Source organism: Methanohalophilus halophilus, assembly GCF_001889405.1.
GTDB lineage: Archaea > Halobacteriota > Methanosarcinia > Methanosarcinales > Methanosarcinaceae > Methanohalophilus > Methanohalophilus halophilus.
On record NZ_CP017921.1, the window covers coordinates 518,252 to 979,624 of the forward strand.

The following is a 461,373-nucleotide window of genomic DNA, read 5'->3' on the forward strand; positions in this document are numbered from 1 at the left end:
AAAAATGTGGACACTGTCATAGTGGGTGCAGATTCAATAACCGTAAATGGTGCTCTTGTCAACAAGATCGGGACATCCCAGCTGGCCCTGGCAGCCCACGAAGCCCGTGTCAATTTCATATCCGCAGCCGAGACCTACAAATTCAGCCCTTCTACCCTTTTTGGCGACCTGGTGGAAATCGAAGAACGTGACCCTGAAGAAGTTATTCCCAGCGATAAACTTGGTGATATACCAGGTGTAAAAATAAGCAACCCTGCATTTGATGTCACACCATCAGAATACATTGACCTGATCGTGACCGAAGCGGGAGCATTCCCCCCACAGATGGCTTATGTGATAATAAAAGAACATCTGGGCTGGGAACTTAAAAAAATGGGATAAATCAATCCCGTTTTCCCACAGCCGCCAGGTACACCACGAAATGTTTGTCCCCGTCAAGGCCAAGCAGGGAATTCAGTTCATCATCCTTAAAAGCTGCAACAGCACAAACACCGCAATTTACCGCCTGTGATGCAAGATAGAGATTCTGACAGACGTGTCCGGCATCCAGATGCAAATAACGATAACCCCGCTCACCATATCGCCAGGCCATTCTTTCAGAAACAGCAACCCATATGAAAACAGCCCCACAGTTACGCACGAAAGGTTGATCCAGACAGGCATGGGCCACCTTTGCCATAATACCCTCGTCCTGTTGTTCTTCAACAATCGAATGTTCCAGTGCCAGGTAGCGGTACAAACCCTGCTCCAGGCCTTCCACATTGCCAATCGAAAGATAGGTTTCAAAGGAATGTCTTGCACCTGCTGAAGGAACGGTACGGAAAGTGGCCACATCATCCATTACTTTTTTTACTCCCTGCGTAGCCCAAAGCAACCAGGCAAGATCCTGCAGGGAGAGGGAAGAATCCGTAAAATTCCTGACACTGCGGCGGGCTTCAATCGCCCTTTTGAGATCAACCGGATCCATTTCCAAACCGCCAATGTCTGGAAGGGATATCAGAGACTTGTCTGCACCTGGTGCTATTTCGAGGGGCGGAGGGGAATGACCAAGCATCTGAGGGGACGGGTCCAATTCACCAAATTTGGTTGCATCAATGAAACGTTTGCCTGCTCCTGTCATCCAATACACCTTCAATATGCAAGTTTGCCAAAGGGAGATTTCTCATAGTAACTCACAAAATTCTCAACCATGTTATCATTCTGTACTTCCGAGCCAAATAACAGGTTTGTAATTGAGGGTTTATTCACATAGTAGATAGAGGGTTCTCCTTCAATTCCACCCATAACAGCAGCCCTATCGATAGCATCATACAAATTGCCGTACTCATCGATAAGCCCGATATGTTTGGCAGAGACACCCGTGTAGATACGTCCATCTGCTATATCCTTCACTTCACTGACCGTCATATTGCGCCCCTGGGCCACATCCTGTACGAAAAGATTGTAATTTTCCATGATAACACGATCAGCATATTCTTTTTCTTCATCGGTAAGCCCGCGCCATGTTCCGCCCATATCCTTGAACTCACCTGATTTAGCAACATGGAAATCGATGCCTTCTTCCTCGTAATAAGCAGACATGTTACGGAAGGTCCAGATTACACCTATACTGCCTGTCATTGTATTTCGATTTGCAACTATCAGATCAGTACTGGAAGACACGTGATAGGCAGCACTGGCAGCCACATCTCCCATGGAAGTCACAACCGGCACACCTGCCTGTTGGGCTTTTCTTATTTCAGTATTGATCTCTTCGGATGCAGAACCCGAACCACCACCACTGTTGACCCTCAACACAATGGCTTTTACACTATTATCATCAACCGCCTTCCGGATACTTGCAGAAATATCCTCGGAAGTGGCATATCCGAATCCTGAAGGGACACTGCCAGTTAACATTGTACCCTGGATATAGATTACAGCCACCCTGTCATTGCTGGAATAAAAATCTCCTCCGGCTGAATAATAGATTATTGCAAAACTCGAACCGATTATAAAAAGCAGGACCACAATTAAGGCGGCATATTTGCCAAAATTACTTTTTTTTTCAGGCGGTGTAGGGGAAACATCCATCCGGCCTTTGCCGGGTTCATCGGGAGGAGACAAAGGGGGTGATCCGGATACGGGCTGTTCCTGCAAAGGCTCTTCATACGGCTCGTCTTCTAATTCCGTATAAAGTGATTTATCACTACCTGCAAGAAACTGCTCTCTGCCCGATAAATTTTCACCCTCATCATTATTGGTGGGATCGTTTTCGTTCATTATATTCCTCTATATAAAGGCAATTATCCCTCTGAATATTCAAATACCTTCTGACACACCTACCGTATTAAGACAAGGAGCGAAATGTATTTTATAATTGTATCCCATCCATTGCAAACACATTATTACCATTAATACTGATACAAACGGAGAAATACCATGTCACGCTTTTCACCCGATAAACCCATACTTGTGACCTGTGGATTACCCTATGCCAACGGAATGGCCCACATCGGTCACTTAAGGACCTATATCCCTGCAGATATATTCGTACGCTCATTAAAAAAAATGGGGCATGAAGTTACTTTTGTTTGTGGTTCGGATACCCACGGCACCCCCATAGTATTCAATGCAGAGGAGCAGAATACTACCCCCCAGGCCCTGATTAAGAAATACCATACCCATTTTGATGAGACATTCAAGTCCATGGGAATCGAATTCGATGCCTTCGGTACAACCGATGACCCAACAAACCATAATCGTACTCATGATATAGTAAATCGTTTGATCGAAAACGATTATGTGTACCCCAAAACTATAGAGATTGCATATTGTGCCGGATGTAATCGATTCCTGCCCGACAGGTATGTGGAAGGAGAATGTCCACACTGCGCAGAAAGTGCCCGGGGTGATGAATGTGACCAGGGATGTGGAAAACACCTGGAACCCGGAGAACTCAAAAATCCCGTCTGTACCATCTGTGGCGGGGTTGCAGAGTACAAGGAACAGGAGCACTTCTTCTTCAAATTATCCCAGTTCAATGACTATTTGCTTGAATACCTTGACAAACTTGACGGTACATCCAATGCCCGCAACTATGCCCTGGGATGGGTAAAACAGGGACTTGATGACTGGTGTATTACCCGCAATCTCGAATGGGGAGTTAAATTCCCCGGTCGTGATGACTTGGTCGTCTATGTGTGGGTGGATGCACCCATAGGTTATATCGCCTTCACGGAGGAATGGGCAAATGCAACCGGTGACAGCTGGGAAAAATACTGGAAGGATGATGGTGAAATCGTACATTTCATCGGTGGAGACATAATCTACCATCACTGTATATTCCTGCCTGCTATGCTCAAAGGTGCTGACTATTCACCAGCCTCATCTGTGGTAGCATCAGGTATGGTGAAGATAGAGAACAAAACCTTCTCAAAAAGCCGTGGTTATGTTGTATGGGTCGGTGATGACTACATGGAACAGGGTTTCCACCAGGACCTGTTGCGTTATTACCTGGCAAGTTACACATCCCATACCAAAGAACTCAATTTCTCCTGGAAAGTATTCCAGGAAAAGACCAATACCGAACTTGTAGGAGTCTTCGGCAATTTCCTCTACCGCACATTACTCTTTGCCTACAAGAACTTCAAGGCCATTCCTGAAGGAAAACTGGATGATGAAGTCATGGAAACCATCCAGAATACCATTGATGAAGCAAGTGAGGCAATGGAAAAATACGAGTTCAAGAAATATGCAGACAGCGTGATGACCCTTGCGTCCTATGGAAATATCTATTTCCAGTCCAGGGAACCCTGGAACCTGATAAAGGAAGACAAAGAAGAGTGTGGCCGCGTACTCAAGAACTGCATGCAAATCGGCAAAGCCCTTACCCTGCTTTATGAGCCCCTGATTCCTGAAAGGGCCGAAAATGCCTGGAAACAGCTCGGTATGGAAAGCGATGTACACACAGCACTCTACAGCCAGGGTACCGTGCCTGTTGAATCGGGCACACCCCTTAACAAACCCTCTATCCTCTTCAAGAAAATAGAGGATGAAACCATAGAAAAGATGGAAGCCATTGCATCACAGCGGGTCAAAGAAGCCAACGAAAAACAAAACCGCAAAAAAGGAGAACAAGTAATGACAGATAGCGAAGAAATCACCTTCGAAGATTTCGGAAAACTCGATATGCGTGTCGGCACCGTTGTCGAAGCTGAAAAGGTCGAAAAGGCCGACAAATTACTCCGGCTGGAAGTTGACATAGGGGAAGAAACGCCACGCCAGATAGTTGCCGGAATTGCCCTGACCCATAGTCCCGAAGAAGTAAAGGGCAGACAGGTAATCGTACTGGCCAATCTCAAACCTGCCAAACTCTGCGGTGTCAAATCTTTCGGCATGGTGCTTGCAGGGGTAGATGAAGACGGCGGTGCAATTCTGCTTGCACCGGAAAAAGAAGCAAAGAATGGAACCCAGATTGGCTGATGGAGTTTACTCCATCACCAGTTCCAGATAGGATTTACGGATGGAATCTTCAGGTTTAAGGCCAAAATTTTCCATCATCGCAAAAATGCGTTTTTTACTTTCTTCCATATCAGCATCCGAGATTATCTCAAACTCGATGAACTGGCCCAGCGAATCCACCTCGTCCAGACACAGGGTTATGTCACCTATTTTGAACACATCCCTCAACTTCTGGACCCTGGCAGTTTCTTTGAAACCAAGTCTTTCCAGAATCTGTATCATGGCTTCGGCTTCCACATGAGTCTGGATTTCCTCACGACTTTTGGTTACTTCATCCAGTTTTTTACCCTTGTAGGTCAGGACCTGCCTGTCATTAACAGAACGTATACGCAAAGCTTCGTCCGTTTCTGCAAAATTCCGGTGCGGAGCATTATAGTAAACATCAAAATGCTCCTCTGTTTCCAGGAATTTTGCATCAAGCCTGTCAAGAACTTCACGGGCATGAGACAGGTCGATACGGGATTTTACTTCTACCTCAAGCATCTCATCACGCCGGTGTGAATTTGGTACCGTAATGGAGCATTCCCTTGTCCCCGCTTTCACCGAGTTTGCGGAACACCGGCCTTACCTTCATACCGATGTTCACATCCTCTGGTTGTGCTATGATCTGGGATGTAAGACGTGGGCCTTCTTCCAGTTTCACAATACCCAGCACATACGGTGTCTGGTGTTCAAACCCTTCAGCTGCTGAATGAATTATCGTATAGGTTACAAGTTCACCTTTGCCACTGAACTTGTATTCCTCCATCTCCCCGTTCCTTCTGCAAAACGGACAGGTAGTCCTCGGGGGATAATAGTATTCATCACAGTTTCTACAATGGTTACCTACGAGATTATATCTCTGTACCTGCTGTCTCCAGAATCTTGCAACAGACATCTACAATCACCTCTCCCTGCCTAATATATGTACAAGTGCAGTCGCACCGGACCCTCCTACATTATGGGCCAGTCCGATCTCAGCACCCTCTACCTGTCTTTTCCCTGCCTCTCCGCGAAGCTGGTTGACAATTTCTGCAGCCTGTTTGATGCCTGTAGCACCCACGGGATGACCACAAGCTTTCAAGCCGCCTGAAGTGTTTACAGGGATCTTGCCGCCAATCGCTGTATTACCTTCTTCAACGAATCTGCCACCCCGTCCTTTCTCTACAAACCCAAGGTCTTCAATGGCACATATTTCTGCAATGGTGAAACAATCATGCACCTCTGCCACATCGATATCATCCGGCCCGATTCCTGCCATCTCATAGGCTCTTTTTGCAGCATAGACACTCGCATCAAGAGTGGTAATGTCGCGACGGTCATGCAGGGCAATAGTATCACTTGCTTGTCCGGACCCTTTTATATATATCGGAGTATCGGTGTATTTGTGGGCTTCTTCAGCAGGAGCCAGGACAAGAGCGGCTGCTCCGTCAGTAATCGGAGAGCAATCAAAGATATGTAAGGGGTCGGCAACCATAATGGAATTAAGCACTTTATCCACTGTAATATTATTCCTGTACTGGGCGATTGGATTATGGGTACCATTCTTATGATTTTTCACAGCAACCTGTGCAAGCTGCTCACTGGTTGTTCCATATTGCTGCATATGCATGCGGGCTATCATGGCATACAAACCGGGGAAGGTGGCACCCATCATACCCTCCCACTCCCGGTCCGCTGCTGCCGCAAGGGCTGAAGAAGCGCCAACGGAGGAAACGTCTGTCATTTTTTCAACGCCTGCAGCTACCACTATATCATTGTAACCAGATGCAACGGACTGTATTCCCTGCCTGAAGGCCAGTCCCCCTGAAGCACAGGCGGCCTCCACACGGGTGGAAGGTACATGCAAACCGGCTGCCAGGCCGGAATAATCAGCTATCAGGGCACCGATGTGTTCCTGTTCAACAAACTGTCCGCCGCTCATATTACCGACAAACATACTGTCGATACTTTCTCCACCAACTCCGGCATCCTCAAGAGCTCCGACTCCGGCCTCAACAACTATATCACGGAAAGAGCGCTCCCACATCTCACCAAATTTGGTAGTATAACTTCCGATAATTGCAACGTCTCTCATTTTTATCCCCTCATGCACGTTTTATCTTGCCTTTATGCTTTGCATACATTGCATAATCCATGTAGACAGGATTTGCAAGCAATTCCTCTACCCGGGGAGCTTTATCCCTTATCTTATCGATCTTGTCCGTTACCCTGAAACTGAAGGCATCTGCCCCTGCACCTGAACCAAAGGCTGTGGCAAATATCCTGTCTCCAGGCTTTGCCTGGTCAAGAGTAGCTGCAATACCCATCAGGCATGAACCGGAATAAGTATTACCCAATCTTGTGACCACAAGCCCGGGAGCAATTTTTTCCTTACTGAATCCCAGCATTTTTGCCACCCTGGAGGGGAACTTACCATTGGGTTGATGGAAAACTGCATAATCGTAATCCTCAGCTGAAGTGCCAAGTTTATTCATCAGACCTTTTGCGGCACCCAGAACGTGTTTGAAATAGCCGGGTTCTCCGGTGAAACGTCCGCCGTGTTCGGGATAAGGCATACCCTCGCGTCTCCAGAAATCAGGTGTATCGGTCGTGAAAGAATAGGTATCTTCGATAATTGCTACCATTTCTTCTTCTTTGTTGCCTATAATATAAGCCGCACCGCCAGCAGCAGCGGTATATTCCAGTGCATCTCCGGGTGCACCCTGTGATACGTCTGAACCTATAGCAAGCCCCAGGTCTGCCATACCGGATTGCACCAATCCCATACATGCCTGCATACCGGCACTTCCTGCTTTACAGGCAAATTCCAAATCCGCTGCAGTCATCTCAGGGGTCGCTTCCACCGCTTCAGCCACTATTGTACTGGTGGGTTTGACCGCATAGGGATGACTTTCAGAACCTGTATATATTGCCTCTATTCTGGAAGGATCAAGGCAGCTGCGACAAATTGCAGCCCTTGCAGCCTCTACCGCAATTGTTACAGTATCCTCGTCCAGATCCGGGACGGATTTTTCATTCACCATGAGGCCTGCACTGAGTATATCTGCATTATCACCCCATACCTTTGCTATATCCTCCACTTTTATCCTGAATTTGGGGATATATGTACCGTATGAAACAATCCCTACGCTCATTGCTTAAATCACCTTTTGATCAAAAATAAATATCATTCCATTACCTGATATTGACTGTAGTGTTTTAATGCCTCGATCAATTCATCAAGGTCCATAGTCGTTGCCAGCAAAGGGATCCTGTCAACTTCTGCCATTTTTTTGGCCATTGGATCCACCTCCCTGATGCTAAGGCCATGCAGAACCACTGCTGCAGGTTTCAGGTTTGTGACCCTGATTGCTACCATGGGGGATTTCCCTGTAGACACTTTTGTGAATATCATGGCACGTTCGGTGCTCCATCCATAAAGTTTCTGGAATTCATGGGAAGACAATTCAAGGATTGCCTTCTTACTGTCTACCACCGTAAAACCATACAGGGGTTTTTCCACACCCCGGTTGGCCACATCCGCCTCTATAAGAGTGGCCAGTTTTGCAAGCTGCATTGGATATGTGTATTCGTAAGTTGCATAGACCGCTTTTGATGCCTGATCACTGTATAGCATGCCTTCATAGGCATGTACCTTGTGGCCTCCGCTTTCTGAATCAATATTTATCAGAGCATCCACAATCTTGCTGACGATAAGGGTTCCCGGAGACTTTCGTCTTCCACTTTCATAATCACTTATCACAGAGGGCGAAACACCCAGATATGAAGATATATCAGTCTGGGCTATCTCGAAATTGAGTCTCCATTTTTTCAGAGCCTCCCCGGGCTTATCCGAAAGAGTGATCTCACCAGCCATTTTTTCAGCCAGGCGGTGACGTAAGTTTTCCTTTGATGCATCCTCGGTCATGTGCTACAATTACCTCAATACCAGCATGCATATATATTTAACGAATGTCGATTCGTCTATTGCCGATGTTCGGATATTCATTCAACTTAAATATTATGCAATTTGTTAACTTCTAAATATGTGTGCAATGTTCTGCGAAACAAATTCCAATGTTTCGGAAGTAGTGCTCTACACTAAGTGCCCCCGAAAAGTATACTTTGCCAGCAGGAATGAAACAATAGCAGATGACATTAAAAAACCTTACATCCGTCATTTGCTGCTAAAAGAACTGGCTCTTTCCTGTGCAGAGATTGCCAGGTCACAGCAGGAAATGTTCCCCCTGCTGCAAACGCGGGTAGAAGAAATAGTACAGGAAATAATAACCATCTATTCTGACGAATTGGAGCACATTGATGAAAACCAATTCAAAGATGCTGTGGAAGATGTATACGAAGTATTGCCTGCAATAGCAGCCAATTTAAAGAGCCAATCCGATGAAGAAATGATTGAACTCATAACACCCGTTGAAATCGAACCCCTGATGCATTCGGACAAATTAAACTTAACTGGTGCACCATCGGCAATCGTCTTTCACGATAACCAGAAGATACCTCTGCTCATAAAGACCAGTAATGCCCCAAAACAGGGTGTTTGGAAAAATGACCGGATACCTCTGGCAGCCTACTCCATGCTTGCAGAAGAAACATACGGTCAGCCGGTAAATTCCGCAGTGCTTTTTTATGCCTCACAGGGCCAGGCAAGACCCGTGAGAATACGGCCAGCCGAGCGCAGGGAGGTGCTTAATATTCTCAAACGAATAGAAAAGATAAAGAATGGAAAAATGCCTCAGGCAAAGCGGGGAAAACTCTGTGTATACTGCCCATACGAACATATGTGTGAATCACAGGGGGATTCACTGGCTTCAAAGTTCTTCTGAGAACGACCACAATATTATTTAACCAGTACAGGATTTCCAGCATAGATGTCACAACCTGTATTCCATGGAGATTTGCTGCTGCAATGGTGCCACAGCTGCAATGTACCAGTTCTTGGCAAAAAATGTGCCTGCGGGGATGAATGTGTAAAAGTAAATGTTACACCCCCCGGAGATATAAGGCCGGCTTTTTTGCACGATATCGAACACATAAACTGGATATCAGAACAACAATTCAACAACCCGCTTCTTGACACGGACAGGGTCGTGCTGCTCAACAAGGCACCCTACGAAGACCGCATGGATGAGATTATTGTTGATGGCGAAGTAATTGCAAGCATACGTTATGAGATCGGGAAACTTGAATGGGTACTCCTGCCCCGACTGGAAGCCGCTCGCAGGATTTTGGCAGGCAAAGAAAACCTTACAGGTTACGTGACCATCGAGGAAGATGTGAAAAAATTCCTGCACAAAGGTGCAAACCTGCTTGCTCCGGGAGTGCTTGATGCGGACCCGAAAATACAGAAAGATGACGAGGTCATAATAATTACCCCCGCCGGCGAAGTCGTTGCCACAGGGCGTGCCCGGATGGATGGCCGGGAAATGATGGAAGCCAAGAAAGGCACTGCAGTCAAACCCCGGTGGAAAGCGGATACGACTTTAAAAGTCAATGACAGAAAACCTTCATGCTGGGGCGATGTTATCCGGGCAAACCGATTGATAATGAATGAATCAATTGCAGAGGCCCAAACCTTCATCCAGAAAACCATTGAAAAAGAGGAACTACCGATATCTGTATCTTATTCCGGAGGCAAGGACAGTCTTGCAGTAATGCAGCTTGTAGATGAATGTGTCAGAGATTATGAAATGATGTTTGCCGATACCGGGCTTGAATTCCCTGAAACACTGGAGAACATCCGGCATGTGGGAGAGTTATATTCAAAGGATGTCAAATCCATAAGTGTCGGTGACGCCTTCTGGGAATCCATCGATGCTTTCGGGCCACCTGCAGTGGAAATGCGGTGGTGCTGCAAAATATGCAAGCTCGGCCCCATAAGCCGGTTGATAGAAGAGAATTATGATAAAGGCTGCCTGACCTTTGTGGGCCAGCGCAAATATGAATCCACCACCCGGGCCCGTAGTAACCGTGTCTGGAAAAATCCCTGGGTGGGCAACCAGACCGCAGCCTCACCGATACAGGACTGGACTGCCCTGCATATCTGGCTCTACATATTCATGAATGAGTTGCCCTACAATCCCCTCTATGAGAAAGGTTTTGACCGGATGGGATGTTGGCTGTGCCCCTCATCTTCATTGGGGGATTTGAAACGTCTGAAAAAGACCCATCCCCATTACGAAGAAAAACTGATGAAGCATTTGTATGCCTATGCCGAGAAAACCGGCATCGACAAGCAATGGGCTGATTATGGGCTCTGGAGATGGAAATCACTCCCCGCCAACATAAAAAAAATAGCCGAGGAACTGGGAATTAATACTGCTCCCACCAAATACGACCCTGAAAAATTGACATTTACCTCAAGTGTGGGTCATCGGCCCTGCACCACCGGGGAAATGACAGCTGAGGGAAGTTTCTCCACAGCCCTTGACATGGAAAAAGTAAGGAAAAGCGGCATGTTACTTGCTATTGGCGAGGTAAAGTATACAGACGAGATGGCAATGATCACCCGGCAAAAAGATACAGCACAGGTCTTTGCGACAGGTTCGGTAAGAGTGAGAGCATCTTCCAAATCCGATGCCGGGAAACTCCTCAAGGATACAGAAAATTCAATACGCCGGACTCTGGGCTGTATGGGTTGCGGGGTGTGTATCGGCAAATGTTCCCGCAATGCAATCCGGATCGAAAACAAAATTGCCTACATCGGGGATAAGTGCACCCACTGTGGCAAATGTATAGAGGTCTGCCCCGTGGTGAAATTTTCTGAATAACAGTCTTATTTTATGGATGAAGATTCAGATGGCATTATTTATTACAAGATACAGGTATATTCCACCCAAAAATACAGCCAGCCAGAGAACCAATTCAATTCTCATATATCTTTTACTCTTCCAGCTCCACCTATTGGTGACAAATAAAGCTCCTAATGCCAACGTTATGATGCCCAACGAACCATGGGATAGAATTAATGGTAGAATTGAACCTGTGCCAATTATAGAAAGGTAAGCAGAATAGGCCATATATAATACAGATATTATTGCCAGAGAATAACCAACATTGATTATCTTACCATGTTTTGATATTCCTTCATTCATGGATGTGCTCTTTTTCAAAGCAATAAAACCTATAACAATCAGCAATAAGGCTACTATTTGCAAGATCATTGAAAATACACGAAGTTCAGACATTGTTAATCCAGGTATAATAATCCCCCCAATTATTACCTAAATGAAATTATTTTATACTTTAATATATCAGCCCGGAGCTTATAAGTTTTTGGACAACAATAGTTAGTAGGATTAATCACTAATTTTGTAGCATTGGTTAATTAGTACACCCCAAAATACAGCAAAAACCGGATATAGACTGAAAAGGTAGGCTAAAATATGACCATTCCTGACGAGAATTACAGAATTCTGGAACAAATGGGTGAAGAACTCGGAGCAAAAAGTATCAGACTTATTCCTGCAGAGAACATAATAGTCGAGAACAGGACTATTTTAAAATGCATATTTGGATGTAATGGTTACGGCAGTCAGGTCTGCCCTCCCTTTATACCGACAGTGGAAGAATTCAGGCAAATGCTGACGGAGTACCAATGGGCCCTGCTCGTTGACTGGAAATCAGAAAACCGGTTTTCCAGGGAAATAAGTGAGAATTTTATTAAATACAGTGTCAAATCCCCTGATGAAGAAGAGATTAAACAGCAGCATGAAGAAACTTTAAAAACTGTTATGAAGGAGCGCAAGGAAAGAATCCAACCGGGAAGTATAGAACTTGAGAAACTCGCCTGGAAACTGGGATACAATACTGCTCTTGCCACTTTTCCGGGAATGTGCACATGGTGTGCCAACAGTGATTATACCGATGTAAACTGTGCAAGTTCCCAGGGAGAATGCCATCATCCGACCATTCGCCGACCCTGCCTGATGGGACTTGGTATCAGGCTTGACAAAACATTGAATAAACTGGGCATACCTTTCCAGAAATTCCCCATGGACGATACAATCCCCTCTCAATATACGTTGATATTGCTGGATTAATGGTCACCAAAATTACAGTAAAAAAGAAGTGTTCGTTTTTACAGCTTCAAGAGACAGATTTTCTAATCCACAACAACGTATGGGATATGATGCCAAGTACAGGTAATTCTATCAAAGGCCCTATTACAAGTGCCAATGCGATAAGTGGTTCTTCTGGAAAAGCTGTAAGTGCGATTGCAAGCACTATCGGGGAATTACGTGCAAGTGTTGTAAGGTTCAAGCTGGCAGTATCCTGATATGAAAAACCAAGATATCTTCCAACGATTTGTCCGACGACAAAGACGATGACAAAGAACAACAAGACTGGAGTTATGAGTTTTAGAAGTATTAGGGGATTCTGGACAAGTTGTTCACCCTGAGATGCGAACATAGATATAATTGCAAGATTTAAGAATAAGAACTGGACATGGTCAAGGTTTGGAAAGATTTTTTCCTGAAGCCAGTATTCTCCTTTTATTCCAGGCACGACAGTCTTTGAGACAAGAGAAGCAATAAAAGGGATGAGCAATACAAGGACAACGCTCTCCATAAGCAGAGTCGGGTTGATAGTTGCAATGTTCCCTGCAAAAAGCAAAAGATATATTGGCAATAATAACAACTGAAGAATTAAATTCATAGGAAGGATGGAGGCTGAGAGGGGGACATTGCCCCTGGCAATCCCTGTAAAAAGCAAATACCAATCAGTACAGGGAGTAACCATTAACATAATAAAGCCAATCCATAATGCAGGCGTATCACTCAGGAACAAAAATCCCAGAAAAAAAGCCAGCGTTGGATTGAATATGAAATTTATGCTTGCACTGACTCCTGCAAATTTCCAGTTCTTAAAGGAATTTTTCAATTGCCCGAGAGGAACCTGTAAAAAAATCCCAAACAACATTACCATAAGAAATGGGACAATGAAAAGGGAAGCATAATTGCGGGCAAGCGTGTTTTGACCAAGTATCAATCCGATAGATACTGATATTAATATGAATACTGACTGATATTTTTCAACGAAATTCATAATTTTCCTTTAATTATTGAGGTGTATCATGAGAGGAGAATATCAAATTAGCTTTCCAGGTTAAAAGCGTGACAGTTTTTCCATTACCATCTAGCATTACATGAACTATGCTCATGCATTTTGTGGCATTTCAATTGCTTGTAACCTGTAACTACAGATTTACAAGATAGAGTGGAACTAAATAGATATATTTGCAAACTATATGTAAAAATGATATCAGATTAGAAGAACATTGTAGTGTATTTTATTCTATATAGTGGTGTTTTCTGTTTCAAACAAGATCAAAATTATTCAATGGTGATTGCCGATTAATGAGTATAATCAATTAATTGTATCGAATCACCTATTTTCTTTTTGATTGCTGTTTTCATCTGTTCAGAATGCGGACAGGCAAAACCTATTGGATTACCTTTTGTGATGCAAGAAGCAAGAGCAATTGTATCGGCTCCACGTCTGACCATTTCAGCAGCCCTCGGAACTGCTTTCTTTCCAGGGCAACCACCACATGAAACAACACCTATCACTTCAATTTCGCCCTCAACATCTTTGAATGCAAGTTTTTTCTCCTTCATTACTTTAAAATCCGTTGTTGCAGGACACATATCCTCTGTTTGCATACATCTGATTAAACCTACTTTCATGATTTCATCTCCTTGACATCTCCAAATATGTTTTCTGCCAGCAAAACTGAAATGTCCTTCATATTCAGTTCTTCATCCTTTGATTTACAAACACCACCTATATGATGCATGCAGAAGGGACAATAAGAGACCAGCATATCGGCTTTCTCTTTATAGTTCTTAACCGACAACATGGCAATATCCGATGATATTTCCGGGAAGTTGGGTTTAAGGCCGGCAGGTCCTCCACAACACACCTGTTTGTCATCGAAAAGTTCCTTTACCTCCACCATACTTGAAAGAATATCTCGGGGTACATCCTTTAAGTTTCTAACTGGACAGGCATCTCTTATTGAAACGGTGTAATCAAGTTTTTTTGGTTTGAGTGTGCCATCATTGATCATATCCCTGAAAATATTGAGAGAATATTCCACATCAAAATCCAACTCTCGATAAAGATTCGGATACTCATGATTCAAAACTATGTAGCAGCCAGGGCAGGATACGACAACTTTCTTTACTCCCAGGGATTCAATATAGTCTACGAATTTTTTGGCGTGCTCTGCTGCTTCTTCGAGATGACCATTATCAATCAGGAAAAGACCGCAGCATTTTTCTTCCTTTAATAGCATTGGCCGGATGTCGGCATGATTGAGTAGACGGATGGTAGACCTGGCTATATCCGGCTGACTGTGTGCAACCCAGCAACCTGCCATGTAGGCGATATCAGATTTTTCGGATATTTCAAGATCCTCGGTGACCCAATCAAACCTCTTAGAAGGATCCATACCCCCGGGACTGTTGCGTTCAATAATGTTCTTTGAGATCGCTGTGGTTTTGGCAGGTTCTCTGCCCTGTTTTGCTAACAACTCTCTTTCATACTGTATGATATCAGTTATGGGAATGTCTACTGGACAGACATCATCACAGGCTCCGCAGCGTGTGGAAAGATAAATGTTATCCATTTCGTCCTGTGTCAGTTTTTCACCTGCAACTACCTTTGCGAGGGACTCAATCTTTCCCTGTGGAGTAAAACGATTACCTTCTGTAACCGTATTGGCAGGACAGACATCCCAGCATTTCTTGCAATCTATACATGAATCAATTTTTTCCTGGAAACTATACATGGATCCACCTTTTGTTAGAATGAAGATACTTTATCTATTCCACATTTAATACAATTTGTGACTAGTATCAGTCAGAAGATACCTTTTTGATATACGGTCCAAGAATCATATCGCTGTACGAACAACCTGCAGGAACCTTTGGATAAAGTATTTCTTCCCTGTCTGTAAGAACTTCAAGGAATGATGGGCCGTCTGTATCCAGAAAATCCTCAAGAGACTTTCGCAGATCTTCCCTGTCACTTACCCTTTTTGCGTAATTGAAACCAAAGGATCGGGCAATTTCTGCAAAGGGAATATCCTTTGTTCGTCGGGTTCCGGTACGGATTCCACCGTAGGCAACATCCTGGAGATTCAAAACCATGCCATCACTCATATTGTTCAGTAGCAGTATCTTGACCGGCAGGTCCAGAGATGCTATTGTGTGCAGTTCCCCCAGATTCATTTTTAGGCTACCGTCCCCGTCAATGGCAATAACCTTTGAACCAGGATTGGCATAATGCACACCAATGGCTGTTGGAACTGCAAATCCCATGGTTCCGAACGAACCTGAGGACATGAAACTCTGCTCCTGCTGCATCGGAAGATATTGGGCCGCAAGCATCTGGTGATTGCCGACCCCTGTGGTTATTTTGGTACTCTCATCAATAAAACCTGCCAGCATATCCATCATCTCTGCACTCTGTATCCTGTCTGATTTGTGATTGTAATCCAAGGGCCAGGTACGTTTGAGTCCTGTTGCATATTTTTGCCATTGATTGATATCCAGTTGTATATTGTTCCGTTTTGCATAGGCCAATAAATCGGTAAGGGCGGTGGCAGCATCACCTATGAATGTAAACTTTGGAAAACGTTCGATCTTGATCTGGTGCATTTTTTCAGGGTTTATGTCAATATAAGCAATCTCCGCTTCGATTCCAAAACCGACTTTCTCCGCAATCCGGTCATCCCACCGCACGCCGATGGCAAAGAAAAAGTCATTTTCCTGAATGATCATATTTGCATAGGGTGTGCCAAACATTCCAAGCATTCCCAGATTCAGATCGCCCCGCTCATCCACAACTCCCTTTGCCATCAGTGTATTGACAGAAGGTATTTTGAAATAGTCATTAAAGGCACGTATAGCCTTTCTGCCTCTTCTGGAATTGAGTCCCCCGCCCAGATAGAGCAGGGGTTTTTCGGAATTTAGCAGTAACTCATAGAATTCTGCACATTGCTGGTCACTCAGATGCCGATCATCATTATAGCTTTGCTTGAATATACTGACATCCCTTGCTCTGTATTCATGCTTTTTCTGCTGTTTATCAAGCGGGAAATCTATGACTACAGGACCGGGTTTTCCTGAACAGGCAAAATAATAGGCATCCTTGACTATCGATTCAATATCATCATTGTTGGATAACTGAATAACCTTTTTTGCAGCATCTTCGAATATACCACTTACATTGATATGCTGGAAGGAATCGGTCCCTATTTTGTGTTCCGGAACCTGGCCTGCAAATACAAGCATCGGTATGCTGTCCCCATAGGCATCCGCAACTCCTGTGAGTGTGTTGGTTATGGCAGGGCCTGAAGTAACCATGGCAACACCTATTACATCTCCTGATCTTGAGTAGCCGGCTGCACTGAAGGCGGCAGATTGTTCATTTGAGCTGATGGTTATCCCGATATCGCTGTCATGCAGGGCATGAAATACCGGAAGGATGGCTGCTCCTGTATAACCAAAAACGTGTTTGACCCCAAGATCCTCCAGACATTTAACCAGCCCTTGCGCCCCGTTCATTTCTTCCATTTTCATTCCTCCGTAATCTACGAATGAAAAACCAAATGGGCCCAAATTACAGAATGGATTAATGACCAAAATAAATGATCAGAAAAAGCCAGAAATGTTTCCTTGAGCCAGAATGGTTTCCATTTTCCTGCTCAAGCTACGAGTACTACCACTACTGCTACATCATTTACAACTATATTGCAGTTTATAGTAGTACCTATCATCAAAAAGTTTGATGATAAAATACTATTTAAAATTTATGGTATACTATACCTGCATTCTAATTTGATAGCACTTTTTAATAAATTTTTAACCTGGTCAATTTATCCATAATTCTATTGCTTAGTCTCAAAATACAATATTGAAATTGAATGATCCCCATTATTATTCAAAATTATTCATAAGGAATCTTATATTCTTCATTTAGCATAAGACATACCAAGGAGATTTTTGTCATAATCAATATTCCTATATACCATCCATTCAATAGAATCCAACAAGATCAGGAACAGAATGCATAGTACATAACACGTAATTTTTGCTAGAGGGTGATAAATTATGAAAATGTTACTGTTTGATACTGAATATTTTTGGTATGACACTTTTAGTAAGACCCTAGAAAATGTAGGAGACATTAAAAAAGAAGAAAAAATAGAAACTACTGCTGTTGTTTTCATGCATGTTGAACTGGAGGACGAGGAGAGAAAAAACAAGATCATAAAAAATGCTGTGAAAACTTTCAAGTGGTATCTTAATAAAGTAGATAAAGAAAGAATAGTTTTGCATTCTTTTGCACATCTCTCATCAAGTACATCCTCCCCTGAATTCGCAGCGGAAATTATTTCTGAAATTAAGGAAAAATTAATCAACAAGGGAATAGAGGTCCATACAACACCATTTGGCTACTTTTCTGAATTTTCTATCCATGTTCGTGGCGAATCTCTTGCAAAAATTTTTAAAGAGATATAAGAAACACCAAGATATATTGTAAGCAGATTCTGGACTGGAAAAATGAAAATAAAAGAAAGCGGAATGCCCGATGAAAATGTATGGGAAGGGTTTTTTAGAGCAGATGAGATCCTTAAAAAACTGGGTTTGAACGATAAAATTGCGGATGTAGCCGATTTTGGTTGTGGTTATGGAACCTTTACAATTCCAGCTGCAAAAATAATAAAGGGGAAAGTCTACGCCATCGATATAGAGTCAGAAATGATAGAGATTACAGAACAAAAGGCAAAAGTGGAGAATTTGGGCAATATTGAATTAGTGCTTCGTGATTTTGTATCGAAAGGCAGTGATCTTGAAGACGAAAGTGTAGATTATATCATTTTAGCCAATATTTTGCATGTGGAAGAGCCGGAAAAACTACTCAGAGAAACTTATAGGGTTCTGAGACAAGAGGGGAAAATAGTAATCATTCATTGGAATTATGATCCGACAACTCCAAGGGGCCCACCGCTGGAAATTCGCCCTACACCAGAAAAATGCATAGATTGGGCTAAATCCTCAGGATTCAAAAGTCCCTTGACATATGACCTTAAACCATACCATTATGGAATTGTCCTTAGTAAAGGGAAAATGTGAGATCCCCTTCACAGGAGTTTTTCTGTTTCATATTTTCTCAAAGGAAAACAAGTCCTCACATCTTAATCCCAGGTCCCTACAATATTTCAGATAACAATTGTATTCTGTTTATTCAGGGCAAACTTCATGATAGTTATTGCAGCATTCACATCTATTTTTTAATATATTAGATGTTTGACTATTCTTCAAATTCGAAACCCATAATTTTTCAATTGCAGCATCATTTAAAATTAATTGAGAGTGGCGAATTGAAATGGATGATATGGCCTAATTTAATAATCTCAGGACTTTATCTATTAGAGACCAGAACCTTTATTAGTAATATCTTACAACCTGACTTGGTGATTTTTTGGTAAAAAGGGCATTGCTGAGCGTTTCCGACAAAACGGGAATAGTGGATTTTGCACGCGGGCTCAAACAACTGGATATAGAGATCATTTCAACCGGAGGCACGGCACGTATGCTCCGGGATGCAGGAATAGAAACAATTGACGTATCAGAGATCACCGGATTTCCCGAAATGATGGGAGGCAGGGTAAAGACACTCCACCCAAAGATACACGGTGGCCTGCTTTGCCTGCGGGAAAATCCGGAACATGTCAGCGACGCTGAAGACCTTTCTATTGAACTTATCGACATGGTGGTCGTAAACCTCTATCCCTTCGAGATAACGATATCCAGGGAAGGAGTTAATCTGGAGGAGGCCATCGAGAACATTGATATCGGCGGACCATCAATGCTCAGGTCGGCTGCCAAGAACTACAAATCTGTTACAGTACTGAGTGACCCCGAAGATTACGGACATATTCTCAAAGAATTGCGCTCAAGCGGAGTAGTCTCACAGGAGAGCCGGGAAAAAATGGCAGTCAAGGCATTCCGCCATACTGCAAACTATGACAGTACAATTGATACATACTTAAGCCGCACCTTACTGGGAGAGGATACCCTGCGGCTTAATTTCACAGGCGGCAGAGAACTACGTTACGGAGAGAACTGGCATCAAGAAGCATTGTTTTTCTCCCAGCCAGAAATTGAGGGACCTGCCCTTGCAAACTGTCGCCAGCTGCATGGCAAGGAACTATCTTACAATAATTATGTTGACGGTGACAACGCCCTCCAGACTGTCAAGGAATTGGGCCAGGAAAAACCTGCAGTATGTATCGTCAAACACAATAATCCCTGCGGGCTTGCAACCGGCAACACACTCCTGCAGGCCCTGCAGGCTGCCTGGGACGGCGATCCGATATCCGCCTTTGGAAGTATCATATGCACCAATGTCCCGATGAATCTCGAATCCGCCAAATTCCTCAAGGGCAAGTTCGTGGAGATCATAATTGCTCCGGAATTTGAGCATGATGCACTGGACTTTTTGAAGAATAAGAGCAAAAACCTGCGCCTGCTGGAACTGCCACAACTCAATGAATCCTTTGATGCGGAATTTACCTACAAGTATATTGCAGGCGGTATGCTCAAACAGTCCCGCAATATCGGGCTGTACGATAAATGGGAATGTGTCACCGACACCGAGTATCCCAAAGAGAAAAGGGGCCTGTCCGAGTTCTGTATTGCAGCCTGCAAATGCACCAAATCCAATGCAGTAAACCTTTCATGGGAATATGATGAGGGATGTTACATAATGCTGGCAATGGGTGCCGGCCAGCCCAACCGGGTGGATTCCATCCGCAAATTATGTGCAACCAAGGCCCGGGAAAACCTGAAGGAAATTTATGAAAGGGAACATCCGGATATCGACTTTGAGGAGTACTGCAACGGTATCCTCTCCGAATGTGTCCTGGCCTCGGATGCTTTCTTCCCCTTCGATGACAGCATCATTCATGCCGCCGAGAACAATATCAAATATATTGTATCTCCGGGTGGCTCTATCCGGGACAACGAAGTTATAGACACCGCCAACCGGCTGGGAGTTTCCCTGATATTCACCGGTATGAGGCATTTTTTGCATTGAAAAAATCAGTGGGAATTATCCCACGAGATTTTTACCCGTGACGAGCGACCCACCTGGACCAGCTCGTCGCCTTCTTTTTCCAGTATTTGTTCCAGATGCGATCGCAGTATCTGTTCCTGCTCATTAGTGGCAATCTTGTAATGGGGTTTGTAATGTTGAACTGCCTCTTCCAGGGAAGAAAAGCGGGTGTAATGTGTCAACTCAAAATTTTCCATGTCCGGATAGATTCCCATCCTGTAAAGCACATTATAGAGGACATCACATTTTGGGGAGGGGTAATATTGTCTGCCATGCAACTGCTGCCAGATACGTGAATAATTCCTGTCCCAGGAAGTCAGGCCTGCAAACCAGTAGATGTAAACCCTGCCACTGCTTACCTGCTGGATCTTTTCGATAGCCTCCCTGATGTCAGGCACATGCAAAGAATAGGACGCTACAACCACATCATAAGGAGAATCCAGTTCCTCAAAGGACACATCCTCCCAGTTCTTCTGGATACATGCGACATTATCGAGATGGTAATCTTCAATATTTTCTTTCAGGACTTCGGTCATCCCCTCAGCAGGCTCCACTGCAGTTACATGGGACACCCTTTGCGCCAGGGGAATTGCCATTGAACCCGGACCTGCACCGATATCCAGTATTCGGGAATCGCTGTCGTGCTCGATTTCCTTAAGGGTTTTTTCCAGCCGTTTGCCACTTTTGCGGGAGGATTGCCAGAAACGTTTCGCATTTTCATAGGTCCCCCAGCGATCCGGCTGTTGAACCTGTTCATCCGCCTCGTTATGCAATTTCATCTGCTCGATCCAGACGTTGGCCCAATCAATCTCATCATACAACATGCATGGGAAAAGGAGAGAAGAAGTAAAAAATCCTTTCCGGTTACTCTCTCCTTCTCATGAAGAATATAACTACAATCCCCAGTACACCCACCAACAACAAGGGATTTCCAGTGGGTACATCAAACAATGGCTGCGGATGATAGACAAAATTGCCATCCTCGTCCTCATTGCCGTCTCCCGTGGAAGTTGATTCCCCTATCACAGAAAGGTTCATGGATGTATTGGAATTCCCAAACTCATCGGTTGCATTGATGTTGAGATTGTACATTCCATGAGGGTTTACATCCAAAGTTATAGAATTGTTGATCCAGTAGCCATTGACATTGCTGAGAAGAGCTTTGTCCACTGTATCATTTACACTGGAGACATTGACAACCACCGAGGAAATATCAGAATCATCTGTCACCGAGACATTCAGTTCAAGCAATTCGCCAGGTCCAACTTCCTTTTCCAGTGGAGCAATCGGGATAACCACAGGTGGTTCATTATCATCTGATGTACTTGCAAGGGGCAAATAGTCATACTGCTCATACCCCTCACGTATCGTGTAAGTATCATTGGGAGTATCACAGAATCCATCCCCATTGATATCTGCGTTTACCTGACTGAAACCGGTACCATCAGGAGTCGCCCAGAAGTTCCCTCCAATATAAGGACCACCTATTATATTGGGGCCGGTTTTATTTGTGGTGTTCCAGTTATTTCCAAGATTACTAACACTTGAATAGTCAATATTAGCGTTTTTAGAGTTGTTTAAATAATTGTTGAAGATGTGATTATTGTTGGAATCCCACAAATCTATTCCATAGCCACTACCACTATCCTCCCCATTACCTGTAATTGTGTTATCTGATAAAGTGTGGAAGGTACAATCTTGCAAATATACACCAGAATAACCGTTATTGGAAATAGTATTGTTAGTAATTAAATTCGTATTGCCAGTAGCCCAGATACCATATTCATCATTATCTTGCACAATATTACTGGTTAAATTGTTGTTATTAGCTCCACTCATATATATTCCATTAGCACCGTTGCCAGAAATATTGTTATGAGTCAAATTATTATTCTCAGAAGATATTAGGTAAATTCCATTGCCAAAGTTATCTAGAATGGTGTTATCGATTAATTCAGTATTTCCAGAAGATTCTAGATAAATTCCAAAACCAAGATTTTCTGATGCATCATTTCCTGTCAAATTGTTATTGTTAGAATTATCTCTTAAATAAATCCCATAGTTATTACCAAAAACAATATTATTACTTAGATTGTTGTTTTCAGAAGAAGCCAGATAAATACCAGCGTTGGTCATAATATTTGTAACAATATTAGAGTTTAAATTGCAATGGTTTGCATCGTTCAAATAAATTCCTGCAGTATTACCACCCACAGTACCACTAACATTGAAACCATTAATTGTCACATTATCAGAGTTTATAAATAAAACATAGTCAAAATCTGAAGTAATATTGGTAACAGAAGCACCGCCTACCGAAGTGATGTTCAATTCTTTAGCCACATCAACATTCTGATTATAAGTACCTGGATAAACAAGAATTGTGTCTCCAGAATTATTTGCTGCATTTACAGCTTCCTGAATCGTTGTATAATCCTCAGCCCCATCGTCGTCCACTGTTATTTCAGCAGCCAGGGATAAGGACGAAAGCAATACCAATACTACTGCACTGGCCAGTAATATCCAGAATCTGTGTAAATCGACATTTTCTTTCATAATATATTATAGAGAGTCATGTAGATATAAGATTTCAGAACATTATGTACTAACTAAAGGTAATTGTGAACCTCTGAAAAATCAGAAATTAGCCGCTACCCAAATAATCAATAGAAAGCAAAAGATAGATTTACAACATCAGGATTTGCATGAATTTTAGAAAATGTTATTCCTCGTAAGGATAACCTGCAGAGCGCCAGGCATTAAAGCCGGCTTCCATATTGTATACATCACAGTAGCCCGCCTCCAGAAGAATATTCGATGCAGTTACACTGCGTCTGCCACTACGACAATATACAAGAATCACAGTATCCGAAGGTACCTCATCCAGCCGGCCTTCCAGTTCAGAAACAGGGATCAGGTAGGAATTTTCCAGGTGGCCGTTATTATATTCGGATTGGGTACGTACATCCAGGACAAAAACATCCCCTGTCTCAATCAGATTAAACGCCTCTTCTGCAGAAACATCGGAGTACTCACAGTTTTCAGGTTGCGATGCAGTGTTGTCAGCCTCCTGTTGTACACAGCCTGCCATAGTCAGAGTCCCCAGTACACAAATTAACATAACAATTGTATTTTTGCTCACAATTCAACCCTGCCTGCAAAAATAATCCCCTTCAAGCGCAAATTGATTATAGACATAACATTTTGTACACATGCATCCCTGCCTGGCCTCACCTGACACAGGACCACGTGCACAGAACATATAACCTTCAGCCGGATAGGACGGACAATTCTTGCACAAGCAGGCCTTGGAATGATGATACGATGGGCAGACACCGAAATATTTGCCCAGGCCCTGTCTCAATTCATCCTGATCTGACACCTGCAACCCTCATTCAGTCTTCCTTGCAACTACTCCTAGATGATCGATATGGAATGGTGCAAGTTTCTGCTTCTTCACAAGTTCCATTCTGGAATTATCTTGCTCCAATAACGTTTTGAGCTGCTGCTTAAAAACAGTATCGGGTTTTGCAGTGGAATCCACACTCCGGGCCTTAATGCTCATCAACAGGTACCCTCCGGGTTTGAGGAAGTGCTGCACATTGGATAGGGCAATTGATGCCTGGTCCGGCTGGGCCACGTCCTGGAAGATCACATCAACAGGCTCCACAACATTTGCATAGGACTGTGGTTTGGAAGCATCGGCAAGCAGAGGGATTATATTTGGTCTTTCTTCGCAGATAGGCAGCATGTCCCGCATTGTGCGGGGGGAGAATTCCACTGCATAGACCACTCCCTGATGCACAATATCCGAAACATGACTGACAGTGGTACCTGTAGCCGAGCCCAGGTAAAGCACCTTTGATGTGGTTGTGAAAGGAGAGGGGAGTTTTTTGAGCAGCATTGCAGCAAGTTTACTTCTTTTGGGCTCCCAGATGCGGTACTCTGCTTCATCAACCTGCATCAGGCGTTCTCCATATACCCGGGAGCCAGGAGAAAGATTTCTGGTAGCAAGGAAATTTTTCTTGCCCTGTTGTAGCGTGAAAATGTTTTCATGGAAGGTCTTGACCTTCATTTGTTCCCCTCCTTGATAGACAGGACCTTACGATCCAGTTTTTCTTTAATTGCAGGATTCCGCTGGCCGGAAAAAGCATCCACCCTGCTTGCGATACTCAGGCTTGAAGCAAGAGCACGGGCCATTTTGCCCCGGATTTTGGGATGGGAATTCTTGATTAGAGGATGATTGAAAATAATACCGTGTTTAGGCGAGGTAGCCTTGCCTCTGAGATGTTTGAATAATGCCTGGTTTGCACCCATTACCTGAATGGTGCTTGACGGCATCCGGGAGAGAGATTGCAATCCTCCGGCCATACTGATCAACCGCGCCCCCAGATTAGCTCCTGCGACCTCCTCCAGATTGGGAGCGAGTTGCTCCATGTTTTTGTGAATATAGGATTCTATCACATGACGCCTTTCATACAGGGAAGAGAGGTCCGATGCAAAAGCCTTTATGATAGCTCCGTCCTCTGCATCCATTTCCATACCCACAGACGACTGGGCAGTCTCATGAAACTGCGAATCCTGTGGCAGGTCCTGCCTTAGTCCGTTTTCGGCTACGAATTTGGCCAGGTTTTCGGTAAACATGCCTGCTTCAGGAAAATGTTCGCCGTACCATATGCCCAATCTTTCAGCCAGCAGGTTGGCCGCCTCATCAATATCATCCAGTGCTTCCACGGCATGAATAATTCGCAAATCCGGAGAATAAGAGTTCTTTATCTTAAGCCGGGTGGCTGCAATACAGGTTTGCTGTAACAGGGAATAATATTCAGTTTCCCCTGCTACGAAACCGCATCCAATGGCATTTTGAACGGGATCAAAACCTTCCGGCGGGATTTGTTTGGGATCTGCCTGAAAGACAAGCAATCTTTCTGCCAGCTGCTGCACATCCTGAGTGCAGGGACTGCATTCAGCCACACTTCCATCTTCATTGATTTCAATATCTGCAAACCAGGTTTTCACATTCAAGGTTAATCCATCCTGATATCCGCACCGGTATTATTGGGAGTTGTAAGCAAAACCTTGCCTCCTATATTCTCATCCAGGAATTTTTGCATATCCCGGACAATATGTTTCCCCTGAGTCTCATTTTCAACAAAACCACATATTGCAGGCCCAAAGGAACTCATTCCGACACCATGGGTGCCGGCCAGTCTCATCTGTTCAATTACGTCTTGCACCTGATGGCTCTGCAGAGAAATCTCTTGCTTTTTGAATCCCAGCGTCTGCAGGCTATCAAGTGCACTGCCGAAGTTCTCAATATCATTTTCAATAACTGCCGGAATCATCTGCATCAGAACGATGTGGGAGATTGCCTGTACATCCTCCAGGGGTACAGGACAGACCTGCCTGAAAATATCCACTTCCTGTGCATCATGTGCTCCCTGTCTGTCAGGAAGAACCAGCACAATAGGCCAGTCCGGAAAATCATGTCTGAAAATTATCGGAGCTGGCGGGGCCGGGCTGGCAGAGGATGGAGAAAAAGCGCCTTTATCAGAAAAACGATGCCCACAATCCACAAGGAAACCCCCTTCCTCAAAAGCCGCCACACCAATGCCGGAAGTACCGCCCCGGCCTACTTTTTGGGCCAGCTGTCTGACCGAAAGTCCCAGTTCGAAAAGCTCGTTGATCGCAGCCGCAGTACACAAAGCCACCTGTGTGCCTGAACCCAGGCCTACATGGGCAGGCATATCCTCATCAAGATAGATACTGATTCCTTCTCCTTCAGGCAGCAGGGCAGAAATCGCAGATTGCACTTTGTCGTACAGTAAAAAACTGCCGTTAATCTCCACATGATCACTTTTTTCACCAGTAAGATGAATGTGGGGATACTGCAGACTAACCCCTACTCCCCCATCAACCCGGCCCAGGGAAGCATTGAGATCAATCAGAGAGAGGTGCAGTCTTGAAGGGGATGTGATCTCGATCATAGTACCTTGGAACTAATTCACAATCATATATATATGTGTCAGGACAGCTCTTCCATGTCCGAAAAGAAATTGAGCAGGGAATATTTCACTTTGCCGGGTTCCACATCAAGAAATTCCTTCCTCTCATCTTCGGGAAATGAGGGGTATACCGAATATTTTCCCAGTCTTTTAACCGAATCCGTCATGAACCTGCCATCCAGCAGTATCCTGACACCGTAATCGGTCGGTGAACGTACCACTCTGCCCATAGCCTGTCTGATCTTACGTATCGTGGGAACCTGTACAGCATACTCCCAGCCGGCACCATAACCGAATTCATGATCATAGGCAGATTCCACTGCATGCATCCTGTCATTCAAGGCCGAATAGCCTACACCGACCACCACTACAACCCGACCGCGGCCATTCCTGTAATCCACTCCTTCACTGAGGGTACCCCAGAGATAGGTGAAAAGGACAGCTTTGCCTCCCTGTTCTCCGGTCTGGAAAAATTGCTTGCGTATATCCTGAGCAGATATCCCGGTTTCATCAAGGAACAGTTCGACACCAAGCTCGCCATCGAATTTGCGGAAATAGCGTTTTGCCTCAAAAGCATTCGGGAAGAAGATGATCACATTACCCCCGGCATTTTCAATGGTGTCCTGTAACACCTGTTCTAATATCTGGAGGTTCTGGGGATCGTCCCGTATCCGCGAATACTGGGGAGGCACGGATACTGCAATGGTCAATCTGCGCTCTTCGGGAAAGGTCAGACCGTAGGCCAAATCGCATGTCTGCCGTGTGATGCCCAAGGTGCTTTTGATCATATCAAAGGGTCTCAGGGTTGCAGACATCAGGATTGCCGAATAGATCGAATCCAGCAGCGGACCTGTTACGTTTTTAGGGATACATGTGAACAATTCCAGCCTGCCGTAGATCTCACCGCCCTGGTCCCGGCGGACATTGAGCACCGGATAATAATTCTCGTTGTTGGAGAGTTTGAGATACTGGGAGAAAAATTCTGCTGTGGGTTTTAAGTGAGATCTTTTCAGGATAGGAGTCTGGCCCTGTTTGTATTGTTCATGATAGGCATTATCCAGTAAACCCCCCACTTCAGCAGCGATCCCGAGCAATTCCTGTACCTGTTTTTCTTCCCCATAACCGGTCTCTTTCATTCGCCTCATGAAACGGGCGTGGACCACATCATTTCTTTCATAGGGGTCGCTTATGCGTATATCGTACCAGTTGCGCCCCACCCGCTGGCGTTCCCCGAACTTGAAACGGTTATCATAGGTATCCCTGACCACTTCCAGGAGGATGGAGAGCACGGCTTCCACATCCTCAACCGGCATGGAGGTGAAAAGATCACTTTTTTCATTGGCATTGAGTTCAGCCAGGGCACTTTCGATGGTATGTTCGGTCAAAGTAATGGATGAATGGGATCTGGCCGCGTTTTCTATATTATGGGCTTCATCAAATATCGCAATAATATCTTCAGGTTCTTTGTCCATCCAGCGCAGCATTGTGGAAAATATCATATCATTGAGGATATGATGGAAATTGGCTATGACAAGGTCGGCATTTTTTAACTCCCGCTTGAGGAGTTCATAACCACACATACCGTTTTCAGCGGCATAATCATTGACCTCTTCAGGATCGCGTACATCCTGGAAAAGCCACTTCTGGAATTTTTCATCCTCTGCCCTTAAAACCTCATACAGGGGGTCACATGAACGTTTTCTCAGGGAACTTGCTTTTTCCTCGAGTTTTTCCCGCTCCTCATCTACAGCATCCCTCAGAGAAGCATGAGCCGCTTCCCCCGAAGATTTGTACTCATCCCAGGCAGCCTTTGATTCCTGTTTTTTGAGAATGATTTCCTTTTCGATCTCCATGAGATCGTAGGTATTATCCCGTTTGGCCTCGCATTCATCATACCCCTGTTTCAGGGGACACATGCTCATCTTACCCTTGAAAACAAGGACCTTGATATCATGGGTACGTTTAATCTGGCGGGCCTCGTCTATGAACTGTAACATCTGTTGATGGACATTCGTGGCAATGAACACAGTTTTGCCCAGCTGTTTTCCCACATGCAGCGAGGGAACCAGAGCACTCAGGGTCTTCCCGGTCCCGCAGGCTCCTTCAAAAAGCACCAGATTTTCTTCCAGCAGGGACCGGTGAATTTTCTCCATTGCGTCCTTCTGGTTGGGATAACATTGCTCCAGGGGGAAGTACTGGATATAATTGTCAGGGGTGCTCATGGCTTTCCCTAAAGCTCCTCCTATTAAAAAGATATTGGATGGGAAATTATGAATGTTAGGAAGCGGTCAGGGTTTCTTCTATGACTACAGTGTTGGTAGGCGTATGTATGATTTTTACAGTTATCTGGTCACCTTTATTCAGTGGACATGCACCACTATTAATACGAAACATAATCAATTCACCTGTAGAAAACTCGGATTCTTTAATTGCTCCGGCAATTCCATCAGAGCTTTTATCGAACATATTTTCGTTTCCTTCTATGTTTTCTGAACAAAGAGCCACACCAACATATGCCACATTCGCTGCCGGAAGATTGATCAATTTACCACTTTCCCCACAAACTTCAGTAGCATCCACCACGATTTCAATATCAGATACATTGATAGAATCACCCCCTTCATGATAGAGATATACTTTCTGATCATCACCACTACCATATACATCACGCACCAGTTCCCCACTTGAATGTGCCACAAAAGGTGCAGGCTCCTGCATTTCAAAGGCCGTGGCAAAGAATATCAGAGTGACTCCTAACAAGAGCGTAATGGCTATCATTAACAGGATGCCGACAACAGGAGAAATTGCTTTTTCATTTTTCATTTTATCATTTCCCTAAAACAAAATGTTAATCACAATATAATTTGGATGTTGTAATTAAAGCATAACACTTCATAAAAAAGATTTCGATATACATATGTTCCTATTTAAGTTAATGTTGAATTTAGTAACGCAAAAGCTGATCGATAACTTTTTATTTTAGTTATTTAATGATAGGATGAAGTCTATACAGACATTAAAAAATCAACAGGAGAGTCGATAGATATGGTAGCAATAATCAATGTTGACGAATGTGTAGGTTGCGGAGCATGCGTGGACGAATGTCCATCAGAAGCAATCTCAATGAATGATGAAAACATTGCAGTCGTAGACGCTGAAGAGTGTGTGGACTGTGGTGCATGCGTGGACGTCTGTCCAACCGAAGCAATCACAATGGAATAAATATTCCATTTTCTCTTTACTTTTTTGAACAACTTTGCCGGGAAAATCCTATGTCTGAAGAGGGAATCTATTACATAACTACTACCTGTTCTTCAGATGCCCGGGGTTTGGGCATAGAGCGATTGCATCAGGCATACCATTTATGAAGGTGGGAAAATGCAGCCTCAAAAAATCTTTTTTACAAAAAGGCTGTATTCATCTCTCATCCCCATTTTGCATATAGTATATTTACATAATACTTCTGAACAATATCCGGAGGACCATTCATGCTAGTAGTAATATCAATAGGCGGATCCATTCTTGCCAGGGACCTGGATCCAGAGAGGTTCGCAAAATACGCCGACATGCTGAAAGAACTTTCGAAAGAACATTCCGTGGTGGTCGTGACCGGCGGAGGTGTTGCCGCCCGCCAGTACATAGAAGCTGCCAGGCAGGTCGGAGCAAATGAGGTCACCTGTGATTTTATAGGGATCGATGTTACCCGTCTCAATGCCCAGCTCCTCATAGCTGCCCTGGGCAAGAATGCATATCCAGAACCACCTCAGAGTTACAGGGATGCAGAACTTGCCCTGTCCTCCGGCAAAATAATTGTAATGGGAGGTGTAATTCCGGGACAGACCACAGATACAGTATCCGCTGTACTTGCCGAGTATCTGGGAGCTGAGTTAATGGTGATTGCAACTTCCGTGGACGGCGTATATTCAAAAGACCCGACAACATCCCCTGATGCTGAAAAATTTGATGTGATGAGTCCCAAAGAACTGCTTGATGTGGTAATGTCCACAGAAATGAAAGCCGGTTCAAAATCCCCTGTCGATCCTCTGGCTGCAAAGATTATCGAGAGATGCAGTATTGAAACAATCGTCATGGATGGTTCCAGTGAAGGGGATATCTACAAAGTCGTAACGCAGGAAAAAATAAAGAGTGAACCTGTCGAAGGAGAACGTGTGGGAACACGGATCAAGAACTGATTAACCAATAAAATGGATTATTTATAAATAATAGTATTTTACAATATATATACAATTATATACTACTAAAACATAATCCATGATAACATGGCGGGAATCGGGCAAACAATCCAGAATATCAAATCAAAATTCTCAAAGAAAAAAGGGAATCAAGATAAATCTTCCCTGCCAGATGAGGATAACGATTTTGCCAGTGAACCGGCTTTTGATGCATCTATGGAAGGGGACTATTCAGATGCACAGTCTTCCGGGGATTATGACAACTCGCCAGATCCGGATATACCTGAAGAAAATACCCGGAGAATAGCAGAGCTTGAGGACAAGATCTCCAAGATCGATGTTACCGTTTCGATGGTGCAAAACGAAAACAAAGAAGTAAAAGAAACCATCGAGAAGATAGATCAAAGTGTTCTGGACCTTTTATCTTTGTATGAGATTGTTTCAAACCAGGTCAATCCTTTTGTGGGCGAAGAAGAGGAAAGTAAAGAAATTCTTGAAAGGTTTGACACAAACGAAGAACACATCTATGAACTCTCAAAGAGCATGAAGATGCTGAGAAATGAGATTGAAAATGTCGAACAAAAAACTGCTGCATCAGGTGTCTCCCCTGAGACCGGAAAACATATAGAGACCATAAATAACAAACTTGAAACTTTTGCAGATGCACTTGTTGATACCAATGAGCGGATGCAAGGGATCTCACAGGCTGTGAACAGCTTTTCCCAGCGTGCGGATGTTCTTGAAGGCAGGATGGAAGACCTCACCATAACAAACGGGGAAACAGCCGAACGTATAAATTCACTCGAAAATGGTACTGCCATCCAGACAAATCAGCATAGCACCAAAAAGGCAAACCCCGACCGAGATACAGCAGAAAACGATTACGACGAAGAGTTTGCCGGAAAACTCCCTCTCCTGGATCTTGACATTGTCAAGAAGAAACCTACCAATATAATTGTACTTTTAAACTGGATCGAGTTCCTCATGGAAAGAGTGGGCAGGAACAATCTCATGGACGTGCTTGACTATTATGTGGACATAGGCTGGATCAGTGAAGGCGTGCGCTCTGAAATAATGGCGTATGCCCGGGGAATTGACTATTATGTGGAAAAACCTACCTGGAGATTGCTGCCCGAGGACCATACCAAATCCCTGCTATTCATTGAAAAATTAAGAGGACGCAAGATCGACAGGAATATGTTGAGTACCATTGATCGGGAAATGGCAAAAGTAAAACACGGCCTGGAGGAACTTTATGGGATTTGAGACCGCTGTTGTGGTGGCTATTTTCCTTATAGCATTCCTGTTTTTGGGTGGCACATATTATAATGGCTGGGCTGCATCCCAGGAAAACCTGCAGATGGCCAGGGAAGATAATAATGCACTGTTGCTGGATAAAACACATACATCCATCAATATAGGAGAAATAAATTCTGTCAGTGACAATTCCAGTTATACAATAACCGTGGATGTGACAAACACAGGCAGCAGGGTACTGGATTGGGAAAAAATAGATGTACTTGTCGACGGGGAACTTACGGATTATAATACTTCAACCGATCCTCATACATGGAGTCCTGAAGAATCCGTTACTTTCACAATGGATAACCTCAAAGGAAGCGGCTTTCATCGCATAAAAGTCGTGACTGAAAATGGCATAGGGGATTATTCTACCTACCATATTGATTGAAATGTATCATATCTGGGACTGAAAAAACGGGAATGGTAATGATGAAGCGAGTTACTTGGCACATAAGAGAAAATGAAGAGGGTGATACTGCCATTACCCATATGATCTTCTTCATTGCCGCTGTAATAATTGCAGTCTCGGTAGTTGCTGTACTGAATACCAATGTCCAGTCATTGACATCGTCTGCCAATACCAACAGTAATATCCTGGCAGATCAACTCCGCACGGATATCACCATAGTTAATGATCCCGAGATTGTACCCCACAACAATAACACATACAGTTTCTATGTGAAAAATACCGGTAAAACAAACATCCCTATCGATTACGTAGATGTCTTCATCGACGGCCTGCTGGTGTCCTCCGATGACCTGGACCTGCGCCTTCAGGAAGATGATATGGTATGGAGGCCATCGGATCTGCTTATTTTAGAAATTTCACGCTCCTCGCCCCTTAGCAGTGGAGACCACAGGATTCTGGTTGCTGTGGAGAACGGGAAAACCGATGCAATAAACTTTGAAACCTAATGAGGCTGATGAAGTGCAAAACACCATATATCCTTTCCCAATAGAAAGAGATGAATTCAATGATAAGCTCGGGAAAGGATTTCCCACGGGTTCTCTCATCGTCCTGGAAGGCGGAAGTGGCCAGGGAAAAAGCACCATCACCCAGAGAATTGCCTATGGTCTTATTGAAAATGATACAAATGTGACCTTCATCTCCACACAGATGACCACCAAGGGGTTTATCAACCAGATGTATTCCCTGGATTATCCCATAGCACAGCATTTGCTCAAAAACAGGCTGCTGTATATTCCTGTAATTCCTCTGGTAAAGGCCGCAAAATCCCGTCTTGATTTTATTGAAAGACTTATGTCGGCAGAGGAATTGTTCAATAATGATATCATAGTTATCGATACGATCTCAGCTCTTATCAAATACAGTGCAAACAGCGAAAAAAGCCTGGAACTCATCTCCTTTTTCAAAAAACTAAACGGGATGGGGAAAGTGATTATCCTGACAGTTGAAAGTGGCCAGCTTGAAGAAGAGCTCAATGCGATGTTTCGCTCATCCTCGGATATTTACATGACATTAAAATCAAAGACAATGGGCTCGGAAGTGAAAAGAACACTGATCGTGAACAAGTTTACGGGAGCAAAAGGTAAAGTGGGACAGCTTATCGGTTTCAGGATAGAGCCCAAAGTAGGCCTGGTCGTGGAAATTGCTTCAGTTGCATGATAACAGAGAGGTGAAAAAGTGCAAGCAAATTTTCAGAAGGCAATGCAGACAAATCCGCATCTCAAAACTTATGTGAGCCGGTTTATGAAGCGTGGAGGAGATCGGCCCGAATTTTTGGCCGGCCTGCCCAAAGACCTGGATCCTGAAAATGTCAATATAATTATCCCGGTGGGAGATCCCGTATTTATTCATCTCTATGGCACACCAAAAATGGGAGAGGCACATTATTACGCCGTTGAACCTCAACTCACGGAAAAAGAGCAACGCAAATATGAGGCAATAATGGATCGCATCCTTGAAGATTCCGCAGGAGAAATAGTTCCTGAATCTGAAAAAGAGCTGAAGGATACGATCAATAAGTTACTTAATAAAATTGTGGAAGTCGGGGACGGAGGAGAATTACCTGATATAATTGAAGGCGGGAATCTCCTGCAAAAACTCATTCCCAGAAAACAGACCATCCCTCTCACACAATCTGAATATACCCATATCCACTACCACATCGAGCGCAATATTGTGGGTTCAGGCCCCATTGAACCCATCATCAGGGACCCTTATCTGGAAGATATTCACAGTATTGGCGTCTCGGGCGTATTTATCGTACACAAGGTACTCGGTATGATGAAAACCGATCTGACTTTCGGTACAGAGGCCGGGCTTGACGGATGGCTGCGCAGTATGAGTGAACGGATAGGCCGGCCGGTCAGTGACGCAAAACCCGTTGCTGATGGTGCTTTACCCGACGGGTCACGTATCAATATCATTTACAGTCTCGATGTCAGTAAAAGAGGTAGCAGTTTCACGATGCGTAAGTTCAGTGATGTGCCCATAAGCATAATCCAGCTCATAAACTGGGGGGCTATCGATGTCAATATGGCTGCTTATATGTGGATGTGTCTGGAAAACGGGATGAGCGTTTTTTTCAGTGGAGAAACCGCAAGTGGAAAGACCACCATGCTCAATGCCTGTTTAGCATTCGTAAATCCTACTTCCAAGATCTATACGGCCGAGGATACCGCTGAAGTGCAGCCTCCCCAACCGGTCTGGCAGCAGCTCATTACCCGTGAAGACGGACCACCGGAATCCAGGGTTGAAATGTTCACCCTGTTAAAAGCTGCATTGCGTTCCCGTCCAAACTACATCATTGTAGGAGAAATTCGAGGAGAAGAGGGTGCAGTGGCATTCCAGGGTATGCAGACCGGCCACCCGGTACTGGCTACTTTCCATGCTTCAGCAGTTACAAAAATGATCCAGCGACTTACCGGAAATCCCATAAATGTACCCGTGACCTTCATTGACAACCTTAATGTGGCAATGATCCTGCAGGCGGTTTACAGGCAAGGAAAATTTCTGCGCCGCTGCATATCCATAGAAGAGATCGAAGGGTATTTCGAGGATGCAGGAGGGGTTGTCACAAGAGCGGTATTCCAGTGGGAACCGGAAACAGATACGCATAGTTTCCGAGGGTTGAACAATAGTTTCATCCTGGAGGACAAGATTGCTACAAAACTGGGATATGAGGATAAGAGGCAGATCTACAATGACCTCTTTTTGAGGGCAAAGATACTGGATGAAATGGTCAAAAGGGATATTACCGACTACCACGACGTTTTGAAAATAATAGTAAACTTCTACAAATACGGTGTGCATGGATTGCCTTTCAGTGTATGAGATGATTGGATGAGTTACAGGAAAGCGTTCAAACTCATGAATATGGAACCTCTTGATTATGTCAAGAAGTTCGCTCTCCCTGTCATCGTGTTTGGATTTGTATTCTCGGCTATCTTTTACATCATGCTGCCCACCCTGTTTGTGGGAAATACCCGCATAATACCGGCACTTGTACCTGTACTCTGTATTATTTTTGCCGCCTACTATCCCATGTCCATACTGGGAGGCCATGCGGCAACTATCAACAATAATATGCATTACTACATCACCCAGATGGGTGTCATATCAACCGCAGACACACCCCGGATTGATATAATCCGTATCATTTCACAAAATAAGGCTTATAAGACCCTGGCAGAAGAGAGCCGGAAAATATACAACCTTGTAACCGTCTGGAATCTGAGCATGTCTGCAGCATGCCGGTTTGTAGCCAAACTCACCCCTTCGATCATCTATCAGGATTTTCTGGATCGGTTCGCCCACGGCCTGGAATCCGGCGAAGATATCCGCTCTTTTCTGGCAGCTGAGCAAAATGTTGTCATGAAGCAATATGAAGCGATGTACAACAGCGCTATGTATATGATCGAAGTTATCAAGGAACTTTTCGTATCCCTGGTAATGGCTCTCATATTCATGGCATCGTTTGCTCTCATAATGCCTGTGATCACCGGCATGGACGCCGTGATGCTGATGGGTATGGTCATTGCCATTTTTGCCATGGTCGATGTGGCCATGTTATTCTTCACAAAAAGCAAGGTACCAAAGGACCCGATCTGGATCCAATCAAATATTGTGACAAAGGAGAAGACACGTCTATACCGCTCCATTCCAATATCCCTCCTATTATGCCTGCTCATGGCAGTTGCTGTAATATTTGTTGATAAATTCCCCACCCCCATCGATATTGCAATTGTCGTTACACCCCTTGTCTATACAGGCAGGGTCGCCAGAAAAATGGAAAAAGATATTCGCCGCAAGGACGAGAATTTTCCTTCTTTTATCAGATCACTGGGAAGTTCGGCAGGTGCGAGGGGAGGTATGATCGATGATGCCCTGAAGGCCCTGAAAAGTCATGACTTCGGGCCTCTGACAGGGGATGTGAATGAACTGTACAAAAGGCTCACCACCCGTATCAATAAATTCCGGGCATGGGAGCTCTTTGCAGCAAATACCGGCAGCAATCTTATCGATCGTTTCAGCAAGATGTTCATCGAAGCCACGAACCTGGGTGGCAAACCAGATGTCATAGGGGATATGATCGCAAACAATTTTCTGAGGATTGTTACTCTCAGGAAAAAAAGGAGCCAATCAGCATCGAGTCTTGTAGGTGTCCTGTACGGCCTTACTGCGGGAATAGCATTTACACTGAATATTTCCCTGGGTGTGGTGGAACTTATGCAGGAGATGTTCACTTCATCCATGCAATCATCTGGCAGTGGTGTTGATGCCGGTATCGGGATGATCCTGCATACGGATGTGGGAAGCATGGGGACCCTTTCCCTTCTGGTCCTTCTGATAATAGCAGTCCATGCCCTTATATCTGCTCTGATGATACGGGTTGTGGACGGTGGGCATCCTCTGGTCGGAGCTACTGATTTTGTGATAATGATGTGGATCGGTGGAGGAAGTGCCGTGTTAACAGAGAAGGGAATTGCTTCCCTGCTGGGTGTGACCTGAAGATCAGGAATGGGATTGTACGTACTGCACCAGAAATTCTGTTACCTGCGCTGTTGTAGAGTTGCCACCCAGATCAGCAGTCTTTATATTTTCATTAATAGAAGCTTCCACAGCTTCTCTGACAATGCGGGCTTGTTCAGGTTTATCCAGCCAGTCCAGCAGCAGGGCCACTGAAAGTACGGCTGCAATCGGGTTGGCTATACCCCTGCCTGCAATATCGGGAGCACTGCCATGTACCGGTTCGAAAAAGGCCTGCTTTTCTCCAACATTGGCACTGGGCAGCAAGCCCAGACTTCCCACAAGCGCCCCACCTAGATCACTGAGGATATCCCCGTACAGGTTGGGAGCCACTACCACATCATATTTTTCGGGGGAGCGCACCATATCATATGCCATGGCGTCTACCAGCATGGCGTCGTGAATTACGTTGTGGGATTGGGCAACTTCCCTGCAGGTATTGAGAAACAGGGAATCCGCCTTGATCACATTGGATTTATGGACAATTGTCAGATGATTGTGTCGTTTGGCAGCATATTCACAGGCTATTTGTGCAATACGCTCAGAAGCCCTGCGGGTGATTATACGCTTGCTCCAGGCCTCATTCTCAACCACTTGCTCGATGGAAGAATACAATCCTTCAGTGTTCTCCCGCACTACCAGGATATCAAAATCAGAGTTGCCTGTGGCACCTTTTATTCCCTTTATGGGTTTTAAGGGTCTTATATTGGCATAGAGGTCCAGTTCTCTGCGGATGGTCAGCAGTACACTCTTGTAATTTGGATCCGCAGGAGTTGTAACCGCTCCAAACAGGATACAGTCACATTCTTTAAGGATTTTGAGATCTGCATCCGTGATCGCCTGACCGGTTTTTTCCCATTTGCCGTAGCCGAGATTCAGAGGGATTTTTTCCAGGGACAGGTCGAAGCAATCCAGTACCTGCAGTGCAGCAGGAATTACCTCTTTGCCCACACCATCCCCTTCAATTACAGCCAGTTTCATGCATCATCCTCCCTTATCCTGTCCACAAGTTCCCTGATCATGTTTGCCACATCAAATTCAGAGGCACCCCAGTGCACGGTTGCGCCGGGAAAACCACTGATGGTAACCTGGCCGGCATTCTCAGCCCGGCAACAGCGGGCGATAAAGGGGCCTTTGGGTTTGACGATATCACTGGTGAAGGGACAGAGACTGATAAAATCATATTCCAGACCAGGAAAACGGGATTCGAAAAGAGATCTAGATATCTCACAGCCCACAAGTAAGGAACCGGGTTTTTCGATCACGTCATTGTCCAGACATTTGCCTTCAAGTCCTGAGGAAGAACAGGGGAAAACCGTATCCGGACCACTGAAGCGGGTCAGGTCGATCGTATTTTCCTTGAAAGTTATTGTGAGATCACCGAATATACCTGAAGTTTCCAGGCGGCGCACGACATCGGTCAGCCAAGAAGGATACGGTGGAGCGATATCCAGGATTTCCAGTTCCAGGATTTCTGAGGTTGCAGGTTCATGCACAAAGGTCACATGATTGTCGATACCCGTAAAGATGACCGTGGTTATACCGTTTTTACACAATTCTGCAGCCTTTTTTATGAGGAGGGAGCGATCCTTTATATTCAGTTTATCAGGGAAACTGACAATGTTTGCAGGTTTTGCGATCAAGTTCACGGATTCGGTTTTGCGCAACAGGCCTTCACCGCTATGTTCCACCTGATAGAGCCACTGGTTACCATTGCATTTTTTCACAAGCATGTAGTGGGTCAGAAAATAGATGGGCTCTTCTGAATCCTCATCGGGATGGATATGGGTCACACCCACATGCTTGTATTCAAGAGGGAATATCATGGCTTTTATTCCTGCTGTTGTTTTCTGCGATGCTCGACAAGCCCGCCGTCACTCAGTATTTCCAGCAGGAAATCGGGGATTTGCTGGCCCCTGTAAATCCTGTCCGCCACTCTCACAGTGCCTTCGGAGAGATTAACTTCGACCTCATCACCTTCCTCACACTCCACATCCGCCTCGATCAGCGGCAGGCCTACGTTTATGGAGTTGCGGAAAAAAATACGTCCGAAGGATTTAGCAACCACACAACCTACACCGACATGTTTGAGCGCCAGGGGAGCCTGCTCCCTAGAGGAGCCACAGCCAAAATTGTTGCCACCGACAATGATGTCGCCGGGGGATACTTTGTTTGAAAAATCCGGGTCGATTCCCTCCATGGCATGATCGGCAAAAACCTGCATATCGGTGGTGCGCAGGTATTTGCCCGGGATGATTACATCGGTGTCCACATCGTCACCGAAGATCCATGCTTTACCTTTAATCACTTTTTCCAATCCTCTCACCTGCTTAGGGATACCTCTTATCTCTTATTTGTAGATAGCGAATTATGCGTGGCCAAGTACTGACCCAAAAGAGAGAACTCTCTGAATATTAATATTTATTATAGATATTGCGTCTATGACCAGTCTCAATTACAAAAACAATCAACTGGTCACCATCAATGCTCAAAATTACCCTGTATTCCCCTATTCTTAGCGAGTATAGCGGAGATTTCGGAGAACCTTTGAGTTTTTTTATATGAACTTTGGGGTTTTCCTTTATTTCCTTAATGCCAGCAACTACCCTTTTTGCCATATCAACAGGTAGTTTCTGTAAATCTTTTCTTGCAGCCGGTGAATACAGGATAGTATACATTAGCGAAGCTCCAGTTCAGCTTCTATTTCTTCCTGTGTGTAATAATTTCCTTCTTTAAGATCATGAAGGGCTTCTTCAACTCTTTTAAGTGTATCTTCACTCAAAGGCTCCTCATCATAAGCCATTCCAACCAGCCTGGAAAGAACCTCATTATATGACTCCCTGGGAAACAGTTTCAGGTTATCAAGATTGTTTTTTACTTCAGAATCCACTTTAATTGTAGTTGTGGTCATATACTTGAGTATACTTGAGTATACTATATAAATTACACGTGATGAGAATCCGGACCAAACGACCCAGTATCAATAAATTTCCTTCACCCTGCCGACACTACCATCTTCCAGTTGTACTTTTATTCCGTGGGGATGAGAGGAGGATTTGGTGAGAATTCTTTTGACAATACCCCTGGTTATCTTGCCACTCTTCTGGTCCTGCTTCAGAACGATTCCTACGTTCAGCCCTGTCTTGATGTTCTTTCTGTTAGTGCCTGCATTCATGGTCTGAAGGTGAGCCTGTAGGCATATAAGGTTGTTTATCAGTGGAAAATGAATAGCAATTAGAGATTTGATTCCGAATATTCCGATATTATTGTATGTTGTGGAGAACCTGACGGATTTGAAATCCATTCTTCATACTGGTGTAGCCTCATTCAGTATATTTTTCCCGAGATTTGGTTTCAAAGCCTTTTTGTGCACAAGATCAACTTTTATTCCCAAAGTATCGGAAAGGTAGTTTTCAAGTTCAATGAACTCAAGCAATCCCGGAGTTTCATTAAATTCCACCAGTATATCGAGGTCACTACTACTCGTTTGTTCTCCCCTGACATAAGAGCCAAATACAGCAAGAGAGGCAACCTTATATTTTTCCTTTAACTCTGGCAGCATTTTGTGGAGTTGCTGTTTGTAACTATCAATTGCATTGTTTTGAGAAGCCATAGGTATCTGGTTGTTTTGTTTTAATTATATTAAGTGATATCGACAACAAAAAAAAGGAGTTCTAGAAAAATAGAGAAATGGAGAATAGAGGCCTTATACCTCTATTTCCCCACCGTTCAAAACAGCCGATTCACTCACCCGCACAGATTCAGTAGTATCTCCGAAGCTAACCTTGTAGGAACCCCTGGGTGCTGTATCGAACTGCGTCTGGCCTTGCATTGGGCCTTCTGTGGAATAGGGCACCACGAATTCATAGGTGCCATCTGTGGCGGTGGTGGACTGGGTATACTCAAAGGTCCTGCCGGTAGTGGTGAGGATGGTATTTGTGATGGTTACTTTTTCACCATCCGGTGCCTGTCCTGTGATAGTAGCACCGTCCACATACTCGAAGATCTTCACATAACCGGTATTCACAACCTCAACATTGCCGCCAAAGAGGACATTGTAAACCTGTTTGTAGCCACTCTCTGCGGTGTTTGCTGCAGGAGTCTCATGCACCATACGATACTGCTCAAGACCATCACCGTCAAAGATGTGCAGCCGGGCTTCCATTGTATTGAAATAACGCTCTCCGGGTACGGTCTGGGTACCCTGGGCAGTCTGGGCCTGCACATAGTAGTTATCGGTATCCAGGGTCCAGGCAGCCATGGCATAGAATTTACCGGTGGCCATCTCCACATCGGAGACCACATAACGTGCCCCTGCCTTTTCAGGGTCCGGATGCACGGCTTCCAGTACTGCTGTAGCCTCTGCTTCAGAGGAGGCCGTGAAGAAGGTGGATGCACCGGGTCTGTTCTCCTCATCCATACTGTTGCGCCGGCCACCGATTCCCTGCTGGAAAGGATTGGCGTTGGGAATCCTGTGGCCGATCACTTCAAGCCAGTGGCCGTAATCCCACCAGGACATTACACCATAGGCTTCATCGGGATAAGGATAAAGTTCACCTTCGGGAGGTTGTTCATAACTTTCATAATAATCAAGACCGGGATCTGGTGTATTGTATTTCATCCACTGGCTGGCCTCAATCCAGTAACCATTGGGACCGCCCGTACCCTGGTTCTGCTGTGTGGAGAGGTCATAGGACGGATAGGCCAACACAAGCACCACCAGTACTAATGTCACTGCATGTACCGGTTTGATCTGTTTGAGCCAGTCGCTTATACTGGATGTCGCTTCGGCAAAGGGACTCCTGATCTCTTTCCAGCCTGCCAGGTCCAGCACTTTGATCCCTAGATAGGCTGAAAGGATGGCTGCATTGACCGAGTAGTAGTAGGCAAAACGGTTCTGTTGCAGCATGGCCCAGATGATCATCACAGACCAGACTATAAGGAAGGTCTGCTCCCGGTTGTTGTGGCGATAGATGGCAATATAGGCCAGGATTGCCAGGGCGAAGAAGGAAAGAATACCTGCCAAAGCGAAATTGTACCAGAGGGGTTGCAGGGTGAACTGTCCGCCACGCATCAGGAGAGGGGAGGCTTCAGCGATGGTAAGACCGCCGCCTGTGCGCATGAAGTAACTGAAGACACTGGTCACCAGAGCATAGGTCGATTCGGAGACCACACGGGCTAGAAGGATACCTCCGCCAAATAGAGCTGCTACAGAGAGTGGATAATAATAGCGGTTGAGTTGTTTCTCTTTCATGTAGTACGATATCACAGAGAGAAGAGGAAATGCCACAAGACCCGCTGTCAATCCAAATATTTGTCGGGATTTGGTGTTTCCTATTTCAGGAGCCAGCAGTACCATTACAAGTGCCACAGCAAAGATTGCCATCCCACCGATAGCCAAATACTCCGTGGATCTGCCATGCATGTGGTCAATGATATGCTGAACTGTAATGTAGACACCAACTATGAAACTGAAGAACAGGGCTCCTTTCCAGGTAAGGGTGTAGGCACCCAGGAAAAAACCTGTAAGCAGGAAATAGGGAAGAAGAGGTCGTATTTGAGAAAAGCCATTCTCCCTGAGATGGGATAATGTAAAATCACTGGATTCACTGCGTCTCAATCCTGCAATCAAAAACATTGCCACAACCGTGCTGAGCAATGCCTCAGCGATGTGATGATCGTTAAAACCAATTATAGCACGTGACAGGAACTGACCTGGAGCTAGTGCAATAAGCAAGGCTGCGAGCAATCCTATGCGCCGGTCGTTGAAGGCCCATTTGCCGACAAAGTATGTGGGAATGACAACAAAGGAGCCCAGAAGAGCCGGGTAATAAGCACAGATTGTATGCGTGAGTTCAGTAGAGGGATTTCCCATGCCAATAATCCATATAATACTGGCAAGCACCAGATCAAACAGCGGGGCAAAGACCTGATCTGTACCATATGGGTATTGTGTATAGGCATCAAACCAGAGCATCGAAGGGAAATTATGCAGAATGGATTCCACATTTCTCAGATGATACCAGGGATCATTACCCCCGAAACGCACGAAGTTCTCGGCAATGAATACGCTTTCTGCAGGGACGGTTCTGATATAAAATGCTATTAAGAAAACAATAAAGAGTAAAAGGCCAATGAAGGCTTGTGTTAGATTTGGAACTTTACTGCGCATAAGACCACTCGATTTGCTCAATTTATATGTGGTGCAACTTATTTATGATGTGATATAAGAGTTTTGATTATAGAAACGTTACCAGGAATAATAGTTACTTCATAATCCCAAACAATTATATCCCATTCACACCCTACCCAAACCAATGAACTCCCTACTCATTGCAGCAGTATTATTCACCCTTATCCCGCTTATTACATATCTTATTTACATTCTTGCCATCCTTAAACCCTCCAACTCAAAAATCCACGCGCCGGATACTCAACCTCCGATAACAGTGGTAATTCCCACTTACAATGAAAGTGAGGTCATTGAGCACCGTATCAAGAATTTAAAGGACATCGATTATCCCACGGAAAACATCCATGCGATAATAGTGGATGACCAGTCAACTGATAACACTGTGGAACTGGCAAACAAAGCTTTCCAGAAATACAGTATCTCCGGTGAAGTGATTGTCAAGGAAAAACGTACAGGTACCAATGCATCGGTTAATCTGGGTGTGGGAAAAGCCAGCACTGATTTTGTAGTGACCACGGATGCAGATGTCACCTTTGAACCTGATGCAGTAAACAATGCGCTGGGCCGGCTGCTCAGCGATGAGAAGATCGGAGCTGTCTGCGGGGAACTGGAACCCATTGCACGGAAGGATTCTTTTACCACTCATTCCGAAAAGGCCTACAGGGATGTCTACGGCAGGATGTGCAGCTGGGAAAGCGGCCTGCATTCCACCTACTGTTTCAACGGGCCTCTAATCATGCTGAGGAAAAAAGCCTTCTCCCCGATTCCCGAAACAAAAGGAGCATCAGATGCAGGCATGGCGCTGCGCATCATCCGTAATGGTTACCGCTGTCTCTATGAATCATCCGCCAGGTTCTACGAATACATCACAAGTGACATGGACCAGCAGCGCCGCCAGAAACTCAGACGTTCGGCACGATTACAGGAAGCCACCCTCCACAATCTCGGGCTGGTTTCACCAAAATACGGAAAATTCGGGCTGTTTGTGTTGCCCCTGCGTTTTGTCATGTTCTTCATAGCCCCTGTTTCATTTTTCCTGGCTGTGGTGCTCTGGTCGATTGTGCTGGGTAACATCAATCTCTTATGGGGCACCGGGGTATGGATATTGTTTGGCCTGGCCCTGCTTTCAGGTCAATGGAGATCCAATCTCATATCATCCTTTATCTGGCACCAGATTTACCTGCTGGTAAGTCTGGTCTACATGTTCAAGGGAGTACATATCTGGCAGGCTATTGAAAGGAAGAAAGTGTAAGCAGCGATAGAAATATCTCTCCTGATGCACATCTATTAGTTTGCAGGAACATTTCAAAGGAAAGGAAATATGGAACGAAATCAGCCAACATTGATGATCAAAATAATCACCACAGTAACCTTTTTAGCAATGGTCATTGTCAATGCACTGGCCAATGCTCTCCCGATCAATGGGCTCACTACCGGCCAGCTATCAGATTTCTATCCCAATCTCTTTGCTCCGGCAGGGTGGACCTTTGCAATCTGGGGACTCATCTATCTGCTGCTGGCGGGATATACACTGTATCAGCTTGGAGTTTTTCAGGACAATATGGATACTGCCAGAGGTGAATTACTAAATAAAGTAGGAATTCTCTTCTCAATTTCCTCCATCGCCAACGCTGCCTGGATATTTGCCTGGCACTATAGGGTAATACCATTATCCCTGCTATTGATTGTTGTAATCCTTGTGTGTTTGATCCTGATAAATCAAAGAATAAACAAAGAACAACTTTCTGCAAAAGAGAAATTGTTTATCGGATTGCCGTTTAGCGTATACTTCGGCTGGATCACAGTAGCAACCATTGCCAATGCCACTGTTCTTCTTGTCAGCCTGAACTGGCAGGGTTTTGGTTTACCTGAACCCACATGGGCGTCTATTGTGATCATTCTTGGATTTATTATCGCAGTCACAACAATGCTAAAGAACAGGGATGTTGCCTATGGCCTTGTTATTGTGTGGGCTTATGCGGGAATATTGTTCAAGCACACCTCATCAGATGGATTTGCAGGCCAGTATCCTCTAATTATCAGTATCACAACTGCTTGTATTGGTTTATTACTTCTATCCGAAGTTTATCTATTAATTTCACAAAAAAGAAATATGGAAGAGATTTGACAGGAAAATCTTTGATCAAACCAGGAAAATATATTCAGCCGTGGGTAATTGGCTCCAAACCTTGCAAATGCTGCTGAATCTCTTCCCTCATACCCTCATCCTTCAAGGCAAAATCCAGCACTGCCTTCACATACTCCACCTTATTGCCGGAATCATACCTTCGGCCGGTAAACTGGTGAGCATAAACTTTCTGTGAATCGTTGAGTAATCTGATTCCATCGGTCAGCTGGATCTCGCCACCCACGCCTTTGGAAGTCTGCTCGATGCAATCGAATATCTCCGGAGTGAACACATATCTTCCGATGGCACCAATGTTGGAAGGTGCCTCTTCAACGGCCGGTTTTTCCACGATATCATCCAGGGCATAGAGATATTCATCCACAGGACTGCCGCTTATTATCCCGTAACTGCTGACCTTGTCATGTGGCACTTCTTCCACCGCGATCGTGGAGCGGCCGTATTTCTGGAAGACATCGATCAACTGACGAGTACAGGGTTTCTCATTGACAATAATATCATCACCCAGCAGCACTGCGAAAGGATCCCCGCTGACATGTTTGCGGGCGGTCATTATGGCATCTCCCAGCCCATTGGGTTCCTTCTGGCGGATGTAGTGAATGTCCACCATTGAAGAAATCTCCTGAACCATTTCCAGCATGTCATACTTACCCCGATTCTTAAGATGCATCTCCAGTTCAGGACAGCCGTCAAAATAATCCTCGATCGCCCGCTTGTTACGCCCGGTTATAAATATGATATCATCTATCCCGGATTCGATGGCTTCCTGTACCACATAATGGATAACAGGAGTGTCAATGATCGGCAGCATTTCTTTGGGCATTGATTTTGTGACCGGCAGGAAACGGGTCCCCAGCCCCGCCACCGGTATTACGGCCTTTTTCACATCCATTTCGGTATCCTCGGGTTTCATTTTCTGTTAAGTTTGATGTATCCAATTGATATTAGGTTTTGGTTTTCAAAATAGAGATTTTTATAAAACAATAATTCGATGGTTTTTTGTATAGCACAACTGTAAAATGCAATCAGAAAAATGAGTATATGAGAATTTCAATAAAAGGTGTTCACCATTGAAACGATTGAATAAATGTATATTATTACTGTTTATCACCCTGCTACTGGGAATTTCCACAGCCTCTGCTTTTGAAGTGTCTCCTTCAAACCCGACCGTGGGAGATGAAATTACAATTAGTGGAACCGGGTCTGGAGATTCCGTTGATGCATCTGTGGCTTTTACTAAAAACGTAGATGTAGATAATGGAGAATATGAGTATAATATAAATGGAGTGGAGATTCCAAGCGGAGATAATCGTTTCACAGTAAGGGCTGAAGGCGTGCAAGATCTCAATGTCCGGGTAAAAATATTGTTCTGGATTACCAAAAGTGCAGATGCTTCCAGAGATGTAGCAACCGTATCCCAATCCAACGTACCCTCTGGAAATTACAATATCAAAATCGATGGTAATGCTGCAAGTGGCCAATCAAATGTGGACCTTACAATTACTGCAACCCAAACTATGGACATAACAGATGGCCAGTTTGAAGAAACTTATTCCACAAGCAGCATTCCTGCCGGGAATTTCAGAGTTACCGTGGGTGGAGAGACTGAAACTATAACTTTAAGTTCAACTGGTTCCAGCACCTCCAGTGGAAGTAGCGGAAGCAGCTCTAATACAGGTGGTGGAGGAGATACAACACCCGATGTTGCAAACGGAAATGTGGACGCATCTGAATCCATCACAAAAAGAGTATTCAGTGAGATGCCGGTGGAATATCAGTTCTCCCACTCATCCATTCCGGTCAGGTTAATAAACATCACTTCCCGAATAACTGCAATGGAAATACCCGTCAAAGTTGAAGTCCTGGATGATACTTCCGTAATGGTCAAAAATGATCCCTCTGGAAAAATCTACAAACATCTCAATATCTGGGTAGGCAATACCGGCTTTGCAGTCCCAGAGAATATCAATTCTGCAACCATTCATTTCAGGGTGGATAATGATTGGATAACTGACAATGATATTGATCCTGACACTATTGTCCTGATGCATTATGAAGATACGACAGATGAATGGACAAAATTGCCTACAGAGCAAGTTTCAAAGAATGAACAGTACACAAATTACCGGGCATCTACACCTCATTTTTCTCCCTTTGCAATCAGCGGGCAAATCGACCAGGAAATTATCGAAAATACCACTGATGACACAAACTCCATCAATGAAAGCCAGAATTCAACTGTAAATAGTTCCAATTTTACGGATAGCAACTCAACTGGTGAAACAGACAATCAATCTTTTTACACAAATGTATGGATTTTTGGTCTGATACTTACAATATTCGTTGGTATAATTATACTGAAAATGAGAAGGTCCTGAAATTGGAAAAACAACCAATTTCATTGCCTGGCAGATTTTTCAGCTACTTTTTTAATTACAATATTATATTTATATAATAACACAAGGATAAGGTTTATCACTTTAAAATTTGTTAATATACGATCAAGTAATTGAAAACTATTGGCATGATACGTATTACAAATCATAACCTAAGACCTAATCATACATAAAAGGAGCAACTGCTGATGAGAATATTAAAGAACGGGCTAATGATATTGTTTTTATTATTGGCTTCAACTGCAATGCTGGGTTCAGGTATTGCGGGCGCAGAATCGAATGATGAATATATAATGAATATTACCGTGGGGGATACAAATTATCTAAAATTTGCCGATCATTCCCAGGGCAGTAACGGAAACTGGATTGCATTGGAAGGAGGAAACGATTTCAAACTGCCTTCTCCAATGGAATTCACCTACAACGGTATCAATGACTCTCATTTCGACCTAGGAGGAAATACTGTTGCCATAGAATTATATGTGGATGAATATACCAATCATACCATAAGTTATCCCTATGCAACACATCAAATGTACACCAATATAAGTGGTAAAAACGATGTATCTTTTTCTTTTGATGGTTCAACACATTTTGCTAATAAAGAAATAGGTGTAATGCTGATCAAAACAAACGTATCAGAATTAGCCACCATTTTCAATGGACTAAATGAAGGGAAAACCAGTCAGGAAGATCTCCAAGAATTAATAGTCAATTTAACAGAAGATATTAGTCTTGACGGTAATGGAGACTTTGAGATAGACTATAAGACACTTGCTGCAGATGACTATATAGTGCTCATGGCTATCCCTGATGAAAACGTGATACTTTCAGCCACTGCCTTCACAGTTCTGGAATACGATTCAACCACTTCAGTATCTGCCAATGAAGATAACGTGGCTGTTAATTTCGATCTCCTGAATGCACCTGCTTCCCAGTATACCTACGATGCAATCCTGATCAAGGAAAGTGAATACAAAGCAGACGTATTCATGCAATTCAACGGAACTTCCGATGGGCTCAATGCATCTGTAAACGGCAATCCTGTTGTGGATGGATTATCCCTTGTGGGTCTGGACATTTCAAACCCAACCACTTCCGATTTGAAGAACATGAGTGGTATTGAAAATATCGCAGCTGTAGAAAATACATCTTTTTCAAATGCTACAACTCTAAATCTACCAACCACCGGTTTATCTGCAGGCAACTACCTTCTGTTTACAACTGCCAGATCAGGAAGCGATCTGCTTGCCTTCAACCAGTCCGAGGTAGACCTGACTAACTATGATTTTGATTTCAGTGTTGATGTTACTACATCCCAAACCGTAGAGCAGAATGAAAGTGCGGAGTATCTACTGACACTGACAAATACCGGAAATATAGAGGACACAATAAGTCTCAGCGCATCCAGCAGCAAAGCAGAGTTAAATGAAACTTCAGTTAATCTGGCTGTGGGAGAAAGTGCTCACGTGAAAATGAATGTACGCAGCACCGATATTGGTGAACATTCAATTAATGTCATGGCAGAAGGTTCTGAATACAAGAAGAATATCAACACCAAAACCACAGTAATCGATGCTCTGGACATCCGTGTAGATTCTACCACAAAAGCGGTTCTTAATAATACTGATGTAGATTACGTAATAACCATTGAGAACACCGGTAATAAAGAACACACATTTGACTTGAATTCAATTTCAGATGTTGGCTCATTATCAGACAATAATGTAACAGTTGATGCAGGACATTCAACTGATGTGACCTTCACTGCAAACAGCTCGACTGTAGGCACCTACACTTCAACAATCACCGCAACAGATGATGCTGAATCATCAATCACACAAACTCTGAGTCTTGTAACCAAAGTGAATCAGAAAGACATTTATGGTGTATCGGCATCTTCCAGTCCTCTGGAACAGGTTGTCAATACAACAGAAAATGCTACCTATGCGGTAACCATTACTAACAATGGTAACACAGATGATACCTATAACCTCAGTGTAGTGAACCTGCAGGCAGATTACGCATCCCTTAATAAATCATCTGTTCCCCTGGATGCGGGTGAATCGGAAACAATACTCTTGAATGTATCTTCCGAATATGGTGGTACATATGATGTTATAATGGTAGCACAATCCCAGAAATCTGCTGAATATGACAGTGTCATAACAACAACCAAGGTCAAGGATTACGGATTGACACTCTCCGCCGACTCCTATACTGCAACATCAAAACCCGGTGAAACCGTCAACTACACCTTAACCCTCAAAAACACGGGTAATGTAGAGGATAACTTCACACTCAGCAATACCACCAATGCTGATACCCTGATAATGCCTGATGCAATCAACAACCTGGCAGCTGGGGACACAGCAACCTTTGACGTGTCACTTTCCAATTCAACACCTGCAGATGTAACTGCAACAATAAATACCAGTTCCGAAGGAGATAACAAAGTAAACACATCTCTTGAACTTGACCTTGTCGTTGAAAAAGCAGATCGCTATGGAGTGGCTCTTTCAATTGACCCTGTTTCCGATACAATGGAGATAACGGATACAAAATCCTACACTCTCAAGATCAAGAATACGGGTAATGTGGAAGATACCTTCAATCTTTCAACAACTTCCAACTACACAACACTTGATTCAGAAACCATAACTCTGGCTGCCGGAGAAGCCGGCTATACCCAGATGACAGTAGGAGACATAAATGAAACCGGCACATACACCATGCCTGTAAGTGTTGTTTCAGATACGGATGAAAATGCCGATGCTCAAAAGACAGCCTTTATTGAAGTTGTAGAAGCGGTTTCAATGAAAGTAACTCCTGCCACACAGACAGTGACTGGCAATGAAACTGCAGAATATGTGGTAAAGGTTACCAATACCGGTGCACAGACACACACCTACAATCTGGAAGTATCTGAAAATTCATCCAACACAACCGCAGTACTAAACGGAGTAAACATAGTAACCATTCCCGACCTGGCTGTGGGAGAATCTGAAGAAATTGATTTCATCTTCAACAATACAGGTAGTGCAGACAGACTTATTGAAGCCACACTTCTGGCAAGTGTTGATGATGCAGAAGACAAAAACACAACTGCTGTTGCAAGTGCTCTGTATCTGAAAGAAGATGTATATGGTGTGTCCATAGAGGCTGATGAGGACAAACAAGCCATTAAATCCGGAAAGAATGCTACCTATTTCCTCACAGTCAGCAATCTCGGTAATACCAATGATACGTTCAATCTGACGACTACAGGAGAGAATGTCAGTCTTGTCGAGTCACTAGAGCTGAATGCAAGTGGAACTGCAGGCAGTAAGGAAGTTGTCACTGTCGATCACTGGCCAACTTCTACTGGAGCACATAAAATAGAGGTGACCGTTAATTCCACAAATGCAACCGATACTGTGAAACTGATCACAAGAGTTGTCAAAGTAGAAGAAGATAGCCTCAGCAACAGTGAAGTTGATGATAAATCCACTGTCACAAATTCAACTGTTACCAACTCCGAGATCAAGAATTCCCTTGTTACAAGCTCCACAATAACCGGCTCTGAGGTCAAGGATTCTGTGGTGAACAGCAGTACAGTCATTGATTCCGAACTCAAAACTTTGGAAATCAATGATGGATATGTAAAGGCAAACCTGATCTACAACGGAACCATCATTATCGATGAGACCGAATATGAGGTCAACGAGCCTGAAGGAATTACCTTTGATGATCTAGTAGAAGGTACCGATGACCTGGACAGTAGTATTTCAGGAGTTGGAGGCGAAGAGACTACAGTCGAAGCCAGGAATTCCGGTGTAAAACTGACAATCGGAAACAATAAGAGTATTGTCGGAGGTTCAATTAAGGTTCAAAAGACCAAAACGCCTTCAAAAGGAGTAGGAGAACCTGATTTCCAGTCTTCGGGATCATTCCTCAAATTCGATGAAAGTGAAAACGTCAATGATTCCATGGAATATGTTTTCATCAACATGAGTTATGATGAAGATGAACTTGGAAATATTGAAGAAAATGATCTCCAACCCTACTGGTACGATGAAGATAACAGCAAATGGGTTGTCTTGCAACCTGGAAATCCTGAATTCTGTCTGGATACCGGTGTAAATACTGATGAGAACTACGTCTGGGCCAAAGTAGAGCACTTTTCGACCTATTCAATGGGAACACCTGTTGATGATACCCCCACTGATGATGACGACTCATCCTCAAGCGGAGGAAGTTCTTCCGGTGGCGGTGGCGGAGCTGCTTCCAGTGGCGAACCTTATGCCAACGTTGAACTGAAAATGGTGGATAAAGTCTATACTGCCAAAGATATGCAAACGGAATATGATTTTGCAGAATTTAATGGTCCAGTAAAGACCGTTGCCTTTACTCCAACTGTCAACGCAGGATATGTCAATGTCATTGTCGAAGTCCTGAAAGACACTTCCACACTGGTAGATACTGAACCATCAGGCCTTGTGTACAGGAATCTAAACATCTGGACCGGTTCAAGGGTTTACGAAGATGTGATAGAGGACGCAACGATCTCCTTCAGTGTAAATAAGACATGGCTGGATGAAAATGACGTGGACAGCGCAAACATCAGATTGATGAGATATACCACTGAATGGACCGAACTGCCAACCACAGTGACAGAAGAAGATGAAGATAAGGTGTACTATACCGCAAACACCGAAGGATTCTCCAATTTTGCAATCGTGGCTGACACAACTTCTGCACCGGTTACAGAACCAGTAGACACAGAAGCTGAATTCACAGCAACTCCTGTAGAAGGACAGAGTCCCCTGGAAGTGAAATTCACGTTCGAATCCGACAATGCTGACTCCTGGTTATGGGAATTTGGTGATGGTAACACATCTAACCAGCAAAACCCCACACACACCTATGAAGAATCCGGCACCTACACTGTTGTACTGACAGTTGAGGGCGAAGGTGGAGTCGATGTTGTGGAGAAGACAGACCTGATCACAGTAGCTGCACAGGAAGAGCCAGATGAGCCAGCGACCCCCGGCTTTGAAGCAATCTTTGCCATTGCAGGATTGCTGGCAGTAGCAGGTTTCTTGAGAAGGAGACAACTCTAATTGAATGAAGGTGCAGAGTAAAACCTGCACCTTCTCAATTGAAAGGAATTATGGAGAAAAAGCAATAGAAATCAAAACCTTTTAATAGTAACATTATAATCTAATTACAGGAACTTCAGAGGATAATCATGCTTACAAGCGTAATTTCAACAACCAGTGCAATTTCTTCCGCAGCAGGTGCCATTTCAATGACCACAGGCATCGGACTGCCGGAATACGGCGTACTGGCAGTGATCGGTCTTATTCTATTATTATCAGCCAAAGAGATACTTTCTGCGTCCAGTAAATGGAACAAGACACTCAATACTTCACTTAATATGGGAATAATGCCTCTGCTCGTTGCCTTTGTTGCCATAGTGGTGTTCAAGGTAGCAGAAATAGTGTGAATTTCCTTTACAACTCTTTTTTACCTCGTTTTACTTTTTTTCATTGGACTACAATTCCGATCCGACAAATAATCTGCGATGTCCCATAAATTTGCAGTGAGCAAAAAGCTTTAATAAATATAATTCTATTATTATGTAAACAGAAAAATCTAGAGGATAATCATGCTTACAAGTGTAATATCAACAACCAGTGCAATTTCTTCCGCAGCAGGTGCCATTTCAATGACCACAGGCATCGGACTGCCGGAATATGGAGTACTGGCAGTAATCGGCCTTATTCTATTATTGTCAGCCAAAGAGATACTGTCTGCGTCCAGTAAATGGAACAAGACATTGAATACTTCACTTAATATGGGTATAATTCCTCTGCTAGTGGCCTTTACCGCTATAGTGGTATTCAAGGTAGCAGAAATTGTGTAATTTTTACTCCAATCTCTTTTTCCACTTAATCTTTACTTTTTTTTGAAAAATTCAGACCTGGATTTGAGCTTCACGTCTATTCTATAGACATATTATTGTTAGCTATTCAGAACAGACCCAAACCGGGACCCAGGTGCGGGATTATGGCAAACAGGAATACATTTACAAAACCGTGTGTAAATGATACAAAAGAGATACTGTGCGTCCTGAGGAACATATAACCCAGAATCAGTCCTGCAAATGCTGTCATAAGTACTTCTAAAGGGGCACCATAGCCCGAGTGCATTACACCAAACAACAAACTGGTTATTATTAATCCCGGCCAGATACCAAAAGTTTCTACAAGTCTGGTCTGCAGGATGTACCTGAAGATCAATTCTTCGACAAATCCTACAAAAAGCACCATTACCAGAGAGATCTTGAGGATGCTGATAAATGAGAGGTCCGGTACCAAATAATCACTTGCAATAATTGCATATTCACCCTGGGCAATTGCAACTGCAACCAGGATTGCCAGAGTAACATAGAGAAGCCACATCCTGTTTGCTTTGAGAAAACCGAAAGCTTTCAGAGTAAAATCCTGTTCCTTGGCAACCAGGTAGACAGGAATAATAAGAGGGGCGTAGATGAATACGAATACGTACAGGGTTGTTTCGAAAAAGATAGGCATGGAGATATTTACCAATCTCAGCAGGGGCAATAATAGCAAGGCCTGAAAGGCCATTGTAACCTGCCTGTTATCAAAAAAGATGGATGCCAGAGGAAGACCTACAATTAAACCCACGTGGATACAGATGGAAAGATAATCCATTTCGACAAAAAGTAACATTTCTGCCAGCATAATGAGCAGTATTGGCACCATAATTACAGCTGAATTCCGGTTAAACTGTACATCTGACAGATCCGGTAAAGCCACATTTTTGAATGGATGAAGTTCAGTCATTTATATCCTCCGATACATTGATCCAGAGATGCAGATCCCTGTAGGATTCTGTATAATTACCATCTTTATAGAGCAAAAACTGTAGTCTCATGTCCGTGCCGTTAAACGGCGGAGTAACCGTGACAGGTTGCTCCCAGGTCTGGTTATGCTCAAGGTTTACCTGTTGTATGGTTTGCAGGGATTGATTTTCTAATTGTATGTCAATAGTATAATTGACATCCTCATATTCATGATTCACCACACCGATAATTACCTTTCCACTGTCTCCAAGAGTATAATTGACAGGGTAATCATCCGCCATGCCTCCTGGACCCAGGATATAGAATTCGGTGAACTGTTCCCCCTGTTTCGGAGTTACTACCACATAGATCAGGGTTACTACCGAGGCCAAGATCGAAATTACCAGAATTATTGTTAGTGCCTTGTCCAACCTGGACTGGGATTCGGAGTGAAATTCGTCCTGCAGGGATTCGTAGGATTGCCTGAAGGGTACGTAAAATGCATCTTCTTCAGGAAGATTGGAGCGGCGCACCACGGCTATGATACACATACCGATTGTGAAGATGGATAGTGAGATCAGTATAGGCAACAGACGGATACCCCACGGTGTGTAGTTCAATCCCAGACCTATCAGAGGCACCACTGCAATACTCAGACCAAAACTCAAAGCCACACGTTCAATGCCATCCAGATCATCTTTCTTGGGAAATAGGGCGGCAATCAGCGCATAACCCGGCAGGAACAATACCATGGGCAGGCCCAAAACAGTACGAATGGCCGAATCACTGAGTTGGGGAATGAGAATAAATACTGCCGTCAGGAGTACCAGGCCTACGACAACTTGTATGTCAACAGGGATTTTTCTTATATCCGCCAATATATACCCTCAAATTGATTGCAGAACCAAATGTTACAATGTTTAAATATTATTCGGTCAGCAAATATATAATTCACATTGTAGCCGAGAAACGAAATTTAGTGATAAGATTAATCAAAAAAGGATTGGCTGTAATTATTACAGCCGTCTTCGCATCACATACAGAATGCAGAGGATTCCAAGTATTGGAAATACCCCCAGACCCGGAATGGAATGGGTTTTTGCAGTATCTGTTGTGTTCTCAGAAATTGTTTCACTAGCCAATTCTTCCGCAATATCTTCAGGTTGTGGTTTGGAACTCTTTTCCATACCTGTTTCCTGCTCCACAGCCGAAATGGCAAAAGGGGAAAAATGATCGGTCTGTGCCTCGAAGTAGAAATGGTCTGCATCTTGCCCTGTCTGCACGGTTTCCAGAGCCTGCCATTTATAGTCATAATTGAAAAGTGTAATCATAGAGGGCATTATTCTGTTTTCAGACAACCATGTTTTGTTCACCTTAAAACCAATCACAGGATTTTCCATGTTTTCAGCATCAAAGGCATTATTACCCACCCAGATATTGAAATTGCTGTAAACCTGTCCCGGTGCTCTTTCATCCACCAGGGATGAAGTATCTTTCAATTTCTCAATTGTTGCTTTAACCTGTCCGGAGTTGGTAGCACCTTTGAATCCGATAAAGGATATTTCATTGTCCTTTTCATTAAACTCATACACGACATCAGTACCTACTGAAACTTTTTGAATCTGTACAGTCTTTGTCAGGATATTGGCATAAGACTCACCGGTGTTACCACCACCTCCGCCACCACCAGAGGAGCCTGAACTGGGGGAAGATGAAGGTTTCTCTGGCTTATCAATTACATACCACAACCAGCTCCTGTTTGCACTGAAACTTTCACTTTTCACAATAACAGTAACATTCCAACAACCCTTATCTGCAGTGGAATTGTAATATGATCGATTAACATTGGTTTCATTCTGAACCTCAGTTGAATTTACATACCAGGTCATATTGCCAGGATGACTTACTTCTGCATAGAATGAAGTATTTTTATTTATCTCACTGGTAATTTCAGAATCCTCAGGAGACGATTGCATTCTGGTTGAAGCAGTATCATTTATCCAGGTATGGTTTATGTTACCACCCTTATCCACGGTTTTTAGACTCAGATTGTAGGAATATGCAGGTTTTAGATTCGTTGCAGTGTAACAAAAGTCTGAGACATTGGTTTCAAACAAACCATCAAGATACACCTCAACATGATCAAAATCATGAATTGTCTGGTTGGACCATTTCCAGGTAATCGAATCAGATGTTGAAGACATACAATGAAGGTCAGTCACACTCGCAGGAACCATATCGGTTGTTTGTGAAGTATTGTTCACCCAGGTACTGTTAACATATCCGTCTGTATCCACGGTTTTAAGGCCAATCGAGTGATTTGTACCATCCAGCAGACCTGTGAGATTATAGTGTGTGTCAGAGGTGGTGGACATCAATGATCCATTAATGTATATCTCGATGTGATTGAAATCCGGGTCTTGCGGGTTGGACCATGTCCAGTTTATCCATGAAGGGCCGGTGGTTGCGTGGAGATTGGATACGGTAGAAGGGGGTGCAGAGGTAAACGCTTTGATACATACATTCGAATCATTAAGTTCACCCACATCCGTCCAGTTGGAACCATCAAAACTCATAAAACTCTCGTTCGGGTTTGCAGAAGCCCTGCTTGAATAATTGGATTCGGGATATTCTGTTGCCAGAGGATATTCATACTCGGGGTTGCAAAGTTTTGTGACTATCGAAAATCTCTGTCCTTTTTCAAGATGTACAGGTGTGTCAAGGGTTATCGTATGATAGCCTGCATTTGCAAAGGTACCATTGGTTTGTGCCAGCAGGGTTTGCCCTACAGGAGTCGGTAGCGAGAGGTTTGTATATATACTTACATTGTAAACCGCATTTGTATCTGTGGTATAGAAACTGACCGCTTCCAGATATTCTTCAGATACGGTCTGGAAAACATTGGCACCGTGGACTGTTGTAGAATTAGAGAACCCGCGGGAATCCGTATAACCCAGAGGATCATACTGATAGATGCTGTCATAATTGTCTGCATCTTCGGTGGCAATCAAAACTGCCGGATGGCCTGAATGATCATTGAATGATTTTTCATAGTATGATATGTAGAAATATCCTTCATCTCCAAGCTCTGTGCCCCAGCTGTTCTTGAGAATAAAGGCTCCGTCCTCTGGAGGATTAATATTGAATTTTTCTTTGGGGAATGAGTCGTTCCAGCCTACAAGAGCCACTGCATGACCCCCATCATATGCAGATTCATTATAGTAGTAGGTTGTATAATTATCGGCAAAAGCACCCATGTTCACCATGAAATAGGAATAAACCGCTCCATATTTCATTACCGCTTCTTTGAGATAATCATCATCAGAAACCCGGTACTCCTCGTCTGTAAAATTAAGCCGCTTGGGCAGATATATTATCTCCTGAATATGCCCGGCTACAGGTTTGTCTGGATCTGTGTAATCATTAAAACTGGATGTGTCACTGTATGGATCATCAGTTTCATTGACAGGACCACTCCAGCATGCCAGATAAGCCGTAGCCATCAACATATTACCTCCCTGCGAAAAATCAAAACCGGTAGGACTTTCGTTTGAAAGGATGTTTTTCATATGATTCTCGGAAAAATCATAGGGGCCTTCATCATAGGTACAGGATTCCAGGGACGCATATGTTGCAAACGTCCAGCATGAGCCGGTCTCCCCCTGATCCCGTACTGGTGTGAGACGGTTTTCCTCACGCAGGTCATAGGAAGAGGGTAGAGATGTGAAAAGGCGATACTTACTGTCTGTCTCTGAATATTGCAGATGGCTCATATCAACAGGAGATGGTATTAGACCGAGTGGATATTCTTCGCTGTCGGCAGAGGTGTCCATTATTGTGTTTTTAGAATCCGAATCTTGTAAACCGGACAGATAATCAATAAATTCCGGGTTTAACGGTGCAGAGGTGATCTCAGGGTTGTTTTCTGAGGCCAGTACTGCTGTACTGAACAGGATAATGATAATAACAGATAACAAAATGAGTTTTTTAAGCATAGTGTCTTTTAATACACTTACTTTAAATATAATTTATCTGATGAATGCCTATGTCCTCAGAGTTATGTGACAGTCATCTACAGCTAAACACAGACCCGTTAAATGGGCAGGGCAAATGAGACAATTGACACATACCCCACCCCTCGTAGTGATATAATTCCTATTCTTTCACTCCTTCTTTCGCATTGCAAACGCTGCACTTGCAGTCAATGCCACTGCAAAAATGGCAGAAAATCCGGGCACCTGAGCATTATCGTCTTCAGTTTCAGCCTCAGGTTTGTCTACTACCTCTTCAACATCATTCTCCTCAGCAATCGGTTCTTCAATCACTTCTCTTTCATCTCCAACAATACTGAAAACTGAAAACCCAGATGTCCTGGCATTGAAATAAAGATATTCGTCATCTTCTTCAACCTGATTGCCTGGAAGGTCCTGCCATTGCCCGTCATGGAATCTGGTCATACGGATTGTGGACGGATCGATATTGTTTTCGTCAACCCATTCTTTGCTGACCTGAAATTCTATGGTTGCATTATCTTCTGAAAATAAATCTTCACTACCCATATTGATATCCATTATCATGTAGGATTTGCCCGCAGGCCCGTCCATATCTACAGGTACTGCATCCAGCAGACTGACCGATGCCATTACATACCCTTCATTTTTCCCTGCATTAAAACGAATCTCAGTTACAGGTGTACTGTCTTCATTGAACGTATATCGAACTTCGGCATCTATTCCCACAAAACGAGTGTCGATATCTTGTTCAACGGTGCTGGAAGAATATGCCGTCCCTGCAGCTTTTTGGACACGCACACCGTCATTGTCGGAAGGTTGAACTTCTTGCTCTTTGGGTTCTGAAGGTTTTTCTGCATTTGCTGTCAGGGGCAGACAATCAGTATTATTGCCATCATCTGTGATATTGTATGGTTGACAGAAGCCATCTACTATGGAATATTCAACCTGACTCCAACCCGTACCATCCGGTTCTGCCCAGAAATTGCCTCCAAGATAGGATCCATTTATGGTATTTCTGCCGGCTGTCTTTGTTATATTCCATTCATTGAAAGTTCCTGCTGAAATATGGATATTGTTGGTGTTGTTGAAATAATTGTTATAGATCAGATTATCAACGGAATCAGTAATGTATATTCCAATTTTGTTACTGTCATTTACGGTGGAATTGGACAGGATGTTGTCCCGGGATCTGCCCAGATATATACCATAAAGGTTTTGGATAGAAGTGTAATTTCTGATGCAGGTATCGGTGGTATTATACAGATAGATCCCGTGTCTCTGGTTTCTGCATTCAAGATCCTCTATAGTAATATTGGTACAATCAACCAGATGTACAAGGGCTGCATTCGAATCAGAATCTATTACAATATCGGATTTGCCGACAAGACTGTAGATGGGTTTGCCATCCACGGTGTTACTGGTATCGACATAATTTGGATTCGAATCCATATCAAAAGTGTATAACAAATTATTATTGATAGAATTATTTGCCAGATAGTTATCAGCCGAATTTGATAACACGAGACCTGCTATGTTTTTTTCGAAGGTACAGTTGATTATTTGGTTGTTATTGGATGATAAATCAAGTACCATACCAAGACCGTTATCAGTAAAGGTACAGTTTATTATGGTACAATTATTTGAAGAAGAAGCAAGAAATCCATAAAACCCACCTGTAACATTAATGTCCTGCAACGTGATATTATCTGCCATTATAAAGACTGCATTATTATACACATTGCTAAATTTAGAATATGGATACGGAGACGTTATCCTGACATCTTCCGGATTGCCTGTGGAAGATTTGAGAGTAAGATTATCCTTCCTGAAACTGACTCTTTCTGTATAATTTCCCGGCTCAACAATAATGGCATCTCCTGGATAAGCTGCATCAACGGCCATCTGAATTAGTTTAAAGTCCGCTCCTCCACTGCTGTTGACAGTGATGGTGCTGTTGAGTACATGGATGAAAGTGTCCCTGACAGTAACATTGCTACCAAATTCGTTTGATACATTCAGAGAAACATTGTAGATCCCAGGACTTGCATAGGAATAAGTCGGGTTTTGCTGTGTTGATGTATTACCATCCCCGAAATCCCATTGCCAGAGTTGAGGGGAATAGAGACTGGCGTCATGGAACTTTACCGACTGGTTTATATGCACATATCTTTTGTCAGCAACAAAATTAGATTGGGGTTGCCTGGATTCTGTAGTGAAAGCCTTTATGCACACATTCATATCAGAAGCTGAGATATCCGTCCAGTTGCTGCCATTGGAACTTAAGTAACTCTGGCCGGATTCAGCATTGGCATTACTGCTATGCCTATCTATGACTTTTTCTATAGCGACAGGGTAAGTGTATTCAGGTGTGGTGAAATTGATAACGATGGAGAAATTCTGACCGGCAGGCAGGGATACATTGTGGTCAAGGTCTATGGTATGATAACCCGCCAGAGCAATAGTGCCATTTGTTACAGCAACCGGACCTGAAGAATTTACCGGCCCGTTCTCAGGATCGAGATATACTGAAATGTTGTAATACGAATTGGAATCCACAGTATAAAAACTCACAGCCTCAAGTGTCTGGTTTGCTGTGGCTGTAAAGACATTTGCCCCCAGGGCCGTACTGTTGTTGAATCCGGTGTTTGAGCACCAGCCAAGCAAATCGTACTGATAGATATGATCATAATTGCTGACATTCTCTGCCATTATAACATAGTTTGTAGTATAGGATTCACTTCCATTCATTTGATCTTTATTGCCTATCGACTTATCATAATAGGAGACGTAATAGTAACCATCTTCTGCCCAGTTATTCCCCCAAGAATTCTTGATGATATACGCACCGTCTGCCGGTGCAGCAGGAGTGAATTTAGTCTTGTTGAAATTATCATCCCAGCCTACCAGAGTTATCGCATGGGTCAGCATTTTGTCTTCTTCATAACAGTAATAGGCATTGTTCTCTGCATTGAAGTAGGCGGATTGATCATCATGGATGGCTACTGAAATACCGCCATAATCCATTATCATTTGTTTGAACAAATCGTTTGTATGATTTATCTGCGGAAAAATAAAAGCATCCTGTACATGTTTTGCCACAACTACATCAGCAGACGATTCCGATGACAGGGAGGCGTAATGATCATCCGATTCGGTAACCGGGCCGTCCCATCTTGCAAGATAGGCCAGGGCCATCAGAGTGGTTCCCCCATCATCATGTTCACTGCGATCAAACCCATTCGGGGAGGAGGATACAAGCGTGTTTTTCACATGCTGTTCGGAAAAATCCCAGTTTTCTGATTTATTGTGAATTAAATAAGATTCCAGGGTTCCATAAGATGCAAACGACCAGCAACTTCCCGCGAGTGCCTGGTCGCGTATAGGAGTAACACCACCTTCTTTTCTGAGGTCATAGCGGGATGGATATGTTACTGAACCTGAGGCGGAGAAAGACAACGTTGCATATTTCTCATCTGCCAACAGGTCTTTTGTATTTACAGGTGAAATATAAGAGAAATCTATAGGAGAGGGCATAAGACCCGGAGAATGGAGAGATGGGTCTGTAACTTCATTTTCATCCAACATTCTGTCCATATTTTCAGAAGAGATGTCCTCGTAAGATTTTCCTGATAATACCTTATTTGAGGTGAATACTGTATTTGTGGAAGCTTTACTTTGGTCCAGATCTTCTTGATATTGAACAAAATCAGGATTTAGAGGTGATATGGATATTTGTGTATCCGATGATGATTTGTTAATATTATCTGTTGCGTTAACAGGAATAATTGACATAGATACAATGAAGATTAATGTAAAAAATAGTATGTTCAATATCTTTGATTTTTGCATTTTGTAGCCTCTATTTCTTCACCTGAAGTTAACTCTGTTAATATATAATTACATTAGTATATTCTGTGTTTGAAAACAAAGTATGAGATTTTAATAAGCATAAATGTATAGTGTCAATTATATAGAAACTGGCATGGGTATGCAAACCTATAAGGCAAGGATTGTACAAAAATTAGATTTATATTTATGTATACTTGCAAAGATATATAATGATTGAAGAAGGGGCACCAATGTTAAAAATAGAAAAATTATCAAGAAAACAAACTATATTGAAACTTTCAATTATGTTTATTTTGCTATTCACAATTATAACACTACTTTCTGGAATTACATATGCACTCCCAAATTACGAAATTGATTCGTATCCCGATGACTATACACCCAATCCCCAGGAAATATTGCTTATCAACGATACAGGAACAATTAAAGGACTCTGGATGGGAAATTCATCTGGAGTTTTTTATTATAACAATACCACCAGCAGTTGGTATAAAGAAATAGATGGCGGCCTCAAAACAATAGCCGTACAAAGGGCCATCGATAATTCTACCACGAATGAAAACACAATAATCGTGGGTGAAGGGGCCTATGATGGAACTTTAAATATCGATATAGATGATTTGGAATTAAAAATCCATGGAAACAGACCAACAATAGATGGCCTAAATTCATTTTATACAATCCAAATCTCATCCGACAATGCTACATTGGAAGGTTTCAGGATAACTGGAGCAGACAGCAATGGAATATATCTTCGAGGCATTAATAATACAATCAAAAATAATACAGTACAATATAATGGACAGGGGATTGCTCTTTCCACCAGCAGCAATAATTCAATAATAAACAATGCAGTTCAATACAATAGTTGGCATGGAATCGCCATCACAGGTTCCTGCAATAATAACTTTATAGCAAACAATACAGTTCAATACAACAGCTTTTTTGGAATTTGGATATTAAGCAGGAATAACTTACTGGAAAACAATACAGTATGTTATAATGAAGATGATGGTGTCTACATTGCGAGTACTAATAATACGTTAAATAAAAACGATATATACAGCAATAAAGGCCATGGTACCAATATTCATACATCTTCTGATGCTCATGTGGGAAGCAATAATACGCTAATAAATAACAATATGCATAATAATACCTACAGTGGAATCTCAATTGGTAAATATTATCAAGCCACTGTGGGCAGTACTAATAATACACTAATAAATAATAATATACACAATAATACTCAGTATGGAATCATTGTTGGAGAAGATTGCTCGAATAATTCTATCAAGAATAATGCCATACGAAATAATACTGACTATGGCATACGATTTTTTGGTTCGAATAATCTTTTGAAGAATAATGAATTTACTGAAGATGGCTTGTTTTTAGAATCTTTTGACAATATTATAGCAGATAATACTGTCAATAATAAACCCCTTGTATATCTGAAAAATGTAACTGGTGAATTTGTTGATAAGGCAGGACAGGTAATACTGTTAAAATGCAACAATATCACTTTTAAAGATATGAAAATAGAGAATACAGATACTGGAGTATATCTGCACCAGACAAACGATACAAGATTTTATAATTGTACCATCAGGGACAATTCTTATGAGGGTATTCATCTCCGGGGCCAGGATAATATCTTAAAAAACGTTACAATCGTGGAGCATGGCAGTAGTGGGATTGAAATATTGGGTGACAATAATACTGTCATAGATAGTACTATCAGGGATAATGGTAGATTTGGAATCGACACCAGAGGTTTGAATAATATCTTGAATAACGTTGTAGTACAAAACAATGCTGCAGATGGCATTGCACTTTCAGGTAGGAGTAATATCATCAATGATAGTACTATCAGGGATAATGGTAGATATGGAATAGATATCGACGGTTTGAATAATACCCTGAATAACAGCATCATACAAAACAATACCGAGAATGCTGTTTATTTCAGAGGCGATAGTAATATCTTAGTAAATAATATTATACAATACAATAAAGCTAATGGGATCTCATATTCAGGCAGTAATAATGTTATGAAAATGAATACTGTACGACATAATAGAGAATATGGTATCTGTCCTAATCGTTATAGTTATCCTAACAGTTTCAATGAGTTGAAACATAATACAGTACAAAACAACAGTAATGGAATTTATTTCAATGATAATCGGGGAGTATTACACAATAATACTATAGAAGACAATACTTTAAATGGTGTAATACTATCTGGTAGTGATAATGAGGTCAGTCATAACACGATAGAGAACAATACTGACAGTGGAATCAAAATTTATAGTAGTTTTGGGTCTACATTAGAAAGTAATACAATCGTAACTAATAGTATTGGAATTAATCTGATAAAAAGTGCATCTAATATTTTTTATCAGAACACAATTGCAAATAATACCCAGCGCAATATCCAATCAATGGGACCACCCAATTACTGGACTTCTCCCGATAATATAACATATAGTTATGAAGGTAAAGAGTACACCAGCAAACTGGGTAATTACTATGGAGATTATGACGGAAATGATACCGATGGAGATGGAATAGGGGACACTTTAAACTATACCATTGATTCAGGAAATATTGATACTCGACCATTAGTACTGCAATGGGAAGAAATTACAAAATCTTCATCGACATCTGATACATTTGCTGAAACCACAGAACAAGATTCCAATGGCCGCACATCTGTGGGCCCAAGTATACCCCCAGAAGCAGTTGATATAACTAATTCTAATATAAAGTCAGTAACTGGCGGCTCAAATGTAAAGTATGATTTCTCAGACAGTGAGGGGCCTGTAATGGGCATCAGTTTTGATGCAAAGGATAACGAGGGCAATGTGGTCGCAAAGGTACAGGTACTGAAAGAGAAACCCGATGATGTCGATGAGCCTTCAGGCAAATCCTACCGGGTCCTGAGCATGAGCGTAGGTAGCGAGGGTACTATCAACGAAGATAATGCTGATAACATCCTAATTGATTTTAAAGTTAGTTGGAATTGGATAAAGGAAAATGATATCGATCCTGCAACAATACATATGGCCAGATTCCATGACGGACAATGGCAGGACCTTCCAAGCAACAAGGTTGGAGAGGATGATAAGTTCCTGCATTTTGTTGCTGATACACCCGGATTCTCTTTATTCAGCATTATTGGAGATGAAAGAGAAGCGATCGAAGAAGTGATTCCGGAAGAACGTGAAGTTGAAGAGGTAGCAGATGAACCTGCCTCTGAAGAGGAAAGTGCTAAGACACCTGGATTTACTGCTCTCTTTGCGGTAGCAATCATTGCAGGTGCAGCACTGCTAACCAGACAAAAAAGCAATCGTTAAAATTGAGCAGGATATTTTCCTGCTCCAAATTTGACAAATAACCGAAACCTTGAACACATCAATCGATTATTCCACAACCAATGTTTGTGTTTGGCCACCTGGGATTAACTATACTTGCCTTCTATCTGGCAGAGCAATGGCTGCCCAGGTTGCAGGGCAAAGTCAATTATGGATTTGTGGCGGTCGGAGCGCTGCTGCCAGACCTGATCGATAAACCGCTGGGCCGGTTTTTGCTGGCGGATTCCCTGGCAAGCGGCAGGGTTTTTGCCCATACCTTAATATTCTGGATACTGGTTTGCCTCATTATTGTTTTAATATGGCAGAAGTGGCGAGCAGATTTTTTATTGGTATTGCCCGGTGCAGCAGTTTTGCATTTATTGGAAGACTCGATGTGGCAGACTCCCGAGGTTTTGTTCTGGCCGTTTATGGGATGGAGTTTCCCGGCCGATGAGATTGCAGGCGGTTTTCTGGATTACCTGATGCACGTGTTCGACAACTGCTATGATCCGGCCATATCGATGGTTTTTGTATCGGAAATTTTCGGGATCATGATCTGCATGGTGGGTGTTGTGCGATGGTACAGGGGAAATAGGAATTGGCAGTGAACATCAAATGTTTGCAGAATCCGTTTCAAGTAACCAGTACCACAGAGGTACATAATTGATTATTTTGCCGTTTACATCTTCACTATCAAAAAGATCAGCCGTTATTATAGTTCCTTCCTGAAAACCAAAATGGTCCATTGCCGAAAGTAATCCCTGAATTTCCCTCTGCTTTGTATCAGGATCTGAGATGTCGACACTTACCTGGATCAAACTTGTGGGGTGCAAACCCTGTTTTGTAACAAAATCTACTTCCAATCCTTTTTGGTCTTGCCAATAATAGATGTCTTCGCCACTTCTTAGAAGTTGAATGAAAACTATATTTTCATACAGCCTGCCAAGATCATCTGAGAATCGGAATGAAACTGCATTCAACAAGCCAGTATCTATGCAGTATAGTTTTTTAGGCTTGTTTATCTGCTTTTTGAGGGATGCGTCATAATGATTGATAGTAAACAACAGGAAAGCGTCTTCAAGATAAGAGACATAGGTGATCAGGGCATCGGTACTCAGGGATGTATAACTGGCAAACAATTTGCGCAGCGAGTTGTAGGTATGGGGTTTGGCGATATTTGATATGCAAAAAAGTGCAAGTTCATTGAATATGCGGGTATTGCGTATCCTGTGTCTGCTAATGATATCCCGGTAGATGATGTCGTCAAAATAGGACTGCAACAATTCTTTATGGTCAATTGAGGGATAGAATATAACTTCCGGAAAACCTCCTTTCCTTAAATACTCATTGAATTTAGTTTTCATTTCAACATTCTTTTTTGAGAACGGCAATGTCTCGATATCAAAATCTACTTTCTGGCTGCGAAGAAATTCGGCGAAACTGAAAGGAAACATCCGGGTAGTCAGATGTCTGCCTGTCAGGCGTGAAGAGACATCCTTTGCAAGCAGGGATGCATTGGAGCCGCTTATTATGAGTTTGACGTTTTTCCGCCTATCATAAACTCCTTTCATCCATCTTTCCCATCCCGGAAAGTTCTGGATCTCATCAAGAAATAGATATAATACGTCTTCCTCAGAAGCCGGGAAAAGTTCCCTGAAAGTGTCTATCAATAATGCCAACTCGTCTCCCTTAAGAGGCTGGAGCCTGTCATCATCAAGATTGAAGTAGAGAATACTGGTTTTGGGTACCCCTCGTCCAAGCAATTCGGAAATCAGTTGATACATATAATAGGTCTTGCCGCAGCGGCGCACGCCTATAATATCATTGATATGGGGTGCATCTATGTTAGTTTTGCATGCCCTCTGCTGAAACGGCGGCAACTCCCTTTCCTGCCATTCGACAATTGCCTTTTTGAGTTTGACCCGTGTATCCATTATAGATTAATTTGCCTGCATATATTATAATTTTATCGACTGTGTTCGACAAATATGCGGTTTTTTATCGTATATAAACGACAAACTTCCAGAAATATTTGTATTGGACCAAATTAGGTCTGCATGTCTATTAATGAATTCACTTATTATTGTCACAACATTTATTGTCCAGACAATAATGTATGAAATCAAGCCTTAGAAACTGACGATGTGGGTTTACCAAAAATACCTTCCAGACAAAGACTATTTGGACAATTCAGAATATACGGATCAACATGTTACCGGACAATTGCAGTTTCTGTCAGGGGAAACTGGTTGAGAAAAACACCGAAGTGGAAGTCAAAAAAGCGGATGGGGAAAGTGTTTCTTTGAGAGTGCCTGCCTACGTTTGTGAGACCTGCGGAGAGGTTTACTATAAGCCCGAGGTTTCCCGGCAACTTGACAGGATTGCTTATAGCAGGTGAGGGCCTCCATAACTGCACAGGGACATATATCATGTCCATTTTTGTTCACTTAATATAAATAACATGTGAACAAATTTACCCATAGTCCTTAATTTGGCTGCAAATCAACTGCACCCTAACGGAAGGGGCTTGAAAGAATTTGATACAAGTCAGGAGACCATCACTTAAGGATGCGGGATAATGTTAAATGATGATGAAATACAATCTCTGATTGGTGAAACAAAACCAGTTTCGGCGTTGTCCGTAAAAGATATTCGACCAATATTGAAAAAAGGTAGGCAGTACAAGGAATACGATCTACCATTAACTTCCTCTAATGGAAATAGATTCCAAATCCGCATCCGTGTTAATGATAACAACCCATTTGACTTCTCAGTTATTTTGATGTATCAAGAACCACAAAGCAAATTTTGGTATATTTTGAGACGATACAACGGTAAAAACCATACTCACAAGAATAAAATTGAAAAGGAAAAAATTCGTGGGTACCATATACACAAAGCAACAGAACGCTATCAAAAGAGTGGATATAATATTGATGGATATGCGGAAGAAGCATTCACCTATTCTAATTGGCACGATGCACTAAGCGTCATGTTGGATGATTGCAACATAAAAATAGAAGGAAAAACAATATATGATTATTGAAACGGAGTGTTAAACATGGAAACGGATCTGATAAAGACTCTACGGGAATCCGTGTGCCAGGAGTTAGAGATTTTCCAGGAAGGAAAAGAACGATACGTAGTAGATACTCCGTTTGGATTTGATGATGGTGATTCTTTTGTAATAGTGCTAAAGAAAGATGAAGGCGGTTGGCACTTTACAGATGAAGGTCATACTTTAATGCATTTATCATATTATGATCTCGATATCCCCTCTACAAAAGGAAAAAGACGTTCATTTTTCAATAATATATTGGAAACGCATAATATAGAAGACCGAAATGGCGAACTGATTATTAGAATTGAAAATGAACAATATGGGGATTCTCTTTTTAGTTTCATACAGGCACTTACAAAAATAACAGATTTATCGTTCATCAGAAAACAGCACATATCCTCTTTATTTAAGGAAGATTTTAAGGAATATATGAAACAGACCTTTGGAGATAAATGTACTTTTAGTTATAGTGAGCCAAAGCATGACCCAGACGGCAACTATGTTGTCGATTGTTATGTCGATTTAGACCGGCCACTGTTGATTTTCGCACTTACAGGCGATTACAGGTGCAAAGACGCTATCATAACATGTTTGGCCTTCAAAGAATGGGGATACACATTTAATTCTATTGGTGTTTTTGAAGAAAGTAAAAACATTAGCCCAAAGGTTTTAGCTCAATCCATGGATTGGGTCGATAAGCAATTTTCAACATTGACATCCGCAAAGGAACTAATGCCTGAGTATACCAAAAAAATGGCCTTATGCTAACTAAATTTGTTTAGATATGTACTGTCGGACAGGCAGCATCTGTATTGTGTGGTAGCCAGCAAATAATTGCAAGGATTTATATCACAAAAAATGATTAATATACACCTAATATTAACTTGATAGGTTATGAGATTGGAGGAAGGGTGGTATGAGCGGATGGAGGGACCGGATAAAATAGAGGGGATTGTGATGTATTGGGGGTACAATGATGTTTTAGCCCGATCCCGTTCACCTAATGATGATACAAAAATATTAGTTATGTTATATAAGTGTGGCTGTTTTCATTTATGAGCCGATTTATGTCAAATACTCCTCCTTTACGGAAGGATTCTCCTGTTTCAAAGAGATGAATCCCATCAGCATCCAAAAGATATGTATAAATGCACAACTCTATATGTTTGATTACAAAGAGGGGATCAAATGCCAATAACCATAGAAGAAGTACTAAACCGGGGCTTTACTGCCTGGACTAAGAATTTGAAGATATCAGTTCCTTTCATTCTGTCGGTTATCATAATAGGTATTATCTGGATAGCTTACATGCTTCTGTTTGTAGCAGCAGTAGTACCATCTGTAGCGCCACTGATGGCCGACCCTGTCATGGGCGATATTATTGAAGCAATCACTCCACATATTATGTACTTAGGTGGGGGATTTGCAATATTGCTGATAATCAGCTCTTTAATAGAGGTGTTCTTTACAGCCGGTGCAATCGGCATGGCAAAAGATGTAGCACTAACTGGCAGGACCAGTTATGAAGAGATGATCGATTCCGGGAAAGCACATTTTTTCAATTACTTCCTGTTGCAGATATTGTTTTACCTGATAATACTGGCAGGCGTTGTATTTGTCCTACCCGGTATTTTGCAGGTAGGCGACCTTACCAACCCTGATGCGATAATGCAAAATCTGTTAGTACTCGGTGCTGGATTTTTGCTCTGGATTATTTATGGTATCGCAGTAAGCATCATATTAGCAGTATCCTACTACGCACTTGTTGTTGACAATCTCGGACCGATTCAGGCTCTAAAGACCGGGTACAGGTTCTTTCTTAATAACAAGGCCGCTGTTGTGATATTGTGGTTACTTACTATTGTGGTGGTTGTTGCACTCAATTCTCTTAGTTCATTATTTGCCTCGTTTGAGTATCTTTCAATTATATGGAGTATCATAAGCACTGTGCTGAGTGTTGTCGTAATACCTGCAGTATTCACGTTATGGTGGACTTTCCTGTACATGGGAAAAACCGGCCGGGATGTACGGGATCCCAAAAATATTGATGATCGTAAAACCACTGAACCGGAATCAACTGAATGAGATCTTAATTACAAATTTTGATTTAAGATCTCTTTTCTATTTTTTACGAGTGACGGGGTGCAGGGGCAGAGAAAGCCCATGAGTTCACTCATGGGATGAATCGTGTCCCGCTTCCTGTTATGCACTGCATCTATATGTGGGAAAAGCATTATATATTTGTCGAGCATATACTAAACTGTGGCAACAAAGAGATGGACCTGTAGTAGGACAACTGTGTACAATATAGGGTATCACTTGATATGGTGTCCCAAATATCGCAGAAAAGTTCTCGAAGAACATATCCAAAACAGACTAAGGGAACTGTTGTTAGAAAAAGCCTATGAAATCGGGATAACAATAGAAAAGATGGAGGTCCTTCCAGATCATGTGCATTTGTTTGTGAAATCCCCGCCTACAGCAAGTCCACACTGGATAGTTCAGCAATTAAAAGGCTATAGTTCAAGGATTCTCAGACAAGAGTTTCCTGAACTCAAATCGAGGTTGCCTACACTCTGGACAAGAAGTTATTATTGTGAATCGGTTGGACATATTTCGCAAAAATCCGTTGAAAAATATATCGAGCAGCAGAAGAATGTATGATATTGACCTACAAAATCAAGCATAATCGGGACTTTTCCGGACAACTCTTGAAAGCAAGGAGAATAGCCGAATATGTAGTAGCTCACAAACCGTCTTCTGCAAAATTAACTTCCAGGGATGTAAAGCATTTTGGGCTGAAATCTGTCATATCCAATCAGATTATCAGGAAATATGGACGGAATAAAAGAATAAAGAAAGTCAGTCGAGTAAATCTGATTATTCCAAATCAGGGCATACAGATTAAGGAAGATAACATCATCTATATTTCTTCTTTGAAGTTGAATCTCAAATATCAGTTTCCCGGTAACTTTGAGAAAATCAATCAGATAGAAATCAATCAAGAATATGCTTTTGTTTCTGTAACAATTCCTGAAAATACTGAATATGAACCTGAACACTGGCTGGGTGTGGACAGGAATACCACAGGACATGTAGTTGTTGCTGGTGAACCTGATAGTGGGAAGGTACTGAAACTTGGAAAACATGCACAGCACACTCATAATAAATATAAAAATATCAGGAAGCGATTGCAGAAACAGGGTAAATACAGAAAGGTCAAACAGATTAAAAATCGGGAAAGCAGAATAGTTCGTGATTTAAATCACAAGATGAGCAGGAAAATTGTTGATACTGCCAAATCAAATAATAGCGGAATTAAACTTGAAAAACTTAAAGGCATAAGGAAAAACCGCAAACATGCGAAATCATTCATGTACTCCTTGAACAGTTGGTCCTTCTATCAATTGCAAACAATGATAGAATACAAGGCCAGGCTGCTTGGAGTACCGGTTTCCTATATCGATCCGGCATATACTTCTCAGAAATGCAGCAGGTGTGGACATATTGGAGACAGGAATGGCAAAGTATTTGAGTGTCCTGCATGTGGACACATTGATCATGCGGATGTTAATGCAGCTTTCAATATTGCGTTATCTCCATGCATGAGTCAATCCAGTGCAGAAAGTGATGTACTGGAAGGGAGTACTGATGCCCCTAAAGTGGCAATGGCTTGAAAGCAGTCAACCACAGAACCCCACGGACTTTAGTCGTGGGAGTATGTCAGTAATCGAGGAAGGTGTGCTAATAAAAAAATTATTGTTTGTTAATACCAAATCTTTCCTCAAACAATTCTGCGATTTTATAGGAGAGGGTATTTAGATAGACGGTGCCCCAGAAAGCTACTACAATCGATCCTATCAAATTGAATAGCATGTCATCCATTGTATCATGAATACCATGCTGCACAAGAAAAGCGTCTATTCCAAGCATCAATGCCAATTCATCGGTTATGAATTCCAGAATCTCCCAAAAAATTACACCTACTGAAAGGGTGAACTACACCACGCTTACGCATGGTGCTTCCTGCTTCATTCTTTGAACTTATGTTCACAAGTCCACAGGCTCTTCCCGTAGTTCCTACGGTGCTTCAAATGCCTATCAAATTCTGTTTATTTAAGGCAAACTTCTTAATGTTGATTGCAGCATTGACATCTCTGTCATGAGATGCACCACAATCAGGACATTGCCATTGCCTATCTGCAAGTGTCAGGTCTTTATTGTAATATCCACACACATTACAAATTTTAGTCGATGGCTCAAACTGCCCAATTCTCAAAATAGTTTTGCCATACCACTGTGCTTTATACTCCAACTTTGACACGAAAGAGCTCCATGAAGCATCAGAGATGGATTGAGCAAGACAATGATTTTTCAACATGCCGTTAACATTTAATGTTTCCAGTGCAATTGCTTGGTTCTCGCTTATCAATCTGGAACTTAATTTATGCTGAAAATCATGTCTCTGATTGCTTATATTTTCATGAAGTTTTGCGATTGCTATCTTAACCTTTTCCCTGTTTTTCGAACCTTTTTGCTTTCGTGAAAGACGTTTGTGCAAGACTTTCAGTCTCTTGATTGACTTTTTCAAATTCGATGGATTTGCGATTTTGGTACCATCTGATATTATTACAAAATCCTTGATACCTACATCTATACCCACCGTATTGTTTTCCGAAAATTCCGATTTTTTCGGGGTTTCCAGACCACTATCTACAAGAATACTAATGTAGTATTTTCCGGTAGGTGTGCGTGATACTGTAGCGGTTTTTAGGTCTCCATCTCCGTAGTGGCGGTGTAAAATAGTCTTGACGTTACCTATTTTCGGAAGGTATATCTTATTATTCTCAAAATCAACCTTGTAATTCTGAGGAACACTGTACGCCTGTACTGGATTTTTCTTTGATTTAAACTTGGGAAAACCCCTTTTCTCTCTGAAAAATCGTGTAAAGGCATTATCGAGATTGAGAGTAGCACCCTGCAATGACTGAGAATTAACGTCTTTGAGCCATTCGTGCTCTCCGTCTCTTTTCAAAATTGTAATTCCTTTATTCAGGTCAAACCTTGAGATTGATTTTCCATCCTGTTCATAGGATTTGATTTTGTTTTCCAAAGCCCAGTTATAGATGAATCTACATGCACCAAAATGTTTATGGAACATTTCAATTTGGTTTTTGTTAGGATACATCCGGTATCGGTAGGCTTTCAGCATGCAATTAACAATTGGACTTAACATTATATATATTTTGTACCAGATGCACGGTGTGTAGAATATGAAAGGTGGAACCATTGGTAATATAAGCAAAAAAGTTACCCAATACATCCATAATCAGGGTAAAAGTGACGCTTACATATCCAACGTTTCATTTCAAAGAAATGAAACTTCCATTAAATCTCTGATTTGATGAGATGCGAAAGACATAGGGTTTTTACGCTACCTTTATAAATTTATATTCTTTTTGCAAGTTTAGAATGTTTACAACCTGACAGATTTCCACAACTAACGTTCAGGTGGATATGTCAGCAGATGTCGCAGAATGCCTTTTTCACAGAGAAACTGGATTTGGAATACCTTAGCATAGCAGGTTTTTCCCTGCCTGTCTATTTTGACGTAACTTCGAACGAACTCGAACCTTAGACAATTTTTTAATACCTGCCGGTACATCTATTGTATGGAACAAAGGAGAGGATGAAATGTCCCCGGAAAATAATAAAGATAAATTATACTACATCACCATTGCACTTACAATAGTCCTGGTGCTAATGGCAGCCACGTTGTATGCGGGATCGGTCGGCGGATCAGACACAGATTCAGAAAATACTCTGCAGATGAATGGAAATGCAGAAATGATGGTTGTGCCCGATACTGCAACCCTGAACATTGGTGCAGAGATTATGGCTACCACCGCAGAAGAAGCGAGTCAGGAGAATGCAGCTATCATGAATGCGGTTATCGAGGAACTTAAAGGTCTCGGTCTGGAAGAGAAAGATATCCGTACATCACGTGTTTCTGTGAGACCTGAGTACAACTATGCAGAAAGCACACGAACGATTGAAGGGTATTCGGCTTCCAATAGTGTGCAGATTACCACTACAAACCTCGATATCCTCGGAGAGATTATTGACAGGTCTGCATCTGCAGGAGCAAATCAGATCGGAGGAATTTCTTTTAGTGTGTCTGATGAAAAACAGAAAGAAGTACATGAAGACCTGATCACTGAAGCTGTGGCCGACGCATCGTCAAAAGCTGAAATCCTGGCTGAGAATCTGGGCGTGGAGATCATAGGTGTTAAGTCATCATCGATATCCGATGGTACACAGCCAAGAACATATTATGAGGAAAGTGTGGCAATGGATGCTGCTACTGAAAAACCGGCAACACCTATTGAGCCAGGAGAGTCTAAGATATCGATGTCAGTGCAGGTTACATATATTGTTCAATAAAATTTTTGAGAAATTGATTAGAACTGCCACAAAAAGCAAAAGTCCGGGAGTTGTAGAATGGCGAATTTGCTTTCTACAATCTTCCGGGGTAACTATTATTTTAAGAAGGATGGGGAGAAAAGATACTCCGATAAGGGCTCTGCAGATTCCTCTAACTTTCACTGGTACATTTTCTCATAAGAGGTCATATTTTGCAACCATTGCTTTTGTAATATCCATCGCAGAATATCCCATTCCTGCCAGATCCAGAAGTGCCTGGGAAGTAGATACGATACGAACACCCTCTATTTCCAGAGTGTTCTGGAAAACTTCTCTGTCAGGCCTATAGATTATCGCCTTTATACTATTTGCCGGAGAGGATTCGAATAATTCTCTAAAATAATCTATATACTCATCATTCAGGTATAAGTAAACTGCATCATTACGTACGCTGTAACCGGCATACAAAGCAGCTGCCGTGTATGAAGTAAAGCCGACTGGTATGTTGTGCTGCATTGAAAATGCCCGGGTAATTTCCCTTGCTGCATGCATAGATTCACTGAAGGGAATCTGGATTTCGCAACTTTTAAGGTTGGTTAGAGGACGTTCCCAAGCAATACCATTTAGCAGTTTATCGACATTAGAAATACTTACACGGTTGTTTTCCTTTTTCACAATATTCTGCTGAATAAGTGCCTGGATTGTTTTGTGCGCCCAGCCGTACGATATATCTTCACCAATTGCCAACTGCCGGATTGAAGTTTTCTTTTCTTTCAAAAGGCGGGATACTATTTTCCATGATTTGGCCGAAGTAATTCGATGGTTGCTGGGTTTGGACTGTTTTTCAGTGGCGAGTTTAATAGACCAGGGAAGTTTTACCATGGTGATGTCCAATTGGTCCATAAGCCGTTTTTCTCGTTCAGGAAAGGATTTGGCGGCAATAACCAATTGTATTTCTTTTGGGAATTTGCTTTTTAAACAGAAATCCCGAAGAAGATTTAATCTTGCAATAACGTCTACAGTGGCTTTCGATTTAACCCCAATAAAATAGATAGTGTTATTTTCTTCTACTATTAGATCAGGATAGATAGGAAGATCCATTGCAATATTTTCGCTTAAAGTAGTGATGTCGGTATGGAGGGATTGTGGTGAAATATCCAGGTCTTTGCGGATATGGTTTTGCACGTTGTTCCAATCAGTAGTTTCTGCACTCATCTGTAACTATCACTATATAGTGATACCTATATAAACCTATCAGTGATAATCCCATATTCCCAGATAAAAGAAATATTTGCATGCACACGCATAATCAACATACGAGTGATAGTACCATGGAGCAGAGAAAGTCTATAAACTTTAGTCTTGGAAGTATGTCAGTTTCAAAAAACAGATAGTGAAATATCTTCACCTATATCTTGTATTTTGATCATGGCCTTCATCTGGTTTCAATGAAAATATTCCCTGCTTATCCTTAAGCACAACCCCTTGTTTAATAAGTTTATCAAGTATGACCTCTACATCATTTTGATCAAGCCCATCACTAATTTCAGATATTTGCCTGGGGCTCATACTCAACCTTTCTTTGATAAAACCGATAAGCATATCTTCTTCCGCAATGTCATGCAGTCTTGCAACGATCGGATGAGTTATATGATATTTATCAAAGAAGTCTTCCACTCCATCAAAAAAGAATGCCATCCAGGCATAATCATTTTGTTTATGCTCGTTTTGCCAGAAAAATTCTTTTTCTATTATATCAAAGTCCAGAACTTTGCTAAATAACGAATACATATCTTCCTGGTCTCTTTCTCTTGTTGTTATCGACTTAAAAACAAAAATATCCTCCGGGCATATCATATAAACAGAAACATGTTCCATTTTCAAGAGTTGAATAGAACGCTCTATCATGCCATCTGACAGCCGAAGTCCTCCACAAATAACATTAACAAAGATATCCCATCGAAACCCATCAGTATTTTCGAGTATCGAATTTGCTTCCATTTGTTTGTATGGACCACGAACTACAGGAATGAAATAATTTAGCGACTGCAGTGCTGTTACAATAAGACCCAATTCATGGTTAGACCTTACCACGACATCAATATCTTTGGTAGCAGCTTTATATTTTTGAAAACTCATTGAGCCACCACCAATAAGATAGAGGGTTATATGTTCGTCCAATACCTCATTGAGTTTTTCAAATTCTTTTTGTAAATATTGTTTATCAAATAATTTTGAGACCATGTATATGCACTCCTTATTGTATATCTTTTACCAAGTCGATGAATTCGCTCCATGGAAGAAGAAAACTACTATTTTTTTCCTTATCCTGTAAATATTCCTGAAGGATTTTAGCATGATCTTCCATATCATACATTTTACCAAATTTTACCAGTCCTGCAGAACCTGTTTTTAAGTAAAGGGCCAACGCATAAGAATTATATATTGAACTATGGGGATCTATCAAGATCGTGTGAAGCACGTAATCTTCAACTTTAAGATCTCTTTTACTGTAAAAATAATATCCCATGTCACTTATGACCTTCAGACTATATTTTGGAAATATACTCATTGCAGTAGGTTGTATCGATTCTTTTTTCACCGGATTATCTGAATTAATAAAATCGGTATCGATTTTGAACAAAAATTCCGGCCCTCTTTGCCAGATCAAAACAGCATTTGGAGAAATCTCTTTCAGGATTTTATTTGTCCTATATTTCCAATAGTTATCAACAAATCTTCTAATAAAAGAATGCCGTTCACTAAAAAAATATTTCTTGTTTTTTTGCAGGATTATTCCATATTTTGTGAGTTCTTCAATGGCAGATGCCACCGTTTTTCTATTCAATCCGGTTTTTGTAACAACATCACTGATCGAACATGAATTATTCAAAACTGCCAGAATATGTAGTGCTGAATTTGTAAGGATTTTTTTTAGTGGCAGACGAGGATATTCAATGAGGATATCCTCCAATGACCTAGAATGCAGTGATTCAGAACGAGTTACGTAGGTATACCGGCCTTGATTTTGTTTTACAACAAAACCGTCTTCAACGAGTGAATTTATGGATTTGGAAATTGTGGAATGATCCAGATTCAGAAGTGTTGATAACTCGGATATGGATCTCGAATGAGTTAGATGTTTGAATATTTGTATTTTAGTTAAATTCAGCATTATGGGTATATTTGTTCACATGTTATTTATATCATGTGAATAAAATTGGACATTTTATCGCTCAGGGTGTAGTGACACTATATAAACTTATCAGTGATAATACTCTTTCCAGATTCAGAAAAATCTCCAGCCACAAACATTATCAATATACGAAACACAATCATAATAAACATGTTTCGTAAATTTGTGGATCGGGGCGAAGAACTCAATTCCCTGGAAAAAGAGTATGCAAACGGCGGATTTTCCTTCACGGTAATCTACGGCCGGCGCAGGATTGGTAAAACCGAATTGATAACACATTACATCCGGGATAAGCCGCATATCTATTTCCTGGCAGACCTTAGGGGCACCTCCTCCAATGTCGAGAGGTTTAGAAAGAGGGCTGCAGATTTTTTTGATGATTTCGAACCCCGTGTGGAGGGCTTTGACGGTGTCTTTGAGTATATCGCCAAAAAGTGGGACAGAGAAGAAAAACTGGTGGTGGCAATCGATGAATTTTCCTATCTTGTGCAGCAGGACGGTTCCATTCCTTCAGTCTTCCAGTTGATAACCGACGAAATACTCAGAGAAAGACCCGTTCATCTAATCCTGTGTGGCTCTTCGATTTCTATGATGGAAAAAAGTACCCTGGCCCATTCCAGTCCCCTCTATGGCAGACGCACCGGCCAAATTCAAACAAAACCAATCCCTTTCAGGAATATTCAGCAATTTTTCCCGGATATATCATTGGAAGAATGCATGCAGATCTATGGAGTGACAGGCGGGATTCCCTATTACCTATTGTTCTTTGATCCGGAAAAAGAATTTGTCGCAAATCTTGAAAACAATGTGTTTGCCACGGATGCGGTGCTCTATGAGGAAAGCGATTTTCTGCTGCGGGAGGAGATCAGGGAGCCGGCAACTTTCATGAATATCCTGCATGCTATTGCCACAGGCGCATCCAGACCTGCAGAGATTGCCACCAGAGCATATCTTCAGCCCAAGGATCTTTCCTATTACTTGAAGATGCTTATGAAACTCGGGTTTGTAAGCAGACAACATCCGATTGCAGACAAACCTGCCACAAAAAAGACCATTTACAAGTTGGAGGATAATTTCCTGAGATTCTGGTTTCGTTTTGTATTGCCTCACAAAGATGAACTGGAGCCGGGAAATGTAGTGCCTGCACTGGAGGATATAAAAAAGAATTATGATCGTTTTCTGGGGATGACTTTTGAAGATGTAGGCAAAGAGGCATTGATCCATCTCAACTCAGCAGGCAAACTGCCCTTCACTTTTCGCAAGATCGGCAGACAATGGGGCAAAATTGCTGCAGCTACCAGGGGAAAAAATGATTACGAGATAGATCTTGTGGCCCTTAACGCAGAATCCCGGGATATCCTGTTCTGCGAATGCAAGTGGCAGAAGCAAAAGGTTGGACCGGATGTGTACTATTCCCTGAAAGAAAAGGGCGGCTTTGTGGACTGGCATCCTGAAGGCCAAAAACATTTCGCCCTGATAAGCCGGGCAGGTTTTACTTCCCGGATGCGGGAGATTGCAGAGGAAGAGAAAGTGATTCTGATTGATCTGGCAGATATGATTAAGGGATGAGATACATTCCAGTGTGATTGCTCTTTTTCAAAAAATTAGACTGATTCAGCGTTTTTATCACAAAAAATTTGAAGGAAAGGAGATTGCAATTGTTTTGCAACCTCATTAAAACTATCAGTACTCTTCGCACTTTCTCTCGAAATAATTGTAGGGATGGTCGCATGAAGGACATTCTTCGGGAGGCTGCGGGCCTTTGTGTACATAACCACATTTGCGGCAGACCCATTCGACCTCTTTTTCCTTTTTGAAAACAGTTTCATTTTCCACTTCCCTGAGAAGCTTTTCAAAGCGTTCTTTGTGATGCATTTCAGCTTTGCCGATTGCTCTGAGTCTTGCCGCGACCTCAGGCAGGTTCTCGTCTTCAGCAGTCTGTGCAAATTCGGGATACATGGTGGTGGTTTCGTAAGTCTCACCGTTGATTGCGGCTTTCAGGTTCTCGGCGGTTGTACCGTAGTCGGTCGGAACATCAGCCTGAATTTCAATGTCATCAAAGGATTCTCCACTTTCCTCTTTCAACTCATTGATCAGGCGGAAACTCCATTTTGCATGCTCTCTTTCGTTCTCGGCGGTGAGAAGGAAAAGATCTGCTATTTGCTCGAAGCCTTCCTTTTTAGCAACCTTTGAATATATTGTATACCGGTTTCTGGCCTGGCTTTCGCCGACAAATGCTTTTGACAGGTTTTCTACAGTCTTTTTCATGATTTGTTTCTCCAGATTTTGCTTTAATGAATTGTTCTGTATATGATTTAGTTAATAAATATATAATGGGTTTTTTGAACTCAATTTTTTGGAGATTAGCGAAGAACACCCCTACTACGGAGAGATAGTTGAAATGAAAAGGGGTCTCAAGCAACGGGTACTTGTCTTAAAGAGTGTTGTCAGAAGCTGGAGGAAAACATCTCAGGATTGATATTTCCGATAGATTGTTTTACGATCCCCAACTTCTACAATAAATATTAACATTCTATTGTTTTCGATTGTCAAGATGACTCTATATTCCCCAACCCGGTGAGAATATAGAGGTTGTTTACCTATGCCTTTCAATTTTTTTATGTTACAATAGGGATCGTTTTTCAATTCTTCTATTGAACTGATTATGCTCTCACTTACAGTTATAGATAGTTTTTTTAACTGTTTCAATGATTTGTTTGTATAGATTACGTCGTAACTCATAACAAACCAAGCTCTTTCTTGACCTCATCTTCACTATAGGTCCTACCCATTTTGATGTCTTCCAAAGCTTCTTCAATGTCCTGAATAGCTTCATCACTTAGTTCATCCTCGTCGATTGCCATCCTGGTTAATCTCTCGATTACAGAATTAAAGGATTCTTTTGGGTATTTTTTTAGAACTTTAAGTTTTTCTTTTGTTTGCGGATCCACACAGATAGTAGTTGCCATTTTGATTCTCCTTTACACCGATTGCAGAGACGTGGTGACATTTGTCTATAGAATGCTATAGGTATCTATAAATATAAATATCCATCCATTGACCCTTATAATCTATTCAAATTTACATTTTTGCCACAAACTCAGCCAGCCCGTCCTCCAGGGAAACTTTCGGGGCAAATCCCAGTCCTTCAGCAGCACTTATATCAGCCACGCTGTGGCGGATGTCACCTGTTCTGGCTTTCTGGTATTCTACAGGCAGGTCACTGTCAAAGACGTCCTGTACGATCTCAGCCAGCCGGTTGACCGAGGTCTGTGTGCCGGTGCCAGCATTGAAGACTTTGCCAATGGCTTCGTCCTTTTCAATCAGCAGTTGTACCAGGTTTACTATGTCGTGCACTGAAATGAAGTCGCGGGTCTGCTCCCCATCGCCGAAGATTATCGGTGATTGTTGGGCTTTTGAACGTTCGATGAATTTGGTGATGACACCGGAGTAGGGATTGGAAGGGTCCTGACGGGGACTGTAGATGTTAAAGGGGCGCAGCACTGCCACGGGCAGATCGAAGGCGCGGTGATACATCAGGGCGTATTGCTCGCCTGTGAGTTTGCTGACACCATAGGGGGAGAGGGGCTGTGTGGGATGGTTTTCATCTATGGGAGTGTATATGGTGTCCCCATAGATGGCGGCCGAACTGAAGTAGACAAAGCGTTTTAAGCTGGTCCGTCGGGCGGCTTCAAGCAGGTTGAGGGTGCCAAGGATGTTGTTCTCACAGTCAAAAAGCGGCTGGTCCAGGGAGCGGTTGACATCGATCTGGGCGGCGGTATGGATTACCACATCGGCCTGCTCGACCAGCCGCACTGCTTCGGGGCCCTGAATATCCCCGACTACCAGCTGTACTCCTGCGGGCACGTCATGTCGGCAGGGAGAAGAGGTATTGTCCAGCACGATCACTTTATTGTCTGTGCAGAAGCGGTCTGTCAGATACGAACCGACCTGGCCCAGCCCGCCGGTGATGAGGATTGTTTGGGAGTTCATGGTTTGTGGGAGGTGCTTTTTGGAATATATATTTAGTGTACACATGTATTTCAATATGATTGGAATTTGCAATATTTAGATAGCAATATCTTTTTTATAATAATAATTAGATGTATCTCAACACAGTTATATACGATGAGTCCAATCCCCATATAAATATTTCACAGGGTGGTAAATATTAACAATTGTGCATTAAATACGGTGGCGGTGATTTTCTGACGAGTGTGGCTGCTGTGCTGCCGGCAGATGACAAATATATAAGAGGAAACATGGATTCACTCCATCTTAAAATTGACCTAAACAAATAGACTTATTCAATAAATTTTTACAAAGATATTTTAATGAAATTAGTAGTAATGATTCCTGCATATAATGAAGAAGATACAATCGCTTCAGTTATTAAAAAAATACCTAGAAATTGTTGTGACGAAGTTGAAGTTCTTGTGATTAATGACGGATCTACCGATAATACCGTTGAAGAAGCCAAAGGGGCAGAGCAGATCGAATAGTTACTTCAAAGAAGAATATAGGTGATACCAGGGAATCTCCCAGTATCAAGATCATTGAAGAACTTGTGGGAAATGGGGCAAATGTCAAAAGTATATGACCCTTATGTGGAGGCGATTGATACCAGCAAGGGCACATATTATTCAGAAAAGTGTGTTGAAGATGCCCTGAAAGAAGCAGACGCCACTATTTTTGCTACGGATCATGAGGAGTTCAGGTCTCTCGATTTAGCAGGATTTGTGGGAAATCTGGCAGTGATCGATTGTAAAAATATTGTTAAGAAATGTGATGATTTGGTGTATTTAGGGATAGGAGAAATGGCCAATGAATACATTCCACAAACACCTCTTCATCCTTGCACATCAGGTGGGAGACCGCAATTCCTATCCAACCTACAAACGGCTGCTTGCAAACCAATGGCAAAGTTATCCCCTACAGAAGGAATCCCAGGAGATGCAGTTGAAGAAGATAGTGAATTTTGTGTGAGAAAATGTACCGTATTACCACAAATTGTTCCGGGAATTCGGGATTGAGCCTGCTGATATAAGGCGGGTGGAGGATTCAAATGGGAATCAATTTGAACTAACTGCATAAATGGTGGGAATTATAAATGGACATAAACGTAAAAGAAGATGAACAAAAAAATTTATTGATTTTAACTCCGGCATATCCAAACTCAGATAATTCATTTATTGGTGAGAAATTCGTAAAAGATCAAATTGCTGCCTTAAGTCCTTATTTCAAAAACATCTATGTAATTGCTCCAGTCCTGTATAGTTTCAAAAGATATAAAAAAGATAAGATGTGCCATGATTATAGCTATGATAACATCAAAGTATTTTTTCCAAGATGTTACTATATACCAATATTCTATTTTAACAAAATACTAATTGACAATCGGTTGAAAGTTTTTATTGATACAATTGAAAGAAATGGATTGAATATTGACATTATACATGCTCATATGACATGGCCCTCGGGATATATTTCTGCAAAACTAAAGGAAAAATATAATGTGGCCAGCGTTCTAACGATACATGAAAATGGAGATTGGTTTGAAAAAGAAGTAAATATGAACTATCCACTTATAAACTATGCATGGGAAAAGAATGATGTATTGATACGAGTTAACAAAAAAGATGTTCCATTATTGAAAACGTATAATTCAAATACATATTCGATACCAAACGGATATTCTTCAAATTACAAAGTTTTAGATAAATCTGAATGTCGTGAAAAGTTAAATATCGGACAGGAAAAACAGTTATTGTTCAGTGTTGGTAATTTGATTGAAAGGAAAGGTTTCAATTTTTTAACTGATGCAATTCATGCTTCTGCTAAAACAAATCCCAATATATTATGTGTTATTGGTGGTTCCGGCCCACTCAAAAATAAACTACAAAAACAAATCGATAATTTAAATATTAATGAGCATGTGGTTCTTACAGGATTCATCCCAGAAGATTTGTTGTCTGTTTGGATGAATGCCAGTAATGTTTTTGTAATGCCGAGTTTAAGTGAAAGTTTTGGCGTAGTGCAAATAGAAGCAATGGCATGTGGAAAACCTGTGGTTGCTACCCGCAACGGTGGAAGTGAGGAGATCGTAACTTCCGATGATTACGGGCTGCTGGTTGAAGCAGGTGATTCGCAGACTCTGGCCAAGAAGATTGGGATTGCATTGGATAAGACATGGGATGAAGAGAAGATTATAAATTATGCCAAACAGTACCAATGGGATAACATTGCGGAGCAGATACCGGAAATTTATGAAACAGTTTAACTAATGAGATATCTGGAAGTCTTAAATGTTTAAGCCTCAATTTGAAAAAAGTATAGATTATATTCTGGCTATTGTCGGTTTTATACTGGGGATACTCATAATTTCTCTGTATACAATGAGTCCCACCATCCATCTGGTAACCATCGGCATGGCACTTACTTTGGGCTGTGCATTGTATATAATATTAAAGAAAAGACTTCTCATTACAAACAACGTTCAAAAATCCAGCATCAATGAAAAACGAATATTAGATATTGCATATCTGCTCTTTTTCAGCCTTTCACTGATAATATGGAACACTTCAGTAGATCGGCCTTTCAGTTATTTTTTGATATTCTCTCTCTGTGCCGGAGCACTGGCTCTTTCAATCTATCTGAGTGATAACAAACTGGACTATTATATACAGTATGGAAAAATTATTCTTCTCTCATTCAACATCAAATATTCCATCTATATGCTTGCTGGCTATATTCCCGGAGTGGATACATACTGGCATTCCAAAATGAACGAATTACTTGCTTTATCAGGAAATATTGCGTCTCTGCAAGAAAAAGAATTCTACTTTCCAATTATGCACATCCAAACGGCAGTTATGGAAATCGTCTCTGCAGCACCCATTAAAGATGCCAGCAATTTTGCCATTATCGTTCCTTTTGTTATTGCAAGTACTTTTGTATATTTGGTCGGCAGAGAACTTTTCGGAGAAAAAATCGGCCTCTTTGCTATGCTACTTGTAAATTTCAGTGATTTCCACATATACTGGGGGTCTGCGCCCCAGACCACCTCTTATGGAATTATATTGTATTATCTGTTGATGTATGTATTATACAAAATATTCAGTGAAAACTTCAATCCAAAATGGATAACGATGTCAATATTTCTGATGATTACTTTGATAATTACACATGCTGTTTCTTCATTTATATTTGTAGTAACCATGTTTGCTCTGGCCATGGGTTCTTTGATCTATAACTATTGGTATGAAAAAGACAGAAAGATTCTTTACAATGGTCTATTTTTGATATCAGTTGTGGCTCTCCTGCAGCACTGGTTTATAGCCTTGTATTCCAAGGGAGGAAAACCTTTTTTTGATAAGATAGTGTCTTCATTACATTATTATGTAACCGGAGTTGCAGATTTTCTAGACAGGCCTGAAGTAATTGCAGATATTGCTACAACTCTGCCTCCATTCATAGAAAGATTTGCAGATACATTGGGATTATCACTTTACCTTTTCTTTGCAATCATGGGTTCATTACTGGCTCTTTCATACAAATACAGAAACCAGATCAATTTTAATTATATTCTTGTAATGATCATCCTGTTTGGGATCACTTTTGCCTTTCCACTCTTTGGAATCAGGAACATAATTCCAAGTCGATGGTTTGCTTTTGAATACTTTATTGTGAGTATATTTGCAGCTTTTGCAATTATCCAGTTATCTCATGTGACAAACAAGATAATCTTGAAAAAAGTATTTATAGTAACCATATTTTGTATGATGGCATTTTTTATGTCTGCCAGTACCTTTTCAGGTTCAAATGTGGATAGCCCAATATGGTTAGAAGATTCCACCATTTCCACAACGTACAATACTGCTGAAATACAGGCCGCAGAAACTATGGCACTATTTTCTGATAATTTTTTTAGTGATAGTAGATATGGAAGTTCTGTTTTAGGGGTTTATCTAAGTGATTCTGGTAGCAAGCGTAACCTAACAACTTCTTTCAATAACAAAGAACAAATACACAAAAGAAAAAAACATATTTTTCTTTGGCGAAATTATATGTTAAATCGGCCAATTAGAACTCATGTCAGAATCGAGGGATATGACCAAATTGTTGCGAAAAATGAGGTATTGGGACATAATACATTGGAAAGTTTATATAACTCACAGAAGATATATACAAACAATGAAATCATCGGATATTATGTTCGGTAATATGAGTCAAAAATGGATTAATTTTTTAATAGGCACAAATCATCATGCAGCATAGTTCAATACTCAAGAGGCTTACACATTTATGAAGAAATTAAGAAGTGTTTGGCTAATATATGTGTTAAATTTGATAGTAATTCTAAAATAATGCCGCCGTACCAGAGGATTGTGAAGACACATGGTTTCAAATAACAGCATATTGAAACAATTTATTGAAATTGAAAGTAACTCAAATCTATGGAATTATGAGATCAATGGCATTCATCTATGGCCTCTTATTAGAACAAATACTCTTACATATGCTAACAATAAGACTAAAGGTTATTGCACGGCTCACGCAGGTACCAATAAAACTAATTTTTTGAAACCTCGTTTCCTAATCAATTCATTGAAAACCCAGCTCTTTTTTATTGCAAACAAAGCAGATTATGACTCCCTGTTCATCACTACCAAAAGGTATCTTTCAGAATCCGGCAGGTATAATGATTATTTTTTTGGACCATATTTTTCCCTCTTTTCAAAACCACTTATTTTTGAAAGCAGTTTTCAGGGCCAGACCAGACAACCATGGGAAAAGGAAGAAAAATATCTATTTGACTTTGTTGTGCTTTCCTCTGCAGTAAAAGCTATGATAAAATTACAACTTAAGCAGAGTAAATACAAAAAGGAAATAGCAGAATTCACGTCTCTGGTATGCCAATCATTTTCAATTCCGGATTATTACCTAAAGTTATATAAACTACTGAATCGAAGATTCCACAGCACAAAATACATAAAATCCTACACTAACAAAATTAGCGATCGGCTCGATGGAAAGATTGCTTTCATACATTGTGCGTCCAATCATCCAACACATGGAGAAATAATCAAAAGTTTAAAAGAAAATGGAATTACTACAGTCGAATTACAACATGGTTATGTTGGTACAGAACACCCTGCCTATAATAATCCAGCAGGAGATGCACAGTTAATTGCTAAAGAGTATTTACCCGATTATTTTCTTACTTTTGGTAAATACTGGAACGAACAAATCCAGACACCAAGCAAAGTCGTAACTGTTGGAAATCCTTCCTTTAATAGTTCCAGAGATTATTATGAGAAGAATTGTACTGTTGATCCCAATTCTATTCTAATAATATCCCAGGGCACGGCCACCCCTCGAATGGTCAAAATTGCTACATATCTTTCAGAAGTGTTTCCAGAAAGAACAATTATTTTCAAACTCCATCCCGGAGAAGTGCCCTTTAGAGAACGGTATGAGCAACTTGATCAATTTGAAAATATAGTTATAAAGACCTATGATTATATACATGAACTCATAGCATCAACCAAAATAATCGTGGGATATTATTCTACAACACTCTTTGAAGCTATGGCATACAGCAATAAAAGAATCTTTGTCTTACAAAATGATTTAATCCCGGATTCAATAGGATACAAATTTTCTGCATGCGATGAACTGAGAGATGCAATTTTGAACCCTAAATTAGGGTATTCTACAGCAGACTCCTCGTATTTCTGGGAGCCAGACTGGGAATCCAGGATAGCGGAGTTTTTAGGCGGATTGTCGCAGAAGTGAAAGTCGATTTATCTGTGATGCATAAGGGACTTAAAAAATAAGATTTCTTCTTCCCGAAATGTTTTTAATGCATACATAAGTGCAAAATATATGGCAGCACAAAATGCAATAATCATTAATATATTGTGCAATCCTGTTGGTTCATAGATAATTATTGGTATGGCCATCACAGAAGAGGAAAATAGACTCTTTAATATTGGTTGCAGGCTCATATCAAAGGGAAGCATTTTGTTGGAATAAATAAAAGTTATTAGGAAACTGAAACCAAATGCCAACAGGGTTGTAAAAGCTGCCCCTATGATACCAACATAAGGAACAAGAAGGAAATTCAATACAAGGTTTAATATTGCAGCAATTGTCCAGATCTTGCCGCCGATATGTGTTTGTTTTTCAAGAATTATAATCTGTCCTGTTATGGCACGCCCCCCAAATAAAAGCATACTTGCACATATAAAAGGTGTTATGAAATATCCTTTCTCTGCAATTTCCGGTGTTGAAAGTATTGTTAACAGAGGTTTGGACAATAGCGATAAGCCAAATGTTGCAGGGATTGCAACTACCATGAAGTATTTGAAAGAATAACCAAGTATATTTTTGACATTTACAATTTGTTTTTTATCATAATTTTCTGAAAGAATGGAAGGTAACAGGAATGTGAGAGGTGAGACAAACATTCTCACCATCCCCCCAAGTGCGTAACCTGGAGAATAATAACCAACAGAGGATGCACCAAGTAAAATACCAATAACATAACGGTCACTGGAGTTTACCACCCAGCTGGACAGATTGTTAGGGACAGTGGGAATTCCAAAATAGAGATATTCTTTCATATTATGGAAATGGGGTACTGCAAATCCCACATCATTATAAATCAGGATTGTTAAAATTAGAAATAATATAATATCAATAAGAAGTAAACCATATACTGCACCAGTGATCCCATATCCACTGAATACAAAATAACCAACTATAAGAATCACCAATACGGTCTTGGCCAGCATTATGGTCGAATATTTTTTTATGTACTGTTTTGCTCGAAGATAATTTATGAAAAAGAGTATCAAACATTCAAAGAAAACAATAACTACCAATATCTGTGCAACCAGCAAGTTTCCTTCAAATAATATATTCGCAATTTTTTCAGAAAAGAGATATAACATGATTGAAGAGAATATAGTTGATGAGATTACAATACTAAATATAGAATAAAATGTTTCCTGCAAATCATTCTTATTTTCAATGGCAGGAATATAACGTACCATGGTAAAGGGAAGACCAAAAAGTGCAATTTGGGGAACGATACCAATGGTTACCATTATTTGGGCCCATATACCATAATTCTCAATGGAAAGGTTTTTTGTCAGGATTGGTAGCAGAATTAATCCTTGTAAACCTACAACTAATTGGGTTAAGCCGACAAGTCCTACTCTACGGACAAAAAGATGGTATTGGGTCATGTAAACTAACTATAGTAATTACTGTTTATATAAAAGTTTGATTGAAGCTTAACCCATCAAATTTGATCTTAACCACTTCATTATACTTTTATAGAGGCATCTTGAGAACTTCTAAACTTACCTAATGGTTTATATAATGCATCGAACTATATTCTTTTGCACTATAATATGTATCAAAATGGAAAGGGGAACCTCATGAAATTATATCCTTATGTGATATATCCAACACAAAAAATAAAGTTTGCTTTAGAAAAAATAGATAAGAACAAGCAAGGATTTTTAATTGTAATTGACAATTCAAAAAAAGTGATTGGAACTCTTAGTGATGGCGATATTAGAAGAGGGTTTCTAAAAGGAACAAAAATAGATGATTATGTAGATTCTGTGAAATTTTCTGATTTTGAATATATATACATTACTTCTTCTTTCAAAGAAATAACACAAAAATTTAAATCCGGAAAAATTACTTTTTTACCAATATTGGACTCTTCTTATAAACTTATCAATATTATAACAAAAAAACAATTTCACTTGTTACTTATGGAAGATATGATATATGATTTAAACTCAGACTTCTTTTCTCTGGATGTAACTAAATTGGACCATGAGATATACAATCGTCCATGGGGATATTATAAAACAACTTTTTTAAACGAACAAACAAGAGCAAAAATAATAAAGGTTCTGCCAAAAGGTGAATTAAGCCTCCAGGAACATAAAAAAAGAGAAGAACACTGGGTCATCATTAAAGGTTGTGGAGAGGTAATAATAGGTGATTCTGTAAAAAATGTATATCCCGGTGATTATGTTTTTGTTCCAAAAGGGTGCAAGCATAAAATTTCAAATAAGTTATCAGATGACACTTTACTGGTTTCAGAAGTACAACTCGGAGATTATTTTGGAGAGGATGATATTATAAGGTACAAAGATATATACGGTAGAATATGATATTAAATACTTCATACCCCGCTTATTTGATGGAACTTAAACTAAATTAACTCAAAGGATGATTAATATGAATGATTTACTTGGCCAAACCCCAACAGTGATAGCCGAAATTGGTTGTAACCACAAGGGTGAAATGGATATCGCCCACGAGATGATCAAAGTATGTGCCCAATTTTGCAAGACAGACGTGGTGAAATTTCAAAAACGTAATCCTAAAGAACTGCTTTCCCCTGAAGAATACAATGCACCACATCCTGTTCCAGCAAACTCTTATGGAAAAACTTATGGTGAACACAGAGAGTATTTGGAATTTGATTTAGACCAACATCGACAATTGAAAAAATGGTGTGAAGAATGGGATGTTGTTTATTCCACTTCTGTATGGGACTTGACTTCTGCAAAAGAAATTACCTCTCTTAATCCAGAATTGATCAAAATACCGTCCGCATGTAACCTAGAATTTAATATGCTCGACTACCTTTGCAAGAATTATAATGGCGACATCCATGTTTCTTTAGGTATGACTTCACAGGAAGAAGAAGAGAAAATTGTCAAATTTTTTGAAGAAAGAAATCGTGCAAATGATTTGGTAATTTATAACTGCACATCTGGATATCCTGTTCCTTTTGAAGATATTTGTTTGAAAGAAATACTTAGAATAAGAGATAGGTTTGAAAACCGAGTTAAAGGTATTGGTTTTTCGGGCCATCATTTAGGAATTGCTGCTGACATTGCAGCTCTGGCATACGGAGCACAGTACTTTGAAAGGCATTTTACGTTGGACCGAACCTGGAAAGGAACAGACCACGCTGCAAGCTTGGAACCGGATGGCATGCGAAAACTTGTCCGGGATTTAAAAAATGTATCAGAAGCATTAACCTATAAGGAAAAAGAAATTCTCGATATTGAAGAAGTACAGAGGAAAAAACTCAAGAGGTTTTCTTGTGCTGAATGAATATGTAGCACTTATTCCTGCTAGAGGGGGAAGTAAAAGTATTCCTCTCAAAAATATCAAGGAAATTGCAGGTAAACCCCTTATTCAGTGGACCATTGAGGCAGCAGCCAATTGTAGCAAAATCAATGAAGTTTATCTATCAACAGATTCTGAAGAAATATTTTCTATTGGTCAATCACTAAATTGCAACAAATTGGATGTAATAAACAGAGATCCTGAAAACGCAACAGATACAGCAAGCACTGAATCTGTTATGCTTGAATTTGCAGACAAACATAAATTTGAAAATATTGTCCTTATACAGCCTACTTCTCCTTTACTTACAGCAATAGACCTCGAAAAAGCAATTGAAATCTATGAAGAAAAAAACGCGGATTCACTACTTTCAGTCGTTGAACAAAAACGGTTTATTTGGGAAGTAGAAAAAAATGAATTTGTGTGTCCTGTTAATTATAACCCACAATCTAGGCCTCGAAGACAGGAAATGGAAGGATGTCTTGTTGAAAACGGCGCATTTTACATAACAAAAAAAGAATTACTTATTGAAACAGGCTGTCGATTATCGGGTAACATTGCCTATTACAAAATGTCTGATGAATCATATTATGAAATTGATGAGCCTGAAGACTGGATTATAGTTGAAAAATTGCTTCAACAAAAAAACAAAACACAATCCCCAATAGACAGGGATATAAAACTCTTTTTAACTGATGTTGATGGTGTATTAACAGATGCAGGCATGTATTATAGTGAAAAAGGGGATGAACTTAAAAAATTTAATACTCATGATGGAAAAGGAATGGAACTACTCAGGAAGGCTGGAATTAAAACAGGAATCATAACCAGTGAAAATACCGAGATCGTGACAAACAGAGCTAAAAAACTTAAAGTTGACTATTTGTACCAGGGAGTAAAGGATAAGTTAAAAGTTGCCAAAGAAATTTGCCAGCTGGAAGGAATTACATTGTATGAAGTCGCATATATTGGTGACGATGTAAACGATATTGAATTGATTAGAAATGTTGGCAAGGCTGCGTGTCCTTCAAATGCTTTAAAAGAAATAAAATCACTTAAACATATAATTAAACTTAATACTTCAGGAGGAAATGGAGCCGTAAGAGAGTTTTCAACATTGATATTGGAATAAAAAATATTATGAGAGTGTAATTTATTTTTAATAGTAAAAATGATTTAAACTTTAACTCGATATATCTTATCAGTCAACTTGATTTTTTAAGAGATGCAGTATTTTATGCATATTGGATAAAGTAATATTATATAAATCATCTTGTTTCTTTTTAATTCTTTGTATAGTATTATTGAATTTGTAATTATCACCATACAAACACATAAACTTATTAAATATAGCATCCGATAAATATTCAGGTTCTTCAGTAATATCAATATAAAAATCTAGTGAATCAATATCTTCTAAGAACCATTTCATTTTGTCATGGCTTCCTAAAGTAATAATTCCACAATTCAAACCAAAAGGAATCATTTGAGCATGTCCTCTCATTCCAATGACAACATCCATTTGTTTATAAAACTCTATAGCTTTATCAGGGAATTCTCCAGATAAATCCACATTTACATATGGTACAGAAGCATTATCAAGTGATAAAGAAAAAGTGGCATCTTTTTTAATATGATTTACTAAATATATATTATAACCGAGGTCATCTAGACGTTTTGCAGCACTTGCAATTTGACTTAAAATTAAATAAATGTTTTTGCCAAATCTTTTGTCATACCTATCAAACGCTACATTAAAAGCAATGTTTTTAGTTCTTTTTTTTTCAGGAAGTGAATATAATTTACTAATCAAAGTTGTAGGACAGGGCTGAAATACAATTTTCTCCTCAAATTGAGTTCCAACAAGTTCTATTATTTTTTTACGACTTCCAGAATTCCTTACCCCAAAGAAACTAGATTTTTTAACAAATTCCTTCAAATTTTCTACAAATAAACTCTCTGGATGTTGTCCCTTGAAGTAATTATAGCCAACTGCGAAAAAAACAATGGGAATTTTTATTTGATTCAAGCTATCTTTACCGCAAGCCCATTGCCAACCAGAAATATTATTTTTATTGGTATCTGGAAGAAATAATCCACCTCCCCCTATTACCAGCATTTCAGATTCATTTATTTGCATAATTGAATTTGAATTTACAGTTTTTTTTACTGGAATTAAATTCCAACTCAAACTATTATTGCATTCATTGAAAATAGATCTTACACATTTAGATAAAATTGTATCTCCAATATTTCCTAAAGAATAAACTGAAACATGAGACAGAGGTATTTCTTTTCCTTTCCTAGATTCATTTAACTCATATTTTTTAAAACATAATTTTTTGTTAATGAAAGGAATAATTTTCTTCAAATTAGTAGGATTAGAGACTACATGGTTTAGTCCAAACTTGAAATAACTATGAATATACTGATTAGAATTTATCAAATACATCGATTTAGACAAAAATTTATATTTATACAATTGTATATTTTTTATTTCATTCTTTTTAGAAAGTGATTTTTTACCCAATACATAAAGGGAGTTATTCCTAAAACCGATATACTCCACATCGTAATACAAAGATACCAGATAATATAGACTTGAAATTGTAAAATAATGTATATGTGGTTTCCAGATGAATTTATTCATATTGCCAGAGAAGTGTATATCTAAAGATGGACATTCTATCAATAAGGTGCCTTTGTTATCTAATAATTCATAAATATTTAGCAAAAAATTATGAGGATCTTGTATATGCTCAAGTACATGAAAACTAATGACTCCATCCCATTTATTGCTAGATTTGAAATTTTCTAAAAAATCATGGTATTGTTCAAATCCATATTGATCTTTCGAAAAAGAGCAATATTCAAAATCAGGCTCTAACCCCATAGTATTTTTCCCATAAATTTTTAGTAAATGAACAAATGAGCCTATTGAACTTCCCACTTCCAAAATATTCTCCATTTCTTTAAAGAAAGACTTATAAAAAATGAACCTATCTATAGCTGATTCATCTAATTGTTTGATTTTAGCATCATTCGGAATGATGGAGCCTCTAGCTTCCTGACTGAATTTCCCATTTGAATAGATATCTGTGTATTGTTTTGCAGATTGAAATAAATGCCCACAATACTTACATTTTATTAAATTTATGTAACTGCCGTCTCTTGATTTTTTTTGTAACGGTGTTACATGAGAACTGTTACATATAATACAAGTCAATTTTTGCATGAGACCCTCTATAATTTGAACTTTTTTATAATAGTCACTTTTTTACATAATATGTAAATATATCATAACTAATATTTAAATAATAGTACATAAGATTAGTATATTATACATATATGCTTGCCTAATTGATTGTAGAGTAATAAACTCCCCGGGTATATAAAAGTTAAGGTGACTTTGGCTCTGTAGAAACCCTTTACTCTAACCTATACTAATACATTATCATTTTTTTATAAGAAGAGGGGGCTCCATTGTGATTTTGGGTATAAAGAAGGAACTTAAAAAAATGTTTCCAGAAGGGACTATTTATGAAAAAATTATTTGGACTAACCTATTCTTTTATTGTATATTCTGATTAAAACTAATAGGGACTCTGTAGAAACTCTCCTTTATTTCCATTCATTAATACATTTATTACTTTTAAAACCCTATTTCAAATACCGATTGCCCCCCCTATTCAAATTCATTAGGAAAAATGCAATATCTGATAGTTTTTTGAAAAAGTTCATCATGTAAAGGTCGACCAAATACTTAAAAACCTTTTATCTCATAGAACATCTATACATTCATCGGTGATTTTATTGAAAAAACGCAACATGTTGTTCATAGCCCATTCATATAGCAATTTCCAAAAGGAATCAATCGACAGTGTCGCCAAGTATTTCAATAAATGTTCAGTATTGATTGAGTCAAATCCTATCGCAGAAATTAGCAATTATATAAATATACCTTATTTGAAACAATTTAACCTAAATTATAAAATAGATTTATCTGGCTCACCCGTCAATGTAAATGTACAAACAACACCAATGTTATACGCCCCGCTAGATTCACAATATAAAAAGTTAGGAGAGAAACACTTAAAGAAAGTTGAACAAAAAATATCTGAAACAAATATTGATTTTGATATTATACATTCACATTTTACATGGTCATCTGGCTATGTAGGTGCAAAACTAAAGGAAAAATATAATGTTCCTTTTGTGGTCACAGCCCATGGATTTGATATTTACTTATTGCCGTTTAAAGATGAGGAGTGGAAAGAAAAAATCGAATATGTATTAAATTCTGCAGACCATATTATCACTGTTAGTAAAAGTAATTTGAGATGTATAGAAAAATTAAACGTCAGGAGCCCAGTTAGCCAAATACCAAACGGATTTAATTCTAATCTTTTCTATCCCAGAGACCCAATAAAATGTAGAAAATATCTGAATTTGCCTTTAGATAAAAAAATAATAGTCTCGGTCGGAAATTTAGTAGAGGTAAAGGGACACAAATACCTAATTCAAAGCATAAAAAGTATGGTTGAAAGCCGCAGTGATATACAATGTTATATTGTTGGATGGGGCAGATTAGATAAAAAATTACGAAAATTAATTGATAAATTGGGTTTACGAAATCATGTGAAATTAGTGGGAGGAAAACCTCACAATGAAATTCCATATTGGATGAATGCATGTGATCTTTTTGTATTACCCAGTTTAAGAGAAAGTTTCGGAGTCGTTCAAATAGAAGCCCTTGCTTGTGGTAAACCGGTTGTTGCTACTCACAACGGTGGCAGTGAAGAAATAATAGTTTCTGAAGATTATGGGATACTGGTTGAGCCGGGCAACTATGATGATTTATCAAAAAAAATAGATCTGGCATTGAATAAAAAGTGGGACACAAAGTCAATTTTAAATTATTCAAATAAATTCAAATGGGACATTGTTGCGGCAGAGGTCCATCAGATATATGAAGATGTCGAAACTAAGTTGACCAAAGGAGATTATAAACTTTTACAGTGAGTCTACAGACCACTGTCTTCAATGGATAAAAAATATAGTTTGATGAACAAAATAACTTATATCACATATGAAACATATAAACGATGAAAAAAAGACGTGCATTCAATGAAGGGACTAATCGTTCTAATGAACCATAAGGCATCATATAGCATAGTCCGGTCCTCCAGAGCATTGCATTTGCTTCATGATTAAAAATACTACCCTGATACTTATACCATGCTACAAAAAATGAAAGTGAGAAAATACCATTTGGAAAACTATTAGAAGTACACCAAAATATTCCGATATCAGGCAAATTTATATTGTTGAAAGGAATCTTATTCCGACTCCAAATGTCTTTATAAGCGATGTATTGTGTGATATCAAAAAAATAGATTATGTGATTTTAAGAGAGTTTACGAGCATATTATTATTTTTGTTGCTTAAACTTTTAAGAAAAAAGTATATTATGATTTTCATAGAAAATATGATATTGAACTACAACAACAAAATCACAATTCAAGGGCATTCATAGAAAACTAAAGAATATATTGCCGCAGGTAAACCTATTGTGGTTGCTGATGTCATTGGAAAAGAAGCCTGGTTAAAGCCTGAGGAGAATTGCCTATTATATGAATCAAGAAATTCAGAAGACCTCGCCGAGAAAATTTCCATTCTCTTAAATGACAAAGAACTGTATGCAAACATGTGTAAAAATAACAGAGAATTGGCAAAACCGTTCGAGTGGAACGCGATTGTCCAAAATTCAGGAATATTGGAAGACATTCAGAACTAAATCAATTATTATAGGGAGGCATCACCAACGGTGTCCATAATGTGGGAGATGTGATAATGGATGCCGTGCTCTACAACAGCAAAATAGCAGAGGAAAAATCCACCATTCTTGAAGACCTGAAACTCGAAGTCGGCCAGTATCTGCTTGCCACGATACACAGGGCTTCAAATACCGATTCCAGGCAAAACCTGACCTCCATTATCAATGCCTTTGTGGACTGTGGAGACAAAATAGTGTTCCCGGTACATCCCAGGACTGCCAAATACATGGAGCAGTACGGTCTGTGGGAAAAAGCAAATGCAAATCTTGTGCTTACACCACCTGTGGGCTATCTGGACATGCTCAAACTCACCGCCAATGCAAAGAAAGTGCTAACTGACTCAGGCGGGTTGCAGAAGGAGGCCTGCATGCTGGGCGTGCCCTGCATCACCCTACGGGAGAATACCGAGTGGGTGGAGACCGTGGAGGGCGGCTGGAATGTGCTGGTGGGTACGGAGTATGGGAAAATTTTGGAAAAGATTGCAGATTTCAAAAGCAATTCCACAAAAGCAGATATCTTCGGAGATGGCAATGCCAGCGGAAGAATCTGTGAAATATTGTACATGCAATAATCCCCTATCCCATCCAGAATGCAGGCCAGCCGAACTTTAGAGACTGCGAAAATGCACCGTTCACGACCGCCGGTGTTTCATACTTGCAAATTTTTCGATCGCCCTCTCCTTCATTACCCTGTGAATAATCGAGAGTATTGTTATTCCCATGCTGGATGAGCCTTATTTTCTGGAGGTTGGATGAATATTGTGTGCATGGTACAATCAAAACCTAATGGAATATGATAGCAGTGTTTCCAGATAAATGAAAATTCTCCAGCCACAAAATTATCAACATACGAAACACAATCATAATGAACATATTTCATAAATTTGTGGATCGGGCCGAGGAACCCAATTTCCTGAAAAACAAAAACATTTCTCCCTGATAAGCCGGACAGGTTTTACTCCACGGATGCGGGAGATTGCAGAGGAAGAAAAAGTTATTCTGATTGGCCTGGAAGATATGCTCAAACGCAAAAAAGTGAAATTATGAGGAGGGACAGGATATTGGAAAAAACAGACAGTGGTATAGTGGTGGTGGTACGATACGAAACTGGATCAGTTTTTTTATCCTGCCCATCTGTACATAATGATTATTTGTCTTAATATATTAATGTAGCCATTGATATTATTTCATTTCATGCTCGTTCTTATCCTGCAGAAGATTGCCTTATACACAGCCCCTGCATCATTTAAAGCATCCGGTTTCATCACATTTCTGCCACCGCGATAACATGACGATTTAAGCGGACTATCGATACAATATAATTATTGTTATATGTTGCTTAATTTATTCTACCTATACTTTCAAAACCTGCCGCAATTATCCGATTTTAGACATATAAAAAACAATAAGTATATATATATTAAAAGTTACATGTTTTATATGTATTCTTTATTAAAATATATTAATCCAGGAAATGTAGCGCCTGTTAAACACCTTCTCTTTTCCCTGTTATTGTTATGTATCATAGCGATTTCTTTGCCTGTTGCAGCCGGTTTTACCGGAGGCAACGGCTCTGTCGAAAACCCCTGGCAGATTGCAAACCTGCAGGAGTTAAACGATACCCGCAATTATCCGGATAATCATTTTGTCCTGATTGCAAATATCGATGCGACAGATACTCAAAACTGGAACGATGGTGCCGGGTGGCAGCCTATCGGGAATTGGACCAGCCCATTTACGGGAACCTTTGACGGGAAGGGACATGTTATCGATAATCTATACATCGACAGAAATACAGACAAAGTAGGCTTATTCGGACATATCGATGCGGCCACCGTACAAAACATCGGGATTGTGAATGCAGATATCACAGGCCACAGATGGGTCGGCGGACTTGTGGGCTCAGCCCGATCCTCCTCCTTAATCCAGAACTGTTATTCCACTGGAGATATCCGGGGCACATACAATATGATCGGAGGGATTGCCGGAGTCCAGGATTCGTCACAGATAATAAACTCCTATTCCTGTGCCAATGTATCCAGTACATATCATGAATATAATTATGTTGGAGGTCTGCTTGGATCCAATTACAATCAGGCCAGTGTAATAAATTCGTATTCCACAGGTGAAGTTACAGGCGCGGATAGTATCGGCGGGCTTATCGGGGTAACAAGCACAGATGCCACTACAATGGCCTCCTACTGGGATGTAAATACATCAAACCTTACAACATCTGCAGGTGGCGAGGGAAAAACCACTGAACAGATGCAGCAGCAATCCACCTTTGTTGGCTGGGATTTCACCAACACCTGGTTGATCGAGGCAGATGAGTATCCCAAGTTTCAGTATACCAGGTTTGCCGGCGGCGACGGTTCTGAAACAAATCCATACAAAGTATCTACCCTAAACCATCTCAAAAATATAAACTATAATCTTGCTGCACATTATGTTCAGATATCCGATCTCGATGCGACAGACACCCAAAACTGGAACGATGGTGCCGGCTGGCAACCTATCGGTAACAAAGAAAACAGGTTTACAGGAACTTTCGATGGTAGCAACTATACGATAACAGACCTGTACATTTACAGACCTGCTACACGATATGTGGGGCTTTTTGGCTATGCTTATAAGGCAAATATCAAAAATATCGGACTGGAAAACGTTAATATCACAGGTGGCGACGATACTGGCGCAGTGGCAGGATATAGTTACTATGGAGGGGTGATTGGGAATTCCTATTCAACAGGAAACGTAAACGGCCAGAAATATGTAGGCGGAATTGCAGGTTCTACCAGTGCACATATCGTGAACTCATACTCCACTTGTGGTGTGGATGGCAATACCGGAGTTGGAGGACTTTGCGGCATGAGTGGTACCAATGGAGTTATTCATAATTCCTATTCCACCGGTGAAGTAAACGGCACCGATTACCTGGGAGGCCTTGTCGGACAGAACCACGGCTCCATATTCAACTCCTACTATAACACCGAAACCTCCGGTCAAAATGATACAGACAAAGGTGTACCCAAGACAACCGATGAGATGAAAAACATTTCAACATTCTCTGCCTGGGACATTAACGCAATTGACAATTACCTCAATGACGGTTATCCCTTCCTTGCCTGGCAGGATGATCGAGACGATTATGTCTGGTTGATCTCAAAACCCCTCTTCTGCGAGGGAGATGGAACTGTCGATGAACCCTATCTAATCTGTGATGCTTATCAATTAAACAACACGAGGTACAACCTATCTGCACATTATAGGCTTGGAAATGATATTGACTTAACATCCTACAATACAGGCAAAGGCTGGCAGCCTATCGGCACTCCTTACTTCGAGTTTAACGGAACCTTTGACGGACAGGATTACACTATATCCAATCTTACAATCAACAGGTCCAATGAGGATTTTGTCGGTTTATTCGGATGTGTGGAAAACGGCACGATCAAAAATGTTGTTCTTGACAATGTAAATGTAACAGGCAGCAATTGGGTGGCAGCCGTGGCAGGGGCTCAGACAGTTCGCACCTCTGCAACATCTCCCGAAACTATCGAAAATGTTACAGTCTCCGGAAATGTTGCAGGACAGGGCTATGTAGGCGGGATTGTGGGTATGCTGCAAAACGAGAGGATACTCAATTCCGTATCCCATGTGGAAGTTACAGGCGAGTATCACAATATTGGCGGGCTTGTCGGCCAAAGTGTCAATTCTACTGTGCAAAATTCCCGGGCCACAGGAGATGTAATTGCTCCAGGTGCATCCAGGGTCGGAGGACTTATCGGTAGCAATTCAGCAGAACACTTATCCAGGACCGTGCGTGAATCTTATGCCACCGGCAATGTTACCGGCTATAATTATGTAGGTGGGCTTATCGGGAAAAACCGTGACGATCCGGTGATCGGGTCTCATGCAACGGGAGACGTGCGGGGTTACAGTCATGTAGGAGGCCTGGTCGGGTATAATAATGGAGGTATCATTGAAAACTCCAGTGCAGCAGGAGATGTCCGCTATGAAGCACAGGAATATGCCCCTACTTCCAATGAAATAAAATCTCCTATCGATCCATCCTATTTCGGTGGCCTGATCGGATACAGCAATCAGGGAACTATCAATACATCGCATGCCAGCGGGGATGTGATCGCACCCAATACAGACAGAGTCGGAGGACTGGTCGGCTACAATACGGCAGCAGAGTTCCATACTGTACGCCAGTCCAATGCCACCGGTAATGTTACAGGCTATCGTTATGTAGGTGGTCTTATCGGGCAAAATTCAGATGACCTCATAACCGAATCCTCTGCAAGAGGAGATGTGCATGGTCAAACATATGTGGGTGGCCTTGTAGGGTATAACCATCTGGGCACCATTGAAAGATGTGATGCAGCAGGAGAGGTTTTCCAGGAATTACTGGTTGTTCCCGGGCCCCTGAGAACCGAGAGCCTGACAGACAATGAGGTTACGTATAGTATTGCAGGCTTTTCTGACAGAGAAAACGGTTTGCAGTCCCCTGAAAATACCGTTCTTAGAGAGAAAATATATTACCCGGGCACAACCGGGGGTCTTGCGGGTATGAACAAGGGTGGACAGATTATTGACTCACATGCAACCGGCGATGTTGTTATCAATACTGACAGGAACGTAATTCTGCAAGGTATTGGAGGTTTTGCCGGTTATAATGAGGATGGAACGATAAACAATTCCTATTCAACAGGCAATATCGTGTTTGCCAGATCTTATCAGCAAATCCCTATAATGGGTCTCGGAGGGTTTGTTGGCTTCAATGATAATGGAAAAATCCAGGATTCACATTCAACTGGAGATATAATTAATGAAAACAACCTTAATGGCACTCTTATTTTCTACATGGGAGGCCTGGTCGGGGTTCATGACGGCGGATACATAAATGACTCCTATTCACAGGGCGAGATCCACTTTGGCAATATTACCGGAAAAAGCACAATTATGGGCTGCGCAGGTTTAGTCGGGGCTCATGACGGTGCAATAATACGCTCCCATTCCACAGGAGATGTTGTTATTGAGGGTAATATTACAGAAGGGACAATAACCTCTGTTGGCGGTTTGCTGGGTGCTGATTATGGAGGAGAGATAAACCAATCATACACTACAGGAGATGTTACCGTTAATACCGGTAGCAATGGCACGGTCACCTATATAGGCGGCCTTGTGGGTCTGAATCAGGGGGCATTGGATTCCTCCTATGCCACCGGAGATGTTCTTGCTCAAGGAGACTATCTGGGCGGGCTTGTGGGTCTAAATGATGGTTCAGTTAACAACACCTATTCAAGAGGGGATGTAACAGGCAACAGCAGTGTGGGTGGATTTATTGGACAGAACCATGGCAATGTCAGCAATTCCTATTCCACGGGATACGTAACTGCTGAATATTCTGAATATCTCGGCGGGTTTATCGGCCAGCATACTTCCGGAAATATCACAAATTCCTACTGGTACAAAATAGATGATTCAATGATTACAGGTGTAGGAAATCAGTCAGACGTGCAAGGCGTCTTTGGCAGGAGTGCTCAGCAGATGCAAAGCCAGTCCACATTTTCGGGATGGGATTTTGCAAATATCTGGTATATTCATCCAACCATAAATGACGGATATCCCCAATTACAGGTTTTCATTAACGAATATCCCGCTGCAGAAAATAAAGAAAAGACCACTACTTCCACCAGCCGCACCTCAGTGGGTCCAAGCCATTCTCCGGAAAATGTTGACAGTACGGATTCTGCCATAAATAAAGTGCTTGCAGGTTCCAGTGTCAGATATGATTTCTCAAAAAGCCAAGGACCTGTAATGGGAATCGGTTTTAAGACAAAGGATAATAAAGGTAATGTTGTGGCAAAAGTGCAGGTACTTAAGGACAAACCTGATGATGTCGATGAGCCTTCAGGCAATTCCTACCGGATCCTGAGCCTGAGCGTAGGTAGCGAGGGTACTATCAACGAAGATAATGCCGATAATATCCTGATCGAATTCAGGGTCAGCAAGGAGTGGATCGAAGAAAACAATATAGATCCTTCCACCATCCGCATGACCCGATTCAATAATGGAGAATGGCAGGATTTACCAGGCAGTCAGGTGAGAAAAGATGAGCAATACCTGTATTTCAATGCAGAAACACCCGGATTCTCTGTCTTCAGCATTGTGGGGGAGGAATACAAAGAAGTAATAGAGGAGCCGATTGCACAGGAGCCAGAAGCCGAGCAACAGACAGAAGAGGATCAAACGTCTGAAGCAGAAAGCGCTCAGGCACCTGGGTTTACGGGCCTTTTTGCACTGGCACTGTTTGCAGGTGCAGCACTGATCATGCGCAAGAAGTGAAAAACAGTAACTTTTGTATCAATAGGGGCCAGGCCTCTATTGATCTTTTTTTAAAGTCGTGCACTTAGGATCCCACAGCAATCTTTTCAGACCGCTCCCCGTCTGCCTGCAAACAACATCCCAGAGTGCAGTACAGTTCCCTGTCAGCCAGTCTTTCCTCAACCTCAAACTTATTCCCGCATACCGGGCAGATTTTTTCGATCAAACTCATTTGTACACCCCCGGATATGACACCATCATAACCTGGTCTCTATAAGCATATCCGGCAATTAAATAAGACATAAGGGATACAATTATTTAAATTTAGCCGTATATTATAATATTATATGTATATACAGAATCGAACTATAGTTTGCAAAATAATCCAGGACCAAACACCCCGGAAAGATTGATGCAAACCATTTTGTGAATCCTGTCCCGGACATAAGATGTACGCCATTGCAGGGTTTGCAGAAATATATCATGTCGACCGAGATACAGAAGGCATTACCTGTATGCAAATGAAGATTAATATACAAGCACGACAAAATTAACAAATATGCAATACACAGTCGTACTTACAGATGCAGAAGAAGGTGGATACACAGCACATTGCCTCGAACTTCCCGCGGCTATCAGTGAAGGCGATACTCGAGAAGAAGCCCTCGAGAATATAAAAGAAGCAATTCAGCTTGTGCTTGAAGTCACCGAAGAGCAGGCCAGAGTACTTGGTGAAATCACAAAGGTTGATGTTGCAAGTGTCTGAATTACCCGTTACTTTTTATTAGGATTGATAGCTCACAAAGAATTCAATCAGCCATACACCCTATATTTTCTTCTTCAAAAAATAATATTTTTACTGCTATGTGTACATGCATACGATGCTTTGCATCAGAGATGCAAGAGTAGGAAAGTAGGCAAGGGCGTATACGCCTGGTGTGAAAAGGCGCAGAGATAGGTATGGTAAATATGTAGATAATTTATCCTGAACTTCTTTCTGTTTTTTTATGTTGGATATTCCAATTATCTTAAAGCCCGGCTTTGACAGTTAAAGTTAGGATATAAAATTCTTTTAATAACCCCAGGCGACCAATCCCTGCAGAATGAATCAAAGTGGATGAATCACTGATGGCTTCGGACATAATCAAGATCTTCATCCAAATTTTGTTCAGTATAGTGACGGGAAATTCCATGTCGCCCCAAAAGTTCCTCGAACTCCCATCGGGTCATCCCGGCAAGAGCACAGGCTTTACCGGATGAAAGTATACCACGTTGATACAGTGCCAAAGAAAGTTCTTTGTGCAGTTCCCGATCCAAATCCCCGGGGGGCAAATGAATCGCATCTACAACATCATCAGGTATTTTCAATGCAAAAGCACTCATTTTTCTTCCTCTGCTTTTTTATCATAGATTATTCTTTATCTATTCATAGTTATAATTTTCCCTGTGAACATCAGAACCAAAAACGGGGATAAGTTCCGGATGACCCTGGATTACAATAACAGGGCAAACAACATCAGTATCAAATTGAGAAAAGGCGAATATGATTTATATGACTATTTATTGACGTGATGAAACAAATCATTTCATCGCTAATCTCACACACCCCGACTGAAAATTGTATCCGCCAGTTTCACCACGCCGAAGATGAATAATTAAATTCATACTCATCCACGGCCGCTTCAGGTAATCCAACCTCTTTGAACATCGTCTTGAAACCCGCAGTGTATGTTTCTTCAGGGATCCTTTCTCCGGGGGCAAGTTCCACATAAAGATCCACACCGCCCAATTTGTCCACCTTGACAGTATAGGTTCCCTCATCTGTCTCATGAACTATCCGGTGGTTTGGGACCACGCAATTGATTTTGCCCGCAAGCTCTTCATCCTCATAAAACAGCAGGGCAGTAGTACCTTCTCCGTAGGTCAGTGAAAACTCTGAACCGGTGCTCATCTCCTGCAGATCAGTATACAGGGCAGAAGGTGAAACAGGCCTGGATAATTCCATTTTTGGCCGGTTCTCATTTTCAATTTCTGTTTTCATTTCCTGCAGATGACTCCTGGCTGTTTGCTCATCAAACCCAAAGACTGCAATCATCCTGTCGATTATCCACCTGTCATCTGGCAGGTGCTCTACTTTGAAAGGAGAAAAGTAAGGATCCGGTCGGCTGTAGTTGAAGAACGTGATGGTTGTCTCATCCTCATCTACAAACATGATTTCCATTAGCGTATCTGCATTATAGTAATAGGTGCTGAATTTCAAAATATATTCATTCCCGAGATGTTGTTCAAGTTCTGGAAGGTCATCCGGATATATGCCTGTTGAATCCTGAGGTCTGACATTTACATAGAAGGGACCCTGGATCTGGTAGCCTGCCTCCTTTGCATTCTTCAATATATTGTCATGATCTATATTTTCAAAATTCTTTCCACCGGTTGTATGATAGGACGCCTGGTCGCTGTCTACCAGTACAAGAAAGAACAATCCATAAACAAGACCTATCATGAAAATCAGCACAGCCAGGCTCAGGAAAACCTTTTTCGTGCCCGAATATGTCTTGTTCATCCATACCTTCACGGTCAATCCTACCAGAAAAACAACACAAAGAGCAACCGCAATCAATCCAAATATACCCAGCATACTGAACACTTATCCTGTGACTGTATAAAGAGCCTTCTCTGTTTACATTCAAAGTTGTATCATACAAAATACCTTTTTGTCCTGCAATAATTTCCACATCTTTTTTTAACTGCTTGATGTATACGTACATACGATGCTACGCATCGTAGATGATAGTAGAGTATGGAAGGCATGGATATGCCTGTAAAGGAGGAAGGCGCAGAGTTGAGAATATTTGTTGAATGTTGTATCATACAAAATCATTGCTAACAATTTCTTTCATACATTGCAAATTTGAGATGATTTTGCAATAAACGATTGTTTACATGTATTCCTGACAAATTTTTCGACATAGGCGTTCTTTTCACGTCTGAAAAGGTTTTTTGGAAAAGACTGGAAGTAAGTTTTTGCTCGCAACAATGCAGATGCTGTTATACACCAACCAACATCCTAATACATATGCAAATGCACAAAGTTATTCAAATGGTGATTCCATGAAACGTTACACAGTAGCCCTATCAGATGACCTCAAAAAGGAGATACGAAAACGCAGGATCCTCGAAACCTATAACCGCAACAATACCATCTCCGAATCTGATGCCTCCTTTTGTGAATCTATCGATTGGCATCCCGTTGATGAATTGCCCGTCAAAGAAGAGGTCGTTGATAAGATTAAATCCGATGATAAAAGTTCCCGTGTAAAAGTCAAAGACGTAGCCGACATATTCAGGTCAATTCCCCACAATTAAAGCTTTGACCTTCCTACCAATTTCTCCTGAATTTCCAGATAGAGCAAACGACCTGCAAAATAATTATAAAAATAATGGTTACAAAAATAATGATTATACGCTTCTGTAACCGGCCATCAGAAAGACACATAAAGGACTAACAGCCATTTTTTATTACGATGAATAATCCAGAGAACAGGGATTTCGAGATCATTCCACCAGAACCCAGGGCAGGAGATGACGTTACTATACGCGGCACATCCTCTGCAGAATCAGTGGACATAGCGATGACCTTTACCAGGACCGTGCCGGTGAAGGGCGGAAAATACAAATGTCGTATGCCTGACACAGAAGTACCAGAAAGGCCCAATCGTTTAACGGTGAGAGCCGAAAATGTGAAGAATCTGAAGGTTAAGGTAAAGATATTGTTATGGATGACCAGACGTGCAAGGGCTTCAGACGGTGTGGCGGAGATCTGCGAATCCAATGTACCTTCAGGCAAATATGACATCCGGATTGAAGGTAATGCTGCAGATGGCCAGTCTCAGGTGGAACTTACAGTAGCCGCCAGCCGGACCATAAAGGTTGAGAATGGCAAGTTTGAACAAACCTTTCCCACCAGGACCATTCCCGCAGATGAATTTGAAGTGGCAGTCGCAGAACAGACTGAAATTATCCAGCTGCAATAAATTTCCACTCCATTAAATAGATTCCTTCAGAAGATACGAAGAGAAAATGATGTATGAAATTGCAGAATTCCTGGTAACAGGGATCCTTCTCGGTTTTGCTGCAGGCATATCTCCGGGTCCGTTAATGGCCATAACAATTTCCGAAAGCCTGCAACACGGGTCAAAAGAAGGTTTTAAGGTTGCTATTTCTCCTTTGATAACAGATTTCCTGATAGTATCAGCTGTGATTTACATACTAATGCATTTTCAGCAGCAAAATTCGGTGATCGCCCTTATCAGCCTGGCAGGAGCACTCTACCTGATGCATCTGGGTATTGCTTCCCTGAAGACCAAAAATATCAGTATCAATGTAAGTAACCTGAAGAAGGAATCCCTGAAAAAAGGTGTACTGGCAAATTTCCTGAATCCCCATCCCTACCTGTTCTGGATTGCAATCGGAGGACCCATTCTTTTCAGGGCTGCTGAGGTTGACAGACTCGCACAGATAATGTTTGTTATCGGATTCTATGCACTGCTTGTAGGTTCAAAAATGGTGATTGCCCTGTTCGTAGGCAAAAGCAGGGATTTCTTGAAAAGCAAGTATTACCTTCATCTGTTTCGAAGTCTGGGAGTGCTGTATCTTATCTTTGCATTGTTTTTCATACAACAGGGACTGGAACTGCTGGGATTGCATATTTGGCGATAAAGAGTTGCAGGCACGGAGAAAGTTCATGGACGGGGGGAGAAGCAAAATCGGCCATTATTTCTCAGATGTACACAAAATAATTATACACTGCAAACAATATTAATCTGAAGGAGTTTGCTTAGAAATGACTGTCCCACACAACCCGGATGCTAAAACGTACAGAAACAAACTCCGGGAAATGTTGCCGCAGTTGAAAGATCAATATAACGTCAAGTACATTGGACTATTTGGCTCCTACATAAGAGGAGAGCAAACTCCGGAAAGTGATCTCGATATACTGGTGGAATTCAGCAAAACTCCCACCCTTCTCCAATTCATAGATCTGGAGAATCATCTCTCTGATAATCTGGGAATCAAGGTAGATCTGGTTATGAAGGATTCGCTGAAACCCAATATTGGAAAGCATATACTTAGCGAGGTCAGGACTGTTTGATAATTGCTTGAGATGATCGAATCCATGTTACTCGAATACATACAGACAGCCCTTGCAAGAGCAAAATACGATATAATTGAGGATGATGAAGAGCCTTACTATGGAGAGATATCTGAACTGGAAGGAGTGTGGGCAACGGGTACTTCCCTTGAAGAATGTCGTAAGAATCTGGAGGAAATAATTGGAGAGTGGCTCATTTTGAGGCTGCGTCGAAATCTTCCTATTCCACCACTTGGCAATTTTAAAAATTGCGACCATCGATAACAACTACACCTCTGTTTCGAATCCAAGTGGAGTATAAGACTATAAATGTCTGAAAAGAAGGCTGGTACACTTATCTCCTCAAGGAAATGAAGTTATGAGTGAATCATAAAAAGTCACACCAAGATTGGATGAAATCAAACTCCTGATCAAAGAACACCGGGGAGAGATCAGGCAGGAGTACAAAGCCGAGGTTGTCGGAATCTTCGGATCCTATGCCAGAGGGGAAGAAAAACCGGGAAGTGATGTTGATGTGCTGGTCAATTTTGACACCAGAGCCACCCTGTTTGACCTTGTAGGACTTGCCGACTACCTTGAGGAACTGCTCGGATTGCCTGTGGACGTGGTATCAAAACGAGCCCTGCACCCCAGGATGCAGGATGATGTCCTGAAAGAGATGGTGGTTTTATAAGGATATTTTGCTTTCCTGCCACAAAATCTTAAATTCGGGGATGTATATTTTCTATCATGGAAGTCGCAATCTCAGACGATGCAATTGAAGTTGTAAAAGAGTCACTGGAGAAAGAGATTCTTCTGCTGCGGACAAAGATACGTCTGGCTGAAAAAGAAATTGCTCTTTTTGAAGACAGGTACAATATGCCGTCGTCCCGATTTTGTATAGAATTTGAAAACGATGACCTTGGCGATTCCCAGGAGTATTTTGAATGGTGGGGATTGTTGACGGGACTTGAAACTCTTAAAACACAGTTAGATCAGGCACAATCGGTGATTTCAAATTTGTAACTTCTGAGTACCTGTAATATCTTCTTCCTTAAGAAACATATCTTACTGCTGCAAGGATATCTTCTTTTTCAAGTTGGGGATAGTTTTTCAGAATATCATCAAATGTCCAGTTGTTTTCCAGAAGTTCGATGACAAAATCTACCGAAATCCTGGTTCCTTTAAAACCTAACCAACACCAACTAAACCTCCCTGACAAAAGAGATAGTTGATACTCCACCAAAACAGCCTTTGCAGCGTTTATTATATAGGCAAATAATTATTAAGATAGAGGAAGACTAAATTTAAGGTGTACTGTCGAAAATGAGTGGATTAAGGATTAACGTAGTTCTTGGCGCCATCGGCTCAATCCTGTGGATAATTGGTATTTTAATGATAATCCCATTCATGGTAGCAGTTTACTACGGCGAACATCTGTTTCCTTTTTCTCTTTCCCTGACAATCACCCTTCTGGTTGCATTTATTTTTTCGTTGATGATAACAGAGGAAAAAGGCGAATGGAACATGAGAGAAGGTTTCATGATCGTAGCCCTGGGTTGGCTTACCGCTGCAATCTTTTCTTCAATGCCCTACATCTTTGAAGGAACACCGCCGATTAATGCTCTCTTTGAAGCCATGTCAGGGGTAACTGCAACCGGTGCTACCGCTCTTGCAGATATTGAAAGTTATAGTAAAAGCCTCCTTTTCTGGAGAGCAATGACCCAGTGGGTGGGTGGAATGGGTATCATTGTTCTATTTATAGTGATCCTTCCAAAACTCGGGGTTGCAGGCAGGCAGATGTTTCGTGCAGAAGTCCCGGGCCTAAAAGAAGAACAGCTCCGCCCCAGGATCAGGGAAACTGCGACTCTGCTCTGGTTTGTTTATATAGGGTTGTCAATTATAGAATTCATCTTACTGTATTTGGCAGGATTGAACGCTTACGATGCCATAACCCATACCTTCACCTCCATATCATGTGCCGGGTTTTCAACGTATTCAGACAGTATAGCAGCCTTCAATAACCCCATGGTAGAGGGTATCTTCTTAATTTTCATGATCCTTGGCGGAGCCAACATTGCCCTGCACTACAAAACTATCTTCTCTGATAGGACAAGTCTGATTAAAGATGAAGAATTCAGGTTCTACCTTCTAATCATTCTGCTTGCAACCCTGGTCCTGACATATACCCTCACCAGGGGTGAAGTGTACGCAATTGCTGATTCCTTCAGATACAGTATCTTCCATGTAGTATCCATACTGACAACCACAGGTTATGCTACTGTGGATTTTAACATGTGGCCGGACTCCTCCCGTTTTATCCTGTTTTTGCTGATGTTTATTGGCGGCTGTGCAGGATCCACATCAGGCGGAATGAAAGTGGTACGTGTACTGCTTCTGATGAAATATGCAGATAACGTGCTTTTCAGAACAATCCATACAAAAGCAATCAGACCCATTCGATTCAATCACAGAAGAGTGCCCGAAGAGATCATGCATGCCATTGTTTCTTTTTTGATAATCTATTTCATGATCTTTATTACAAGTGCAACACTGCTCTCCCTGATGGGATTGGATTTTGTCACCACTCTCACGGCTTCGATCGCAACCCTGGGGAATGTGGGACCCGGGCTTGGCCTTGTGGGACCCATGGCGAATTTCGGAAATCTCCCGGATCTGGGAATGCTGATTCTTACAGCGAATATGTGGATTGGAAGGTTAGAAGTGTTTACAGTGATAGTACTTCTGACGCCTGCTTTCTGGAGACACTGAAAAGATAAGGATTTGGTCTTCACCTGGCTTGTGGAAAGGACACTTTTCAAGATATTAAGATATATCCAGTTTCAAAATTACAATTGCAAAGACATTACCCTGTTCTGCTTTTCGACATCTTCCAGCCTTTTTATCCGGCTATTTTTCCAGATGAACAGAGAAATGATCGAAATCATCAGGCCTGCAACGATGAACATGAAAGCAATTCCCCTGCCAGATCCGGTTCCTATTAGGAAACCAATAGAATCCGCAAGCACCCCATCTGGTTTTAGCAGGGGATCGAATAGAGCATCTGCCAGAAAACCTGCTACAGCAAAAGCAAGTATCGAACCGACATAGGTTGTCGTTGAAATAATTGACCAGACACGACCCTGTTTTTGATTATCAATATTTGTCCTGATCAAAACCTCGATTGGGGTGTTTATGAAAGGCAACATTGCAAAGAACAAAAAGCCTGCCAGGGTAATCAAGATTATATTTGCTGAGAGGCCAAGCCCTGCAAAGAATAAACCTGACAGGAAAAGAGCAATCGACAACATTGTCACATGCCCGCTCCTGCTTCCAAATATCCCGATAAAGAGGCTTCCAATAATCATCCCTGATGCACAGAGTGATTGGGAGATGCCCACCGTTTTAACTGATTCCAGATTCAGCAGCATTGGGACAAAGAGAGATTGCAGCAGGCCGACAAAAAAGAGGATTATCATGGTGGTAATTACAAGGTGTACCACTCCTGTATTCTTTGAAAACTCCTGAAACCCTTCTTTAAACTCTTCCATGAAATTTGTTTCCTGACGGTTAACAGGAATTTCACCCAGGATATTTCTGATCCAGATAACAATAAAACTGGCTATCAGGAGGGTGGAAACATCGATCAGGAATATGAATTTGATATCCAATAAAGACAGCAATACACCGGCCAGAAGTGGCGATAGCAGATACTGGGCCGAACTTGCCAGCTGCATCAGCCCGCTTGCTTTAGCATACTGGTCCCTGGTCAAAAGATCAGTTACAAGAGCCTTGTAGGCGGGTTCCTGGAAAGCTGAAAAAATGGAACTTACAGATATCCCAAGATAGACCTGCCAGAGTTCTATATTGCCTTTAACCATCATGAAAAAGATGAAAAGAAGGCCCAGGGTTGAGCCAAGATCTCCAAACACCATCATTATACGTCGATCATGGCGATCGGCCAGTATACCGCCGTAAGGTTTCAATAAAATAGGGGGCAGGAATGCACACATCAGGATAAAAACATAACTTGAAGCCGTACCTGTTAGTTGGTATACATATACGCCCAGAGCAAAAATCGTAAGGCCGGTTCCTATTATTGAGATGAACTGGCCAAACCAGATATAGAGAAATTTGGAATACTGGTCCTGGAAATTGTCTGTCATGCTATAACCTTACTTTATTTTGTGAATTCTCAGGTGCTTCTTTTCCCCAGATGGGCTCTGGAAAAGAACATTTCCCTGTCATACAAAATCAGAACAATAGTTACAATGAGGAGAACTGCAGTTTGAATACATTTTGTGTTTTGGGTTATATCCAGTATCTCCTGTGACATATTGACAATAAAGTGAAAAACAATTGCAGCAATGATACTTTTCCCGTTCTTAATACATATCCAGCTGATTATCATTCCCAGGGGTATGATGCTTACAAAGAAGTTTAAACCGTACCAGAAACTTTCATGGAATATCTCATACTGATAGGAATTGTTCACAAATATCAGAGGGAAATGCCAGAGGGACCATAGTACACTGAAAATAACTGATGCCTTGAAGTATGTGTGTCGACTCTGCAGGCTGTCAAAAGCATAGCCTCGCCATCCCAGTTCCTCAAAACCTGCTGCAAGTAAAAGAAGCAGCAGAACGGGAACAAAGCCAGTCGAGAAAGAGAAACCTTCAGCCAGCTGGAATTGTGACATCGATCCTCCAAAGAACAGGGAAATGAGAATCGATACTACAACTGAAAGAGGCATTAGCAGAAAGAAAATTGGAAGGATTTTAGGTTGTATTAGCCTGATATTCGTCAGCCTGTTAACAAAATCCCTTTTAAGATCTGCATTTTTAGACCTGAAAATCATAACAAGCGAAATCAGAAAAGGTGCCATTAGCCCGGGGAGCATTAGAAGCATATATAGACCGCTCAGGTCATCCTGAAAACTTGCATAAGCTCCCGAAAACCAGAGTATATAGGTTACGATAAAAGTTGTAAGATAATAAATCCCTGGCTTGTAATTGTAGTTTGGTATCATTTGCTATTCCCCGGACCTACTTATTTTTTTGAACCTTATTCAAGCAAAGCTTTTCCAGTGGTTTTTGCTTCATCCATTAATTCTGTGTTATTTTTCACTGCACCCGGTTCATAATAACCTGCAGCAAGCAATGTATTCTTATTTTCCATCCCGAAAAACTGATTCATCAGTCCACCGAATTCATCAAATACCGGTTTGTACTGATCCTTTTCAGGGAATCCCTGAGAACCCACCAATACAAGTTTCTTGCCGGCATTGATACGTGGAGAAAAATCCGGGTTGATCAGAGAATAGAACCTGTCTATGAATGAACGTGCCTGACCCGTAAACTGGCCGAAATAGATGGGTGAGCCAAAAACAATACCGTCAGCATCGATGATTGCATCCAGAGCCTTTTCCATATCATCTTCAAGTTTGCACCTTTCATGAGCTTTACAGTAGCCACAAGCCTGACATCCTGTGAAATCCATCTCATTGATATTGAATTTCCTGACATCCGCACCGGCTTCAGAAGCTCCGTCAAGTACCTGCTGCACAAGAACATCTGTATTACCGTCCTTACGTGGACTGCCTACAAAACCTACCACTTTCATTGTTCTCACACCTGTTTGTATTCATGAATTATTTTTCAGTTCCTTTATGGAACGTTATTCGATGTATACGCAACAGACCATATATACATAAACCTTTCTATTTTTAGTCATGTTTCTTTTTAGTCTGAAATGTGTGATTAATCCACATTATCCATACCTGAAAAATCAGTACTTAGCTTACTTTTTGCAGCACATTCCCTTGTGGTCTCCAGGAAAAAAGCAACATTCCAGTAAATAGCAAAAATAAAAAAATGAAAAATATGGAAGTCTATAAGATTGGCTTATACGATGTGAGCTAAAATCGATTGGTATCATGCAATATTCCCACATCTTTTTTTTACTGCTTGATGCATACGTACATACGATGCTACGCATCGTAGATGGTAGTAGAGTATGGAAGGGCATGGATATGCCTGTAAAGCGACAGACACATAGATGACATATTTTCACAATTAAAGGATAGGAACTTTATCTAGCCTTTACATCCTGTTTTTGAGGAATTCTTCATAAGTTACGAATGTAGTTTAGTTCCAAATTTGATTAATAGCAGCCAGTATATACTTCAAAAAATAGATTATCCTTCACAGTACAATATCTTCAAATCTTGCCGAATGTGGGAAGAAATGTAAGGACTTAATGATTTTTCGGTAACCAGATCAACTTTTATCCCGAGCAAATCTTCCAGCTCTTCTTCCATTCTTATGTGATCAATCAAACTTTTCGTTTCAGAAAAACTCACAAGCAGATCAATATCACTATCCCTGGTTTGTTCTCTCCTGGAAAAGGAGCCAAAAAGACCCAGAAAAGCAATATCGTTACGTTGGCAAAATGTTATGATTTACTCCCCTACACTCTTTTCAAGGTCCAGAGCCTGTGCAAGTTCAAATGGATTATTGATTCCATGAGAATGGTCTTTTGCTTGCATTTTCACATGGAATTTTGGTTACTCATAATTAGTATATTTTGTCAACTACCTTCCTTCGTAGTAGTCAGATCTAAATATAGTCAGATTCAACGACCCTTTTTTATATCTCACTTCACAATTTCCCCCAATCCCGTACACCTGCCCGTTTTGAGCACACACCCCACATTGATACAGGTATTGATTCCCGTATGCACATCATCCCCCATGATAACTCCGAGTTTGCGCCGGCCTGAATCCACCTTTTCCCCTTTAACCATAACCCGGATAGTGCGACCGTCATGTCGGAGATTGGCAACCTTGGTGCCGGCTCCAAAATTACAATCCTGCCCGATCACGCTATCCCCCACATAACTGAGGTGCCCGATATTGGTATTATCCATCACCACGCAATTCTTGATTTCCACTGCATTGCCGATACGCACATTATCCCCTATGGCAGTGGACGGCCGGATGAAACAGTTCGGCCCGATATCACAATCTTTTCCAATAACCACCGGTCCGATGATGTAGGCACCGTTGCGGATAACCGTACCTTCCCCCACAATTACCTCTCCCTTTAAGGTAGCATTGGGTTCCACTTCTCCCTCAATATTACCCTCCAGCCCGAACAATACATGTTTGTTGGCAGTGAGCAGATCCCAGGGTCTGCCGATATCGATCCACACGTCCCTGAACACTTCATAGCCCACACTGGCACCGGAATCGATCAGCATCTGTATGGAATCCGTGATCTCGATTTCTCCGCGAGGTGATTCAGGGGTTCTGCGGATATGATCAAAGATCGCCTGTGGAAACAGGTAGATTCCCGCATTGGCCAGGTTGGTCGGGGGGTTTTCAGGTTTTTCCACAATCCGGGTCACTTTCTCCCCGCCAGTACAGATAACTCCAAAATTACAGGGGTCTTCTACTTCCTTGGCTGTCAATACCGCATCTTCTGACCTGTCGATCAGATTTTTAATCTGGACAGAACTTATCAGCATATCCCCGTTAAGCACAATGAACCTGTCATCCACATAGTCTTCAGCACATCCGATGGCATGCCCCGTCCCATTCTGCTTTTCCTGGAGAACATACTCGATACTCACACTTTTCTGTAAACCATCCCCGAAATATTCCCGGATAGAATTTTCCATATAACCGCAAACTATCACAAATTCCTGAATACCTGCATCCACTGCCTCATCAATGATATGTTCCAGTATGGGTTTGTTCCCGATGGGCAGCATTACTTTGGGTCGCCTGTCCGTTAAAGGACGCATTCTTGTCCCCTGCCCCGCTGCCAGAATAACCGCTTTCACTGTATTGCACCCCTTGCAATACATACAGCTTCACCAAACAAATCATCCACATCCTTTCTGGCCTCAGCAGTGATACGAATTTTCGGTTCGGTACCAGACGGCCGCACAAGCACCCAGCCATCCTCCAGATCCACCCGAATTCCATCAATGGTAGTAACATCTCCCATCATTTCCAGGGATTGTTTGATCTGCTGCATCGCCTGTTCCTTCCTGGCCTCAGGACATTCGATCGTCCCCCTGAGGGTGGGATAATGAGGCAGATCCTCAACAATCTTTGATAAGGATCTGCCTGCAATCAAATTCACAATCCGGGCTGCTGCATAGATACCGTCGGGACAATACGATACGTCCGGGAAGATCCAGCTGCCTGAAGGCTCACCTCCAAAATAAGCGCCTGAAGCCTTGATCTTTTCTGCCACGTATACATCTCCAACTCTGCAGCGCAGCACCTCGGTTTCCCCTAGCGCATCATCTACTATCATGGAAGTATCCACAGGCACCACAACTTTTTCCTGTTTCTGTTGCAGGGCAAACAGAGCAAGCAATTCATCCCCCGAGACAAAATTACCCTGCTCATCCACAACCATCATCCGATCCGCATCCCCGTCATGCGCAATGCCGATATCCGCCTCAAACGCCACCACTGCCTTGATAAGTTGGCCCAGATTTTTTTCCACGGGTTCGGGACTGCGTGCCGGGAAATATCCATCCGGCTGGCAGTTCAATGTAATTATCTCACAACCCAGTTTCCTGAGTAAATAAGGAGTGATCGTACTTCCGGCCCCGCAACCACAATCCACGACAACACGTTTGTGACTGGGTTGCATTTTGCTTAAAATAGCATTGCAATGCCGCTCAACAAATTCTTCCCCATACTTCACATCTCCCACTTCATTCCAGGCAACGGTTGCATACTCATTATTCTCAATAATATGTTCAATCCGTTTTTGCTGCTGTGAATCAAAAGCCATACCATCGGGATTCCATAACTTGATCCCCACATCCTCTGCAGGGTTATGTGAAGCCGTGATCATAATCCCGCAATCATAATCCGCAGTGGCAAAAGCCAGAGTAGGCGTACTCATCAAACCCCCCAGGGTCACTTCACAGCCGGTGGCGGATAGGCCTGCAATCAAAGCCTGCTCGATCATATCCGCAGCGATACGCGGGTCCTTACCGATCACAACCGAATCGGCAACTGTACCCACGGCCATACCCACATTCAACGCCAGTTCGGGACCGATTACCTTATTGGCCGGTCCCCTGATTCCCGATGATCCGAAAAGTTTCAAAATACACACTCCTTCATTCCACAGTCACACTTTTGGCCAGATTGCGCGGTTTATCTATCTCACAACCCTTTTCCAGGGCAGTATAATAAGCAAGCAGCTGCAAAGCCACCGAGGACAGAACCGGGGATAGCAGGGGATTGGTGGCAGGTACAGGGATTACAAGATCGGCATACTTGCCTATCTCCCGATCTCCTTCATCGGCCACTGCAATAACCTCGGCTCCACGCGCCTTTACCTCCTTGATATTGCTCAGCATTTTTTCATAGGTACGCCCTTTTGTAACAATCGCCACAACTGGCGTGCCGTTCTCCAGCAGGGCCAGGGGTCCGTGTTTCAGTTCACCTGCAGCATACCCTTCCGCATGGATATAGGATATTTCCTTGAGTTTCAAAGCAGCTTCCAGTGCCGCTGGATAATTGAGTCCCCTGCCAATAAAATAATAATCCCGATTGGCTGCATACCGGACTGCATGTTTGCGGATCAGATCCCTCTGGTTCAATACCTGCTGCACATTACCGGGTAATTCCTTGAGATTTTTAATGATAGCTTTTGCCTCATCCGGCAAAAGATAATTCCTGCGTCTGCCCAGATATACAGCCAGCAGATAAAGCGCTATTAATTGGGCCGTAAACGTCTTGGTCGCAGCCACACCGATCTCAGGACCTGCATGGGTATACACTACATTTTCGGCCTCCCGGGTAATGGTGCTGCCGACAACATTGGTTATCGCGATGGTACTTGACTCGTACTGTGCCACATTACGGATCGCTGCCAGCGTATCGGCCGTCTCTCCGGACTGGGTAATTGCAATGGTTAGGGTATTGCAATCCATCACCGGATCCCGATACCGAAACTCCGAAGCGGCGCTGACATCGGTATGTACCCCGGCCAGACTCTCCAGCAGGTATTTGCCAAATAACCCCGCATTCCAGGACGTGCCACATGCAATGATCTCCACCCTGCCAATATTTCTGATCTGTTCATCTGTAAGTTTGAGTTCGGGCAATTGGACATTGCCTTCAAGTTCTGATAACTTGCCGGCAAAGGTTTTTTGCAATGAGCGGGTCTGCTCATGGATTTCTTTGAGCATGAAATGGGCATAACCACTTTTTTCCGCAGCCTCCACATCCCAATCGATCGTAGAAACCTGCTTTTCCAGCAATTGGCCTTCCATATCATAGAACTCCACCTTCTCAGGAGTCAGTTTCACGATCTCGCGGTCATCCACAAATACCACATTGCGGGTATGAGCCACAAAAGCCGTAGCATCAGAGGACGTGAAAAATTCATTCTCCCCCAGGCCCACTATCAGGGGACTGTCCTTTCTGGCAGCGATCAGGGTATCCGGACATTTCTTACTCATAACCGCGATCGCATAGGAACCTTCCAGCATTGCCATGCTTTTGCGTACCGCCTCGAACAGGTCCAGGGAATTACTGTTAAAATGCACCAGATGGGCAATTACCTCGGTATCGGTATCAGATACAAACTCATAACCTTCATCTTCCAGCCATTCCTGCAATTTGAGGTAATTCTCAATAATTCCGTTGTGTACGACCACGATATCCGAAGAACAGTGTGGATGTGCATTGACATCATTGGGTATCCCGTGTGTGGCCCAGCGTGTATGCCCGATCCCTATATTACCTTCTATCTCTGCAGGCAGCACCTTATCAAGTTCACCGATACTGCCGGCGGCTTTATAGGTCTGCAGATCACCGTTTAAGATACTTAACCCGGCAGAATCATAACCCCTGTACTCCAATCGGTACAGGCAATCCATGATCACCGATGATGCATCGGTCTTTCCCACATATCCTACAATCCCGCACATAATATCCCCTCAAAGCACGGTGGAATTTGCAGGCAGATGTCTATCTACATTTGTACCTGATCTCACGGTACAGTTATCGCCTACAAGGATGCCTGCCTCAGTAAGAGTCCTTGAACCAAATTTACAGTCATCCCCGATAACCACGCCGCTCTTTTCCACATGCACAAGTTCATTTTCGATCTCGATATTCACATCTTTATCCGCTTCACAGATGGAGTAAGGACCTAAATTACAGTTAAACCCTATAATACTTTCAGAGATATGACTGTGGGATTCCACACGTACATTATCCATCAGGATAGTGTTCTGGATATAGGTATAGGGCCCAATCGACACGTTATTCCCTATACTGGTGGAAGGCAGAACTGTCACCTGAGGTCCGATATCACAGTTATCCCCGATCTTTACCGGCCCTACGATATAGGACCCTGCACGGATGACCGTATTATCCCCGATCTCCACATTCCCTATCAGAGTAGCGGTATCATCAATTCTGGAAGTATCCTCGATAGCAGACTCACAACTTGCCAGTAACCTGGCATTGGTATCAAGCAGATCCCAGGCATACACCGAATCCATCCACAGGTTCTTAGTTACAGTGACCCTGACATCCCTGTTTCCTTTCACCATATTCTGCAGGGTATGGGTAATTTCATATTCCCCCCTCTCAGAGATCTCTGTATTTTCTATCTCTGCAACAATATCCCGGTTAAAAGCATAGATACCGGTGTTTATCATATGACTTATCTGGCGTTTGGGTTTTTCAAAGATGCCTTTTACCTTTCCCCCAGCACTCATGACCACTCCATATCCACATACCTGCTCCCGCGGAGTGGTTAGTACGGTGGCATCCCCTGCATGATCTGCGATCAGTTTACTGATAGTCTCTTTTTCGATGATGTTATCCCCGTTGAGTACCAGGAAAGATCCATTGCCATCCCCCAGTGCAGGGATAGCCTGGCTGATCGCATGAGCGGTACCCAGCTGGGAAGTCTGGTCCACATAAGTAATCATTGCCCCGAAATCATTGCCGTTGCCAAAATAGTCCATCACCTTCTCCTTCTCATAACCCACAACCAGTACTATATCCTCGATTCCGTTATCCACAAGTGCGGATATCACGTATTCCAGGATGGGGCGATTGGCTACCGGTAACATAACCTTTGAACGGGTATTTGTGAGGGGGGCACATCTGACACCCTCCCCTGCGGCAAGAACGATGGCTTTCATGGGATTAACATGAAACGTGAAAGAATTTATAGGTTATCTTTTGGAAGTGGATTGCCCCTGAAGGAAAGCGTATAATTGCTTCTAATATTGTTGTGGAAGTGTATAATTCCGATTAAAAAGTATACTATACAGTATATTACTGAGTAGTATATTACTGAGTAGTATATTACTGAGTAGTATATTACTGAGTAATAATAAAGGGATGAGAACAGTCACTTCAATAAGAGAAAAGGTAATTAACACACATTTACCTGCTAATCAAATGCATCAACTATCTGACAGAATGTGTAGTTGACCCAAAAATTCAATCCGTTTTTTCAAGATAAAGCGCTATGTAATGTGCAAATTTCTCCAGATCATCCAGATGGTTTTGCAGGTAAAAATATACCCTTTCCATATCAATATGGGCGTACATATGAACAAGCACATTTCTAAAACCTGCTGCAGGGGAGATTTTCCTGGAAAAATCCTGGGGCAAAATTCCATTAGCACCCAGAGTCGTAAAAATTTCCTTATAGGATTCTGGTTTCTTCAATGAGTGTCGGGAAATTATCATCTCTCCGATATCTATCATGCATTCAAGAGAAACTTCAAGGTACCTTTCCACTGCTCCTCTAAGGGTATGGTCCTGATTGATGTCATCGAGACTGTAATCCTGATAGCCTTTGAGGATTTCAATATATTCCTTTAATAATTCCAGTTTAGAATATATTGACTCATCCATTGCCCTCTGCCCCTGTCATCTGCTTTACGGCTTCTCTCATATGGCGCTGTCTGTAAAATTTTTCATCCAGATATCTGGACATGACCTAGGTTTCGAAGGGTATTCGACTGACCTCATCAGATTTCAAAACGTATCCATCTTTAATAATATTAAAATTCAAAAGCAGAGGTGCCTGATTCATAATGGTCAGGTCAATCTTGTCAGAACCCAACAATCCAACAATATCATCAATAACATGCAACTCCAGCCTAAATATGTCCTGCTTTGAAAGACTTTTATCCAGCAATACTCCTATATCTACATCGCTCAGCTTGTTGTCGTCACCTCTTGCAACAGAGCCAAATATGTAGGCAAGTACCACTTCATCCAGACTACTGAAATACTTAGAAAGTTTTGCTTGCGCTGATTCCAAGTCGTACATGATATATCAAAAGATGTCGATTGGTTTATAAAAAATGTTCGTACCTGTGTCTACAAAGCCATTTCAGAGAATCAAATCATGATTGATATTTCCGGTATATTGTTCACACTTTAGATACAAATCTCATTATAATTCACAGTAAACCAAGCTCTTTCTTGACCTCGTATTCACTATAGGCCCGCCCCATTTTGAGATCTTCTAAAGCTTCTTCGATACCCTGAATAGTTTCATCGCTTAGTTCATCCTCATCGATTGCCATTCTGGTCAATCTATCAATCACAGAATTATAGGACTCTTCAGGGTATTCCTTTAAGATATTAAGTTTTTCTTTTGTTTGTGGATCCACACTTATATTCATTGCCATTTTGATCCTTCCCTTTTGTACCTATTTAAAGTATATTTTGTTATATTTACGAGTGACGGGGATGGAAGAGTAGAGAAAGCCCACGACTTCGACCGCATTCAATACGGATAAAATATAAAGAACAGGGAACACAGGACAAACAATCCCCAGGCTATTGGTTTGACTTCCCTGCCCTTACCACTTACCACTTTAAAAAGGGGAAACAGGACAAAACCTGCACACAGACCAATTCCCAGATTATAGGTAAAGCTCATCAGGATTATAACCGCCATTGCAGGGACCATCTCGGTCAGATCATTCATATCTATCTTTTTTATCGATGTCATCATCTGAAAACCGACAATTATCAAAGCAGGAGCTGTGGCGGCTGCCGGGATTGCCGAAAAGAGGGGATAGAAGAACAAGCCCAGCATGAAAAGAAGTGCAACCACAACTGCAGTAAGCCCGGTCCTGCCTCCCTCTTTTATACCCGTAGCAGATTCAATATACGCCCCTGTAGTAGTGGTACCGGCAATTGCTGCGAATACTGTGGCCAGGGAGTCTGCAAGGAAGGGTTTTTCCATATCAGGAAGATTACCCTCTTCATCCATGTATCCGGCCTCCATGGATACACCCACAAGGGTACCCATTGTATCCATCAGGTCCATCGTAAACATTGTAAGGATCACGGCAAAGAAACCCCAGGACAGGGCCCCGACAATATCCAGCTGCAGGAAAATGGGTGTAAGACTTGGAGGCATGCTAAGAATCGAATCCGGTGTCTGGGAAACACCTGTCACAAATCCCAAAAGAGCTGTAGCAATGATACCTATCAGGATCGCACCCCTAACATTTTTGATCATCAGGACGCTGATCAAAAGAAATCCCAGTACAGCAAGGGCTACCGGCATTGTATCCAGAGCACCTACATGCAGGGGAGAGCCTTCCACACCCAGCGAAACGATACCTGCATTGACAAGCCCGATAAATGTTATGAACAGACCCAGACCGGCTACAAAACTGTATTTGAGATTATTCGGGACTGCATCGATCATTCTGTCCCTGAAGCCTGAAATTGTCAAAATTGTAAAAAGGACACCGCTTATGAATACTGCACCCAGTGCCGTCTGCCAGGGATAACCCAGCACCCCTACCACCGTATAAGCAACAAAAGCGTTCTCTCCCATATATGGTGCAATCGCAATGGGTTTTTTGGCATAGACGCCCATTATGAGGGTTCCGAATACTGCGGAAAGGATTGTAGCCACCAGGGAAGGACCGAAGGGTATCCCTGCAGCTTCTAGGATGGCAGGATTGACAACTATAATATAGGCAACTGTCATGAAGGTTACAAGGCCGGCCATAACCTCGGTTTTAATATCTGTGCCGTGTTCTTTCAGATGAAAAAAGTTTTCCAGTACGCCTGTCATCTCTGATTTCCTGGCAATTCTATGATTGTCCGGATATATTGAGAGAGAGATAATATATAAACTTGATTAATTATATTAAAACTGTTAATAAGATATTTTTACAAATTCATAAAAATACCGCATTATCTGATGTTACGAATTTTTCCATTCGTAATATTAATATAACGACAAACAAATCAAGGTAATTGTGATACGGATGATGGATTTAAGAAAAAGTAGCACTTATATCATTATTTTGTTATGCACTATTTCCATTTTGATTGCTGGATGTGCGGATCAGCAACAAAATGAAGACAATAATATTAATGAAAATGAGACCCAGGCAAAAATCGTCGAAATTGCACAGACGTTTGGACCTTCAGATAGTCTTGACCCTTCTTCCAGATGGGTCGGCTGGTATGTTAGAGAAGCCGGGCTATATGAAACACTGTTCAGTTATGATGAAAATATGGAAATGATACCTGAACTTGCAACCGGCTATGAAACCATAAACGATACTGCCTGGCAAATAACACTCAGGGAAAATGTTACATTCCATGATGGTACACCCATGACCTCAGAGGCAGTCGTGTATTCAATAAATAGAGTACGAGATCCCGATAATACACGCAGTAGCCAGTATGATTTTATAGAGGATGTACAGGCTCTAGATGATTATACAGTATTGATTACCACAGAAAAACCCTATGCACCTGCGATTGCAAGCCTGACAGACCCTATCGTCTCAATCGTAAATCCTGAGGTTACTGATCTTGCAACATCTCCTTCAGGTACCGGTCCTTATGCTTTTGAATCATTTGAACCTGGAATAGAACTGGTTGTCAACAAGAATAATAATTACTGGGCAGGGCAACCACAACTTGATGTTGCTGTGTTTAACTATGTAAGCGATCCTGTAACCAGGTCCCTCAAACTTGAGGGAGGAGACGTACAGATCGCAGATGGCATACCTCCAGCAGAAGTTGCTCGTCTCGATGCAAAAGATGGTATCAGTATACACAACGAAGAAACCATGCGAACTGGATTCATGTATGTAAATACCAGAAAAGCACCTCTGGATGATATACATGTAAGACAGGCTATCAACCATGCAATAGACAGAGAACAGGTAATAGATGCTGCACTGGAAGGTGTGGGTGGTTCACCTGCAGTCGGACTATTCCCTTCTCTGTTTAGCTGGTCTGCAAATGAGCAGCTTGATCCCTATGACCATAATCCCGAAAAAGCCCTCGATATGCTGGCACAGGCAGGTATAGAGGACGAAGATGGAGATGGCACACTTGATTATGCAGGAGAAACTTTTTCCCTCAACATAAAAACCTATGCATCAAGACCTGAGATGAAACCTGCTGCAGAAGCAATGGCTGCTCAATTCCGCGAGATAGGAATTGAAAGTGAGGCAATTATCCTTGAAAGTGGTGCCCTTAGTGCAGATATGAGTGACGGCAACTATGACCTCGGCCTTTATGCGTGGGGAGTAGCACCTACAGGAGATCCGGATTATTTCCTGTCACAGCATTTTGTTTCAGACAGCAAATATGCAGGTTGGACAGGATATTCTAATGAGGATGTGGATGAATGGCTGGAAATGGGACGTACTAACATGGATAGTGATAAGCGTCTGGAATACTACAATAATGTACAGAAGGAAGCATTTGAAGACTGTCCCGAAATATTTGTATTCTATTATCGCAAGACTGTGGGCACCTCTGATGAAATCCAGGGTTTCACTATTTACCCCAATGAAATAACCTTCCTGACTGAAAACGTGAGATTGGAATAAGGTGCAGAAATGACTGTAAAACAGCAAATCGAAGAATACTGGGATTGGCGCAGTACAAGTTATACTAACGGCGCCACATCCCTGGGAGAAGAAGAAAGAGAGCTCTGGAAACAGAGTCTCCTTCCCTATCTTGGCACAGGTCCGCTAAAAGTACTTGATATAGGTACAGGGAAAGGATTTCTGGCTCTTCTACTATCAGACATGGGACATGAGGTAACTGCCATTGATATATCACAATCCATGCTGGAAAAAGCGCAGAGAGAAGCTATTAAGCGCAATCTGGACATCAGGTTCGAAAAAGGAGATGCAGAAAACCTGTCATTTGATGATTCAAGTTTTGATGTAGTGGTAAGTAAATATCTTCTCTGGACTCTTCCTGACCCGGAAAATACGCTTAAGGAATGGAACCGCGTTCTGCATCCCGGAGGAAAGATTATTGCGATTGATGGAAACTGGTTTGATCCATCACCTGTAAAGAAACTCAAGCGTGGAATCAGAAAAGTAGTGCAGGGTATCACATACAGGGACCCTACAACAGGAGTGTTGCGTCAGGGTAAATTCAATCAATATTATTCCTCTCTACATCCTTCACTGCCCCTTTATTCGAATGTAAAACCTGAAAGTATCAAGCCGCTCTTTGAAAAAGCAGGTTTTGAGGATATGCAAATTGATTCTTTACCATTGGTACACAAATACAATTTAAAAAACATGCACCCCCTCCTGAGACCCCTGAATACAGATACATTCTTCCTGATATCCGGTACTTCCTCTAAAAAGGAAAAATGATTATGTTTGCTTATTTGATGAGACGAGTGTTATTCCTGATTCCCACTCTCCTTTTAGTTTCAATAATAAGCTTTTCAATAATACATATCGCTCCCGGGGATCCGGCCGAATTACTACTTACAGGCCCCGATGGTGTGGCAGATCCGCAGGTTGTAGAAGAATTCAGGGAAGAAATGGGTTTTGACCAGCCATTCCATATACAATATGGGACATGGTTAATGCAGGTTCTTTCTGGTGATCTGGGTTATTCTTACATGACCGATCAACCCGTGGCAAAAGCCATCCTGCACAATTTTGGTGCAACTTTTAAATTAGCTGTAGTAAGCATGATATTCACATTATTGATTGCCATCCCGGGAGGTATAATAGCTGCACTGGCAAAAGATACATGGAAGGATGACCTGAGCAGATTTTTCTCTCTTTTTGGTGTATCCATCCCAAACTTTTGGCAGGGGTACCTGATGATTCTTGTATTTGCTATTTTTTTAGATATCTTACCTGTGGGAGGATACGGTGATGGAGGAGACCTCTATCACATGATACTGCCTGCTTTAACTCTGGGGACTTCATCGGCAGCAGTACTCATGCGCCTGATGCGGTCCAGTCTTTTAGACGTGCTTGATCATGACTATATTCTTTCGGCCAGAGCCCGGGGATTGCCGGAATATATTATCATTGGAAAACATGCTCTGAAAAATGCCTTCATACCGGTAGTTACCATGATGGGATTGAGTTTTGGCTATCTGTTAAACGGATCGGTTATAATTGAGACAGTTTTTGCATGGCCTGGCATAGGAAACCTGATGGTCAGTTCAATATATAGCAGGGATTATCCAATGATACAGGGCACCCTCCTTTTCGTGGCAGGAATTTTTGTTATCATCAATCTTTTAGTGGACATCTCCTATGCCTATCTTGATCCGAGGTTGAGATATGATAAAAGGAATCTTTAACAGAAGTATGCTAATTGGCCTTATTCTCATTGGTGCAGTAGTATTCCTTGCACTAACAGCTCCGTGGCTGGCCCCCCAGGATCCCCAGAAAACCAATTTTGATCAGAGATTGTTATCTCCCTCTTCAGAATATCCTTTTGGAACCGATCATCTGGGACGATGCATCTTAAGCAGGGTTCTGTTTGCTGCCCGCATTAGCCTGTTTATAGGAGGTTCTGTTATAGGAATATCTTTTATCGCCGGCACTTTGATTGGTTCAATCTCAGCTTATGCCGGAGGTATTGTAGACGAGACCGTGATGAGATTTGTCGATGGTTTTCTTGCATTTCCCAGCATGTTTATTGCTCTTGCTATTGCCGGCATATTCGGTGGGAACATGACGGGATTGATCATTGCTTTATCGATTGTTGAATGGACTGCTTATGCCAGAGTGAGCCGTGGCTCTGTTCTGGCGGTGAAAAACATGGATTATATCGCAGTCTCGAGAATGATGGGAGGCAGGGCTCCCTATATACTACGCCATCATATCCTGCCAAATATTACATCCCCTTTGCTTGTAATCTCAACCCTTGGAATGGGCAACGTTATCCTGGCAGCTGCTGGATTGAGTTTCTTGGGATTGGGTGTATCATCTGCTCCGGAATGGGGGATGATGGTCAATGAAGGCCGCCTGTTCCTACAATCCGCTCCCCATGTAATGTTTTTCCCGGGGATATTTATTGTAATAACTGTCCTGGGTTTCAATTTCCTTGGGGATGGATTGAGAGATATTTTTGATCCACGAGATACAAAACAGCGTTGGAGGTTGTTCTGATTGCTGAGTATAAGGGATCTAAAAGTGTCATTTGAATCTCCTCAGGGACCTATAGTACCTGTTGATTCAGTGGATATGGATATTCTCGATAAGGAAACCTTCACAATAATAGGTGAATCCGGCTGTGGTAAATCATTACTTGCAAATTCCCTGTTGGGATTGCTTCCCCGCGATGCCCAGGTCTGCGGAACGGTGCATATGGATGGGGAAGAAATCCTATCATTGAAGGAAAAGGAATGGCGAAAGATCAGGGGCAATAAGATTGGCCTGGTGTTCCAGAATCCTTCAGCTTCCCTAAATCCGGTATTCACCATGCATAACCAGTTATATGAAACCCTCAAATATTCGAACAAACCCTCATCCCGGGACAAAATGATTTCTCTACTGGAAAAAACAGGGATTAAAAATCCTTTGCGCAGACTATCCCAGTACCCTCATCAATTAAGTGGGGGGATGAAACAGAGATTTGCAATCGCTTTGGGGATTGCAACTGATCCCGAAATTTTGATAGCTGATGAGCCAACTAACGGCCTTGACGTGACTGTGAAATTAAAAATTGTGGAAATGTTATCCAAACTACATGCAGAACGTTCTATCCTGCTGATTACACATGATCTTAATGTGGCTTCCAATCTTTCCGATAAAATCGCGGTGATGTACGCCGGGGAACTGGTGGAAATTGCTCCCGCAAAAAGTTTTTTTGAAAAACCAATTCATCCCTATTCCAGCCAATTACTAGCTTCACATCCGGAAAAAGAAATGATACCCATTCCAGGCTTTACTCCACAGCTTACGCAGAGACCCCATGGATGTCGATTCCATCCACGTTGCGCACGGGCCTGCAGCAAATGTAAAACTGAGCATCCTAAGTTGGAAATGATAGAAGGGGAGAGATATGTGAGGTGTTTTGCCTGTGCTTGAAGTAAAAACACTTGACAAAAGTTATTCGTCCTCAACCATTCCTTTCCGGAAAAAGAGTTCCAGGGTGCTTGAAAACATTTCTTTTCGGATTAATAAACATGAAACACTCTGTATTGTAGGAGAAAGCGGCTGTGGGAAAACAACACTTGCAAAATGTCTTGTAAGCCTGGAAAAGCCAGATAATGGAAAAATAATATTGGAGGGAAGAGATGTTACATTTCCTGATCGTAAAACTCTCTCTTTTCTGCATACAAAAGTACAGATGATATTCCAAAATGCTGATACATCCTTAAATCCCCGACATCTTATATATGATTCTCTGGCTGAACCTCTAAGACTGCAAGGTCAAAATAAGGATAAAGTCAGGAAAAGGGTATTCCAATTATTAAGTCATGTAGGCCTTTCTGAAGAACACCTGCATCGACACCCGCATCAGTTGAGTGGGGGACAGAACCAGAGGATTGCTATAGCACGTGCAATAGCCCTTCATCCGGATTTACTGATTGCAGATGAAATTACTGCAGCCCTGGATGTCTCGGTACAGGCCCAGATACTGCAATTACTCAAGACACTGAAAAAAGAAATGGATATGACCTTGCTTTTTATATCTCATGACCTGGCGCTTGTCAAAAGAATCGCAGATAGGGTTGCTGTCATGCAGGACGGAAATCTTGTTGAGATAAATAATACCAATGAGATATTCCATAATCCTCAAAGTCCGTATACAAAAGAATTAATCTCAAGTATGGCCAAACTTTCCCTAAACAGTCATACTCCAAAGTGAATTGCAAAAATAGGAAGCTTGTTTATGCAAAACGTTGAATCCGTCATCACGAATTTCTTGTCTGAAAATGTATCTATATGGGGCATAGCAGATCTGGAAAATACTCCAGCTCATCCCTATCCTGAGTTAAAACGTGCCATTGTATTTGGAATTGCCCTTGATAGGGAAGTAATCAAAAATCTTGACGCTGGTCCATATCAGGCCTATATTGATGAATGCAATATGGCCAATGAAAAACTTACATCCATTGGCATGGAACTTGAAAAAAAATTACAGCATATGGGTCACAGGGCTATTTCAATGACTGCCAGCAAATCGGATATTGATGAAAATAAACTGGAAGCCGAATTCCCTCATAAAACCACAGCCACAAAGGCCGGACTTGGATGGGTGGGTAAATGTGACCTTCTTGTAACAAAGGAATTTGGTAGTGCCTTACGACTTAATACCGTATTTACCGACGCTCCCCTCAAAGCAGGTAAACCTATGGAAAAATCTCTTTGTGGAACTTGTAGTAACTGCATCGACAAGTGTCCTGTGAATGCACCCACCGGTAAACAATGGACACCTTCTGTTCACAGGGATGAAATCATAGACATCCAGCAATGTTACATTGAATGTCAAAGGGCTTCCAGGAAAATAAATTTTGATCATCCACTCTGTGGCAGATGTATTATTGCCTGTCCATGGACTCAAAAATATATCGGGATAGAATAAAAACGTAGGAACTATTTTCATTACCTGTGGTAAGGTTTCAATAAAATAGTATTTCTGCTATATCTTTATAAGGAGGAACGCTATATAGTATGTATCCATACGAACAGTATCTGTTCTGGAGGATTTAAACTATGGAAGAAACAGAACCAACAAGAATGCCTTTGATAGGCGATGAAGCACCAAGTTTTAAAGCAACAACCACCCAGGGAGAAATTAATTTCCCGCAGGATTACAAGGGTAAATGGGTAGTCCTGTTCAGCCATCCTGCAGATTTTACACCGGTCTGTACCACTGAATTCATGACCTTTGCTACAATGGAAGATGAATTCAGGGAACTGAATACCGAACTCATCGGACTTTCTATTGATGGTATCCATGCGCACATTGCCTGGCTTAGGACCATTAAAGAGAAAATAGAATATAAGGGAATGAAAGATGTAGAGGTCAATTTCCCTGTAATTGCGGATATCAAAATGGAAGTAGCTAAGAAATTCGGTATGGTTCAGCCCGGCGCATCAGATACTCAAGCTGTACGTGCAGTATTCATCATCGACCCGAAGAACAAGGTACGTGCAATTCTCTATTATCCGCTCGGTAACGGACGGAATATGGATGAAGTCAAGAGACTTGTCATTGCCATGCAGAAATCCGATTCCGAACAGATTGCCACTCCTGCAAACTGGCAACCTGGTGATGACGTGATCATCCCGCCACCAGGTTCATGTGGTATGGCAAAGGAAAGAATCGAGACCAAAGAAGATGATACGTATTGTCTTGACTGGTTCATTTGCTTTAAAAAGGATAAGAAGTAAGCAGGTCTTTTTACCTGCTTTTTTATCTAGTGAAATAACTTCCCTTTAAAGAATAGATATACTTTTTCATGTTCCACGAAAACAATTGTTGGGTATATCTACAATACCTACAGTGCTTTAAAAACCAAAACGATTATTAATATTTTTATATACTAATAATATCAATGCAAATTGCCGCTCCCTTCTTCACTAATACACGTGGACTCGCTCCAATAGTGGGTACTATACTGATGATTGGCCTTGTAATAGTATTGTCTGCAGTAACATGCAACCTTTAATATTTCGTTTGCCAAAACGATTGCAAAGCATCCAAACACATTAATAATATTTATATATTAATTAATAATCATGCAACGCAAATCCCAATTCTCCAATGATACCAATGGAATTGCCCCTGCGGTTGGTATTATTCTTATGTTGATCATTACGATAATTCTAGCAGCAGTTATCGGTATATCTGCTTTTGATATTACTTCCAAACTCAAAGAACCTCCTGAACAGATGAGTTTTGAGAAAGCAGAAGTATTGCTGGGTGCGGAGTACAGAGATTACTGGGCAGGGTCTGGGAGTAACGAGACACATGGAGATATTGACCTCATATATCTGGATTATTTACACGGACAGAAGGTTAAAGGTGACGAAATTGGCTCTATAATTATACGATGGAAAAATTCCAGCGGAGAAGGAGGAGAACTCAGGTTTGTGAATCCTGCCTATTTTAACGAAGAAACTCAACAAAAATACCATAATGAAGATGTAGGCACATTCTGTACAGGGGATTTGAGTGCAGGAGATAGACTGGCAATTCGAATGGTCCATAATCGGTACCAATATACAGGTGAAACTCCCCGAGATGAAATTGGGGTACAATATGTGGAATCAAATTCAAATCAGGTAGATGTTGTAGGCAAATACCCTTTTTTCAGAACAGAAGGGAGATACCCTGTTGATTTTGAAGGGGATCGACCAATGGAAGCCAAAGACCAGGTAGAAATAACTTTTCTGGGACCAGATCACTATTTTGTCATAAGCAAGATAACTGCTACGGCCAAAGAATACACAGAAAATGCAAAGGGAGACAGTAAATTGGAATGTCCAAGTTGAACTTCCAATATATTCCATCTCTTTTTGGAATATAAATTATTATACATACCCGCATTACCCCAGATTTGCCTTGAGGACCTGTACAAGTTCATTCACTCCAATTCCATTCCTGGAACATACCTGATTAACACAATCAGCAGGCGCACGATTTTCCTGTATGGCGATATCCATAATTTCCCGACACACATTTGCGTATCTTTCTTCAATCTCACAAAGTTCAGGTGCCTCTGTGCTCCAGGACAGAGCACCGCGTGCTATCTTTGAATTATAAGACATTAACGTATCACTATAATGGTTATTCTCCACTATCCACTCCACCGAATCTGCAATCATACAAATACCCCAGAAATATATATCGTATATATACTATATAAATTTAGTTATTCCAAAAAAATAGCTTCCTGGATTTGCTGCAGTCACAAATGTAAATGTGGTTCAAATTTCGCAACTAGTAGAACATTTCCTGTCAGGGAACAAATATTACTAAAACTGGTATTGGAAAAATAATTATTTCTATACTTTCTTTCTTATCATTCGTACATCTAATCCTTTATACTGCCAGCAAGAAATATACTATAGAGGTGGCGGTATGAAGTCTAAAATAAAATTAATCGTATTAGTTGCAATCCTTTTTGCAATAATTTCAATAGCAACTGCAGAAAATACAGAGGCAGAAGAATGTTGTCCAGTAGAGATCCCTTCAGCGATAATCACGGTCGAAGCGAACCCTGTACCTGGTAGTAATGGGAATTATTTTGATTTACAACTGGGTGACGTTCCTGCAGGTTACGATATAAGTAATGGGACATGGACTGGCTGGTGTGCCGACAGTCGTGTGTTCATTACACCTGAAACATTGTATGATACTAATGTCTATTGCAGTGAGAATTCCTCAATGCCTGACTACACGAATGACGATGAGCATTGGGACAAGGTCAATTATGTAATTAACAGATACCGTAATGGAGCCTACGATACTCAATTAAGTTCTACACCCAAAGCAGACTGGAAGGAAGTTCAGGCTGCAGTCTGGAATCTTACAGATGCGAATCCTAATTACCAAGGATTTTTTACAACGGCATCTCAATATATTATCGATGATGCATATGCAAACGGGATTGGTTTTTGTCCGGGTGAGAATGATATTGCTATCGTGGTGATTGATCCTTATGGCAGCGACCCAGATGATCATAAACAACTGTTATTCATTGAAGTAGGTGCAATGATTGATATCGAGAAATACACCAACGGAGAAGATGCTGACAACAAAACGGGTCCACTGGTACTTAATGGAAACAATGTTGAATGGACCTACAATGTGACTAATACCGGTTATTACAATTTGACAGATGTCAATATAACCGATGACAAACTTGGACACATAGGAACCATCACATTGTTACAGGCAGGCCAATCACAGGAATTCACAGCAAATGGAATTGCTGGCCTGGGACAGTATGCAAACAATGCAACTGTAGTAGGTACACCTCCATCAGGGCCCAATGTCAGTGATTCAGATCCGAGTCACTATCTGGGGGTTAATGCAACAATAGGGGATTTCCTGTGGAATGATACTGCAAATAACAATGGAATCCAGGAAGCTGGTGAACCGGGAATTGAAGGAGTGAACGTCAATCTATACAACTTCAGTGATGACTCACTCCTGGAAACTACAGTAACAAACGCAAGTGGATACTATAACTTCAGTGTTGCAGCCGGAGAGTATTATATAGAATTCGATTTGCTGCCCGGCCACATTTTCAGTCCAGAAAAACAGGGTACTGACAATGAATACGATAGTGATGTTGATCCTGCTATGGGAAGAACCGGGAAAATAGACGTTCAAACAACCGATTTCAATATGACTTTCGATGCAGGAATGTTTGAAGTGATTCCTGGTATTGATATTGAAAAATCTACCAATGGAGAGGATGCGGATAATAAGACAGGACCATACATCCGATTGAACTATGAAGTTGTATGGGAGTTCAATGTTACCAATACCGGTAATGTCAATTTGACCGATATTGAAGTGACCGACGATGAACTTGGATCGATTGGAACGATCCCATTGTTACAGCCTGGTGAATCCTGTGTATTGACCGAAAGTGGAACTGCCAGTTTGGGTCAATATGAGAACACAGCTATGGCTGAAGGCGTGCCACCAATTGGACCCAATGTAACTGATTCGGACATGAGTCATTACTTCGGACACGATTCGCAACCCAATTTTGAAGTGCCAACGGCAAATCCTCTGTTAATAATCGGAATGCTGGGACTTGCTGGTGTAATGGGTTTAAGACGGAAAGAAAAATGAGAATGGATTAATCATATCCATTCTTTATCATGAAAAGCATAAGACTCCTTCCGTAAGGTAGGAGATGAATGCACCTTTTTTAACACAAAATATATCTGGATATATAAATTATATAAATATAGTTGTTCCCAAAAACTGCTCTTTTTTTAATAGCAAATCATGATGATTTGAACAATGCAAACCGTCCCCTAACCGGTTTGTAATCCTGAAACCCCTTACCAAACGTCCTGATAAATGGTTCGTATGTTTATATCTGGGTCCTTCACCAATGATTTAACATTGAAACTAAGCTAGTAATGTGTAAAAATCATACTTAATATAAATACGGGGAAGGGGCATGAGATCAAAAGGGCTTAAAGCATTCTGTTATACATTCATAGTTACCCTGTTGCTAATTGGACTGGGAAGTATTGCTGTTGCGGATTCCGATGAAGTGAATATCACAATTAACGATGCAAGCATAGGGTTTGCCAATCATACAAGTTCTGACACTGAAGGAAACTGGATAGCTGTTAAGGGTGGAGAAGAATTCCGGTTACCCCATCCAATATCTTTTACCTATCAGGGAATAAATGCAACAGATTTCGATTATGGTAGTGCACCCATAAATATAACCATGGATGCAGATGACGATTATGCTGTCACCTATCCCTTTGCAAATCATTCAATGTTCACCGATATACCTGGGCAGAACGATGTAGAGCTTGAGTTTTATGGTTCAGATATGTTTGCCTATGATGATGTTGAACTCTACATCATCAGTGTAAACCGGGGAGTTATCAATGAAATTAACCAAAATCTCAAAGAGGCAGATCTTGCAAGTATAAATGATCTAACTGAAAATGCATACAAAAAATACCCTAACGAACAACTTGATGGAAATGGAGATCTTGAAATCACATGTAATGATCTGCAAGCCGGAGATTACATGGCCCTTATGCTGCTCAATACCAGTCAAATGCAGAAATACGATGCTTTTATTCTTTCTGCCACAGGATTTGAAGTACTGGAATATGATTCCGTAATAACTGCGCCCCAGGCTGTTGATCTGGATGAGAATATAAATGTGGATGTCAGACTGCTGAATGCTGCGAATGATACCAGTTACACCTATGGTGCGGTCCTTGTAAAGGATAGTGTATACAAAGCGGATATTGAAATGCAGTGCAATGGTTCAAAGGAAGGTACCAATCTAACAGTAAACGAGATTCCTTTGATCCAGGGATGTGACCTTCTGGGAATTGACTCTTCTAATATTGAGCGCAATGATGTCCAGAATAAGATAATAGAACTAATTGGTCCTGATAATGGGACTATTATAATGAAAACTGTAGAGGCAAACCAAACCAGTCTCAGTATAACCACAACCGACCTGCCGGAAGATAAATACATCCTGCTTACTGGAGTATACAAATCCGGGGAAGGTCTTGTTGCATTCGGCCAGCAGGATGTCTTCATTGCCCCGTACAATCCCTATGATTTCAATGAGAATTACATAATCAATATTGTAGAGATAAGTACCGCAGCTTTTGATTTTATCAGAGGAGAGTTGCCTATCAGAGATATATCTGAACTGGTCTATTACTTCCTGTCAGGGGATGAGTACTATTCCCTGTAACAGTGAATCGTACAGACGTAACCTAGCAGTCGCTATCAAAATATTATGTGTATTGCTTATGATTACTGTGGCAATGCCCCTCTCTAGTGCTGCTGTCACAGAATTGTCCGTATATCCCGATTATCCGGTTGTGGGGGAAGATATAAAAATAAATGGTACTGCTCAACCTGATGAATCGATCGATGTAACCGTTTCTTTTAATCAAACTGTAAATGTATCTAATGGTACTTACGAATACAGGATAGATGATGTTGAAATTCCTGATGGTTCCAATACTTTTCAGGTGACAAGTGAGAAAGTTAAAGATCTGAATGTCCGAGTAAAGATACTTTTCTGGATTACCAAGAGTGCAGATGCTGAATCCGGAGTTGCAACAGTATCCCAATCAAATGTACCTTCAGGAACTTATGATATTATAATTGATGGCCAGGCAGAGGATGGAGAATCAACTGTCAACCTTACCATCAATGCATCCAGCTCGATAAAGGCAGATACACAGGGTTATTTTGAAGAGACTTATGCCACTAATTCAATACCACCAGGGATATTTGAATTAAACGCTGGCGAAATTAATGAGATAATTACCCTATATGAGGAATTAGTAGTAATCCCGCCTGAATACGATGTATATGATGCAAACCAGAACTACATAATTGAAATAGAAGAAATTTCTGCAGCGGCAGACGATTACCTTGCAGGACAGTTGCCTATCATACAAATATCACAACTGGTAGACTATTTCCTGTCAGGGGACAAATATTAATAAAAATGGTTTTGAAGAAAATAATTGTTTCTATACTTTATTTCTTACTATTCGTACATGTAACCCTTTATACTGTCAGCAAGAAATATACTATAGAGGTGGCGGTATGAAGTCTAAAATAAAACTAGTTATATTAGTTGCAATCCTTTTTGCAGTAATTTCAATAGCGACTGCAGAAAATACAGAAGCAGAAGAATGTTGTCCAGTAGAGATTCCTTCAGCGATAATCACGGTCGAAGCGCAACCTGTACCTGGTAGTAATGGGAATTATTTTGATTTACAATTGAGTGATGTTCCTGCAGGTTACGATATAAGTAATGGGATGTGGACTGGCTGGTGTGCCGACAGTGAAGTATTCATTACGCCTGAAATATTGTATGATACTAATGTCTATTGTAGTGAGAATTCCTCAATGCCTGGATACACAAATGACGATGAGCAGTGGGACAAGGTCAATTACCTGATTAATCGATACCGTGATGGAGCCTATGATGATAAACTAAGTTCTACACCCCAAGCAAACTGGAAGGAACTTCAGGCTGCAATCTGGAATCTTACAGATGCAAATCCAAATTATCAGGGATATAAAACATCGGCATCTGAATATATTATCGATGATGCACAAATAAACGGGACTGGTTTTTGTCCGGGTGATAATGAAATTGCTATCGTGGTGATTGATCCTTATGGCAACGACCAAGATGATCATAAACAACTGTTATTCATTGAAGTAGGTGCAATGATTGATATCGAGAAGTACACCAACGGAGAAGATGCTGACAGTAAAACTGGTCCACTTGTACTTAATGGGAAACAAGTTGAATGGGTTTATAATGTGACAAATACAGGTTATTACAATTTGACAGATGTCAATGTGACCGATGACAAACTTGGGTATATCGGAACTATTCCACTGTTACAGGCAGGCCAATCACAGGAATTCACAACAAATGGAATTGCTGGCCTGGGACAGTATGCAAACAATGCAACTGCCGTGGGCACACCTCCATCAGGTCCAAATATCAGTGATTCAGATCCGAGTCATTATTTTGGAGTTAATGCAACAATCGGAGATTTCCTGTGGAATGATACTGCAGACAACAATGGAATTCAGGAACCTGGAGAGCCGGGAATTGCAGGAGTAAATGTGAGCCTGTACAATTCCAGTGATGATTTACTGTTGGAAACTACAGTAACAAACGCAAGTGGATACTATAACTTCAGTGTTGCAGCCGGGCAGTATTATATAGAATTCGATTTGCTTCCCGGTCACATTTTCAGTCCAGAAAACCAAGGTACTGACAATGAATACGATAGTGACGTTGATCCTGCTATGGGAAAGACTGGGATAATAGACGTTCAAACAACCGATTTCAATATGACTTTTGATGCAGGAATGTTTGAAGTGATCCCTGGTATTGATATCGAAAAATCTACCAATGGAGAGGATGCGGATAATAAGACAGGCCCATACATCCGATTGAACTATGACGTTGTATGGGATTTCAATGTGACCAATACCGGTAATGTCAATTTAACCGATATTGATGTGACCGATGATGAGCTTGGATTGATTGGAACCATTCCATTATTACAGCCTGGTGAATCCTATGTATTGACCGAAAGCGGAAATGCCAGTTTGGGACAATATGAGAACACTGCTACGGCTGTAGGCGTGCCACCAATTGGTCCCAATGTAACTGATTCGGACATGAGTCATTACTTCGGACACGATTCGCAACCCAATTTTGAAGTGCCAACGGCAAATCCTTTGTTATTAATAGGAATGCTGGGACTAGCCATTGCAATGGTATTGAGAAGGAAAGAAAAATAAGAATGGATTTATCAGATCCATTCTTTCTTGTCAACTACCCCTCCCTTACGGAAGGAGATTCCTGCTCTAAAAGTTGAAGATGTCAGTGAAATCTATCACAGAATTCAGCATTGAAATTTCACAACTGTTAGTCTATTTCCTCTCAGGGGACCAATATTGATGAAATTCATTTTGTTGGAATAACACCAATTTTATGGTGGGGAAGGACAAACTGTTTATTCATTAACACCTAAATATAAAAGGGTGTTAATGATGGACAAAAGAATAATAGGGATCTTACTTTTGTTAATTTGTATCGGATTGATAGGTATCGGACAAGCCGGTAAATATTACACATGTACCGAAGACTGTCCTGAACCACAACCCGGGTATAAACTAATCGGATGTACAGTGGTCGTAAATCACATTGTACAGGATACTCAGGGTCTACACGTTCCTTCTGGTTCTTCCAATGGTTACGTTTATATCCAGTCCAAAACCGAATACGATGAGAACGGTAACATCGTACATGATGAAATCCTGGCCTGTGATTACTGGAAAGAGGACCAGCCGTTGCCTCCTTCCGATGAAGAACAGTTTGACATGAATGATTCCGGTGAAACAAACGTTACAGCAGGCCCTCAATTTGCCGAAGAACTGGAACGTGACATGTTAGTGGATGCCGTAAAAATATACAATACCAATACAGGAAATTTACCTGGTTTCGTACACAGTATCCTGGGCAATGAGGTGATGCATGTATATGCAACCATGCCTGATGGAGGGGAAAATGAGTATGCTGCAATTACGGAAAACGGGCAGATTGTTGAAGGAGGCAACTGGATTGATTTCGACCAGAACGGTCAATACGATGTCTGGCAGGACAGGGGAATTGAACCTACCATGGAATTGTATGTAGATGAAACGGGTACAATCAAGTACGAAGGATTGACCTTTGGTACAATGGTAAAGGAGTTATTCGTTGATATAGGCATGCAGATCTATGGAATATTTGCCTGATTTTAGGTTTTTTATTACTTTTTTGATTGACCGGACGGCTGTCCCTTAAAAAATCCATATTAATAGCAGTCGCTTATCAGCGATACCCATCAGAACCAAGATACCAGTAATCGATTATTTGAGAAATCGCCGCAACATCTAATTTACCGGCATAATAATCATCGATCGCTTTTGACACTTCAGTGGTATCTATCACATAATCCTGATTGAAGTCGTAAGCATGATAGGAGGAATCAGTTTCTTCCTCTTCTACAGTCCAGGACCACTCCCTGTAATCTGTAGAAACTCCATCATCGGTTATTACCTTAATCTCATATGTACCGGGTAAAGACTTTGATGTAGTATAAGAGGAAGTCTGTTCGTTATTGATCTCTTGTACCTCAACCCCATCAACCAGCCAACGTATATTGCATGGTCGGTTCGTAGTTACAGCAAATTCCTGCGTACTTCCCGCATCTGAAGAAAAATCATCCTGTGGACTGTAACTTTCTATTGAAATTGGTTCGTCTTCATCTACTGCAGCAGAGGAACTCCATCCAAAATCCTGTGTGAACATTGCTGCATTGGAATAGGTAACCCCATTGTAGGTATAATCACCTACCCAGATCCCAATACCAATCTCATTATAATCGGGATTTAAGATATTCGTCCTGTGCCCCGGAGAAGCCATTAAATTATCATGAGCCTTCTGTACATCAAAGGGAATGGTCATCGCGATATTTTCGGCTGTTGTGCTCGATTGATAATTGAAATCCTGCAGACGCTGCCAGTAAGATGTGCCGTCATAGGAATCATGACCAAAATAATTATTTTCAATCATCTCCCTGCTATGTTCACTGCTCGCCTCATTTAACAGGGAATTGAATTGTAAAGGAGGTATCTCCTGTTCTGCACGTTCTTCATTGATCAAATCCAGCATTTGTTTTTCCTCGGCAGAATACAGATTCTCAGCAGCCGCCGGAAGGATAAAAAATGTAACTACCAGAGATAATATTAACAAAAATTTTAACTTTTCCACCGTCTAATCTCCTTGAAATGTCTACTACCAATCTAAAGAAACCTATTATTTGTATTGCACCTAATTATATAAAAATAGCGAATACATTTATAATTAATTCAAAAACACAGGTCACAAAAAGATGATTAAGCTATGAACCATATTGGAAAAAGTGCTAAGAAAACCCTGAATGCTTTAAATCAAAGTTTACCTGTGGTTGTGGGAGTCATAATGGCGATTAGCCTTCTAAAGGCTGCAGTTCCTGAATCGCTTTATTCTACAATCTTCACGGGGAATATCCTGATTGATCCTTTTATAGGTAGTCTCATTGGCAGTATTGCTGCAGGAAACCCAATTACAAGTTATATAATTGGAGGCGAACTTATCAAACAAGGTGTATCTCTTTTTGCTGTTACAGCCTTCCTGTTGAGCTGGGTTACTGTAGGAATTATTAGTTTGCCAGCTGAGATGGATATTCTTGGAAAGAAATTTGCCCTCACCAGGAACATAATCTGCTTTATCGTATCTTTTTTTGTAGCCATATTAACAGTAATTACTTTAGGAATAGTAGGAGAACTGTAACTGTGAGACAATATTATTTTGTTGGGATGATGATCGCAATCTACCTGGTAGTTTATTTTACATCTCCCACACTTTTCCACGAATCCCTGCTGGAAAACTACTCAATTTTTTTACGTATAATTCCAATCCTTGCACTGGTATTTGTCTTCATATTCCTTTTCAATCTCTTTCTCAAACCTGATAAGATCAAGAAGCATCTGGGCAAGGAGGCCGGAATGAAAGGATGGGTATTTTCGATCGTAGCGGGTATCCTGAGTACTGGACCCATTTATGTATGGTATCCTCTGCTTTCAGATCTCAAAGAAAAGGGAATGAGAACATCTTTCATGGGCACTTTCCTTTACAATCGCTCTGTAAAACTTCCTCTGCTTCCTATAATGATATATTATTTTGGGTTTATCTATACTCTAATACTTACAATATACATTATTCTGACATCTATTATTGTAGGTTATCTTACAGAACTTATAGTGGATGATGAATCCAAATCTAACTGATACAAAAGAAATGACAATTAATTTTCCAATCAATCAGTTAATATTAGATTATATTGATGACGAAAAATCATTTTGGCACAGGTATCGTTAACGTAAAAGTACTACCCTTTCCAGGCTCACTTTCCACCCGTATACTTCCACCATGCATTTTCACATATCTTTTTACAATGGCAAGCCCCAGACCGGTGCCACCATATTTACGGGTGGAAGACGAATCGACCTGTTTAAAGGGGTCAAATATGCTTTGGTATTTTCCATCAGGAATACCTATACCATTATCTGAGATAGATATTTCAATATTATCATCGACAAGTTGAGATTTTATTGCAACTTTACCTTTTTGAGGTGTGAATTTAATTGCATTGCTGAGTAGATTATACATAATTTCTTTGAATTTTATCTTATCAGCAAATATTTCTATGTCTTCAGGTTCGATGTTGGATGTAAGTTCAATGTCCTTTTTATTGGCCATAGGTAGCATCAACGTTACTACTTCACCAACTATTTCTGAAAGGTTTACGTTTTCGGGTTCATATCCCATTCTACCCGCTTCTATTTTGGAAATGTCAAGAATGTCATTGATCAACTCCAGCAGGTGTTTCCCACTTTTGAGAACATTGGATATGTATCTGGTCTGGTTTTCATTCAAATCTCCGTGTTTCCTATCTTTCAGGATAGTGGAAAAACCAATGATTGAATTTAAGGGGGTTCTTAATTCATGGCTCATATTGGCAAGGAATTCGGATTTGGTACGGTTTGTTTCCTCAGCTGCTACCTTACTTTCAAGAAGCTGTTTTTCTATTTCCTGGCGGATATTTTCCAGTTGCAGTTTGTAGAGGGCAAAAGAAATGTCACCTTTTACTTCTTCAAACAAACCGATTATTTCGCTATCCTGTGCAAACTCCCGGGAAATGGTGGCTGCAATCACACCATAGACATTATCCTTATATTCAAGTTTAGAAAGCAAGTGTACTGATTTTGTATTTTCCTTTGCTGGAGTATGATCCGAATATTGCTCTGATAGGTCGTCTACAATAAGCAGCTCGTTTGTTTCTAAAACTGTCCTAATGTAATCAGGAATTTCACTATTTTTCATTTTTGATGTAAGAAGTGAAAAATTACTATCCCCACCACTTTCCTTAATCATGGTTGGGTTTTGATTATGATCCATCAGGCATATCCATACACTGTAAAAACTATGGGATTCTGTAAGATTATTACAGATACCCTGTAAAAGTTTCAATTTGTCGTTTTCTGTTACGATAAGCTGGTTTACATTGCGTATGGATTTTAACACCGAAGTTAGATACTCAATCCTTTTTTCACTCGTTTTACGTTCGGTGATATCATTGATAATACATATCGTTCTTTCATAATTTCCATTGGTTTTATTCATACCGGAGGAATTTATGATGACATCAATAAGAGTGCCGTCCTTTCTAACCATCTTGTATTCTTTATCATAGGAATAACCTGTTTCAAGGATTTCCTGAAGGGACTGCGAAGCTTTACCCAGATAATCAGGATGAATTATCTTTGCCATTGGGAAGCCTATAATTTCCTCTTTTTTATAACCCAGGAAATTTTGGACCTGATTGTTGCAGTCAACAATTATACCATCCGAATCGACAGAAGTAATCAGGTTTGCAGCAGTTTCAAAGATGGAGCTGTAGTCCTCTTTGGCTTTCAAAACCTGTTCGTAGGAGTTGTTGATTTCATTGATGTGGGGCATTACGTAAAATAGAAACAAAAGGGCAGTTACAAGAACAAAAAACCATCCTTTATAGGTTTGCAGCAGGCTATATAATCTTATATCCGAAACAAACCAGCCCAATACTATATCTGAAAAAAGGATCCAAAGACTCGCAAAAATAACATATAATAATGTGGTTGTCAGAACTGCATTTACATCCTTTTTTATCGGTGATGATTTTTTCATCTGATTTTCATATGATTATTGTTAATTATAAGGGTATTGGCTTTGTAGAAAAATCACTAATCATAAAAAATATTATGAGCGGATGATTCCGCTCATTTTCAAGACTTTTAGTCCTTGCGCATTATGAGTGCTGCACCTGCAATCAAGGCCACTGCAAAAATGGCAGTAAATCCGGGTGTCTGAGCACTTGCATCTTCTGATTTGGATTCTGTTCCTGATTGCGTTTCAACTTCAGGCTCTTCTGCAACTGGTTTTTCAGTCACTTCTTTGTATTCATCTCCCACAATTGCAAAAGGAGAATTGAGATAGCGGTCAGTATCAGCTTTGAAATATAGAAAATTATTAGCCTTGCTGATATATTCTGTTGGCAGTGCAATCCATATTCCATTTTCAAATACTTTCAATCCAATATCGCTTGCATCCACACTTTCCTGATTAAGCCAATCCTGATTTATCCTGAAGATTACTGAAGAATTCTGAATATTGCCGGTAAAAGCGGAATTGCCTGCCCAGATGTTGAGGTTGCTATAGACCGTACCTGCAGGAGAGTGACTTACAAGGGTTGAAGTGTTTTTCAATACTTCTATAACTATTTTTATCTGGCCTGCATTTCTGGAAGAAACAAGATCAAGCTGGCGAACTGGGTTTGCCGCTTCTTTGAATTCATAGGTTACAGGCTCATTAAATTTTACTGATCTGATAGTAAAATCCTTAAAGTCTATATTTGAATACTCTTCAGCTGTTGTAGAGCCTCCACCTCCACCACTTCCACCTTCATTTGTCCCGGAGTCTCTGGATTCCACTTTAATGTAATTTTCAAAAGAGTAGGTGTCTGTCCCATTCGTATTGTTTACAGTAAGAGATACACTATAAGTGCCGGTTTTATTGTAAATATGTGAAGGATTCGGTATTTCATAATCAATGGAAGAATCCCCGTCTATGTCCCAATTCCATTCTGTAGCATTATGGGATGTGTCATTGAATTGAACTTGCAGAGGTACTTTGCCAGATGTTACATTAGAAGTGAAATTTGCCTGTGGCATTATCAAGCCCAAATAACTGGAGGAATTATCCCAGACTCTGTTACCGGAAGTATCCATTGCTGATACGTTGATATACTGCATGCCTGGCAAGATTGTCAAATTTCCTGTCCACAATGTACCTTCTATATTACTCAATTGTTTTCCATCTGCCAGGACTTCACTTAACTCATAATCATCAGTGGAATTGACTGTAATAGCTAAAAGTTCACCTGCACTAAGATTTTCACTGTTGTTTAGCACTATATCGTGTATTTGAGGATCTGTCACATCTGCCTCTGTGCTGGAAGTATTGTTTGTCCAACTTTGGTTAATATTACCGTTTTTATCAACAGTACGGATACTGATTGTATGTGAAGTGTTGGGGGAAAAACCAGTTGCATTATAATATGTGCTGTTCAAAGTAGCTTCATGAATTGCGTCAATGTAAATAATTGAGTTATTAAAATCAGAATCAATAGGGTTTTCCCAGGACCAGTTTATCCATGAATAGCCAGCATCTACCGGATATAAATCAGCCACGTTTGCAGGTTGGGTGTTATCAATAATATTGAACTTGACAAATGTTGAATTATCACATGAAGTTTCATTATAGGTAACATTGAGTCCAAAATAATAAGTTCCCTCTAATGTGGAATTCAGGCCGTATTCCCACACACTACTGTTATTTGTTAGGTTTTGTTGTGAAGAATAACCTAATTGTGAAAGGTTTACATAAACTGCCGGATTTACGAGATTTTCATTTAGTTCCACTCTCAAAATTGCTGTTTCCGTGCCATCTGAGCCTATAGATAGGGGCTCTACTGTAGCTTTTCTAACCACAGTCTCATTATTCAGGCTACCTCCTGCAATCACAAAAGCAAATTGTTGTTCACTACCCTGCGGTACATTGGTACCGTTTACAGAAAATGTATACCATCCTTCTTCAGGCGGATCTATTCGAATTTGCTCCACATTATTGACGTTATCCGGAGCACCATTGCCATAATAATGCGAATTATTGGGGGATATTATAACTAGATCCAGATTATTTACAAGCGCTTTACCTGCTGAAGTGGTGGCTGGATAATCATTCCATACCAGCGTGGCTTTCAGGGGAGTCTGGCTATTGTCTACATAATATTCTGTAGTCCAGCTGGTGTTAGTACTTAGATTAATATTATCATGAACCCGGATATGTGCAGGAAAGACAGGATCTATTGAATTTGTGAGATTCAGACGACCCCATCCCTGTGAATTCGACGAATGACCCAGATCTGCTGCTCCATTGATCAATATCGCTTTTAGAAGAGCTGCTGATGGATGAATTGAAAGATTGTTAAGGAAATATTGCCGGATGAGGGCAGCACTTCCTGCAGTGATGGGTGTTGCCATGCTTGTCCCACTCATATACACATAATCTTCTGGATAAACAAGGGATGAGGCTGTTGAATAAATAGAAGTTCCGGGTGCTACAACATCCGGTTTAATCCTGCCATCAAATGTGGGTCCACGACTGCTGAAACCAGCGATATCTGAAGGGTCATCTGAATCAATCCCACGTTCTGACCGGTAATTTTCTGAAGCACCTACAGTCAAAGCGTTCTTGGCAATACCGGGTGAGTTGATTGTCCCACTGTAAGGTCCATCATTTCCAGCAGCAAATATTATCAACATATCAGGATGATGCCACGTGAAATTATCAAGCGCTACTGCTTCAGTTGAATAGGATAAAACAGAATCACTTCCCCAACTATTGCTGTGAATCCTGGACCCATTGTTATAGGCTTCAATAAACAATTGATGCAAAGGAGGAATATTCAAAGAACTGGAATCATCACCACATGCCTGAAAGAATAAATGTGCTTCAGGCGCCATACCCTTGTATTGGCCTGCAGAAAGAGACCCATTACCAAGCGCAGAACCTGCTACATGAGTACCGTGCCCGTTTGTATCTGCAGGATTGCCGTCAGACCAATCATACAATGCATCTACTCTTCCTTTTATGTCTGGATGGAGAGTACTGAGATTGCCCGTACCCAACCCTGTATCCGCGATGGCTATAACCTGACCGGCACCTGTAAGATTGTGGGGATGTGCTACTGTATCGACTTCTATTATTTCGCCAGTTTTATCATTCAATATTACTGGTGGATTGTATTGTTCAATCCAGGCTACATTTTCAAATTTAACGATCGAAGGTATCACTGAGCCGTTTATTTTAATCCTGATCTGATTGCTGTTTTCTGCAACGATGATTGCATCCATTTCAAGAAGGGATTTTTTTAATTCTGTTAAATTTGCAGAATCAAAAGTAGATATAACTATAGTTATTTGCCCGTCCAGATGATAGAGATCCGGGTCAATTTTGTATTCTGGTTTATATTCACCCATCCATTTGAAATAAGGAAGGGATTTTATGCGATTTATTTGAGGCTCGTTTAGATGAAGGATATAGGCATTCTCAGGAATGTATCCATGAATTTCACTCATTTTTTCGATTTGTGCTTTCCATTCCGGTAAAATCGGATTTTTGAATTGCACCAGATAATAACCTTCAGCATTATCGTTTGCCGAAACTGTAACTGTATTCTCTCTAACTATGGAAGTGTGACTGGTATTGAGCGTTGCGGCTTTTAAAAATATATGGTCCGATGAAGAATCAGCTTCCCTTGCAAGCGTTGTGGAACATGTGAAAAAGAAACACAATAACAAAAAGAGAATTAGTGCTGATACAACTCTATTATCCATCGTTTTTAGTTGATGACTAATATATATAACTTCTTTGATAGAAAGAAAAACAGGAAAAGAGTGGATTATTCCACTCTTTTCAAGACTTCAGTCCTTGCGCATTATGAGTGCTGCACCTGCAATCAAAGCCACTGCAAAAATGGCGGTAAATCCGGGTGTCTGAGCACTTTCTTCTTCAGTTTCAGCTGCAGGTTCATCTGCTACTTCTTCACCTTCAGGTTCCTCAGCAAGTGGTTCTTCAATCACTTCTTTGTATTCATCTCCAACAATACTGAATACAGAGAATCCAGGTGTCTCGGCTGTGAAGTAGAAGTAGTCGTCATCTTCTTCAACCTGGTTACCTGGAAGATCCTGCCATTCTCCATTATGGAACCTTGTCATGCGAATTGTGGAAGGATCGATGTTGTTCTCCTCAATCCATTCCTTGCTGACCTTAAATTCGATGAGGATATTGTCAGCATTTTCATCAGAGATAGTACCTTCACTGCCAACAGTGATACTCATCAACTGGTAGGAATTACCTTTTGGCTCATCCACATCATCGGGTTTATCTTTCAGTACCTGTACATTTGCTACAACAGTACCTTTGTCATCCTTTGCATCAAAACTGATACCAAAGACAGGACCTGAACCATCGGTGAACTCATATTTGACATTTGATCCGGCAAGCACACGTTTAATTCCGGAATCACTTCCCTCGACATCTTCTGGAGGCATACTTGGACCTACATAAGCACGGCCACCGGAACTGCTGCTTTCTTTAGGTGGTTCTGGCTCAGGAATGGCAGCCAATGGCAGATAATCAATCTCATTTTCAGAGAGGTTGTACTGTACATCACAGATGTTGTCTCCATCTGAATCAGCAGTATCCACACTGAATCCAGTACCATTTGGATGTACCCAGTAGTTTCCTCCCAGATAATCTCCACCCACAACATTAGTGCCGGAAGTCTTGGAGATATTCCACTGATTTTCATAGGCCATCAATGGACCTACAGAATTAACTTTTGTTTCCGTAGACTCATTGGATTCTGCCTTACATTTGTTATCAGAATTCTCTTTTACTGAAGAGATTGATTTTGGTTCTGCAGAGAATGGTAGCTCAAAGATGACATTGTTCTCATTATTGAAATAATTGTCATATATCAGATTGTCATAAGAAGATTCAACCAGCATTCCACCATATGCAGTACTTTCAATCGTATTACCGGAAACATTACAATCGTTTGAATACTTCAGAGTAAGGCCCATCAATCCTTCTTCAATTGTATTAGCTTCAATTGTACAGTTATCACCATGACCAATGAACAATCCTGTATACATACATGTAGGTATTGAAGTATTAACTCTGGATATATCGTTGTTCAAAATGGTATTATTTACACCATTATGAACAGCAATTCCAGCCTGGAAATTACCACTATCAGGTTCACTATCTTCATCAATCGTGATATCAGAAACTGTATTCTCGCTGACAGAAAAACCATCAGAATAACCATTGCTATTGTGTAATGATATTCCATCCTGTCGATTTAATATACCGTTGATTACGTGTAGAGAAGTTACTGTGTTTCCATCAATATTCCCAGAGCCTCGATAGCTTATTCGAATACCACTCTGCCTATTTATTTCAGTGTTGTTAAGATGCAATTCGGAAACCACATTGTTTATTACTGAAGTATTATAGGCATTGTATCCAATATGTATACCTACCTGATTGTATGCCCAACTATCGTTGATATAAAATGAATTTACATCGTTTCCATCTATTGTACAATTTTCAGTATATGAGAACTGAATTCCTCTCTGCATATCGAAACTACCAGTTGAATGATTTAAATATTCAAAAGAGGATATTTCGTTATCTTCTACCAGACAATCCGTAGCATTGACCAATTTAATTCCTGACTGATGATTTATTTCATCAGACAAAACTGTGTCATTTTCATCAAAATATAACCCACTGATAATATTATCATTTATCGTACAGCTTATTGCCTCATGGTTCCTACAACCTACTTTTATTCCAAATAAACCGTTTATGTCATTATAGTCGTCAAGAGCTGAAGAGAAACGAGCATTCATAGGTCTTATATCATTTATGATATTACCTGATATTGTCACATTATCGGCTTTTATTTCAATACCCTGGTCACCGATATTGGTAATAGTATTATCCAATATCCATACATCATGGCCTTTCTCATAAGTTGGACCTTCATAATAAATATAATCAGAACCTAAACAAGATTTGATGCCTCGGCTGACCTGAGAAATTTCATTGTCTGTCAAATACAGATTTGTACCTGAAACGACTCCTATTCCAGCAAAACCATCGCTAAGAATATTGTTTGAAACAGTTGTATTTGAGCAGTTCAGGAGGGTTACGAGAGAGTAATTTGCTCTAAATTCATGACTAGAATAACTACTATCTGGGAAATTTTCCAGACTTGTATCGTAGATTGTATTATCTAAAATTGTGACATTATCACATTCGCTTGCAAAAATACCTGACGATGAGGTATTATTTGCATTTACATTGAAACCATCGATGGTAACATCATTCGAAGTAACATTAAAGACAGAAGAATTGTTTGATGCAGGAATCACAGTAACATCACTTGAAACTGCCTGAATAACCAATCCTTTATCTATAAGCAGATTTTCCTCATAAGTTCCGGAAAATACCTGTATAGTGTCACCATCGAATGTATTGTTCACAGCATCCTGTATAGTTGCATAATCCTTTCCCTCTCCAACTGTGACAAAGGAATCCCTAAACACAGAAAAATTCATGGATGTATTGGAGTTGCCCCATCTGTCGGTTGCATTGATGCTGAGATTATACACTCCATCGGTGTTTGTATCCACAATAATGGAGTTATTCCAATAGCCACTGGCATTATTGAGAGCAACTTCATTTATTGTGTCGTTTATGCTCGAAACGTCAACTACCACAGAAGAGATCTCAGAAGCGTCTGTCACCGAAACATTCAGTTCAAGCAAGTCACCGGGTCCAACTACTTTATTCAATGGAGTATTCGGATCAACTGAAGGTTCTGTGCTGTCTCCGGCAAGGGGCAGATAATCATAATTGTTCTGCACCTCATGTATCGCGTAAGTATCGTTAGGTGTATCACAGAATCCATCCCCATCGGAATCTGTGTTTACCTGACTGAAACCGGTATCACCGGGAGTCCTCCAGTAGTTACCTCCGATATAAGGCCCTCCAACAATATTTGGACCTTCGGTTTTGGAGACGTTCCAAACGTTATCAGTGATTTGTCCAATAGTTTTAAAGTTTTCAGTATTATTGAAGTAATTATTGTAGATGTTATTATCAGTGGAGCCGTATAAATATATGCCAGCCTCTGCCCCAAAATTAGTATAACCATTTCCCGAAACAATATTGCTTGTTATTGAGTTTCCTATTGAACTATATAAACAAATGCCCTGCAGTGAGTTTTTTGAGACTTGATTATTTGTCAAATTATTGTTATCAACCGCATCCATATATATTCCATAAGTGTTGGCATAAACATTGTTGTCGATCAAATTGTTGTAGTCGGAATCATCAATGTATATTCCATTACTGTTATCCGAAACTATGTTGCCTATAAGGGTATTGTTTTCACTAAAATATGAATCACCACTATACAGAGTAATACCATTATTAGTGTTGTTAAACACAGTGTTGTCAGTCAAAGTACTGTCTCGAGGAGATTGTAAGAATATACCTTTATCATTTTTTGATACATTATTATTGGTAAAATTATTGTTACTGGAAATACCTCCAGCAGAAGTTAAATAAATACCATATTGATTGTTGCTTGATACAATATTATCATTTAAATCATTATAATCAGACTGCTGCAAATAAATACCGGCATAGTCGTTACCAGATGCAGTATTGTTGCTCAAAACAGCGTTGTCAGAATTAATTAAAGAGATACCACGCTCATTATTTGACACCATGCTATTGATTATAATAGAGTGATTGTAATCCTCAATACGTATACCATCACCATCATTAGCACCACTCACATTGAAGCCGTTAATAGTTACAGTATCAGATCCGATTTTAAAAACGGGGTTACTTGAAAAAGTTGCAATAACATGTGTGACAGAAGCACCGTCTGTGGAAGTGATGTTTAATTTCTTATTCACATCAACATTTTCATTATAAGTACCTGCGTCTACACTAATCGTGTCACCACTACTTGCATTATTTACAGCTGCCTGTATGGGATTGGAGGATGCATTGAAAGAATTGCCATCTTGCCACCATCCAGTTTCGTTAACATTAATTGTACTCGCACCTGCTGTACCAACCATCAAAATGGTTAAAATCAGAAGTATTAGGGGGGTTTTCATCTGGACACCTTGCTGTTTTGATTTGAATTATGACAAGCCCGGGGATTAAAGAATAGGCTAATTGTTCATATGATTAATATTTAAGACTTAAATTATATAATAATATCTATTGATAGAAAAGTATACTTTGTCTACAAATTACACAAAACAATTCTATATAGACATTCATGGATGGCTGTTATGATGGTGATTCTGCAACAATCCTTACCCAAACCCCTAACATGTGTAGCCCAATTGCAGCAGTATAAATATCTCCCTGCCAATCTGGTATTCGAGGTCAAAAGCCTCAAAGGCGGGGAGAAATAAATGATAGAGAAAGTGGTACTATACAAACAGGGAAAAAATATTGACCCGGCAATTGTCTTTTCAGCCATTTTGGACAATAACGGCAAAGTACGTCGCAACAGGATGTATCGGCTCTATTCGGGCCACGGATACAACCGGGGGTGAGTAAAAAATCGAAAATGGCCTTTCTACAACCTCCTTCCTGTGTTTTGGATGGTTAAGCTCCCTATTAAGGGAGCTCTTTTTTAAAATAAGATAAGATTTTAATTGACTGTATTTCAAAAAAGTTACTTCTTAATATATCTATAAAATAGAACTGACCCTGAAGATAATCAGGGCCAGTTTACCAAACTCCAATGGTCTTATTTTTCCTTCTTTTTGAAGATTATGAATAATATAGCTATCAATCCCAATAGCCCAATACCCATTACTGCCAGATTATTATCTCCATATGCAGTAGTTGTATCCTCCTTATTGGTATCTTCTGGTATGTCTGTGCTATCTGATTGTTGTGAAGAAACCGTATCTTCTGATTCTGGATTTTCAGCATTCACAACTTCATCATCTTCAGTGGAATCTTCCATTTGCTCTTTAAACATCTTCCATTTTAGATAGGCAGGAAGACCATCATCAGATTCGGTTTTTGAATCGTACTTATAATCAGCTAACACAGCAAAAGGTGAGAATCCATGTATATCCCTTACTATGAAATACGAATAGGTTCCATCATTTTTGAGAAGCTCGGGTTTGTAAGCTTTCCATCCTGAAGATTCCTTGTGTCTCAACCAAACAGTATCTATCAGAAGGGATCCGCTATTTATTTCATTTCGGACCTTGAATTCAATACTTCTGTTATTGCTTCCATCATTCACAAGACTCTCATTATTGAAACCGATATCCATGTACTGATACACTGAATCTTTCGAGAAATCAATGTCCGATTCGTTGAGGGCAGAAGTATTCAGTACTTCGATCTTGATCTGAATACCATCGGTTCCATTGCTTGTATTGAATGACACGAAATCGATACTACATTCAATTCCTGTCTTCTCGGAAGTCTGGTTGCTGGTATTGAAACGTACATAAGATTCATTATCGGATGTATTAACCTCTGGAGTTGTATTGATGATCTGATCGATATCATCTGCATCTTCAGTGGATGAATTTGTCACGGTCCATTCCCAGGAGAAGACATCAGTCCTGCCGATACTCTCATTGCTGACATGTGCTGAGATATTGTACACATCCATGAAGAAGTCATCCTGAGCAATGTACTGGCTGGTATTCACATTACAATAAGACAGATGTGCAGAGTCATCGGTATTGTTGTTGTACAATGTCACGCCGGTACCATTCAACGGTGTACCGTCAATGAACCATTCATAACTGGAATACAGGGTACTGTTGATACTGAAATTCCTCTCATCTCCATATTTTGACAAAAGTCCAGTTTCATTCGGAGATATTTCATATATTGGTTCCTCGGCAGCCCTGATATTAAGTTCTTTGCTGGAAGTTCCATTAGTGTTCTCCACTGTCAGGTTTACAGTAAAATTACCTGTATCAAATACATGCGAAGGGTTCTGTTCAGTGGAAGTATTGCCATCCCCAAAGTCCCAGTTCCAGGAATCAATCAGGCCAGAGGAATTATCTGCAAATTCCACACTCAAAGGTTGTGTGCCACGGGTTACATTGGCCGAGAAATCGGCAATCGGCAGAATTGATACATCGATCTCAACATCTCCAGTACTGTTCATGTTTCCTGCAGCATCACCAAAGGTACAATTGTAGGTTATTGAACTGACAAGTGTACCGGAATCACTTGCAGGAATCGAGATGTTGTGTGTATAGTTACCAGAATCATTGATCATCTGATATTCTTCACCGTCTACAGTGATATTGTACAGACCAACACCGATGTTATCTGTGGCATTGAGTTTGATCGTGACGTTGTCTCCAGTATTGGCAGTTTCCACCTTGTTGATCCAATTGTAAGATGGATCAATGTTATCAGAGACATTTACTGTAATGTCGCCACTTTCATTCAAATTGCCTGCAGCATCAGAGAAGGTGGCATTGAAAACAATGTCTTCCACAGAATCTTCAGGTACATTCAGAGTATAATTGTACCAGTTACCATCTTTTGTAAGTACAGCAGTTTCGTTAGTTGAGATGTTGAAATCCGTACTGGTAATTCCAATGTTATCATCCACATTGAAACCAATGACATTAGTCTGACCTGTATTGACATTTTCTTCATAAACAGTAGTCTGAATTACTGGATCAATGTTATCTGAAACATTGATTGTAATGTCACCGCTTGCATTCAAGTTGCCTGCAGCGTCAGAGAAGGTGGCATTGAAAACAATATCTTCCACAGAATCTTCAGGTACATTCAGGGTATAGTTGTACCAGTTATCATTCTTTGTAAGTTCGGCAGTGTCGTTAGTTGAAACATTAAACTTTGTTAGTGAATGATTGATTCCAATATTATCTGTTACATTGAATGCGATTTCTGTAATCTCACTAGTATTTACCTCTTCTTCGTAAACAGTAGTTTGAATTACTGGATCAGTGTTGTCAGAAACATTGATTGTAATGTCACCGCTTGCATTGAAATTGCCTGCAGCGTCATAGAAAGTGGCGTTGAAGACAATGTCTTCCACAGAATTTTCAGGAACAGTCAGAGTATAATTGTACCAGTTACCTTCCTGTATGAGTTCAGCAGTTTCATTAGTTGAAATATTGAACTCAGTACTGGTAACTCCAATGTTATCATCCACATTGAAACCAATGACATTAGTCTGACCTGTATTGGCGTTTACAGGGTATTCTACAGCATTGATCGCAGGAGGAGTGCTATCAAATTTGAATACGCCGGATACAGAATGGTTGATATTACTGGCGTTGTCGGTAGCTCTGATGTGTAAATACCAGTCTCCATCGACGCCCTCCTTACTTAAAGTAGCGCCATTGGTAAACTCTTGCCAGCTACCTGCAGACCCTTCTGTTTGGGTCCAGGAATACTCGAGTTTATCAATACCTGAAAGTGCATCACTTGCACTTACTGTTGTGCTGTGAATGTTAGAATAAGTACTGTTGCCGTTGGTTCCAAAAGTAATGATTGCATCAGAAGTATCTATTTTGGAAACATTAACCACACTTATATTCTCATTGCCCGCAGCATCCTGTGCATATACCGTGTATGACCCATTGCTTGTTACCGTGAAATCATAGGGAGAAGAAATCTCATTACCGTTTGTCGCAAAATGGCTTGTTCCATAATCCCCACTATCCCATTTAACCTTTGCAATTTCATTATCATCATTAAGACTTACATCAATAAGTGCACTGGAATTCTGCCATTGGGTAAAATTGCCGGAAATTTCTATTTCAGGAGGAAGTGAATCCATTATTACTGAACAGTTTACGCTACTGTTGGAATTACCGACAGCATCTGTTGCATTGATGTTCAGATCGTACTGGCCGTCAATTGTAACATCAGCAGCAATGGAATTGTTGATCCAATAACCATTGTTATTGCTTAAAATGGCTTCATCTATTGTGCTATTTACGTTGGATACATTGACAACTACAGAAGATACAGTAGAGGTATCGCTTACCGAAACATTCAGTTCAAGAAGGTCTCCGGGACCTATAATTTCTGTTACAGGTGAATTTGGGGTTACTTCGGGTGCTTCACCATCGGCTGTATATGTTGACCAGTGTTCTGTGCTGAAAGTCAGGACACCGTTATTTGCATCCCATTGAAGATCAGACACCGAACCACTGGAAGTCTGTCCTGTTTGCAGGATGGGCTGACCATTGAGCAATATGCCCGGCTGGTTGTCAAAGGATTCAAGACCACGCATTGTAAGATTGCTGGAAACATTCAATCTGCTCAGGTTGGCAGAATCCAGGGTTGTCTGCGCTGTGGCAAAATTTACATATTCACCAAATTGCTGCAATTTCTGAGCGAACTCAACGTCACAGAGATTTACGGTTTCCGTAAATTCCAGACTTCCAATTACGTTACCATTGCCACCATTTGCTTCAAAAGTCAGATTACTCACATTGGTAAGATCATTGATTGTAGTCCAATCAGTTGTGTTTGGATTTCCCAGCCCGGTAATGTCTGTTTTCGGGTTGAAGTCTAACATTACAGGGCATATTGTAGAATTCATCTGGCCGGATGAATTTGCCAGAATGGGGATGTAATATATCCCCGGTTCTGTGGCAGGAAGTGTATGATTGAGAAGAGTGAAAATGCCCTCACCCTGATATTCGAAAGGAATCTGTCCGGCAGGTTCATCTGTTATATTCGAAAAGTTAGCTGTTACTGCTGTTACTGAACTGTTTTCCAGTTGCGTACTGAGACTGATGTTTTCCCCGCTATAGGCAAAAGTGAAATTCGTATTTACATCCCTACTGGTTCCATCATTATTGATGAAATAGGCCTCTGGTGTGGAATTGAATTTGGGGGGGAACAGGGTCAGGTTTGTCAGTAATATCAAAAGTTTGATCGTCACAGTATCCACTTTCTGAATCCTGATTATCCCAGGTTTTTACTTTCCAATGGTAGGTAATACCAGCTTCCAATGATGAACCCCCATAGGCAATATCAGTGGAGGAAGAGCTGTTGACCTTACCACTATCCCACATATCACTACCATCTTCAGCAGTACCTACTATGATCTGATAAGCACTTTGGGTATCATTGGCATCAGGATCAGAGAAATTCCAGCTAAATTCGGGAGTGGAATCAGTTATGTTTGTAGGATTTGTTTCACCCTCGCAGAGAGGATCTGCTGGAGCATTAGGAGCATTATTGGAAATAAATGAGTCGCTTTCTATGAATACACCTGAATCTACCCATGAGTCGCCGGTATCAGCTATGGCAAATTTCATGTGGTTGAGTTCATCTGCTGCCACAGCCGCTTCAGCACTTAGTACTATACTTGATCCACTGAAAGCATTATTTAAATTACTACCATCATAATATTCAGTACCTTTGATAGTGGTGACAGCAACTACATCACCATTTGGCAACAGGGCAATATTCTCACCATTTACAAAAAGGCCAAAAGCATCATCGTAATCGTAAGGAAAATCATCTGAAGCAAAACGATAATTAAAAGTGATGGCACTTTTTTCTGGAACAAAATCAAACTCTAACACCGCAGCATCATTAGTATTGCCACCAATCAATGTGTCCAAATCTGCATCTCCTGGTTCACCAAGATTTGTATCTATCTCCGTATCCATGCTTTTTGGAACATCTGACACTAGACCCGAAGTCATCACAACCCCTGTGTCGAATCCAAGTGACTCACCGTTACTAAATTGCCCAATTGCCTGATTACTGCCAGTGACAGTAATATTGGACACTGTTACATTGCTATTTTCTCCCAGCAGAATATTAACTAAATCTTCCTCAGTAGTACTTCCACTCAGATCTTCTACTATCATCGTAGCAGACGCTATACCGGAAAATATCGTACAAAATACAATAAAAGCAGAAAAAATTTGAATGTATAATGTTATTATTCTCATCATTAAAACCTCTTAAGAAAATATATTAATACCTATATAATATATTTCTCCTCTCATTAGCCACTCCATTTATATTTAAAATAAAAAGCTAAACAAACCAAAATATTATAAACAAAAATGATACAATACAGAATAGGTTCTATTTTGGCATTCAATATAAAAATAAATCACTAATAAAACACCATTACACATTCTAATACCATATATTTCCTGAAAGGTTATAGCTCTTTTTAAAGCCACTTCTTTTTCCCTGATACCCTTATGTAGCATCAGTACAGATTTCACTACATGAAGCAGACAAACAATTTTCCGGACGTTACTGCAGCCCTTGCAAAGAACCGGTGTGAAGCCTACCTCATTGTTGCCGATTCTTCCAATGCCGATATGTATTTTGCCACGAAATTCCTTGCGGGGGACCCTTTCTGTTACATCCAGACCCGCAACGCCAGGGACATGTTGCTGATATCGGATATGGAAAAGGGGAGGGCTCAAAAGGAAAGCAGGATCGAAGAGATCGTACCTTTGAGTTTGTGCGATTATAAAAAGCGCATCAAGGAAACAGCCGACCCGGGCAGGGCGTACGGAGAATGTATCGGGCAGTTACTGCAAAAGGAAGGAGTCAGGCATGTAGCAGTACCCCGGGATTTCCCCGTTTATACAGCCCAGGTGCTTAAAGAAATGGGCTTTACCGTCAATCCAATCCAGAGTCCTTTAAGCAAACTGCGTGAGGTCAAGGAAAAGGGAGAGGTCAATCTTATCAGGCAGGTCCAGCAGGCCAACGAAGAGGCAATGCAGGCAGCCATTGAAGCCATCAAAACTGCCGAGATCGATGACAATAAACTCTTCCTTGATGGTCAACCCCTGACAGCGTCCAGGGTACGCAGGATTATTGAACATTCCCTGCTTGATCATGATTGTCGAGCCCATGGAACCATTGTAGCCTGTGGCAAAGGGGCAGCCGATCCTCACTGGCATGGCGAGGGACAGCTGCTGGCAAACGAGCCCATTGTGATCGACATCTTCCCGCAGCATAAATTACATCACTACTGCGGCGACATGACACGTACCGTTATCAGAGGAGAACCTACAGAACAATTACAGCAGATGTACGATGCCGTGCTTGCAGCCCAGGAAAAAGCTCTGGGAATGCTTAAACCCGGAGTTTCTGCAAGTGATGTGCATCAGGCGGTCTGTGATGTGTTCGAAGAATGGGGATATTCCACAGATGCCGAAAAAGGAGAAGGATACATCCACTCCACAGGTCACGGTGTCGGACTGGAAGTGCATGAAGCACCCTCAATCGGTTTAAGAGAAATACCCCTGCAGCCGGGCAATATCATTACCATTGAACCGGGGCTCTACTACCCACATATCGGCGGGATACGCCTGGAAGACCTGATCCTGATAACAGAACATGGTTATGAGAACCTGAACACTTTTGAAAAGGAATTTGTAGTATAACATTAATCTCCAAACTCATAACAGGTGATGAGCATGCAGGATAAAGTTCAGGAAGTCGAGGATATTCTCGATAAGTATCTAACCGCCGGTAAGATTCTCTCACAGGTACGTGGGGAAGCCGCGGATAAAATCAAGGTAGGGGCAAAGATGCTGGATGTAGCCGAGTTTGTGGAACAACGTACAATGGAGCTTGGAGGCAAACCCGCTTTCCCCTGCAATCTCTCACGTAATGACGAAGCCGCCCATGCAACTCCGATGGCAGGAGATACACAAGTTTTTGGCAGGGATATAGTCAAACTGGATATGGGAGTACATGTGGATGGCTATATTGCCGATGCCGCCCTGACAGTTGACCTTTCAGGAAATAAGGACCTGGTAGATGCTTCCAGACAGGCACTGGATGCAGCCATAGATACTGTCAAAGGCGGTGTGAATACTGCAGAGATTGGAGCGGTTATCGAGGATACAATCCGTGAAAAAGGATTCAAACCGGTTACAAACCTCACGGGCCACGGTCTTGCACGTTATCAGGCACATACTCCGCCAAGCATTCCCAACCGCCATATCGGACAGGGAATGGAACTTCAGGCAGGCGACATAATAGCCATCGAGCCCTTTGCTACAGATGGTGCGGGTAAGATCTCAGACGGTAATTTCACGGAAATCTACCAGTTTATACAGAAAAAGCCGATACGTATGCCTGCAGCCCGCAAACTTCTCAAGGAACTGAAAGAGTATAGCACCCTTCCCTTTGCCAAAAGATGGCTGAGCTCTCCCAAAATCGACCTTGCCCTGATGCAACTTGAAAAGGCTGAAATCATCACTTCCTTCCCCGTACTGAAAGAAGTGGGTGGAGGAATGGTATCCCAGGCCGAGCACACCCTGATTGTAACTGAGGACGGATGTGAGATCACTACTCTTTGAGGTGTCGGACTTGCGTAAACATGTGGTTGCAATACTTGTCCTGCTTATACTATTTATCCTGATTATGCCCGCATCCGGCCAGATGACCTGGAACAACCACATAATACTCAAAAACAACAGCATGGAATGGAATTACAACGAAAGCTACACAAATTCCTCCGCCGTTTCTTACAGAGATTACATCGATTCGCAACTGGGAGACGACAGTGGACTTGTCAATGCCTGGGAAATATTGAAAATGGATGTCAGAGTGCGCAGTTACCTTAAAGGAGAACTGGAAGAGGACATGGATGTACAGATCAATGGTTCCTCTGAAAATATCCAGGTAACCGATATCGCAGCACAGCTGGATTTTGAAACCCTGGGTGACATCAACAAGACAGACAGGATAGACAACAGTTACAGTGTTCACTACATTATTGATGCTCCAGTTCTCAATTCCGGCACAAACTTTACCTTCAGGGGACAGAATCAGTCTGAAGTGGTCATTGAACTTCCTGGAACTGTGAATATTAATTCTACAGCAGGAATGGAGAATATTACTGTTTCAGAAGGAGAAAATACCACTTTTGTGAAGGGTACTATCGGGAATACATCATATTTTTCCCTTTATCTTGAATGATATGTACAAAAATTTAAAAGAGGCATGAATCATATCATGCCGCCATTTTCAAATTCACTTATTTTTGCCTTTCTTTATTGCTTCCTGTATACGTACACAATCCTGACCCATGATCGGCAGACCATCAACAGTCATTCCGGTCACAGTAAGATTAATAGTCTCACCTGCATAGTCTTCAAGACCGGCAATTTCAACTAATTCCTGGGTCTTGAACTTCATGGAGAGATCAGTAATACCATCCGGCTGATTCTCGATGCAGCATGGGTCATCATCCTCAGAGAAGTAGGGACAGGTTACATCCTCATAACTCCAGCGCAGAGGTGAAACACCTACCAAATTACCGTCTTCATCGATTATACCAAGTTCTACAGTAGCAGGATCGATTTGTGTCACATCGAAATCCTCACTTCCAGCAATGGCAATTGGAAGTACCCCCTTGCTGTCCACATTGATCGGATTGGGGCACGAGGATGGTTTGACATCAAGGCTGACATCGATTACCTTTACAGGTGTGGTTTTTTCCAGTGTCAGAAGGGCCCACTCTGTTGAAAGAATAGGTTTACTTTCGTAATCCCAAGGATCTGAAGGCCAGGATCCATCTGGATTTTGTGTATCCACAATGACATCCGAGAAATTATCAAACCAGTCAACCTCAGAACCATCCACTTCCAGGGTTTCGATTCCGTTGTATTCCAAGCCTTTCATGATTGCATACATTGCCTGATAGTGATTAGGTTTCCATCCCACATCATTTATATTACCTATTCCAACATCGTTCCAGTGACGTTCAAGGTAGTCGATAGCATCCTGCATTCTCTGAGTATCTGTATCATCACCTACAAAACCCATTTCAAAAATCAGGTTGCCTGTCTTGAGAGAATTGACCCACTGCCAGCTTGCTGTATACCAAGAACCTCCATCATCAGCATCACCATTGACCGGATCCTGAATTGTGTTTATCCAATCATTCAATCCAACCCTGACATCACCCACATCAGCACCCGCATCTTCTGCGTAAGCCAGACCAAGTACCACGTATCCTGTATTGGAGTTGTCACTTGGCTCCTGAACACCAGTATATCTCCAGCCACCATCAGGATTCTGAGTAAATATGAACCAGTCGGTCATATCCTGAACTTTTTCCTCATAGGTGGAATTATGAAGATTGGCAAATGCCATCAGGGCAATGGCTGTATTATATGATTGATGGAATCCCCAAGAATTTGAAACCTTAATTGATTCATTGTTCTCATTCTTATCTGCCGGGTCCCCAGTTATGTCAACAATCTGCATCTGGCTTTCCATATAAGCCACACCTGAAGTAACATTATCTGAATATTCATAGTCGGGATCAAACGGACCCTCATACCCCAGTTCCTTTGCCCTATCGGTAAGTTTCAAAACTGCAAAACCGGTATGTGCAACCTTTTCATCTATACCCCATGAACCGTCAGGATTCTGTTGCTCTGCAAGCCATGCCACTCCCGCAGTAATGGATTCATTTATCTCTTCTTCAGTTGCAGCCATACCGGTAGGTATGGAAACCAGCAAAGCTAACAACATAGCAAAAGCTATAGCTAATTTTAATTCTTTAATATATAGTCCCCCTTTGTTTTATTTAAGTGGATTTACGTTGGCATCTGACAAAATGACACAATGTACATTTTGTCTACGATGTATCAAATCCCCCCTCTAAGAGGGGTTTTGAACCTATATATAAAGACAAGAAACAATACTCATGTACATAAAGTTTCTACATTATTGCAATAATAGATGTTTTTTGTCAAATTAATTAATAAATTGTGAAGCAGAGCTTCTAAATACCTTCTTTCCTTTTCTTCTACTTTAGTATATCAGGACATGCTTTAGACAAAATTGAAGTCAATGAATCCAACATCAATCTAACCGGGTGAGCAAAATGATAATAGAACAGATCAAACTGGAAAATGGTACGGCACAGGGCCTCAAATGGGAACTGGAAAACGCTTCCTTGCTCCTGATCAAAGCCGATATGGGTTATGTGATGTGTGGTTACCTCAATATGGAAACTGCAGACAAACTGGAGGATGTGGCTGCTGTGGTAAGCGGTGTGGACAGTTTTGAGGATGTACTGCAGGCCCCCGTAAAATCCGTGAGCAAAAAAGCCCTCGATGTCGGAATTGAGGAAGGTATGACCGGCAGACAGGTTCTTGAAAAGATGTTCTGATATGCGCTACGCTTTTGAATTATCCGGGGATCATGAAGAAATCGCTGCAGACGAGGCTCTGACCTGTCTGGTTACCGATGGCCTCAAGCCGGTATACACGCAGCATTATGACCATTGCCTTGTGGTGGAACTTGAAGAGCAGGATGCTGAAATTAGGTTGAAAAAAATCGCCGGAAAACTGGCCATGTGCCATCATATCCTGCGCGTTGCTTTCATCTGCAATAATGAACCCGAAACCATTATTTCCAGTGCAGAAAACTGCGACATAAAAACCCATCTTTCTGCGGGCCAAACATTTGTAGTGCGGGCCCGGAAGGTCAATCACCATACTACCGTGGAAGGCTCCTATCTGGAACAGAAGGTAGGTGGAGCTGTTTTCAGGAAAGGTTACAGGGCCAATCTCAACCAACCCAATATTACCCTGCGGCTCATACTGACCGAAAAATGCGTGTGTGGTTCTGTCATTGCATCCATAGACCGCAAGGCTTTCCATGCACGTGCACCCCACAAGAAACCCTTTTTCTATCCCGGGGTACTCATGCCCATCACAGCCCGGGCTCTGGTAAATCTTGCAGGGGTAAACAAAGATACCAGACTGCTGGATCCGTTTTGTGGTACTGGCGGCATACTTGTGGAAGCGGCCATGCTGGGGTCAAAGATAATCGGCCTAGAAGCACGCAATGAGATCATACAGGGAGCAAAATTGAACCTGGAATATTTCGGAGGGAATTATAACCTGTTGCAGGGTGACGCCTGTAAATTACCCCTCAAAAACAGCTGTATTGGTTCAGTGATCACCGATCCTCCTTATGGCAGGTCAGCCATGATCAAGGCAGAATCCATCCGGCATTTATACGAGGAATCTTTCGGAGAAATGTACAGGGTTCTCAAACCGGGCAGTAAAGCAGTGATCGTATCAGAGATGGATATTAAGAGGATCTCACTGGATGCAGGATTTACCATATTGAAACAATACAGCCAGAGAATACACAGAAGCCTGACCCGCAATATTACAATTTTGCAAAAAAATAATCAGTAAAATGCCTTTTTAATAAGATGCCAGTATGCTGCAAGTTCCAGATCATACTTTTGCCGTTGCGGATATCTGGCTTCTACCAGGTTCCAGAATTTTTTATTATGCCTGAATTCGATAAGGTGCAAAAGCTCGTGATACACAATATATTCTATCAGATTATGCGGCAGATACCTCATATGCCGGTTGAAAACAAGTTTTTTGTGACTGCTGCAGCTGGCCCATTTCCTCTTCATTTTCCTGAAAGTTAAATCCCTGACTTCCACTTCCAATTCACTTTGCAGCCTTTGTACAATGCTTTCCACCAAACTATAAAAATGAGGATCTGCGCGTCTTCTTTCTAATCTCTTTTCGCCGGCTAGAGCAATAATTCGCTGCAAATGCAGATGTTTGTTATAAATCCAGTCTGTATTTTGCTCGATAAAGCCTGCAGCGTTGCCATATCCTTTGGGAACGATCACCCGCAACATTCCGTCCTTAAACTCCAGCCTTGCGTATTTGACTGGACGGTGAACTATATCATAATCTATTACAGCATCCCGGATATGTAACTGCATCATTCAGCCTTTTTTTCTTTAGGCAAAAACTGGTCCATTACCTCGGCTAACACCTGGTGATAAACAAGATAATCCTCTATTCGTTCACGGGAACGACGCATGGAGTAACCGTCATCAAACCATTGGACCGAATCTCCATAATTCACATCTGTCAGGATAAGCCCATAGGGTTTTGCAGGTTTGATACCCTCTTCATAGGAAGCAGGGTCCAGCATGTTTTCCAGCCATTCCAGATCCCTGGCACCACTGCCCACAAGCAACAGGACAGTTACAATCTTGCGAATCATTTTCCACAGGAAACTGTTGGCCGTGATATCGATCCTGAGCAGGTTGCCGGCAAGTCTCACATCAATCTTCTCGATTCTGCGAATGGTACTGCGTCCGTTATCCCTGAAACAAAAATTAGCAAAATCATGACTTCCTTCAAGGATGCTGCAAGCGGCTCTTATTTTTGAAATATCGGCACCCATTGAAGGTGTTATATAGCGATAGGTACGATTTCTGGCATACCTTCTGGGATGAAAATCACTGTCAACTTCAGCACGGGACCACGCCCATATATCCCCGGGTAATTTGGAATTGATCACTCTGGGAATGGCCAGCTTGGGTTTATCGGTATCAAAAGCCACCACCTGTCCCATGGCATGTACTCCGGTATCCGTACGCCCGGCACTTACAAACCTGGCAGAGGAAGGATCCTCGATAATCTCAAGGGACTGCAGGGCCTCTAAAAGTTTCCCTTCCACGGTGGAGACTCCGGGCTGCACCTGAGAACCACGATATGAAGAGCCAATATAAGCGATTTTGAGAGCAACTCTCATACAGGATCACTTGTGCCCAATTATACCTTTTTCCTATTATACATTTCCCACAACGCAAGTACTGCTATTATAAACAGGCATCCTAAGAAGAACCATACACCTATATGAGAGAGGATATCCGCAGATATTAGACTGCTGGCATCTCCTGCACCTGCAGATTCACCGGCTGCCCTGGCAGCTTCTGTGGTTGCGTTTGCAGGGGCTTTGGCAGCAAAAAGGGCCGTATCATTGCTGGTATTGTCTGGCGGCATCTCAGACATCACCGCAGGTCCAACCGGTGGCATGGTCTGTCCCAGAGGTTCAAACTCCCTGAGATATTCAATACCCAATGCTGCAAAGAGAGCTGCTCCTGCCATTGCCACATATTTGCGCAGCATGCCGAGGATACTGGAGCGATCGGTTTTGCTGCTACCCGGAACTACCACGATCATTTTCTGCATGGGTTCATATATCTTGATCTCCCTGCCCTTGCGACTCCATTTGGTCTCCTTTACCTGTATGAGTTCGCTTTCCAGCAAGCCATCCAGATTGTACTTGATAGTGGTAAGGGGCATATCAAGCTCTTCGGCTATCGAAGTTGCAGACATGGGCTGTCTTGCGAGCAATTCCAGAATCTTCAGGGATTTCTCACTGGAAAGGGTCTGGGTGATTTTACGTGAATCTTCATTTAAAGGTAAAACCAATACTTTTTCCGTATTGTCATCGTTTTCCATACAAAGGAGTATCAATCAATAAACTAATAAATTTAGTGTAATGTGCGGAACGCTTCGTAGTATATCCTTAAATTTAAATATCACTTCCGACAATGTAATGTAACTTTTAAGGCGATATCATGATCACGAAAAAGCAAATCTCCGACATCCTGAAAGACTACAATACCGATGACCTGGCGATTGCAACGGTATGTTCTCATTCTAGCCTCCAGATATTCCATGGAGCCAGGAAAGAGGGGTTAAAAACAATCGGAATTTGCATAGGTGAACCTCCGCGCTTTTATAATGCTTATCCTCTGGCCAAACCTGACGAGTTCATATCTGTTGACAGTTACAAGAATATCCCTGATATCGCCCCCCTTTTAAGACAGAAAAACGCCATAATAATACCTCATGGTTCCTTTGTGGAATACATGGGTGCAGATAAATTCCTTGATCTTGAAGTACCCACCTTTGGTAACCGTGCTGTACTCAATTGGGAATCAGACCGCACAAAAGAGCGGGAATGGCTGGAGGGAGCAGGAATTCACATGCCCCGGCTTGTAGAACCCGAGGATATCCACGGCCCTGTTATGGTGAAATATCATGGTGCCAAAGGAGGACGCGGTTTCTTCATTGCCAAGAACTATGAGGAATTTCTGGAAAATATAGATGAAAGTGAGAAGTACACCGTCCAGGAATTCATTGTAGGGACGCGTTATTACCTGCACTTCTTCTATTCACCGCTCAGGCAAGAAGGATACAGGCTCAGTAACGGAACGCTTGAAATGCTGAGTATGGACAGGCGTGTCGAATCCAATGCCGATGAGATATTCCGTCTTGGTTCTCCTAAAGAACTCGAGGAGGCAAACGTACAGCCTACCTATGTTGTTACCGGCAACGTTCCCCTGGTAGCCAGGGAATCCCTGATGCCCAAGATATTTTCCCTCGGGGAACAGGTTGTAGAGGAATCCCTCAAACTGTTTGGCGGCATGATAGGATCCTTCTGCCTGGAAACGGTTTTTACAGACCAGCTTGAGATCAAGGTCTTCGAGATTTCAGCCAGGATCGTAGCAGGGACCAATATATACACCAATGGTTCCCCCTACTCTGATTTCATAGAGGAAGGATTATCCACAGGCAAACGTATTTCCCAGGAAGTCAAGCTTGCAGCAGAGCAGGAACAGCTGGAAGTAATCCTTTCCTGAAATACACGAGAAGGCAAATCCTGCCTCTCTTTTTTCTTCAAATCGTTTTTGAATTAGGTATGTTCCAATAGCCATGCTGTGATTTGAAAAAGACAAAAAAGGAGAGGGGGTTGTTGAGGAATACTCGATGATGGGGGGATGAGTTTTGGAGGATCAGTACTGCAATACTCAATTGGGGGAGTTTGGGGGTATTTTCGCAGTATTCCTCAACTAGTCCTCACAAATAATCTATAATATATATAGTTTCTTATTTTTCGTTATGTTTTTGAATGTCCAAAGATGGCAACTGTTGCATATTACAATCAGCGATTGACTTTCAATTATTGAGAATTAACGAATTATTTACAAGACCCATATTTTTCTCAACTCTCTGCAGGGTTGTTTCATTTGAAAAATTAAGAGTGGCTGCATTATCCTCCAGAAAAATGCCCAGACTGCAGGATTGATTGAGAATTTGACTGTACCTGTCAGTCACAGGTTGCAGGCCTGGAGATGGACTGAAAGATTGCATTGTTTCTTTGGATTCCCTGCAGTTAGCGGTAAGGTTTCCAGCAGCTCTTTCCAGTGCCACCATGTCCCGAGCTTCAAGAGCCTGTTTGATATCGGCATAATCGGAATGGATTATATCGATCGAACCCTTCATCCATTTCAGGTAATCTACATCTTCCTTGCCCTGAGTCACGGTTTCATTAACATCATTCACCGTATCCCCTATCTCAGAACATCCTGAGGTAAACAGTGCAAAAATCAATAACAAAAAAAGCAGGCCTCTCCTCTGCACGATATTTCCTCCTGCAAAGGAGAGGTATGAAATATTGATATAATTTACGGGATAAGTATCAGGCAGACGTGTAAACTTTTACGTTTGCAGGACTTTTGGTGATATTGCCTTTTTTCACGCCTATCAGGGTATCGATCCCTTTGTTGGATGCTATGTCCAGTATACGCTGGGTAACAACACCATCAAATACCACACTTTTCACATTCTCTTCTGAATTTTTCAACGTATTCACAAGATCACGTACAGGTGTTTCATTGACAACTTTATCATCCTGGTCAAGCAGGCGTGCTCCCAGGGTACCTGCAAGAGATTCCGAATGAGGACTTAAACGTTTCAGAACGGGATGTTGCGATGGCGTAGGTTTTGTCCTGGAAGGTTTAGGTTTTTCTTTTTTGATAGGTGGCTCGGAAATCTTTTTAATTTTGGCAGCGGGATTCCTGGCACGATCGGGTTTGACCCTTTTCTCACGTTTTGGAACCCTGGCGATACGGCCACCTTTTTTAGGACCTGAAGAGCTGGGTGGTTTGGCTTTTTCAGCAGGTATATCGATAGAATAGGCTTCCATGGCCTGTTCTACCGGTACTTTCTGGCGAAGAGCACGTATGATTTCCCGCTGTACAAGGTCCTCAACCGTTTTACCATCCGGGGCACGTGCCACATAATCGATATCTGCTACCTGCAGCAGTTCCTTGATAATGAGCTTGCCTCCTCTGTCACCATCGGTAAATGCGGTTACGGTCTTTTTCCGGGTAAGTTCTGCGACCTCGGGAGGAACATTGGTACCACCCACACAGATAGCATTCTTAATACCATAGCGCAGCAGGTTCAGGACATCAGCACGTCCTTCTACCACTACAATGGCATCGGAATCAACTACATTGGGACCGCAGGGGATATTCTTATTCTTGCCAAAGAACTGCATCTCTTCGACACGTACGGATTGACGTACTTCGTCAGCGATTTCCTGGGATTCTGGCAGGTTGGCATCGAACATACCTGTGAGAATGAACTTGGCCCTTTCAACTATGTGTTTGCGTTTGGTCGCACGCACATCCTCTATATTGCTAACTTCGATATTCGCAGAACAGGGACCCACCCTGTCAATGGTTTCCAGGGATGCTGCGAGGATTGATGTCTCGATCCTGTCCAGACTGGAAGGAATGTGTATGTTGCCCTTGGTCTTTCCACCCTTGGTGCTTACAACGACCTCGATCCTGCCTATCCTGCCGGTCTTCTGGAGATCACGCAGATCAAGATCAGACCCCAGCAAACCTTCGGTCTGCCCGAAGATAGCTCCTACAATATCAGGGCGTTCTATCACCCCGTCAGCATTGATTTTTGAATGAATGATATACTTTGTTGTATCAGTACTTTGCATTGTTGATTCACTCCTTATTCTTAGAGAATGCAGTAAAATCGCGATCAGAACAAAGTAAAACAGAATCAATATTTCCAGAAGTCACCACATCAAGCCCGGATATTGCCGGCTCTATGCTTTTGTCCCCCACGGACAAATGTTGTACCAACAGTCCGAATGAACACATAAAACTGTGAACTAACTTGTTTAAGTTCAATTTTGCTTGTGTGATTGGATCTTACCTAAACTATCCAATGTTATATAACCGACCTTTCGGAAATATATGCTTCTATGAGTGATGAAATCTGATAATGCTTCCGTTTTATTGATCACTGGCCACCCATGTTGGCAGCCAATTGTAATGATCCAAATTTATCTGCATTGGCTGATTATTCATTAGATCATAACACCTAATGAAATTTGATTATCTTAATAATGATCATATATTTTTAATGACCAATTCTAGTTGGATTTTGTCCTTTAAGAACTTTATGGTACTTACCAAAGAACAAAAAGAGCAGACTAAAAGAAAAGAGTGTATGTATCTCCAGTGGAAACATGGGGGTCTGCTGCTAATCTTTTCCCATATAACAGGGATTACTTATTCGCCTGCAATTTTTATGTATTCGGGTAAAATTTCTTTGCTGAGTACTATCTCGTCGTTGGCACAGAGGAACTCATATCCATCTTTTGCAGCACTTTCTGCATCTATCTCAAGTATCACCGGATTATCGGTATGCACCGAAGCCGCCTGTCTTGCACGCTGGCTGGTATTACTCAGATGAATATAGGTCTGCCTGTAAGGTTTGATACCGTTTTCCAGAAGCATATCAACCTCTTCCTGACTGACCCCATAATAGAGTACATCAGAATCATACAGGGGATAATCAAGATCCACATCTATAGAATGGCCATAGCGGGCACGTATAAAAGAGTCATCAATTTCATATCTCTGTTTGGGATCAGATTCCACAAGGGACACCAGACGCATCTTGCCTGCCCACTTATACCGTTTTTTCATTGCCTCACAAAAAGCATCAAGCTCGATCCAACCCTGGGCATCCATATCCAGCCCTACATCATCCGGAAAATGCCTGAGGACACCGGAAACGAAACGTCCCAGCCTCATCTCATGCTCATCATCGAGCATAAATTTACCTCTTTCCCCGCACCGGGGGCATTCCTCACCACGGAAATAGCCGTGTTCTTCACACTTTCGGATCATGATATCAGGAGAGGGATGGAACTTATGGTTAATTATATTATCGGAATGACAGGTTTCGTTAGGTTTATCACATTCGCCCTGCAATGAAGACTAAACCAATCATTGTTTATTTAAAATTGCAGGTGTGCTGATGGACGATATCGATACAGTATATGAAAAACTGGAAGGCATAATTTCCAGGGAAGAATTTGAAGCAAAGGTAGAAGAGAAAATAGAGGAGATGCATAACCTCTGTGATGTCCAGACAGCCGCCCTGCTGGTAGCACATAACCTCGGTGCTACGGATGCGGGCGTTGAAACGATTAAGATTGCGGATATAAATGAGTCATCATCCAACGTGAGTTTCACAGGAAAAGCTGTTTCTGTTTTTGAACCAAAGGAATTCAGCCGTGACGATGGCACCACCGGCAGGGTTGGAAATATTATAGTGGCGGATGAAACAGGTTCGATCAGGGTAACTCTCTGGGATGACCTTGCAGACCTTTTAAAAACCGGGGATATCAGTACTGGTAAGAGTTACAATATCAGTGGTTACGCCAAAGAAGGTTATTCAGGAATTGAAGTTAATATCGGGAGAGGAGGAGGCATTTCTGAAAGTGAGGAAAATGTCAAGGCAAATATTAACCTCTCCGGTATATCGGACATAAAGGACGGGGATTCTGATGTAAATGTTGTTGGGATGGTCCTGGATGTATCGGATGTCCGCACTTTCCAGAAACGTGATGGTTCTGAAGGTAGGGTGCGCAACATTACAATCGGGGATGAAACCGGTAAGATCCGGATAACCCTGTGGGACGGACGTACTGAACTTGCAGATAAACTTGAAACCGGGGATACCGTGGAAATAATTAATGGTTACGCCCGGCTTAACAACTACAGCCAGGAAGTAGAGATACAGGTGGGCAACCACAGCAGTCTGCGCAAAACTGACAGGGAAGTGGAGTTTAAAGAAGATTATACTCCAATTGCTGACATAATCCCCGGCCAGCCCTACTCAATCAAAGGAGCAGTATCCGGTATGGGAGACCTCAAGGAATTTACCCGCAGCAATGGCAGTGAAGGAAAGGTTTCCAATATATATGTCTCCGATGAAACGGGCAGGATCAGGATTGCGCTCTGGGATGAAAAGGCTGAACTCGTGGACAAAGTCGATATCGATACACCGATCAAGATCATCGACGCTTTTGCTAAATCCGGTTTCAATGAAGAAGTGGAACTCAACGCCGGGGGACGGAGTAAAGTAATAGTTGACTGAAAAACTGAATTTTGTCCTCCAATTTTTCCACGGCTTAAGGTCGTGGCCTTTTTTCATATATTTTTATAACGATAACTTTTAATACATTCATTATAAAATACCACTTATAATATATCAGGGCATTTATAATGGATCGTTTAAACAAAGATAAAGCTCTTGATTTTGAAAATGCATTACTTGAATTTGATCGCGTGCATGCTGAACAGATACTTGAAGGCGCCCTGTCAGAAAATAATACTTTTCAGGTAATCGATGAAATTGTGTCTCCTGCCCTAACAAGAATCGGGACCTCCTGGGATACAGGTGAAATTGCCCTTTCCCAGAATTATATGGCAGGCAGAATTGCAGAACAACTTATGGACGAAATTTTACCTGCCGAAAGTCCTGAAAGAATTGATCACCCCAAAATAGCCATAACTACACTTGGCGATTATCACATGCTGGGTAAAAAGGTTGTTACTTCAATGCTGCGATCAACGGGACATTCGATTAAAGAATATGATAACATGGACCTCATTGAGAAACTCAATTAAGATGATATCGATCTGCTCCTCACATCAACCCTGATGCTTAAGCAAAAATAACAGATCATTATGGAATCGAAAAACCCTATACTATTGCTTTCAAATGACCTCTATTCCTATGGTGCAGGACTCACTTCCAATAAAGAGATGTTAAAAGACGCATCCATACTCAATATACAGGATTTCGGGAACCTGGACCCTGCATCACAGCAAGAAATGCTAAAAAGCCATGGTACTCTGTATATAATCACATCTGCCAATGAAGGACCTTTACCCTAGGTACTGGACATATGTGATAATGAAATATACCACATAAAGGCTGAAGAATGCCAGGACAGCAATAAATCCGCTTATCCGTATATTCTTAATGCAAAACTTATGGAATTAATGCTTGAGCAAAAGGAAGCAAAAAATCGCAACCTAAACGAGCAAATGTCCTCTTACTTGATAGCAATGGACTCAATCTATACTCTCTCCTCATATGATCGCAAAGAGGACATTATAAATCATACAAAAGAATTCTTTGCAATGATGTGCCTGCCCGAAAACCTATGTTATTTTGAGGCACATAACACAAAGGCACAAAGTTGCATGCATCTTACTGATTTCCAGAGAAAGGAAGTTATAGCTTTTCTTAAGAGCAATGAATATTACAAAATAGCCCCATCGAAAAAGAGTTTCTGTTTCAAGTTAACTTTACAGGACGGTGATGAAGGGATATTTGTTCTTGAAAATATAACTTATCAGAATCGTTTACATGAATTCTTGAATTTAACATTGAGCATTCGCAGCGTGCTTACACTAATACTGGAGAATATTGCCAGGCAGGATGAGTTGGTAACGTCACATAATTTACTTGCCGATGCAAATGATATGTTGAAAGTAATTAACAAGATTTTGCGTCATGACCTGGCTAATAATCTGGGTGCCATTAAAATGTCCCTGGAGATGAATGAAACCAGGCCTAATCCAAAATACATCCAAATTTCCAAAAAAGCTGTTGACCGCAGTTTTGAAAAAATCAATGACATGAAAGGACTTGAAAACATTATCAGCACCGGGAAAAACCTTGACTGTTATGAAGTGAAGGAAATTATAGAAAAAATTGCAGGTACAGATATTGAGATGGATATTTCCATTGATGGCAGATGCAAGGTTCTGGCAGATAATGCGTTATCCTCTGTTTTTGAAAATATAATAAAAAATGCAATTGCTCATGGTAAAGCCAATAAAATGAAGATAAAAATGGAACCTTCCGGGAAGTATTGTCATATTTCCATAGAGGATAATGGCACAGGGATCCCCGATAAAATTAAGACAAAAATTTTTAAGGAAGGATTTACTGAGGGCGGATATAGCAATTCTGGATTGGGCCTGTATATCTCAAAAAAGGTTATAGAAAGGTATGGAGGCCACATTGCAGTAAAGGATAATACACCACATGGAGCAAAATTCATCCTGGATATTCCTTCTACAAAATGATTTTTCCTGCATTAAAGCCCTATAAATAATATTTGGTAACATTCTCCTTCAGGCATGCTTATTTTTATAATCAATACCCTCATCATTTTCCCGGAAAATTTCTATCGAATGCAAAATGAACATCTATATAAGGCATAAACAGAAATATTCTATATAGGAGTGTGATCCAATGATCGTGCAGGAGCATAACAGCAAAGACTCGGCTTATGGGGGAATCGAGAGTCAAATACCTGTTGGGGATCTTATGTCCCACAATATTGTGAGCTTAGATGCTACCTGCAACATTTTTGAGGTTGCCAGGGAAATGATGGCAAAAGGTACCGGCAGCATCATAATAAGCAGGGAAAATAAACCTATTGGCATAATCACAGAGCGTGATATTGTTGGCAAGGTGGTAAAGCAGGACCTAACACCCAGCTCTGTCCCGGCAACAGAAATCATGTCATCTCCAATTATAATGGTAGAAGCTTCTACTAACGTTATAGAAGCATCCAGGCTGATGGTAAAATCGAATATACGTAGGCTTGCAGTCAATAAGGGGGAAGATATTGTTGGTATTATTACAGATAGGGACATCCTTACAATTTCTCCGGGCCTCAACACTATTTTAGAGAACCTCATTGAAATGAACCGGGAAACAGGGATTCCTGAAGAGAGCTATCTGGAAAGAGGAATCTGCCAGCGTTGTGGTTCGTATGTGGATGAACTCACAAGCGTAAATGGGCTGGCCCTCTGTGAAGACTGCAAGGAAGAAGAAGGATACTACGACTGAAAAGACCATCAAACCAACGCCGCAAATAAGGGGGATTTTGCACGCAGATAAATGAAACTATGTCAGAGGACGCAGTGTATCTGCACGAAAGTGACACTGTGACCCATGCTCGCCAGTTGATGAGAGATTATTTCCTAAGGGGAATTCCTGTTGTGAATGACAATGGGAAGGTTTTGGGAATGATCACTGATCAGGATATTTTGAAAGTGGCATCCACAAAATCAAATGTCACTGTTGCCGGTTTTGTGAGCCCGGTCCCACAGATAACACCTGAGACTGATATTTACAAGGCCGCTTCCTTGCTACTGGAAGCAAAACTTGAAAGATGTCCCGTGGTTAAAAGTACCATTGAACAAAACCTGGCAGGAATTGTAAGCAATACCGATCTTCTTGGCAAAATGGTGAGTCGGGATTTATCAAAATCTGTCAGGGAGATCATGACGTCTCCTGTCACCACATGCACACCGAAAGATAACATCGGGGAAATCTGGGCTGCTATGCTTGAAAATGATTATACAGGCCTGCCTGTGATCTCAAAGAAAAATAAACTGATGGGCATGGTTACCAGGAGAGACCTGATAAAATCGGGGTTTGCACGTATCGGTGTCAGGGAAAAAAACGGCAGCATACACAATCAGCCAGTTGAGAAAGTAATGTCAACACCTGCCTACAGCATCAAACAGGATACATCTGTGAAAGAATGTACAGAAAAAGTCCTGCATTATGATATCGGCAGATTAACAGTGGCTGTTGAAGACAAACCCGTAGGCATTGTAGACAGAAGCGACCTGCTCAGGGCCTATACCGAATAAGTAGGCTTTGTAGAGATGATATAACACATTATACGGGTGGTATAGGTGAATTCAAAGGATAAAACACGTATTCAAAAAGAGGATAAAATGAGTTCCAGACAAAAAAACACCGGTAATCCAGGAGGGACAGATATCAGCAAGGATCCAAAAGCCTACAGTATGGAGAGTACAATGGATAGGGGAAATGTCAACTTCAAGGCTCATATAGCCCAGCATGAGGGAAGTATGCTGGCCGTTGCAACAAAAGATGTTATTTCCGCAAATCCAACTACTCCCATAATAGATATCATTAAAAAAATGAGCAAGATGCATTTCAAGCATATGCCTATTGTCAATGCAGGTACATCAAAACTTGAAGGTATAATCACTTCAGTGGATATAATGGACCTTCTGGGTGGAGGAAAAAGAAGCCTTTTCGTGGAGAAAAAATTCAAGGGTAACCTGCTTTCAGCTATAAATGCACAGGTGCGCTACATAATGGAGCATGACGTCCACAGTTTGAGGAAGGATGCACATATTGAAAAGGCCTTTGAGTTGATGATAGACAAACATATTGGATGCATCCCTGTAGTGGACAATGATGGTCATCTGGAAGCAATCTGCACCGAAAGGGATTTCCTTACCTTTATAGAAGGAGTGCTGACCGGGAAAAAGGCCGAAAAGTGGCAGACCAGAAATGTCAAAACTGCGGATGCAGCAACTTCGATCTGGGATGTTGCCAGGACAATGGTTGAAAATGAATTCAAAAGGGTTCCTATTGTCAGGGATAATATACTTGTCGGAGTCGTTACATCTTCCGACATCCTCAGTTATCTGGGAACCGGGGAAGCTTTTGAAAAACTCACCACGGGTAACATCCACGAGGCTTTCGACAGCCCGATTAGCTCTCTCTTGCATAATGAGCTTATATGGACAATACCTGATGCTGATCTCGGGGAAGCAGCAGAGATTATGCTTGAAAAAGGAATCGGATGCCTTCCTGTGATAAAAGATGGTAATCTAGAGGGAATCCTGACAGAAAGGGATATCCTGCTTGCACTGGCAGATAAACAATAAAAATTTCTTACGGAGGATAGGAAAATGAATGTATCGGATATAATGAGTACTCCGGTCTATGTGATTGGAACAGAGGAACCTGTATCACACGCAAGGAACCTGATGTTTCGTCACAAGATCAGTACTTTGATAGTTGTTGAAGAGGATGAAATAAAGGGAATAATCACAAAAAGTGATATTAGCAGCCGCCTTGCACAGGCAGAACCAATGTGGAGACGGCGCCCCATTGACAAAATCCCGGCAAAAATGGTGATGACTGCTGAACCGATTATCACTATTTATCCCGATGCATCCGTATCTCAGGCTATTAACCTGATGCTGGAAAATCAAATCAACAACCTGCCGGTGTTCAAGAACAAACTTCAGGGAATCGTAACAATCGGGGATGTAGTCAGTTATGTAGCGGATAAAGCCATAACAACTAAAATTTCCGAAGTGCTTACCGATGACGCTGTGGAGGTGCACCGCCATCATACAATCAACCATGTAATAGATGAAATGGACAAACACAGGGTCAGTAAAGTAATAGTGATAAACGATGTGGGTGACACTGTCGGTATGATCTCCACCCGGGATATTGCTCTTAGTGCCATGGAGGATAATGAAGGTAAAATGCAGTCAAAGAATATCAAAATGGCACGTAAACCCACTCAGGGAGGTGAAAAAACATACAGGTATGTAAAAGATGTACCTCTGGTAGCAGAGGATATAATGGTCGAACTTGATGGGGTTGTAAATATCGAAGATAACCTCTCAGATGCGGCCAAGGTAATGGTAGAAAACAATCGTACAGGCCTTCCTGTCGAAAAGGAAGGAAAGATAGTAGGAATCTTGAGCAGAATCGATATAATAAGGGCTGCTTAAGCAGGTAAATTCCCAGGAGATGTTTATTATGCAGGTAAAGGACATAATGGTACAACCAATAAGCGTAGATAAAGCAGACACTATTTCTCATGCACTGGACATAATGGAAAAGAACGATACAAGGAGGCTGCTGGTTACTCATAGCGGTCAGCTTGTAGGTGTCCTGACTATGAGAAATCTTACCAAAGAACTGGGAACCCGCAAGAAGGGGGCCAAACCTGCCTCTTCCCTTCATGTGGCCACTGCTGTATCGGATAATTTCGTGAAAGTTCTGCCAGATACCGACCTTGATGATGCCATTACCCTGATGAAAAAGAAAGGCGGGGTTCTGATAGTAACCGATAATGAGGATATAATGGGCTGGGTTACTCCCCAGGAAATCCTTCAAAACCTGTATTTCGATGGTTTTGCCGGTGAAATGATGATAAAGGAACCTGTAGTCGTCAATCCGGCCGACAGGGTAAGTCATGTAAGGCACATAATACTCGAGAACAATATGGGCAGGTTCCCTGTAATGGATAGCGGTGAACTGCTGGGCATAATTACCGAACAGGATATTGCCAGAGCGATGAAAGCCTTCCGGGAACTTGTATCCGGAAACCAGCAGGATTCCAGGATCAAGAATCTGATTGTCGAGGATATAATGAAAATGGGTACCAGAACCGCCTACACCAACACACCGGTTGCCGAGGTGGTTGATATGATGCTCAAGAACAATATCGGTGGTGTGCCGGTACTCAATCTGGAAGAGGATTTCGCGGGCTTTATCACCCGGCGTACTCTTGTAGATACCCTGGCAAAGTGAAGGTAAAGAATGAAAGGTTCGGAGAAACCGGAACTTGATATGGAAAAGACAGCCCGTTTTTTAGGGCTGTCAGTCTCCAGACTGGAAAGGCTGTTTGAAAAAAGACTCCTATCAAGAAACTGGGGAAAGTACACGAATTTTTTCAGGTTCGAAACTTCTGTCTCAGGTATAGAAAGAGGAAGTGTGCTCCTGCAAAAGCGCGATGGAAAACTGGATTTAATCCTGGGTTTCCCAAAAATACAGCGTGCAATGCTGCTTGAGCCTTCTATAAATAACCATTTTTCAGAAATTGATAAACTCATAGTCGAAGAAAAGATGAACGGCTATAATGTCCGTGTAATTGAAAACGCAGGGAAACTTATCGCTTTCACCCGCAGCGGGCATATCTGTCCCTATTCCACAGAAAAAGTCAATTATCTTTTAGACCCCTCCTTTTTCAGACAATATCCTGACCTGGTAGTGCACGGGGAAATGGCAGGCCCCGAGAACCCTTATGTCTCCAAAAAAGTCTACGATACACAGACACTGGATTTTTTCGTCTTCGATATACGCCATAAAAAGACTGGACAACCCCTGCAGGTCAAACAAAGAAGAAAACTGGCCAACACCTTTGGTTTTAAGCAGGTTCCTTTCCTGGGAGAGTTTGCAAGGAAAGAGGCTGCTGAAAAGATTATGCAAATTATAAAAAAACTGGGGGAAATGAAACATGAAGGGGTGGTCATCAAGGATTTGGATATGGACCTGGCACCTATCAAATACACATGTTCTCAGAGTAATTGCGCCGACCTTGAACATGCTTTCAAGTTCTACAACGAGGTGGGACGGGATTACCTGTATTCCAGGGTAGTCAGGGAAGGTTTCCAGACCGTGGAATGGGATGAAGACGAAGATACAATGGATAAACGATGCTTAAGGCTTGGCAGAAGCATCATCTCTCCTATGGCCGATTCTGTCCGAAGGGTTGGCAACGGTGAAAAACTCTATGATGAGATCACCCTGCGGTTTGAGAGTCCACAAACCCTGCAGGAATTTGAGGAATATTTCCGCCGGCTTGGAATAGATGCTACTTTTGACCGGCTGGGATATTCAGGCGGAGAAATTATGGTTAACCTCCAAAAACTCAACCAGAGTACCACCGACAAGACCGAATCAATGTGGGAAGGCAACCTCTGGTAAAGTAACACATTTATGCACCAAACACTTGTTAGTGCATAGGTGTAACAATGACTAAAATCGCAATTATCGGAAGTGAGGGAAGTGGCAGGACTTCCCTGGCGGCAAAACTGGGTAAAAAAGGCACAGCTGCAGATATCACCATGTATGATTATGCCAAAAACGATGTGGTGATGACAACCATCGATGCCAACGGTTACCCCAAATCCGTCAAACCCCTTGTCACTGCCCTGCAACTTTCCGACATAGCCATGCTCTGTATTCCACCAGAAGGCCCTGATGCCTTTGCCGGGGAATGTATAATGGCCCTGGACCTCATGCAGTACAAACACGGGATTGTCGTGCTCACCAAAGCGGATACCTCATATCCTTACGCCCAAGAAGAACTACAGAAAAACTTGCAGAAAATCCTTTCTCCAACTACCCTGGCAAACTGGGAATTTGTAAACCTCTCCACCCAGTCCTTCGAAGGACTGGATGAGATCAAAGAAAAGATCTTTGAGCTTGACAAACAGGTCAATTCTGAATATGAAGAACTCAACGATAAACCAGTCCGTATAACTGTTGACCAGTCCTTCAATGTCACGGGAATTGGCTGTGTGGTACTGGGAATTGTGGAACAGGGTACAGTGGATGCAAAGGATAAACTGACAGCCTACCCTGCAGACAAGCCTCTGGAGGTCAGGTCTATCCAGATGCATGATGAAGATGTAAAAAGTGCTCCTGCAGGCGCCAGGGTCGGCCTTGCCCTTAAAGGTGTCCAGTCAAAGGATATTGAAAGGGGTTTCATTATTTCTGAAAAGGAAGAGGTTGCTGAATCTCTTGTGCTTGAATGCACCCTTTCCTCTTTTGCTTCTCCTCTCAAGATATCCGATGTACCCCATATTTTTACAGGCTTGCAGTCATCGCCAATGCGTATTGAGAAGATCGAGATTGATGGAAAGGAAGCCGAGCAGGTAAATGCCAGTCAGCAATGCACACTTCATTTAGACGGCTCCCACGAAATAGCCTACAGGCAGCAGGATAGATTCATAATCACGAACCTGGATGCAAAACAGCGATTTACAGGTTATGGTTTTGTTAAGGAATAATTATCTTCTGCCGAGTACCTCAATGCCTTTTTCCCCGAACCGGAAAGCCTGTCTGGATATGGGATGGGGCACACCTCTCATTTTTATGATCTGAAGAGAGCGATCTTCATCATCTGAAGCCGGATTATGGAACAATATCACACCATCGGCAGCGAAATGCTCTGAAGATACACTTAAAGGAGCGGGATGGTCATCTATAAGAAGAGTCGTGCAACCCAGTGCCTGTAGATTGCGCACAAATCGTGCCATTTCCATTTTTTCCAGACATTCGTCTTGGTTGGAAAAATGTATGGATGAGAGAGGATCCACGACAACCCTTTTGATATCATTGGCCTCTACATATGCAGCTATTTCCTTGAAAACAATTGAAGCAGAGGGAGGTTCTCCTTCCACAGGATAGGGATTCATGTCGGATTTTGGAGTTATGACTTGCTTTAATTCATCCATGTACCCATATTCCATCTCCGGACCCAGATCTGCAAAGAATATTTTTTTCATTTTCATCAGGGCCGGCAGGTTGAGAGAGTAAGTAGAAATATCAGCTACAAGATGCTCGGAATTCTGCATCAATGTGACATAGAGACCTGCAGCCCCGAAAGACGCCCCATGTGTCAGGTACTGCATACCAAAGGTACTTTTACCACTACCCGGGGAACCATTCAATAGATAGACCCTCCCCTGTGGCAAACCTCCTCCTATCAGTTCGTCAAGCCCTTCAATTCCAGTCTCTGCCTTCATCAATACCCTCAAATAATATATGCAAAAACTTCTAGGTATTCAATGCATACATCAAGTTATATTAAACTAAATTAATATTATACTTTAGAGGTATATTAAAGTTATAGTTAACATCACCAAAAATGGTCGCAACATGTCATTCAAACCAAATATCCTGATAAAATGGCCTGCTTTTCTGTGGTGTCTGAAAATATTTACCTATTCAGCCATCTTAACAGCTTTACTGGCACTGGCAGCTTATGCAATTATGACGGCCCTAGCAGAACCTGTAACTATAAATGAGACCATTGATAGGGCCACATCCGCTGCAACTTCAAAAGTCCAGCGGGGCGCAGGATACGTGGGAATTACCTGGTCGATCTTCCTGTTTAACAGCCTCGCTGCCCTTACCGCTTCGGCAGGGACTGCGGTTTTTGTCTATTTCAACCGCTTCCTGTTGAAAGATATCACATCCCGCAGGCATCATCACAATTATGCAAAAATCTCCATTGCAATGGAAAAAGTACTCTATTCGATCTACAGGGTACTGGAGTGGCCTGCTGAACGTTTTTTTGGATTCCAGTCCATTAATACCCAAAAAGCAGAAAATTCAGTATGGAATTATACAGGCTACAGCAGGTATCATTTCCAGCTACTTACAGCAATAGTCCCATTTTCAGTTCCCCTGCTTGTAGCAGCCGCCAACGGGGCCATTCTGGGAATGCTTTTTGCTCTCCACTTATTCAACGGGGCTTTTTCGGGTTACCAGCTAGCCGGAATCAATGGAATTGTGGCTGGAGTTGTCTATAACATCACTTTTTTCATATCCGCAATCCTGCCCCACGGGATAATAGAAATTCCAGTCATCCTTGCCAGTACTTCCATCGGGTATGTAATTGCAGACTCCAACTGCCGGCTTATAAGGGACAAAAATCTTTTCGTTTCCGATAATATAGCAGACCTAGAGGCGGATATAGCAACAGAAGAAAGGAATACAGGAACAATCCTGTTTTCTCCCTTATTCTGGAAGATTTACTTATTGTTTGTACTGTTGCTTCTGATAACCGCTTTCATAGAGACAGAGGTTACACCCAACATAATTACCCGGGCCCTTTCACTAGTGGAACCCTTTGTATCCTCATTGCTCAATTCCTGAAAGTATCAAGAGCCTCTGCTACATTACCAAGCAGGGTGGAAGCTATTTCCGGGGTCGGCCAGGAACCCAGACCACAATCCGGCCCGACATATTTGATCCGATCCCCGAATATTCCATAAGCATGTTCTAGACGCTTGAGGATGGTAGAGGGAGTTTCCATGTCAGTTACCAGTTCCTGGAGCATTTCAGGCTTCTGCCAGGCATTGGTTGAATATTTTTCATTGAGAATTGCTACAAGATTGAAAATATCCGTTCGTGCCACACCGGCCCTGAGGAAAGAATCTGTTTCCTCGAGCACCTTTTTATCAATAAGTTCCAGATAGGTGGGACTGGCTGCTGATTCCACACCAATTACATTGATACCTGATGTACGACAGGGAAGCTCGTAGTACAGCGGGGAATGCAGGTGGATCTCTACGTCCACTCCCTTGCGGGAAGCGGTTGCAGAGGCTTTTTCCAGTGCATTTATAATTTCATCATCATCAAACATAACCTGAGGGTTGATACCAATACTGGGCTCATCGATGGATACGGTATGTACATTGAAATTGGTTGCGTCATCAATGGCATTGGTTACGAATTTATCAATGCTTTGTCCAAAAAGTTCCAGTATATCATCATAGGAAGTTCCACCGAATTCCTGTAAGTATAATTCCAGTGGCCCTGTCACACAAACACGGACATCGGGTTTTGTACCGGTTTCCGTTTGATACTCTTCTGCAGCTTTTTCAATTGCTTCAAGTTCAATAATCTTCGCACAACTTTCCTTTACGTCAAAGGGACCCTCTATGCATTCAGGATTATTAAGGATTGAAAGGAACTGCTTATTCATATCCTGAAATTGAGGATAGGTTGCAACGTCCACACCGGCATCCAATTTTTGCCGGAATGTGGATTTGATGACATCAAAAGCCGCAGGTTCATGTGCGGGTATTGCTTCTCTTAACCACTCTGCACTTATTCCTCCTTGAAGAGGGAAACTGCCGATATCATCGAAAATCAGTTCAGTCATGCTTTCCAATGAGCAAGCTTCATTAATAACAATTGCGCAATATTTAATGGTAGGAGAATGGGAAGAAAAATGCAATCTGGACTTAGAGAAAATTTACTCAAGGTTCTTGACGGAAAAGAGGACGGGATAATTCCTGTACTATCGGTGACCCAAACAGCCACAAACGGTCTGATGGAAACTACCGGAGCGTTCTGGCCACAGGCACATTCCAGCGCATTTCAGATGGCGGAACTCTCCCTGGCAGCACATACCGTAGGGGGACTGGAAGCAATACGCTACCCCTTTTGCCTGACAGTCCTTGCAGAAGCGCTCGGATGTGAAGTTGACCTGGGAACCATAAACAGACCTCCTGAAGTGATGTCCCATCCCTTTGCCGAAAAAGTGGAAAAACCCGATATTCCTGCAGATCTTTATGACAGGGCAAGGGTACCGGTGGTACTGGAAACCACACGCAGGTTGAAAAACCTTGCACCAAATGTACCGCTGATCGCAGGAATGGAAGGACCGGCTACATTGGTCTACCATCTTATAGGAGCACAGGATTACCTGAAATGGGCCCTTTTCAAGCCTGAAACCTTCAAGATGTATATCAGGGAAGCAACCTGCATTTGTGAAGGGTATGCAAAATTACTTTTTGAAGCCGGAGCCGATGTAATCTGCCTGGATGATACGGTTGCCGGACCGGAAACGCTCGATTGCCTGTTATTCGAGACCCTTATCAAACCTTCATACCAGTATCTTACTCATTCCATTGAAGGACCGGTTGTTATACATATGTGCGGTAATACGACATCCATCCTCTCCTCACTGGCAAACTGTGGTTTTGAAGGAATCAGTATTGAGGAAAGTGTCAGTGTAGCTGAAGCAAAATCCCAGATCGGCTCAAGAACCATCCTTATAGGGAACATATCAACGACAAATACCCTGCTTTACAGCACACCAGAAGAGGTTGAGGAGGAAGCATTGAAATGCCTGGAGGAGGGAGTGGATATACTGGCTCCTGGCTGCGGTCTTGCACCTGAAACCCCGGTTGTGAACATCAGGGCTATGGAACAGGCAAGGGATAAATATCAGAATGTTTTTGTCAAATAATTTTGGAATTAAATAAATTTCACATACAGATATATCTCCAGGATAAGGATGGCAGGAATACCCAATTTGAACTTCCACCGACGAACCTTATGCCTGAAAATATACATGCCTGCCAGGATACCCACGCTGCCACCTGCAAAGGCACAGGTGAAAAGGAAGTTCTCTGATAGGCGGTAGGCTCCCTTTACAGCTTTTCTCTTATCAATCCCCATTATGACAAAAGAAAAAATACTGGCAAGGCCAATATAGGCCAGTACCAGATGTTCGAGGGGAAACATGGGTGTCACATTGATTCTGGAGCACCCATACCCAGGGTCTCAAGCACATTGGCCAGCACTAGCCGGGCACAGTCCACAAGCCCCAATCTGGCATTCCTGAGTTCTTCAGTTTCGGCACCCAGCACCGGGGAGAACCGGTAGAACTGGTTGAAGGCATCCGCCAGTTCCCTGCCATAGATAGCGATTATGTGAGGTTTGAGATCGTCTGCAGCCTGTTTCAATACTTTATCAAACAAGGCAATTTGTTTTATCAGGGCAATCTCGGACTCATCGACCAGTACTGAGGCATTGGGTTTTGACGCAGGGTCCCATATTCCTTCCTCACCAGCCTTTTTGAGGATACTGCTTGCGCGAGCATGAGAATATTGTATAAAGGGCCCACCCTGTTTTTCAAAATCAAGGGCTGCTTTCCAGTCAAACACCGTGGATTTTTCCGGAGAAACTTTGATTATATCATATCTGACAGCACCGATACCGACCATACTGGCCACCTCTTCCATAAATTCGGGTGGCATGTCAGGGCGGCGTTTTTCAACTTCCTCGAAGGCTCTTGCTTGAACCTTGTCCAGTAGCTCATCAGCGGTGATGAACTGACCTCTTCGGGTACTCATGGAACCCTCGGGCAGGGATACGAATTCAAAAATTACAATGTCAGGTTCCTTTAAGCCAACAGCATTGAGAGTGGCTTTGAGCTGGCCGGAAATAAGTTTATGATCCGCCCCCAGAATATCAATTATCCGATCTGCCTGCATGGCTTTCCATTCATGATAGGCAAGATCCCTTGTAGTATAAAGGGAAGTACCATCACTGCGCTGCACAACAAGGGTTTTTTCAAATCCGTAATCTGAAAGATCCACCACAAGGGCTCCATCATCCACATCTGTGCGGCCGGTTTTTCGGATTTTATCCACGATCTCCGACACTTCCCCCGACCGGACAAAACCGGATTCATTAACAAAAGAATCATGATGGACATTCATACGAAGTAGGGTACTGCGAATTCCTTTTACAGCAAGATCCACGGCATCATCAAACCGTTTTATGACCTCCTCATCCCCGGATTCCACCCGCTGCATCAAATTATCGATGTGTTCAACCTTCTGGGGATCATCTTCAAGCCGGGCATTGGCCTTGATATATACATTGGCAATAGCATGATCCGATTTGAGTTCAGGATCCATTTCGAAATGTTCCAGGGCCCAGGAAACGATGGCAATCTGCCTGCCCATATCGTTAACGTAATACTGAGCATCCACATCATACCCGGTTTTTCTCAGAATCCTGGTCAGGGTGTCACCTATTATGGAATTGCGTATGTGGCCCACATGCAGGGGACCATTGGGGTTGGCAGAAGTGTGTTCCAGCAATATTTTTCCTGAATAAAAATTCCCTCCAAAATCTTCCTTTTTGCTCCTGACAGTCTCAAAGGTACGGTCAATATAGGTCCTACTGGCCTTGATATTGATGTAGGGGCCGGTAGTCCCAATACTTTCGATCAGACAATTTTCCCGAAGCTGGATATTTTCCACGATCTGGTTTGCTACTTCCACCGGGCTTTTCCCGGCAACTGCAGCCAGTTTGAAAGCGACCTTTGAAGAGAGGTCTGCGTGCTGGGAAGGTTCGGGGGCTATCTCTACTGGTTCAAAACCTGCTCTTTGTACGGCATTTTCCAGTACCGATACTACCTGGTTTACAAATTCAAGATACAAATGATCACCTTACATACCTGTATTATACCGCAAAATTGCAACAATACCGCCAAAAGCATTGAGAAGCTGGCCACCTTCCTCAAAATCAGTTGATATGAAAGCCACATCACTTCCCATCTGATCGCTCAGTTCCGAGAGTTCATCCACAATATCTACCCTTTCAACAACTTCCAGGGAAGACCCACATTTAGGACAGTTGCCAAAGTCATCTACATTTTCCTGGTCCGGTTGATTTTCCCGGGTTATATTATCTTCATAATCCCCGGTGGTACATCTGACCTTAATTCTTTCCGACCTCAGGTCCTCGGATATCAACAGTATCTCCACGGCCCCTATCATCAGGTTCTGACGCACTACTTCCTCACCATAGGCAGCCTTTCCGGAATCGGATACCAGTTCCTTGAAAAACTTTTGCATCAGGTTTTTTTCCACCATCAGGTCCAAGTCCTGCAGCCGGTCACTTGCGGCATTGACAAGCTCCTGCAGGCCCGACTCATCGGTGTAGGCCACATCAAAAAGACCCAGTATTTTCCTTTGCAGCTCATGATGCAGAAATTCTCCTGATTGGAATTCTTCCTTGGTCGGGGAAGGCCCGCCCAGCAATATTCCCTCGAAATCCTTCATATCAACCGTCATGAAGATCTCACTGGCTGCATCTCCTATACGCTTGTAGAACTCATGTATCGCTATAAGCCTCAGCTGCTGGAAACGCTGAGCACTCTGACCACCTTTTCTCTGTTTACCCGGCACTGTTGAGGTAAGTTTACGATAGGATTCTATATGTTTACCTGTAAGTAAACCAATTGTGGCTTCCCTTCTGTCAAGCACAAGCAAACCATAGGTCTTGGCCTCCTTGAGCATCCCTTCCAGCGGTTCGAGGAAAAAGGCAGAATCACAATGATACTTGTAGATGGTAAGAGGTTGTGGAGGCTTTATGATAGTGGTTTCCATATTCGTTTTGTCCGCACCTACATCCACAGCTCCGGTAAAATAGACGATACCGTTTTCCGGAATCTCGAGATATTTAAGACGGGAAAGCAGGGAATCAATTGCAGACTGTACATTGGTCTTTGTGGCCTTGGATTTTATGTTAGAAGCCTGGCTGTGTTCAGTCTTAAGCTGTGTGGTCACATCGGACAGCTGTTTGTCAGGCGGTATGTAGAGGGATATGAGTTCAGTACCCCTTCCTTTTTTGTTTCGGAGGGATTCAAGTTTTTTCTTGAATTCATATTTTTCATGAGCAGATTGTTCAGCCATTGTAAGGATACTCCATAATCAAAAATTAATCAAAATGTCGGGATATTCGCTATGCTCTAGGCTTACAATATAAGCCATTGCTATAAATATAAGTTATGACAGTGCGTCAAACGGGAAGTTTAGAAGCGGCAACACTTTCGTCACGACAAAGCATGACAACACGACTTATTTCAACCTGGTCGGCAACTTCATAACCTAATTCACAGCCAAGCTGATTTGCAAAATCAAGGACTTCTTCATGGCCTGGCATGGCATCCCTTCCAAGCCGGTTTCTGGAAAAACCCAGGTGCATATAGGCTTTGACCTCAATAATATCAGGCTGTGCCTTTCTGATATGGTCCGCATAACCTTTCACATCAAACATATTCACACCCTTGATTAGAGTAATACGGATAGCAGTCCTGCATTCTTTATCTTTAAGGATACTGAGGGATTCGTTTATGTTATCCCATAAACATGGGTCCTTTGGAGAACAAACCTCCATGTAGGTCTGTCTGTCAGGGGCATCCAGGCTCATGTAGAGCTGGGAAGGCTTAATGCTTTTGATCATTTCAGGAACTGTACCGTTGGTTACCACAAAGGTACTTACGCCTCTACTTCGAAATTCTTCGACCAGTTCATCTAGATAAGGATAAAGGGTAGGTTCACCGGATAGGGAGATAGCCACATGTGCGGGTTCATTGGCCTGTTGCCACAATTCTCTTGAGGCCGAACCTCCAAAACCCGAAATCAAATTGCGCTGACACTCTATTGAAGACCCCATTATTTCCACTGGAGAATCCCATTCTGAAGGAATTGGAACATCAAGCTCAACCGGCCTCCAGCAGTGCAGGCAACGCTGATTACAGCACAGTGTCGGCGTCATCTGTAAACATCTGTGGGAAGAAATTCCATAAAAGCGGGCTTTATAACATTCTCCTTCTTCACGCACAGCCCTTCTCATCCACAGACATGTCTTGACAGCTGAATGGGACCCTGCAAGCCTGTATCCCTGCTTTTTAATTAATGTACCAATATCAGGTAATAAATCTGAAGCCATCCGGACTAACTCTTAACTGGCATTATATAAAATGCACGTTCAAAACTGCAGCATGGTCGGCTGGAAAGTGGCAAGATCAACCACCGGAACCCTTGCAGGTTCGGGTACCACATTCACCCGTTTCTGGAATTCAGTCTGGTCCTGCCAGGTTCCTGAATTGATTAGCAGGGTGCCCCTGTACTGCTGCACCCCTACGGTATGAACATGGCCACAATGCAGTATATCGGGTATATGATCTATTACAAAATGATCAGTTTTTTCCGGAGCTATAGAGACCCTGCTGCCATAGGTAGGGGAGAGATGTCGACGTTTTACCATTTCCAGCATTGCTTTTTCAGGTTCACTGTAGGAGATTCCCTGTATGCTTGCCACAAAATCGTCTATCGAACGGCCGTGGTACATCAGCACAAGCACTCCATCCAGATCCACAAGAGCAGGATTACCCACAAATTTAATCCTGGGATCAAACATTTTCCTGATACGCTCAGGGAATGTGGGCTGGGGTTCGGCCTGGCGTACAGCATCGTGGTTGCCAGGACCAATAACTACTGTGATATCAGAAGGTATCTGATTGAAATAGTGGGCAATTTCCTCATACTGATCATAAATATCAGGTATGGTAAGCTCATTTTCCTGTCCTGGATAAATACCCACCCCATCTACAATATCACCGGCAACCACAATATAGCGTAATTGCTGTGCTATTTTGTTAAGCTCAGGATTGTCCGATTCCCTCTTGACAAAGGTCATGAAATCGTCCCATTGCTCCTGCAGGAAGGTATTACTGCCTATATGCACATCTGAAATGAAAAGGGCCTTCCCCTGGCTACCGGTTTTGGATAAACCCATATTGGGCAGATCCGGAAAAACAAGTTTTTTGGCTATCAGGAGTTTACCGTCATTGGTTAGATTGCCACTGACCCCCACCACATCATCCAGAACAAGCTTGCTCGATTGCTCATAGATATCCTTATCATTCATACTGAAAAGGACCTGGAAGGAACCCGTAGGGTCTTCAAAACGTACTAAACGATGACCATTGGATGTATTTTTTATTTCGGATACCATTCCGATTATGGAAATCTCATCCCCGGGTACACGTCTGTTACCTTTCAGACTTTCCATGGGTCTGGCATTGACCCTGCCCCTTATCATCTCACTCAGCCTGCTATAACGGTTGCGGAAATACTGTACAAATTCCATGTATTCCCCCACACAGGTGGAGCAATCGGTTATATCACAAAGCACGGATATGGGATTTACAGAAGTTGTATTTGCAACAGGTTCCTGTTTGCATGGAATCTCTGCCTCTTTTACTTCTTCAAATCCCGTGAAATCAATATCCTCAACGTCTATCACAAATACCGAATCATCCACATTTCCCAGTATGTGATTTATAAGGGCACGGGGATTGTTGTGAGAAGTTATAAGCTCGGCTGCCTGAGGACTTACCTGGTAGCCTGCTTCAAGCAAATCGGAAAGAAGAGACATTTCTTGCATTACAGACCTCTATATTGATAATGTAGTTACAAGAATTTTCCTGTATAACAATACTTTGGTAAACATTCTTTTATCAAGAATAAACCAATAAGTTTAACTCAACAGGCGAGAAGTCTCCCTCCGTAAGGTGGGGATGAAAGCCGTGCTATAATATAATTGCATAAATTATTTACATTTATATATTTGTAACTATGAACTATAAACTGGATACAGGTAGTCATTCTGTTTATTCACTGCAATACCATTTTGTGCAATGTGTAAAATATAGAAGAGATGCTTTGGTGAATCCTCTTGTAGTTGATTGTTTGAAAAAAACAGTATATAATATAAGTACAAAACTTTGAAGTGGAAGTTCTAATATCGAATGTGATAACGACCATTTTCACATGATATTTAAAGCAAAACAAACATTGGATATACCTAAATATATCAATGCAATCAAAACAATTTCATCAAGAGAAATTAGAAGGAATTTTCCAGAAGTAAAAGAGAAGTTGGGGAAAGATGCTTTTTGGTCAAGGTCATATTTTTTGGCTACAACCGGACAGGTTACACTGGATGTTTTGAAAAGATATGTTGATAATCAGGGGAAATAATGCAATTAACAAAGAAATACAAAATTCATCCAACTGAATTACAAAAGAATATGCTTTGGGAGTTATCCAACGCATGTACATCTCTTTATAATATTGCATTATCTGAAAGAAAAGACACATGGAAAAATGATAAAAAATCCATTTCATATACAAAACAACAGAATAATTTACCACAAATTAAAGAAGGAAATCCTGATATAAATATTCTTTATTCTAAAACATGTCAGATGGTTTTGCGTAAATTAGATGCCAATTACAAATCATTTTTTGGACTTCACAAAAATGGTGACAAAAAAGCAAGAACTCCACGATTTAGAAGTCGTAAATACTTTTTTACAATAACATATAATCAGAGTGGTTTCAAAGTATTTGGAAATACAATTAGATTTTCACATAAAATGAATAATGAAGATTTGATAATTGATATTGAACATGATATTTCAAGTTTGAAAATTAAACAAATTGAAATCTTCAATGAAGATAAAAAGGGTAATGGAGATTTCTTTGTCACTATTACGTATGAACCTGAAATCAATGTACCTTATGTTCAAAATAATCATTTTCAAGCAATTGATTTAGGGATTACCAAAACGGTTACTGCGATAAATGATAAAGGGAAATTTTTTGAAATAAACAATCCACGATATGATTTATATTGGGATTCTAAAATTAGTGCAGTTCAATCAAGACGTGATCATTGCAAAAAATACAGTAAAAAATGGCATCGATTAAACAAAACTATTCGTACTATGGTAAGAAGGAAAAATAATCAGATAAAAGATTGGCAACACAAATTATCTAAATCAATGGTAGAGAATACAAAAGCCAATACAATTATTGTAGGCAAACTCAACGTTAAAAACATGGGCAAATCAAAAAATAAAACGTTGAATCGTTCTACACAAAACAACGGTTATTTATCACGTTTCATCGAATTTCTCACCTATAAAGCAGAACTTATAGGTAAACAAGTAGTTAAAATTGATGAAAGATATACGTCAAAAACATGTTATGTTTGTGGAAAACAACATGATATGCCATTATATAGACGTGATATGACATGTAATTGTGGTAACTTTATTGATAGAGATAGAAATAGTGCTATCAATATCCATGATACGTTACCTATCCAATTATGCCACCTGGACAGGCTATGAGCATTTTGCTCATAATCTACGACAAACAGGGTTATTGACATTTGATGTATCCCAAATACATCCAATGAATGATATGACAACTCGTAGGAATCTCCATGCGTAAGCGTGGAGTAGTTCAAACTCGATACAGACAAATTTGGTTTACCAATCCGGAGAAATATTCATGGAAATTGGAGAAATAATTCATACTTTTAGAAATAGCGATAATTTTTGGGTGGGAATCGCACGTGACGGTTTATCGGTACTGGCTATTCTTGCAGTTATCGCCATCTTTTCCCAGCTATTCTTTGGCATGTGGACTCCAATGGTTGCGGTGGAGTCGGGAAGTATGGAACCCCACATGTACAGGGGAGACATAATCTTTATTGAAGATCTTGACAGGACACAGATCGAAACACTCCGGGATGCACCTGCGGATTATATCTCATTTGAAAAAAAGGGAGATGTTATCTTATACCGACCCTATGGGCAGAAAGGGGTTACCCCGGTAATCCACAGGGCCATGTATTTTGTTGAAGAAGGCGAACCAATGTGGGAAGGGGGACCTGAAGCTCCACATGAAGGTTACATAACCAAAGGGGATAATACGAAAACAAATAGCTACTATGACCAGCAGGGCCAGATCAGTTATCTTTCTCCTGTAAAAGAAGAATGGATCATCGGTATTGCCCGTTACAAGATTCCATATATTGGACATATCAGGTTACTATTGTCCTGATCTAAATTAAAAAAAAAGACAGGTTAAACCTGCTTAATCTAACAATTCCGGTTTAAAGGTGCATCTGGGCTGTCAGAACCGGTTTGAAATCGGCCAGCATATTGAGGCGATAATCTTCAAGCAAGACTTTCTTGGTGCTTTCCACAGGCACACTCAATACTATTTCCTTGGTACGACCATATCTTCCCTTGCTTACAACTATAGCATTGAGGATACCCAGCATATCGAGCTCTGATATGAGATCTGTGACCCTTCTCTGGGTCAGGATATCGGTATCAACATTGCGGCATAACTGTCTATAAACGTTATACACTTCACCCGTTGTAACATTACGGTGGCCATTATTGCGCAGCAGCATAACACTATAAAGCGCAAGTTTGGATTGGGTAGGAAGAGTGCGGATAACTTCCACTATACGATCCACTTCAATTTTTTCCTGAGCTTGCCTGACGTGTTCTTCCTCGATAATGTTCTTCTTCTCACGTTCGGCTATTTCCCCGGCAACCCTCATAAGGTCAAGAGCACGCCGTGCATCCCCGTGTTCCTGTGCCGCAAAAGCAGAACATAGAGGAATTACCATATCGTCCATACTGTTTTCCTTATAGGCAATAGCTGCCCGCTGCCTGAGAATATCACTTATCTGTTCGGCATCATAGGGTGGAAAGATAATTTCCTCTTCTCCCAGAGAACTTTTCACACGTGGATCCAGAAATTCAGTGAACTTCAGGTCATTGGAAATACCTATCATGCTTACGCGGGCATTTTTGAGATCCGTATTCATCCGGGAAAGATTGTAAAGGACATCATCCCCTTTCTTGATCAATTTATCAATTTCATCAAGTATAATTATGATTACCTGTTTGCTGGAATCCACTGCCTCTTTAAATCGGAAAAAAACCTGATCTGTAGGCCATCCTGTCATGGGAACATCTTCACCGAACTGTTTTGCAAGATTGGCCAGTAACCTGTACTGTGTATCTATTACTTCACAGTTTATGTACAGCACGTTACATTGTACATTGAGATGATCACTTTTCCTTTCAAGTTCAATACCCACATATCTCGCAACAGCAGTTTTACCTGTACCTGTTTTTCCATAAATGAGGACATTAGAAGGTGTATGTCCCCTCAAAGCTGATACCAGTACCGTAGCAATATTATTTATCTGGTTACTACGATGAGGAAGATTTTCCGGTGTATACGCAGGTCTCAACACTTCCTTATTCTTAAAAAGGGATTCTGTCTCCAATAACTCTTCAAATAACCCATCTAGGGAACCATTATCCATCCAAACACCTTCTATTTGTAATATATGAATACCGTCTAATCGTTTTTTTTTAGTAGAGTGAAACCAAAGCGGGTACCTCCTCTTAGCAATATTTGGTATATGCAAAAGGACGTAATTTTCCTCTGTTAGTACTCTAATGGAAATATAGGTATCTATTCTTAACAGTTATGGTAAAGACCCCTTTGTTTCAACTGCACTCCTTGAAATAGTTTAAAGATTTGGATTTATATTCGATATGTCCACTCAGACAAACAAAGGTAGACCCCTTTGTTTCGCTTGGAAAGTTTATAAAGGGGAGAGACCCTATGGTTTCAACTGGAGATAAGGAAAAAATATGAAATACATATTTTTAATATGTTGAAAAAATATGGCAGTGTAAGTAGAGAGGTTTTAATATATAAAACTTTGTTTTACAAAAATACCTTTTTTCCAAATTGAACTATGTTTCCAATAGAAACCATGGGGTCCCCCTCTAATTCCTGAAATTTGGACAAAATCTGAAAATGAAATATAACTCAAAACGATTATAATTAAAAAGCTCTTCTAGGAAAAGGATTCGCATGTATACCAATGGAATTGCAAGAGATTCAGTCCTAAAGGAATTATCTCAAAAAAAAGACAGGGATAGTGATTACAGGAAAGTTCTGAGTTCCATGTGCACCTATCCTCATGAAATAGCATAGCATGCCCATTGTACTTTCATCGAAGCTAATATGGGAGATCCGGGTCTTTTTCAGGGAACCTTTGAACTGGAAGAACAGGTCATGGAAATGCTGGGTGCCATGTTACATCTTCCGGATGCCTGTGGTTATATCAGTACAGGAGGCACTGAATCAAACATCCAGGCTGTAAGAGCCATGCGTAATCGTAATAGATCTATTATACATCCTAACATTGTTGTTCCTGATTCAGCTCATTTTTCGTTTGATAAGGTTGGTGATCTTTCAGGTATAGATATACGCAGAGCGACTCTTTCTGACAATTTACAGGTTGATACTGATGCAGTTAATTCCCTGATAGATAACAATACCGTAGGATTGGTGGGTATAGCCGGTACTACCGAATTTGGACAGGTAGATCCTCTTGAAAAGCTTTCTGAGATAGCTATTGAAAATGGTTTACCTTTCCATGTAGATGCAGCTTTTGGAGGTTTTGTACTGCCTTTTCTCAAACCTAAATATAAATTTGATTTTGAAATTGCAGGTGTATCTTCTATCACAATAGATCCCCACAAAATGGGTTTAAGTACCATTCCTTCAGGAGGATTGCTTTTCCGCCACAGTCTTGATCTTGACAATCTTGCGGTAAAGACTCCTTATCTTACTATAAGCAGTCAGTATTCCCTGACAGGTACCCGTAGTGGAGCAGCTGTAGTATCCACTTACGCAGTTATGCGCCATCTTGGAAGAAAAGGTTATGGTGCCATCATACAACGATGTATGGATATGACTGACAGGCTTGTTGCAGGAGCCAGGAATATAGGAATCCAGCCGGTGATAGAACCGGTGATGAATATCGTGGCGCTGGATGTAGAGTCACCAGTTGAAATCCAAAACAGGCTGTACGAGGATTTTGGATGGCGTGTTTCTCTTACGAGAAATCCGCAGGCATTAAGATTGGTTATCATGCCTCACCTGGATTATGAGATTATAGATATGTTTCTTGCGGATCTGGATACTCTTGTAAATCAATCTTTGAAATAAAAAACAAAAGGGTGCTTGGTATCACGGTTGAGGGGATGATCGATGGCACCTAGCCTTGAAACTTGTAAAGGCGTGTGCCCATCGAATCCGTGACTATTTCCTAATAGGTCCCCAGGGGTATATATTTTGAAACCAAGCGGTGTGAAAGTATTATTCTGTCAGGTACTGATTCACATCACTAAAACTAAATAACTAAATAATAGGAACTTAAAAAGGTTCAGTTATGAAAACTTCTTTCAAAATCGGTAGTGTAATGGGTATCCCTATATTGATCCATATTACTTTTCTTATTGTACTGTTTCTCTTTGCATTTGTTTTTTCAAGTGTACCCGAACCCGTTGGATTTGCAGATGTCCAGCCTGCCATATTAGGTTACGGCCTGTCCCTCTTGACAACCATCCTCCTTTTTACCTGTGTACTCTTACATGAGCTGGGTCATTCCTATTTTGCAAAAAAATATGGGGTTAAGATAGATAATATCACCCTTTTTTTGATAGGCGGTGTATCTTCCATGGAAGAGATGCCCCGTGAACCCGATCAGGAAGCAAAAATGGCTTTTGCAGGACCATTTGTAAGTTTTTTGATTGGTGGTATCCTGTTTGGATTAAATTTACTGATAGATACGGTTGTTACAGGTTATTCTACCACGATAATTTATCGTCTTGTATATATTCTTGCTTCCATCAATATTGTACTGGGCGTATTCAACTTGATTCCTGCTTTCCCCATGGATGGGGGTAGGATCTTGCGTGCATTTTTTGCCCGCCATATGAATTATATAAAGGCAACCCGTAATGCAGCGAATGTCGGAAAATTTTTTGCTTTTATGCTGGCACTTTTGGGTATTCTTTCCAATCCCTGGAATCCCTGGCTTTTGTTGATTGCGGTATTTATTTATATGGGAGCCTCAGGTGAGGAACGTTCCACTGCTGTTACCCGTACCCTTGAAAATGTTCAGGTAAAGGATGTGATGAGCAGTGATATTATTTCAGTTTCTCCTGAGATGAACCTGGAAGAACTCGTACAATTCATGTTTGAACATAAACACATGGGTTATCCAGTAATCCAGCACAATGTTTTAAAAGGCATTGTTACGTTTACGGATGTACATAAGGTAGCGCAAGTGGATAGGATAAGTACCCTCGTTTCCGATGTGATGACAAGGGATGTGGTTACTATCTCACCTGACGATAATGCATCGGAAGCCTTCAAGGTCCTGAACAATAATAACGTGGGCCGCCTTGTGGTAATGGAAGATGGAGAGATTATCGGTATCCTTTCAAGAACAGACCTTATGCATACAATGACACTTCTAAGTGAGTAAAACAGGGATTTTAATGGCTAATGACCCGTATATTACCGATTCCCGACAGGACACCATGAGCTATAACTATGAAAGCGCCACCAGTTCTTCAGAAGTTCGGGAACATGATTTTTCAACAGATTCCACTTCTGAGAATGTGGCTCCTGCTCCTTCCAGGATAAGCCTGGTGGGCACGGCCCACGTTTCGGAAAAAAGTATCCGTGAAGTAAAGGAAACTATTCACAATCAGCAACCTGATGTCGTTGCGGTTGAACTGTGCAAGGGCCGCTATGATGCCCTTAAGGGTAAGACCCAAACCTCGGATATATCTGTCAAGGAACTGCTTGCAGAGGGTAAAGTCTATTTTTTCCTTGTCCATATGCTGCTAGCCCATGTCCAGAAAAGGATAGGGAAGGATATGGGTGTACAGCCCGGTGCTGAAATGTTAGCTGCGATTGAAGCAGCAGAGGAAATAGGGGCTGATGTTGCCCTTGTAGATCGTGATATCCAGGTAACTCTCCAGCGTTTCTGGGGAAAAATGGGTTTGATCGAAAAAACAAAAATGATAGGAACCCTGATAGCCGCAGCCCTGGGAATTGGAGGCGGCGATGAGATCGATATAGATAATATCACCGAGCAGGATACAGTTACAGTCCTGATCGAGGAATTACGTCATACATCCCCCAATGCTGCAGAAGTACTTATTGATGAAAGGGATGCCTACATCGCGGGAAGCCTGGCAAGAACAGCTGCAGGTGGCGGCAAGAATATAGTGGCTGTCGTGGGTGCGGGTCACAGGAGTGGTATCGAGAAATATCTTTCCAACCCCAAGACCATACCTCCGCTGTCATCGCTGGTAACCCTGCCCAAGAAGCGTTTCAGTTTGATGAAAGTCTTCGGTATCGCTATTGTGGCCATAGCACTTGCAACATTCATGTTGATAATCCTTTCAGGGACTTCCATTGAACTCCTGTTGATTGCCTTTGGCTGGTGGTTCATCATAAACGGTACCCTGAGTGCCGTGGGAGCAACCCTTGCCGGGGGACATCCCTATTCTATAGCAACATCATTTGGTGTTGCCTGGCTGACTTCCTTGAATCCCATGATGGCAGCAGGCTGGTTTGCAGGTCTTGTCGAAGCAAAACAACGCCGTCCTACAACCGATGATTTCAAAGCCATGATGGATACAGAATCCTTTGCAGAGGCACGTCAAAACAAGTTCTTCAAAGTTGTTCTGGTGGCAGCCCTGGCAAATATCGGAAGTGTGGTAGGGACTTTCCTGGGAGCCTGGGTTATGATACAGGTTACAGGAGTGGATCCGCTGGAATTGATACGCAATTCCCTCTCGTCGGGATTATCCCTGCTGGGACTTTAAAATGAATTATCGGTGACTTAGTTGCGGGAAAACCAGTTCCAGATTTTCCCACTTTCCTCTATGTCAACATCAGCGATTGCAAACCGGTTTCCGCCTCTTGAAGATAATACGGAAATTCCGATTGTGTCCAGGTCACTCATGCGCTGGAAAGGGTTGGAACTTATATGCATAGTCTGGATATGGTCCTTCAATACGAATACATGATAGCGGTGGATATTCCGGAATCTGAGCGTTAATTGTTTTTCCAGAATGGCAGTTCCTCCTGTATTGTAGCGGGAAAGCCCCAATAAGAAGACAGGTGGCAGGATCAAAAGGGAGACCCACCCGTAGGGAACCAGCTGGAGTAATAAAACAATCACAAGGGCCGGAACAAGTAAGCGTATAATATAGCGTTTCCTTGACCGTAATGGCAGAGGATGCATATTTTCAGGAATAGTGTATTCGGGGAACATATTGTCCATGAATTTAGACAGTTGCCTTACATGCAGCAGGGGATACAATGTAGTCACATAATCCTGTTTTTCAGAGCTTCCCCCGGCAACCTCTGCATAGATAGAACACAGGCGGAAGGGCTGTCGCAGCAAACTATTCTTTACAGACAGGGCCTGAATTCGTTTCATATTCAGGTTGTATTCCTTTTGTTCAATAAGGCCATAGGATATCCGGATATCATCTTCCTTACGTTGCAGGGTGAAATTGGCGTATTGGATTGCAAAGACCAGGGTTGATATGATCCATGAAAGCAGCAATAATCCAAATATCAGTATCATAAGTAGACTGATATTGACACTGGTCTGGGGAATGATTCGCTCAAGCACGAGTCGTAGATAGCTTTCAGGAATATATGGATAAAGCTGGGATAATGCAGCCGCTATAAGAGAAAAAAGTAACATGAACCTGCCTGAAGTGGCTTCTGCCAGTAGCAGGTTCCATAGGGGGATATTGTATGTATTTACAGTATCTGCTTTTGCGTCCCCTGTTTCTGATTCCTCTGTATGATTTTTGCTGGATCTGTTTGTTGCATGGTTTTCTAAATAGGTCTTTATGTTCTGGCTTTCCTGCAGGGTTACAGCAGTGAGGGATAGTTCTGCTTCTGTACTGCCGGCTGTTTTGACATGTAAACTTGTGATTCCCAGGAATTTTTGTATAAAATTTGTGATTACATTAACCGTCTGGACTCTTTCCCTCTTGATTGATCTCTCTTTTTTAAGCAGCAATCCCTTTCTTATGTGCAGGTAGCCGTTTTCATACTGATAGGTGAAAAGATACCATTTTGCTGTAGAATAGGTAAGGATTGCGATCAAAGCGATAGCAGCCAGAAAAGGAATGTTCACACTACCCAATTCATCCCTTAGTGATAATGCAAAAAAGAATATTGGTGGTATTGCATATATTATGCTTTTGAGCGTCTCCAGGATTATCATGACAGGATGCTGGCGCTTATATTCAGACATCTTCATCACTTACTCTTGCAAGAGCTGCTATTTCTCCCATGAGCTCTGCAGCTTTTTCCCTTGATAAAGCGGGAATGTAATGGTCTGTAGCAGCTGTGGAGATCCTTAATGTTGCCAGCCCGAAGAATCTCATAACAGGACCATGTTCAGTATCAACATGCTGAATCCTGACCATAGGGATAAGAGTTCTTCTGATAATGAAAATACCGTTCTGGATATCTACTTCATTTTCTCTTATTTCATAGCGCCAGAAACGTATCCTGAGTTGGGGTGCAATTACTGCCGACCATAATGTGAATACTGTCACCAGTGCTATACCTATCCAGCCCCAATTTCGTGGCAAATTCCATGCTGGACTTACTAGAAAAATGTATGCTACTGGAATTGAAAAGATGACAATACCTATTAAAAGTCCGCTTACAAACCAGGATTTCAATGCACGCGAATCGATGCGCTCAGAGGGTTCACTTTCAAGCATCATTACCGAATCCGAAAAAAGAAAAAAGAGGACCCCGGATTATACGAGGTCATGAAGATTGAATTTGTAGGGGCCAAGGTTTCCGCCGTAATTGCCTGCGGAGATTTTCTTGACACCCGGAACCTTTACGGATGTCTTTATACCGGCTGACATTGCGCTGGAAATTGCTTCCTCGCTGACACCGTTGATAACGATCTCGTAAACTGCTCCCACACCTTCGGGAATCTGGGTATCCTCGATCTGGTCCCTGATGGAGGGGCAGAATTTTTCGTTTGCTGTTGCCTTGAGGAAAGTGTATTTGTTGGCACCTGGTTTGGAGCCACTGGCCACTATACCACCGGGGAACGGAGTAATGGAGCCTTCTACCTTCTCTATGGCTTCAACTGCTGCTTCAGCGGCATTGAGGGCACTCATCTGGCAGTCTCCGAAAATGAAGAAATTGCCGCCTGCTATACCTTTTACTCCGCCCATGGAGTGTTCAGTGATGAAGTCGCCTTCCATCATTGGGATCTTATAGGCCTTCCTGCCACCTACTTCTGTTTCAGATTCTGTACCGTCTGCGAAGAATTTGAGCTTGAAACCGGTGTCAAACTGCTTTTCAGCATCCGGAAGACCGTTGAACATTGCTGTTGTGGGAGCGGTCAATACGCACTGGCCCAGTCTTTCCAGGAGCTGCTCTTCCAGGGACTTGTAGCCGAAAGTGCAGAGCTGGATGTAAACACCAGGTCTTCCATCAGGGGTTTCATCCGGACTGGCAACCCTTTCGATACCGCCTTCTGCGGGACACATGATGACAGAGGTACCAAAACCTGTGGCTTCCTGTGCAGCTACCCTTGCCCATTTTTCGTTTACGGCTGTGATCAGTACTCTTCCGATCTTTATCGGGAATGCTTCTGCAAAAGTATCTTCGATTTCTACTCCGTTAATTTCCATAATGACACCTGCTCTTTAATTAAGGGTACAAGGGAGATACTGTTTGCAGTACAAATAATCTTCGACATTGCTTTTTGTCTCATTCAAGGGAGAGGAATTTTGCATTTACCGCAACAATAACCGTACTCAGGGACATAAGCACCGCCCCTACAGCCGGGGACAGCAGGATTCCCTGTCCCGCCAGCACCCCTGCAGCAAGGGGGATGGCAATGGCATTGTAACCTGTGGCCCAGAACAGGTTCTGTTTCATTTTCCCGTAGGTCTTTGCCGAGAGGTCCAGGACAGTTATCATATCAAGGGGATTGCTGCGTACCAGCACAATATCTGCCGTCTCCACAGCCACATCCGTTCCGGCCCCGATTGCCACTCCCAGGTCTGCACGGGCCAGGGCAGGTGCATCATTCACACCATCACCTGTCATTGCTACACGCAGTCCGCGATCCTGGATTTCCTTGATTTTCCCCTCTTTTTCCTGTGGGAGCACTTCGGCGAAATATTCGTCAAGCCCTATGCTTTGCGCTACCCAGCGGGCTACATTATCATTATCCCCCGTAAGCATCATGCAGCGTATGCCTCTTTCCTTCAGCGTTGCAATAGCCTGTTTTGATTCAGGACGTATAATGTCTGCAAGGGCTATGGCACCTATTAGACTATCCTCCTCAACCACGAAAATAACAGTTTTACCCTGCGCTGTTAACCCCTCTGTTTCAGCTGCGTCAGGTTCGAACCCCTGGTCAGCTATATAGGATCCACTTGCAACTGTGATTTGCTTACCTTTAACTGTAGCAAAGGCGCCCTTGCCGGGGATACTGTTAAAATCCTCAATAGGATATTTTTCCTCTGCCGATTCCACAATACCCCGGGCTATGGAATGTTCCGATTCAGCTTCTACTGAAGCAGCCAGTTTCAGGATTTCTTCTTCTGATACATTCTCAAAGGGAATTATGTCGGTGACCCCGAACTTTCCTTCAGTCAGGGTCCCGGTCTTATCAAAAACTACCGCATCGACCTCATATGCTTTTTCAAAGGCAGCCCTGTCCTTGATCAGCAGCCCGTTGTTGGCGGCCAGTGCAGAGGATACTGCAATCACAAGGGGAATTGCCAGGCCAAGGGCATGGGGACATGTGATTACCATTACGGTAACCGCTCTTTCCAGGGAAAAGGCAAAATCATATCCAACTACGCTGCTCCAGGCAAACAGTGTTATCGCACCTGCACTTAAGGCTATGATAGTTAGCCACATGGCAGCCCGGTTGGCCAGGTCCTGTGCACGGGATCGACTTTCCTGGGCCTGTTTTACAAGTCCAATTACCTGGGAGAGGAACGAATCGGAACCGGTTTTTTCTATAATAATCTCCAGGGAGCCTTCCCCGTTGATGGACCCCCCGATTACCTCATCATCCTTCTCCTTGGATACCGGCGTGGTTTCCCCGGACAGCATTGCTTCATTGACCGAGGATTGTCCTTTTGCCACCCTGCCATCAGCAGGAACTTTTTCCCCGGGTTTGACCAGTAATCTGTCCCCGTTTTGCAAATCTTTGAGAGCTACATCCTCAGTCTCACCATCTTTTCCTATCCGGTGGGCTTTTGAGGGCATGAGTTTTGCCAGCTCTTCAAGAGCCATGGATGCACCCATGACGGATCTCATTTCGATCCAGTGGCCCAGGAGCATGATGTCGATAAGGGTTGCCAGTTCCCAGAAAAAGAACTTGCCTGCCAGCCCGAATACTACCAGGCTGCTGTAAATATAGGCCACACTTATGGCAACGGCAATCAATGTCATCATGCCAGGCTGGCGGGATTTGAGTTCACTTACCAGTCCTGTAAGGAAGGGTTTGCCACCATAGAAAAAGATCAGTGTGGAAAAGGCAAAAAGCAGATAAGAGGCACCTTCAATTGTCGGCAGACTCACTCCTGCACTTTCCAACCCCTGTCGAATTATAGGTGACAGGAATAAAACCGGTATTGTAAGAACTACAGATACGAAAAAGCGTCTCTTAAAGTCTTCCAGCATCATTGCATGATGCGAATGTCCATTATTATCCCCATGCTCCATTTTCATTCCTCCTCAAGTCTTTCCCCGCAACGTTTACAGTAGGCAGCATCCAGGTCATGTCCCTGAAAAGCACAACCCGGACATTTTTTTGAGAACATGTTGCCTTTTGTCTGTTCTACGATTTTTGTTTTATCGTCCTCTCTGGAAACCCGGATTATAGATTGTGTGATTATCCCTGTAGGTATAGCGATGATAGAATAACCGATGATCATTACAAGTGAAGCGATGGTCTTTCCCAGGAATGTGGTGGGTATAATATCCCCGTAACCTACCGTTGTTATGGTAACGATTGCCCAGAAAATGCTCTGGGGAATACTGGTGAACTGGGGATTGGAACTCTCAACCACATACATCACAGAACCCAGTATCACGACCAGATTCAAAACCGTGAACAGGAATAGTGTAATCTTGCGCTGGCTCTCCTGCAGTGCCCGTATCAGCAGGTCGGCTTCAGAGAGGTACTGCACGAGTTTAAGCACCCTGAATATCCGCAACAGTCTCAGGATACGTATCACAAGGAGATATTGCCCTCCGGGCAGGATTATTGTCAGGTAGGTAGGCAGTACTGCCAGCAAATCTATCACACCAAAAAAGCTGGTTGCATACCTTTTTTTGTCCCTGACACAAATAAGCCGCAGAATATACTCGATGGTAAAAAGAATGGTGAAATCCCATTCCAGCATGTAGAGGCTATCATGATGAACAGTGGCTATGGATTCCACGCTGTCCAGCATTACAATGACAACACTTCCCAGGATGGCAACTATAAGTGCTATATCGAAGGCCTTTCCAAGAGGTGTATCAGCCTCGAAGATTATATCATACAGGTCTCTTCTCCAGCCTGCATGAGAGGGCCTGTTCTCATATGGATTGTATTTTTTCATGGCTATCCTCTGGACATTCCTCTCCCTAACTTCTCATGGTTTTCCCGATGGTTATAATTTACTCCACTGGCAGCCGAACATTTATTAACGATCAGCCAGATATGAGATACGTCTCATTTTTGAGACGGAGTATTTCACATGCATCTAATTCCAGCACTGAAAGAACTGGGCCTTCTGGGTGGGTTGAATCATCCGGTTAAATTATCCTCAGCTGAGTTTGCCGAATACATGGCGACCAGTTCCAAGACTTCAGCCAGGATTCTCAAATCCCTGGAAGATGAAGGTTATATTGAGAGACGTATTGTGCCTGGCGGACAGGAAGTGCTGCTCTCGGCTGCTGGCCGGCAGTTGCTAAAAAAGGAATACGAGGATTACAGGCATATATTCACCAAAATTGTCGAGAAAAACCCGATTCATCTGCGGGGACATATTGTAAGCGGGCTTGGTGAAGGTCACTACTATATTGGTCAGGAGGGCTACCAGCGCCAGTTCGGGGACAAACTCGGGTTTGCTCCTTATCCAGGGACTCTCAATGTGCATCTGGATGACCTTAGCCTGAAATTCAGGGATAAACTTGCAGAAAGTGCTGTGATTCCAATCTCCGGTTTCACAAGCGGAGAGCGTACTTTCGGTGCATGTCATTGTTTCTGTGTGAAAGTTGAGGGCTTTGAGGCAGCAGTAGTGGTTCCAGACAGGACCCATTATCCGGCTGATCTGCTGGAGATAATTTCCCCCGTGAAATTGCGTGATGAACTTGATTTGAAGGACGGAGATGAGGTTGAGGTTACTGTTGATTATTGATTGGAGGTAATTTAGTATGGACAATTTAAAATTTTCAGATCCTGAAGTGAAAAAGGGTGTTGAGGCAGTTGAGCGGGGAGAAATGGTATTTATATTTGATTCGGACAGCCGGGAAGGGGAGACGGATTTTGTGATTGCCGCCTCAGCTATTACTCCTGATGATGTACGCTGGATGCGTCGCGATGGAGGTGGCCTGATCTGTACTGCCCTGGCCGATGAGGTCTGTACGACGCTGGGTCTGCCTTTCATGGCGGATTTGCTGTCAGAAGGAGCAGGCAGATGGCCTGCAATTGGTAATACCGTGGAGCAGACCGGTGACCTTGCATATGATAGTCGCTCATCCTTTTCCATATGGGTCAATCACAGGGACACCCGTACCGGCATTCCGGACAATGATCGGGCACTGACCATAAACAAGCTGGCTGAGATTTCTGAAAAGGGTAGAAACGGAGAAGCCGTAGTTTTTGGAGACGAGTTTCGTGCACCGGGTCATGTTGCATTGCTAAGGGCAGCTGAAGGACTTGTGGAAAACCGCCGGGGCCAGACCGAGCTCTCGGTTGCTCTTGCAGAGATGGCCGGTATAACACCCGTCATGGTAGTCTGTGAAATGCTGGATGATACCAATGGCAAAGCCCTTTCAAAAGAAGATGCCAGGACCTATGCCCAGTTGCATGGATGTGTTTTCCTGGAAGGTGGCCAGATCACAGAAGTCTATAAGGAATGGGTAGCCCAGCAGAAAAAGTGATATAGGGAAACTTCCTATTAGAACCAATCCCCGTGGGACCGTAGGGTAGCCTGGTCCATCCTGCAAGGCTGGGGGTCTTGCGACTGGAGTTCAAATCTCCGCGGTCCCACCAAATACCAAATTTGGCTTTTTTATTCACCTTCTTTTCCACTGCAACATCAGGAATGCTGCTATCAGGGATGCTAATGCAACTATATTTCCCAGAGGTACTTCCGGGCTATCTTCTTCAGGTGGAAGTTCTTCGCCTTCAGGCAGATACAATTGCGTATCCGGGTGGAAGGCATACCAGGAGAACCAGAAGTTTCTTTCCTTGACAATCTCTTCCCCGGTATCGAGATTGGTAATGGTTACAATACCAGCATCATCCCTCTCCACCTTGAGATTGTTTCCGTTGACTGTATCTTCGATGATTGGCTGTTTGATAAGGTCCTCCTCACGGTAGGCTTTGAAGGTCCCATTAATCTCAATGCCAAAAACAACCGTTTTAGGATGAATGCGATCATCGCTGTTTTCCACCGGGAATATCAAGTAACTGTCCTCATAGTAATTTCCGTAGGGGTCATTACCATAGGGCCGGTCAAAACCGGTATCCTTGCTCAGGACTTCCGAGTCCGGATGATTGGCCTTCCAGTCTCTCCAGACAACAGTATCAATCGACAGCGGAACAAGCTCGGTTCCTGTCAGCTCACCTACCACAGCCAATCCGTCTATCTGGGTCCAGTACGAATTCGTTTTGCGGTCATACATCACAAGGTTGGAATTATACAATTTCCCGCTGGTCCCGAATTCCACCTCTTCATCGTTGATGGTTCTCTCATAGGCAATTCCCGAGCCGCAAAGTGGACAGTAGGTAACAAGTATGGGTTCACCTTTTATCTTGTCATTGACAATTTCATGCCAAACCATTACCTGTAACGGGTAGACCCGTTTTGTACCGTTATGGATAAGTCCCAATACCAATTCGTTATCTTCGATCCATTCATCGGCCTTTTCAACGGTTGTAAATTTCGGGTCATCAATGGAAGGGATACCATCCATAGGTGGTCCTCCGGAGACAATCTTTTCAGGGTCGACAATATACTTCACCCCCCTTTCGGTGACCATTATGCCCTGCTCCTCCTCCATTTCAGTGAGTTCGGGTATTTTTTCGATTCCTCTTTCTTCTTCAGCGGTGCCGGTAGCCACCAGACAACACACAGCAATTGCTATGATGCATATAAGCAGTGGTTTCATACCAATCCCTCAAATATCCTGAAAACGAACAGCAAGTAGTACAGTGAGATAACCAGCATAATCATGCCTGTGGCAAAATTGATCTTTCTTTTATGTTTGAGCAAAAAGCCAATTATTATCCTGCTTTGGGCCGAGGATATCGCGGAGAACACAAGTAAAGGAAATCCCAGTCCCAGTCCGAAGGCTATGAAATTTAAAATGTTCTGTACAAAATCAATTACAAGAAGAGTTTTGGTGAACAGGGCTGCAATGAACAGGGGATTGCAGGGCACGACAATGGCTCCGAAAAAGAAACCGTATAAAAAAGCGCTAATTAGGGGATCTCTGTTACCGGTGAGGTTTTTTCTGGGCAGAAAACTGCCTATATCGTAATCAGTTATCAGGAGAAGACTGATCACAAACAGTACCCCAAAGGCAATAGGGGACACAATCCCGATGATTTTTGTCAGGGATACCTGCAACACGGTTGTAAAAACCAGTCCCAGCAAGCCCATAAAAAGGATTGCACCTGCAGTTATCAATAATCCGAATATGATGGGCAGCCTGCGGTTTTCCTCCTGGCCTGCCATCTGGTTGGAAAGGTAGGCCAGAAAAGCCGGATAGAGGGGAAGCACACAAACCGCTGTCAAAGGAGTAAGCAGGCCCAGTCCGAAAGAAACCGAAAGGTCGACAAGGAAAGGGATAAGAGAGGCCATTTAACATCCTTCCCTGATTTCCTTCTCAAGCACTTCTGCTGATTTGACATTTCCAGACAGCAGGCGTGCAGACTGGTCTTCACATATCAGGACAACAGGTGCACCCGGTGCATTGACAACATTGATACCGAATTCGTCGATGAGGGCTTGGGTAAATTCATTGGGAGCTACTGCAAAATACCAGTCAAAACTGTTCCTTTCGACATGTTCCCGGACTTTTTCCGCATCCTCGTTTGGATCGGTATTCAGGGATATGTGGATTGCTTCTGTACCCTCCATTTCCCTGAGTACCTGCATTTCTTTTTGCTGCTCCAGGCAGGTAGGACACCATACTGCAAAACTTTCAACCAGTATATTTTTGCCTTCAAAATCACTGATTCTGAACGTCTCACCTGTAGTTACATCGGTAAGTTCCGTATCCCTCCACTCAATAGTGCCGTTATCAGTGCTTTCCTGTTCAGTACAGCCCCCTGCAAAAAGGAAAGCGATGACTATGGCTGTAGCTAATATTTTTTTATAACCCATCTCAAACACCAAACCCATATTAGGTTTAGAAGAAGATTTGAGATAAAGGTTGCGCGTTCTGTAGCAAATAGTTATTTTTTGAGAAATTTTATTATCATTAAATTTTCAGAACCTCTATAAAATAATCCATCTATTCTCTATTCGCCTGTTTCCTAGGTGAATTTTCTGAAATTTGTGCTTATTTTTTGATAGCTTTGCTCTCAGGCTATTGTCTCCTTTCTTTTTTGTCTCCTCATGAAGCTATCAGAAAGCCATATTACTTTTTCAGGATGAAATTACTGAACATGCCCTTATAAGTAAATTTATCTCAATTAAAGATTAATATTATTTTTTAGTACGACTGAGGTAAGGAAAGTGATTGGAAATTTCATATGAGTGATATTAATAGTAAGATAATGGATAAAAATAGCCATTATGGAATAACAAATAAATGGCAAGTTTCTCAAAGATTTGAACTTTCCGGAAGATTCAATTGCGACCATGGTTATTAATAAGTACTTAACTATTGTTCTCCATGGAAATTACAAGGTAAAAGAAAGGGATCATATTCTTGCATTTTCTATACCTTCTGTGCTTCCAGGTGTAGAAAAAACTGTTCAAGTAAGGTGTTTGCATGAAATTCAAAGTTGTGATGGGTGTTCTGGGTACTTTACTATGGCTTCTTGGATTATTGATGCTCATACCTCTTTTTGTAGGTATGTATTATGGTGAATCTCCCCAGAACTTCGCTATAGCCTTTACGATAACAATGGTAGCAGGCACGGTATTTGCTTTCAGGATAGAGCCTTCAAAAGAAGACTGGGATCTTAAGGAAGGTTTCATGATTGTTGCTTTTGGGTGGCTGGCAGCAGCAATTTTCGGTGCAATACCCTTTGTTCTTGAAGGAATGACCCCAATCAATGCTTTTTTTGAATCCATGTCTGGCTTTACTACTACCGGAGCTACGGTGATGGTGGATATTGAAAGCCATAGTAGAGGCCTTTTATTCTGGAGGTCTATGACCCAGTGGCTTGGTGGAATGGGTATAATTATGTTGTTTATAGCCATTCTTCCAAAATTGGGTATTGCCGGCAGGCAAATGTTCAGGGCTGAAGTACCTGGTCCCCAGGAAGATAAATTGCGTCCTCGCATTAGAGAGACCGCAAAAATCCTATGGATGGTATATGTGGCTATTTCCTTTGTAGAATGTGTAGCACTCTACCTTGCCGGACTAAACCTGTATGACGCTGTTACTCACACTTTTACTACCATGGCCTGTGGGGGTTTTTCACCTTACGCAGATAGTATAGCTGCTTTTAATAGTCCACTTGTGGAAAGTATAATATGCTTCTTTATGTTCCTTGCAGGTGCAAATTTTGCACTGCATTACAGAATGTTCTATGTGGATAAAGGCAGTCTGATAAAAGACGATGAATTTAAATTTTATACATTGATTGTTGCAATTGCGACTTTAAGTCTTACCCTTCTTCTTTTCAAAGACCATATCTATGGTCTGGGTACTTCTTTCAGGTATTCTTTATTTCAGATACTATCTATTTTAACAACTACCGGATACGCAACTGTTGATTTTAACCAATGGGCAGATTCAGGTAGGATGATTTTATTTATAGTGATGTTTTTTGGCGGATGTGCCGGCTCAACCGGGGGTGGAATTAAGATTGTGCGTACCATGCTTCTTTTAAGGTATGCAAACAGGGAGCTTTTCAAAGCTGTTCACCCAAAAGCTGTTCGAATAATTCGTTTCAATGGAAAAGCAGTGCCTGACGATGTAATGCATTCCATTGTATCGTTTGTTATAATTTATTTCCTCCTTTTTTTCATAAGCTCTGGTTTGCTTTCGATGATGGGAATGGATGTGTTTAGTTCATTGAGTGCATCCATAGCAACACTGGGTAACATTGGGCCGGCTTTCAACCTTTTTGGACCAATGGCAAATTATGACCTGTTGCCGTTTATGGGTAAATTATTGCTTGTGTTGAATATGTGGATTGGCAGATTGGAAGTATTTACAGTGATGGTAATGCTTACTTCCGCTTTCTGGAAAAAATAAAATATTAATAAATCTTATTTCAGTTGATCATGGATGATGTGGTGATGGCCTATTGAACCTGTAATTGTTGCAAAAAATCTACACAAAAATTTTGGGACCTTTGTGGCTGTTGATGATGTCAGTTTTGAGGTAAATAAAGGTGAACTGTTCGGTTTTCTGGGACCCAACGGAGCCGGTAAGACTACTGCAATGCGGATTATACAATGTGTATCTCCTCCCAGCGGAGGCAGTCTCAGAGTTTTCGGTATGGATGTAACACGTGACCAGCGCAAAATTAAAAATTTAATGGGAGTTGTACCTCAGGAAAACAATCTGGACATAGATTTTTCCGTTTACAAGAATCTCTATGTATATTCACGTTACTTTGATATCCCAAAAAGAAAAGCTGAAAAAAGGGTTAATGAATTACTGGATTTTGTGCAACTCAATGAAAAAAAGGATACAATGACCGATCTTCTCTCCGGTGGTATGAAACGGCGACTTATTCTTGCCAGGGCGCTTGTGAATGAACCCCGGGTACTGATCCTGGATGAACCCACGGTTGGCCTGGATCCCCAGTCCAGGCATGTGATGTGGGAAAAACTGCGCAGTCTCAAAAGGCAGGGAGTTACCATTGTAATGACTACCCATTACCTGGAAGAGGCCGCCCAGCTGTGTGACAGGCTGGTTATAATGGATTATGGCAATATTCTTGTGGAAGGTAGTCCGTCATCGATAATAAAAGAGTATATTGGTACGGATATAGTAGAAGCTGAAAATACTCCTGAAGTGATAGCCTGTCTTGAGAACAGCAACACAAGGTATGAAAAAACGGGGGATATGGTCCAGATATATACCAATGATCCTCATGGCATTACTGAACATCTTTTTAATGAATGCAGGCTGGGTAAGATTACCGCAAGGGCTGCAACACTGGAGGACGTATTCCTTAAACTTACAGGGAGGAAGTTGCGGGAATGATGTCGTATTTTGCCCTGCCGGATATTACCCCGCGTGTCCTGAAAGTCTGGATGCGCAACAGGGATGTGTTCATGACCACCTTGACGGTGAATTTCCTCCCACCCCTGGTGGAACCCATCCTGTACCTGTTTGCCCTGGGATTTGGACTGGGTAATTACATCAATGAAATCGAAGGTGTACCCTATACAAAGTTCATTGCCCCTGCACTGATATCGGTTTCCATGATGTTTGCCGGTTTTTATGAATGTACCTTTGGCTCCTATGTGCGAATGTATTACCAGAAAACCTTTGATGCCATTATTGCAACTCCCCTGAACATAGATGAAGTGATAGCCGGAGAACTACTCTGGGGAGCGACGCGGGGTGTGATCAATGCCAGTATTATCCTGCCCATCCTGTCAATCTTTGGCCTGGCTGTCTATCCGCATTCCCTGCTGGTAATCCCCTTTGCCTTTCTGGCAGGGTTGATGTTTTCCTGTATTGCCATGTGTTTTACGGCAATCACTCCCAATATCAATTCCCTGACTTACCCTTCCATCCTGCTGATTACACCCATGTTCCTTTTCAGCGGTACCTTTTTCCCGCTATCCCTGCTTCCGGAGACGGTACAGTACATAGCCCTGGCAATCCTGCCCCTGGCTCATATAGTAATCGTTGTCAGGTCGCTGATGAGTGGAATTATAGAGGCTTCCCTGCTACTGAACATCGCCTGGATGCTGGGGGCAACCCTGCTGGTTTTCCTGCTGTCAATAAACCTTATGAAAAAGAGGCTTATAGTGTAAGACCAAATCTGTGTTACACGTTTGCCGGATAGATTACCAATGAGCAAGATTACACCTGCGATGCAACAGTATTATGCTGCCAAGAAGCAACATCCCGATTCCCTGATATTTTTCCGTATGGGAGATTTCTATGAATCCTTCGGGGAGGATGCAAAGACCATCGCACAGGAACTTGACATCACTCTCACAACCCGCGGAAAGGGAAAGGACGGGGAAAAAATGCCACTGGCAGGAATTCCCTATCATGCGGTGGATAATTACCTGCCCAGACTGGTCAGGAAAGGTTATAAGGTTGCTGTATGTGAACAGCTTGAAGATCCCAAAAAGGCTAAAGGAGTTGTCAAACGGGGAGTGGTGAGGGTGGTCACCCCCGGCACAGTTATCGATTCTTCCATGCTTTCTGATCCCTCGAACAATTACCTGATGGCAATTGTCGGCAGGGGTCAGGATTTTGGTGTGGCCTTTTTGGATGTATCCACAGGAGAATTCCTGACTACCCAGATCAACGATCAACCTCCCTTTGACGGGATTGCGGGAGAGGTGGCAAGGATGCGACCTGCCGAATGTATTGTCTTTCCCCAATTAAGGGAAAATGAGGAATTGCAAAGCAGATTGGCAGAGTTGAAGCTCTCCACCAATGAATTTGATGCTGCTTCCACGGAACCGGCCTATGCGGACAGGCATTTATGCGAACATCTGGGCATCTCCACTCTGGAAGGGATGGGTTGTTCTGAGCTTGCCTTTGCAAAGATTGCGGCCAGCTGTGCCCTGGAATATGCCCTGGAAACCCAGATGCGTGAATTAAACCATGTCCAATCCCTCCATACCTATTCATCCTCCGAATTCATGATACTGGATTCCATTACACTGCGCAATCTGGAGGTTGTGAAAAATGTCAGGGGAGAGGGAAAAGATACCACTATTCTCCAGGTACTGGATGAGACCAAAACACCTATGGGCAGCCGTCTGCTTCAGAAATGGGTCCTCAAACCCCTGCTTGATGTCACTCATATAAATAAGCGGCTGGATGCCGTGGAGGAATTGGCTGATAACACCCTGTTGAGATTTGATGTGCGCTCCCATATCTCCTATGTGAAAGATGTGGAGAGACTTGTGGGCAGAGTAGTTTATGGTAACTCCAATGCCAGGGACCTTATTGGCCTCAAAAAATCCCTGCAGGCGGTGCCATCTCTCCTGGAAACCCTGAAAGGGGAACATAAGACAATGCTTGCCCGGATAGTGCAGGGAATGGAGGATTTCAGGGAAATAGATACTCTCACCGGGCTTATCGAGCGGGCTATAGTGGAGGAACCCCCCCTTTCTGTACGGGAAGGCGGGCTTATCAAACCCGGCTACAGTGAGGAACTGGATGAACTCAAAGAAACCTCCAGTAATGCCAAATCCTGGATTGCCTTATTCCAGCAGAAGGAGAGGGACAGGACCGGGATCAAATCCCTCAAGGTAGGCTACAACAGGGTGATAGGTTATTATCTGGAGGTTACCAAGCCCAATATTCCCCAGGTGCCTGATGATTACATCCGCAAACAGACCATGACCAATGCGGAGCGTTTTTACACCCCACAGCTCAAGGACTGGGAAGGCAGAATCCTGTCTGCCGATGAAAAAAGGGTGGCACTGGAATATGAATTGTTCAATGAAGTTATCTCGGTGGTAGCAAATCACTCGAAACAGCTGCAGGAGATGGCAGTCCTGCTGGGAGAGCTGGACGTTTTGGCCTCTCTGGCAGAGGTTGCGGTGAACAATAATTATGTGCGTCCTTCCATTACCGATGACTGCAGGATACTGATACGGGAAGGCAGGCACCCTGTTGTGGAAAAATCGGTTGATGGGGGTTTCATTCCCAATGACGTGGAAATGGATTGTTCTGATGAGCAGTTCCTCCTTATAACCGGGCCCAATATGGCGGGTAAATCCACCTACATGAGACAGGTTGCCCTGATCGTCATAATGGCCCAGGCGGGATCCTTCGTACCTGCTTCCCATGCATCGGTGGGTATCGTGGACAGGATATTCACCCGTGTGGGGGCTTTTGATGATCTGGCAAGCGGGCAGAGTACCTTCATGGTGGAAATGGTGGAACTTGCCAATATCCTGAATAATTCCACGCCGAAAAGCCTGGTGCTGCTGGATGAGATCGGCAGGGGGACCAGCACCTATGACGGCTACAGCATAGCCAAGGCCGTAGTGGAGTATATCCATAACAAGGGACGTCAGGGAGTACGCTCCCTTTTTGCTACTCATTATCACCAGCTGACCGAGATCGCTGATTCGCTCAAGAGGGTTAAGAATTATCATATAGCGGTCAAGGAAAACGGAGATGACCTGGTGTTTTTACGCAAGATCGTGCCCGGTGCCACTGACAAAAGTTATGGTATCCATGTGGCCAGACTTGCAGGTGTTCCTCATAAGGTGACTAAAAGAGCGCAGTCGATCCTGGAAGATATTGAAAGTGAGAGTGTGATCAGCAGGGAAAGTGAGGGTTCCAGGAAACGCAAGAGTGGTGCCAAATATACCCAGCTCCTGCTGGTAGACCCGGAAAAGGGTGGTGAGAGGGATTTTGATCCGGTTGCAGAGGAAATAAGGGACCTGGATCTCAATAACCTTACTCCAATGGAAGCCCTGAACAGACTGCAGGCTATACAGAAAAAACTGAAGGAGAGTTGATTATGGGAAAGCCGGAGCATATCCATTTACTTGATGAGGCCACAATCAACCAGATAGCTGCAGGAGAGGTTATAGAAAGACCTGCCTCTGTTGTCAAGGAATTGATAGATAACTCTCTGGATGCAGGAGCATCGGATATTCGAGTGGAAATAGAGGGGGCTGGATCCAAAAGCATCACCGTGATAGATGACGGCAGCGGGATAGGTCGGGACGAAGCCCCGGTGGCCTTTACCAAACATTCCACAAGCAAGATCGAAAGTAAGGATGACCTGCACAGGATAATTACCCTGGGTTTCAGGGGTGAGGCACTCTCTTCCATTGCGGCTGTTTCCAGAGTAGAACTTATCAGCAGAACTGCGGATTGCCTTTCGGCTGTAAAAGTAAGAGTTGAAGGAGGCTCTGTCGGGGAGACAACAGATACAGGTTCTTCTGTGGGTACACGTGTAGAGGTACGGGACCTGTTCTATAATACACCGGCCAGGCGCAAGTATCTCAAGAGCAAAAGAACCGAACTTTCCCATATAACTGATACAGTAACCCGGCAGGCGCTTGGTAACCCGGAGGTCTCCTTTACTTTGCTAAATGAGGGCAAGGTGGTGCTGCGTTGCGGGAAAGGTGAACTGTTTGACAGGATGGTACAGGTGCTGGGAGCAGATGTTGCAAGACAGTTGATACCCCTGGAATACAAGGATGATCTGCTATCTCTTTGGGGATATATCTCAAAACCGGGATATTACCGCAGCAATCGTGAGATGAATTATTTTTTCGTTAATGGAAGGAATATATCGTCCCCTGCTATCAGTAATGCCGTGAGGCTGGGATATTATACCATGCTGCCCAAAGGTCGCTATCCTGCCGCGGTACTTAATGTGAAGATCAATCTGGAAGAGGTGGATGTCAATGTCCATCCGGCAAAACGTTATGTCAGGCTGAGCAGGGAAAATGAAATAATGGATGGTATATCAAGTGCTGTGGAGCAGGCGCTGAAACAGGAAAAACTGGTACCCGAGGCAAAGCCGTCCCCTACAATGACCATGCAGGCATCCCTGGCCTCTCCTGGGAAACCAGCTTCAAAGGAATCCGTATCTTCTGAATCTCCTGTTATCCGGGAGAGTACCCCGAATTACACTCCCCCTCCAAGAGATACCCAGCGGCGGCTCAAGCGTTCTGAAAGAATTCTTGCAGAAGAAAAAGTTCAACCAGAAAGGGCGGGATCGGGTGTATCAGATGCACGTATCCTGGGGCAGGTCAATGAGCTCTATATAGTAGCCGAAACCGATGAGGGACTTTTGCTGATAGATCAACATGCTGCACATGAGCGAATAATGTATGAACAGATATCCAGGAGGGTAAAACATGACTGGCAGGAACTGATCTCTCCTGTGACAGTCGATCTGACCACCAGGGAAAAAGTGTTACTGGAAGAATACATACCCTATCTGGAAGACCTGGGATTTTCCCTGTCAGAATTCGGTACGCAGACCTATGTGATAACAACCGTTCCTACTGTGATGGGGAAGATAGAGGATCCTTCGGTTGTGCATGATATACTGGCCGATCTCTTTGCCCAGGGCAGGGTAAAGGAGAAGAAGGGCATGGAAGACATGTTATGCAAAACAATGGCCTGCAGGAGTGCCATAAAGGCAGGAGCACCCTGTAATACGGAACAGATGCAAAATTTGCTTGACCAGCTTGAACAGACCGAGAATCCCTATACATGTCCCCATGGCAGACCCACAATGATAACCCTGGGGAAAGCAGAACTTGATAAGATGTTCAAGCGTACTGGTGTATAACGCTAATTTTATAACTTTACAGATGGAGTAAATGACAATGATCGATCCTGTAAATAAATCCAAAATTCCCGAAGAGTGGCTTGAAAAGGCGGCCATGCCACGTGAGGAACTCGTGGAGGGTATAAAGAACGGAAGGCTCGTAGTTTTAAGTGACGGTTCAGTTCTCAAAAGGGGTTATACCACCGGGACAACTGCGGCTGCGGCTGCCAAAGCGGCTGTGCTTTCCCTGCAAGAGCAGGTTAAGACGGTTTCCATACCAACTCCTGTGGGCCTGCGTGCATATATTGATGTGAAGGAAATGGACAAGGGTTATGCGATGGTGACCAAGGTCAGTAATGACCATGAGTCCGATATTACCCGGGGACTTGAGTTTGTAGGCAATGCCCGTGAAGCAGAGTCAATTATAATTAATGCAGGTGAGGGTATAGGCACAGTAACACGTGGAGGCCTGCAGGTTAAAAAAGGACATCCTGCTATCAATCCCAAACCCCTGCAGCAAATAAAGATGGCCGTTTTTGAAGCTGTTGAACAACTGGGTCTTAAGGGTGCGGAAGTGGAAATATCCCTGCCCGCAGGAGAAGAAATAGCACGACAGACCTTAAATTCCACTATCGGCGTGGAGGAAGGTATTTCCATTCTGGGTACCACGGGGTTTGTAGAACCCTGGAATGATCATCTCGGGGAAATGAAAGGTGATTTGATTCGGTGTTCTGATAAAGTAGTCCTCACAACCGGCCGCATAGGTATTCGTTATTCCACAATGCTGTTTCCCGATTACACGGTTGTACTTGCAGGCAGCCGCATTTCCGAAGCACTCGAGGCTGCAACCGGTGATGTCATAATCTGTGGCCTGCCAGGGCTTATCATAAAATGGGGTGACCCGGATGTACTTGAGGGTACGGGTTTTGCTACGGTTGCCGAAATGGTGGAGATGGAACCTGAAGGACAGCACCTGCGCAGGGCCTTTGAAAAAACCGTGGAAAAGGCAAAGGGTGCCCGTGTTGTGATCGTTGAGCGTGACGGTACTGTGCTTATGGATAGCGGGGAAAAGAAATGATAGTTGTGGGTGTGGGAGTGGGGCCCGGAATGCTCACAGAACAGGGCATCGAGACAATCGAAACTGCAGCTGAGGTGTATGGTTCTCCCCGGTCCCTTCAGCTTGCTGGTTCTTATATAAAGGGAGAGGCAAAGAAGATAACGGATTACAGGAACCTGCACCTGCTGGGCGAAGATGCTGTAGTGCTTTCCACTGGAGATCCTATGTTTTCAGGCCTTGGCAAGTTTGCCGGAGAAGGGGACAGCATAATTCCGGGTATATCCTCTATGCAGGTTGCCTGTGCCAGGACTAAAACGAGTATGAACGGGCTGGCGGTGATAACGGCTCATGGCAGAGATCCCCATCCTGCAAGAGAGGCTTTTGTTGCTGAAATCAAACTGGGGAAGAATGTTCTCCTGCTTCCTGCAGATACTTTCGGGTCCTTGGAAGTTGCCAAAATCCTAGAAGAAATGGGAGTGCACGCCAGGATATACGTCTGTGAAAAACTGGGCTATCCTGAGGAAAGTATAATTGAAGGCACAGTTGCCAATCCCCCGGTGGCCCAATCGACTCTTTACTGCCTGCTGGTTGTCAGATAAGAATCCAGCAATTTTGCTTTATTTTTATTGTTTAAAAATTTTAACTAACTGGTAGGTCTTTGTTTCGAGTTGTAATCAAGTTTGGTTTACTAAGCAACAAGATATTTATACAATAAATTCTCTATGGAATCTATCAACTAATATGTTGTTTAGTTAAGTTTACTTGTAAAATGTTGCAATTAGGAGTGATATAATATGCATATATTCGAAGGATTTCTGCCCTCCCCCTGGTGGCAATTGTGGTTTGTATTCTCTATTCCGGTTATAATGTTCGGTATGTATCGCCTCAACAAATTAGTCTCTGAAAGACGTGATCTCCTGCCTTTACTTGCAGTAGCAGGCGCGTTCATATTCGTCCTGTCTTCCCTGAAATTACCCTCTGTAACGGGTAGTTCGTCCCACCCAACGGGAACGGGAATGGCCGCTATAATGTTTGGCCCGGCAGTCACAGCGGTACTGGGTGTAATCGTACTGTTGTACCAGGCTCTTTTCCTGGCGCATGGCGGATTGACAACCCTCGGGGCAAATGTGGCTTCAATGGGTATTATTGGTCCGCTAGCTGCATATTTGATCTATAAAGCAGGTATGAAGGCCAATATCAATTTCTATGTGGTGGTTTTCTTTGCGGCTACCTTTGCGGATTGGATTACCTATGTAGTAACATCCACCCAGCTTGCCCTGGCATTCCCGTCACAGGCTGGCGGATTTGTGGGATCTCTCCAGGCCTTTTTGGCGATATTTGCCACCACGCAGGTACCGCTGGCTATAATGGAAGGTGCTTTGACTGCATTGATATTCAAGTACATTATACAGGTCAAGAGCGATGCCCTTGTGGAATTGAAAGTAATCTCTCAGGAAACTGTTAACAAGATCAAGGGGGTTTCTGCATGAAGATCGGCAAAGGTGAGATCATATTCGCTGTGATTGCTTTATTCTTTGTGGCATCCTTTTTCTACGGGATGGCTGTAAACCCGGGTTCTGAGTTCGGGGGCGCAGACGGTGCTGCCGAGGGCGTTATCACTGATGTAACGGGTGGTTATGAGCCCTGGGTCGGTAACATGGGATTTGAACCTCCAGGTGGGGAAACTGAAAGTCTCCTGTTCGCACTGCAGGCAGCTATCGGTGCAGTTGTGATAGGATACTTCTTTGGTTACTATAAGGGTAAAGGTCGCTCTGACTGATCTCCCTTAAACCTCCTTTCCTTTTTTTTGACGACATATATTAATACCTAAAAATCAATTTTGCGCACTACAATTCACATACGGAAACTTTTATTATGACCAAGATGCTTGATGATTACGCACTGCTCAGCCCCCTGCGTTATACCAATAACTGGTTGAAAATAGGGGTTGTTGGTTTTGGGATTCTTATGGGTATATCTTCTGAATCCTGGCTTGTGCCTTTTTCTATAGCCATCTGTATGTCGCTGGCAACGCTTATTTTTGGGAGAGTCCCTCCGAAATTCTACCTGAAGCTCCTGATGGGGCCTGCAGCTTTTGTTGTGCTAAGTGTAATCATTATTGCCTTCTTTTTTGGCAGTGGTCCTGAACTTTTTGGTTTCGATGTGCTGGAATATCGTCTGGGTGTGAATACCGGTGGGCTGTCAATGGCTTTTCTGGTATTTTCCAGGACTCTGGGAGGAATGTGCTGCCTGTTCTTCCTGGCACTGACAACACCCATGGTGGAGCTTTTTTCGGTACTTAAAAAAACGGGATTGCCTGATTCTTTCATCGAACTGTCAATGATGATGTACAGGTACATCTTTGTGTTTCTGGATGTTGCCTGGTGTATCAAGCATGCCCAGACAGTAAGGCTGGGTTATCACGACCTAAGAACATCCCTGCATTCCATGGCCATGCTCTGTTCGACTCTTTTTTTGAGGTCCTGGGAGCAGGGAGAAAAAACATTTGTGGCAATGGATGCCCGCTGTTATGACGGGAAAATGATGATTTTTGAAGAAAAAAGACCGGTGAATTTTTCAGAAGTTGCATTGAGCCTGACTTACATGGTTGCAATCGTGGGGGTATGGTACGTTTCTAATAGTATGCTGGAGGCTAGTTTATGGTAATACTTGAAACACGTGGACTGAAATATTCCTATCCTGACGGGACCCATGCTGTCAAAGGTGTAGACATTAAGTTAAAGAAGGGCAAAAGAATTGCTTTTGTAGGAAAAAACGGCTCGGGCAAATCTACCTTATTTTTGTTACTTAACGGTACCCTCAAGCCTGCTGAAGGCAAGATATTTTATGATGGTAAAGAATTGGTTTACGATCAGGCTTCCCTGAGGGAAATAAGAAAAAATGTTGGTATTGTTTTCCAGAATTCCGATGATCAGGTGTTTGCACCCACCGTCTATCAGGATGTGGCTTTTGGGCCAGTCAATCTTGGCTACAGCAAGACTGAGATTGAAAAGAAGGTAAACGGGACCCTGGAGTATTTCGGCCTGAGTGGACTTAAGGATAAACCTCCGCATCATTTGAGTGGAGGTCAGAAAAAGAGGGTTGCGATTGCGGGAATCGTGGCTATGGATCCCCAGGCCATCATATTGGATGAACCACTTGCAAGCCTGGATCCGGTAGGCGCTGATGAACTTCTTGATGTACTGCACGAACTCAATCATATGGGTACCAGTCTGATCATTTCCACCCATGATGTTGATCTGGCCTACAGCTGGGCAGATTATGTTTTCTTCATGGTGGACGGGGAGGTTATCGGGGAAGGCACTCCGGATGAAGTATTCCAGGATGATGAACTGCTGCGACAGGCCAACCTGAAACGGCCGGTGACCTTTGATATATATAAGGAGATTGAAAGGCGCGGGCTTGCCCATGGAAACAGGCAGCCCAGGACCGTGCCGGAAATCGTGGATACTCTCAAACCCCCGGAATTAATGTGGGTGGAAGTGCCTCCGGAAACCCGGGAAGGCGACATATTGAATCTGGGTGTACTGCATGGTGAATATGCGCTGCACTGTCCTTATGAAGCGGTCAATGCCCGTGTTTTGCATATCCATGATGGAGGATGGGCGATTGTGGAGCTTACAAGGCATGGCATAAAAGCCGGTGGCATCCTGATCTACGATATGGATAGGTTCGATCCGGCTGGTTTTGATGGATTCCTGGAAAAAGAGAATATTGATATTGTGGGTGCCATGGGTAAAAAGAGCAAACTTATGGCTGAGAAAAACTCGTTATGTGTCGATATATCTACCGGAGTTATTGACCGCACCATCCTGATGGCATTATGCGGCAAAAGATGTATGATATTGACCAGTGGGGGTATGATCCCCCATTCGATGAAAAGGATCAATGAATATATTGACAGAAGTGGCATAGCCCTGAATGTCACGGTCCTGAATGGGAATTGACTTTCCAAAGCAATATCTTTTGTAGGAAGAAAGAAGATGTTGCATACGGGATGCATATGACCGTAGAAGGGGAGTTCAGTGGCAGGCAGCCTTTCTTCGAAGAGGAGGGGTTAGACCTTGAAGAGAAATGCAAGGATGTTCTTGTCAGGGATATAATGATAACTGATCCGGTCACCATAAAAGGTGAGGATCATGTAGAGAAAATCTTTGACCTGTTCAATAAAGAACATTTCCACACTTACCCGGTTGTAGATGAAAACGGTGATCTGCTGGGTATAATCGATCAGAATACAATTCTCCAATTATTACTTACAAGACGTGTATCGCGACTTGACCATACTCATCTTATGGCTGTCAGGTCTCTCAGCCAATCAGCCCGCGGGATCATGATACCCCATCCCGTAACCATAACTTCCGACATGACTCTGTGTGAAATAGCGGAAACAATGATAAAACACAAGGTAGAGCGGTTCTGTGTGGTTGATGAGAAAAAACTGGTGGGAATTGTATGTAAATCGGATGTCATTCAGGCAATTTACAGTTCAAGGAGTTGAATGATGGAGTTTCTGTTCCAGATCCTTGTCATTTTACTGGCGGCCAGGTTGTTGTCCGAGGTTTCCGAGAGAGTGGGTATGCCCGGTATTCTGGGGGAAATCCTTGCCGGATTGCTGCTTGGCCTGTTGATTGTGGAAGAAACCGAAGCAATTGCTTCTGTTGCGGAACTGGGAGCTATTTTCCTTCTGTTTACTGCAGGCTATAAGGAAGTGCATATTGAAGACCTGAAAGCTTCATCAAAAAAGGCCATTGTTGCAACTTTTTTCCAGATAGCTGCTGCCTTTGTTGCAGGTTTTGCACTGGGCAGGTTTTTTGAGTTTGGTTTTGTTGAAAGCCTCTTTCTGGCTGTGGCTTTCAGTCCTACCAGTATAGGAGTTGTGGTAAAAACACTGCTTGATATGGGTTACCTGTCCAGTAAACCCGGCTCCATGATGCTGACCTCGGCGATTTTCGATGACATTATAGGTATTTTCCTGTTATCCATAGTAGTTACTGTAGGGAAGTACAATGCATTCCCTACTGCCACTCAATTTATGCTCTTACTGGGAAAACTGGTGTTTTTCATTGGAATCATGGTGATACTGGGTTACCGGGTTTTCCCTTATATTTTCAATTACGTGCAGAAGATGCATTCAAAAGAATCCATATTCGCTGCGGTGGTCCTGATTGCCCTGTTTTCGGCATATTTTGCAGAGATAATGGAGCTTGATGCGGTCATTGGTGCTTTTATCGGGGGTGTGATGCTTTCCAATGTACCGGTTGCAAAAATAAACGATATACAGAGCAAGGTATCGGGTCTGGCTTATGGTATACTTGTGCCTATCTTTTTTGCTCATATAGGTATGGCTGTGGAACTGGAAGCCCTGAATACCCTGGGTTCTTTCACCATTCTGGTTGTGGTCCTGGCACTGCTGGGTAAACTCATAGGGGGCTTTGTGGGTGCCAAAGCTATTGGTTTTGATTCCTATGAAAGTTTCATATTTGGTTCAGGGGTCATGCCCAGGGCGGGTGTGGAACTTGTGGTGATCTCCATTGGCAGGGAAATGGGAATAATAGGAGACGAAATCTTTTCAGCCGTGGTTCTGATGGTGGCAGTTTCTATCATAATCTCACCTATTATACTCAAGTTTGCAATACAAAAGGACAAGCAAAAAGACACCTCTACCCCTGTGGGTTGAAAAATATTTGATATATGTGTCAAAGTTAAGCGGGGAGCTGGCAGGTTATGAAATTATCAGAGCAGGGTTGTATGCAATTGCCCGGGGATATCGCAGATTCTGAAGGGCTGGGAGGAGCTGAAGTTTCTGCCAAACTCCAAAAGGAAGGGTATAATGAGCTGGAAGAGACCGAAAAAACCACTCCCCTGAAGATCTTCATTGGCCAGCTGGGTAATGTTATTGTATGGGTGCTGGCTGCAGCGGCCCTGATTTCCCTGTATATCGATGAAGTGGTAAATTTCTGGGTGATTTTCGGACTTATTATTTTTGTAATCCTGCTGGGTTTTGTGCAGGAATACAGGGCTGAAAAGGCCATGGAATCCCTCAAGGGGATTGTGCGGCCAAAGACCACTGTTTTACGTGAAGGTACCCTGCGCCAGGTCGCTACACGGGAAATTGTTACAGGGGATATACTGGTACTGGAAGCCGGTGACAGTATACCTGCAGATGCCTGTGTTTTTGAATTGCAGGAACTTAAGGTGGATGAATCCGCATTGACCGGGGAAAGTTTGCCTGTGGAGAAAAACCTGCAAGAGCCTCTTTATGCAGCAACTCAGGTTGTCAGAGGTAAATGCAGGGCTGTGGTTATGGCCACGGGCATGGATACAGAACTGGGCTCGATCGCTTCCCTGATTCAGCCTGAAAAGGAGATAACTCCCCTGCAAAGGGAGATCTCGGCATTTTCCAAAAAACTGGCAGTCGTTGCCTTGCTGGCATCGGGGATGGCTCTTGGCCTGGGTATTTTTGCCGGCGCTCCTGTTGAGGAGATGCTGATTATTGCCCTGGCACTGGCTGTGGCCGCGGTGCCTGAAGGCCTTCCTCTGACCCTGACGATCACACTGGCCTACGGGATGCGCCGCATGGCTGCCAAAAACGCCATCATCCGCAAGATGCTTGCGGTAGAAACCCTGGGCTCGACCTCGGTGATATGTACGGATAAGACCGGGACACTGACCCGTAATGAGATGACGGTTGAGAAGATATGGACCATGGAAGGGTTGTTTGAGGTTACGGGTTCGGGTTATGGATCAGAGGGGGAATTTATGCTTGATGGAAAAAGTATCAACCCCCGGGATTCCACACTGGGATTGCTGTTGAAGGGGGCAACACTTTGCAACAATGCATCCCTGAACCAAAAAGAGCATTCAGAGGATGTGGTGGGAGATCCCACAGAGCTTGCCCTGCTGGCGGCTGCTTCAAAGGCAGGTATCCGCAAGGAGGAGCTTGCCGGTGATTATGAAAGGTTGCATGAGATCCTTTTTAACTCCGATAGAAAAATGATGACGACAGTGCACCGGCAAAACCAGGGATCGATTTCCTTTACCAAGGGGGCTGTGGAGGTTGTGCTTGAGCGCTGTGGTCATATCCTTAAAGATAATGAGCGGGTGCAACTTGACCAGAACACCAGGAATACCATTCTGGAGGAAAACAGCAGGCTTGCGTCCGGGGCCTACAGGGTGATTGCAATTGCCCGCAAGGATGCTGGGGAGAAGTGGGACGAAACTGATCTGGAGGAAGGTATGACCTTCCTGGGTCTGATGGCAATGACCGATCCTATAAGGGAAGGTGTTACCGATGCTATCGGTTTGTGTCACCAGGCGGGTATCAAAGTGGTGATGATTACCGGGGATAATGTAAAAACTGCACTGGCCATCTCTGGCAAACTGGGAATTCCTGTAGAACAGCCAGATAATATTTCAGACCCCGATGGTATACTGGCTGACGGGGCGATTACGGGGGATGAGCTGGCCGGTTTGAGTGATGAAACCTTTGCAGAGATTGCGGATCATATTCATGTGTATGCCAGGGTTATGCCGGAGCAGAAATTGAGGATTGTTAAAGCCCTGCAGGCAGAGGGGCATGTAGTTGCCATGACCGGGGACGGGGTCAATGACGCGCCCGCGCTTAAAAAGGCCGATATTGGTGTGTCAATGGGGCTTAAGGGTACGGATGTGGCCCGCCAGTCCAGTGACATGGTGCTGCAGGATGATAATTTTGCTACTATTGTGGAGGCTATCAAACGGGGTCGAACCATTTATGACAATATTGAGAAATTTACAAGTTATCTGGTCTCACGCAATTTCAATGAGATAATACTGATAATGCTGGGTATCTCCCTGCTGGGTTATGAACTGGTTCCCCTGCTTGCACTGCAGATCCTGTTTATCAATATGTTCGGGGAGATCATGCCCTCGATTGCCCTGGGGCTTGATCCGGCAAGAGAGGAGGTAATGCACCGCAGACCGCGGCCTGTGGGAGAAGGTATTCTGGCTGGCAGGAAACTTGTACTTGTGGGTTCTGTGGCCGGTGTGATGGGACTTGCCTGTTTTACTTCCTTTTTGCTTGCAGACCCAATCGCAGATCTGGAGCGGGCACGCACAATAGCCTTTGCTACGGTGGTGAGCATGATCCTGTTTGTACCGTTTGCTTTCCGCTCCCTTGAGGTGTCTGTGCTGCAAACCGGTTTCAGGAACAAGTTGATCGTTGCAGGCGTTTTGAGCACATTACTCCTGACACTGGTGGTCATGTATGTGCCTTTCCTGGCTGCTGTATTTGACCTGCAGCCCCTGGGTCTGCGGGACTGGTTGTTGCCTCTTGGTTTTGCGGCAGTTACACTGGGATTTGTGGAGATTGTAAAGGGGTTACTGTTCAGGAAAAATTACAGGTAAAAGGGGAAGGATATGTTTATACAATAGAAGGTAAATATATTTATGGAGAAGTGATCGATCATGAATTACAGATGTCCTGTATGCGAAGGTAAAATGAACAGGTGGAGATATCCTACCCTTAAGCGCCACGACCAGTTTGGACGCAACCTTGTGGTATACAAGTGTATAGAATGTGGTAATGAGGAAATGTATCCTGACCTTTAAGGGTCAGGATATTAAAAGTGAGTGTAGACTTCTTCGTGCGGGTGGATTACAAAACCTTCTTTTGTCACATCGTAAGGATGTACTTTTTTACTGTGGTCTGAGCCCCGCATCTTGTAGATCTCGACACTGCGACTGCGGACATTGTCATGCATGTCGTAGTAGAGGGAGAAAGTACCATCGGTGACGAAGTTTTCCACACCGAACCTGGAAGGTTGCTTCTCATCGACGATCTCACAGGTCATCATGGATGTCAGGCCGATTATTTCAAGGGTGGTGCTGAGTTTGAGCAATTCGACACGTATCCGGGCGGCTTCATGCAGATAGAAACTGATGGATGTCGTTGAATCTATCAATGCCCTTTTTGCATCGATCTCTTCCTGTGTGGCGATGATCTGGTCCATCATTGAACGAATGTCGAAGGGACGCACGTCCACATATTTTTCCTGGGAAGGGATTCCGATTTTTGTCGAACAGGCATCGATTATTGCGAGTTTGTTCTCTTCTTCCAGGGCCTGGAGGTCCCAGCCAAAACGCATCATATTCTCACGTATTTGTTCGGGCCTCTCTTCGGTGGCTACGATGATTCCATTTTCCCCGTACTGGGTGATGCCGTTGTAGATATACTGGGTTGAGAAAATGGTCTTGCCTGCACCTGAGGTGCCGGATACGAGATAACTCCTGTCACGTACAAGTCCTCCCCCGCACAATTCGTCAAAGCCGGGAATGCCGGTTTTAACCCTGTTTCCTTCGTCTTCAGTGGAAATATTCTCTGCGCCATTAAACATTCATAATCGCCTTCTTGATGTAAGTCGGGTAGTACCCCTCATAAGTTTAATTATAGTGTTATTTATTCATCCTATCGTATTTTGGGGCATTGCGAAATTAATGCTCCATATTTCAAATAGTATTAATGTGATTTAATTTATATATAGGTGATGTGTAGTTAGAAACTGTCGTTACAAACGCTGTAACTGGAAATCACCTATACATTTTGTCGAATTAATCAGCCCCTTTTGTAGGGTCCTTTCAGGGCAATTTCCGGTTGAACTGCAATCAATAAAGTCTGAAGTCGACAATATGCCAAGTATCATTTGTATTTTCAACGGCCCCTTTATTAAATCGGACAACTTTTGTTCGGCATATGCCGTGAAATACATCGATATTTACCCATAAAAAAGGCGTTTTTTGACCATCGAGACCACAAAAGATTTAATAAGCAATTTTCTTATTAGAGGGTTGCAAACCAATATGACGGGATCAAGAGGGTGATGAGTTTCCTTTCGTCAATGGACGTAATGTTCACCGATGAAAGGTTGATTTGACGTACATGTGTACGTTTTATTGTTTATCAATCACTCTTTACCTTGACCATATATCTACAAATTAACTAACGGAGGAAAATAATGAAAAGACTAATAGCAACTTTAATGGCTGCCCTTATGGTCTTGACAGTATTTGCTGGCGTAGCAAGCGCAGCAGGTCATACTGTTGAGGTCAGGGGTACTGTTACAGATTTCCCAGGTGGCACCTACACATGGGATGCCCAGAACTTCCCAGGTTTCTGGTATGACCTTGATGAAAATGAATCATCTGAAACACTGGAAGTCACAGTAACTGGTTCAGAAATACTTGAAGGTGACCTTGTATACACTGCAACTGCAGTAGATGACCAGACCACTGAATTTGGATTCACTGAAAGCACCACAAGTGCTGCAGAATATACCTACATGAAACTCGGATTGTTCGCTGAGGAATATTTCGTAGTTAATGATGCAATTGACACTCTCTCCAAGATTCTCATGGATGATGACAGCAGTTATACCATGAGAACCGGAGAAACTCTCGAACTCGAGGAAGGTTACGCAATCACACCACAGCAGATCGATGTTGATGGTAACAAGGTCTGGCTTGAACTCACCAAAGACGGTGAATTCGTGGATGACAAGGTAATCTCTACCTCTGATGCAACACAGGCCAACAAGACCTGGTTCTATGAACAGGATATTGAAGACCAGGAAGATGTTGCTACCATAATGGTTCATGTCGACGAAGTGTTCCAGGGACAGGTTGACAGTCTCTGTATCATCGAAGGTATCTTCCAGATTTCCGAAGATGCAATGGTAGTTGAAGACGACGATGAATTTGGTGAACTTGAAGTAACAAGCATTGGCACTGATTCAATCGAAATGGCAAACATGGATGATCTTGATGTTCCAGATGATGAAGTACTTGATATCACAGATGAACTGATGGTCAGAGGAAACGATGGTGCATCACTCTGGTATCTCTTTGTTGAATACACAGAACCAGGAACATATGAACTTCGTGGAAGTGTCGCAGATGACGACTTCACATGGAACGCCCAGAACTTTGCCGGTTTCTGGTATGATCTTGATGAAAACGAATCATCTGAAACAATGGAAATTAACGTTACTTCAGGCGAAATCCTTGAAGGTGACCTTGTATACACTGCAACTGCAGTAGATGACCAGACCACTGAATTTGGATTCACTGAAAGCACCACAAGTGCTACTGAATATAGCTACATGAAACTCGGACTGTTTGCCGAGGAATATTTCGTAGTTAATGATGCAATTGACACTCTCTCCAAGATTCTCATGGATGATGACAGCAGTTATACCATGAGAACCGGAGAAACTCTCGAACTCGAGGAAGGTTACGCAATCACACCACAGCAGATCGATGTTGATGGTAACAAGGTCTGGCTTGAACTCACCAAAGACGGTGAATTCGTGGATGACAAGGTAATCTCTACCTCTGATGCAACACAGGCCAACAAGACCTGGTTCTATGAACAGGATATTGAAGACCAGGAAGATGTTGCTACCATAATGGTTCATGTCGACGAAGTGTTCCAGGGACAGGTTGACAGTCTCTGTATCATCGAAGGTATCTTCCAGATTTCCGAAGATGCAATGGTAGTTGAAGACGACGATGAATTTGGTGAACTTGAAGTAACAAGCATTGGCACTGATTCAATCGAAATGGCAAACATGGATGATCTTGATGTTCCAGATGATGAAGTACTTGATATCACAGATGAACTGATGGTCAGAGGAAACGATGGTGCATCACTCTGGTATCTGTTCACTGAAAGGACCATCGAAGCCGAAGAGGAACCAGCAGAACCTGAGGAACCAGTCGAGGAACCTGAGGAACCTGAAGAGAACGTAACTGAACCTGAAGAACCTGAGGAACCAGTAGAACCTGAGGAACCAGTAGAACCTGAAGAACCAGCAGAACCTGAAGAACCTGAAGAACCTGAAGAAGAACCTGCAGGTACTCCTGGATTTGAAGCAGTCTTCGCAATCGCTGGACTTCTGGCAGTTGCCTACCTCGTAAGGAGAAACTAAGCAGACTTGAATGATAGAAGGGACTAATCCCTTCTACTTCTCTTTTCTTTTTTTGGTTTGTGTTTTACTCTTTTTTGATCTGCTTGTTGCGGATTACTTTTAAATATCTAAATCTTGATTACAATCCATCCACTTTGGAAAAGGGATCTTTTATGAAAATGAGAATAGTAGCATTGCTTTTGGCCATTACAATGATAATGCTTGCAGTGTCGGGATGTACCGATACAGGTGAAGAAATCGATAATCCTGAGTTAGGGTCTGCTTCTGATGTAGTGTCACTTGGTGAAGTGCCTGCAGGATTTGAGCAGCTGGGTGTGCGGGAACTCGATACCAGTGGTGTGCTGGATGGTGTGGGCAGTGAAGAGACGGTTAATGCAGCCACACAGGGAATTTACAAAAACGGGGATAGTGTGGAAGTGCAAATCAGTGCCATTGAATGTACTGACACCGAAGCTGCCCAAACTCTTGTCAGCGATTACAAAAACGAATTCAATCCAATGGTACAGGGGGAGAGGTTCACCGAGCACTCCTTCAATGACCACTTTGCCACACGCATCATCTGGTATGTGACCGAAGGCGGGGAAGATGTACCGCGCTATGCCTACGTCTGGAACAATGACAGCATGGTAGTTCAGGTCAGGGGTACTACCTCAGATCCAAATCTTCTGTTCACCTTTGCACAGGCTACAGGTTACTGATGGGGAGGTTTTTCCCATCTTCTTTTTTTATTTTAGATTGATGTTAAGCATGGGGGCGGAAATGGTACAAGTATATATATTATGGTAACTATAGTTGCTATAGCCAAAATCAACAATTATAACAAAGATGGGCGCCAATAAAAATCATAATAATCAGAAGCAACAGAAATCAAATAGAAAAAGGAGTAAAAACCAAATGGTGGACAGTACAACAATACAGGTTAAAGCCCAGACCCGTGACGCTTTGAGAGAAATAGGCTCTATGGGGGATGATTATAACTCTGTAATTGAGAAATTGATTGTAGAGCATAATCGTAACTCTTTCCTGGAATATTCACGAAAAATTGTAACTGATCGGAAAGAGGAATTTATTAGTGTCGATGAAATATGATGTATTAATATTGCCGAATCTATTTGATGGGGTTTCGCCAAAGTTGAAAGATAACCTCAAAAAAGAAATCAAAGGCCTTAGTAACCCCTTTCCGGGAGATGGACCCGGCGATAAAAAAGAAATAAAAGGCACCTCCGATGTGGCATATCGATTAAGAGTAGGAAATTATAGAGTTTTTTATAGGATCAATTCCAATGAACATGTGGTATATGTCTTTGATGTTCTGACAGCCGAACAGGCACATAAAAAATACGGAAGGCTTTAAGTTGCTTTGTCCGAAAAATAAGGTACTTTTCGCTCACCAACATAATTTTTTTAGAAAACTCAATATAAACAAGTTACTTATGCACTTAACGATATAGTAGATACCAGAGCAATGAGGAATTTACATGTCAAAAAGAGCCGAACCATCAAATGTTCAATCTGATGTCAGTGAACATATCGGTACATCAGCATGTAGTAATAGCCTGTCAGATGACAGGCAATCTAGACACATTGAAGAGATGGCACGAAAGGCAACAACCCGTGCAGCAAATGATGCTCTCAAAAATGGCAGGGCTATTACAATCCAACAGGGTAATGCTATTGTCAGGAAATATCCGGATGGCAGGATCGAAGTGATCAAAACACTTGAAAACGCATTCGTTATCCCCAAAAAACGTATGTATAAAATATGAAGCGAATTCGAATATTTGCGGGGCCAGATAAATGACTTACCCTTCTTTTTGGATGTAAATCTGTTGAAGTTGTTCTTTGGTCAAAGGACAATCTATAAGATCACATAACTGTTCCTTAGAAAGATTTAACTGTTTACTCATTTTACTTAAAAGATTGCTATTATATTCCATTTTGCTCCCGTGGCTTATGAATGTTCTATTACCGGTTTTCTTGCCATCCAGATAATAAACATAAATTATGTGATGACCTTTACGTCTTTCTTCAAAACCTTTTTTGGGCAATGCTTTTTGTATCGTTTTTGCTTTATATGAGGCCACGAGAGTCCCCCACAATTGAAATCAGTCTCTCCCTCAGTAGCTGGCCACTTTTAGATAACTCATCATCAGTCAGGACATATTCTTGATATAATATGAAGAGTTGTTCTTCTAATTCTTTAAATACATCTTTCATTCTTGTATTCATAGCAAAAAGACCCAGTTCATCATTGGAACCAATAAAAACCTCATCTTCTAAAATAAATTCAATGGGGATTTTATTCTTTGGTTTCATAATTCTATCCGGAGAAGACATATTATCAAGAGTATAGTAACAGGTTTGTTCTATCGAATCTTCACTATCAATGAACAATCCAAAGTTTCCTTTATGTAGCGGTTTCATTGTTCCACGTAATACTACAAATTTTCCAAGGTGCTCTTGCACCCAATCTTTAATTTCAGGATCAAAATAGCAACTTATTTTCCCCTGATTACTTTCAACCGTTATCTTCTTACTCTGGCCAATACTTATCCCGGATATCCATCCAAAAATTTCCTTTTCATATTCTTCAATGGGTTTGTGTAAAAGTTTCTTTATAATCTTTTTTCGTGAGCCATTTAGTTGTATTTGTGACTTGCCCTGGAATCCTATCGATAATATACGTTTGGAATTTTCATCTGGCCACATTGCATAAAATTCTCTAAGTAATTTGTTTACTCGATGAGGATCATTAACAATATCGTACAATTCTTCTTTTGAAATATCTTTTTTAGAGAGAGCTTCAAGAAGCTCGTTAGTAGCGACTATAGACCTTTCACCGATAGTTCTACATTCTCCAAGAGCTGTCTGCTCATTACTTATCTGGAGATCGGCATGTACACTACCCATTTCAATATTAGTAAAAAGTAATGTGCAGTATTTTTTCACGTCAAGGGGAAAATCTCCACCTTCACGACAAGGATTTTCAAAATAGTAATCACCAAGATTGTAAATGATATTTTGAATATTCTGGATTGCATTAGCCACATCTAGTACAGGAATCTTTTTTTCTCCATCTATAGATAGAGAAATTTTACCTTTATATTTTGGAATTTCCATTGTACCACCTGGAAGGATAGGATGAGATGTATTATTTTTCTACCTTTGTTCTGGGTATAACACTTAAAACTTAATATACATTTTGGGAAATACTTGCATTACAAAGGAGAACTATGTAATATCAAATTGGATGAGCAGAGAAATCGTTTAGTCATCTAATTCGATTTTATAAAAGTTTCATTTTTAGAATGAAACATCGGGATGTAAGCTTTCCTTAATCCTGATCACACTTATGCTCGATGGGCATCCTTCTTGCAGTGCAATTCGATTATAATCGATACTTTTTAATATTACTTTTACCTTCTGTATGTGCTACCAGGCCCGGATAGCCTAGGTGGTTGGGGCGCCAGACTCATAGGGTAAACGATTGGGTGCTCCCATGTCTCCTGAGACATCTGGAGGCCGCGTGTTCGAGTCACGCTCCGGGCATCTTTTTTTCTTAAAGGTGAGACTTGTTTAGGCTTACCCAGGATGATTTTTTATTTGGTCATTATTTTTGTAAATATAAATATTAATAAATGGACCAAATGAAGTTCCCTGTGTGCAACCCCGGAAAACACATTAAAAAGGACAGTTTCTCAAGTAGTTGATTTTATTCTTGCTTCAGAGGGATTTTATTTAGATGTAGACCCTTAAAAAACAGAAAAGGTGCTGATCAGGATTGCAAGTTATGAATGATATGTGTAATGCTTTTTGTATGTCAAACAAATCTGGTAGTTACACACCTTAAAGCTAACTGACCTATTATTTTATAATTAATTATCATTGATAGTGTGATATGCTTCAATGTGAATTTACAATTACATCTTCCCCTTCTATACGTCTCTGCCTATCCCGGATTGTGGCTTCCTGGAATTTCTTCTCCACCGACTTTTCCTCTCCTATCCAGCGATCAACAATCGCACACGCTACAATGTCACCGGTTACATTAACCGATGTACGGCTCATATCAAGGATACGGTCCACGCCTATTATAAGGGCAATTCCACTTGCAGGAATACCTACGCTGTTCAAAATCATTGCAAGGATGACTATACCAACCCCAGGGGTTGCAGGGGTACCGATAGATGCTCCAACCACAGTAATCATGATTATTGCAAGTTGCCCTATACCAAGTTCCACACCAAATACCTGGGATAGAAATACAGCAGCAACGCTTTGATAGAGGGCGGTTCCGTTCATATTAATGGTGGCTCCCAGAGGTATAACAAATTGGGAAACAGAAGGCCGTACATTAAGTTTCTCTTCCACTGTTTTTATTGAAAGAGGCATTACAGCCGCAGAGCTGGATGTCGAAAAGGCCAGCAGGAGAACATCGCGAATAGAATGCAAAAACCTTATCGGATTCTTCTTTGATAAAAGGAAAATAATAAAAAGATAAATTACCATCATTATGAGTAACCCGGCAAGAACCGTACCCACGTAGACGGTCATTCCCAGTAATGTGTCTATGCCCAGATTGATGGTAAATTTTGTAAGCAACCCAAAAACAGCAAAAGGAGCCAATAACATGCTCCATTTGACAACTGTCATTGTAACTTCCTGTATTGAACCAAGCAACTCCAGAAGAGGTTTGGAACTATCTGGCTTCATAGAAACCAAAGCAATACCTACAATAATTGAAAATATAACTACCTGTAACATCTGGCCGGTTACAATTGCTCCCAGGGGATTGGTGGGAAGAACAGTACTGACAAGACCGGGAATGTCAGAAAAAGTAGGACCAAAAACATTATCCGGTGAAAGTGAAGTTGTGCTATCATCCATCGTATTCTGCACAATCTTATTATCGATGAACAGGCCTGGTTTTATAAACAGGGCTAATCCTAAACCAATTATAATGGCCAGGGAAGTTGTACCGAGAAAGAAAACAACCGTTCTTGATCCCATTTTTTTCAATTGTTCAATATCTTCTCCAGCAGCCAATCCCCTTATAATAGAAGCAAAAACCAGAGGAACAACAATCATCTGTAACAAGCCAAGAAAGATATAACCAGGAATAGCAACCCATTCACCAATAATCATTGCAATCGAAGGGTCAACTAATCCTGTAGATGGACCTAAAACTAATCCTACAGCAATTCCCAAAAACATTGCCAACAATATCTTAAGCCACAATCTGCCTTTGACAAGTGACTGAAGTTGATTGTTCAGATGTTTAAGAGAACGTGGATGAATTAATTCCAACGAGTTGAATGTCGCTTTCCGCCTACTCATGTCAGTTATCCTGCAAAATAATTATTGTTTGTCCATATTACACTATGGATAATTTAATAGAAGTATGCCGCATACACTGTTATTGAAATCGTCATTTGTTGATTGTACCCCTTAAATATACATGTCTGCATTGTATATCTGGTTTATGGAATCGGACTGATTTGATAACGGAAATAAAATAACGGCTTTTCAAGTAGTACATTTTATGCCCAATGCAAGTAGTTTTTATTCAGATGTGGAATTTAGGATTAGTGGTGATTTTGAGGAATAACGAGTGTGAAAGTGCTACCCTTCCCAACTTCACTTTCAATCCATATATCGCCACCATGCATCTCTATATATTCTTTCACCAATGCAAGCCCTAAACCGGTACCTTCATATTTCCTTGTAGCAGATGAATCTACTTGCTTGAAATTATTAAAAATATCTTTATGGGCATCTTCTGGTATTCCAATCCCTGTATCTTTTACAGACACTTGGAAGTTATCACCAATACATCTTGTATTGATAGCAATGCTCCCATTTTCAGGAGTAAATTTTATTGCATTACCCAGGAGATTGTGCATTATTTGAAGCATCTTGTTTTTATCGGCTTTAATGTTTGTATCCGTACCATCCAAAATACATTCAAATGAAAGATTCTTCTTGGCTATAAGTGGGTCAATAAATGGTTTTATATCCTCACAAATTTCAGCAAAATCTACAGATTCGATTTCCAATTCTTCTTTACCTGCTTGTAATTTTGATATAGCAAGAATTTTGTTTATCAGTTCAAGCAAATGGTCGCCACTTTTCAAGATGTTTGATACATATTTCATCTCTTTATCATTCAAATTCCCGGATTTGTTTGTAGATAATATTTGAGAGAAACCAATTATGGCATTAAGGGGAGTACGTAATTCATGGCTCACATTGGCTAGAAATTCCGTTTTGGACCGATTTGCATTTTCAGCAAGTAGCTTAGCGTTGATGAGAGATTTTTCTGCATTTTTGTTTTTGGTAATGTCAATCGTAGACCCATATACCTTGATTATACCATTTTCTTCCTGTGCTTTCCCACTTGATAAGAACCATCTTGTCACGCCGTTTCCATTAATGACCTCATATTCGAGAGACACAACTTTATCAGGATTTTTTACCCCCTCTTCAATCTTATCCTTTATTTCTGGCAAATAGTGGGGTTTGACATAATCGAAGAATGCTTTGAAATCATTTCCTATTGTATTAGGAGGAAGGGCTAATAATTCATTGACACCTTCTGATATATAGGTATCAACAAAGTCACCAGTTTCATCTACGGTGGCACTCCATACACTAATTGGTAAATTAAAATGAATTGATTCCAGTTGATTGAAGGCGTCCTTAAGCTTATATTCATATTGTTTTTTTTCAGTAATATCTTCCATAGTTGCCATAATGCCAAAAATATTTCCTCTCTGGTCATGCATGGGAGTAACAGACAAACTGCCATAAAGGTATGAACCCTCCTTTCTCAGTCGACAAACTTCATAACCTGTTATGGTCTCTCCAGCCAATACCCTATTGCGCAGTGAGAGATGTTCATCAATATTTTCTTCAGGAACCGTTGGCAAAAATTCGCCAATTACTTCCTCGCTGCTCCATCCAAATATTCTTTCTGAGGATTCATTCCATATGATCACGTTACTGTTAGTGTCAGTACCATGTATTGCTACAGGAGAAGTTTGAATTAATTTTTCCAGAAATTCCGTTTCTTGTTGTAATCTTCTTTCAGTTTGTTTTAGGTTTGTGATGTCCCTTTGTGAACTCATGTAGGCAATTATATTTCCTTTTTTATCATAAATAGGGGATACTTTAATTTGTATGTAAAAATAAGTACCATCTTTCGTTTTGTTCAATAGTTCCCCATTGTAAATTTTACCAGAAGTCACTGTATCATATATTTCTTTTTGAATCTCTACTGACAGCTGTTCAGCATTGAATACATCTGGTTTTTTACCTTTCAGTTCTTCAAAACTCCATCCAAACAGCTGTTCAGCCGCTTTATTCATGTAGATAATTTCATAATTAGTATCAGTAATCACTATACTATCAACAGATTGTTTTACGATTTCTGACCACATATTGAAGTTATCAATATTTTCACAATTAGGTAGCGGATTCATTGACACTCCCCTCTATATATTCCCCTGATTAATGCAGTAACTATCTATACAAACAATGTTATAAAAGTACATTGAGATAAATTTTGATAGATATTTTACTTTCATCCTGCTAACTAATATTTAACAGCTTTAGCCAAAATCAGAACTACTAAATTGAGGTGTGTGGGATAAATGTTTATTCACATAAATTGCCCTCATTGTAAGAAAGCTGCCTATCATGATGTAATAGTGAAATCTATGGAGTACAAAATCACCTTTATTGATGGCAGCAAGATGTTGAATTATCTGATAAACAATGGAAGCAGAGGGCACAATAACTGAAGAAAAATAGCCAACTTAGGCTTGCAGGATCCTGAAAAATTGCTTTGGTGTGGTGGCTGCCTATCGTTGTGACCTTAATTCTGAGGTTAAAAATGAATTCGGATATGTATTGCCCTGATAGGCGCATTTGTATTATTGTAGAATGCTAAACCCTTATTGAAAATTTCGTATGCATTTGGTTACCGTTCGATATCCATCCAAGGATCAACTATTAAATAGAATTCATGACATCTTTTTTAGAGCATTTCTTACAGCACTCCAAAATCTATTAATAGAGCAAAACTAAAAGCTTAGTTGGTGTGAGGGTATAGTAAATCATCTATCTTAGCTGTTACTGGTTTAGTTTTTTTCGATCGATCTGCTAACGTTAACTAGAAAGATGAGCACCGAAGCACGATATTCATAGCAGCACAGTGCATAAATCCAAACAATGAAAGGGGAAAATCATGAACGAGGAAAGCAAGGACCCGTTAATGGGATCTACTGCCCGGGGCGGCACGTCGATCCACGATTGGTGGCCGAATCAGTTAAATCTTAACATTCTGCACCAGCATTCTTCCAAATCCAATCCGATGGAAGAAGAATTCAACTACGCTGAGGAATTCAAGAAACTCGATCTGGAGGCTCTGAAAAAGGACCTCTATACGCTGATGACCGACTCGCAGGAATGGTGGCCGGCCGATTACGGTCACTATGGAGGGCTCTTCATCAGGATGGCATGGCACAGTGCAGGCACCTACCGCATGGGTGACGGTCGTGGGGGTGGAGGCTCCGGCAACCAGCGCTTTCCTCCTCTCAACAGCTGGCCGGATAATGTGAACCTTGACAAAGCGCGCCGTTTGCTCTGGCCGATCAAGCAAAAATACGGCAGAAAGATCTCCTGGGCCGACCTGATGATTCTCGCCGGCAACTGTGCGCTTGAGTCCATGGGACTCAAGACCTTCGGCTTCGGTGGCGGGCGCGAAGATATCTGGGAACCGGAAGAGGATATTTACTGGGGAAACGAGAGCCAGTGGCTTGAAGACAAGCGCTACTCCGGTGACCGGGAGCTCGAAAATCCTCTTGCTGCAGTGCAGATGGGTCTCATTTACGTGAACCCGGAAGGGCCAAACGGCAATCCTGATCCGGTCGCCTCCGGACATGACGTCCGCGAGACCTTCGCGCGCATGGCCATGAACGATGAGGAAACCGTGGCGCTGGTCGCTGGTGGACACACTTTCGGTAAATGTCATGGTGCCGGTCCGGCGTCCTATGTAGGGCCTGAACCCGAAGCAGCACCCATCGAGGAACAGGGTCTCGGATGGAAGAGCAGCTTTGGCAGCGGTAAAGGCGGCGATACAATCAGCAGTGGTATCGAGGGCGCCTGGAAACCGAATCCTACCAAATTTGACATGGGCTATCTGAGGGTATTGTTAAAATATGAGTATGAGCTGGTCAAGAGTCCGGCCGGAGCCAATCAATGGCTGGCCAAGGACGTAGACGAATACGATATGATCGTTGACGCCCACGACCCATCGAAGAAACATCGGCCGATGATGACCACCGCGGACCTCTCGCTGAAGTTCGACCCAATCTACGAACCCATCGTAAGACGCTTCCTGGAAAACCCCGAGGAATTCAAGGACGCCTTTGCACGCGCCTGGTTCAAATTGACTCACCGTGACATGGGTCCACGCTCACGCTACCTCGGTCCGGAGGTCCCGCAAGAGGAACTGATCTGGCAGGACCCGGTTCCTGAAGTGGATCATGAGCTTATCGATGCACAGGATATCGCAGACCTCAAGAGCAAGATCCTTGCCTCGGGACTGTCTGTCTCCCAACTGGTTTCGACTGCCTGGGCATCGGCGTCCACGTTCCGTGGCTCCGATAATCGAGGTGGGGCGAACGGGGCGCGCATTCGTCTTGCGCCACAAAAAGATTGGGAAGTCAACGAGCCTGAACAACTTGCGACTGTGCTTGAGATCCTTGAGGGAATCCAAAAGGAGTTCAACAACTCCCAGTCAGGTGACAAGAAGGTCTCGCTTGCCGATTTGATCGTCCTGGGTGGATGCGCAGGTATTGAGCAAGCAGCAAAGAATGCCGGTCATGATGTGACTGTTCCCTTCACGCCGGGACGCACGGATGCATCAGATGAGCAAACTGATGTTGAGGCATTCGATGTACTAGAACCCAAAGCAGACGGTTTCCGTAACTACCTGAAAACCAAATACTCTGTATCGGCAGAGGAACTGCTGGTGGATCGGGCTCAACTGCTGACATTGACAGCTCCTGAGATGACCGTTCTCCTGGGCGGCATGCGCGTCTTGAATACCAACTTCGAACAGTCCCAGCACGGTGTTTTCACCAAGCGGCCAGAAACGCTCACCAATGACTTTTTCGTGAATCTGCTCGACATGAGCACGGAGTGGAAGGCAACTTCGGACGATGTATTCGAGGGCCGTGATTACACAACAGACGAACTCAAGTGGACCGGCACCCGTGTCGACCTCATCTTCGGTTCGAATTCCCAGCTTCGGGCCCTTGCGGAAGTCTACGGAAGTGAGGACTCCCAGGAGAAGTTTCTGAACGACTTTGTAGCGGTGTGGAACAAGGTAATGAACCTTGACCGCTTCGATCTCACCTGATCGCAGCATCAATGTCTTCGCGGGCTTCTAAAGCATATTTTGAACGCTCACGAAGGCTATCAGAAACATGTGAGGGCGGTGTTTCAATACAATCTGAAACGCCGCCCCTTCTTTTGGCCCTTACACTTTACTGGTGCACATACACGCCTCCAGCGCAGACAGACTGCTTTTGTTTTTCAAGGCAGTCCTGGTTATGGAACAGGAATGGATGAAGATTTGGAACTTGGTTAAAGCAAGTCGAAAAGCTCACAGCCATGGCAAAAGATGAGTGTGCAAAGGTGGCTGCAAAGTAAATCATATTCGACTATGGTTGCAGTTTTCCATCACAGGGTTAAAATATTTTCCTTGCTCTTTTTCCCAGCGATTGTTTGGTATGAATTCCAAACACTTTACTTTTTATAGATATGTCACAGGGTTTAAGTTATAAATAAGAAAACTCATACTGCATACCCATAATCAATCACCTTTTCACAGTGAAAACCATGGCCACAAACCTACCTGATCAGCTAGAATTCCAGCTCATAGATGCCGACTACTTCAGACAGGACAACTCTCCTGTAATACGCCTGTTTGGGCGTTCCTCAGAAGGTAAAAGTATATGCTGTCAGGTACCTGGTTTCGAACCTTATTTTTATGTCAACTGTAATGCAGATCTGGAACAGGTTGCATCTGCTATCAAACAAAAGTTCGAGCAGGTGAAAGCCATAGAAGAGGTTGAGAGGTTTGAACCGGTAGGCTACCAGACCACAGCCACCCATATGTTAAAGATAATCACCCATGATCCGGGTAACGTGCCGGAGATCAGGGATGATATAGCCGCCATGCCTGCTGTAAAAGAGATCTATGAGGCAGACATCCTATTCAGGAACCGCTTTCTAATTGATAGGAACCTGCATGGGATGGGTTGGATGCGGATAACCCCTCAGGGTTCCCTGCAGGACCTCCCCCTCTGCAATATAACCTGCAGCAGTGAGAATGTGGAAGAATTTGAAAGAAAGGAACCTGCACCTCTGCGAAACCTGGCTTTTGACATAGAGTGTTTGCCAGTGGACGGCAATATGCCCACTCCTGAAACCTCTCCGGTTATAATGATCAGTATCTCCTTTGCACCGGCCTATCAGGGTAAAGAAACCATAGTCCTGATAGCCAAACCTGCGGAGGGGCTTGACGGGGATGTGGAAGCATGTCAGGATGAAGCTTCCATGCTATCCAGGTTTTTTGAGATATTCAGGGAATACGATCCCGACGTAGTGACCGGCTACAACAGCAATGATTTTGATATTCCATATATAACCGATCGCGTATCCATTCTCAACACAAATGGCCACAGGATTAAATCCGATGTAGGTAGGGACGGCAGGAGCCTGGGTTACAGGAAAATAGGCACTCGCACCCTGGTTGATATCCCCGGCAGGGCCGTTGTCGATGTTTTGCCCCTGATCAGGCAGGAATTCAGCCTGAAACGTTATACACTCAGGAATGTCTCCCATGAATTGCTCGACAAGGAAAAACTGGATGTTTCCCCTCAGGACATGGAAGAATACTGGGAAGATGACGGTGCCAAACTCTACGAATTTATCAATTATGCCAGACGTGACTCCGAGCTTGCCCTTGAACTGCTTCTGCAACTAAAATTACTCGATAAACATATAGCGGTATCCCAGGTCAGCGGCACTCTGCTTCAGGATGTTATAAGCGGTGGCCAGACCAATATGGTCGAACAGTTGCTCCTGAGTGAATATGGCAAGCAGAACAGGGTCATGTCATCCAAACCCGATGAACACACTTCCCAGCAAAGACGGAAGATGAATGAGAACCTTAAAGGAGGAGCAGTCCTTGAGCCTCATAAGGGGTTACATGAAAACGTTCTTGTGCTGGATTATAAGTCGCTTTATCCCACCATTATAATGGCCCACAATCTCTGCTATACTACCGTTGTGGAAAACACCAATCTGGAAGCAGATGATCTTATAATCTCTCCTACCGGGGATAAATTTGTCAAACCCCGTCTATACAAAGGCATCGTACCCTCGGTACTCGAGGACCTTTTGAGAAGGCGCAGTGAAACCAAGCAAATAATGAAAAAGACCAGTGATGAAAACCAACACCGTGTTCTTGATGCCACCCAGCTTGCTCTGAAAATCCTGCTCAACAGTTTTTATGGTTATTCCGGTTATGCCCGGGCACGTCTGTACAGTCTGGGAATGGCCGGCTCAGTAACAAGTATTGGCAGGGAAAACATCGCCCGCACAGAGGAGATTGTCTGCAGCCAGATAGGCGGTGTGATTCTCAGGAATGACGAAGTCTATTTCAGGGATGAAGCAGGCGAGATTAGACCTGATGATAAACAAGTTAACCTTTCCATTGTTTACGGGGATACGGACAGTGTTTTTGTGCACTGTATGGATAAAGACAACAGGGAAATATCTCCTGATGACCTTACTTTGGAGGAATCTGCCCGGGTGGGCAGCAAAGTTGCTTCCCTGGTAACCGCATCCCTGCCGGATCCCATGGAACTTGAGTTCGAAGCCACCGCCAGGCGTGTCCTGCTTGTAGCAAAGAAACGCTATGCTCAATGGCTGTTTGAACCTGCGGGAGACGGCTGGAAGGATAAGATCAAGGTTAAGGGTCTGGAAACCGTCAGGCGTGACTGGTGTGAGCTGACATCCAATATGTTAAACCGGGTACTGGAATATGTACTGAAAGAAGGTAATGTCGAAAAGGCAGTGGAACATGTGAAAACCACTGTGGACAGGGTGCGCAATCTGGACGTCACCCGGGATTCTGATATTATTGATGATCTGGTACTGACAAAGACCTTTTCCAAGAGCCCTTCAAGTTACAAGAACAAACAACCTCATCTCACCGTTGTGGAGAAGATAGAACAGCGCACCGGCATGCGTCCTTCCATCGGAGAGAGAATCCCCTTTGTGATAGTTGCGGGCAAGGACCTTTTTGTAAATCGTGCGGAAGACCCTGAGTATGTCAGGCAGCACAACATAGCCCTGGATGTTGATTACTATATCCAGAAACAGCTCCTCCCGCCGGTGGAACGTATCCTTTCGGTATTCGGGGTGAATATAGCAACCCTGGATCATGATTCCAGACAAAAAGGGCTTTTTGATTTTTCAAAAACCAAACCTGCCGACAATGGGTGTCAGATGAATGCCGAAATAAGGGAACCTGAAAAGGAAAAGATTCCTGAAAACGGTAACCAGAGTTCTCTTCTTGATTTCTGAATCATATACTTTCTATGGCTTCTACGGGATCCAGTTTTGATGCTTTTCTTGCCGGATACACTCCGGCGATCATATTTATTATAAAAGCAAAGATGGCGGCATAAAGGAAATTCATTGCCTCAATTTTCATGGGCATACGTGTAAGTCCCAGATACATTTCGGCAGGTAATTCTATTTCGTAGGACCCAATTGCCACAGCTGTAAAATATCCCAGTACAAGACCCAGCAGCAGGCCGAAAGCTCCCAGGATTGTGGATTCTATCAGGAATATTTTAGTGATGCTTTTTCTGGAAGTGCCCATTGCCATGAGCATTCCGATCTCACTTTTCTTGTCCATGACAATATTGATCAGTGTATTGGCGATACCAAATCCTGCGGTTATATAGATCAGGATATAGTAAAGCCACACAAACACCTTCTGGGTATTGAGTAACTCCAGAAGTTGACTGTTGATCTCAATCCAGCTATCAGCTCTTAGGCCTGTTTCTTTTTCAATTTCCGAAGCGATTACTTCTGCATTATATGGATCTGTGACACGCATGGATATTGCAGTGATTGTTCCCTTCTCATCATAAAAATCCTGCAGGGTTTCCAGTCTTGCATAGGCAACACTTTTGTCCCGACCAGTACCGCTGTCAAAGATCCCGATAACTTTCAGGGATAGGTCGCCGGCCTGAGGGGAGGTTATCTGTACCCATTCACCAGGTCTTGCTTCCAGATCATTGGCCAGGTCATCCCCGATAAGGATACCTTTGCCACTTCTGGCAAGGTCTTCATAAGTCCCCTCCACGATATCGGGTTTAATGTGCATCACATTGTCTTCATCAGGTGGATCCACTCCGAATATGTTGATCCCTGCGGAATTATCCCGATATGTAATAACGGCCTGTTTTTCAAGGTATGCAGAAGAAGCAATAACTGCGGGTGTGCTTTCTATTACAGATTTATAATAATCATAAAGGTGTATGCCTGCATCCCTTTCCTCTGCAGGATACACCACTATATGAGGAGAGTTTTCCACTGTCTTTTCTATCAGTTCATCGGTAAACCCGGTCATAAGGGACATCAGGACTACAATAACCACTACAGCAAGGGCTACAGCAAGAATGGAAAAGAATGTATTGCGCTGTTTTGAAGCGATATGCCTGCGGGCAATCCTGAATTCGAACATAAAGTTTCAGAGCTGCACATAACGTGCAGCATCTCCCAGATTTTCTTCAATACGCAGAAGCTGGTTGTACTTGGCAGTTCTTTCCCCTCTGGCAGGAGCTCCGGTCTTGATGAGATCCGCTCCGATTGCCACTGAAATATCTGCAATCATTGCATCCTCGGTTTCTGCAGACCTGTGGCTTACCACTACATTATAGCCGCTGCGGAATGCCATGCTTGCAGCATCGAAAGACTCAGAAAGAGTACCTATCTGGTTTACCTTGAGCAGCAGGGCATTTGCGGCTTCCATCTCGATACCTTTGGCAAGCCTTGAAACATTTGTGACAAACAGGTCATCTCCCACAATGATGGTCTCCCAGGCTTCATTGGTGAGGTTTGCGAAATCCTCAAAGGCTTCCTCGTGGAAGGGATCTTCAATCATTACTATAGGGTATGTGTCAATCAGGTCGACGTAGAAATCGGTAAGTTCTGCTCCGGTCATGGTGGTCCCGTCGATATTGTAGTTCTCCCCATCGAAAAACTCAGAGGCAGCGGCGTCCATCCCGATGGTTACCTCGGACTCGGTATATCCCGCTTCTTCTATGCCACTTACCAGGGCATCCAGGGCATCCACTGTCTGGTCAATGGGTGGAGCATATCCTCCCTCATATCCCACATTGGTTGCAGAAGCACCATATTTGTCTTCCAGGACCTTCCCCAGGGCACTATAGGTCTCGCTTCCCATCTGCAGGGCATTTGAATAAGTATCAGTACCTTTGGGCTGGATCATGAATTCCTGGATTGCAAGACCATTGCCTGCATGCTTGCCCCCGTTAAGGACGTTCATTGTGGGAACGGGGAGTGCAAAGGAATTCGATCCTCCAAGATACCTGTACAGGGGCATATTGAGCGAATCTGCAGCTGCATTGGCAACAGCCATTGAAACACCCAGGATGGCATTTGCACCGAAAGTAATCTTGTTGTCGGTTCCGTCAAGGGCTATCATTAATCCATCGATCTCCCTCTGGCTGCGCACATCATAACCAGTCAGTTCTCCGGCTATTGTTGTATTGACATTGTCCACGGCATCGAGGACACCTTTACCATTGTAGCGTTCATCCTCCTTATCCCGCATCTCAATGGCTTCGTTTGTTCCTGTGGAAGCTCCTGAAGGGACACTGGCCCTGCCAAAACCCTTTGGTGTGAACACATCAACCTCCACTGTGGGATTTCCCCTGGAGTCCAATATCTCTCTTGCATGAATCTTTTCTATCCGGTATCCTGCTTCTTCTGCCCTGTAACTCATGATAATTCCGCCTTGGACTTTGTTTACTGAATAGGAAATTACTGTATATATAATATTCTTGTCCCTGAAATTCGTGTTGCTAATGTTTTGTACGTATCTTCCTATAATGTATTCATAAAATATATATTAATGGAGCCATCTTTCTCCCTTTATGAATGATGCTGCTTTCATAAAGCTTGATTCCAGCAAAAGGGAGATTGCAGACCTACTTCAAAACCTGTACCTCTCCCGCATAGAAGCTCTAGCTATGACCTGCCTTATTGATGGCGATTCGCTTACATCAAGCCAGATTGAAAATCTCACCGGCTTGAGACAGCCAGAAGTAAGTGTTGCCATGAAACCTCTCTGCAAAAAAGGTATAGTTGAGTCCTGGGATCAGAAGGTATCAAAGGATCGAGGTAGGCCTCGCCGTTACTATAAATTAAAATTATCTTTTGATAAATTCATGAGAGATCTGGAAAATGACATATCGGCCGAAATAGAGTGTAAATCCCACGCGCTCAATAGGCTAAAGCAGATATGTATTTAATCCTCTTTTTTCGCGAAATTGATTGGGGCAAATCCTCTTGTACTGTCAAATTTGCGTAAAGCATCCATTCCGTCAATTTCAAGAAGAAGAATTTCCGTTACCATGAAGGCTTCATTGTGTTTTCGCATGCATCCAATACTGGCTTTTCCATCCCTGCCCAGACCGGTATGGAGATGAACTACGGGTTTTTTATTCTCAAGCATTATGTTGCCAATACCGATTATTTCGTGCGGGTCCACAAATGAATTCCACATGGGTTCTGGAGGGATCATATCTTTGAGTGGGCCGGTGACCAGATTTGAGGTCCTGCATGCTCCCAGCATGAAAAGGAATGCCTTTTCTATAGTTTTTTCTTCTGCCAGGGCCGTTATGCTCTCTATTATATCTTCACCGTCATCTACCCTGAGGACAAATACCCTTCCTATCTTTCCTTCTCTGTATTCCATGCTATTCCCTTATTCAGTAATTTTGCCATCTACGATCCTGACGATTCTGTCGGTTTTGCGGGCCATGTTTTCATCATGGGTCACCAGAATGAATGTCTGGTCAAATTCCCTATTCAGCTTCCTTAAAAGCTCATAGACCTTGTCACTGGAATGGCTGTCCAGATTCCCGGTAGGTTCGTCCCCGATGACGATCTTTGGGTGGTTTACAAGTGCTCTTGCCACGGCAACACGCTGGTTTTGCCCTCCTGAAAGCTGGCCCGGAAAATGGTGGAGACGGTCTTCCAATCCAACTTCATTGAGCAGTTTTTCAGCTTCTCTGGTAGCGTCATCCTTTTTCCTGCCGGCTATCAAAAGAGGCATCATAACGTTTTCCAGTGCGGTGAAGTCGGGTAAAAGATGATGGTACTGGAATATAAAGCCAAGCAATTTGTTTCGTGCACTGGATCGTTGCTGGTCATCCATGCTGGTGACATCCTGACCGTCAATCAGGATAGTGCCTTTTGTGGGTGTGTCCAGAATACCTATCATGTGTAACAAGGTACTTTTGCCGGAACCGGAAGGGCCAACTATTGAAAGGAATTCACCTTTTTTCACATCAAGGTCCAGTCCATCAAGCGCCTTTACCTCGACCCCATCACCATAGACCTTTTCCAATCCACGGATTTCGATGATATTGTCTGTTTGTGGCATGTCCTTCCCTGGAAACATTGCACATCATTTCAGTAATGCGGTTCCAGGCCTTCGATCTGGGAGAATGCCTTATCGACTTCCTTATCTTCCTGGACTCTTTCCTTTTTCTCTTTTTCGGTATTGATAGCATCGACTGCAAGATGATAAAGTTCTTCCAGTTCGGAAGCGGATTCAAGGGTAAGGACAGACAGTACCCGGGGATATTCACCTTTGCGGACAATTATTCCTTTGAAAACATGGCCTACTGAATCAGAAAGTTTCTCAACTTCCGTAGAGATTTCATCGATACTCAGGTAACTCTTGTCACCCTTGATGATCATCATGGACCTGCTTGCTTCCTCGTAAACATTGGTATTAAACAGTAATCCGCTGGGAGATATCGCCTTTTGTATGGCTGTTCTGATAGGTACCTCCCCGTCTGCTTCGTAGTAACCAATAGTAGCAATCCCGGCTCCTCCACTCATAACAGTCTTGAAATCACCGAGATCGGTGACCATCATCATCTCGCTGTCCAGGGAATCCAGCAGGAAGATCAGCCTTTTTGCAATCATCTCATTTATGGAATCATATGCAGTTTCCACATCTCCGCCCATCTGTTTGAGGTACTGGTTATCTGCAAGGATTATCCCGTCAACTCCACTTTCCCTTATGTCTTTGAGAGCAAATGCGGCATTTTGCAGGTACAATGTCCCTTCTTCCCTGAAAGGCAGGATAACGACTGCATATACCGGATAATCATTTTGTTCTTTCAATTCCCGAATCAGGGAAGGAGTAAAGGATGACCCTGTACCCCCGGAGGCAGAAGTTATAACAAAAGCAATATCGAAACTGCCTCTCTCATCGAGATTGCGCATAATCTGGGATTTATTTTCATCAAAAACTTTCCTTCCCACATTTCTGTTTGCACCAACTCCGTGCAGGTGAGGTATATGGATTCGATCCTTTGCTTTGGTATATTTCATTTCCTTGAGGTCGTTTACGGCAGTATTTATGGCAAGGGTTTCCACGTTACTTTTATACTGTTGTTTTGAGTAGAATTTAGCAAACCGACTTTTGGAGCCGAATGCCTGCCTGTTTATAGAGTCCAGAATACGGTTGCCACACTGTCCGTTTCCGACCATAAGTATGTTGAGCAATTAATTCCTCCAGATAATATTTAAAAGCGGTATTGTTGGCGGCGGTAATATATCCATGCTGCTGCCCCGAGAATGATGACTACAGGCACGATATATACATATAGCGGCTGTTCGAAGATCACATCGTATTTGCCTTTTGTGACTTCCAGTGCATTTGTTGTTGTTTCACTGTTTATTTCTTCTGCTTCAGGGTCTTCAGCACTTATGTAGGAATAGGAGGCTGTCACAGGATAACTTCCCGTTTCTTCTGCTTTGACGTTGAAAGTGAATTCCTTTTGCTGTTGCACTCCCAGGGTTTGCAGGTATATTGTGGGTGTATCACTGATAATCTCTATCTCACTGTCCCCACTTTCATATTCAAGTCCGTCAGGAAGCTGTATATCCACTGAAACAGCTTCAGCATCCCCTTCACCGTTATTTCTTATGAGTAATGTTACTTCAGTACTTTCTCCCCTGGGTATAACAGCTTCCTGGAGATCTGCCGAGACTTCCACATCTGCCATGGCTGCAGGTTCGCCTTCTACTGTGATTGTGGGAGTATTGGAACTTGTCTGTGGGAAATCGACTCCCGCATTGTTAGAAAAGGTTGCAGTAGTGGGTTTGAGTGTAAATGTGCCGGGCTCTGTTGATTTGATGCGATAGACAAAAATTTGTTGTGACTCCCCAACGTCCAGAGACATCTTTCCGGATTGGCTTACGAAAGTTTCCTCCAGGATGAATTTCTCGGGGAGGTTGTTGGAAAACCTGAGGTCAGTTGCATCGTCATCCCCTTTGTTTTCTGCGCTGACAGTAACTGTTACTGAATCACCTGCTTGTATGGTATTTGAACTTACACTTTTGGTAATTTCAATAATGGGTGTACCGGAAAATTCCGCCTTTTCATGACCACCATCGACAACTCCCTTTGTATTGACAATGTCCTCATCGGTAATTGTAATGGCTATTTCGGCACGGGGTACAAGAGCATCAATGGTGTCTATCAACGTTACTTCCACATCTTCATTTTCAATTTCAAAGGTAAAACTGCTGTTAATATCCAGCCCCTTGTCCATCACCTCAGTGTCCTTTTCATATACATAAAAAGATGCATAGTCATTTGAAGGGAACACATCGCCTACATCTATGACATAATTATTTATCTGGTACCCATCTCCTGCATCAATGGTGCCTTCATAAAGAATACTTTTTGCAGAGGCAGATCCTGCAAATACCATTGAGGACAAGGCTGCTATCAAGAGCAGGCATACGATCATTTTTTTGAATTCCATGTTCCCCTCGCCACGATTTTTTTCATAACTTGTTATCTAAATACTGCCTAAATACACTACTGGAAACCAATATAAAGTTTATGACATAAAAGAGTCTTTCATCTCCATACTCAGATCGACCCATTGTGCTTTATGGATCAGGGAGCCCATAGAGATTACATCAATTCCTGTTTTTGCGTATTCTGCAAGGTTTTCGGCGTTTATCCCTCCCGATACCTCTACTATTACCTTATTCCTTAATCCCTCGTGACGTAAATTCTCCAGGGTTGATATAATTTCTGAAGGGGACATATTGTCCAGCATAACGATGTCCACTCCCATCCTTGCAGCCAGGATTGCATCGGGTGCGGATTCAACTTCAGCTTCTACTTTTTGGGTAAAGCTTGCCATTTCTTTTGCTTTGAGGATCGCATTTTCCAGACCCATTATATTCCTGTGGTTGTCCTTTATCATTATGGAATCGGAGAGATTGAACCTGTGGGGGTCCCCACCGCCCGCGATTACAGCCATTTTTTCGAACTCCCGGATTCCCGGGGTTGTTTTACGGGTTGCAGCCACAACTGCATCAGAACATTCATGTGCCACTTCCACGCAATTTCTTGTAAGGGTCGCAATACCGCTCAGGTGTCCCAGGAAGTTCAAGGTCAATCTCTCAGCACGCAGTAGGGATACAGTTCTCCCTTTAAGTTCAAAGAACACATCGTTATTCTGTATCCTTTCTCCCTCTGCAACCTTTCTTGTATATTCGATATCAAAATAATCAAATATGGCCTCTGCAACCTCCACACCGGCAACCACACAATCCTGCTTTGCAAAAATCACTGCTTCTGCAATCGTGTCCGGCACCATCTGGCATGAGATATCATAATAACCCAGATCTTCCCGGATGAAACTCTCTATCTGTCCTCTCAGCATCCTTTTCACCAGTTTTACTTTATGTCCGGGGAGTTTTAATATGCTTTGTAATGATAATACTTTTATGTGCTGGCCCTCTAGAACATAAAGGAGTCTCATTAATGCTTAAAATAGGAGTTTTCGGTTGTGGTGCCATTGGTGGAGAAATCTGCAAGGCTATTGATAATGGCCAGATTGAAGCACAACTCTATGCTATATATGACCGCCATGAGCAATCCCTGAACAGGGTGAAAAGTTCACTGGAAAATTTTGATCCAGAGATCATGGAAATTGTTGAAATGGTCAGGGAGGTAGATCTGGTGGTAGAATGTGCTTCCCAGCAGGCGGTTTATGAAGTGGTTCCCACGGCGTTACATGCCAAATGTGATGTCATGGTAGTAAGTGTCGGGGCTTTTGCTGACACACAACTTCTTGAAATGACCGAAAACATAGCCCGTGAAAAAAATTGCCGGATTTACGTTCCCTCTGGTGCCATCTGCGGAATAGATGGCTTGATTTCGGCTTCTGCAGCTGCTCTGCATTCAGTCACCCTGACAACCGAAAAACCCCCCGGGGGATTGAGGGGAGCCCCCTATGTCCTTGAAAATAATATCGATATTGATTCCATAACCGGCAGAACTGTTCTTTTTGAAGGCTCTGCAACTGAGGCGGTACAGGCATTCCCTGCAAATGTGAATGTGGCTGCTACTCTCAGCCTTGCAGGGATTGGATTTGATAATACCAGGGTCAGGATAGTGGTCAACCCTGCCCTGACAAGAAATATCCATGAGATCGCAGTAGAAGGTGAGTTTGGAAGATTCACCTCCAGGGTGGAAAATGTGCCTTCTCCCACAAATCCAAAAACAAGTTATCTGGCTCCTCTTTCCGTAATTTCTACCTTGAAGAAGCTGACCCAATCCTTCAATGTGGGAACCTGAAATCGCATAAACTTATATGTTATATAATCTATGTATTCGCCCGGAATTCATTATCCCGGGATTGCAGTGGTAATATGCAGGATAAGCAGGCTATAATAGACAGGATTAATGTCTTGAAAAAAGAAAAAAATGCGGTGATCCTTGCCCACAATTACTGCCGTGGCGATGTACAGGATTTAGCTGATTTTGTAGGTGATTCACTTGGCCTGAGCCGTCAGGCAGTTGAGCAGCCCGCTGATATTATTGTTTTTTGTGGCGTGGATTTCATGGCGCAAAGCGCTGCTATCCTGAGCCCCCAAAAGAAAGTTCTCATTCCGGACAGGTTTGCACGCTGCCCAATGGCGGCAATGGCTACTGCAGATGAGGTAAGAAAAGCCAAAAAACAACATCCCGATGCGATGGTTGTGTCCTATGTAAACAGTAGTGCAGAGGTGAAAGCAGAAAGTGATGTATGCTGCACATCCGCCAATGCTGTCAAAGTTGTCAACTCACTGGATTGTGCGAAAGTACTGTTCATTCCTGACAAAAACCTGGGAGACCATGTGGCCAGGAACACTGACAAAGAAATAATTTTCTGGGATGGCTACTGTCCGACCCACAACCATATGCTTGAATCAGATGTGGATTCATCTCAAATATCCCATGCAGACGCCGATATTCTGGCCCATCCGGAATGCAGGCGTGAGGTGCTTGAAAAAGCAGATCACATTTTAAGCACTACAGGAATGACAAGATATTGCTCCTCTTCGGATTCAAAAGAATTCATTATAGCTACGGAAAACGGTCTTCTCCATCGTCTGCGCAAGGAAAATCCGGATAAGCACTTTTACCCCTGCTCCGAATATGCGATCTGTCCGGATATGAAAACCATCGACCCTGCATCTGTTCTGGATTGTCTGGAAAATGAAGAATATGAGATCAGGGTAGAGGAAAAGGTCACAGTGCAGGCCAAAAAAGCCCTTGATCGCATGCTTGAAGCAGGAAGAGCATAAAGGCGGGCCGGTTTAATGCACGCTTATTTCCAATTAATGCGTATTGCCAATTGTGCAATGGCAGCCTTTGCCGCAGTGATTGGTGTGTTAATCGCCTTTAGAATGATTTTTGAACAAACCCTTCAGGCCTTTCCATTTTTTGAGGCAGGGGGTGTGGGGATTGTAGTAATACTTGTAACCGGGGCCGGCAATACCATCAATGATTATTTTGATGTGGGTATTGATACGATAAACAGGCCTGACAGGCCAATTCCTTCTGGGAAGGTAAGTAAGAAACAGGCGTTTTTCTTTGCTGCATTCCTTTTCATAATCGGAATCGCCATTGCCTGGTTTATTAATCTGGTCTGTGCTTTAATAGCTCTTTTCAATTCTCTCCTGCTTGTCCTGTATGCCCGTAATCTTAAGACGACTCCCTTTTTTGGCAACGTTGCGGTGGGTTACCTGACAGGTTCTACTTTCCTTTTCGGTGCCGCTATATTTGGGATAGAAGGATTGTATGTCCTTTCGGTATTATTCCTGCTTGCAACCCTGGCGACAATTGCACGTGAAATTGTGAAGGATATCGAGGATATGGAGGGAGATATGGAAGCAGGAGCAACTACTCTCCCCATTCTCATCGGGAAAAAACAGGCAGGTTTTGTAGCTTCGGCCCTTGCCCTGATAGGTATCGCTTCCAGCCCCTACCCTTACCTGAATTCCATGCTGGGTGAATATTACCTTCCTCTGGTGGGTATTGCTGACCTGCTTTTTATCGCGGCTGTTTATGCAGTGTTGAAAAATGACCCCGCCCTCTCCTCAAAACGCTTCAAACTGGCTATGTTCATGGCATTGTTTGCTTTTGTGGCAGGTGCTTAACGGGATGTATGCCTGAGATATTCCTGCAACATCCGGGGAAATGTTTCGGCGGGAACAAACCTCACGCCCAGTTGTTCGGCCCATTTCTGGATCCCGTAGTCCTTGGCAACTACAGCTGCATCAAGCTCTTTTGCCAGCAGTAGCACATCGATATCAGGTGCACTGTCCAGTATTCCGTAACGCAGGGCTGAGCGGTATTTGTTGCGGAATTTGTTCACAACGGAACCCACTACTTCGCGATCGATATCCTTCTCCACCATATGTTTGCTTTTTGCCTGTGAATTCTGGATAAGACACTCACGGGAAGCCTCACGGATTGCTTCTTCTGCCACATTCATGCCTTTGTTGATTCTCTCCCTCATGTAGGATACGTATTCGTGAAAAATACGGGAGGGAATCTGTACCTCATACCTGTCAGGGGTTTTCTTGACAAGCCAGGTATCGATCTTTGCCACGACTTCAGGGTCACAGTTATTGTTATTGGCAAATTCCTGAAGTTCATTATAAACGGAAGGGAAGGGGACATAGCAGCTGATCTGCAGATGCAGCCGGGCATCTGCTATCAGGTCCAGAATTTCTTTCATACCTGCGCAGATGGTGTCCTGTCCCAGTGACTGGCGGGCCTGAATATCGGTAAGCCCGGTGGTATCCATTATAAATCTCTGTCTCAACATGTTACCTCCCCTTATAAATAGTACAGAATAAAAAATGGTTTACAATTTAAAGTAGTTTTGTACTACCTTACTTTAATCTCCGTTTTCCGTATCTTTATGTACCACCGTAGGAACTACGGGTGGAGCCTGTGGACCTGTTTCGGTTGGGAAAAGGTATGAAGCAGGAAGCTGCCTGGGCTTTAGCCAAGTGGTAATTCACGTTCATAACCGGCCTTTGCATTTTTGAAATTTTCAATCGCCGTCCTGAAGTGTTGATTGTTGATGCGAATTGAGTGGGCTAACCTTTTTACATCCTCCCGCTTCATGGCAGGCCGGACATTTTCCCTGATTGAAAGCATTGAAGCTTCCCTGCAAATAGCCTCTATATCAGCCCCGGAATAACCATCCGTAAGTCCGGCCAGCTCATGTATATTCACATCTTCTGACAGGGGCTTGCCCCTCAGGTGGATGCCAAGAATTGCTTCCCTGCCGGCTGAATCAGGCAGATCTACATGTATGAGCCTGTCAAAACGGCCCGGTCTGAGCAGTGCCGGATCCACCATCTCAGGGCGGTTGGTGGCGGCAATTATGACAATATCCTTCAACTCCTCTATGCCATCGATCTCGGTAAGAATCTGGCTAATTACCCTCTCGGCCCCTTCCCCGCCAAAGTTATCCTGTCTTTTGGGTGCAATCGAATCGATTTCATCGAAAAAAATGATTGAAGGAGATGCCTGCCGTGCTTTGCGAAACGTTTCTCGGACCGCTTTTTCGGAATCCCCGACATATCTGCTTAATAATTCCGGTCCCTTTATGCTTATGAAATTGGCATTACTTTCCCCGGCTGCTGCCCGTGCCAGCAGGGTCTTACCTGTGCCCGGTGGCCCGTAAAGCATAATTCCCAGGGGAGGGCGGGTGGCAGTTATTTCGAACAGTTCCGGATATTTAAGGGGCCATTCCACAGCTTCTATGAGATCTTGTTTGACTTTTTCCATTCCCCCGATATCATCCCAGAGGGTATCTGCCATTTCAAGGAAAACTTCCCGCATCGCGGAGGGTTCAACATTTTTGCGTGCTTCTTCAAAGTCAATAGCATTGACTGTGAGTTCATCCATGATTTCCGGAGGGATTTCATCTTCAATTTTCAGCCGGGGCATGAGTCTGCGCAGTGCATGCATGGCAGCTTCTTTGCAGAGTGAGGAAAGATCTGCTCCGACAAAACCGTATGTTGTATCTGCTATCCTTTCGAGATTAACATTGTTAGAAAGGGGCATACCTCTTGTATGTACATAAAGTACCTGCAGCCGCCCTTCCCTATCCGGGATCCCAATCTCAATTTCCCGGTCAAACCGTCCTCCCCTTCGCAGGGCCTGGTCAATGGAGTTGGGTCGGTTGGTCGCAGCTATTACTATAACTTTTCCACGTGATTTCAGGCCGTCCATGAGGGAAAGCAACTGGGCAACCACGCGTCTTTCCACTTCGCCCCTGACCTCATCCCTTTTAGGAGCTATGGAATCGATTTCATCAATGAAAATAATGGAGGGTGCTTCCTTTTCAGCCTCATCGAAAATTTCCCTGAGTTTTTGTTCGCTTTCACCGTAATATTTAGAAACGATCTCAGGGCCACTTATGGAAAGGAAATTGGCTTCGGTTTCACTTGCAACAGCTTTTGCAATCATGGTTTTGCCGGTACCGGGAGGTCCATAAAGCATCATACCTGCCGGAGGATCGATCCCGAGTTTCTGGAATAGTTCAGGATGTCGCAGGGGCAGTTCGATCATCTCCCGCATCAAGCCGATTTCCCTTTTCAGTCCCCCGATATCCTCATAGGAAACCTGTTCATCTCCTGGTAGCTGTTCTGCAGGTTTTTCCTTCAACATCAGTCTGGTATTGCGGGTAACAATCACAGGGCCGGTTGGCTGGGTAGCGGTTACTACAAATGTCATCGGTGTGTTGACTGTCTCCACACGTATCTTTTGTCCACGGTCCAGTGGTCTGCCTTCCAGAATACGGTGAATATAACGTGAGTAATTTTTGGAATGTATGGTCTGGTTTGTAGCAAGAGTAACCCTCTGGGCATCCTTTGCTTCAACCTTTTTGATCGTGACTTTATCATCGATACCTATACCTGCATTATTACGCAGGTTACCATCAATCCTTATGATGGTTTTACCTGCATCATCAAGGTAGCCGGGCCATACAACGGCATAGGTTTTACGCTTACCCTGAATAGATATTATATCTCCACTGATGGCTCCAACCTTTTCCATCAGGTCCTTGTTAAGCCTGGCAATACCTCTTCCTGCATCACGGTGGTATGCCTCTGCCACACATACTTCTATTTTTTTGATGGGTGGGTTGGAGGAGACCATACTTGGTCCAAAAATATTAGCTAAGGCGGGCGCGAAGCTGTTCTACAAGTTCCTGCTTGATGGATGTACTACGATCCCCGCCACAGACGATACCCCTGACGCCCAGGATATCCGGCTTGATTTCCTTTATTGCTTCTATATCGTCGAATTTGATACTGCCTGCCAGTGCCGTTTCCAGGCCATTTGCATGTGCTTTTTCAACGAAATCCTTAAGTTGTGCTTCATTGAGGTACTCGAAGGTGGAACGTCCGTCTTTTACCCCCGTATCAACCATGACCAGGTCAACTCCTGCTTTTGCGCCAATTGCCGGTAAGAGGGCCGGGTCGATTGAATTGATCCTCGTATAATCGGAATATGCACATGCGACTACTTTCGGGACATTATCCATTGTCCTGACAGCTTCGGTGATTCCGGCAAGCATCTCATAGGCCTGTTCCTCTGTCTGGATATCATACAGGCCGATTTTGACATAATCCGCACCCGCAGCTGCTGCACCATAGGCAGCAAGGGCAGCGGTGCCGGGTTTGTAGTTAAAATCCCCCAGGGCTGCACTGATGGGTTTTTGGTCCCCTACAGCGTCCTTTACCCCTTTGATCACTCCCGGGAAATTGGCACCAAGAGATCCTTCTTTTGGATTTTTGACATCGATAATATCTGCACCGCCTTTTAGGGCGGAGATTGCTTCTTCGTTATTAATAGGACTAACCAGCAGTTTCATGTAATGGCCTCTTTTTTATAGGATGGAATAAAGTGTCATATTAAATATGTTTCGAATTGTCTTTGTATTGGATATATATAATGGTATTGCAGTCCATGCCCGGGGAGGAGACCGGAAAAACTACCAGGCGGTTCATCTGTCCAGTCAGGTATGTGAAATCTCCAGTCCCTGTGGTATAATTGAAACTCTCAATCCGCGGGAAGTCTATATTGCCGACCTCAATATCCTGCAGGGGGAAGGGAAAAACAAAGAGAATATTGATGAATTAAAATCTCTTTCATCAAAATCTAATGTCATGTTGGATGTCGGTGTAGAAAGGCAGGAGGATGCGGATAAATGGCTGCGAATTGCAGACACCCTTGTGCTGGGTACTGAAACGGCTTCAATGGATGTGATCAGGAAGCTGGCTGCCAGACACCCGGGCCGCATAAGTGTGAGCATAGATCGCAAAAATGGTCAATTACTGTCTAAATCATCGGATATCCCTGAAAATCCTAATCTGGCAATAGAAATATTCAATGAGTTGCCCCTGAAAGACATAATTTATCTTGATCTGGACCGTGTAGGCACTTCTTCAGGGATGGACATTGACATGCTTTCCCGTCTTGCAAAAATATCCTGCCATCCTCTTCTGCTGGGGGGCGGTGTGCGGGATATGACAGATATTGCAGAACTTAAAAACGCCGGGATTTCAGGTGCACTTGTTGCCACAGCAGTGCACAAACAAGTTATACCAGTAAAACAACTACGATAAAAAAATCAGGTGATAACTATGGATGAAGATACATTTGAGGACGTTGAAGCAGCGTATCATGAAATAAAAATGGGTGGAGGATGGTATCTTACCATCTCACTGGAAACCAGCGAACGGTATGAAAAAGAATATGTGGAAATTGCAAAGGAAAGAGGGGGCCAGAAACGGGGTCGTTTTAATCTCAATCCCAAATATGCAAGACAGCTGGGAGAGGCCCTTATCGAATTTGCCGACTCCAATGAGCTTTGATCATTCAAGCCCACTGATGGCTTCGTCTACTTTTTTTTTCACTTTTTCCAGACTCTGTGATGCGTCGATGATTACAAATCGCTGAGGATTTTCTTCTGCAAGTTGCAGGAATACATTGCGAACCCCCGAAAGGAAATCCACCTTTTCAAACTTGGTCTGTGCGTCACGACTGTTACATCTTGAAACGGCAATTTCGGGGTCGATATCAAGCAGTAAAGTAAGGTCGGGCACAACGGTCCATCCCCTGTGCAGCTGCTTGATCCACTCTACCGGCTCATTGAACCTGTCCTTAAGGGTAGATGACTGATAGGCAATTCTGCTGTCTGAGTACCTGTCTGAAATTATCACTCTGCCAGTTTCCATTGCAGGTTTGATCGTATTTCGGATGTGTTCTGCATGATCGGCTGTGAACAATAAGAGCTCTGCCAGGGGATCAACATCCGACTGGATTGCCCGCATTACAGCCTGGCCGATCCAGTCTTTTGTAGGTTCGCGTGTAAAAATAATATCCGAATAAATGGGGTTTTGTTTCAGGTATTCCATTATGGTGGTCTTGCCCGACCCGTCAATCCCTTCAATTGTCACAAGTTTTCCTTTCATTTCCATCTCTCAGGTACGGACGGTGTCTTCACTGCCACATTGGGGACATTTTATAGGCATGAAGTTGGGGTCTGCCTGAAATACGAAGCTGCATGTATTGCATACAAAATATACCTTTGATTGATCTATATCATCCATATTTTCACCTGTATAATATTTACCGGTAAATAATATAACTATATTCTTCATTTCCAGTGTATGACAATTATAGGAGTAATTACAAGGGGTAAATACGGCAACCGATTGATAGAAACGCTCCGTCAACATTCGGACTTTACCATCAAAACTGCCTCCCTGCCTGCCAGGTTACCCGATTTCCTGGATGAGCCGGAAGAATTTGTAAAGAGACTGGATATCAATCCGGATGTATTCACTGCAGATACCATAATAACTTACTCCCTGCATCCCGATATTACACCGGTGATTGCTCGTATGGCCGGGAAAGCCGGTGTGTCCTCATTGATCGTACCCGGAGGTTCGGCCCGGGCTCCATTTATCGAACTGGAAAAAATAGCTTCTGAATATGGCATCTATATCGAGGTGGATGAGATATGCTGTACTCTTCCGGAAAAGGAGGAAACAGCACCTTTTTCCAGTGTATTCGGTCTTCCGGAACTTGAAGTCTCCACTAAAAACGGCTATATATCGGATGTCAGGGTCCTGAAGGGTGCACCATGCGGCAGCACATGGAAAATGGCGGAAAAACTGATTGGTACAAGAGTAGAGGACGCTCCGGCAAAAGCAGGTTTGTTAATCCAGCAATACCCTTGCAGGGCCGTCAGAGGGCAGCTGGGCGGAATTCATGATTCGGCGCAGCTACATAAAAAAGCAATGGAGAAGGCTCTAAAAACCTTCTCTGGGGAATGAACTTACTGGCTCTGTAATTTGATCCTGTCCTTAAGGATGCATTTTCCGCCTGTATGGCCACCCAGGGGATTATGAGGGGTTCCCAGTGAGTTCATACATCTTGCCATGACCGCTGCACCTCTGGCAAGCCCGTCATCGACAAATACAACTTTTTCTTCGATTTTATCTCCCAATCCCAGTGTTTCCAGTTTTTCAAGGACAAGTTTGGGTTTGTCTCCTGAAATGCCGGCCCTTCCGGTGATTCCAATGGCAGTTTCAGGAAATACAACCCCTTCTTTCTGTGCCACTTCCACAAGGCGGTAGATTACACCTGCCATCACTTCATCGATTACTGCGAACAGGACCTTGAGTCCCTCTTCTTTGTAAATCTGCGCACCCATCTCTGTTAATTCATGCATTTTTGAACCATTGGTGCCCACGTCACATCCAATGAGCACGACTCCGATTTCGGCTGCAGCGGCAGGATTTACAGGCACACTCCCATAGCGGGTGACATTTTCAGGTACCTTTTCGATAGATATCTTTTCCATTAAGCGGTTTGCATATTCCTTTATTTTCTTACCCTTCAGGAACATGGTAATCATGCCCGGAGGCTTTTCGTCAAAGACATCAAGAGCGGTTCCCAGTTCCAGATCCACAAGCTGGGTTCCACGGATTATAGCATCGGGAATGGCTCCGGCATAGCCACAGAAGTTCCCAATGGTTTTTGCATATGGCTCTTCGGGGCTGATGACACGTCCATCCAGTGTGGTTCCAAAGTCCATCGATAAACAGGGATTACGGAAATCCACATTCACCCATTTCGCTCCTTCTTTAATACCGGCGGTTGCAAGTTCCCCCTCCATTTCATTGGCCACGATTTCCACACCTGTGGCCCCGGTGGGAGGAAGGACGCTGGCAACTGCTCCATCAAAAATAACTTTATTGAGTTTGCTGAACTTCTGGAATCTGGGGTTTATGTTTTCCTGGGACATCGGAGGCGTCATGTTCCTGGGAGGCACACCCGCCATAAGGCAACCGTCTGCAAGAGCTTTGATAAACTCTCCCACTTCTTCCGGTGCATCGAACCCGGCCACCACACCGGTGGATCGGACAACGAAGTGAATATCTTTTTTTATATCGAGGTTGGCTTTCTTGACAGCCTCCAGAAGCGTATTCTTGACAAGTTCTGCCACGGATTCGCGGCTTAATTCCACCCCTGTAAGCGTCTTGCCGAATACTTCTTCTCCAGGTTTTGGTTGTCTTACATCCCTTGTCATCCTTACGGTTTTCACCACATGGTATGTCGTACCTTTTTCGAGATCTGTGGCCGTAAGGATACATTTGGTGGTCGTATTGCCCACTTCTACAGAGGCCACTATGAAATAGGAATTGGATTTTGATTTCAGGTCTATCAGTCTAACGGAAGGAGTTTCGGCTATTCTGGGTTTGTGTGACATAAAATCTGTCCCTCAGAGGAATGATTTAATTTTTTCCTGTATGTTTGCCTGTGGTAATGCGCCCACCATTCGGTCTGCAAGTTGCCCATTTTTGAACACAAGAAGGGTTGGAATTGCAGAGATCTGGAATTTTCTCGCAGTAACCTGATTCTGGTCCGTATCGAGTTTGCCAAAAACAACGTCTCCCTGCATCTGCCTGGCAAGAGAGTCTATTATCGGTCCGACCCTTTTGCACGGACCACACCATTCTGCCCAACAGTCCACTACAACAAGTGGATAGCGGCTTACAAAACCTTCAAAATCGGCATCTGATACTATCATGGCTTCTGCAGGCCAGTTGGCCTTTTCGAGGTCTGTCCTTATCTCTTCCATTCTCCTCTTCCTTATTTCTTCGAGCTCGTCCATGCTTCCCCTCGCATTATTTAGATATTTCATAAGCTATATCTGTGATTCTGATCAATTATCATTTAGCTATGTACTGCATACATTTAAAGGTTTGTATGGTTATTCACAAATAGTGCACAACCAACAATTGCCCATCCCGGAGGGGTTTCTATTACAAAAGCAGATAGTGAAAAATCAAGCAACCGTACAATATTCGATCAGAAATGTGTAACCTGTGGAACTTGGATGGATAGGATAGAGAATAAAAATAAAAATGCTGCCACAACAGTAACGTATTCCTGTCCAGAATGTGGCCTGTCCTATACAGTGGATGAATGATTTGATGTGGGAGATTAATCAACTGCTCAATACTGACCCGTATGATTTTGAAAGGCTGGTAGCTCATCTTTTTGAAAAAATGGGATATAATACCCACTCGACACAACAAAGCAGGGACGGTGGTGTAGATATTGAAATATCTATTGATAACTTTGGTCTTTCCCACCGATGGCTTGTCCAGGCCAAACGTTATTCAGGGCCTGTGGGAGTCAAGGAAGTACGTGAATATGGCAGTTTGTCCTACAGGGAAAATGTGGATGGAGTAATTATTGTTACAACTTCCAGTTTTACCGGTGAAGGAAGAAAGGAAGGGGCAAAACACAACCTTAAATTGATAGAAGGCCCACTGCTTACTGAGATGCTTAACCATTACTGTACTGATGAAGGAGAGAGTTTCCACCGGAAAGGACGGGGGGTTGATGTGCTTGAAACCGGGGAGGAAGTGTTTGGAAGACATAGCGCAACAATTGAAGGGAACAGGATCTGGCTGGTACTCACAAAGAAACATATCTATTTTGAAAAAATCACTGCCACCCTTTTCTCAAAGAAAAAAGAACTTATCAGGAGAATAGATGCAAGTTCTATTATAGGTTTGAAACAGGATACAAACTCACTCTATATAGTAATCGATGAGAAAAATCCTGAGGTACTGGCCCTTTCGATCAGGGAGCCGAAAAGTTTTGCAGAAAATCTTGAATTGTTTCGTCCTTCTTTTCTGCGGGGTGAAACCCTCCTGAAGCTTGAAAAGGAAAAAAAGGGTTGTCTGGTGCTTACCAACCGTAGATTTCTCATGATGGATAAAGGCAATATCGAAACTATCAGGTTGAAGGATATTGCAGGGGCAGAAATTGAGAAACAGGGTATTTTGCAAAAGGATAAACTTGCAATCCTTGAATCAAAGGAAAGTATTACCAGGCACATATATGATGTGGAAAACGCCTCTGACTGGAGGGAGGCAATCCTGAAAGGCCTGGGTAAGGAATGAATGTTATTTAAGCTGTTGCAAATAGCGCTGGTTCTTGAATACCCTTGTAATCAATGTGGCCACAAAAGCAATAGCAATACCAAGCAATATAACAAGTACCAGATTCCCTTCTTCGGCATACTGGAGGAGGAATTTAAAGAGCAGAGCAGTCAGGGCGATCCCTGCTATTATGATATAGCCCACATTGATGTTATAGAGTTTTTCTAACAGACTCATAGTCACCCCTTGGAATCCCTTTGCAATAAATACTTTCCTTAATTTTCGCACAGTGGCAAATTTTATCAATATACAGGATTTTTTGCCAACTGGTTTCTCATCCCAGATCTCTATGGGGCCCCAGGTCACAACCTGTGCATGGCAGGCACATTGTCCTGAAAAGCCTTGTATCAAGCCCGGCTTGATCCAGCTCTTCTCTCAGGAAACGGGTGAGTTTGAGGATCCGCTCCTTTGAAGGCCTCTCTATATTAACCTCCCCCTTTCTGAGGGGATGGCTTGTTGCGGGTCTCAGGATAGGAACCACGCCTCTTCGTACAAGTTCCCTTATTCCTTGCATTACAGTCTCATCATTTTCTCCCAAACCGATTATGAAATTGGAACAAACCCTGTTCTTGCCAAACATCCGGACAGCTTCGGAAAGGCAGTCCAGTATAAAATCAAGATCCTGTTCGCCGCAGAGCTCGCTGTATAGCTGGCGATCCATGGTCTCGACATTATATTTTATCTCATCTGCGCCGGCCTCTTTTAACAGTTTGTTGGAATTGATTGTGGGATATACCGAAACCCCGATGGGTACATGGTACCTTTTGCACTTCCTGACAACATCGACCGCCCGGTCAACTTCCTTTTCAACTTTTTCATCCACTCCGGCAGTGATGGATATGGCTTTCATCTTTCCTGTATCATGTGCTTTTTCTATCATGTCCAGCACTTCTTCCACTGATTTGACCCTGCCGTTGAGTTTTGGGACAGGGCAGAATTTACAGTCAAAGATACAGGTCTCGGTCATATTGATATACGCCTGCTCGGGACAGTGAAGCAATTCTTCTTCAATTTGTCCGCAGGCAAGGAGCTTCTCATCTTTGTAGATACAGATCTTTCCATCCTTTTCAATCGCTTTTAAAGGGGAATTTGCATCTGCTCCAAGTTTTACCCGGTGTCCTCCAGAAGTAAAAAAGAAACCTACTTTACCGGCACCCGGTCCTGCACTTGAAACAAGGGTTTTTCCGAGTAGGTTTTCATCGATTGCCACTCTTCCTGTTGCCAGTAATTCGGCTTTGGTCTGGGCATCCATGTACTCATGGTGGGTAGTAAGATTAATTATAGTTTTCTGCCATCAGTTTATAATAGTGCAGACAAATCCTATTGTAGACAGTTTTGCGGTGGATATAATGAAGCAGGATCCTATTTGTAAAAGAGAGGTTGCAGAAGACACTTCTTTCCAGAAGGAATATGACGGTAAAACCTATTATTTTTGTTCAAGTGAATGCCTGAAAACATTTAATGAGATGAAGAAAAGTGTAATACGTCTCAAACGCAGTCTTGACGAAAAGAAACGTGTTTCTTTTGGCAAACTTAACAAAGATGTTATCAAGCCCGGTATCTGTACCCTTTGCGGTGCATGTGCTGCATCCTGTGAATCCATAGCAATAAAGGATAAACGTCCCAGGATTGTAGGCCCATGTACGTCCTGCGGTGTGTGCTATAACCAGTGCCCTCGCACCATTACTACAGAAGAGGAACTTGTGGGTAAACTCAGGTTTGCATACAGTGCCAAAAGTCTGCTTCCCCACCACAATGGACAGGATGGAGGTGCTGTTACGGCATTGCTGGCTTATGGACTGGAGGAAGGTTTGATCGATTGTGCGGTAGTAACCACCCATTCAAAGGATCAACCCTGGAAACCGGTTGCAATTATTGCTGAGGATCGTGCACAGGCGCTTGAGTCCTCTGGTAGCATGTATTCTCACAGCATGACAATGGAACAATTGATGCAGGCCATCCAGCAAGGTATGCGAAGTATTGCTTTTGTGGGTCCAAGTTGCAATATAGATGCAGTCCACAAGATGCAGCGTAGTCCCTATGGTTTTTTGCATCTGTTCATGAGAGCCAATGTGTTGCGTCTGGGACTATTCTGTATGGACACATTTTCGTATGAGGGCATCAAGGAATTTGTTGAAAACCATGGCATGAGACTTGCGGATATTGATGCAATGAAGATTCGTAAGGGTAAGTTTGAGTTTGAGCAGGCAGGTCAGATAAGCAGGTTCTCTCTATCCGAATTTGATGAATACAGGTCTAGCTCATGCAAGTTCTGTACCGACATGGCGGCAGAAAATTCCGATATAAGTTTCGGGGGTGTGGGTACGCCGGATGGTTGCACCACGGTTTTTGCCCGATCAAGTATTGGTTATGAGATATTCAATGAAGCTGTGGAAAATGGTTTCATAGAGGCCCGGCCCCTGGAGGATTATGAGATGGACAGGGTGCTCAATCTTGCCAGGATGAAGAAGGTACAGATGTATGGTGTAAACCGCAGGAGTAAAAAAGCCCGATGAGAAAATATTAGGCCCGGGGCCGTTCCTTTTGGAAGAAAAGCACAGTTTCGTTTAGTGTAACGTCCTTTATGGTTTTGGGGTTTATTGTGGGATAACAGTAATAATGGATAGTTTAAAGAATGGATAATTGGGAATGTTGATATAAAATTGGATGTGGCTGCTGCCAATAAGTTGAAAAAATAAATAAGAAAGAAGTAGTATTTCTTCCTCAAGGGAATGGGCACACTCTCAAAATATAAGTTCAAGAGTTTCTTGTCCGTTCATTCCTTCTTCTTTTCTTCTTTAAGGACAAACTTCTTTCCACAAAGGTCACATTTGCCTTCTTCTGTGACACTTGGTTGCCTTGGTGCATCACCGCCACAAACTCCACATTTTACCATTCTTTTCACCTCCCCAGGTTATATGCGGTTTAACATTGGTTAACAATGGATATATGTTTGAGCATCATTAAAAAATATCTATATTGAAAATTATATTACATAATTTATGGCCAAATGATAACATAAATTGTCAATATTTAGATAAAAGCGTTTGTTAAATTGGTTTAGCTGGAATTTGATACCTTATTCAGGTGTAACCTTCCTTTGTTACACAATCTTCCACTACCACCTTTTCTCCACCTATGGCAATAATGACGGCTCAATGAACGAAAGCCTCTTATAAATTTATTGTTTAAAGGTGTAATCGAATAGCAGGTAGGAACTCATAAAATCATATCAACTTTTGAAAATCATACGATATAAAACATAGTTTCAACCAATATTGATAATATCATATTTTGTGTAACACATACGCTATATAACGCTTACCGAGGCTTCATATCATGATCACAAAGGAACAGGTAGAACACATCGGCTGGCTTGCACGGGTCAATATCGATGAGGAGGATGCTTCCGAATTTGCATCGGAACTGAGCACAGTACTGGATTATTTCGGACAGCTGGATGAGGTGGATACCTCGGATGTCAAGCCTACATACCACGTTGCAGATATCATGAATGTATTCAGGGAAGATGAGCCAAGAGGTTCCCTGGAGCAGGATGCCATTCTTGCAAATGCTGAAGAGGTACAGGATGGCTACATTAAAACTCCAAAGATCATCTGAGGGCCAAAAAATGCTGGACGGTTTATCTGATATAAAAAACAGGATTGTTTCCTCATCAGCCGAGGAAGTTGTTGCCTCCTATCTGGAAAGAATAGAAAAAAGTAACATTAACGCCTTCACCTGTATTGCAGAAGATGCTATTGAGCAGGCTAAAAAAGTTGACTCTCTGGATATTGAAGGTCCTCTTGCAGGTGTGCCCATTGCAATCAAGGATAATATTTCCACAAAGGGATTATCCACAACCTGCAGTTCTGCCATCCTTGAAGGTTATGTGCCACCCTATGATGCTCACGTGATCGAAAGATTGCGAAAGGCCGGTGCAGTGATAATCGGCAAGTCCAACATGGATGAATTTGGTATGGGTACTTCCACTGAAACAAGTACCTATGGTCCAACTCTTAATCCCTGGGATACAGAAAGAGTGGCTGGAGGATCGTCAGGTGGCAGTGCCGCCGCTGTAGCTGCAGGGCAGGTTCCTGTCTCGCTGGGCTCGGATACAGGTGGCTCGGTGCGTTGCCCGGCGGCTTTTTGTGGGGCCGTGGGCCTGAAACCAACCTATGGGGCGGTCTCCAGGTACGGATTGGTTTCTTATGCCAACTCTTTAGAACAGATTGGCCCCCTGGCAAATCGTGTTGAAGATGTCGCAGCCCTGATGGACGTTATTGGCACATATGATAACCGGGATTCAACCTGTGTTAAACATAATGCCGGTTATACTGATACCCTTCAGGATGGTGTGGACGGGTTAAAGATCGGAGTTCCTGATGAATACTTCGGGGAAGGCATCGATGATAATGTACAGAAACTGGTATGGGATGCCATTGGTAAATTCGAGGACATGGGAGCTGAATACACAAAAGTTTCCATGCCAAACACGCCTTATGCACTGGCAGCATATTATATCATAGCCATGAGTGAAGCTTCTTCCAACCTTGCCCGTTTTGACGGTACTCGCTATGGCAATCGTTCAGAGGGGGAGAACTGGCATATGATGGCTTCAAAGACCAGGCAGGAAAAGTTTGGTGCAGAGGTAAAAAGACGTATCCTGCTTGGAACTTATGCTCTTTCTGCGGGCTATCATGACAAATATTATCTAAAGGCCCTCAAGGTCCGCACTCTTGTAAAACAGGATTTTGAAAGAGCCTTTGAGGATGTGGATGTATTAATGGCACCCACAATGCCAACTCCTGCCTTCAAGATAGGGGAAAAAATGGATGATCCACTGTCCCTGTACCTCTCGGATGTCAACACTGTCCCGATTAATCTCGCAGGGGTGCCTTCCATATCAGTGCCGTGTGGCTTTTCCGAAGGTCTGCCTGTAGGACTGCAGGTAATCGGGAACTACTTTGATGAAGCTACTATTCTCAAAGCAGCCCACTCTTTTGAGAAAAATACCGATCATCATACCAAATTGGCCGCAGAGGTGGTATAAATGGTATACGAAAATCCCGATGGTGTGATGGTAGGTCTGGAGATACATGTCCAGCTCAACAAACTTGCTACCAAGTTATTCTGTGGTTGTTCTACGGATTATCATACTTCACAACCCAATACTCATGTATGTCCGGTATGTATGGGCCTTCCCGGTTGTCTGCCGGTGCTGAACAAAAGGGCTGTGGAATATGCTATCAGGATCGGTCTGGCCCTAAACTGTGAGATTGTGGAACAAACCCAGTTCCATCGTAAGAATTACTACTATCCCGATCTTCCAAAAGGTTTTCAGACCACCCAGTATGATTACCCGATTGTCAGTGACGGCAGGGTGGTAATTGAAGGTGAGGACGGTGAACATGTCGTTCGTATCAGGCGTGCCCACATGGAGGAAGACCCGGGCAGACTGATGCATATGGGTTCCATTGACAGGTCCAAGGGTACACTGATTGATTACAATCGATCGGGCATGGCCCTGATTGAGATAGTTTCCGAGCCGGATATGCGCAGTCCCCGGGAAGCCAGACGTTTCCTGGACAAGCTGCGTAACATCCTTGAATATCTGGATGTCTTCGACAGTACCCTGGAAGGCTCGATGAGGGTGGATGCTAATATTTCCATAGGTGGCGGTGACCGAACCGAGGTAAAGAACATCTCTTCCCACAAAGGCGCCGAAAGGGCCCTGCTCTATGAAATCATGCGCCAGAAGAATATCAAACGCCGGGGGGAAGAAGTTGTTATGGAAACACGTCACTTTGACGAGGCCCGTGGGGTCACGATTTCCATGAGGACCAAGGAAGAAGAGCACGATTACCGCTATTTCCCAGAACCCGATCTGGTACCCATGAGGGTTGGAAGCTGGGTTGACGGTATCCTTGAGACTCTCCCCGAACTGCCGGATGCCAGGCGCAGCAGGTTCATTTCGGATTACGGGATGGTGGATACCCACGCCAAGGCGCTGACATCTGACATCAGGGTGGCGGATTTCTATGAAGAGGTTGCCTCAAAGGTAGACCCTGCCGCAGCAGCAGTCTGGGTTTCCGATGTTCTCAAGGGAGAGCTCAATTACCGTGATCTAACCATAGCTTCCTTTAACGTAGAAAATATGGTAAAGATCATTGAGCTGGTGGCCAGTGGTAAAATTACCGAAAAGGGAGCTGTGGAGATCATACGCAATATCCTTGATGAAGGTGGCTCGCCGATGGATATTGTGAAAGAGAAGGGTCTGCTGAAGGTAGAGGGTGATGTGGTCGACGAGGCTGTAGGGGAAGTTTTGAAAGAAAACCCCGACGCTTTGGAGGATTATTTTGCAGGTAAGGAAAAATCCCTGAACTTCCTTGTGGGCCAGGTAATGAAGAAAACACGTGGTCGTGCGGATGCCCGCTCAGTACGTGAGATGATGCTGGAGGAAATCGATAAGAATTATCGATGATTCCTCCTCCAAAACAATTATATGTTTTGAGGGCTATTTAGCCAGCCCGATACTATTAATTTAATTACAATTATTACAAAGGTGAGAATATGGCAAGATTCCCCGAAGCTGAGGAACGTATACTTAACAAGAAGATCTGCATGAATTGCAATGCCCGTAATGCTGTAAGGGCTGTTAAATGCAGAAAGTGTGGTTACAAAAATCTCCGTGTAAAATCCAAGGAAGTAAAGAGAGGCTGATCGGTCTGATGCAGGTGGAAGAGTACCTCAATGACATTGTGAAGAGGGACGGTTGTGTCCATCTGACGCTTATAGACCCCGCCTCCCAAAAACCCGAAAGAGCGGTAGAGATTGCAAAAGCTGCCGTTGAGGGAGGCACTGATGCGATAATGATTGGGGGTTCCACCGGAGCGATGGGTCAGGTTCTTGACCAGACCCTACAGCTGATGAAAGAACAAATTAATGTGCCAACTATTCTTTTCCCCGGCGATTCCGCAGGCGTGAGTTCATACGCCGATGCTATATTTTTCATGAGCCTGCTGAATTCCAGGGATATCAACTACATTGTTACCAACCAGGCGATGGGTGCGCCCCTTGTACGTAAATTCGGCATTGAACCCATTCCAATGGCCTACCTGATCGTGGAACCAGGCGGTACGGTTGGATGGGTAGGGGATGCACGTTTGCTACCCCGTACAAAACCGGAGCTTGCTGCAGCCTATGCTCTTGCTGGATCTTATTTTGGAATGCGCTATGTTTACCTCGAGGCAGGCTCGGGTGCAGAAAAACCGGTTCCAGTTGAAATGGTGGGTGCTGTGAAACATGCTATCGATAAAGGACACCTGATAGTAGGTGGAGGCATCCGCGACCGTAATGCTGCAGCTGCCTGCGCAAAGGCAGGAGCGGATATGATCGTGACAGGTACTGCCGTGGAAGATGCTGGCGATGTCCGCGCAAAGATTGCTGAATTTGTTTCTGCGATCAAAAGTTAAAAATGGATTTCCCTTAATGAGGTGGGGAAATGCTTAAAGTAAAAGGTATTTCAAAAATTTACGATTCTCCCTGCGGGAAAAAACAGGTACTTGAGGACATCAGTTTTACCGTACAGAATGGCGAAATACTTGGCATTACAGGTAAAAGTGGTAGTGGCAAATCTACACTACTTGAAATTTTGCGTGGAATAGAAACTTTTGACAGTGGAACGATTGAGATTGACGCAACGGCTATAAATCCGGATATGGGGCAAACCGGTCAACGTTTTTTGATGAGCAATAGTGCCCTTCATCTTCAGCGCAACTTCAGCCTCTGGTCCGGTAAAGCGGTTGAAAATATAATCCGCAGGCTTTATTATGCAAGGGAAGGTTACGAAGCCCTTCCGGAAAACGATCATCCCCTTTATGATGAAATGTATGAAGAGGCAATGGCCTATCTGGGTATTGTGGGTTTGAAGGAAAAAGCCCTGCATTTTTCTGGAGCATTGAGTGGGGGAGAGAAACAACGCCTCATTCTTGCCCGCCAGCTTGCATCCCGGCCATCCGTGCTGCTGCTGGATGAACCTGTCACAATGGCAGGTCCGGATTCCAAACAGCAAATACTGGACATAATTCTTCTTCTGAAAGAAAAACTCAACATTCCTATTCTGGTAGTATCCCATCTGCCGGAAATTTTGAGCTACCTTGCCGATGATATGCTCTACATTGATGAAGGAAAAATTGTGGCATCAGGTAGCTCTGGCGAAGTTCTGGATAAGTTCCTTCATGGAATGGCTGCTAAAAAACCTCTGGGTAATTTTTCAGAAGAGGTTTGTGTCAGGGCAGAAAATCTTGCCAAGCGTTATTCCCTCTGGAGGGTAGGCGAAGTTTTGGACCTGAAGGATATCTCTCTTTCTGTTAACAGGGGTGAGATACTGGGTTTGATAGGTCCTTCCGGAAGTGGTAAAACAACCCTGCTAAGGATGCTTGCCGGTCTCCTCGAACCCCAAAGCGGAAGGGTCCTTTATTCCCTTGAGGATAACTGGGTTGATATTTCCCGTTTCAGCCCGCAAAGAATGGAAATGCGCCGCAGAATGAGTATCATGCATCAGGAATTCACTTTGTCCCCTCATTCGACAATAGGACAGCATATAGCCTTTAAACTCAGGCTCAAAAGGGAGGGTGCAATAGAACACGCCCGCCAAAAAGCAGAGGAGCTGGGTATCTCTGAAAAGATGCTGGACACGATTTATCAGTTGCCAGATATGGCAGAGGCAGAAAAAGAACAATCCCTTTCAAAAATGGGACTGACACCACAGGTCTACCTTGAATTATTCCCCGCCTGGCCGGACCTTGATGTGGCCAAATATGCAGAACCTGTATTTGATGCTCTGGATCTTTCTCCTGACATACTTGAAAAGAAACCTGCACAGATAAGTGGTGGAGAACATGTGAGGTCCTATATTGCAGTATCTCTTGCCACATCTCCCGATATACTCATGCTGGATGAACCCTTTGGAGATCTTGACCCCGTAACTCTGAGAGATGTTACCAATTCTCTCAAGGAAATAAATCGCAGGTTTGGTACGACCATAGTTTTTGTCAGCCATCACATGGATTTTGTGAAAGAAGTGGCCCACAGGGCAGCTTTGGTATCCGGCGGTCAGGTGATTGAAGAAGGGGATGCACGGGACGTATGTGATAAATTTATAGAATCAACCGGTGTAACCTATATTGGAAAGGGTATTGAGGGGCTCCTTTCAAAGTAATTCTGATATTTTTGTGCTGACAAAGTTTTCAAGATGTGTGCTAATTCTTTCTTCTGCTTATTTTCATTTTGTTTATATATTATTGAAACACAATATACTGGTGGAGGTTTAATAAAATGTACGATCCTGTATATTATATGAAAAAATTTGGGCTTTTTACCGTGGGTCTGTATGCCCTGACCGAAGAGAAGATTAATGAGTATGTGAAAGACCTCGTCGAGAGTGGGGAAATTAACAGGGAAGAGGGTAAAAAGTTCGTGACGGACTTGATTGAATCCAAGAGAAAGCAGCAGGAGGAGATGGAGGATAAGATGTCTTCCCGTGTCAAGGAAGCTGTCAATAAATCCGATGTCGCAACTCAGGAACATGTAAAGAACCTGGAAGAAAAAATCGACCGTCTTGAAACGATGCTTGCAAAATCTATGGGCGAGGATGCACCCGCTGAGGAAAAAGGCAAGCATGAAAAAGATGATGAATGGTCCTGATGCCATTCATCCCTAATATCTCTTTTTTGATAACATGGTACCGGGTATTTCTCACAGATATTCAATGGTTAAGCGGTACGGGCGAATCATAGATGTACTCGTATCTAACGGATTTGGTTATTTTGTGGATAAAATGGGCCTCTGGTCAATGGGGTCTGTTCGCAGTCGTGTCAAGGATCGGTTTGGAAGGGAAAAGGAAATTGATACCCGTCCGGAAAGGGCACGGAAGGTACTTGAAGAACTGGGGCCCACCTATGTCAAATTCGGCCAGTTACTCAGCATGCGGGAAGACCTGATACCCCTGAAATACGCACAGGAATTTACAAAACTTCAGAACGATGTCCCCCCTTTTCCCTTTGAAGATGTAAAAGCAGTACTCAAAAGTGAACTTGGCAGGGATATACCTGAACTCTTTTCTGATTTTGATGAAAAACCGGTTGCAGCTGCATCTATAGGTCAGGTCCATAAAGCACGCCTTCATAGCGGGGAAGATGTGGTTGTAAAGATACAGAGGCCAGGTATTCGCCGCATCATTGAGGCGGACCTGGATATAATGTACAGTCTTGCCGGGTTTGCCCAGCAGCATATCGAGGAAATAAAACTCTACAACCCGGTAGCTGTTGTAGACGAATTGTCAAGGTCGATTCACTCGGAAATGGACTATACTCAGGAAGCAAGGAATATCGAACACTTCCTGAACAACTTTGAAAAAGATCCTGTTATTATAATTCCCCGGGTATACAATGATTACAGCAGCGACCGCGTACTTACCCTGGAATATATTGAAGGGGTAAAATGTAATAAATTTGAAAACCTGGCAAATGAGAATCTGGATCGGGAAAAACTTGCCACAAATGTTTCTGAAGCTTTTATGAAACAGGTTTTTGAACATGGCTTTTTCCATGCTGATCTCCATTCGGGCAACATATTTGCCCTGGAAGACAACAAAATAGCCCTGCTGGATTTCGGGATGGCGGGCCATCTTTCCGAAGATATGCGTGGGCTTTTGATAGATGCCCTTATAGCCATTACAAACGGGGATAGTACCCAATACATAGAGGTTATGCGTGATCTGGGAGTAGCGGATGAAAAACTGGATGTGCGTTCCTTCAAAGCAGATTATGATCATTTCCTTTTCAAGTATTATGGGCGCACGTTAGATCAGGTGGATGCCACAGAAGTCTCCTCTGAAATGTTGTCTCTTTTGCGTAAGCATCAGATAAAGGTTCCTCCGAATGTTGCCCTGCTTTTTAAAGGAGTAATGACTGTAAGTGGGTTTGCTATGCAAATGGTCCCGGATTTCAATGTAACTGAAATCGCCGAGCCTTATGCACGTAAATTCATGAAAAAACGCTTTTCTCCACGTAATATAGCCAAAAACAGTTCAAAGAATCTCTGGTATGTAAGCAGGCTTCTCAGTCGTGCCCCGTTGCAGCTTTCACACATTCTCGAGGTTGCCGAAAAAGGCTACCTGAATCTTAAATTTGAACATGAAGGAACCGACCGTCTCCTTTCGGAAATAAGTGTTGCCTCCAACCGGCTTGCTTTCAGTCTTATCATTTCTGCCATTATAGTTGGTTCTTCCCTGGTTATACAAACCGGTATGGAACCCCAGATGTGGGGAGTTCCGTTATTTGGTCTGTTTGGTTTCTTTGCTGCCGGGATTTTCGGTATGGGTCTGATTATATATATTATTAGAACTGGAAGTCTATAACATCACAATTTACATATTGCAAATATGCTAAATATAATGTCCATAAAAATGGAGGATTCCTATGACTGACCCCCAGATCGAAAGAAAACTTATCGAAATCATGCGTATTATCAATGAAAGTGACAGGCCTGTAGGTGCCCGTATCATTGCCGACGAATTACGCAACAGGGGTTACAATCTTGGTGAAAGGGCTGTACGTTATCACCTCAGAATACTGGACGAGCGGGGCTTTACTGAAAAGCACGGCTATACAGGTCGCTCCATCACATTAAAAGGCAAGGAAGAACTGGAAGAGGCCCTTATCGGTGACAGGCTTGATTTTGTAATCACAAGGATTGAGGACCTGATCTATCGCACAGATTATGATCCCGTTAAAAAGCAAGGGAATGTGATTGTAAATGTATCCTATGTGGACAAGGATGATTTTGAAAAGACTGCCGGCTTGATGAGAAGTGCAATTGATTACTCAATAAGTCCAAGGGTAGGAATTTTTGAAGAAGATTCGGAGGATATATTTGTTCCAACGGGGAAAGTGGGGATTGCGACAGTTTGCAGTATTACTTTTGATGGAATTCTCCTGCGGCATGGAATTCCGGTCAAACCTAACTTTGGAGGAATTCTTTCCGTGGAAAATAATGAACCAGTGGTTTTTAAAGACCTTATTTCGTACAGGGGCACATCTATAGATCCGATTAAGATTTTTTTGATGCGCCAATCAACATCGGTAACAGGATTGCTTCAGTCGGGTTTTGGAACCATATTGGCTAATATGCGTAGTATTCCACAATCTGCTGTTGAAAATGCCAGTCTTCTTTTCCAGCAATTGCATGAGTCTGATATAGGCGGGTTGCTTGCGATGGATAACGAATCGGGTAATGTGCTGGGCGCACCTGTAGATGTTGGCATGTCGGGGATTGTTGTTTCTGTAGGCGTAAATGCCCTGGCTGTTGTTGAAGAATACGGTATTGATGTAACTACCCGTCCGGTTTCAACGATTATGGATTATGGAACAATGAAACCCCTGTGAGATAATCTGTTTTCATTTTGTATTTAGATTGTAGGGTTTCAGGAATTGTCCTTCCACCTCATCTCTGTGGAATGCATTGTAACTACAGAAAGGAATAATCCTTCCGTCTGGTGTGGCATAATGGATCCCACAGCGGCAAACTCTTTCCAGGTCAAAATTATAGAGATCCTGGAAATGCATTGCTCCAACAAAAAGTGATTTCCGGTGGAATTGGCTGGTCACTTCCCTTTCTCCTTCCTTTATTATGTTAATCAGCATTTTTGTAATATTGATTGATTTGGGAGCCTTTTCCTGATCGACCAGTTTTGGGATTTCCCGGACTACCCTGGCAAGGTTGATAAGGTTCCTGGCTTTTGTACCGTTGAGATCCTGTGTGGCATCATCAAGCAATTCGATAAATCCCTCAACATCAAGGAAATCTGTAATCGGTATGATCCTGCCTTCCTCCACAAAAAGGTATGTTGCGGCTCCACAGTGTGGATGGACTGTAAATTCGGGGAGGTATTTTCCCTGTACTCCTTCTATAAAACGCGAGATGGGTACCACAAAGGGTATTGGGTACCAGGCATTTTCGGCCACTTCCCCTGAGGTCTGATCTGCAAGTCCCTTTATCAGGTCAGGAATTGTAAATCTCTGTTTTTCCCTGCTTTGCCTGTCAATTCTGCCGGTGAATGCCACAGGCTGAAAGTTGATTCCTTTCACCACGTCCAGCTTATCGGTGGCAAACCGAACAATATCGGCAAGTTGATCGTCGTTTTCCCCTTTTACCAGGGTTGGCACGAGAACGATACTGTGAATACCTGCTTCACGGCAATTACCGATTGCTTTTTCTTTTACAGGCAGGGCATTGAAATTACGTATCTTTTGGTAAGTTTCTTCTTTGACCCCATCAAAGGAGAGGTATATTGTATGCAATCCTGCATTTTTCAGTTTTCGGGCAAATTCAATATCTTTTGCGATTCTGACACCGTTTGTAGCTATCTGAATCTGGACAAACCCCATCTCCTTTGCCTTCTGGATCATGGCGGGCAGGTCATCTCTGACAGTTGGTTCTCCGCCTGAGAATTGTATTGCTGGACAGGGGGTTGGTTTTTCTTCCCTCAGGATTTTTAGCATATTTTCTATCTGCTGGAAAGTAGGTTCATAAATGAAGCCCCTGGTTTTTGCATTGGCAAAACAGATGGGGCAATTGAGGTTACAACGGTTTGTAACATCGATGTTTGCAAGAAGGGTTGTTGTTTTATGGGACGGGCACAGTCCGCAACTCAAGGGACAACCCTCATCATCTGAAGTCAGAGGGTTTGAAACTCCGTTTCCTTCATGACGATATTTCTGGAACTTTCGGTACAGGTTGGCATCCGACCAGTAAACTTCTTCGAATTTGCCATGTTCTGGACATTCCTTTTCCATCAATACTCTGTCATTATTTTCAAATATACTGGCTTCTATGACTTCCTTGCATTCCGGACAAACAGATTTAGTGCTATGCATATACGTACCCTTCCCACATGTGAACCTACGTTCTGCACCTATTTATCAGGTGCTTAAAAAAGGGAGGTATACATTACCCCGTCAGCAAACCTCCCTGAAATTTCACTTATTCTTCAAGTATTATTCTTGCGATATCATCTCCCACATCGGAGGTTTTAGCGCTGCCTCCCATATCATAGGTTTTGACATTGTTCTCCATGATATTTTGTTCAATGGCAGAAACAATACTTGCTGCAGCTTCATTTTCTCCGAGTTGGTCTATAAGCATGGAGCCGGCCCATATTGTGGCGATAGGGTTGACTTTGTTCTGCCCCTTGTACTTGGGTGCAGAACCGTGGATTGGTTCGAACATGCTGGTTCCTTCGGGATTGATGTTTCCGCCGGGTGCAAGTCCCAGTCCTCCCTGTATCATTGCGCCCAGATCGGTGATTATATCTCCGAACATGTTGGGGGTTACAACTACATCAAACCAATCGGGATTTTTGACAAACCACATGGTAATAGCATCAACATAGTTGAAATCTGTTTCAACATCGGGGTGTGTGGCAGCTACATTTTCAAATTCTTCTCTCCATAATCCATAGATATCGGAGAGCACATTTGCCTTGTCCACTGAAGCCACATGTTTGTCACGCTTTTCTGCAAGGTCAAAGGCATACTCGATAACCCTTCTGGTACCCTCTTTGGAGATCATTCCTATCTGATAGGCAATTTCCTCACTGTCGGTTTCTATGTCAAGGTCAAATTTTGCGGAGTACAGGGAACGTGAGACCTCAAGCATTTCCTTGCTGGTACCCTTCTTGGACCTTCCACCGATTCCGATATAGAAATCTTCGGTGTTTTCCCTTACCACTGTAAAGTCAATATCTTTCGGAGTTTTATCCTTTATAGGAGTCCATACTCCCTCGAGAAGTTTTATTGGACGCAGGTTGATGTACTGGTCAAAATAAAAACGTGCAGCAAGCAGAATGCCTTTCTCGAGCACGCCCGGGGCAATCCTGGGGTCTCCTATAGAACCCAGGTAGATGGTTGAATAGTCGGACAGTTCTTTGAGTGTGTCCTCGCCTATCAGTTCCCCGGTTTCAAGGTAATGGTCAGCACCGTGCGGATAATCGATCCAGTCCACATCGAATCCGAATTTTTCTCCTGCGGCATCTATAACTTTCATTCCTTCTGCTACAATTTCCGGGCCGATGCCATCTCCGGGAATTACAGGCACTTTATATTGGGTCATTGTTAATATCTCCGGTATTATCAGATTAATCGATTATCTTTCGTGTGTATTCTATAAGTCCGCCGGCGTTTACAATCTCCCTTACAAAATCAGGTAGGGGGGTTGCCTGATACTTTTCTCCTTTGGACAGGTTCTCGATTACACCGGTGGAAATATCCACTTTCAGTTTATCATTCTCATCTATACTGTCGGTATCAGCACATTCCAGTAATGGTACACCGATGTTGATTGCGTTTCTGAAAAAGATTCTTGCAAAGGATTTTGCAATAACGCATCCAACCTTTGTCCCTTTTAATGCCAGGGGTGCATGTTCTCTGGATGATCCGCAGCCAAAATTGCTTCCAGCAACGATTATGTCATTTTCCTTTACATTTTCTGCAAAATCTGGTCTTACTCCTTCGAACGCATGTGCTGCAAGTTCTTCAGGGGTGTTTAGGACCAGAAATCTTCCCGGGATAACCGCGTCAGTATCTACGTCATCTCCGAATTTCCAAACTTTTCCTTCCATTCTATCACCGGCAAATCAAATCACTGGATGAGATGGCATCTTGTATCCAGAATTGTGCTAATAATACTAGATAATCATATAATAATCTCATCCTTGAATGGTATATTTTTTCCACATTTCATCTGAAATAACAATTTGTAGCATCATGTATGGTTATATCGGCTTTCCAATAGCAAAATATATCCATTTACCTGCCAGATTCCAGATGATGGCAGCTTATAATAATGATTCATTGTGTGGCAATAAGGCGCTTCCTTTACGCAAAATTGTGCATATGTCGGGAGTGGCGGTTCCTTTTATCGCGGATATTTATGGCAGGGAATATGCCGCACTGGCACTTGCAGGTGCAACACTTGTCTTTCTCATTATGGAAGCAATCAAACCGGCTGAAAAGAAAAGGTATCTATATGGTCTTTTATGGAGGAAGGGAGAGAAGGAAGTTTTCGCACTCGACCCTCTGTTTTACATTCTATCTTTTTTTGTCCTTCTGGGTCTGAGCTATTTTGTAAATGAAGGTATATGTTATGCTTCCATGGTAGTCCTGGCTCTGGGTGATGGAGTGGCGCCACTGATCGGTCGTCTGGGAAGATGGCGGCTGCCCGGCTCATGTAAGACGGTGGAGGGTACCACTGGAGGAATAATCCTATCTTCTATAGTAGGATTTTATTTTGTTGGAGTACTGGCTGTTATTGGTAGTGTGGCGGGGATGGTCACGGAATGTTCTATTTCCCGCCATGACAATCTTTTTATACCCTTTGCTGCACTTGTGGCAATGCTTTTAGGAAAGGCACTCTTTTAAAACAAATTAGGAAATATTTCAGACTATTATTTTACTAAGCCGGATTCTCCCCTTAAATATACGGGCATTGTTAATTATTATTAGTTGTAATTAAATAGAAAATAATATATACTATAACAAGGCAATATTTTTCCGTAGGGAATGGTTTTATCTAACTCATTTAGATTCTATTTCTGAGTCTATGCTGCTTTAAATTGATATAAAACAGGTTATTACAATGCACAAAGATGAACTGATCCAGTTGCATACTTTGATGGCCCAAATCAAAAGGTATCTGGAAGATCAGGGTGTAGAGCACGATTTTGAGGATTATAACTCCCTCTCCATAAGTCCGGTTCACATCCATCGAAGCAAAGCAGAACACAAGCATGCAATCTTTATCCTCGGCAATCACCTGGCATCCATTATTTCAGAAGATGAGATATCCAGTGTAAGCAGGACCTCTATCAGGATGCAGGAATTTGCCGAGAGATCGGGACATGGGGTTTCACATAGTAATTGAACGGAACTTAAGATATGGCAGGCCAATTGGCTGTCAGTAAATCTTCATGCAAACCTGCGGGATATAGATATTTCTTCATAATTATTCCACATTCCCCATCTATGTAATAACCCGGTTCATACCAGCAATCGACAAATCCCATGCGACTATAAAGATATCGGGCCTTTTTATTGCTGGCACGTACTTCCAGGCGCACATATTTTACATTCAGGTTGCGGAAATGTCTCTGTATTATTTGTAATAATGTCTGGCCTATTCCCCTTTTCTGGAATTCTTTTTTAACGGCAAGGGAAAATATCCTTCCCTCCTGTTCACTACTGCGGTATCCCATTACAAAGCCTGTAATGGTTTTCCCGCTTTCAGCAACAAAAAAACCTTCCGGGTTCATTTCATAGAAATTCATGTAGGTATAGGGGTCATGGTCCTCGAATGCCTCAATTTCAATCTGGAGTACTTCAGCAAAATCCCTTCCTTCGAATCTTCTAAACAACAATGTTGCCCCTCCGGGGACTGTTACAATTTTTCGACGTGCCTTACATCCACGGCAATGCCCCGGCTTGAACGTATCATTTCGGGGCCGCTCATTGCAGCACGTCCAACACAGAATGCTTTATCTCCGCATATGAACACTTCATCATTGGGGCGAATCCGTTCATCTGCATCGAGGACTCCAGGTGCAAGTATTGAACCCCGTGGCACAAAATCATCGATATTTACAACATAATCTCCGGTTTTGATAATCCTTTTAGCTCCTTCGATGGTCAGGGCTATTGTACCATTTTCGGGAATCAGGGTTATGAGTTGTTCCTTATCGAGAAATGCCTGGTAGCGGGGGAAAGGGGCCTTTATTTTTGAATCAGGAGGTAAAAGGGTTTCACCGGATCTCGCACCAAACTGGTAATCTGCAATGGCTTTCAGCATGTCCCGCCTGTAATCTCCCCTGTACCTGAGCCCGTCGCACAATTCTTTCATCGTATCTTCCAGTTTGTGCAGGGAGTTTTGGGAAGTCACATTTCCGTCGGATGTGTAAGTTATGTCCAATCCGAGCTTATTGGATACGTTCTCACATATACTGCGATATTCATTTTCCACATGTGCTACAATATGTTTGTAAGGATGTTTTAGCAGGAAGTCCTTCAGGCATTCCTCCACCCATCTGTGTTCCTCTGCATCCCAGTAGCCCGTTACCGTGGTGTCATAATGTGCTGCAGGATATGTGACTTCCAGTTCCCTGGGTACTATTCCCAGGGGTGAGGTAATTATGACTTCCTGTACAAGTTTGAGATTTTTGCCAAGTGCCTTGCGGAATCTGGAATGGGTCATAGAAATAGAGTAGGGTTTGCGGGCTGAACAGGGTAAAAGTAGCAGGACATCCTTGTCTGGGGGTGTATATCGCTGCTGTATTCGTCGGGCAAAGCGTACAACTTCAGGCCTTGTCAGGGATTCAGAGGTTGTTGCAAGCAGGGGTGCGGATTTGAAAAGGGCTGTTCTCTCTTCGAGGAAATCATATTCTGCATCACTCAGGCGCAGCATTGCCACAAGGGCGGGGTCATGCCGACATCTTCCTTCCACGTATTCCCTGAGGGAGGCACTGCGTATCCTTTGTCTGACAAGGGCCACTTCTGCCTCAAGGGTAGCTATGTTATGTTTTTCAAGTAGACGGGCACGTTGCTTTTTATCCATATCCTTTACTTCTTTTGCATTCATGCCGCTGCAATGGGCGCAGCAGCAGGGTAATTCTGCAAGTCTGTCCAGATGGATGAAACCGGCTGATGTCATGTATTTATCTTCAAAGGCAGCGATAGTCGCTCTTGTTGTATCCAGGATGTCCACTCCCAGGTAAATCAGCATGGCAACATTTTCCGGCAGCGCGATATTTGGTGCATACAGGGCCGAATCCGGTGCAATGTTCTTCCTGACCTTCATGAGATTAGCCAGCAGCCTGCGAGGGTTGCCTTCATGGCAGCCGATGCCGTCTGCCACATAGAGGTCCCGTATAGTTTCCGGGTCTCTTTCAGAATAGGCTATACCCGTGGGTCCCTCATCAGCTGGCACATCAATCTTTTCACAGGTAACATCTCCTGCGACCATGGGTGAATATGTGCAGGAGGGCATGATCATGAGTTTATCTTTTCCCACACGCTGCCTTAACTCCAGGGTGGCTAGTGTTGCTGCTTTTCCATTCCTGAAATGCCACTGGTTGCCTGGATATATTATATCTCCTTCTGCCTCTGGTTTGAGGGAAGAAGTGTCAATTACCGTTGGTGTAGGGATTGTGCTGTTAAGATAGAGGCTTCCCGTTCTTGCAGCCCCGTCTCGCTGGTGGACTTCAAAGTATCTGGTCATGGCATAGAATAGAACTATATAGATGTAAACGTTTTCTACTCAATCAGATAATATTGATCAATACATTACAGGTTGAACGTATATGCTTCTTAACAGGCTGAAGGAGATAGTCGGCGATAATAACGTAAGTAATTCGGCCTCGGACATTTGTTGCTATTCTTCGGATGCATCCCAGGTAAAGGGTCGTCCTGAATATGTGGTACGCCCCCATAATTCAGAACAGGTGAGCAAGATAGTAAAACTTGCTTCTGAAAACGAAATTCCAGTCGTGGCCCGGGGTGCTGCCAGTGGTCTTGCAGGTGGCGCAGTACCGGTCCTTGGTGGAATTGTGCTGGACATGAGTGGTATGGATGAGATTATCGATATAGACATTGATAATCTGCAGGTAACCATCGGTCCCGGGGTCGTGCATTCCAGACTAAACGAAACACTGAAGCCCCATGGTTTTTTCTTCCCTCCCGACCCTGGCAGTACTGCTATGTGCACCCTGGCGGGCCTTATCGCAAACAATGGTAGCGGAATGCGTTCCGTGAAATACGGGACCACGAAACGCTATGTGCTGGACCTTGAAGTAGTCCTTGCGGACGGCAGCATCATCAGGACCGGTTCAAGAACACTAAAAATGGCTTCAGGTTATGACCTGACATCCCTTATGGTAGGTTCTGAAGGGACCCTGGGCATAATTACCGAGGCGGTTTTGAGGATTCATCCCCTGCCCCGCACCAGGCTGGTAATTCTCCTTTCCTTTGATAGTGCGGAAAAAGCGGGGGGCGCAGTTGTGCGTATCCTTTCCTCGGGTACAATCCCTTCAGCTTGTGAAATACTTGATAGTACCACTATCCGTGCCCTGAAATCCTATGATCCGAGTCTTGATATCCCTGATGCAGGTGCGATTCTCATGGTTGAGGTGGATGGTTCGGAAGGTGCGGTCTCCGAGGCTTCAGAAATGGTGAAAAAGGTATGTGAAGGGATTGCGAATGACATACGTGCTGCACGGGATGAAGAGGAAAGTGACCGTATCTGGGCTGCCCGGCGAATCGTGGGTGCGGCAATAAGCCGCCTGGATCCTTTGCGCAATCGGGTGTATGTAGGTGAGGATGTCGGTGTGCCGATAAAAAAGATACCTGAAATGATCGAGAATGTGCACAGGATATCCGATGAAGTAGAAATCCCGATTATGATATATGGCCATATAGGAGATGGCAATCTGCATACCGGCATGAGTATAGATATGCTCAGTGAGGAAGAATGGGACAAGCTCCACAGGGCTGCTGACCTTATCTACCGCAAGGCAATAGAACTAGGAGGAACGGTCTCCGCAGAACACGGTATTGGTGGTGCACGCTCGAACTATATGGAACTTGAGCATCCTACATCCCTGCCGGTAATGTCCCTTATCAAGAAAGCCCTTGATCCCAAAGGAATCCTCAATCCCGGCAAATTGGGGGTGGATAAATGAATGATGAAGAGCGCAGGTCGATCCTGAAATGTGTGCACTGTGGAACCTGCAGGGCTTATTGTCCCGTTTTCAATGAATATGGCTGGGAATCCACCAATGCACGAGGCCGAATGCTCATAGCCCAGCAGATCGATGATGATTCGGATATTGATGACAGTTTCCGTTTTTCCCTGGATACCTGTACAACCTGCGGGATATGTGAGCAAATGTGTCCTTCCGGGGCAACACCGCCGGATGTAGTTGAAGATGCACGTGCAGCTGTTGTGCGCAAAGCCGGAGCCAGCAAGGCTCAGGAAAAACTCAAAAAGGATACTGTTGAATGGGGCAACCCCCTGCGCGAATCCCGGCAACGCCTGCACTGGCTTGAACCGGCGGAGAGGGAAGAACTGCCTGATAAATGTGAATATGTTTATTTTGCAGGCTGTATGACTGCATACAGGTATCCGGAAGTTGCACGCAAAACCTTTGACATCCTCAAGAAATTCGGGGTGGGTGTTTTGAAGGACGAGGTATGCTGTGGCTCCCCTCTGCTTCGCACAGGCACTGGTGCCTCCGAATTGATCGAGCACAACCTGGAGCAGATAAAAAAGAGCGGGGCAAAGACCATAATCACAGGATGCGCCGGTTGCTACACTACCCTGAAAAAGGATTATCCCGATGAGTTTGATGTACTTCATGTTTCTGAGTTTTTAGAGCAAAAACTCGATGAACTTGATATCCGCAAACTTGATATTTCCGTGTCCTATCACGACCCCTGCCATATAGGCAGGGCACATGGTATCTATGAAGCACCGCGCAATGTTATCAGGCGTATCTGCAATCTTGAGGAGATGGACACCCACCATGAAAATGCACGTTGCTGTGGTGGTGGAGGTGGTGTGAGGAGAAGTTTCTCAGACCTTTCCCAGTCTCTTGCCTCCAAAAGACTGGATGAGATTCCAGAGAAGGCCGAAATACTCGTAACTTCCTGTCCCCTGTGCCGCTCCAATCTTGAGATGGCTGCAGGAGACCGTGAGCTCATAGATCTTATTGAGCTGCTTGAAAAGGCCATCTTTTAATTTTGATTTGACGAGAGTTTCACGATAATTTGCGTGAGGCTCTCGCTTTCTGTTATTTTCAGTTCCCCTTTGTGTGTGTCGATTATTTCCCTGCAAATGCGTATACCTGCATCGTCCATGTTTTCAAGAGTAGATGTACTGTCTTCGATTTTGTCTGGTAATTCACGCACATATTCAATACAGATATCGATATTTTCGCCCCTTTTCAGGGTTGTGATGGATATTGTGGAATCTGCCGGGCAAAACCTGATGGCATTATCCAGCAGGTGGAGGAATACTCGCCTGAGGTAATTATAACTGCCAGAAATTTCACAAATTTTGTCATCAAAGCAGGTATCTATAGTAATTCCCTTTTCCCTGATTTGAATGGAAATATCCTGTAGTATTTCTTTTAAAAATTTGTTTATATCCAGGGGGCTAAAGGAATAGCGTATGTTGTCTCTGGCTGTATCATCTGCATAAAACAATGACTCAATGAGTCTGTGTAGAAATATTGAATTGCGAGAGATGGACTCCATGGCTTTTTTCTGTTCTGAGCCAAGTTCTCCGAGCCTTTCTTTGCTGAGCAGGTCGCTGAAGCCTTTGAGGGATATCATGGGAGTGCGAAGTTCATGACTGGTATTGGCAATGAATTCTTTTTTGACCTGATCAATAGTTTTTAGTTCTTCATTGGCCCTTTTAAGTTGCTCTTCAGTTTCTTTTTGGGCAGTAACATCTTCACCGGCAACCACTATTTCTCCAACTTCTCCTTTCTCATCCCTCAAAACAGTTTGGCGCCAGCGAATTAACCTATTTTCTCCTTTGCGGTTTATAATATGATTTTCCAGGTATTCGGGTATGCCCTTTTCTTCTTCGAGTAGTCGTTTGAATTGCTTCTTGACCTTTATTTTTTCCTCTGCAGGAACAAAACTGTCAATCCAGTTTTTTTCCATTAGTACGGAGGTCTCATATCCCAGCACCTTTGCAGTTTTTTGGTTTGCAAGTTTGATATTCATATGCCTGTCTAGGATTATCATTATGGAACCTGCCGTGTCTATGTACTTGAGTGCCAGGTCCCTTTCCTGACGGATCTGCTCCTGCAATCCTTTTACTTTTAAAAGGGTCTCAATACGGCTCTTGAGTATGAACTCATCAACCGGCTTCAGGACAAAATCATCCGCACCATTATTGAAGGCCCTGATTTTTTCTTCCCTGTCATTTATGGCTGTTACGATTATCAGTGGGATGGCACGTGTATCTTGGCGTTGCTTGATGATCCTGCAGATTTCATGACCACTGATATCATTCAGCTCGATATCCAGCAAAATCACATCCGGAGTTATTTTTTCCATAATCTCCAGGCTGTCAATTCCTGAATTTGCCTTTGTTATGGTATACTCTGCCTGAAGCATCCTCTCGATAATATCGATGTCTTCAGGCCTGTCATCTACCATCAGTATTTCTAATTGCTTCTTTTGAAGCATGAGCAATCTCCTGTAGAGTTTATATCTGCAGAGTATATATACATATAGCCATATAAAATCCATTTTGAAAAAAGTTCATTTCTTTTTGGATTCCCACATGCCGTTTTTACCGGATATCAGACATTTCCAGCTGTTACCCACAAGATCCATCCGGTCTGCCTTTTTTAAAGCTTCAAGGATATATTTGCGATTTCGTTTATCCCTGTAATGAAGGATTGTGCGCTGGATCTTCTTGTCTCTTCGCGAAGTGGCAACTTCTATATTTTCCCCTGTGAAGGGGTCAATTCCGGTATGATACATGCAGGTGGATGCCGTCATGGGGGTAGGTGTGAAATCCTGGACCTGCTCACTATACAGTTTTTTATCACGTATGTATTCGGCAGTTTCTATCATCTCTTTTAGCCCGCAACCCGGATGGCCGGACATGAGATATGTCTGGAGGTATTGCTCTTTGCCCAGTTTCTTGTTGATTGCTGAATACATTTCCACAAACTTTTCGAAAACATCCCTGCCGGGTTTTCTCATACTGTCGGTAACCTCTTTTGAATAATGCTCCGGTGCCACTGCAAGTCTTCCACTGACATGCTTTTTACATATCATTTCCAGGTACTCAGGTTGGGTCAGGGCAAGATCGTAGCGCACACCGTAGGTAATGAAAACGTTCTTTACCCCCGGTATTTGTTCCAGGCGGTTTAATAGTTCCATGTTTTTGCTGTGGTCAGTATTCATTGACGGGCAGACTCCGGGGTAGAGGCAAAACTTGTCGGTACACACCCCTTTGTCTTTCCAACGGGAACATTCCATTGAATACATATTTGCGGTGGGCCCGCCCACTCCATTGATATTTCCCTTGAAATCTTTCATTTTGGTGAGGCTTTTTGCCTCTCTTAAGAGTGATTCAATACTCCTGGAATTAACCATGCGGCCCTGATGGTGGGCGATGGCGCAGAAAGAGCAGGCACCAAAACAACCTCTGTGGGTAGTGAGGGAGAAGCGCACCGGCTCAATAGCAGGGATGTCTTCTTTGTAAGCGGGGTGTTTTTGTCTTGTGTAAGGTAACTCATAAACCTCATCCAGTTTCTGGGTTTCAAGAGGTTTTGCCGGAGGATTCTGGACAATGATAGTTTTGGGGTGGGGCTGGACCAGCATTTTCCCGTTTCCCGGGTTTTGCTGTTGCCAGAGGGTTTTGTAATTTCTGGCAAATGCTTCCTTTTCTTCTGACACAGTGGTGTAGGATTCCAGTTCGATATAATCCATGCCTTTAAGTTCTTCTTTCCAGGTCTTCACCGGGGTTTTCCAGACGGTACCGGGAATGTCCTTTATTTGTTTGATATCTTCTCCTGCCTGTAATCTGCGTGCGATTTCTTCTGTCTGGGTTTCGCCCATCCCATATATCAGAAGATCTGCCGGGGCATCTGCAAGAATTGATTTCCTTACCTTTCCTGACTGGAAATCATATTGTGCAAGTCTGCGCAGGGAAGCTTCCACGCCTGCAATCACAATAGGGGCATCCGGGTATGCCTGATGTATACGATTGGAATATACAATGGTCGCCCTGTCCGGTCGCATGCCATGGGCGCCTCCCGGAGAATACATGTCACGCTTACGTGGTTTGAGGGATGGTGTATAGTTGGATACCATTGAGTCCATGTTGCCGGCGGTTGCGGCAAAGAAAAGTTGCGGTTTTCCAAGTTTTTTAAACTCTTCCGGTTTATCGTGGGCAGGCTGGGCTATTATCCCTACTCTAAACCCTCTGGCTTCAAGGAGGCGGCCTATCAGGGCAGCCCCGAAGGAAGGGTGATCAACGTATGCATCGCCTGTCACTATGATTATGTCAAGGGTCTCCCATCCCCTCTGATGCATTTCTTTTTTTGACATGGGGAGGGGCTTTGGTGTTTTTTTATCGTGTTTCATTGTTCTGGATCACCATATGGATCGGGATGCACGCATTGAAAGCTGGATCTGGCGGTTGGCATCAATTTTGACCACCGGGCCATGGCCGGGATAGAGGGTTTCTACATCGATTTCTGCCAGTTTTTCTATGGATTCTGTGAGTTGTCTGGCTGAGCCACCTTCAAAATCCGTGCGTCCAAATCCGCCGGATGAAAAGACAGTGTCTCCCGAGAACAGGCTTTTGGAAAAAGGTTCGTAGAGACATATGCCTCCCGGAGTATGCCCGGGTGTGTGGATTATCTGTAGGCCTTCGATTTCGTCTAATTTGATCATATCTCCATCTTCATAGAGAATATCCGGCTCAATAGCAGGCGCCTTTTGTCCAAAGAATGTTGATACACTTCCCATATCATCTGCAAGCATGGGGCCATCTGCACGGTGGACACCGACCTTTGCTCCACTGAGTTCCACAAGCAGGGGCACAGCTGCTGTATGGTCATAGTGGCAGTGGGTCAGTATTATCAGTTCCAGTTTATTGAGGTCTATATGGCTTTCAATTTCCCGGGCAAGTCTTTCTCCATTCAATCCGGTATCGATGAGGATGCTGTCGTTTATAAGGTAGGAGTTTGCATCATTGGTGGTGGCATTGCATTGTATGACTTTCATGTGAATCCCTTTAGATTTTGAATGCATTGTAGGTATTTTTCCGAGTGGTTTTTGCCACATCGGCAGGCTTCATGTCCTTTATTTCTGCTATTGTATTTATTGAATCGACCAGGAATGCAGGTTCATTGCGTCCCTTGCGCGGTGAAAGATAAGGGCTGTCTGTTTCTATCAGCATGAGTTCTTCAGGTACTGTGGCAGCGATCTCTTTGTGATGGCTGGAGAAGCATACCAGAGGAGGTATGGATATGTAGTGGCCGGCATCAGTTATTTTTTCCATGGTCTCAAGGGATCCTCCGTAACAATGGAAGATTACCCGGTCCAGATGCCCTGCCATTTCAAGTGCTTCATCCTCGGCATCCCTGCCATGGATAACCAGCGGTTTTGCATGTTTCTCTGCAATCGTGATGACCTGTTTAAATACTTCCCTCTGTTTTTTGCGTAAAGGTTCAGCGGTGCAGTGATAATAGTCCATCCCTGCTTCTCCAATTCCTATGGCGGCCGGGGCATATTCATCAAGCTGGGAAAGAACTTCCAGTACCCTGTCTTTATCTGGACTGGTGGCTAGCATGGGGCTTAACCCTATTGTTGGGTGGATGCAGTCATGGGCTTTGGCCAGTTCAAGGGTTGAAAAGTTGGTTTTCAGATCAATACCCGAGTTGATCATTTCATCAGACCCTGCTTCTTTTGCACGGTGGATGACCTCTTCCCGATCCTTGTTGAACTTGGAAAAATCGAGATGGCAGTGTGAATCTATAAAATAAGGTAACATGTTCCTCACTTCTGGAGGAGCATGTTAATAGCGGTTACGAGTGCTTCAACGGATGCATATACAATATCTGCACTTGCAGAACGTGCGGATACTATCCGTCCGTTTTCATCCTGTACGCCGACTATCACTTCTGCAACGGCATCCGAACCTCCGGTTACCGCTTCAATACGGAAGTCATGGATGCTTATGGTGGCGTGTTCCCCGATTATACCGGTTACTGCCTTGAGTGCTGCATCAACAGGTCCGATTCCGATGTTTGAAAGAATCTTTTCTTCATCGTTAACCAGTGCTTTCACAACTGCTGTAGGTGTTGTGACATTACCTGTCATTACGGACAGCTCTTTGAGGTCGATTGCAGGTTTGCCCATTGGTTTGTGCATTACTGCACAGGCAATCGCATACAGGTCGGCATCAGTCAGCCGCTTGCCCTTGTCAGCTATTGTTTTGACCTTCTCTATGATGTGATTGAGTTGTTCATCATTGGGGTTAAGTTTAGCAGCTTCAAGGGATCTGCGTACTGCATGTTTACCAGCATGTTTGCCCAACACGATACGGCGCGTGTGTCCTACCATTTCCGGGGTCATTATGCCCGGTTCAAAGGTGTTCGAATTCTCGAGGACGCCGTGAGTATGGATTCCGGATTCATGCGCAAACGCATTCTCACCAACAACCGGACGATGGGCTGTAATAGGAACAGTTGTATAGCGTTCGACCATTCGTGCGGTTTCAACGATATATTCTGTATTGATATTCAGGCTGGCACCGTATATGGATTTGAGGCTCATGACCGTTTCCGCCAGGTCTGCATTGCCGGCTCTTTCCCCAAGACCGTTAATCGTCACCTGTGCCTGGTTTGCACCGGCTTCGATTGCCATCAGGCTGTTAGCTACAGCAAGCCCGAAGTCGTTGTGGCAGTGTGTATCTATGGGTATACTGATCTGCTGGCGAAGATCACTTATCATATTGTACATGCCCGACGGAGACATAACGCCCACGGTGTCGGGGACATTGATAATATCACAACCGGCTTCCTCTGCTGCCCTGTAGATTGCTATCAGGTAATCGAGGTCGGTTCGTGTGGCATCCATGGCAGAAAACATGCATCTCAGTCCGTGGTCTTTTACGTATCCCACAGCCTGGGTGGCCATTTGTTGTACTTCTTCACGACTTTTGCGTATGGTATGCTCCCTCTGGATGTCCGATGTGGAGACGAAGGCGTGCACCATGTCCACTCCCGCCTCTATACAGGCATCGATATCTTTTGTAAGCACCCGGGCAAGACCACAGACCTCTGAAGTAAGGCCTGCATTGGCTATTGATTTTACCGATTCTTTGTCTCCCTGGGATGCTATTGGAAAACCTGCTTCAATCGTATCTACCCCAAGCTTATCAAGCTGAGTTGCAATATTGAGCTTCTGTTTTGGGGTAAGGGATACACCAGGGGTTTGTTCCCCGTCGCGAAGAGTAGTATCAAAAATGGTTATTTCTTTATTCCTAATCGATTCAGCGCTGTAAAAAGCGATCCCTCAGTTGATTCTTCGCATACATGATAATTCCCGCAAATTACTCTGCTTTTCTAGTATTTATATTTGCGTGTTATTTATGTTTGTATTCAGGGAATCCATGTGAGATATCTTGTCACGAAATCTATATATATTATGATGGTATCTTAGGGCTGCTTTCGATGACCTGTTTCATGCGCGAACCTCGCTTGTTTGTCGTGTGAATTGGTTCGGCCTGGCCGGATCAGAAGGTTTATATACCAAAAGCAATATTCATGTGTTCCCGCACAGAACGTGTGTGGAAACATAATCACCTTCACTTTAATGGAGACAGGAGATAACAATTCTGTCTGACTCACGCAATGGCAGTTCGGTGAATTCTGATCGTTAGTATTTAGAATTCACTGTGCAGGGCCTTTAATCAGCATCCATGTTGTTTAATAGGTACCCTGCCAACAATTTCCTTTAACCTTCAAAAGGTGTGCTAGAAATATATTATAATTCTGGTTGATCCTGCCAGAGGTTACTGCTATCGGTGTTCGACTAAGCCATGCTAGTTAAATGTTCTTCGTGAACATAGCGGACTGCTCAGTAACACGTGGACAATCTGCCCTTGGGTTCAGCATAACCCCGGGAAACTGGGGATAATTCTGAATAGATCACATATGCTGGAATGCTTTGTGATTTAAAGATCCGTCGCCCAAGGATGGGTCTGCGGCCTATCAGGTTGTAGTGGGTCTAGAGTACCTACTAGCCAACGACGGGTACGGGTTGTGAGAGCAAGAGCCCGGAGATGGATTCTGAGACATTAATCCAGGCCCTACGGGGCGCAGCAGGCGCGAAACCTTTACACTGCGGGAAACCGCGATAAGGGGACACCGAGTGCCAGCATACAATGCTGGCTGTCCACATGTGTAAATAGCATGTGATAGCAAGGGCCGGGCAAGACCGGTGCCAGCCGCCGCGGTAACACCGGCGGCCCGAGTGGTAATCACTATTATTGGGTCTAAAGGGTCCGTAGCCGGTTTAATCAGTCTTCCGGGAAATCTGACAGCTCAACTGTTAGGCTTCCGGGGGATACTGTTAGACTTGGGACCGGGAGAGGTAAGAGGTACTACAGGGGTAGGAGTGAAATCTTGTAATCCCTGTGGGACCACCAGTGGCGAAGGCGTCTTACCAGAACGGGTCCGACGGTGAGGGACGAAAGCTGGGGGCACGAACCGGATTAGATACCCGGGTAGTCCCAGCCGTAAACGATGCTCGCTAGGTGTCTGGAATGGTGCGACCGTTTCAGGTGCCGCAGGGAAGCCGTGAAGCGAGCCACCTGGGAAGTACGGCCGCAAGGCTGAAACTTAAAGGAATTGGCGGGGGAGCACTACAACGGGTGGAGCCTGCGGTTTAATTGGACTCAACGCCGGACAACTCACCGGGGGCGACAGCAATATGTAGGTCAAGCTAAAGACTTTACCTGAATCGCTGAGAGGAGGTGCATGGCCGTCGTCAGTTCGTACTGTGAAGCATCCTGTTAAGTCAGGCAACGAGCGAGACCCGTGCCCACTGTTGCCAGCATATCCTTCGGGATGATGGGTACTCTGTGGGGACCGCCGATGCTAAATCGGAGGAAGGTGCGGGCTACGGTAGGTCAGTATGCCCCGAATCTCCCGGGCGACACGCGGGCTACAATGGTTGGGACAATGGGCTCCTACACTGAAAAGTGACGGTAATCTCATAAACCCAGCCGTAGTTCGAATTGAGGGCTGAAACCCGCCCTCATGAAGCTGGAATCCGTAGTAATCGCGTTTCAATATAGCGCGGTGAATACGTCCCTGCTCCTTGCACACACCGCCCGTCAAACCACCCGAGTGAGGTATGGGTGAGGGCGCGGACTAAGTGCTGCGTTCGAACCTAAATTTCGCAAGGGGGGTTAAGTCGTAACAAGGTAGCCGTAGGGGAATCTGCGGCTGGATCACCTCCTAAGCAAAAAAAACTTTCGATCAGAAACCGAAAAACTGCCATTGCAATCATATCATTTAATCCAACATCGTTGGGAAACCAAGGGCTTGTAGATCAGTTGGAAGATCGCTGCCTTTGCAAGGCAGAGGCCCTGGGTTCGAATCCCAGCAAGTCCATATTTAATGCACCAGGCAAGTAATTTTGCCCGGGAAGGATGGATGTGCTCTTTCTGACCAAGGAGAGCACGATGAGATCGTGTATAAGTTGCATACCTGACGCTTACTGGAGTAAGCAAACGGATAATGGCATTTATGCCAGCAGGTGAATGGCTCGGCTCAAGGACCGATGAAGGACGTGTCAAGCTGCGATATGCCTCGGCTAGGCGCATGAAGCCTATGAACCGAGGATTTCCTAATGAGACCTCTTGACCTTAATGGTCGATCAGTAATGATCGGGAACGTTCCGAATTGAAACATCTTAGTAGGAACCGGAAAAGAAATCGAAGAGATGCCGCTAGTAACGGCGAGTGAACACGGCAAAGTTCAAACCGAATCCCTCTGGGAACAGAAGGGAAATGTGGTGTGGAAGGACTTTTCCAAGGATCCCATCTCATAGAGACCGAATTTGACTGGAACGTCAAACCACAGAGTGTGATAGTCACGTAGGTTAATATGAACGGATCTGGAATTGTTCCAGAGTACCGTGCGTTGGATATCGCGCGGGAACCCGGGAGGCATCAACTTCCAAAACTAAATATCTCTTGAGACCGATAGTGAACTAGTAGGGTGACCGAAAACTGAAAAGTACCCCAAAAAGGGAGGTTCAAAGTGCCTGAAACCTGTTGGTTATGGAACGATATGGCATGAAAGGATCTGCGAAATGAAGGAAACAGTCGCGAGGCTGCTGTACGAGTTTCGTTGCCGATGTCATATCTTACGTTTTGAAGAACGGGCCAGGGAGTGTATTTCAATGGCGAAGGCTAACCGAAAGGGGAGCCGAAGCGAAAGCAACAAGCATGCAGTCTTCGGACAAGATGCGGCGTATACAAGTGCGTGGAGTCATTGGAATACGACCCGAAGCCGGGTGATCTAGGCGTGGGCAGGTTGAAGCGTGGCGAAAGCTACGTGGAGGACCGCAAGCGGTACTGACCTGCAAATCGTTCGTGTGACCTGCGTCTTGGAGTGAAAGGCTAATCAAACCCGGCATCAGCTGGTTCCTTCCAAAACATGTCGTAGCATGACCTAACTGGAGATAGTCGGTGGTGTAGAGCACTGATTGGGGATCCCGGGGGAGAAATCCCTCGCTCCCCTGTCAAACTCCAAAACTACCGTCGTCTGAGAAAGTTGGAGTCCGGGCTACTGGGGTAAGCTTGTAGTCCGTAAGGGAGAGAACCCAGCCCGTGGTTAAGGTCCCTAAGTGTCGACTAAGTGTTAAAGATAAAGGGTGTCCCAGGCCCTAAACAGCTGGAAGGTTAGCTTAGAAGCAGCTACCCTTTAAAGAGTGCGTAACAGCCCACCAGTCGAGGTCTGGGGCCCCGAAAATGGACGGGGCTCAAGTCGACCACCGATACCACGGAGTACCGAAAGGTAATCTTGTAGGAAGGCGTTGCGTTCGGGCAGAAGCAGGGTTGTGAAGTCCTGTGGACCGTACGGAAACGAAAATCCTGGTAATAGTAGCAGCATAGTCAGGTGAGAATCCTGACCGCCGAAGGGGCCAGGTTTCCTCGGCAATGATCGTCAGCCGAGGGTTAGTCGGTCCTAAGACGTACCGTAATTCGAGTACGCCAAAAGGGAAACAGGTTAATATTCCTGTACCGTTTAGCATTAAACTGACGTCTCAGGGCAGGTTGAGCAGCGTTGTCGCGCTGTCTAAGCATCGAACCCCGTGGAGAGCCGTAATGGCGAGAAGCGGGCGAATATGTTATTGCGAAAGTCAACTGCACCCCGGGACCCGTGAAAAGGAAGCTAAACGACCGTACCAAGATCTGACACTGGTGCCCCTAGCTGAAAAGGCTAAGGCGTGTCGGAATTAATCTGGCTAAGGGAATTCGGCAAATTGGCTCCGTAACTTCGGGAGAAGGAGTGCCTGCCATGAAGATGGCAGGTCGCAGTGACCAGGGAGCTCTAACTGTCTAATAACAACATAGGAGATCGCAAACCCGAAAGGGCTAGTACGATCTCTGAATCCTGCCCAGTGCGGGTACCTGAAACTTCGGTCCAACGGAAAGAAGGGCCCGTAAACGGCGGGGGTAACTATGACCCTCTTAAGGTAGCGTAGTACCTTGTCGCTTAATTGGCGACTCGCATGAATGGATCAATGAGAGCTCTACTGTCCCTAGCCAGAATCCGGTGAAGCTTACATTCTAGTGCAAAGTCTAGAGACCTCTAGGGGGAAGTGAAGACCCCGTGGAGCTTTACTGCAGCCTGTCGTTGGGTTGTGATTTCGGATGTACAGTGTAGGTAGGAGGCATCGAAGCCCGTGCGCCAGCATGGGTGGAGCCAACAATGGGACACTACCCTTCTGAAGTCGCGACCCTAACTCCGCAAGGAGGACCCCGATAGGTGGGCAGTTTGCCTGGGGCGGGACGCCCTTGAAAAGATATCAAGGGCGCGCAATGGTTGACTCAAGTGGGTCGGAAACCTGCTGAAGAGTGCAAGAGCATAAGTCAGCCTGACGCGATTTAGCATAGCAATGGATCGCGAGACGAAAGTCGGTTCTAGCGAACCTTTATGTCCTGCTTGATGCGGGCTAAAGCTGACAGAAAAGTTACCCCGGGGATAATTGTGTCGTTGCCGGCAAGAGCACATATCGACCCGGCAGCTTGCTACCTCGATGTCGGTTCTTTCCATCCTGGCCGTGCAGCAGCGGCCAAGGGTGAGGTTGTTCGCCTATTAAAGGAGATCGTGAGCTGGGTTTAGACCGTCGTGAGACAGGTCGGTTACTATCTACTAGAGGTGTATGTGGTCTGAAGGTAAGTTGCTTTTAGTACGAGAGGAACAGGGCAACGGCGTCTCTGGTCGATCGGTTGTCTGACAAGGCACTGCCGAGCAGCTACGCGCCAAAGAATAAGAGCTGAAAGCATCTAAGCTCGAAATCCAACCTGAAAAGAGACCACTGTAAGGATTCCGGTAAAAGACCGGTTTAATAGGATCGGGATGTAAGCACTAAGGAAACGAGGTGTTAAGTCCGCGGTTACTAATAATCCGTGCCGATTCCAATTGCTTATTCCAGGCGAAATCAGGTATGTAATATGAAAAAATACACGGTCAGATGAAACGCAAAGTTTATGACGGTTGCGTCATAGAATCACGCTTCGCACATGACCAATGTGCCAAGGTGGCGGAGCGGCTACGCAATCGCCTGCAGAGCGATTCCATCCCGGTTCGAATCCGGGCCTTGGCTTTCATCCATCTCATATAAGTTGAGAACAGCGGCCATAGCGGCAGGGTAACTCCTGTACCCATCCCGAACACAGAAGATAAGCCTGCCAGCGTTGTATACGGTACTAAAGTGCGAGAGCCTTTGGGAACTATACATCGCTGCTGACTCAACTTATTGACACTTACTTACTTATTCTGAATTCTGATTTTTTAAACATCTTTCCTGAAAGTATTAATCCGATAGAGAAATCAATGACAGATATAAAATATTATAACGATCATAACTTGAGTGGATACTAACTGGACAGTAAAGATATATTGGATATAGAACTATCTTCTACTACGGGGTAGTTTCGTGACAATATCATCAATTATTTTTGTTTATAATGCAGATAGTGGCCTATTTAATGAGATGAAAGATTATGTCCATAAAATAGTCTCACCTGCCAGTTATGGCTGTAATTTGTGTGCAATCACCTATAGCAGCACAGGTATGAAAGATGAATGGAAGGTTTTTATCGAACATCTCGCCGTTCCGATCCGGTTCTTTCACAGGGATGAATTTGTTGAAAACTATGGAAATATGGAACCATCCTTCCCATGTGGGTATATCGAAACGGAAAATGGCCTTGAGCTCTTTATATCTTCTGAGGAAATGAATAAACTGAACAATATCAAAGAACTCAAGACACTTGTCAGAACAAAAATAAACGGCATTTTGGACTGATAATATGTCATTTAACGTTGAAACCATAAAAAATTATATGGTTCTGACAAGGATTGGTAACTCGGTGTTTGCAACATTTTCTGTATTTCTTGCCGGTATCCTTTCTGAAGACCTGAGTGGTCATGTTATTGAATATATGCTGGCAGCATCGGTTGCAATTTTTCTTTTCATGGGTTCCTTTGCAATCAACGATTACTATGATCGTTTTGCAGACAGGCTAAATGGGAAGATGGCACGTCCCCTGGTACACGGTAATTTATCGGAAAAAAAAGCCCTGCAGGCTGGCCTGCTTTTTCTGGCCATTTCCCTTCTCCTATCTGTACCACTGGGACCTGTAATTCTGATTTTCATAGGTTTGAACATAGTGGTATCATTACTATACAGCATGCGCCTAAAAAAGATATTCCTTCTGAAAAATATCTCCATCGCTTATTGTTTCATGGCAACCATTCTGTTTGGTTCCATTATTTCTGATGTTGAAATAGAGCCTCTGGCAGGTTACTATATGCTTATGGCATTCCTTGTAGGTTTGGGTTATGAAATAATGATTGATATCCCTGATATGGAAGGTGACCGTGCCTGTGGAATCAGTACCCTGGCATGTTGTGTTTCTCCCCGTTTTGCCGCAGCGGTATCCTCTGCCATATACGTGGTGGTTTTTCTTCTGGATCCATTGCCCTTTTTTGTGCAAATCCATCCGGCCCTTTTCTATGACCTTTTATTCCTTGTGCTGATCCTGCCGGTATCCTTGATGTACATCTTCATATCCAGATCGCTGCTCAATAATCCCTCGCGGGAAAATACTTTGGGTATCAGGTCCAGGACTCTTGCAGTAATGCAGGTGGGATCTGTTGCTTATCTAGTAGGTTTTATCATGTAACTTCCACCATTATCTATAATTGTTATTGGATACAATGTCTGGATGGGGTATAATAATATGAAAGAATATGACTTGATTATCGTAGGTACTGGCTCGGGTATGAATTATGTGGGGTCCATCCTCCAGCAAAATCCGGAAATGAAAATTGCTGTTGTGGATAAGGATGAACCAGGTGGTATATGTTTAACACGGGGCTGCATTCCTTCAAAGATGCTTTTGTATCCGGCTGAACTTGTACGTGAAATAAATTCAGCACAGAAACTTGGTATTTCTGCAAAAATTGAAGATATTGATTTCAAATCTATAATGGACAGAATGAGAAATGCCATTCACTCAGACATTGCCCTGATACGTGAAGGGCTGGAGTCTGATGATGTAATGGATTATTATCATGGTGTTGCCCGGTTTATTGCACCGTATACTCTGAAGATCGGGAATGAAACTCTCAAAGCCCCAATGATTTTTCTCTGCACAGGTTCAAAGCCCTTCATGCCACCGATTGAAGGTCTGGATAAAATTGCATATCTTACAAGTGATGAAGTACTGAATATGGAATCCCTCCCTGAAAGTCTTGTAATTGTGGGGGCCGGCTACATAGCAGCTGAATACGGACACTTCTTTTCTGCCATGGGCTGCAAGGTCACTGTTATTGGCAATGGTCCGCGGGTTCTGCAACAGGAAGAGCCCGAAATCTCCAATCTTGCAAAAAGGAAGATGGAGCAATATTTAGATATCCATACTGGATACAGGGTTGTCAGTGTAAGGGAATATAATGGAATGAAAAAGGTTACTGCGATAAATAGTGAAGGCGATGAGATAAGCATTGAAGCCGAACAAATCCTGTTGGCTGCAGGCAGGGCTTCTAATTCCGACATCCTTCATCCCGATAAAGGGGATGTTGGTACCGATGAAAATGGCTGGATCAGAGTTAATGGAAATCTTGAAACAACCTGCAAGAATGTCTGGGCTTTCGGGGACTGTAATGGACAGCATCTTTTCAAACATGTCGGGAATTATGAGTCGACTGTTGTATTCCAGAATGCTATTCTCAGACAGGACATAAAGGTGAGTTATCATGCCGTACCTCATGCTGTATTTTCCTGGCCTGAGATAGCAGGTGCGGGGTTAAGTGAAGCAGAAGCAATCGAATCTTTCGGTGAAGAAAGTATTTCGATTGGTTTTGAAGAATTCGAAAATACAGGTAAAGGTCTTGCAATGGATTTGCATGATTATTTCGTGAAAGTAATTATTGAGGACAACACTCAACAAATCCTTGGAATCCACATTATAGGGCCTCAGGCATCGGTACTTATACATCAGGTAATACCCTTGATGTATGTGGATGGTCCCCAGACTCATCCGCTTGTACATTCAATGGATATACATCCTTCCCTAAGTGAAGTTGTGAAAAGAGCTTTTTATTCTCAATACTCCATAGGGGAGTATCATATGATCCTTAAGGAAAAAGGGATTGAAAAATCTTAAAATCGGAATACTGCCCTCCTTTTTCAGGAGGACAGTTGCATAATCGCTTCGGCCAAATCGCCGTTGGCATTTTTGAGAGCTTCTTTTGCTTTTTCTTCAGACACACCGGTCTGTTCGGTGACAAGCCTGACATCATCCTCGGGGATTTCAACTTCCCTTGCTACTTCCTCAGGAGTGCCGACGATTTGGTATGTGTCGACTCCCTGTGCATTCATGATGCTTACATTTGCATCATTGAATACAATATCTTTGTCAGGGGTACGGATGATTACCTGTTCCACATCGGAAATTTCATCTACACTAATTCCCATCTGTTTCATCATCTGTTTCATCTTTTTTGGGTTCATACCCTTGCCGCCCATTCCTGGAATCATATATCATGTCTCCTTTTAAGGATGATGTCTATTACTTGCAGTTATATATAACTTAGTGGCAACTGCCGCCGCATGAACCGCATCCACTCATTTCACTGGGATTGTCGATGACAAATCCATTGCCCTGAGGGGTTTCTATGAAGTCGACTGTAGCTTCGGAAAGTTCTTCATTGATGTCATTTGCCATCACGATTTTAATTTCTTTGTCGGTGACAGTAACATCATCTTCTTTGGTTTCATTGTCAAGTGCCATACCATACTGTACGCCACTGCAACCCATTCCTGCGACAAAAATCCTCAATGCGTGATCTTTCTTGTCTTCCGATTCCATCAGGGTTCTAAGTTCTGTTGCTGCCTTTTCTGTTATCTCTATCATGTGTTCTCTCCTTAAGGGTCCGCTATGGTCCCTTTAGCAATGGGTCATATATATAAATTTTTCCTATATATATTGTTCGCTCCAGTATGAACAATTCACATTATTTCCACATCGTTATCGACCGGATTTAACAATACTTCCCCATTAGTAGCGTTTATTTCCACCGAATTTCTTTTACCCTTAGCTTCCCATACGGGCAAATAAACGATCTCAATTTCCATTTCAATCTCTTTTTTGGAAGGAGAAATCCGTTTGTGTTCGGAAATTATAGCTTCGCCTATAGTGTTATCGAATTTGACATCCCGGGTGTATTGGTCAATAATTCTTTCATAGATAGCTTTGGTGGCCTCTTCTTTTGTAACGATTGGGGCTTTAACCTCATAGTCGCTGACTTCTACCTCTATCTGATTATTTATTCCAGGCAGGTCCAAATCCTCAAAAATTTCATTCATTGAATTAAAGTATCCCTCTCCATCACCTTCTATGTCTATTATCTTGGAGCGGAATTGTCTCTGTGCCTGAATATCATAAGTATATTTCCACAAAGGTACAAACTTGAGTGCCGCAGTCGTGACATCTCTTTGATGTGGTTTTGCAATTGATATCGCACGCTCGCCGGTAATATTTACAGGGGCACTGCGCAAGTCGATTACCTTGTTTTCAACTGAAGGTATCGTCTCAACGTCAGATTTCACCTTAGGTTTGCTTTCAATTGCTCTATTTTCCACTTCCTTCTTGGTGCCAGCAAACATATTTGGTTTCTTTTTCTTGTCATCAGCGATGATATATTCTTCTGTGGCTTTTTCGACCGGGGTACTTTGTTCTCCCAGTTCAATACTTTCCCCCTCGATGTCTGCCAGCACAGCGTTACCGATCTGGTATGCAAGTTCTTCCCTGTCCCATACAATAACCCCTTTTTGCTTTGCAAATTCAATTTGTTCCTCAGAGGCATTTCCTGTTGCTACTATAAGGCCAGCCCCGTCGCGGATGTTGTATGCAAAATCTTCAATATATGATGTATTCAGGAGATTACTGAATTTTATGTACATTTTCTTTTCATCTTTTTCTGCGATCAGGTCAGCGATACTGGAGTCCACTATCCTGTATCCAGATGATGTGAAAATGTCCTTCAATATTTGTGTAACGTTTTGTTTCATTTTTCCACCAATTTAAGTTATGAATTTTAAAGTACCCTCGTAGTAGTTTCAAGCTCAATTCCTTTCTCGGTTACATTGTAGGGAATTGTCCGGTTTAAGGGGATCATACCTCTCATCTTACGAATCAATATGGACCTCTCGATTTCACTTCCCCTTTCCCGCATTCTGAATTCAATGACACCATCACAGACATTTTTCAGATTATTTTCAACTATATTGTCATGCATGCCAGCGGTCATTGTTATCAAATGAACGGCACCTGTAGCTTTTCCTACAGATGATATTATCTCGATTGTATCTACTACATTATTAAGCTCATAAGCTCGCAGGAAATAAGATATGGAATCTATAATTCCCCTGTATTTTTCTTTTCTCTCTTGTGTAGCAGTTGCTTTGAGAAGATTCATAGGATCTGTATTTTGTTTTATGAAATCTTTCGCAGAAAGGGATTCTGAATATGATTTTGGGAGGACATTATAAAAGCGCAGGCTGTAGGCGTCTACGAAATTCATAGTTCCGCTTTCAATGTAATCATCTATGTCCCATCCAAAATTTTTCATTTCAGAGGTTATTTCGGAAACCGGCTGTTCTGATGTCAGGTAATAAACGTTTTCCTCATCAGTTAGTCCCCCATAAGCAAATTGCTGGGCAAATATTTCCGAGCTGGCTCCGGGTTCTGCAAGTAATAGAATAGTACTTCCCCGCGGCACTCCACCACCCAGCTGCACATCAAGTCCCAGTATTCCTGTGCGTACTTTTTGTGCCATGTTTTCATCGAAAGCGTAATCCATGTAATCACCGCAATATCAATTATAAATTTAAATCTCCAATCTTTTTATATATTCATTCCTCTTAGTTTTTATAGTTATAGTTTTATTTACGGTGATTCGATGATAGCTATAGATGACCTGAAATTCAAAGATAACCTTATCCCGGCAATTGTGCAGGACCATGAGACCGGGGATGTATTGATGTTTGCATACATGAATCGCGAATCCCTTGAAAAAACTCTTGCTAGTGGTATTGCACATTACTGGAGCCGCAGTCGGGGGAAGTTGTGGAAAAAAGGGGAGAGTTCGGGCCACATTCAATATGTAAAGGACATCCTTGTAGATTGTGATATGGATACCCTGCTCCTGAAAGTAAGACAAGATGGGGGCGCATGCCATGTGGGTTACAGGTCATGTTTTTACAGGAATATTAAGGGAGATATAGTTGGTAAAAGGGTTTTTGATCCTGATGATGTTTATTGATCCGTAGTCATGATGCAATTAAATTAAATATCTTCGTATCATAGCAATAATTATGGATAATCCTAAAGCTCTGAAGATCGTACCCGATACAAGCGTAGTTATAGATGGCCGTATTTCCCAAAAGGTGAAGGAGGGAGAGTACAGGGGATCAAAGGTTTTGATTCCCGAAGCTGTAGTGGCCGAATTGGAAGCCCAGGCAAACAGGGGGCTTGAGATCGGGCAAAAGGGGTTGGAAGAGCTTAATCAGCTTAATCGGTTTGAACAGGAAGGTCTTATAGAGATTGATTTTGTGGGGCAGCGTCCCAACCTTGAGCAGGTGCAACTTGCAAAGGGAGGGGAAATAGATGCCCTTATACGATCAACTGCAGAGGATTTTGATGCGCTTTTTGTTACGGGGGACAGGCTCCAGGCGGACTTTGGTCGTGCCAGGGGGCTGGAGGTGGAGTACATTCATCCACCATCGGCTGAGTTAATTCCTCTGCACATAGAGAATTTTTTCACTGATGAGACGATGTCGGTACACCTGAAAAATAAAGTATCCCCGATGGCCAAAAGAGGCAGTATTGGGGACGTAAGATTTGAAAAAATCCGTGATGAACCCTGCAGCTATGGTGAACTGCATCAGATGTCTAGGGAACTTCTGGAGAGGGCCCGGGCTGACAATGAATCTTTCATTGAAATGTCTACGGGCGGGGCTTCCGTTTTGCAGATTCGTAATATGAGGATTGCTATCTCCCAGACACCATTCTCGGATGATATTGAAATTACAGCTGTGCGTCCGGTAGCCTCTGTGAAATTCGATGAATACAGGCTCAGTGAGCAGCTTAAGGAACGTGTGGATATGCAGAGAGGCGTCCTGATCTCAGGACCTCCCGGTGCGGGGAAGTCAACTTTTGCAGCCGGGCTTGCTATATATTTGCATGAAAGTGGTTATGTTGTAAAGACTATGGAATCCCCCCGGGATCTTCAGGTGCCCCGTGAGATTACCCAGTATGCTCCCCTGGATGATGATATGGCCAATACGGCAGATGTCCTTTTGCTTGTGAGACCGGATTATACGATTTATGATGAAGTAAGAAAAAGCCGGGATTTCGGTATTTTTGCCGACATGAGGCTTGCGGGTGTGGGCATGGTCGGTGTAGTACATGCCAACAGAGCGGTAGATGCCGTACAGCGTCTGATAGGAAGGGTCGAGCTGGGCGTGATTCCGCAGGTAGTTGATACAGTTGTATTTATTGAAAAAGGAGAAGTTGCAAAGGTCCAGATACTGGATTTCACTGTAAAGGTTCCTTCTGGTATGACAGAAGCTGATCTTGCAAGGCCGGTAATCACAGTGTCGGATTTTGAAACAGGCAAAGTGGAGTATGAGATTTACACCTATGGTGAGCAGGTAGTTGTGATGCCTGTTGCCCTGGAATTCAAGAAACCTGCCTGGAACCTGGCCGAAGGTGAAATACGTGAGGTTGTGGAAAATTATGCCAGTGGTCCGGTAGAAGTGGAAATGGTAAATGACAGTAAGGCTGTTGTAAGGGTTTTTGAACATGATGTGCCAAAGGTAATAGGAAAGGGAGGTTCTGTGATTGACCGCATTGAAAAGATGCTGGGGGTACATATCGATGTACGCCAGTTTGACGGTCAGTCCAAAAAAGAATCCCCTATGGAAGTCAGGCCCGTTGTCGAACATACGAAGAAACACGTTGTCCTTTCAGCTCCGGAGCTGGCCAAGACCGATGTGGAGGTTTTTGTCGGTGAACAATATCTTTTCACTGCAACCGTAAGCAGGCACGGGGATATCAAGGTGCGTAAAGGTTCTCCGATTGCCGATGAGATTGTTGATGGAATCGACGAGGGTTACCCTGTATTAATAAAAATATTGTAAATTCAATTGTTACATTTTTGAATATATGGTGAGGAGCCCTTCAAGGATTACATATCCTTTTTTTGATATATAGTAATCTCCTCTTTCTCCCTGCTGGAATATCATCTCTGAATCCAGGAGTTTTTGCAGGTGGAACAGGAGATTACCTCCTCTCAGGTTGGTGATTTTGGATAATTCTGAAAATCCTCTCGGACTTCCTGCTACGGCTTTTATTATGGCTAATCGCTGTTTGTTTGCCAAAGGTTCACAGATCGCAGGTACTATTTCGACGGGTATTTCGTCTATCTTTTGTTCCTTCTCCTGACGGTCATATATTTGCAGGGATTGCATTACATCTACCTGCTTCTGGTAGAGGTTATTTACATGTGAAAAACACTGGTCGCACATTGGCATGTTCGTCATTTTGCGCAGGTTCTCTATCTCTTTCCAGTATTTTTCAATGGTATCCTTCTTCACATTATCTTTGCTTATAAGATAGGATGTCTCTCCCAGAAGTTCATTGAACTTTTGTTCACAGAAGTCCCGCATCTTGCAATCCCTGGCCATTTTTTCCTTCAGGCACGATTCGGCATCTTTGCTTATGTATTCAATCAAAACTCTGGAAAAATTCTTTTTGAGGTCGGCTGCAAGTTGTTCAACAATATTCCGGTTGGAATTTTCAAGGAAGCGGTTGAATTCCATCCTCATTGAAGTGATTTCCTGTTTTATTTCATCAAGTTCCTGATGGGTGGGGGGCTGGTTGCTTTGGTTTTTTATGTCATTCACGTTATCCATATCCCGATTTAAGGTTATTTTACTGTACAAAAGCGTTTCTTGTACATTTTACTAACGATCAAGTATATATTTATACATTTCCTACTGGAAAGTGGTGACATACAATGTCTGTAAAAGAAGATATACACGCACAGATAAAAGGCGCCCTTGAGGGTGCACAGTTTCCTATCAAAACTCCTGAAGCCCTTCTGGCAGCTTTTCCTGCAGGGGCAGACACAACCTGTAAGTCCGGAGATGTTGAGATTACCGCCGGTGAAGCAGGTGGCTTGCTTCAGGAAAGCGATTTCCCGTTTACCAGTGCCAAGCAGGTAGCCGATTTACTTGTTGACAGGGCAGGCCTGTAAATCAGGGGATTACGTCTAATCTCTCTTTTCCTTATTTTCCTTCCTGTCTTTTTTACCCGGCAAACCATCATCCTAATATATAATTATCAACAATTTACACAGCCGGGAGTTATTGTTATGAAAGTTTCTATTATAGGTTCAGGTTATGTGGGTTCGGTTACAGCAGCCTGTTTTGCCGAACTGGGTCACGAAGTCATCTGTATAGATATTGATGAAGAAAGGGTAAGGCAGCTCAATGATGGTTATCCTCCTGTCTGGGAAGAGGGGCTGGAAGGGCTTATGAACAAGCATGTGGGCAAACGCCTGATCGCCACTTCTGATTATGATTATGCTGTACAGAACTCGGATATATCTTTTATCTGTGTGGGTACACCTTCCTCAGATAACGGTGAGATTGACCTTTCGATAGTCGCCGCTGCAAGTAAGAGTCTTGGGGAATCAATTGCTTCCAAAAATGCTTATCATACTGTAGTGGTGAAAAGTACGGTGATACCCGGTACAACAGAAAATGTAGTTCGTTCCATTCTGGAAGACTATTCCGGCCGTAAAGCGGGGGACACTCTTGGGCTTGCCATGAATCCTGAATTCCTGCGTGAAGGCCGTGCTGTTCATGATTTCCTGAATCCCGATAAAATAGTGGTAGGCTCCCTTGACAGACGTTCCGATTCCCTCGTATCCGACCTTTACAGGGATATTGATTGTGAGGTTACCAGCGTAAATATACGTACAGCAGAGATGATCAAGTACGTGAATAATGCTTTTCTGGCCACAAAGATATCTTTTGCCAATGAGGTGGGCAACATCTGTAAACGCCTGGATATTGATACATATCAGGTGATGGATGCTGTAGGCAGGGATTTCCGTATCAATCCGGCTTTCTTGAATAGTGGGGCGGGTTTTGGTGGCTCATGCTTCCCCAAGGATGTCCGTGCCCTGATTGGAAGTGCAAAGGATATGGATTATTATCCTTCCCTGTTGGAATCAGTAATCGAAGTTAATGAACTGCAACCCCTCCAGATGGTTGAGATTCTCGAGGATAAGCTACCGCAGATCAAAGATAAAAGGATTGCCGTGCTGGGTCTGGCTTTCAAGAATGACACCGATGATATACGTGAGTCCCGCTCGATTCCCGTTATCAGGAAATTGTTGGAAAAAGGAGCGGCTATCCATGCCTATGATCCCCTTGCCTCTGATAACATGAAAAAAATCTTCCCCGACATCACCTATACATCCAGTGCACAGGAAGCTCTTGAGGGTGCACAGGCTTGTCTGCTGATGACTGAATGGGACGAGTTCAGAAAACTTAACACTGAATTTGATTCGATGGATAGGAAACTCCTGATCGATGGGCGCTATCTTCTAGACGCTGAAGAACTGGAGGATGTGGAGTATGAGGGGTTATGCTGGTGAGCATTGTTCGATACATTGATGTATCAAAACCCTTTTTTTATCTGACATGAAAAAAATAACCATCATTGATTATGGCCTTGGCAATCTCAGGAGTGTCCAGAAAGGGCTGGAGCATGCCAAAGCTTCTGTAAATATCTCTATAGACCCTGCAGACATCGAGAACAGTGATGGGGTCGTGCTACCCGGTGTAGGGGCGTTCAGTGATGCCATGCGCAACATCGAGCCGTTCCTGGATATTCTTTATGATTATGTTGAATCAGGCAAACCCCTGCTTGGAATTTGCCTGGGTCACCAGATGCTTATGACAGATTCCGAGGAAGGAGGAATGCGGGATGGGCTGGGTTTCATTCCCGGCAACGTTATTCGTTTTCCCCATAGTAAACTTAAAGTTCCACATATGGGATGGAATTCTCTTCATATAACACAGCAACATCCTATATATGAGGGCATCGAGGATGATTCCTATGTCTATTTTGTGCATTCCTACTATGTGAGTACTGATGATGATCATACCCTTGCCTCATGTGATTATGGTGTGGAGTTTGCGGCATCTGTTGTTAACGAGGGGGGTAATGTAATAGGAACCCAGTTCCATCCGGAGAAAAGCGGTGAAGTTGGGTTGAGAATATTAAGTAATTTTGTTAAAATGTGCTGAGGATTAATCATGGATATTGAAGGCTATGCCAGGCATGCCCTGCTTCGTGGAGAAGATGGGATTGCCGATAAACTTGCAGAACGTATCATGGAAATAAAGGACACTGACAGACAACATGCTATTGCACTGGCAAAAGCAGCCGTTGAAGAAGCCAGGGCAACTCTGGATGTAAAGGGCGATATACTATCCCCGATCACTTCAGGAGTAACCATGGGTAAGTTCGGGGTGGGTTCCAGAGGCATCGGCGATTTCTATGCCCATGAAAAAATTGCCGAGGTAATAGGCAGCACCAAAGCTGCAGTAGACAGCACTCATCTGGATGATTCCGGAGCTGTACAGATGGAAGGAGGGGATTTCCTCATAGTCACAATCGATGGCATCCACTCCAGATTGAGTGATTTCCCCTTCCTTGCCGGTTTCCATGTGGCCAGGGCTTCTTTAAGGGATGTTTATGTAATGGGTTCCAGGCCTCTTGCCCTGCTTTCGGATATCCATGTGGCCGATGACGGGGATGTAGCAAAGATATTCGATCATGTCGCAGGTATCACTGCGGTATCGGAACTTACAGACATCCCTCTTGTGACCGGAAGTACCCTGCGTATTGGAGGGGATATGGTAATCGGAGATCGAATGACCGGTGGTGTCGGTGCTGTGGGTGTTGCTTCTTCGATGACTGCAAGGGAAAGAGCTGAAATCGGGGATGTGATTCTCATGACCGAAGGTGCAGGCGGCGGAACTATTTCTACAACCGCTCTCTATTACGGGATGCATGATGTGGTGGATGAGACTATCAATATCAAGTTCCTCCAGGCATGTGAGGCACTCCTTGAAAAAGACCTGGATAAAAAAGTACATGCCATGACCGATGTTACCAACGGAGGGGTGCGCGGTGATGCAAAGGAAATTTCAAGGACTGCAGGAGTCAAGCTTGTCTTTGAAGAGGAAAACATGCGTGAGCTCGTAAATCCCCGGGTATTCGGGATGCTTGAAAGTCTCAATATAGATTATCTGGGTGTATCCCTGGATTCCCTTCTCTTAATAGTCCCTCCTGAACACGAGCAGGAAATTCTTGAAACCGTGCAAAATGCCGGTGTCGATATTGCAACAGTTGGTTACGTTGAAAAAGGACAAGGTGCCGAGCTTGTGATTGACGGGCAGCGCCGGGACTTCACTCCACGCTTCCGTGAATCTGCCTACACACCAATTAAGAAGATGGTTGGAGATACAACTCCCGATGATTTCGAGGCAATGAGCAAAGCAGTTGATAGGGCTGCTGAAGAAGCGATATCCAAAAAGAGACGTATTGTGGAGATGTTGGGGAAGCAGTGATTACTTCCCCTTGACTTTACGGACAATGAGTACGGGTCCGTCTTTTTCCAGTATTTCCACTTTTTCTTCCGGGTTGATAATGTCTTCTGAGCGGGCTTTCCAGTATTCTCCGCTATATCGTACATAACCCGGATTCCCTTCGGATATGGAATCTATCGCTTCGGCAATTTCACCGCTCATTTCTTCGCCTATAATCGGCTTGCGTCCCTTGGCCTGTACCACTTTGTATATTGCAAAGGCAAAGAAGAGGCCAATTAAGACGGTGGGTACTATTACAAGATACATCATATTCCTCTGTACGTCTGCCGGCGTATACCAGCGAGGGAAATCCATGGGTATCAGGAATATACTGCCTGCTATCAGGCATATTATTCCTGCAATCCCGAATATTCCAAATCCGGGCGCCTGCAATTCGAGGATAAGCAGGACCACCCCCAGGCCAATAAGAAACAGTGCTGCTACATTGACATCGAACCCCATACCTATTAATCCCAGACTGATGAGTATGGCACCGAATATTTCCGCACCTGCCCCCGGGCTGGAGATTCCCAGGACAATGGCATAAATGCCTATCATAAGCAACAGGGATGATATAATTGGATTGGATATTATGTTCATAAGGTACAGGTTCAGGCCAGGTTCATAATTGACAATGTCCGCTCCCGAGGTATTGAGCTGTCTTTCCTTGACAGTTTCACCGTCCACCTTTTCAAGCAGATCGGGGATATTTTCTGCTATATACTCGACAACATTGCTGTTTTTTGCTTCCTCAGCGTTTAGATTGAGATTTTCAGTGATAAATAACTCCGCAGCGGTCACATTCCTGTCATGCTTGCTTGCTTTTTCCTTGGATAGGGCTACGATGGCATTTATTATCTTAGAATCGTTGATGGGCTCTGAGCCACCGGCAGGGGATGCCTGTACAGGCTGGGCCGAACCAATCACTGTGAATGGTGCCATGGCAGCGATATCGGTGCTGATAAGGATCAGTGTGCCGGCAGACCATGCTTTTGTCCCTTCGGGATATACGTAGCCGATTACAGGCACAGGTGAGGCATCAATGCTCTCTATTATGTTGAGGGTTTCCTGCAGACCTCCTCCCGGGGTATTCAGGGTAATTATCAGTGCTTCATAATCTTCAGTTTCAGCAATTGCAAGTGCATTGTTAACCATATCATCGGATACCGGTGTGATGGAATCTGACATCTCCAGTACCAGTACTTTTTCACAGCTTGCATTTGATGCGGCTGATGTCAATAGTAAAAATGCAAAAAGAAATAGGAAAAGGGCCTTTACCCTCATGGCTCCTCCTTATTTGTTCTTTGAAGTGAATGCTTCGGTCAGGGCCGCTATATCTCCACTGTTAGAGGTGTTGGTGACTACAATCGTGTTGCCTTCCCGGGCAACCTCGGCTATTGTCTGCAACTCCCTCAATTTTATTGTAGTGGGCACTTCCTGATAGAGCCTAGCGGCGTCAAGCAATTTCTGGGCAGCCTTGTACTCTCCATCTGAAAGTATAATACGGGACCGTTTCTCACGCTCGGCCTCAGCCTGTTGGGCAATGGCCCTGAGCATCTTTTCATCAACACTCACATCCCTCAGGGTGACCGAGGTGACCTTTATTCCCCATGGATCGGTGGAAGCATCCAGTATCTCCTGTATGTCCTTGTTGACCTCCTCTCTTCCAGAAAGAACTTCATCAAGTTCGATTCGGCCAACTACATCACGCAGGGTTGTTTGTGCCAGCATTGAGGTTGCATACTTGTAATCCTCAACTTCTGTAACTGCTGATTCGGGTTTGAGGACTTTGTAATAGATGACTGCATCCACTGCCACTGTAACGTTATCATAGGTGATAACTGCCTGTTTCGGGACATCTATTGTTACGATACGCAAATCTACCTTGACTGCAGTATCGATAATAGGAATTATGAAAAATACACCCGGACCCTTCACTCCGCTAAATCTGCCCAGCCTGAAGATGACCACTCGCTCATACTCCTTTACCACTTTGATGGATTGGGACAGGATTATTACTAATACGATTAATGCAGGAATTATATATTGTTCTACCATGCTAAACTCTCCCTTTATGATACTTTGCAAACAATACTTCTAAAAGTTATTGGTGGGATGGATGGAACAGGTTGAGATCTTACTATTGTAATTCTCTGTAAGTAGATAAATTTAAACTGCCAAATAGTATCTTCTCTTTGCAGCAACCTACATAAACAAGCAGGTCAATCAGCAACACAGATACAATGAAAGAAAAATGCAGTGAATGTGGCGGAACTGGTGCCCGTGAATCCTCTATACAGAAATGTCCTGAATGTAAGGGCTCCGGGAAACCCAAATCAATGAATCTTATGGAACTTTCAGAAAAAGATGTAAACAGCTTCCTCAAAGGAAGTTCCGTATGTGAAAAATGCGGTGGCAGCGGGGAAGTTGAAATAAAGGACCCATGTCCTTCCTGTGGAGGAGAAGGATTTCTTTACAGCTGTGACCTATGCGGTAAATCTATCGACCATCTGATAGACGGACGCGAGATATGCAAATCATGCAATGAGGTAAAGGTTGTCCATCTGCTGGATGACTCCTGTGACATGAACGAGCTTTCTGTAGGAAAATATTACCACGCAGAGGTAAACAACCTGGCATCATTCGGGGCCTTTGTGAACCTGAATTCCAATCTGCGCGGGTTGATCCATTCAAGCAACATAAAGGCCAAACTTGAACCCGGGGAACGGCTGGTCGTAGAGATAAATGAGATCCGTTCCGACGGGAAAATGGACCTGCTACCACGAAGTGTTGGCGAGCATAAAGTCGTAGAAGTTGAAAAGGAAATGCCGGTGCGTATCTCGTCTGAATTGAAGGATTATGTGGGTAAACTTGTGCGTATAGAAGGAGAGGTGCTCCAGGTTAAACAAACCGGTGGTCCCACCATTTTTGTAATTTCTGATGAAGGCGGGGTAATTCCCTGTGCAGCCTTTGAAAGTGCAGGGGAGCGGGCATATCCGGATATTGATTCGGATATGGTGGTCTCTCTTACGGGTGAGGTCAACCTCAGGGGAGAGGACCTGCAGCTTGAAGTCAAGAGCATGAAGCAGCTCAAAGATGAAAGAGAACAGACTGTCAGGCAACGCATAGACCGTATACTTGACCAGAGGGCGGAACCTTCTGATATAGAATTCCTTGTCAAAAGCAAGTTTCTTGAAGATCTGCGTCCCGCGATGAAAGATGTTGCCCGAATTATCAAAAAAGCTATCCTCAGATCACGCCCGATTTTGTTGCGCCACCATGCTGATGCTGATGGCATGACTGCCGGAGTGGCCATTGAAAAGGCAATCCTGCCTCTTATTCGTGAAATCAACGGTCAGGATGGAGAATACTATTTCTACAAACGTGCTCCTTCAAAGGCTCCATTCTACGAGATCATGGATGTGACAAAGGATATTTCCTTTGCTCTTGAAGATGCGGATAGGCATGACCAGAAACTGCCGCTTGTTGTGATGGTGGATAACGGTTCCACAGAGGAAGACGTACCCGCGATGAGACAGGCATTGATATATGGTATTGATATGGTTGTTGTGGACCATCATCATCCGGACAAGATCGTTGATGATTACCTGCTGGCTCATGTAAACCCTGCTCATGTGGGTGGGGATTTCGGCCAGACTGCCGGTATGCTTTCCACAGAGGTTGCACGGATGATCAATCCTGAAGTCACTGAACAGATAAAACATCTGCCTGCAATCGCTGCTGTGGGTGATCGCTCGGAGGCCGATGAGGCCTATCAGTATATTGATCTCGTTTCTTCCAGCTATTCCCTGGAAAATTTGCAGGATATTGCCCTGGCCCTTGATTTTGAAGCCTACTGGTTGAAATTCAACAGCGGTAGGGGAATTGTAAATGACCTTCTCAATTTTGGTGATTCCACCAGGCATAAACAACTTGTAGATCTGCTGTGTGAGCAGGCAAGAGCTATGATGGATGAGCAACTTGAGGCATGTATGCCCAATGTCAAATCACAGCAACTGCCCAACGGTGCTATCATGAATGTGCTTGATGTGGAGAACTATGCTCACAAATTCACATTCCCTGCTCCTGGAAAGACCTCCGGGGAAGTTCATGACAGGATTTGCAGGAAAAATGAAGGCAAACCCATCGTTACGATTGGCTATGGGCCGGACTTTGCAGTCATACGGTCCCGTGGGGTTAAGATGAATATCCCTGAAATTGTCAGAAACCTCCATGAGGAAATTGTCGGTGGAGGGGTGAATGGTGGTGGACACCTTGTTGTCGGAAGTATCAAATTTGTGGAAGGAATGCGTAAAACAGTCCTATCCAAACTCGTGGAAAAAATAGGCCAGTATGAAGTGGATACGGAGATTTAATATCTCCTTTAATCCACTCTTGCCAGTTTAATAAGTGAATTCACCGGGACTCCGGTGATTGTTTCTGAATTTTTCTTGTCAATAATGACCGCAATTGCCACCGGGTTGGATCCGCTTTTCTTTATCTGTTCAATTACATCGGTAATCGTTGAGCCAGATGAGACCACATCATCTACAATAATGCAGTTCTTCCCTTCGACATGCCCGAAATTTCTGCTAAAAATTCCTGTGTTTTGATCCCTCTCTTTCTGGCTGTCATATCCGTGGAATATGGAAAATTCGACACCCAATTCCTCGGCAATCATGGTGGCCATGGGTACACCGCTTAATCCGATTCCCACTACCATGTCTGCCATCTGGTCATTTTTATCAAGGGATTCGAGTACCATGTCACACAGGGCCTGTGAAATATAACGCAGGCGGAAAGAGCTTTTACCTATGGCACTCCAGTTGACAGAGATGTCCTTGGGTGCAGGGGCTTCAGCACCTCTTTTACCCCGCATGAGAAGCCATGTGACAGTATCCCTGGAAACATTAAGTTCATTTGCGATCTGGCCGGTAACAAGACCATTGGATTGCAGTTCGACTGCTTTTTGTATAAGTTCTTCTATATTCTTCATATTATCCCCACGTGCTGTTTTATGATATTTATTTTCCTATACATCCTTTATAATATTATATCTTTCTTTTACGTATTTTCTTGAGGGGGGATCCACAGATAGGGCATTCTTCACCATTGTCAAATCTTTTCATGCACCCGGTGCATTTTTTCCCCCAGATTATTTTGTCCTTTATCCTTGATTGGGATATGGGCTCTACCTTTATGCCAATCATACTTGCCACATTCTGCACAGCATAATCATCTGTCATGAGGACAGCATTTCTCCCATATTCCAGAGCTTTTGCCAGCACATCGATATCGGTCCCGGAAAGTTCTTCAAGATCGCCTGTACCTTCTGCCTTGCTCACGATTTTTTTCCTAAATACAGGATCTGGTTGCTCAACCTTTGCCCCGGTTTCAAGGGCGATCAACACTTCCATGCTTGTGTATTTTGCCTTAGTTTCATCGATTACTGCAGGTACTGTAACAAGCTGGCGGTCCCTGCCCTTTCGATTGATGAAAACGCCGGTGTCTGCTATGTAAATTTTCATGAGGCTAGATATGTTAAAGGAATATTAAAATTAAGCCCGCCTCTTCAGGATATTATATCGGTAAGGGGCAAGATTCCTTTAATTTCCAGCCCATTTTCGCCAATATTAATCTCATGGATTTCTTTCTTATGTTTTGAATTGAAGTTCTTGAGGACGATGAGGCCTTTTTTCAAATGTAATTTATCCGCTACATAACAGGTTGCTATGGTGCTGTCAGCATGCAAATTTTTGCCGGCTTCACCTATTGTCGGAAGTCCGGATGATATGGTTCCTGTCATCAGGAGTGTGATATTTGCATTTTTGTATTTTGCCACAAGGTGCTGGATAAAGCTAGTCCCTTCCATAGTTTTCATATGTTTTTCCACGTCATCAACAAAAATCCTTGTTGCATTGATCTTTTCTACTTTCTGCTGAATTTCGTGAAAATGCCTGGCAAAATCATTTGTGGAGAGTTGTAATATTTCGATATTTCCTGTATGAATATATTTTTCAAGATCCATTCCTGCGGACTCAGCACGATTCAGGATGTCATTTTTGGTTTCATTAAATGAAACGATGATGCCCCTTTCATCCTGCTCAGCTCCCTTATTTACATATCGGATACCCATCAGGGTTTTACCTGTGCCGGTGGGTCCCCCTATATAATTTGCCGAACCTACTCTCAGACCACCACAAAGCATATAGTCCAGCCCGCATAGGCCGGTTTCAAGTAGCTTGCTTTCTTCGCGCCTGGATATCCTGTCCTGCCAGGGAAGTACTGTTATTCCTTCACTGGTTATGGAAAAACTGTGTTTGCCCGGGATGTATTCCTGTCCCCGTAGTTTTAGCACTTCAAGATAGCGATTTCGCTGCTGCCTTTCTTCTTTATTTGTAAGATGTATTATCCCGTCTGTTACATATCCCAGAGTACTTTCTTCAATTTCCTTTTCTGACATCTCTCCGGTAACAAGTACCAGTGAATTCCATTTTTTCATTCTTTTGAAAAATTCATAGTAGAATCTTCTTCTGGTATTCTTGTCGAAACTACATCCTATGATGGTAATGGGATCAATAACGATGATCTTTGGTTTGATTTTTTCAATGGAATCCTCAAGATTCCACATGAAGGAATATATCCCTCGATCGAGGGTTTTGATATCAATGGATATCTGGTGTATGTTTCCTCTGGAGATCCGGGATACGTCATAATGGCTCAATCTTGACACAAAGTTATTCACGATTGTGGCCGGTTCGTTGACCGAAGTAACATACAGGCAAACTTTCCCTTCTCTTGCACTTTCACATAATGCCTGTAATGCAAATGTGGTCTTCCCGCTGCCTGCAACACCAGCTATAAGGGTTGCAGAAGGGCAATTCCAACCTCCCTTGAGTATGCTGTCGAGGCCCTGGATGTGGGTGGTGACTTGTTGCATTAGATGCTCCTTTATATATTCATCTAAAATATATCTTTTATTTTATTTAAACCTCATTCCTCCCGGTGTAAATGTATTAATACAATCGTCCAAATAATGCCACCTCAGGTGGATATAAATGGACATTCTACAAGCAAAGGAAAGAATAGTGGATTTCATTGGCGAGAAATGTGAGGATGCCGGTGTAACCGGTTCTGTTGTAGGTATCAGCGGGGGGGTGGATTCTGCACTTGTGGCACATCTGGCAGTGGAAGCACTTGGTGCTGAGAATGTATTTGGGTTGCATCTCCCTGAACTGAATGTCACACCACCGGAAGATGTACTGGATGCAACCGAGGTGGCCAATGGGCTCGGGATTGAATTCAGGACCATTGATATTGGGGGAATAGTTCAAACATATCTTGCAAATATGCCAGGTTCTGATCCCGCTAACAAATACGTCAACGGCAATCTGAAAGCCAGGATCAGGATGTCCATTCTTTACTATTATGCCAATCTTGACAGCAGACTTGTGGCAGGTACAGGGAACAAGACCGAAATCTTGTTAGGTTATTATACCAAGTATGGCGATGGCGGAGTGGACCTCGAACCAATCGGGGACCTCTATAAAACTGAAGTGTTTCAAATGGCGGAAATGGTAGGTGTTCCCGGGGGAATCATTGATAAATCCCCCTCAGCCGCTCTCTGGGAGGGCCAGACAGATGAAAAAGAATTGGGCCACTCCTATGCTACTATTGACAGCATCCTGATAAAAATGCTTGCACAAGAGGAGGCCAGTGCAGTGGCATTAGAATGCGGTGTCCCAGAATCCGAGCTGGACAAACTTCTCCAGCGTGTCGATTCCAATATGCACAAAAGAATGCTACCTCCTGTAGCTGACCTTGCAGATATAAGGACTTCGAATTACCTTGAAGGGTGAATATCCTTTCCTTCTTTCCGGATAAGAGGCATCGAAAGATGCCTGCGGGCACAGGGGGGTACCTCATATATTCCGGGTTTGATCTCTCTTTCAACTTTGGACCTTGCGGCTTTATCTGCCCGTGTTTTGCAATGCCTGCATCGATATCCCTGTCCCTTCCCGGCGGATTTCATACTCTTTTCACATTTGGGGCACAGGGGGTTGACCTTCCTGTATTTTTCCGTAAGTTCGATCACATCAATTTTTTCAATATTAAGTGTCTTATTCTTGACACTTCCGTATATTGTTATATGATCTCCCGGGAGAAGTTTGCGAATTAGTTCCCGGAAGTTTTTTGTGGGTTCAAAAGCGGCACATTCCATTTCCTCTCCCTCTTTGTCCCTGAAAAGGAATAAGGTGTGTCCTCCTTCAATTGTACGGGGGTTTGAAGCCACAAACCCCTGGATTATATATGATTCCATGTCCTGCAGCTTGCTGATACTTTCTGCTGGAATCAGATGCATATCGGTTCCCTGGTTTGTCTTATATATTGCATGCCTTTCGGTAACCTCTCCCTCTATCATGGAGGCGGCATGGGAGATGTATTCGGGTGTCTTTCCCCGAATTCCATAAAGGACAGGATCTGGTGAATGAGGCACGCAGACTACCATATTGTTTGCAATATCACGGTTGTCCCATGTATGGGGATAGGTGGCATCATCTGCCCGGATTACACTATTTTCATTTACAAATCGCTGTGTGCCCCATGCTTCTTTCTGCCTGTATGAGAGGTATTCATAAGTGTGGTCCCACTCTTCTTCCAGCATGGCACCGCAGCCGGCCAGTGCTCCTATCAGCCCACGACTGTTTTTGTACCCTCTTCCATCAAGTTCGTATTTTTCAACGAGGCCTTTTGCTTCCTGGATTGTAATTACGTGTTGTACAGCACGTTTGAAAAAGGCGGTCAGGGCAGTTTTAACTTCATCATTGTTATTTTCGAGAAAGACCACACCTGGATTTGTATTTTCATCCTCCATCTGTGCCAGTTCTTCTATTCTCTGTATTACATGTTTTTTGATTTTTTCAGATTCAGATGTTTCTATTTTGATTGCAACTGCAGCATTTCCCCGTGTTTTGAAGGGTATGGTGGGATTCAACCTTATAAGCAGGGGCAGACCGGCGGGCTTTCCATACGCTTTAAGTTCATCCATCAATAGAGCACCCAGGTATGTGGTGCACATCCCAAGACTGCGGGAATCTGTATCATCAAAGCTTATAATCATGTTTTTTCTAATCATGCATTTGTGGGTGGATATATTTATATAGATGTGCAAGGACATTATAGTTTGTCATGACAAAAGACATTCTAATACATCAAATCATTGATGTACTGGAAAAGAGTAATTTTACTGTATCTAGCCGCTGTAACATTAGACCTCGTAGTTTTGATCTGGCGGCAAGGCAGGATGGTGTACTTCTTTTCTGTAAGGCATTATATAATATTGATAGCCTGAATGAAGAAACAGCATCTGAAATGAAAGCATTGGCAGGATATCTCGGTGGTACTCCGATGCTTATTGGGGCAAAAACGCGTGATCAGATGCTTGAAGATAGCGTAGTCTATGTCCGGTATGAGATTCCTGCTCTAAATGTCCAGACCCTTTATGATTATTTTGTAGAAGGCATACCTCCTCTGATTTCAGCGGCTCCCGGTGGTCTCTATGTTTCCATTGATGGTGATGTGTTGCGGGATGCCAGAAGTCAACTTTCGATGTCTATTGGTTCCCTGGCGTCACATCTGGGAGTATCCCGGCGTACTATTAGTAAATATGAGGAAGGCTGCATGGATGCTTCTATTGATGTTGTACTCGAATTGGAAGAATTGCTTGATGTGGCGCTTGCAAAATCCATTGATATTTTGGGTCCGTTTCACCGTTCTCGTCAGGAACCTGATGAAAATGACACCTTAAAGCCTCCTACAGATGGTATCCTGAGTTTCATTTACGGGCTCGGTTATGATGTACTTTCAATATCCCAGGCACCTTTTAATGCAGTATCCAGGGACTGTTCCACTACTTTCCTTACCGGAGTAAGTAAATACAGCAATGCCATGATAAAGCGAGCTCATTTGATGAGCAATATATCTACCATCACACGTACAAGATCGGTTTATATCATTGAAGGAGAGAGTAAAATTACATCGGTAGAACACACAGTCCTGATTGAAAGAAAGGAATTGGATTCCCTTTCGGATTCTGAAGAATTGGATGATCTTATAAGTGAAAGGACCAGTGCGACTGTTGATTATTGATTTTTGGATTGTTTTTCCAAAACTATAATATATGGCAATTCCCTTAGGATGGGCAATGACTCTCAACATTGCAGTCCTGATATCCGGCAGGGGCTCTAATCTACAGTCAATTATTGATAATGTAGAAAGTGGTTACATCCCAAATGCCTGTGTCAGTGTGGTTATAAGTGATAAAAAGGACGCTTATGGTCTTAGAAGGGCTATGGACCAAGGCATAAATGCTGTTTTTATCGACCCGGCTGCTTATCAATCCAAAGAAAATTTTGAGAATGCACTTCTGGAAGCTCTTGCAAAATTCAGTACGGATGTGCTCTTACTTGCCGGTTTCATGCGAATCCTGGGTTCCAATGTGATAAAAGCCTACAGTAACAGGATAATGAATATCCATCCTGCCCTCTTGCCTTCTTTTAAAGGACTGCATGCCCAGAAACAGGCGCTGGATTATGGTGTAAAAATCGCAGGTTGCACTGTACATTTTGTTGACGAAGGGATGGATTCCGGCCCAATTATTCTACAAAAAAGCGTACCTGTACTTGATTCAGATACAGAAGACTCCCTTTCTGAAAGAATACTTGCACAGGAACATATCATTTTCCCCGAAGCAGTTAAGTTGTTTGCCGAAGGAAGACTGGACGTAAAAGGAAGACGTGTACATATATTATAATCATCTCATAAATTCAAAGATACAAGGAGGAACAATATGTCTTATATTTCAGAAACAGATCCCGATATTGCCAGAGCACTGGAGCTCGAGGCCGAAAGACAGGACTATAAACTCAACCTTATAGCATCAGAGAATTACACAAGCAGGGCGGTAATGGAAGCTCAGGGTTCCATTATGACCAACAAGTATGCAGAAGGCTACTCCGGTAAGAGATATTACGGAGGCTGTGAATTTGTTGATATTGCAGAGGATTTGGCGATTGAAAGGGCTAAGGAAATTTTTGGTGCCGAGCATGTGAACGTCCAGCCGCATTCAGGTTCAGGTGCCAATATGGCTGTTTACTTCTCCGTCCTCAATCCAGGTGACAAGATAATGGCAATGGATCTTTCACATGGAGGTCACCTATCCCATGGAAGTCCTGTAAGTTTTTCAGGTAAACTTTATGATATTGTACCTTACGGAGTAGCAGAGGAAACCGAAGAGCTGGATTATGATGCCCTCGAAGAAATGGCAAAAAAGGAAAAACCCCGGATGATAGTGACCGGTGCTTCTGCATATTCCCGCACGATCGATTTCAAGCGTTTCAGGGAAATCGCTGATTCTGTGGATGCATACCTGCTTGCGGACGTTGCTCATATAGCAGGCCTAATTGCAGCCGGTGAACATCCAAGTCCGGTGCCATATGCTGATTTTGTAACAACGACCACACACAAAACACTGAGGGGTCCCCGTGGAGGTATGGTCATGTGTTCTGAAGAATATGCAAAAGGTGTGGATAAAACAGTCTTCCCCGGTCTTCAGGGGGGCCCTCTTATGCATATTATTGCTGCCAAGGCAGTTGCGTTTAAGGAAGCTCTTTCTGATAAGTTCAAGCAGGACCAGAAACAGACCGTGAAAAATGCAAAAGCTCTCTGTGCAAACCTGATAGACCGTGATTTTGATATTGTGGCCGGTGGCACGGATAATCATCTTATGCTTATCAATCTCAACAAATATGATCTGACTGGTAAGGAGACTGAGACCTATATGAGCAATGGTGGGATTGTTATCAACAAGAACACTATACCTTTCGAAACCCGTGGTCCCTTTATCACAAGCGGTCTGCGTGCAGGCACTCCTGCAGTAACCACTCGTGGTATGAAGGAAGCCCAGATGGAAGATGTTGCTAACTTCATAGAAACAGTAATTCATAATCCAAAAGATCAGTCTGTACTGGATCAGGTAAATGCTGATGTACAGCAGCTGTGCAGTGACTTCCCGATATACAAGCATCTATAAGGTGATTTAATGGCGGGTGAAGCTAAACAGGGAATCATAGACGGCAGAGCTATTTCAAAGCAAATTGAGGCTGAATTAACAGAAGAAATATCTTCTATGAAGGCCGATGCCGGTATAATCCCGGGTCTTGCAACTATCCTTGTGGGGCAGGACCCAGCCTCGCAATTGTATGTACGACTGAAACATAAAGCATGTGACAGGGTAGGAATTTATGCGGAGGATCAGAAACTCGACGCCTCTATTACCCAGGAAGAACTGCTGGATGTGATCGAGAATTTGAACACACGTGCAGATATCCATGGTATACTGCTTCAGTTGCCCCTGCCGCCACATCTGGATGCAAAAGAAGCCATGCAGGCTATTGACCCGGCAAAAGATGTGGATGGTTTTCACCCCTATAACATGGGTAACCTGATGATCGGTGACGAGGGCTTTGTTCCCTGCACACCTGCGGGGATAATCCTCGCTCTTGAATATTATGATGTCGACATTGAGGGAAAGGATGCTGTGATAGTCGGCCACAGTAATGTAGTTGGTAAACCCATGGCAGCAATGCTCTTAAACCGCAATGCTACAGTGTCGGTATGCCATGTTTACACCAAAGACCTTAAAAGTTACACCACCGGTGCCGATATACTTGTAGTTGCAGCCGGTGTCAAGCATCTCATCAAAGAAGATATGGTCAAGAAAGGAGCTGTTGTTTTTGATGTGGGAATCACCGAAGAAGAAGGCAAGATATATGGTGATGTGGACTTTGAGAATGTTGTGAATAAAGCCTCACTTGTTACACCGGTGCCAGGGGGCGTGGGGCCTATGACCATAGCAACGCTTCTGACACATGTGACCTTTGCTGCAAAGGAAATTGAGTAATCATCCTGTTAAATATAAAATCATCTGGTAATTTCAATGGTCGTCGATGTTGACATATGTGGACTAAAGGTAGGGGACAATCATCCTGTAAGATTGATGGGTGTATTGAATCTCAGCCATGAATCCTTTTATAAGGGGTCTGTTGTCAGGGAAGATTCTCTCATTGATGCCGCTTCTGTCATGCTGGAGGAAGGTGCAAATGTGCTCGATATAGGCGGGCGTTCCACCTGGCCACTTGCAGAACCCATTAGCAAGGAAATAGAGCGGGAACGATTACTTCCTGCAATAGATGCCCTTGCAGGAAACGTGGATGCTGTTCTTTCAGTGGATACAGTGTTTGCGGATATTGCCGACCAGTGTCTTGACAGGGGCGCTGACCTTGTAAATGATGTTTCCGGTTTCACGATTGATGAAAACATGGTGGATGTGGTGGCAGACCATGCATGTCCTGCTGTTGTAATGGCCTCCCGGAAAGTGCCGGGTGACGTGCTTGGGATGGATGCAGTTATGGATTCCCTGGAGGCAATCATTGAGCTGTGTGAAGGGAAGGGTATTGATACGGACCGGTTAATTCTGGATCCTGCTATTGGTAAATGGGTCCCCGAAAAGGATCCGATATACGATTTTGAGACCTTTGACCGTTTTGAACGTCTGCAGACATTTGGTAAACCAGTTCTTGCGGCCCTTTCCCGTAAATCTTTCATAGGTGAGGTCCTGAACAAGCCTGCTGCTGAAAGATTATATGGAAGTCTGGCCGCAACCGCAATTGCTGTGCATAAAGGAGCGCACATTATACGCACCCACGATGTGGCTGCGACAACTGATGCTGTGCGAATAGCTGAGGCGATAAGGGGCAGAATTCCCTGTCAGAAAGCGGGTGAAAGGCAGGTGAGAATGCTGGAAATTACCGATCCGGATGATTCTGTAAAGGTGATGAAATCCCTGGATGTGACTTCCACCGGCGCACAGGTTATGAAAAATAAATCCGTGATGTTCAATCTGCTTGTGAGCAATATCACAACCACAGAAGCCCTTATAATCAAGCAGGAGATCCTGGCAAGAGGCGGGGATGCATGTCTTGAGCGAAATGCTGTATCACATGAGACTGAGAATACCGATCTTGTTGTAATGGGCACCCTTTTGCAGTTGAAAAAGCTTGTTGCAAAACTACAGGGCCAGGCAAGGAATTTGCCTCAGATAGCCGCGATGATGGATACAGTTCTGGATGAATATAATGATGTAAAATATCGTTATTCTTCCTGGAAGTTTGATTAATCTCTTTTTCGATTGTTTATTGTGGTGGATGACGGGTCTTTTTATACTGCTACGTTCCAAATATTATATATATCATAATACCGTGCGATATGCACTAAAAGATTTGCTGCATGCTCGTACATAAAAACCGGAATTTTATTGCAGGATTTATTTTGTCCTGTGGGTTAAATTAATTATATCTATGGATGATATCTTATTAATGAACTGATTAACTGGAGGCAATTTATTATGCAATACAGTATGGGGATTGATGCAGGTGGCACATATACGGATTCGGTTATTATCAGGGATTCGGACGGAGCAGTTATCGACTCTAATAAAGCTCTTACCACTTATCCGGACCTTCTTGGAGGAATAAGAAATTCGCTTGACGGGTTGGACCAGGAGTATCTCACAAATGTAAAATTGGTATCTGTCTCCACAACCCTGTCCACGAACACTATTCTGGAAAAAACCGGTTACCCTGTGGCATTGTTGATGATCGGGGATTATTCGATTCCTGAAGGACATTCTATTGACAATTCCATTGTAATTAAGGGAGGACATGGCTCTTATGGGGAGGAAATAGCCCCTCTGGATGAGCAGGCCATCAGGGATTATGTGAAAAAAATGGAGGAGAAAGTGTCAGCTTTTGCCATTTCTTCCTATTTTAGTGTACGTAACCCAAACCATGAACTGCGTGCAAAAGAGATCGTAAAAGAACTTACCGGGATGCCTGTGGTCTGCGGCCATGAGCTGTCCCAGGCACTGGGGGCTTATGAAAGAGGAGTTACTGCTTATCTCAATGCCCAGTTGATACCTATAACAAGTCAGTTCATAGAAACAGTTATTGGTGAAATGGAAAGGCGTAACATTAATGCTCGTCTTTTGATGCTCAAATGTGATGGTTCAGTGGTGGGTATTGATGAGGCCAAGGAAAAACCCATTGAATCCATATTTTCAGGTCCTGCCGCAAGTCTTGTTGGCGCTTCCTACCTATCGGATTCTCCTACATGTCTTGCTATTGATGTCGGTGGTACCAGTACCGATGTAGCCATGGTAAATGACGGGTTGCCCGAGATTACCGACAGGGGCGCAGTAGTGGGAGGCTGGCAGACCAAAGTACAGGCCATACGCATGGAAACCTCTGCTATGGGTGGAGATAGCCACGTATGGATCAAAGCCCAGAAGATAAACATTGGCCCTCGCAGGGTCATGCCTCTATGTGTAGCAGCTTCGAAGTGGCCATCGATTATTGATAAGCTCAAACTTTCACGTACTCCTTCCAAAATGCAGATGTGTGAGAATATCCAGCCTACCAAATTCTTTGTTAAAACGGGCAAAGAGATTCCAAACATCAGTAAGCTTGAGCAGGAGATTTTGGATAATATAGGTGATGAACCTGTTTCTGTAACTGAAATCTTCATCGACAGATTGCCTTCTCCTCTGCTATTGGACAGGCTGATTCAGAAAAGACTGGTGCAGGCTATCGGCTTTACTCCTACGGATGCATTACATGTACTCGGCGAATATGATGCCTGGAATGCAGAAGCATCCCGAATAGGTGCAAACACATTGGGCAGGTTGACTTTTCTGGAAAAAAGCAAGTTTTCCAAAGCTGTAAAATCCAAATTTGCCCATAATATGGCATTATACATAATGGCTTATCTTCTCCGGAAGGTGGATAAAGAGGAAATTGAGACAATCATTGCAAACCAGAAAGAGTTTTTCAGTCATTTCAAAGTCGATGTGCCGGTAATACTTCTGGGTGGGCCTGTAAGTGCCTATATAAATGAAGTGAATGAGTTGCTAGATGCCGACATAATCCTCCCTGAACATGCGGAAGTTGGTAATGCTGTGGGGGCACTTGTGGGTAAAGGTATCAAACGTGTGGAGATCCTGATTCGTACAGTATCCAAGGGTAACAAAACAGGCATAATGATGTTTTCCCCGCATGGCAGGCAAAAATTCCCGGGTTATCCGGATGCACTTGAAGCAGCTGAAAAACTCGGCAGGGAAATGGTGCTTGAATACATGAAAGAAGCCGGTCTGGATCGCGGAGATGTTAAAGTGGAAGTCAGCAAGCAGGAAATCAAACTCCATGAAGGTGGTGGCTTGCCGATTGAGACCAAGCTGACTTTTGTGGGTATAGGAATGCCTGAGATTGAAAAATAAGGAGGTTTGGATGCAATTATTCGCCCTCCTTTTCCCCCTTCATGAATAGAATAAGGCTAATTTTTCAAGACACTGGTAAACTTTAATACCATCTTTTCCTTTTGCAGAATGGATACCTATGATAATCTCCTCTTCCAAACCCTTTGAAGAAATCCTGGAAAACCTCGATGATTCCGGCAAGATATTTGTGCTGGGCTGCGGGGTCTGCGCCACAAAGTTACATGTGGGTGGGGAACCCGAAGTTGAGGCTATGTGCCGCAAACTACGGGATGCGGGAAAAGAAGTAATTGGTGGAGGAATTGCAAAAGCTGCATGCAGCTTTAAATCAAGGGAGAGTTTGCTGGAGAATGGTCCTGCAATTGAAAAAGCCGACACCATTATAGTTATGTCCTGTGGCAGCGGTCTTTCTGTGGTTTCCTCTCTTGTGGATGTGCCGGTGCATCCGGCAACAAACACCGATTCACTGGGAGGATATTCAGAAGGCCATGTCCGGCAAGACCTGTGTGCCATGTGTGGCAGCTGTATAGCAGATTCTTTTGGTGGTGTATGTCCGACGGCACGCTGTCCCAAGGGCCTTATGAATGGTCCCTGTGGTGGTGCAATGGAAGGAAAATGCGAGGTGGATCCTGACAGGGAATGTGCCTGGGAATTGATCTACTTAAGGCTCAAAGAGATTGGCCGGCTGGACCTGCTGGAGAGGATTTTCGAGCCGAAGGAATATTGAAGGCTGGGTATTAATATTTCCTTTTCCCGGTTCGATGAGTTTAAAAACCAATGTCACATATTATCCTGCCATGCCCTCTGCCTTCAAGGAAAAGCTGCTGTCCGATGACTTTGTAATCACCTCAGAGATATCGCCTCCCAAGGGCGTGGATGTCTCCTCGGCCTTTGAGGAAGCAGGACTGATTAAGGATTACGTGGATGCATTCAACGTTACCGACAACCAGCGTGCGGTTATGCGCATGTCTCCCCTGGCAATGGGTCACCTGTTAAAGGAGCAGGGATTGGACGTTATTATGCAGTTTACATGCAGGGATCGTAATCGTCTGGCTCTCCAGTCGGATCTACTCGGCGCTTATGCAATGGGTATGGAAAATGTCTGTATAATGTCCGGGGATTACCCGACAAAAGGGGATAATCCCGGTGCAAAACCGGTGTATGATCTTGATTCGGTACAACTGCTCGGGGCAATGAACCGGTTGGAGGAAGGATACGATATTGCAGGCAACCCGCTGGAATCATCTCCCTCCTTTACAAAAGGGGCGGTATGCAATACCGAACCTGATCAACCACTACAACTAATGAAACTCGAAAAGAAAGCACATATGGGAATTGATTTTTTCCAGACTCAGGCCGTCTATGATATCGGGCATTTTGAAACATTCATGGACAGTATTTCTCATATGGATGTACCGGTGCTTGCAGGGCTTATTCCTCTCAAATCCGCCCATATGGCCCGTTTCATGAATGAAAAGATTCCTGGTATCCGGGTAGGGGATGAACTGATAGCACGCATGGAATCCTCAACTGACCCTGCAGAAGAAGGCCTTCTAATATGTGCCGAACAAATTCGTGAATTAAGGAAGGTGTGCAGGGGCATACATCTCATGCCCATTGGCCATTACAGTCACATAACGGCCCTCTTTGAAATGGCCGGTTTACATGAAAAAAACTGATTACCCCCTCTAAGGGATTATTATGCTTACACAGATTGATCATGCCAAAAACGGTGAATTGACCGCTGAGATGCAGCAGGTCGCAGTACAGGAAAATATGGACTCTGGCACGGTACTATCCCGCGTCTTAGGGGGCAGCCTCGTAATTATGACAAGGCAGGGCAATCCTCCGGTTGCAATCGGGGAAGGAGCTACTACCAAGATCAATGTAAATCTAGGCAGTTCTGCTGCGAGTATTGATCCCTCCTCAGAGATTGAAAAGGCCCGGATTGCAGAAAAATACGGTGCCGATACCATAACCGATCTTTCAATGGGAGGAGACATCCAGCAGATTCGCAAAGCAATTATTGAAAACACCACCTTGCCATTGACTACGGTCCCTGTGTATCAGGCCGTTGTGGAATGTGGCCTGAAAAATGTCACTTCAGCTGACATACTTTCTTATCTCAGATCCCAGGTAGCTGAAGGTATAAGTTCCGTTGTATTGCACTGTGTTGAAAAACAAATGCTTGAAAAAGTTAAAGGTTCAGGCAGGCTGATGGGCATGGTTTCCAAAGGTGGCTCATTTACCAGTGTCTTCATGCTTGTGAGTGGCTGTGAAAATCCATTTCTTGAAAACTTCGATGAGGTAATGGAAATTCTACGGGATAAGGATGTGGTGCTGTCTTTGGGTAATACTATGAGAAGTGGTTGTATCCATGACAGGCCGGATCAGGCCCAGCTGATGGAGATGGAAAACAATGCAGCCCTTGCAAAACGTGCCAATGAATGTGGTGTACAGGTAATCATAGAAGGAATGGGTGGCCATGTGGCGGCATCTTCCATTCCTGAATATGTTGGGACCTATCGTTCCAAATCCTGCCATCCCCTTTTTGTGGCAGGTCCTCTGCCTACGGATATTGCCCTGGGTTATGATCATATCGCAGGTGCTGTAGGGGCAAGTATGGCAAGCGGTGCAGGTGCCGACTATCTCTGTTACATAACTCCTTCCGAGCACCTTTCCCTGCCAACCCCTGATCAGGTAAGGGAAGGTCTGGTTGCTTTCAAGATAGCGGCTCATATAGGTGACTCGATGAAATATGGTATGGCAGAAAAAGATCGTCTGCTTGCAAAAAGACGCGCCAGTTTTGATTGGGAAGGGCAGATGGAACTTGCTTTTGATCCGGACCGTCCAAGGGATTTTTGTCCGATGGAGGGTCCATGTTCCATGTGTGGGGAATACTGTGCCATCCAGATAATGGGGGAATATCTTGCAGAAGGTGAGTAAATCCCCTTCAATGCAGCTTATAGGTGTCAGGACCCCCATAATAAATTCCGGGGACAACGTTGTAGAGGTACTTTCAAAAGCTTTTGCAGAACAATCCATCACTCTGGAAAATGGTGACGTGGTAGTGCTGGCTGAATCTGCAGTTGCTACAGCTGAAGGAAGGATAGTGAATCTTTCAGACATAAGTCCCACGCAACAGGCATTGAAACTGGCCCACCGCTACAGTCTGGATCCGCGGGAAATGGAATTGGTGTTGCAGGAATGTGATGAAGTATTCGGAGGGGTTCCCGGTGCAGCATTGACTATAACTAAAGGAAATCTTTCTCCCAACGCAGGAATTGATGGTTCCAATGCCCCGGCTGGCCATGTTGTCCTGCTTCCTGAAGATGCCGATAAAAGTGCTTCAGTTATCAGGAAAGGACTCAGGGAAAAATTTGAATGTGATATCGGTGTAATTGTGGGTGACAGTCGTACCCAGCCCCTGCGACTGGGGTGTGTGGGTGTGGCGCTTGGTACCTCCGGCTTGATTCCGGTCGAGGATGCCAGGGGAGAAAGTGACCTGTTTGGCAATATCCTCCATATCACTCATAAGGCTGTGGCGGATAATATCATGTCTGCCTGCCAGCTTGTAATGGGTGAGGGTGGAGAAAGTGTTCCCTGTGTAATTGTGAGGAATGCACCGGTCAGGCTGGTGGATGAAGATGTGCCTATGCCCCTCTTTTCCAGGGAAGAATGCATGTATTACAGCAATATTCGTAATAACGGTACTTCGAAACCCTGATTCTCTCGCCAGCAAATTTATATAGGATAAAACCATGATTTTGTATGGTTGGTGCAATACCGTGCAACCTACGGTAAAGCATTTCAAAGATACTGTTGTAGATATATTTGGTAATATTCAAGGTGATATCGGATGAGTAATGTTGTATTATATGATTTCAGCGCCACCTGGTGTGGCCCATGCAAGATGCAGAAACCAATTCTTGAGAACCTGGAGAAAGAACTCGGCGACAAGGTCGATATAAAGGAAGTTGATGTGGACCAGAGTCCGGATCTTGCCGGGAAATATGGAATTCATGCGGTACCTACCCTGATCATCGAAAAAGATGGTTCGGAAATTAAAAGGTATACCGGTGTAACCAGTGCCGATATACTGAGTGCTGAACTCAAGAAATTATTCTGATACACTCCTCTTTCTTTTTTCTTCTTTTTTCGGAAAGAGTATATAACTTGTAATCCTCTCCTCTCCTGAGGTATAACAAGTGCAGCGTTTGGTCAGGATGGGTATGATGCCGTATAGGCAAAAAAACGCTCGTGGAGGTTTTAAGCCCCACCTGGCTGTAAAATTCAGAAGTGAAGAAGGAAGCTTGCGTTCTTTTTTTATTGATTCTACAAGGGTTGCGGCAAAGTATCCGCAGCCGGACGCTTATTTGATAACCCATGCCCATTCCGACCATCATGGCAGTTCAGCAATGCTGTCTGGGTGCTCAATATGTACGGAAAAAACAATGAATGCCCTGGAGGTACGGCATAGGCGTGACTTTAAAGGCAATCTGGCAGGGGAAAATGGTTTTATTGACTATAGGGGCGTAAGAATACGAACCTATCCAACCCATCACACTGACGGTTCTGTGGCCTTTGGGTGGGAGAATGAAAACGGGATGCGTATTCTTGCAACAGGTGATGTGAAAGATGCCTCTAATCTTCCCGCTTGCGATGTACTCATAACCGAGGCAAATTATGGGGATCCTGCGGACCTTTCCTGTTATTTTGAGGATGATCTGGACGGATTTTATGCGGCTCTTGGATCCCCTCAGGATGTAGCATTTGGCGCGTATCCCTTTGGGAAGGCGCAAAGGGTTGTCAGACTTATCAGGCAATCAGGTTATCAGGGGCCAATAGGGATGGATGAGAGGTCGCAGGAACTTACACAAAACCTGCTTGAGGATGCAGGTGAACTTGTTTCGATGGATGAAGGAGTCGGAGTCAATGTAGTTTCTCCGGGTAAACTCGAAGACCTTCCCCTTTATATGTCCAAATACATGATTACAGGACGCAGGGATCACCGGTTTCCCTCCATTAATATTAGCGATCACCTGGATGCTTCAGGCCTGGAAAAAATGGTTCTGGATATCGATCCTGAATTTGTGGTTGTCTATCATCCCGGGGGACATCGTCCCTCCAGATTTGCTTGTCATCTGAATTCATTGGGATATGATGCCGTTTGCCTTGCGGATATCAATAATGTTGTCAGCAATGAATTTATGTAATAGGTGGTCACCTATGAATAAACGTTTATATAGGTTATTGTGTTGTATGTTCATTTATAATATCCATTCAGGAGAAGATGCCCCTTGAAAAATAAAGCGAATAAATCAAAAAAGGAAAATAAGCCTGCTGAAGGGGAAAAGGCTTCTGCTGCAGAAGTGGCCAAAGCTACTAAGGTCATGACCCCCGAGGAGAAGAGAGCAGCTCATGTTGAGGGTATCGTGAAGACTGCAGTTGCTGCTTTCATAGGAATTTTTGCAGGTATCATAGCATTCAATGTACTGGGAATAGGAGCGGAGTCAAAATGGTATGCTATCCTTGTAATTGTTGCAATACTTGCCTATTATGCCCAGCGGTTGATTTTCCCAAAGATCAACATCGATACCAAGGAATTTGGTATGAAAGACTGGTTTTACGTAGAGTTCATAGTTGTTGACTTTTGCCTTGTCACATGGACATTACTTTTGAACTGATATCCACCCTTATCTGGCAGGTATTTTGATATGCGAATTGCAGTACTGAATAAAGATAGATGTCAGCCCAGAAGATGCAGCCACGAATGTGAGAAATATTGTCCCCGGGTCAGAACGGGCGACGAAACCATCATTTTTGGAGAAGATGGTAAACCCATAATTTCAGAAGAGATGTGTGTGGGTTGTGGTATATGTGTCAATAAATGCCCCTTTGACGCCATTATGATTATTGGCCTGCCCGAGGAACTGGATAAACCAATCCATCGCTACGGTACCAATGGCTTTGCGCTCTACGGCCTGCCTTCAGTTGAAACCGGCAGGGTAACCGGTATTCTGGGGCCCAACGGTATCGGAAAAAGTACCTGTGTGCAGATTCTTTCAGGAAACATGATCCCCAATTTTGGTGGTGAGGAAGGAAGCTGGGATGATGTACTTGAATATTATTCAGGAACCTCTATGTATGAATATTTCAGCAAGGTTGCAGAAGGCACTATAAAAGTTTCCCAGAAACCCCAGTATGTGGATATGATCCCCCAAGCTTTCAACGGTAAAACCCGGGAATTGCTTGAAAATACAGATGAATGCGGCAGACTGGATGATCTTGTGAATAAACTTGGTTTATCTAATATAATGGATCGCAATATCGGGGACTTGAGCGGAGGGGAACTCCAGAGGGTAGCGATTGCTGCCTGTGCTGCCAAAGATGCCGATTTCTACTTTTTTGATGAGATAAGTCCCTATCTTGACATTTACCAGCGTATAAAAGTGTCCCAGTTAATTCAGGAAATTTCACAGGATAAGGCCGTACTTGTTGTAGAACACGACCTGGCAATTCTGGACATGCTATCTGATGTGGTGCATGTTGCTTATGGTATGCCTTCCGGTTATGGTGTGATTACTCATCCCAAGGGAGTGCGTATTGCCATCAATCAGTATCTCAAAGGCTATCTTCCCGAGGAGAATGTGCGTGTCAGGCCGGATAGTATTAATTTTGAGGTTCATCCCCCAAGAGCTGAAAAGGAAGTTGGCACACTTGTGGAATATGAGGGCTTTTCCAAGAAGTATGATAAGTTCAGCCTCAAAGCCGATGAAGGTTCCCTTAGAAACGGTGAAGTGCTCGGTGTTGTCGGTCCCAATGGAATTGGTAAGTCCACTTTCGTAAAGGTTCTTGCAGGCGAGGAAGAACCGGATGGTGGAGAAATGGATTTTGACATATCTATTTCCTACAAGCCCCAGTATATCGTAGTTGACCAGAATCTTCCGGTTAAGTATTTCCTCAGGGGAATCTCTTCAAAGGTCGACACCAGTTACTATGAGGCAGAGATTGCCAAACCACTCCAGCTTGAAAGGCTCTATGACCGCTCCCTGACTGATCTTAGTGGTGGTGAATTACAGAGGGTTGCAATAGCAGCCTGTTTGACCAGGGATGCAGATATGTATATTCTTGATGAACCCAGTGCTCATCTTGATGTCGAACAGCGCTCTCAGGCCACCAAGACAATCAAGCGTTTTGCTGAGAACAATAAGAAAACCGCCATGGTTGTAGATCATGATATTTACATGATCGATATGCTCAGTGAAAGATTGATCGTATTTGAAGGTGAGCCGGCTGTATATGGTGAAGCCCATTCCCCGACCGGTATGCAGGAAGGAATGAATAAGTTCCTCTCCAATCTGGACATTACTTTCCGACGCGATGAAGACACGTCCCGGCCCAGGGTCAATAAAAAGGACTCGCATCTGGACAGGTTGCAAAAATCCAAGGGCGAATACTATTATTACAATCTGGATGAATAATTTTCATCCTCTTTTTGCAAGGTACCAGGTGAGAAATTCACTGTAAATGATTATTCCTGTCAGTGTAGTCCATACTATGAACAGGATATGGTAGTTATTTATTGGGACATTTCCACCATCAAGCATGAAATGCTGTATGGACAGGAAGGTTGCGGTGGGCTCAGGTACAATAATTGTTGCAAGTATAATGGGTATTGTGAGCAGCAGTATTGCAAAAAAGGACGAATACCTGAAAAATATGAACAATACAGCAACGGATAATATCAGAAAAAGGGCAATTGATATTGAGAAGGCTACTATGTCCATTTAAATCCTCTTTACTTTCAATCAACGTTTTTTATTTATATATAAGTATGCGATCAGGGGGCCGGTTACAATCACCATGAGCAGTACAGCATAGATGCCAATGAGCGTTTTTGCTCCCATGTTATCTCTGGTCGGGTGGTTTGAATCTTTCGTATGGCCGTCTGCATTGTCATCCTGTATATTTATTGTATAAGTATCGGTTTTTTCCTGGCCGGCAGTCCCATCGTCACTTTCATATTCAAGCACAGTCGCAGGTAAATGAACTGCAGGGACGTCAGGTGTCTTGATGGTGTATTCAATGGTTTTTTCTTCCAGGGGTTTCAGTTTGCCAGCCCAGGATAGCTCCCCTCCAATAACATCCACCTCATCAGGAACGCTTTCCACGACCTCCACATTCGAGGTTATGGTTCCTATGTTGGATGCTGTCAGGGATATTCTGACATGTTCCCCGATTTTAGGAGTAGTCTTGTTTAGTTTCCTGTCTATTTCCAGTTTAGTACCTTCGACTACTACCGGGAAGTTTCCATCAGAGACCACTTCATATGAATTGCCCTTATATTCAAAACTGGCAGTTGCGGGTTTGATTTCATATCTTCCTGCTTCTGTGGGCATAGCGGTATAATTGATTGTGTCACTGCTGTTAGAAGGAATAACCAAATCCCATTTTGGATTGGGCTTATCCATTAGCAGGAAAGAGGAAGGGAGGTCGTCCTGAAGATGGACAATCGTTTTTGAAGAAGCATAATTATGGATTGTGAGGTTTACCGACAAGTTGGAAGTAGTGTTTATGTTTTTTTCCATTATTTCCTTGTTGATGGATATGAAGGGAAGAATGGTAACTGTGGCTTTTGCGGAATCATCATACTCGTTGCCCAGATAATCAAAACCTTTTAGGTTAAGTGTAATTTCGGTATCTATCTTACGGGGTTGTTCGGCTATTCGAATAATCAGGTCAGTGGTGGAGTTTTTGCCGGGCTTGAGGGTTTGAGGAACATTTTTCTGGATTCCTATATCTCCAACAGGAGTTTCTGTTTCAAGGGAAATTCCCCGCAGGGTCAGCTCTCCTGTGTTCTGGATGGATGCTGTTGCATGGATCTGATTGTTGCATCTGTATGTCTCCCTGATGCCTGTGAGGTTTAGTTGAACAGAGGCTTCACCGGGGGTGTATACCTCAACCACTGCTGATGTACTATCGACATAGGATGCCCTGAGCATAATTTCCCTGTTGTATTTCAGGACATCCCCGCGTTTGAATCCCTGCTCTTGATTTTTGTTATTATGCTTTATGTCAAGATATGCGGTCTTTGTAGCTTCATCGATTGCTTGCAGTTTCACATCTGTATTTTCATAGGATACATTGTTTCCTGCACCAAGCCTGTAACTTTCTCTCAGTATCCATACTTTCTCAAACTCATGGAATGCAGCATCAAAAGTAACTTGGCCCTTGTTTATTTCTGTGACATTAACCCTTAATGTGTTTCCATGGACATATTCATTGTTGGCGCTGTCATCAACACGGAAATGCCCAACATAGTTATCATTGAGATAGAGAACTAATTCTGCGTTTCCATTCTCAATATTGTAGGGTTTTATGGTATAACTATCAATGAATGCCCTTTCCCCTTCCTTCAGAGAATAGGAACCCTGATTGACCCATATGTCCTCATGCTGGTGGTCATATGCAAAAACAGGATTGCATAGTAGTAACAGGATTAATATTGCGGGAATACACCTTGAAGGCATCTTCTCCACATATATGTTGCATTGTCTATAAAAGTTGTTATATCCCACGGTCTTCATGGTGGTTATAATTGTTGAGGCATTCGTTTACATCCCTGTGGGTATGTTCATGAATGTGCAGGTGGACATGTCCTTTGCCACCTTCTATCGTTTTTGTTAATTCGTCAACTGCTTCGTTGATACTTAAGGGCAATTTCTCACAATCATATCCAAAACATGTGAGTACCTGGAAGAGTTTGAATACATCCGGTGCCTCCAGGTTGTTATCCCTGAGTAATTGCCAGTCTGAAAATATTTCGCGGGGTGTACCTTCAGCAATAATTTCCCGATTTATGATATATATCCGGTCAACAAGTTCCGGAAGAGTATTTACTTCATGGCTTGCAATTATGGTTGTAATCCCCTCACTGTTGAGGCGATTTACGAGTTTGATCAGTTCCGCTTTGCTTCTGGGGTCAAGATTTGCAGTGGGCTCGTCAAGGATCAGGATTTCCGGTCCCATTGAAAGGACAGCAGCAATTGCAGCCCTCTTTTTCTGGCCATAACTGAGGTTATGGGGTACCCTTTCCTCAAATCCAGAAAGGCCCACTGTTTTCAGTGCAGAAGATACCCTCTTCTGTACCTCTTCTTTATTCAGTTCCATGTTGATGGGCCCAAACGCCACATCATCAAAGATTGTTGGCATGAACAGCTGGTCATCCGGGTCCTGAAATACGACTCCTACTCTGTGTATCCTTTCCTCGGTCTTGAGGCTGGAAATATCCTGGTTGAATATGCTGACCTCACCATCGGGATTCTTGATAATCCCGTTTAAATGCATGAAAAGGGTGGTCTTACCCGCCCCGTTGGGGCCCAATATACCGATTTTTTCTCCCTTTTTGACATGTAGTTCTATATCTTTTAATGCGAGTGTCCCATCGGGATATGCATAATTTAAATTACGGACACTTATTGCTTCATTCATTCAGAACACCAGGTGGTAGGTATGTAACAGGATCGCAACCGCTATAATGGTGATACCTGCCAGATAATCTTTTCCTTTCATATGAAATTCCACGATAGTGCATGGTTTGCCCGTATATCCTTTTGCAATCATTGCCTGGTATACCCTTTCAGCCCGGTCATAACTTTTGACAAGGAGCATTCCGATAAGGTTTCCTGTTATAGAAAGAGCATATTTACCTGTTGCCGGACGAAAACCCTTTGATCTTATGGCCTTCCACATCCGCTGGAACTCATCAGTTATCACAAAAATATAGCGGTATGTGAACATAAGCATCTGTACTATAGTGGAGGGTACCTTCAGGGAATAAAGGGCCTTGATGGTGGTATCAAAACTTGCGGTTGCAAGCATAATGACCACCAGTGTAACAGCTGCAATTGCCCGTAGCATTATGAGGCTTGCAAGATAGACCCCTTCATATGAAATAGTGAAATAGCCGGTTCCAAATATTCCTCTGCCTTCCACTGTAAATGGCAATATGAAAAAAAGGGGTAATAGAATTAGTACTGCCCATTTGACCCTGTGCAAAACAAACATTTTAGGTAACCCGGAGATGACCAATGTCATCAGGCTGGCAAAGAGGGCTATTAGAGCAAGGCTTAACTGGGGCAGGAAGACAAATGAAAATATAAGGATAAAAAAGGCCACCATTTTCATCCTGTGGTCCAGGGAGTGGATAGGTGAATCCATCTCTGCATAACGGTCAATATGGGGATATTCCATTAAAGTTACACCTTATTCCTTCTGCATTTTACGGGCACGTGCATACAATCCGATTCCGGCAAATCCCATAATGTATCCGATTCCTGCTACAATGTTGGCTGTGAGGGGTAATTCCGTGTCATCTGTGGAATTGTTTTCTTCCGCAGATTTTCCCTCACCCTTGAGGTCGATTTCAATTTCATCCTGATGTCCCATCTGGGAGACAATTATACGGTATTCATCCACTCCGAGTTTCGGGGAGAAATAGTACATGCCATCTTCATCGGTTACATCTTCAATGTAAATCTCCTCTTCACCGTCTTTTATGGCATAGATCGTAATATCGGCGTTGGCTATGGGGTCGCCGCCACCATACCAGGCCTTTACCTCTACCTCGTTTACCTGGTGCATGAGATAAACACGATGTCCAGAAACTGCTGGAGTTGTAAGCATTGCAAGAATGAGGGCCAGCATCAGTAGATTTATTATCCGTTTATTCATTTTTGTGACCTCCTTTCAGGTAACATTTCAGGTTTAACCTTCAGCAAAAATCCTACTACAGAGCCTGTCACAAGGGCTTCGACTATCATAATTGGGACATGGGCTGCAATAGCCGCATAAGCTACTTCGGTGAATTCCTCGCCTGTTGTGATAAGTACAAGGGCCATCAGAAGGGCTGTTAGCAGGGTCGCAATTCCGCCGCAGATAATTCCCAGAACAGATGGATTGATACCCACCGAATATCCCTTCTTGAATATGAATGCTACAATCAAGGCCGGTATTCCCACATTCAATGTGTTCACCCCGATCACCGTAATTCCTCCGTGCTGGAACAGGAATGCCTGTAGTATAAGGCCCACAAAGATTGCAGGGTAGGCAAGGGTGCCCAGCAGGACCCCGAGTAAACCGTTGAGGATCAGGTGTACAGATGTGGGTCCCAGGGATATGTGTATCAGGGAAGCAACAAAAAAAGCAGCTGTCAATATGGATATTTTCGGTATCTGTTCCAGTGGGTCTTCTCTCCTTTTACTCCACCAGAGTGTCAGGGCAAGCAATATTGCAGTAGCTGCCCAGCCTGCTGCAATTACTGTCGGGGAAAGCACACCATCTGTAATATGTACCATTGGATTCCTCTTATGAAACAAATGAATGTAAACATTTAGTGTTATGGTAGCCTTATGAAGTATGATTTGATATAAAAAAAGATTGGGGAATTATTCCCCGTGATTATTTTCTTCTGACGAGGAAGATTGCTCCAAGGATAGCGGCAATAGCCAGTATTCCTTCAAAGCCGGGAGCACTTTCAGTGGTGGATTCCGTAGATTCCTTTGCTTCTTGTGCAAGTTGTTTTGCTTCATCCACTTCCTGCTGGAGTTCTGCATAGTCACCATTTGCATCTTCTGCGGGGAATTCCTTGATCACCGGTATGATGAACACTCCACGTGTTGCTTTGCCGGCTTCAGGTTCCATGGTAGCACCCACAAACCAGATGCCGGGTTCGTCAAGGGTATAAGAGAAATCTCCCTGTGCATTGGATTTCGTGAGTCTTGTAAAGACCATCGGGGCGTCATAGGGATACATTTCCTCTGCTTCTTCCACAACCTCTTTACCTTCTTCAAGGTCGTGATAGATCTCAATTTCCACATCTGCACCTACCAGCGGTTCATCGTTGTGGAGGGCCTGGCCTGCAAACACAAATCCTTCTTCCATGCCATAGGGTCTCATGTAGGGCACGATTTCCGTTTCCTGTCCTACTTCACTATCCCAGCCCAACCACATCTCTTCTCCGCAGTGGATCACGGCTTTGGTGTAATCAATGAGTTCTTCCTCACCGTCTTCATATTTAACTGCGATAACAGTGTCTCCCAGCTGGTCCACGGTGAATGATGTCTTGTAGGCAACAAAAGTGCCATCATTGCCTTCCTCATCCATTCCTTCCACGGTAGTCTCCTCCACTGTGAGGGTTTCTGTTGTCCCGTCAGGTTTTGTGATGGTCACTTCGGGTATCGAGCTAACATCAAAAGATATGTGTTCATAAGGATGTCCCCACATGATATAGATGGTTTTTTCCTCTCCGAGTTCTGCAATATAATCTTCGGGTGCAACGTCCCACATATTGTCGTCGTCTGATGGGAATACCATGGTGAAATGGGCACTGGCCGTTCCAATCGTGGCTGCCAGCATAATAGCCAGTAATAGTGTTGTGATTATTTTTCTCATTTTCCTACTCCTTATGTGTGATTATTATATGCAGAAAAAGCAATAAGTGTTACTAATATTTATTATTTTGTGATTATGTTGCATATATGATGTACTACTACGATTAAATCAATGGTTCCACAATACATTTTTCATATGTTGAATAAAAAAAATTAAGCACATGCCCCGACGGCATGCGGGCTATGGACATAGAAAACATAGAAACTTTGCACATCCCTCTTCTTAAGGAATGTTGCCTTTTCCCGATCCTCGATATGCTGGGCAAACACAATCCATTTACCATCGGAAGTTTCCCTGCAATCGGTGATCTGGGGTATGTCGCATTCTCTTTTGTCCTGCAGCACTACGTGTGCACTGACAAATGAATCATGCGGCATGTCATGTAGCATATGTCTCACGGGTGAGGCATATGCACGCCTGCTATACATCATACAACCACTCCCGTTTTTAGTCAACAATAGAATGTATTTATTGAACATATATGTAATTTACGAAGTAGGTTCTGCATCTCTACAACAATATTTAATACAATAATACTTCATTGTCATTTGCATGCTCACAAAAAGAATCATCCCATGTCTTGACGTAACTCTGGATGAAGCCGGCGGGACCGTAGTCAAGGGTGTGGAATTCCTTGACCTCAGGAAAGCCGGAGATCCGGTGGAACTGGCAAAACGCTATAATGAACAGGGAGCTGACGAACTGGTTTTCCTGGATATTACGGCATCCCATGAAGGCAGGGATACCATGATCGATGTAATACAGCGCACAGCCAATGAGGTTTTCATTCCCCTGACAGTGGGAGGAGGAATTGGTTCGGTAGAGCGTATTCGTGAGATCCTGCGTGCGGGTGCTGATAAGGTTTCCATCAACACCGCAGCGGTCAAAAACCCTCAACTTGTGCGGGAAGGTGCGGACATATTTGGCTCCCAGTGTATTGTTGTTGCTATTGATTGTAAGCGCAATACAGATGTTGAGAACAATCCGGATAAGACCATCATCGAACTTGAGGACGGAAGCCGGGTATGGTATGAAGTTGTCATCTATGGCGGACGCAAACGTACCGGTGTCGATACTGTACAGTGGGCAAAGAAGGTGGAAGAGCTGGGTGCGGGTGAGATCCTGCTGACCAGTATGGACCGTGACGGTACCTATGACGGCTTTGACCTGCCGATAACCCGCAAGCTTTCCGAGGAACTGGAAATCCCGATCATTGCATCAGGCGGGGTAGGTGGCCCTGAACACATGCAGGAAGGATTTGTAGAAGGCAAAGCTGATGCAGGACTGGCTGCCAGTATTTTCCATTTCGGGGAATATACGGTTGACGATGTGAAAAAACACCTGCGTAAGAACAACGTGCCTGTACGACCCTGAGGTGGCAGTAATGGAGATAGCAGCATTCCAGCAACTGATGCGTGACCTTTATCTGGAAAACGACAAAAGACGGGGTAAAACAGCGACTACCCTCTGGCTGGTGGAAGAGATTGGAGAGCTTGCAGAGGCCATTCGCCGGGATGATCGGGAGAACATCCGGGAAGAACTTGCCGATTGTTTTGCCTGGATCGGAGCGCTGGCAAACCTCTATGGGATAGACCTGGAGGAGGCATTCAGCGAGAAATATCCACAGAGTTGTCCCACCTGTGGAAGGAATCCGTGTATCTGCACGGATTAATGTTTTTTTGTAATTTTCCCGGCAGCATTTATATAACGCCCGTTCATATGCACACCAGACAATGAACAAAAAACCGGAACTTCTTGCTCCTGCAGGTGACTATGATTCCCTGGTGGCTGCGGTCCAGAACGGGGCCGATGCGGTCTATCTCGGGGGTTCGGCCTTCAGTGCACGGGGTTATGCAGATAATTTCCCGGATGTCAATCTCGGGGAAGCGATTGATTATGCCCATCTTTACGGGGTCAGGGTCTATGTGACCGTAAATACCCTGATAAAGGACAGTGAGTTTTCGCAGGCCATGGATCTTTTGACTGAATTATGCAATAGGGGAGTGGATGCTGTCATCATACAGGATATCGGCTTGCTTGCCGCCTGCCGTAGCCATCTCCCGCAAATGCCCGTTCATGCCAGTACCCAGATGACAGTACATAACACTGAGTCAGTGAAATTGCTGGAACGATACGGGGTAAAACGTGTGGTCCTCTCCCGCGAGATGAGTCTGGAAGAGATTGCTTCAATGAATGATAACACAAATATGGAACTTGAGGTCTTCGTGCACGGAGCCCTCTGTATCTCGTATTCCGGACAGTGTCTTATGAGTAGCATGATAGGGGGAAGAAGTGGCAACAGAGGCTACTGCGCCCAGCCCTGCCGCAGGCAGTATTCGCTTAGTTGTGATGATGAAATTGTTACAGCAGGCTACCTGCTAAGTCCCAATGACCTGTGTGCAGCCCGTTTGATTCCGGAGCTGGTAGCAGCGGGTGTGGATTCTTTCAAGATAGAGGGCAGGATGAAAAAACCCGAATACGTGGCGGGTGTGGTCTCCCTCTATCGCAGGTTCATTGATCGTTATTTTGCAGACCCCACAAATTTCCATGTGGCCGAATCAGAGATACGTTATCTTGAACAGCTCTTTAACCGGGGTTTCACTTCAGCCTATCTTGAAGGAGGTACCCGGGACATGATGGGTACCGTCTCACCGGGTAACCGGGGCATCCCCATTGGGACAATTGTGGGAATTGGCAGGTACATGGATCGTGCTGTAGTTTCCCTTGAAGAAGACATTAATGTAGGTGACGGGGTTGTTTCGGGATCAGGTGATGGTGAGAAGATAGGTGTGATCTATCGGGCAGGCAGACAGGAAAAGAGCGCATCGGCCGGGGATACGATAGAGATTTCTTTCTCCGGATGCCTGCAGGAAGGGGATATCCTTTACCGTACTCTGGACAGCCGCCAGAAAAAAAAGTTGCAACAGACCTATACCTCTGCTGCACCACAGCGTAAAATTCCGATCAGCATGCAGCTGAAGGCGCGGTGGGGTCATCCTCTAACACTGTCAGTGGAGGATAGGGATTGCAATACCGTCTCCCTTCATTCTGACTATGTGGTCGAGGGGGCCAAAGGAAAAGCAGCCTCTGAAAAACAGTTGCATAAACAATTGGCAAAGCTGGGAAATACGGCTTTTGATCCCTCCTCTATATATGTAAAAATGGATGACGGGATTTTCGTTCCTGTTGGGGTGCTGAATGAGCTGCGCAACGATGCTGTGGACCTTCTACACAAAAAACGAACCGAACAATATCACCGGGAATGCAGCAAACCTCCCCTTGAGCCGTTGGATAGTAGTGCTGAGTCCAATACAAACCCGTTGCTCTGTGTGGCTGTATCCTCGGTTGAAGATGCGGAGGCTGCTGTGGCTGCAGGTGCAGATGTGATCTATTTCGCAGGATTGCACATGCCTTCGGTTGATGAAATTACTACAGTTAAAAAGCAATGCCAGAGTGGGCAAACATCCCTTTATCTATCCACCCCGCGAATCATTAAAAACGGGGAAATGAAAGACCTTTTCTGGCTGCTGGAAGAGGCACGGGAATGCAGTGGGCTGCTTGTGGCCAACATGGGGATGATCGGGCTGGCATCGGAAAAGGAAATTCCTTTTGTTATCGACGTCCCGCTGAATATTTTCAACCACCATTCCTGTACCGTCCTGAAAAACCTCGGAGCCCGAAGGGTCACGACATCTCCGGAACTGACACTGGATGAGCTTGGTCAGGTCGCTGACAGTTGCAGCGGTCTGGAATGCATCGTAGAAGGCAACTTCGAGGTAATGGTCTCAGAATATTGCCCCCTTTCGGACGCTGCAGGATGTTCGGATTCCTGTCGCAAGGTGGAAAGTGCACTTGTTGACAGGAAAGGTTATTCCTTCCCTTTGAAAATGGATGAACACTGCCGGATGCACCTGCTTAACTCCCGGGGATTGAGCATGCTTGATTACCTCGGGGATGTGATCGCTACAGGGGTTTCTGCTATACGTATCGAAGCCCGCTGGGAGTCGCCGGGTGATATCGGCAGTCTGGTTGGCCTTTACAGGCAGGTTCTGGACGGCAGGGCGGATACAAGGAAAATGCGTGCAGGCAAAAAATATACCACTGGTCACTTCTATCGGGGTGTACTATGAAAGTATTCCTGTCAGGTTCTATCAGGGGAGGCAGGCAAAACCTCCCGGTTTATCAGCAAATGGTACAGATTGTAGAAAATCAGGGGCACGATGTGGCCAGTCTGCATGTGGCTGACCCACATGTTGAAGAAAATGAAACAGGCATGTCTGAAGCCGAAATTTTTGAAAGGGACATGCACTTGCTTGATGGCTGTGACTGCATGGTTGCAGAGGTCTCTCTTGCCTCCACAGGTGTTGGCTATGAGGTATGCTCTGCCCTGAACCTTGGTATTCCGGTGCAATGTGTCTACCGTGAAGGTTCAACGGTCTCTGCAATGCTGCTGGGAAACACCAATCACCTGATTCTTTTGGATGCTTACAGTGAAGACAAAGATCTCGAAGCCCTCATCCCGTCTTTTTTGGACTTTGTAAGCGGTGAAGATGCGCAGGTGGAATGACCTTTCAGGTCAGTATGGATGAAAGGCAAGCCCCTGCATTGGAAACAAATATATAATTATGCTGCATATTTTAGTGTATGGTAGGATCAGAAATAATTCTCGTTCTTGTAGCGCTCATTGTAGCCCTTCTGATATATAAGGTGCTCAAGACCGTAAAAGGGCTCATAGTAAACACCATTCTAGGCCTTGCTATTATAGTGGGAGCAAATGTCATTTTTGGGTTGGGCATAGCTTACTCGGCCGTGGTAATCCTGACATGTGCTATTGGCGGACCAATCGGAGCCTTACTGGTTATCCTGCTCAACCATCTTGGCATCTTCTTCTGAAGGTTTGCGGGCTACAAGGAAAATCGAATGGCGGATGTATTCTTCGCCTCTGAATATCTTTTTTTTCAGTCTGTTTTCTTTTTTACTGATATCCAGTTTATCAAAAAGACCCTCTAATTCTTCCATGGTGAAATAGTGGTAGATAATTCCATTTTTGCGCCGGAATGTATGCTGCTCCACGGCAGCCCCCCCATAGCGCATGTCCTCCCTGCCAAAAGCCTCGAAGATAAGTTTCCCTTCCGGTTTCAGTACATTCGTCATCTGGTCTGCAGCCTGTTTTCTTTCCGCCTCAAACAGGTGCTGGAGTACTCCCTGACACAGTACCACATCAAAAGAGTCCTCAGGGAAAGGAAGGTCTGTAATGCTTGCCCTGCATAACGGCAATTCTGCCTTTTCCTGTAATCTCAAAAGGCCACGCTGGGAGACATCACAGCCCATGGTTGTATATTCACGTGAGAGGGGTATGGCATACCTGCCGTGGCCGCAGCCGGCATCCAGTATAAGTTCCCCTCCCTCAAGTTCCTCCTGCAGGGAGGATATATCGAGGGGTCCCGCCCACCGGACATGACGGTATTCCTCGTCCCAGGCGCTGAAATGTTCGCAGGCCATATCAGGGCCTGTAATCTGCGGCTTCCCTGAATCGTCGGATCAGGAATTCCTTTTCCAGTGAGGACAGGAACCATCCGGCTTTTGGCCCGGAAGCCTGGCCCAGCAGGGAGATGTAGAGCGCTTTGAACAAATCCTTCGGGCTGATTTTGAATTCGTCTCCCAGTACTTTCTCCATCTCCTTGTGCAGCCTGCCGTCCTCTTCCTTTGCGGAATAGACAAGGTTGTGATAATCAGAACCGTCAAGTTCTGCGCTTTCTTCAAGTGCATCGGCAAGGGTTGTCAGGAATGCTCGTTGTTTGTCGGAAAGGGTGGCTGCAAGCTCGGGCAGTTTCTCCTGGACGCTGAATTTTGCGAAGGGAGGGGCATACATATCAAGCCAGTTGCCCACATTATCGGCGAGCTGCTTTATGCATTCCGTATTTTCGGTATCGTAACCTGCCCGTTCCACGATTTTCAATATCCTGTCGAAATCCCCGTGAGCTACCTGATGAATGGTTGTCATATGCTTGAATGGGATTTCCGTATGGCACAGGCTGCTTGCATGAGAAAGTTCCTTTACACGCCTGTCATATTCGGAACTTGTGTCGGTGTGGTGAAGTTTTTCATATTGGTCCACAAGAGTGAGAAGGGGTTGTGCAGGGTCAAAACGGATGTGTTTTTCAGGTTTTGTCCGGATGATCAGATACCTAAGAACTTCTGGGGGTACAACTTTGAGCATATCTGCAATGGATACAACCACGCCAGTGGATGAGGACATCGCCCCTTCCTTGCCCAGCATGATCCATTCATAGACAATAGGGTGTGGGGGTTCGCAGCCAAATATTTCCCTGGCGATACGTTTGCCCGTGTCATAGGAGCCACCCCTGGAGGCGTGATCCTTACCGAAAGGTTCCACGCTCACACCGAGGATCTGCCAGCGGGCAGGCCAGTCCACACGCCAGGTAAGTTTCCCGCCGCCCTGCATGGGTACAGTGCCACTGTGGCCGCAGGAACAGGTATAATCCACTGTTTCTTCCCTTTCATCGAAACCAGTAACCTTTGTGGTATTGATCTTTCCGCACTCCATGCAGATGGGGTTGAAGGGATTCCAGTCATCAGTAGGCTCCTTTCCGGAAACCTCTTTCAGGATGGCTGCAATCTCATCTCTCTTTTTCAGGGCAGTTTTAATGGCCTCGTTATACCTGCCGGATTTGTACAGTTCATCTGCCAGGTAGACTTCAGGCTTGATTCCCAGCCGGTGCAGGGAATCCAGGAAAGGTTGCAGGAAATGATCTGCATAATTCTTGCATTTACCACAGGGACAGGGAATCTCGGAGAGGGGTTTGCCCACATGTTCCTCATAACTTTCATCCAAAAACGGATAGACCTTTCTCAGAGGGTCGTAGGTGTCTGCAATGTAGATCAGTTCTGCGTTTGCATCCTTGTCCAGTAATGCACGATATGCGGCATCGGCCGTCACAACCTCCCGCATGTTCCCGACATGGATGTGGCCGGAGGGGGTGATACCGGTTGCAACGAGGTGTGTATTTCCCTTTTCAAGGGTTTCTTCAGCAACAACATCTGCCCAGTGTGTAATTTCTGCCATTATGTTCACCGATAATGATTTTATTCAAAATTTCTATGATTATATGCCTTTCTAAAGGTGTCATGTTTTAAGTCAATATCTGTAGGCATCGAAATTTATTTATCAATAAGGCTCTATCGGACAGCCATGATTCCTTCCAGGGCGTTCCTCACAAAGGGAACTGGTGTCCATCGGGATAAACTGGCTTCCTTTGAACTTGCGTTAAGGGATGCAGGTATTGAAAAATATAATCTTGTGAGTGTTTCCAGTATCCTTCCCCCGGGTTGCAGGATGATTCCAAAGGAGGAGGGTCTTGAATATCTCAGTCCCGGTGAGATTGTCTATTCCGTACTTGCTCGCAACCAGACCAATGAAGCTCATCGCCTGGTAGCTTCGGCAGTGGGAACGGCGGTACCTGTGAATGAGGACAATTACGGATACATTTCAGAACATCATTCCTTCGGGGAAGATGAGGATACCGCAGGGATGTATGCAGAGGATATTGCTGCCACAATGCTCGCAACCACCCTGGGCATTGAATTTGATGCCGATTCTGCCTGGCAGGAAAGGGAACAGCTCTACAGGGCCAGTGGGCATATTATTAATACTTCTCATTTCTGCCAGACCGCCAAAGGTGACAAGAGCGGCCTCTGGACAACCGTTGTGGCTGCTATGGTATTTGTTGAATAATTCAATCAGTAAATTCTGTGGTGATTTCTTCCAGATCGCAGAAATCAGACCTGAAATTATAGGCCCCTGCATTTATGAAAGTAATCGGATCACCAATTTGCGGCCTCTTTTCGAGATAAACACGGTACCTGAACAGATCCATTGAACAGGGTGTACAACCCTTGATCACATAGGCTTCTCCTTCATGACTGCTGACCTCATTCTCCACACGCAGTTTTACAGGTACCAGAATTGCATCCATATCACTGTTGTACACAGAAGCATTCACGATAACATTGTCCTCATAAACCGCCATCACACGGGTTACCAGTTTGCCGGCAGGTGCGGCGATATACCTGCCGGGTTCAATCATGAGGGATATGTCCCTGTCATGCAACCATTTCCTGAAATCTGTAATTCTTTTGAAAATACCTCCGATAACATCGGCATTACTGTTGGCATAAACCGAAGGCAAACCTCCCCCTATATTGAGAATATCGATGGCATCCAGTGTCTCAGGACTGATTACATCTTCGATATCCCGCTGGAGTTTCCATTCGCTCACATTTTGGGTCTTCCTGTGGAAATGTATGCCAAGTTTACCGATATTAGGGCTGTCCGCCAGTTCGCCAATGCGCCGGTTTATGGTCGCAGAAGGCATACCAAAGACAAAATAGCGTTCGGTACGGATGGAATTTTCGCGCAGTTTGAGCCTGAGCATAAGGTTGACCTTGCGGTTGGTGTCCTTTAGGTTTGCAAGCAGGACATCCAGGTCGTGCTCGTTGTCCAGAATGAAATTCCGAATGCCCCTGTCGTAGAGGTCCTTTGCCTGGGCACTGCTCCACCCCTGTGCCAGAAATACCGCTCTGGATAGATCATTTATGTGTTTCAGTTCGTTTTCCATATGGACACTGAAAAGACAATCCGTCATCTCTTCAAGTACGGAGGTTACTTTGGGGTTGGTCTTGGAACTGTATGTGACAATGTCAGCTATATCTTCCACCAGATCATACTGCTGCATAATCACGTTTTTTGAAAGAATGAATTTGGGATCAGGGACTGTCATTTTATAAATCTCTTTACTTATTTTCTATATTCAGTAATCCTTCTTCGTACAGTTCATCCAGTGCCCGTGTCATTGCTAGGGGGAAGGTTATGCTGACATCACCGATAACTGTGGCAATATCACTTTCGTCCTTAACTTTGCCCCAGGATTTTGCTTCACTTGTATTGGCACCGGACATGCTGCCGGAAGTGCGGTGGGCTGTGGTCATGTATACGGCGTATTCCGCCCCTCCATTGAGCAATGTGGCAAGGATTGCATGATGTTTGGATATTGAACCACCCAGAGCGATTACTCCCTTCCTGTCATCATGACTGGTTGTAAGGAGAATGTTGCCGAAATCCTTCACAACGTCCACTATGAAATCCGGGTTTTCCTGCTGGAAAAGATACAGGTGGAATCCGAAGGCACCATCGGTTATGGCGGGACAGAAAACAGGCACATCATTCTTTGCTGCCTGGTACAGGATTGAATTTTGATCATCCAGTAGCAGGCCGATTTCCCGCAGCATCTCTGATACAGACCATCGGTTTTGCTTTGCGTAGAGTTTCCTGAGAATATCCGTGATCATATCTTCGAAATTCATGTAACTTTGATTCTGGATCAGGAGATTCCCGATTCTGTTTATTCCTCTCTCATGGAGTTCCACATCGTCGGTATTGAAGTTGCCGATGGAGAAAACTTCCCCTGTAGCCTTCATTATATCTTCTTCAAGGCCCCCGACTGTTGTAACAAGTACATCTGCAATTCCCAATTCGATGAGCTGGGCAAAAAATCCTCTCAGCCCGGAAGTAACCATGTTAGAGGTAAATGTAAGGAAAACCTTTGCTGAATCCTTTTTCATCTTGACTATTACTTCGGATGCCCTATGCAGTTCTACACTCTGAAAACCCACATTCTCATAGGAATTAACGAGTTCTGACACTCTCATGTCTTTTTTCCAGTGGAGATCCTTTACCTGAACCATTGTATATCACGACTTTTAGGAAACAATTCATGTTCTTATTCACTTAAAAAGTTGTTCGGCATTTGTGTGCGAGCGTTAAATATATATTTATAGATTCTCTACTTGACTTTCGCATAACCTAATATAATATGTATTCTAATTTTCCTCTGGCAGTGGGTCATTTATGTATACCGAGAGAACCGAAGAATATCTGGAAACCATACAGGGTTTGATCAATCGCACCAGTTCCCCGGCCAAGAACAAGGATATAGCAAAGGAACTTGAAATATCTCCGGCAACAGTTACTGAAATGATACAGCGCCTATCGGATGAAGGCCTTGTGACTCATGCTCCTTATCGCGGGGTTGAATTGACTGAATCCGGAATAACACAGGCCAATAATCTTCAGCGCAAACATCTGGTGCTCAAGAACTTTTTCACCAGGGTACTTGATATAAATGAAGAAGTAGCGGACCAGGAAGCCTGTGCGCTCGAACATGTTATGTCAGATGTTGTACTTGAAAGAATGTGCTCTTATCTGGCAGAAAAAGGTCTTTGCGATATTTCTGAAACCACTCTGCCTTCTAAATGTAGTTTGAGCAGGGAACATTATATTTCTCTTGTAGAAATGAATGAAAAGACTAAAGGAAAAGTGGTAATGGTTGCCCTGCCAAAAGAGACCAAGGATAGGCTCACTTCACTGGGGATGGTTGCAGGTGAGGATATTGAAATCAAAAGAAAACAAAAACAGGGATGTATTTCTATAATTACCAAGGGTACTGAAATAGCCCTGGGAAATGAAGTGGCAGAGAAAATTTTTGTAAAACCTGCAGAAAAAGAGCACAGTCTGCGGAGACGTGGTAAACATTCCTGATTCATGCTGCGGTGCAGCCGAAAAACGCATGCATGATGGCGATCATGACATGACAATTGCCTTTGTTGGCAATCCCAGTGTAGGTAAAAGCGCTTTTTTTTCCAGGGTCACCGGTGTGGGTGTCATGGTTTCCAATTATCCGGGAACCACCGTGGAAATGACACGTGGGACTGTAAAGGTTGGCCGGAAGAAGATAGATATTGTGGATTTGCCAGGTATTTATTCACTGGGTACGTCCACAGAGGATGAACGGGTCTCAAAGGAATACCTGCTGCGTGAATATCCTGATGTAATCGTGAATGTGGTGGATGCCACACGCCTAGAACGTAACCTGTATCTTACCCTCCAGATACTGGAACTCGGTGTACCCGTAGTAATTGCCCTCAATCAGCTGGACGCCGCCAGGGAAATGGGTATTGATATTGACGCCCCTAAATTATCCCAGATACTTGGTGTGCCGGTTGTACCTACTGTTGCCACCAAGGGAATCGGGCTTGATGAAGTCCTGAAAGAAGCAGTAGATCCATCCCTTTCACCAGAAGGGCGAATCCGTGTTCACTATGATAATCATATAACTGAAGCTATCAATGACCTTGGTGTGGATTTTCCTGATACGGCTTCTGTAATAAAATTGCGTGCTCTTGAAAATGACGCTGATTTTGTGCGCATGTGCTGCAGACCCCACGAAGCAGACCTGCTTCTATCAAAGGCTTCAGAAATGGCTTCAGGGATTGAAGATGTCCACGACATGGCGATTTCAGATACCATGGCAAGGGACCTCTACGGGGAAGCTGGACAGATTGCAGACTCTGTCCTGTCAATTGTGGAAAAGGACACTTCTCTAAAGCATCGTATTGATGACATGCTCACATCTGAATATGTGGGTGTCGTGGGTCTTGCAGCGGCCCTTTTACTTACTTTCCTTCTGGTTTTCAGGGTTGGAGGATTCCTGGAAGAGGGGATCGTCCATCTTTTTGAAACCTACCTGATAGCTCCGGTTGAAGCGGAACTTGCAACAAGCAATCCTATTGTGCGCAATGTGATTATCTACTCCCTGCTGGGCATAGAGGCTGGATTTGCCATTGCAATTCCCTACATAGGGATTTTTTATATTATTCTCTCCATTTTCGAGGATTCGGGATACCTGACCCGCGCAGCCTTCCTGCTGGATAACCTTACTCACAGGATGGGGTTGCATGGCAGGGCAGTAATCCCCCTGGTCCTGGGACTGGGCTGTAATGTACCGGCTATCATGGCTACCCGTGCATTGAATACATTGAGAGAGAGGCGTATCGCTTCGGTTCTCATATCTCTTATTCCATGCTCTGCAAGGACTGTTATTATTCTGGGACTTGTAGGAACATTTGTAGGTTATTGGGCTGCAGTATCAATATATGTGCTGGAAATCTTTATAATTTTCATAACCGGCTGGATACTTGGTAGGGGTCTTCCGGGGGAGCGAACCGGTTTTATAATGGAAATGGGTCCGTTGAGGCATCCTGATGTTGTATCCACTCTTAAAAAGACCTGGCTCAGGATACGTGAGTTCATCTACATTGCTTTTCCTCTATTGATAGTGGGGAGTGCATTACTGGGTGGGCTGGATACCCTGGGTATCCTGGATATTTTCGAGAATGCCGTATCCCCTATATCTGTAGGGATTCTCGGTCTGCCTGCTTTTGCTGCCACAGCACTTGTATTCGGTATCCTGCGCAAGGAAATGGCGCTTGAGATTCTGGCGGTGCTTGCGGGTACTGCTAATTTTGCAATGGTATTGACGCCTCTGCAGATGTACGTGTTTGCTGTAATTACAACAATATATATTCCCTGTGTTGCAACCATTGCAATACTAAAACATGAGCTGGGTACAAAGGATACGGTTATGATTTCCACATTCACGATACTCCTTGCATTCACCGTGGGCGCCTTAATCTACCAAATTGGAATGCATTTGTAAAACAGGTAAAAATCGACAGGTTTTTAAAAACAATCAACGGTGTTAACCTTAATGACTCGCATCACTGATCCCCGGAAAAGAAACGCAATATCTGTTTTGCAAGATATTTTTGAAATGAACAATATGAGGGAACCTGTGGGTGAAGAGGTTGATTCATTGCTCGAAACCATGGGCACACATGCCAATCTCGTAGAAGGCGGTGTTTTATTAAAAGAAGATTTTAGTGATACTGTCACCGATTTGCCACTGAGGGTCAATGAAGGAATGTAATTTTACCAGTCAGGCGTGAGATTGAGCAGTTTAACTACATCCCGCAGGATGTCTGGATCAAACTCATCATCTATCCTGTAGTCACTTATTACGTGGCCTTCAAGGCTGATTCCATCCACGTAACCGTACCAGTAGATAATCATTCCACTGCCGTATAATTCTTCATAGTGGGAAAACTGCTTTTTGAGATAGGTCTGATGATCGTTTTCGTTACCAAATACGGCTTTGCTTTCGATCCAGCTTATCTGCTGTCCCCGGATCTCAACAGGATCTGGAAGTAAAAAATCAGGTGTCTTTTCTGCACTTTGCTTTCTCAATTCTTCTTCTGTCAGATATTCGATATTTCTGTATTCAAGCCACCTGGCTACAATCATTTCTCCTAATATTCCTTTCCTGGCCTGAAAAGAGTGGGCTTCAGGTGAGAAATAGAGGTCTATTTCAAGGGCTTCCTTTATTTCAGATGCAAGCCGGTTATCTTCTATCTCATCGAGATGGTTGAATACATATTTCTTGGACATCCCCATCTCTTTTAGCAGTGTTGTGGCTATAAGTGTAGGAGGGAATTTGTATTCTTCTGAAAGTTGAATTATACTACTGCCGCTTTTCCATTTTTTGAGCAGTAAAGCACTTTTATTCTGGATAATGTAGTATTTTTTCTTGACATAATCGATAATTTTCTGGTGCAGGATGGAAGCGACTACGCCTACTGGCTGGCAGTAATCCAGGGCCAGTTTTTCGAAATCTGAAGCATCCGTGACGCTTCGGTGTATCTCATCGTATTCAGTTTTGTCCATCCTTGTTCCCCTTCAGGAGACATTTGTCGCACTGCCTGGTTGAACAGTACCTTTTAGCATACTCAACTATCAGGGCGTGGTATTCCTTATACATTTCCACATCATTTGGAATGTTTTTCTCAAATGTTTCCTGCAGCTGGTGATAATTACCCTCAATTCCTATACATCGCATTATTCTGGTTGTATATGCATCAATTACAAAACGGGGTTTTCCGGCAGCATATAACAGGATGCTATCTGCGGTTTCAGGTCCGATACCCTTTAATTCAAGTAAATGCCTGCGTAGTTTTTCTGCTGGAAGTGAAAAAAGTACTTCTTCACCGTGATTATAAAAAAAGTTTGATATTCCTTTTAACCTGCTGGCTTTTTGTCTGTAAAATCCGGTACATCTGATATCCTCTTCAAGTTCCTGCAGATCCATCTCTGCCAGTTTGCCGGCTTCAAGAACATTTTTCTGTTTGAGGTTATCGATAGCTTTATCCACATTAGTCCATTTTGTCTGCTGTGTAAGCATTGCTCCCACGATAACTTCAAAAGGGGTTTCAGCAGGCCACCACTGCTGTGAACCAAATTCCCGGATTAGTGTGTCATAGACAGACTGCAGCATCTATGCGTGCATATTATCTGCTTTATCTGTCGGACCAGAACTCTTCTTCATAATCATCTGGAAGGTCAAGTTCCATTGCTTTGTCTATACTTTTCCTCTTTCCTTCTGTGGATATCTCTCTGTTTTTTTCTTCCGTGGGAGCCTTATTGCTCTCTGGTTGTGGGATTTCCTCTGTGGGTTCTCTGGAATCTACCGGTGGCTCTGTCCTGTCCCTGAGTTTTTCCTTCACACGCTGGGCATATTCATCCACTACAGATTCGGAACTCTTTCTCATTTTTGTGGTCTGATTATATCCAACGGAACAATTTTCATCACCGGTACGCCAATCCACATGGTAGAGGTGACACTTTCTTTTTTTGCACACCTGGGTCCCATCAATGGGACATATTTCCGGTAAAGACATTCATTACACTCCTCATATAGGTGAATATTAGAGGCTTTTAAGGGTGTCGGCTATCAGGGGGGCTACCGAAATACTGCTCTGTGGTTTTTCAAGGGTATCAGTGGATATAATCTCCTTGACACCGGCATTGTAAAGACGCACCACAGCATTGCGTGCAAGTACGGGGTGTATACAGGCAACATATATGTCTGCTGCACCCTGCTCTTTAAGCATACGGATAGATTCTGACATGGTACCACCGGTTGCAATCATGTCGTCCAGCAGTATCAGGTCCCTTCCGCTCACATCAATCTCTTTTTCAGCAATCGTTACACTTTCTCCGTTATGCCTTGTTTTTTCAAGTTGTTCGTAGGGAATGCCTATATCTGCAGATGCACTTTTTGCAAGTTCGAGGGCACCGACATCCGGGGAGATTATGAGTGGATCTGTCAGGTTCAGGGAACGTATATGATTCCCGATCAAGTGTGAAGCGTCAAGGTCAAAGGAATCGGCATTGAAATGTTCAAGTATGCTCCTCTCATGTATGTTTACCGTGAAAACCCTGTCAGCGTTAATGGTTCTGGCAATTGCACGCGCACTGACGGGTTCTCCCCGGTTGAAGACTTTGTCCTGTCTGGCATATCCCATATAGGGTATTACAACGTTGATGGTTGGTGCTTCCTCACAAGCATCTATTAATTGTAGCAAGGCTACATAATCGCTATCTGTAGGTGTGCTCTGTATGATAGTAACATCATCGATGCTGTCATCCCTGATGCGGGTATACAGTTCCCCGTCAGGGAATCTTTTATAGTCACATATTGTGGGAGGCGTATTGAGTTGCTGTGCCACTCTGGAGGCAAGCAATTGGGAAGCTGGTCCGGCTATTATTTTCACATCATTCCCTCACTTTTTTGATAATGGCTATGAATGTATTGGTGACTTATAAGAATTGGGTATCAGCTTTCTTTCACTTTATGGATTACCCCAATATCAGTGATCCGGGTATGGGGATAGTTTCCGGTTGCATCCTTTTCAAGTGCCTTGACCATGTCCCATATTGCAAGGAGGGCACAGCTTACGCCTGTAATTGCTTCCATTTCCACGCCGGTCTGGCCTCTGGATTTGACCGACAGGTCAACAGTAATCCTGTCCTCACGTATCTCAAAATCCATGTCGATACCGGTTATCGGGATCTGGTGGCACATAGGAATGAGCTCAGGAGTCTTTTTGACAGCCATTATGGCGGCAATGCGGGCGGTGGCCAGTACATTGCCCTTTTCGACATCTCCCTTTTGGATTTCTCCAATGGTTTCTTCACAAAGGAATATACTGCCCCGGGCAAGAGCACTGCGTTTCACTTGACTTTTTTCGGACACGTCTACCATATGGACATGGCCATCCTTGATGTGAGTGAATTCTCCCACGGATTCGCCTCATTTAATCTATTCTGAGATTCTGGCGCTGCTCATAATCCTCAAGTTTTTCCCCGAGGGCCTGGTGTAGTGTCCGGGCTTCCCCAACACTTAATTTGATGATTTCTTCATCTTCTCCGTGGCTGATTATAACTCGCAGTCTGTTCCTTTCAATATCCACTACAATATTCCTGTCTTTTGTGTGTGTCATTTGATTCACCTTTCATTGTTTCATAATGTCTGTAATATGTTCGATCACATCGGTTGCCAGCAATCCGTACCCCTTTTTTGCAAAAGCAACATCTCCTGCCTCTCCATTAACAAATGCTGCACAGCAAGCGGCATTCAACGCATCCGTGCGACAGAACAGGGCACCAACGATTCCCGTGAGCACATCTCCTGTGCCGCCAACGGACATACCTGCATTTCCGCTATAGTTATGTCTTATGTATCTGCCGTCAGAAATTATATCGGTTTTTCCCTTAAGGACGGTTATAACTTCATTTTCCCGGCAAAAATCCTGTAACATTTTGGCTCTTGCAGGCAGTTCTTTTTCAACCTCTTTTCCTATAAGTCCGGTTAATTCCCGGGAATGGGGTGTAAGTATCATTTCACAATTTTCAGGAGAGGGTAGTTGTAATCCATTAAGGGCATCTGCGTCCACAACAACTTTCTTGCATAAAGGAAGGATTTGGTGTATTGCCTGACGTATTTTTTCTTCGTTGCCCAGCCCCATTCCAATAACCACCACATCGTGTGCATGAATAAGGTCTTTTAAGACATCAATATCTTTTGTATGCAGGAGGTCAGAGGATAATTTCCTGACAATGAGGTTGGGGGAAAATGAGGCAATTGTATCCGAAACATTTGCCGGGGATGCAATGGTCACGATGTCTGCACCAGTGCGCAGGGCAGCCATTGCTGACAGGGCTGGTGCTCCGGAGTATCTGCCTCCTCCGATTATAAGTACCCTGCCGGACTGTCCTTTATGTGAATCAATATGTCGTTTGAGCAGAGGTTCCAGATCCCCCCAGTTTACAGCATCTTCTGCGTCCCTGCAAACACCGATATTAACAACTTCGACATCTCCTGTGTATTCACCCTGATTTTCGAGTCCGGTTTTCATTCTGTGGAATGTCAGGGTTGTATCTGCCATGACAGTATTCTCAATCTCACCAGTAGCAGGATCAAGGCCTGAGGGAGTGTCTACTGCAACCACATAGGAATTGCCGGTATTTATGGCATCTATTAATGTAGCTACAGGTTCCCTGGCAGGTCCCCGGATGCTCATGCCAAGCAGGCCGTCTACAATGACATCCGCTTCTTTGAACCATTGGAAAATGCCGGATTGTGTAGAATCCGTAATTTCAGCCAGGTCATTAATACCACAATGTTTCAATAAATTGAAATTTTCCAATGCGTCATTTGTTCTTATGCCGGTTGCTTTCCCCGCCAGGACCACCCTAACACTGATATTATCATAATAACTTAGATGGCGGGCAGCAACAAATGCATCGCCGCCATTATTTCCCCTTCCTGCCACAATCAATACATTGTTGTGAGCATCCAGGGATAACACTTTACGTGCAATTGCAGCTCCTGCATTTTCCATAAGCTGTATCCCTTTCAATCCCAGATGTGTGCAGTTTGTGTCTATGGCTTTCATTCTGTCAGGTGTAATAGATTGCATTCTTTCCCCTGTCCTTTATTGTTCTTCTGAGTAAATGAAATTTCTGCTGTATTAACCATTATTCACCGATTTGAGACGAAAACGTCTTAATAGTTAGGGATATTTCATCTTTTACAGGGAGGTATATTTTCATTCCCGCCACACCAAAAGAAAATGAACCTGAAAGGACACGTTTTAAGCCTACCTATCTGATACTCGGAAGTGGAAGTATTGGTTTTGCCACAGCAAAGGCATTGAGGGAATTAGGGAAAGACCTTATTATAGTAGATAAGGACCCACAAAAAGTCGAAACTCTGCGTGAGGAAGCCTATGAGGCGATAGTGGGTGATATTTCTGAGATCGAAACCCTACGTGGCCTTCAGACCAAAAAACTATCCGGTGTATTGATTGTCAGTTCAGACAACGAGGCCAATAAACAGGCTCTCAGGAATGTGAAAAAACATTTCCGTCCTTCTCTCTACTGTGTTGCAAGGGCATCAGATGTAATTAATCTGCAGGAAATGGAAGAAATTGGTGCGGATTTTGTATTCATGCCATCCCGGATAGTATCAAAATCCCTTTCAAGATCCCTTGAACGTGCTGAATCTGTGCGAATTGGTAACCAGCTATCCCAGTGGTTCAGCAAAAATACCGGTAAAACCCTTGCTGTAGTGGTTCATGACAACCCTGATCCCGATGCTATAGCAGGTGCCTTGGCCCTTAAACTCATGGCCGAAAATTATGGTCTGCATCCCACGATTCTCTATAATGGTGAAATAGGCCACCAGGAGAACAAGGCATTTGTAAATCTGCTGGGTATCAATCTCGAGCATATGGAAGGTCATGATATATCTGAATTTGATGAGATTGCACTTGTCGATTGTGCGGTGGCAGGGTCAAATAATATGCTTTCAGAAGGAACACATATTGGTGTGGTAATAGACCACCATCCTGTGGGTGATGCTGAAATAGATGCTGATTTTATTGATGTTCGCCCCAACGTGGGGGCTTCTGCTACTATAATGACCAAGTACCTGCAGGAATTGAATATAGATATCAGCAGTGAAATTGCCACAGCCCTCCTGTACGGCATTCGTACCGATACGCTGGATTTTAAACGCAATACCGACCCCAATGATCTTTCAGCTGCTTCTTTCCTTTACCCGATGGCCGACCATGAAGTTCTGGACCAGCTTGAAAGGCCGTCAATGTCCATTGAAACCCTTGATGTGCTCGGCCAGGCTATCAAGAACCGGCAGGTCGTTGGTAGCTACCTGCTTTCCAATGTGGGAAACATCCGGGACAGGGATACTCTTCCCCAGGCAGCCGATTACTTACTCAATCTTGAGGGTATATTTACCACAATAGTTTTTGGTGTAAGTGATGAAGTTATCTATGTTTCAGGACGCAGCAATGATATCCGTGTCAATCTGGGTGCCATACTGAAAAAGGCCTTTGGTGAGGGTTCTGCCGGTGGCCATTCCACAGCTGCAGGTGCACAGATTGCTCTGGGTGTTTTCAGTGACATAAAGGACCGTCAGACTTTACTGAAACTTGTGGATGAGGCAGTCGTTAAGAAATTCCTCAAGGCTGTCGGGGTAGAGGAAGTGGATGAATAAGATCTGAATGAAGGAAAAAGAATATCGTTCACTTATTTTAAAGGACCTGAAAAAACAGGTCATGGACTCTATTTCTATATCTCTTCATGAATTGGTCGTGGAAATAGTCCGTACCGGTTTCAGATGCAGTGGATGTGGCAGATGCTGCAAGTTTTCCACAGGAGATAACAGCGTACTGCTAACCTATTTTGATATTGATAACTTGAAAAAAAGCGGCAATATAAATGCGATTGAACCGACGGTAGCAGAAGAGGATATGTTTCTGGCAGATACTGAAGGTAATGTACATACATTTGGCTGGAGGCTCAAAAGGAAAAAAAATGGAGAGTGTGTCTTCCTAGATGAGGGCGGATGCACCATATATCCATTGAGGCCCCTTCTCTGCAGGACCTATCCTTTCTATATCGCAGAAGGCAAGCTGGAAATTTCTGAATGCGGTGGTAAGGGCAGGGTTTTACCTCTTTATCATGCGCGCAGGCTTGCAAATGAAGTGTTACAACGCTATATTATTGAACTTCGGGATACCATGATGACCTACAGGCATTTTAACAATGAATCTGTATCACTGGTTATGGATTTTCTGCCAAAGTCTGATTTTCAATTAATTGTACATGATAGCAGGGGTAAATGGAAACTCGATGACGAATGATTCTATCGATTGGTTTATTTATTATATCACACATTATTTTTGCTGATTATCATGTCTGTCAATGACTCTCATCCAATGACTATTTCAGAAAAGATATTTTCCCGTGCCTCGGGTAAGGAAGTCAAAGCCGGGGACTTCGTCCTTGCAAATATTGACCTTGCAATGACCCATGACATCACCGGTCCGCTGGCGGTTGATGGTTTCTATGAAATCATGGAAGGCAGGGAAGAGAAAAAAGTGTGGGACCCCAGCAAGATTGTAATCCTGTTTGACCATCAGGTCCCGGCTGATTCTCTCCATGCAGCAAAGAATCACATTATGCTGCGTGAGTTTGCACAGGAGCAGAATATTCTCAATTATGACGTTTATGAAGGGGTCTGCCATCAGGTGGTGCCCGAAAAGGGACATGTGAAACCCGGTGATCTTGTAGTAGGTTCGGATTCACATACATGTGCCTATGGTTCCCTGGGTGCTTTTTCCACCGGCGTGGGCTCTACTGATATGGCAGCGGTGCTTGCTTCTGGCAAACTCTGGTTCCGTGTTCCCCAGACCATCCGCTTTGAGGTTGAAGGAAAACTGCCCGAGAGGGTTTATTCCAAGGACCTCATTCTTCACCTGATAGGAGATGTGGGTGTTGAAGGTGCAAGATACATGGCTGCAGAATATGCAGGCTCTACAGTACGTTCCCTTTCTATCTCAGAAAGGATGACCATGTCCAATATGGCCATAGAGATGGGAGGAAAGGCAGGTATCATCGAACCGGATGGTGTTACCGAAAAATACCTGCAGGAAAGAATTCCCGGCTATAAGCTTGATCCCGAGTGGGTTTCCGATGAGGGTGCGGATTACCAGGATATCCGTCACTACGATGTGTCGAACCTGGAGCCACAGCTTGCCTGTCCTCATAATGTTGACAATGTAAAGCCCGTTTCAGAAGTAGAAGGAACAAAAGTGGATCAGGTCTTTGTGGGCTCCTGTACCAACGGCAGGTTCGAGGACCTTGAAATTGTTGCCAATATGATGGGTGATGAACCTGTTGCAGAGGGTGTAAGGCTTCTGGTTATCCCTGCTTCAAGGACTGAATACCTGAAAGCCCTCAGAGCCGGATATATAGAACAGTTCATGGAAGCCGGTGCAATTGTGGAATCTGCATGTTGTGGACCATGTATGGGTGGCTCGTTCGGCCTTCTGGGTGACGGTGAAGTTGGCCTGGCAACCTCCAACAGGAATTTCCGTGGCAGGGAAGGAAGTGCTGAATCCTTTGTATATCTGGGTTCTCCTGCGACAGCCGCAGCTGCTGCACTGACAGGTGAAATAACCGATCCAAGAAAAATATAAGTAAGCAGTAGACGGGAGACCACAAAAAATATATTTATCAATGTTAATTGGATGATAAGACGTTGGCTGAAAAGCTTAAAGGTATCCCGTCATATTGGTTTTTCTTCCAACGTCATCCTATTTATTTTCGGATAAGATATTTTATTACGTCTACCGGGCTCAGTATCCCGATTGGCCTGTATGACGCACCTACTTTATCCTCTGACATTACTATCAGGCGATGTATGTGTTTTTCAGCCATCTGTTTTGCTGCATCCTTTAGTTTCATACCTGGATTCACGGTTTCAACAGATGATGCCATTAGGTCTTCTATTGAGGCAATTTCCCAGTTTTTCTCTCCGAGTCTGGAGAGAATATCCATTTCGGAAACAAATCCAAAGGTTTCACCATTTTCGTCAACCGCCACAACAGCAGAAACATCACGATTTGCCATTGTTTCTGCTACCTCTGCTGCGGTTGCATCCATTGGCACTGTAACCACTCCTCTGCTCATTGCATCTTTTACCTGCATATTTTCCCCTATCATTTTTCTGACTCCTTGGAAAGGTATCATTTACCTCTTCCTCATTTTATTTATTTTTTGCAGGCATATATAGGCATTGGCTGTTGGAGGAGGGAAAATCATATAATATCATATATCCTTTGGAAAACTTGTATTCCTTTCTTCAGGGAGTGATTATCAATGAGTTCAATTTCAGTTCTAGAAGATGTATATGATGTTATAGAAGACCGCAAAGAAAACGCAGTTGAGGGTTCTTATGTATGCTCTCTCTTGAAGCACAATAAAGGGATGGATAAGATTCTGGAAAAAATAGGTGAAGAATCCACCGAAGTAATCCTTGCCGCAAAAAATGGACAGAAGGACAGGATCATTGAGGAATCCTGCGATTTGTTTTTCCACATGCTGGTTATGCTTTCAGCCAACAATATTACCCTGGACGAGATATCTGCTGAGATGAAAGGCAGACGTCACTGATATTTTAGTAAACGGCAAGTTCGTGCAGTACATCGGTTTTTGATAACAGTCCTGCAGGCTCGTCGTTGAGTGTCACCACAAGTCTTCCGATATCGTACTTGTTGAACATCTGGACTGCATCACTGAGGGAAGAATTCCCGTTAATGGTGATAAGGTCCTTTGTCATAATATCTTTGACTTTGAGGGTCATTTTTCCACTCGCAAGAGCTTCTCCTATATCTGTGAACGTCACGATACCGACCATTTTGCCATTATCTTCCACGGGTGCGCCGTGTATATTGTTGCTAACCAGTATTCTGGCAGCTTCCTGAATGGTTGAATTGACGCTCACATAAATTGGCTGGTGAGTTATGTAATGTTTGACGGATTTTTTGGGTAGTGAAACCATTTCATTTATTGAGAATAGAAGGGAGTTTTCGGTATCATCCCTGCCTACGATTTCCCCGCGGACTGTCAGCCTGTTAACAGGTGTTGGCCCTACCTGCACCTGGTCTCCTTCGAGGAAACTGCGGACATTGCCTATTACTTTAATCCTGCCATTGCAAAGGTCGGGATGCCTGACTGTTGTGAATATAATCTCAGCAGCTGTAGCTCCCTGTACAAGTTCCCCGTTACGATAGATGGGCACAATTGCTTCATGTTCCATGGATGTGACACAAAGAGCTTCATAGGCGGTACCCGTTGCACGGTATCCTCCCTTTGGACCGGGGACTCCTTCTACAAGTCCCAGCATTTTCAGTGACTGCATCTGGTTTCGAACTGTCCCTGGATTGCGGTCAATCAGATTGGCGATCTCTTCCCCTTTAACGGCCGAATCTTTCTGGCGCTGTAAATTTATCAATGCAATTAGTATTTCTTTCTGGATTGGAGTAAGTTCCATGATGACCACCGTTTTATAACAAGAAATAATCAAAAGCTGTATTTATAAATAGTGTTTTTGCAGAATAAAGACTATATATCTTACTTGTGTTTGTCGCAATCGGAAGGTAATCGTATCATGATATTTGAGAAGATTAGTACAGTACCTACAGAAGATGAACTTGTGGACAAGGCTTTCAGGCGAGCCAGTCGTGCAAATGCAGGTAAGGAGAGAGGAGGTAGGGAGGCTGCTCTGAAAGCAGATGAATCAATGGTACTTACTGCAGGTAACATCCTGACAGATAATCTCTCCAACATTGTGAGGAGGTTCCCCAGCTTTGAAACCATACCACCTTTTTATTATGAACTGGCCCAGATTCTTGTAGATGTCGACAGGATGAGGCAATCATTATCCCGGCTTGACTGGGCATCTTATAAGATTCATGATCTCTCTAGGGAATATGTCCAGAAAATGAGAGGTGCCCCTTCATCACCACAGGTGCGAAGAGAAGCTTTTGGCAGGATGGCTTCCGTTATTTCATCCATCAAGAAGGATCTTTTGTATCTGAATGAAGCCCGCAACAAACTTCGCAAGCTTCCGGATGTGAGGGAAGAACCCACAATAGTTGTGGCAGGTTATCCCAATGTGGGTAAGTCGAGTTTTGTGGCTGCTGTCACCGATGCAAGGCCAGAGGTTGCTTCATACCCCTTTACAACCAAGGGTGTTACGATAGGTCACTTTATGCGAGGATATAACCGTTATCAAGTAATTGATACCCCCGGTCTGCTCGATCGCCCGATGTCGGATCGCAATGAAGTGGAGATGCAGGCTATAACTGCTCTGAAATATCTTGATGCAGTGGTAATTTTCATCCTTGATCCCAGCGAAACCTGTGGCTATGAAATGTCCCAGCAGGTAAAATTGCTTGATGATGTACGGGATAATTTTGGATTGCCTGTGCTGGTCGCTGCAAACAAATTGGACCTTTGCGAACATAACACTGTTAAAGTGGATATTGAAATGTCCACCCTCTCCGGTGAAGGAATAGATGAGGCGCTTTCATTGTTGCTCGAGCGCCTGCAAGAATAATTTAAAGCGTTTCTTTCATAATTTCCATTGCTTTTTTTATGTTTTGCATGGAGGTGGCGTATGATATTCGCATATGTCCTGCTCCACCTTCGCCGAATGCTTCGCCCGGCACGACCACTACTCCATTTGCGATAAGTTGCTGGGCGTATTCGGGTTCGACTTCGGGGAATGCATAAAATGCACCGGCGGGCTTGTGGCATTTGATGCCCATCCCATTGAGCCCTTCTATGAGTACATCCCTGCGCTTTTTAAATTCTTCGCGCATATGTACAACCGGGTCAAGTGGTCCCTGAATGGCAGCAAGGGCAGCCCTCTGGGAAATGGAACATGCACAAGCCTGTACATATTGATGAACTTTTAACATTTGCTGGATGTATTCTGAAGGAGCGGTAACGTATCCCAGTCTCCAGCCGGTCATCGAATAGGTCTTTGATGTTGCATTCACGGTAATTACATTGTCTGAATATTGGGCGGGGCTGACATGTTCTCCTTCATAGATAAAATGCTCATAGACCTCATCAGAAATCAGTGTAATGTCATAGTCATCTGCAATCTCGGCAAATCCTTTAATATCCTTTTTCGTCTGGACGGCCCCTGTGGGATTGGAAGGGGAATTCACGATAAAAGCTTTGGTTTTTGAGGTGATTTTTTCCATCACGTCTTCGGGTTGCATTCTCAGGTCATCGGATAGGGGCACACCGATTCCTTTCCCTCCCATGATTCCTGCAAGGGATGCGTATGATACGAAACCCGGATCTGCAAGAAGAACTTCATCACCCGGGTTTACCAGTGATGCAAGTGCTATTTCCAGGGCCTCTGAGGCACCGGATGTTACGATTATATCATCCGGTGTAGTGGCAATTGCATTTTCTTCCCGGAACTTTTTGCTCAATGCCTCCCTGAGTTCTATGATGCCGGGTCCCAGGGTATAGCCTGTAAATCCTTCATTTATGGCATCTATAGCACCCTTTTTTACATGTTCGGGTGTGTCGAAATCCGGCTGGCCCAATCCAAGATTGATGGCATCCGATCCGGCCGCTTCGAATATCTTGCGGATGCCGGATATATCAATGTCCTGTACCCTCTGTGAGAATTTCCCGGCAAACATGTTTCACTCCAGTTTGGCGTGGCGCGATTTTAGATCTGCTTCTGATGCACCTGTGATAAAGATCAATTCTGCAACAAGGGCATCAAGGAAGACAAGGGAAGAAATTTCAAAGGAAGTGCCCAGGGGTGTGAGGTGGGAATATTCTCCTCTCATGTGTCTTTCAAGATAGCCGCCGGCGTCTTCCTTGCTGCGTCCCTGTATCTCCAGAGTTGCATCTGATATATGGCCAAGTGTGGAATCCTTGTTGGAGGTTACTGTTATCAGGGTTGCTCCGATATCCTTTGCAATTCTTCCCAGATCTGATACGGAGCGCGTTTCACCTGATCCGGAAATGGCGATTACTACATCGTTTTTGTGTACTGCAGGAGTTGTAGATTCTCCTACAACATAACTTGTAAATCCCAGGTGCATGAGACGCATAGCAAAAGCTTTTCCAACAAGGCCCGACCTCCCTGCTCCCATTATAAAAATGGAATCTGCATCCATTACATACTCAATGGTTTTTTTGATACTTTCCTTGTCGATTCTCTGTGCTATGTTCTTTATTTGATCGGCCATCAATTCCATGGATAATGTGAGGTGTTCACATTCATTACAGGTATTCATTCTCTTTATTTCTCCTGTTTTTCTTTATTGTTATCCTTGTAATTTATGTTTTTTACTTTCCAGTCATCAATTTCCTCGAGATGTTCAGTTAACCGGGTGATGTCTGAATCATCCCCATTCCAGTATATATCTATCTTTACATCTCTCTGCTGCAATTTTCTGACTATATGTTCTGCAAAAAAGAAAAGGGCCTTTTTGTTATAGAAGGGAATGTGGAATGTAGCCCTGTAACCACCTTCACATTTAGCATAGGATACCAATACATATCCATGACTTTCATATTCTGTTATTTTCTCAAAAGGACAAACAATTTCCACTTCATGGACAGCGGATTTATCAATCCGGGAAATAGAAATAAGGATTCTTCCAACCACGACTTCAGGAGTTTGCCTGCCAAACCACACCGATATTTTTCCGTAGGTACAAATGACATTGACGTCATCTCTACCCATTTCATAAGATGAAAGGGATTGGTTGCTGGTATTTTCCTTAATGTCTCTTTCTATGGATTCCATAGCTTAAACAACGCTTATCTGTTTGAGGATACCAATGCTGTAATCATATCCCTGTCTTTTTTGAGGGTCTTGAGCTGATCGGCCGGGCCAATAAGGGTCAGTCTGCCTTTTGGGCCTTTGTTGAAAAGTTTTCCCAAAAAAGACTTTGTTTCGTGGGCTGGATATGTTTCCATTTCGATACCTGAGAATTCATCCGGTGCTATTTGTGTCATTGTCATCTCGATAAGGTTGGCTTCCTCTTCAGGACTGAGTCCTCTTTCGAGTACAAGGATTTTGCCGTTTTTGACTTCATCAATGATGAAACGAACCTTTTCCACAGGACTCATCCTTGCAAGACGGTCCTCTGAAAGTAAATCCATTTGAATACCCTGCATTTCAAATCACCCAAATCTCTTTGCAATTTCCTCATAAAGAGTATCAATGTTCTTTCCTTCAAGGGCAGATATGGCAACGAGTGGATGCTGGGGGAACGCTTCCCTTATTGTTGAAGGAGATGAATCTTCACGATCGATCTTGTTGGCAGCGATTAAGAGCGGAAGGCCGCGAGCTTCCATATTTCCTATGACAGTGACATTTACCTGTGTAAAAGGGTCCTCGGTCGCATCCATTACAAGGATTATACCGTCAAGGTTTTCCAGCCATTTGACCGCTTCAATAACTCCTTCGGTGGCTTCCTTTGCCCTGCGTTTGGATTCTGCTTCACTCATCCCCTGCTCCATGAATTCATGGAAATCTATCTTGGTGGCAAGACCGGGAGTATCTATGATATCAAGTGATAATGAATTACCATTGCCTTTGATAGTTACTCCTTCTCTTCTCCTGGCACGACGTGTTTCATGTGCGACATTGGATACCGATCCCATGGCATCTCCTGTCCAGTCACGTAGTATGCGGTTTGCAAGGGTGGTCTTCCCTGCATTTGGGGGTCCATAAATGCCGATCCTTGCACTTTTTTTATTGAGCAGTTTCTTCAGGAAACCTGTGAAGTTTCTTTTTAATGATCTTATTACTCCCATCTATTTCCTCCATTTATGATGTGGGAATTGTCCTCTTGATTTCTGATATTATCATTATATAAATAAGCGTCTGTTTTTCAATTCAGGCACTTTCCTCTGTAGTGGCGATGGCCATATTTATAGCAGTCTCAGCAATATTTGTCCCGTATTCTGCTGTCCTCTCTATACTATCGGCCACGGTTCCCAGTCCTACTACGGTCCCTACATCTTTTAGCTTCATAAAGGATGCATTGAGTTTGTCAACATCGGTTTTTATGTGCTGTATGTTCTCAATGGTTTTATTCGCAAGCTTCACATCACAACCATAGAGGGCATCAATTGCTTTTTCCACAGTGCTGCGTGCCTCCTCGCTCGCTTTTTCAATAGGCTCCATTATTTCTTCGGGAACAGGCCCCTGCAGTTTTCTGGTAACTCCTGCGATTCTGTGTGCATGGTCTGCAATCCTTTCCAGGGAACTTGCAACAAGTCGGAAATCATGATATTCATCAATGGATGTCTCTGTGGTATCGGCAAGCCGTGTTCCCCTGAAAAGAGAGCGGAACTGTTTTGAGATAAGTAAAAACAATCTGTCCACTTCATCATCCCTGAGCATCACATCAAGTGCAAGGTCTTTTTCACCGGTCTTGAGAGACTGGATGGCATCCTTGTGCATTGAAGTGGAAATAAGGTACATTCTGCGGATACTTTTTTTGATGGAAACTTCTTCAGGGTTGAGTAAATCCTGTATGAGAACACCTTTGGAGGTTTCCTCGATGATTTCGGGGCCGATTAATTTGTGGCAAACTTCTCTTATTATTTTTTTCTGCTCGGCAAGTATTCTTGGTGAAACAAGTTCGATAAGGTCATAACCGGCAACATAGGCGGCAATTATGTTACGAATCAGGCCTTCTCCCTTGTAATTGGTGATTTCCATCTTACGTTTTTTGGGTTTTGTTGTGGTATCCAGAGTGGCTATATTAAGGGATCCATCGGGTTGGTTTCTGACGGATACTCTGGAGCCTGCTTCAACTCCCATTCTCTGCGCCCAGGGTTTTGGGAGGGAAATAATGTATGTAGAACCTCCGGTTTGCTGTACTTTTCTTGTTTCTATATCCATCCCTCGATTAATTCGTCATCACTATATATGCGTATATAGATGGATTCATTGTATATATGTCCATCGTATATATTTTTCATTAAATAGATTCTCTGTACCCGTATTTTCCAATAAGGGGTACAAAAATAACGCCGCCAAGGTTTTCCTCACTGAAGGTTCCGTCATCAAGTTTGTGGACAAGAATCAGGTTTTGCATGTATTTTCCAACCGGAATCACCATAATTCCGCCAGCTGAAAGTTGCTCTTTGAGAGGTTGAGGAATAGATGGAGCTGCGGAGGTTACACACATACGTTCATATGGAGCCTCGGGGGAATAACCGAGAGTGCCGTCGGCTTCGATGACAGTAACATTTGTATAACCCGCGCTTTTAAGATTATTTTCGGCAAATTGCTTTAAAAAAGAGATTCTTTCAATGCTGTATATATGGCCCTCTTTGCCTACCATTTCGGCCATAACAGCAGCATTATATCCGGAACCGGTTCCGATTTCAAGAATCTTCATGCCCTTTTCTATTTTCAGGACATCACACATTATGGCTACCATATGAGGTGCTGAAATCGTTTGCCTGTTCCCTATAGGCAACGGGGAATCAATATATGCAGAATTCTTAAGATCTTTGGAAACGAAAAGATGCCTGGGAACTTTACCCATAGCTTCAAGCACCTGTTTTCCGATTCCTTCTTCTTTTATCTGGTTTACCAGTTCCTTACGTTTCTCTTCATACTCCAAGCGGTCCTGCCCCCTCCCCAGCCTTTCTTATAGGCAACCCTGCCGAAGATTCTTTTTATATGTTTAGCCTCTACTTTGTCTCCCCTTTTAAACCTGAATTTTCCTCCGCGTATCTTTATTCTTGTGATCCTGAAGCGCTCTCCTCCAGCTTCGTATTCCAGGCCGACTTCAAAAAGTTCCTCTCCTGGTACTCTTTTTGTGTGGGGGTTGGTATTTCCTATGGATTGTACGGAAATTTTGACATCGACTTCATCAATCGCACGTGCCCAGATGGTTTCAACATCTGCAATCTTTGCGTATTCTTCACGTTTTGTGGGTGTTTCGATGGAAGTGATCTGTATGGGGTATACGTCTTCACCGTTCTGGTCTTCAACAACCAATTCTTCGTTTGTTGTGATGACCTGTGTCTCTTCAAAAAGTGCATTTGTCTTGAATGATTCATCCCCTCTGCTGATTACTATTCTTACCGGGATGGTCTTCTCTGTCTCGATCTCTGTGGGATGCACATCACCGCAAACCTGGCACCGGACAAGCATGTTCTGTCCATCCTTCAGTATGTCGTGCCACACGAATTCCTGTGGTGAGCATGCAGGGCATGTGGTCTCGATCTCTTCACTCATAATCGCCAGTTAGGTTTGAGGGTATATATCTAATTGATGCTTATTGGATATTGCCGGCTGCATGAGCGGCTATGAATTCCCTTAGTAGTTTTGTACCGAGCAGGGCTGTCTGTCCACTGTCATAGTCGGGAGCAACTTCCATAATATCAAAACCAACTGTATGGGGGGCAAAAGCATGTATCAAATCCCTTACCTGCCACGGATCAAGGCCAAAGGGCTCAGGAGTACCTGTGGCCGGGGCATAAGCAGGGTCGAGGCAGTCCATATCCAGGGAAAGGTAGAATTGTGAGGTTCCTATTTCTTTCATAACCTTTGTAGCAAGTTTTTTGGCAGAGTATTCTTTCACATTTTCCGGTGTGTAATAGGGTATGTTATTATCTTTTGCAAAATCCCACTCATCCCGGGGTCCGCTCCTTGTCCCAATGGATACATACCTGTCGGTGATTTCTTCTAAGATATGCCGGCTGACGCACGCATGGTTATTTTTCACTCCGCCAAATTCTTCCCGCAGGTCAAAATGAGCATCCAGTACGATCACTCCAACGTCATCATCGTCTTTTGCACATGCTTTTACCGTGGAAAGGGTCAGGGAATGCTCGCCTCCCATCATTAGGGGTATTTTTCCGTCCCTGACTATGTCTCTTGTATCATAGTAAAGGTCCCTGAGGGTTTCATCAACGGAAGAATAAACCTCAAGATTGCCGGCATCATGAATCGGAATAGATGTGAGGTCTATATCAAAAAAAGAATTGTAGCTTTCAAAATTTTCAGACGCCTGTCTCATAGCATCCGGTGCCCTGCGGCTTCCCGGCCTGTAAGAGGAAGTCCCGTCAAAAGGGACTCCGAATACAACATATTTTGCAGCCCCGTAATCCCACAGGGCGTCCATCATAAGGGGCTGGTAGAACATTTCATTATTTAACGCAGGTCAATCTTCATTTTACCCATTGCGGTTATGTATGAAATGTCTCCTCCTTCGTTCACCCTGTCCTTGTATTCATCAGGGATTTTCATTTCGAAGGTGGAGTAGTCTTCCATATCCATGAGCTGGGCAATATCTCCTGAAACGGAAAGAACCTGTGCACTTTTCCTTTCGACAATAGGCACAAAGGTCTTTGAGGAAACAGAGCTTACGATTGAACGTTTTTGGCCATCGAAGATACCGACTGCGTCAATCCTTGCTTTAGCAGAACCGTGTTTTCCGGGTTTGGATTTTGACAGGCCCTTGATAATGCATGGTTCATCATCGATAATTACGTATTTGCCTTCCTTGAGTTCCTTTACTTCAACCTGTTGTTTCATGCGATTATACTCCTTTGATAAATTATGAACATTAATAGTCAGGGGTATAATTTTCGGTTCCCTTATATCAACTTAACGAACTGATTCATCGTAATCAATGGCTTTTTTCCATTTCCAGTAATTTTTTCTTTAATTCTGTGCCGCCTGCATAGCCGCCTATATTATTTCTACCAACAACCCTGTGGCAGGGTATTATCAGAGGATAAGGATTTTTATTGAGTGCCTGGCCGACTGCCCGGCTTGCTTTGCTTTTACCAATATATTTTGCCAGTTGCCCGTAGGTGCGTGTTTGTCCGTAAGGGATTTTGCGTGTGGCTTCCAGGACTTCCCTCTGGAACTTTGTAAGATGCATAAGATCCGGATCATATTTCAGGAAATCCACATACTCGCCTGCGAGATATTTCATAATGTCGCAACACAACTGATGCATATTCATTTTTTGCCTTCAAAAACCTCCTTCTCGATTTTTTTGCGCTGCTTGCGCATTTTTCTCCAGCCAATGCCGTGGTATCCTATTATGGTTACGATTACTATGATTGCACCTATCAGGTAGGGGAAAGTGGATTTTAATAAAAGGGGATTGATGTTGTCACGTTGTTCATAGCTGGGATACATGATGTCTCCCCTGTCTGTGCTGTGTCCCAACCCCAGAGCATGTCCGATTTCATGCTTGGCCACTTCCTGCATATTTGCATCGCCGTATTGTACCCAGGAAAAACCCTGGTAATTTCCGACCTCCAGTACAATTTCAGCATGCAGGTATTTGTTCCCGACAATGGTGGGTCTACAGTATCCAGCCACTCCTTCACCGGCTCCTTCGACCTTTTCAAGATTTTCCACCCAGCGAACATTTATGTCAGCATCAGGACTGTCGATGATCTTGAACACCGGCTGGTAACTGAGGGCCCCGTTACCGCCCTTTTCCCAGTAATCCAGGGCAATTTCTACCTGTTCTCTGTAGGTTGGACTGTAGTGTTCAGGCGCTTCTTTATCATCTATATATACTGTTATGGGGCTATGGTCCCAGGGTTTGTCTGATATTTTTTCAATATCTGCAAGGGACGTGCCGGTGAAAGATATCATGACGGCAAGTAGTACGAAAAGGATTTTTTTAGCCGGCTTTTTCATACCAATCAGTAATCCTCCATCAAAAATAAAGATTGCCCGGGGCACAATTATATTTTAATAGAGGCAGAATTATTTTCTTTCTATGTTTAAAAAGACATTAATCTTCGTCGTTGCACTTCTAATACTTCTTTCGAGTGGGTGTCTTTCTTCAGATGAAAACCAGATTGTGAATTCGACCACAACGGTTGTCAGGGTGATAGATGGGGATACTTTCGTGATGGATTCCGGGGAGAAAGTGAGGCTGATCGGGGTAGATACACCGGAGTTAGATGAACCTTATTATACAGAGGCAAAAGATTATTTGTCCAACCGGATCGAGGGTAAGCAGGTTTTGCTGGAAGGGGATAGCAGCAACCGGGATACTTATGGTCGTTTATTGAGATATGTCTGGCTTGACGGTGAACTGGTAAACAGGGAGCTTGTGGAAGAAGGACTGGCCCTGTCCAGGGCCTATGAGCCCGACACGAAATACCAGCATATTTTTGCTGAAGCCCAGCAAAATGCAAGAGATGCGAAATTGGGAATCTGGTCCTATTCGAAGAATAACAATACCGCAGTTATTTCTTATCTGGAAGCAGGCAACCATATAGGTGAGGTGAAAACGGTTGAAGGCAGGGTGGTATCAACAGCTAAAAATGAGGAGGATGGTATAATCTATCTGAATTTCCATGAGCCTTACGAAGGCTACTTCACTGTAATTATATGGCAGGACAGCTGGTCAAACTTTCCGCAATCTCCTGATATTTACTATGAGGGTAAGGATGTGCTGGTGACAGGCAAGGTCAAGGATTATAAGGGCACACCTGAAATTGAAATAAGTGGAGTTTCACAGATTGAAATTGTGGGGTGAATCCCGGACGAAAAATATTAATCGGCTTCTGTCGCTTTATCCAGTATGGAAAACAAACTGGCAGTGGTCTTTGACAGTGCGGGGACATTGTTGCATATGTATCGTGTTGCCCGGGATATGTCCAACGGGATGATGCTGGAAGATATAGAAAGCACGATGCTGGTGGCAGGTCGCAAAGGCAGGGCACTTGTAGTGCTCCATTCTGATATGGAGATGATACTGGAGTCACAACCCCACCGGTTACTTTCGGATTTCATGGAAAAAGAACACGTAGAGCTGGATGTGAGTTGTTCCAATGGTGAGGTATCTCCCTCCGAAATCTCAAAAATCGCCCAGCAAAGCGATGTGGTGCTCGGGGATGTCCAGGAGGTATTCTGCAGGGTAAAGACTCGCTGTCCCAATATCTTTTACCTGGCGTGTGGGTTTATAGTAGATGTTGTTGAGCAATCAGTAACCTATGTGGTTAGTACAGGGGGCCGCCTTTATCCTGAAAGCAAGGATACTTTGCAAGCTCTTCATCAGAGGGGAGCGGGTCTTTATATTGCCTCAGGAGATAGCATGAAAAACCTGAACAGGCTCTCCCGCTGCATAGGTGTTCCTATTGATGGGGTTTTTGATATTGCCTCAACATTTGACAAGGACAGAATAGTTAAGGATCTCAAAAAACAATACGATAAAGTAATTATGGTGGGCGACGGAATGAACGATATGCTGGCATTAAGGTCTGCTGATATAGGAATTCTTACAGTTCAGCAGGGCGACTCCCGCCCTTCAAGATTGCAGGAATCTGCTGATGTTGTGGTTGACAATATTGGAGAGGTTGTCAGGTTTGCAGATGAGGCAATATCATCTTAACACTATCAGAAGCCGGTTTTTAAAAGTTAACAGCGATATAATTATGCGTTACGTTTATGTAGTGTTCAATGTAATCCAGATATAAAATACCAGATTTAAATTTTTGGTTATGTTGGGCCTGCTCACAGGTTTATGGTTTTGTACATACCGTGCAAAAAGTTAAGTACATTTACTGTATAATCTCAAAACAGGTCTGATAATATCCATGTTGGAGGTACTAAAATGTCATTATTCATCGAGATCAAAGACCTTACCATCTCTTATAATGGTGCAGCGGTCTTAAAGAATATCAATCTCAACATAAATGAAGGTGAAGTTGTCGGAATCCTGGGAAAAAGCGGTTCCGGTAAAACTGTACTGATGCATGCGCTTCGCGGTGCTGAGGAATTGGATGAAATCACAGGTTCAATAATCTATCACGTTGCACGCTGCGGAAAATGTGGCTATATAGAACCACCCAGTATGGTGGGGAAGGCCTGTTCACATTGCGAAAGCAGTAATTTTGAAGCGTTTGAAGCTGATTTTGCAAAACTTGGCATTCATAATAACGAACGCAGGGCGGTATCCCGAAGGGTAGCAATTATGCTCCAGAGGACCTTTGCCCTTTATGGAGATGACAGGGTAATTGCCAATGTAGTAAATTCCCTGACAGAAATTGGTTATAGTGGCCCCGATGCAATGGAACGTGCCGTAGAATTACTGGAGGAGGTTCGTCTCTCTCACAGGATGATGCACGTGGCACGCGATTTAAGTGGCGGTGAGAAACAGAGGGTGGTTCTTGCACGCCAGCTTGTGAGAAATCCCATGCTGCTGCTTGCCGACGAACCGACAGGAACCCTTGACCCCCGGACAGCAAAAGTGGTTCATGATGTTGTAGAGGATACGGTTTCATCCCACAACATGACAATGGTAATCACTTCTCACTGGTCAGATGTCATTGAAGACCTGGCTGATAGGGCAATTATTCTTGAGGAAGGGGAAATTGTATGTGAAGGTGATGCCTGTGATGTCTCCCGCGACTTTATGAAAATGGTTACTGACATTGGTGAATGGGAAAAAGCCAATGTAGGCGAGGACATCATCAGGGTGGAGGACCTCGTGAAAAAATATATTTCCGTTTCAAGAGGAGTAGTTTATGCCGTAGGCGGTGTGAGTTTTAATGTGAAGGAAGGTGAGATATTCGGGCTTGCAGGTACCAGTGGTGCAGGGAAGACAACTACTTCTGAAATGCTCATGGGTAATGTACAACCAACAAGCGGGGCAGTGCATGTTCGCGTTGGTGATGAGTGGGTGAATATGAGGGAACCCGGAGCTGACAACAGGGGCCGTGCGGTTCGCTACATGGGTATCCTGCATCAGGAATATGGTCTCTACACACACAGGACAATCATCGATAACCTGACCGAATCTATTGGGATTGACCTTCCCTACGAACTTGCTACCAGAAAGGCTATCAATACTCTTGTGACAACCGGTTTTACCGAAAACAAAGCCAAATCCATCCTTCCTAAAATGGCCGATGAGATAAGTGAAGGAGAGAGGCACAGGGTTGCTCTGGCCCAGATTTTAATGAAAGAACCAAATATCATTTTAATGGATGAGCCTACCGGCACAATGGATCCGATTACAAGGACCGAGGTAACCAAATCCATCCTAAAGGCAAGGGAAGAGATGGGTAATACATTTGTGATCGTGTCGCATGACATGGATTTCCTCAATGATATCTGTGATCGAGTAGCACTGATGAGGGATTCAAAGATAGTTGATATCGGAGAACCAGAAACAGTCCTTTCCCAGCTTACTGAAAAGGAACTTGAGGAAGTCCCTCAACAGTAACTTTATTATTAAGTGCTCTCTATGTAGGGATTGGAGGAATTAGGGACGATTCAAGTGCTTGTTAACGGCGAGAAGTTATCTCTCCCGGATGGTGCTACAGTACAAACAGCCATCGATACAGCAGAGGCACCCTACAAAAAAGGTGCATCCGTGGGTATTCTCAAAAAGTCGGAAAGTGTCCGCTCTGAAAGTGTAAGGGAGTATCGGGTCAAGACCACAAAAGGAGAATTACGCCTTGAAATAATTGATCCTTCTTCCGCCTCTGCCCGCAGGTGGATGGAAAGTTTCAGGCAATATGAAGGAATTTCCCTGCGCTGGAGTAGCAAGGATGCCACAGCCTTTGGACCCTTTTCGGAATCCCTGAAACCGGAAAGAAATCCCACAAAGCTGGATAAATATGATGTATTATTTTCAGCTGGGGGATATAACCCTTCTAATTTTCATCTTCTTTTTTCCCTTGCAGAGCATTCTGCAGACTACGGTGCACCCGCAGATGGTCCCTTTGCCAGGGTTGTGGGCGGTAAGAAACTTCTGACCAGTTTTGAGCGCTCTGATCGCATTCTTGAAATTGAACCCGTAATAGAATGGCAGGAATCTGCAAAACACCTGGTCACAGATGATATTAACACAGCCCTGGAGGAAGGTGACGGTCTCTTTACCTTTATCAAGGTAAAACTTGCTCTTGAATCCCCTGAAGGAGCTGAATTTTTCTTTGGTCTAATTAAGGATGGACTTTTCGAAGTTGACGATGAATCCAGTTCTTTTATAAGTGACAGTAGTTTAAAAGGTGAGATCTGCTCCTTTGAAAACTTTGAAGCACGAAGGGATGGTGCGGTATGGGTACGAACTGCAGGTTATGGCACCGGTAAAGTGTTCATCTCACGTGATGAAAGAGCTGCCAGTGTTGTACATTCTGTAATTGGCCATATAGAACAGGGTATTGAACTTATACACATGGCAGGGAAGGGTCACTCTATATTTGTAAAGACGGATCCTGCTCCCATCAATATACTTGGTATGGGCTTTAAAGAAGCTGCAAAACATCTTGAAGGACTGGGAGTTGAACTGGTACGTGAAGGGTACAAAGAAGACGATGCCAATATTGTGAAATTAAACCCTTCCAGTACTATCGATATTCTGCTGGCAAAAAAAGTAATTGCAACCGGGGCTCCGGATTCTCTGGTTATTCGTGTTGAACTGTATGATGAACTCGCCCCGAAAACCCTGGATTTCTTCAGGCACGCGGCAGGTCTTACTTTCAGGCCGATAGGTACACTTCCTGTTATGATGATATATGAGGATACATACTTATTTAAAGCCGCAAAGTCCGCTGAAAAATATAAGGAAATATTGCCGGAAAACGTGCTTGTGGACAAAACCAAAGCTTTTGAGATAGGGATTACCAACCAGGCCGCCAAAAGAATGGGTATTGTGGGAGTTAAAACAGAGGATGACGACCTGTTTGGTCCCACCGGTGAGAAATTTTCAAGTACCAATATAATAGGAAAAATCCTTGAGCCCGAGAAATTCAAGGCATTGACTGAAAAGGATACAATGTACGTGCTGGAAAGTAAGAAGGAGGAGATTGAATGAGCGGGGAGGATGTTGATGAGATTACAAAGATAGTGGTGATTGACTCAGAAAGTGTGCTTCCTTCTGATGCTGCGATGAAAATCTATGAGTCCGATGTAGATATTACCATTAAGGAAACCTGTTTCGGGACAATGGTGACAGGTCCGCGTGACTCGGTGGAAAAGGTAGTAGCCGAAGTAAGAGCCCTTGATCCAAATCATGTTTTTGTGAAACAGAGGGGTTTTCCACCAGGTGATAAACGTCGCTGCAGGGCTTCCAGAGGCGGAGGGCCAAGGCCGGGGTTTCATTACCTGAGAAACGAAGTAGCATCATTGCCCATCATCAGCAAAGCTCTTGATGAGTATGAGGCATATAATCCGGCTGAAAAGGAAGAATCTCCTGAAAAAATTTCACCATCCAAACTTAAAGATATTATTGAATCCAAATTATGAGGTGACACCTTGGCAAAAATTTTCATCTACCCCACTAACAGCCTTATCCTTTCTGATCTTGTTGAAAGGTTTGGCCATAAACCCCTTGCAATGATGGAGAAGATTAAGGAAAAAATCACTACAGTAGGTGTGGATTCCCCACCGATCAATATTACTCCCGAAGATCCAAAACTTGGCTTGAAATATGCTGCAGTGGAAGTTCCTGCCGGTGTGAGGGGCCGCATGGCCCTGGTGGGTCCTCAGATCGATGAGGCCGAAGCTGCGATTATCGTGCTGGATTCGTCATCTGCTTTTGGTTGCATGGGTTGTGCACGTACCAATGAACTGACTAAGTTCCTTGCACGTCAAAAGGACATTCCCCGTCTTGAAGTAAAATATCCTCGCACCGAAGAAGAAGGTAAATATTTTGTATACCAGATTGCTGAATTCCTGAAATCCCTGCCTAAAGAGGAGGATGAAGAATGAGTAATTCTGATAAAGTAAAGATAGCACTGGTTTCATGCGGTTCTGAATATGCCGGTATCCAGAAGGAACTGGAATCGGCAGCATCTTCCTTGAATGCTGAACTTGTCTTTCCGGAGATGGATGTGGCATCGCTGGATACCATAGGGCAGGAATTCGGGCTGGAAGTCGCAAGTCCGGATCTGCGTCTCATGATGGCCAGGGCAAAAGCCGTAGTAGAAGGCGTGGCTCAGGTGGACGGCGTGTTTGTTGCTACCTGTTTCCGATGCGCTGAAGCTGCGATTGTTCGTAACGAAGTACGTCGTTATATATTTGAAGATTCAGGTCTGCCGGTTATAAGTTATTCCTTTACCGAGCGAACGACTGCAGCTACCCTGCTGACACGTATGGAAGCCCTGACAACCATTGCAAAGAGCAAACATTTACTTGCAAGGGAAAACCAGGAAGGATTAACTGCAGGTATTGACTCTGGTTCAACCACTACCAAAGCTGTAGTTATGAAGGATAATGAGATCATTGGTGAAGGCTGGGTGCCCACCATCAAAGTGCTTGAAAGTGCTGAAAAAGCCCTTCAGCAGGCACTGGACCAGTCCGGTGTCAAGAGAGAGGACCTGCAGGCAATTGGTACAACAGGATACGGACGTTTCCTTATAGGCGATCACTTCCATGCCGATCTTATGCAGGAAGAAATTACGGTAAATTCCAAGGGCGCAGTCTACCTTGCAAAGACACAGCAGGGTGATGCCACTGTAATTGATATTGGTGGTATGGATAACAAAGCCATTTCAGTACAGGATGGCATTCCCGGGATGTTCACTATGGGAGGCGTTTGTGCCGGTGCTTCGGGCAGATTCCTTGAAATGACTTCCAAGAGACTGGGTGTGGACATCACGGAACTCGGGGATCTTGCAATCAAGGGAATGCAGAAAAATGTAGAAATGAACAGTTATTGTATTGTTTTCGGAATCCAGTCCCTAGTAAATTCCCTTGCCAAGGGAGCTACACCCGAAGACGTGGCGGCTGCTGCCTGCCACAGTGTTGTGGAACAAATATTTGAACAGCAGCTTCAGGAAATTGAAGTCAAAGAACCTCTTGTCCTGGTGGGTGGTTCATCCCTGATCGCAGGTGTACCCAAAGCTCTGGAAGAACTGCTCAAGATCGATGTAGTTGTTCCTCCATATTCCCAACATATCGGTGCAGTGGGTGCTGCGTTGCTTGTCTCCGGTTTTGTGGATAAGGAGTGATTAGAATTGGCAACCCTTGAAAAGTTCGTGGTTGAAACCACAGTTGAAGAGGAAGCCGCTCCATATCGAAAGATTGTATCAGATGTAATCTCCGATCTGGGGATGGCGGGCAGGATCGCAAAAATCAAAGTAGTAATAAGGCCCGAAGATTCCCTTTTCCAGCTGGCGGCAGTTGTGCGTGGTGTTCTCCCACAGGTGATATTGAAAGATTTTGCCGAAATACAAAAAGGGGGCAGTGAAGGAGAAATTTTGATCACGATCTCTGTAGAAAAACATCTTCCACGCCTGTTGCAGATGCTCTGGGATCGGTATGGACGTGACAGCCTTGAGCAACCGGACAGGTGGACCATTTCCCTGTTTGTGGATAATCCGGAGGATGAGATGGGCTCTCTCGAAAATCTTGTTGTGGATGACCCGCGGCGCACACTCAAGTCCAACCTGGCGGATATGGCTATCAGGGTTGCTCCTGAAGGTTTCAGGGTACGTTATCATTCATTGAACGGTAATGATTTCATATTTGTGGCATCTGAGGATACGATGCAAAAAGAATGGATTGATGAAGCACACGCCATGCTTGAAGAACTAAAGGGAGATGATGCCAGTGGCAGCAGTACTTGAACCCTACGTCTATGAAGGCGGTGTGCACAAACATGGCCTGATTATTGAACTCCTGGAAGACCTGGGCGGCTATCTTGTACAGAGTACACCGGCTGCAACGGAAATTAATCTTGTAATGCTGATTCCCCGTAAAGATGTCCCCCTGATGGAAGAACTTGCAAAGAAAATACTGGGCAAACTCACGCGAGCTCCCTTAACAGGTACCGAAATAGCTGTAGTATCCCCAACCCTTGCCTACCATCATCTTCCTCATTCAGCATGTGATGTTGCCGAACATCTGCGCAGGGATGGTGCTAATACCAATATGCTGGGACTCGCACGTGGTATGGGCCGAAGAGTGGCTCTTTCTCAGGATTATGAAAGACGGCTAATTAACGAACATGACATTGCCGTTTACAGTTTTGGGAATTTCAGTGACTGTATAATAAATAAGAAACCCAAACTTTTCTCGGGTGTCAATGTTCCCATTGTGGCTACAGGAGGTCCGGATCTGAGTACTGGCGATGTGGAGGGTGCCGATGTTTATGTTGGAGGCATTGGACGTGTATCTCACAGGCTGCGCAATGAAGGTGAAATGGACAGCCTTGATGTATTGAATAAAACTGTCGGGGAAGTTGTGGATAAACTGCGTGAAGAAATATCCCGGGATCCTCTTGCGGTATTGCCTGCAAGAGTTATGAAGGAGATTAAAGAGCAGGTGCCTGAAATTAATGACGTGCTAACCCCTGCCCCAATAACCCTTCAACTGGATGGTATGAGGGTGAAACTTCCCTTTGGACAATTCCATGAAAAACTGGAACAGCTGGAATTGGATGAAAATATCTCCCTCTCGGATGTGGCAAACATCACCCCTTCAAAAATGAAAGATTACATTTTAATAAAGATACGTCGTCGCTCAGAGACCGGATTTACTATATGATTAAGAGGGTGTGTAATGGATCTGGAAAATATCAAGGAAATTCTTGAAAAGGATGAAGATGAAGCGGTTTCCGATGTGCTTTCAACAGTTGAGGAACGATATGGGGAAGTCCCCTATATCCTCAATTTCATGAAAGATATGCCAGAGCTGCTAATCCCTAAAGTAATGTATGATAATTCTATAATGCGGGAGTTTGAAAGACTTGATCCCGAAACAATCGAACTTATCTGCGTGGGTGTTGCTTCTGCACTGAGATGTGATCATTGTCTCAAGATGCATATCAGGGTTGCCCGCAGGCTTGGTTTGACAAGGGAACAGATATTCGATGCTATTCTTATAGGAGGGGCTCTCTCCAATGCCTCGGTGCTTGCAGAAGGCACACGGGCCCTTGATGAGGAGGTAAATGGTAATTCCTCTTCCTGTGACAGTGAATGTGATTCATGCAATATCACAGGTTCGGAAAGGTAATTTTATCCCAGAAGGGGCATCCCGGCTATTAAGGCACCGGCCACGTAACCCAGAATTGCCCCGCTATTTAAAAATGGGAGGCCTGCCTGGGGTTTCCCTTTCATGACCAGGATTGTCAGGGCAAAAAATCCGATAAGGGTGCCTATCATTGCTCCGATGGCAGGAACTCCTATGAAGCCTTCATGATGAAGGAATACATTTGCAGAAACGACTATTATTGTTGGCATTATGGCATCGCCCAATCCCATGTAGAAGGCTTCTTTTTCTCCGTCTGTTGAGGGAGTGTCCTCAATAAATGAGTAATTTCTTTTTTTGGGTATAACAAACAGGATTGGCAGTTTTAGATCCATCACGCCTTCTGCAAGGGCAATCATATGTTTTGTCTTATACACTGAGATTGCATCGTAGGCTGCAAGCAGTCCCAGCAGCACAATTGCGGGCAAAATGCCAAATGATATCCCAAAAATAGAACTTGCAGCTGCTCCTACAATGATACCCACAAAGTCTATTATGTACCATTCAGGATGGACATAAAGCAGGATTGTGAAAACAGTTGCCATTAACAGCCCCCCGATTACCGGTCCGTCTCCCCCCAATCCTGTAAGATGGAAGAGGGGATAGAATCCGTAATACATGGTAGAGGCCACAGCAACAAGGATGCTCATCTGGATTACCCATTTTATCTCTTTCTTGATAGCGAAAAGTAAAAACAGGGTGAATATGAGAATTGCGATTATGTAGTATATGGAATTGGTCGCGGATTGGGGATTATCTACTGCCTGCATGCCCAGGTCGTTCATTGGTTGTGCAAGGGTGAGTGCAATGATCTGGATGACCAGTATAAAGCCGGCCATTACAATCATCGGGAAGTATTCCTTGATTCCGTTTTCATTCTCGCTCAAATTTTCTCATCCTGTTTGTATGGTACAGAACCTAATGCAACATCCATTAATTAAGTTTATGTAATACTTAAGTAGTAACATGGATTAAGTAAAATAGAGGTCTTACCATGGAAACAAGGGACATTGTTTTTTCTATCGTTATGGTTGTATCAGCTTTTGTGTTGACATATGTATGGCTGGGCAGGTTCAAATACAGTCCGGCTAACTCATTGATCGTTCTTGCTGCCATTGTAATGGTAGGAGCTCTTGCAGCGATGCTCCTTTCCCTGGATATGCGGATGCGTAAGATTGAAGAGCAGCTCGATCTAAGGGAACGTTCTCTTCGGATTAATATTCAGAGTGTTGAAGATAACATGGGCAAAAAAATAGATACTGTCACAAATGTGGTGGATGATGCCATGGAAACCTTCAACAGAAGAAACTATCGTTGAGCTTTTCTATTCTTCATTATTTTTAATCATCGACATCTGCCGAAAACAATATTAATGTGATGGTTTGTATGGGCAATTATCAACAAGTTTCATAATGGTAGGGTGGGCTCAATGCAAATTAATCTTAAACCAATTGGTGTCATAAAAAAATCCGGCAAAAATTCAGAAATTCTGATATATTCGGAATTTGAGCAGGTAATCAGGAATATGCTCTCCCGGACAGGTAAGACTGCTGTTGAAGGAAATGATGTGCTGGTAGTCCATAAGGGTGACAAGAAGGATGGGCATCAGTTACAGGTTTCCAGAACAACTCTCCTTGAAAGGGCAGGTAATATACTGAAGGTAGGGCGGATGAAGGCCGATGATGACTCGGTGCTGGATATACGCCTTGATACAGATATCCAACTTCATCAAACCAATTTAAGAGGGCACTGAATGGGTGTAGATATCGGGGATATACTGAAAAAAAAACAGGTGGGATTGGATGATCTTGCTCACAGGACTGTGGCGATTGACGGATATAATACCCTTTACCAGTTTTTGAGTATCATCAGGCAACGTGACGGCACTCCCCTGAAGGATTCCAGGGGTAATATCACGTCCCATCTCTCCGGTATCCTGTACAGGATGACCAATCTTTTTGAAGCCGGTATAAAACCTGTTTTTGTTTTTGATGGCAAACCTCCCGATTTCAAGGCAGATACAATTAGCCAGCGTAAAAAATCCAGGGAAGAGGCTCGTACAAAATGGGATGAAGCAAAAGAAAAAGGCCTTTCAGAAGAAGCCTACAAATATGCACAGGCCTCTTCAAAGGTAGATGCCCGGATAGTGGAGGATTCCATGCAACTTCTGGATTTCATGGGAATTCCCTGTGTACAGGCTCCTTCTGAAGGTGAAGCACAGGCAGCCTATATGGTTAACAAAGGTGATGCAGATTATAGTGCTTCTCAGGACTACGATTCCCTGCTTTTCGGTGCTCCAAGGGTAGTGCGCAATCTTACAATTACGGGTAAACGCAAACTGCCGGGCAAGAATGTTTACATTGATGTAGAACCCGAATCTATTGATCTTATGCAAAATATCAAGTTGCTGGATATAGACCGTCAGCAACTGATCGGGATTGCCCTGTGTGTGGGTACTGATTATAATAAAGGGCTGGAGAAAGTCGGCCCCAAAACCGCCCTTAAATTAATAAAACAACATGGCAGTATTCATAAGGTCCTGGAGCACAGGGGTGAAACTATTGACGAGCTTGATGCAAAGATCGATTTTTTCCTGAATCCACCTGTAACGGATGCTTATGAACTGAAATGGAAATCTCCACAAAAGGAAAAGATAGTGAATTTCCTTTGCAAACAGCATGATTTCTCTGAGGAGCGAGTTCTCAAAGCTGTAGATCGGCTTGAAAAAGCCGGCAAGCAGCGAAGCCAGCAAACCCTGGATCAATGGTTTTGAACAATCAGGGACTTTCCTGTCATTTCTTCGGGTTGTTTTATTGAAAGCATTTGCAGGACAGTCGGTGCAATATCAGCAAGGATGCCATTTCTAATTTTGATATTTTGCCTTTCTGAGATACATATGCATTTAACCGGATTGCTTGTGTGGGCGGTATGGGGCTGGTCTCCCTGGACTTCTTCCATTTGTTCCGCATTTCCGTGGTCGGCTATTATCAATGCTTCACCGCCTTTTTGTTGTATCTTTGCGATTACTTTTCCCACACATTCATCCACAGCCTCTACGGCTTTGATAGTCGGCTCAAAGAAACCGGTATGTCCCACCATATCCATGTTGGCGAAATTGAGTATGATCACATCATAATTTGCGGATTCAATCCTGCTGGTGAGTTCTTCAGCCACTTCATAGGCACTCATATCGGGCTTGAGGTCATAGGTTGCAACTTTGGGTGAGGGAATGAGGCATCTTTCTTCTCCTTTGAATTTCTTTTCCGCCCCGCCGTTGAAGAAAAAGGTGACATGAGCATACTTTTCAGTTTCGGCGATACGCAACTGGGACATATTTTCCCTGCTCAAAACTTCTCCAAGTGTATTTTTTATCTCTTTGGGTGGATAGGCAACAGGTACGTCCAGTTTTTCATCATACTGTGTCATGCAGACATAATGTACCTGTGGATGCTTTGTCCTCTCAAAACCTTCAAACCCATCTTCCACAAATGCATAGGTAAGCTGCCTTGCCCTGTCCGGCCGGAAATTGAACATGATCACAGAATCATTATCTTCAATTGTGGCTACAGGTTTGCCTTTCTCCTGGATAACAGTGGGTTTGACAAATTCGTCATTTTCTCCTCTGTCGTAGGCAAGTTGTACCGCTTCCACAGGATCTTCAGCAGTTATTCCTTCTCCCAGTGTCAGGGCGTCATAGGCAAGCCGGGTACGTTCCCACCGTTTGTCACGATCCATTGCATAGTATCTGCCGGATACACTGGCAGTCTTTGAGATACCGTTTTCCCTGCAGAATAATTCATGCTCTTTCATGTCCTCAAGGGCGGCCCTGGGGGCTACATCCCTGCCGTCAAGGAAAGTATGGATGAATACTTCACTTAAGGCTTCCTTTTTAGCCATCTCTATCAGGGCACGCATGTGTTCTATGTGACTGTGGACTCCTCCGCGGGAAAACAGGCCCATGATATGCAGTTTTGAATTTTTTTCCTTCACATTCCTGATAGCATCAAGCAGAACCTGGTTTTCATAGATTTCCCCATCTTTGATTGCTAGGTTAATACGGGTTAGATCCTGATAGACAATTCTGCCTGCACCGATGTTTAAATGGCCTACTTCGGAGTTTCCCATCTGCCCGTGTGGGAGGCCCACAGATTCTCCGGCAGCCTGCAAAAGGGAAGTTGGATTCTCTTTTTCGAGCCTGTCAAGACTTGGGGTATTTGCTTGTACTACAGCATTTCCTTTTCTGGTGGGGGAGTATCCCCATCCGTCCAGTATCATTAACAAGAGAGGTTTTCGGGCCAGTGTCATGTTTTCACTCACGCTTTTATGCTATATAAGGAATCAGGAATGTATTATTTATTTGCAATATGTTAACCATCAAGCTTTATATGAATGACAGCAATAAATTTATATTAAGTGGCACTTGATGAATAATAGTTCAATAATTCCCTCATAACAACACCTGTACATTTTATATGTAAGTGTTAACGGAAAGGATTCATTATATGTTCATGTTGAAATTTATGAAGGTCCTTTGATGAAAAATGCACAAATAATGATAGTCGAAGACGAAAATATAGTTGCTATGGGGATTAAAAGCAAACTTGAATCTTTAGGCTATTCCATTCCCTGTACGGCATCTTCCGCAGAGGATGCTATACGCAAAGCCGATCTTTTTTATCCGGATTTGGTTTTGATGGATATCTTGCTGAAAGGAGAAGGTGACGGTATAGAGGCGGGAAATTATATAAGGAAAAATTTTAACATTCCTGTAATATATCTGACCGCTTATACTGATGAAGAAACCCTTGAAAGGGCGAAATTAACACACCCGGCCGGCTATATATCCAAACCTTTCAAAGTAGAGGATATCCATACAAATATTGAGATTGCTCTGCACAAAAATGACGTATCTGATGATTCCTGATATCATGGAGTATTTTTATACATGGCCAGGGCTTTGATTTTTGATATGGATGGCATTCTCATTGACTCAATGCCCCATCATGTAAAAACAATTAATCGGGTATTCGGTGCTGTGGGAATACATCTCGATGAACAAACCATCTATGATATGGAAGGTTCCAGAACAGTTGACATTGTAACTCACATATTAAAACGTAAAAATATCGATCCTGGATCTCTGGACATTGAAGGACTCCTTGCACAATATCAGGAGGAATTCAAACGGACAGCCAGTTTCAGGCCCTTTGAACAAATACGTGCGATTTTACCGGAGCTAAAGGAGCATTTTCTGATATCCATGGTTTCGGGTGCCGACAGAACAATTGTGAACCATATAGTGGATGATTTTTTCCCGGGCATCTTCGATGCGGTTATCAGCGGGGAGGATGTCATCAAGGGCAAACCCGAACCGGAGCCATTCTTAAAAGCTTCCCGTATGCTTGAAGTGAATCCCCGGGAGTGTATTGTGGTAGAAAATGCTACAAAAGGGGTAGAAGCGGCCAAAAGGGCAGGGATGTATTGTGTGGCTGTCCCTACTTATGTTTCCCCGGATAAGCTGGAAGGCGCGGATAGGATATTTGAAGATCATGGGAAACTGGCACAGTACCTTTTATCTTTGAAATAAGTTCAGGTAATATCTTCAATTCTTATCCTTTTCCGATATGCAAGTCCTTCGAAGCGGGCAACAGTGTCTGCTTCATTATCCGTGACAGTTACCGTATAGGTTGCAATTTTGGGATTCAGTGAGGTTTCAAAGGCTTCAGCTGTCAGTGTCCCCTCGGTTGCAGCCTTTGGGTAGCTTATGTTGGCATTGATGGCTACAGCTACATTGCCGTGGGAGTTGGCAGCAGCTGCAAATGTAAAGTCTGCGAGGGTGAATATGGCCCCTCCCTGTACTGTGCCAACCCCGTTTTTATGCTTGTCCTCAATTCTCATGGAAGCTTTTGCATAGCCTTTTGAAACTTCCATCAGCTCTATACCTATATATCTGGCAAACAGGTCCTTTTTCAGCAATTCTTCCGCTTCTTTCATACAGCAACATATTTCTGGTTAGATAAAAAGGTTGTTTATCAGTACTTCTCATGATTTAAATCTTCAAGTTTCAATAACCTGAATGAAAGGATGAATACAATGTAAATTATCAAAGCTGTGACAACAAATGCCTTTGCCTGAAATATTTCATAAATAATTCCTCCCACAATAAGTCCTATTATTGCTGCCATGCTGGAAAAACTGCTGGCAAATCCCTGTACAGAACCCTGATTCTGTGCTCCTGCAAGCTTTGAAATTATAGAGAGGATGGAAGGCCACATTATGCCGTTTCCAAAAGCAAAGAAAACGGCTGCTATGTAGGTTAATACGAAATCACCTGATGTAAGTAACAAGAAATTGGTTCCAAGCAACATACTCCCGGCAATCACGAGCTGGCTGTCCCGGAATCGTTCTGAGGCGCGGGTCAGTACAGGGCCCTGTACAATCACCATTATGATGCTCAAAAATGAGAAATATATTCCCATATCGCTGACCGACCATTTGAGTACTTTTATGGCATGGATGGGGAATGATGTATAGAATATGTTAAAACCCAGGAATATGAAGAAATACAGGATTAAAATAAAGGGTATGTTTTGAATTTGCATTACATGTTTTAACTTTATTTTATTTTGCTGCCGGGATATACAATGGGTTGTTGCAGGGATAAAAAGGCCAATTATTATTGTGCCTGCAATGGATATAACTATGGTTGCAATTACAGGTATCATTTCCCCGTAGGTGGTCATGCTTAAAACACCTGCCAGTGCAGGTCCGATTATGAAACCGAGATTTGAAGCAATGGACATTTTCCCGAAATTTTTGTTCCTGTCTTTTTCCCGGGTTATATCGGCAAGATATGCATTTGCAACAGCTACATTGCCTCCAGTGATGCCGTCAAGCGATCTGGCAATGAACAGGATTATCAGGGGAAGTGTCAGGATGAAACTGCCTGTTATTGCTGAATTCACCCTGATTAGTTCATCCAGGGGCAGGAAAAAAGCGCACAGGAATATTATCCAGGAGAGGAGGGTTCCGATCTGGCTTACCAGAAGGATCTTTTTCCTGCCATGTATATCGGACCAGCGTCCCAGGATGGGCCCCCCCACCAATTGAAAGGCAGGATACATGGAATTGATTAGGCCATAGATGATGGCATTCCCCCCAAATCTTTCCACAAGGAAAACAAGGAACGGGATGACTATGGCAAAACTCAGGGAACCTATGAAATTAACCGTTATTATAGGAAGCAGGGAATGCTTTGGATCGTTGCATCCGGTATTTTTCATCCATTAGGTATTAGAGGTCTTATCTAATAACTTTTGATGAATTCGGGATACTTCCCTCAAGGTTTCAAGTGAGTTATGGTTATGACTGAATCCGGATCGTAGTAGTTTCCGTTTTGGTGTTGTCTGGAATTATGGATTGTCATATAAGGGTTCCAGTACTCTGCAGGTATACAGTAAAATAAAAATTAATGCGGACCCGGTGGGATTTGAACCCACGACCACCGGGTTAGAAGCCCGGTGCTATATCCTGGCTAAGCCACGGGCCCAGGATAGTGAAGCGACATGAAATAGGATTTGGTGCATAAAAGCCTTTTGTCAACTGTCGGGTATGAATTTGCAAATATTCATATATATTATGATAACATTTGTCCACCTTAATACTGATAAGTCATATTAAGAGGGCTGAAAATGAGTGAAGTTCTGGTTTATTACAACGGTGATTATGTCCCCAAATCCGAAGCAAGCACTTCTGTCTATGACCATGGTTTCCTCTATGGTGACGGTGTCTTTGAAGGGATCAGGGCATACAACGGCAGGGTATTCAAATTAAAAGAGCATGTGGATCGTTTATTTGATTCTGCAAAGGCCATTGCAATGGAAATACCCATCAGCAGGGAAGAGATGATTCAGGCAATCCTGGAAACCCTGCGAAAAAATGATCTCAGTGATGCATACATAAGACCCATCGTATCCCGTGGTGTAGGGGACCTCGGTCTTGACCCCCGCAAATGCAAAACTCCCAATATATTCATCATTACCCAGGAATGGGGGGCAATGTACGGGGATCTCTATGAGGTTGGTTTGAAAGCAGTCATGGTTGCAACCCGGCGCAACGCTCCCGATGCCCTCTCTCCAAATATCAAATCCCTGAACTACCTGAATAATATCCTGGCCAAGATTGAAGCCAATGCCAAGGGGGGCGACGAAGCGATATTCCTGGACGGCAACGGCTACATCTGCGAAGGTTCCGGGGATAATATCTTCATCATAAAGAATGGCAAAGTGTATACTCCTCCAACGATTTCCAATCTGAAGGGTATTACCCGTGCAACAGCGATTGAGTTACTTGTTGAAAGAGGTTATGAGGTATTTGAGGAAAACGTAGGCCTTTTTGACTTATTCACAGCAGATGAGGTTTTTGTAACCGGTACGGCTGCTGAAGCCGCCCCCATTACAAAGGTTGACGGAAGGCTTATCGGAGATGGAAAACCCGGGCCTATTACCGGGGAAATGGTAAAGGCTTTCGAGGAGATCACAGGTACTACCGGTACTCCGATATATGAATAAGTATTGAAGGTTGCATAAACTAAGATGCGCAAAATACTCAATCATCTAACATCACTGGATGAGGCCAGGCAAATTCTGGCCTCTCTGCCCGTCAATTGCGGAGTGGAACATGTTTCACTTGTACATGCCGATGGTCGCATACTTGCAGAAAAAATAGTATCTGACATCAATGTTCCATCCTTTGCCAAGGCACTCAAGGATGGTTATGCTATCCGTGCCAAAGATGTACCTACGCAAGGCACATGTTTGTTACTGAAAGCCTATGTACCTGCGGGAAGAGGGGATATCCTGTCCCTTGGAAAAGGTGAAGCTGTGGAAATTTCCACCGGGGCCCCGATTCCACAGGAAAGTGATTCTGTTGTTATGGTGGAAGATACCACTCTTGCAGACGGGAAAGTGTGTATCCATAGTGATGTAAGGCAAGGCCAGCACATCCTTGCCGCAGGCACTGATATTTCCAGAGATGAAACTGTTCTTGAAGCAGGGCAAATGTTGTCTCCTGCAAAGATTGGTATCCTTGCAGCGCTGGGCATCAATAATACAATTGTGAAAAAACTGAAAGTGGGCATTATCTCTACCGGTAATGAATTGACCGAGCCTGGCAATCCTCTAGGTCGGGGCAGGATCTATGATGCCAATTCCTATACACTGTCAACCGCTATCAGACGTTTGTCGGCAACTCCTGTAGCCTATGGTATAGTTGGGGATGAACCTGAAAAAGCCCGTTCTCTCCTTTTAAAGGCAGTTTCTGAATGTGATATCGTATTGACAACCGGCAGCACATCGGCAGGTTCGGATGATTTCATGTACAGGTTAATGGAAGAAGAAGGACAAATCCGGATGCATGGCTTAAAGTTCAAACCCGGCAAACCGGTAATTATTGGATCAGTCAGGAATATTCCCGTGATTGGATTGCCCGGTAATCCTACAGCATCCCTGATGGTATTCAATGAGATTGTGTCTTCCCTTGTAAGAAAAGGACTGGGGATTACCGCCCCTGCAAGGCAAAGGATTAAAGCAACCCTTATGGATGATGTGTATTCAGATAACAGGCTGGAATATCATTGTGTGGAAGTAATTGATGACTGTGCCTATTCGGTGGATAAAACCTCTGCTTCAATTACAACACTGGCAAAGGCCGATGGTTACATTGTAATCGAACCGCAAATCAGTTTTGTGAAAGCCGGGAACGAGGTTGAAGTCACTTTCTTTGAAAATTGATCCTGGCTTCATTGGCCTTTTTTAGAAACTTATTTATGTGCATATGTATCAATGCACCGTTATGCTCATCCATACATATCGCTTGGAGTATAAGGTGATTGAATGAAAAGAAATAATCAGATAATATTTTTGGTAGCAACAATGGCAGTCTTAGCTGTGCTAGGTGCATATTTAGTCAATTCGACTGCATCATCCGCACAGGAGGTTGACAGTGATGAAATCACGGTATCTGCAGCTGCCAGTTTGACGGAAAGTTACCGTGAGATAGTAAAACAGTTCGAGGCTGATAATCCTGATATTGAGGTCAATCTCAACCTTGCAAGTTCAGGTTCCCTGAGGATGCAGATTGAGGGAGGAGCACCGATTGATGTTTTTGCTTCAGCATCCCAGAAACACATGGATATTCTGGATACGAAGGATATGATAGATACTGATTCAAGACGGGATTTTGCCCGCAATAGTCTTGTTATGATAGTGCCCGCAGGTACAAACCAGATCGAAAATCTTGAGGACCTGGACTCTGAGGATATCACAAAGATTGCCCTGGGCAATCCCAACACTGCGCCTGTAGGACGATATGCAAAACAGGGGCTGGAAGAGGCAGGGCTCTGGCAGGCTATTGAAGGCAAGACCATATTTGCGGAAAATGTGAAACAGGTCCTTGTGTATGTGGAACGAGGGGAAGTGGATGCAGGATTTGTATATATGACAGATGCACAAACTTCTGAGAGCGATAATATCAGGATTGTAGGAGAGGTGCCGGTAGATGCCGATATAAGTTATCCTGTGGCAATTCTGGCAGATTCTGAGGCAAAGGGAGCATCCGAGAAATTCATTGATTTTGTAACAGGTGCAGAGGGTAAGCGTATTCTGGAAGAATATGGATTTAAGGTAGAGTGAGATTTTTGCTTGAGCAGGCCATTTATCCATTGTACATAACACTGAAAATAGCCACCCTGTCAACTATACTGGTGGTTCTGGTGGGCCTGCTCATTTCATACCTGCTGGCACGGCGGGATTTTACGGGTAAAAATTTTGTGGACATCCTGGTGACCCTGCCCCTTGTATTGCCTCCTACGGTAACCGGGTACTTGCTTGTCATATTGCTCGGGAAGAATGGTGTGCTGGGTCAATCCCTTTTTGAAATTACGGGTTATAGCATTCTTTTCACATGGCAGGCAGCCGTGATCGCTGCATTTGTGGTATCCCTGCCATTGATGGTTAAAACCACGTCCGCTGCGATAGGCAGTGTGGATCGTGAGTTGGAATATGTGGCTTATACCCTGGGTCACAGTGAACTGGAAACTGCCCTTTTTGTGACCCTGCCCCTTGCAAAGAAAGGAATTATGGCAGGGCTGGTGTTGAGTTTTGCAAGAGCTGTGGGGGAATTCGGTGCAACCCTTATGGTTGCGGGGAACATTCCCGGAAAAACGAATACCATGTCACTTTCTATTTACACCGCCTTCCAGTCAGGCAATGACAGCCTTGCCAATATTCTTGTTGTAATCCTTGTAATAATGTCACTTGTTTCCATGGCTGCAACAGCAAAACTTGTTAACAGGTGGAAGGTGTGAGGTATGACAGGTAATATTCAGGTTGATATAGAAAAGCGATATTCAGGGCAGGAGGAAGCACCGGATTTTAATCTGGATGTTAATTTTACTGCTTCAAATGAACTGGTTGTCCTCTTTGGGCGTTCCGGTTCGGGAAAAACCACAACCCTGAGGTGTATTGCGGGACTTGGGAAACCTGATGCGGGTTTTATTGAAGTTAACGGCAAGGTCTACTTTGACAGTGGATCAAAAAAGAACCTGTCTCCCCAGGACCGCAGGCCGGGTTATGTTTTCCAGAATTATGCCCTTTTTCCGCATATGAACGTGGCGAAAAATATCACTTACGGGTTAAAGGGCAAATCGGATGCTGAAAAAGAGCAAAGGTTGCATGAGATGCTGGAACTTCTGCACATAACAGGTCTGCAGGACCAGTATCCTTCCCGGCTTTCGGGAGGACAGAAACAGCGAGTTGCCCTGGCCCGCGCCCTGGCTCCCAATCCTGACATATTACTTCTGGATGAACCCTTTTCCGCACTTGATATGGTGGTCCGGATGCGCCTGCGGGAGAGGATACACAGTATCCAGGAGAAACTGGATATCCCTGTGTTGTTCATCACTCACAATCCGGTTGAAGCTTTCACCCTGGCTGACAAAGTAGTGGTATTGCATGAGGGGTCGGTGCAGCAGGAAGGCAGGCCTGAGGAAGTTTTCTACAATCCTTGCAACAGGCATGTGGCAGAACTTGTAGGGGTATCGAATATTTTCGATGCCGATACTGCAGGGAAGTCTGAGAATGGCTTTGTTCTGGATACGGATTCGATCTCAATAACCACCACAACGAATGTTGAACAGGGTGGCAGGTATTCCTGGGGTGTGCGGCCGGAGAATGTCCATCTTCATCCTGGCGGGGAAGATATTAGCGGTTGCAATGTATTTTCCACAACTGTGCGCAGTGTTGTCAACAGGGGGGCAAGCAGGGTTGTGGCTGTGGATATTCCGGGAGGCGGATCAGTGCTGCTTTCGGAAATGGATAACCGCACCTTCGGGAAACTGGATATCGGGCCGGGTTCGCAATGCAGGGTGGAAATCGATCCCCGGGATGTACTTGTTTTTGCCCGGGAGGATTCTGCCGATTGAATGCAACTGTAAAACCAACAAAAATTTATGGGATTGCGGAAACGGGAAAGTCTTTTTAACATTGAAGTGGTGGTAGGTGGCGATGAGCGTCGAGGACGATATTGCCAATATTGAAAAAGAGATTCGAGACACTCCTTATAACAAAGCAACATCTCATCATGTAGGTAAACTGAAGGCCAAGATTGCCCGGTTGCGTGAGGACCTCCAGAAGAAAGCTTCTGCCAAATCCGGCGGTGAAGGTTACGGAGTACGTAAATCAGGAAATGCTACAGTTACACTGGTAGGTTTCCCTTCAGTTGGTAAATCCACTCTCCTGAACCGGCTTACCGGGGCAAATTCCGAAATCGGTGCTTATGAATTCACAACCCTGGATGTTATTCCCGGTGTAATGGAACACAAAGGTGCAGCCATACAGATTCTGGATGTACCGGGTCTTGTCAGGGGTGCGGCCAGCGGACGTGGCCGGGGTAAGGAAGTTATCGCAGTTGTGCGTAACAGTGACCTGGTAGTTTTCATGCTTGACGTTTTCCAGACAGAACACTTTGAGGTTCTCAAAAAGGAGCTTTATGATGCCGGTATCCGGCTGGGCCAGCACCCGCCTGATGTCGTGATCAAGAGGAAGGATCGCGGTGGAATTACTGTGAGCAGCACCATTGACCTTGCTCTCTCAGAGGATCTTATCAAGGCAATACTGGATGATTACAAGATAAACAATGCCCATGTGCTTATCAGGGATGATATAGATGTGGACCAGCTTATCGATGTGGTCATGGGCAACCGTGTCTATATTCCCGATGTGACTGTCATCAATAAGGTGGACCTGGCGGACGAAAGCGTTCTGCCTAAAGTAAGGGAGAAGTTCCCGGATTCCCTGCTGATCTCTGCCAATAAGGGCACTCATCTGGAAGAGGTAAAGGACATGATCTTCAATTCCCTGGATTTCATACGGATATACCTTAAACCCCAGGGCGAGGCTGCGGATATGGAGGAGCCGCTTATAATCCGTAAAAGAAGCACGGTGGGAGATGTGTGTGATCACCTGCATCGCGATTTCCGGGATAAGTTCAGGTATGCCCAGGTTTGGGGCGAATCGGCCAAACATCCGGGACAGCGTGCGGGGCTGGACCATGTGCTTGAGGATGAGGATATCCTGACCGTGATCATACAGACGTGAACCTATTATTTTTCAGCCCATTGTTATCTGGATGGCAGTTGGGTATTTGCGCATGATCGAGTAGGCCATACTTTTGCCGACCCAGACCTTGCCCTGACGCATGCGATACATCTGACCGAGTTCTGACAGGATTTGCAGTGCTTCGAGGGCATATCTATCATTGAGAAAACAGCTGTCTTCCACACGGAAGTCAAAGAAAAAGAGGATGGGAAGTTTCAGGCTGTCATGCAGCTCTGAGGGCAGTTCCTCGCCCAGCATCCCGATAATCTGCCTGTCGAATACATATCTGTCTCCTGCCCGGGTTTTGGAGTGTGGCAGCTCTTCTTCAAGCAATTGGGCCAGCGTCTTTCTCTGCGCCACTATTGCCCTGTTGATCCTGCCCATTTCCCCTTTCATCCAGCGGGCAAATGCCGGGTTATCCGAATCAGGCAATCTTCCTGTCATTTATTCCCTCCACATAATGATCTGCCGGCAACCGGCGGGGCAGAATCGCCGCAAATTAACCTTCTATCAGGAAATAAGCAGGTCCCCCTTACATAAAAATTAAGTAGGATTATGCGATTATCACAGTGAACAGTAGCAGTCCCGTAGGGTAGTGGTCAATCCTTTCGGCCTTTGGAGCCGAAGACCCTGGTTCGAATCCGGGCGGGACTACCAGTACTTTTTTTGGATAGTTTCCTATCTTTTACTATTTTCAGGATTAATGTATTAATACACGCCCTATGCTACCTTATTTTTTTATGTGTCCTCAGAAATACAAGTCTTTTATAAATATTGGCAAATATACACGTTTTTTTACTACTGTATATACAAAAAAAGCAATTTTTATTTTAATATACTTATTAGTTTCTGTAATTTAAGTACATGACTCCTAAATTAGTTGCATAACAGGCAATCAAAGCAGTTTCAGATTATGCGCCATATGTACAACTAATTTTTATTGTATATTAATATATTTCTAGTTAACAGCGCTTACTATACGTGTATATACAAATATATTATTTATAAAAATGGAAACTTTTAAATGTGAATAACAAGATTTGTACCCCTACTAGTGATTCTAACCTTTAGTAAGAAAGATGAGTGAAATAAACATGAATGGACAGAAAAATATTATAGCAATAATGAGCGGTTTGCTCATATGCCTGTTGCTTATGGGAACAGCTGCGGCTGCTCCTGCTATTGACAGTGCCTATACTGTTGATGACGATGGGGATGGGTATATTGATGCATACGAACTAACATTTAATGAAAGTGTAAACGACTCTACTTTTGATTCCAGTGCATGGACAATCGGTGACTATACCGGTTACAGTGCAACAGATGTCAGTGAGGATACAATCAGAATAGTATTCAACGAAAAATCTACTCCTGACACAGATGTCACGCCGGATATTACTACAACAGGTCCGGGTATCTACAGTATGGCTGATGAAGCTCTTCCATCTGTCACATCAGGAGATGTCAATGAAAATGATGGAGCGGCCCCTGTAATTATTTCTCAGGAATATTTTGCATCTGATGCTGGAGATGTTGATGAAATTGTATTAACCTTTTCAGAAAATATTGATTATGGTACTTATGAGGATGCTGACTGGGATGTTAATGCAAAAGATTTGACTGGTCTCGATGTTACTGATGGCACAGTTGTTGACAGCAACACCCTTACTCTATCAGCAACTGCCAATAATGGCATCACTTCTGCTGTTGATGAACCAACGATTGATTATGTTTTGCAGGGCACATCAAATGTTACTGATGATTCAAATGAACTCGTTGGTGTAAGCGGTTTAGTTCTTTCTGATAAAGCAGCACCTGTAATAGAGACCGTAACATCTGATGCTACAGAAGAAGATGTGCTTGGAATTGGAGATACTATTACTTTCACTGCAACTCCTACCGCAACTGAAGACGGCTTGGATATTGTTTCTGATTCCTACAATGGAGTTGATCTGGAATGGTCTACCAACGATAACGGTGCTAATTACAAGACAACTTACACTGTAAAAGAAGGTGATGACACAACAGAACCATTGCAGCTTACCGGTGTAACAGCTACAGACGCTGCAGGCAATGAAGGTCCTTCTGCAGATGGCTCTGATGTTGCAGTCACAATCGATGCTACATATCCGGAAATCGAATCTGCACAAACAATCGATGCCAATGAGAACGGCAAGATTGATGGCTACAAGATAACCTTCACCGAAAGTGTGGATGACTCCACATACAATAACTCCCTTTGGTCCATTGAAGATCATGTGGCTGAGGAACTGAATACTGTAAATGAAGTAGATGATTCTACTATCATTGTGAATATCAATGAAAGTGAATCCCAAGATGTAGATCAGACTCCTGATTTTGGAGTAGCAGAAGATGCTATCAGAGATGGTGCAGGCAATCCAATTCTTGGAGTAACCTCCGGTACTATTGATGTAACCGATGGTGCAGCCCCTGTAGTTCTGAATGCAACAACTGTTGACAGTGACGGTAATGGCCTGCTTGATAACTACACAATTGAGTTTAGTGAAGCAATGGATGATTCAACTCTCAACTACAGTAAGTGGACCGTTGCTGGCATGTCTATTACCGGATATGATACTGATGATGCAGAAGATGACAATATCATCATGTTAGAACTGGAAGAGGCTATCGGGTATGGAACAACAGACACACCTGATATAACAGTCTCTGGTGCAGAAGTAACCGATATTACTGGCAATGTGCTTGACAATGTTGCTGAAGGGGATATAGATGAATCCGATGGTGCTGGTCCGGCTATTGAATCCGTGACTTGTGATGCCACTGGTGTACTTGGAATAGATGACACCATAATATTTTCAGTAAAACTGAATGAATCCGAATCTGATGTAACCATTCAGCCGCAAATGTACAATGGCGGTGCTCTTGAGTGGTCTACCAACGATAACGGTCAGACCTACAATGCAACTTACACTGTAGAAGAAGGCCAGGACCTTTCAACTTCTCTGAACTTGACAGATGTAAACGCAACTGATGCTTCAGGAAATACCGGTTTATCCGTTAATGGAACTGATATGGAAGCCACTATTGATGCAACACGTCCTTATATAGTGAATGCCACAACCATCGATTGGGATGGCAATGGAAGCATTGATGGCTATGAGATCGTATTCAATGAAAATGTAAGTGATGACACAAATAATACCAGTGCATGGTACATCGATGGTTTTACAGGGCTTGATTTTGATACTGGTGATGCAGCAAATGACAACATCATCATTCTGAACTTCACCGAATCCGGTGATTACAATGCCAATACCGCTCCAAATGTAACCACAGATGCTGGAGCAATTGCAGATATGGCAGGCAACGACATCAACTCTACAAGTGAAACCGATGTAACAGAAGAAGATGGCGCAGCACCTGTAATCGAGTCTGTAACATCTGATGCTACAGAAGAAGGTGTGCTTGGAATTGATGATACTATCAACTTCACCGTTACAATGGCATATGAGGAAGATGTAACCATCAGTCCAACAACATATAATGATGGTGAACTTGTCTGGACAACCGGTGATGGTGGTCTGACCTACAATGCAACTTACACTGTAGAATCCGGACAGATGAGTTATGTTGACCCATTACAGCTTACTGGTGTAAATGCTATTGATGCATCCGGCAATCCTAGTGAATCTGTCAATGGCGATGATGTGAATAAGACCATTGACGCAGGTGGACCAATCGTAGTCGCTGCTGAAACAGTAGATATAGATTACAATGGTATGATCGATGGTTACAACCTGACATTCACCGAACCTATCAATGACAGTACTTTCAACTACGAAAACTGGGACGTTGAAGGTTACACAGTAACAGGTTTCAACACAGAAACTCCAGACGACAGGTATGGTATCCTTGTCTTTGAAGAAGGTAGTTCCACAGACACCGATGCTGTGCCTGCATTCAATAATGTATCTACTCCTGAAGTAGAAGATGCTGATGGATACACCATGCCAGAAGAATTTGGTGACGCAGAATATCTCAATGACTTGACTGAGGACGGTGCAGCACCGGTACTGATGCATGCTGAGATAGATTCATCAGAGTATCCTTATTTAGTTGATGTTATCTTCAGTGAGCCTGTGGATGAAGATGCAGAGAACGGAAATGTCACATTTAATGACGGTTATCCTAGTCTTTCTGGGTCTGCTGAGTCTTGGTTCTTCAGGTATGATGACCAACTTCAGACAGGTGACTCCCCTGAGATAACTGCTGTCAACAACATGATGGATGATGCTGGCAACGCTGCAGTACTCTATGGAAACAATGACGAAAATGGTGTAGTAGTCAACACCTTCAGGAAAGAGCTTAAAGCAGGTTACAACTATGTATCCTTCCCGATAGCCGATGAAGGTGACGTAAGCCTTGCAGATGTTGGTCTTGATGGAAACGAAGTTGAGTCTGTATGGACTTACAACCCACAGGACGGCTGGATTGTCGATTCAGACGATGTCTTTGAAATTGCAGGTGGAGTTGGATATATTGTTTATGCGAACGAGGATTTCTTCCTTGCTCCTAATGTGAACAACTATCCTGATAATTTCGAGTCTCCTGCATTTACAAATGTTTATGAAGGATGGAATCTTGTAGGTCATTATAAAGCATATGATCAACCTGCATTTGATCCTAATACTAATTATTATGGTGGAGCATTTGAAACCATAGTAAACAACATGAATTTCGTAATGTATGAGCAGAGGACAGCTGGAGAACTTGGACTGCGGGAACTCAATTTAGTGTCAGATACCAATCAGCCCTTGGGTCTCTCTAATGTAAGAAATAATGAAATATCCACAGGCAATGCCTACTGGATAAATCTGAATGAGGTCGACCAGTACTCTGCAGGTGGCTACATCTCTGTCAATGAATGAACAGATGAATAGGTGAAATAATGAGAACGACAAATGTTGTTCTCATTGCCATTTTTCTTTTTTTGTCCTGTATGACCGTGGCTGGAGCAATTCCTGGCAATCCTCATTCGGTTTATGGGCAGATTAATGATACAGATGGCAATGGGATCAATGCCGCTAATGTTCAGTTTATATACAATGGAGAAGTGCTAGATTCTGACCTCACCGATGCAAATGGTGATTATCGAGTTTATCTAACAGATGTGGATGAGGGTGAAACTGTTTCCATGTTTGTTGATGGTGAGGACACAGGTGAATCAATTATCTTTGACAATTATGGAGATACAGAACTCAACTACATACTCGAAGTTACAGAAGAACCCATGCCTCACACTGTATCCGGTTACATCACTGATGCAGATGGCGATGGCTTGGATGCTGCTGAAGTCCAGTTCAGGGACGGTGGCGACACCATAATAAACGTATCTTCCACCAACGCTACTGGATATTATAATGTATCCATTTCCGGGGTTGTAGAAGGCTCTACACTTGACATGTATGTTGATGTCAGTGCTGAAGATGCCACTAACACCGGTAATACAATCACTTTCACTCCCGGTAAATTTGAAGAGCTGGATTATCAATTTGAAGAAAAAGACGATGATCCCTTTACTCCAAGTGGTGGATCTTCAACCAGTAGCTCCTCCGGCGGCGGAGGCGGTGGTGGCAGCACAGGTGAAGCTTTCGAGAACATTGCTTCCAAGGATGCCCAGACACAGACCGTTACAGCCGGGGCAAATGCCAACTATGAGTTCGATGGTGAGGGCAACGATGTGACCTTTGTCCAGTTCAGGGGTGCAACCAACTCCGGGCAGATCAAGGTGCTCATCGAATTGCTGAAGGATACCTCGGCCCTTGTGGATGAGGATGCACCGGGTAATGTCTACCAGAATGTCAACATCTGGGTGGGTAATGCCGCCTTTGATGACGACAACATGGAAGATCCTGTCATCGGCTTCAGGGTAAGCATGGACTGGATGTCTGACAATGGTGTCGATCCGGCCTCAATAGCCCTGTTCCATTATGAAAATGGATGGGAGCAGCTGGAAACCACTCAGACCGATGAGGACAGCGACTACTTCTACTTTGAGGCAGATACAACCGGTTTCTCACCGTTTGCGATCTCCACTGTAGAAAGCAGTGCCATTCAGACACAGGATACTGGCGGTGACACCCAGACTGACAGCACCGGTGAGTCCACTGACACCCAGCAGGAAGATTCCATTGGCTCTGACAACAATTCCACTGATGTACCGGCATTGTCAACCATTGGTATAATTGGCCTGGTTGCACTCGTGGGTATCGGTGCGGCTTATTCAATGAAGAAAAAGAATTCCTGAATGCAGCAAACTTTGCTGCACTTACTTTTTTTATTTTTCTGGAATCTAAATATTACATCTGTGTACCGGGAAGGATTCAACCTCTCAAAGCTGGATAATAACCATTTGCCTCATTCACATCCGTTTTTCGTACAGGCTGTTACTGTTGCAGTGCTATCATCCCCTTTGTTTCCAGTCTCCCCTATTTCCAGCACCTGCTCTGCCTTGCTTCCATAACGGTAAGCAGCAATTCCCTTACACTTCAACCGATAGGCCAGCGTATATATCTCCCGGAAATCTTCCACCGTAGCCTCGTGGGGCAGGTTCACCGTCTTGGCAACAGCATTATCCACATGCTTCTGGAAAGCCGCCTGCATCCTTACATGGCATTGGGGTTCAATCTCCAGTGCGGTGGCAAAAATCCTTCTGGTCTTTTCCGGTATATTCGGGCTGTTCTGCAGGGAACCCGTACTTGCAATTTCCTCCATCAGCTGGCTGCTGTAGAATCCATGTTTCCTTGCTATCTCCTCAAAAACAGGATCGATCTCTGTCAGCCGGGTCCCCATCACATTACGGCTGTAGGTGAGGGCAAACATCGGTTCAATTCCTGAGGTGGTATTTGCAATTATGCTCAGGCTGCCTGTGGGGGCTACTGTATTCACCGTTGCATTGCGCATTGCAGGATAATCCTTTGCAAGAGCACTCCTGTGAAAATCCGGGAAACTGCCCCGCTGCTCACCAAGTTCCACAGATTTTTTCACGGATTCTTCCCGGATGAATTTCATTACTTTTTCAGCTGTCTCAATTCCTTCCCGGCAATCATAAGGAATCCCCAGGCGTGCCAGCATAGCGGCAAATCCCATGACACCCAGGCCTATCTTGCGGTTTTGTTTTGTCCTCTGTCCGATTTCCGGGAGGGGGTATTTGTTGGCATCGATTACATTATCCAGGAAATGCACTCCTGTACGGGTCGTTTCCTTCAATTTCTCCCAGTCGATAGCCCCTTCCTTAACCATTCGCGCAAGGTTGATCGAGCCGAGGTTGCATGATTCATATGGCAAAAGAGGCACCTCTCCGCAGGGGTTTGTACTCTCTATCGTGCCGATTGCACTCATGGGATGTCTGCGGTTGATCTCATCCAGAAAAAGCAGGCCGGGGTCTCCTGTTTGCCAGGCACAGTTTAGTATCCGGTCAAAAACATCCCTTGCCTTTAATCTCTCCTTAACTTTACCGGTTCGGGGATTTACAAGCGCATAATCCCCCTTCTGGCTGACAGCCTCCATAAATTCATCCGTCACACCCACCGAGAGATTGAAATTGTGGAGCATATCCTCATTTTCCTTGGCTTCGATAAACTCGATAATATCCGGATGGTCAACTCTCAGCACACCCATATTGGCTCCCCTGCGCCTGCCGCCCTGCTTGATCACATCCGTTGCCTTATCAAAGATCGTCATAAAGGAAAGAGGCCCGGAAGCCACGCCTTCTGTGGAGCGTACAGGGTCTCCTTTTGGTCGCAGGTTTGAAAAAGAGAAGCCTGTGCCACCGCCTGATTGGTGGATGAGGCTCATGTCCTGCAGGGATTTGAAAATACTTTTCAGGGAATCTTCCACAGGCAGTACAAAACAAGCACTCAATTGCCCGAGATCGGTACCCGCGTTCATGAGGGTTGGGGAATTGGGAAGAAATTCCAGATCTGCCATAATCTGATAAAAATTATCTTCAGTTATTTCCGCACTGTATCCGTATCTGCTGTCAACTCTGGCAATAGCTTTTGCAACTCTGCGGAACAACTCGCCGGGCTTTTCTGCGATTCTTCCTTCCTTATCCCTTAAAAGGTAGCGTTTTTCCAGCAATGTTTTCCCATTGGCAGACAATTTGGATTCGATTGTGCTATTCCTTTTATCCATACAAAACCCCATTTCAAAATTGGGTTAAAATGCTTTATAATTACCTCCAGTTTCAGGAGCAATCCTGGCATTCATTACTTTGCCTTCTCTGTATCAGGGAATAGGTCATCATTACTGCCAAAAGCAACGCAAAGAAGGTTTTCACTTCTGCAGGAAGCAGATCACTTGCACTTCCCACAATGGCCGTTGCCTCAATTCCCAGTTTTATGTATATGAGGTCGAGCAACATCCCAAATATCAGCGCAAAGAGGGCTATCATTGCGAGATAAATGGTAACAGCCTTTTTTCCCATAAATTTTGTAACCATTGTAATGGTTGCAGCATTGGTGGCCGGCCCTGCAAGCAGGAACACAAAGGCGGTACCCGGGCTCATCCCTTTGGCAATTAGGGCAGCTGCCAAGGGTGTGGAGGCGGTGGCGCATATGTAGAGGGGAATCCCGACAAAGAGCATCAAGATCATCGAACCGATTCCGCCTCCAAGGTAGCCTCCCACAATTTCCTCCGGTACAATATAGGAAATAAATCCTGCTATCAGCAGCCCCACAATAAGCCATTTTGCAATATCTCCCAGCAGTTCCACGTAAGCATATTTTATGGCATCAAAACCCCTCTTTTTCAGGCCTGCTTGCTCGCAATTATCACCACAACAATCACAACCCTGATTTGTTGTATCTTCGCTTTTTGAAAGCATAACGGGATTTGAAAGGCTTGTATTTGTCACGTCCTTTTCCATAATATTGCTTGTAACTCCCGCTCCCAAGGCGGTTATGAAGGTAGCGATAGGCCTGAATACTGTCATAATGGGATCTAGCAGGGCATAGGTGATTGCGATTGAGTCAGCGCCGGTCTGGGGTGTCGATATCAAAAAGGACAGGGTAGCACCATTGTTTGCCCCTCTTTTTTTCAGGGACATTGCAGCAGGTATCACGCCACAGGAACATAGGGGCAGGGGAATGCCGGCAATAGAAGCTTTGAGGACCGAACTGAATTTCCCGGCCCCACTGCCTAGATGTCCAATAATCTTCTCATTGGAAACCACAAGTTCCAGCAGCCCTGCAATCCCAAAGCCGAGGAAAAGATAGGGTGCAGCCTCTTCGAAAAGGTACCAGGTCTCGTGTATTATTCCTGCCAGAATTTCCATAAAGCTTTGTGCAATGCTCATCGGTATTCCTCGATAATATGCTGTCTGCACATTTCGATCAGCAACCTGACATGCTCATCTGCAATGTAGTAAACCGCAAAACGCCCCTCTTTCCTGACCCTTACAAGGTCTAGCTGGCGTAGTGTCCGCAGATTATGGGATATTGCAGACTGTGAGGCTTCAAGTGCTTCACTGAGTTCACATACACACATATCCCTTTCTTTGAGTAAGAACAGGATATTCAAACGTGCAGGTGATTGCAGTGCCTGGAATATGGCAGACATGCGGGTAATTGTTTCAGGTGGTGGGATTGTCAGTTTTTTTATCTGGTTTTTATCCACGCGTTTGCAGCCCGAATGATCCATGAATACATGATCAATGTTTCATATATATGAATCTGTTTCTATGAGACAGGATGACGAAATGTAAAATTCCTTTTCCAGTAATTATCTAAATGATTCGGGTCGATAGTAGTATAATTATTATAGGTAAGTGGATAAATACACTTATTGGATATATGTTGTCTAAAGACAAATGGAAGGTACTAAAATGAAGGTTGTAGCATTCAATGGGAGTCCCAGGGAAGACGGGAACACCGCAAAGCTCGTCAAAAATGTATTTTCAGAACTTGAAAGACAGGGAATTGAGACCGAAATGATTCAGCTGGGAGGCATCCCTGTTATGGGATGTACTGCCTGCATGAAGTGTTTTGAGAACAAGGACCGCCGATGTGTCATATCCAGTGACCTAATCAATGAATGCATAGGAAAAATGATTGAGGCCGACGGGATCGTTATAGCAAGTCCTACATACTTTGCCGATTTGACGACCGAAACAAAAGCCCTGATTGACAGGGCGGGGTTTGTCGGTAAAGCAAATGATGAACTTTTCAAACATAAGGTCGCAGCAGCCGTTGTGGCTGTCAGGAGAGCAGGCGCACTCCATGCATTTGATTCCATTAACCACTTTTTCTTGATCTCCCAGATGGTCATACCGGGTTCAAGCTACTGGAATATAGGAATGGGTGTTGCACCGGGGGATGTAGAGTCTGATAAAGAAGGATTGCAGACGATGCAAACCCTTGGCCAGAACATGGCCTGGCTTATGAAAAAGATCAATGGCTGAGTAGCCATTTAGTTTCCGGTTTTTGGATATGTATTTCTACATTATGAAAATGCTTATCCATCAACTCTCTTATTTTCAAGTCTAATCAAGTGTTATTTGGACAATTCATTAAGGACGCGTGCCAAGTTCAAGTTGTGTTGTCATTTTTTCCCCATCCCTGTAATATTCAAGTTCGATCTCGTCCCCGGGCTGTTTTTCACTTATGTGCGCTATGATCTGGTCATTGTTGAATACTTCAATCCCGTCTATTCCTACAATGATATCCCCGTTGATGAAGATTATTTCATCATTGATCTTCACCTCTTCGGCACTTTTCAGGCCGGCATCCTCTGCAGGTCCGTCTTCCACAACGACCACGACCATTACTCCTCTGGCTGCCTCCTCATTAAGGTCCATGAAATCTGCTGCCCTGGGACTTACAGGTAACATCTGTATACCAATCCAGGAATGTTCGTATTCTCCCTTCTCAATTATGGCATCGGCGACCAGGCGGGCTTTGTTGGAGGGGATGGCAAATCCCAGATTATCTCCGCTGCGTGCACGGTTGATCCCGATCACTTCCCCTGAGAGATCAATCAGCGGTCCCCCTGAATTCCCCGGATTTAACGGCGCATCGGTCTGTATCACATTGGGTATGGAAAATCCGTTTGTTGTTGGCATTGTCCTGCCGGTGGCACTGACGATTCCATGTGTCACACTTCCCTCAAGACCGAAAGGCGTACCGATTGCCATCACCATCTGTGCAGGATTTATCATGGATGAGTTGGCCATTGGCAGAGGATAGGGTTGGCAGGTTTCATCACAGGGGATTTCATCTACTTTTAATACCGCAATATCAGAATATATATCGGTACCCGTGATTTCAGCATCCATCACCACTCCGTTACTGAAATATACTTCTACGGAATCTGCATTTTCCACGACATGCTGGTTCGTTATGATATGCCCCTCTGAATCATAAAGAAACCCGGACCCGCCACTTCTAAATTGGTCTCCGTCGATTTCTCCTTCAGTCCTTACGGAGACAACCGAGTCAAAAACAAGTTTGTAAAGTTCTTCGTAGGTCTCACCCGCAGTGCCATTAATATTGATAATGCCGGTAACATCACTTTCATGATCATTAATTTGTGTGTTTTCCAGACTTCCCTCATCATAAAGCACGGTTGTCAGGCTGATCCCGAGAACAAAACCAATCAGGAGGAACAATATTGCTATCAAGGGTAGTGTACTGCCCCTTTCCTCCTTTAGCAGCGAAGTTGAGAATTGCATCATAAGATATACTGTTGGGCTTGTTTATTGACTTTTCTCTTTCTTTTTCAAAATCTGGAATATATACTGGCTGCGAGTTGTTCGAGTTCCTCCCTGTCAGGGTTGGAATCCACGATGGTATGCATTGACCCCCCGCCATCATTTTCATAACGAGGAATTATATGCACATGGACATGGGGTACAGTCTGCCCGGCAACCAAGCCATTGTTGATCCCAATATTAACTCCCGGCGCACCAGTAACTCCAATTACTTTTTTAGCGATCCTGTTTACAGAAGTGAATAATTCTGCTGTCTTTTCCTCATTCATTTCCAGGAAACTTGCTATGTGTTTTTTTGGAAGTACGACTGTATGTCCTCTGGATGTCGGATAGATGTCCAAAAAAGCATAGGCATGCTCATCTTCATACACTTTGTGGGAGGCAACTTCTCCGTCTATGATTCTGCAGAATAAACAATCCATGTTTTTCACACTTTTTATGTTTTAGTTCCTGCTTTATATTTATTGGCCTGTTTTTTTTCGGGCATACAAAACATATATATTACACGTAGTTGTAGGACATATATAAATTAGGAAAGCCTAACTTCGGGTGTTTTAAAAAATGACTGAAAAAACATTGGATCTATTGGATGTGGGCCAGAATGCCCGTGTAATCCAGGTAAAAGGCAAAGGTCCTTCCAGGCGGCGCCTGCTTGAAATGGGAATGGTGCCTGGTGTTGGTCTTAGTGTGATCAAAAGGGCCCCGATGGGTGACCCGGTGGATTTCAAGTTGAAAGGCTACAACCTTTCCCTGCGCAAACAAGAGGCACAGATGGTTGTTGTTGAGGTTCTGGGAGGTATACAATGAAATCACAGATGCCTCTTGCAATGTCTCCACCAGGGCAGTCATGCCGTATCTGTGAGGTGTGTGCCGGCAGAGGATTGAAAAGAAGGCTTGTGGAGCTGGGCCTGACTCCGAATTCCATCATCCAGCCCCTGGAATGCAGAAGGGGTTGCCTCCTTGTATCCATCAATGGTACACGTTATGCTCTGGGTAGGGGAATGGCCAATAAAATCATGGTTCAGCCTGTTTATGGGGAGGTGTCACAGTTTGGCTGAAAAAATAAAAGTTGCAGTGGCAGGTAACCCCAATGTGGGGAAAACCACGATATTCAATGCCCTAACAGGGGCACGCCAGAAGGTGGGTAACTGGCCCGGCGTTACTGTGGAAAAAAAGATAGGAACAAAGAATCATAATGGGCATGTCCTGGAAATAATAGACTTGCCGGGCACTTACAGTTTAACGGCTTATTCAGCAGATGAGGTGGTTGCCAGGGATTATATCCTTGAAGAAAAACCTGATGTTGTTGTACAGGTCCTGGATTCCACAAATCTGGAAAGAAATCTTTATCTCACGACACAATTGCTTGAAATGGGCACCAATCTGATTCTTGCCTTGAACATGTCAGATCGTGCTGAAATGCGCGGCGATTTTATTGATGTCCAGAGACTGGAAAGCCTTCTTGGTGTTTCCGCTATCAAAACTGTTGCAGGTGAAGGCAAAGGGATAGATGCACTTCTTGATTCTATCGTGACAAAAAAAGAGCAGAACATACCCCTGCCTCATGAGATCGGTTATGGTGGCATGGTGGAAGAGAAGATATGTGCGCTGGAGGAAATAATTAAAGGTGATCCGGAAATATCCAAACACTATCCTCCCCGCTGGATAACTGTAAAATTGCTGGAAGGTGATGATAATGTCATTTTCAAATTATCTTCAGAAAGCATTAAAGGAAAAGTACAGGATTTCCTGTCGGCTATCGACAATGAGGAATATGAAGTTGAGATGGCAGACAAGAGATATGAATTTATAAGTACCCTGATGCCTCAGGTTTGTACAACCTGTGCTGACGAAGTATCTCCCTCGGACATGGTGGATAAGGTAGTCACCAATAAGTATCTGGGTATTCCAATATTCCTGATACTTATGTGGGGCATGTTCGAGCTGACCTTTGCTTTTGCCACTCCCTTCATGGAACTGATCGACATGTTCTTTGGGTGGCTGGCGGCAGCGGTTATCTCAAATATTGAAACTGTTTGGCTTGCTTCCCTTCTGGGTGATGGCATCATTGCCGGTGTAGGTTCTGTCCTGCTCTTTGTGCCCAATATTTTCATCCTGTTCTTTGCCATCGCCCTGCTTGAAAGCAGTGGCTACATGGCACGTGCAGCATTCATTATGGACAAACTCATGTATACAATGGGACTGCAGGGTAAGTCCTTCATCCCGATGCTCATGGGCTTTGGTTGTTCTGTTCCGGCTATTATGGCAACCCGTACACTAGAGGATGAAAAAGATCGCCTCATAACGATGATGGTTACGCCTTTCATGTCCTGTGGCGCAAGGTTGCCCGTCTACATACTGCTTGCAGGAACATTTTTCGGTCGCCAGGCAGGATCGGTAATTTTTGGCCTGTACGTACTGGGGATACTTGTGGCTATTGTTTCGGCCAAACTCTTCCGGACCTTTCTCGCCAGGGGCCAACCTTCCCCCTTTATAATGGAACTTCCCCCCTATACCAAACCTTCACTGAAGGATTCCCTGCGGCATATGTGGAATGAGGGCTACCTTTACCTCCGCAAGGTCGGGACAGTAATTATCGGAGGAGTCGTGCTGATCTGGTTGCTTGCCTATTTCCCGCAAGGCGCGGAATATGGCAGTGCTGGCAGTCTGATAGGTTCGCTGGGTAAATTGATCGAGCCACTAGTAGCCCCACTTGGATTTGACTGGAAGATAGCCGTTGCACTGGTCTTTGGCTTTGCCGCAAAGGAAATTGTAGTAGGTTCCCTGGGAACCCTGTACGGTACCGGTGGGGGGGAAGCATTGTCCTCAGCCCTCATGGCAGATCCGGGTTTCACTCCTGCAATAGCTCTGGGTCTAATGGTTTTTACTCTGCTCTATGTGCCCTGCATAGGAGCTGTTGCAGCTATCAAGAAAGAAACAGGTTCCTGGAAATGGATGTTTTTCCAGGCAGCCTACTCGACTGCGGTAGCCTGGGTGCTGGCAATGGTGACAATCCTTGTCGGAAATATGGTTCTTTAATGAGGTGTATTTGATGGAAAGAAATTACAATGGTTTGAAGTTCTTTTCCCTTTTGTGGGGAATACTGTATATGGCCGCAGGCCTGATTCAGGTCGGCAAGGGAGTGGGGCTTTTGCATGCTTCCTTTTTATCCTCCAGTCTGTTACCTGCTGAGCTGGCCGGAGGAATTGTACTTGTGGTAATCGGTGCAGTATTTTTCGTCGCAATCTTTGAGTTTTCAAAGGATTCCTTTGAAGGATCCGCCTATGCCTATGTGGGAATACTGCTCTGCCTGGTGTTTGGCATTCTGTATTTCCTGAGTATGGTAGCAGATCTTATCAATGCCTATATCCTTGCCATGGAAGGTTACGAAAAATGGACATTTGTTGACAGTTTCAAACCAGCATTGTATCTGGGCATTTTATCCGGGTTTGTATATATTTTCTGGAAGAACAGGTTTAGCCCCGTAAATCAGGGAGGATTTTAAGATGGTTGCGGGATACAAGTATGTATTGAAAAAAATGGCAGAAATGGACCAGAGGGGCAGCATCTCCTTTAATGCTCTCTCTGAAGGAATGGATATGAATACCCGGCAGCTAAAGGGCATGCTGGAGTTAATGGAAAATATGGGGCATGTCAGGAAAATCGGGGATATCAATGCCAGGCCCGAGCTTCTTTCCTGTGGCCCCTGCAAATCATGTGGATGCTGTAATAGTGGGATTTCCTATGGTAATACATACCAGCTTACCGACAAAGGTCGGAGGGTGTGCAGTACCTGATTATATTGCCGGGTCCGCCCGGAAGCTGAATGCTATGATATCACTCCCTTTTGTAAACGAGCTTCCGGCCGGATCATTCATCTTTTTTATTAAGTTCAGATTTTGGAAAGATATTACTCCACGGGCCTTCTGACCAGGGATCCGTCTCGCATCTTGATCGTTACATATTTGCCTTCTTCTCCGGCCTCGTATTTATTGTAACGTAAAATCTCGAATTTGCCGGCATCTGTGAGTTTCCTTATTGTGCGTATATCTTCGCGGCCGATTTTACCTTTTTTTGCAGGTGGGTCAATATTGGCCTTTTTCTTTGAATATATGGTCCCTCCTTTCATGTCCGCCCCCACATGGCTGCCTGCATCCTCTGTCAGCAGTATTCCGTTTTTCATATATGCACCGGCAAAGGCTTCACATTTACCCTCTACGTAAACTGTTCCGCCATTGAGATGGGCTGCAGTATTCATGCCGGTATCCCCTTTGATTAGCAACATTCCATTTTCCATCAGCAATCCGCTTCCGTTACCCGCATTTCCTTCTACTGTTATGCTGGCTTCACAGTTGCAACGGGCTGCCAGGGTATTGCGCAGGATGGCGTCATTGAGCAGCAGGTTATTTCCTTCCAGTTTGTTTAGCAGAAGTTTCTCCTGCAATCCCTTGCACACCAATTCAGTTATTGACACGAATTTGCGATAACCTTCCATATCGGATTCCACTTCCACTATATTTCCCATGGGTTCCCCGATACTTCCTTTTACGTATAAGGCGCCGGCTACCATCCCCATCCCTGCTTCAGCGGCGACGTTACCATCAATTATGATGTTGCCGGCATTTTCTGTATTCCCGCTGCCTCCAAGATGGGATATGCTGGCGCCCATTCCCTGTGCAAGCCGTTTTGCGACATCACCGACAATCTGTACAGTATCTTCTTTTTTGAGATGATCGACTATTTCCCTGTAGGTATATTCCGTGCCTTGCTGGTGGGGGATGAGAGAGTCCGGATTGAAATCACTATTCCAGAAAAAGTTGTAAGTATAGTCACAGAGGTTGTCCGGCGGATTTGATAGTTCGATAGTGATCATGTTTGTGCCCTTAACCATGTATGAGTGCAGGCAGACAGCGGGTACAGACCCAGATGCTTTCTTTTTCATGTCTCAGGGGCATCAGGTATCTCTCGTTTTCATCTTTACCACACTTAAAGCAGTTTATTGACCCAGCTTCATTGTCTTTTTCTTTTGTCTCCTGCATTTCCCTGACTGCCTGCGGATTGAAATCCATTGTCTGCCTTTCTTCAATTGATATTGCATCCTGTGGGCAGACTCCGATACAGAACCCCATACCATCGCACAGCTCTTCAGATACGACTTTAGCCTTACCATCTATTATCTGTATGGCACCCTCGGCACATGGGCTGACACATTTGCCACAACCATTACACTTATCCTCGTCTATTTTGACTATCATCCGATTTACCATTTTCAATCCTCCATTAATGATGTGTACCTTCCACAACTTCAATTCCTGCATTTTCCAGAGTCTGCATTATTGAATCCACATGAGGGCATTCCGGATAGTTTTCCATTTGCATACAGGAACTGAGATGTACTGTTTCCACTCCGTATTTTTTCAGGGAGCGTGCAAGCCTGAAAACCCTCCTTCCCGGACACCCGCCGCATGTGAAAAAAGCTGTCATTTCTGTATTTTCCTCGTAGTCACTAAAAGCGACTGCTTTTTCATTGAATGCCTTGAAACAACCAATTCCCGGGCAGGCTTCTGCAACAATAGCACAGCGAACTACTGCTATTTTCTTATTATCTGTCATTTGCATTCTCCTTTTGTGCTTTATCCAGTGCAGAGTCCACACTTTCCCGGATAATATAACCTGCTTTGTGCAATATGGTGTCCCCTATTTCAGGGTCATTATCCATGCTTGCAGTACAGGGATATGCATGATGGGCAGAGGAAACCGTTTCCTTGAAATCTGCAGCTTCGGTATAGACAAGTTTACGGGCAACAAACCATGTGCATCCGCAGGGAGCATCCTTTATCACCCGTGCAGTTGTAATTTCTTCATTATCAAGTATTATTTCGACTTTGGGCTTCCCAAATCCCATTTCAACAAATCTGTCAATTACAGGTTGGCCTGTTTTCTCAAGGCTGCAGAATGGCTTGGGGAAAGCATATTCTACTTCCTCGTTCTGAAGTTTTTCTGCAACTTGCCTGACAAGGCCTGCCGGGGCAAGCTTGGGATTTTCAACAGGTGCAATTAAGGCTTTTGCATGTGCTTTTTTTGCAACTGTTGGCAGGGAAGCAAATAGGTCCGGATGCAGGTCCATTGCAAGGAGCAGGTCACAGGGTTTCAGGTCAGCAGGCAGGTATTCTTCCGGCTCTTCCACAAATTCAGGCAGATCTGCGGGCAATTCATGGATTTCTGTAAGGAACCCGGAATAAGATTTGCGGCCCTGTCGACAGTGATCGCAGGCTTCCCCGCAGGATGTGCAGAACTGATCGGAATTTATGAGATTGCCCAGTACCTTTTTCCCGAATTCCCCGCTGTACAGGACACTTATTCTAATTGGTTGCGGATCTGCTAAGGTACGACCTCCATGGTATATTTTCTATACCAGGTATATTGGTGATACTGATATATAAATGAGGGAGTATCTATTCAGATACTGCCCAATTCAGGAAGCCAGGCAATTTTGATTATGTACAGGAGAATCAGAATTAATATTATCAGCAGGATTAATTTTTTCATTTTGTAAAAGAAAAACCCGAATGATTTGCCGATTTTGAATATAAAATCCATTCCACCACCATACCACCTATTGTTTTCATTCTTCCACTACACGCAGGCGGTTCATTACATCGCCTGGCTTGATTTTATACACAACATCCATTCCTTCAATGACCTTTCCAAAAACAGTGTGCATACCGTCCAGGTGGGATTGGGGTGAATGGGTGATGAAGAACTGGCTGCCCCCGGTATCCTTGCCTGCGTGGGCCATTGACAGGGCACCCTTTGTATGCTTTCGTGGATTTATCTCGCATTTGATCGTGTAACCCGGCCCACCGGTTCCATCACCCTTGGGGCATCCTCCCTGTATCACAAAATCAGGAATAACCCTGTGAAAGTCCAGGCCGTTATAGAATCCCTGCTTGATAAGTTTTTCAAAATTGGCAACCGTGCGGGGTGCATCGTTTTCAAATAATTCAAGGACAATGTCTCCCTTGCCTGTCTCGATAATGGCTTTTTTCATTTTGCAACTCCGTTTTAATGTCGTCTTGAGATTTGAATAATCAGTTTATAGTTATTTCGCTGGACTTCAGGGATAGGTATATGTCAGAATTAGAATCCCTGATATCCAACCTTACATATTCTCTGGTGTTATTGTAGGTGGCTCAGGTCTGTGATTCGGATAATCTCATCCCAGTCCCCCACAACATCCGATACCCCGTTTTCATCGGCCTGCAAACATCTACCTCTCCACATAATTGACATCTCTGCAATATTATACAGTAATTATAATGTTGTAGTCTATTATATTTAAAGATACTATTAAAATAGCTCTAAAAAAGGTTAGGGTTAGTTAAGAAGAGAAGTTGGAATTAAAAAGAAAATGGAAAGGAGAGTAGATAAAGTAATACCCGGAGGTATTACTTTGCAAGATCGTAGTTCTGGTTTACGATCTTCAGGGCACAGAAGTTTCCGCACATGGTACATGCATCTGTGTCTTCCGGTGCACGGCTATTCCTGACATCACGTGCAAGTTCCGGGTCAAGTGCCAGATTGTACATCTTCTCCCAGTCAAGTTCACGGCGTGCCCTTGCCATTGCCAGATCCTGGTCGCGCTTGTTGAGTTTGACCATATCACCTACGTGAGCTGCGATCTTGGATGTCTTGACACCTTCGATAACATCTTCCTTGTTTGGAAGGGCAAGATGTTCTGCAGGGGTTACATAGCACAGGAAGTCACAGCCAGCTGCTGCGGACTGGGATGCACCGATTGCGGTGACTATGTGGTCACGTCCCGGGGCAACATCGGTGATAAGTGGGCCAAGCATGTAGAATGGCTTGTGGTCACTCATGGATTTCATGAGTTTTACATTCATATCAACCTCGTCCAGTGGCACGTGGCCGGGGCCTTCTACAATAACCTGGAGGTCATATTCGTCGTGGGCCCTCTGGGCACATTCGGAGTTGATGATCAGTTCCTGGATCTGTGCACGGTCGGTTGCATCGTGGATAGCACCGGCACGCATTCCATTACCGGTTGAAAGAGTGACTTCGTGTTCCTTGAGAATTTCACAAAGGTAGTCGAAGTCTGCGTAAAGGGGATTTTCCTTTTCGTTGTGGAGCATCCAGGAGCTCATGAATGCACCGCCACGGGAGCAAAGTCCGCCATAGCGGCCATGGGCTTTAAGCCTGTCCAGTACGATATTGTTAACACCGGTGTGGATTGCCATGAAGTTGGTACCCAGTTTTGCCTGTTCCTCGGTTGCATTCCACAGGTCGTCTTCTGTCATGTGGACGATGGAACCGTCCCTTTTGGCTGCTGAGATAAAGGCCTGGTAGAGTGGTACTGAACCTACGGACAGATCGATTGCGTCACATACCTTTTTCCTGATTCCGAGGAAATCTCCTCCTGTACCCAGTTCCATAAGGGTGTCCGCACCGGCTGCCTGTGCTGCCTTTGCTTTTTCAACCTCCAGTTCTTCCTCGACAATATCAGAAGATGCTCCGATGGAAGCGTTCACTTTTGTAGTAAGGCCTTCTCCAATACCACACACTCTGATGTCCCTGTAGGGGGTAACAGGTATTACGATTCTTCCAGCTGCAATTCCGCGGCGTACGAATTCAGGCTCAACACCTTCGATTTCTGCAACCTTCTTCATCTCTTCGGTAATAGTTCCGTTCTTGGCATCTGTTACGATTGACATGTTTTTACCTCGTTTTAATGATGGGAGATGGGTATATATTTTATTTAAACCTTATTAAAAAATCAAGTTGTATTGATGTAAAGTGATTTTGAGTTTGATACAGATTCCAGCGGGCCGCACATGTATAATTAGTTATGAGCGTGTCGATTGCTCCTTTGAAATGGTATGCATAAAAAAGAAATCATATATAAATAACAAAATCCTATTTCTCAAAAGTAAAGTGAAGTTGTTTATAGATGCCCTCGGGCAATTTCATCTTTGTTGACGGCGAAGGGTACGCATTGTTTCCCTGTGGAGGGATACTACAAGGTCACTTAACATTCCGAATATGAACATCTGGATTCCCGAAATAATTAGCAATGCTGTCAGGATGGTCATTGGTATATGGGTAATACCGATCATCCATTCACTTACGACATAGATTCCCAGTAATATGCCACAAAGAGTAAGTATAGCACCGATTATTCCGAAATAGAACATCGGATTGTGAAATTTGGCCATCTTATAGATCGTACTGCCAATCCCAAAACCATCAGTCAGGGGGTTGAGTTTCGTATCTCCTTCATCAGGACGCGGCCTGTAGGCTATTGGAACGACTTCTACGCGGTGCTCTTTTTTCATACTGTCAACAGCAATCTCTGATTCGATCTCAAAACCCGTTTCATGGAGTTCCAGTTCCCGGATTGCCTGGTTTGTGAATCCCCTGTAGCCAGACAGGATGTCCACAAGATTTTTCCTGTAAATGACACTAAAAAATTTGTTAAGCATCTTGTTGCCGATCAGGTTCAGTTTTGTAAAAGCACCCGGATCAAAATCTGCAAACCGGTTTCCAATGACATGGTCTGCCCTTCCTGTTTCCAGTGGTTCAAGCATTGAATGAACGTCTTTAGCAAGATAGGTTCCGTCCCCGTCGATCATAATGACATAAGGGTCATCTATCATCGCAAGGGCATCCTGGACAGCCTGACCTTTTCCTTTCCCTGTCTGGGCAACAACATTTGCGCCCATATTTGTGGCAATTTCCTGTGTATCATCAGAGCTATTGCCATCAATAACAAAAATATTCCCGAAACCTTCGGTATTGAAATCTTCAATAAGCTGGCCGATGGTGGCACCCTCATTCAATGTGGGTATGAGGATGCAAACATCTTCCCTGTAATCTTCAGTCACGTTATTCCCTTTAAAGGAGGCCCATATTGTCCAGCTGTTGTCTTACTACTTCTACCCCTTCTTCGCAGTTTTCCGGGGATTTGCCACCGGTAACCACCAGTTTTCCGGAACTGAATATAAGTACGACAACCTTTGGCTCATCGATTCTGTAAACGAGTCCGGGGAATTGTTCGGGTTCATATTCGATATTCTCAAGACCAAGTCCGATTGCGATTGCATTAAGGTTGAGCACAGCTTTGAGGTCAGCGGATGCAACAATGTTCTGTACGGTGATATCCGGTTTTTCGAGGGTATCTATGCCAATACCGTTGAGCTTTTTGGCCATATCCGCAATTACGGTGTGTACATCATCTACGTTTTTGGCACCTGTACAGACCACTTTCCCGGAAGTGAAAACAAGAAACGCCGCTTTTGGGTTTGATACGCGGTATACGAGACCGGGGAATTTCTGCTTGTTATATTCTGCTCCTTCAAATTCAGCTTCGATCTTTGTAAGGTCGAATTCCTCGGCAAGTTTGGTGGAAGCTACCACATTTTCTATTTTAATGTTATAATCTGTCATATTCTCAGGTCCTTGGAAATTGAAGCAAATAATTCCAGATAGTTTATATATTCTTATTGTTTCTTAATTTAAATACCTATTTAAATAGCTTTACCTTCTTCTGCCTTCCGCAGACCCTTGATAACAGCATCATATTTGCTTTTGACCCTCTCTATAAGGCCGCCTTCCAGGTTACGATGGCTTGGGACAAAGATATCCGCATCCCTCCCGATCTCCTCTCCTGAAGCGTTTGTTTCGTAATCCGGGGCAATTAGTATCCCATCTTTTGAAACGCCGATATGCAGATCTTTAACAATGCGTGCCACCATCTCGGTTTCCGGGGTAACCCTGGCACTTATGGTCATGGCTCTTGATCGGTATTCATTCTTAAGTTCCTCGAGCATCTCCAGGGTTTCCTTTACTCTGGCCGGGTCTCCCTCGCTTTTCAGTATGTTAACGGCTTCTTCAAGGTCATCAAATGTGGTGGACCCGGCTTCGATAACCTCTCCTGAATAATATTTCTCCACCTTTTCCTTATATCCACGGGAAATAACCATTTTGTAAACCGTATCAAGGGTCTGAAGTTCTTCCTCGGTGGGATTATAAGCATCTACCATGCGGTAATCTTTGATTCCACACATCTGTGCCAGGGATTCATACATGGGGGTAAATCCGACAAACCTGCGTCCAAGCCAGCGGTCAAGTCCTTCTTTGCCACTTTGTTGTTTTGAAAGTTCTATCATCTTGTTGCGGATAAGTTCGGGTTTATTTTCCTCAAGACCGAAATAATCTGCAAAAAGAGGGGTTGTGGAGAGCAGTTTTGTCCTGCCTTGTGGGGTGCTTTCAATAAATCCCCGGTTTTGCAATTCACGGATATGATCATATGCCTTGTTGCCGCGCATATCTACAATATCGGATTGTACTACAGGTTGATGGTAGGCTATCATGGAAAGGGTGCGTAGCATGGGAGAATTCAGCTCCCGGGGTGCAAAGGGACGGATGATATCAGAATACTTTGATCTGACCTGCATGACATATCTTTCACCCAGGTCCACGATTTCCAGACCTGCTTCCCTTTCTTCATATTCCCGGATGAGAGTTTCTACAAGTTTTGTGACCTGCTTTTTATCTTTGTTAAGTATTTTTTGCAGTTTCTGTATCTCAACTGCACTACCTGCTGCAAAAAGTGCAGCTTCAACAATTTCCCTGTCGGACATTTTTCAAACCAACCCCTTCAAACAGGCTGCTCTTTATTTCTATAAGAGTATATATACAATTCTCCGAAGAGTTCATCCTGTCTCAAACAGATTTTCCTCTGGGAAGCCATGAAAAGGAGGGATAGGTAAGTCATTACCCTTTCTGAACGAGAGGGTATAGGATCTACGATCTCAGTAAAACTGACCTTTTCTTTCCCGTGCAGAATCTCTTCAATTATTTCTTCCAGGTCTTCGACACGCCCCTTTATGTCTTCCTCATGAGCAATACCAAGCACATCTTCAGTGGTAGGCTCCTCTTCCATGTGGAGGACACGTTTTTGTCGCCTCTGGGTTCTTCTGGATTCAACATTTTCTGCCTTTTTCAATTCGTTTATAAGTTCCTGCAGGGTAACAGGTCTTGTAGCAGCGCGACGAATGGGCAATTTGGGTACGGGGTAGTCTTCTTCATTCTGGAATTCGAGATCATCATCAGGTATCTCTTCATCGGGTTCTTCATCTTCTTCCTGTATGATACCTGTGGATTTCATCCTGAGGAGAATGGAAGCATAAAGCAATGTCCTGCCTGAAATCCTGAGGTCCATTATCTTCATTTCTTCTATTTTTTCCAGGAATTTATCCGTAATCTCTACAATATCAATATCCCAGGGATTGATACTTTCACTTTTTGCAAGGTTTACCAGGATTTCTACAGGTTCACAGAGCACATCATCTGATAATTCCAGCTCGGCTTCGTCAACTCCCAGTTCCTTCAACGTTTTCAGGAATTCAGGATCAATACCCTGTCCCATGTTTTCCAGCAATGGGATTTCATCGTTTTTTACCGATATACTGTTCACCGTATTTTCACACCCGTAATACTTGTGATATTATCCTGCTGCATTGTTACACCGATTGTGCGCTCGGCAGCTTCTATCATCGGTTTTCTCAAAGAGACAACTATGAACTGGGCATTGCTTGCCGCCTTTTTAACACGCCTGGCAACCCTTTCAGCATTTGCTCCGTCAAGGAACATGTCGATCTCATCAAAAGCATAGAACGGTGCGGGACGATATTGCTGGATAGCAAATAAAAATGCAAGTGCTGTGAGACTCTTTTCTCCACCAGACATCGCTTCCAGTCTTTGCAGGGTTTTATCCCGGGGCTGGGCTTTGAGGGTCATACCTCCGGAGAAAGGGTCTTGTTCATTGTCCAGTACAAGTTCCCCGACACCATCGGAAAGTTCATTGAAGATTTCCTTGAAGGCATCATTGATGCCATTGTAGGTCTCCATGAATGTCTCTTTTTTAAGGTTATCATACTGGTCGATGCGATCCAGGATTTGCTCTCTTTCATTGAAAAGGATTGCTCTGCGGCTTTTGAGATCAACAATTCTCTGCTCCACTTCCTCATATTCATCTATCGCCCGCATATTCACAGGCTCCAGGGCTTCCATTGCCTTTTCAATCGAAGTTATCCTTGTACGCACGGTTTCGTAACCAGGGACTTCATCAGTCTCTTCAAGGCCACGGCGTGTGATCTCTTCGCGGAGCTGTTCGATTTGTTCCTTCACGGCATCCAGTGTGGCCTCAAGTGCCATTTTCTGGTTCTCTGCCTTCTCATAGCGGCTTTTTACCCTGTCAACTTCATCACGCTGGGTTGAGTAGGCTATTTCCTTGTTCTCTCTTTCTCCCTGAAGCTGGCGCAGTTCACCTGTGAGTTCTTCTTCACGTTGTTTCTTTTCTTCCAGTTCGTTTTCCAGGGACGTGATCTTATTCTTGAGTTCTTCTATGCGCTCTTTCAGTGTACGCTTTTTTTCATCCATCTGGGCTATTTGTTCCCGGTTCTGTTCCATTTTCTCGGTTGCATATTTTTTATCGAGTTCAAGAGCATTGATCTGTCCGTCGATATCCCTTATCCTTCCGTCCAGGCGGCGAAGTTCCTCATCCAGGGATTCTGCCTGCTTATTGAGCTCGGGAATTTCCGAATCAGCGAGTTTTTCCTCGATCTGCATTATGTTCTGTTGCAGGGATTGTTCCCTCTCTTCCAGATGCTCTTTCTTCTCAACGGTCTCGTTCATCTCAGTTCGCATCTGCTGGCGTTGTTCTTCGATCTGCTTGAGTTCCTCGTCCTTGCTATTGAGCAACTTTTCAAGTTCTTCTCCTCGATTGCCGATTTCCTCGAATTGCATCTGTTTGCGCGCGATATCGTTTTCATACTGCTGGATTTCCTTGTTGGTGCTTGAAATATGTCCCTCGGTAGTATCCAGTTTGTTTATCGCATTGCTTCTGCGTGATTCCAGTTTGGTAAGTTCCTCGGATATTCTGACAAGTTTATCTTTTTCGGAGGCTGCAAATGAAAGGCCGGACTTGCGCTGGGACCCACCACTCATTGCCCCGCTTTTTTCAACGGTCTCGCCTTCCAGGGTCACCATACGCAGCCCGCCCATCAGTTTTCGGGCATTTTCAAGGGTATCAACAACAAGGGTGTCCCGGAATACATACCAGAAGGCTGCTTCGAACTTCGGGTCAAAATCGATAAGATCAATGGCATACCCGATTACGCCTTCCCTGTCGGAGAGGTTTTTGTAGGGTCTGCGTGCTTCCATCTTATTCAGTGGCAGGAAGGTTGCCCTGCCCGATCTCTGGTGTTTCAGGTAAGCAATAGCCCGGGAAGCATCTTCGTCCGTATCCACCACAACAGCCTGCATTCGTCCTCCTGCAGCGATTCCCAGGGCGGTTGAATATTTCTGGTTTACTTTCCCCAGCTCTGCTATGGTGCCATAAATACCGGGCAGGCCATGTTTGTCCTTTTCCTTGATCACCGCATCTACTGCCCGGGAATACCTGCTGGTATCCTCTGCTGCCCTCACACGGGCTTCAAGCATTGCATAGTCCTGTTGTTTGCTACGTATTTCACTTTCCAGATCGCTGACAACCTTTTTTATCTGAGAACGATTGCTTTCCAGATCATCCAGGTCTTTTGTCAACCCTTCTATCTTTTCGTTGAGTTTGTCAATATCATACTGGACGGATTTGGTATCACTTTCAGAGGACTTGGCCTTTTCCTTTGCCTGTTTGATCTCATCTTCTATTTCTGCTACATCTGCGGATTTGCGACGCAGGGAATCCAGCAGCCTGTCCTCGTTACGCATGAGCTCGTTTTTCTGGGTTTTCAGCTGTTCCAGTTCGTCCTTGTTTGCAGAAAGTTCATCCCTTGTACGGGCAAATTTTTCATCCACATCGGCGATCCTGCTCTGGAGTAACATTCTCTGTGTATGTTTTTCAGAAATTTCCGATTGCAGGGTTTCCTTCTGGAAATTGTGCTCCTTAACCTTTTCCTCGATACCGTCTACCTTTCCCTTTGATTCATCGATTTCCAGGAAAAACCTGCGTCTTGCAGCATCGATCTCATCGATTTCCTGGCCTGCATATTCGATACGGTCACTGCATCCAGATATTTCTCCACGGATCTCTTCAATTCGTCTTTTAACCTCGATCTGCTCATCTTCACCCATCTTCTGGATGCGTTGGTTGAGTAAGCGTAACTCTTCTTCCCTTTGTTCAAGGACATCTTTTTTCTGTTTAAGTTCAGAGGAGATTTTTTCCAATTTTTCCTGCTGACTGTCGTATTCCTGCCCGACTCCTTCAAGTTCGGTTTTGGCATCCTTAAGTTTAGAAAGCAGCACGAAACCCTCAAACTTCATCTTCTCTTCCTTGAGGGACTGGTATTTGACAGCCTGGTCGCGCTCTCCCTGGAGTTTTTCCTTTTGCTTATCTACTTCATCTATCAGGATATCTGCCCTTTCGATACGCTCCCTTACAACTTCAAGTTCATTGAGGGCTCTCTCCTTCTTATTGTCAAACTCTGCTACCCCGGCAATCTCATCTATGATCTTACGCCGCTCCCCGGCGGTCATTGTGATAATTCGTGTGACATCCCCCTGCATTACGACATTGTATCCTTCGGGTGTGACCCTTGCCTTTGCGAGATAATTGTGCACATCACCAAGACTTACCGATTTGCCATTGAAGTAGAAATAGCTGTAGTAACCATTGTCTGTGCTACGCACCTTCCGGCTGATCACGACTTCATCATTATCAACAGGAAGTTCCCTGTCCTTGTTATCAAAATATATGGTAACCTGGGCATTGTCCGGATTTTTGCTCTTTTCCCCGTTATATATGAGGTCGGTAAGTTTTTCCGCCCTCAGAGTCCGGGAGCTGGACAACCCCAGAACAAAAAGAATACCATCAATTATATTGGATTTTCCACTTCCGTTAGGGCCTGAAATAGTTGTGAAATCATCAAAAAAAGGGATTTTTACTTTTTTCCCGAATGATTTGAAATTCAGAAATTCTATCTTTTTAATATACACGCCAATCCTCTTTGGGCTTTAGAACGATTTCTTCTTCCTGACGATTATTTCAGAATCCTCGTCCTTGTTTTCGACAGTTTCGTATTCGCACTCATTTTTGTTTTCCAGAGGTCCCTTGTCACCGGCAATTATGTATTCACAGTTTTCGTTCTGGGTTTCTGGCTTGATGGTCTTTTCCACTTTGCGATTCTCACTTTCAGCAACGATGTACTCATCTTTTTCCTCTTCAGAAACCTCATTTTCCTGATTTTTCTCAGGAGGCATCATTTTGTCGACATCCCTGATCTGGAAGTGCATACGAGGTTTTCTTTTTTGCTCCCGGGATTTTTCGGGGGCATCATCACTGGTTTCTGCAGGCTGGGGTACAGGCTCCTTTTCCTCTGTATTAGCATCCGGACTGGCTGTTTCTTCTTCATATTTGCTCCATGCGTCGGCCTCCCTTTCTACGGGTTGCTGTTTGTTTGCCAGTTCCATTTCACGGATACGGGATTTCTGGTCCAGGAGTTCCTCCAGGATTCCATTTATGTTTGTAGAAATTTCCTTTACCTGTTGTTCGAGTTCGACCAGCCTCTTATTTATATCCATATCATTTCTCAATTCTTCCCGCAGTTCTGTTATAATAGAACTCTTGAGATTTGTTTTGATGTCGGATATTTCCTCTTCCTTGTTCCTGATCTGCTTTTCAAGACGTTCAATAATTAAATCTCTCTGCCCGGATTCCATCCAATTCCTCGCAAAACGTTCATTCCCTCAATATGAATATGATTTATTTATTCTTATAAATATTCTATTTAAATTATTCTTATATGCTTTCACTGGGCGATAATGGAAGATATATTTGTCGTGGGGTCTTTCTGGACTTCAAATACATTATCAGCCGAATCTATAAGGGTTTCATCGTGGGATACTATCAGTATCTGACCGACTCCCATGTCCCTCATGAGGTCTATTAACTTTAAAAGCTGGTGCACATGTCCCCTGTCCAGGAACACGGTGGGTTCATCCATGATCAGGGGTGGCATTTCATTACGGTATTCTCCTCCGGCCAGTCCTTCCGAAAGCAGCCTGTAAATAGCACATCTTAATACGAGGTTAAAGATTGCCCGCTCTCCTCCGCTCAACAATTTGGGTTCCAGGGGAGTCCCATCCTTCTCATAGATGGTAAGCTCATAATCAGTATCCAGCTGGATATGTGAGTAGGCATTGTTGGTGTACATAAAGGAAAAGATTTCATTGAGCAATCTGTCCAGTGCATCAATATTGCGTGTACGCAGGTCTGCACGCAATCTCATGTACATATCTTCCAGGTTTTCTACATCATTTCTTACAGCTTTGAGATACTTTTCCCTGTTATTGAACGTTTTTAGTTTTTCCTGCAACGCTTTTTTCCTTTTGAGGCTGGTTTCTATTTGCCCTATTTCCTTTAAAAGACCCGTTCTTTGTTTATTCTTTTCTTCAATATCCCCGATTATTTTTTCATAAGCTTGCTGGAAATCCTGCAATTTCTTTTCCAGTTTTTCGATATTTTCCTTGCCAAGTTCGTTTTCAAGTTGCTTTTTATTCCTTTTTTTCTCTGCTATCTGTTCATCAATGAAACGTACATTTTCCTGAATATCCGCAATACCTGTTTTCAGGTGTTGATGGTCACTCTGCATTTGTGTAAGATCATGCCTTATTTTTATCAGGTATTTTGCACTTTCAAGATTTGCTTTCATTTTTTTATGATGCTCGGCGGCAGTGTTTGCAGTTTGCTGTATTTCTTTTATTTCATCTTTGGCTCTTTTAATGTGTTTTTCCAGTTCCCCAATCCTTTCTGAAAGTTCCTGTTTTTTCTTTTCATCCTCCTGGTTTTGTTTTGTCAACTCCTCATTGTAGGAGGTCATGTTTTCCTGTTTTTGACTTATAAGCAGTTGCTTTTGTCTTTTTTCATCGACCTGTTTTTTTATTTTGTCTGCATCTTTTAAAGTGGCAATTTTTTCTTCGGCCCTTTGCGTGTCCTGGGTGATTTTTACCAGTTGCTCCTCAAGCTCTTTTTTCTGTAATTCTTCCTCTTTTGTATCATTGGCAATGGTCGAGCCCTGAAGGTCCTGTCCACATGTGGGGCAGGCTCCTTTTTCCAGCAGGTTCCTATGTTCAGTGAGTGTTTTTGAAATCTGGTCTATCCGGGTCCTGACTTCTTTTTCTTTTCCATGGAGATGACGCTGCTTGTTCAAGAGCAGGTCTTCCAATTCCTCCAGATTGTCCAGTTTCCTCTGGTCAAAACCCATTGATTGGGCCTTTTCAAGGAGTTTCCCGATCTCGCCTTCCAGCACCGAATACTCTTGATTGATTTCCTCTATTTCCTTTAACCGATTCTTTTCCTGAGTGGACCTTTTTTCGATTGCTTCTTCCAGTGCCCTGAGATTTTGTTTTGTTTCAGTCAGGCCTTTTTGTGAATTTTCCTTTTCCTGTAGTTTCAGGCCCTGTTTGTTTTTTATCTGACTGATTTTTTCATAGGCGTCCCGCTCTTCTTTTTCTGTACGGGTTGTGAAATCATCCACATCTGTGGTTTCGTCAAGCCCGAAATAATCATACAACTCCTGTATTTTGTTTTCAATTTCCAGAATGGATTTGTGGAGCCTGTCTCCTTCCTTCCTTTTGTTTTCCAGTGAAGTGAGAGTTTCTTTTTTTCGTTTTTCCAGCCCGTTTATTCCCCTGTCCAGTTCATCGATCTGCTTTTGGGTTCTGGAATATTGTTCGATGTGCTGGCGGTCCTTTTCGATACGAGTGCTTGTTCTGTCTCGCATCGTCTCCAGGTCTGCAACTTCCTGTTGCAATTGTTTCAAATCCGTATTCAACTGATTTTTCCTGGCAACGGGTTTGGTTGCATCAATTGTTTCAATCTCTTCCTGCTGGTCCTTAATACGGGCATGAGTTTCAGTGATATGTCTTCCCACGCCGGTCCTGGCACTTTTTGCCCTTTCCCGGTACTCTTCCAGCCTGCCTATTTGCAAAAGGTCATCTATCATCCTCTGCCTGTCCTTTTTGCGGGCATTTATGAGAACGTCAATATCTCCCTGCCTGATATATACACAGTTCTTATAGGCCTCTTCATCCATGCGTAGCAGATTGCGAATGGATTCATACGTCTGTGTGGCCTGGTTTACAACGACTTCCCCGTCTATCTCCAGATAAGACCTGGTGGTTGAGGCTTTGCCTGTTTCGGGATTGTTGCGAAATTCCTGAATTGCAGCGTACTCCTGTCCCTTGTGCTCGAATTCAAGATGAATTGCAGCTTCTTCACATCCCTTGCGCACTAGGTCTGCAAGTATGAAATCTTTTGGTATGCCCCTGTGTCCGAAAAGCCCCACAAAACAGGCTTCAAGAAGGCTGGATTTTCCACTACCGTTGACTCCTGAAACCACAGTTACCCCATCGTTGAAATCAATCTCGAGATCACTGTAACTGCGTATGTTCTTCACTTTAAGCCGCTTAAATCTCAAAGATAGTCCCCCAGATTGTATTGTCGTGGAACCTTTGTTTTCTGTGGTTTTTTCTCAACATCCTTGTCCACTGCATCGGTTTCCTTTTTCTTCTTCCTTGAAGGTTGGGATTTTTTATCTTCTCCCTTTTCAACGAAAACAGTCTCCTTATTTTGGGGTGGCTCTTCCTTCCGGGTAGTTTCAACCTGTTTTTTACGATGAATGTTTAAGGGGATTTCCTGGCTGAAATCCAGTTGTTCTATCATCGTTGCTATAGAATTCTCTGTCTTGTGGTCGATTGTGGTTTTAGGTATGGACAGGTCCCTTATGATTTCATCAATCAACAGGCCTGCATCTGTAAGATCCATTTTTTTGATTTCTTCCCTGGCAGCAATGTCGGGATCTGAGAATATTATTTCCGGTTGATTTTCAGTCTCATCAGGGTAATTGTTTCGCAAATCGGATATGCGACTGACCAGTACTTCCTGTTTATCAAGAAATTCTTCTATCTCACTATAGGCAATATCCGCCTGTGAATTGCCTTTTAATTCAATAAAAACAACCTTATCCTTCACATCATATTCGCGGATCGTATTGAAAATGTCGCGGTATGCATCATTTTCATCTTTTATGTCCACGACGATGTGCAAAAATTCTCTCGTATTTATCTGTCGCCTGCCTATATCAATGCCCTTTTGGGAAACAGTGATTATATTATATCCTCTGGGTTCTTCCTCTGCAGCACTGTTCCTTTCTGTGCTTCCACAGTAGGTAACCCATGTATTTTCCACCTTTGTTTTTTCATACTTGTGGTAGTCCCCGAGCAATATTGCATCCAGTGCACAGGGGAATGAATGGATTACTTCAGCCACATCCCATTCCCCAAAAGGAAACGGTTTCATTAGCTGATGCATTACAAGGATATTGTGTGTAGCTTCGCCGGTGGTTTCAAAAACGGAGTAGTCAAAAGACTGTATCTTCGGTCGGGGTATACTGTCTATACCGTAAATCGCAATTTTGCCTGCCATAAAAGGGCTGTTGCCCAGGCGCCTGACCAGACGCATGTTTTCCAGCAGATCGAGCCACTGGGTTTGCTGTTTGCTTTCATGGTTGCCCACAATTCCCAGCAGGGGAATTTCGGCCATTTTTAATTTAGACATTATCTGAATTGTTTCGAGAATGTCTTCCAGGGTGGGATTGCGGGAATCGAACAGGTCTCCTGCATGAATTACAGCATCGACTTTCATGTCAATAGCATCATCAATGACCTTTTCAAAGGCTTCCAGAAAATCCCGGCGACGTACATCACTGTGATATTGCCGATAACCAATATGTGTATCAGCAGTATGTATTAACCTGATTTCTCTATCCATTGCAGCATCCCGTTCAACATAATGTTGGCCTATGTTTAAAAAGGCACTGGAGGAAAGTTTTAAATTCTTTTGTTTATTAATATTGCCGCTGGCATCTTAAAAGGGGAATATGTCTTGAAGGAGTATGATCATGTCAAATGAAATTATTTTCGGTGGGGTTGAAAGGGTACCAGATGTACGTATGCTTTATGATATGGCTGAAGTCGTTTATGACAAAAAATGGCTTGAAGGAAGGGAAAATAAAGAGCTCTATTATATGTACAGGGACCTGTCCAAAAATCCTGGCGATCTTGATAAAATAAAATCACATAACCTCAGGTATGATATCACAATAATACCTCCGGCAATGTTGGGAGTGGAATATGTAAAAACAGCCGGTCATTATCATCCGCAGGTGCCGGGCAGCAATCTTTCCTATGCAGAGGTTTACCAGGTACATGAAGGCACTGCTACCTATCTTCTCCAGAAAGTTAGTGATGACAGGGTTGAGGATGTTGTGGTTGTAAAAGCCAGTGCGATGGACGTGGTGGTTGTGCCTCCGGGATACGGTCATATTACGATCAATGCATCGGATTCAACCCTCAAAATGGCCAACTGGGTATGTCGTGATTTTTCCTCGGTGTATGAGCCTGTAAGAAATAAAAGAGGTGGAGCCTATTATTTACTTGAAGATGGCTTTATACAGAATTCTGCATACTCGCAGGTGCCTGAAATACGTCACGTTAAACCTATGGATGTGCCTGAATTCGGCCTTTTCAGGGGGGAGGACATGTACGGATTGGTTGAAGATCTTTCAAGGCTGGAATTCCTGACAATGCCGGAAAAGTATACTGATATTTTCAGTCAGATTATCAATGAGTAAACATATAACCTATTGTGTATATTTTTCATAAAAACGATTTAAAGGTGTATCAATGCAGGATAAACGTGGCGCTGTGCAGTTCACGTCTTCAAAGATCGAAGACCTTATGTTCAGGACCACACTGGACTTAAAAAGTATGGAGGGAGATATAATTGTCAACCTCTCCATTGCTGATGCGGATGATATTGTCGATGTACTGGAGCTTTTGAGGCTTACTTCCAGCAGCGGCCTTTCAGTAAGTCCTTTCTTAAAGGTCCTGGAAAGCGGAGACGCTATAGGTGATCTGACCATGCCGGAGGGGAAGGTGGGTATCGCTACAATGTGTAGTATGACCATAGACGGGGTTTTATTAAAATCGGGAATTATGACAAATCCCAAATTTGGGGGAGTTGTGCAGATTCGCAATGGTTTGCCCGTCAGATTCACTGATGTCCTGACCTATACCAGCACCACAATAGATCCTCTTGAAGTACTCATGTCGCAGGACATTACTTCTGTAACCCGGATGCTTCAGACCGGTTCGGGTAAGATTCTTGCAAACTTAAGGGAAGTCCATCTTGCAAAAAGGGATGAGATTAACAGTGTTCTTTCGGGAATGATGGATATTGGGATAAATGGTATTCTGGAGGTAGGGGATCCCAACAGCCGTGTACTTGATGTTCCTGTGGAACGTGACCATCTTGGGGTGGTGGTTATCGGGGGCACCAACCCGATGGCTATTATGAAAGAACAGGGAATCAATATCCGTACCAATGCAATGTCCACACTGATGGATATCAATTCCATGGACAAAATCGAGGACTATTTCTAACTTCAGTTTTTCTGGAATTGGCTTCCTATTATTTCATCCAGCTTATTGAGGAACTCGTTTCTGCACGTTGCAGGTATTGTCGCTCCTGCTGCAATATCATGTCCTCCTCCTGCACCGTTCACGAAGCCGGCTGCATCTGACATTGCCTGTGATAGGTTGAGTCCCTTCCTGATAAGGTCCTGTGTTCCCCGGGCGGATACTTTTACACCATCATCTGAATCTGCAAAGGCAATTATGGGCTTGTCCCGCCTCCCGGCAGAAGTAATGCTCATACCGGCGATAATGCCTACAATCGTTTCTTTGATCTTGTTTCCTGCATCAAAATACTGTATATGGTCCAGCTGTGTAATACCATTCTCTTTCACAAGTTTTAGGCCGTTGACAAGATTTTGCCTGTGTTCTCCAAGAAGTTTCTTTGCATCCTCGTAAGCTTTTCCCCGCTCTCCCATACATACGGCCAGTCCGGTCTCTGCGTGGTCATAGCGTGCAGTGGCATTGAGCAGTGTTGAAAATTCGGAAGCGTCCCGCATTTCAGTTCCTTCGCGTTCATTGAGCAGGACATAAACTTCCCCGATTAATCTTTCAACCTTGAAGGGTTGAAGTCCGGCTTTGATACAATGTTGCATGACCCCGGATATTATTCTCTGTTTTTCTGGAGACTCAAGATCGATCCAGCGTCTCCACCGTTCATCGCCCCCGAAACGGATATTCATGTCATGGAGAAAGCCTATGCATGCATCCTCATCACCTGAAAGGCCCGGCAGGAATGGATCAGAAGAAAATTGAAGTAGTTTATATACCGGGCGGGTTTGTTTGCCAAAAAGGGTGATATCTTTTTCATAACTTAGATGGCCGTTTTTCACTCCTTCTTCAAGCAGCAGGCGGTTAACTCCGGTCAACTGTCCCTTTTTGAGGTGTTGCATGTCTCCGATAGCACCAACCATGGCTATATCCACCAGGTCTGTATTCTGGCCTATCTCATTTGCAAGGATATAGGTTGTTCCGGAGCCGCTTAACTGGTATGATCCATTAGCACCGAATAGATGGGGGTTGAGGTGATATTTCCCTTCTCCACGAGGCTGGTGATGATCTGAAACAATGGCATTGATCCCTTTTGCATTTATGCTGTCCAGCATGCCGCTTCCCAGATCTGTGAAGATTGCAAGTTCCGGATTTATGTTTGCGATGTCTTCTATGATATTGTCATCCAGCTGTTTTACAAACCTCATCTCATAATTGATACTTGCACGTTGCAGGGCTTTACATATTATTCCGGCAGAAGTCAGGCCGTCTGCGTCAATGTGGGAAACCACATATACAGATTCGTGTTTCTGTATTTCTGTATTACATTCTCTTGCATGTTCTTTCATTAATCTAAGTACTTTTTCTATATGTCATTCCCCCGTCTGCATCCAGTTATTTTGCTTGGCCCATTTTTCAGGTTCGATATGATATGCGTCACCCTTTCTTTCAAGCTTAGAATAAAGCTTGATTTCATCAATTGTGTATTTCAGTTCTCCTGATCCGTATTTTTCCTCGATGTCTTTCCAGGGGATAATATAGGCTTGCCGCGACTTCCCGGATCCCTGTCGTAATTCAACAACCAGAAAACCGGCCCTTCCGGACCTTCTCAGGTATTCCGATATGCGTATTACCTGATGTGCCCCGTTCTTGTCTATGGTGAAATGCTGACTGAAATAAAGAGCATTGGCCCCTTTTTCAGTTGAAATACTCTTGCACTCTATCCCTAAATAAAAATCCGGGTTCAAAGAATCTACCATTACATCCAGGAACTGGGGTGTGAAACGATGTTGTTTTATGCGGTGGGCTATCGCTTTTATATTGCAGTTTTCAAAATAATCGTTGAAAGACTGTACAAGTTTCCTTTCGAATTCTGTCATAACAGCTCTTTACCACCTTTTATGATACATTCCTTCGGTATTATTTTTATAGCTTGTCTTTATTTGCGTTAATTTCATGTATGAAGTTGAACATGTAAGTTTTCATGAGTAAAAAGAGCATTGAAATTCTGCTGGCTGTGGGCTCAGTAACCCTTTTCGCCGTTATGCTTATTCTTGTGCATTCCCTTGGAATGGCAAACGAGGGATACGGCTATGTGGTGTCACTGATGATTTTTGTACTTGTAGTTTCAGTGGTGGGGCTTAAACTTCCTTCACTGGGATAATTAGTATAAGGAAAGTTAAAAAGAGAAAGTTGAAGACCCCTTGAAGGGGTCCTTCTATCTTTTTGTAGAATCAGGAATTCTGTTTCATTAAGAAAGTTATGAAATCCGGGCTTAAACGGGTTTCTTTGACCATTTTGTCGGTAATTTCTTCTTCGGCAAGCCCTTCTTTCCTGTATTCTTCAATACGGTCATACACACTTCTGGAAACTTCGGAATACTCGTTTATGTCTTTCCTGTGTCCCCATACATCGCCTTCAAGTAAGTCAATACCTTGCATTTCAAGATACATTCTTGCAGAGCTGGATATTGTTCTTTTATAGGAACTGGGTATGTGCAGGGCCTTTACGTTGGGACATTTCATCACAAGGGAAAAAATATCCGTATTAGATGGCCTGAACGCGAGGTGAATGATTTCCTCATTTTCATCCAGGGTCTCGATTTCTTCTTTAGAACTGACGACTCTTATTTTCATTTTTGGTCCCTTCTTCTTTGATGTCAATTTTTTAAGCGGTATAAAATCCTTTCAAAACTGACTTCTAATTGTATATACATTAGTTATTCTATATAAATTTTGTTAGGTTGGATTTAATTTAAATTCAAGGCGGTTTGTATTTATATTTCCTGATGTTTCATTTTTAAAATGAAACTCCCATTTAATCTCTGATTAAATGTGGCTGGAAAAAGTTGAATTATAGGATATAAAGGATGTTTTCTTGTATTAGCTTTGATAAAAAGAAATGTTAATCAACTTGTTGCATTAAATATTCACAGGAGGTAAAAGATTGAAAGGTATAGATATAGGAAAAGTGCACATTGATTGGCTGGGTCATGCAGGATTCAGGTTGCAGGGGGACAATCTGATAGTGTATATTGATCCCTATGATGTTGGTGGTTATATCGACTACGAAGATCAGGCCGATGTACTGCTTATAACTCATGAGCATTTCGACCATTGTTCGCCGCAGGACATTCAGAAGGTCAGGAAAAGTACGGCTACGACCTTAATTCCGACAAATTGCAGTCTGCAGTTTCGTGGCGATGCAAGAAGAATTGAATCTGGTGATGTCCTCAGGGACGAACTTGCAATAAAGGGATTGAATATAGAGATAGTTGCAGCTTATAACGTAGACAAACCTTTCCATCCGCCCGGTGAAGGTGTGGGTTATGTGGTTGAGCTGGAAGGCTTGCGGATCTATCATGCGGGGGATACAGATTTGATTGATGAAATGGCTTCCATTGAAGCTGATATCGTCCTGCTTCCTATCGGAGGAAATTATACTATGGATGAAAAACAAGCTGCAGAAGCAGTTTCATGTATAGGGCCAGACTATGTCATACCAATGCATTATGGAAGTGTTGAGGGAACGGAAGCTGATGTGAATCTCTTTAAAAAACTTGTAGAAAAAAGAAGTGAAGCAAAGGTAATTATTCTTGAAAACAATATGGATTCCTGAATATTTGAGGTAGTTTGTGTGTCTAAATCCCGAAAAAAGCAGAAAAATCTCATGAAGGATCTGGCAAAACAGAGAATTGAACGTCTCTTCAAACTTGCAGAATCATCATACAGTGTACACCCTTACAGAAGTGACAGGTATGTTACACTTGCACGCAGGATTGGTATGCGCTACAGGATCCGTTTGCCCGCCTATCTTCGCAGAAGGGTGTGCCGTAGTTGTAATTCTTATCTCGTACCGGGTAGTAGTTCCAGGGTGCGGCTGAAAAAAGGAACGGTGTGTATAACCTGCCTTTCATGCGGCAGGAAAATGTGTATTCCTTACAAATATTTTTTTTAAAATGATGACAGTAGTGCTTTGATAAGCAGAGCTGCAATTATGACGACAATTCCCATTGTAAGATAAATTAATACATTGCGATATACTTCTTCTTTTTCAGAACCTGGTTTAATCCCCCAGTGATTGCAATTTCCTTTTGAATCACAACCGCCACAGGAAGGAGTTTTTTCTTCGTGCTCTGGTCTTTGGATAACCGGGAGTTTTTTCATGTTATCTGGCATTGTATTAACTTTCTATGTTCTCTTTGATAAAATGATTGAAAAAATAGTTAACGACGAGAGGGGGATTCGAACCCCCGAGGTGGCGAGCACCACAGGATTAGCAATCCTGCGCCATACCGGGCTTGGCTATCTCGTCCCGGGTAAGCAGTCCATAAGCCAGTCATGTATATAACTTTTTCCTTGTATAAAGTGGCAGGCATGCTTCAGGTTGCCATCATTCTCATTTTCCAGGGGACTGTGACCTCGCCTCCACCCCGCAACCCTGAGAGCGATGTATGTTCGCGGTAAGTCTGCTCCCTTCCGGGCCTCGACCGGTTTCCGCGGTAAAGATAGAGGGCCGATTCTCCAACCAACCTCTCTAGCAACATCATCCAAACAGGACGGAGTTTCTTAGTTGAGGTCACAGGCTTGAAAATAATCCTGATGACTTCCTTCAGCTTCGTCTCCCGCATATCGGCGATTTCGGGTTACAGGTAACGCCGGCCTACCCAGACTAGCCTGCCACCCCCTAAATGTGGTTTGATGCTTATAAAATTATTCCCACGCATATGCCTTCTCTAATATTGAAGAAAGTTAATTATAGCTGTAAACTTAATATTAAATGGTGATTTTATGGAGGAAATGATGGGTTTTGTGACAGGCAACAGGAATCGACAAAAACTTCTTGAAATGCTGGGATCCAAAGGTGACCTTGAGACATCCCTTATTGCAAAGAATATGCATCTTGCACAGCCTTCTGTCAAAAGACTGGTTGAAGAGCTGGTGGAAAAGAAATTGATAGTGGAAAAAGCAGGCAAATGCAGTCTTACTGAATTAGGGACAACAGTTGAGAGGAAAGTACAAAACCTCTGATTTATATTATTACAATACCGCCTTCTTTTATCCCATATTCTTTAATAAGGGGTTCACTGGCGGTTCCTCTTGATTTGATGATCTGGAACTGCCTCTTTATTTCTTTTTCAGTATCTGTTTGTTTAAGCAGGATTACATTATCCATTATAAAAGACGACTCCTTGCTTCTTATCTTTTCAGGCCCGCCAAAAAGTTCCGTGGTAAAAAGTGTTGTAACATCATGGCTTTTCAGGTAACCTACAAGGGAATGCAAAAATCCTCTTCTCTTAACAGGGTCTATTATTGTGATTTCCACGTTCACAAGACCATCTATTAGCAGTCTGGCAGGCTTTTTTTCCTCAACAATATTACTTATACGGTTGGAATATTCTGCATAACAGACGTTTTCGGTATCATAAGTGATTATACTAAGTTTTCCCTCGTCAATATATGGTTGCAGATCCCAGCCAAGATCACCTGTGGCTTTTATTATCTGGTCTACACTTTCGTAAAAGGTGATGATAGCACAGTTTTCCCCGTTTTCGAGCCCCTGCTGTATAAATTGCCATCCCATTATGGTTTTCCCGGTGCCCGGTTCTCCTCCTACAAGAATAGAACTTCCAGCCGGGACGCCTCCGTTTAACATTTTGTCAACTTCATCGATGCCGGTTTCAACTTTTTTATCTTCAGGAGCCTGTTCCTCATATTTCAGATTGGGGTATGCACTGAATCCTCGTGTGCTCACCAGATAATTGAATTTCTGGGTCATGCACTCATTACTGTAGGAGGGCTTAACTCCCGTCATCTTGAGAATTTCCATCTGGTTGGAGGTTTGCATGCCTTGGTTGGTTCTGGACAGATAAATTATTCCATCTGCAAGATGGCTGACTACATAACTGTGGATTTCATCTTTCATTAATTCGCCTGTCAAAAAAACCAGGGAGTTGGATTCACGCACCATTGAGTCCAGTGTGTAGAAGAAACGTCTTCTTTCCTGTTCCACAAATCCAAATCCTATGGGTGTTATAGGGTCTATTACAAGTCTGTCTGGTTTTGTGGATGATATAGTATTGTCCATTTCGATTAGGGTACTTAATGGATCTTTTTCTGCAATCGGTCTGTTAATCTCATGTACTTCCACGGATTCATCCAGAAATTCAAAAGTGGACAGGTACATCTTCAGCCGATCGGAATTTTCCGTTGTAATTGGTATGTACAGGGTTTTTTCGCCGGCTTTTGCTGCATTTGACAGCATCTGCAGTGCCATAGTTGTCTTGCCTACACCAGCTGTCCCCGCAATAAGAATGATCGAAGGGGACTTGAAACCACCCACAATTTCGTCCATGCCATCAATATGGCAGGGGATTTCCCTCAATTCACTCATCATAAGTTCTTATGAATAAAGAATTACTTATACTTTCTTGATTTCGTTATGCATAGAAGTTAAACAGGTTTGTTTCAGTTTTCCTGTTCAAAATCACAGCTCTCAATTTGTTCATTTCTTTCTATGAGTTGTTCTATGCGTTGTTCAGATTCTTGCAGAATGTGATTGCAGATGCCTGCAAGTTTTATTCCTCTCTCGAACATTTCCATGCTTTCCTGAAGGGAAATCTGCCCGCTTTCAAGTTTTTCCACAATATCCTCGAGTTCGAGCAGGCTATCCTCAAAGTTCCTGTTTTCAGTGTTTGATGACATTTAGCATCCCTCATCCAAATTTTCTTTATGCTTCACTCTGCAACACCCGTCCCAGAATTTCAATTGTAAACTCTCCCCCATCTCAATATCAATAATACCGGTTATGGTCCCTCCCTCATCGGACTGTGCCACACAGTATCCCCGTTCAAGAGTATTAAGGGGACTTACGGCATTCAATCGCCCTGCAAGGGCACCCAGTTCTGCAACTTTAGTTTGCATTATATATTCTGTTCTGGATGTCAGGCGATATGTCATCTCATCCAGATGTTGGCTTCGCTGGTTGAGCAGTTCCCTGTATCTATCAGGACTAATTCGGCCCGAAAGGTATTCAAGATGTTTTTTCTGGTTCAGAATACGGTTTTTGAGTGCAGATTCCATTCTCTGCCTGAGGTCATCGATGTGCTTTACTATTTCTGTCCTGTCTGGCACTGCAATTTCTGCGGCTGCTGACGGAGTGGGTGCACGCACATCTGCTGCAAAATCTGATATTGTGAAATCGGTTTCATGTCCGACTGCAGCTATAACTGGTATTCTGGAATTGTAAATAGCACGGGCGACTTTTTCCTCATTGAATGGCCACAGGTCTTCAAGGGAACCTCCTCCCCTGCCGGCAATAATGAGGTCTGCATCTGTACGATTGAGCAATTCCAGGGATCTTATGATACTATCTGCGGAAGCCTCTCCCTGGACAGTTGTCGGACAGAGCAGGATATCTACAGGGTAGCGCCTTTGTAATACATGCAGTATGTCGTGTATAGCTGCTCCCGTGGCGGATGTAGCAACTCCTATCTTAAGGGGATAACGGGGAAGGGGTCTTTTGTGTTCGGGAGCAAACAAACCTTCTCCTTCAAGCCTTTTTTTGAGTTGTTCGAATGCTTTATACAATTCGCCCACACCATCAGGGCGGATGTCCAGCACCTGTAGCTGGTACTGTCCACGGATGGTGTAAACATTTACCGATCCAAAAACCAGTACTTTCATATCCTTTTCAGGCTCAAATTTTAATTTGCGGTTTGTGGAGCGAAAACTAACACAGCTTACCTGGCTTGATCCATCCTTTATGGAAAAATAGTAATGGCCTGATCGGTGTTTTGTGAGGTTGGATATTTCTCCTTCTACCCAGATATGCTGCAGGGCCCCTTCAGAAGTTAACACGTTTTTGATATAGTTATTAAGCCCAGTTACAGTATAGACGCCCATCGTATTCTCCCCGCTGGTATATGCAAATCATGCTATTATAAATTGGTGCAGGCAGGATGAAAGTATTTGGATATCTGCAATATCCATAAAAGAGTAAAATAAAGCAGTTATTAGCTGCTTTTTTATTCATTTTTGCTGCTTTTTATTCCTGTATTTTGTGACAACTGCAGGGTCGGCTTCATCTGTTGCAATGAGCCTGCCGCTTTCAAGAGCTCTGGCAACTGCCAGTTTACCCGTATCGCTGCGCACAATCAACGTTGTATATCCTTCCGGGCTTCCTACAGAACCTGCTGAAATATCAGCATACAGGGCATCGAAATCCTTGCATATATGACAACCTGGACGAATAGTATCCTCGATATCTTTCAGGGGTATGGTAATGTCCTCATTCTTGAGCTTGACAACAAGTTTTCCTCTTACATCCATGCGTTCGATGTCCAGTGGATCTATATTCATTTCTGATTTGAGTTTACCTTCCATGAGTTTTTCATAATCGAAACTCTCTGTACAGAACAGGCCGATTACGTATTTTATCGATTTCGCAAAGGGTCCAAGCAATTCATTGTCACTTTTACGCAGTTTCTCCACTGCCTGGGCGGCACAAGGCAAGGCAACAATTGCTATATTTTTGGACTTTTTCCCTATTACGGCTTCCTTCATGGCTGCAAGCAGAGGGACCCACCAGTTGTACCGGCTTCCTGCACTGTTTATTAATGCCTCTGTTGACGTGATGACCGTGGATTTTGGTTTCAGGGTCCAGGGATCTTCTGTTACAGTTACGACAGCATCAATTATTCCTCTCTCCAGGCTATCAAGCAGGATTGCAGAAACAGCACCTCCGCTTTGTCTGCCTGGAATTTCCATTCCCGCTTTTGCAGTCATGTATTCTTCCCTGCAGCTGCTACTTTCGGGCATTTCTCCTTCTATGCGGGGGCATATGTCATAACATGCTCCGCAGGGAACACCATCAGTGGCATCCTTGCAGTAGCCATTGCTGGAGGGATTTATGGATTCTTCCCCTTTTTTGAAATACAGGGCATCTGCAGGACATACTGCCACACAGCCTCCACATCCGCTGCAACGATTTGTATCCCAGACTTTCTTTTTGAGATCAAGGTAATTGGTCATTATATCACTCCCAGACATATTTGCCTGCAAAAGGCCTGCTGCTTGACGCGACTATTTTTGTGTATCTGGTATCCAGGTATTTTTCCGGGTCAATTTCAAAATATGCACAAAACTCTTCAATATAAGGACTTATCTTTTCCAGATCCTTTTCTGTGAATTCCGTGATCTTGGCACCCACGCCAAGCTGTCTTTCTTTTAATTCGCCTCGAAGGATGATCTCGCCACCATGAATTCCACTGCCAACACCTCTGCCTCCAAAAGTATTGCCGCTCTTGGACAGGACAATTATTACTCCCCCTGCCATGTATTCTCCCAGGAATGAACAGGCATTGTCTCCAATTACGAGGATGGGTTTATGGCCTGTTCCGTATTCCTTCATATGGATGCCTCCTCTGTAACCGATGTCATCCCTTACGAATACTTTGCCACCTCTCATGCTGTGAGCTACAGCATCTCCTGCGCTTCCATGGATAACGATTTTGCCATTGTCCATTGTATTGCCGGGTGCGTGATCACAGTTGCCTTTAACGATACAGGTGGGGCCACTCATAAACATTCCAAGGTCCCCGCCTGGAACGCCGTTGATTCGGATGGTGACTTCTCCTTTTAACCCATCTGCTATGAATCGCTGGCCAAGTACATTATCCACGATAATCTCTGTAGCACCTTCAGAAACAGCTTTGCGTATCTGCTGATTCAGGGGTGTATAATGGAGTGCTCTTGCATCTATGTGCACTGGTTCCATGTGATCAGGCCCCCACAGGTTTTACCTGCAGCACATCCAGGGTGCCTTCATCCAGCATATAGCCTCGCAGCCTGCTGCGGTTGCCTCTCAGGCTTTCTATACTGTTGATTCCGGCTGCTCCCATGAGTTCACTGAGTTCCAGTGTCCAGGAATTGATGAGGTTTGCAACATGTTCGGACTCAACTTCCGGGTCAAGCCGGCTGACAAGATCTTCCCTCTGGGTAGCAATACCCCAGGGGCACAAACCACGGTAACAGTTCCCACAAACCCGGCATCCCATGGAAATGAGGGCTGCGGTTCCAATATAAACTGCATCCGCACCAAGGGCTATGGATTTAGCAATATCTGCACTGTTGCGGATACCTCCACTGGCAATTACCGATACCTTGTTGCGGATGCCCTGGTCATTGAGTTTCTGGTCAACACTGGCAATCGCTGCCTCTATAGGTATACCCACATTGTCCCTGAATACCTTCGGGGAGGCTCCTGTACCTCCACGGAAACCGTCTATTACTACCGCATCTGCCGAGGATCTTGCAATACCAGCCGCCACAGCTGCGACATTATGCACAGCTGCAATTTTTACGAAAACCGGTTTCTTCCATTCGGTTGCTTCCTTGAGGCCTCTTACCAGCTGTGCCAGGTCCTCTATGCTGTAGATGTCATGGTGGGGGGCGGGGCTTATCGCATCGCTGCCCGCGGGTATCATTCGTGTACAGGAAACATCAGTACACACCTTCTCGCCGGGCAGGTGTCCGCCAATACCGGGTTTTGCACCCTGGCCAATCTTGATTTCTATGGCGGCTCCCCTTTCGAGGTAGTTGATGTCCACACCGAACCGTCCGGAGGCAACCTGCACGATCATATTATCCTGATAGGGGTAGATGTCCTTATGCAGGCCACCTTCCCCGGTTCCCATGTATGTACCGGTTTTGGCTGCTGCCTTTGCAAGACTTAACTGGGCATTGAGACTGATAGCACCATAACTCATATGTCCGATCATTATCGGGGTCTGTAATTCAAGATTGGGGGATAGTTTGGTATTGAGTTCAATGTCCCCATTTTCCTGCTTCCTTATATCAAGTTTTGAAGGTTTTTGCCCCAGGTAGGTACGTAATTCCATAGGCTCACGCAGGGGATCTATACTCGGGTTGGTCACCTGGCAGGCATCCAGCACCAACCTGTCGTAGATTATAGGGTAATCCTTGGCATTTCCCATTCCCGCCAGGACGATTCTGCCACTTCGTGACTGGTTTATGACATCCTCCCGGGCTTCCGGGGTCCATAAGGGATGGCTGCGGTAATCAACGGGTCTTTCACTGAGATTGATGGCATCCCGCGGACACATTGAAATGCAACGGTGGCATGCTGTGCACTTGCGTGAATCGATCAGGATATTGCCGTCATCCTCTTCCCGGAATACACCATAGGAACAATTATCCACACATCTCATACATTGCATACATTGCTGTCTGTCTATCTGGATGCGGTATTTCAGGGGTACGCTTCCCAGGCTCATGTTACAACCCTCCCGATTACCGGTTCCCCTGCACCCGGCATGTGGATGTCCTCCACCTGGGGATCCATGGTTCTGATTGCGGCTTCCTCACTGGAGATGTATAATCTTGAACCATGTTCCCCAACTACCAGTGGCCTGAGTTTTATCCTGTCAGTGAATCCTACTATACCGTCATGGGTGGCCACAACTATTGCAAAGGGCCCGTTCATGAGAGCCGGGCCGTAGGTCAGGCGGATTGCCTTGTTGAGTTCACGCTTTTTATCGTCCATTTCATCAATCTCATCCCAGAAGGGTGGAGCCATTGCTTTTACAATGATCTCTGATGGTAATTCGTGATGTCTGCCAAGCAGATCAAACAGGTATGCCACAACTTCCGTGTCGGTATACATTGTACACTGGTAACCATTACTTTCCACGTATCTCTGGTTGGTACCGTAGGAAGTAATCTCTCCGTTGTGCACCACCGACCAGTTCAGCAGATTAAAGGGATGTGCTCCTCCCCACCAACCGGGAGTGTTGGTAGGATAACGGTTATGTGCCAGCCAGATATAGCCTTCATATTCATCAATTTTGTAAAAATTTGCCACGTCTTCAGGCCACCCCGCGGCCTTGAACACTCCCATATTTTTCCCGGAGGAAAATACCAGGGCGCCCTCGATAGTGGATGAATTAATTTCCATGACCAGATATTTGACGATATCTTCATCCGGTGTGAGACTTCCGGTCATAAGATCAGTGTAGGGCTTGAAGAAGTATCTCCAGGGGACATGATTCCTTTTCAGGTTGGGTTGTTCCTTTGTAGGAATTTCTTCCTGATGGACGACGCGTCCCCACTTCTGGATGATATCATCAACTTTTGATTTTGGCTCCACAAGGTTATCAAAGAATATGTGCAGGGCATAACAGTCTTCAAAATCGGGGTATATGCCATATGCAGCATAACCTGCACCTTCGCCACTGCCACGCTCATTCATGAGGCTGAGGGCTTCTTTGATTCCCGAACCATTCATTTTTTGTTTCTGTCTGTCAATAACTCCTATTATCCCGCACATCGGCGTCACCTTGTTATGATATGTAAAAGTGTGTATAAAGTGTATGTATCGAAAAATATTTGGGCGGGATTTCCTGTGAAATCCCTGCTTAAAGTACGCTAAGGTAGGTATCCAGTTCCCACTGGTGTACCCGCGCCTTATAATCATCCCATTCCTTATTCTTGGCACAGAGGTAGTTGTTGAAAAGGTGGTCTCCAACGGTCTTTTTGACAAATTCACTACCTGCCATCTCGTCTATCGCTTCCTTGAGGCTTCCGGGTAGGGAATTAATTCCCATGTCTTCCCTTTCCTGTCCGGAAAGGTTGAAGATATTGTGGGTTACTGCTTCTCCAGGGTCGGTTTTGTTCTTGATCCCATCCAGGCCAGCAGAAAGCATGGTTGCAAAGGCAAGATATGGATTACATGCCGGATCAGGGCATCTGAGTTCTACCCTTGTACCCTTGCCCCTGGTTGACGGTATGCGTATCAGGGAACTGCGGTTACTGTCTGACCAGGTTATGTAGATGGGCGCTTCATATCCCGGGACGAGTCTTTTGTAAGAGTTGACAGTTGGGTTGGTTATTGCCGCAAATTCCCTGATATGTTCCAGCAGTCCACCGGTGTAATACCTGGCTATGTCAGAGAGCTGGTTTGGAGTATTCGGATCAAAGAACACGTTTTCGCCATCTTGTGACATCAAGGATTGGTTGGCGTGCATACCTGAACCGTTTACACCGTAGAGTGGTTTCGGCATGAAGGTTGCATAGTAGCCGTGATGGTTTGCTATGGATTTGACCACATACCTGAATGTGATTACATTATCAGCTGTAGTAAGGGCATCCGCGAACCTGAAATCGATCTCGTGCTGTGAGGGGGCAACTTCGTGGTGTGATGCCTCGAGTTTGAATCCCATGTGTTCCAGGGCATAGTCAATCTCCCTGCGCACATCCTGTGCCATGTCCAGGGGTGCAAAGTCGAAATAACCGCCTTTATCGGTAAGCTCGGTTGTGGGATTGCCTTCACTATCCAGTTTGAACAGGAAGAATTCAAGTTCCGGTCCCACATTCATGGAATATCCCATTTCCTGGGCTTCCTTGAGGGTCTTTTTGAGAATGTAACGCGGGTCTCCTTCGAAGGGTTTACCATCCGGTAATTTTACATCACCTATTATACGCGCAACAGCTCCTTCGGTTGGTCTCCAGGGCAGGATACGGAATGTTGAAGGGTCGGGCATTAGCATCATGTCCGATTCCTCAATGCGGGTGAATCCTTCGATTGAAGATCCATCGAACATCACTCCTTCATCGAATGCCTGATCCAGGTCTTCGGAAGGAATCGCCCAGCTCTTGATGATTCCCATTGTGTCGGTGAACTGCGTACGTATAAACTTTACATCATTTTCAACGACCGCTTCAAGTACGTCTTCTTTGGTCTGTATCTCTGGCTTATGTTTCATTTCTCTCACCTTTCACAGGAAGGCAGTAACCAATTACCGTGTTAATATTATATAAAACATTTGGTAAATGGTATTTAATCATAAAAAATCAAACCAGAACTACAGGAAATGCCTTATCTTTATAACAAATGAAAATCTACTTTCGGATAGGTGAACATAATCATGGCAGGTGCTCCTTCAATTGAGGAGGTTATAGAGGATTTCAATGTCCTGAAATGTATGCAATGCGGCGTATGCAGTGGTAGTTGTCCCTCCGGCAGGCAGGCCAGTCTGAATGTCAGGCGACTTGTACGCAAGATAGGCAGGGACCATGCAGCCATCTCCGATGAGTCCCTCTGGATGTGCACGACCTGCTACAACTGTCAGGAGAGGTGTCCCCGGGGTATTGGAATTGTGGATGCAATACTTGCTGTACGCAGTATTGCCGCACATGAGGGGCATATTCTGGAGCGACACAGGCATGTGGCCAATCTCCTTCAGGAACATGGGCATGCTGTCCCTATTGATGACGCTCACAAAGAAAAACGCATGCAATTGAACCTGAATCCCCTGCCTTCCACGGTCCACAGCCATCCTAATGGCCTGAAAGATGTAAAGCGCCTGCTTTCAAGTTGTGGTTTCGGGGAAATTACAGGAGGTGAGGACCAATGAAAATATCCCTGTTCCTGGGCTGTCTTGTTCCCAACCGCTATCCCGGAATCGAGAAGGCTACAAACCTCTGTCTGGATGAACTCGGTGTGGACTGGAAAGAGCTGGAAGGCGCATCCTGTTGTCCGGCACCCGGTGTTTTCCGCTCATTCGATGAATCCACCTGGCTGGCTCTGGCTTCCAGAAACATCACTTTGTCAGAAACGGATGAGAGAGATGTCCTGACAATCTGTAACGGGTGTTATGGGTCCCTGGCGGATGCCAATCTCAAACTGAAAAACAACCCTCTCCTGAAAGAGCAGACCAACAGTCACCTGTCACAAATAGGTCACCATTTTGAAGGTACTATTGATGTACGCCATATAATCGAATTCCTGTATTCTGAAATCGGTGTGCAAAAAATAAAAGAAAAAATTGTCAGGCCCCTGGATATGAAAGTGGCCGTACACTATGGATGCCACATGCTCAAACCCTCATCAAACAGGGCTACTGCCAGCGTGGAGCATCCTTCCGTTTTTGATGAACTGGTGGAAGCACTGGGCTGCACAAGTGTGGATTATCCCGATAAGATGGAATGCTGTGGTGCCGGTGGAGGTGTCAGGTCAGCCCTGGGTGACACGGCTCTTGCAATCACCAAACATAAACTGGGCAAGATTGAAGGTGCAGGTGTAGATTGCATCGTGGAAGCGTGTCCTTTCTGTCACATGCAGTTCGATGCGGGTCAGGTATCCCTTGCAGAGAAAGGCAGGAAATTTGGTATCCCCGTAATTCACTATTCCCAGTTGCTGGCCCTTTCACTGGGTTATTCTGCAGAGGATGTCGGCATAAATCTCAATGAAATGGATTGTTCGGATTTCTGTAATTTACTTGAAAATAAAAAAGACTGAGCGCCTTGGGCTCAGTAATTGTAGAGGGATGTATAGGTAACTTCCACATCTCCCCCTGCAGGTACTTCCACCTCGAACTCGATGGTATTTGCATCCTGCTTGATGTAGGGATGGGATGATTCGGTGATTTCCCAGTCTCCATAGAGGCGTTCCACTATCACAACGTCCTCTGTTGTTTCCTTGTAGTTGGAAATCGTGATCTTGCTTGTGGTTCGGTATCTGTTTGTACCAATTCTATCATATTCGACCTGTTCTCTTTCACCTGTTATATCGAATGCATATCCAGATGTAAGGCGGATGTTGTCCCCTACAGGTGTATGATCTATCCTGTCCTCACCTGCAAACTGGAGCTGGCCCCTACTACTAGGCTGGTAGAGTTTTGCAACCCCCGCAGGTAACGGAACTCCTGCCCCCTTTTCCTCTGAATTGTCCAGGGTGAAACTGATACTGATCCTGTCACCATTCCAGCTATCGTAAACCAGTTCTTTCTCCACGGGCACATTGTCCTTTGAGAACAGGGAGATCTGCTTGGATTGCTTATCCTGCAGGCTGGACGGGTGGTTCAAGGTGTACATGTGGTATTCCGAAAAACTTTCCCTGTCAAAGGAACCTGCAGCAGCTTCTTCAGCGGGAACTTCGTATACCACTGAATCATAGGCTTTTTGTGCAGACTGCCTGTTAATGTCGCCAGCCATCAATTTGATTGTTGCATCATCAAATGATGTACCTGCATTGTTATTTATATTGACCCATCCCTCGATATCAGCCGTTGTTTCGCCAGCATCGGTCTTGATGACATAGCCGGCATTCCATCCAATTCCGTTTGTGAGATAGGACGTGAGCATCTCCACATTACCGGAAATTGGAGAATACAGTTGCCAGATGAGAGTCGGGCTTGTGAGCAGGTCTCCTGAATCCGGATATTCAATCCTTGAAGTATCGGACAGGCTTATGACACCCTCTGTTGTCTGCAGTATCAGTCCGTCCCTGTAACTCAGGAGGGTTCCTGTATACTGTTTCCCATCGGGGTCATATACCGTTATTTCCCTGCCTGTATAAGTTTCCAGTAGGCCGGACTTACTGGCGACGTCATAGCGGTATATTTGTTCGATTAACGAGATGCCATTGTCACCGGTATCTTCCAGAATGACGGATGACGGGTCAATTCTTGTAGGCACATCCGAATACCGGATGTAATTATAACCCTCTTCCAGCTGTGCCTGTCTTTTTTCCTTGACAAGGGCAAAGTTGCCGGAGTAGATTGTCAGCTGGAGGCCATTGTTTGAATTTTCCATAGCTGTCATTTCCATCAGGTTTTCAAAAGAACCCGGGGTTGACGCCACGGAAGGCTGTACAGACTGTTCCTTATCGCCATTTCCGGATGTGTTGTATGTAGCCACCGAAAAAGCGATAGACAGCACAACAATTGTTAGTAAGGCATAGAGTAACATCTTGTTTTGCTTCATAAAAGAAATAGTCATGACAGTTATATGTAATTGCCTTTAACTTCGAATTCGTTTGAAGCCTTTTCCTCAGGTAATCCTTATTATTTTGCATAACATTGGGTTATCCATGGACACAGAAGAAATATTCGACAGGTTAAAACCCCTTTATCCTCATGAGTACTTTTCCACCGAAAGGGACCCTTTCTACATATTGATATCAACGGTTCTTTCCCAGCGCACCAGGGATGAAGTTACAGAAGTTGCCTCCCGAAGACTTTTTGAGCACTATTCCACTCCTGTCCAGATGGTGGGAGCAGATGTGAAAAGTATTGAATCCCTTATCAGGGATGTGGGTTTTTACAGGGTGAAAGCCGGCAGGATTAAAGAGATTTCCCAGATACTTATAGATGAATATTATTCACAGGTACCTGCTTGTATGGATGAGTTACTCAAACTTCCCGGGGTTGGAAGAAAGACTGCAAATTGTGTGCTTTCCTATGCTTTTCTGGAAAAAGCAATCGCAGTGGATACTCATGTGCACAGGATATCAAACAGGCTGGGTCTTGTGGATACCGTGACTCCTGAACAGACCGAAATTGAGTTACAAAAACAGGTTCCTGTATCTTACTGGAGAGAAGTTAACGAATTGTTTGTCCAGTTTGGCAAAACGGTGTGCAAACCGCTGTCTCCGGATTGTGAGGTTTGTGTAATAGAAGATTTGTGTGCTAAAAAAGAAAAGAAAAAGTAAAACCGATCTGAAATATCAGACCAGTTTGTTGATTGGGTGGTTTTCGTCTTCGATCTCCAGGCCGAGTTCCTTGGCATTTTCTGCAAGGATGATATCGGTCATTGCGGTTGCCGGGAACACTGTGTTTGTGTTCTCGATTGGACCGAAGAGCTGGAAGTTGGATCCGAGGATCTGTGGCACGAGGTTTGTACCAATATCGGAAGGCATGTAGATTGCCTTACGCTGTTCCTTGGTCTCGAACTGTTTCTTGTATGTTTTCATCCAGTCCCATGCTGAAGCCATGTTGTGATAACCTCCACCAACAGGCAGGCCAAAGTGGCCCTTTACAGCAATTACTGCACGAATGGATGAACCGGCACCGGCACCAAGGGGAGTTGCTGCAACATCGACAAGTGGTTTTGTGATTCCACAATCTTTGGCGATATCAAGCATACCCTGTGTCTGACCGGATGCACCCTTTTCGAGTACTTCGATCTTACCCTTAAGGGTGGGGTCAACTGCATTGAATGCAAGTACGATGGATGCTTCAATGTCGCTTCTTTTGACCGCTTCGATCTCTTCTTCGTGGATACTGGCGTTAATAGAGTTGTAGATTGCCCTGTCAGCAACACCGATCTCTGTAACATAATCAGCTGCTGCAGCACGGACATCTCCTGCTGAAGAATCTATCAAGAACGGAGTCTTTTCATCGTACTCAACAAACCAGTCTATGTACTTTTTGATGGCTTCCGGGGTTTCACCCACGATCTGGTTGACACAGGGGTTTCCTGTAGTTTCTGCCATCTCGAGCATGTTGTCCCAGAGTTTTTCTGCTGCTGGTCTGTCGAATTCTCCTGTGTCTTCGTCAGTGACAATGTTGTGCCTATTGTAGAACATTGACCCGACCAGGATGGTTGGGTATTGGCCGGGCTGTCCGCCGAATTTGACATTTCCGACCTCGAATACTTCCTGTTTCTTATCAAATTTGAACATGTTATTACCTCTATTTTAGAAAAGTATCGGTGATATCGAGATATAGAGCAAGAACATCAATATGCCTGCAACTGCTCCATAGAGTATTCCTATATCCCTTCCTACTTTCTTGCCTATCTTCTGTGTGATTTCACTGTTGGCAAACTCGATTTTCTCGTCTATATCATTGAGTTTCTTGAGTATTTGGTCAAAATCGTCCGAGTCCACCACTACGGCTGGAATATTGTTATTCGTTTGTTCGTCAGCCATCTTAAATCACCTGCCATACCAATAGTGGTAGTATGATAACCATTATCAGTGCAAAAAGAAATCCGATTGTGAAACCGACTATTCCTGCGGCTGATACACCAGAATCAAGTTTTTGGCTCCTGGAAATCAGCTGGGCCCTGTAACGGATATCTTCGACCACTCGATCAATGGCGCCCATTTTTGGTTCAATGACCATTGGCACGCCTTTTCCATATTCTTCTTCCGCCATATCATTCACCTCCCGAATAATATCAGGCCAAGCAGGGACAATGTAATGGTTAGTCCGATCATTATTCCTTCAATCTTGCCTGCGTGGATACCGGCATGGAATTTATTGAACTCTCCAATCCTGGCCATTTCCCTTTCGACATCAAGGATCCTGCCACGAATTACAGAGATTTCGGATGCCATTGGTTTAAGGCCGCCGACTTCTTCTTCCTCTTCTGCTTCACCGCCGACTTCTATCACAAGGGGATCTGCATCAAAAGCACCAGGGTCCTTAGCTGCAAGTTCCTTTATCTTGCTGCTGATAGTTCCCATGTCTTCAGTACCAATAAGATCGATACATTCGATCTGTTCCTGATACCTCTGTACAGCTTCTTCGGTCAGGTTCTCGACATAGGGAATAGCACCTGTAGCACCCACGATCCTGTTATCACTGACACCGTTTTTGTGCAGCATTATAAATGCTTCACCGGTTATGTGCCCTTTTACTTCAGATCCGGTTACGACCAGGTACCTTATATTTGGGTTTGCAATAATGTGGGATACAACTTTTTCCAGACCGAGATTCTCTGTTTTACAGGGACCTGCAATTGAAGCTCCTGCATCCAGCAGAGGTCCTCCATCCAGATGTGAACCCAGAGTAATTACTGCAACACAGCTTTCCGGATCTCCTACGTCGTATTCTCCCTTGAGGATTGGCCATCCTGGTGCTGGTTCTCTTTTTTCTGCCATTTTACAATCCTCCGGTCATGCTAAGCATGTAGATCACAATTGCCAGAATTCCTGAGAATACCAGTCCTACAATGACACCATAGAACAGGTTGCTGTAGATACCGGCACTGTATGATGTATTTTCTCTTCCCGGGAAGGAACTGAGAAGTGGCCTGTCCGGGGCGAGGGAATTCACAAGGTCATCTGCGATCTTATCAAGGTCATCTATTCTTTCAACTATTGGATCCATGGAATATTGAATCACATCATCCCTTTCTGCTGCAAGCAGGGATGACATTGGATCCAGTACCAAATGTACTTCGGGTGCAACATGTACCATGCTCATTCCGATTCCTCCTCTTCTTTTGGCAGGAGACCTGTTCCAACCACATCATATGCGTCCCTGACAACATAGTTCCTGTACTGGCTGAAAGAAACATACCATATGGCCAGTCCGATGACGATTGTGGGGGCAGCGGATGCACCGGCTGAAACTGCAGAGACGATACCGGCCATTATCATTGCAATAGCACCTTTCTCAAATCCAGTGGTAAGAGTCCTGTCCTGTTTTTCATCGGGTCCCAGATTTGCATTGAACGGATGAAGGATAGCAATACCGGCGACAATGAAGATCAATGCGATGTAGCCTGTAGCGATTATCTCAGTAAGCACCACATCAAACATGAAAGTGCCTGTCATGGCGGTACTGAGTCCTACAATAGCCAGGGTACCCGCACCTGCGATCTCTGTGGTGGACTGTTCCATTATAGGAATGCCCATTCCAATTATTCTGTTGGCAAGTGCACCGATGACCAGACCGATTACCATTGCGGTTACGAATGCAACTATGGGTCCGGCAATACCTCCGATTGCGAGGCCAAACATTGTTGCCACGACTCCCATACCCAGAGCAAGCATACCGATGGAAGGTACACCTGTACCAAGTCCATAACTGGCTACTCTGCGTACTGCAGCTGCGCCCCATACGATAGCACAAATTGCACCCAGGGCGCCTATGAATGAGAAGGCTGGTCCTGCAAATTGTACCATGAAATAACTCAGATAGATTGCTATAAGTCCGCCTGCTGCTCCGAAAGCGATAAGTTTATTCTGGGGAATTGCCTCTGCGGCACCTCCGCCACTTCCTCCTGCAGACATTTTACAGACCTCCTATTGTAATTACACTTACAATTGCACACATAAATGTGACAATTAAGGATGTTACTACTGCTTTTGGCCACTTCTTAAACTTAGGATCATGGAATCCTTCGATTGTACCTCCTATGTTGTAGGAAGGAATTACCGCGTTGACGAAGAAAATTCCCACAGCGAAAATAGCCGCAAGACCCACAAAGTCTGCTGAAGCCATGCCGTTTGCAATACTCATCAGGGAATAATAAACAAGTGCACCGCCGATACCACCCAGGCCTCCTCCGATGATACCACTTACAAATGATACAGTTGGAAGACCGTGTCCTTCGGTACCCTGTGATACATAGATATCCTGTCTGTCCTTTGTGATTGGGTCATAGTCAACCTTTGCTGAAGCGGGAGGCACTCCCACACCGTAGACGTATACAAGGTTTCCGACCATCATAGTTACTCCAATCATTATCATTGCACCGACCATACCGGCTGCAAGGATCAGGACCATACTGTCTGTCAGGCTAAGCATTGCGCCTGCTGTTACAAGTCCTGTAAGACCTGCACCGGCAGCGAGCTGTACTGTACCTGTTCCAATACCTGTAGCCTGTGCCATTGCTGCGGGTGCACCACCCACAGGTACGAAGTGGACACTTCCAGATACGAGCACTCCTCCAAGTGTGATGAGGATCACGTATAGGAAATTGGCTGCCAGTACTCCTGCAATATCTATCATGCAGTCACCTCTTCATCTTCTTTGTACGGGCCGTACTGGTTACGTGCGAAAACTTCCAGTCTGCGGTTCCATAATATCAGGATAAGTATGATTGCCAGTCCGGCGAATATTGACAGCCAGCCGATATTGGTACCCATCGAAGGGTCAAATATCGTAGTAATCCAGCCACTGAGGAATACCACCATACCAAAAGCTAGACCGGTTGCAGGGCCACCGAATTTGGCGCAGAACCAGGAGTTGTCAATACCGTTTCTGAGTCCGCATTCTGCTTTCCTTACAATGTTACCGGAGTTTGCAGCGTTTAAACCACACCCGAATTCCACATTCTGGAATTCACGTTCTGCACCATAGTGCACATCCCCTGTAGAAGAACCGATTGCTCCCACTGTGATACCCCATATGAATGCAAGCAGGGTAAGCGGGAAAGGATGTCCGAGAACAGATGTCATGAGATATGACACAACTAGGATACAAAATGTGGTAATATAGGCAAATCCCATCATAACAGGTACATGTGAACGGACCATATCAAGATATATGGGTTGTCTGAATCTTTTCTGGCTTGCGCTCCTTCCCAAATATGCAGTTGTGCAGTATGTGCCGTGTATACCGGCTGCAATGAGGGCTCCAACTGCGATGGCAAAGACCACTGACATACTATAGGCGCTCATAAGCACCGATGCAGATGCACCTCCGACCGCTGCCAGTAAGGCATTGGAGGGTGGTTCACCTGAAATGGCTTTGTTAAAAATCCTGTGTGGATACATCATCTGGGGTGCCAGCTGTACCTGGGAGTTCGGGTTACTCTGAGAACCGACATCGGATTCCAGATCTTCCGATGCACCGGCGATAGTTGCCGCTGCACCCATTAGTGCCAACACACCCATTCCTATGAGTGGTTCCATATCTTTTATCCTCCTTTTTTAATTAATTATAATAAATCCATGTATTGTTGTAGAACAACTCTCTGGAGTTTGTTCCGTATGTTATGAATTATAACATAGACTCATCTAAGGTGGGTTTGGATTATTTAATATAATTCATAAACCTTTCGGATTTGTCTCCCGGAATCGATTTATTTGTTCTTTTCTAGTTTGAGAATATATATATCAGGACGGGGCTGTTTCCCCTCGCCCCTTGCAAAATCCCTGTAGCAGCTGTCGCAGAGCATTCTTGCATTGAGTGAAGCTACTTCTGCTGTGCCGGGTATCAACCTGGCAAAAAGGAAAGACGGTTGTATCTCAAGTTTCAGGGTAGCCTCTTCCAGAAACTTAAGGATATGTTCTTCGAATACTTCGATATCATCTACCGTAAAACCCCTGATATTTATAGTAGCACCGCTGCACCCACAGGGCAATGCGAAAGCGTCCAATTCAATCAGATAAACAGGAATTCCAAGCAGGTTTCTCAGATTATCCTCAAGTTCAGTGCGCACTTTCAATAGGGAGTTGGTAATTGTCATCATATGTCCTCTGGATTTCGAATGGAAGATAGTTTCTTATTTCCATCTTCAGTCTGAATTTTAATAATATTTTCTGCCAGACGCTTGCAGTACCCGCATTTATGGCAATTCTTGTCGCATTTTTCCCATTGCTCAATGGCACCTTCCAGATCCCTGTTGGCAACGTAGAATGTATCTTTCAGGTCTTTTATGCTGTCAAGCAGATCCAGAAGGTTCCCGTCATAGGATTCGTTGTAGTAGGCATTGATGTTATTGAGGATCCATTCTACAAAATGAGTTCTTCCGCCGATCTTGAACATGTCCGTGATGTGTTTGTATTCACTCAAGTCTTCAGGACGTATCCAGGGAGATTTGATGATCTGTTCTGGATTGCGAATGCGTAGCGAGAGGCATTTGTAATAATAATAATCGTCTATGACATTGGGTTTTGGGCCCGGACCGTTGGCGTGTGAGAAGAAGTTGAAATGGGCATACCTGAACGGGCACTGGTAAAGACACGCTTCGTTGACCAGCAGTTTCAGGTCGCCTGAAGTAACATCTCTGATGGCTTCAAGTTTTCCAAAATCCCTGTTTACCACGGGATCAACAACAATGGTGTCTGCCCCCAGTCCTTCATAGAATTCAGCCTTTTGCGGAGAGTCTACAAAAGAAAGTACGGATACCACTGTTTCCATGTCGTATTCATGGGCAATCATTTCTATGAGATAGGGATCTGCCACAGTAAGGGAATCTATTCCTATATCATTGAGCCTGTCCAGATACCATCCGATGGCCCTGTACCCCTCAGGTGTAAGCTGCTGGCCTCCCATGCAGGAACTGTTGAGTACCATATCGATCTTAACACCCTTCTCATGGGCGTACTCGGTTTGTTCTGCTATGGATTCCAGGGTGGGCGCACTCAGGTTTGTCCTGCCGGTACCAATATAGTCAGGTGAACCCGCCATGTAGACAGAATGTATTTTGGATGGGTCTGCAAGTAATTTCTGCAATCCTTCCATATGTCCCACATGCGGCACGTAGAGTTTCATCGCTGGCATTTATCCTGTATTTACAATAAGTATTTTGCTATCTTGCCTTACCAAAAGGATTATTTATTGCTTGCAGAACAGTATTCTATATGATTGGTGCATCTTCCTTTGCAGCCCCGCTGCCCGAACTCGATGAATATGTTGATTCTGTTGAACTCTATATTCCCAAGCTTGGTGTATATAACGGGAATACACTGGACAGGGAGCGACTCTCTTCAATACTTGATGAATTATCCACCTGTGATCTGGAGACATCGATCCATGCTCCTTATTTTGCCGATGTACCAACCTATCCTTCTGATCTTGTGGTTGATACGGCAGCCATGGATAAACAGGATTTCAGACTCATGGAAGAGTCCATTGATCTTGCCGCAGAGATAGGGTCCCATGCCGTTGTCATCCATCCCGGTATCCAGGGGGGAGATTATGAAAAATCTTTCAACAAAATGATTGCAAACCTGAAAGAACTGGCAGCCTTTGCTTCGGATAGGGGTGTGGTACTGGGGCTTGAAAATAAGGAAAATACAGCTCCTGATAATCTCTGTTGTGGTGCAGAGGAAGTTGTAAGGGCAGTTCTTGAAGTTGATTCTCCTTCACTTGGTATCACTTTTGATGTGGGCCATGCCAATCTGACCTGCAGGGGGGACTGTGGACTGCTCAGGCATTTTGCTAGACATTTTGCAGAACATGTTGTCCATGTACACGTTCATGATAATCACGGGGAGTGCACGGGTGATTATTTCGGAGATGCACACCTTGGCCCGGGTTCGGGTTGTATCGATTATACCGTACTCGAAGAATTGTCAGGATTTGGTGGAATATTCAATCTTGAAGTCTTTTCCCTGGATGATGTCATTGCAGGAAGGAAAAAATTGGATGAGATATTTCCCTGAGTTTCCGGCATACAGGCCAATCATGTAAACATTTCTTTTAATTTTTTATGATCTGATCTGTGACTCCTTGTGTGCAGAGTGGGATGTTTCATTTTTCTTATGAAAAAACTATTAAAACATTACAGCAATGAGTATGATGGTGGTTGCAATACAAAGAAGGTATCAGCATGAATAGGTATGAGAAATTCAAGAAAATGGAAAACAAGACATACTCTGAAGTCAACAGGTACCTAAAATCTACAACTCATTTGACAGCGCGTGAATGGATGATTGCTCGCCTCTGTGCAGACTTCAAAAATGTATCCGATCATTCGGAAATGACCTGGATAGGTGAAAACCTGCCGGATATTGTGCCATTTGCAGAAAGTCCATATTCCAGGCAGGAAGTATCCAATGCCCATTCAGCCTTCAAGAAAAAAATCAGACGTAGTGGCACAACTTTTTTTTACGCATATTATGCAGGCCTGATAGGCCAGGAAGAAATGCTTTCCATGATCCATAGTATGATAGGGGATATAGGAGAACTGCTCAAGATTGAAGGTGGGGAATTATCCGAATCTCATTCAGAGGAAGTGCAGCTATTGATTGCACAAGTCCTCAAAAATATCAATGAAGCAGATGGATTTGAGTACTGATATTGTTAGCTATCTGGATTACACACGTGATGCAAAATAGATGGTATTTATAATGCCGGTATCATTCTCTCAATTGCCGAATATCGGTGGGCTCCTGTCAACTTCCTTTCCATTATCCTGTTTCCCACAATTATTTGATGGGAGCTTACAACCTTTTAATGGCAATATGTATTTATCATTCCCTTTTATAGTATAACCAATGACCCTCAGAGATTTTCTTGACAGGATTCGTACTTCCGGCAGGCTTACCGTAATCAAAGAAAAGGTGAATGCCGAGTACGAGGCACCAATGATTGCAAAAAATACCGCCGGACCGGTCCTTTTCGAGAATATTAATGGCCACCGGGCGATCATGAACGTGCTGGGAAGCCGGGATGAGCTGGGAGCAATGCTTAATGTCAATAGAAGGGACATTATCCAGAGCCTTTCAGGGATACAACCGGATGGTGAAATAAGGATGGTGGATTCTTCTCCTACAAAAGAAGTTTGTGTAGATGAAGTGGACCTCTATTCTCTTCCTATAATGACCCACTTTGAGAAAGACGGTGGTCCCTATATCACGGCAGGAATAGTTGTTTCCGAATATGATGGTGTTACAAATGCCTCGATCCATCGCCTGATGGTTGTAGGGAAAAATAAACTGGCCGGGCGCCTCGTGCCTCCAAGACATACATATCTTCTGCAAAAGGAGGCTGAAAACAATGGGGATCCATTGCCTGTTTCCATAGTACTGGGAGCGCATCCTGCGGTTGCTTTTGCATCCACCACGCGGGTCGGGGAAGGCAAGGAATTTAATTATGCGGCCGCCCTGATGGGAAAGCCCGTGGAACTTTTTGAATGTGACAATGGTGTAAAGGTCCCACATTCTGAAATTGTCATGGAAGGTTACATCTATCCCGAAGAAAGGACAGCCGAAGGGCCATTTGTGGATATCACGGGTACCTATGATCTTGTACGCCAGGAACCTGTCATAACGATTACAAAAATATGGCACCGTAAAGACCCCATATATCATGGAATATTACCCGCAGGTCCTGAACACCTGTTGATGATGGGTGTTCCCTATGAACCCCGTATTTACGGGGCTGTCGGGGAAGTTACAAAGGTAAAAAATGTAATTCTGACCGAAGGGGGGTGCTGCTACCTTCATGCCATTGTCCAGATTGAAAAGCAGACAGAGGGAGATGCAAAAAACGCCATAATGGCCGCGTTTGCCGCCCACACCAGCCTCAAACATGTGATTGTTGTGGATGAGGATATAGATATATTTGACAGTGATGACATCGAATTTGCTATGGCAACACGTGTGAAGGCGGATTCAGATGTTATGATAATTCCCGGAGTCCGGGGAAGTTCTCTTGACCCCCGTGGAGCATCCGATGGTACAACTACTAAAATGGGTATTGATGCCACAAAGGTTCTGGCAGAAAAAGAGAAATTCGAAAGAGCAACGATGCCAAAAAACATTTACTGATCACATTTGAAGGTTAATTATATGTATCTCACACCTGAAGAAGAAAGAATACTCGCAGGAGAAAGGGGCCCGACCCTGCAAAAGGCCATGGAAATCCTGGTCGCACTGGGTGATATTTACGAAGCAGACCGCCTGATTCCCATTAAAAGTGCCCAGATTGCAGGCGTCTCCTATAAAACAATGGGTGATGCCGGTCTGGAATGGATATCCGACCTTGAAGGCAAGGTTCAGGTGCCTTCTATCCTCAACCCTGCCGGCATGGATCTTGAAAGATGGCAGGAGATGGGAGTATCTGCCCAATTTGCTGAAAAGCAGCAGGAGATCATCCAGGCATATAGGAGCTTGGGTATAGAGGTCCAGTGTACATGTACGCCTTACTATCTGCAAAGTTTCTCGGCTTCCTACGGTGATCATCTTGCCTGGAGTGAATCATCAGCTGTATCCTACGCCAATTCCGTTATTGGAGCCCGTACCAACCGTGAAGGTGGCCCTTCTGCTCTTTGTGCAGCTCTTGTGGGTAAAACTGCAAACTATGGCTATCATCTGGATGAAAACAGGACGCCTGAACTTATGATCTCCGTGGACTGTGAACTGGATGCTTCGGACTATGCAGTCCTGGGCTATATCGCAGGCAAAGCAGCAGGTAAACGTGTGCCCCTATTCAGGATGCAATCTACACCTCACAGGGACCAGCTCAAAGCTCTGGGTGCTGCAATGGCTGCATCGGGTGCGGTAGCCCTCTATCATGTGGAAGGCGTCACTCCTGAAAGTTGCAGGAAAGATTTCGAGCTGCCCGCAGAACAATTGACGATTGAAAGAAAGCAGATAGATGAAGTTTATGAAACAGTATCAGGTGATGGAATTACAGAATGTGACAGCGCTGCTGTGGGTTGTCCTCACTGTTCACCGGAAGAACTGGAAGATGTTGCTGCAAAGCTTGAAGGTAAGGTCGTGGACAACAATGTCTGGATATTTACTTCAAGAGAAGTTGCTGCGTCCAATCCCAGGCTTGTAGAACGTATCGAGAAAAGTGGTGCAAAGGTTCTCTGTGACACATGTATGGTGGTCTCCCCGGCAACCGATAAGTTCTCTCACATGGCAGTAAATTCCGGAAAAGCCTATGCCTACCTGCCCGGAATGTGCAAGGTCGCCGCAACAATTGCCAATATTGAAAAGTGCATGGAAAAAGGGGGTGGAGCCCATTCGGATTAAAGGCAGGGGCATCTCAAAAGGAAGTGCTGGCGGTGAAGTATTGCTTTCAGAAGACCCCATCTCATTTCTGGGCAATGTTGATCCCCAAACCGGTAAAATAGTTGATCCAGAACATTGTCTTTTCGGGAAAAATATAGCTGGCAAGGTATTGGTATTTCCTCATGGGAAAGGCTCGACAGTGGGTTCCTATGTAATATACCAGCTTTTCAAAAATGGTGTTGCTCCGGTTGCAATGGTAAACCTGGAATGTGAACCGATAGTAGCTGTGGGAGCGATCATATCCGAAATTCCTCTGGTTGATGGCCTGGAAAGTAATCCATTTGAGATGCTGAAGGATGGTATGAACGTTAGTGTAGACGGCAATGAAGGCTGGCTGGAAATAAAGGATTAAGATGGGCTTAAAACGGAAATCTTCAGTAGACCCTCAGGTCAAACAGCTTATTGACTGGATGTACCTTCAGGTAAGTCCCTTTTTCAGGGTATATGAGGTGAACTACCATGCCGGGTCAGTCTATTTCTATGGGATGTCACGGGTTAGCCGCAAGGTCATACAGGAATCCCTCACAGCGCAGTTTGCCTCCAGGGGTTACAACCTTGATATCGAATCTAAGTTAGGAGAAGAGGTAATTGCAGCGATTCCCTTCAAACAAGGAAAAGACAGGATCTGGATTAATGTTGTGCTGGCAATAGCCACTTTTTTTACAACCATGTTTGCCGGTGCAAGTATGTTTGGGGCAGATGTAATTGCAGATCCTATTTCTGCTTTTGAAGGATTACCTTTTACTATCGCTATAATGGGTGTGTTGGGTTCACATGAGATGGGACACTACCTCGCAGCTCGCAGGCATGGCATGAAAACTTCCCTGCCCTATTTTATTCCCTTTCCCTCCATAATCGGAACAATGGGGGCGGTTATCAAACACAAAGGAATGATACCGGACAGGAAATCCCTGTTTGATGTGGCAGTTTCAGGCCCTCTTGTAGGGCTTGTGGCTTCAGTAATTGTAACTATCATAGGTTTGATGCAGCCCCCGGTGGAGTTTTCCCCGCTGCCCGGGTCCATTATGATAGACCTGCAGATGCCTCCCCTATTTGCCTTCCTGCAATGGCTAATGGGTTCCAGTGGCCAAACCATTCACCCTGTGGCTTTTGCCGGCTGGGTGGGCATGTTTGTCACCCTGCTCAACCTGCTACCTTCAGGCCAGCTGGACGGAGGGCATGCCATGCGTGCAATGCTTGGCGAAAAAGCGAAATATATTTCTTCTACAATGCCGGTTGTACTCGGATTGATAGCCATTTATATCGGTAATGTAATGGGCCAGAATGCCGGTATCTGGTTTTTCTGGGCGATTTTACTCTTCCTTTTCGCTGCTGCAGGCCATCCCCGGCCAATGGAAGACAGGCACGAACTTGGCAGTAGAAGGATGCTACTGGGAATAGTTACCTTCGTGCTGGGCCTGTTGTGTTTCACGCCGGTCCCTTTCACTGTAGTTACTGTTTAAGGAAGTGCACTGAATGGATATAAATCTCCGGTGGCATCGAAAGAACTCATACAGTCTGGCTGCTCTTTATCCCTTACTTGAAAATGCAGGTTTTGTCAGGCATCCGGTTGAAGGTATAATGGTGTACAGTTTTTCCACCTCACAAAAATCCGGCATATTTGCGGAAGTATCCTCTTCAAACACCGATTCTGTTTATATAGCAGGAGGGCCGCACCCATCAGGATCAGTGGAAGAAACTCTTGAGTTTTTTGATTATGTGGTGATCGGAGAGGGAGAAGAAACCCTGCCACAACTTGTGGATACCCTGCAGATAGATGGAGATGTTTCAAAAGTAGCCGGGATTGCCTACAAAACAAACGGCAGAATTGTGCACACGGCTGCCCGGCAACCGGTAAACCTTGATGATTATCCCTGTTTTGACTGTGATGGCCCCAGGTCACCAATTGAAATCAGCCGTGGATGTCCCTGGAATTGCAAATATTGCCAGACTCCCAGGCTTTTCGGTCACAAAATGCGTCATCGAAGTATTGATTCCATTGTTCGTCATGCACGCTGCTACAATGAACTGAGATTCACCTCTTCAAATGCTTTTGCATACGGGAGTGACGGAATTCATCCGAGGCTGGATAAAGTTGAGAAATTACTTTCCTCCCTCGCAAAACTTGAAGGAAGAAATATCTATTTTGGCACTTTCCCCTCGGAAGTGCGTCCTGAATTCGTGTCCAAGGATGCTCTGAACCTGGTAGATAAATACTGCACAAACAAAAGTATAAGCCTGGGTGGCCAATCAGGCAGTGATAGGATCCTCTGGCAAATTCGCAGGGGACATAGCAGTGCAGATATCTTTAATGCCGTTGAGCTTTGTGTGGACAAAGCTATCGTGCCGATGGTGGATTTTATATTCGGTTTTCCCGGTGAAAACGAAGAGGACCAGCGAATCACCCTGGATATGATCAACTGGATAATCAGTAAAGGTGGCAAGGTGCGGGCTCATTATCTGACCCCACTGCCTTCGACTCCCTATGAAAATATAGTTCCTGCACCGATTGAACCGAATGTAAATAAGCTTCTGGGTAAACTGGCACTGGATGGGAAATTGACAGGAAAATGGGCTTAACTTCTATCTGCAATACGGTGAGTATGAAATTGTCCGCAGTGGTAGATGTTAACGACAATTTCTTTTCCTGAATTGTATTTTTTCATCTGTCTTTCGTACTGTCTCTGGGAAGGTTTGAGTTTATTTTCCCTGAAATGGGAGAGCAGGGTAGTAAGGAAATCTATTCGGTGCTGCAGGAAACCGGTTTCATATTCCACCACATCTTTTGCCATATACATGGCACCCTTCTCAGTCATTTCACAGTGGTAGTAACCGTGTTCATTCAATCCGGCCACATGTCTCCACAGGAGTTTACCCCTTTTGTCGGGTTCACGATTGAGCATATACGGATATATGCTGCATATTGCGGGCCTCTGTTTGTATATGGTACAGAGGCCATCTTCTCCCAGGAAAACACAGGTGCCGTCATTCTTGTAGGTCAGGGCATACCCCTGTACATAGAAATTGCCCTTGTTATCACAGTAATCGAAATAAGGTGCAGGTGTGATTTTTGAAGGATCGATCATCTCGATTCTCTCAACATCCTTCTCCAGCAGGAAAACATGATCATTGTAATCACGGGTGCAACAGCGTGTACACCTGCTGCATTCAAAACCCACATCTTTGATTATATCAACCAGTTCTTCAAAAGGATATGCCTCTACAGCAGAAAGGTCTGATCTGGCCTGTGCGAGCTCTTTACTTATCAAAGCTATCTGCATCACCTGGGACTAACCGCGCTGGCATAGTATTTAAAAATATTTTTAACGGACCACATATACAGGTTTTTTAGAATTGCGTATCACCTTCTCCGCAACACCGCCAAGCAGGAATTCTTTGGTGCTATGCTGACCCCTGGAACCAATGACGATCATATCAACACTCTTACGTTGAGCAAAATCCATGATCTTATCTGACGGATATCCTTCCAGCATTTTTGTCTCGCAGGACAACCCTTTATCTTTTGCAATAGCCATTGCCTTCCTGAATGCGTCTTTGCCCATCTCCTCCAGCACCCGGCGAGAAGGGCTCCAGGAATTAGGATTTGACAGGAGTGATGAACCGGGATGTACCACATAAACAACGTAAATACGACTATCCAACCACTTTGCAATTTCCATTCCCGCATCAAGCACCTGTTTCGAATAATCGGAACCATCAATGGAAATAAGCATTTTTTTATAACTCATTATCTACTCCCCCTTACAGTAAATTAGGACAGTATTTTTTATATAATTGTCGTGCTCATTTTTGTTCCCTGAGCTTTTCGGCAATACGCCTTGAGAGTGCCTTTCCGATACCTTCAATTTCTGCGATCTCTTTTTCCTCAGCCTCTCTGACCTTTTCCACAGATCCGAAATGTTGCAGAAGCTCTTTCTTTTTCTTTTCCCCTATTCCTTCAATCCCATCCAGTTCGGAATGGGAAAGTCTTGCTGACCTTCTTTTCCTGTGGGAAGCCACTGCAAACCTGTGTGCTTCATCCCTGATCTGCATTAGTATTTTTAGTGCAGGAGATTTTTTTGGCAGAATCAGCAGTTTACGGGGATGGGTGTCTGGAAAAATTATATGTTC

General features: G+C 43.6%; 444 protein-coding genes, 7 tRNA genes, 3 rRNA genes, 1 other RNA gene and 2 pseudogenes (2 of these 457 only partly in view). 238 read left to right on the forward strand and 219 right to left on the reverse strand.

Annotation, left to right across the window (positions count from 1 at the left end; all coding sequences use genetic code 11):
- A protein-coding gene (locus tag BHR79_RS02655; RefSeq protein WP_072560899.1) for a ribose 1,5-bisphosphate isomerase crosses the window boundary here: on the forward strand, window positions 1-381 show its end. 546 nt of this gene lie to the left of the window's left edge; only the last 381 of its 927 coding nucleotides appear in the window; its start codon lies off the left edge, out of view; its stop codon occupies window positions 379-381.
- Window position 382: 1 nt separating this feature from the next.
- On the opposite strand, the gene BHR79_RS02660 is transcribed toward BHR79_RS02655, so the two are convergent.
- Together BHR79_RS02660 and sppA are read right to left on the reverse strand one after the other, a co-directional pair.
- On the reverse strand, window positions 383-1,120 hold the full coding sequence (locus tag BHR79_RS02660) for a SagB/ThcOx family dehydrogenase (protein ID WP_072560901.1): 738 nt from the start codon (window positions 1,118-1,120) through the stop codon (window positions 383-385).
- 11 nt (window positions 1,121-1,131) lie between these two features.
- Window positions 1,132-2,262 (reverse strand): signal peptide peptidase SppA, encoded by a 1,131-nt coding sequence (gene sppA / locus BHR79_RS02665; RefSeq protein ID WP_072560903.1) that lies wholly within the window; start codon window positions 2,260-2,262, stop codon window positions 1,132-1,134.
- Window positions 2,263-2,421: 159 nt separating this feature from the next.
- Here sppA and metG point away from each other — a divergent pair, with 159 nt between their 5' ends.
- Window positions 2,422-4,464: a methionine--tRNA ligase gene (metG, locus tag BHR79_RS02670; protein WP_072560905.1), complete on the forward strand. Its 2,043-nt coding sequence runs from the start codon at window positions 2,422-2,424 to the stop codon at window positions 4,462-4,464.
- A 6-nt stretch (window positions 4,465-4,470) separates the two neighbouring features.
- Here metG and cyaB read toward each other — a convergent pair whose 3' ends face one another.
- Genes cyaB through BHR79_RS02695 form a run of 5 tightly spaced genes read right to left on the reverse strand, consistent with a single transcriptional unit; the run spans window position 4,471 to window position 8,392 of the window.
- Window positions 4,471-4,986 (reverse strand): class IV adenylate cyclase, encoded by a 516-nt coding sequence (gene cyaB, locus BHR79_RS02675; protein WP_072560907.1) that lies wholly within the window; start codon window positions 4,984-4,986, stop codon window positions 4,471-4,473.
- Between the two features lie 4 nt (window positions 4,987-4,990).
- Entirely contained in the window at window positions 4,991-5,380 is a 390-nt protein-coding gene (locus tag BHR79_RS02680) for a Zn-ribbon domain-containing OB-fold protein (RefSeq protein ID WP_013036644.1), read from the reverse strand.
- Window positions 5,381-5,386: 6 nt separating this feature from the next.
- Window positions 5,387-6,559 (reverse strand): thiolase domain-containing protein, encoded by a 1,173-nt coding sequence (locus BHR79_RS02685; protein WP_072560908.1) that lies wholly within the window; start codon window positions 6,557-6,559, stop codon window positions 5,387-5,389.
- A 10-nt stretch (window positions 6,560-6,569) separates the two neighbouring features.
- Complete coding sequence (locus BHR79_RS02690) at window positions 6,570-7,619, reverse strand: hydroxymethylglutaryl-CoA synthase (RefSeq protein ID WP_072560910.1); 1,050 nt, start codon at window positions 7,617-7,619, stop codon at window positions 6,570-6,572.
- Between the two features lie 32 nt (window positions 7,620-7,651).
- Complete coding sequence (locus tag BHR79_RS02695) at window positions 7,652-8,392, reverse strand: helix-turn-helix domain-containing protein (protein ID WP_072560912.1); 741 nt, start codon at window positions 8,390-8,392, stop codon at window positions 7,652-7,654.
- Window positions 8,393-8,519: 127 nt separating this feature from the next.
- Here BHR79_RS02695 and cas4 point away from each other — a divergent pair, with 127 nt between their 5' ends.
- Window positions 8,520-9,308 carry a CRISPR-associated protein Cas4 gene (gene cas4, locus BHR79_RS02700; RefSeq protein ID WP_072560914.1) on the forward strand — a complete coding sequence of 263 codons (789 nt, stop codon included), beginning with the start codon at window positions 8,520-8,522 and terminating at the stop codon, window positions 9,306-9,308.
- Between the two features lie 45 nt (window positions 9,309-9,353).
- A complete protein-coding gene (locus tag BHR79_RS02705) occupies window positions 9,354-11,252 on the forward strand; it encodes a phosphoadenosine phosphosulfate reductase domain-containing protein (protein ID WP_072560916.1) in 1,899 nt (632 codons plus the stop codon).
- 24 nt (window positions 11,253-11,276) lie between these two features.
- On the opposite strand, the gene BHR79_RS10390 is transcribed toward BHR79_RS02705, so the two are convergent.
- Window positions 11,277-11,669 carry a hypothetical protein gene (locus BHR79_RS10390; RefSeq protein ID WP_083433005.1) on the reverse strand — a complete coding sequence of 131 codons (393 nt, stop codon included), beginning with the start codon at window positions 11,667-11,669 and terminating at the stop codon, window positions 11,277-11,279.
- A 198-nt stretch (window positions 11,670-11,867) separates the two neighbouring features.
- Between BHR79_RS10390 and BHR79_RS02715 the strand changes: the two genes are divergently transcribed.
- Window positions 11,868-12,524 carry a DUF2284 domain-containing protein gene (locus tag BHR79_RS02715; RefSeq protein WP_072560917.1) on the forward strand — a complete coding sequence of 219 codons (657 nt, stop codon included), beginning with the start codon at window positions 11,868-11,870 and terminating at the stop codon, window positions 12,522-12,524.
- A gap of 46 nt (window positions 12,525-12,570) precedes the next feature.
- Here BHR79_RS02715 and BHR79_RS02720 read toward each other — a convergent pair whose 3' ends face one another.
- The 4 genes from BHR79_RS02720 to BHR79_RS02735 form a co-directional block, all read right to left on the reverse strand.
- The gene (locus tag BHR79_RS02720) at window positions 12,571-13,530 is read right to left on the reverse strand and encodes an arsenic resistance protein (RefSeq protein WP_072560919.1); all 960 of its coding nucleotides are present in this window, start codon (window positions 13,528-13,530) and stop codon (window positions 12,571-12,573) included.
- A 308-nt stretch (window positions 13,531-13,838) separates the two neighbouring features.
- Complete coding sequence (locus BHR79_RS02725) at window positions 13,839-14,171, reverse strand: CGGC domain-containing protein (RefSeq protein WP_072560921.1); 333 nt, start codon at window positions 14,169-14,171, stop codon at window positions 13,839-13,841.
- Complete coding sequence (locus BHR79_RS02730) at window positions 14,168-15,277, reverse strand: (Fe-S)-binding protein (RefSeq protein WP_072560923.1); 1,110 nt, start codon at window positions 15,275-15,277, stop codon at window positions 14,168-14,170. The genes BHR79_RS02725 and BHR79_RS02730 overlap by 4 nt, the downstream gene beginning before the upstream one ends.
- A 67-nt stretch (window positions 15,278-15,344) precedes the next feature.
- Window positions 15,345-17,066: a thiamine pyrophosphate-binding protein gene (locus tag BHR79_RS02735; RefSeq protein WP_072560925.1), complete on the reverse strand. Its 1,722-nt coding sequence runs from the start codon at window positions 17,064-17,066 to the stop codon at window positions 15,345-15,347.
- 537 nt (window positions 17,067-17,603) lie between these two features.
- Here BHR79_RS02735 and BHR79_RS02740 point away from each other — a divergent pair.
- From BHR79_RS02740 to purH, 3 genes are all read left to right on the forward strand, one after another.
- Complete coding sequence (locus BHR79_RS02740; protein WP_072560926.1) at window positions 17,604-18,014, forward strand: threonyl-tRNA synthetase editing domain-containing protein; 411 nt, start codon at window positions 17,604-17,606, stop codon at window positions 18,012-18,014.
- A 42-nt stretch (window positions 18,015-18,056) separates the two neighbouring features.
- Entirely contained in the window at window positions 18,057-18,629 is a 573-nt protein-coding gene (locus BHR79_RS02745; protein ID WP_072560928.1) for a class I SAM-dependent methyltransferase, read from the forward strand.
- A 349-nt stretch (window positions 18,630-18,978) separates the two neighbouring features.
- Complete coding sequence (purH, locus tag BHR79_RS02750; protein WP_072560930.1) at window positions 18,979-20,595, forward strand: bifunctional phosphoribosylaminoimidazolecarboxamide formyltransferase/IMP cyclohydrolase; 1,617 nt, start codon at window positions 18,979-18,981, stop codon at window positions 20,593-20,595.
- A 5-nt stretch (window positions 20,596-20,600) separates the two neighbouring features.
- Here purH and BHR79_RS02755 read toward each other — a convergent pair whose 3' ends face one another.
- The 9 genes from BHR79_RS02755 to BHR79_RS02795 all read right to left on the reverse strand — a co-directional run bounded on the left by BHR79_RS02755 (window position 20,601) and on the right by BHR79_RS02795 (window position 29,441).
- On the reverse strand, window positions 20,601-21,437 hold the full coding sequence (locus BHR79_RS02755; RefSeq protein ID WP_072560932.1) for a class I SAM-dependent methyltransferase: 837 nt from the start codon (window positions 21,435-21,437) through the stop codon (window positions 20,601-20,603).
- A gap of 40 nt (window positions 21,438-21,477) precedes the next feature.
- A complete protein-coding gene (locus tag BHR79_RS02760; RefSeq protein WP_072560934.1) occupies window positions 21,478-23,169 on the reverse strand; it encodes a NosD domain-containing protein in 1,692 nt (563 codons plus the stop codon).
- 166 nt (window positions 23,170-23,335) lie between these two features.
- The gene (locus BHR79_RS02765) at window positions 23,336-23,704 is read right to left on the reverse strand and encodes a rhodanese-like domain-containing protein (RefSeq protein WP_159429226.1); all 369 of its coding nucleotides are present in this window, start codon (window positions 23,702-23,704) and stop codon (window positions 23,336-23,338) included.
- 54 nt (window positions 23,705-23,758) lie between these two features.
- Entirely contained in the window at window positions 23,759-23,995 is a 237-nt protein-coding gene (locus tag BHR79_RS02770) for a DUF2769 domain-containing protein (RefSeq protein WP_072560938.1), read from the reverse strand.
- Window positions 23,996-24,004: 9 nt separating this feature from the next.
- Window positions 24,005-24,688: a fibrillarin-like rRNA/tRNA 2'-O-methyltransferase gene (locus BHR79_RS02775; protein WP_072560940.1), complete on the reverse strand. Its 684-nt coding sequence runs from the start codon at window positions 24,686-24,688 to the stop codon at window positions 24,005-24,007.
- Window positions 24,685-25,632 (reverse strand): NOP5/NOP56 family protein, encoded by a 948-nt coding sequence (locus tag BHR79_RS02780; RefSeq protein ID WP_234970395.1) that lies wholly within the window; start codon window positions 25,630-25,632, stop codon window positions 24,685-24,687. The genes BHR79_RS02775 and BHR79_RS02780 overlap by 4 nt, the downstream gene beginning before the upstream one ends.
- 8 nt (window positions 25,633-25,640) lie before the next feature.
- Window positions 25,641-26,600 (reverse strand): beta-ribofuranosylaminobenzene 5'-phosphate synthase, encoded by a 960-nt coding sequence (locus BHR79_RS02785; protein ID WP_072560944.1) that lies wholly within the window; start codon window positions 26,598-26,600, stop codon window positions 25,641-25,643.
- A 38-nt stretch (window positions 26,601-26,638) separates the two neighbouring features.
- Complete coding sequence (locus BHR79_RS02790) at window positions 26,639-28,840, reverse strand: ATP-dependent DNA helicase (protein WP_072560945.1); 2,202 nt, start codon at window positions 28,838-28,840, stop codon at window positions 26,639-26,641.
- A 55-nt stretch (window positions 28,841-28,895) separates the two neighbouring features.
- Entirely contained in the window at window positions 28,896-29,441 is a 546-nt protein-coding gene (locus BHR79_RS02795; RefSeq protein ID WP_072560947.1) for a type IV pilin, read from the reverse strand.
- Window positions 29,442-29,663: 222 nt separating this feature from the next.
- On the opposite strand from BHR79_RS02795, the gene BHR79_RS02800 reads away from it, so the two are divergent.
- The 8 genes from BHR79_RS02800 (at window position 29,664) to flaJ (ending at window position 37,088) form a co-directional block, all read left to right on the forward strand.
- Window positions 29,664-29,840, forward strand: a complete 177-nt coding sequence (locus BHR79_RS02800) for a 4Fe-4S binding protein (protein WP_072358526.1) — start codon at window positions 29,664-29,666, stop codon at window positions 29,838-29,840.
- Between the two features lie 266 nt (window positions 29,841-30,106).
- Window positions 30,107-30,811 carry a UMP kinase gene (pyrH, locus tag BHR79_RS02805; protein ID WP_072560949.1) on the forward strand — a complete coding sequence of 235 codons (705 nt, stop codon included), beginning with the start codon at window positions 30,107-30,109 and terminating at the stop codon, window positions 30,809-30,811.
- Window positions 30,812-30,898: 87 nt separating this feature from the next.
- Window positions 30,899-32,077 carry a FlaD/FlaE family flagellar protein gene (locus BHR79_RS02810; protein ID WP_072560951.1) on the forward strand — a complete coding sequence of 393 codons (1,179 nt, stop codon included), beginning with the start codon at window positions 30,899-30,901 and terminating at the stop codon, window positions 32,075-32,077.
- Window positions 32,067-32,501: a hypothetical protein gene (locus tag BHR79_RS02815; protein WP_072560953.1), complete on the forward strand. Its 435-nt coding sequence runs from the start codon at window positions 32,067-32,069 to the stop codon at window positions 32,499-32,501. The genes BHR79_RS02810 and BHR79_RS02815 overlap by 11 nt, the downstream gene beginning before the upstream one ends.
- A gap of 38 nt (window positions 32,502-32,539) precedes the next feature.
- Window positions 32,540-33,028 (forward strand): flagellin, encoded by a 489-nt coding sequence (locus BHR79_RS02820; RefSeq protein WP_091828942.1) that lies wholly within the window; start codon window positions 32,540-32,542, stop codon window positions 33,026-33,028.
- Entirely contained in the window at window positions 33,018-33,740 is a 723-nt protein-coding gene (locus tag BHR79_RS02825) for an ATPase domain-containing protein (protein WP_244888353.1), read from the forward strand. The genes BHR79_RS02820 and BHR79_RS02825 overlap by 11 nt, the downstream gene beginning before the upstream one ends.
- A gap of 18 nt (window positions 33,741-33,758) precedes the next feature.
- Window positions 33,759-35,411 (forward strand): type II/IV secretion system ATPase subunit, encoded by a 1,653-nt coding sequence (locus BHR79_RS02830; RefSeq protein WP_200796354.1) that lies wholly within the window; start codon window positions 33,759-33,761, stop codon window positions 35,409-35,411.
- Between the two features lie 9 nt (window positions 35,412-35,420).
- Window positions 35,421-37,088, forward strand: coding sequence for an archaellar assembly protein FlaJ (gene flaJ / locus BHR79_RS02835; protein WP_072560955.1), 1,668 nt, complete (start codon window positions 35,421-35,423; stop codon window positions 37,086-37,088).
- Window positions 37,089-37,091: 3 nt separating this feature from the next.
- On the opposite strand, the gene BHR79_RS02840 is transcribed toward flaJ, so the two are convergent.
- The 8 genes from BHR79_RS02840 to BHR79_RS02875 form a co-directional block, all read right to left on the reverse strand.
- Window positions 37,092-38,087 carry an isocitrate/isopropylmalate dehydrogenase family protein gene (locus BHR79_RS02840; protein ID WP_072560957.1) on the reverse strand — a complete coding sequence of 332 codons (996 nt, stop codon included), beginning with the start codon at window positions 38,085-38,087 and terminating at the stop codon, window positions 37,092-37,094.
- Entirely contained in the window at window positions 38,084-38,932 is an 849-nt protein-coding gene (locus BHR79_RS02845) for a DUF7714 family protein (protein WP_072560959.1), read from the reverse strand. Before BHR79_RS02845 ends, BHR79_RS02840 begins: the two co-directional genes overlap by 4 nt.
- Window positions 38,933-38,937: 5 nt before the next feature.
- Window positions 38,938-39,414: a 3-isopropylmalate dehydratase small subunit gene (locus BHR79_RS02850; protein WP_083433108.1), complete on the reverse strand. Its 477-nt coding sequence runs from the start codon at window positions 39,412-39,414 to the stop codon at window positions 38,938-38,940.
- 106 nt (window positions 39,415-39,520) lie between these two features.
- Window positions 39,521-39,784 carry a type II toxin-antitoxin system RelE family toxin gene (locus BHR79_RS02855; protein ID WP_072560963.1) on the reverse strand — a complete coding sequence of 88 codons (264 nt, stop codon included), beginning with the start codon at window positions 39,782-39,784 and terminating at the stop codon, window positions 39,521-39,523.
- Window positions 39,784-40,017, reverse strand: a complete 234-nt coding sequence (locus tag BHR79_RS02860) for a DUF7557 family protein (protein ID WP_072560965.1) — start codon at window positions 40,015-40,017, stop codon at window positions 39,784-39,786. Before BHR79_RS02860 ends, BHR79_RS02855 begins: the two co-directional genes overlap by 1 nt.
- A 69-nt stretch (window positions 40,018-40,086) precedes the next feature.
- A complete protein-coding gene (locus BHR79_RS10925; protein WP_244888354.1) occupies window positions 40,087-40,410 on the reverse strand; it encodes a YwbE family protein in 324 nt (107 codons plus the stop codon).
- 3 nt (window positions 40,411-40,413) lie between these two features.
- Window positions 40,414-40,719, reverse strand: a complete 306-nt coding sequence (locus tag BHR79_RS02870) for a nucleotidyltransferase family protein (RefSeq protein WP_072560967.1) — start codon at window positions 40,717-40,719, stop codon at window positions 40,414-40,416.
- Window positions 40,720-40,812: 93 nt separating this feature from the next.
- Window positions 40,813-43,278 carry an oligosaccharyl transferase, archaeosortase A system-associated gene (locus BHR79_RS02875; RefSeq protein WP_072560968.1) on the reverse strand — a complete coding sequence of 822 codons (2,466 nt, stop codon included), beginning with the start codon at window positions 43,276-43,278 and terminating at the stop codon, window positions 40,813-40,815.
- 145 nt (window positions 43,279-43,423) lie between these two features.
- Between BHR79_RS02875 and BHR79_RS02880 the strand changes: the two genes are divergently transcribed.
- Together BHR79_RS02880 and BHR79_RS02885 are read left to right on the forward strand one after the other, a co-directional pair.
- Window positions 43,424-44,551, forward strand: a complete 1,128-nt coding sequence (locus tag BHR79_RS02880; protein WP_072560970.1) for a glycosyltransferase — start codon at window positions 43,424-43,426, stop codon at window positions 44,549-44,551.
- Window positions 44,552-44,620: 69 nt separating this feature from the next.
- The gene (locus BHR79_RS02885) at window positions 44,621-45,427 is read left to right on the forward strand and encodes a tryptophan-rich sensory protein (RefSeq protein WP_072560972.1); all 807 of its coding nucleotides are present in this window, start codon (window positions 44,621-44,623) and stop codon (window positions 45,425-45,427) included.
- Window positions 45,428-45,461: 34 nt separating this feature from the next.
- Here the strand turns inward: BHR79_RS02885 and galU are convergent, their stop codons facing one another.
- Complete coding sequence (gene galU / locus BHR79_RS02890) at window positions 45,462-46,337, reverse strand: UTP--glucose-1-phosphate uridylyltransferase GalU (protein ID WP_072562269.1); 876 nt, start codon at window positions 46,335-46,337, stop codon at window positions 45,462-45,464.
- Window positions 46,338-46,515: 178 nt separating this feature from the next.
- Here galU and BHR79_RS02895 point away from each other — a divergent pair, with 178 nt between their 5' ends.
- The 4 genes from BHR79_RS02895 to BHR79_RS02910 all read left to right on the forward strand — a co-directional run bounded on the left by BHR79_RS02895 (window position 46,516) and on the right by BHR79_RS02910 (window position 53,749).
- A complete protein-coding gene (locus BHR79_RS02895) occupies window positions 46,516-47,823 on the forward strand; it encodes a PGF-pre-PGF domain-containing protein (protein ID WP_143743540.1) in 1,308 nt (435 codons plus the stop codon).
- Window positions 47,824-48,029: 206 nt separating this feature from the next.
- Window positions 48,030-52,943, forward strand: coding sequence for a TIGR04279 domain-containing protein (locus tag BHR79_RS02900; RefSeq protein ID WP_083433006.1), 4,914 nt, complete (start codon window positions 48,030-48,032; stop codon window positions 52,941-52,943).
- 128 nt (window positions 52,944-53,071) lie between these two features.
- A complete protein-coding gene (locus BHR79_RS02905; RefSeq protein ID WP_013036595.1) occupies window positions 53,072-53,329 on the forward strand; it encodes a hypothetical protein in 258 nt (85 codons plus the stop codon).
- A 162-nt stretch (window positions 53,330-53,491) separates the two neighbouring features.
- Window positions 53,492-53,749 (forward strand): hypothetical protein, encoded by a 258-nt coding sequence (locus BHR79_RS02910; protein WP_072560977.1) that lies wholly within the window; start codon window positions 53,492-53,494, stop codon window positions 53,747-53,749.
- Between the two features lie 106 nt (window positions 53,750-53,855).
- Here BHR79_RS02910 and BHR79_RS02915 read toward each other — a convergent pair whose 3' ends face one another.
- The 4 genes from BHR79_RS02915 to BHR79_RS02935 form a co-directional block, all read right to left on the reverse strand.
- The gene (locus tag BHR79_RS02915) at window positions 53,856-54,692 is read right to left on the reverse strand and encodes a CPBP family intramembrane glutamic endopeptidase (protein WP_072560979.1); all 837 of its coding nucleotides are present in this window, start codon (window positions 54,690-54,692) and stop codon (window positions 53,856-53,858) included.
- Complete coding sequence (locus tag BHR79_RS02920; RefSeq protein WP_072560981.1) at window positions 54,685-55,569, reverse strand: DUF1616 domain-containing protein; 885 nt, start codon at window positions 55,567-55,569, stop codon at window positions 54,685-54,687. The genes BHR79_RS02915 and BHR79_RS02920 overlap by 8 nt, the downstream gene beginning before the upstream one ends.
- A gap of 138 nt (window positions 55,570-55,707) precedes the next feature.
- Entirely contained in the window at window positions 55,708-58,686 is a 2,979-nt protein-coding gene (locus tag BHR79_RS02930) for a lectin like domain-containing protein (protein ID WP_083433007.1), read from the reverse strand.
- Window positions 58,687-58,854: 168 nt separating this feature from the next.
- A complete protein-coding gene (locus BHR79_RS02935; protein WP_159429227.1) occupies window positions 58,855-62,496 on the reverse strand; it encodes a lectin like domain-containing protein in 3,642 nt (1,213 codons plus the stop codon).
- A gap of 266 nt (window positions 62,497-62,762) precedes the next feature.
- Here BHR79_RS02935 and BHR79_RS02940 point away from each other — a divergent pair, with 266 nt between their 5' ends.
- Both BHR79_RS02940 and BHR79_RS02945 read left to right on the forward strand, forming a co-directional pair.
- On the forward strand, window positions 62,763-65,915 hold the full coding sequence (locus tag BHR79_RS02940; protein WP_072560984.1) for a right-handed parallel beta-helix repeat-containing protein: 3,153 nt from the start codon (window positions 62,763-62,765) through the stop codon (window positions 65,913-65,915).
- Window positions 65,916-65,995: 80 nt separating this feature from the next.
- Window positions 65,996-66,520, forward strand: coding sequence for a metal-dependent hydrolase (locus BHR79_RS02945; RefSeq protein ID WP_072560986.1), 525 nt, complete (start codon window positions 65,996-65,998; stop codon window positions 66,518-66,520).
- 3 nt (window positions 66,521-66,523) lie between these two features.
- Here the strand turns inward: BHR79_RS02945 and BHR79_RS02950 are convergent, their stop codons facing one another.
- Entirely contained in the window at window positions 66,524-67,846 is a 1,323-nt protein-coding gene (locus BHR79_RS02950; protein ID WP_072560988.1) for an ATP-binding protein, read from the reverse strand.
- A gap of 275 nt (window positions 67,847-68,121) precedes the next feature.
- Here BHR79_RS02950 and BHR79_RS02955 point away from each other — a divergent pair, with 275 nt between their 5' ends.
- The 6 genes from BHR79_RS02955 to BHR79_RS02980 all read left to right on the forward strand — a co-directional run bounded on the left by BHR79_RS02955 (window position 68,122) and on the right by BHR79_RS02980 (window position 72,650).
- Window positions 68,122-68,310: a YgiT-type zinc finger protein gene (locus tag BHR79_RS02955; RefSeq protein WP_072560990.1), complete on the forward strand. Its 189-nt coding sequence runs from the start codon at window positions 68,122-68,124 to the stop codon at window positions 68,308-68,310.
- 180 nt (window positions 68,311-68,490) lie between these two features.
- On the forward strand, window positions 68,491-68,958 hold the full coding sequence (locus BHR79_RS02960; protein WP_072560992.1) for a DUF6978 family protein: 468 nt from the start codon (window positions 68,491-68,493) through the stop codon (window positions 68,956-68,958).
- A 15-nt stretch (window positions 68,959-68,973) separates the two neighbouring features.
- A complete protein-coding gene (locus tag BHR79_RS02965) occupies window positions 68,974-69,741 on the forward strand; it encodes a DUF1828 domain-containing protein (RefSeq protein WP_072560994.1) in 768 nt (255 codons plus the stop codon).
- A gap of 420 nt (window positions 69,742-70,161) precedes the next feature.
- Window positions 70,162-71,058, forward strand: coding sequence for a hypothetical protein (locus BHR79_RS02970; protein ID WP_072560995.1), 897 nt, complete (start codon window positions 70,162-70,164; stop codon window positions 71,056-71,058).
- 177 nt (window positions 71,059-71,235) lie between these two features.
- Window positions 71,236-71,637 (forward strand): IS200/IS605 family transposase, encoded by a 402-nt coding sequence (tnpA, locus tag BHR79_RS02975; protein ID WP_072560997.1) that lies wholly within the window; start codon window positions 71,236-71,238, stop codon window positions 71,635-71,637.
- Window positions 71,634-72,650, forward strand: coding sequence for an RNA-guided endonuclease InsQ/TnpB family protein (locus BHR79_RS02980; protein WP_072560999.1), 1,017 nt, complete (start codon window positions 71,634-71,636; stop codon window positions 72,648-72,650). The genes tnpA (BHR79_RS02975) and BHR79_RS02980 overlap by 4 nt, the downstream gene beginning before the upstream one ends.
- 79 nt (window positions 72,651-72,729) lie before the next feature.
- On the opposite strand, the gene BHR79_RS02985 is transcribed toward BHR79_RS02980, so the two are convergent.
- Both BHR79_RS02985 and tnpB read right to left on the reverse strand, forming a co-directional pair.
- Entirely contained in the window at window positions 72,730-72,906 is a 177-nt protein-coding gene (locus BHR79_RS02985) for a hypothetical protein (protein ID WP_200796355.1), read from the reverse strand.
- 157 nt (window positions 72,907-73,063) lie between these two features.
- Window positions 73,064-74,185: an IS200/IS605 family element RNA-guided endonuclease TnpB gene (gene tnpB / locus BHR79_RS02990; RefSeq protein ID WP_072562270.1), complete on the reverse strand. Its 1,122-nt coding sequence runs from the start codon at window positions 74,183-74,185 to the stop codon at window positions 73,064-73,066.
- Window positions 74,186-74,667: 482 nt separating this feature from the next.
- On the opposite strand from tnpB, the gene BHR79_RS02995 reads away from it, so the two are divergent.
- Window positions 74,668-75,417: an SIMPL domain-containing protein gene (locus BHR79_RS02995; RefSeq protein WP_072561000.1), complete on the forward strand. Its 750-nt coding sequence runs from the start codon at window positions 74,668-74,670 to the stop codon at window positions 75,415-75,417.
- A 174-nt stretch (window positions 75,418-75,591) separates the two neighbouring features.
- Here BHR79_RS02995 and BHR79_RS03000 read toward each other — a convergent pair whose 3' ends face one another.
- From BHR79_RS03000 to BHR79_RS03010, 3 genes are all read right to left on the reverse strand, one after another.
- Window positions 75,592-76,611 carry a hypothetical protein gene (locus BHR79_RS03000; protein WP_072561001.1) on the reverse strand — a complete coding sequence of 340 codons (1,020 nt, stop codon included), beginning with the start codon at window positions 76,609-76,611 and terminating at the stop codon, window positions 75,592-75,594.
- Window positions 76,612-76,800: 189 nt separating this feature from the next.
- Window positions 76,801-77,640 (reverse strand): DUF6036 family nucleotidyltransferase, encoded by an 840-nt coding sequence (locus BHR79_RS03005; RefSeq protein ID WP_072561002.1) that lies wholly within the window; start codon window positions 77,638-77,640, stop codon window positions 76,801-76,803.
- A 13-nt stretch (window positions 77,641-77,653) separates the two neighbouring features.
- Window positions 77,654-78,571 (reverse strand): winged helix-turn-helix domain-containing protein, encoded by a 918-nt coding sequence (locus BHR79_RS03010; RefSeq protein ID WP_072561003.1) that lies wholly within the window; start codon window positions 78,569-78,571, stop codon window positions 77,654-77,656.
- Window positions 78,572-78,742: 171 nt separating this feature from the next.
- On the opposite strand from BHR79_RS03010, the gene BHR79_RS03015 reads away from it, so the two are divergent.
- Window positions 78,743-80,161: an AAA family ATPase gene (locus BHR79_RS03015; RefSeq protein ID WP_072562271.1), complete on the forward strand. Its 1,419-nt coding sequence runs from the start codon at window positions 78,743-78,745 to the stop codon at window positions 80,159-80,161.
- Window positions 80,162-80,275: 114 nt separating this feature from the next.
- Here BHR79_RS03015 and rbr read toward each other — a convergent pair whose 3' ends face one another.
- Window positions 80,276-80,860 carry a rubrerythrin gene (gene rbr, locus BHR79_RS03020; RefSeq protein ID WP_072561004.1) on the reverse strand — a complete coding sequence of 195 codons (585 nt, stop codon included), beginning with the start codon at window positions 80,858-80,860 and terminating at the stop codon, window positions 80,276-80,278.
- Between the two features lie 88 nt (window positions 80,861-80,948).
- On the opposite strand from rbr, the gene BHR79_RS10790 reads away from it, so the two are divergent.
- Window positions 80,949-81,071, forward strand: coding sequence for a hypothetical protein (locus BHR79_RS10790; RefSeq protein ID WP_268765980.1), 123 nt, complete (start codon window positions 80,949-80,951; stop codon window positions 81,069-81,071).
- Here BHR79_RS10790 and BHR79_RS03025 read toward each other — a convergent pair.
- The 3 genes from BHR79_RS03025 to BHR79_RS03035 form a co-directional block, all read right to left on the reverse strand.
- The gene (locus BHR79_RS03025) at window positions 81,062-81,334 is read right to left on the reverse strand and encodes a type II toxin-antitoxin system RelE family toxin (protein WP_072561005.1); all 273 of its coding nucleotides are present in this window, start codon (window positions 81,332-81,334) and stop codon (window positions 81,062-81,064) included. The genes BHR79_RS10790 and BHR79_RS03025 overlap by 10 nt on opposite strands.
- Window positions 81,331-81,561, reverse strand: a complete 231-nt coding sequence (locus tag BHR79_RS03030) for a DUF7557 family protein (RefSeq protein ID WP_072561006.1) — start codon at window positions 81,559-81,561, stop codon at window positions 81,331-81,333. The genes BHR79_RS03025 and BHR79_RS03030 overlap by 4 nt, the downstream gene beginning before the upstream one ends.
- 112 nt (window positions 81,562-81,673) lie before the next feature.
- Window positions 81,674-82,585: an NAD-dependent epimerase/dehydratase family protein gene (locus BHR79_RS03035; RefSeq protein WP_072561007.1), complete on the reverse strand. Its 912-nt coding sequence runs from the start codon at window positions 82,583-82,585 to the stop codon at window positions 81,674-81,676.
- A 341-nt stretch (window positions 82,586-82,926) separates the two neighbouring features.
- On the opposite strand from BHR79_RS03035, the gene BHR79_RS03040 reads away from it, so the two are divergent.
- The 6 genes from BHR79_RS03040 to BHR79_RS03065 all read left to right on the forward strand — a co-directional run bounded on the left by BHR79_RS03040 (window position 82,927) and on the right by BHR79_RS03065 (window position 88,390).
- Window positions 82,927-83,094: a glycosyltransferase family 2 protein gene (locus BHR79_RS03040; protein WP_083433008.1), complete on the forward strand. Its 168-nt coding sequence runs from the start codon at window positions 82,927-82,929 to the stop codon at window positions 83,092-83,094.
- Window positions 83,091-83,192, forward strand: a complete 102-nt coding sequence (locus tag BHR79_RS10795) for a UDP binding domain-containing protein (protein WP_072562272.1) — start codon at window positions 83,091-83,093, stop codon at window positions 83,190-83,192. The genes BHR79_RS03040 and BHR79_RS10795 overlap by 4 nt, the downstream gene beginning before the upstream one ends.
- The gene (locus BHR79_RS03050; RefSeq protein WP_394328860.1) at window positions 83,149-83,625 is read left to right on the forward strand and encodes a UDP binding domain-containing protein; all 477 of its coding nucleotides are present in this window, start codon (window positions 83,149-83,151) and stop codon (window positions 83,623-83,625) included. The genes BHR79_RS10795 and BHR79_RS03050 overlap by 44 nt, the downstream gene beginning before the upstream one ends.
- Window positions 83,626-83,702: 77 nt before the next feature.
- A complete protein-coding gene (locus BHR79_RS03055) occupies window positions 83,703-84,872 on the forward strand; it encodes a glycosyltransferase (RefSeq protein ID WP_072561009.1) in 1,170 nt (389 codons plus the stop codon).
- A gap of 25 nt (window positions 84,873-84,897) precedes the next feature.
- Complete coding sequence (locus tag BHR79_RS03060; RefSeq protein ID WP_072561010.1) at window positions 84,898-86,814, forward strand: glycosyltransferase family protein; 1,917 nt, start codon at window positions 84,898-84,900, stop codon at window positions 86,812-86,814.
- A gap of 175 nt (window positions 86,815-86,989) precedes the next feature.
- Complete coding sequence (locus BHR79_RS03065; protein WP_072561011.1) at window positions 86,990-88,390, forward strand: glycosyltransferase family protein; 1,401 nt, start codon at window positions 86,990-86,992, stop codon at window positions 88,388-88,390.
- Between the two features lie 8 nt (window positions 88,391-88,398).
- Here BHR79_RS03065 and BHR79_RS03070 read toward each other — a convergent pair whose 3' ends face one another.
- Window positions 88,399-89,847 (reverse strand): lipopolysaccharide biosynthesis protein, encoded by a 1,449-nt coding sequence (locus BHR79_RS03070; protein ID WP_072561012.1) that lies wholly within the window; start codon window positions 89,845-89,847, stop codon window positions 88,399-88,401.
- Between the two features lie 195 nt (window positions 89,848-90,042).
- Here BHR79_RS03070 and BHR79_RS03075 point away from each other — a divergent pair, with 195 nt between their 5' ends.
- From BHR79_RS03075 to BHR79_RS03085, 3 genes are all read left to right on the forward strand, one after another.
- A complete protein-coding gene (locus tag BHR79_RS03075) occupies window positions 90,043-90,795 on the forward strand; it encodes a CBS domain-containing protein (protein WP_072561013.1) in 753 nt (250 codons plus the stop codon).
- 67 nt (window positions 90,796-90,862) lie between these two features.
- Window positions 90,863-91,750 (forward strand): N-acetylneuraminate synthase family protein, encoded by an 888-nt coding sequence (locus BHR79_RS03080; RefSeq protein ID WP_072561014.1) that lies wholly within the window; start codon window positions 90,863-90,865, stop codon window positions 91,748-91,750.
- Window positions 91,701-92,897 carry an acylneuraminate cytidylyltransferase gene (locus BHR79_RS03085; RefSeq protein WP_244888355.1) on the forward strand — a complete coding sequence of 399 codons (1,197 nt, stop codon included), beginning with the start codon at window positions 91,701-91,703 and terminating at the stop codon, window positions 92,895-92,897. Before BHR79_RS03080 ends, BHR79_RS03085 begins: the two co-directional genes overlap by 50 nt.
- 69 nt (window positions 92,898-92,966) lie before the next feature.
- Here BHR79_RS03085 and BHR79_RS10395 read toward each other — a convergent pair whose 3' ends face one another.
- Window positions 92,967-95,000 carry a polysaccharide pyruvyl transferase family protein gene (locus BHR79_RS10395; RefSeq protein ID WP_083433009.1) on the reverse strand — a complete coding sequence of 678 codons (2,034 nt, stop codon included), beginning with the start codon at window positions 94,998-95,000 and terminating at the stop codon, window positions 92,967-92,969.
- 578 nt (window positions 95,001-95,578) lie between these two features.
- Here BHR79_RS10395 and BHR79_RS03100 point away from each other — a divergent pair.
- The 4 genes from BHR79_RS03100 (at window position 95,579) to BHR79_RS03115 (ending at window position 103,955) form a co-directional block, all read left to right on the forward strand.
- Window positions 95,579-96,787, forward strand: coding sequence for a glycosyltransferase family 4 protein (locus BHR79_RS03100; protein WP_234970377.1), 1,209 nt, complete (start codon window positions 95,579-95,581; stop codon window positions 96,785-96,787).
- A 529-nt stretch (window positions 96,788-97,316) separates the two neighbouring features.
- Window positions 97,317-97,562, forward strand: coding sequence for a glycosyltransferase (locus tag BHR79_RS03105; RefSeq protein ID WP_083433010.1), 246 nt, complete (start codon window positions 97,317-97,319; stop codon window positions 97,560-97,562).
- A gap of 20 nt (window positions 97,563-97,582) precedes the next feature.
- The gene (locus BHR79_RS03110) at window positions 97,583-98,173 is read left to right on the forward strand and encodes a UDP-N-acetyl glucosamine 2-epimerase (protein ID WP_268765983.1); all 591 of its coding nucleotides are present in this window, start codon (window positions 97,583-97,585) and stop codon (window positions 98,171-98,173) included.
- An 868-nt stretch (window positions 98,174-99,041) separates the two neighbouring features.
- Window positions 99,042-103,955, forward strand: a complete 4,914-nt coding sequence (locus tag BHR79_RS03115) for a GLUG motif-containing protein (protein ID WP_072561017.1) — start codon at window positions 99,042-99,044, stop codon at window positions 103,953-103,955.
- 64 nt (window positions 103,956-104,019) lie between these two features.
- Here BHR79_RS03115 and BHR79_RS10475 read toward each other — a convergent pair whose 3' ends face one another.
- Entirely contained in the window at window positions 104,020-104,166 is a 147-nt protein-coding gene (locus tag BHR79_RS10475) for a hypothetical protein (RefSeq protein WP_157198642.1), read from the reverse strand.
- Window positions 104,167-104,493: 327 nt separating this feature from the next.
- On the opposite strand from BHR79_RS10475, the gene BHR79_RS03120 reads away from it, so the two are divergent.
- Window positions 104,494-104,700 (forward strand): type II toxin-antitoxin system HicB family antitoxin, encoded by a 207-nt coding sequence (locus BHR79_RS03120; RefSeq protein ID WP_072561018.1) that lies wholly within the window; start codon window positions 104,494-104,496, stop codon window positions 104,698-104,700.
- A 356-nt stretch (window positions 104,701-105,056) separates the two neighbouring features.
- Here BHR79_RS03120 and BHR79_RS03125 read toward each other — a convergent pair whose 3' ends face one another.
- Window positions 105,057-105,317 carry a UPF0175 family protein gene (locus BHR79_RS03125; protein ID WP_072561019.1) on the reverse strand — a complete coding sequence of 87 codons (261 nt, stop codon included), beginning with the start codon at window positions 105,315-105,317 and terminating at the stop codon, window positions 105,057-105,059.
- A 250-nt stretch (window positions 105,318-105,567) separates the two neighbouring features.
- Window positions 105,568-106,572 carry a hypothetical protein gene (locus BHR79_RS03130; protein WP_072561020.1) on the reverse strand — a complete coding sequence of 335 codons (1,005 nt, stop codon included), beginning with the start codon at window positions 106,570-106,572 and terminating at the stop codon, window positions 105,568-105,570.
- A gap of 473 nt (window positions 106,573-107,045) precedes the next feature.
- On the opposite strand from BHR79_RS03130, the gene BHR79_RS03135 reads away from it, so the two are divergent.
- The 7 genes from BHR79_RS03135 to BHR79_RS03165 all read left to right on the forward strand — a co-directional run bounded on the left by BHR79_RS03135 (window position 107,046) and on the right by BHR79_RS03165 (window position 110,091).
- Entirely contained in the window at window positions 107,046-107,300 is a 255-nt protein-coding gene (locus tag BHR79_RS03135) for a V-type proton ATPase subunit H (RefSeq protein WP_072562276.1), read from the forward strand.
- Window positions 107,301-107,458: 158 nt separating this feature from the next.
- Entirely contained in the window at window positions 107,459-107,968 is a 510-nt protein-coding gene (locus BHR79_RS03140) for a hypothetical protein (RefSeq protein ID WP_072561021.1), read from the forward strand.
- Window positions 107,969-108,014: 46 nt separating this feature from the next.
- Complete coding sequence (locus BHR79_RS03145) at window positions 108,015-108,653, forward strand: LysE family translocator (protein WP_234970378.1); 639 nt, start codon at window positions 108,015-108,017, stop codon at window positions 108,651-108,653.
- Between the two features lie 124 nt (window positions 108,654-108,777).
- Complete coding sequence (locus tag BHR79_RS03150) at window positions 108,778-109,086, forward strand: nucleotidyltransferase family protein (protein WP_072561023.1); 309 nt, start codon at window positions 108,778-108,780, stop codon at window positions 109,084-109,086.
- A gap of 12 nt (window positions 109,087-109,098) precedes the next feature.
- Complete coding sequence (locus tag BHR79_RS03155) at window positions 109,099-109,350, forward strand: type II toxin-antitoxin system HicB family antitoxin (protein WP_234970396.1); 252 nt, start codon at window positions 109,099-109,101, stop codon at window positions 109,348-109,350.
- A gap of 124 nt (window positions 109,351-109,474) precedes the next feature.
- A complete protein-coding gene (locus BHR79_RS03160) occupies window positions 109,475-109,759 on the forward strand; it encodes a nucleotidyltransferase family protein (protein ID WP_083433012.1) in 285 nt (94 codons plus the stop codon).
- Window positions 109,760-109,815: 56 nt separating this feature from the next.
- Window positions 109,816-110,091, forward strand: a complete 276-nt coding sequence (locus BHR79_RS03165) for a hypothetical protein (RefSeq protein ID WP_072561024.1) — start codon at window positions 109,816-109,818, stop codon at window positions 110,089-110,091.
- A gap of 28 nt (window positions 110,092-110,119) precedes the next feature.
- On the opposite strand, the gene BHR79_RS03170 is transcribed toward BHR79_RS03165, so the two are convergent.
- Window positions 110,120-110,287 carry a DUF433 domain-containing protein gene (locus tag BHR79_RS03170; protein ID WP_234970379.1) on the reverse strand — a complete coding sequence of 56 codons (168 nt, stop codon included), beginning with the start codon at window positions 110,285-110,287 and terminating at the stop codon, window positions 110,120-110,122.
- A gap of 104 nt (window positions 110,288-110,391) precedes the next feature.
- Here BHR79_RS03170 and BHR79_RS03175 point away from each other — a divergent pair, with 104 nt between their 5' ends.
- Window positions 110,392-111,837 carry a TrkH family potassium uptake protein gene (locus tag BHR79_RS03175; protein ID WP_072561026.1) on the forward strand — a complete coding sequence of 482 codons (1,446 nt, stop codon included), beginning with the start codon at window positions 110,392-110,394 and terminating at the stop codon, window positions 111,835-111,837.
- A 77-nt stretch (window positions 111,838-111,914) separates the two neighbouring features.
- Here BHR79_RS03175 and BHR79_RS03180 read toward each other — a convergent pair whose 3' ends face one another.
- The 12 genes from BHR79_RS03180 to BHR79_RS03235 all read right to left on the reverse strand — a co-directional run bounded on the left by BHR79_RS03180 (window position 111,915) and on the right by BHR79_RS03235 (window position 124,184).
- Complete coding sequence (locus BHR79_RS03180) at window positions 111,915-113,231, reverse strand: MFS transporter (RefSeq protein WP_072561027.1); 1,317 nt, start codon at window positions 113,229-113,231, stop codon at window positions 111,915-111,917.
- 29 nt (window positions 113,232-113,260) lie between these two features.
- Window positions 113,261-114,094 (reverse strand): MmRce1 family CPBP family CAAX prenyl protease, encoded by an 834-nt coding sequence (gene mmrce1 / locus BHR79_RS03185; RefSeq protein WP_072561028.1) that lies wholly within the window; start codon window positions 114,092-114,094, stop codon window positions 113,261-113,263.
- 35 nt (window positions 114,095-114,129) lie between these two features.
- Complete coding sequence (locus tag BHR79_RS03190) at window positions 114,130-114,687, reverse strand: flavodoxin family protein (RefSeq protein ID WP_072561029.1); 558 nt, start codon at window positions 114,685-114,687, stop codon at window positions 114,130-114,132.
- A gap of 574 nt (window positions 114,688-115,261) precedes the next feature.
- Window positions 115,262-115,525, reverse strand: coding sequence for a type VII toxin-antitoxin system MntA family adenylyltransferase antitoxin (gene mntA / locus BHR79_RS10865; RefSeq protein WP_072561030.1), 264 nt, complete (start codon window positions 115,523-115,525; stop codon window positions 115,262-115,264).
- A gap of 194 nt (window positions 115,526-115,719) precedes the next feature.
- Complete coding sequence (gene glmU, locus BHR79_RS03200; protein ID WP_072561031.1) at window positions 115,720-116,910, reverse strand: bifunctional sugar-1-phosphate nucleotidylyltransferase/acetyltransferase; 1,191 nt, start codon at window positions 116,908-116,910, stop codon at window positions 115,720-115,722.
- Window positions 116,907-118,202 (reverse strand): phosphoglucosamine mutase, encoded by a 1,296-nt coding sequence (gene glmM / locus BHR79_RS03205; protein ID WP_083433013.1) that lies wholly within the window; start codon window positions 118,200-118,202, stop codon window positions 116,907-116,909. The genes glmU (BHR79_RS03200) and glmM overlap by 4 nt, the downstream gene beginning before the upstream one ends.
- Window positions 118,203-118,215: 13 nt before the next feature.
- The gene (glmS, locus tag BHR79_RS03210) at window positions 118,216-120,036 is read right to left on the reverse strand and encodes a glutamine--fructose-6-phosphate transaminase (isomerizing) (RefSeq protein ID WP_072561033.1); all 1,821 of its coding nucleotides are present in this window, start codon (window positions 120,034-120,036) and stop codon (window positions 118,216-118,218) included.
- Between the two features lie 9 nt (window positions 120,037-120,045).
- Window positions 120,046-121,266, reverse strand: a complete 1,221-nt coding sequence (gene glmU, locus BHR79_RS03215; RefSeq protein ID WP_072561034.1) for a bifunctional sugar-1-phosphate nucleotidylyltransferase/acetyltransferase — start codon at window positions 121,264-121,266, stop codon at window positions 120,046-120,048.
- 304 nt (window positions 121,267-121,570) lie between these two features.
- Window positions 121,571-121,990 (reverse strand): type VII toxin-antitoxin system HepT family RNase toxin, encoded by a 420-nt coding sequence (gene hepT / locus BHR79_RS03220; RefSeq protein ID WP_072561035.1) that lies wholly within the window; start codon window positions 121,988-121,990, stop codon window positions 121,571-121,573.
- Window positions 121,991-122,075: 85 nt separating this feature from the next.
- The gene (gene mntA / locus BHR79_RS03225; RefSeq protein WP_200796356.1) at window positions 122,076-122,411 is read right to left on the reverse strand and encodes a type VII toxin-antitoxin system MntA family adenylyltransferase antitoxin; all 336 of its coding nucleotides are present in this window, start codon (window positions 122,409-122,411) and stop codon (window positions 122,076-122,078) included.
- 133 nt (window positions 122,412-122,544) lie between these two features.
- Window positions 122,545-122,775, reverse strand: coding sequence for a hypothetical protein (locus BHR79_RS03230; protein WP_072561036.1), 231 nt, complete (start codon window positions 122,773-122,775; stop codon window positions 122,545-122,547).
- 98 nt (window positions 122,776-122,873) lie between these two features.
- Window positions 122,874-124,184 carry an NCS2 family permease gene (locus BHR79_RS03235; RefSeq protein WP_072561037.1) on the reverse strand — a complete coding sequence of 437 codons (1,311 nt, stop codon included), beginning with the start codon at window positions 124,182-124,184 and terminating at the stop codon, window positions 122,874-122,876.
- A gap of 235 nt (window positions 124,185-124,419) precedes the next feature.
- Between BHR79_RS03235 and BHR79_RS03240 the strand changes: the two genes are divergently transcribed.
- From BHR79_RS03240 to BHR79_RS03280, 10 genes are all read left to right on the forward strand, one after another.
- The gene (locus tag BHR79_RS03240) at window positions 124,420-125,967 is read left to right on the forward strand and encodes an ABC transporter substrate-binding protein (RefSeq protein WP_322787697.1); all 1,548 of its coding nucleotides are present in this window, start codon (window positions 124,420-124,422) and stop codon (window positions 125,965-125,967) included.
- A gap of 9 nt (window positions 125,968-125,976) precedes the next feature.
- Window positions 125,977-126,753 (forward strand): class I SAM-dependent methyltransferase, encoded by a 777-nt coding sequence (locus BHR79_RS03245; protein ID WP_072561038.1) that lies wholly within the window; start codon window positions 125,977-125,979, stop codon window positions 126,751-126,753.
- Window positions 126,754-126,755: 2 nt separating this feature from the next.
- On the forward strand, window positions 126,756-127,706 hold the full coding sequence (gene nikB, locus BHR79_RS03250) for a nickel ABC transporter permease (protein WP_072561039.1): 951 nt from the start codon (window positions 126,756-126,758) through the stop codon (window positions 127,704-127,706).
- The gene (locus tag BHR79_RS03255; protein WP_072561040.1) at window positions 127,687-128,520 is read left to right on the forward strand and encodes an ABC transporter permease; all 834 of its coding nucleotides are present in this window, start codon (window positions 127,687-127,689) and stop codon (window positions 128,518-128,520) included. The genes nikB and BHR79_RS03255 overlap by 20 nt, the downstream gene beginning before the upstream one ends.
- Before the next feature lie 24 nt (window positions 128,521-128,544).
- The gene (locus BHR79_RS03260; RefSeq protein WP_234970380.1) at window positions 128,545-129,441 is read left to right on the forward strand and encodes an ABC transporter ATP-binding protein; all 897 of its coding nucleotides are present in this window, start codon (window positions 128,545-128,547) and stop codon (window positions 129,439-129,441) included.
- A complete protein-coding gene (locus BHR79_RS03265; RefSeq protein WP_072561042.1) occupies window positions 129,434-130,225 on the forward strand; it encodes an ABC transporter ATP-binding protein in 792 nt (263 codons plus the stop codon). The genes BHR79_RS03260 and BHR79_RS03265 overlap by 8 nt, the downstream gene beginning before the upstream one ends.
- A gap of 24 nt (window positions 130,226-130,249) precedes the next feature.
- Window positions 130,250-130,942: an epoxyqueuosine reductase gene (locus BHR79_RS03270; RefSeq protein ID WP_072561043.1), complete on the forward strand. Its 693-nt coding sequence runs from the start codon at window positions 130,250-130,252 to the stop codon at window positions 130,940-130,942.
- 131 nt (window positions 130,943-131,073) lie between these two features.
- Window positions 131,074-131,754 (forward strand): peroxiredoxin, encoded by a 681-nt coding sequence (locus BHR79_RS03275; RefSeq protein ID WP_072561044.1) that lies wholly within the window; start codon window positions 131,074-131,076, stop codon window positions 131,752-131,754.
- 164 nt (window positions 131,755-131,918) lie between these two features.
- Window positions 131,919-132,032 (forward strand): archaellin/type IV pilin N-terminal domain-containing protein, encoded by a 114-nt coding sequence (locus BHR79_RS10870; RefSeq protein ID WP_083433015.1) that lies wholly within the window; start codon window positions 131,919-131,921, stop codon window positions 132,030-132,032.
- 70 nt (window positions 132,033-132,102) lie between these two features.
- Window positions 132,103-132,858, forward strand: coding sequence for a type IV pilin (locus BHR79_RS03280; protein ID WP_072561045.1), 756 nt, complete (start codon window positions 132,103-132,105; stop codon window positions 132,856-132,858).
- A gap of 54 nt (window positions 132,859-132,912) precedes the next feature.
- Here BHR79_RS03280 and BHR79_RS03285 read toward each other — a convergent pair whose 3' ends face one another.
- Entirely contained in the window at window positions 132,913-133,191 is a 279-nt protein-coding gene (locus tag BHR79_RS03285) for a hypothetical protein (RefSeq protein WP_072561046.1), read from the reverse strand.
- A 256-nt stretch (window positions 133,192-133,447) separates the two neighbouring features.
- On the opposite strand from BHR79_RS03285, the gene BHR79_RS03290 reads away from it, so the two are divergent.
- The 5 genes from BHR79_RS03290 (at window position 133,448) to BHR79_RS03310 (ending at window position 140,389) form a co-directional block, all read left to right on the forward strand.
- On the forward strand, window positions 133,448-135,175 hold the full coding sequence (locus tag BHR79_RS03290) for an SdrD B-like domain-containing protein (protein WP_072561047.1): 1,728 nt from the start codon (window positions 133,448-133,450) through the stop codon (window positions 135,173-135,175).
- A gap of 337 nt (window positions 135,176-135,512) precedes the next feature.
- Window positions 135,513-136,793 carry a TIGR04279 domain-containing protein gene (locus tag BHR79_RS03295; RefSeq protein WP_072561048.1) on the forward strand — a complete coding sequence of 427 codons (1,281 nt, stop codon included), beginning with the start codon at window positions 135,513-135,515 and terminating at the stop codon, window positions 136,791-136,793.
- Window positions 136,774-137,556: a hypothetical protein gene (locus BHR79_RS03300; protein WP_072561049.1), complete on the forward strand. Its 783-nt coding sequence runs from the start codon at window positions 136,774-136,776 to the stop codon at window positions 137,554-137,556. The genes BHR79_RS03295 and BHR79_RS03300 overlap by 20 nt, the downstream gene beginning before the upstream one ends.
- A 106-nt stretch (window positions 137,557-137,662) precedes the next feature.
- Window positions 137,663-139,390, forward strand: a complete 1,728-nt coding sequence (locus BHR79_RS03305) for an SdrD B-like domain-containing protein (protein WP_072561050.1) — start codon at window positions 137,663-137,665, stop codon at window positions 139,388-139,390.
- 249 nt (window positions 139,391-139,639) lie between these two features.
- On the forward strand, window positions 139,640-140,389 hold the full coding sequence (locus BHR79_RS03310) for a hypothetical protein (protein ID WP_072561051.1): 750 nt from the start codon (window positions 139,640-139,642) through the stop codon (window positions 140,387-140,389).
- A 76-nt stretch (window positions 140,390-140,465) separates the two neighbouring features.
- On the opposite strand, the gene BHR79_RS03315 is transcribed toward BHR79_RS03310, so the two are convergent.
- Window positions 140,466-141,407: a CAP domain-containing protein gene (locus BHR79_RS03315; protein WP_072561052.1), complete on the reverse strand. Its 942-nt coding sequence runs from the start codon at window positions 141,405-141,407 to the stop codon at window positions 140,466-140,468.
- Window positions 141,408-141,539: 132 nt separating this feature from the next.
- Here BHR79_RS03315 and BHR79_RS03320 point away from each other — a divergent pair, with 132 nt between their 5' ends.
- On the forward strand, window positions 141,540-141,968 hold the full coding sequence (locus BHR79_RS03320; RefSeq protein WP_072561053.1) for a hypothetical protein: 429 nt from the start codon (window positions 141,540-141,542) through the stop codon (window positions 141,966-141,968).
- A gap of 2 nt (window positions 141,969-141,970) precedes the next feature.
- A complete protein-coding gene (locus BHR79_RS03325; protein ID WP_083433016.1) occupies window positions 141,971-142,465 on the forward strand; it encodes a hypothetical protein in 495 nt (164 codons plus the stop codon).
- 67 nt (window positions 142,466-142,532) lie between these two features.
- Here the strand turns inward: BHR79_RS03325 and BHR79_RS03330 are convergent, their stop codons facing one another.
- The 3 genes from BHR79_RS03330 to BHR79_RS03340 form a co-directional block, all read right to left on the reverse strand.
- Window positions 142,533-144,404, reverse strand: coding sequence for a PAS domain-containing sensor histidine kinase (locus BHR79_RS03330; protein ID WP_072561054.1), 1,872 nt, complete (start codon window positions 144,402-144,404; stop codon window positions 142,533-142,535).
- A gap of 107 nt (window positions 144,405-144,511) precedes the next feature.
- Window positions 144,512-148,174, reverse strand: coding sequence for a S8 family serine peptidase (locus tag BHR79_RS03335; protein WP_083433017.1), 3,663 nt, complete (start codon window positions 148,172-148,174; stop codon window positions 144,512-144,514).
- An 87-nt stretch (window positions 148,175-148,261) separates the two neighbouring features.
- On the reverse strand, window positions 148,262-152,548 hold the full coding sequence (locus tag BHR79_RS03340; RefSeq protein ID WP_072561056.1) for a NosD domain-containing protein: 4,287 nt from the start codon (window positions 152,546-152,548) through the stop codon (window positions 148,262-148,264).
- 306 nt (window positions 152,549-152,854) lie between these two features.
- Between BHR79_RS03340 and BHR79_RS10480 the strand changes: the two genes are divergently transcribed.
- Entirely contained in the window at window positions 152,855-152,998 is a 144-nt protein-coding gene (locus tag BHR79_RS10480) for a hypothetical protein (RefSeq protein WP_013036518.1), read from the forward strand.
- Between the two features lie 197 nt (window positions 152,999-153,195).
- On the opposite strand, the gene BHR79_RS03345 is transcribed toward BHR79_RS10480, so the two are convergent.
- Together BHR79_RS03345 and BHR79_RS03350 are read right to left on the reverse strand one after the other, a co-directional pair.
- Window positions 153,196-157,362, reverse strand: a complete 4,167-nt coding sequence (locus BHR79_RS03345) for a PKD domain-containing protein (protein WP_143743542.1) — start codon at window positions 157,360-157,362, stop codon at window positions 153,196-153,198.
- Window positions 157,274-158,389, reverse strand: coding sequence for a choice-of-anchor L domain-containing protein (locus BHR79_RS03350; protein WP_123130986.1), 1,116 nt, complete (start codon window positions 158,387-158,389; stop codon window positions 157,274-157,276). Before BHR79_RS03350 ends, BHR79_RS03345 begins: the two co-directional genes overlap by 89 nt.
- A 285-nt stretch (window positions 158,390-158,674) precedes the next feature.
- On the opposite strand from BHR79_RS03350, the gene BHR79_RS03355 reads away from it, so the two are divergent.
- Genes BHR79_RS03355 through BHR79_RS03365 form a run of 3 tightly spaced genes read left to right on the forward strand, consistent with a single transcriptional unit; the run spans window position 158,675 to window position 161,393 of the window.
- Entirely contained in the window at window positions 158,675-159,847 is a 1,173-nt protein-coding gene (locus BHR79_RS03355) for a M24 family metallopeptidase (RefSeq protein ID WP_072561059.1), read from the forward strand.
- Window positions 159,848-159,880: 33 nt separating this feature from the next.
- Window positions 159,881-160,771 carry a type II methionyl aminopeptidase gene (gene map / locus BHR79_RS03360; RefSeq protein ID WP_072561060.1) on the forward strand — a complete coding sequence of 297 codons (891 nt, stop codon included), beginning with the start codon at window positions 159,881-159,883 and terminating at the stop codon, window positions 160,769-160,771.
- Window positions 160,752-161,393, forward strand: a complete 642-nt coding sequence (locus BHR79_RS03365) for a hypothetical protein (RefSeq protein WP_143743544.1) — start codon at window positions 160,752-160,754, stop codon at window positions 161,391-161,393. Before map ends, BHR79_RS03365 begins: the two co-directional genes overlap by 20 nt.
- Window positions 161,394-161,447: 54 nt before the next feature.
- On the opposite strand, the gene BHR79_RS03370 is transcribed toward BHR79_RS03365, so the two are convergent.
- On the reverse strand, window positions 161,448-162,956 hold the full coding sequence (locus BHR79_RS03370; RefSeq protein ID WP_083433018.1) for a prenyltransferase/squalene oxidase repeat-containing protein: 1,509 nt from the start codon (window positions 162,954-162,956) through the stop codon (window positions 161,448-161,450).
- A 355-nt stretch (window positions 162,957-163,311) separates the two neighbouring features.
- Here BHR79_RS03370 and BHR79_RS03375 point away from each other — a divergent pair, with 355 nt between their 5' ends.
- Both BHR79_RS03375 and BHR79_RS03380 read left to right on the forward strand, forming a co-directional pair.
- The gene (locus BHR79_RS03375) at window positions 163,312-163,599 is read left to right on the forward strand and encodes a YunC family protein (protein ID WP_072561063.1); all 288 of its coding nucleotides are present in this window, start codon (window positions 163,312-163,314) and stop codon (window positions 163,597-163,599) included.
- Between the two features lies 1 nt (window position 163,600).
- Complete coding sequence (locus tag BHR79_RS03380; RefSeq protein WP_072561064.1) at window positions 163,601-164,638, forward strand: TRM11 family SAM-dependent methyltransferase; 1,038 nt, start codon at window positions 163,601-163,603, stop codon at window positions 164,636-164,638.
- On the opposite strand, the gene BHR79_RS03385 is transcribed toward BHR79_RS03380, so the two are convergent.
- Genes BHR79_RS03385 through BHR79_RS03395 form a run of 3 tightly spaced genes read right to left on the reverse strand, consistent with a single transcriptional unit; the run spans window position 164,632 to window position 166,723 of the window.
- A complete protein-coding gene (locus tag BHR79_RS03385) occupies window positions 164,632-165,192 on the reverse strand; it encodes a M48 metallopeptidase family protein (RefSeq protein ID WP_072561065.1) in 561 nt (186 codons plus the stop codon). The two genes, BHR79_RS03380 and BHR79_RS03385, sit on opposite strands and share 7 nt — an antisense overlap.
- Window positions 165,189-166,010 carry a tRNA pseudouridine(38-40) synthase TruA gene (gene truA, locus BHR79_RS03390; RefSeq protein ID WP_072561066.1) on the reverse strand — a complete coding sequence of 274 codons (822 nt, stop codon included), beginning with the start codon at window positions 166,008-166,010 and terminating at the stop codon, window positions 165,189-165,191. Before truA ends, BHR79_RS03385 begins: the two co-directional genes overlap by 4 nt.
- Before the next feature lie 20 nt (window positions 166,011-166,030).
- Window positions 166,031-166,723 carry an ArsR/SmtB family transcription factor gene (locus BHR79_RS03395; RefSeq protein ID WP_072561067.1) on the reverse strand — a complete coding sequence of 231 codons (693 nt, stop codon included), beginning with the start codon at window positions 166,721-166,723 and terminating at the stop codon, window positions 166,031-166,033.
- Window positions 166,724-166,842: 119 nt separating this feature from the next.
- Between BHR79_RS03395 and BHR79_RS03400 the strand changes: the two genes are divergently transcribed.
- A complete protein-coding gene (locus BHR79_RS03400; protein WP_072561068.1) occupies window positions 166,843-167,910 on the forward strand; it encodes a formate--phosphoribosylaminoimidazolecarboxamide ligase in 1,068 nt (355 codons plus the stop codon).
- Between the two features lie 316 nt (window positions 167,911-168,226).
- Here BHR79_RS03400 and BHR79_RS03405 read toward each other — a convergent pair whose 3' ends face one another.
- From BHR79_RS03405 to BHR79_RS03415, 3 genes are all read right to left on the reverse strand, one after another.
- Window positions 168,227-168,691: a hypothetical protein gene (locus tag BHR79_RS03405; protein ID WP_072561069.1), complete on the reverse strand. Its 465-nt coding sequence runs from the start codon at window positions 168,689-168,691 to the stop codon at window positions 168,227-168,229.
- A 58-nt stretch (window positions 168,692-168,749) separates the two neighbouring features.
- Entirely contained in the window at window positions 168,750-170,069 is a 1,320-nt protein-coding gene (dnaG, locus tag BHR79_RS03410) for a DNA primase DnaG (protein ID WP_072561070.1), read from the reverse strand.
- A gap of 580 nt (window positions 170,070-170,649) precedes the next feature.
- A complete protein-coding gene (locus BHR79_RS03415) occupies window positions 170,650-171,273 on the reverse strand; it encodes an RNA 2'-phosphotransferase (protein WP_072562281.1) in 624 nt (207 codons plus the stop codon).
- Between the two features lie 130 nt (window positions 171,274-171,403).
- On the opposite strand from BHR79_RS03415, the gene BHR79_RS03420 reads away from it, so the two are divergent.
- The 11 genes from BHR79_RS03420 (at window position 171,404) to BHR79_RS03470 (ending at window position 181,107) form a co-directional block, all read left to right on the forward strand.
- Entirely contained in the window at window positions 171,404-172,528 is a 1,125-nt protein-coding gene (locus BHR79_RS03420; RefSeq protein ID WP_072561071.1) for an OB-fold nucleic acid binding domain-containing protein, read from the forward strand.
- 128 nt (window positions 172,529-172,656) lie between these two features.
- Complete coding sequence (locus BHR79_RS03425) at window positions 172,657-173,061, forward strand: cobalamin B12-binding domain-containing protein (RefSeq protein ID WP_072561072.1); 405 nt, start codon at window positions 172,657-172,659, stop codon at window positions 173,059-173,061.
- A gap of 60 nt (window positions 173,062-173,121) precedes the next feature.
- Window positions 173,122-173,331: a hypothetical protein gene (locus BHR79_RS03430; protein ID WP_072561073.1), complete on the forward strand. Its 210-nt coding sequence runs from the start codon at window positions 173,122-173,124 to the stop codon at window positions 173,329-173,331.
- A gap of 99 nt (window positions 173,332-173,430) precedes the next feature.
- Window positions 173,431-174,534, forward strand: coding sequence for a sensor histidine kinase (locus tag BHR79_RS03435; protein WP_083433019.1), 1,104 nt, complete (start codon window positions 173,431-173,433; stop codon window positions 174,532-174,534).
- 169 nt (window positions 174,535-174,703) lie between these two features.
- The gene (locus BHR79_RS03440; RefSeq protein WP_072561075.1) at window positions 174,704-175,306 is read left to right on the forward strand and encodes a CBS domain-containing protein; all 603 of its coding nucleotides are present in this window, start codon (window positions 174,704-174,706) and stop codon (window positions 175,304-175,306) included.
- Between the two features lie 59 nt (window positions 175,307-175,365).
- A complete protein-coding gene (locus BHR79_RS03445; protein WP_072561076.1) occupies window positions 175,366-176,118 on the forward strand; it encodes a CBS domain-containing protein in 753 nt (250 codons plus the stop codon).
- A gap of 45 nt (window positions 176,119-176,163) precedes the next feature.
- Window positions 176,164-177,174, forward strand: coding sequence for a CBS domain-containing protein (locus BHR79_RS03450; RefSeq protein ID WP_234970381.1), 1,011 nt, complete (start codon window positions 176,164-176,166; stop codon window positions 177,172-177,174).
- A gap of 24 nt (window positions 177,175-177,198) precedes the next feature.
- Window positions 177,199-178,038 carry a CBS domain-containing protein gene (locus BHR79_RS03455; protein ID WP_072561078.1) on the forward strand — a complete coding sequence of 280 codons (840 nt, stop codon included), beginning with the start codon at window positions 177,199-177,201 and terminating at the stop codon, window positions 178,036-178,038.
- 28 nt (window positions 178,039-178,066) lie between these two features.
- On the forward strand, window positions 178,067-178,843 hold the full coding sequence (locus BHR79_RS03460) for a CBS domain-containing protein (protein WP_200796357.1): 777 nt from the start codon (window positions 178,067-178,069) through the stop codon (window positions 178,841-178,843).
- 9 nt (window positions 178,844-178,852) lie between these two features.
- Entirely contained in the window at window positions 178,853-180,019 is a 1,167-nt protein-coding gene (locus BHR79_RS03465; RefSeq protein ID WP_072561080.1) for an RNA ligase, read from the forward strand.
- A 47-nt stretch (window positions 180,020-180,066) separates the two neighbouring features.
- A complete protein-coding gene (locus BHR79_RS03470) occupies window positions 180,067-181,107 on the forward strand; it encodes an EF-Tu/IF-2/RF-3 family GTPase (RefSeq protein WP_072561081.1) in 1,041 nt (346 codons plus the stop codon).
- On the opposite strand, the gene BHR79_RS03475 is transcribed toward BHR79_RS03470, so the two are convergent.
- Entirely contained in the window at window positions 181,108-181,845 is a 738-nt protein-coding gene (locus BHR79_RS03475; RefSeq protein WP_072561082.1) for an RAD55 family ATPase, read from the reverse strand.
- Between the two features lie 133 nt (window positions 181,846-181,978).
- Here BHR79_RS03475 and BHR79_RS03480 point away from each other — a divergent pair, with 133 nt between their 5' ends.
- Window positions 181,979-182,980, forward strand: coding sequence for a stage II sporulation protein M (locus BHR79_RS03480; RefSeq protein WP_072561083.1), 1,002 nt, complete (start codon window positions 181,979-181,981; stop codon window positions 182,978-182,980).
- Here the strand turns inward: BHR79_RS03480 and BHR79_RS03485 are convergent.
- Window positions 182,970-183,992, reverse strand: coding sequence for a methionine synthase (locus tag BHR79_RS03485; RefSeq protein ID WP_072561084.1), 1,023 nt, complete (start codon window positions 183,990-183,992; stop codon window positions 182,970-182,972). The two genes, BHR79_RS03480 and BHR79_RS03485, sit on opposite strands and share 11 nt — an antisense overlap.
- 69 nt (window positions 183,993-184,061) lie before the next feature.
- Between BHR79_RS03485 and mtaA the strand changes: the two genes are divergently transcribed.
- Complete coding sequence (gene mtaA, locus BHR79_RS03490; protein WP_072562282.1) at window positions 184,062-185,084, forward strand: methylcobamide:CoM methyltransferase MtaA; 1,023 nt, start codon at window positions 184,062-184,064, stop codon at window positions 185,082-185,084.
- A gap of 8 nt (window positions 185,085-185,092) precedes the next feature.
- Here mtaA and BHR79_RS03495 read toward each other — a convergent pair whose 3' ends face one another.
- From BHR79_RS03495 to BHR79_RS03515, 5 genes are all read right to left on the reverse strand, one after another.
- Window positions 185,093-185,362: a DUF1294 domain-containing protein gene (locus tag BHR79_RS03495; RefSeq protein ID WP_072561085.1), complete on the reverse strand. Its 270-nt coding sequence runs from the start codon at window positions 185,360-185,362 to the stop codon at window positions 185,093-185,095.
- 5 nt (window positions 185,363-185,367) lie between these two features.
- Window positions 185,368-187,071, reverse strand: coding sequence for an arginine--tRNA ligase (gene argS / locus BHR79_RS03500; RefSeq protein WP_072561086.1), 1,704 nt, complete (start codon window positions 187,069-187,071; stop codon window positions 185,368-185,370).
- A gap of 9 nt (window positions 187,072-187,080) precedes the next feature.
- Window positions 187,081-188,328 (reverse strand): peptide chain release factor aRF-1, encoded by a 1,248-nt coding sequence (prf1, locus tag BHR79_RS03505; RefSeq protein WP_072561087.1) that lies wholly within the window; start codon window positions 188,326-188,328, stop codon window positions 187,081-187,083.
- A 106-nt stretch (window positions 188,329-188,434) separates the two neighbouring features.
- Complete coding sequence (gene twy1, locus BHR79_RS03510) at window positions 188,435-189,367, reverse strand: 4-demethylwyosine synthase TYW1 (RefSeq protein ID WP_072561088.1); 933 nt, start codon at window positions 189,365-189,367, stop codon at window positions 188,435-188,437.
- Window positions 189,368-189,406: 39 nt separating this feature from the next.
- Window positions 189,407-190,867, reverse strand: coding sequence for a DNA-directed DNA polymerase II small subunit (locus BHR79_RS03515; RefSeq protein ID WP_072561089.1), 1,461 nt, complete (start codon window positions 190,865-190,867; stop codon window positions 189,407-189,409).
- Between the two features lie 191 nt (window positions 190,868-191,058).
- On the opposite strand from BHR79_RS03515, the pseudogene tnpA (BHR79_RS10930) reads away from it, so the two are divergent.
- The 3 genes and pseudogenes from tnpA (BHR79_RS10930) to BHR79_RS03530 all read left to right on the forward strand — a co-directional run bounded on the left by tnpA (BHR79_RS10930) (window position 191,059) and on the right by BHR79_RS03530 (window position 193,338).
- Window positions 191,059-191,463, forward strand: a pseudogene (gene tnpA, locus BHR79_RS10930) (IS200/IS605 family transposase).
- Window positions 191,463-192,620: an RNA-guided endonuclease InsQ/TnpB family protein gene (locus BHR79_RS03525; RefSeq protein ID WP_234970383.1), complete on the forward strand. Its 1,158-nt coding sequence runs from the start codon at window positions 191,463-191,465 to the stop codon at window positions 192,618-192,620. Before tnpA (BHR79_RS10930) ends, BHR79_RS03525 begins: the two are co-directional and overlap by 1 nt.
- A gap of 163 nt (window positions 192,621-192,783) precedes the next feature.
- Window positions 192,784-193,338, forward strand: a complete 555-nt coding sequence (locus tag BHR79_RS03530) for a signal peptidase I (RefSeq protein WP_072561090.1) — start codon at window positions 192,784-192,786, stop codon at window positions 193,336-193,338.
- 52 nt (window positions 193,339-193,390) lie between these two features.
- Here BHR79_RS03530 and BHR79_RS03535 read toward each other — a convergent pair whose 3' ends face one another.
- Window positions 193,391-194,626 carry an ORC1-type DNA replication protein gene (locus BHR79_RS03535; RefSeq protein WP_072561091.1) on the reverse strand — a complete coding sequence of 412 codons (1,236 nt, stop codon included), beginning with the start codon at window positions 194,624-194,626 and terminating at the stop codon, window positions 193,391-193,393.
- A 698-nt stretch (window positions 194,627-195,324) separates the two neighbouring features.
- On the opposite strand from BHR79_RS03535, the pseudogene mfnA reads away from it, so the two are divergent.
- The 3 genes and pseudogenes from mfnA to BHR79_RS03550 form a co-directional block, all read left to right on the forward strand.
- Window positions 195,325-196,329: pseudogene (gene mfnA / locus BHR79_RS03540) on the forward strand (tyrosine decarboxylase MfnA); the annotation flags it as partial.
- A gap of 223 nt (window positions 196,330-196,552) precedes the next feature.
- Window positions 196,553-197,653: a CBS domain-containing protein gene (locus BHR79_RS03545; protein WP_072561092.1), complete on the forward strand. Its 1,101-nt coding sequence runs from the start codon at window positions 196,553-196,555 to the stop codon at window positions 197,651-197,653.
- A gap of 13 nt (window positions 197,654-197,666) precedes the next feature.
- Window positions 197,667-199,007, forward strand: coding sequence for a TraB/GumN family protein (locus tag BHR79_RS03550; RefSeq protein WP_072561093.1), 1,341 nt, complete (start codon window positions 197,667-197,669; stop codon window positions 199,005-199,007).
- Window positions 199,008-199,024: 17 nt separating this feature from the next.
- Here BHR79_RS03550 and BHR79_RS03555 read toward each other — a convergent pair whose 3' ends face one another.
- Window positions 199,025-200,461 (reverse strand): PH domain-containing protein, encoded by a 1,437-nt coding sequence (locus BHR79_RS03555; RefSeq protein WP_234970384.1) that lies wholly within the window; start codon window positions 200,459-200,461, stop codon window positions 199,025-199,027.
- Window positions 200,454-200,804, reverse strand: coding sequence for a PH domain-containing protein (locus tag BHR79_RS03560; RefSeq protein ID WP_244888356.1), 351 nt, complete (start codon window positions 200,802-200,804; stop codon window positions 200,454-200,456). Before BHR79_RS03560 ends, BHR79_RS03555 begins: the two co-directional genes overlap by 8 nt.
- Window positions 200,805-200,853: 49 nt before the next feature.
- Here BHR79_RS03560 and BHR79_RS10715 point away from each other — a divergent pair, with 49 nt between their 5' ends.
- Complete coding sequence (locus BHR79_RS10715) at window positions 200,854-200,994, forward strand: hypothetical protein (protein WP_244888357.1); 141 nt, start codon at window positions 200,854-200,856, stop codon at window positions 200,992-200,994.
- Here the strand turns inward: BHR79_RS10715 and fhcD are convergent.
- The 3 genes from fhcD to BHR79_RS03575 all read right to left on the reverse strand — a co-directional run bounded on the left by fhcD (window position 200,979) and on the right by BHR79_RS03575 (window position 204,812).
- Window positions 200,979-201,872 (reverse strand): formylmethanofuran--tetrahydromethanopterin N-formyltransferase, encoded by an 894-nt coding sequence (fhcD, locus tag BHR79_RS03565; protein WP_072561095.1) that lies wholly within the window; start codon window positions 201,870-201,872, stop codon window positions 200,979-200,981. The genes BHR79_RS10715 and fhcD overlap by 16 nt on opposite strands.
- Before the next feature lie 79 nt (window positions 201,873-201,951).
- Complete coding sequence (locus tag BHR79_RS03570; RefSeq protein ID WP_072561096.1) at window positions 201,952-203,928, reverse strand: copper-translocating P-type ATPase; 1,977 nt, start codon at window positions 203,926-203,928, stop codon at window positions 201,952-201,954.
- A 2-nt stretch (window positions 203,929-203,930) separates the two neighbouring features.
- Window positions 203,931-204,812: an ion transporter gene (locus tag BHR79_RS03575; RefSeq protein ID WP_072561097.1), complete on the reverse strand. Its 882-nt coding sequence runs from the start codon at window positions 204,810-204,812 to the stop codon at window positions 203,931-203,933.
- 138 nt (window positions 204,813-204,950) lie between these two features.
- On the opposite strand from BHR79_RS03575, the gene BHR79_RS03580 reads away from it, so the two are divergent.
- The 3 genes from BHR79_RS03580 to BHR79_RS03590 all read left to right on the forward strand — a co-directional run bounded on the left by BHR79_RS03580 (window position 204,951) and on the right by BHR79_RS03590 (window position 206,470).
- Window positions 204,951-205,613, forward strand: a complete 663-nt coding sequence (locus BHR79_RS03580; protein WP_072561098.1) for a winged helix-turn-helix domain-containing protein/riboflavin kinase — start codon at window positions 204,951-204,953, stop codon at window positions 205,611-205,613.
- Between the two features lie 16 nt (window positions 205,614-205,629).
- Complete coding sequence (gene ribB / locus BHR79_RS03585; protein WP_072561099.1) at window positions 205,630-206,358, forward strand: 3,4-dihydroxy-2-butanone-4-phosphate synthase; 729 nt, start codon at window positions 205,630-205,632, stop codon at window positions 206,356-206,358.
- A 34-nt stretch (window positions 206,359-206,392) separates the two neighbouring features.
- A tRNA-Pro gene (locus BHR79_RS03590) sits at window positions 206,393-206,470 on the forward strand.
- Window positions 206,471-206,493: 23 nt separating this feature from the next.
- Here the strand turns inward: BHR79_RS03590 and BHR79_RS03595 are convergent.
- Genes BHR79_RS03595 through BHR79_RS03605 form a run of 3 tightly spaced genes read right to left on the reverse strand, consistent with a single transcriptional unit; the run spans window position 206,494 to window position 208,829 of the window.
- Window positions 206,494-207,591 carry a DUF3179 domain-containing protein gene (locus BHR79_RS03595; RefSeq protein WP_072561100.1) on the reverse strand — a complete coding sequence of 366 codons (1,098 nt, stop codon included), beginning with the start codon at window positions 207,589-207,591 and terminating at the stop codon, window positions 206,494-206,496.
- Window positions 207,588-208,286 carry a cytochrome c biogenesis CcdA family protein gene (locus BHR79_RS03600; RefSeq protein ID WP_072561101.1) on the reverse strand — a complete coding sequence of 233 codons (699 nt, stop codon included), beginning with the start codon at window positions 208,284-208,286 and terminating at the stop codon, window positions 207,588-207,590. The genes BHR79_RS03595 and BHR79_RS03600 overlap by 4 nt, the downstream gene beginning before the upstream one ends.
- A complete protein-coding gene (locus BHR79_RS03605) occupies window positions 208,287-208,829 on the reverse strand; it encodes a TlpA family protein disulfide reductase (RefSeq protein WP_083433022.1) in 543 nt (180 codons plus the stop codon).
- A 595-nt stretch (window positions 208,830-209,424) separates the two neighbouring features.
- Here BHR79_RS03605 and BHR79_RS03610 point away from each other — a divergent pair.
- The 15 genes from BHR79_RS03610 (at window position 209,425) to BHR79_RS10485 (ending at window position 226,733) form a co-directional block, all read left to right on the forward strand.
- Window positions 209,425-210,861, forward strand: a complete 1,437-nt coding sequence (locus tag BHR79_RS03610) for a TrkH family potassium uptake protein (protein WP_072561103.1) — start codon at window positions 209,425-209,427, stop codon at window positions 210,859-210,861.
- Window positions 210,862-210,963: 102 nt separating this feature from the next.
- Window positions 210,964-211,821, forward strand: coding sequence for an ABC transporter ATP-binding protein (locus BHR79_RS03615; protein WP_072561104.1), 858 nt, complete (start codon window positions 210,964-210,966; stop codon window positions 211,819-211,821).
- Window positions 211,818-212,603 (forward strand): ABC transporter permease, encoded by a 786-nt coding sequence (locus tag BHR79_RS03620; RefSeq protein WP_072561105.1) that lies wholly within the window; start codon window positions 211,818-211,820, stop codon window positions 212,601-212,603. The genes BHR79_RS03615 and BHR79_RS03620 overlap by 4 nt, the downstream gene beginning before the upstream one ends.
- Window positions 212,604-212,642: 39 nt before the next feature.
- Window positions 212,643-215,288 (forward strand): DNA mismatch repair protein MutS, encoded by a 2,646-nt coding sequence (gene mutS / locus BHR79_RS03625; RefSeq protein WP_072561106.1) that lies wholly within the window; start codon window positions 212,643-212,645, stop codon window positions 215,286-215,288.
- 2 nt (window positions 215,289-215,290) lie between these two features.
- Entirely contained in the window at window positions 215,291-217,084 is a 1,794-nt protein-coding gene (gene mutL, locus BHR79_RS03630; protein WP_072561107.1) for a DNA mismatch repair endonuclease MutL, read from the forward strand.
- A gap of 37 nt (window positions 217,085-217,121) precedes the next feature.
- On the forward strand, window positions 217,122-218,141 hold the full coding sequence (locus tag BHR79_RS03635; RefSeq protein ID WP_072562284.1) for a cobalt-precorrin-5B (C(1))-methyltransferase: 1,020 nt from the start codon (window positions 217,122-217,124) through the stop codon (window positions 218,139-218,141).
- Window positions 218,138-218,719 (forward strand): cobalt-precorrin-7 (C(5))-methyltransferase, encoded by a 582-nt coding sequence (locus tag BHR79_RS03640; protein WP_072561108.1) that lies wholly within the window; start codon window positions 218,138-218,140, stop codon window positions 218,717-218,719. The genes BHR79_RS03635 and BHR79_RS03640 overlap by 4 nt, the downstream gene beginning before the upstream one ends.
- Before the next feature lie 195 nt (window positions 218,720-218,914).
- Window positions 218,915-219,610 (forward strand): energy-coupling factor ABC transporter permease, encoded by a 696-nt coding sequence (locus BHR79_RS03645; RefSeq protein WP_072561109.1) that lies wholly within the window; start codon window positions 218,915-218,917, stop codon window positions 219,608-219,610.
- Window positions 219,607-219,900 (forward strand): energy-coupling factor ABC transporter substrate-binding protein, encoded by a 294-nt coding sequence (locus BHR79_RS03650; RefSeq protein ID WP_072561110.1) that lies wholly within the window; start codon window positions 219,607-219,609, stop codon window positions 219,898-219,900. Before BHR79_RS03645 ends, BHR79_RS03650 begins: the two co-directional genes overlap by 4 nt.
- A gap of 95 nt (window positions 219,901-219,995) precedes the next feature.
- Window positions 219,996-220,787, forward strand: coding sequence for a cobalt ECF transporter T component CbiQ (gene cbiQ / locus BHR79_RS03655; protein WP_072561111.1), 792 nt, complete (start codon window positions 219,996-219,998; stop codon window positions 220,785-220,787).
- On the forward strand, window positions 220,781-222,088 hold the full coding sequence (locus BHR79_RS03660; RefSeq protein ID WP_072561112.1) for an energy-coupling factor ABC transporter ATP-binding protein: 1,308 nt from the start codon (window positions 220,781-220,783) through the stop codon (window positions 222,086-222,088). Before cbiQ (BHR79_RS03655) ends, BHR79_RS03660 begins: the two co-directional genes overlap by 7 nt.
- Before the next feature lie 56 nt (window positions 222,089-222,144).
- Entirely contained in the window at window positions 222,145-222,642 is a 498-nt protein-coding gene (locus tag BHR79_RS03665; RefSeq protein WP_072561113.1) for a CBS domain-containing protein, read from the forward strand.
- Window positions 222,643-223,821, forward strand: a complete 1,179-nt coding sequence (locus BHR79_RS03670; protein ID WP_322787698.1) for a cation:proton antiporter — start codon at window positions 222,643-222,645, stop codon at window positions 223,819-223,821. It abuts the gene before it with no gap.
- Window positions 223,822-223,868: 47 nt separating this feature from the next.
- Entirely contained in the window at window positions 223,869-226,529 is a 2,661-nt protein-coding gene (locus BHR79_RS03675; RefSeq protein WP_072561114.1) for a cation-translocating P-type ATPase, read from the forward strand.
- 60 nt (window positions 226,530-226,589) lie between these two features.
- Complete coding sequence (locus BHR79_RS10485) at window positions 226,590-226,733, forward strand: hypothetical protein (RefSeq protein ID WP_157198643.1); 144 nt, start codon at window positions 226,590-226,592, stop codon at window positions 226,731-226,733.
- A gap of 11 nt (window positions 226,734-226,744) precedes the next feature.
- Here the strand turns inward: BHR79_RS10485 and BHR79_RS03680 are convergent, their stop codons facing one another.
- Window positions 226,745-227,518: an ATPase domain-containing protein gene (locus BHR79_RS03680; protein WP_072561115.1), complete on the reverse strand. Its 774-nt coding sequence runs from the start codon at window positions 227,516-227,518 to the stop codon at window positions 226,745-226,747.
- A gap of 618 nt (window positions 227,519-228,136) precedes the next feature.
- Here BHR79_RS03680 and BHR79_RS03685 point away from each other — a divergent pair.
- From BHR79_RS03685 to BHR79_RS03705, 5 genes are all read left to right on the forward strand, one after another.
- Window positions 228,137-230,107: an S-layer protein domain-containing protein gene (locus BHR79_RS03685; RefSeq protein ID WP_072561116.1), complete on the forward strand. Its 1,971-nt coding sequence runs from the start codon at window positions 228,137-228,139 to the stop codon at window positions 230,105-230,107.
- Between the two features lie 152 nt (window positions 230,108-230,259).
- A complete protein-coding gene (locus BHR79_RS03690) occupies window positions 230,260-230,805 on the forward strand; it encodes a hypothetical protein (RefSeq protein WP_072561117.1) in 546 nt (181 codons plus the stop codon).
- Between the two features lie 196 nt (window positions 230,806-231,001).
- Window positions 231,002-231,196: a hypothetical protein gene (locus tag BHR79_RS03695; protein WP_072561118.1), complete on the forward strand. Its 195-nt coding sequence runs from the start codon at window positions 231,002-231,004 to the stop codon at window positions 231,194-231,196.
- The gene (locus BHR79_RS03700; protein ID WP_072561119.1) at window positions 231,186-231,461 is read left to right on the forward strand and encodes a type II toxin-antitoxin system RelE family toxin; all 276 of its coding nucleotides are present in this window, start codon (window positions 231,186-231,188) and stop codon (window positions 231,459-231,461) included. The genes BHR79_RS03695 and BHR79_RS03700 overlap by 11 nt, the downstream gene beginning before the upstream one ends.
- Window positions 231,462-231,585: 124 nt before the next feature.
- Entirely contained in the window at window positions 231,586-231,873 is a 288-nt protein-coding gene (locus BHR79_RS03705; RefSeq protein WP_072561120.1) for a hypothetical protein, read from the forward strand.
- A 36-nt stretch (window positions 231,874-231,909) separates the two neighbouring features.
- On the opposite strand, the gene BHR79_RS03710 is transcribed toward BHR79_RS03705, so the two are convergent.
- Together BHR79_RS03710 and BHR79_RS03715 are read right to left on the reverse strand one after the other, a co-directional pair.
- Window positions 231,910-232,191, reverse strand: a complete 282-nt coding sequence (locus BHR79_RS03710) for a type II toxin-antitoxin system HicA family toxin (protein ID WP_072561121.1) — start codon at window positions 232,189-232,191, stop codon at window positions 231,910-231,912.
- Window positions 232,178-233,227 carry a hypothetical protein gene (locus tag BHR79_RS03715; protein WP_072561122.1) on the reverse strand — a complete coding sequence of 350 codons (1,050 nt, stop codon included), beginning with the start codon at window positions 233,225-233,227 and terminating at the stop codon, window positions 232,178-232,180. Before BHR79_RS03715 ends, BHR79_RS03710 begins: the two co-directional genes overlap by 14 nt.
- Window positions 233,228-233,546: 319 nt before the next feature.
- On the opposite strand from BHR79_RS03715, the gene BHR79_RS03720 reads away from it, so the two are divergent.
- A tRNA-Met gene (locus BHR79_RS03720) sits at window positions 233,547-233,656 on the forward strand.
- Between the two features lie 354 nt (window positions 233,657-234,010).
- Here the strand turns inward: BHR79_RS03720 and BHR79_RS03725 are convergent.
- Window positions 234,011-235,444 (reverse strand): dicarboxylate/amino acid:cation symporter, encoded by a 1,434-nt coding sequence (locus BHR79_RS03725; RefSeq protein WP_072561123.1) that lies wholly within the window; start codon window positions 235,442-235,444, stop codon window positions 234,011-234,013.
- Window positions 235,445-235,692: 248 nt separating this feature from the next.
- Window positions 235,693-237,588 (reverse strand): sensor histidine kinase, encoded by a 1,896-nt coding sequence (locus BHR79_RS03730; RefSeq protein WP_072561124.1) that lies wholly within the window; start codon window positions 237,586-237,588, stop codon window positions 235,693-235,695.
- 767 nt (window positions 237,589-238,355) lie between these two features.
- On the opposite strand from BHR79_RS03730, the gene katG reads away from it, so the two are divergent.
- Both katG and BHR79_RS03740 read left to right on the forward strand, forming a co-directional pair.
- Window positions 238,356-240,533 (forward strand): catalase/peroxidase HPI, encoded by a 2,178-nt coding sequence (katG, locus tag BHR79_RS03735; protein WP_072561125.1) that lies wholly within the window; start codon window positions 238,356-238,358, stop codon window positions 240,531-240,533.
- A 482-nt stretch (window positions 240,534-241,015) separates the two neighbouring features.
- Window positions 241,016-243,772: a DNA-directed DNA polymerase gene (locus tag BHR79_RS03740; protein ID WP_072561126.1), complete on the forward strand. Its 2,757-nt coding sequence runs from the start codon at window positions 241,016-241,018 to the stop codon at window positions 243,770-243,772.
- Window position 243,773: 1 nt separating this feature from the next.
- On the opposite strand, the gene BHR79_RS03745 is transcribed toward BHR79_RS03740, so the two are convergent.
- Complete coding sequence (locus BHR79_RS03745) at window positions 243,774-244,943, reverse strand: ABC transporter permease (RefSeq protein ID WP_072561127.1); 1,170 nt, start codon at window positions 244,941-244,943, stop codon at window positions 243,774-243,776.
- A 6-nt stretch (window positions 244,944-244,949) separates the two neighbouring features.
- Window positions 244,950-246,227, reverse strand: coding sequence for a phosphopyruvate hydratase (gene eno / locus BHR79_RS03750; protein WP_072561128.1), 1,278 nt, complete (start codon window positions 246,225-246,227; stop codon window positions 244,950-244,952).
- A 151-nt stretch (window positions 246,228-246,378) separates the two neighbouring features.
- Here eno and BHR79_RS03755 point away from each other — a divergent pair, with 151 nt between their 5' ends.
- The gene (locus tag BHR79_RS03755) at window positions 246,379-246,756 is read left to right on the forward strand and encodes a hypothetical protein (RefSeq protein WP_072561129.1); all 378 of its coding nucleotides are present in this window, start codon (window positions 246,379-246,381) and stop codon (window positions 246,754-246,756) included.
- On the opposite strand, the gene BHR79_RS03760 is transcribed toward BHR79_RS03755, so the two are convergent.
- From BHR79_RS03760 to nadC, 5 genes are all read right to left on the reverse strand, one after another.
- On the reverse strand, window positions 246,753-247,202 hold the full coding sequence (locus BHR79_RS03760; RefSeq protein ID WP_072561130.1) for a PPC domain-containing DNA-binding protein: 450 nt from the start codon (window positions 247,200-247,202) through the stop codon (window positions 246,753-246,755). The genes BHR79_RS03755 and BHR79_RS03760 overlap by 4 nt on opposite strands.
- A gap of 9 nt (window positions 247,203-247,211) precedes the next feature.
- Window positions 247,212-247,892: an ABC transporter ATP-binding protein gene (locus BHR79_RS03765; RefSeq protein ID WP_072561131.1), complete on the reverse strand. Its 681-nt coding sequence runs from the start codon at window positions 247,890-247,892 to the stop codon at window positions 247,212-247,214.
- A gap of 29 nt (window positions 247,893-247,921) precedes the next feature.
- Window positions 247,922-249,028 (reverse strand): FtsZ/tubulin family protein, encoded by a 1,107-nt coding sequence (locus tag BHR79_RS03770; protein WP_072561132.1) that lies wholly within the window; start codon window positions 249,026-249,028, stop codon window positions 247,922-247,924.
- Window positions 249,029-249,048: 20 nt separating this feature from the next.
- A complete protein-coding gene (locus tag BHR79_RS03775; RefSeq protein WP_072561133.1) occupies window positions 249,049-250,296 on the reverse strand; it encodes a COG1361 S-layer family protein in 1,248 nt (415 codons plus the stop codon).
- A gap of 78 nt (window positions 250,297-250,374) precedes the next feature.
- Window positions 250,375-251,211 (reverse strand): carboxylating nicotinate-nucleotide diphosphorylase, encoded by an 837-nt coding sequence (gene nadC, locus BHR79_RS03780; protein ID WP_072561134.1) that lies wholly within the window; start codon window positions 251,209-251,211, stop codon window positions 250,375-250,377.
- A 101-nt stretch (window positions 251,212-251,312) separates the two neighbouring features.
- Here nadC and BHR79_RS03785 point away from each other — a divergent pair, with 101 nt between their 5' ends.
- The 3 genes from BHR79_RS03785 to BHR79_RS03795 all read left to right on the forward strand — a co-directional run bounded on the left by BHR79_RS03785 (window position 251,313) and on the right by BHR79_RS03795 (window position 253,975).
- Window positions 251,313-252,128 carry an aspartate dehydrogenase gene (locus tag BHR79_RS03785; RefSeq protein WP_072561135.1) on the forward strand — a complete coding sequence of 272 codons (816 nt, stop codon included), beginning with the start codon at window positions 251,313-251,315 and terminating at the stop codon, window positions 252,126-252,128.
- 74 nt (window positions 252,129-252,202) lie between these two features.
- Window positions 252,203-253,120 (forward strand): quinolinate synthase NadA, encoded by a 918-nt coding sequence (nadA, locus tag BHR79_RS03790; protein WP_072561136.1) that lies wholly within the window; start codon window positions 252,203-252,205, stop codon window positions 253,118-253,120.
- A gap of 15 nt (window positions 253,121-253,135) precedes the next feature.
- Complete coding sequence (locus BHR79_RS03795; RefSeq protein ID WP_072561137.1) at window positions 253,136-253,975, forward strand: geranylgeranylglycerol-phosphate geranylgeranyltransferase; 840 nt, start codon at window positions 253,136-253,138, stop codon at window positions 253,973-253,975.
- Here BHR79_RS03795 and BHR79_RS03800 read toward each other — a convergent pair.
- The 3 genes from BHR79_RS03800 to BHR79_RS03810 form a co-directional block, all read right to left on the reverse strand.
- A complete protein-coding gene (locus BHR79_RS03800; RefSeq protein ID WP_072561138.1) occupies window positions 253,972-254,649 on the reverse strand; it encodes an RNA ligase partner protein in 678 nt (225 codons plus the stop codon). The two genes, BHR79_RS03795 and BHR79_RS03800, sit on opposite strands and share 4 nt — an antisense overlap.
- 179 nt (window positions 254,650-254,828) lie before the next feature.
- The gene (locus BHR79_RS03805) at window positions 254,829-257,000 is read right to left on the reverse strand and encodes a CDC48 family AAA ATPase (RefSeq protein WP_083433023.1); all 2,172 of its coding nucleotides are present in this window, start codon (window positions 256,998-257,000) and stop codon (window positions 254,829-254,831) included.
- 16 nt (window positions 257,001-257,016) lie between these two features.
- Window positions 257,017-257,718, reverse strand: a complete 702-nt coding sequence (locus BHR79_RS03810; RefSeq protein WP_072561139.1) for a (5-formylfuran-3-yl)methyl phosphate synthase — start codon at window positions 257,716-257,718, stop codon at window positions 257,017-257,019.
- A 46-nt stretch (window positions 257,719-257,764) separates the two neighbouring features.
- On the opposite strand from BHR79_RS03810, the gene BHR79_RS03815 reads away from it, so the two are divergent.
- Entirely contained in the window at window positions 257,765-258,472 is a 708-nt protein-coding gene (locus BHR79_RS03815) for a HisA/HisF-related TIM barrel protein (RefSeq protein ID WP_072561140.1), read from the forward strand.
- Window positions 258,473-258,490: 18 nt separating this feature from the next.
- Entirely contained in the window at window positions 258,491-258,721 is a 231-nt protein-coding gene (locus BHR79_RS03820; protein WP_072561141.1) for a hypothetical protein, read from the forward strand.
- On the opposite strand, the gene tmk is transcribed toward BHR79_RS03820, so the two are convergent.
- Window positions 258,722-259,321 carry a dTMP kinase gene (gene tmk, locus BHR79_RS03825; RefSeq protein WP_072561142.1) on the reverse strand — a complete coding sequence of 200 codons (600 nt, stop codon included), beginning with the start codon at window positions 259,319-259,321 and terminating at the stop codon, window positions 258,722-258,724.
- Between the two features lie 9 nt (window positions 259,322-259,330).
- On the reverse strand, window positions 259,331-259,459 hold the full coding sequence (locus tag BHR79_RS10800) for a hypothetical protein (protein ID WP_257790280.1): 129 nt from the start codon (window positions 259,457-259,459) through the stop codon (window positions 259,331-259,333).
- A gap of 60 nt (window positions 259,460-259,519) precedes the next feature.
- On the opposite strand from BHR79_RS10800, the gene BHR79_RS03835 reads away from it, so the two are divergent.
- Window positions 259,520-260,188 carry a DUF166 domain-containing protein gene (locus BHR79_RS03835; RefSeq protein ID WP_072561144.1) on the forward strand — a complete coding sequence of 223 codons (669 nt, stop codon included), beginning with the start codon at window positions 259,520-259,522 and terminating at the stop codon, window positions 260,186-260,188.
- A gap of 2 nt (window positions 260,189-260,190) precedes the next feature.
- Here the strand turns inward: BHR79_RS03835 and BHR79_RS03840 are convergent, their stop codons facing one another.
- Window positions 260,191-261,627, reverse strand: coding sequence for a methanogenesis marker 14 protein (locus tag BHR79_RS03840; RefSeq protein WP_072561145.1), 1,437 nt, complete (start codon window positions 261,625-261,627; stop codon window positions 260,191-260,193).
- A gap of 12 nt (window positions 261,628-261,639) precedes the next feature.
- Window positions 261,640-262,032: a thioredoxin gene (gene trxA / locus BHR79_RS03845; protein ID WP_072561146.1), complete on the reverse strand. Its 393-nt coding sequence runs from the start codon at window positions 262,030-262,032 to the stop codon at window positions 261,640-261,642.
- Window positions 262,033-262,354: 322 nt separating this feature from the next.
- Between trxA and BHR79_RS03850 the strand changes: the two genes are divergently transcribed.
- Window positions 262,355-263,335, forward strand: a complete 981-nt coding sequence (locus BHR79_RS03850; protein WP_072561147.1) for a restriction endonuclease — start codon at window positions 262,355-262,357, stop codon at window positions 263,333-263,335.
- Window positions 263,336-263,338: 3 nt separating this feature from the next.
- On the opposite strand, the gene BHR79_RS10490 is transcribed toward BHR79_RS03850, so the two are convergent.
- Window positions 263,339-263,551, reverse strand: coding sequence for a hypothetical protein (locus BHR79_RS10490; RefSeq protein ID WP_143743609.1), 213 nt, complete (start codon window positions 263,549-263,551; stop codon window positions 263,339-263,341).
- Between the two features lie 97 nt (window positions 263,552-263,648).
- Window positions 263,649-264,626, reverse strand: a complete 978-nt coding sequence (locus BHR79_RS03860) for a radical SAM protein (RefSeq protein ID WP_072561149.1) — start codon at window positions 264,624-264,626, stop codon at window positions 263,649-263,651.
- Between the two features lie 97 nt (window positions 264,627-264,723).
- On the opposite strand from BHR79_RS03860, the gene BHR79_RS03865 reads away from it, so the two are divergent.
- The 10 genes from BHR79_RS03865 (at window position 264,724) to BHR79_RS03910 (ending at window position 275,823) form a co-directional block, all read left to right on the forward strand.
- Window positions 264,724-265,890 carry a Coenzyme F420 hydrogenase/dehydrogenase, beta subunit C-terminal domain gene (locus BHR79_RS03865; protein ID WP_072562286.1) on the forward strand — a complete coding sequence of 389 codons (1,167 nt, stop codon included), beginning with the start codon at window positions 264,724-264,726 and terminating at the stop codon, window positions 265,888-265,890.
- A gap of 823 nt (window positions 265,891-266,713) precedes the next feature.
- Window positions 266,714-266,995 (forward strand): Asp-tRNA(Asn)/Glu-tRNA(Gln) amidotransferase subunit GatC, encoded by a 282-nt coding sequence (gene gatC / locus BHR79_RS03870; RefSeq protein ID WP_072561150.1) that lies wholly within the window; start codon window positions 266,714-266,716, stop codon window positions 266,993-266,995.
- A gap of 10 nt (window positions 266,996-267,005) precedes the next feature.
- Window positions 267,006-268,427: an Asp-tRNA(Asn)/Glu-tRNA(Gln) amidotransferase subunit GatA gene (gene gatA / locus BHR79_RS03875; protein ID WP_072561151.1), complete on the forward strand. Its 1,422-nt coding sequence runs from the start codon at window positions 267,006-267,008 to the stop codon at window positions 268,425-268,427.
- On the forward strand, window positions 268,428-269,858 hold the full coding sequence (gatB, locus tag BHR79_RS03880) for an Asp-tRNA(Asn)/Glu-tRNA(Gln) amidotransferase subunit GatB (protein ID WP_072561152.1): 1,431 nt from the start codon (window positions 268,428-268,430) through the stop codon (window positions 269,856-269,858).
- A gap of 89 nt (window positions 269,859-269,947) precedes the next feature.
- Window positions 269,948-270,097, forward strand: coding sequence for a 50S ribosomal protein L40e (locus BHR79_RS03885; RefSeq protein ID WP_013038400.1), 150 nt, complete (start codon window positions 269,948-269,950; stop codon window positions 270,095-270,097).
- An 8-nt stretch (window positions 270,098-270,105) separates the two neighbouring features.
- Entirely contained in the window at window positions 270,106-270,849 is a 744-nt protein-coding gene (locus BHR79_RS03890) for a geranylgeranylglyceryl/heptaprenylglyceryl phosphate synthase (protein ID WP_072561153.1), read from the forward strand.
- A gap of 29 nt (window positions 270,850-270,878) precedes the next feature.
- Window positions 270,879-272,597, forward strand: a complete 1,719-nt coding sequence (locus BHR79_RS03895) for an ABC transporter ATP-binding protein (RefSeq protein WP_072561154.1) — start codon at window positions 270,879-270,881, stop codon at window positions 272,595-272,597.
- A 116-nt stretch (window positions 272,598-272,713) separates the two neighbouring features.
- Window positions 272,714-273,082 (forward strand): phasin family protein, encoded by a 369-nt coding sequence (locus BHR79_RS03900; protein WP_072561155.1) that lies wholly within the window; start codon window positions 272,714-272,716, stop codon window positions 273,080-273,082.
- 64 nt (window positions 273,083-273,146) lie between these two features.
- Complete coding sequence (locus tag BHR79_RS03905; protein ID WP_234970485.1) at window positions 273,147-274,796, forward strand: ABC1 kinase family protein; 1,650 nt, start codon at window positions 273,147-273,149, stop codon at window positions 274,794-274,796.
- Between the two features lie 61 nt (window positions 274,797-274,857).
- On the forward strand, window positions 274,858-275,823 hold the full coding sequence (locus BHR79_RS03910; RefSeq protein ID WP_072561157.1) for a DUF128 domain-containing protein: 966 nt from the start codon (window positions 274,858-274,860) through the stop codon (window positions 275,821-275,823).
- Between the two features lie 12 nt (window positions 275,824-275,835).
- Here the strand turns inward: BHR79_RS03910 and tes are convergent, their stop codons facing one another.
- The 3 genes from tes to BHR79_RS03925 form a co-directional block, all read right to left on the reverse strand.
- Window positions 275,836-277,314 (reverse strand): tetraether lipid synthase Tes, encoded by a 1,479-nt coding sequence (gene tes, locus BHR79_RS03915; protein WP_072561158.1) that lies wholly within the window; start codon window positions 277,312-277,314, stop codon window positions 275,836-275,838.
- Between the two features lie 106 nt (window positions 277,315-277,420).
- Window positions 277,421-278,548, reverse strand: coding sequence for an isocitrate/isopropylmalate dehydrogenase family protein (locus BHR79_RS03920; protein ID WP_072561159.1), 1,128 nt, complete (start codon window positions 278,546-278,548; stop codon window positions 277,421-277,423).
- Window positions 278,549-278,573: 25 nt separating this feature from the next.
- Complete coding sequence (locus BHR79_RS03925; RefSeq protein ID WP_072561160.1) at window positions 278,574-279,056, reverse strand: 3-isopropylmalate dehydratase small subunit; 483 nt, start codon at window positions 279,054-279,056, stop codon at window positions 278,574-278,576.
- 208 nt (window positions 279,057-279,264) lie between these two features.
- Here BHR79_RS03925 and BHR79_RS03930 point away from each other — a divergent pair, with 208 nt between their 5' ends.
- Window positions 279,265-279,855, forward strand: a complete 591-nt coding sequence (locus BHR79_RS03930) for a diacylglycerol/polyprenol kinase family protein (RefSeq protein WP_148039498.1) — start codon at window positions 279,265-279,267, stop codon at window positions 279,853-279,855.
- Window positions 279,856-280,072: 217 nt separating this feature from the next.
- Window positions 280,073-280,357 (forward strand): UPF0058 family protein, encoded by a 285-nt coding sequence (locus BHR79_RS03935; RefSeq protein ID WP_072361699.1) that lies wholly within the window; start codon window positions 280,073-280,075, stop codon window positions 280,355-280,357.
- A gap of 7 nt (window positions 280,358-280,364) precedes the next feature.
- Here the strand turns inward: BHR79_RS03935 and rimI are convergent, their stop codons facing one another.
- Together rimI and arcS are read right to left on the reverse strand one after the other, a co-directional pair.
- Window positions 280,365-280,850: a ribosomal protein S18-alanine N-acetyltransferase gene (gene rimI / locus BHR79_RS03940; protein ID WP_072561162.1), complete on the reverse strand. Its 486-nt coding sequence runs from the start codon at window positions 280,848-280,850 to the stop codon at window positions 280,365-280,367.
- Between the two features lie 20 nt (window positions 280,851-280,870).
- A complete protein-coding gene (gene arcS / locus BHR79_RS03945; protein ID WP_072561163.1) occupies window positions 280,871-282,703 on the reverse strand; it encodes an archaeosine synthase subunit alpha in 1,833 nt (610 codons plus the stop codon).
- Between the two features lie 82 nt (window positions 282,704-282,785).
- Between arcS and BHR79_RS03950 the strand changes: the two genes are divergently transcribed.
- On the forward strand, window positions 282,786-284,162 hold the full coding sequence (locus tag BHR79_RS03950; protein WP_072561164.1) for an FAD-binding oxidoreductase: 1,377 nt from the start codon (window positions 282,786-282,788) through the stop codon (window positions 284,160-284,162).
- Window positions 284,159-285,220: a (Fe-S)-binding protein gene (locus tag BHR79_RS03955; RefSeq protein WP_072561165.1), complete on the forward strand. Its 1,062-nt coding sequence runs from the start codon at window positions 284,159-284,161 to the stop codon at window positions 285,218-285,220. Before BHR79_RS03950 ends, BHR79_RS03955 begins: the two co-directional genes overlap by 4 nt.
- Here the strand turns inward: BHR79_RS03955 and BHR79_RS03960 are convergent.
- From BHR79_RS03960 to BHR79_RS03980, 5 genes are all read right to left on the reverse strand, one after another.
- Window positions 285,217-286,683 (reverse strand): hybrid sensor histidine kinase/response regulator, encoded by a 1,467-nt coding sequence (locus BHR79_RS03960; RefSeq protein WP_072561166.1) that lies wholly within the window; start codon window positions 286,681-286,683, stop codon window positions 285,217-285,219. The two genes, BHR79_RS03955 and BHR79_RS03960, sit on opposite strands and share 4 nt — an antisense overlap.
- 75 nt (window positions 286,684-286,758) lie before the next feature.
- Window positions 286,759-288,597, reverse strand: coding sequence for a YgiQ family radical SAM protein (locus BHR79_RS03965; RefSeq protein ID WP_072561167.1), 1,839 nt, complete (start codon window positions 288,595-288,597; stop codon window positions 286,759-286,761).
- 9 nt (window positions 288,598-288,606) lie between these two features.
- Entirely contained in the window at window positions 288,607-289,242 is a 636-nt protein-coding gene (locus BHR79_RS03970) for an MBL fold metallo-hydrolase (protein ID WP_072561168.1), read from the reverse strand.
- 10 nt (window positions 289,243-289,252) lie between these two features.
- Window positions 289,253-290,011 carry a TatD family hydrolase gene (locus BHR79_RS03975; protein WP_072561169.1) on the reverse strand — a complete coding sequence of 253 codons (759 nt, stop codon included), beginning with the start codon at window positions 290,009-290,011 and terminating at the stop codon, window positions 289,253-289,255.
- A 5-nt stretch (window positions 290,012-290,016) separates the two neighbouring features.
- Entirely contained in the window at window positions 290,017-291,534 is a 1,518-nt protein-coding gene (locus BHR79_RS03980) for a 2-isopropylmalate synthase (RefSeq protein WP_449288779.1), read from the reverse strand.
- 479 nt (window positions 291,535-292,013) lie between these two features.
- Between BHR79_RS03980 and BHR79_RS03985 the strand changes: the two genes are divergently transcribed.
- The 8 genes from BHR79_RS03985 (at window position 292,014) to BHR79_RS04020 (ending at window position 299,938) form a co-directional block, all read left to right on the forward strand.
- A 16S ribosomal RNA gene (locus tag BHR79_RS03985) occupies window positions 292,014-293,488 on the forward strand.
- A gap of 81 nt (window positions 293,489-293,569) precedes the next feature.
- Window positions 293,570-293,642 (forward strand) — tRNA-Ala (locus BHR79_RS03990).
- A 121-nt stretch (window positions 293,643-293,763) separates the two neighbouring features.
- Window positions 293,764-296,684 (forward strand): 23S ribosomal RNA (locus BHR79_RS03995).
- Window positions 296,685-296,796: 112 nt separating this feature from the next.
- A tRNA-Cys gene (locus BHR79_RS04000) sits at window positions 296,797-296,868 on the forward strand.
- Window positions 296,869-296,892: 24 nt separating this feature from the next.
- Window positions 296,893-297,014: ribosomal RNA gene (gene rrf, locus BHR79_RS04005) — 5S ribosomal RNA — on the forward strand.
- Together the 16S, 23S and 5S rRNA genes with 2 tRNA genes alongside form the textbook arrangement of a ribosomal RNA operon.
- Window positions 297,015-297,201: 187 nt before the next feature.
- A complete protein-coding gene (locus tag BHR79_RS04010) occupies window positions 297,202-297,573 on the forward strand; it encodes a hypothetical protein (RefSeq protein ID WP_083433026.1) in 372 nt (123 codons plus the stop codon).
- Window positions 297,574-297,577: 4 nt separating this feature from the next.
- Window positions 297,578-298,453 (forward strand): UbiA family prenyltransferase, encoded by an 876-nt coding sequence (locus BHR79_RS04015; protein ID WP_072561171.1) that lies wholly within the window; start codon window positions 297,578-297,580, stop codon window positions 298,451-298,453.
- A 57-nt stretch (window positions 298,454-298,510) separates the two neighbouring features.
- On the forward strand, window positions 298,511-299,938 hold the full coding sequence (locus BHR79_RS04020; RefSeq protein WP_072561172.1) for a dihydrolipoyl dehydrogenase: 1,428 nt from the start codon (window positions 298,511-298,513) through the stop codon (window positions 299,936-299,938).
- 23 nt (window positions 299,939-299,961) lie between these two features.
- Here BHR79_RS04020 and BHR79_RS04025 read toward each other — a convergent pair whose 3' ends face one another.
- The 4 genes from BHR79_RS04025 to BHR79_RS04040 all read right to left on the reverse strand — a co-directional run bounded on the left by BHR79_RS04025 (window position 299,962) and on the right by BHR79_RS04040 (window position 302,636).
- Window positions 299,962-300,312: a nascent polypeptide-associated complex protein gene (locus BHR79_RS04025; protein ID WP_072561173.1), complete on the reverse strand. Its 351-nt coding sequence runs from the start codon at window positions 300,310-300,312 to the stop codon at window positions 299,962-299,964.
- A gap of 52 nt (window positions 300,313-300,364) precedes the next feature.
- The gene (locus tag BHR79_RS04030) at window positions 300,365-300,688 is read right to left on the reverse strand and encodes a HesB/IscA family protein (protein WP_013038371.1); all 324 of its coding nucleotides are present in this window, start codon (window positions 300,686-300,688) and stop codon (window positions 300,365-300,367) included.
- Window positions 300,689-300,783: 95 nt separating this feature from the next.
- Window positions 300,784-301,845, reverse strand: a complete 1,062-nt coding sequence (locus BHR79_RS04035) for a hypothetical protein (protein ID WP_072561174.1) — start codon at window positions 301,843-301,845, stop codon at window positions 300,784-300,786.
- 26 nt (window positions 301,846-301,871) lie between these two features.
- Window positions 301,872-302,636 (reverse strand): RAD55 family ATPase, encoded by a 765-nt coding sequence (locus BHR79_RS04040; protein WP_072561175.1) that lies wholly within the window; start codon window positions 302,634-302,636, stop codon window positions 301,872-301,874.
- Between the two features lie 99 nt (window positions 302,637-302,735).
- On the opposite strand from BHR79_RS04040, the gene hisI reads away from it, so the two are divergent.
- Both hisI and BHR79_RS04050 read left to right on the forward strand, forming a co-directional pair.
- A complete protein-coding gene (gene hisI / locus BHR79_RS04045; protein ID WP_072561176.1) occupies window positions 302,736-303,098 on the forward strand; it encodes a phosphoribosyl-AMP cyclohydrolase in 363 nt (120 codons plus the stop codon).
- A 52-nt stretch (window positions 303,099-303,150) separates the two neighbouring features.
- Window positions 303,151-304,977, forward strand: coding sequence for a PINc/VapC family ATPase (locus tag BHR79_RS04050; RefSeq protein WP_072561177.1), 1,827 nt, complete (start codon window positions 303,151-303,153; stop codon window positions 304,975-304,977).
- A gap of 9 nt (window positions 304,978-304,986) precedes the next feature.
- On the opposite strand, the gene BHR79_RS04055 is transcribed toward BHR79_RS04050, so the two are convergent.
- Entirely contained in the window at window positions 304,987-305,751 is a 765-nt protein-coding gene (locus BHR79_RS04055) for a winged helix-turn-helix domain-containing protein (RefSeq protein WP_072561178.1), read from the reverse strand.
- 104 nt (window positions 305,752-305,855) lie between these two features.
- On the opposite strand from BHR79_RS04055, the gene BHR79_RS04060 reads away from it, so the two are divergent.
- The 4 genes from BHR79_RS04060 to BHR79_RS04075 all read left to right on the forward strand — a co-directional run bounded on the left by BHR79_RS04060 (window position 305,856) and on the right by BHR79_RS04075 (window position 309,489).
- Window positions 305,856-306,095 (forward strand): MTH865 family protein, encoded by a 240-nt coding sequence (locus tag BHR79_RS04060; RefSeq protein WP_072561179.1) that lies wholly within the window; start codon window positions 305,856-305,858, stop codon window positions 306,093-306,095.
- Between the two features lie 117 nt (window positions 306,096-306,212).
- Window positions 306,213-307,505, forward strand: coding sequence for a UDP-glucose dehydrogenase family protein (locus BHR79_RS04065; RefSeq protein ID WP_072561180.1), 1,293 nt, complete (start codon window positions 306,213-306,215; stop codon window positions 307,503-307,505).
- A 46-nt stretch (window positions 307,506-307,551) separates the two neighbouring features.
- On the forward strand, window positions 307,552-308,160 hold the full coding sequence (gene hisH, locus BHR79_RS04070) for an imidazole glycerol phosphate synthase subunit HisH (protein ID WP_072561181.1): 609 nt from the start codon (window positions 307,552-307,554) through the stop codon (window positions 308,158-308,160).
- A gap of 9 nt (window positions 308,161-308,169) precedes the next feature.
- The gene (locus BHR79_RS04075) at window positions 308,170-309,489 is read left to right on the forward strand and encodes an AIR synthase-related protein (protein ID WP_072561182.1); all 1,320 of its coding nucleotides are present in this window, start codon (window positions 308,170-308,172) and stop codon (window positions 309,487-309,489) included.
- Here BHR79_RS04075 and BHR79_RS04080 read toward each other — a convergent pair whose 3' ends face one another.
- Both BHR79_RS04080 and BHR79_RS04085 read right to left on the reverse strand, forming a co-directional pair.
- Window positions 309,490-310,791 carry an NfeD family protein gene (locus tag BHR79_RS04080; protein ID WP_072561183.1) on the reverse strand — a complete coding sequence of 434 codons (1,302 nt, stop codon included), beginning with the start codon at window positions 310,789-310,791 and terminating at the stop codon, window positions 309,490-309,492.
- Between the two features lie 9 nt (window positions 310,792-310,800).
- Entirely contained in the window at window positions 310,801-311,565 is a 765-nt protein-coding gene (locus tag BHR79_RS04085; protein ID WP_072561184.1) for a slipin family protein, read from the reverse strand.
- A 185-nt stretch (window positions 311,566-311,750) separates the two neighbouring features.
- On the opposite strand from BHR79_RS04085, the gene BHR79_RS04090 reads away from it, so the two are divergent.
- Complete coding sequence (locus BHR79_RS04090) at window positions 311,751-313,883, forward strand: DHH family phosphoesterase (protein ID WP_072561185.1); 2,133 nt, start codon at window positions 311,751-311,753, stop codon at window positions 313,881-313,883.
- Window positions 313,884-313,891: 8 nt separating this feature from the next.
- Here the strand turns inward: BHR79_RS04090 and BHR79_RS04095 are convergent, their stop codons facing one another.
- From BHR79_RS04095 to BHR79_RS04105, 3 genes are read right to left on the reverse strand one after another with little or no spacing between them, the layout of a single operon-like run.
- Window positions 313,892-314,503 (reverse strand): orotate phosphoribosyltransferase-like protein, encoded by a 612-nt coding sequence (locus BHR79_RS04095; RefSeq protein ID WP_072561186.1) that lies wholly within the window; start codon window positions 314,501-314,503, stop codon window positions 313,892-313,894.
- Between the two features lie 55 nt (window positions 314,504-314,558).
- Window positions 314,559-315,035, reverse strand: coding sequence for an NOB1 family endonuclease (locus tag BHR79_RS04100; RefSeq protein ID WP_072561187.1), 477 nt, complete (start codon window positions 315,033-315,035; stop codon window positions 314,559-314,561).
- Between the two features lie 44 nt (window positions 315,036-315,079).
- A complete protein-coding gene (locus tag BHR79_RS04105) occupies window positions 315,080-316,447 on the reverse strand; it encodes an ATPase domain-containing protein (RefSeq protein ID WP_072561188.1) in 1,368 nt (455 codons plus the stop codon).
- A 118-nt stretch (window positions 316,448-316,565) separates the two neighbouring features.
- Between BHR79_RS04105 and BHR79_RS04110 the strand changes: the two genes are divergently transcribed.
- The gene (locus tag BHR79_RS04110) at window positions 316,566-317,366 is read left to right on the forward strand and encodes an NAD+ synthase (RefSeq protein WP_072561189.1); all 801 of its coding nucleotides are present in this window, start codon (window positions 316,566-316,568) and stop codon (window positions 317,364-317,366) included.
- Here BHR79_RS04110 and BHR79_RS04115 read toward each other — a convergent pair.
- Window positions 317,351-318,628, reverse strand: a complete 1,278-nt coding sequence (locus BHR79_RS04115; RefSeq protein ID WP_072562288.1) for a tRNA(Ile)(2)-agmatinylcytidine synthase — start codon at window positions 318,626-318,628, stop codon at window positions 317,351-317,353. The two genes, BHR79_RS04110 and BHR79_RS04115, sit on opposite strands and share 16 nt — an antisense overlap.
- A gap of 68 nt (window positions 318,629-318,696) precedes the next feature.
- Between BHR79_RS04115 and BHR79_RS04120 the strand changes: the two genes are divergently transcribed.
- The 15 genes from BHR79_RS04120 to BHR79_RS10495 all read left to right on the forward strand — a co-directional run bounded on the left by BHR79_RS04120 (window position 318,697) and on the right by BHR79_RS10495 (window position 333,688).
- Window positions 318,697-319,656, forward strand: a complete 960-nt coding sequence (locus BHR79_RS04120) for a transcriptional regulator (RefSeq protein ID WP_072561190.1) — start codon at window positions 318,697-318,699, stop codon at window positions 319,654-319,656.
- A 55-nt stretch (window positions 319,657-319,711) separates the two neighbouring features.
- Entirely contained in the window at window positions 319,712-320,320 is a 609-nt protein-coding gene (gene purN, locus BHR79_RS04125) for a phosphoribosylglycinamide formyltransferase (protein WP_072561191.1), read from the forward strand.
- A 36-nt stretch (window positions 320,321-320,356) separates the two neighbouring features.
- The gene (gene glyA, locus BHR79_RS04130; RefSeq protein ID WP_072561192.1) at window positions 320,357-321,598 is read left to right on the forward strand and encodes a serine hydroxymethyltransferase; all 1,242 of its coding nucleotides are present in this window, start codon (window positions 320,357-320,359) and stop codon (window positions 321,596-321,598) included.
- A gap of 9 nt (window positions 321,599-321,607) precedes the next feature.
- A complete protein-coding gene (locus BHR79_RS04135; protein ID WP_072561193.1) occupies window positions 321,608-322,468 on the forward strand; it encodes a tetrahydrofolate dehydrogenase/cyclohydrolase catalytic domain-containing protein in 861 nt (286 codons plus the stop codon).
- Window positions 322,469-322,504: 36 nt separating this feature from the next.
- Window positions 322,505-323,743: a dihydropteroate synthase gene (gene folP, locus BHR79_RS04140; protein ID WP_072561194.1), complete on the forward strand. Its 1,239-nt coding sequence runs from the start codon at window positions 322,505-322,507 to the stop codon at window positions 323,741-323,743.
- Between the two features lie 228 nt (window positions 323,744-323,971).
- Entirely contained in the window at window positions 323,972-325,897 is a 1,926-nt protein-coding gene (locus BHR79_RS04145; RefSeq protein ID WP_072561195.1) for a hydantoinase/oxoprolinase N-terminal domain-containing protein, read from the forward strand.
- Window positions 325,898-326,015: 118 nt separating this feature from the next.
- A complete protein-coding gene (locus BHR79_RS04150) occupies window positions 326,016-326,621 on the forward strand; it encodes a methylenetetrahydrofolate reductase C-terminal domain-containing protein (protein WP_072561196.1) in 606 nt (201 codons plus the stop codon).
- 34 nt (window positions 326,622-326,655) lie between these two features.
- Window positions 326,656-327,573, forward strand: coding sequence for a methylenetetrahydrofolate reductase (locus BHR79_RS04155; RefSeq protein WP_234970458.1), 918 nt, complete (start codon window positions 326,656-326,658; stop codon window positions 327,571-327,573).
- Window positions 327,574-327,595: 22 nt separating this feature from the next.
- On the forward strand, window positions 327,596-328,840 hold the full coding sequence (thiC, locus tag BHR79_RS04160; RefSeq protein WP_072561197.1) for a phosphomethylpyrimidine synthase ThiC: 1,245 nt from the start codon (window positions 327,596-327,598) through the stop codon (window positions 328,838-328,840).
- Window positions 328,833-329,621: a coenzyme F420-0:L-glutamate ligase gene (gene cofE, locus BHR79_RS04165; protein WP_394328863.1), complete on the forward strand. Its 789-nt coding sequence runs from the start codon at window positions 328,833-328,835 to the stop codon at window positions 329,619-329,621. The genes thiC (BHR79_RS04160) and cofE overlap by 8 nt, the downstream gene beginning before the upstream one ends.
- Before the next feature lie 132 nt (window positions 329,622-329,753).
- Entirely contained in the window at window positions 329,754-330,023 is a 270-nt protein-coding gene (locus tag BHR79_RS04170) for a thioredoxin family protein (protein WP_072561199.1), read from the forward strand.
- 103 nt (window positions 330,024-330,126) lie between these two features.
- Window positions 330,127-331,110, forward strand: coding sequence for an MBL fold metallo-hydrolase (locus tag BHR79_RS04175; RefSeq protein ID WP_083433110.1), 984 nt, complete (start codon window positions 330,127-330,129; stop codon window positions 331,108-331,110).
- 84 nt (window positions 331,111-331,194) lie between these two features.
- Complete coding sequence (locus BHR79_RS04180; protein WP_072561200.1) at window positions 331,195-331,581, forward strand: EMC6-like membrane protein; 387 nt, start codon at window positions 331,195-331,197, stop codon at window positions 331,579-331,581.
- Between the two features lie 30 nt (window positions 331,582-331,611).
- Window positions 331,612-333,378: a ribosome biogenesis/translation initiation ATPase RLI gene (locus BHR79_RS04185; protein ID WP_072561201.1), complete on the forward strand. Its 1,767-nt coding sequence runs from the start codon at window positions 331,612-331,614 to the stop codon at window positions 333,376-333,378.
- Window positions 333,379-333,502: 124 nt separating this feature from the next.
- Window positions 333,503-333,688 carry a hypothetical protein gene (locus tag BHR79_RS10495; RefSeq protein ID WP_157198644.1) on the forward strand — a complete coding sequence of 62 codons (186 nt, stop codon included), beginning with the start codon at window positions 333,503-333,505 and terminating at the stop codon, window positions 333,686-333,688.
- A gap of 17 nt (window positions 333,689-333,705) precedes the next feature.
- Here the strand turns inward: BHR79_RS10495 and BHR79_RS04195 are convergent, their stop codons facing one another.
- From BHR79_RS04195 to BHR79_RS04225, 7 genes are all read right to left on the reverse strand, one after another.
- Complete coding sequence (locus BHR79_RS04195) at window positions 333,706-335,427, reverse strand: COG1361 family protein (protein WP_072561203.1); 1,722 nt, start codon at window positions 335,425-335,427, stop codon at window positions 333,706-333,708.
- Window positions 335,428-335,464: 37 nt separating this feature from the next.
- Window positions 335,465-336,388, reverse strand: a complete 924-nt coding sequence (locus BHR79_RS04200; protein WP_072561204.1) for an energy-coupling factor ABC transporter ATP-binding protein — start codon at window positions 336,386-336,388, stop codon at window positions 335,465-335,467.
- Entirely contained in the window at window positions 336,389-337,150 is a 762-nt protein-coding gene (cbiQ, locus tag BHR79_RS04205) for a cobalt ECF transporter T component CbiQ (protein ID WP_072561205.1), read from the reverse strand.
- A gap of 12 nt (window positions 337,151-337,162) precedes the next feature.
- Complete coding sequence (locus tag BHR79_RS04210) at window positions 337,163-337,630, reverse strand: carboxypeptidase-like regulatory domain-containing protein (protein WP_072561206.1); 468 nt, start codon at window positions 337,628-337,630, stop codon at window positions 337,163-337,165.
- Entirely contained in the window at window positions 337,627-338,253 is a 627-nt protein-coding gene (cbiM, locus tag BHR79_RS04215) for a cobalt transporter CbiM (RefSeq protein WP_072561207.1), read from the reverse strand. Before cbiM ends, BHR79_RS04210 begins: the two co-directional genes overlap by 4 nt.
- 103 nt (window positions 338,254-338,356) lie before the next feature.
- Window positions 338,357-339,349: a DUF4198 domain-containing protein gene (locus BHR79_RS04220; protein ID WP_072561208.1), complete on the reverse strand. Its 993-nt coding sequence runs from the start codon at window positions 339,347-339,349 to the stop codon at window positions 338,357-338,359.
- A gap of 152 nt (window positions 339,350-339,501) precedes the next feature.
- Window positions 339,502-339,780 (reverse strand): hypothetical protein, encoded by a 279-nt coding sequence (locus BHR79_RS04225; protein WP_143743587.1) that lies wholly within the window; start codon window positions 339,778-339,780, stop codon window positions 339,502-339,504.
- Window positions 339,781-339,901: 121 nt separating this feature from the next.
- Here BHR79_RS04225 and hisF point away from each other — a divergent pair, with 121 nt between their 5' ends.
- From hisF to BHR79_RS04250, 5 genes are all read left to right on the forward strand, one after another.
- On the forward strand, window positions 339,902-340,723 hold the full coding sequence (gene hisF / locus BHR79_RS04230) for an imidazole glycerol phosphate synthase subunit HisF (protein WP_072561210.1): 822 nt from the start codon (window positions 339,902-339,904) through the stop codon (window positions 340,721-340,723).
- 10 nt (window positions 340,724-340,733) lie between these two features.
- A complete protein-coding gene (locus tag BHR79_RS04235; protein WP_072561211.1) occupies window positions 340,734-341,021 on the forward strand; it encodes a MazG nucleotide pyrophosphohydrolase domain-containing protein in 288 nt (95 codons plus the stop codon).
- Between the two features lie 61 nt (window positions 341,022-341,082).
- Window positions 341,083-343,479, forward strand: a complete 2,397-nt coding sequence (locus BHR79_RS04240) for a DUF3656 domain-containing U32 family peptidase (protein WP_072561212.1) — start codon at window positions 341,083-341,085, stop codon at window positions 343,477-343,479.
- On the forward strand, window positions 343,476-343,916 hold the full coding sequence (locus BHR79_RS04245) for a nucleoside 2-deoxyribosyltransferase (protein WP_072561213.1): 441 nt from the start codon (window positions 343,476-343,478) through the stop codon (window positions 343,914-343,916). Before BHR79_RS04240 ends, BHR79_RS04245 begins: the two co-directional genes overlap by 4 nt.
- A gap of 77 nt (window positions 343,917-343,993) precedes the next feature.
- On the forward strand, window positions 343,994-344,242 hold the full coding sequence (locus BHR79_RS04250) for a pro-sigmaK processing inhibitor BofA family protein (RefSeq protein WP_072561214.1): 249 nt from the start codon (window positions 343,994-343,996) through the stop codon (window positions 344,240-344,242).
- Here the strand turns inward: BHR79_RS04250 and BHR79_RS04255 are convergent.
- On the reverse strand, window positions 344,201-344,851 hold the full coding sequence (locus BHR79_RS04255; RefSeq protein WP_072561215.1) for a class I SAM-dependent methyltransferase: 651 nt from the start codon (window positions 344,849-344,851) through the stop codon (window positions 344,201-344,203). The genes BHR79_RS04250 and BHR79_RS04255 overlap by 42 nt on opposite strands.
- A gap of 1 nt (window position 344,852) precedes the next feature.
- The gene (gene lysS / locus BHR79_RS04260) at window positions 344,853-346,436 is read right to left on the reverse strand and encodes a lysine--tRNA ligase (RefSeq protein WP_072561216.1); all 1,584 of its coding nucleotides are present in this window, start codon (window positions 346,434-346,436) and stop codon (window positions 344,853-344,855) included.
- 126 nt (window positions 346,437-346,562) lie between these two features.
- Here lysS and BHR79_RS04265 point away from each other — a divergent pair, with 126 nt between their 5' ends.
- Window positions 346,563-347,105 (forward strand): pyruvoyl-dependent arginine decarboxylase, encoded by a 543-nt coding sequence (locus BHR79_RS04265; RefSeq protein WP_072561217.1) that lies wholly within the window; start codon window positions 346,563-346,565, stop codon window positions 347,103-347,105.
- Window position 347,106: 1 nt separating this feature from the next.
- Here BHR79_RS04265 and BHR79_RS04270 read toward each other — a convergent pair whose 3' ends face one another.
- Window positions 347,107-348,150 (reverse strand): decarboxylase, encoded by a 1,044-nt coding sequence (locus BHR79_RS04270; RefSeq protein ID WP_072561218.1) that lies wholly within the window; start codon window positions 348,148-348,150, stop codon window positions 347,107-347,109.
- 13 nt (window positions 348,151-348,163) lie between these two features.
- On the reverse strand, window positions 348,164-349,114 hold the full coding sequence (locus BHR79_RS04275; protein WP_072561219.1) for a deoxyhypusine synthase family protein: 951 nt from the start codon (window positions 349,112-349,114) through the stop codon (window positions 348,164-348,166).
- Between the two features lie 163 nt (window positions 349,115-349,277).
- Between BHR79_RS04275 and BHR79_RS04280 the strand changes: the two genes are divergently transcribed.
- From BHR79_RS04280 to BHR79_RS04290, 3 genes are read left to right on the forward strand one after another with little or no spacing between them, the layout of a single operon-like run.
- Window positions 349,278-349,967, forward strand: a complete 690-nt coding sequence (locus BHR79_RS04280) for a metal-dependent transcriptional regulator (protein ID WP_072561220.1) — start codon at window positions 349,278-349,280, stop codon at window positions 349,965-349,967.
- Window positions 349,951-351,924, forward strand: a complete 1,974-nt coding sequence (feoB, locus tag BHR79_RS04285; protein WP_322787702.1) for a ferrous iron transport protein B — start codon at window positions 349,951-349,953, stop codon at window positions 351,922-351,924. Before BHR79_RS04280 ends, feoB (BHR79_RS04285) begins: the two co-directional genes overlap by 17 nt.
- Window positions 351,925-351,975: 51 nt before the next feature.
- Window positions 351,976-352,194 (forward strand): hypothetical protein, encoded by a 219-nt coding sequence (locus tag BHR79_RS04290; RefSeq protein WP_072561221.1) that lies wholly within the window; start codon window positions 351,976-351,978, stop codon window positions 352,192-352,194.
- A gap of 2 nt (window positions 352,195-352,196) precedes the next feature.
- Here the strand turns inward: BHR79_RS04290 and BHR79_RS04295 are convergent, their stop codons facing one another.
- The 7 genes from BHR79_RS04295 to BHR79_RS04325 form a co-directional block, all read right to left on the reverse strand.
- Window positions 352,197-352,988, reverse strand: a complete 792-nt coding sequence (locus BHR79_RS04295) for a C15orf41 family protein (RefSeq protein ID WP_072561222.1) — start codon at window positions 352,986-352,988, stop codon at window positions 352,197-352,199.
- On the reverse strand, window positions 352,975-353,595 hold the full coding sequence (locus BHR79_RS04300) for an endonuclease III domain-containing protein (protein ID WP_072561223.1): 621 nt from the start codon (window positions 353,593-353,595) through the stop codon (window positions 352,975-352,977). The genes BHR79_RS04295 and BHR79_RS04300 overlap by 14 nt, the downstream gene beginning before the upstream one ends.
- A 22-nt stretch (window positions 353,596-353,617) precedes the next feature.
- Window positions 353,618-353,998 carry a hypothetical protein gene (locus BHR79_RS04305; RefSeq protein WP_072561224.1) on the reverse strand — a complete coding sequence of 127 codons (381 nt, stop codon included), beginning with the start codon at window positions 353,996-353,998 and terminating at the stop codon, window positions 353,618-353,620.
- 27 nt (window positions 353,999-354,025) lie between these two features.
- Window positions 354,026-354,874: a ribose-phosphate diphosphokinase gene (locus tag BHR79_RS04310; RefSeq protein ID WP_072561225.1), complete on the reverse strand. Its 849-nt coding sequence runs from the start codon at window positions 354,872-354,874 to the stop codon at window positions 354,026-354,028.
- A gap of 62 nt (window positions 354,875-354,936) precedes the next feature.
- Window positions 354,937-355,404, reverse strand: a complete 468-nt coding sequence (gene moaC / locus BHR79_RS04315) for a cyclic pyranopterin monophosphate synthase MoaC (protein WP_072561226.1) — start codon at window positions 355,402-355,404, stop codon at window positions 354,937-354,939.
- Window positions 355,405-355,417: 13 nt separating this feature from the next.
- A complete protein-coding gene (locus BHR79_RS04320; RefSeq protein ID WP_072561227.1) occupies window positions 355,418-355,603 on the reverse strand; it encodes a hypothetical protein in 186 nt (61 codons plus the stop codon).
- A 12-nt stretch (window positions 355,604-355,615) separates the two neighbouring features.
- Complete coding sequence (locus BHR79_RS04325; RefSeq protein WP_072561228.1) at window positions 355,616-357,082, reverse strand: bifunctional ADP-dependent NAD(P)H-hydrate dehydratase/NAD(P)H-hydrate epimerase; 1,467 nt, start codon at window positions 357,080-357,082, stop codon at window positions 355,616-355,618.
- A gap of 188 nt (window positions 357,083-357,270) precedes the next feature.
- Here BHR79_RS04325 and BHR79_RS04330 point away from each other — a divergent pair, with 188 nt between their 5' ends.
- Genes BHR79_RS04330 through BHR79_RS04340 form a run of 3 tightly spaced genes read left to right on the forward strand, consistent with a single transcriptional unit; the run spans window position 357,271 to window position 360,667 of the window.
- Window positions 357,271-358,680 carry a DHH family phosphoesterase gene (locus BHR79_RS04330; RefSeq protein WP_083433028.1) on the forward strand — a complete coding sequence of 470 codons (1,410 nt, stop codon included), beginning with the start codon at window positions 357,271-357,273 and terminating at the stop codon, window positions 358,678-358,680.
- Between the two features lie 7 nt (window positions 358,681-358,687).
- Window positions 358,688-359,329, forward strand: coding sequence for a YkgJ family cysteine cluster protein (locus BHR79_RS04335; protein ID WP_072561230.1), 642 nt, complete (start codon window positions 358,688-358,690; stop codon window positions 359,327-359,329).
- Window positions 359,330-359,380: 51 nt separating this feature from the next.
- The gene (locus BHR79_RS04340; protein WP_200796370.1) at window positions 359,381-360,667 is read left to right on the forward strand and encodes a 3-isopropylmalate dehydratase large subunit; all 1,287 of its coding nucleotides are present in this window, start codon (window positions 359,381-359,383) and stop codon (window positions 360,665-360,667) included.
- Window positions 360,668-360,788: 121 nt separating this feature from the next.
- Here BHR79_RS04340 and BHR79_RS04345 read toward each other — a convergent pair whose 3' ends face one another.
- Entirely contained in the window at window positions 360,789-361,220 is a 432-nt protein-coding gene (locus tag BHR79_RS04345) for a CBS domain-containing protein (RefSeq protein WP_234970456.1), read from the reverse strand.
- A 129-nt stretch (window positions 361,221-361,349) separates the two neighbouring features.
- Between BHR79_RS04345 and BHR79_RS04350 the strand changes: the two genes are divergently transcribed.
- Entirely contained in the window at window positions 361,350-361,643 is a 294-nt protein-coding gene (locus BHR79_RS04350) for a phosphoribosyl-ATP diphosphatase (protein WP_013038310.1), read from the forward strand.
- A 4-nt stretch (window positions 361,644-361,647) separates the two neighbouring features.
- On the opposite strand, the gene BHR79_RS04355 is transcribed toward BHR79_RS04350, so the two are convergent.
- Window positions 361,648-362,523 (reverse strand): CBS domain-containing protein, encoded by an 876-nt coding sequence (locus BHR79_RS04355; protein ID WP_072561231.1) that lies wholly within the window; start codon window positions 362,521-362,523, stop codon window positions 361,648-361,650.
- Window positions 362,524-362,640: 117 nt separating this feature from the next.
- On the opposite strand from BHR79_RS04355, the gene BHR79_RS04360 reads away from it, so the two are divergent.
- Window positions 362,641-363,591: an NOG1 family protein gene (locus BHR79_RS04360; protein WP_072561232.1), complete on the forward strand. Its 951-nt coding sequence runs from the start codon at window positions 362,641-362,643 to the stop codon at window positions 363,589-363,591.
- A gap of 1 nt (window position 363,592) precedes the next feature.
- On the opposite strand, the gene BHR79_RS04365 is transcribed toward BHR79_RS04360, so the two are convergent.
- The 12 genes from BHR79_RS04365 to BHR79_RS04420 all read right to left on the reverse strand — a co-directional run bounded on the left by BHR79_RS04365 (window position 363,593) and on the right by BHR79_RS04420 (window position 371,712).
- A complete protein-coding gene (locus BHR79_RS04365; RefSeq protein ID WP_072561233.1) occupies window positions 363,593-364,699 on the reverse strand; it encodes a pyridoxal phosphate-dependent aminotransferase in 1,107 nt (368 codons plus the stop codon).
- A 3-nt stretch (window positions 364,700-364,702) separates the two neighbouring features.
- The gene (gene hxlB / locus BHR79_RS04370; protein WP_072561234.1) at window positions 364,703-365,305 is read right to left on the reverse strand and encodes a 6-phospho-3-hexuloisomerase; all 603 of its coding nucleotides are present in this window, start codon (window positions 365,303-365,305) and stop codon (window positions 364,703-364,705) included.
- A 5-nt stretch (window positions 365,306-365,310) separates the two neighbouring features.
- A complete protein-coding gene (locus BHR79_RS04375; RefSeq protein ID WP_072361433.1) occupies window positions 365,311-365,820 on the reverse strand; it encodes a hypothetical protein in 510 nt (169 codons plus the stop codon).
- Between the two features lie 14 nt (window positions 365,821-365,834).
- The gene (locus BHR79_RS04380; protein ID WP_048902195.1) at window positions 365,835-366,194 is read right to left on the reverse strand and encodes a DUF2073 domain-containing protein; all 360 of its coding nucleotides are present in this window, start codon (window positions 366,192-366,194) and stop codon (window positions 365,835-365,837) included.
- Between the two features lie 6 nt (window positions 366,195-366,200).
- Complete coding sequence (locus BHR79_RS04385; RefSeq protein WP_072561235.1) at window positions 366,201-366,836, reverse strand: Era-like GTP-binding protein; 636 nt, start codon at window positions 366,834-366,836, stop codon at window positions 366,201-366,203.
- An 82-nt stretch (window positions 366,837-366,918) separates the two neighbouring features.
- Window positions 366,919-367,932 carry a phosphate uptake regulator PhoU gene (locus tag BHR79_RS04390; RefSeq protein WP_072561236.1) on the reverse strand — a complete coding sequence of 338 codons (1,014 nt, stop codon included), beginning with the start codon at window positions 367,930-367,932 and terminating at the stop codon, window positions 366,919-366,921.
- Between the two features lie 79 nt (window positions 367,933-368,011).
- Entirely contained in the window at window positions 368,012-368,662 is a 651-nt protein-coding gene (locus BHR79_RS04395) for a protein-L-isoaspartate O-methyltransferase (protein ID WP_072561237.1), read from the reverse strand.
- Window positions 368,629-369,282, reverse strand: a complete 654-nt coding sequence (locus BHR79_RS04400; RefSeq protein WP_072561238.1) for an HVO_0476 family zinc finger protein — start codon at window positions 369,280-369,282, stop codon at window positions 368,629-368,631. The genes BHR79_RS04395 and BHR79_RS04400 overlap by 34 nt, the downstream gene beginning before the upstream one ends.
- 40 nt (window positions 369,283-369,322) lie before the next feature.
- The gene (gene speB, locus BHR79_RS04405) at window positions 369,323-370,192 is read right to left on the reverse strand and encodes an agmatinase (RefSeq protein ID WP_072561239.1); all 870 of its coding nucleotides are present in this window, start codon (window positions 370,190-370,192) and stop codon (window positions 369,323-369,325) included.
- Window positions 370,193-370,200: 8 nt separating this feature from the next.
- On the reverse strand, window positions 370,201-370,584 hold the full coding sequence (locus BHR79_RS04410) for a translation initiation factor IF-5A (RefSeq protein ID WP_072361413.1): 384 nt from the start codon (window positions 370,582-370,584) through the stop codon (window positions 370,201-370,203).
- A 94-nt stretch (window positions 370,585-370,678) separates the two neighbouring features.
- Entirely contained in the window at window positions 370,679-370,990 is a 312-nt protein-coding gene (locus BHR79_RS04415; protein WP_234970455.1) for a methylated-DNA--[protein]-cysteine S-methyltransferase, read from the reverse strand.
- Between the two features lie 26 nt (window positions 370,991-371,016).
- Window positions 371,017-371,712, reverse strand: a complete 696-nt coding sequence (locus BHR79_RS04420; RefSeq protein ID WP_072561241.1) for a matrixin family metalloprotease — start codon at window positions 371,710-371,712, stop codon at window positions 371,017-371,019.
- Between the two features lie 82 nt (window positions 371,713-371,794).
- Here BHR79_RS04420 and BHR79_RS04425 point away from each other — a divergent pair, with 82 nt between their 5' ends.
- The 10 genes from BHR79_RS04425 (at window position 371,795) to BHR79_RS04470 (ending at window position 380,988) form a co-directional block, all read left to right on the forward strand.
- Entirely contained in the window at window positions 371,795-372,562 is a 768-nt protein-coding gene (locus tag BHR79_RS04425; protein WP_072561242.1) for a thermonuclease family protein, read from the forward strand.
- Window positions 372,563-372,607: 45 nt separating this feature from the next.
- Window positions 372,608-373,417 carry an HAD family hydrolase gene (locus BHR79_RS04430; RefSeq protein ID WP_072561243.1) on the forward strand — a complete coding sequence of 270 codons (810 nt, stop codon included), beginning with the start codon at window positions 372,608-372,610 and terminating at the stop codon, window positions 373,415-373,417.
- A gap of 222 nt (window positions 373,418-373,639) precedes the next feature.
- Window positions 373,640-375,253: a methyl coenzyme M reductase system, component A2 gene (gene atwA, locus BHR79_RS04435; protein WP_072561244.1), complete on the forward strand. Its 1,614-nt coding sequence runs from the start codon at window positions 373,640-373,642 to the stop codon at window positions 375,251-375,253.
- Between the two features lie 54 nt (window positions 375,254-375,307).
- The gene (gene mmp3, locus BHR79_RS04440) at window positions 375,308-376,846 is read left to right on the forward strand and encodes a methyl-coenzyme M reductase-associated protein Mmp3 (protein ID WP_234970454.1); all 1,539 of its coding nucleotides are present in this window, start codon (window positions 375,308-375,310) and stop codon (window positions 376,844-376,846) included.
- Window positions 376,843-377,277, forward strand: a complete 435-nt coding sequence (locus BHR79_RS04445; RefSeq protein ID WP_072561246.1) for a methanogenesis marker 6 protein — start codon at window positions 376,843-376,845, stop codon at window positions 377,275-377,277. The genes mmp3 and BHR79_RS04445 overlap by 4 nt, the downstream gene beginning before the upstream one ends.
- Window positions 377,278-377,286: 9 nt before the next feature.
- Window positions 377,287-377,742 carry a methanogenesis marker 5 protein gene (locus BHR79_RS04450; protein ID WP_072561247.1) on the forward strand — a complete coding sequence of 152 codons (456 nt, stop codon included), beginning with the start codon at window positions 377,287-377,289 and terminating at the stop codon, window positions 377,740-377,742.
- Window positions 377,739-378,983, forward strand: a complete 1,245-nt coding sequence (locus BHR79_RS04455) for a methanogenesis marker 15 protein (RefSeq protein WP_072561248.1) — start codon at window positions 377,739-377,741, stop codon at window positions 378,981-378,983. Before BHR79_RS04450 ends, BHR79_RS04455 begins: the two co-directional genes overlap by 4 nt.
- Before the next feature lie 6 nt (window positions 378,984-378,989).
- Window positions 378,990-379,601, forward strand: coding sequence for a methanogenesis marker 17 protein (locus BHR79_RS04460; protein ID WP_072561249.1), 612 nt, complete (start codon window positions 378,990-378,992; stop codon window positions 379,599-379,601).
- Entirely contained in the window at window positions 379,579-380,520 is a 942-nt protein-coding gene (locus BHR79_RS04465; RefSeq protein WP_072561250.1) for a methanogenesis marker 7 protein, read from the forward strand. Before BHR79_RS04460 ends, BHR79_RS04465 begins: the two co-directional genes overlap by 23 nt.
- 15 nt (window positions 380,521-380,535) lie before the next feature.
- Window positions 380,536-380,988 (forward strand): carboxymuconolactone decarboxylase family protein, encoded by a 453-nt coding sequence (locus BHR79_RS04470; RefSeq protein WP_072561251.1) that lies wholly within the window; start codon window positions 380,536-380,538, stop codon window positions 380,986-380,988.
- Between the two features lie 2 nt (window positions 380,989-380,990).
- Here the strand turns inward: BHR79_RS04470 and BHR79_RS04475 are convergent, their stop codons facing one another.
- Window positions 380,991-381,890: a presenilin family intramembrane aspartyl protease PSH gene (locus tag BHR79_RS04475; RefSeq protein WP_072561252.1), complete on the reverse strand. Its 900-nt coding sequence runs from the start codon at window positions 381,888-381,890 to the stop codon at window positions 380,991-380,993.
- Window positions 381,891-381,997: 107 nt separating this feature from the next.
- Between BHR79_RS04475 and BHR79_RS04480 the strand changes: the two genes are divergently transcribed.
- The 3 genes from BHR79_RS04480 to fen all read left to right on the forward strand — a co-directional run bounded on the left by BHR79_RS04480 (window position 381,998) and on the right by fen (window position 383,776).
- Window positions 381,998-382,321, forward strand: coding sequence for a hypothetical protein (locus BHR79_RS04480; protein ID WP_013038284.1), 324 nt, complete (start codon window positions 381,998-382,000; stop codon window positions 382,319-382,321).
- Window positions 382,322-382,432: 111 nt separating this feature from the next.
- Window positions 382,433-382,756 carry a hypothetical protein gene (locus BHR79_RS04485; protein WP_072561253.1) on the forward strand — a complete coding sequence of 108 codons (324 nt, stop codon included), beginning with the start codon at window positions 382,433-382,435 and terminating at the stop codon, window positions 382,754-382,756.
- On the forward strand, window positions 382,757-383,776 hold the full coding sequence (fen, locus tag BHR79_RS04490) for a flap endonuclease-1 (protein ID WP_072561254.1): 1,020 nt from the start codon (window positions 382,757-382,759) through the stop codon (window positions 383,774-383,776).
- On the opposite strand, the gene gpmI is transcribed toward fen, so the two are convergent.
- Window positions 383,764-385,308: a 2,3-bisphosphoglycerate-independent phosphoglycerate mutase gene (gene gpmI, locus BHR79_RS04495; RefSeq protein WP_072561255.1), complete on the reverse strand. Its 1,545-nt coding sequence runs from the start codon at window positions 385,306-385,308 to the stop codon at window positions 383,764-383,766. The genes fen and gpmI overlap by 13 nt on opposite strands.
- Before the next feature lie 229 nt (window positions 385,309-385,537).
- Between gpmI and BHR79_RS04500 the strand changes: the two genes are divergently transcribed.
- Together BHR79_RS04500 and BHR79_RS04505 are read left to right on the forward strand one after the other, a co-directional pair.
- Window positions 385,538-385,927, forward strand: a complete 390-nt coding sequence (locus BHR79_RS04500; RefSeq protein ID WP_072561256.1) for a response regulator — start codon at window positions 385,538-385,540, stop codon at window positions 385,925-385,927.
- Between the two features lie 21 nt (window positions 385,928-385,948).
- Window positions 385,949-386,590: an HAD family hydrolase gene (locus tag BHR79_RS04505; protein WP_072561257.1), complete on the forward strand. Its 642-nt coding sequence runs from the start codon at window positions 385,949-385,951 to the stop codon at window positions 386,588-386,590.
- Window positions 386,591-386,592: 2 nt separating this feature from the next.
- Here the strand turns inward: BHR79_RS04505 and BHR79_RS04510 are convergent, their stop codons facing one another.
- From BHR79_RS04510 to BHR79_RS04520, 3 genes are all read right to left on the reverse strand, one after another.
- On the reverse strand, window positions 386,593-386,997 hold the full coding sequence (locus tag BHR79_RS04510; protein ID WP_072561258.1) for a PaaI family thioesterase: 405 nt from the start codon (window positions 386,995-386,997) through the stop codon (window positions 386,593-386,595).
- 38 nt (window positions 386,998-387,035) lie between these two features.
- On the reverse strand, window positions 387,036-388,286 hold the full coding sequence (locus tag BHR79_RS04515; RefSeq protein ID WP_072561259.1) for an MFS transporter: 1,251 nt from the start codon (window positions 388,284-388,286) through the stop codon (window positions 387,036-387,038).
- A 191-nt stretch (window positions 388,287-388,477) separates the two neighbouring features.
- Window positions 388,478-388,552 (reverse strand) — tRNA-Arg (locus BHR79_RS04520).
- Window positions 388,553-388,694: 142 nt separating this feature from the next.
- Here BHR79_RS04520 and ilvE point away from each other — a divergent pair.
- The 6 genes from ilvE to BHR79_RS04550 all read left to right on the forward strand — a co-directional run bounded on the left by ilvE (window position 388,695) and on the right by BHR79_RS04550 (window position 394,658).
- Window positions 388,695-389,573 (forward strand): branched-chain-amino-acid transaminase, encoded by an 879-nt coding sequence (ilvE, locus tag BHR79_RS04525; protein WP_072561260.1) that lies wholly within the window; start codon window positions 388,695-388,697, stop codon window positions 389,571-389,573.
- Between the two features lie 24 nt (window positions 389,574-389,597).
- A complete protein-coding gene (locus BHR79_RS04530) occupies window positions 389,598-390,794 on the forward strand; it encodes a molybdopterin molybdotransferase MoeA (RefSeq protein ID WP_072561261.1) in 1,197 nt (398 codons plus the stop codon).
- Window positions 390,795-390,896: 102 nt separating this feature from the next.
- The gene (gene modA, locus BHR79_RS04535) at window positions 390,897-391,694 is read left to right on the forward strand and encodes a molybdate ABC transporter substrate-binding protein (RefSeq protein ID WP_072561262.1); all 798 of its coding nucleotides are present in this window, start codon (window positions 390,897-390,899) and stop codon (window positions 391,692-391,694) included.
- Window positions 391,695-391,699: 5 nt separating this feature from the next.
- Window positions 391,700-392,368 (forward strand): molybdate ABC transporter permease subunit, encoded by a 669-nt coding sequence (modB, locus tag BHR79_RS04540; protein ID WP_072562294.1) that lies wholly within the window; start codon window positions 391,700-391,702, stop codon window positions 392,366-392,368.
- 3 nt (window positions 392,369-392,371) lie between these two features.
- Window positions 392,372-393,484 (forward strand): ABC transporter ATP-binding protein, encoded by a 1,113-nt coding sequence (locus BHR79_RS04545; protein WP_072561263.1) that lies wholly within the window; start codon window positions 392,372-392,374, stop codon window positions 393,482-393,484.
- 82 nt (window positions 393,485-393,566) lie between these two features.
- Window positions 393,567-394,658: an OBG GTPase family GTP-binding protein gene (locus BHR79_RS04550; RefSeq protein WP_072561264.1), complete on the forward strand. Its 1,092-nt coding sequence runs from the start codon at window positions 393,567-393,569 to the stop codon at window positions 394,656-394,658.
- A 12-nt stretch (window positions 394,659-394,670) separates the two neighbouring features.
- On the opposite strand, the gene BHR79_RS04555 is transcribed toward BHR79_RS04550, so the two are convergent.
- A complete protein-coding gene (locus tag BHR79_RS04555) occupies window positions 394,671-395,102 on the reverse strand; it encodes a DUF61 family protein (RefSeq protein ID WP_072561265.1) in 432 nt (143 codons plus the stop codon).
- A gap of 137 nt (window positions 395,103-395,239) precedes the next feature.
- Here BHR79_RS04555 and BHR79_RS04560 point away from each other — a divergent pair.
- From BHR79_RS04560 to BHR79_RS04570, 3 genes are all read left to right on the forward strand, one after another.
- A tRNA-Gln gene (locus BHR79_RS04560) sits at window positions 395,240-395,315 on the forward strand.
- 437 nt (window positions 395,316-395,752) lie between these two features.
- A complete protein-coding gene (locus BHR79_RS04565) occupies window positions 395,753-399,568 on the forward strand; it encodes a hypothetical protein (RefSeq protein ID WP_072561266.1) in 3,816 nt (1,271 codons plus the stop codon).
- A 20-nt stretch (window positions 399,569-399,588) separates the two neighbouring features.
- Window positions 399,589-400,947 (forward strand): PGF-pre-PGF domain-containing protein, encoded by a 1,359-nt coding sequence (locus BHR79_RS04570; RefSeq protein ID WP_072561267.1) that lies wholly within the window; start codon window positions 399,589-399,591, stop codon window positions 400,945-400,947.
- A gap of 110 nt (window positions 400,948-401,057) precedes the next feature.
- Here BHR79_RS04570 and BHR79_RS04575 read toward each other — a convergent pair whose 3' ends face one another.
- The 3 genes from BHR79_RS04575 to BHR79_RS04585 are packed head-to-tail and all read right to left on the reverse strand — an operon-like array spanning window position 401,058 to window position 404,342.
- Window positions 401,058-402,836: an adenosylcobalamin-dependent ribonucleoside-diphosphate reductase gene (locus BHR79_RS04575; RefSeq protein WP_240632171.1), complete on the reverse strand. Its 1,779-nt coding sequence runs from the start codon at window positions 402,834-402,836 to the stop codon at window positions 401,058-401,060.
- Between the two features lie 52 nt (window positions 402,837-402,888).
- A complete protein-coding gene (locus BHR79_RS04580; RefSeq protein WP_072561269.1) occupies window positions 402,889-403,998 on the reverse strand; it encodes an SO_0444 family Cu/Zn efflux transporter in 1,110 nt (369 codons plus the stop codon).
- Window positions 403,995-404,342, reverse strand: coding sequence for an ArsR/SmtB family transcription factor (locus BHR79_RS04585; protein WP_072561270.1), 348 nt, complete (start codon window positions 404,340-404,342; stop codon window positions 403,995-403,997). Before BHR79_RS04585 ends, BHR79_RS04580 begins: the two co-directional genes overlap by 4 nt.
- A 184-nt stretch (window positions 404,343-404,526) precedes the next feature.
- On the opposite strand from BHR79_RS04585, the gene BHR79_RS04590 reads away from it, so the two are divergent.
- The gene (locus BHR79_RS04590) at window positions 404,527-405,102 is read left to right on the forward strand and encodes a flavodoxin family protein (protein ID WP_072561271.1); all 576 of its coding nucleotides are present in this window, start codon (window positions 404,527-404,529) and stop codon (window positions 405,100-405,102) included.
- Between the two features lie 108 nt (window positions 405,103-405,210).
- Here BHR79_RS04590 and BHR79_RS04595 read toward each other — a convergent pair whose 3' ends face one another.
- Window positions 405,211-406,374 carry a S1C family serine protease gene (locus BHR79_RS04595; RefSeq protein ID WP_072561272.1) on the reverse strand — a complete coding sequence of 388 codons (1,164 nt, stop codon included), beginning with the start codon at window positions 406,372-406,374 and terminating at the stop codon, window positions 405,211-405,213.
- A gap of 44 nt (window positions 406,375-406,418) precedes the next feature.
- Entirely contained in the window at window positions 406,419-406,832 is a 414-nt protein-coding gene (locus BHR79_RS04600) for an HIT family protein (protein ID WP_072561273.1), read from the reverse strand.
- 139 nt (window positions 406,833-406,971) lie between these two features.
- On the opposite strand from BHR79_RS04600, the gene BHR79_RS04605 reads away from it, so the two are divergent.
- The 5 genes from BHR79_RS04605 to BHR79_RS04625 are packed head-to-tail and all read left to right on the forward strand — an operon-like array spanning window position 406,972 to window position 410,207.
- Window positions 406,972-407,217 (forward strand): FeoA family protein, encoded by a 246-nt coding sequence (locus BHR79_RS04605; protein ID WP_072561274.1) that lies wholly within the window; start codon window positions 406,972-406,974, stop codon window positions 407,215-407,217.
- Window positions 407,214-407,468 carry a FeoA family protein gene (locus tag BHR79_RS04610; protein ID WP_072561275.1) on the forward strand — a complete coding sequence of 85 codons (255 nt, stop codon included), beginning with the start codon at window positions 407,214-407,216 and terminating at the stop codon, window positions 407,466-407,468. The genes BHR79_RS04605 and BHR79_RS04610 overlap by 4 nt, the downstream gene beginning before the upstream one ends.
- Window positions 407,443-409,449, forward strand: coding sequence for a ferrous iron transport protein B (gene feoB, locus BHR79_RS04615; RefSeq protein WP_072561276.1), 2,007 nt, complete (start codon window positions 407,443-407,445; stop codon window positions 409,447-409,449). Before BHR79_RS04610 ends, feoB (BHR79_RS04615) begins: the two co-directional genes overlap by 26 nt.
- Before the next feature lie 13 nt (window positions 409,450-409,462).
- The gene (locus tag BHR79_RS04620) at window positions 409,463-409,915 is read left to right on the forward strand and encodes a hypothetical protein (protein WP_072561277.1); all 453 of its coding nucleotides are present in this window, start codon (window positions 409,463-409,465) and stop codon (window positions 409,913-409,915) included.
- Window position 409,916: 1 nt separating this feature from the next.
- Window positions 409,917-410,207: a FeoC-like transcriptional regulator gene (locus BHR79_RS04625; protein ID WP_072561278.1), complete on the forward strand. Its 291-nt coding sequence runs from the start codon at window positions 409,917-409,919 to the stop codon at window positions 410,205-410,207.
- A 113-nt stretch (window positions 410,208-410,320) separates the two neighbouring features.
- Here the strand turns inward: BHR79_RS04625 and BHR79_RS04630 are convergent, their stop codons facing one another.
- From BHR79_RS04630 to BHR79_RS04695, 14 genes are all read right to left on the reverse strand, one after another.
- Window positions 410,321-411,283, reverse strand: a complete 963-nt coding sequence (locus tag BHR79_RS04630; RefSeq protein ID WP_072562295.1) for a formylmethanofuran dehydrogenase — start codon at window positions 411,281-411,283, stop codon at window positions 410,321-410,323.
- A gap of 10 nt (window positions 411,284-411,293) precedes the next feature.
- Window positions 411,294-411,677, reverse strand: a complete 384-nt coding sequence (locus BHR79_RS04635; protein WP_072561279.1) for an ATP-binding protein — start codon at window positions 411,675-411,677, stop codon at window positions 411,294-411,296.
- A gap of 13 nt (window positions 411,678-411,690) precedes the next feature.
- The gene (locus BHR79_RS04640) at window positions 411,691-412,023 is read right to left on the reverse strand and encodes a CGGC domain-containing protein (RefSeq protein WP_072561280.1); all 333 of its coding nucleotides are present in this window, start codon (window positions 412,021-412,023) and stop codon (window positions 411,691-411,693) included.
- Window positions 412,013-412,816 carry a DUF166 domain-containing protein gene (locus BHR79_RS04645; RefSeq protein ID WP_322787704.1) on the reverse strand — a complete coding sequence of 268 codons (804 nt, stop codon included), beginning with the start codon at window positions 412,814-412,816 and terminating at the stop codon, window positions 412,013-412,015. Before BHR79_RS04645 ends, BHR79_RS04640 begins: the two co-directional genes overlap by 11 nt.
- A gap of 219 nt (window positions 412,817-413,035) precedes the next feature.
- The gene (locus BHR79_RS04650; protein WP_072561282.1) at window positions 413,036-413,461 is read right to left on the reverse strand and encodes a peptidylprolyl isomerase; all 426 of its coding nucleotides are present in this window, start codon (window positions 413,459-413,461) and stop codon (window positions 413,036-413,038) included.
- A gap of 397 nt (window positions 413,462-413,858) precedes the next feature.
- On the reverse strand, window positions 413,859-415,142 hold the full coding sequence (gene thiC, locus BHR79_RS04655; protein WP_072561283.1) for a phosphomethylpyrimidine synthase ThiC: 1,284 nt from the start codon (window positions 415,140-415,142) through the stop codon (window positions 413,859-413,861).
- Between the two features lie 252 nt (window positions 415,143-415,394).
- Entirely contained in the window at window positions 415,395-416,312 is a 918-nt protein-coding gene (gene aglJ / locus BHR79_RS04660) for an S-layer glycoprotein N-glycosyltransferase AglJ (RefSeq protein ID WP_072561284.1), read from the reverse strand.
- A gap of 10 nt (window positions 416,313-416,322) precedes the next feature.
- On the reverse strand, window positions 416,323-416,874 hold the full coding sequence (locus BHR79_RS04665) for a TATA-box-binding protein (RefSeq protein ID WP_013038250.1): 552 nt from the start codon (window positions 416,872-416,874) through the stop codon (window positions 416,323-416,325).
- Between the two features lie 80 nt (window positions 416,875-416,954).
- Window positions 416,955-418,070: an SMC-Scp complex subunit ScpB gene (gene scpB / locus BHR79_RS04670; protein WP_072561285.1), complete on the reverse strand. Its 1,116-nt coding sequence runs from the start codon at window positions 418,068-418,070 to the stop codon at window positions 416,955-416,957.
- A 17-nt stretch (window positions 418,071-418,087) separates the two neighbouring features.
- Window positions 418,088-418,906: a segregation and condensation protein A gene (locus tag BHR79_RS04675; RefSeq protein WP_072561286.1), complete on the reverse strand. Its 819-nt coding sequence runs from the start codon at window positions 418,904-418,906 to the stop codon at window positions 418,088-418,090.
- Window positions 418,903-422,424, reverse strand: coding sequence for a chromosome segregation protein SMC (gene smc, locus BHR79_RS04680; RefSeq protein ID WP_072561287.1), 3,522 nt, complete (start codon window positions 422,422-422,424; stop codon window positions 418,903-418,905). The genes BHR79_RS04675 and smc overlap by 4 nt, the downstream gene beginning before the upstream one ends.
- Before the next feature lie 18 nt (window positions 422,425-422,442).
- Window positions 422,443-423,147: a DUF7518 family protein gene (locus BHR79_RS04685; RefSeq protein ID WP_072561288.1), complete on the reverse strand. Its 705-nt coding sequence runs from the start codon at window positions 423,145-423,147 to the stop codon at window positions 422,443-422,445.
- Window positions 423,148-423,236: 89 nt separating this feature from the next.
- A complete protein-coding gene (locus tag BHR79_RS04690) occupies window positions 423,237-425,906 on the reverse strand; it encodes an AAA family ATPase (protein ID WP_072561289.1) in 2,670 nt (889 codons plus the stop codon).
- Window positions 425,903-427,258, reverse strand: coding sequence for a metallophosphoesterase family protein (locus BHR79_RS04695; protein WP_072561290.1), 1,356 nt, complete (start codon window positions 427,256-427,258; stop codon window positions 425,903-425,905). The genes BHR79_RS04690 and BHR79_RS04695 overlap by 4 nt, the downstream gene beginning before the upstream one ends.
- Window positions 427,259-427,388: 130 nt before the next feature.
- Here BHR79_RS04695 and BHR79_RS04700 point away from each other — a divergent pair, with 130 nt between their 5' ends.
- On the forward strand, window positions 427,389-428,120 hold the full coding sequence (locus tag BHR79_RS04700; protein WP_072561291.1) for a glucose-6-phosphate isomerase family protein: 732 nt from the start codon (window positions 427,389-427,391) through the stop codon (window positions 428,118-428,120).
- 52 nt (window positions 428,121-428,172) lie between these two features.
- Window positions 428,173-428,931 (forward strand): DUF128 domain-containing protein, encoded by a 759-nt coding sequence (locus BHR79_RS04705; protein WP_072561292.1) that lies wholly within the window; start codon window positions 428,173-428,175, stop codon window positions 428,929-428,931.
- 2 nt (window positions 428,932-428,933) lie between these two features.
- Here the strand turns inward: BHR79_RS04705 and BHR79_RS04710 are convergent, their stop codons facing one another.
- Entirely contained in the window at window positions 428,934-430,301 is a 1,368-nt protein-coding gene (locus BHR79_RS04710; protein ID WP_072561293.1) for a single-stranded-DNA-specific exonuclease RecJ, read from the reverse strand.
- Between the two features lie 24 nt (window positions 430,302-430,325).
- On the reverse strand, window positions 430,326-430,832 hold the full coding sequence (locus BHR79_RS04715; RefSeq protein WP_072561294.1) for a hypothetical protein: 507 nt from the start codon (window positions 430,830-430,832) through the stop codon (window positions 430,326-430,328).
- A 104-nt stretch (window positions 430,833-430,936) separates the two neighbouring features.
- On the opposite strand from BHR79_RS04715, the gene BHR79_RS04720 reads away from it, so the two are divergent.
- A complete protein-coding gene (locus tag BHR79_RS04720) occupies window positions 430,937-431,116 on the forward strand; it encodes a hypothetical protein (RefSeq protein ID WP_072360747.1) in 180 nt (59 codons plus the stop codon).
- 70 nt (window positions 431,117-431,186) lie between these two features.
- Here the strand turns inward: BHR79_RS04720 and BHR79_RS04725 are convergent, their stop codons facing one another.
- A complete protein-coding gene (locus BHR79_RS04725; RefSeq protein ID WP_072360745.1) occupies window positions 431,187-431,588 on the reverse strand; it encodes a DUF1699 family protein in 402 nt (133 codons plus the stop codon).
- Between the two features lie 310 nt (window positions 431,589-431,898).
- Between BHR79_RS04725 and BHR79_RS04730 the strand changes: the two genes are divergently transcribed.
- On the forward strand, window positions 431,899-432,570 hold the full coding sequence (locus tag BHR79_RS04730; RefSeq protein ID WP_072561295.1) for an MBL fold metallo-hydrolase: 672 nt from the start codon (window positions 431,899-431,901) through the stop codon (window positions 432,568-432,570).
- An 18-nt stretch (window positions 432,571-432,588) separates the two neighbouring features.
- A complete protein-coding gene (locus BHR79_RS04735) occupies window positions 432,589-432,909 on the forward strand; it encodes a ribonuclease P protein component 4 (RefSeq protein ID WP_072561296.1) in 321 nt (106 codons plus the stop codon).
- On the opposite strand, the gene BHR79_RS04740 is transcribed toward BHR79_RS04735, so the two are convergent.
- From BHR79_RS04740 to ffs, 3 genes are all read right to left on the reverse strand, one after another.
- Window positions 432,906-433,130 carry a hypothetical protein gene (locus tag BHR79_RS04740; RefSeq protein ID WP_072561297.1) on the reverse strand — a complete coding sequence of 75 codons (225 nt, stop codon included), beginning with the start codon at window positions 433,128-433,130 and terminating at the stop codon, window positions 432,906-432,908. The genes BHR79_RS04735 and BHR79_RS04740 overlap by 4 nt on opposite strands.
- Window positions 433,131-433,181: 51 nt before the next feature.
- A tRNA-Ser gene (locus BHR79_RS04745) sits at window positions 433,182-433,266 on the reverse strand.
- A gap of 54 nt (window positions 433,267-433,320) precedes the next feature.
- Window positions 433,321-433,634: signal recognition particle sRNA (ffs, locus tag BHR79_RS04750), an RNA gene on the reverse strand.
- A gap of 108 nt (window positions 433,635-433,742) precedes the next feature.
- On the opposite strand from ffs, the gene BHR79_RS04755 reads away from it, so the two are divergent.
- Window positions 433,743-433,982, forward strand: coding sequence for a helix-turn-helix domain-containing protein (locus BHR79_RS04755; protein ID WP_072561298.1), 240 nt, complete (start codon window positions 433,743-433,745; stop codon window positions 433,980-433,982).
- Between the two features lies 1 nt (window position 433,983).
- Here BHR79_RS04755 and BHR79_RS04760 read toward each other — a convergent pair whose 3' ends face one another.
- From BHR79_RS04760 to glnA, 8 genes are all read right to left on the reverse strand, one after another.
- Window positions 433,984-435,348 carry an ATPase domain-containing protein gene (locus BHR79_RS04760; protein ID WP_240632172.1) on the reverse strand — a complete coding sequence of 455 codons (1,365 nt, stop codon included), beginning with the start codon at window positions 435,346-435,348 and terminating at the stop codon, window positions 433,984-433,986.
- Window positions 435,349-435,419: 71 nt separating this feature from the next.
- Window positions 435,420-435,656 (reverse strand): exodeoxyribonuclease VII small subunit, encoded by a 237-nt coding sequence (locus tag BHR79_RS04765; protein WP_072561300.1) that lies wholly within the window; start codon window positions 435,654-435,656, stop codon window positions 435,420-435,422.
- A complete protein-coding gene (gene xseA / locus BHR79_RS04770; protein ID WP_072561301.1) occupies window positions 435,657-436,856 on the reverse strand; it encodes an exodeoxyribonuclease VII large subunit in 1,200 nt (399 codons plus the stop codon).
- Between the two features lie 126 nt (window positions 436,857-436,982).
- Window positions 436,983-437,984 (reverse strand): Coenzyme F420 hydrogenase/dehydrogenase, beta subunit C-terminal domain, encoded by a 1,002-nt coding sequence (locus tag BHR79_RS04775; protein WP_072562296.1) that lies wholly within the window; start codon window positions 437,982-437,984, stop codon window positions 436,983-436,985.
- A gap of 4 nt (window positions 437,985-437,988) precedes the next feature.
- Window positions 437,989-438,729 (reverse strand): GltB/FmdC/FwdC-like GXGXG domain-containing protein, encoded by a 741-nt coding sequence (locus tag BHR79_RS04780; protein WP_072561302.1) that lies wholly within the window; start codon window positions 438,727-438,729, stop codon window positions 437,989-437,991.
- A gap of 4 nt (window positions 438,730-438,733) precedes the next feature.
- On the reverse strand, window positions 438,734-440,248 hold the full coding sequence (locus BHR79_RS04785) for a glutamate synthase-related protein (RefSeq protein WP_072561303.1): 1,515 nt from the start codon (window positions 440,246-440,248) through the stop codon (window positions 438,734-438,736).
- On the reverse strand, window positions 440,245-441,300 hold the full coding sequence (locus BHR79_RS04790) for a class II glutamine amidotransferase (RefSeq protein ID WP_072561304.1): 1,056 nt from the start codon (window positions 441,298-441,300) through the stop codon (window positions 440,245-440,247). The genes BHR79_RS04785 and BHR79_RS04790 overlap by 4 nt, the downstream gene beginning before the upstream one ends.
- 88 nt (window positions 441,301-441,388) lie before the next feature.
- On the reverse strand, window positions 441,389-442,735 hold the full coding sequence (glnA, locus tag BHR79_RS04795; RefSeq protein ID WP_072561305.1) for a type I glutamate--ammonia ligase: 1,347 nt from the start codon (window positions 442,733-442,735) through the stop codon (window positions 441,389-441,391).
- 162 nt (window positions 442,736-442,897) lie between these two features.
- Between glnA and hdrC the strand changes: the two genes are divergently transcribed.
- Both hdrC and hdrB read left to right on the forward strand, forming a co-directional pair.
- Window positions 442,898-443,386: a CoB--CoM heterodisulfide reductase subunit C gene (hdrC, locus tag BHR79_RS04800; RefSeq protein WP_072561306.1), complete on the forward strand. Its 489-nt coding sequence runs from the start codon at window positions 442,898-442,900 to the stop codon at window positions 443,384-443,386.
- Window positions 443,383-444,270, forward strand: coding sequence for a CoB--CoM heterodisulfide reductase subunit B (gene hdrB, locus BHR79_RS04805; protein WP_072561307.1), 888 nt, complete (start codon window positions 443,383-443,385; stop codon window positions 444,268-444,270). Before hdrC ends, hdrB begins: the two co-directional genes overlap by 4 nt.
- 11 nt (window positions 444,271-444,281) lie before the next feature.
- Here hdrB and BHR79_RS04810 read toward each other — a convergent pair whose 3' ends face one another.
- A complete protein-coding gene (locus BHR79_RS04810) occupies window positions 444,282-445,736 on the reverse strand; it encodes a DUF4139 domain-containing protein (protein ID WP_234970452.1) in 1,455 nt (484 codons plus the stop codon).
- 106 nt (window positions 445,737-445,842) lie between these two features.
- On the opposite strand from BHR79_RS04810, the gene BHR79_RS04815 reads away from it, so the two are divergent.
- The gene (locus BHR79_RS04815; protein ID WP_072561308.1) at window positions 445,843-446,463 is read left to right on the forward strand and encodes an endonuclease III domain-containing protein; all 621 of its coding nucleotides are present in this window, start codon (window positions 445,843-445,845) and stop codon (window positions 446,461-446,463) included.
- 15 nt (window positions 446,464-446,478) lie between these two features.
- Here BHR79_RS04815 and mtrH read toward each other — a convergent pair whose 3' ends face one another.
- The 10 genes from mtrH to BHR79_RS04865 all read right to left on the reverse strand — a co-directional run bounded on the left by mtrH (window position 446,479) and on the right by BHR79_RS04865 (window position 452,998).
- A complete protein-coding gene (gene mtrH / locus BHR79_RS04820) occupies window positions 446,479-447,435 on the reverse strand; it encodes a tetrahydromethanopterin S-methyltransferase subunit H (RefSeq protein ID WP_072360717.1) in 957 nt (318 codons plus the stop codon).
- A gap of 15 nt (window positions 447,436-447,450) precedes the next feature.
- Complete coding sequence (mtrG, locus tag BHR79_RS04825) at window positions 447,451-447,684, reverse strand: tetrahydromethanopterin S-methyltransferase subunit MtrG (RefSeq protein WP_072561309.1); 234 nt, start codon at window positions 447,682-447,684, stop codon at window positions 447,451-447,453.
- 1 nt (window position 447,685) lies between these two features.
- Window positions 447,686-447,913 carry a tetrahydromethanopterin S-methyltransferase subunit F gene (locus tag BHR79_RS04830; RefSeq protein ID WP_013038218.1) on the reverse strand — a complete coding sequence of 76 codons (228 nt, stop codon included), beginning with the start codon at window positions 447,911-447,913 and terminating at the stop codon, window positions 447,686-447,688.
- Between the two features lie 5 nt (window positions 447,914-447,918).
- Complete coding sequence (gene mtrA, locus BHR79_RS04835) at window positions 447,919-448,641, reverse strand: tetrahydromethanopterin S-methyltransferase subunit A (protein ID WP_072561310.1); 723 nt, start codon at window positions 448,639-448,641, stop codon at window positions 447,919-447,921.
- Window position 448,642: 1 nt separating this feature from the next.
- A complete protein-coding gene (locus BHR79_RS04840; protein ID WP_072561311.1) occupies window positions 448,643-448,966 on the reverse strand; it encodes a tetrahydromethanopterin S-methyltransferase subunit B in 324 nt (107 codons plus the stop codon).
- On the reverse strand, window positions 448,963-449,778 hold the full coding sequence (gene mtrC, locus BHR79_RS04845; RefSeq protein ID WP_072561312.1) for a tetrahydromethanopterin S-methyltransferase subunit MtrC: 816 nt from the start codon (window positions 449,776-449,778) through the stop codon (window positions 448,963-448,965). The genes BHR79_RS04840 and mtrC overlap by 4 nt, the downstream gene beginning before the upstream one ends.
- A 1-nt stretch (window position 449,779) precedes the next feature.
- On the reverse strand, window positions 449,780-450,490 hold the full coding sequence (gene mtrD, locus BHR79_RS04850; RefSeq protein WP_394328862.1) for a tetrahydromethanopterin S-methyltransferase subunit D: 711 nt from the start codon (window positions 450,488-450,490) through the stop codon (window positions 449,780-449,782).
- A 5-nt stretch (window positions 450,491-450,495) separates the two neighbouring features.
- Window positions 450,496-451,404 (reverse strand): tetrahydromethanopterin S-methyltransferase subunit E, encoded by a 909-nt coding sequence (gene mtrE, locus BHR79_RS04855; RefSeq protein WP_072561314.1) that lies wholly within the window; start codon window positions 451,402-451,404, stop codon window positions 450,496-450,498.
- A gap of 170 nt (window positions 451,405-451,574) precedes the next feature.
- Complete coding sequence (locus BHR79_RS04860; protein WP_072561315.1) at window positions 451,575-451,961, reverse strand: DUF5402 family protein; 387 nt, start codon at window positions 451,959-451,961, stop codon at window positions 451,575-451,577.
- Window positions 451,961-452,998, reverse strand: coding sequence for a peptidase U32 family protein (locus tag BHR79_RS04865; protein ID WP_072561316.1), 1,038 nt, complete (start codon window positions 452,996-452,998; stop codon window positions 451,961-451,963). Before BHR79_RS04865 ends, BHR79_RS04860 begins: the two co-directional genes overlap by 1 nt.
- Before the next feature lie 80 nt (window positions 452,999-453,078).
- Here BHR79_RS04865 and BHR79_RS04870 point away from each other — a divergent pair, with 80 nt between their 5' ends.
- From BHR79_RS04870 to BHR79_RS04900, 7 genes are all read left to right on the forward strand, one after another.
- The gene (locus BHR79_RS04870; RefSeq protein ID WP_072561317.1) at window positions 453,079-453,882 is read left to right on the forward strand and encodes a sugar phosphate isomerase/epimerase family protein; all 804 of its coding nucleotides are present in this window, start codon (window positions 453,079-453,081) and stop codon (window positions 453,880-453,882) included.
- A gap of 167 nt (window positions 453,883-454,049) precedes the next feature.
- Window positions 454,050-454,517, forward strand: coding sequence for a DUF5806 family protein (locus BHR79_RS04875; RefSeq protein WP_072561318.1), 468 nt, complete (start codon window positions 454,050-454,052; stop codon window positions 454,515-454,517).
- A gap of 199 nt (window positions 454,518-454,716) precedes the next feature.
- Entirely contained in the window at window positions 454,717-455,991 is a 1,275-nt protein-coding gene (locus BHR79_RS04880) for a UbiD family decarboxylase (protein WP_072561319.1), read from the forward strand.
- 21 nt (window positions 455,992-456,012) lie between these two features.
- Entirely contained in the window at window positions 456,013-457,203 is a 1,191-nt protein-coding gene (locus BHR79_RS04885) for an aconitase X (protein ID WP_072561320.1), read from the forward strand.
- Entirely contained in the window at window positions 457,184-457,594 is a 411-nt protein-coding gene (locus BHR79_RS04890; RefSeq protein ID WP_072561321.1) for a DUF126 domain-containing protein, read from the forward strand. The genes BHR79_RS04885 and BHR79_RS04890 overlap by 20 nt, the downstream gene beginning before the upstream one ends.
- Window position 457,595: 1 nt before the next feature.
- Window positions 457,596-458,705, forward strand: coding sequence for a site-2 protease family protein (locus BHR79_RS04895; RefSeq protein WP_072561322.1), 1,110 nt, complete (start codon window positions 457,596-457,598; stop codon window positions 458,703-458,705).
- Window positions 458,706-458,718: 13 nt separating this feature from the next.
- Entirely contained in the window at window positions 458,719-459,822 is a 1,104-nt protein-coding gene (locus tag BHR79_RS04900; protein WP_072561323.1) for a TIGR04013 family B12-binding domain/radical SAM domain-containing protein, read from the forward strand.
- Here the strand turns inward: BHR79_RS04900 and BHR79_RS04905 are convergent.
- The 3 genes in view from BHR79_RS04905 to uvrC are tightly spaced (at most 55 nt apart) and all read right to left on the reverse strand, a layout consistent with a single transcriptional unit that may run on beyond the window.
- Complete coding sequence (locus BHR79_RS04905) at window positions 459,819-460,523, reverse strand: YkgJ family cysteine cluster protein (protein ID WP_072561324.1); 705 nt, start codon at window positions 460,521-460,523, stop codon at window positions 459,819-459,821. The genes BHR79_RS04900 and BHR79_RS04905 overlap by 4 nt on opposite strands.
- A gap of 42 nt (window positions 460,524-460,565) precedes the next feature.
- The gene (locus tag BHR79_RS04910; RefSeq protein ID WP_072561325.1) at window positions 460,566-460,991 is read right to left on the reverse strand and encodes a universal stress protein; all 426 of its coding nucleotides are present in this window, start codon (window positions 460,989-460,991) and stop codon (window positions 460,566-460,568) included.
- 55 nt (window positions 460,992-461,046) lie between these two features.
- On the reverse strand, window positions 461,047-461,373 hold the final stretch of the coding sequence (uvrC, locus tag BHR79_RS04915; protein ID WP_072561326.1) for an excinuclease ABC subunit UvrC. The gene runs 1,488 nt beyond the window's last position; 327 of the gene's 1,815 nt are visible here — the last part of the coding sequence; its start codon lies off the right edge, out of view; it ends in the stop codon at window positions 461,047-461,049.

What these genes read in the sequence shown, in the direction of transcription:
- BHR79_RS02660 (WP_072560901.1), bottom strand. Translation starts at nt 1,120, where the DNA reads ATGACAGGAGCAGGCAAACGTTTCATTGATGCAACCAAATTTGGTGAA.
- sppA (WP_072560903.1), bottom strand. Translation starts at nt 2,262, where the DNA reads ATGAACGAAAACGATCCCACCAATAATGATGAGGGTGAAAATTTATCG.
- metG (WP_072560905.1), top strand. Translation starts at nt 2,422, where the DNA reads ATGTCACGCTTTTCACCCGATAAACCCATACTTGTGACCTGTGGATTA.
- cyaB (WP_072560907.1), bottom strand. Translation starts at nt 4,986, where the DNA reads ATGCTTGAGGTAGAAGTAAAATCCCGTATCGACCTGTCTCATGCCCGT.
- BHR79_RS02680 (WP_013036644.1), bottom strand. Translation starts at nt 5,380, where the DNA reads ATGTCTGTTGCAAGATTCTGGAGACAGCAGGTACAGAGATATAATCTC.
- BHR79_RS02685 (WP_072560908.1), bottom strand. Translation starts at nt 6,559, where the DNA reads ATGAGAGACGTTGCAATTATCGGAAGTTATACTACCAAATTTGGTGAG.
- BHR79_RS02690 (WP_072560910.1), bottom strand. Translation starts at nt 7,619, where the DNA reads ATGAGCGTAGGGATTGTTTCATACGGTACATATATCCCCAAATTCAGG.
- BHR79_RS02695 (WP_072560912.1), bottom strand. Translation starts at nt 8,392, where the DNA reads ATGACCGAGGATGCATCAAAGGAAAACTTACGTCACCGCCTGGCTGAA.
- cas4 (WP_072560914.1), top strand. Translation starts at nt 8,520, where the DNA reads ATGTTCTGCGAAACAAATTCCAATGTTTCGGAAGTAGTGCTCTACACT.
- BHR79_RS02705 (WP_072560916.1), top strand. Translation starts at nt 9,354, where the DNA reads ATGTCACAACCTGTATTCCATGGAGATTTGCTGCTGCAATGGTGCCAC.
- BHR79_RS10390 (WP_083433005.1), bottom strand. Translation starts at nt 11,669, where the DNA reads ATGTCTGAACTTCGTGTATTTTCAATGATCTTGCAAATAGTAGCCTTA.
- BHR79_RS02715 (WP_072560917.1), top strand. Translation starts at nt 11,868, where the DNA reads ATGACCATTCCTGACGAGAATTACAGAATTCTGGAACAAATGGGTGAA.
- BHR79_RS02720 (WP_072560919.1), bottom strand. Translation starts at nt 13,530, where the DNA reads ATGAATTTCGTTGAAAAATATCAGTCAGTATTCATATTAATATCAGTA.
- BHR79_RS02725 (WP_072560921.1), bottom strand. Translation starts at nt 14,171, where the DNA reads ATGAAAGTAGGTTTAATCAGATGTATGCAAACAGAGGATATGTGTCCT.
- BHR79_RS02730 (WP_072560923.1), bottom strand. Translation starts at nt 15,277, where the DNA reads ATGTATAGTTTCCAGGAAAAAATTGATTCATGTATAGATTGCAAGAAA.
- BHR79_RS02735 (WP_072560925.1), bottom strand. Translation starts at nt 17,066, where the DNA reads ATGGAAGAAATGAACGGGGCGCAAGGGCTGGTTAAATGTCTGGAGGAT.
- BHR79_RS02740 (WP_072560926.1), top strand. Translation starts at nt 17,604, where the DNA reads ATGAAAATGTTACTGTTTGATACTGAATATTTTTGGTATGACACTTTT.
- BHR79_RS02745 (WP_072560928.1), top strand. Translation starts at nt 18,057, where the DNA reads ATGAAAATAAAAGAAAGCGGAATGCCCGATGAAAATGTATGGGAAGGG.
- BHR79_RS02755 (WP_072560932.1), bottom strand. Translation starts at nt 21,437, where the DNA reads ATGTTGTATGATGAGATTGATTGGGCCAACGTCTGGATCGAGCAGATG.
- BHR79_RS02760 (WP_072560934.1), bottom strand. Translation starts at nt 23,169, where the DNA reads ATGAAAGAAAATGTCGATTTACACAGATTCTGGATATTACTGGCCAGT.
- BHR79_RS02765 (WP_159429226.1), bottom strand. Translation starts at nt 23,704, where the DNA reads ATGGCAGGCTGTGTACAACAGGAGGCTGACAACACTGCATCGCAACCT.
- BHR79_RS02775 (WP_072560940.1), bottom strand. Translation starts at nt 24,688, where the DNA reads ATGAAGGTCAAGACCTTCCATGAAAACATTTTCACGCTACAACAGGGC.
- BHR79_RS02785 (WP_072560944.1), bottom strand. Translation starts at nt 26,600, where the DNA reads ATGATCGAGATCACATCCCCTTCAAGACTGCACCTCTCTCTGATTGAT.
- BHR79_RS02790 (WP_072560945.1), bottom strand. Translation starts at nt 28,840, where the DNA reads ATGAGCACCCCTGACAATTATATCCAGTACTTCCCCCTGGAGCAATGT.
- BHR79_RS02795 (WP_072560947.1), bottom strand. Translation starts at nt 29,441, where the DNA reads ATGAAAAATGAAAAAGCAATTTCTCCTGTTGTCGGCATCCTGTTAATG.
- BHR79_RS02800 (WP_072358526.1), top strand. Translation starts at nt 29,664, where the DNA reads ATGGTAGCAATAATCAATGTTGACGAATGTGTAGGTTGCGGAGCATGC.
- pyrH (WP_072560949.1), top strand. Translation starts at nt 30,107, where the DNA reads ATGCTAGTAGTAATATCAATAGGCGGATCCATTCTTGCCAGGGACCTG.
- BHR79_RS02810 (WP_072560951.1), top strand. Translation starts at nt 30,899, where the DNA reads ATGGCGGGAATCGGGCAAACAATCCAGAATATCAAATCAAAATTCTCA.
- BHR79_RS02815 (WP_072560953.1), top strand. Translation starts at nt 32,067, where the DNA reads ATGGGATTTGAGACCGCTGTTGTGGTGGCTATTTTCCTTATAGCATTC.
- BHR79_RS02820 (WP_091828942.1), top strand. Translation starts at nt 32,540, where the DNA reads ATGATGAAGCGAGTTACTTGGCACATAAGAGAAAATGAAGAGGGTGAT.
- flaJ (WP_072560955.1), top strand. Translation starts at nt 35,421, where the DNA reads ATGAGTTACAGGAAAGCGTTCAAACTCATGAATATGGAACCTCTTGAT.
- BHR79_RS02840 (WP_072560957.1), bottom strand. Translation starts at nt 38,087, where the DNA reads ATGAAACTGGCTGTAATTGAAGGGGATGGTGTGGGCAAAGAGGTAATT.
- BHR79_RS02845 (WP_072560959.1), bottom strand. Translation starts at nt 38,932, where the DNA reads ATGATATTCCCTCTTGAATACAAGCATGTGGGTGTGACCCATATCCAT.
- BHR79_RS02855 (WP_072560963.1), bottom strand. Translation starts at nt 39,784, where the DNA reads ATGTATACTATCCTGTATTCACCGGCTGCAAGAAAAGATTTACAGAAA.
- BHR79_RS02860 (WP_072560965.1), bottom strand. Translation starts at nt 40,017, where the DNA reads ATGACCACAACTACAATTAAAGTGGATTCTGAAGTAAAAAACAATCTT.
- BHR79_RS10925 (WP_244888354.1), bottom strand. Translation starts at nt 40,410, where the DNA reads ATGGATTTCAAATCCGTCAGGTTCTCCACAACATACAATAATATCGGA.
- BHR79_RS02870 (WP_072560967.1), bottom strand. Translation starts at nt 40,719, where the DNA reads ATGGCTTCTCAAAACAATGCAATTGATAGTTACAAACAGCAACTCCAC.
- BHR79_RS02875 (WP_072560968.1), bottom strand. Translation starts at nt 43,278, where the DNA reads ATGCGCAGTAAAGTTCCAAATCTAACACAAGCCTTCATTGGCCTTTTA.
- BHR79_RS02880 (WP_072560970.1), top strand. Translation starts at nt 43,424, where the DNA reads ATGAACTCCCTACTCATTGCAGCAGTATTATTCACCCTTATCCCGCTT.
- BHR79_RS02885 (WP_072560972.1), top strand. Translation starts at nt 44,621, where the DNA reads ATGGAACGAAATCAGCCAACATTGATGATCAAAATAATCACCACAGTA.
- galU (WP_072562269.1), bottom strand. Translation starts at nt 46,337, where the DNA reads ATGGATGTGAAAAAGGCCGTAATACCGGTGGCGGGGCTGGGGACCCGT.
- BHR79_RS02900 (WP_083433006.1), top strand. Translation starts at nt 48,030, where the DNA reads ATGAGAATATTAAAGAACGGGCTAATGATATTGTTTTTATTATTGGCT.
- BHR79_RS02905 (WP_013036595.1), top strand. Translation starts at nt 53,072, where the DNA reads ATGCTTACAAGCGTAATTTCAACAACCAGTGCAATTTCTTCCGCAGCA.
- BHR79_RS02910 (WP_072560977.1), top strand. Translation starts at nt 53,492, where the DNA reads ATGCTTACAAGTGTAATATCAACAACCAGTGCAATTTCTTCCGCAGCA.
- BHR79_RS02915 (WP_072560979.1), bottom strand. Translation starts at nt 54,692, where the DNA reads ATGACTGAACTTCATCCATTCAAAAATGTGGCTTTACCGGATCTGTCA.
- BHR79_RS02930 (WP_083433007.1), bottom strand. Translation starts at nt 58,686, where the DNA reads ATGCTTAAAAAACTCATTTTGTTATCTGTTATTATCATTATCCTGTTC.
- BHR79_RS02935 (WP_159429227.1), bottom strand. Translation starts at nt 62,496, where the DNA reads ATGTCAATTATTCCTGTTAACGCAACAGATAATATTAACAAATCATCA.
- BHR79_RS02940 (WP_072560984.1), top strand. Translation starts at nt 62,763, where the DNA reads ATGATTGAAGAAGGGGCACCAATGTTAAAAATAGAAAAATTATCAAGA.
- BHR79_RS02945 (WP_072560986.1), top strand. Translation starts at nt 65,996, where the DNA reads ATGTTTGTGTTTGGCCACCTGGGATTAACTATACTTGCCTTCTATCTG.
- BHR79_RS02950 (WP_072560988.1), bottom strand. Translation starts at nt 67,846, where the DNA reads ATGGATACACGGGTCAAACTCAAAAAGGCAATTGTCGAATGGCAGGAA.
- BHR79_RS02955 (WP_072560990.1), top strand. Translation starts at nt 68,122, where the DNA reads ATGTTACCGGACAATTGCAGTTTCTGTCAGGGGAAACTGGTTGAGAAA.
- BHR79_RS02960 (WP_072560992.1), top strand. Translation starts at nt 68,491, where the DNA reads ATGTTAAATGATGATGAAATACAATCTCTGATTGGTGAAACAAAACCA.
- BHR79_RS02965 (WP_072560994.1), top strand. Translation starts at nt 68,974, where the DNA reads ATGGAAACGGATCTGATAAAGACTCTACGGGAATCCGTGTGCCAGGAG.
- BHR79_RS02970 (WP_072560995.1), top strand. Translation starts at nt 70,162, where the DNA reads ATGCCAATAACCATAGAAGAAGTACTAAACCGGGGCTTTACTGCCTGG.
- BHR79_RS02980 (WP_072560999.1), top strand. Translation starts at nt 71,634, where the DNA reads ATGATATTGACCTACAAAATCAAGCATAATCGGGACTTTTCCGGACAA.
- BHR79_RS02985 (WP_200796355.1), bottom strand. Translation starts at nt 72,906, where the DNA reads ATGCTTGGAATAGACGCTTTTCTTGTGCAGCATGGTATTCATGATACA.
- tnpB (WP_072562270.1), bottom strand. Translation starts at nt 74,185, where the DNA reads ATGCTGAAAGCCTACCGATACCGGATGTATCCTAACAAAAACCAAATT.
- BHR79_RS02995 (WP_072561000.1), top strand. Translation starts at nt 74,668, where the DNA reads ATGTCCCCGGAAAATAATAAAGATAAATTATACTACATCACCATTGCA.
- BHR79_RS03000 (WP_072561001.1), bottom strand. Translation starts at nt 76,611, where the DNA reads ATGAGTGCAGAAACTACTGATTGGAACAACGTGCAAAACCATATCCGC.
- BHR79_RS03005 (WP_072561002.1), bottom strand. Translation starts at nt 77,640, where the DNA reads ATGGTCTCAAAATTATTTGATAAACAATATTTACAAAAAGAATTTGAA.
- BHR79_RS03010 (WP_072561003.1), bottom strand. Translation starts at nt 78,571, where the DNA reads ATGCTGAATTTAACTAAAATACAAATATTCAAACATCTAACTCATTCG.
- BHR79_RS03015 (WP_072562271.1), top strand. Translation starts at nt 78,743, where the DNA reads ATGTTTCGTAAATTTGTGGATCGGGGCGAAGAACTCAATTCCCTGGAA.
- rbr (WP_072561004.1), bottom strand. Translation starts at nt 80,860, where the DNA reads ATGAAAAAGACTGTAGAAAACCTGTCAAAAGCATTTGTCGGCGAAAGC.
- BHR79_RS03025 (WP_072561005.1), bottom strand. Translation starts at nt 81,334, where the DNA reads ATGAGTTACGACGTAATCTATACAAACAAATCATTGAAACAGTTAAAA.
- BHR79_RS03030 (WP_072561006.1), bottom strand. Translation starts at nt 81,561, where the DNA reads ATGGCAACTACTATCTGTGTGGATCCGCAAACAAAAGAAAAACTTAAA.
- BHR79_RS03035 (WP_072561007.1), bottom strand. Translation starts at nt 82,585, where the DNA reads ATGAACTCCCAAACAATCCTCATCACCGGCGGGCTGGGCCAGGTCGGT.
- BHR79_RS03040 (WP_083433008.1), top strand. Translation starts at nt 82,927, where the DNA reads ATGAAATTAGTAGTAATGATTCCTGCATATAATGAAGAAGATACAATC.
- BHR79_RS03055 (WP_072561009.1), top strand. Translation starts at nt 83,703, where the DNA reads ATGGACATAAACGTAAAAGAAGATGAACAAAAAAATTTATTGATTTTA.
- BHR79_RS03060 (WP_072561010.1), top strand. Translation starts at nt 84,898, where the DNA reads ATGTTTAAGCCTCAATTTGAAAAAAGTATAGATTATATTCTGGCTATT.
- BHR79_RS03065 (WP_072561011.1), top strand. Translation starts at nt 86,990, where the DNA reads ATGGTTTCAAATAACAGCATATTGAAACAATTTATTGAAATTGAAAGT.
- BHR79_RS03070 (WP_072561012.1), bottom strand. Translation starts at nt 89,847, where the DNA reads ATGACCCAATACCATCTTTTTGTCCGTAGAGTAGGACTTGTCGGCTTA.
- BHR79_RS03075 (WP_072561013.1), top strand. Translation starts at nt 90,043, where the DNA reads ATGAAATTATATCCTTATGTGATATATCCAACACAAAAAATAAAGTTT.
- BHR79_RS03080 (WP_072561014.1), top strand. Translation starts at nt 90,863, where the DNA reads ATGAATGATTTACTTGGCCAAACCCCAACAGTGATAGCCGAAATTGGT.
- BHR79_RS10395 (WP_083433009.1), bottom strand. Translation starts at nt 95,000, where the DNA reads ATGCAAAAATTGACTTGTATTATATGTAACAGTTCTCATGTAACACCG.
- BHR79_RS03115 (WP_072561017.1), top strand. Translation starts at nt 99,042, where the DNA reads ATGTATTCTTTATTAAAATATATTAATCCAGGAAATGTAGCGCCTGTT.
- BHR79_RS10475 (WP_157198642.1), bottom strand. Translation starts at nt 104,166, where the DNA reads ATGAGTTTGATCGAAAAAATCTGCCCGGTATGCGGGAATAAGTTTGAG.
- BHR79_RS03120 (WP_072561018.1), top strand. Translation starts at nt 104,494, where the DNA reads ATGCAATACACAGTCGTACTTACAGATGCAGAAGAAGGTGGATACACA.
- BHR79_RS03125 (WP_072561019.1), bottom strand. Translation starts at nt 105,317, where the DNA reads ATGAGTGCTTTTGCATTGAAAATACCTGATGATGTTGTAGATGCGATT.
- BHR79_RS03130 (WP_072561020.1), bottom strand. Translation starts at nt 106,572, where the DNA reads ATGCTGGGTATATTTGGATTGATTGCGGTTGCTCTTTGTGTTGTTTTT.
- BHR79_RS03135 (WP_072562276.1), top strand. Translation starts at nt 107,046, where the DNA reads ATGAAACGTTACACAGTAGCCCTATCAGATGACCTCAAAAAGGAGATA.
- BHR79_RS03140 (WP_072561021.1), top strand. Translation starts at nt 107,459, where the DNA reads ATGAATAATCCAGAGAACAGGGATTTCGAGATCATTCCACCAGAACCC.
- BHR79_RS03145 (WP_234970378.1), top strand. Translation starts at nt 108,015, where the DNA reads ATGATGTATGAAATTGCAGAATTCCTGGTAACAGGGATCCTTCTCGGT.
- BHR79_RS03150 (WP_072561023.1), top strand. Translation starts at nt 108,778, where the DNA reads ATGACTGTCCCACACAACCCGGATGCTAAAACGTACAGAAACAAACTC.
- BHR79_RS03155 (WP_234970396.1), top strand. Translation starts at nt 109,099, where the DNA reads ATGATCGAATCCATGTTACTCGAATACATACAGACAGCCCTTGCAAGA.
- BHR79_RS03165 (WP_072561024.1), top strand. Translation starts at nt 109,816, where the DNA reads ATGGAAGTCGCAATCTCAGACGATGCAATTGAAGTTGTAAAAGAGTCA.
- BHR79_RS03175 (WP_072561026.1), top strand. Translation starts at nt 110,392, where the DNA reads ATGAGTGGATTAAGGATTAACGTAGTTCTTGGCGCCATCGGCTCAATC.
- BHR79_RS03180 (WP_072561027.1), bottom strand. Translation starts at nt 113,231, where the DNA reads ATGACAGACAATTTCCAGGACCAGTATTCCAAATTTCTCTATATCTGG.
- mmrce1 (WP_072561028.1), bottom strand. Translation starts at nt 114,094, where the DNA reads ATGATACCAAACTACAATTACAAGCCAGGGATTTATTATCTTACAACT.
- BHR79_RS03190 (WP_072561029.1), bottom strand. Translation starts at nt 114,687, where the DNA reads ATGAAAGTGGTAGGTTTTGTAGGCAGTCCACGTAAGGACGGTAATACA.
- glmS (WP_072561033.1), bottom strand. Translation starts at nt 120,036, where the DNA reads ATGTGCGGGATTGTAGGATATGTGGGAAAGACCGATGCATCATCGGTG.
- glmU (WP_072561034.1), bottom strand. Translation starts at nt 121,266, where the DNA reads ATGAAAGCCATCGTTCTTGCCGCAGGGGAGGGTGTCAGATGTGCCCCC.
- hepT (WP_072561035.1), bottom strand. Translation starts at nt 121,990, where the DNA reads ATGGATGAGTCAATATATTCTAAACTGGAATTATTAAAGGAATATATT.
- mntA (WP_200796356.1), bottom strand. Translation starts at nt 122,411, where the DNA reads ATGTACGACTTGGAATCAGCGCAAGCAAAACTTTCTAAGTATTTCAGT.
- BHR79_RS03230 (WP_072561036.1), bottom strand. Translation starts at nt 122,775, where the DNA reads ATGGCAATGAATATAAGTGTGGATCCACAAACAAAAGAAAAACTTAAT.
- BHR79_RS03235 (WP_072561037.1), bottom strand. Translation starts at nt 124,184, where the DNA reads ATGACAGGCGTACTGGAAAACTTTTTTCATCTGAAAGAACACGGCACA.
- BHR79_RS03245 (WP_072561038.1), top strand. Translation starts at nt 125,977, where the DNA reads ATGACTGTAAAACAGCAAATCGAAGAATACTGGGATTGGCGCAGTACA.
- nikB (WP_072561039.1), top strand. Translation starts at nt 126,756, where the DNA reads ATGTTTGCTTATTTGATGAGACGAGTGTTATTCCTGATTCCCACTCTC.
- BHR79_RS03255 (WP_072561040.1), top strand. Translation starts at nt 127,687, where the DNA reads ATGATAAAAGGAATCTTTAACAGAAGTATGCTAATTGGCCTTATTCTC.
- BHR79_RS03270 (WP_072561043.1), top strand. Translation starts at nt 130,250, where the DNA reads ATGCAAAACGTTGAATCCGTCATCACGAATTTCTTGTCTGAAAATGTA.
- BHR79_RS03275 (WP_072561044.1), top strand. Translation starts at nt 131,074, where the DNA reads ATGGAAGAAACAGAACCAACAAGAATGCCTTTGATAGGCGATGAAGCA.
- BHR79_RS10870 (WP_083433015.1), top strand. Translation starts at nt 131,919, where the DNA reads ATGCAAATTGCCGCTCCCTTCTTCACTAATACACGTGGACTCGCTCCA.
- BHR79_RS03280 (WP_072561045.1), top strand. Translation starts at nt 132,103, where the DNA reads ATGCAACGCAAATCCCAATTCTCCAATGATACCAATGGAATTGCCCCT.
- BHR79_RS03285 (WP_072561046.1), bottom strand. Translation starts at nt 133,191, where the DNA reads ATGATTGCAGATTCGGTGGAGTGGATAGTGGAGAATAACCATTATAGT.
- BHR79_RS03290 (WP_072561047.1), top strand. Translation starts at nt 133,448, where the DNA reads ATGAAGTCTAAAATAAAATTAATCGTATTAGTTGCAATCCTTTTTGCA.
- BHR79_RS03295 (WP_072561048.1), top strand. Translation starts at nt 135,513, where the DNA reads ATGAGATCAAAAGGGCTTAAAGCATTCTGTTATACATTCATAGTTACC.
- BHR79_RS03300 (WP_072561049.1), top strand. Translation starts at nt 136,774, where the DNA reads ATGAGTACTATTCCCTGTAACAGTGAATCGTACAGACGTAACCTAGCA.
- BHR79_RS03305 (WP_072561050.1), top strand. Translation starts at nt 137,663, where the DNA reads ATGAAGTCTAAAATAAAACTAGTTATATTAGTTGCAATCCTTTTTGCA.
- BHR79_RS03310 (WP_072561051.1), top strand. Translation starts at nt 139,640, where the DNA reads ATGATGGACAAAAGAATAATAGGGATCTTACTTTTGTTAATTTGTATC.
- BHR79_RS03320 (WP_072561053.1), top strand. Translation starts at nt 141,540, where the DNA reads ATGAACCATATTGGAAAAAGTGCTAAGAAAACCCTGAATGCTTTAAAT.
- BHR79_RS03330 (WP_072561054.1), bottom strand. Translation starts at nt 144,404, where the DNA reads ATGAAAAAATCATCACCGATAAAAAAGGATGTAAATGCAGTTCTGACA.
- BHR79_RS03335 (WP_083433017.1), bottom strand. Translation starts at nt 148,174, where the DNA reads ATGGATAATAGAGTTGTATCAGCACTAATTCTCTTTTTGTTATTGTGT.
- BHR79_RS03340 (WP_072561056.1), bottom strand. Translation starts at nt 152,548, where the DNA reads ATGAAAACCCCCCTAATACTTCTGATTTTAACCATTTTGATGGTTGGT.
- BHR79_RS10480 (WP_013036518.1), top strand. Translation starts at nt 152,855, where the DNA reads ATGATAGAGAAAGTGGTACTATACAAACAGGGAAAAAATATTGACCCG.
- BHR79_RS03350 (WP_123130986.1), bottom strand. Translation starts at nt 158,389, where the DNA reads ATGATGAGAATAATAACATTATACATTCAAATTTTTTCTGCTTTTATT.
- BHR79_RS03355 (WP_072561059.1), top strand. Translation starts at nt 158,675, where the DNA reads ATGAAGCAGACAAACAATTTTCCGGACGTTACTGCAGCCCTTGCAAAG.
- map (WP_072561060.1), top strand. Translation starts at nt 159,881, where the DNA reads ATGCAGGATAAAGTTCAGGAAGTCGAGGATATTCTCGATAAGTATCTA.
- BHR79_RS03370 (WP_083433018.1), bottom strand. Translation starts at nt 162,956, where the DNA reads ATGTTGTTAGCTTTGCTGGTTTCCATACCTACCGGTATGGCTGCAACT.
- BHR79_RS03375 (WP_072561063.1), top strand. Translation starts at nt 163,312, where the DNA reads ATGATAATAGAACAGATCAAACTGGAAAATGGTACGGCACAGGGCCTC.
- BHR79_RS03380 (WP_072561064.1), top strand. Translation starts at nt 163,601, where the DNA reads ATGCGCTACGCTTTTGAATTATCCGGGGATCATGAAGAAATCGCTGCA.
- BHR79_RS03385 (WP_072561065.1), bottom strand. Translation starts at nt 165,192, where the DNA reads ATGATGCAGTTACATATCCGGGATGCTGTAATAGATTATGATATAGTT.
- truA (WP_072561066.1), bottom strand. Translation starts at nt 166,010, where the DNA reads ATGAGAGTTGCTCTCAAAATCGCTTATATTGGCTCTTCATATCGTGGT.
- BHR79_RS03395 (WP_072561067.1), bottom strand. Translation starts at nt 166,723, where the DNA reads ATGGAAAACGATGACAATACGGAAAAAGTATTGGTTTTACCTTTAAAT.
- BHR79_RS03400 (WP_072561068.1), top strand. Translation starts at nt 166,843, where the DNA reads ATGATCACGAAAAAGCAAATCTCCGACATCCTGAAAGACTACAATACC.
- dnaG (WP_072561070.1), bottom strand. Translation starts at nt 170,069, where the DNA reads ATGCAAAGTACTGATACAACAAAGTATATCATTCATTCAAAAATCAAT.
- BHR79_RS03415 (WP_072562281.1), bottom strand. Translation starts at nt 171,273, where the DNA reads ATGATCCGAAAGTGTGAAGAACACGGCTATTTCCGTGGTGAGGAATGC.
- BHR79_RS03420 (WP_072561071.1), top strand. Translation starts at nt 171,404, where the DNA reads ATGGACGATATCGATACAGTATATGAAAAACTGGAAGGCATAATTTCC.
- BHR79_RS03425 (WP_072561072.1), top strand. Translation starts at nt 172,657, where the DNA reads ATGGATCGTTTAAACAAAGATAAAGCTCTTGATTTTGAAAATGCATTA.
- BHR79_RS03430 (WP_072561073.1), top strand. Translation starts at nt 173,122, where the DNA reads ATGGAATCGAAAAACCCTATACTATTGCTTTCAAATGACCTCTATTCC.
- BHR79_RS03435 (WP_083433019.1), top strand. Translation starts at nt 173,431, where the DNA reads ATGGAATTAATGCTTGAGCAAAAGGAAGCAAAAAATCGCAACCTAAAC.
- BHR79_RS03440 (WP_072561075.1), top strand. Translation starts at nt 174,704, where the DNA reads ATGATCGTGCAGGAGCATAACAGCAAAGACTCGGCTTATGGGGGAATC.
- BHR79_RS03445 (WP_072561076.1), top strand. Translation starts at nt 175,366, where the DNA reads ATGTCAGAGGACGCAGTGTATCTGCACGAAAGTGACACTGTGACCCAT.
- BHR79_RS03455 (WP_072561078.1), top strand. Translation starts at nt 177,199, where the DNA reads ATGAATGTATCGGATATAATGAGTACTCCGGTCTATGTGATTGGAACA.
- BHR79_RS03460 (WP_200796357.1), top strand. Translation starts at nt 178,067, where the DNA reads ATGCAGGTAAAGGACATAATGGTACAACCAATAAGCGTAGATAAAGCA.
- BHR79_RS03465 (WP_072561080.1), top strand. Translation starts at nt 178,853, where the DNA reads ATGAAAGGTTCGGAGAAACCGGAACTTGATATGGAAAAGACAGCCCGT.
- BHR79_RS03470 (WP_072561081.1), top strand. Translation starts at nt 180,067, where the DNA reads ATGACTAAAATCGCAATTATCGGAAGTGAGGGAAGTGGCAGGACTTCC.
- BHR79_RS03475 (WP_072561082.1), bottom strand. Translation starts at nt 181,845, where the DNA reads ATGAAGGCAGAGACTGGAATTGAAGGGCTTGACGAACTGATAGGAGGA.
- BHR79_RS03480 (WP_072561083.1), top strand. Translation starts at nt 181,979, where the DNA reads ATGTCATTCAAACCAAATATCCTGATAAAATGGCCTGCTTTTCTGTGG.
- BHR79_RS03485 (WP_072561084.1), bottom strand. Translation starts at nt 183,992, where the DNA reads ATGACTGAACTGATTTTCGATGATATCGGCAGTTTCCCTCTTCAAGGA.
- mtaA (WP_072562282.1), top strand. Translation starts at nt 184,062, where the DNA reads ATGCAATCTGGACTTAGAGAAAATTTACTCAAGGTTCTTGACGGAAAA.
- BHR79_RS03495 (WP_072561085.1), bottom strand. Translation starts at nt 185,362, where the DNA reads ATGTTTCCCCTCGAACATCTGGTACTGGCCTATATTGGCCTTGCCAGT.
- prf1 (WP_072561087.1), bottom strand. Translation starts at nt 188,328, where the DNA reads ATGGCTGAACAATCTGCTCATGAAAAATATGAATTCAAGAAAAAACTT.
- twy1 (WP_072561088.1), bottom strand. Translation starts at nt 189,367, where the DNA reads ATGGCTTCAGATTTATTACCTGATATTGGTACATTAATTAAAAAGCAG.
- BHR79_RS03515 (WP_072561089.1), bottom strand. Translation starts at nt 190,867, where the DNA reads ATGCAAGAAATGTCTCTTCTTTCCGATTTGCTTGAAGCAGGCTACCAG.
- BHR79_RS03525 (WP_234970383.1), top strand. Translation starts at nt 191,463, where the DNA reads ATGCAATTAACAAAGAAATACAAAATTCATCCAACTGAATTACAAAAG.
- BHR79_RS03530 (WP_072561090.1), top strand. Translation starts at nt 192,784, where the DNA reads ATGGAAATTGGAGAAATAATTCATACTTTTAGAAATAGCGATAATTTT.
- BHR79_RS03535 (WP_072561091.1), bottom strand. Translation starts at nt 194,626, where the DNA reads ATGGATAATGGTTCCCTAGATGGGTTATTTGAAGAGTTATTGGAGACA.
- BHR79_RS03545 (WP_072561092.1), top strand. Translation starts at nt 196,553, where the DNA reads ATGAAAACTTCTTTCAAAATCGGTAGTGTAATGGGTATCCCTATATTG.
- BHR79_RS03550 (WP_072561093.1), top strand. Translation starts at nt 197,667, where the DNA reads ATGGCTAATGACCCGTATATTACCGATTCCCGACAGGACACCATGAGC.
- BHR79_RS03555 (WP_234970384.1), bottom strand. Translation starts at nt 200,461, where the DNA reads ATGTCTGAATATAAGCGCCAGCATCCTGTCATGATAATCCTGGAGACG.
- BHR79_RS10715 (WP_244888357.1), top strand. Translation starts at nt 200,854, where the DNA reads ATGACAATACCTATTAAAAGTCCGCTTACAAACCAGGATTTCAATGCA.
- fhcD (WP_072561095.1), bottom strand. Translation starts at nt 201,872, where the DNA reads ATGGAAATTAACGGAGTAGAAATCGAAGATACTTTTGCAGAAGCATTC.
- BHR79_RS03570 (WP_072561096.1), bottom strand. Translation starts at nt 203,928, where the DNA reads ATGGAGCATGGGGATAATAATGGACATTCGCATCATGCAATGATGCTG.
- BHR79_RS03575 (WP_072561097.1), bottom strand. Translation starts at nt 204,812, where the DNA reads ATGAAAAAATACAATCCATATGAGAACAGGCCCTCTCATGCAGGCTGG.
- BHR79_RS03580 (WP_072561098.1), top strand. Translation starts at nt 204,951, where the DNA reads ATGCATCTAATTCCAGCACTGAAAGAACTGGGCCTTCTGGGTGGGTTG.
- ribB (WP_072561099.1), top strand. Translation starts at nt 205,630, where the DNA reads ATGGACAATTTAAAATTTTCAGATCCTGAAGTGAAAAAGGGTGTTGAG.
- BHR79_RS03595 (WP_072561100.1), bottom strand. Translation starts at nt 207,591, where the DNA reads ATGAAACCACTGCTTATATGCATCATAGCAATTGCTGTGTGTTGTCTG.
- BHR79_RS03600 (WP_072561101.1), bottom strand. Translation starts at nt 208,286, where the DNA reads ATGGCCTCTCTTATCCCTTTCCTTGTCGACCTTTCGGTTTCTTTCGGA.
- BHR79_RS03605 (WP_083433022.1), bottom strand. Translation starts at nt 208,829, where the DNA reads ATGGGTTTGGTGTTTGAGATGGGTTATAAAAAAATATTAGCTACAGCC.
- BHR79_RS03610 (WP_072561103.1), top strand. Translation starts at nt 209,425, where the DNA reads ATGAAATTCAAAGTTGTGATGGGTGTTCTGGGTACTTTACTATGGCTT.
- BHR79_RS03620 (WP_072561105.1), top strand. Translation starts at nt 211,818, where the DNA reads ATGATGTCGTATTTTGCCCTGCCGGATATTACCCCGCGTGTCCTGAAA.
- mutS (WP_072561106.1), top strand. Translation starts at nt 212,643, where the DNA reads ATGAGCAAGATTACACCTGCGATGCAACAGTATTATGCTGCCAAGAAG.
- mutL (WP_072561107.1), top strand. Translation starts at nt 215,291, where the DNA reads ATGGGAAAGCCGGAGCATATCCATTTACTTGATGAGGCCACAATCAAC.
- BHR79_RS03635 (WP_072562284.1), top strand. Translation starts at nt 217,122, where the DNA reads ATGATCGATCCTGTAAATAAATCCAAAATTCCCGAAGAGTGGCTTGAA.
- BHR79_RS03640 (WP_072561108.1), top strand. Translation starts at nt 218,138, where the DNA reads ATGATAGTTGTGGGTGTGGGAGTGGGGCCCGGAATGCTCACAGAACAG.
- BHR79_RS03645 (WP_072561109.1), top strand. Translation starts at nt 218,915, where the DNA reads ATGCATATATTCGAAGGATTTCTGCCCTCCCCCTGGTGGCAATTGTGG.
- BHR79_RS03650 (WP_072561110.1), top strand. Translation starts at nt 219,607, where the DNA reads ATGAAGATCGGCAAAGGTGAGATCATATTCGCTGTGATTGCTTTATTC.
- cbiQ (WP_072561111.1), top strand. Translation starts at nt 219,996, where the DNA reads ATGACCAAGATGCTTGATGATTACGCACTGCTCAGCCCCCTGCGTTAT.
- BHR79_RS03660 (WP_072561112.1), top strand. Translation starts at nt 220,781, where the DNA reads ATGGTAATACTTGAAACACGTGGACTGAAATATTCCTATCCTGACGGG.
- BHR79_RS03665 (WP_072561113.1), top strand. Translation starts at nt 222,145, where the DNA reads ATGACCGTAGAAGGGGAGTTCAGTGGCAGGCAGCCTTTCTTCGAAGAG.
- BHR79_RS03670 (WP_322787698.1), top strand. Translation starts at nt 222,643, where the DNA reads ATGATGGAGTTTCTGTTCCAGATCCTTGTCATTTTACTGGCGGCCAGG.
- BHR79_RS03675 (WP_072561114.1), top strand. Translation starts at nt 223,869, where the DNA reads ATGAAATTATCAGAGCAGGGTTGTATGCAATTGCCCGGGGATATCGCA.
- BHR79_RS10485 (WP_157198643.1), top strand. Translation starts at nt 226,590, where the DNA reads ATGAATTACAGATGTCCTGTATGCGAAGGTAAAATGAACAGGTGGAGA.
- BHR79_RS03680 (WP_072561115.1), bottom strand. Translation starts at nt 227,518, where the DNA reads ATGTTTAATGGCGCAGAGAATATTTCCACTGAAGACGAAGGAAACAGG.
- BHR79_RS03685 (WP_072561116.1), top strand. Translation starts at nt 228,137, where the DNA reads ATGAAAAGACTAATAGCAACTTTAATGGCTGCCCTTATGGTCTTGACA.
- BHR79_RS03690 (WP_072561117.1), top strand. Translation starts at nt 230,260, where the DNA reads ATGAAAATGAGAATAGTAGCATTGCTTTTGGCCATTACAATGATAATG.
- BHR79_RS03695 (WP_072561118.1), top strand. Translation starts at nt 231,002, where the DNA reads ATGGTGGACAGTACAACAATACAGGTTAAAGCCCAGACCCGTGACGCT.
- BHR79_RS03700 (WP_072561119.1), top strand. Translation starts at nt 231,186, where the DNA reads ATGAAATATGATGTATTAATATTGCCGAATCTATTTGATGGGGTTTCG.
- BHR79_RS03705 (WP_072561120.1), top strand. Translation starts at nt 231,586, where the DNA reads ATGTCAAAAAGAGCCGAACCATCAAATGTTCAATCTGATGTCAGTGAA.
- BHR79_RS03715 (WP_072561122.1), bottom strand. Translation starts at nt 233,227, where the DNA reads ATGGAAATTCCAAAATATAAAGGTAAAATTTCTCTATCTATAGATGGA.
- BHR79_RS03725 (WP_072561123.1), bottom strand. Translation starts at nt 235,444, where the DNA reads ATGAGTAGGCGGAAAGCGACATTCAACTCGTTGGAATTAATTCATCCA.
- BHR79_RS03730 (WP_072561124.1), bottom strand. Translation starts at nt 237,588, where the DNA reads ATGAATCCGCTACCTAATTGTGAAAATATTGATAACTTCAATATGTGG.
- katG (WP_072561125.1), top strand. Translation starts at nt 238,356, where the DNA reads ATGAACGAGGAAAGCAAGGACCCGTTAATGGGATCTACTGCCCGGGGC.
- BHR79_RS03740 (WP_072561126.1), top strand. Translation starts at nt 241,016, where the DNA reads ATGGCCACAAACCTACCTGATCAGCTAGAATTCCAGCTCATAGATGCC.
- BHR79_RS03745 (WP_072561127.1), bottom strand. Translation starts at nt 244,943, where the DNA reads ATGTTCGAATTCAGGATTGCCCGCAGGCATATCGCTTCAAAACAGCGC.
- eno (WP_072561128.1), bottom strand. Translation starts at nt 246,227, where the DNA reads ATGAGTTACAGGGCAGAAGAAGCAGGATACCGGATAGAAAAGATTCAT.
- BHR79_RS03755 (WP_072561129.1), top strand. Translation starts at nt 246,379, where the DNA reads ATGAATGATGCTGCTTTCATAAAGCTTGATTCCAGCAAAAGGGAGATT.
- BHR79_RS03760 (WP_072561130.1), bottom strand. Translation starts at nt 247,202, where the DNA reads ATGGAATACAGAGAAGGAAAGATAGGAAGGGTATTTGTCCTCAGGGTA.
- BHR79_RS03765 (WP_072561131.1), bottom strand. Translation starts at nt 247,892, where the DNA reads ATGCCACAAACAGACAATATCATCGAAATCCGTGGATTGGAAAAGGTC.
- BHR79_RS03775 (WP_072561133.1), bottom strand. Translation starts at nt 250,296, where the DNA reads ATGGAATTCAAAAAAATGATCGTATGCCTGCTCTTGATAGCAGCCTTG.
- nadC (WP_072561134.1), bottom strand. Translation starts at nt 251,211, where the DNA reads ATGCTGAGAGGACAGATAGAGAGTTTCATCCGGGAAGATCTGGGTTAT.
- BHR79_RS03785 (WP_072561135.1), top strand. Translation starts at nt 251,313, where the DNA reads ATGCTTAAAATAGGAGTTTTCGGTTGTGGTGCCATTGGTGGAGAAATC.
- nadA (WP_072561136.1), top strand. Translation starts at nt 252,203, where the DNA reads ATGCAGGATAAGCAGGCTATAATAGACAGGATTAATGTCTTGAAAAAA.
- BHR79_RS03795 (WP_072561137.1), top strand. Translation starts at nt 253,136, where the DNA reads ATGCACGCTTATTTCCAATTAATGCGTATTGCCAATTGTGCAATGGCA.
- BHR79_RS03800 (WP_072561138.1), bottom strand. Translation starts at nt 254,649, where the DNA reads ATGTTGAGACAGAGATTTATAATGGATACCACCGGGCTTACCGATATT.
- BHR79_RS03805 (WP_083433023.1), bottom strand. Translation starts at nt 257,000, where the DNA reads ATGGTCTCCTCCAACCCACCCATCAAAAAAATAGAAGTATGTGTGGCA.
- BHR79_RS03810 (WP_072561139.1), bottom strand. Translation starts at nt 257,718, where the DNA reads ATGAAACTGCTGGTTAGTCCTATTAATAACGAAGAAGCAATCTCCGCC.
- BHR79_RS03815 (WP_072561140.1), top strand. Translation starts at nt 257,765, where the DNA reads ATGTTTCGAATTGTCTTTGTATTGGATATATATAATGGTATTGCAGTC.
- BHR79_RS03820 (WP_072561141.1), top strand. Translation starts at nt 258,491, where the DNA reads ATGGATGAAGATACATTTGAGGACGTTGAAGCAGCGTATCATGAAATA.
- tmk (WP_072561142.1), bottom strand. Translation starts at nt 259,321, where the DNA reads ATGAAAGGAAAACTTGTGACAATTGAAGGGATTGACGGGTCGGGCAAG.
- BHR79_RS10800 (WP_257790280.1), bottom strand. Translation starts at nt 259,459, where the DNA reads ATGGATGATATAGATCAATCAAAGGTATATTTTGTATGCAATACATGC.
- BHR79_RS03835 (WP_072561144.1), top strand. Translation starts at nt 259,520, where the DNA reads ATGACAATTATAGGAGTAATTACAAGGGGTAAATACGGCAACCGATTG.
- BHR79_RS03840 (WP_072561145.1), bottom strand. Translation starts at nt 261,627, where the DNA reads ATGTCACACAAACCCAGAATAGCCGAAACTCCTTCCGTTAGACTGATA.
- trxA (WP_072561146.1), bottom strand. Translation starts at nt 262,032, where the DNA reads ATGGACGAGCTCGAAGAAATAAGGAAGAGGAGAATGGAAGAGATAAGG.
- BHR79_RS03850 (WP_072561147.1), top strand. Translation starts at nt 262,355, where the DNA reads ATGTGGGAGATTAATCAACTGCTCAATACTGACCCGTATGATTTTGAA.
- BHR79_RS10490 (WP_143743609.1), bottom strand. Translation starts at nt 263,551, where the DNA reads ATGAGTCTGTTAGAAAAACTCTATAACATCAATGTGGGCTATATCATA.
- BHR79_RS03860 (WP_072561149.1), bottom strand. Translation starts at nt 264,626, where the DNA reads ATGGATGCCCAGACCAAAGCCGAATTACTGGCAACAGGAAGAGTGGCA.
- BHR79_RS03865 (WP_072562286.1), top strand. Translation starts at nt 264,724, where the DNA reads ATGAAGCAGGATCCTATTTGTAAAAGAGAGGTTGCAGAAGACACTTCT.
- gatC (WP_072561150.1), top strand. Translation starts at nt 266,714, where the DNA reads ATGATCACAAAGGAACAGGTAGAACACATCGGCTGGCTTGCACGGGTC.
- gatA (WP_072561151.1), top strand. Translation starts at nt 267,006, where the DNA reads ATGCTGGACGGTTTATCTGATATAAAAAACAGGATTGTTTCCTCATCA.
- gatB (WP_072561152.1), top strand. Translation starts at nt 268,428, where the DNA reads ATGGTATACGAAAATCCCGATGGTGTGATGGTAGGTCTGGAGATACAT.
- BHR79_RS03885 (WP_013038400.1), top strand. Translation starts at nt 269,948, where the DNA reads ATGGCAAGATTCCCCGAAGCTGAGGAACGTATACTTAACAAGAAGATC.
- BHR79_RS03890 (WP_072561153.1), top strand. Translation starts at nt 270,106, where the DNA reads ATGCAGGTGGAAGAGTACCTCAATGACATTGTGAAGAGGGACGGTTGT.
- BHR79_RS03895 (WP_072561154.1), top strand. Translation starts at nt 270,879, where the DNA reads ATGCTTAAAGTAAAAGGTATTTCAAAAATTTACGATTCTCCCTGCGGG.
- BHR79_RS03900 (WP_072561155.1), top strand. Translation starts at nt 272,714, where the DNA reads ATGTACGATCCTGTATATTATATGAAAAAATTTGGGCTTTTTACCGTG.
- BHR79_RS03905 (WP_234970485.1), top strand. Translation starts at nt 273,147, where the DNA reads ATGGTTAAGCGGTACGGGCGAATCATAGATGTACTCGTATCTAACGGA.
- BHR79_RS03910 (WP_072561157.1), top strand. Translation starts at nt 274,858, where the DNA reads ATGACTGACCCCCAGATCGAAAGAAAACTTATCGAAATCATGCGTATT.
- tes (WP_072561158.1), bottom strand. Translation starts at nt 277,314, where the DNA reads ATGCATAGCACTAAATCTGTTTGTCCGGAATGCAAGGAAGTCATAGAA.
- BHR79_RS03920 (WP_072561159.1), bottom strand. Translation starts at nt 278,548, where the DNA reads ATGACCCAATATAAAGTGCCTGTAATTCCCGGAGATGGCATCGGCCCG.
- BHR79_RS03925 (WP_072561160.1), bottom strand. Translation starts at nt 279,056, where the DNA reads ATGGAAGGAAAAGTTTGGAAATTCGGAGATGACGTAGATACTGACGCG.
- BHR79_RS03930 (WP_148039498.1), top strand. Translation starts at nt 279,265, where the DNA reads ATGGCAGCTTATAATAATGATTCATTGTGTGGCAATAAGGCGCTTCCT.
- BHR79_RS03935 (WP_072361699.1), top strand. Translation starts at nt 280,073, where the DNA reads ATGCACAAAGATGAACTGATCCAGTTGCATACTTTGATGGCCCAAATC.
- arcS (WP_072561163.1), bottom strand. Translation starts at nt 282,703, where the DNA reads ATGACCAGATACTTTGAAGTCCACCAGCGAGACGGGGCTGCAAGAACG.
- BHR79_RS03950 (WP_072561164.1), top strand. Translation starts at nt 282,786, where the DNA reads ATGCTTCTTAACAGGCTGAAGGAGATAGTCGGCGATAATAACGTAAGT.
- BHR79_RS03955 (WP_072561165.1), top strand. Translation starts at nt 284,159, where the DNA reads ATGAATGATGAAGAGCGCAGGTCGATCCTGAAATGTGTGCACTGTGGA.
- BHR79_RS03960 (WP_072561166.1), bottom strand. Translation starts at nt 286,683, where the DNA reads ATGCTTCAAAAGAAGCAATTAGAAATACTGATGGTAGATGACAGGCCT.
- BHR79_RS03965 (WP_072561167.1), bottom strand. Translation starts at nt 288,597, where the DNA reads ATGAAACACGATAAAAAAACACCAAAGCCCCTCCCCATGTCAAAAAAA.
- BHR79_RS03970 (WP_072561168.1), bottom strand. Translation starts at nt 289,242, where the DNA reads ATGAAAGTCATACAATGCAATGCCACCACCAATGATGCAAACTCCTAC.
- BHR79_RS03975 (WP_072561169.1), bottom strand. Translation starts at nt 290,011, where the DNA reads ATGTTACCTTATTTTATAGATTCACACTGCCATCTCGATTTTTCCAAG.
- BHR79_RS04015 (WP_072561171.1), top strand. Translation starts at nt 297,578, where the DNA reads ATGTCATTTAACGTTGAAACCATAAAAAATTATATGGTTCTGACAAGG.
- BHR79_RS04020 (WP_072561172.1), top strand. Translation starts at nt 298,511, where the DNA reads ATGAAAGAATATGACTTGATTATCGTAGGTACTGGCTCGGGTATGAAT.
- BHR79_RS04025 (WP_072561173.1), bottom strand. Translation starts at nt 300,312, where the DNA reads ATGATTCCAGGAATGGGCGGCAAGGGTATGAACCCAAAAAAGATGAAA.
- BHR79_RS04030 (WP_013038371.1), bottom strand. Translation starts at nt 300,688, where the DNA reads ATGATAGAGATAACAGAAAAGGCAGCAACAGAACTTAGAACCCTGATG.
- BHR79_RS04035 (WP_072561174.1), bottom strand. Translation starts at nt 301,845, where the DNA reads ATGAAACAAAACGTTACACAAATATTGAAGGACATTTTCACATCATCT.
- BHR79_RS04040 (WP_072561175.1), bottom strand. Translation starts at nt 302,636, where the DNA reads ATGGATTACGCTTTCGATGAAAACATGGCACAAAAAGTACGCACAGGA.
- hisI (WP_072561176.1), top strand. Translation starts at nt 302,736, where the DNA reads ATGATAGCTATAGATGACCTGAAATTCAAAGATAACCTTATCCCGGCA.
- BHR79_RS04050 (WP_072561177.1), top strand. Translation starts at nt 303,151, where the DNA reads ATGGATAATCCTAAAGCTCTGAAGATCGTACCCGATACAAGCGTAGTT.
- BHR79_RS04055 (WP_072561178.1), bottom strand. Translation starts at nt 305,751, where the DNA reads ATGGATAACGTGAATGACATAAAAAACCAAAGCAACCAGCCCCCCACC.
- BHR79_RS04060 (WP_072561179.1), top strand. Translation starts at nt 305,856, where the DNA reads ATGTCTGTAAAAGAAGATATACACGCACAGATAAAAGGCGCCCTTGAG.
- BHR79_RS04065 (WP_072561180.1), top strand. Translation starts at nt 306,213, where the DNA reads ATGAAAGTTTCTATTATAGGTTCAGGTTATGTGGGTTCGGTTACAGCA.
- hisH (WP_072561181.1), top strand. Translation starts at nt 307,552, where the DNA reads ATGAAAAAAATAACCATCATTGATTATGGCCTTGGCAATCTCAGGAGT.
- BHR79_RS04075 (WP_072561182.1), top strand. Translation starts at nt 308,170, where the DNA reads ATGGATATTGAAGGCTATGCCAGGCATGCCCTGCTTCGTGGAGAAGAT.
- BHR79_RS04080 (WP_072561183.1), bottom strand. Translation starts at nt 310,791, where the DNA reads ATGAGGGTAAAGGCCCTTTTCCTATTTCTTTTTGCATTTTTACTATTG.
- BHR79_RS04085 (WP_072561184.1), bottom strand. Translation starts at nt 311,565, where the DNA reads ATGGTAGAACAATATATAATTCCTGCATTAATCGTATTAGTAATAATC.
- BHR79_RS04090 (WP_072561185.1), top strand. Translation starts at nt 311,751, where the DNA reads ATGAAAGAAAAATGCAGTGAATGTGGCGGAACTGGTGCCCGTGAATCC.
- BHR79_RS04095 (WP_072561186.1), bottom strand. Translation starts at nt 314,503, where the DNA reads ATGAAGAATATAGAAGAACTTATACAAAAAGCAGTCGAACTGCAATCC.
- BHR79_RS04100 (WP_072561187.1), bottom strand. Translation starts at nt 315,035, where the DNA reads ATGAAAATTTACATAGCAGACACCGGCGTTTTCATCAATCGAAAGGGC.
- BHR79_RS04105 (WP_072561188.1), bottom strand. Translation starts at nt 316,447, where the DNA reads ATGCAACAAGTCACCACCCACATCCAGGGCCTCGACAGCATACTCAAG.
- BHR79_RS04110 (WP_072561189.1), top strand. Translation starts at nt 316,566, where the DNA reads ATGGACATTCTACAAGCAAAGGAAAGAATAGTGGATTTCATTGGCGAG.
- BHR79_RS04115 (WP_072562288.1), bottom strand. Translation starts at nt 318,628, where the DNA reads ATGATTATAAGCTTTGATGATACAGATTCCCGCAGTCTTGGGATGTGC.
- BHR79_RS04120 (WP_072561190.1), top strand. Translation starts at nt 318,697, where the DNA reads ATGACAAAAGACATTCTAATACATCAAATCATTGATGTACTGGAAAAG.
- purN (WP_072561191.1), top strand. Translation starts at nt 319,712, where the DNA reads ATGACTCTCAACATTGCAGTCCTGATATCCGGCAGGGGCTCTAATCTA.
- glyA (WP_072561192.1), top strand. Translation starts at nt 320,357, where the DNA reads ATGTCTTATATTTCAGAAACAGATCCCGATATTGCCAGAGCACTGGAG.
- BHR79_RS04135 (WP_072561193.1), top strand. Translation starts at nt 321,608, where the DNA reads ATGGCGGGTGAAGCTAAACAGGGAATCATAGACGGCAGAGCTATTTCA.
- folP (WP_072561194.1), top strand. Translation starts at nt 322,505, where the DNA reads ATGGTCGTCGATGTTGACATATGTGGACTAAAGGTAGGGGACAATCAT.
- BHR79_RS04145 (WP_072561195.1), top strand. Translation starts at nt 323,972, where the DNA reads ATGCAATACAGTATGGGGATTGATGCAGGTGGCACATATACGGATTCG.
- BHR79_RS04150 (WP_072561196.1), top strand. Translation starts at nt 326,016, where the DNA reads ATGATAATCTCCTCTTCCAAACCCTTTGAAGAAATCCTGGAAAACCTC.
- BHR79_RS04155 (WP_234970458.1), top strand. Translation starts at nt 326,656, where the DNA reads ATGAGTTTAAAAACCAATGTCACATATTATCCTGCCATGCCCTCTGCC.
- thiC (WP_072561197.1), top strand. Translation starts at nt 327,596, where the DNA reads ATGCTTACACAGATTGATCATGCCAAAAACGGTGAATTGACCGCTGAG.
- BHR79_RS04170 (WP_072561199.1), top strand. Translation starts at nt 329,754, where the DNA reads ATGAGTAATGTTGTATTATATGATTTCAGCGCCACCTGGTGTGGCCCA.
- BHR79_RS04175 (WP_083433110.1), top strand. Translation starts at nt 330,127, where the DNA reads ATGATGCCGTATAGGCAAAAAAACGCTCGTGGAGGTTTTAAGCCCCAC.
- BHR79_RS04185 (WP_072561201.1), top strand. Translation starts at nt 331,612, where the DNA reads ATGCGAATTGCAGTACTGAATAAAGATAGATGTCAGCCCAGAAGATGC.
- BHR79_RS10495 (WP_157198644.1), top strand. Translation starts at nt 333,503, where the DNA reads ATGAAATGCTGTATGGACAGGAAGGTTGCGGTGGGCTCAGGTACAATA.
- BHR79_RS04195 (WP_072561203.1), bottom strand. Translation starts at nt 335,427, where the DNA reads ATGCCTTCAAGGTGTATTCCCGCAATATTAATCCTGTTACTACTATGC.
- BHR79_RS04200 (WP_072561204.1), bottom strand. Translation starts at nt 336,388, where the DNA reads ATGAATGAAGCAATAAGTGTCCGTAATTTAAATTATGCATATCCCGAT.
- cbiQ (WP_072561205.1), bottom strand. Translation starts at nt 337,150, where the DNA reads ATGGAATATCCCCATATTGACCGTTATGCAGAGATGGATTCACCTATC.
- BHR79_RS04210 (WP_072561206.1), bottom strand. Translation starts at nt 337,630, where the DNA reads ATGAATAAACGGATAATAAATCTACTGATGCTGGCCCTCATTCTTGCA.
- cbiM (WP_072561207.1), bottom strand. Translation starts at nt 338,253, where the DNA reads ATGGTACATATTACAGATGGTGTGCTTTCCCCGACAGTAATTGCAGCA.
- BHR79_RS04220 (WP_072561208.1), bottom strand. Translation starts at nt 339,349, where the DNA reads ATGAGAAAAATAATCACAACACTATTACTGGCTATTATGCTGGCAGCC.
- BHR79_RS04225 (WP_143743587.1), bottom strand. Translation starts at nt 339,780, where the DNA reads ATGATGTATAGCAGGCGTGCATATGCCTCACCCGTGAGACATATGCTA.
- hisF (WP_072561210.1), top strand. Translation starts at nt 339,902, where the DNA reads ATGCTCACAAAAAGAATCATCCCATGTCTTGACGTAACTCTGGATGAA.
- BHR79_RS04235 (WP_072561211.1), top strand. Translation starts at nt 340,734, where the DNA reads ATGGAGATAGCAGCATTCCAGCAACTGATGCGTGACCTTTATCTGGAA.
- BHR79_RS04240 (WP_072561212.1), top strand. Translation starts at nt 341,083, where the DNA reads ATGAACAAAAAACCGGAACTTCTTGCTCCTGCAGGTGACTATGATTCC.
- BHR79_RS04245 (WP_072561213.1), top strand. Translation starts at nt 343,476, where the DNA reads ATGAAAGTATTCCTGTCAGGTTCTATCAGGGGAGGCAGGCAAAACCTC.
- BHR79_RS04250 (WP_072561214.1), top strand. Translation starts at nt 343,994, where the DNA reads ATGGTAGGATCAGAAATAATTCTCGTTCTTGTAGCGCTCATTGTAGCC.
- BHR79_RS04255 (WP_072561215.1), bottom strand. Translation starts at nt 344,851, where the DNA reads ATGGCCTGCGAACATTTCAGCGCCTGGGACGAGGAATACCGTCATGTC.
- lysS (WP_072561216.1), bottom strand. Translation starts at nt 346,436, where the DNA reads ATGGCAGAAATTACACACTGGGCAGATGTTGTTGCTGAAGAAACCCTT.
- BHR79_RS04265 (WP_072561217.1), top strand. Translation starts at nt 346,563, where the DNA reads ATGATTCCTTCCAGGGCGTTCCTCACAAAGGGAACTGGTGTCCATCGG.
- BHR79_RS04270 (WP_072561218.1), bottom strand. Translation starts at nt 348,150, where the DNA reads ATGACAGTCCCTGATCCCAAATTCATTCTTTCAAAAAACGTGATTATG.
- BHR79_RS04275 (WP_072561219.1), bottom strand. Translation starts at nt 349,114, where the DNA reads ATGGTTCAGGTAAAGGATCTCCACTGGAAAAAAGACATGAGAGTGTCA.
- BHR79_RS04280 (WP_072561220.1), top strand. Translation starts at nt 349,278, where the DNA reads ATGTATACCGAGAGAACCGAAGAATATCTGGAAACCATACAGGGTTTG.
- BHR79_RS04290 (WP_072561221.1), top strand. Translation starts at nt 351,976, where the DNA reads ATGACTCGCATCACTGATCCCCGGAAAAGAAACGCAATATCTGTTTTG.
- BHR79_RS04295 (WP_072561222.1), bottom strand. Translation starts at nt 352,988, where the DNA reads ATGGACAAAACTGAATACGATGAGATACACCGAAGCGTCACGGATGCT.
- BHR79_RS04300 (WP_072561223.1), bottom strand. Translation starts at nt 353,595, where the DNA reads ATGCTGCAGTCTGTCTATGACACACTAATCCGGGAATTTGGTTCACAG.
- BHR79_RS04305 (WP_072561224.1), bottom strand. Translation starts at nt 353,998, where the DNA reads ATGTCTTTACCGGAAATATGTCCCATTGATGGGACCCAGGTGTGCAAA.
- BHR79_RS04320 (WP_072561227.1), bottom strand. Translation starts at nt 355,603, where the DNA reads ATGACACACACAAAAGACAGGAATATTGTAGTGGATATTGAAAGGAAC.
- BHR79_RS04325 (WP_072561228.1), bottom strand. Translation starts at nt 357,082, where the DNA reads ATGCAATCTATTACACCTGACAGAATGAAAGCCATAGACACAAACTGC.
- BHR79_RS04335 (WP_072561230.1), top strand. Translation starts at nt 358,688, where the DNA reads ATGAAGGAAAAAGAATATCGTTCACTTATTTTAAAGGACCTGAAAAAA.
- BHR79_RS04340 (WP_200796370.1), top strand. Translation starts at nt 359,381, where the DNA reads ATGTCTGTCAATGACTCTCATCCAATGACTATTTCAGAAAAGATATTT.
- BHR79_RS04345 (WP_234970456.1), bottom strand. Translation starts at nt 361,220, where the DNA reads ATGATACCTTTCCAAGGAGTCAGAAAAATGATAGGGGAAAATATGCAG.
- BHR79_RS04350 (WP_013038310.1), top strand. Translation starts at nt 361,350, where the DNA reads ATGAGTTCAATTTCAGTTCTAGAAGATGTATATGATGTTATAGAAGAC.
- BHR79_RS04355 (WP_072561231.1), bottom strand. Translation starts at nt 362,523, where the DNA reads ATGGAACTTACTCCAATCCAGAAAGAAATACTAATTGCATTGATAAAT.
- BHR79_RS04360 (WP_072561232.1), top strand. Translation starts at nt 362,641, where the DNA reads ATGATATTTGAGAAGATTAGTACAGTACCTACAGAAGATGAACTTGTG.
- BHR79_RS04365 (WP_072561233.1), bottom strand. Translation starts at nt 364,699, where the DNA reads ATGTTTGCCGGGAAATTCTCACAGAGGGTACAGGACATTGATATATCC.
- hxlB (WP_072561234.1), bottom strand. Translation starts at nt 365,305, where the DNA reads ATGAATACCTGTAATGAATGTGAACACCTCACATTATCCATGGAATTG.
- BHR79_RS04375 (WP_072361433.1), bottom strand. Translation starts at nt 365,820, where the DNA reads ATGGAATCCATAGAAAGAGACATTAAGGAAAATACCAGCAACCAATCC.
- BHR79_RS04380 (WP_048902195.1), bottom strand. Translation starts at nt 366,194, where the DNA reads ATGCAGGGTATTCAAATGGATTTACTTTCAGAGGACCGTCTTGCAAGG.
- BHR79_RS04385 (WP_072561235.1), bottom strand. Translation starts at nt 366,836, where the DNA reads ATGGGAGTAATAAGATCATTAAAAAGAAACTTCACAGGTTTCCTGAAG.
- BHR79_RS04390 (WP_072561236.1), bottom strand. Translation starts at nt 367,932, where the DNA reads ATGGATATAGAAACAAGAAAAGTACAGCAAACCGGAGGTTCTACATAC.
- BHR79_RS04400 (WP_072561238.1), bottom strand. Translation starts at nt 369,282, where the DNA reads ATGAGTGAAGAGATCGAGACCACATGCCCTGCATGCTCACCACAGGAA.
- speB (WP_072561239.1), bottom strand. Translation starts at nt 370,192, where the DNA reads ATGTTCTACCAGCCCCTTATGATGGACGCCCTGTGGGATTACGGGGCT.
- BHR79_RS04410 (WP_072361413.1), bottom strand. Translation starts at nt 370,584, where the DNA reads ATGAAACAACAGGTTGAAGTAAAGGAACTCAAGGAAGGCAAATACGTA.
- BHR79_RS04415 (WP_234970455.1), bottom strand. Translation starts at nt 370,990, where the DNA reads ATGAAATATCTCGCAGGCGAGTATGTGGATTTCCTGAAATATGATCCG.
- BHR79_RS04420 (WP_072561241.1), bottom strand. Translation starts at nt 371,712, where the DNA reads ATGAAAAAGCCGGCTAAAAAAATCCTTTTCGTACTACTTGCCGTCATG.
- BHR79_RS04425 (WP_072561242.1), top strand. Translation starts at nt 371,795, where the DNA reads ATGTTTAAAAAGACATTAATCTTCGTCGTTGCACTTCTAATACTTCTT.
- BHR79_RS04430 (WP_072561243.1), top strand. Translation starts at nt 372,608, where the DNA reads ATGGAAAACAAACTGGCAGTGGTCTTTGACAGTGCGGGGACATTGTTG.
- atwA (WP_072561244.1), top strand. Translation starts at nt 373,640, where the DNA reads ATGTCATTATTCATCGAGATCAAAGACCTTACCATCTCTTATAATGGT.
- BHR79_RS04445 (WP_072561246.1), top strand. Translation starts at nt 376,843, where the DNA reads ATGAGCGGGGAGGATGTTGATGAGATTACAAAGATAGTGGTGATTGAC.
- BHR79_RS04455 (WP_072561248.1), top strand. Translation starts at nt 377,739, where the DNA reads ATGAGTAATTCTGATAAAGTAAAGATAGCACTGGTTTCATGCGGTTCT.
- BHR79_RS04465 (WP_072561250.1), top strand. Translation starts at nt 379,579, where the DNA reads ATGCCAGTGGCAGCAGTACTTGAACCCTACGTCTATGAAGGCGGTGTG.
- BHR79_RS04470 (WP_072561251.1), top strand. Translation starts at nt 380,536, where the DNA reads ATGGATCTGGAAAATATCAAGGAAATTCTTGAAAAGGATGAAGATGAA.
- BHR79_RS04480 (WP_013038284.1), top strand. Translation starts at nt 381,998, where the DNA reads ATGGAAACAAGGGACATTGTTTTTTCTATCGTTATGGTTGTATCAGCT.
- BHR79_RS04485 (WP_072561253.1), top strand. Translation starts at nt 382,433, where the DNA reads ATGCAAATTAATCTTAAACCAATTGGTGTCATAAAAAAATCCGGCAAA.
- fen (WP_072561254.1), top strand. Translation starts at nt 382,757, where the DNA reads ATGGGTGTAGATATCGGGGATATACTGAAAAAAAAACAGGTGGGATTG.
- gpmI (WP_072561255.1), bottom strand. Translation starts at nt 385,308, where the DNA reads ATGACACTGGCCCGAAAACCTCTCTTGTTAATGATACTGGACGGATGG.
- BHR79_RS04500 (WP_072561256.1), top strand. Translation starts at nt 385,538, where the DNA reads ATGAAAAATGCACAAATAATGATAGTCGAAGACGAAAATATAGTTGCT.
- BHR79_RS04505 (WP_072561257.1), top strand. Translation starts at nt 385,949, where the DNA reads ATGGCCAGGGCTTTGATTTTTGATATGGATGGCATTCTCATTGACTCA.
- BHR79_RS04510 (WP_072561258.1), bottom strand. Translation starts at nt 386,997, where the DNA reads ATGAAAGAAGCGGAAGAATTGCTGAAAAAGGACCTGTTTGCCAGATAT.
- BHR79_RS04515 (WP_072561259.1), bottom strand. Translation starts at nt 388,286, where the DNA reads ATGAAAAATACCGGATGCAACGATCCAAAGCATTCCCTGCTTCCTATA.
- ilvE (WP_072561260.1), top strand. Translation starts at nt 388,695, where the DNA reads ATGAGTGAAGTTCTGGTTTATTACAACGGTGATTATGTCCCCAAATCC.
- BHR79_RS04530 (WP_072561261.1), top strand. Translation starts at nt 389,598, where the DNA reads ATGCGCAAAATACTCAATCATCTAACATCACTGGATGAGGCCAGGCAA.
- modA (WP_072561262.1), top strand. Translation starts at nt 390,897, where the DNA reads ATGAAAAGAAATAATCAGATAATATTTTTGGTAGCAACAATGGCAGTC.
- BHR79_RS04545 (WP_072561263.1), top strand. Translation starts at nt 392,372, where the DNA reads ATGACAGGTAATATTCAGGTTGATATAGAAAAGCGATATTCAGGGCAG.
- BHR79_RS04550 (WP_072561264.1), top strand. Translation starts at nt 393,567, where the DNA reads ATGAGCGTCGAGGACGATATTGCCAATATTGAAAAAGAGATTCGAGAC.
- BHR79_RS04555 (WP_072561265.1), bottom strand. Translation starts at nt 395,102, where the DNA reads ATGACAGGAAGATTGCCTGATTCGGATAACCCGGCATTTGCCCGCTGG.
- BHR79_RS04565 (WP_072561266.1), top strand. Translation starts at nt 395,753, where the DNA reads ATGAATGGACAGAAAAATATTATAGCAATAATGAGCGGTTTGCTCATA.
- BHR79_RS04570 (WP_072561267.1), top strand. Translation starts at nt 399,589, where the DNA reads ATGAGAACGACAAATGTTGTTCTCATTGCCATTTTTCTTTTTTTGTCC.
- BHR79_RS04575 (WP_240632171.1), bottom strand. Translation starts at nt 402,836, where the DNA reads ATGGATAAAAGGAATAGCACAATCGAATCCAAATTGTCTGCCAATGGG.
- BHR79_RS04580 (WP_072561269.1), bottom strand. Translation starts at nt 403,998, where the DNA reads ATGAGCATTGCACAAAGCTTTATGGAAATTCTGGCAGGAATAATACAC.
- BHR79_RS04585 (WP_072561270.1), bottom strand. Translation starts at nt 404,342, where the DNA reads ATGGATCATTCGGGCTGCAAACGCGTGGATAAAAACCAGATAAAAAAA.
- BHR79_RS04590 (WP_072561271.1), top strand. Translation starts at nt 404,527, where the DNA reads ATGAAGGTTGTAGCATTCAATGGGAGTCCCAGGGAAGACGGGAACACC.
- BHR79_RS04595 (WP_072561272.1), bottom strand. Translation starts at nt 406,374, where the DNA reads ATGATGCAATTCTCAACTTCGCTGCTAAAGGAGGAAAGGGGCAGTACA.
- BHR79_RS04600 (WP_072561273.1), bottom strand. Translation starts at nt 406,832, where the DNA reads ATGGATTGTTTATTCTGCAGAATCATAGACGGAGAAGTTGCCTCCCAC.
- BHR79_RS04605 (WP_072561274.1), top strand. Translation starts at nt 406,972, where the DNA reads ATGACTGAAAAAACATTGGATCTATTGGATGTGGGCCAGAATGCCCGT.
- BHR79_RS04610 (WP_072561275.1), top strand. Translation starts at nt 407,214, where the DNA reads ATGAAATCACAGATGCCTCTTGCAATGTCTCCACCAGGGCAGTCATGC.
- feoB (WP_072561276.1), top strand. Translation starts at nt 407,443, where the DNA reads ATGGGGAGGTGTCACAGTTTGGCTGAAAAAATAAAAGTTGCAGTGGCA.
- BHR79_RS04620 (WP_072561277.1), top strand. Translation starts at nt 409,463, where the DNA reads ATGGAAAGAAATTACAATGGTTTGAAGTTCTTTTCCCTTTTGTGGGGA.
- BHR79_RS04625 (WP_072561278.1), top strand. Translation starts at nt 409,917, where the DNA reads ATGGTTGCGGGATACAAGTATGTATTGAAAAAAATGGCAGAAATGGAC.
- BHR79_RS04630 (WP_072562295.1), bottom strand. Translation starts at nt 411,283, where the DNA reads ATGATCACTATCGAACTATCAAATCCGCCGGACAACCTCTGTGACTAT.
- BHR79_RS04635 (WP_072561279.1), bottom strand. Translation starts at nt 411,677, where the DNA reads ATGGTAAATCGGATGATAGTCAAAATAGACGAGGATAAGTGTAATGGT.
- BHR79_RS04640 (WP_072561280.1), bottom strand. Translation starts at nt 412,023, where the DNA reads ATGACAGATAATAAGAAAATAGCAGTAGTTCGCTGTGCTATTGTTGCA.
- BHR79_RS04650 (WP_072561282.1), bottom strand. Translation starts at nt 413,461, where the DNA reads ATGAAAAAAGCCATTATCGAGACAGGCAAGGGAGACATTGTCCTTGAA.
- thiC (WP_072561283.1), bottom strand. Translation starts at nt 415,142, where the DNA reads ATGTCAATCGTAACAGATGCCAAGAACGGAACTATTACCGAAGAGATG.
- BHR79_RS04665 (WP_013038250.1), bottom strand. Translation starts at nt 416,874, where the DNA reads ATGACAGATTATAACATTAAAATAGAAAATGTGGTAGCTTCCACCAAA.
- scpB (WP_072561285.1), bottom strand. Translation starts at nt 418,070, where the DNA reads ATGTCCGACAGGGAAATTGTTGAAGCTGCACTTTTTGCAGCAGGTAGT.
- BHR79_RS04685 (WP_072561288.1), bottom strand. Translation starts at nt 423,147, where the DNA reads ATGGAATCCGGGCAGAGAGATTTAATTATTGAACGTCTTGAAAAGCAG.
- BHR79_RS04695 (WP_072561290.1), bottom strand. Translation starts at nt 427,258, where the DNA reads ATGGATAGAGAAATCAGGTTAATACATACTGCTGATACACATATTGGT.
- BHR79_RS04700 (WP_072561291.1), top strand. Translation starts at nt 427,389, where the DNA reads ATGTCAAATGAAATTATTTTCGGTGGGGTTGAAAGGGTACCAGATGTA.
- BHR79_RS04705 (WP_072561292.1), top strand. Translation starts at nt 428,173, where the DNA reads ATGCAGGATAAACGTGGCGCTGTGCAGTTCACGTCTTCAAAGATCGAA.
- BHR79_RS04710 (WP_072561293.1), bottom strand. Translation starts at nt 430,301, where the DNA reads ATGAAAGAACATGCAAGAGAATGTAATACAGAAATACAGAAACACGAA.
- BHR79_RS04715 (WP_072561294.1), bottom strand. Translation starts at nt 430,832, where the DNA reads ATGACAGAATTCGAAAGGAAACTTGTACAGTCTTTCAACGATTATTTT.
- BHR79_RS04720 (WP_072360747.1), top strand. Translation starts at nt 430,937, where the DNA reads ATGAGTAAAAAGAGCATTGAAATTCTGCTGGCTGTGGGCTCAGTAACC.
- BHR79_RS04725 (WP_072360745.1), bottom strand. Translation starts at nt 431,588, where the DNA reads ATGAAAATAAGAGTCGTCAGTTCTAAAGAAGAAATCGAGACCCTGGAT.
- BHR79_RS04740 (WP_072561297.1), bottom strand. Translation starts at nt 433,130, where the DNA reads ATGCCAGATAACATGAAAAAACTCCCGGTTATCCAAAGACCAGAGCAC.
- BHR79_RS04755 (WP_072561298.1), top strand. Translation starts at nt 433,743, where the DNA reads ATGGAGGAAATGATGGGTTTTGTGACAGGCAACAGGAATCGACAAAAA.
- BHR79_RS04760 (WP_240632172.1), bottom strand. Translation starts at nt 435,348, where the DNA reads ATGATGAGTGAATTGAGGGAAATCCCCTGCCATATTGATGGCATGGAC.
- BHR79_RS04765 (WP_072561300.1), bottom strand. Translation starts at nt 435,656, where the DNA reads ATGTCATCAAACACTGAAAACAGGAACTTTGAGGATAGCCTGCTCGAA.
- xseA (WP_072561301.1), bottom strand. Translation starts at nt 436,856, where the DNA reads ATGGGCGTCTATACTGTAACTGGGCTTAATAACTATATCAAAAACGTG.
- BHR79_RS04775 (WP_072562296.1), bottom strand. Translation starts at nt 437,984, where the DNA reads ATGACCAATTACCTTGATCTCAAAAAGAAAGTCTGGGATACAAATCGT.
- BHR79_RS04780 (WP_072561302.1), bottom strand. Translation starts at nt 438,729, where the DNA reads ATGGAACCAGTGCACATAGATGCAAGAGCACTCCATTATACACCCCTG.
- BHR79_RS04785 (WP_072561303.1), bottom strand. Translation starts at nt 440,248, where the DNA reads ATGAGCCTGGGAAGCGTACCCCTGAAATACCGCATCCAGATAGACAGA.
- BHR79_RS04790 (WP_072561304.1), bottom strand. Translation starts at nt 441,300, where the DNA reads ATGTGCGGGATAATAGGAGTTATTGACAGACAGAAACAAAAAATGAAT.
- glnA (WP_072561305.1), bottom strand. Translation starts at nt 442,735, where the DNA reads ATGAAACATAAGCCAGAGATACAGACCAAAGAAGACGTACTTGAAGCG.
- hdrC (WP_072561306.1), top strand. Translation starts at nt 442,898, where the DNA reads ATGGCAGGTGCTCCTTCAATTGAGGAGGTTATAGAGGATTTCAATGTC.
- hdrB (WP_072561307.1), top strand. Translation starts at nt 443,383, where the DNA reads ATGAAAATATCCCTGTTCCTGGGCTGTCTTGTTCCCAACCGCTATCCC.
- BHR79_RS04810 (WP_234970452.1), bottom strand. Translation starts at nt 445,736, where the DNA reads ATGAAGCAAAACAAGATGTTACTCTATGCCTTACTAACAATTGTTGTG.
- BHR79_RS04815 (WP_072561308.1), top strand. Translation starts at nt 445,843, where the DNA reads ATGGACACAGAAGAAATATTCGACAGGTTAAAACCCCTTTATCCTCAT.
- mtrH (WP_072360717.1), bottom strand. Translation starts at nt 447,435, where the DNA reads ATGTTCAAATTTGATAAGAAACAGGAAGTATTCGAGGTCGGAAATGTC.
- mtrG (WP_072561309.1), bottom strand. Translation starts at nt 447,684, where the DNA reads ATGGCTGACGAACAAACGAATAACAATATTCCAGCCGTAGTGGTGGAC.
- BHR79_RS04830 (WP_013038218.1), bottom strand. Translation starts at nt 447,913, where the DNA reads ATGGCGGAAGAAGAATATGGAAAAGGCGTGCCAATGGTCATTGAACCA.
- mtrA (WP_072561310.1), bottom strand. Translation starts at nt 448,641, where the DNA reads ATGGCAGAAAAAAGAGAACCAGCACCAGGATGGCCAATCCTCAAGGGA.
- BHR79_RS04840 (WP_072561311.1), bottom strand. Translation starts at nt 448,966, where the DNA reads ATGAGCATGGTACATGTTGCACCCGAAGTACATTTGGTACTGGATCCA.
- mtrC (WP_072561312.1), bottom strand. Translation starts at nt 449,778, where the DNA reads ATGTCTGCAGGAGGAAGTGGCGGAGGTGCCGCAGAGGCAATTCCCCAG.
- mtrE (WP_072561314.1), bottom strand. Translation starts at nt 451,404, where the DNA reads ATGGAACCACTCATAGGAATGGGTGTGTTGGCACTAATGGGTGCAGCG.
- BHR79_RS04860 (WP_072561315.1), bottom strand. Translation starts at nt 451,961, where the DNA reads ATGACAATTACCAACTCCCTATTGAAAGTGCGCACTGAACTTGAGGAT.
- BHR79_RS04865 (WP_072561316.1), bottom strand. Translation starts at nt 452,998, where the DNA reads ATGCCAGCGATGAAACTCTACGTGCCGCATGTGGGACATATGGAAGGA.
- BHR79_RS04870 (WP_072561317.1), top strand. Translation starts at nt 453,079, where the DNA reads ATGATTGGTGCATCTTCCTTTGCAGCCCCGCTGCCCGAACTCGATGAA.
- BHR79_RS04875 (WP_072561318.1), top strand. Translation starts at nt 454,050, where the DNA reads ATGAATAGGTATGAGAAATTCAAGAAAATGGAAAACAAGACATACTCT.
- BHR79_RS04880 (WP_072561319.1), top strand. Translation starts at nt 454,717, where the DNA reads ATGACCCTCAGAGATTTTCTTGACAGGATTCGTACTTCCGGCAGGCTT.
- BHR79_RS04885 (WP_072561320.1), top strand. Translation starts at nt 456,013, where the DNA reads ATGTATCTCACACCTGAAGAAGAAAGAATACTCGCAGGAGAAAGGGGC.
- BHR79_RS04895 (WP_072561322.1), top strand. Translation starts at nt 457,596, where the DNA reads ATGGGCTTAAAACGGAAATCTTCAGTAGACCCTCAGGTCAAACAGCTT.
- BHR79_RS04900 (WP_072561323.1), top strand. Translation starts at nt 458,719, where the DNA reads ATGGATATAAATCTCCGGTGGCATCGAAAGAACTCATACAGTCTGGCT.
- BHR79_RS04905 (WP_072561324.1), bottom strand. Translation starts at nt 460,523, where the DNA reads ATGCAGATAGCTTTGATAAGTAAAGAGCTCGCACAGGCCAGATCAGAC.
- BHR79_RS04910 (WP_072561325.1), bottom strand. Translation starts at nt 460,991, where the DNA reads ATGAGTTATAAAAAAATGCTTATTTCCATTGATGGTTCCGATTATTCG.